Raw genomic sequence first — 461,373 nt, forward strand, 5'->3', positions numbered from 1 at the left:
CCAAGCAAATACGGGACGATGAATAAAAAACTGAGACATAAAAAAGACTCTCTAACCTTAATCAGTTTGTCGCAGATGTTAAAAGAATCTCAGATTCTTCCCATTTGCGTTGGTCGACAAGAATACCGTCCTGAAGTCTTTCCTTGCCTTCTACTACGATATTTTCTCCTTTGCTAATACCCGATTTCACGCGGTACTGACCATTGATCAATTCTCCGAGCTTTACAGGTTTTAAATGTGCATGTCCTTCCTGATCAATACTCCAAAGATGAGGAGCACCGGCAAGATGTATAACCGCCTGTTGCGGAACAACTAACGCGCTGTCATAACTCGAATAAAGTACCCTTGCCTTAACGAACATACCCGGCAATAGCAAACGTTGAGAGTTGTCCACGAGTACACGTAACAACACATCACCTGTACCTACATCGATATTGATTCCAGAAAACAGGATTTCACCTTTAACTGGATAAGGAGCTCCGTTGCTGCGTAAAATTTCAATTTTTGTTCCAGCAACGCTAGGTTCTCCATCAGATTTGGCCGCTAAAGCCTCACGAATTGCTTCTAATGAAGACGCTGGTCGACGAATATCAACAAAAACTTGATCGATCTGTTGGATGCGCGTCATCGGTGTTGCGTCTGTACTACTAACCAGAGCTCCCTCAGTCACTAGGGTTTGCTCTATCAGGCCAGAAATTGGGGCTTTTACATTTGCGAACTTCAAATCAAGCATACGACGAGTCAAAGTAGCTTTAGCGACCGCAACTTCTGCAGCCGCTTGATCACGCTGTAATACAACATCGTCATACTCTTGACGACTAATCGCGTCGGCTTCCACCAATGGTTTTAAGCGCAGTTCTTTATCCAGAGAACGTTTATAAGTCACCTGCGCTCTTTGTAAGTTAGCTTTGGCGGTATCAACTTCCGCGGCAAATGGTGCGGAATCAATTTGGAATAAAGACTGGCCAGCTTTAACTTCAGCGCCTTGTTTGAACAAGCGATGTTGTACAATCCCAACCACTTGTGGACGAATCTCCGCAACGCGCACGGCCTTCACTCTTCCAGGAAGCTCTTCATACACATCTAATTGTTGTGGTTGCGTCGTTATCGTTGAAACTAAAGGCAAAGACTCTTTTAGTCCGACTTCACTTTCGTCTTTATTGGATTGATTACAGCCAACTAAAAAGAAAAGTACCAATATATGTAAGCTGCTAGATACACATATATTTATCTTTTTCACTGAGGTATCCTCTGAACAAATTAAAGCGGACTAGCCGCTGTAGATAGTTGTTGAGTCTAATACCTGTGTGTGGAGGTCCCGCTGAGTGAATGTGGAGATTTGATGGAGATGAACAATTTGTACGTTGAAGGGCAGAAATTTGCTGCAGATTCTGGTCCAGATGCAGGAACCGGGTCTTATCGTCAGGCGTTAATTCTGATCGCTGAGGATGAATTTGAAATTGTCGATATACTCTCCGCTTACCTAACGCGCAGTAATATGCGTACGATTCACGCTTCAGATGGTCAAAGGGCACTCGAACTTCATTCATCCATGAAGCCAGATCTTATACTGCTTGATATCCAGATGCCTAAAATGGATGGATGGAAAGTGTTGTCGGAACTTCGTCAGAAAAGTAATACCCCCGTCATCATGCTTACCGCCATGGACCAAGACTTAGACAAATTGATGGCACTCAGAATCGGGGCTGATGATTACGTTGTTAAGCCATTTAATCCGGCAGAAGTCGTCGCGAGAGTCCAAGCCGTTCTAAGACGTACATTAGAAGTTAATCAACCTCACAAGAAAAATATACTGCGAGCCGAACCGTTTGAAGTCGATTTAGAGAGTCACGAAATCGCGGTTAATGTGGACGGAGAACGTCATACCCTGCTGCTAACGTTAACTGAGTTTAAGTTGTTGACTCACTTCATTCGCTCACCCAAGCGAGTGTTTAGTCGAGCAGAACTATTAAGCACGTGCCTACCTGAGGGTGACACACTGGAACGAACGATTGACAGCCACATCAGCAAGATCCGCAAAAAACTTGAAGCCTACGGAATTCAAGGGATTCCGGCAGGTGTCCGTGGTGTCGGTTACCGTTTTAAGGGCGACCAATGAAACTAAGTGGTTTGAGCCGTCAGATTGCATTATCAATGATAAAAATCGCAATCGGATCAGCATTACTTGCGACGATAGGCTCGTTTATTTTTTATTATCTTTGGGATAAATATTGGCCCAATTATATACCAAGTGAGGACGCTCTCGCGCCTTCTTGGCCAGAATGGATTTGGCTCGCACTAACCTGCGTTATTGTCATTCTACTAGCCGTCAATCTTGCTACTAAGTTATCCCAACGCATTTTGGAACCACTAAGTGCTGTTGCTGAGGGAATGCGGAAACTCGCTGAAGGCGACCTACATTTTCGCGCTAACGTTGGTGACCGTTCATTAGGTGAAGCCGCTTTATTAGTAGACGATTTCAACCTGTTGGCGGATAAACTTCAACGAATGACAGAAGAGCACGCATTTTGGAATGCAGCGATCGCCCATGAACTCAGAACCCCTGTGACGATTTTACGGGGCCGGTTACAAGGGTTAGCAGAAGGTGTATTTACGCCAGATAAAACCCAGTTCACTAAACTGCTAGTACAAATTGAAGGGTTATCTCGATTAATAGAAGATCTGCGTGTTATTAGCTTAATGAACAGTGATGAATTAAGAATAAATAGAAAAGAAACCAACTTAGCGACAGAAATAAAATTACTTACTGATTTGTCGGTAAATATGCTTAATGAAGCAAATCAACATGTAGAACTTAATGTAACAACACACCCTGTTTTTTGTGACCCTACCAGAATAAGACAAGCTTTATTGGCTATATTGGAAAATGCGAGTAAATATGCCCTTCCGGGTGCAATAACCATCTCTACCCAGCTTAAAGATGGTTTTTGCTATTTAAGTGTGGAAGATTCTGGTCCGGGAATTTCACCTGAGTTAATTCCGCATATTTTCACCGCATTTCGCAGTGCTAAGGACAACCCAAAAAGCGGTAGCGGATTAGGCTTAGCTGTTGTTGCTGCGATTGCAACGGCGCACGAAGGAAGCGTTAATTGTCGTATAAGCAATAAAGGCGGAACAATTATTGAGCTCTGTTGGCCAACAAATACGACTCAAATAGACGTATAAAATCTTAAAGCATTCATAGAAAAAGCAAGTGAATTAATTATTTTCGGATATTAACTCACTTGCTTTTTTATTTGGACACGCGAATGAATGTGTTTGAAAGTGAAAGATAGGAATAAGAAGGCTGGTTAGCTTAACAAGGTCGGAGATAAGGAACCTTGAAACTTTTCTTGGGCGGACGAATTAATCGCTAACCAGCCATAATCTTAAAATAACATCTAAACCTGTCGTTAAGCTGACAAATACAAATTTAACTCATCATCCATAAAGGAATATTTGAGCGCATCAATAGTTTTTGCGTCACACCACCAAATACTTTCTGATGTATTTTTTGGTGAGCAAAAGCACCTGAAACAATAACATCTGCATTAATTTCAGACGCGACTTCCAACAACTGAGAGCCAGTATTTCTACTTTTATGAGTAAATGTAATGCACTCTACATCAATGTTATGACGAGAAAGATAACGAGCTAAGTCCACTTGAGTTGGTTGCTTTGGTAGATATTTTTCACTCGTTACAACCACGACTTGTTTGGCTTTTTTCAGTAGCGGAAGTGCACTATTTACTGCATTCGCACCGGGTTTATCACCATTCCATGCAATCATAATCGTTTCAGGATTAAAGAATGTTTGCTTGCGAGGCATAACCAGAATAGGTTTGCCTCCATGGTTAACCGCAGCCTCAAAACTTACACTGGTTTGACCGTTAAGAGATTGAGGAATAATGATCAAATCTGATACCTTCCCCCACACCGCAACGATTTCGCCTCTGTAACCAAATATGTCGTGCCATTTGGCACTCGACTTGTTCGAACCAACGACTTCATCACCAATGTTTAGCAGTGCACATAAACGTTCGAAACTTTGTTTTGCTTGTACCATGTCATCATGAACATAATCGCGAACAAGCTTGTCTATCTGATCGTAAAATTTTCTTGTAACTAACAGCTTCTCACTGGGCATCAGCTTCTCTGTTCCCACTTGAGCATGTAAGACATCCAAATGAGCATCAAAGAATCTGGCAACATTCAATGCCCCCTCTAAGCGCTGTTCACCATCTTCCTTTGAAGCAAATGGCATAATAATTGATTTTACTGACATTTTGCTCTCCTTACCCTAATGGCCATGGTAGCGAAACAGTTTCTTGTAGTAAGCCCGAAGGCAAATCAAGCATCATTAGGTGAGTCAACCCAACGAGAAAACCTGATGCCGCAGTTGTCACAGTCAATGACCTCCACAGACTCATCCCCGCCTTGTTCATTAAGAACGCACAGAAAAACAAAGAAATAGCGATAATGTAGCCAACTAAATAGCTACCAACGATAAGCGCTGCAATCCAGTATACGTAGTGCATAATCGACGCAGTATTACTGTCGTAAGCGTATCCCTGAGCATACTCATTGTCATAGCAGACCGCTGAGTCATCTGAACGAGTAAGAAGCTGTACGACAACAATTGCTGACAGTAACCACATACCGCTGGCGACAAAGATAGGGAAAATACCACCTAAGAAGCTATGCTGATAACCATCATAAATTCCATAAGCAAAAACGATATTAACTAAAACAGCAAACAGCACTTGAGGCTTACGTGTAGGTGTTTTTCCAGCTTTCTCTGGCGTGCCGACTGTATCTGCTGCATTGTCCTTTTTCATATTTTGGCGAATCATGAATACAAGCGACAAGATAGTAATTGCGCCGATAATCATCACTCCCGGACGAAGCAAAAAGCCTACACCGTCAAACTGAATCGCTTGATACAAATAAGTTTCCATTCCTGAAGCTAGTACAAAGCCAATAAGGAACGCAGGTCTCGGCCAATCAAATCTCTTCATTAGTACGCCAAGAACACCAATAGCCAGTAGCGTGATTAAATCCGCTAAGTCGCGAGTAGCTTGGAATGCGGCGAAGCAAATAACCATTACCATAAAAGGTGCTAGAAGTGCATAACGAACTGTGGTTAGTCTTGCTACCCAAGGTGAGATAAGCATACACGCAGCCGCGCCGAAGATGTTGGCTAACGCAAGCGACCAAACAATGGTGTAAGTAATGTTTAGATCTTTGCCCACCATCGCAGGACCTGGCTCTAGTCCAACCAGCACCATACCGCCAAGGAATACCGCCATGCTACCTGAACCAGGAATCCCGAATAGCAGCGTAGGCACTAGGCCGCCACCTTCTTTAGCATTATTCGATGACTCTGGCGCAATCACACCTCGAACATCACCATGGCCAAAGTTAGGCTTATCTTTGGTCGTTTGAACAGCATGACCATAAGCGATCCAGTCAACAACGCTACCGCCTAAACCAGGAAGTGCACCAATGATACAGCCGATCACACTACAACGCAGAGCTAGCCATTTGTTTGTAAAGAAATCTTTAACACCCATCAGCCAACCAGAACCCAATTTGCTCGCATTCGCAATCGGCTTGTTTTGTCGTAGCAAATCAATAATCTCTGGCAAAGCGAAAATACCTAGGCCCACAACCACCAATGGTATTCCATCCATTAAATAGAAATTATCAAATGTCATGCGGTATTCACCCGTTGCTGGCGCACTACCGACACTACCTAATAGAATGCCAAGTCCACACGCAGACAGGCCTTTAACCAAACTTTTCCCTGCTAGCGAACCAACCATGGTTAATCCAAGTAACGTGAGCATAAACAGCTCACCGGAACCAAAAGCAAGAATTACTGGACGCGCAATTAGAACAAATCCAGTTAAGACAACGGCACCAAACAAGCCGCCAAATAATGAAGCCGTAAAAGCAGCAGAAAGCGCACGTGCTGCATGACCGTTTTTAGCCATTGGGAATCCGTCTAACACTGTCGCTTGCGACCCGCTAGAACCAGGAATGCCCATCAGCACTGAAGTAAAAGTATCTGAAGTAGGGATAACCGCTACTAAGCCGATTAACATCGCTAAAGCAGACACGGGATCCATTCCATACAAGAATGGTAGCAATAAAGATAAACCGGCAATACCTCCCAGTCCTGGGAAAATACCTATTGCTAAACCCAGCATGACACCACCAAGCATATAGGTGAGGTGGTGTAATGTTAAAATTGTCTGCAAAGCGGTAAGTAATTCACTAAACATCCTTGAATCCTTATATATTCACATTGCACTGTGGTGAATCTGAACATCACACTGCTTATTTATCAGTGCGATGTCAGATGTATTTTTGACACAATTTATTTTGAGTGGAACGCCGCGCGTAGCGTCATTATAGGTTGGTGTTATATTTATCTTTCAACCACTTAGCAACCCACTTCTTACTCTCTTCGTCCAGAGAAAGGATGGCATCAACCGCTTGATCCGCTTCGATTCCAGTGAGCTGTTTATAGTTGCCTAGAACCTCTTCAGAACGCTCTAGAAACTCTGGTGACTCAACAAGTTTGATCATTGATTCACGCCAAGCTAGTTGAATGTCTTCAGGTGTTGATTTTGGTAGGAAGAACACTTTCTGAGCAACGAAGCCCGCTACGAAGAATGAGCGCCAAACCTTAAATCCCTGAGAGCTATCTATATCTCCTTTTGCAAGTTGATATACTTCACCAAAATGAGGAATGTCAGGGAAATTTGGATCGCGTTGAAGCTTACCTTTCTCATCGATCACACCGAAACTAAACAGTGGGATAGCTTTGCCTTCTTCAACAAGTGGTATCACCTTTTTCAAGTAAGCTGAGCTTGTTTGAGAATCTAGATTTACTTCTCCTCTTTCAAACGCAAGTCTACCTGCACCACGCCCTTTCATACCGAAAACAGCTTGTACATCGGCACCAATTAAGTCGAGGGCTAAAAGTGGAACTAGATCAATGGTTGTTGCCCCTTGGCTTGCATACTTAAATTGAAGTTTGTCTAAATTTTGCACGAACTGTTCAGCATTTTTTATCCCTTCGTTAGGAGAGATATAAACGACTCCGCCTGTTGGCGTTGCTAGTACCGCTTTCCAGTCGTTATAGTCGTATTCAACACGGCGATCGTTCAGCAAATAGGTATAGTGAGTTGACGCAGAGCTGGCCAAGATGTCCAAGCCGTTATCTTTCGCGCGTCGTGCAAACTGGTTTGCGCCTTTGGTCGAGCCGCCACCAGGTATATTTTTAATTACAACTACAGGCTCTCCTGGAAGAGACTGAGTAAAGTAAGGGCCGAAAAAGCGAGCCCAAGTATCCGTACCACCGCCTTCCTTATAAGGTACGGTCATTTCAACTCGCTCACCTTCAAAACTCACAGGTTTTGCATTCACTTGTGATGATACACAGAATGTTGTTAAGGCAGCGAATGTGATATGGCGGCTGACTTGTAACATTGTTTTGTTAAATTTATGGTTAAGCAGCATAGCGCCTCCTAAAACTCTTTTGGCAGTATTTAATGTCAATCGCGTCATTGCGATGTGTATACCGTAAGAATTCAAACTGTCACCAAACTGACACACGCACACACTATTAACATTTTTGCTACATAGATCTCAGGTTATCCGAGATTGATAAGATGCAAATTGCATACTCTAGGCAACGTAAACATCCCCTTTAAATAGTGGTCTTGCCGTTCTAACTAACGCCGCTTGAGCAATAACAGGCTCAAACTCCCCTTCGAGCAAAGTGATTTTGACATCAATTTTTCCGCTCGGATGTTCAATGACCACCAACGAAGAAGGATCTTTGGCTTGCTGATGAGTAACCGTTCCTTCAATCAAACTAGCAGCGCCAACACAGATAGCACCAGTGACTGCATGGCTTGCATGACAGTTATGTGGAACCAGATAGCGAGAAGTGATACTACCAACACCATGAGGAGGAGAAACAATCGAGACTTTTGGAATAACGCTGCCGCTTACATCCCCTAAACCCATTTTTTCACCAGCTATGATACGAATTGACTCGATTTTTTTGAGCAGTTCATCGTTACTGTCTATCTCCAGTTTGGTTTCGTTACCAACTAAGCCTAGGGCACTGGCTGGGATATGAACCATGGGAACGGCGGCATCAATACAAGTCACTTCAATACCGTTAATGTCTTCTTTAAGAAGCCCTGTTGGAAATAATTTGCCCGTTTTTGATCCACCGACATCTAAAAAGTTGAGTAATACTGGCGATCCTGTACCCGGTACTCCATCAATTGAAGTGGTGCCATCAATTTTGAGTTTCTTATTCGGCGTTTCTGCTGTTACTTCAATAATAGTATTGGTGTTGATATTTTTAACGCGTATCGTCGTCGAACCGTCACCGAGTTCAACTAGGCCTTTTTCTGAGGCGAACGCAACGACGCCTGACAATATGTTTCCGCAGGAAGGTTTGGTATCAACAGTTTTATTTTCAACACCTACCTGAGCAAAGAGATAGTCTATTTCAGCGTCACTGGATTGGGATGGCGAAATGATCGCAACTTTACTGGTTAAAGTTGTACCACCACCAATGCCGTTAATTTGCTGTACGTCGCCAGAGCCCATAATTTTGATCAACAATTGATCTCTGGCTTCTGGCGATTGAGGAAGGTCACTTGCGAGTAAATAGGCACCTTTTGAAGTGCCGCCGCGGATAAGCATGCAAGGAATATATTGAGGTTGTGTCATTTTTAGCTCCTTTACCATTATTTCCACTTTCAAGTCCCAAAAGTGGTGGTATCAAGCTACAAAATGAACCTGTCAAATCACTGACTCGTCACATAGCAAAATCACTTAACGCAATGTCAGTCATAGTTTTTCAGCGCGTTCTCCCATTCGGTAGTCACTATCTGACGCTTACTTTTGTCAGTAAATACAAGCAGGCGAACATCTAAAGGCATAGGTTTCAGCTCTTCTGCATACTGCTCTCGCATATATGAAGCAGAATTGACGATATTAATATCAGAACGTATCGATGGCATATTCGTTTGTTCAGCCATCACCCACTGACCAGAAGATGAAAGCAGATAATCAATAAATCTTTTTGCTTCGAGTTCATTCTCAGTCGTTTTATTGATCAGGGCGGTTCGAATGATCACAGGTGTGTAATCCTTCATAGTCGTGATGGTGACGTTATCGTTTAGCTTTTGCCAACTACGCGCATAAGAACCCAATATGTTATAAGCCATAGAAATCTCACCTCGGCTTAGCGCATCCAACATTGCTCGCGAGCTGCCGAATGTGCGTGCATTATGGGAGTTGAACAGCTCTAAAAACTGCCCATAGTTCCGCGCTTGTTGACGTTCAAAAGACCAGAATAAATACCCAATCCCTACAGTACGAATGTCGTAAAGACCAATTTGTCCCATAAGCTCATCACTATGACGTCGAATAAACGACAACAGTTCAATACGATTGGTAGGAACTTGTTTGCCTTCTATAAACGAACTATTGAATGCAATAACCGCTGGTTCAAAACTAAAGCCAAAGAGTTCATCGCGCCATTGGCTCCATTCAGGTAATGCAGGAGGATAACTTTCCCCACTTTTAATCTCCCTTCTGTGTTCGAGAGAATAACCATCGTTCACTAAACCAATCTGTAAATGCATCACCGAACTAATAGTGATATCAGGCTGTGGTTCTTTCTGCTCGCGTATGTAATTGTCCAGAACTTCACTGCTCATCCATTGATATTCAATCTCTATATTGGGGTTACGCATAGAGAAATCGTCAAGTAATGGTTGCATCTCCTCCTGATACGCTGCACCAAAAACACGGAGTGTTTTAGGGGAGTTATCGGTTGCTAAGGCATTAGAAGCCCCTAGAAAAAACACAATAAATAAATATACAGAACGAAAATTAATCATTGAATTTCCTCCCATTTCCGGTAGGGAAATTGTATTTCGACAGTTAGTCCTTGTGGCTCAGTGTCACGCAAAACCAGTCGAGCGTGGTATTTTTCAGCCACATCAGCGGCAATGCTCATCCCTAAGCCAGTACCAGAATGGATATTTTCTGAAGTTCGGTAAAAGCGTTCAAATACGTGTGGCTTATCTTTATCTTTAATTCCAATGCCAAAGTCTCTTATCAATATAATGGCTTTGGTTCCTCTCAGACCAACTTCAACTTCTACCACGCTCCCATCAGGCGAATACTTAATCGCATTCTCTATTAAGTTGGAAAGCATTTGCTTTAATGCAAACTCATCCCCTTTAATTTGGTATTTACCGCTTTGCTGGAAGCTTAGACTTATATTTCTTTTTAGTGCATTGATAGCAAGCTCTCTGCATACCGATTGTACAAGTTTGTTAATGTTGTTAATCGTGGGTTCTACGCTACGAAAACGGTGTTTAATCGTGGCATGATTCAAAAGTTGTTCGATTGTGCGTTCCAAAATTCCGCAAGCTTCCAATACGCGTTTTAACGATTGAGCCGTTTGAGGAGAACTGTCTCTACTCAATATCAGTTCAACCTGAGACCTCATTCCCGCAAGCGGTGTCTTTAACTGATGCGCCGCTTCACTGGTAAAGTTTTTCAAGTTAACTAAGGTTTCATCCAACTGAAACATGAAGCTATTTATCGTTTTGACCAGATGCATCACCTCTTCTGGCCCCTCCACGTCTATTGGCGTCAGGTCAATGTTTGACCTCTGGGCAATTTTTTTATTGATACTTTTTATTGGCTTCAAGACCTGAATGATCAAAATAATAATGACGATCACGGTACAGATAACGACTCCGAGAATGAGCTTAATCGCTGCACTGGATAATTGCTGCTCCCACTGCTTTCTCGCTTCTGTTGTTTGCCCCACTAACACATAGACATGATGCGGTCCCTGCCTCGTATTGATGACTCGGCCAACCAAGGAAAATCGCACATGCTGTTGTTTAAACTTCAAATCAAAGAAATGAGGCACGACTTCCAATCTCAAAGGGTTCGAATCGATTTGAGACGTCACGATATCTTCAAGCAATAAAGACTCGTATCCGGTCACAAACTCTTTTTGTTTGGTTGTGATCAAGTAAAAAACTTTGTCTCGCGGAGAATCAGAAAGCCCACTGAATGCGGAAAATGGTAGATCAACACTTAGCTCATCACCTTCAAGGCCCACTTCTTCCAATATTTGTAAGGCGGCGTTAGCTAGAGGACTATCAAAGATAAATTGCGCTGTTTCATAGGCATAGCGCTTTACCGCCAGCATTGAAATCAAGCCAATAAACAGCAAAGCGCTTGCAGAATAGGCAAATAGTTGGAAGCGGAGCGAGCGTGTTGAAATAGATAGACCAAACATTATGATTGCACAGCCAACACATAACCCAGACCACGTAGAGTTTTAATCTCTACATTGCTGCTAGCCAGTGCTTTACGTAATCGACCAACATAAGTTTCGATGGCGTTATGATTGGGAGGATTGTCGTAACCGTATAAGTGGTCGATGATTTCCTCTTTACTCAACACTCGGTTTGGGTGGCTAATAAACACTTCGAGTAAGCGATATTCACGCTGTTTGAGTTTTATACTTTCACCGTTCACCAGTACTGTTGCAGTAGCAGAATCAAAACTTAGGTTCCCTAGCTCGATTACATTGTGGTCGTTACCTTGGCTGCGACGAACAATACTGCGGCAGCGAGCCTCTAGCTCCCCTAAGTCAAACGGTTTACTTAAAAAATCATCAGCGCCGAGATCAAGCAAGTTGATACGATCGTGAACCTCTTTTCGTGCAGTCAGTATCAAAATCGGAGTGTTTGAGCGTTGTCGAATCTTTTTGGTAATTTCTTCACCAGATCGATTAGGGAGATTTAAATCTAAAATAATCAAATCGTACTGAGTATGGCAAACCAGTGAATAGGCAACAGCACCATCATACGCACAGTCTACGCCATGCCCAAGATCGTGAAATCGTTGCTCAAGTGATTCACTGATTAATCGGTCATCCTCTACAATCAATATTCGCATTAGCCTGTTAACATCCTTGAAAATCAATTTGCGAAGCTAGCACTGTGGCCAACCTGCAAAAAAGCCAAACTCCCAACCTGTCACTTTTAACTATGTTTTGTTCAGTTTACCCATGCTGAGTAAACCTGTTTTAACGCTAGTCGTTCTTGAAGGCCTTGCTTATCGGTATTGAAACATGAATCTCTAACTTTCAATGCCTAAGCCATGTTTCGAGCTAACGTTACACCAATCGACGCCTGTTAAAATACTTTTGTTAAATTATTTCTAATATTAGTCACAGTTATGAAAACTATGTCAAAAAGTAGATCACTAAGTCAGCGAAACGACAGGTTTGTTACACCTTCATTTTAGAACATTTATCATGAACGGGATGCAAACGGGTTAGTTAGAAACTAACCATCGCAAGAAATGCTGATAAAGACAAAAGGCGTTACTTCAATGAAATAACGCCTCTTTAAACTTCATTTTGAATCATCTACACAAGATGAGCTTTGATATGAGAGAAGTACTTAAACAGTTTGGCTGCAAAGGTATTCATCAATGCCGCGAATATTATGAGCGTAATTCCGACTATCTGATGTTTAAAAAAGCTTTCATCAAAAAACAGAACCTGCCACATCAGCGTAAACAATAAATTAGTGAAAATAAGCGGCGCTAGTTGAGAGCTACTCTCCACCAGCTTGTAAGCTTTCGAACGTAAGATTTGATTACCCACGACGGTTACTGAAAGACCCAATAAACATACCCATACAAATGCATTATTTTGAGGCTCCAGCAGTATCTGAGTATCAAGATCAGATAACCCAAAGATAAACGCCAAAGGAAGCACGCTTACCGCTGCGATAAGAAATGTCCAGCTATTGAGCACTGACGCTTTAACCTCACCTTTGCTGGCGCGAAATAAACTTACTTGCGATCCTGCATTGAACAAGCCGGCACCCAAACCAATGAGCAATTCTGGTCGGAACTGAATTCCAGACACATCCCCTGCCAACATTAAAACACCAGCAAAAGTGGCAACTAGGCCAAACTTGGTTTCAGTCTTAATTTTTACTTTAAAAATTAGCTTTTCCAAAACGGCAATAAATATAGGGCCGGTTGCAAACAGTACGGTTGTTTCTACAAGAGACAAGGTGTTCAGTGAAGCGATAAAACAAAGCTGACATGCCGCAATACACAACCCACGAATGATCAAGGCTTTTATGACTGATCGAGGAGGCAAAGGTAGTTTGGACACACCCACTATGGCAAAAAGCAGTAATGCAGGCATAAAGAATCGTAGAAATGTCAGGAGCTCGATGCCCATCGTTTCGGTAAGTTTTTTTAATACAAGCCCAGTTAACGACATACTGAATGTGGAAATGAGCATATAAGGAACAGCGCGATTTTTTAACAACATAATCTCCCCCTATTGACGCGCTCATAGTAGAGCAATGACAACAGAGAAAAAAACGAATATATTTAAACAAACCTGTTAGAAATACTTACATATGAATAGACGACCACCACTCAAATCTCTTTACGCATTTGTCGCTGTAGCAGAGACAGGCAGTATGACTGAAGCTGCTGGCCTACTTAGCGTAAGCCACTCTGCAATCAGCCAAGCTGTTAAAAGTCTTGAATCATTAATTGGTCAACCACTGTTTCAGCGAGTTGGCAGGCAGGTTCAGCCCAATGCCATAGGTCAGAGGTACTACAACGATATAGCTCCTGCATTAAAGGCAATTATCACCGCGACGGAATCGGTCACTCAACAACCTCAGTCAAACCGAATCACGGTGAATATGGTCAACTCACTGGCGATGCACTGGTGGGTACCACGAGTCGATAACTTCCAACAATATGCACCCAACGTCGATATTCGACTTTCCAACTTAATTGGTTCATTTGACTTAAACCAAGAAGGTGTAGATGTCGCGATCCTTCATGGCAAAACTGACGAGTGGCAAGATTACTATTGTGAAAAGCTCGGGGACGATGAACTCCTATTGGTATGCAGCCCTGAATTACTGGAGTCATTCGATACGCATCCGACAGCAGCTGATCTTCTAAAACGCTATCCTGCCATTTATGCAGAAAACCTGCGCAGAAAGCATGACTGGAGTGTTTGGTGCGACGGAAATTCACTTCCCGTGCCGAAGCAAAACAAGAACCTTAACTTCATCGCTTCCATTCATGCGGTGCAAGCCGCGATTCGTAAGCTGGGTGTCCTGGTCACTCATCGCTTGTTTGTTCGTGATGATATTAAACACGGAATGTTGGTCGAAATCGGCACACCAGTGAATAACCCGCATCAGGAATTTTTCTTTGTATGTCGACCAGAAAAGCTCCGTAACGAAAATGTCGTCACCCTAAAATCTTGGTTGCAGAAAGAGTTTAGCGAAACGCCAAATGAGCAGCAAAAGCAACATTAGCTCACCTTATAAAAACTTCGAGTAGTGCTCCAACTCTTTCACCTCATTCGACAGACCAACGTCCTTTTTGAGATGTTCGCTTAATGTGCTCGCATCTTTGTTTCGTTTTGCTTGTTTCTTTGTAAACCAACTAAATATATAGGTTGCATCGATTATTTCCCTTTTTAGTTTCGCTATTAGTTGCATAATTTGACCTTGCGTCCATTCGAGATAGGAATATTATCTGAACAATAGAGTCTCGTTGCGAACAACGCTTTTTTACAGGAACTATAAGTACAGGTTATGGACAAACGACTACGTCATCTCTCTTCGCTTCGTTATTTCGAATCAGCGGCAAGACTGAAAAGTTACAGTAAAGCGGCTGAAGAACAGTTCGTTTCGCAAGCCGCAATTAGCCAGAAACTGCGTCAGCTGGAAGAGCAACTAAAGTGCAAATTGTTTATTCGGCGTGGTCGAGAAATGCACCTCACCGACAAAGGACAAATACTACATAAACATATCGATGACGGGTTTAAACAGATCATCACCGGATTGAATCGGATTCAGAATGAACCACTCGAAGGGCTGCTCAATGTCAGTGCTCCTCGCTCCTTTTCTACGCGTTGGCTGATGCCTAGGTTATGGAAGTTCACAATGGAATATCCGCACATTCCTATTCGAGTACAAAGCATCAAAGATATTGATATTCGACATACCGAAACAGATGTACTTATTTGGCAAGGCGAAGAGAGTGTTCTGCATCTGGGATTGGAACAAGAGACTCTGTTTGAAGAAGCTATCTTCCCTTACTGCTCACCTGAACTCGCCCAATCGATGAAATTTGAAAGCCCTGAGCAACTACTAAAATGCTGGTTAATTGATTTCCACTCAGCATCATTCAGTTGGGATCACTGGTTTGCCACTGCGAAAGTTAAGGCCAAAAGAGAAAGCCTACAATGGATGGAAGTAAGCACTTTTGATATGGCCATCAACGCGGTTGTCGCCGGTCACGGCGCTTGCCTTGCGACTGAAAGTATTTCTGCAGATTTTGTAGAGCGTGGGCTGTTGGTAAAACCGTTTGATATTGGCTTAAAACCAGGGATTCGTTACTCATTAATAAGCGATCCATCCTCTTCGAGAGCATTAAGGATCGGCGCATTTAAAGAGTGGCTGAATAAAGAGCTGTCGAGCAAAACGGAATTTGAACGATCACTAGAGGAAAGAAAGTAATCGGTCAGTGGTGAACCATTTAAAGATTCGCCACTGACAGGAAAATGAAGAGGTAGAAATTACAAAGTAGTGACGACTTCTTCTAGCGCTAGACGCGATTTTGGCAGAGCGTGGTTATAATCTTCATCTTCTTTGTGATAACCGATCGCCAGCGCAACTTCACAAACATGACCTTCAAGTTCTTGTTTGAACTCTTCACCAATAAGATCCGCATCAACACCTTCCATAGGCGTAGAGTCAATGCCTAGACGAGCCAATGTGTGCAGCAAGTTACCCAACGCAATGTAAACCTGAGCTTTGGTCCAGTTGCTGTTGCTACCCGTTTCATCAGTATTCATCTCTGCAAACGCGTAAGCCCCCATACGTGCATCAAATTTTTCTGGAGATAAACGGCCTGCGGTAACTTCTGCATCCAGACGTTTAGCGTATTTTTCTTTGGTAAACTTTGGATCATGTGCAAGCAGAATCGTGTGTGAAGCTGTTTTTGCATGTGGTTGGTTGAACTGGTGTTTATTGGCAAACGTGTTGTAGAAGCGCTGTTTCGCTTCATCACTTTCAATAACAATAAACTTCCATGGCTGAGAGTTAATTGATGATGCTGATAAACGCATTGCTTCTTTGATCACAGCCATATCTTCTTGAGAAATGCGTTTCTCTTCATCGTATTTTTTTGTTGTATAGCGTTTGCTTAAATCTTTGATAATTTGATGAGACATTACTGCTCTCCTTAACATCAATTATTAAAGGTACGTTGGATATCAAAACCGTCACGGACCTCAGAGTTGACCTTATGATATAGACTCGTCAAAAATTGAGAATACTTTGTTTTCTATAATCACTTTATTTATTTTGTTGAAAATAAAAACCAGTGATAAATCACTAAGTCCTTAATATCCTAAAACCCATTCAATAATTTCTGTCACTGCGGTTAACACACATTTCCAAAGGCAAACCAAAAGAATACTCACAAGATTAAGAGGGATTCACCTCGTTAAGTTCGTTCTCCCAATAAGCAGGCTGACCGTAATACTCCGAAAAGTAATCGATAAAGGCTCTGACCTTTAACGCGATCAAACGAGAACTTGGATAAACCGCCCAGATACTCGCTTCCATCGCCAGTGGGTAATCTTGCAGTATTTCCACCAGCTCGCCGCTTTTTAGTTGCTTATAGACACTCCAAATGGAGTTAATGGAAATGCCCAAACCACCTGTTGTCGCATCTCGCATCGCATCGCCGTTATCGCATCGAAGTCGGCCTGAAGTTTTAACACTTATAACCCCCTCGTCGGTTTTAAACGTCCAGTTATCTAAGCCGATCAAATTAATACATTGATGATTGACCAGATCTTGCGGTTTTTCTGGAGCGCCAAATTGATTCAGGTACGCAGGAGAAGCAACGACAATGCGGCGGTCCGGAGCTAGTTTTCGAGCCACCAATGATGAATCTTTTAGCTCTGCGGCTCGAATTGCCACGTCAAAGCCACCTTCCACCATGTCGATGATCGAATCTGAAAATCGAAATTCAATATTAAGTTCAGGGTAGCGTTGCATGAATCCGTTCATTGCCGGTATCAGATGCATACGACCAAACGATGCAGGCGCAGTAACCCGTAATGTCCCAGTTGGGTTACTGTGACCAACACCAACCGCGCCTTTTGCGGCTTCTACCGATGCCAGTACCTCTTCTGCGTAAGGCAGAAAAGCTCGTCCTTCGGCAGTGATAGAGACTTTGCGCGTGGTTCTATGCACAAGGCGAACCCCAAGGCTTTCCTCAAGTTTATTGATATGCGAACTTGCCACAGCCGGAGACAAACCTAACTCTTGCCCGGCCATACTGATACTTTGGCTGGAAGCCAAACGCACAAACAGCTTTAAGTGCTCTACATTCATTTTCAGTCTACTTGTTCTTTAGTTTCTCGAACTGTTGAAAAGCTTCTGCCTGACAACTTGATTTGAAGATAGTACGGTAAAACAGGCACTTTTTACCATTCGGACATCTCTTTAAACATTTAATTCTATGTAAGTTGTTGACATTACCCTAGGGTAAAGCTTTATATTCTAGCCAAATTTCCAGATTCGGTTTGTCATGCGCTTAAACATTATTTCAACAACTTGGATTACAATCCTGACATTAGCAGCCTTGCTTATGTCCGGCTTTGCTTCAAGTGCAGGAATGATGACCAGCCCGATGTCGCATGATATGAAAACCTATTCTGCTGCTTGCCAAACACAGCAAATGTCTGCGCATCACACAATGCAAATGGAGCAAGACTCCATAGGCAGCCAATGTGAAATGTCGAAGGACATCATTCATAACTGTTGTGACACCACTTGCACTACAGCCGCGGCTATTTTGCTTGTTCCAGATGTTTTGTTAACAGCAGAAACTTCGTTAGCTTTATTCACATCGCCAAAATCCGGTGATGTTGTCCATACCCCAAAAAGCCTAGAACGGCCACCCAGCGCTTAAATCCATCAATCATATTTAGGTTCCGTAGATTCATGCGGAAGAATTATCGTGCGCGTCATGCGCTCAGTGATGGATTTATAAATCGTGAAAATTCAACAATGCCTTTTGGCGCTGTCTATCAGCGCAGCGGTATTGACGACTACACCTCTATACGCTGGTGAACCGCTCGTAAATGAGCAAACCGCGGGCAGTGTATCGTCAACATCCGAAAAAACGCTATCGCAGTTAATTGAAGCTGCACTTTCTAATGACGGAACACGCCGTCAGTACTACGCAGAAGCTCAGGCAATGCGAGAAACGGGTAAAGCTAGTGCAACCCTTATGGACCCAAAACTTAAATTTGGCGTCACTGGATTACCAACGGACAGCTTCGCGTTTGATGAAGACCCTATGACCAATATTTCCGTTGGTCTTATGCAACAATTCAACCGTGGCGACACCTCCGATCTCAACGATAGAAAAGCAAGTCAGCAAGCTGGCGGGCTGGAAGTTAAAGTCTCAGCAAGAGAGCTTGAAGTCGCGAATGCCATTACTCAGATATGGCTTGAACTCGGCTATCAGCAAGTGGCAAACAAAGTTCTGCTTGAAAACCGATCGCTACTAAGCGAGATGGAAAGATTCATTCAAACCAATTATTCAATTGGTAAAAGTGAAGCTCAAGACCTAATCAATGCACAACTGCAAGTCGCCAAACTGGACGAAAAAATCCAAGCAAATGAGCAGATGCAACAACGCTTGAAGGCTCAGTTATCTGAGTGGTTAGGCTCAGACTGGCTTATCAATACAGATCAACTTGAAGCTTCCAATCAATTGGACTGGCGTGCACTGCAAGATATTGAAAATACCGCTAGCAACAGCAATTTCTATTCACAACTGAATCAAAACCCCGCTGTGCGAATGGTGGACTCTTCAATTGATGCACGTCGTACTCAAGTCGATATTGCTCGCGAATCTTATGCTCCGCAGTTCGGCGTAGAAGTGATGTATGCCTATCGTCAGTCAAACGACATGCGTGGTCAGCCAGCATCGGATCTGGTCAGCGCCTACATCACCATGGATATCCCTCTCTTTACGGGTAATAAGCAAGATAAAAACTTAGCCGCAGCACAATACCAAGTGGGTGCAGCTCAGTCACAAAAAGATACTTTGCTGAAACAGATGAACGCCAAAGTCAACGCTCTGCTTGTTGACAAAAATAACCTGACTCAACGTCTCGAACGCTTCGAATCGACTCTGCTTCCGCAAGCGGATTCACGTGTGAAAGCAACAGAGAGAGGTTACCAAAATAACACTGCTCAATTTAACGATGTGATATTAGCGACTCGTGATGAACTTGCATTAAAGCTGGAATTTCAGCGCCTCATCACCGACCTGAATCTGGTTAATAACAACTTATCCGCATTACTCAATAGCTACAGCTATCAAGTTGATAAACCAGAAATTACTACAACGTCAGAGCAGCAATAACAAGGCAGAACAACAATGAAAACAATTCAAGTAACAACACTCGCGCTTGTTATCGGCGCAACTTTGGGCTTTGGTGCACAAACACTGTTGTCTCAAATACACACTTCTCAAACAGATGGTACTGGGCACGAACAACAATCAAGCCAAGCTAAATCCAATGACGAGCCACTGTATTGGGTTGCCCCTATGGACCCGAACTATAAACGCGACAAACCGGGCAAATCACCGATGGGTATGGATTTGATCCCCGTTTATGCAGAAGATGCGGCGCAAGACCAAGCGCCGGGAACCGTTAAGATCGACCCAGCCGTTGAAAATAATTTAGGGGTAAAAGTGGCGTCTGCGCAGATGACACCTCTTACTCCAAGTATTGAAACCGTGGGTTATGTGGCTTTCGATGAAAGCCAGTTATGGCAAACCAACGTGCGCGTAGCAGGCTGGGTTGAAAAGCTGAACGTCAACGCAATCGGCGATAAAGTAAACAAAGGCGATGTGTTGTTTACTCTTTACTCGCCTGAGTTGGTCAAAGCTCAAGAAGAACTGATTAATGCCTATCGCACAGGCAGAGAAGGATTGGTCAAAGGCGCAACCGAAAGACTGGTTACGCTGGGCGTAGATCGTCAACAAATTCAATCTATCGTCAAACGTGGCAAAGCGTCTCAGTCGATTGATATCAAAGCAAAGGCTGACGGTATCATCGCTAATCTCAATGTTCGTGAAGGCGGTTACTTGTCACCCGCTCAGGCTGTGATCAGTGCTGGCCCACTTGAGAATGTATGGGTTGATGCGGAAGTCTTCGAGCGCCAGTCACACTGGGTTAAAGCTGGCAGCACTGCCAAGATGACGTTAGATGCTTTACCGGGCAAAGAATGGCAAGGTGAAATTGACTACGTCTACCCTATCTTAGATCCGCAAACCCGTACTTTACGTCTGCGTCTAAAATTCCCTAACCCACAAGGCGAGCTAAAGCCAAATATGTTCGCCAATATTTCGCTGCAGCCAGTAACGGAAGAATCGGTACTGACAATTCCTAAATCATCAGTGATCCGCTCTGGCGGAATGACTCGAGTAGTCTTGTCTGAAGGCGACGGCAAGTATCGCTCTGCGCGCGTTCAAATCGGACGTGAAGCCGGTGATAAAGTGGAAGTATTGCAAGGTCTTACTGAGCAAAGCAAAGTTGTAACGTCAGCGCACTTCTTACTTGATTCAGAATCGAGCCAAACGGCGGATCTGGCTCGTATCGATGGTATTGAAGTAGATATGGAAAGTGTGTGGGCGAAAGGCGAAATCAGCGATATTTTACCCTCTTCTCGCACACTCACGATTAACCACCAGCCAGTGCCTGAATGGAATTGGCCGGGCATGACCATGAACTTCACTGCTGGCGATAATGTTGATATTGATTCGCTTAAGTCCGGACAAGTGGTCGAGTTTGAACTGCAAAAAACACCGGATGGACAGTATCAGGTCATCGACATTAAATCAGACGGTAGCGTCGTAGCAGGCGAAGTGTGGCTGGAAGGCGACATCACAATGCTGATGCAAGACTTCGGTATGATCACGCTTCAACACTTACCGGTTTCAGAATGGAACTGGGAAGCGGGCGAAATGAACTTCACTGTCGATCCTGATATTAAACTGTCCGGCCTGGAGGAAGGTGACCGTGTTCGATTTCTAGTACAGAAACAGAACAACGACTTCACCCTGAAGAGTATTGAGCGAATCGGAGGCAAACAATGATCAATGCCATTATTCGCTGGTCTCTGAAAAACCGCTTTATTGTCCTTCTGGCAACGGTTGCGCTTATGGCTGGTGGCTTATTTAGTGTGAAAAACACGCCAGTCGATGCGATTCCCGATCTCTCGGATGTGCAGGTGATCATCAAAACCAGCTTTCCTGGACAAGCACCGCAAGTGGTTGAAGATCAAGTTACTTACCCGCTCACAACCGCAATGCTGGCGGTACCCGGGGCTGAAACCGTACGTGGCTACTCGTTCTTTGGCGACTCTTACGTGTATATCATTTTCAATGATAAAACCGACATGTACTGGGCTCGTTCGCGAGTGCTGGAGTATTTGAGCCAAGTTGCGCCTAAGCTACCAGCCAATGCCAAACCAACACTGGGGCCAGATGCGACAGGTGTGGGTTGGGTGTTCAGTTATGTGTTGCAAGACAAAACTGGTCAACATGACTTGGCGCAGTTACGCAGCCTGCAAGATTGGTTCTTAAAATACGAACTACAAACTGTTGATGGCGTCTCTGAAGTGGCCACCGTAGGCGGTATGGTTAAGCAGTATCAGATCCAGATTGATCCGGCCAAATTGCGCGCTTACAACTTGACGCTTCAACAAGTCAACATGGCGATTCAAAACGGCAACCAAGAGACTGGCGCTTCGGTGATAGAAGTGGCAGAAGCCGAACATATGGTTCGTACCACCGGCTATCTGACCAATATTGAAGATATTCAGTCTCTGCCGCTTAAAGTGACTAACAAAGGTACCCCACTGTTACTTGGCGATATTGCGGACATTTCGTTAGGTCCACAAATGCGTCGTGGCATCTCTGAACTCAATGGCGAAGGTGAAGCGGTTGGCGGCGTGATTGTGATGCGCTTTGGCGAAAATGCGAGCCAAGTGATCGACAACGTAAAAACCAAGCTTGAAGAGCTTCAGCGCGGCCTGCCTGATGGTGTAGAAATCGTACCAACTTATGACCGCTCTACGCTTATCAATGCAGCTGTTGAGAACCTTTGGAAGAAGTTAGCGGAAGAGTTCATCGTGGTAGCGATCGTGTGTGCGCTGTTCCTGTTCCACATTCGTTCGTCTTTAGTCATTGCACTGAGTCTGCCTATCGGCATCTTGTCTGCTTTCATTGTCATGCACTGGCAAGGTATTAACGCCAACATCATGTCTCTGGGCGGAATAGCCATCGCCATAGGCGCTATGGTGGATGGCGCAATCGTCATGATTGAAAACGTACACAAGCATATAGAACGCACCCCACTGACGGATAAAAACCGCTGGCAAGTCATTGGCGATGCCGCGCAGGAAGTCGGTCCACCGCTGTTCTTCTCGCTGCTTATCATTACGTTAAGCTTTGTGCCTGTGTTCGCTCTTGAAGGTCAAGAAGGGAAAATGTTCTCTCCTCTCGCCTTCACTAAAACATACGCGATGGCGGCTTCAGCAGGTTTAGCGATTACCTTGGTTCCAGTATTAATGGGTTATTTTATTCGCGGAAAGATCCTTCCTGAGCATAAAAACCCAGTTAACCGAGCACTGGTAGGTCTTTACCGTCCTCTGCTTAACCTAAGCTTAAAATTCCCGAAATCGGTATTGGTATTGGCCGTTGCGCTAATGGCGTCCGCCTATTACCCAACCAGTAAACTGGGCAGCGAATTCATCCCACCATTGGATGAAGGCGATTTGATGTACATGCCGACCACCTATCCGGGTATCTCGATTGGTAAAGCGCGTGAGTTACTGCAACAAACCAACAAACTGATCAAAACCGTACCTGAGGTAAAAACGGTATGGGGTAAAGTCGGCCGTGCAGATACGGCAACTGACCCGGCTCCGCTCACCATGATCGAAACCGTCATTCAGCTCAAACCTCGTGAAGAATGGCGTGAGGGTGTAACCACAGAATCACTGCGTAAAGAGTTTGATAACCTGATTCAATTCCCCGGTTTAACTAACGCTTGGGTAATGCCAATCAAAACCCGAATCGATATGTTAGCCACTGGTATTAAAACACCAATTGGTATCAAAATCGTTGGCCCTGAACTGAGCACTATTGAACGTATAGGTTCACAGTTGGAGCCAATTCTTAACCAAGTTGAAGGTACTGCATCGGTTTACGCTGAACGCGTTGCGGGTGGCCGATACGTGACTGTTGATATCAAGCGCAAAGCAGCGGCACGTTACGGACTGAATATTAAAGACGTACAACAAGTGGTTTCCACAGCCGTTGGCGGCATGAATGTGGGCGAAACCATTGAAGGATTGGAGCGTTACCCTATCAACGTTCGTTATCCTCAAGACTACCGTGATTCGGTAGTGAAACTGCAAAATCTACCATTGGTGACGCCAAACGGTGCTCGCATAGCATTGGCGGATGTGGCAGATATTCGCTACGAAGATGGTCCACCGATGATCAAAACAGAAAATGCGCGTCCTAACGGCTGGGTGTTTGTTGATATCGAAGGTCGAGATCTCGGTTCTTATGTGTCTGAAGCGCAAAAACGCGTAGCAGAGGAACTGAAGTTGCCAGCAGGTTACTCACTCGCATGGTCTGGTCAATACGAGTATATGGAGCGTGCGAAAGAGCGTTTAAGTGTCGTCGTTCCAATTACATTAACCATCATCACCCTGCTGCTCTATTTCAGCTTCCGACGCGTAGGTGAAGTGCTGATTATCATGGCGACCTTGCCATTGGCTATGGTTGGCGGCTTATGGTTGATGTACTCACTCAATTACAACATGTCTATTGCAGTGGGAGTCGGCTTTATCGCCCTTTCCGGCGTGGCAGTGGAAATAGGCGTCATCATGCTGGTTTACCTTAACCAAGCATGGCACTACACCAAGCTCAAAGCCGAAGAACGTAACATTCCACTCAGCAAAGATGACCTGAATAACGCCATTCGCGAAGGGGCTGGGCTGCGTGTTCGCCCAGTAATGATGACCGTTATCACCGTAATCATTGGCTTAGTACCCATCATGTATGGCCATGGTACGGGTTCGCAAATCATGCAACGCATCGCGGCCCCTATGATTGGCGGAATGGCTTCAGCCTTACTACTTACCCTGCTGGTGATACCTGCAATCTTTAAGCTGTGGAAGCAGCGTGAAACCAAATAAATACCGAATTAATGAATAAGGAATTAATGATGAAAAAACTTACTCTAGCTATCGCACTAACCATCAGCTCTTCTGTCGCTTTTGCTGATATGAACCACTCAAATTCAAATGACCATGGTTCTTCAAATCATAGTTCCATGAACAGTTCTAACAACAGTTCAATGGACCACAGTAAAATGGACCACAGCCAAATGTCACCAACCGCTAAGAAGAATGACATGAAGATGGATCATGGCAATATGATGAACATGGAAGGGATGTCTGATGTCGGTATGCCAGCCATGGGTTCAAAACCGGACAAAGTGGTTCACGTGATGCTTTCTGATGACATGAAAATCACCTTCAATAAAGAAGTGAAAATCGAGCCTGATAGTGTCGTGCAGTTTGTTGTGATGAATACAGGTAAAATAAACCATGAGTTCAACATTGGTTCAGTTGCAGAACAAACTGAACACCGTGAAATGATGAAGAACATGAACGGTCAACATATGCATGACATGGGCAATTCAGTAACGGTAGAACCTGGCAAAGCGAAGCAAATTACATGGCACTTCCACGGTGACAAAAATGTTTCGTTTGCGTGCAACATTCCAGGTCATGCTGAAGCGGGCATGATGAAGAGTATCAGCCTGTAATGGCAAGCAGCCCCGACAGTGACAGTAAGCTGTTGGGGCTCTGTTGGAGAAATGAACGATTCCATGAACAGTGTAAAAAACCTGATAGTCGGCGCCTTGTTCTCTTTGGTGAGCTTAACGGCTCAAGCAGAGACATCGCCAAATGTTGAAACGGGTATGCAGCTTTTCAGAACCGCTGGCGGTTACGGCTGCGTTGCTTGTCACGGTCAGTTTGCCAACGGCGCAGGCAATGTTGGTGGAAACATTCGTGGCAAAACGCTAAATGACATCGATGACAGCTTGGCTAACGAACCAACTATGCAGCTTCTCGCCAGCACACTGTCAAACGATGACAGAGAAAATCTGGCCGCATACCTAGAAGCATTAGGGCAAATCACTCTGGTGGAGTGGACGATAGAAGAGACCGCGACCAGTTCAACCGTCACTATTGAAGCAGATAGCCCTGCCCAGTTAGTTGTTTTTAATAAGCTATTTGAACCTGTTGAACTTTCCCTGCCTCAGTTAACTTCAGAGAAAACCGTTCAACTTAACCCTTATGAGACTAAAGCGATTGATTGGACTCCAAGTAAAGGGGTTATCACGCTAAACTACAATCAAAGTCACTTGACCATTGATGTGAAGTGAAACTTTCACACAAGAGGAAAGAATTATGAAGACCCTATTGAAAGCGATTACTCTGTCTGCACTCACCTTCAGCTTTTCGGTGTTTGCAAAACCGACGATTGAGCTCTACAAATCCCCTACTTGTGGCTGCTGTAAAGAGTGGGCAGCAATCATGGAAGAGAAAGGCTACGAAGTGAACGTACACCATCAAAACGATTGGAGTTCAGTGAAAAAGCAATTTGGTATGCCAAATCAGTTGATGTCTTGCCATACGGCGGTGATTGACGGCTACATGGTTGAAGGCCACGTACCAGAATCAGATATCGCGCGTTTGCTGACTGAGCGTCCAGCGAACATTTCAGGTATAGCCGCTCCGGGAATGCCACAACATTCACCGGGTATGGCTGCGCCTAATCAGCCTTATAAAGATTTTAATGTGATTGCGTTTGATAAAAGCGGCAAACTTTCTCTGTATAAGAAGTACTAACCACAAGACCCTGCTGGCTGGGTATGTTTCTTACCCAGCCTTTGATTAAACTCGTCCCTTGTATATCTTCTCTTTTCTTTTTGCTGTTAACAGCCCGATTCTCCTTTACACCATTTCCTACCGCTGCACTTTCATTCGTTAGAATTCAGTCAAAATTTCGATTTAAAAACACGCTTGAGATTGGTAGAGTCTATTTGCTCAACTTTAAACCTTTCCAACAGAAAGTTGTTTTGGGTAAAACCTGCAACAATCATCCGTGTAAAAACACTCTATAAATATAAGAACACACAAACAATGCAGTTATATCAACATCTAAAGTGGTTTTTCCGCCAGCATCGTTTAACTTACGCCATCGCGTTATCGATGCTTTTTGCCGTCGCTATGCTCAACATGGCGGTACCGTGGCTTATTGGTAACGCCATAGACAAGCTCCTACAAACCAAAGATTTCTCGCAGGCTGAATTCTATTTATTTGCGTTGTTAGGCGTGAGTATTCTTGTGTACTTGCTGAGATACGGATGGCGGAGAATGCTGTTTGGCACCTCTTATAAATTGGGCAACATACTTCGCGAACAGTTCTATCACCGCCTTCTTCGCCAAGGTCAGGCGTTTTATAACATCCACTCGACTGGCGATTTAATGGCGAGAGCAACCAATGACATCGATGCTGTCGAAGTCGCGGCTGGCGAAGGTATCTTGTCTGGTTTCGATGGATTACTGACCTTTATTCTGGTGCTGATCATGATGTTTATTTTCATTGATTGGCAACTGGCGATCTTAGCAATTATTCCGTTTCCGTTTATGGGATATGGTTTCTACAAACTGTCGAATCGTATTCATCATCAGTTTAAGGAAACGCTCGATTCCTTCTCCACACTTAACGAGCAGGCGCAACAATCGGTGTCCGGTATTCGTTTGATCAAATCGATGGGGCGTGAAGAAATTGAATCGGATAAGTTTGCACAAATTGCCCAGCAATCCGCTCGCACTACATACAATGTGCAGCGTTCAGAAGCCCTGTTCGACCCAATTATTCAGCTCAGCCTTGGATCTGCACTGCTGATTGCTTTGATCGTGGGTGGCTGGCAGATCAGCCAAGAAAGATTGACCGTTGGTCAGCTCACCAGTTTCACCCTGTATTTATCTGAACTGATTTGGCCAATGTACGCATTCGGTTGGCTAATGAACATTTTGCAACGAGGTAACGCGGCTATTGGTCGCTTGGAATCGTTATTGAAATTGCCAGATTCCGTTGTAGATAAAGGCACACAAATGCCTGAAGGCTATGCGCTTGCAGTAAAAGATCTGACATTTGATTACCCAGACACCAATCAAAGCACACTGAAAAACCTATCACTCAATGTCGAGCAAAATCGAGTGCTTGGTGTTACGGGAGCAACCGGTTCAGGGAAATCGACTCTGCTTCATCTGTTAATGCGTTATTGGGAATCTACCCAAGGGGATATTTCCGTTTCTGGTGTTTCGATAGCTGATATTCCTTTGGCGAAGTTACGCGGTCTGTATGCCTACGTCCCACAGGATGCTTTCCTATTCAGTATGACCATCATGGAGAACATCCGTATTGGGATGCCAAACGCGACCGATGAAGACGTCTATCACGCGGCGAAACTGGCTGCGATTCACGATGACATACTTCAGTTCCGTGACGGTTATCAGACCCTTGTGGGAGAACGAGGCGTCACACTCTCCGGAGGTCAGCGTCAACGGATTTCGATTGCTCGAGCTTTAATTAGCCAAGCGCCGATTTTGGTGTTGGATGATGCCCTGTCAGCCGTTGATATTAAAACTGAAAAACTCATCATTAAGCACCTTCAACAACGCAGAGAACAAACCGTTGTTGTGGTCAGTCATCGCCTGTCTGCCATTGAACACGCGGATGAGATTATTGTACTTTCTCATGGCGAAATCATTGAGCGCGGTAAACATCATCAGCTTCTTAGCCTTGATGGCTGGTATTCACGCATGGCGGCTTATCAGCAAATGGAGCAGGCTTTGGAGGAAGAGCTGATATGAGCAAGGCAAACACAATGAAAGACAAAAACAGCTCAGGCTCAATAAAGCTTCTGATGAGCTATGTTTTCGCTGAAAAAGCACTGTTTATAAAAACCTTGTTACTGGTGGTGCTCGCGACCGGTTTTGACGTGCTTGGCCCTATGCTGAGCAAAGTGTTTATCGATGAATTCGTGATGCAGAATCACTACCCTGTTTGGCCAGTGGTTGGCGTTATCGCTCTGTTCATCATTTCTGTGTTATTGGGCACCTACTTAAAATATCAACAGACCCTGCGTTTTTTAGATATTGCGCTTAATGCGGTGTTAGACATACGTAAGCGATTGTTTAAACACGTGTTGACCTTGCCTGTGTCGTTTTTCGACTACTCACGTACAGGTCAGCTGGTGAGCCGACTTACCAACGACACCGAATCAATCAAAGATATCTATGTGCAGTTCTTATCGAATATCTTAGCCAACTTGGTTTTGCTGATTGGTATCTTGACCGCTATGGCAATACTGGATTTGCAATTGATGCTGGTGGCTCTGGCGTTGATACCTGCGGTTGTGAGCTTAATTTACCTCTATCAGAAATTCAGTGTTAAAGCGGTGACGCAAAGCCGTCAGCTACGCTCTGATATTAACTCGACCATGAACGAGTCGATCAGCGGTATGACGGTGATTCAAGCCACCAACCAACAGCAAAATAAACAGCAGCAGTTCGAACAGATTAACAGCCAGTATTACGATACACGTTTAAAAGCGGTAATTGTCGGCTCAATGTTGCTTCGTCCTGCGATTAACTTGTTAAGCATTCTGATCTTAGCTGGCGTGGTGTGGTTCTTTGGCTTGCAAGTAGTAGAAGGCGTGGCCGAAGTCGGTGTTCTATACGCTTACTTGAGTTACTTAGGGCGCTTTACTGAACCTCTGGTTGAGATCACTCAGCGTTTCAGCCTTTATCAGCAGGCAGTCGTCGCTGGTGATCGTGTGTACGAGTTGCTGCAAGAGCCTTCTTCAGAACAAAAAGAAGTACGCTGGAATCACATTGAACAAGGTGATTTAAGTATTGAAAACCTGACGTTCAGTTACCAAGTAGACAAGCCGGTGCTGCACAATATCAATGCCACCGTAGAGTCAGGAAAGTTCTTCGCTATTGTCGGCCATACGGGCAGTGGTAAATCAACGTTACTCAGCCTGCTGCTTAACTTCTATCAGTCGCAGTCAGGTTCAATCAAGATCGACGGGCATGAACTGAACCAATACGCACCCCAAACACTGCGCCAGTTGATTGGCTTTATCCCACAAGAGCCTTTTGTTCAGGCAACAACAGTGTTCGATAACATCGATATGGGTAGAAATTTGAGCCAAGAAGCTGTTGAACTGGCCGCCAAACAGGCACATTTGCACGATGTCATCATGCAAATGACCGACGGTTATCAAACTCAGCTAGGTGAAGGCGGATTAAGATTATCAACCGGACAAAGACAGCAGTTGATCATTGCTCGTGCGTTAGCCGGTTCACCAAAGATTTTGCTGCTCGATGAAGCAACAGCCAACATCGATAGTGAAACAGAACAAATCGTACAGAGAGCGTTAAATGAGTTGAGAGGCAAAGTCACGCTGATCGTTGTTGCGCACCGTCTGTCTACCATCCATCACGCTGACCGTATTTTGGTGCTGGATAAAGGGCATCTTATCGAACAAGGTAATCATCATCAGTTGATGCAAGTGGATCACGGGCGCTACAAAGCCATGTACCAACTTCAGCAGCAAGAACGAATGGTTGCAGAAGCGGAACGATAAGAGAAAAGAGTGGCTAATTAGCCACTCTTATTTTTTGAAATAGATAATTCGACCACATATGTGACATTGTAACTAAACACTTTGGTGCTATCGCTTAAAATGCCCGTTTCAGTTCAAGCTGAAAGAAAATTTGCACCGATTTCTTAACACTCATTCGCCTGACCCACTTGAAAAATTGCCTAATCATCCACAAATAGTCACAGTGCTGTGTAAACAACTGGCATTGCAAAATACAGAGATCTCTTCACTGCTTAGCTTTAATACATAAATATCAAAGGATTAACAATATAGGTCATTCGGCACTAGTCACCGATGTTAATTCCCGCTTGATTAAATAGATTTGCCTAATATTCTTACACTATTCTCTTGTTCACAAATCTAGCCACAGCGGTTCGCAAATGGCTAAAAGGAAACACCATGAGTCGTACAACACCTGTCTCCGACACTCACTCAAAATTAGGTAGCTTGATCGAAAAATGGACCAGAACGAGTAACCAGTTTGGTAATGACACAGGCATTCCGGGGCTGAGGTTAAGCCGCTGGGAAGCCCCAACCCCGCCCACCAGTTACACTCATAATGCGAGTATCTGTCTGATTGCTCAGGGTAAAAAACAGGTTCTATTAGGTGGAGACAGCTTCATCTACGACGCCAACCATTTTTTGATTTCGTCAGTAAATCTTCCTATCACCGCCAACATTATGGAAGCGAGCAAAGAGAAGCCGTATCTAGGGCTAATCTTAGAATTGGATTTACAGGAAATTTCCCAACTGATTGTCGACAGTGACTATTCTGGTACCCAAAACAAAGAAGCACAAAAAGGCATTGCTGTCGGTACACTGTCGCAGCCACTGCTTGATGCTTTTGTCCGTTTGCTTTCTTTAATGGATGAGCCTGAATCGATCAAAGTTCTCGCTCCGGTGATTAAACGGGAGATTTTTTATCGACTTCTGATGAGTGAGCAAGGTTCGAGGCTTAACCAAATCGTTACCGACGGCAGTCACAGCCATCAAATTTCAAAAGCCATCGAATGGCTGAAAAACAACTTTGTGAAACCGCTTAGCGTGGGCGAACTTGCCGCTTCCAGTGGCATGAGCAAGTCGGCTTTTTATACACACTTCCGCTCTATGACGTCTATGACCCCACTTCAGTTTCAGAAGAAACTTCGTTTAAGTGAAGCAAGGCGTTTGATGCTAACAGAGAATCTTGATGCAATGGAGACGACCTTTAAAGTGGGTTATGAGAGCCCTTCTCAATTCAGTCGCGAATACAGCCGTTTATTTGGCTCTCCACCGTCAAAAGACATCAAAGCATTACGCGAAGCTAACATGGTTTAACGCCAATAATTTCTTCTGTGGAGCGAATTTTTGGAAGAATAGGCAAAACAAAGAGAGGATCTGGCATTCATAGGTAACCGTTCTGTATATAGAATATCTCTTATACTAAACGTCATCTGCTTTTGAAATGTGGATGTATAACCGGTTAGCGTCTGGCTTTGCCGATACGCGAACTGTAACTCTCAAGAAGGGTGTGACAATGCAATTAGATTTCTCTTACTACAACCCAACAACCATTCATTTTGGTAAAGACTCACTGGCGAAATTAGACAGCGAACTGCCGAAGTTCGGCGACACTGTTATGCTGGTTTATGGTCGTAATGCGATCAAATCAAACGGTTTGTACGACAAAGTTATCGCTAGCTTGAATGCTGCCGGTAAGAAAGTTGTTGAGCTTTCTGGTGTTATGCCAAACCCAACTTACAGCAAAATGATGGAAGGTGTTGAGCTTGTGCGTGAACACAAGGTTGACCTGATTCTGGCAGTAGGTGGCGGCTCAGTAGTTGACTGTGCAAAAGGCATTTCAGTCGCGGCATACTGTACTGACCAAGACCCGTTCCAAAAATACTGGATTGAGTGGCAAGACGTTTCTAACGAAGTGGTACCTGTTGCTTCAATTCTGACTATGGTCGGTACTGGTTCAGAAATGAATGGTGGTTCGGTTATTACGCACGAAGAGAGCAAAACCAAAGCGGGTCGTGTATTCCCACCTATCGCATATCCTAAGTTTTCTATTTTGAACCCAGAGTACACCTTCACGGTTTCTGAATACCAAATGGTGAGTGGCGTATTCGATACAATGTCGCACCTAATGGAGCAGTACTTCTCTGACCAAGGTGCAAACACCACCGACTACGTCATCGAAAGCTTGCTGAAATCTTCTATCGATAACCTACGTGTTGCGCTTAAAAATCCTCAGGATTACGAAGCTCGCAGTAACATCATGTGGAACGCAACCTTGGCACTCAATACAGTAACAGGTCTTTCTAAGACTCAAGACTGGCAAGTTCATATGATTGAACACCAGTTAGGTGCTTACACTGACTGTGCTCACGGTATGGGTCTGGCGGCGGTTTCTCTGCCTTACTATCGCCTAATCTACAAATTTGGTTTGGATAAGTTTGTACGTTACGCAACTCAGGTTTGGGGTGTTTCAGCAGAAGGCAAAACCAAAGAGCAAATCGCACTTGAAGGTATTGATGCATTAGAAGCATTCACAAAAGAGTGTGGCATCGTAACGTCACTTGAGGAGCTCGGTGCAACCAAAGAGATGCTGCCAAAAATCGCAGAATCTACCGTTATTCTAGGTAATGGCTACAAAAAACTGACAAAAGAAGAAGTACTGAACATTCTGGAAGAGTGTTACTAACTCTCCTATTGTTCATTGTTGATAGACAAAAACGCCAGCATTGCTGGCGTTTTTTATCACCTTTAATTATGCAAGATCCGCCAAATGATCTTTGATATAGGTGTCTAAACTACGCGCTGGCTTACCAGTTAACACCTGTACCGCGTCGCTTACGCCCGCAGTCCAACCTTCGCGAACTGGATAGAATATTGAAGTCAAAAATTCTGCATAATCCGCTGGTACACCAACCCCTTTCAGCATGTCGCAAAACGCGCCATCTTCCATAGCTTGATACTGCACAGGCTTACCTAACGCGGCACTGATTTTAGCTGCTGCTTCTGCATAGCTGAAAGCCTCAGGACCCGTTAGATTGAACGCTTGATTGTCGAATTTATCTGTGGTCAAAACTGCCGCTGCACTTTCAGCGATATCACGCACATCAATAAAGCTCGACTTGCCCTCTGCTGCAGGAACGGCAATCACACCTTGGTCAATACCCGCTTTCCAGTAAGTGTGGAAGTTATCTGAGAACCAGTTCGGACGAAGAATAACGTAAGGAGCACCTGAGTTTTCCAATGCAATTTCAACCTGACGATATGGGATAGAGTCATCAGCATCCACGCCTAACACACTTTGGAAAACCACTTTGACATTGCGCGCTGCCGCTGCTTCGATTACTGGAATTAACAGTGCTTTAGATTCCACATAACCGCCCGCAAGCATGACGTATGCGCGGTCAACACCGTCAAAAGCTGACTCAAATGTTGACGGATCAGTGTAATCAAACACCACACCTTCTGCTACTCCGAACGATTTTCCACTGCGTGACGCCGCTTTCACTTGCTCACCCTTTGCCAATAATGCTTCTACTAGAGGGCGACCAACATTACCAGATGCGCCTAAGACCAATACTTTACTCATTTCTAATCTCCTAAGTATATTTAAGATACTATGTAGTTGAAGGATACTTGCTGATTAATCTATACTCTTCAAACCGAGTTGTGAAGAAGGCACTTTTTGGTAACAAGGTAACTTTGAAGTAACCATCCTGTGATTTGAGCATAGAGGATAAATCGTGGATTTTGCGTATGACGTTTATGAAAACCGCTGCCCGACGCGAGCAGTTTTGGACCGCATTGCGGACAAATGGGCAATGCTCATCTTAGATAAACTGAGCCATGAGCCAGTTCGGTTTAATCACTTAAAGCGAGATATCAAAGGCATATCTCAAAAGGTGCTATCGCAAACGTTGAAGAAATTAGAGCGGGATGGATTAGTTACAAGAACTGTCTTCCCAACGGTTCCAGTTACGGTTGAATATGCGTTGACCCCATTGGGAGGCACGCTCACTGAAGCTGTCGCGGCACTTGCCCACTGGGCAGAGAAAAACATGGATGCCGTGATCACCGCGCAAGAGAACTATGATGCAAAACTGGCAGAAAGCTAAATCATCCTGCAACCAGCAAGCGCAGCGGGAAACATGCGAGAAGAATGTTGAACGTGAGTTCACTGTTGAGCTGATAATAAAAAACACCACTGCGTTACACAGTGGTGATCCATATCTTAGGAAAAGTTAATCATGTCAGGAGCAGCAGTCCCTCATTGGGGGTGTGAGACTGCTTTTATTATTAAAATATCTTAACGTTGTTTCTTCATTGCGCTGTCCATCCAGACCGCGAGCAGCAACACACCACCTTTAACAATGTATTGCCAGAATGTCGGAACATCCATCATGCTCATACCGTTATCGAGTGACGCCATGATAAACGCACCGATAACCGCACCAAACACAGTGCCCACACCACCAGCCATACTAGTGCCGCCGATAACACAAGCTGCGATAGCATCTAACTCAGCGATGTTACCTGCTGAAGGTGAACCTGCGCCTAAACGAGAACTCAAAACCAACCCAGCGACTGCGACTAAGAAACCGTTCATCGCGTAAACCAACAGTTTGGTACGTTCAACATTAATGCCGGATAAACGGCTCGCTTCAATGTTGCCGCCAATTGCGTAAATGCGACGACCGAATCTCGATTTCGTTGCAATGAAAGAACCGACAAGAACAAAGAAAGTCAGCAATAACACTGGTGTAGGTACGCCGCGGTATTCATTAAGAATGAAGATAACAGAAAGCACACCAAGGCCAATTAATGTATTTTTGACCAGAGATACTTGCATTGAAGGCACAGACAATTCGTACTTCTTACGCATAACATTGCGTTTTTTCTGCCACCCAAAGTAAACCGATAAGCAGCAAACGCCGGCAATAATACTCAACATGTTTGGCAAATAGCTTTGACCGATGACGCCCATCACTTCAGAAATCGGTGCCACTGTCGTACCGTTTGTAATACCGATTAAGATACCCCTAAAAGCAAGATATCCGGCTAAGGTTACGATGAAAGAAGGTACTTTGCGGTATGCCACCCACCAGCCATTCCAAGCGCCCAGAATTAAACCTGAGCAAAGTGTAATAAGAATGGTCACAGGTAGCGGTAAACCAAACCAGACATCGAGAATCGCAGCCAATCCACCAAGTAAGCCCATCATTGAACCGACCGACAGGTCAATTTCGCCACTGATAATGACAAAGACCATGCCTATCGCCAGTATTCCGGTGATCGCAGTTTGTCTGAACAGGTTGGAAATGTTTCGCGGCGTTAAGTAGCTCCAATCAGTCATGATGCTGAAAAAGATCATGATAAATACAATCGCTAATGCCATCACCAGCATCTGAAAGTTGCCGCCTTTTAATCGACTTAGCAGGCTAGCGTTGGAGTCTTTAGTTAATTCTGTTGATTGTTCCATCACGCGGTTACTCCTTCTGATAATGCACAATCCATAATGATTTCTTGAGTCAGATCTTGGTTAATCAAATCACCTTTAATGACACCTTCGTGCATCACCAGCACACGGTCACTAATGCCCAGCACTTCAGGTAATTCGGAGGAAACCATGATGATGCTTATGCCCTGTTTAACTAATTTAAACATCAGCTTATAAATTTCGTATTTCGCTCCAACGTCAATACCCCGTGTTGGCTCATCCAAAATTAAGATGCTTGGATTAACCATTAGAAATCTTGCCAGTATGGCTTTCTGCTGGTTACCACCCGAGAGATTCTTAATTGCTAGCTCAGCATTAGGCGTTTTGACGGTAAGCTGTTTGATGTTTTCTTTGATAATGTTTGATTCGAGCGTGTCATTTAACACACCGTATTTTGATAATGAATCGAGGGCAGACAGCGACATATTTTGCCCAACAGACATAATTGGCACTATGCCATTTCTCTTGCGATCTTCAGGCACCATCGCGATACCAAAATCCAAGGCATCCTTACTGTTGTTTATCTCTATTTTCTTTCCATGCAGGAAATATTGGCCTTCGTTTCTGCCAAGATAACTGCCGTACAAGCACTCCATTAACTCAGTGCGGCCGGCACCCACCAGCCCTGAAATACCGAGGATTTCACCTTTACGTAATTGGAAACTCGCATTTTTTACTTTTGGAATAGCGGAATTTGATTTGTCCCAAGCGTTCACATTTTTGACTTCAAGTACAACGTCACCAATGTCGTGCTCTTCTCTTGGAAACAGTTGCTTCATTTCCCTGCCAACCATCATGGTGATGATGTCGTCAGTTGTCATATCACTTGCTTGTTTAGTACCGATATGTACCCCATCGCGGATAATACAGATATGGTCAGAGATCTCTTTTACTTCACCAAGCTTGTGAGAGATATAGATACAACTCACCCCAGACTCTCTGAGTTCTTTTACCAGATTAAGTAAAATTTCTGTTTCCGATTCGGTTAAAGGCGCTGTTGGCTCATCAAGCACTAATAACTTGGCATTCTTGGACATCGCCTTGGCAATTTCTACCAACTGTTGTTGACCTACCCCCAAATCCCCAACTTTTGTTTCCGGTGATACAGGCAAATTAACCTTTTCTAATAATAGTTTTGCCTCGTAATGCATTAACTCGTGATTTAATATTCCGCGCGTGCAAATTTCTGAGCCAAGAAATAAATTTTCTAAAATACTCAGTTCTTTAACTAAGGTGAGTTCTTGGTGAATAATTGCGATACCAATACTTTCCGTATCAGATATGTTTTTTGGTTCAATCACTTTTCCGTTATATATAATCTCGCCTTCATAATCGCCATGAGGATAGATACCGCATAAGACTTTCATTAAGGTCGATTTACCTGAACCATTCTCACCGCACAAGGATAAAACTTCACCTTTATTAAGACTAATACTAATACCGTCAAGCGCTCTTACTGGGCCAAAGCACTTAACGATATTTCGCATTTCTAATAAAGAAGACATAGTTGTCACTCCCAATAAAAATAGCGTTAAGAGAATCTCTTAACGCTTTTATTACTATTATTGATAAATTTCACTTTCAGCGTGGAATCCATCTCGAACAACAGTTGTTTTAATGTTTTTCGAAGTAACAGCTACAGGATCTAACAACCAAGCCGGTACATCTTTCATACCGTTGTTGAGAGAAGAGTTTTGCGCTGGAGTCTTGCCATCCGCAAGTTCCACTGCGATCTCAGCAGCACGGCTAGCAAGTGTATTAATCGGTTTGTAAATCGTCATAGTTTGAGTGCCATCAACGATTCGACGTAAAGCAGCTAGGTCAGCATCTTGACCTGAAATAGAAACTTTACCAGCTAAACCTTGCGCTTCTAGAGCTTGGATAGCGCCACCGGCTGTTGCATCATTTGAAGCAACAACAACATCAATCTTGTTGTTATTTGCAGTTAAAGCATTTTCCATAATTTTCAAAGCGTTTTCTGCTAGCCAATAGTTAACCCATTGATCACCGACAACTTTAATATCACCTGAATCAATTTTAGGCTGAAGAATATTCATTTGACCTTTACGGAATAGTTTCGCGTTATTGTCTGTAGGAGCACCACCCATTAGGAAATAATTACCTTTAGGTTTCGCATCCAACATTGCTTGCGCTTGCATTTCACCAACTCTTTCATTGTCAAATGACAAGTAGAAATCAATATCTGCATCGCTAATTAGGCGGTCATACGCTAAAACTTTAATACCATCGCGTTTTGCATCACTAATTACGTTGGATAGCACTCCGCCATTGGTTGGAATAATGACCAGAACATCCACACCGCGCGAGATCATATTTTCAACTTGAGAAATCTGAGTTTGCTCATTCCCGTTTGCTGACTGGACATAGACTTTGGCGCCCAGTTCTTCAGCCTTATCTACGAAAATATCTCGGTCTTTTTGCCAGCGTTCTAGTCGTAAATCATCAATGACCATGCCTATTTTTAATGACTTAGCAAAAACAGGGGAACTTAGACAAACAAGAGCGGAGCATACAAGAATTAATAGCTTTTTCATTATACTTTCCTTTGTATTGCACTATTTATTTGTAGGGTTTATTCACGATTAAAAGTGAACAACAGAATTCTATGTAGAATAAGATTGAAATGTCTTTTCTCTCATCTTATTTGCGTCTTATGTTTTTTTGTTTTTTATTTCAAATGTGATCATCATAGAAATATATGATTTAAGTCACCACATAACTCCGAGCCATGAATATTTGTGCAACCCTTTAAAAACAACAAGTTAAAAGCACTACAAATTAGCAAGGCCAAAAATATTCTGGTTATTTTTGACCGAAGTCTCATTAATAAAATAGGTAATATTGAAAACAAAAAAACATAATTGCCGAATAACTTTAATTCATAAAATATTGAATCTGCATTTAAGTCAAATGATTAACGGAGCCTCGACGATGACTGAATTTTTTAAGAATATAAACAAAATTAAATATGAAGGGACCGAATCAACAAACCCTTTAGCATTTAAACACTATGATGCAGATAAAATGATCTTAGGTAAAAGCATGAAAGATCATTTGCGTTTCGCAGCATGTTACTGGCACAACTTCTGCTGGCCAGGCAGTGACGTATTTGGCGCAGGTACTTTTGACCGTCCTTGGTCAAACGGCGCAAATGACATGGAGATGGCTAAGGTTAAAGCTGACCATGCATTCGATTTCTTCACAAAATTAGGCGTTCCTTACTACTGTTTCCATGATGTGGACGTTGCGCCAGAAGGTAACAACCTAAAAGAGTACATCAATAACTTCGCACAAATGGTTGATGTATTAGAGCAAAAACAAAATGAAACCGGAATGCAGCTACTTTGGGGTACTGCGAACGCTTTCTCTCACCCACGCTACATGGCAGGTGCAGGCAGTAACCCAGATCCTAAGGTGTTTGCTTATGCTGCAACACAAATTTTCAACGCGATGAACGCGACACAACGCTTAGGTGGTCAAAACTACGTATTGTGGGGCGGTCGTGAAGGTTATGAAACACTACTGAATACCGATTTACGTCAAGAGCGCAAACAACTTGGTCGTCTAATGCAGATGGTTGTTGAACACAAACATAAAATTGGATTCAAAGGCGCAATTTTGATTGAGCCAAAACCTCAAGAACCAACTAAGCATCAATATGACTATGACACTGCGACTGTTTACGGTTTCCTAAAACAGTTTGGTCTTGAAAACGAAATCAAAGTGAACATTGAAGCAAACCACGCCACTCTTGCAGGTCATAGCTTCCACCACGAAGTAGCAACTGCGACTTCATTAGGTCTGTTTGGTTCTATCGATGCTAACCGCGGCGACGCGCAACTAGGTTGGGATACAGACCAGTTCCCTAACAGCGTTGAAGAAAACACGCTTATCATGTACGAAATCTTGAAAGCTGGCGGTTTCACTACAGGTGGCTTTAACTTCGATGCTCGTCTACGCCGTCCATCTATCGATGCTGAAGATCTTTTCCACGGCCATATTGGTGGTATGGATACCATGGCACTTTCACTAAAACGCGCTGCAGACATGATTGAGAACGACGTACTGTCTAAATCTATTTCTCAACGTTACGCAGGCTGGAACGAAGAGCTAGGTAAGAAGATCCTTGCAGGCGATATGTCTTTAGAAGCAGTGGCTAAGTACGCTGTGGACAATAACATTTCCCCAGTTAAAGAATCTGGTAAACAAGAATTACTAGAAAATATTGTGAATGGTTTTATTTACAAATAATTATTTCTGAGTTCTGCAAAAGCCAACCTTATAATCTGAGGTTGGCTTTTTTATTTTGCCTTCAGCATATGTCAATCAATGCTTATCATTTTATATTTTTACAATTTTTGTTTTTATAAACTTAGTTGCTTATATATAAAAAGTGTTGCTTATAAATAAGCAACACTTGATTATTTAACTTGTTTAGTTAACAACTAAAATAAATCTTTCACTTGTGTATAAAGCGCTTGGAATACCTTTCTCTTAGCCTGATACAATTCTTTTTTGCTTTCATCAGGCAAGTGAGTTTGTACTAATTCAGGCACAGGGCAAACATCTTGTACCGTTACGCCGACTTCAGTGCCCAACCTTGCCAACCTTGCTGCTCCTAATGCTGGGCCAACCTCACCACCTGAGCGATAAACCAGCTTCATACCAGAGATATCAGCAAGCATTTGTCGCCAGTAGCCGCTTTTTGCTCCGCCACCAATCAGGGAAATTTCATTTGGCTCAGAACTCACTGAATGCTGTGCATCTAGACCATCAACCAAAGCGAAACTCACGCCTTCTAATACCGCTAACGCTAAATCGGCTTTTGTTGTTGAATGGGTCATACCAAAAAATACGCCTTTGGCGTTAGGATCGTTATGAGGCGTTCTCTCACCGGAAAGGTAAGGTAAGAAAATCACTTTTGATTTTGGAGCAGCGTGCTGTTCAACGTCTTTCAACATGGAGCCTACGTCTGCTTGCCCTGTAAGATTGGCAACCCAATCCAGACAAGAAGCCGCACTAAGGATCACAGACATGGTATGCCAAGTTTTTGGTAACGCATGACAGAAGCTATGCAATGCAGATTCTGGGTTCGCGATGAAACCGTCACTCACCGCAAAATAAACACCCGAAGTACCAAGAGATAACATTGCCTGCCCCGGTTCTGTGATGCCAACACCTACTGCTCCTGCAGCGTTGTCTCCAGCACCAGCAACAATAGGTACACACGACATTCCCCATAACTCAGCCAGTTCTTTCTTCAGTTGTCCGGTAACCTCTGTGCCCTCAAAGAGTTTAGGCATCTGCTCTCTGCCTAAGCCTGTCGCTTTGAGCAGCGCGTCACTCCAGTCACGCTTATCAACATCCAACCACATGGTTCCAGCGGAATCAGACATATCAGAAGCGTAATCGCCGGACAGTTTGAATCTTAGATAATCTTTAGGCAGCAGAACTTTCTCAACCTTGCTGAAAACGTCTGGTTCATGTTTCTGTACCCATTTCAGTTTAGGTGCCGTAAATCCAGGCATCATCAGGTTGCCGGTAATTTCACGACTGTTTGGTACAAGCTGTTCTAGCTCAATACACTCCTCAAAACATCGGCCGTCATTCCACAATATCGCGGGTCTTAACACCTTGCCATTCTGGTCAAGCAGTGTCGCACCATGCATCTGTCCAGATAACCCGATGGCGCGAACCTGAGAAAGTGCAAACTCATCTTTTAACTCGCCAATAATGCTTTCTGTTGCCGTCCACCAGTCTTCTGGATTTTGCTCCGACCAGAGTTCATGCGACCTCGAGACCGTTAGGGACTTTGTTTTTGATGCAACGATTTTGTCATTTTCGTCCAGCAGTATTATTTTTACTCCGGACGTACCTAAATCGATCCCCATATACATGGTTAAACTCCTTCCAAAAATTGGATTTAATAAATAATTTGACCCATTTTAAATATTCATCCGGATTACTAGAGCGAACAATTATGTTTTTTTGTACCTCCATTCCTCAATTTGCTTATTGTGTTATAGATCACGTGAGCTAAGTGATTTCAAGTGTTAGTATTCTGGGTAAAAACTAAATAAATATAATATGAACAAACATTTTCGAATCACCCTGCTATTTAATGCCAATAAAGTATATGATCGCCAAGTTATAGAAGGTATTGGCGAATATTTACAAGCATCTCAGTGTGCTTGGGATATATTTTTAGAAGAAGATTTCACCACTCATCTGGACAATTTAAAATATTGGAAAGGTGACGGCATTATTGCTGATTTTGACAACCCTAAAGTGGTTGAAAGCCTGAAAGATATCAACGTGCCGATAGTCGCTGTTGGCGGCTCGTATACCAAAGAAGAAGACTACCCCAACGTCCCTTATGTGGCGACTGACAACTACGCTCTGGTTGAGCTTGCCTTTCAACATCTCAAACAAAAAGGTTTAGAGAATTTCGCCTTCTACGGTATTCCTTCCCATTCTTGGAAAAGATGGGGACACGAAAGAGAAACCGCGTTTAAAGACATTCTTGCAAAGGAAGGCTACAAAGGCTCCATATTCAGAGGTAATCAGACTTCTTCTGACACGTGGCAATACGACATGAACCGTCTTGCCGACTGGATTCAAATGCTGCCAACGCCAACTGGCATTATTGCGGTGACAGACTCACGAGCGCGCCATATCCTTCAGGTATGTGAACATCTCAATATTATGGTGCCGGACAAGATCTCCGTTATTGGCATCGATAACGAGGAACTGGCAAGTTACCTGACTCGGGTTTCACTGAGCTCAGTCGGACAAGGATGCAAGGAAATGGGTTTCCGCGCAGCTAAAATCCTTCACAAACAACTCACCGAACATTCCGGTGAAGCGACTTCTTCGCCAGCTAAAATCCCTCGCATACTTGTTCCACCAACCAAAGTATTTGAGAGGCAAAGTACCGATTTCCACGCATTGAAAGATTCTTATGTCATTCAAGCTATGCACTACATCAGGCATAACGCTTGTAAAGGCATTAAAGTCGATCAGGTACTAGCAGCTGTAGGCATATCCAGATCCAACTTGGAATCGAGATTTAAGGAAGAGTGTGGGCACTCTATCCATGAAGAGATACACAATTCCAAGTTAAAACGCGCCTGTAATTTGCTCAAAACAACATCTTTACCGATTAGTGAAATCGCGGAGTTATGTGGCTACCCATCGTTGCAGTACATGTATACCGTGTTTAAGAAAAACCTCGACCAAACACCAAAAGACTACCGCAACAACGCTTCGAATGAAGATTAACGGTTAAACGGCGAAGAGGGTGTATACCGTCTTCGCCTTGCCTTTTCGACGCTTAAACAAACCACGCTGAAGAGAAGTTTTCATAGAGAAGCTTGCTGGTCATGATGAGGGTGACAGAGATAAACACAGGTCTCACAAGACGATTACCATACGAAATGACGCATTTGCTGCCAATAACCGACCCTATGATTTGGCCGCCAGCCATAATTAAGCCAAGTTGATAATCAACACTGCCTAACCAGATAAACAGAATCAAAGAAATAACGTTGCCAATTAGGTTCAATGGCTTTGTCGCCATCGTTGCTTGCTTAATGGTGTAGCCAAGCAGACTGATGAACGCCAGCATCCAGAACGAGCCTGTACCCGGTCCAAAGAAGCCATTATAAAAACCAATCAGCAAACCACATACCACCATAAAATGCGTATTTGATAGCACAGGTTCTGTTGCTTCCGTTGCTTTGAGTTTTTTGGCAAAGATCGAATACAAGGTGATCGCAACCATCAGGATAGGCAGTAGTTTTTCCAACACTTGTTTGTCGATGACTCCAACAGCAAGGGTTCCAATCACTGCGCCAATCGACGTAAAAATCAAACCTAAAACAATACCTTGAACTGGAAACTGTTTGTTTCTCATAAACATCACAGAAGTAGTCAGTTCGCCGATTACCGCTTGCAGTCGATTTGTGCCCAATACCGTCATCGGTGGTAATCCAACCAGCAGCAGACTTGGTACAGTGATCAGCCCTCCACCGCCAGCAATGGCATCAACAACGCCCGCAATAATTGAGATTAAAAATAAAAATACATAAACCCAGTCCGCCGTACTGAATTGAAACACGTTGTCCATATCTCCATCACCTAGTCATAAATTTGTGTGCATGACTATTTGTACCACTCGGCTATATGTAGTTAAATTAACGGCAACTTACTTAATCATTAAGGTTGAACTTAATGCTATCGTCACAAGATATTGAATTTTTTATCACTGTAGCAGGCAGTCGTTCATTGGCTGCCGCCGCGCGAAAACTGAATGTGACTCCTCCCAGCGTTTCACAGCGGCTGCAAAATATAGAACGAAAGCTTGGCGTTAAGTTGATAGACAGAAATGCTCGAATCACCTCATTGACGACCGAAGGCGAAGTGCTTGCCAGTAAAGGACAAGCGCTGTTACAAGATCTTGAACACTTAACCCAAGATCTTTCAGAAAAGAAACTCGCCATTTCAGGTGATTTAAAACTCGTCTCATCCCTCGGGTTTGGGGAAAAACACATCGGCCCTTTAGCAGCAGAATTTCAACGGCTATACCCTTCTCTTCGTATTGAACTTAATCTGTCGGATATTCCAAAGTGGTCTGCACACAACAGCCCAGACATCATGTTCTACATAGGACACCTTCAGGACTCTGCGTTAAAAAGAATTGTGTTGTCTAAAAACCGTCGATTACTGTTAGCCTCACCGGCTTATCTAGAATCTGCGCCAGCACTTGAGCAACCAAAAGACTTAGAACAGCATCGCTGCATAGCGTTACGAGAGAACGATGAAGATGCGACCATGTGGCGACTTACCCACACCACAACCAAGAGTGAAACCAGCGTAAGAGTGGTTCCTGTTCTTTCAAGCAATGTCAGCCGTGTGACCAAAGATTGGTGTATTGATGGTCAGGGTATCATTCAACGTTCTGAGTGGGATGTACAAGAAGAACTTAAAAGCGGGAAATTGGTTCGCGTACTTGCTGACTATCAACTGCAAGAAGCAGACATTGTCGCTCTTCTTTCTTCCGAACAGTTTCATCGTTCACAAAAAGTAACTGCGTTTTTAGAGTACGTAAAACAACGGCTACCTGAGCGTTTATCGACAAGTTAGCAATTGATAACAAGCATGCCGTTAGCTGTGTTCATACAAATTGTTTTCTAAACCGTAGAGCATCATGGTTCCTGTAAGTTGAAACCCAACGTCTTTTAGTAATCGGTTTGAAGTATCGTTATCTGGGAAGGTCACTGCATAGACCTTTTCGATCTTGTTTGCCGGCAACTCTGCTTTCATCACTGCACTCGCTGCCTCTCTGGCGTAACCATTTGAGTGATATTTTGACAAAAACGCGTAGCCGAGATCAGGAGAATCGAGCTCTGGCCTTTTCAAGATGCCACACATACCAATCGGGGTATGCGTGTCTTTCAACTCAACCATATTCAAGCCAAAACCATTAATCTTGTAGCTCAGCATCGGACCATTGGATAAGTAGTGGATTGCATCTTTTTTCGTTCTGACTTTTTTGTCGCCAATACAGCGAATAAATGCTTCCTCATTAAGCAGGCGAACAATGAATTCCGCATCTCTTAGTTCAAAATGTCTAATCACCAGCCGAGCTGTTTCACATACGATCTTCATTTATTCGCCTTATTGACTGCACTTACAAAAGTATTGGTTTGAACTGCATCAGCGATTGTGATTTATATTTTTGTAAACATCAAAAATAGATGATGTCGATTCGCGCACAATCAGATCGATTGGTGGTACTCGTACTTGGTGTTCTTCACCACTAAGCATCTTAAATATGGCTTCAGCACAAACACTACCCAACTCTTCAATAGGCTGACGCAGTGTTGTGAGTGCTGGCGTAAAGTAACTGGACGTTTGAAGGTCGTCAAAACCGATAACAGAAACATCTTCAGGAACCTTTAACCCCTGTCGTGCAGCGCTTTAATGGCTCCATAAGCAGTTTGATCGTTAGCAGCAAAAATGGCTGAAAAGTAGACTTTAGAATCGAGTAGTTCAATGGTTTTTTGATAGCCTTGCTCTGAACTAAAATCACCTTGTTTTATCAAGCGAGAGTTGACGGGTATTCCCCTATCTTTCAATGCTCTTCGATAGCCTTCATAACGTCTTTGCCCGTCGGGTTGAGTGCACAATCCTTTAATATGCGCAATATTGACATGCCCCTGCTGTAATAGGTGCAGAGTCGCTAAATATCCGCCAAGCACATTGTCAAACTCAATAGTCAGTATGTTGTTGGCTTTAATCTTATTGTATCCAACCGCAACTATCGGAGTGTGTAACGAATACTCGATAAGCTCTTCATCAGAGAGATCACCAGAAACAATAATCACACCATCGACATGACTTTTGAAAAAGTAGTCAAGCGCGTGTTTTTCTAGTCGACGCTTCCAATGGCCTGTTGCAATCACCAATGAGTAACCTCTGCTACTCAGACAGGCTTCTAAATCCTTCAGAATGCCGATCATAAAAGGGCTGTCTGCATTTTGTAGCAGAACACCAATAGTCATCGAACGCCCTTTGATTGGGCCTTTGGTTTTATATGTGACCTTGTAACCACTCTTCTGTATCGCTTTCTCGATACTGTAACTTTTCTCATCTGATACATAAGTAGAACGATTCAAGTATCTTGAAACTGTGCTTGGAGAAACCCCCGCCAACTTTGCAACATCATAGATGGAGGCAGGCTTTTTACTCGTTATCATGTCCATAGTTCATATATCCATATAAGTCTTTGATTACATGCGCTGCGTAAATACACAGACTACTGATATCCATTTAGCAATGCGTTTGGATTTGTATTTTGAGTGGTAAAGTGAAGCAGTCAGAATAAGACCGGTAACCGAGCTGGCTTACGCAGATTGGTTAAGTCATGACTACCCCAACATACAACTCTAGGAGAATAGAGCCGACCTCTGGCCGGCTTTGCATTGCTAATGTGATTATTCAGCCGTAACGTCACATACCATCCGCCATGCTTCAGGCAGAACCTTAACGTCGCCAACAACGTGAACTCTTTGACGGAAATGTATCTGAGACGATGAAGAGCCGATCATCAGATCAAACTCACCGCCTTCAACAACACGTTGATGATGACGATCAGTAAGATTGAGCATATCAACAGGCAGTTTGAAGGTAACAGTTTTGCTCTCTCCCGCTTTAAGGAATACTTTCTTAAAGCCCTTTAACTCCTTAACCGGACGAACAACACTCGATACCACATCACGAGTATAAAGCTGTACGACTTCAGCCCCATCAACACGACCTGTATTGGTTAATGTTAGCGATAGCTCAACGGTGTCTTCGAAACCGAGCTTATCTGAAGCCACGTTAAACCCTGAGTATGCAAATTCGCTATAGCTCAAGCCGTGACCGAAATTGAAGCTCGAACCAAAGTGATAGGCAATTGGCGTACCTGCACTCTTAAGCTTGTGATTGTAGAAATACGGTACCGCACCCACGTTTTTAGGAATCGAAATCGTCAGTTTTGCGCTTGGGTTGTTTTTGCCGGTGAAAGTATCAGCAATAGCATCAGCACCCGCTTGACCCGGAGCCCAACCCAACACAATTGCCGACGCTTCATCTTCAGCGCGACCTAGATTGTATGGTCGCCCGCCGGTCACTAATACCACTACGGGTTTACCTGTATCTAATACAGCATCAAGCATTTGCTGCTGCACTCCCGGCAGCGCTAAGCTGTCGCAATCTGAACCTTCACCCACTGTGCCTGTCTGGAACAAACCGGCCAAGTCACCAACACAAACTACAGCGACATCACTCTCAGCTGCGGTCGCAACCGCCGCTTCAATCTGACTAAGATCTTTGCTGATAGGTGACTCTGCGGCCTGACTGATCGCCATATCAACGTCCCCAGGGAAAACCGGAGCATTGGCGTGTCGCTCAGTTAGAATGTCACAGCCTTTGGCGTACATAACCGAATCAAAGCGTTGTTGAAAGGCTTCCAAAAGCGTCTTCGACACTTTGTCCGTACTGTCTTCCTGACTCAAAATCAGGTGCACAGGGAAACTATAACCACCGAGTAGTGCAAGCTGATCGTCTGCGGTAGCACCAATCAACGCCACTTTTTTATCCGTTTTCAGTGGTAGGGTTTGATCTTGATTCTTAAGCAGAACAATTGATTCACTCGCGACTTTGTAAGCAATCTCCTGACTCTTTTCATTGTGCAGAGAAGCTTGAGGAACGTCAGTATAAGGGTTCTCAAATAACCCCATTTCAAACTTTTTACTTAAAATACGAGCAACAATTTCATCAATCTTTTCCATTGAAATAAGACCGCGTTGCAGTGCTTCTGTCAGTTTCGTTGAGCATGCGTCATCGGGCAACTCAACATCTAATCCTGCATTAAAGGAAAGCGCTGCTGCTCCCGCACGGTCTTCAGCAATTGAATGGTGCGAGCTTAACAAATCAATGCCGCCGTAATCCGCGACAATCAACCCATCAAAGCCCCATTTCTCACGCAAAATCTCAGTAAGTAAAAAATGCGAAGCGTGGCAAGGTTCACCGTCAATGTCATGGTAAGCAGGCATTACAGAGCCAGCATTCGCCAGTTTTACAGCCATTTCAAACGGCAGTAAGAATGTATCATTGAGCTCTTTAAAACCCAGATTTACCGGCGCATGGTTACGTGCGCCTTCGCTTGCTGAATGCCCAACAAAGTGTTTAAGTGTCGCCAGAAAATCACGTTTTTCACCTTGTAATCCTTTCACATAATGTGTGGCCATGATGCCAACAAGGTAAGGATCTTCACCCAATGTTTCCTCTGTACGCCCCCAACGGACATCACGAGAAACATCCAATACTGGCGCCAGCCCCTGTTTGGTGCCAATCATTCGCGCTTGTCGGCCAATGTCCATTGCCGCTTCTTCGATCAGCTCAGGGTTCCAAGTATGACCATAATTTAATGATGAAGGATAAAGCGTTCCGCCTTTCGCCATCAGACCGACCAAACACTCCTCATGTGCCATTGCAGGAATGCCAAGTCGCGTCTCTTCAACTAAATATTTTTGCAGCTTATTTAGTGCTTTTACGCCATTGACCGCGTCAACTGTATGCGTTCCAAGTGGACGAGAAATCTGACCGAGGCCATATTTGAGCTTCTCTTTGACGGTGCGCTCAACATTTTCAGTTGTCATTTCAAGTTCACGCTCTTTATGCTCGCCAGTCGGATCAAGTATCAACCATTGCGCCCCCATTTGAGCCAGTTTTTCTTCAACCGTCATATGTGAAAGCAGGTCGCTCACACGTTCTGCTATCGAAAGTGATGGATTCTTGTAGTTCATATATTTTCCTAACCGATGCTGATGACTTTGATAGGATTAATATCTACCAAAATATTGCCTATTTCTTCCGCGAGGAACTCAATTACCAAATAATGGAGACCGATTACCAAATATATTGTCAGGCCTTTATTTTTATCAGAGTAATAGTTAAATAAAGCTTTTCTGTTTTTTGAATATGGTCAAATTAACCATTTTTAATAAATACAATATAAATATTCGTAATAGTGATTTGACGAAATAACGTGATATGGAAAGCTAAGAAACTAAAGGAAGGAATTAAAAAATAGAAAAAAGCGGCTGAACACTCAACCGCTTTTGCTTAAGCAACGAAAGCTCTGTGAACCCTGCTCGCTCAGTGAACCTTAGTTGTTTCTGTGACTTCAAATTCTAAAGTAATCAGATCTTCATCTTTTGACGAAGCACCGACCATTAAACTAAACGTGCCCGCTTCAACGACTTCTTCAAGTTCTGAATTCACCAGTGCTAAATCAGAGAAATTAACCTTAATAGTCACATCAACACTTTGCCCTGCCGGAATATCAACGCGTTCAAAACCACACAGCTGTTTAATAGGCGTGGTGACAGAAGAGAAATGATCATTAAAGTAAACTTGCACAATTTCAGTACCATCAATAACCAACTTATTTGTTACGGTAAGAGACACTTCAATATCGGTATTCGGTTCTATTACTACCTGTTTTAAATAAACATTACTGTATTCAAACTGGCTGTATGACTTACCTTCACCAAAGCTAAACAACGGATGTTCCGGCATATCGATGTAACGCTCTTTATGACCGGTAGTATGTGAGTTCTGTGCATGCCAACCCTCATACTTGTTGTAGAAAACAGGTAATTGCCCCACATGATATGGGAAGGAAATGGTCAGTTTGCCCGATGGATTATGCTCACCGAGTATGACTCGTTTTACCGCCTCTCCCCCTTAGTGCCTGAGTTAAATCCACACAACAGGGCATTCGCATTCTCTGCAACCCAAGGGATTGTCATCGGCTTAGAGGCAACTAAGTTAACAATCAATGGTACGCCCGAAGCTTTGATCTGCTCCAACATGGCTTGCTGTTTACCAGTTAGGTCCAGATTCGCTCTGTCATGGAACTCACCATTTTGCGCTAACGTATCCCCTACACAAGCAATGACCACATCGGTTTGAGTTAATGCGCGGGCTAACTCTTCGACCTGCTCAAATTCAGCGTCAATACAGTCCGCCCCTTTCACGTATTCAACCTTGAAACCATATTGCTTTGACGCCGCTTGGAACGCCTGTAACGTCGTCACTGCCTGCTCACGGTGAAAACTATCATTTGTAGCACCGGCCTGCATTGAACCAAATGACCAGTCACCTAGCTGCGCAATAACATCATCGGCATTGGGTCCGGTTACCAGCACGGTCAAATCTTTGGTTGGTTTCAAAGGCAAAATGCCATCATTTTTGAGCATCACAATGCTCTTGAGGCTTGCTTCCATTGCCAGTTCTAAGTTCTGCGGATTGCCGAATATTTCTTGGCGATCTGGCGAATAGAATCGCATCTCATCGAACAGGCCTAACTCAAACTTTTTCGTCAGAATACGGGAAACAGCATTGTTAACAATTTCAAAGTCCACTTGCCCGTCTTTAACCAGCTTAACCGCCGCTTCATAGAACTCCGCTGTCGACATCATCATATCGTTACCCGCGACCAAAGCGCGATAACACGCATCCTCAATAGTCGGGCTCACTTTCTGCTTAGTGTGCAGCGATTTGACGTTATCCCAGTCAGTTACAATAAAGCCGTCTAATCCCCAATCAGTTTTCGCAACATCCGTCAGCAACCATTTGTCAGCGGTACACGGCAAACCGTCGTTGGAGTGATAACCCGTCATAAGAGAAGCGACTTTTGACTTTTGAACCACTTTGCGAAATGGCGGAAGGAAAATCGATTTAAGCTTGCGACGAGACACATCAGCTTCATAGGAGTCTCGGCCACCCGTTGTTTCGCCATAAGCGACATAGTGTTTGGCACACGCAAGAATAGAATCCGGGCTGGCGAAAGTCTCACCTTGGTACCCTTTAACCGTCTCTGCTGCCATCTCGCCGATCAACCACGCATCTTCACCATAGGTTTCATTAACACGCCCCCAGCGCGCATCTCGTCCAATACAAAGCACAGGTGAAAACGTCCAGTGAATACCAGTGGCGCGAACCTCTTTAGCGGCCACTTTTGCCATTTCTCTCATCAGTTCACGATCCCAGCTTGAGGAAGCGGAAAGCTGAGTGGGGAACACGGTCGCATCGTTATCGAAACAGTGTCCGTGAATAGCATCAATACCAAAAATAAGTGGGATGCCAAGGCGGGTTTTCGCTGCACGCTCTTGCAAACGCATTGCAGCATCACCGGTACAATGAAGGTAACTACCTATATGCCACTCTTCCAGTTTGTCGGTGTTACCTTCCACATTCGCTGGAAGTTGAGTCAACTGACCGATTTTCTCTTCAATGGTCATACGGCTCAAAAGGTCATATACGCGTTCGGCAACCGGCGCGTTTTTGTTCATGTAGGTTTCTGTCATTATTATTTTTCTCTGTTTTGAAAGAGCCGATCCTTACGCAATGGCTCTTTGGCTTCAGCAACAAATGATCGGGCTGGTTTAATTCGCTTACTGACTGATTGGTGGTTGATAAGAAAATTCACCTTTGGAGGCAGAAAGCAACGAACTATAAACCGCCTTGAAGGCATTTTTCGCTTGATAGTTCTCATCAAACATCAATGCACGGCCATAACCAGTAAACCAACCTGGCACCCAGCTGTACTTATCGGTTACACCCCAAGTGGTGTACATATCAATCTCCGGATAATAAATAGCAAAATCCATCAAACGACCGAATATACGCGCCTGTGCATCAAGGGCGAAATGACTAGCATTGTCACGGATACGAACATCGATTTCAGTGAAGTGAATCTTAAGACCGAGATGTTTTAGACGATTAATGTTGCGCGCAAGATCTTGCTCACTAAGCGCATGTTCGCCCATCAAATGCAGTTGGAAACCAACACCGTGAATGGGTACGCCCTCTTCCACCATGCTTTTGACTTTACCGTAGATGGCATTCGACTTGGCTCCCATCCCTTCGTTGTTATAGTCGTTATAAAACAGAATCGCCTCTGGGTCCGCTTCATGGGCAAACTTGAATGCAAGTTCCAGATAACGCTCACCAAGCACCTTGTACCAAAGGGTTTCGCGATATGACCCATTTTCATTAAAGCTTTCGTTCACCACATCCCAGTACTTCACTTTTCCTTTATAGTGACCAACCACTGTTTTGATGTGTTCCTCAAGTACTTTTTCCAGCTCTGGAGCGGTCCATTCTTTTTGTGTTAGCCAGTCAGGATTTTGAATGTGCCAAACCAGCGTATGACCTTTCACCTGCATGTTGTGCTGCTGAGCAAATGCCACCAATTCATCGCCTTTACTAAAATTAAAGCGATCTCGCTGGGGATGAATGTTCACCCATTTCATCTCATTTTCTGGGGTTAGCTGGTTAAACTGACTGGAGAATGTGTTGGCAAATTCAGGCTCTTTAAGGTGACGCGTTTCTAATGCTGCACCAACATAAATGTTTGACTGTTTCGCTAGTGATTTAAGACTAATAACTGGGAGTTCAGAGGCTTGAACAGCGATTGGTGAAATGAACGAGCAAGTGGCAACAAGCAAGGTGGTAATAGTTTTTTTCATTCTATTTTCCTTGAGAAGTATCAAGTGGAATAAAAAGAGAGCTGCTTAAATCGGGGGTCGATCATGATACAAGCAGCTCTTGGAAATTAGCCCTTAACCGCGCCAGAAGTTAATCCGTCGATTAAACGACGCGAGGCAATAACAAATAGGAACAGCAATGGCAGAACAGCGATACTTGCGCCAATTGACACCGCACCCCATGGCACCTGACCGGTTCCTTGTAACGCACGAAGTGCTAAAGGAACGGTGAACATTTTCATATCGTTCATAACAACCAGTGGTCCCATAAAGTTGTTCCAGGTGCCGATGAAGGTAATCAGACCTAAGGTACCGAATGCTGGCAGAATCAAAGGCACGATAATGCGGTAGTAGATTTTGAACTCACGGCATCCGTCCATACGTGCTGCTTCAACAAGCTCTTTCGGAATTGAGCTCGAAATAAACTGACGCATCATAAAGATACCCATCGCTCCACAAGCGGCAGGAACAATCAGCGCTTTAGGATCGTTCATCCAGCCTAGTTGCGACATAACCATTGCTGTCGGAATCATGCCCAGAAACGGTGGAATAAGCATAGTACCCATGATCATCACAAACAACGCATTCTTAAAACGAAACTCAAACATTGAGAACGCATAACCAGCAAGCGAACAAAACAGCAAGTTCAGCGCCGTAACCACGATGGCAATAAACAAGCTCAACGCCAGGTTGTGCCAAAAGTAAGGCAGAAAATCTAACAGCGTGTTGAAGTTCGTCACCAAGTAATCACCAAAGGTAATCGGTGGCGGCACAGATAGAATGCCGGTGTTGGAATGCGACGAGAAAATAAACATAAAGTAAAACGGTGCTAGCATGATAATCGCACCGATAAACACGGTGATATAAGCGATCAGCTTATCCTTTCCCATTGATTTCATTAGTCGTTTCTCCCACCTAATAGTTTGCTATTCAGCCATGTTAAACACGCGATGATCATAAATAGAATCCAAGAGATAGCGGACGCAGTACCAAAGTCACTTTCAACGAATGCCGTTATATACATGTGCATCGCCGCAGTTTTACCCGCTTGCTCTATACCACCAGTACCGCCTGTAATAATGAACGGTTCTTCAAACAGTTGAAGGTTACCAATGATGGTGAGCGTGACTGCGAAGAATGCCATTGGTTTCAGCATTGGAAGTGTGATGTGCCAGAACTGCTGGTAACGGTTTGCGCCATCGATAGTTGCCGCTTCATAAAGATCTTTCGGGATCGTTTGTAACGCAGAAAGGTAAAGCACCGTGTTCCAGCCAACAAAGCGCCAGAAAACAACAAACGAGATCATGTCTTTGGTATACGCAGGGCGAGACCAGTCAACATTCTCAGTTGGGAAGAGCCACGCCAGAACTTTAATGTCCGCAATAGTGAAATTTCCCAAAGACGTAAGAATTTGGTTAATCATGCCGTAGTCACGAGAAAACAACGTAGTGAATACAAGAGAGATCGCAACGGTAGAAGTAATATACGGAACGAAGTAGATACCAATCACCGTATTTCTCATACGCGTAAAGCTAGTATGAATAAAGTATGCGAGCGGCAGTGCTACTGCATGCTGAGGAATACCGGATTTCAGCGCAATAATAAAGGTGTTGTAAATGGACGATTGGAACCATTCATCTTCAAGTGCGAAAACATAGTTCTCTACTCCGACCCATTCCATTGATGCCAATCCTGCAGCAGGCTCCCAATAATGGAAGGACAGGTATAAAGAGAACAGAAGTGGGAATAAACCGAATGCTCCGAAAATGATAAAGAAAGGGCTGACATAAAGATAAGGAGCGATCTTATTTCCTTTTCTTAGCCAGAAGTTTTTGCGTCTGGCGGCATTAAGGGGACGTGTCATTGTTGTCATAGGACTATTTCCAAAATTGCTACATGACAAGGGGCCACCGATGTGACCCCGGTACTAACGATTAATTAACGACGACGAGCACGACGTTTAATTTGTTTCTCTGCATCGGCCAGCACTTGGTCAATGTTTGCATCTTTCTCTAGCACTTTTTCTAGAGCGTCATTCACCACCTGACGAGCAACTTCGTCGTAGCGGTCAACAGTCAATGCTGGGATGTGTTTGGTTGTTTCACGCCAGTTCAGACGAGCTTTTTGTCCACCCAAGTAAGCGATTTCTTGATTAAAGAAGTCGTCGTTATGAGTCGAAATAAGCACTGGGAACGCATTGATTTCTTTAAAGCCCGCTAGCTGAATTTCTTTGTCTGTCGCCATAAATTCGATGAACTTCCAGGCTTCTGCTTTGTGCTCTGCTTTTTTAGGAATGGCGTAGAATGAACCACCCCAGCTCGCCATAGCACCGTCTGGAAGTTGAGAAGTACGCCATAATCCTGTCGCATCTGGAGCAATCCAACCTTGTAGGTGACCACCTAACCAAGCCCCCATCATTTGAACAGATACCGTTCCGCGACGTAGACTTTCCGTCCATTCGTTTGACCAAGCAGCCACTTTCGCGTCGATACCCGCATCACGCGCCTTCTTAGCTAAACGAAACGCTTCTTTAAAACGTTCAGAGTTAACAAGGATATTTTGGTCTTTATCGAAGTAGATGCCTTCGCCTTCTTTAAGGTTTGAACGAATAACAATATCTTTAATATCCACCGCATTTGCGATCAGGTAGTTACCCGTTTTCTCTTTGATCTTAATACCCGCCTTGATAAACGAATCCCAATCTTTTAATAACTCTTCTTCTGTAACACCAGCCGCATCTAAAATGTCTTTACGATAAAAGGTTGCACCCGGACCGATGTCTGCAGGAATTGCTGAAAGAACACCGTCAGAATTGGTTGCTTGCGCAACAGAGTAAGGTACCAATTTATCGGTAAATGCACCGGCACCATAAGGCGACATATTATCCAGACCGCCGCTCTCAATAAACTGACCCACATAGCTGTATTCGATTCCCATAACATCTGGAAGGTTCGCGCCTGTTGCAAGTGCCGTTGTCATCGCATTGTGATGGTCGGCATACGCGAGAGTAACAACCTTAACCTTGATATCAGGGTATTTTTTCTCAAACATTGGCACCGCAATTTCTGCCACTTGGTTGAAATTGGGGAATGAAGCAACCGTAATCTCAGTAGGTGCAGCAAACACTGACACCGAAAACACGGAAGCTGCGATAGCAGAAGCAATGATGTTCTTTTTCATGATTTTTCCTTATTGGATTATGACCTTGTCGTTTTTATCAAACACATGAACCTTGTTTTTATCGAAATAGAGTTCAAATTTGTCGTGAATCTTGTCGTCGGTGTAAGGGACTTCCGCAATGATCCTCTTATTGCCAAATGAACATTCGATATGCTTCACCGCTCCCATTAACTCAACCTGTCTCAGTTGAACGCTAATAGAAGCAAGGTTTTCAGCCTCAATGTTTAGTGGATTCAGATGGAAATCTTGAGCACGGATACCGACAGATAAAGGTTTAACGTCACCTACACGATCGATCGTTGATTGGAAAATAAATGGCTTAACCGCGTCTCCAAGGTTTTCCAATATGTTCATCTCAGGAGTACCGATGAACTTGGCAACAAATTTACTATTTGGATGGTTATAGATTTCTTTTGGCGAACCGATCTGTTCGATAACACCGTTGTTCAGAATCGCAATACGGTCCGCGAGAGTCATGGCTTCGATTTGGTCATGAGTGACATAGACCACAGTGGTTTTTGTACGTTCGTGCAGCAGTTTGATCTCTGAACGCATCTGACCACGAAGCTTTGCGTCTAGGTTAGAGAGTGGTTCGTCAAATAAGAATACGTCTGGGCTTCGAACCATGGCTCGCCCCATCGCAACACGCTGACGTTGACCGCCTGAAAGTTCTTTAGGTTTGCGAGACAACAATGGCGTAAGCTCCAAAACTTCAGCGATTTCTTCAACCATGCGCTTACGTTTTACTTTATCGAAACCCAAGTTTTCGAGCGCGAAAGCCATGTTCTCTTCCACTGTCATATGTGGGTAAAGGGCATAACTCTGGAATACCATTGCGATATTGCGCTCAATCGGGTGAAGTTCATTGACGACTTCATTTTCAATGCAGATCTCGCCGTCTGTTATATCCTCTAGGCCAGCCAACATGCGCAGCGTTGTTGACTTGCCACAGCCTGATGGTCCCAATAAGACAATAAACTCACCATGTTGAATATTAAGATTGATACCTTTAACAACCTCTGTATCACCATAGTTCTTTATCAAGTTGCGAAATTGAACTGATGCCATGTCCCCACCAAAATATGTAATTAATAACTTTCTTAACAACATATTATTCAGGTCACCAATAGTCACAATTACCAATATTTGAGTTTGTAATTACGATATTTTCTATTTGTGATTAATGTCTTCAGTTAAGTTATTCTACGAAACTGTTTCATGGTTTTTTCTTAAAAATCATCAGCTATTTATGGCGTGCATCACATAAAAAAACCAAGTAATAATACTTGGTTTTTTTGAATTTTATTGCCCCTTAATTCGATGAGCTTTTTCGATACTCTAGCGGTGTATAGCCAAAGCTTTTTCGGTAAAGTTGATTAAGGTAATTTTGTCCTAAGTAGCCACATTGCCTCGCTATACTGTCTACCGACATAGAGGTCTCCTTGAGTAGCTGTTTTGACTTATCTAAGCGTAGATTTGACAGGTACTGATGGACAGTCTCACCTTTCAGCCCAAGGAATTTATTGTCTAACGTTTTTCTAGAAACCTTACAATAATCAGATATTTGCATAACACGTATATTGCGACTGTAATGCTTATGAATATAGACCAAAGCGTTATTGACCACACTATCCGACTCAATCGCTGACTTAGCCGAACTGTCGACATAAAGCTGCTTGGCTTTGTATATTAACCGTTTACATGAAGGGCGGGGATTTAGCAGAAGTTCAATACACTCTCTGCCTAATTGCTTAGGATTTAGATCTATCGAACTGATTGGAATTGGTGAAATATCTCGCTCTAATTCATCATAATCCGTTCCAATAATTGATACTTTATCCGGTACTGGAATATTATTTTCTATACAGTAACGTATAAATTTTCTGGCCGAACGATCTGTGGTGCAAAATACACCAACTCTATTCTCTGAGGTTGTAATGGCTTCGAGGGCATTAGAGTAATAACAACACCCTAGTTTTAAAGCGAGTGATGAGAAGCTATTTTTTCTCTCCATAGCCCATGGCTGGTAATAATCGCTTAAATCAGAATAGACAGAAACATTGCGAATTCCATCATTGATAAAGTGACCTAATGCGATATCCGCAACATACTGGTTGTCATTGTAAATACACAATATTCCGTCTGGCGGGTTGGTCACTTCAGCATTAGAGAAAATGAGCTTCTTACCTGACAATTGAGAAATAAACTCCTCACAACCACACTTATCAAAGTCAGCAATCACGTAGTGCCATTTTCTCGATAACAAATAGGTCGCATTTTCTATTGCATCTATATGAATATTGATATTCATATTTAATTCATCGAGCTTAGACTTTACTCCTTTCAATAGCTCTCGATCGTAGTGAATCATGGTATCGATAAGTAGTAATAACTCCATACGTACCTCTTGAATATAAGTAAAGTTGCCAAAGATTTTAAACCTTAGGCAACTTTTTCACTTAGATAATATGACCTGATTGGTTAAAGACATGGCATCGGTTTGGATCAAAAAATAAGTTCATTGACGTCTTTCCATCCAAATCAAAATCCGCTTCAACTTCTGCAATTAATTTCTGCTGTGCCATTGCTGCATTAATTTGTTGTGTACTGCCAAGTAATTCACTGTTCACTACAGAAACATTCAGAGCGATACTGCCTTCACTTTGGTTGGCATGAATATCCGTTGGACGAATGCCCAAAGTTACGTTTTCTCCATCCATAGCCTCGTCGAAAGACTTACCCAAATCGACTTTTTGATCACCCAATACAACATGCCAGCTATTCGAATCACGTTGCAACTTACCTTCCATCATGTTCATCGTAGGAGTTCCAATGAAACTCGCAACGAATTGACTCGCGGGTTTGTGGTAAACCTCGTAAGGTGTGCCAACCTGCTCAATTTCACCATCGCGCAGAATAACCACTCGGTCTGCAAGTGTCATTGCTTCAACTTGATCATGGGTAACATACACAGTTGTTTTTGAATACTTGTTATGCAAGCTCTTGATTTCTCTACGCATTGAATTTCGTAATTTAGCGTCCAAGTTTGATAACGGTTCATCAAACAAGAACACTTTAGGCGTACGAACCATAGCTCGACCCATAGCTACTCGCTGGCGCTGACCACCAGAAAGCGCTCTCGGTTTACGCTTTAGCAACGGAGTAAGCTGGAGCATTTCAGCAACGCGATTGACCTCTTTCTCAATCTCAGCCTTCTTTTTGCCTTCCATTTTTAATGAGAAGCCGATGTTTTCAGCAACGGTCATGTGTGGGTAAAGAGCGTAGCTCTGGAATACCATCGCAATATTGCGTTCTTTTGGATTAAGGTCATTGACCACGGCACCATCAATGAGAATCTCGCCGGAGCTGATATCCTCCAGACCAGATAGCATACGTAGAGTGGTCGATTTCCCGCAGCCCGAAGGGCCTAAAAACACAACAAATTCACCGCTCGCAATTTCCAAGTTAATATCCTTGACGATATGCGTATCGCCAGAATAAACCTTGTTCACATTCTTAAAGGTTACTGAAGACATTCTTAATCCCAATATGATTTCTAACATTAACAATCATTCTTGCCATGTTAAATTTTTCCGCCAATTACCTTTTTTCTTAATCGAGTTTTTATATTTCACGATTGAGCCTTAGATCACGCATAAAAAGACAACCCGTTGATATATCGATTTGATAGATGCCCAAAAACACCCAGTTATCCCAAGCTATTTAAATATAAAAACAACTGGTTAAACCTAAATAAATAATAATATCCCTATTAAATGTAGTCATTTCATCTACCGACTTTACTAACTAAAGAATGGATTTTTTAAAATCATCACTTAACGCTATAAGGGGAAAAATCATAAAAGTTCGGGAATAAGTATTTTAGACGCGCACTTTAAGTTGTCTTATCACCTTAGACATAGTCACATACCATTTTTATAACAGTACTAATCCTTTTCTGTTATGCCCTAAGCGTTAACGTCTGTATCTATCCTCTTTAACCATCTTCATTAAAATAGGCTTATCCGGTCGTCAAAAAGACACAAAACTATGAAAGAGAAATTTTGCAAAGACTGCGGTCATTTGCTTACTGAGAAAGACTGCACCAATGAAGGAATCGTTCCTTTTTGTGACCACTGTAATCAATACCGTTTCCCAGCATTTAGCACTGCAATCAGCGCTATCATTTTGAACCCTGATCAAACTAAAATAGTGCTGATACAGCAGTATGGCCGTAAAGACAATATTCTGATTGCCGGATATGTCGCTCAGGGAGACGACCTTGAAACAACCCTAATCAGAGAAATCCAAGAAGAATTGGGGTTATCAGTCCAAAGCTACCGCTTCATGAGTAGTGAGTACCATAAAGGCTCAAACACACTGATGTGTAACTACCTTTGTACAGTCAATTCTGAAAATCTGTCCGGTACTAACCATGAAATTGATCATGCTGCATGGTTTACATTCGCTGAGGCTGTTCGTGAAGTGAAAAGAGACAGTCTTGCACAAACATTCCTCCACAGAGCTATAGACTCACTTAAATAGGTTAAATCAGTTTACATTGCCTTTCCTTGCCAATACTCTTCTGCAAAATCGTTTTTAGAGTAGATAGCCTACAACAATAGATTGGCTAAACTGTGAGTTATGAAATCAGATAAGCAAAGTCATTCAGCTTTAGATCGCCAAGCCAAACGAGAAGCCTTATGGGCAATACTTCTCGCTTTCGGTTATTTCATCTGGTGGTACTGTAGCGCCTACATTTTTTCAGCTCCACAAGGTGAACAACAACTGCCTCAACTCTATTGGGGTATACCGTTATGGTTTCTGTTGTCCTGCGTTTTGGGGCCACTCATTTTCACCGCGCTCTGTGCACTAATGGTTAAATACCTTTATAAGGATGTTGACCTCAACAGCTATGGCGATGACCAACATGAATAGTCAGCTTATTATCCCTTTGTTCATTTATCTGATCGCCGTTTTTGCATTGGCTTTCCTGACTCAGCGTTATCAAAAGGCTGGAAATTTTCTTACTGAATATTTTGTTGGCAGTCGAAGCATGGGGGGATTTGTTCTCGCCATGACCCTTGCTGCAACCTATGCCAGTGCTAGCAGCTTTATCGGGGGGCCTGGAGCTGCGTATAAAATGGGGCTTGGTTGGGTACTGCTGGCTATGATTCAATTGCCCGCCACTTGGCTTACTTTAGGCGTACTCGGAAAGAAATTCGCAATAGAAGCAAGACGCCACAACGCACTCACAATAAATGACATGCTTTATGCCCGCTATAAAAGTCGAAAAGTAGTGATTTTCTCTTCACTAGCGCTGCTTCTGGCTTTCTTTGGGACTATGGTGGTGCAATTTGTTGGCGGGGCTAGACTTCTGCAAACAGTTTTAGGGATTAGCTATCAGAATGGGTTGCTGATATTTGCATGTACAGTCGGAATATACACCACTATCGGTGGTTTCCGAGCCGTGGTTATGACTGACACCATTCAAGGGGTAATGATGGTTATTGGTACTGTCATTCTTCTGGCTGGTGTCATTCACGCCGGAGGAAGTCTCGAAAGTCTGGTTACACAGCTTCACACTATCGATCCGGCACTGGTCTCACCATATGGGTCAAATCATTTCCTTAGCCAACCATTTATTTTGAGCTTTTGGATTCTCGTCTGTTTTGGTGTTATCGGGCTACCTCAAGCAGCTGTAAGATGTATGTCTTACAAAGACAGCGCTTCACTGCACAAAGGTATGGTGATTAGCACTATCATGATTGCATTATTGATGTTTGGAACTCACCTGACCGGTGCTTTAGGGCGAGCATTAGTGCCAGAGGTCGCCAGTCCTGACCAAATTATGCCAACGCTTATGATGACCGTTCTTCCTCCAATGCTTGCTGGCGTTTTCCTTGCAGGTCCAATGGCAGCCATTATGTCGACCATTGATTCACAGTTGATACAGGCTTCGTCAACGCTGCTTAAGGATCTCTATATCAACTACATCAATCCTCAAATCGTTAAAGAAAATAATGCCGACCACAAGCTAAGTCGAATTTCCTTGTGGACTACAGGCATCTTCGCCAGCTTAGTCTTTGTCGCAGCAACTAATCCGCCAGACATGATTATCTGGCTAAATCTGGTTGCTCTTGGTGGTTTACAAGCCGTTTTCTTATGGCCTTTGGTATTCGGACTATATTGGTCGAAAGCATCTGCAATCGGCGCGTTATCTTCGATGGTCATTGGGCTTGGTGTTTACATTAGTTTAATTTTGGTCAAGCCAGATATAGCGGGCATTCACCCCATAGTCCCTACGATGATCACGGGGCTGTGTGCATTTGTCATTGGCAGTTTTGTCAAACCTCGAAAAGACGTAAAACAGCCGTCAATGCCAATCAATGAACAGAGCTAATTTGTTTAAAAACATGGCTGTTTTAAAGCATAGCAAGATGGAAAAATTGAGACTGCAAAGCACGCAATAAAGCGCAGTTCTATGAATTTGTTGGGATGGTTAATCTTATAGTAGAGATTTGGAGCGCGTAGCGAGAATCGAACTCGCAGCTTTAGCTTGGAAGGCTAAGGTATTACCATTATACGATACGCGCGCATCGAAAGGACGTTGCTACTATGCCACAGAGTAGAAAAAATGAAACCGTTTTTTTATAAAAACTCGTTCATTTGCATATTAAGTAAGCAATTGAAGTTAAAGCGGTTAGATTTGCATCTACATGCATTTTTTTAAAGTGCTTTAAGCGTAAAAAGCCTCCCATTGGGAGGCTTAAGTTAGATACTTGTAAGTTTAGATTTTTGAAGTCTGAACATAGTTAACCAGTTCTTCATTAGAAACGGTTGTAATATATTCATCGTTCAAATAAAACGCTACGCTGTCTTCCCCTTTCTCACCACGTAAAACTTTGTGAGAACCATCTAGATAAGAAATATCCATTTGCATGGTGTTCTCATCGATTTGTTGCATTGTTGCTGACTTAACATCGACATTGTTCGAAAGAGGAACTTCTGTCATTGAAGAGTCTAGATTGTCATTCACTTTCAACATAGCATCAGCTGGAGTATCAACCACTGCAGGTGATTTGCCTGATAGTGGGTTTGTACCTGTCCAGAATTCTACCGCGTTAAAAATAAATAAGTCAGCAAATGATGCGATTGCGTAAACTGGCGATAGAAGTAAGAACATACCTTCACGAGCGTAACGGTTATCCACGACTTCTAAGTTGAATTTGCCAACCAAACCTGTGGTTGCCATTTGACCCATACAGCCAGTTAAAGAACTTACGCCTAATGCTGTTACCACTGCTATTTTAATTGCTTTACTTTTCATCAAGATCACCACTGAGTTGGATAAAAATTAAGTGTAGTCAATCAATTGCTTATTAGGAAATGTCCGAGGGGAATATTGACAAAAACCTTACATAACTTAATGAATTTATTTTATATTTTCATTTTTGAGACTGCGCGTTTTATCTGTCTAGCTTGAAGAATTCATAACCTGAATACTTGAAGACCTCCAACACTCTACGAAATAATCATATGTGGTCTACAATTGTGGTGAGAAACGATCTCGTGTCATTCACCGTCAATTAGGAGGTGCTAAATGAACATTCGTGAAAGCATTGATGCACTTGAGCAACAAATTTATATCGCTTGCTCAGAAGGAGACTACGAAACGGTCAATATGCTTGAAGCGCAGCTAGAAAAATTGCGAGGTAAAGCCGAACACCCTTTCGATGAAGATCCCTACGCCTTGGAAGGCAGAGCTTTCCTCGATGACGACGACTGGAGTTAAAAAATGGGGAGCCTATGCTCCCCATTGTCAAACTTAGCTTTAGAAAAACTTGATAGCTCCCCTACCGCCTATCTTTTCTTCTTTCTCAGGCTCAACTTCTACTGGCCTTGGCTTAGATTTCGTATTTGAATCAGACTTCTTATTCGCCTTGCTGTTAGCCTTGTTATTGGCCTTAGCTGGCGCAGGTTTTTTCTTTTCCTGTTTCTTATTCTTTGCTTTCTCGGCTTGTGGTTTTGTCGGCTTAGCTTTTACTTCTTCAACCACGTCTTCTGTTACAGGGGCATCACAAATAACCAAGTAAAACTCTTGGTTGAATTCGATTAGATCACCATCGTACAATTTCCGGCGCTTGCGAAGTTCAACTTCACCATTAACAGCGACATAACCTTCCGTAATCGCGTACTTTGCTTCACCACCGCCACTGACCACGTCAGCAATTTTTAGAACCTTATAAAGTTCAATGGGTTGATTATCGACTTCTACGCCAATAGCCTCTATCTCGATTTCTTCTTCATCATGGAAATCGGACTCAAATTCGTTCATTTCACATACCCATAAAATTTTTCTGCAGTTTAGCGTTTTACGCTTTGTTTATAAACCGAAACTCATTTATAAAACTAAACTAAAAGTAAGCGTATAAAAAAGGACGAAGATTGATGCGCAAAGTTTGGGTAGCCATGTTAAGCGGATTGACATACATGCCTTGGTGTTATGGGGAAACAATCTCTGTTGAAATACTGACCGATGAGTCCTATCCACCTTATACCTATGCTGAAGATGGTGAAGCCGTTGGTATTTACCCGGATATCGTTCACGCCATAGATGAGAAACTGGTAGATTTCGATATCTCTATTCGTCCTGTGCCTTGGAAACGAGGACTGAAGCTTATTGAATCAGGGCGTAGCTTCGCTTTAATGCCTCCTTATTTTCACCCAGAAAGTCGTAGCTTCATTTCCCCCTATTCTCACCCCATGCTCGATGAAGATGTGGTGATTTTTTGCAACAATGACGTGATTAAGCAAAGCAGCCGAAAAATCTGGCCTGAAGACTTTTATGGTCTAACGATTGGCATAAACTCAGGATTCAATATTGGTGGACCTGAATTCTGGCAAGCATCAGACAATGGCAAACTCTCTATCTCAGAAGCAAAAGGAAATCAGCTCAATATTATTAAACTTAGAAGCCGCCGAATTGATTGTTATGTAAATGACTATATTTCTATTCTTTGGGAGACAAAACGCTTACTTGAAGAAGAAGTATTGGAAAAACCTCTGACCTTTAGCCTTGCCATGCATATTAATACCGAATCGGGATATATGGCTTATACCAATGTCCATGAAGAGAGATATCCATATAAAGAGAAATTTGTCAGAGAGTTTGATGCTGCACTTATTGAGCTTCAAAACTCAGGAGAGATAGCGAAGATTATTCAATATTACACCGGAGAATAATTCCACCTACAAAACTCTCACTTTCCTACTTGGAAACTTCCCTTTTCCACACCTTCTGTAAGAAAAACCCTATAGTAGTTCCAAGAGTTAGAACTTAACGAATTAACCGAGGGTACACAACATGACAACGAATACAAAAACTGCACTGATTATCGACAGTTTCCCAATGGTACAACAAGCAATGCAACAGATGCTTCTTACAAACAATGGCTTCGATAAAGTACTGTTAGCCAGCGATGCTTTTACTGCAGCGTCAGCATTAAGACAACATGATATTAGCTTAATTATTCTGGATATTCAGTTGGTGGGGTTTGATGGACTAGATTTCCTACGCCGCATGAGAGCAAAACAATTTGCAGGTAAAATATTGTTTGTCTCAAGCAATGAACACAGCATGTATTCCAATGCGGCTAAAAAAATGGGTGCTAACGGCTACGTTCTAAAAACGGAAAGTACAGAGATCATCCAAGATGCTATTTCTAGTGTTCTACGTGGCTACAACGTCTTCAAACACAACAGTGACAACGAGTTTTCTGCGTTATCAAAGCGTGAAACGATTGTATATAACTACCTTGTAAAAGGTTTCACCAACAAACGTATTTCTGAATTGCTATCAATCAGTACAAAGACGGTAAGTACCTACAAAAGCCGCATTTTGAACAAATGTAATGTCGATTCAATCATAGAGCTCGTACAGTTGAAAGAATCTGCTTAAGGGACAGAAAATTGTTCAATTTTCTTTTTAACAATATCTGAAAGCAACATGTGCAAGGGATTGCTTCTGTTACTCGCCTTCATCACAGCTACCAGCGAATAATTATCTATCTTTTGGTATACCTCCGGAAGAACACGGAAACAGAATCTATCATCCGTTACATCAAACAACTGACTCATCGAAAAACCACCCACTTCATCAATTGCGTCCAGCATACAAATGAAGTTATCGACATAGGCATACACGTTAAGGTCATGCCCGGCCAATGCTGTAATCTCTTGCAGAAGAATTTTGATGTCATGTCGACCACGCGCCGCCATTCCAACAAAAGGTAAGTCTAATACTTCTTCATCGCTCAAATCAGCCATTCGAGAAGGCAGAATAACACCATGTCTTAACGTTTTTATGCGTCCCTGATACATCGATTTGTTTAATGTAGGGTTAAAGTAATTAACACCCAAATCAACATTGCCATTGGCTATGTCTTGAGTGGTATGGTTGTCATAAGTCAGTAAGGATATGGATGCTAAAGGGAATGTTGCTTTCAACTCCATCAGCAACTGTGCGCCAAACTGGATGTGCATCACGGGAATGATAGCAATAGTAATTTCACCGTCATAATTGGCACAATCTATGGTGTTTTTTGCAAGTGCCGACTGAATGGTGTTAATTCCGTCGATGATACTTGGAACCACTTCTTCGGTAAAAGCAGTAGGTTCAAGACCTTGACTGTCTCGAACAAAGAGAGGATCGTCGAGCTGCTCACGCAGTTTGGACAAATGCTTACTCACCGCACTTTCCGTTACCCCAAGAGAGCGGCCAACCAACTTTAAGTTTCTGTGTTTGTACAATAAAACAAATGTTTGCAGTAAGTTGTAATCTAAATTATTTGGCATAACGAATCCGATTCTCTACCACATATTTGCAAAACAGCGACTAAATGCTTGTTTTGCTAATTCAATTTTCTTTTAGCCACCAATCTATCACTGTTAAAGAGGATTAGCGAATCCAACAAAGAACAGGATTACGCTTGTTTATCTTTATACAAATTTTCGTCAGCACGACGAATAGCAGACTCTACAGGTTCATTCTCCATCATTTCAACAACGCCTACGGAGACACCAACGCTTAGTGCATAAGGAGAGAAGGTCGTTTCGCCTACACACTCTTTTAGACGCTCTGCCAGTCTTGTTGCATTGTCTTGTTTACAACCGGGGAGTACTGCAAGAAACTCATCGCCACCAGAACGAATTAAGTAGTCCGTATCGCGGAATACTTCTTTCATCGCATTAGCAATTTGCTTGATCGCTTCATCGCCAACATGGTGTCCGTAGGTATCATTAATAGCTTTGAGCTTATTACCATCAATAGCAAGAATGCTCGCACTCTTTTCCTTGATGGCGTTTTTGAAGTCTTCGTTTTCAAGAACATTTCGGTTCAGGAGACCCGTCATCTGATCTTGCACAATATTACTCTGCGCCTCACTAAGTTCAATTTTGTTTAGATGCAGTTCTTTAAAACGGAATAAAATAAACCCACTGACTAACCAAATAATGAAGAAAAAGACAAAGGTACTATAGACAATGGATAACACTGGAACCTTGTATACATATACTGTTGAGTTGTCGGCTACAAAATCGATGGTGTAGGCAAATTTTCCATCTGTCGCATCGTTTCCATAAATAAATTCATAGAAGGTTACACCGTTGATGACTTTCTTATCGACATGGACATCCGAAGCACCGTCAAAACGCGACATGTATATATCAATATTCACATCACCAATGATGCCGTCTTTAAAATAAATAGGGCTAGATACGGTGATAAACACTTTCCCCTCTTCATTGCGATAAGGGTCTGATATTAGTATCCGGTCTAACAATCGTCTATCCGATGCTTCCAACGCGCAATTACGTTGAGCTAAGCATTGTTCAATTTCAATGTCTGCATCCTTCTTATCAACTGACGTTAGAGAACTGATGTAAGAACGGTAATACATCACATCCTCTTCAGGTAGGATAGTCGGCATTTCATCAACCAACTGATGAAACTCACTTTCAATCACAATATCAATGTTCGATAGTTCATCTTTGTCATTTAGGTGCTGAAGACGGCTATCTTGATTGTCTAGTAACGTTTGATTTTCCTTTTCAATGGCGTCGTACTTACTCACTTCACTTTCAAGAATTTTGCTGGTGAAAAAGAGTACTTGGTTGTACTGCGCCATTGTTTTGGAAAATTTTTCAAATTCCAATTCACGTTCATTAATATGCGAATCCACATAAAAAACCATAGAGATCACGTAAAGGATCAAACTGAGCATAAAACTGGTCAGCACAATTTCTTTGATGTTTTTGTTTGTTTTCATCGCCATATTCTGTGAGGTGAATTTAGATAATGTTTTTGTTAATGCTCATTAACTCAACAATCGATTTAACGTTGTACTTCTCCAGTATACGAGATTTATACGTACTGATTGTTTTAGGACTAAGAGAAAGAATGCTCGCTATCTCTTTGTTACATTTGCCATCTACAAGATAAGTAAATACCACAAGTTCTTGTTTAGACAACTGTACGTCATTCGAACCACTATCTTTCATCAGTTTGTAAAAACTATAGCCGTTTAGAATACATTCCACAGCATCGTTAAGAATATTTAAATCTTCGGATTTACATACATAACCATCTGCCCCCAGCTTGTACGCTGTTTCTGAATAGAGTCGGCTATCGTTTGCTGATATAAACAAAGATTTCCCTGTAAAACCATGAGATTTGATACGGCGAAGCAACTCAAAACCGTCCGACTTCACTAAGTTGACGTCTAAGATAAGAAAGTCAATATGCTCTTTTTGAATCAGTTTTTGTGCCTTAATTGGATCTTGTTCAACGATGATAGTTTCGAATCGTCCACCTTTATCCAAAAGTTGTTTAATTGCAGCACATACTAGTGGGTGATCGTCGACAACAAGACAAGTTAAAGAAGTATTTGTTTGAATCATTACAGTTAGCCTCGTTAAGCCATTAATTTATATTCAATTGGTTGGGGTCTGCCAGTGAAGTAACCTTGACAGAGATCTATCCCCATACTCTGTAAATGCGCCCAAGTTTCATTGTCTTCGACTCCCTCAGCGACAAGACGCATATCTAGCTGCTTCGCCATTGAAACAACCAGAGAAAGAATCGCGTTTTTCCTTTTATCGCGATGGCAGGACGTAATAAGCGCCCTGTCGATTTTCATTTCGGTGAAAGGCAAATCCGCTAGTTTTATTAGCGAAGAGTATCCCGCGCCGAAATCGTCAATAGCCAGCTCAACATCGTTAAGACGTAAGCGAGCAAAATTTTCAAACATGGTTGGATTGTGTTTGTACACTTCCATTTCCGTCATTTCGATAATCAGGTTTTGAGGAGAAAAGTCATAACGTTCACAGCACTCCAATACCTGAAAAGCAAAGTTTGAGTCCCCGAAATTGGCCAAGGCCGCATTCACTGAAATAGATCCTGACAGCTTTCCACTGCGGTGGTCTTCCAACGCTTGTTCCAATACGTAGAAAAACAAACGTACATGCCATTGCTCTTTATCGATGATCGGCAAAAAAGCCATTGGACTGATATAACCATACTGAGGATGGTCCCAACGAATCAGAACTTCATTTCCGCTTTGAGTGTCATTAGCAAAACGACACTGTGGTTGATAAAAATTAACCAGTCTATGTGAGTCAAAAGCTGAATCCAGATCTGAACGTAAGAACTCAATGACTTTGTCACTCACCTTAGGGCTTGGCACCGCTTCAATGGCTGAATGAAGTACGGAGGCTAAATCTGTGTTCGATATTGGTTTCATCTGTGATGAAACCATGCCAAACCCAAGTTGGCGACACATCATTTCAGCCAATGCGATGATGCTTTTGTCATGGCCGCTCAGTAAACATAATTTACCTTGGAAGTTTTGCTTTTTAAGCGCATTTAAAAACGTTAAACCATCTTCTCCGGGCATAGACAAATCACAGAACACAAGGTCAATTTCTTGTTGTTCACAGATAGCTAAACCCTGCTTACTACTTTGCGCGACACGTACATTGTCAATGCCAAATGTCTGCAACTGAATTTTCAACGTAATACACTGAATAGGGTCATCGTCAACGATGAGAACACGCTGAATGTTATACGACATGATTGTTTATCCACGCTTTCGTTTGTTCAATACTGGTAGTGATATCCGCTACCAAATACTCAAATAATGGGTCAATGTTACCTTCAGAGTTCTGCATCCCATTTTCCAAATCCATTGCACGTTGCTGAACTGCGGTTTCACCGACTGTTCCAGAGCCCCCTTAATACGGTGAGCAATTTCCTTGATCAACTTGCGGTCACCTTTGCTTTCAATCAGCAAAGCCAAGTCTTTCTCCATTGTCTCTACATACACTTGTGACAAAATTTGAGCATCTTCAGCATCGTATTTCGCCAACCAAATCTCAGCGACTGGTTCATCAGAAGAAAGATATTGTGCAAGCAATTTATAAAGTCGACTAATGCCATAAGGCTTGTACAACATAGTATCGAAGCCCGAGTTCAGAGCTTTCTCATTCGCGACTCGAGAATCTTCAGCGGTACAGCCAATCAAAGTGATATGACTAAGTTCTGGTTGCATGCGTACACGATTTACTAACTCATATCCGTCCATCACTGGCATATGACAATCTGTGATCAGGAGGTCATACTCCATCGGCTTAGCTTGTAACAGCTCCAGTGCAATCAAACCGTTGTCGACAATATCCACATCGACACCAAGCTCAGCTAACTGCTGCTTGAATACCAATTGGTTGATTGGATTATCTTCTGCAACCAGAACTTTGCCTTTCAATGGTGAACGCATATTTTCTTCATCAGAAGCAGTCATTTTTTCATTCCCTACAACGGCATCAAACAATAGGTCTGGGAAGAAAGGCGTAGAGTTCAAGTACACACAACGCCCATTTCGACTACGAAAAACATCTAGGTCTTTCTTAATCACGATATTGTGTTGATGTTCGCAACAGCTATCATCGAAATTTTCTTCGTCATAAATGTCGATATTTTTTAATGAACACGAACTGTTCTTGTTGCTCGTCCATATGTCTATCCAGCTCGAAATCAAAGGATCAGTACCGTGATAAGTAGCACAAACAACTTTTTGAGATTTTTCATACGTACGAACCAACTCGTGAGGAATAGTAAACGATACGGTTGTTCCCATATTGGGTTCACTATCAATGTTGATTTTTCCGCCCATCACTGTGACCAAATTATGGACAATCGCCATACCTAAGCCTGTACCACCAAATCGACGAGCAATTGTTGAATCCGCCTGATAGAACGGATTGAATACGCCTTTGATGACATCTTTACTCATGCCAACGCCAGTATCGGTTACTGAAAGAGACACACATTTCTCATCCAGTGTGATATCAACGGTGATTCTGCCCGAGTCAGTGAACTTTATTGCATTCGACAATAAGTTGTTGATAATTTGGCTAAAACGCAAAGCATCCATCTGAACTACTTTGACTGTTGTCGGCGCCCAGTTCACTTCAAACTGCAGCCCTTTCTTTTGAGCAGAGGCACAGTGGACACGCAGCAATTCGCCCGTTTCTCTCAGCAAATGGCATTCACCGAGATCAAGCTCAAGCTGTTGTGCTTCAAGCTTTGAGAAGTCCAAAATGTCATTCACCAATAAATGCAGATGGCGAGTTGAAGTAATGATGTTATTAATCATCATTAGGGTATCTTCGTCATCAGTGCGAATTTTCAGCATTTCTAACAAACCAGCCATACCCGCAATTGGCGTGCGAAGTTCATGGCTCATACTCGCCAAGAAACGCTCTCTCGCTTGTACCGCTTGCTGAGCAGTTTCATTCGCGGCACGTAACGCTCGCTCTTGCTCTTTCTGAGCCGAGACATCATGTACAACGGTTAATACAAACTCTTCAGCATCGGCAGGCCCGTTGATGCGAGTTCTGAAATAATCAATTGTCTGTAAACCCGCATTGCAAGTTTGAACATCAACGTCACGTTGAATGGTTTCACCCACTTTTAACACGCGTGACAGTTCTTCATTGTTTTCAATCACCTTGTGCTCTGGGCGATCTTTCTGAGCAAGGCTGCAACTTTTACATTTACCGCTTTCTACGCCACTACAATTACTTAGCAGCAACTTGTGGTTAGAATCGTGAATAAAAACCTGGTTAGGTAAACTGTTAATAATGTTCTGTAGGAAACGTAAGCTATTTTGCGTTCTTTGCGCTTCTTTTTCATTCAGCGAGACTTTTAACTGAAAGTTTTTCTTCCACAGATAGAAGATAAAGACCAGCAATAGAATAATGCCAGCAAGAATCGACAGACCAACGATGACGAAATTTTTGTCATAGCCATACACAATATTGAACTGGGTATACCCATTCTGCAGACGATGCAACTCTTTAGGGTTGATAGTCGAAGCTACCCCATCAATTAGGTCACTGATCTGACGGTCGTCTCCCCTTACAGTGATTGCTACATCAATCTCTTTGTAAGATTGACGTTTAATAACCAACTTATCGTCATCATCATTTGCAACTAGGTAATCGAGTATATCCTCACGTACATAGGCTTGGCGCAACTTGCCATTTTTCAGGTCTTCAATAAGCTGCTTAATACCAATGTAAGTTATGGTATTTTCGCCAAATATTCGATTTTTAATACTTTGGTAAGCTGGCGTATCTGCAAACAAAACACCTTCTTTCGCATTGTCCTTATATGTCAGTCCTTTATAGTTCACTGCATAGTATTTAATGGATGCTAGGGGGTTAGATACCGCTGTCCAGTCAAGGGCATGTGAATCCATCAATACTGCCGGAACAAAATCTATCTCTTTTTGTTCCAGCAACCCTAATGGCGTTTCACCATCATGCAGAGGCACATACTGGAATCGCATTGATGTACGGATTTCAATTAACTTAAGTAGATCTGGAAGAAACCCAGCGATCTCGCCACTGGTGTCCCGATAAAATAGAGGATAGGAGTCGTCCCAAACTGTATATCGAATCGTTGGATTGCCTTTATTCGATACCGCATTGCGAGCAACATCTATTTGATGGTAGATATTGTCCGAATGGATACCCGAAAATTTTGCTTCTTGGTTCAACACTAAGTTGATATTTTGCAACAACAACTGGCTGTTCTTATGCGCCGCAATACGGATATTCTCAGTATCAAACCAATCCGGTATTTCTATACGACCAATGGTTTGGGTAGACGAATTCACACAAGCTAACAGCGACACATAGCTATCAAGTACCGCATCCGCCTGACCAGAATTAACCAGATTGATGGCATCAGCAAAACTCTCAGCTTCATAAATATTTGGTAGACCGCGTAAATCAAGCTTTTTGCAATAAATAGAACCTTTAACACATACCCATTTCATTGAACTAGGAGAAACATGCATTAGGCTTTTATTTCGGTACCAAATAGCAATCGAACTCTGATATAAAGTTTGACTATAGATATAATTGGAATCACTCGTATCAGAAAGTCCTACCGCTAAGTCTGCTTCTTTTTTATCAATAGCTTGATGCAATGAAGAAACTGTTGGATAGACAATATATTCGATATCGAGATTAAGATTTTTAGCCAAGCTATCAACAAAATCTGTCTCAATATCATAAGTAGGGTCATGATATGCAAGATTATCAAGCGTACGTGAAAGCAATGCCACTTTAATTTTATTTGGCATTGGATTCGATTTGTCACTTGTCGCTGACAAAGTGTAGGTACTAAAACCACACACATAGCAGAAATAAATAATAGAAATAAACGGTTCACAATTTACTCATGCACATCAAAAATAGGATGTAAGAATAAGAAAAATGGGATGAAAGTCAAATAGCAAACAAATTCAGCTATATTATAACTTTATGTTTAATAAGCATATTTTGGTTTTTTGTAAGCACTATCCGACAATATTATCAGATGTAATCTAACAGATTGGGATGTGATTTATAGGTAGGGAGTATGAATATTCTTATGAATAATTACAGTAAGGTCGAAAGAGAGTGTTATCTAGGACTTAGCCTCCCTTTCATTATTCCGAACACATATTACTCAGTTTCATTCGGTTAAAAGAAAATAATTAGGAGGCTAATATTAATTACTTATGAAACTTATTGAAAAGCTGGACGTTGAGATAATTCATTAAACCAACGAGCAATATTTGGATACTGATTTAAAACGTCAATTTGTAGGGCTTTTTCCGCAAATCCTACAAATATATAACCGGTAATATCTGCAATAGTGAGTGCTTCAGTAACAATAAATGGCTTATCTGTTAGCTGTTGTTCCAATTGAGGAAGGAAGCTTTCAACACGACGTTTACTTTCAATGCCCCACTCTTCCACACACGTTTCGCGATCTTTATAAATACCTGAGATATTTCGGAATGCTTGGAAACCAGCATATAGACCTTGAAACTCCACCACACGGTTCCACATTTCAACTTGAGCGGTTTCTAAGTGTGTTTCACCAAAAAGGTTTTTCTTATTGGGAGTCGCTTCATGGAAGTAGCGGCAAATGGCAACACTCTCACAAATAGTGACACCGCAATCTAGCTCCAGCATTGGAACTTTACCGTTTATGCTTTTTTGCTTGAAATCATCCGCTAGGTTCTCACCTTCACGTACATTGACTTGAACTCGTTCAACATCAACACCTAGCTCTTTGAGGAAAATGGAAACTCGGCGACAACTTGGAGTTGGGGAAAATTCGTATAGTTTCATTGTTGTTCCTTGTATTTTGGCTTTAACTAACCGATCGTTTAGGTTAGACTTTATTCGTTTTCTAAACGATCAGTCAAGAATTAATTATTGCAGATGAGGCCAGCGATATGGCGAGAAAAAGTAACTTTGATAGAGACGAAAAGCTTGTTCAAGCGATGGAGCTATTCTGGCAGAAAGGCTATGCCAATACTGCGATCTCTGACCTGATTGATTCATTACAAATCAACCGTTTTAGCCTTTATAACTCTTTCGGTGATAAGCAAAATTTGTATTACGAAGCATTGGAGAAATATCTATCAAGCGTTTCCATCCCTACGCTGTCGTCATTGGAAAACCAGGACGCTTCACTCGAAGAACTGGAACAATTTCTTAAACAATTTGCTGAAATACAAAGGCTGAACAACCGTGGCTGTTTTATGCAAAACGCCCTTGTGGAACATGCAGGAACCGATGACACCGTATTACAGAAAGGCCATTTTCTGTTTGACCACTTGATAGAGATAATTTCGAGAGCGATTAGCAACGCTCAACGCCAGAGTAAGCTGCGCGCATCTCATGATCCACGAGCTTTGGCTCAGCTTGTCTTAACACAGATGCAAGGCATGCGAGTGCTCGGAAAAGCCAAGCGCAATGAAGATTTAGAAATGGCTTTGACCACTTTACTTATGTTGATCAAAGCCTGACGAAGAATCAAAACGTAGACAGGTTCACCAGCTCTTGAGTATAGGGATGCGAAGGTTTGTTAAACAAAGCTTGTGTTTCCCCTTGCTCCACAATTTTTCCTTGCTTCATCACAATGGTGTAATGACACAGAGACTTCACTACGTTGAGGTCGTGACTGATAAACAAATAAGTTAAGCCATACTTCTCTTGCAGAGATTTGAGCAAATCCAACACCTGCGCCTGAACCGTACGGTCAAGCGAAGAAGTCGGCTCATCAAGCAATATAAACTCAGGCTTTAACACTAGTGCCCTCGCAATAGCAATGCGCTGCCTCTGCCCACCGGAAAACTCGTTTGGATAACGATGACGAGTCTCTGGGTCGAGATCGACCTCTTTCATTACTTCACAAATAAGCTGATCGATAGTTTGCTCATCATGTTCAAAATGCACACGCAAGCCTTCTCCAATAACCTGAGCGACAGACATCCGAGGGTTTAACGCCGAAAAGGGATCTTGGAAAACCACTTGCATTCGACTGCGGTAAGGCAACATTCTTTTTCTGTCTAGCCCTTGCAGCTCGTTTCCTTGGTAGCGAATAGAACCTTCGGATTCCACCAGTTTTAATATCGCCATCCCGGTGGTTGATTTCCCCGACCCGCTTTCGCCCACTAAACCAATCGAATGTCCCTTTTTCAGGTCAAACTGCATATCAGTGACCGCTTTGATATGCGCAATGGTTTTTCTTAGTAGCCCGCCTCTAATCGGGAACCACACTTTCAACTGCTCTGTGGTCAGCAAACTTGGACTATTTATATCGACGTTAACAGGTACACCGCGCGGATCGGATTCGATTAGCAACTTGGTATATGGATGTTTTGGTTCGGAGAAAAGCGTTTTACACGCTTCGATTTCCACCAGCTTGCCGTGCTGCATAACCGCAACACGATCAGCAATCCGTCTGACAATACTTAAGTCATGAGTAATGAACAGCATTGCCATTCCCAGCTCTTGTTGTAACGCTTTCAGCAAGTCGAGTATCTGCGCCTGCACAGAGACATCAAGTGCAGTCGTTGGCTCATCAGCAATTAATAACTCGGGTTCGTTAATCAACGCCATCGCTATCATTACTCTTTGCCGCTCTCCGCCAGAAAGTTCGTGAGGATAAGCATTGATCTTCTGTTCGGGATGACGAATACCGACTTTCGCTAACCAGCCAATTGCCTGCTCTTCGGCTTTTTTCTGCCTGACGCCACGATGAATGGCCAGCGTTTCCACTAACTGCTTGCCAATCTTATGCAGAGGATTCAACGAGACCATAGGCTCTTGGAATATCATACCAATGCGCCCACCACGAATGCCTCTCAGTTGTCGTTCAGAACAGCTAAGCGTATCTAACCCTGAAAACTGGATATTACCCTCAAGATAGTGAGCAGAACCCTTCGGTAACAACTTTAATATTGCATTGGCGGTGACCGATTTCCCAGAGCCACTCTCTCCCACCAGCGCCAGTGTTTCGCCTTTGTTGATGGTGAGAGAAACTTGCTCTGTGACTTTCTCAATAGCGTCACCACGACCGAAACCCACAGAGAGGTTTTCGATTTTAAGCAGGCTTTCGATTTTTAACGAATGTTCGCTCATCTATCCTCTCCTTTGCATATTTGGATCAAAGGCGTCACGCACAGCTTCGCCAATAAAAACAAGTAGAGTCAGCATCATAGAAAGCACGACAAACGCAGAAATTCCGAGCCACGGAGCTTGTAAGTTCGCTTTGCCCTGCGCAAGCAATTCACCCAATGACGGCGAACCCGCTGGAAGACCAAAACCCAAGAAATCTAAAGAAGTTAATGTCGTTACTGAGCCAGAAAGTATAAACGGCATCATAGTCAGTGAAGCCACCATAGCGTTTGGCAACATATGACGCAGCATAATGCGCGAGTCACTCACTCCCATCGCTTGCGCCGCGCGAACATAATCAAAATTTCTGCAACGCAAAAACTCCGCACGAACAACACCAACCAAACTCATCCAGCTAAACAGCACCATGATCCCCAGTAACCACCAAAAATTAGGTTCCACAAAGCTGGATAAAATGATGAGTAAAAACAGCGTTGGCAAACCAGACCATACTTCAATAAAGCGCTGGCCTAGCAAATCTAGCCAGCCGCCGTAATATCCCTGCGTGGCACCAACAATCACACCAACGAACGAAGATACAACCGTTAATACAAATCCAAACAAAACGGAAATGCGAAAGCCATAAATGATCCGTGCCAGAATGTCTCGTCCTTTGTCATCCGTGCCTAACCAGTTCACAGCATCAGGAGCAGATGGCACCGAACCTTGAATATTGAAGTTAATCGTGTCGTAACTAAAGCGGATGACAGGCCAAATGATATAACCTTTATCTTCAATCAACTCGATGACATACGGGTCGGTATAGTCTGCTTCAGTTTCAAACTCGCCGCCGAAACGTGTCTCAGCATAAGCATTAGACACAGGGAAGAACCACTGGTTATCGTAAGAAATAAACAGCGGCTTGTCGTTTGCAATCACTTCCGCAAATAGGCTGACAATAAACAAAAGTGAAAACAGCCACAGTGACCAGAAACCACGGCGATTGGCTTTAAATCTCTGCCAACGCGCGACGGTAAGCGGATTTGCAGTTGCGTTTTTTCGTAGCGCCCCATTTATTACTATCACAATCAGCGCGCCTCAAAATCAATGCGCGGATCAACCCATGTATAAGTTAAATCCGAAATAATACCGAGCACTAGCCCAAGCAAAGTCATGATATACAGTGAACTAAAGACCACCGGATAATCCCTTTGAATGGTAGATTCGAAACCCAATAAGCCAATCCCTTCCAGAGAAAACATCACTTCAATCAACATAGAGCCCGTAAAGAAAATACTGATAAAAGCGCTTGGGAAACCAGCAATGATGATCAGCATGGCGTTACGGAACACATGCTTATACAGAATACTGCCCTCATCCAGCCCTTTTGCACGAGCGGTTACGACATACTGTTTGTTTATCTCATCCAGAAACGAGTTCTTGGTCAACATGCTCAATGTTGCGAATCCACCAATCACCATAGCGCACGTTGGCAACGCGAGATGCCAGAAATAGTCGATAACCTGTTGGTACCAAGTAAGGCTGTCGAAGTTATCCGAAACCAAACCGCGCAAAGGAAACCAACTAAAGTAGTTACCACTGGCGAACAAGATGATCAGAATGATAGCGAACAAAAATCCGGGAATGGCGTAGCCGACAATCACTAGCGCGCTCGACCAAATATCAAAGCGGGACCCATGATGTATCGCCTTCATTATTCCCAGCGGGATGGAAATTAGGTAGATGATTAAGGTGCTCCATAATCCCAGAGATATAGAGACAGGCAGACGGTCGACAATCAAATCAATCACGTTACCGCCACGGAACAGACTTTCACCGAAGTTAAACGTGACGTAGTTTTTCAGCATGTCGAAATAACGCACATGTAAAGGCTTATCAAACCCAAACTGACGCTTTATCGCTTCTACCACCTCTGGATCCAAACCACGAGAGCCTTTGTATCCACTGCCATTGCTGTTGTCTACACTCGACAAATCGACTTCCTGACCGCCACCAGAGAAGCGCTCCATGACACCGGATGTTTGTCCTTCTAACTGAGCGATAGCTTGCTCTACAGGACCACCCGGTGCAATTTGGATGATAAAAAAGTTGATAGTGATGATTGCCCACAACGTAGGAATAACCAACAACAGACGACGAAAAATATAGGCAGCCATATAACCTCTTATCGACGTTTTTCAGGCAGTTTTTCGGCTTTCTCTTTCGAGATCCACCAAGTATCTAAGCCCAAATCGTATTTCGGCATCACACTTGGTCGCTCAAACTTATCCCACATCGCTACACGATAAAGACTCGAATGCCACTGAGGAATGATATAGAAGTTCCACTGTAGAATTCGGTCAAGCGCTCGGCCTAAACTTAACAGCTTTTTCGGTTGTTCCTGATTTTTGGAAATCTGAAACGTAAGATCATTAATGACAGGATCCATTACACCAGCAGTGTTGTAGGTTGAATCTATGTAGTTTGAGTTCCATACAATCATCAGGTTAGAACTTGGGAATGGATTAGCAAAGTAAGATGAGGAGACCATATCGAAATCGCGGTCACGTAGACGCTTGATATATTGCGTGTTATCAACGGTGCGAATTTTCATCTCAATCCCCATCAGTTTGAGATTTTTTTGCAACGGTATCGCGATACGCTCAGTGGTCGGGTTGTAGATAAGCAGTTCAAAGGTCATTGGTTCGCCAGTTTTAGCGTTCACCATCACTTTATCTTTCAGCTCCCAACCTGCGCTTTTTAACAACGCAAAAGCGGTTCTCATTTGGGTGCGGATACGTCCACTGCCGTCCGTCACTGGCGGTTGATACTCTTCAGTAAATACTCTGGGTGGAATCGCTTGTTTAACTGGGTTGAGAATAGCTAACTCTTCTTCGCTGGGTAAGCCTTTCGCTTCATAGTCAGTGTTTTGGAAATAACTGCGAGTGCGAGAGTATTGGCTATAGAACATGTTCTTGTTCATCCACTCAAAATCCATCGCATAGTTCAGAGCTTCACGAACTCGCACGTCTTGGAATACCGATCTTTGCGTGTTGAACACAAAACCTTGTGTACTGGCGGGCGCATTGTGCTCAATTTCTTCTTTCTTGATAAAGCCATTGTCGAAGTTAACGCCAGTGTAAGATGTCGCCCAGAATTTAGCTTGGCTCTCCTGACGTAAATCAAACTCACCTGCCTTGAACGCTTCCAGCATCACCGTATCATCTCGATAATAGTCATATTGAACTTGCTTGAAGTTGTTGCGCCCAACGTTGACGGGGAGATCCTTGGCCCAGTAGTTGTCATCCAGCTGATACGTCACGCTCTGACCCATTTTGTAGTCCGAGACTTTGTATGGGCCGCTACCTACTGGTGGCTCATTTAAAGGCTCTGCGAAGTTTTTGTCTTTCCAGAAATGTTCGGGTAACACTCGGGTTCCTTGAGCAAAGCTAAACAACTTTTCTCTATTGGGTTCCGACATTTCAATACGCACGGTCAGTGGTGCTATCGCCTTAACGGATTTGATCTCTTTGTAATAGACGCGGTACTGAGGTACGCCTTCAGTCATGAACTTGTTGAAGGTGAATTCCACATCGGCAGCGGTAATTGGCTCTCCATCCTGAAAGCGGGCTTTAGGATTAATGTCTAACTCAAGCCAGGTGTAATCATCGGAATAGCGTACTTTTTCAGTGATAAGGGGGTAATAGGAGTCAATTTCATCGGTTGGTGAATACATCAAGGTGTCATAAAGTTCACCTGTGTATATCGCAGGCACACCGCGTGAGGCATAGCGGTTAAAATTATCGTAAGTACCGACCTGTCCGTAAGTGATTTTTCCGTACTTGGGAGCATCAGGATTGACGTAATCAAAATGAGTAAAGTCTTGCGGATACTTTGCTTCACCAAAGCCAACCAATCTTGTGGTTTCGATAACATTCGCCAAAGCAAAGTGGCTAATAGCAGTAAGCACAATCCCTAAAACAAGTGGTTTGGTATTTCCCATTCCGCGAATCCTTCTATTTATCAAAATGACACTGAGTTACCCGACGCCATATTACATAGCTCATATCCGGATAATGCAGGATATTATTAATAATTCAGTCACTTGGATAAGTATAGAGAAGTTTCTACAGAACGAAACCGCCAAAGCGTCAGCAAGTTGCAACAAATCTACATTTCAGCGGTTTCTTATGTTCATGTCTCACGCTTTAGAGATATCAGAGCATTTCTTGAGCAATCAAACGCAGCAAATAGGTTTCGCGTTCGATACTCATCCCCTTTTTCGGGCTTTCTAGAATGGTTTTTTCGTTGTGAGCTATCGCTTGGTGAATATTAATCCAACGAGGTTCCATGCCATTGCGTATTTCGTAGTCTTCAAATTTGGTGTTGCCCAGTTCGCGATCAATCTTGCAGGTGTAGCAATACGAGATCATATGCATCACATCAAAATCATTTTTGTACCAAGGGCGAAACTCCTCGTAGATACCATAAGGCTTGATGGAATGGATATTCTTTGCTCCGGTTTCTTCTTCCAGCTCACGTACCAAGCCCGCAAGCACATCTTCACCGTCATCTAACCCGCCACCCGGAAGTGTGTAGTCATGATATCGCTCGGTATACAGCATTAAGATATCTTCGCCATCAATCACAATCGCTCTTGTTGCTTTGCGTTGTAGCACTGTGTACTGGCTTAAGCGTTCGACATCAGGATGAACGGCAGTTTGTAAATGTCTCATGGTGGTTCCCTTAAATTTCTCGGCGCGAATTCTAACATAAAAAAGCCCCGTTAAACGGGGCATAAGTCACTTGGAACAAGCCTTGATTTCAACCATCTGCGGTGATTCGCTTAATCAACTCTTGCTCAACTTTCGGTGCGAGATCCACATCGATCTGACAAGTTCCCGCTGCGTGGTGACCACCGCCTCCATATTCAAGCATCAGCTCGCCCACATTGGTTTTTGAGCTGCGATCAAAGATGGATTTACCTGTGGCAAACACGATGTTTTGCTTTTGGAAACCCCACATTTTATGAATTGAAATATTACACTGCGGGTAAAGGGCATAAATGATGAAACGGTTGCCAGCGTAAATCACCTCTTCTTCGGTTAGATCTAACACCACCAAATTCTTATATACGGTGCCGCACTTCATAACTTGCTCTTTAAACTTGTTTTCGTGCTCTCGATACAACTCGATCCGTTCTCTCACATCAGGCAGATCGAGAATTTGCTCTATGGTGTGATTACCGCAGTAATCAATCAGATCCATCATCAGGTTATAGTTTGAAATTCTGAAATCGCGAAACCGCCCTAAGCCAGTTCTCGCATCCATCAAAAAGTTAAGTAGGTTCCATCCCGTAGAATCCAGTACTTCATCACGTGTGAACTGAGCGGAATCACCTTTGTCCACCGCTTCCATCATTTCCAACCATGCTTCAGGAAAGACATCCAGCCCACCGTAGTAGTCCCATACCACTCGCGCCGCAGAAGGCGCATTTGGATCGATAATGTGATTAAGTCTGGGTTCTGTATTGCGAATGGTTTCAGAAAGGTGGTGGTCAAATATCAGAAAGGCGTTTTCAACATAAGGTAAGTTGGTGGTGATATCGTTTTCTGTTATCGCTATCTTGCCGTCTTGCATATCTTTGGGATGCACAAACTTGATGTCGTTAATTAAGTTAAGTTTTTTGAGCAACACTGCGCAAACCAATCCGTCAAAGTCACTTCGGGTGACAAGCCGATATTTGTTATCCGCCATTGGTTAATCCCCTAAATTTTTTATACTCGTCATTCTTCCCCTCATGCTTTCACCGCTATTGATGCTCAACTCAAGAAAGCACTATGCCTTAATTTTAGACAGCATGTTTTTTTTAACAAACTTAAGACAATGGTTTTTAAAAAAATATTCTACAATTTCCATATGGCGTAATCACTTGAAGTTACAGCTCGTTTCTAAATGGTCGCGTTAAGTACACATTTGTGAATGTGAAGAAGAGTACATGACGGAAGGCCAAACCGCTGAAACACCAAGCAGAACCAATTTAAAATAAACTCAATAAGCCCATGGAGATACCCGATGAAAAAACACAGTTTTGTGATTTCAGCTTTAATAGGTAGTGCACTACTTGTTGGCTGCTCAAACGAACCAGATGAATACGCTGTGAAGGAGTATGAAGCAACCACGAGCCCTGCCTCACTCTACTGTGTACAGCAAGGCGGAAAACTCGCAATGGTCACTGAGAACGATAAACGCGTAACATATTGTGTGCTCTCAGATGATGAGAAGGTCGAACAGTGGGAATACTACGAAAACCGACAAGATAAAGATAAGCAATAAGTACGCAGCTATTCACTCAGTCGTGAACAACAAAGGCAGCTAAAGCTGCCTTTTGTTTTAGTGCCCTACAGAGCGAAGCAAATCATCAATGTGTTTTGGTCCGATTGGCCGCACACCTGAAGGATTAAGATCTTTTATCGAGTAATAGCCAGTGATGATATGGTCGATATTTACCGTATCACTAACACCGGGCAAGCGTAATATTCGCTCCATATAAGCAGATAGATTTTTGTAATCTGCAATACGTTTGAAGTTAGTTTTAAACAACCCATGATAAGCGGCATCAAAACGAATCAGGGTTACGAAGGTGCGAACATCGGTTTCTGTTAACTGATTGCCCACCAGATAATCTTGGCCTTCCAGACGTTGTTCCAGCTCGTCGAGCATCGAGAAAACACCGGTTACGGCTTCTAAATAAGACTCCTGCGACTGCGTAAAACCCGCTTTATAAACACCATTGTTTAGCAGGTCATAGATACGAGGATTCAACTCATCAATTTCACTTGCGTATTGTTCTGGATACAAACGAACATCTGACGGCACTAAGTGTTCGAATGCGGTATCTAACATACGCAATATGTCTGCGCTCTCGTTATTTACCATCACATTCTGTTTCATGTCCCACAATACAGGAACGGTCGCACGACCAGTAAAGTGTGCATCCGCTCGGGTGTAAATTTCATGTAAGTACTGCGAATTAAACAGTGGATCAGTGTCAGAACCTGCGTATTGCGAAAAGCTCCAGCCTTGGTTAGTCATCACAGGGTTCACCACTGTAACTTCGATGTACTCATCTAAACCTTTAAGCTTACGAGCCATCAATGTCCGTGAAGCCCAAGGACAGATATAGGCAACGTACAGACGATAACGCCCCGCTTCCGCTTTGAAACCACCAGTACCTGTTGGACCAGCGCTGCCATCGGGTGTTATCCAGTTACGAAAACTGGAGACTTGTCGAACAAAACGTCCTTTCTCGTCAGCTTTCTGCATTGCTTTCCAATCTTTTGTCCATTTACCGTCAACTAACATGGCAACCCCCTTATCTGAATCGACCCAATTTATCTAACTTTCTAAATGCTGGATTCAGTATGATTACCATCGCGAATTAGAGCAATGACGTATTCAATGAGAAATAATCAACAATACGTTTATAAATTTATACCTATGATGAAGTGACAAAAGCCAACAGCGCTGGCCACTGTTGGCTTTAGATATAAAAGAACGAATATCTTGGTTAGTTCATATCAGGTGTAAACAGACCACGCTTCATATAGAATTTCACCCAAAGCGCACCAATGAAGCTGATAAGCAGCAAGATACCGCCCGCAACGCTGTATACCATTTGTGTCATCTCTTCAGATGGTGAGTTATGAAGCGCGACATACCCCATAGCAACGATGCCTAGGATCTGTGGAATGGGGAAGAAAGGCGATTTATAAGGACGATTTTGATTAGGCAGTTTCTTACGTAATACAATCACGTCAATATGTGCCACCATGTAAGCCAGTAACCAGCTTGTGGTTGCAGCAATAACCAACACAATCAGTGAATCAATATTAACCAACATGAACGCTATCGCTGTGCATGATGCAATCATAACCACACCAGCCCACGGAACATCGTAGCGGTTCTTTGCTTTTAGCTGAGGGAACGCTTGTCCTTGCATCGCCATGCCGTGCAACATTCTAGGAATAGAAGCCAGAATCGTATTAATCGTACTGCATGTCGCCGTCAGTGCCATCACAGTAGCGACTAACAAACCGCTTTGACCAAACACACCATTTGCATAATTCAGGTAAGGAATCGGTGACGTAACCAATGTTTCAGTATCCAGATACAGCGTGGCACCGTAAGCAAATGCTAGAAAAATGGCAAATATCATCGTCAATGACCAGTGCATGGCACGCGGTATATTCTTTGTCGGATTCTGCACTTCATTGATCATTGGACAAATAAACTCAACACCAACCATCAGCCACATCGCTAATGCGATTAAGCCGACAAAACTGCCATCCAGCACACCGCCGAAACTCCAGTCAACACTGTCTCCAGTTAGAACTGGATGTGGTTCACTAGCACCAGTAATAGCAAAGATTCCAATCAGAATAAGTGCACTGACCAATACAAACGCTAACATATTTTGAACTTTCGCAAACACGTCAGCACCAATCAGGTTGGTGACACTTAAAATAACCAAAATCGCAATCGGCACTAACTTTGCGGGGAATAAACCCGGCAGTAATTCTGACAACATTGCATCTACCAAGAACATTTCGACAGGTAATGCCAAAATCGCGACCACCACATAACCCGAAAAAACAGACACTATTGCCGGAAAGTGACCTATCGCTTTCTGCGTGTATGTGGCTAACGTGCCTTCTTGAGGAAACATCAGAGACAGTTCCGCAAAACTCATCGCGTTAAATTGCGCCAACATGTATGCACAAACCATCGCTGCAACAAACGCCATTCCACCTATACCGATACCCTGTGTTGCGGAGATCATCGCGCCTTGCACAATGACAAGGCCGATGCAGATCGCCATCATGGTTGGTAATCCCATTTTATTGATTTTTGTTTTATCCGCTGATCCTCCAGCGGTAGCAATTTTGCTTGAGTATGTAGTGTCGCTCATATCCAAATTCCTTTTGTAAATAGAGTCTTATGACCTAAACCAAATGTTCAATCTATAGTCTGTCAAACCGATAAGGTGACGGATCTATGATTGGGTTCATACCGCTAACTAAATCTGCAGCTAACTGCCCTGCCGCAGGTCCTGTACCAAAGCCATGCCCTGAAAAACCCGTCGCTATGGTTAATCCCGGAATATCCTTTATCCGATCAATAACAGGGTTTGAATCTGGTGTTACATCGATTTGTCCAGCCCAAGCTTCTTCAATCTGTGCGCTATCAAACGCTGGCCAGGCTTTACGTAAATTGGTTAAGGCCTCCTGATTTAATCCACTATTATGCAATGGGTCAATAGTTCTCACTTTCTCAAAAGGTGAGCTTGAACCACTGTCCCAACGTCTTGAAATTGCTAAATCTTTTAAGAAATAATTGCCGAGTGAAACACGCAAATAACTTCTTTGGCTCTTAAGTTGGCTAAGGTATCGGTGTCCTATTAATAGATGGTCGAGACATAAAGGAGCATCCAAAGCACCACGTTGAGTTATGATGAATCCGCCGTCCTGATGTTTGCGGAAAGAGAAGTTTGACGCACCAACAGCAATCTCAGTTGGACCTTCCATTGGCTTAGTGCGCATCACTGAGCAGATAAGCGGCAATGTCGGAAGAGAAATGCCTTCGTTGTCCAAAAAGCGACGTGACCATGCGCCACCCGCTAACAGTACTTGTTCGCATCGAATCTCGCCTTGTTCAGTGACAACGCCTGTCACTTTCCCCGCAGAACGTGATAGTCCTCGTACCGCACAGTTCTGAACTAAAATAGCGCCTTTGTTAACGGCTGCTTGAGCCATAGCACTAGTTGCAATCGCTGGTTCAGCACGACCATCTGAAGGAGTATAGATCCCCCCCAACCATTTACCTTTTCCGCCCTGCACCATAGTGTCGACATCCGTAGGCGTTAACATACGAGAGTCCAGTTCCAGAGACTTAACCGACTCCAACCAGCTTTCATGCATCACCAATTGTTCTTCTGAATCGGATAAGAACATGATGCCTGATTGTTTATAACCAACATCACGTCCGACTCGTTGTGACATCTGAGCCCAAAGTTTATCTGCCGCCTGTGCCAATGGTACATCATCAAAATGTCGGCTTGTCTTGCGAATCCAGCCAAGGTTTCTTGATGACTGCTCTCCGGCTATATGTCCTTTTTCAAGCAACACTACAGGTATATTTCTTTCTGCTAAGGTCAGTGCTGCACTAACACCAACAATTCCACCACCAATGATCACTACACTAGTCGACTCTGGAATCACATCTGCAGTCTGAATTCGTTCAAGGGTTTTAGTCATAATCCTTTATCCTAAAAAGGATGAGGCATCGCCCCATCCACACTCCATTACGCTATGACGATTTGTTGTGTTTCCAAACCTGAAGCACCTCGGTACGCGGTTATCTCTAACTCAACTTTGTAAATGGTTGAGCCCAAAGGTGGACACGTAACTGTCGTCGCTGGGTTTATTCCTCTGAATTTAGTGCCAATCAGTTCCATAACAATCGATACATCTTTTGGGTTTTGAATAAACACACGTGACATCACAACATCATTGAGCGAACTATCTAGCGCTTTTAGAGCTCTTTCGATATTGCTAAATACTTGCTCAGTCTGCTCAAGCACACTTTCACTAATCAATTGTGTTTCGGGATTACGCCCTGCTGTGTTCGATACATAAATCCAATTGTCGACGGCAACGGCTCGTGAATAACTGCCCATTTCTTCGAACTTTGAACCGGTTTTAACTTTGACGATCTGCGTCATGCTGATTTCCTAAATGAAATTGAAGTACCAATAGGTTGTGATTAAAGGTTGTAACTAGCGAAACGTTTTAATTAACGCAGCTCTGGTTCATCCCAAAGATTCAGTTTCACGCCAATGCCTTGTTCAATTGCGTTGCGATAAACAACCGTTCCCCAAGCTACGTCTTCAACAGGTAAACCGCCCACCGACAAAATAATAATCTCCTCATCGTTTTGACGACCAACCGCATCCCCAGCCACTATTTTGCCTAAATCTTCAAACTGCTCTTTATTCATCAAGCCTTCTGCAATCATGTCCATAAAACGAACGCCAATGATTGGAATGTATTGGTGAGCCGGTTTTGGTACTTCCTCAAACCATGCGTCATAAAGGCCAGGGTTATCCGCTACTTTTCGTACATCTTCTTTTTCAAGATCGGAATCTAAGCGGCAGTACGCAGGCATTGAGAGGAATGCTCCCAGTTTTACCCACTCGCGTTTTACTTCTGGATAGCTGGACACATCACCAGTCTCACCGGAATTGCAGTAAGTAACGATGTCAGCATCACGGACAACATCTTCAATGGTATCAACTACTTTTACGGTGGTAATTTGTGGGTAGTTAACGTGAACCCAGGTAATAAAATCATCAAGACTCTTCTTACCGCGCCCTTTAACTTTGAGCGTATCGATTAGCGGGCATGCAGCCATGAAAGCCGCTACCGATGTCTTACCCATTACACCCGGACCTAATAAACCAATCACTTTTGAATCTTTACGTGCAAGGTAACGAGCACCTACCCCCGGAACAGCGCCAGTGCGGTATGCGGAAAGCAGGTTAGCGGACATATGAGCCAACGGAGCGCCGGTGTCAGCGTCGTTAAGCGTGAACATCAAGATCGAACGTGGTAGACCTTTTTCTCGGTTGGCGATATTAGAGCCATACCATTTCACGCCACAGGTTTGGAAACTACCGCCTAAGTACGCTGGCATCGCCATCAACCGGCGGTCTGGAGAGTGTTTTGGCATGGTTGCAAATTCAGGCTCCTCCGGGAAAGTGATCATTGCACCATGAGAGTCGTTGTTTGCTCCCGCCATACGGTAATCTCCGCGATATAGCAGTGCGAACATCTCTTCCATCGTGTCCACACATTGGGGCATGTTGGTTACGCCTGCTTCGATCATGTCCTTTTCAGAGAGATAGATAAAATCAATTTTCGTGTTTGCTGACATACATTCACCTGTATCCATAGGGTTAATTGTTAGTCCTCTCTCGTAGCCTTCCCATCAACACAAAAGTTCAAACCTTAGCGTGATTTTTGTGACTCTTCCTTGAGTGGATAACTCGATACTAGTGAGCGATTTTTTGTGCGTATTGTATTTTTGCGACACAGATAAAAATCTTTTCCGCCATTTGTAAATTCTGATTTTTGGCACACTTGCTGCTAATCACGAAAACACTAGGGAAACAAAATCGTTACGATTTTTTAATATTTAAAGCAGACGGAAAGGCAAGAAATCATGTTAAGTTCATCTCACTCCTATCAGGTGGCGAACATACACTCCAAACAACCTTGGTTTGTTCTCAGCGCCGAAAAATATGCCACGAACTTAACGACGGAGAATCCCGTTATTTCTCATTTCTACAGCTTTGAAGTGGGTAAATCTCAAGCCCCAACGACAGCCATTCCAGACGGTTGTGTTGACCTGCTTTTTGATTGTAATTCCGACAGCCCTATGGGTTTGGTTTGCGGTACAACTTTGGAAGCGACCGAAGTCGCTTTTAACCAAGACCATCGCTATTTTGGTATGCGTTTTGTACCAGGTTTTATCCCCGACTTTATAGAAATTTCGGCTCCAGAATTGACCAACAAACAGTGCAATATTGTCGATGTAGTCTTGAATTCTCAGGATCTGGTTGAACAAATTATTAGTGCCAGTTCTTTTCAAGAGCAGGTACAAATCGCCAAACAATTTATGCGTGGAAAACAAGGTAGAAAACCCACCAATTTAACCCATCAAGTCGCCGCCAAAATTTGTCATGAGAAGGGAAATATTCAGGTTCAGGATCTAGAAACATTTACGGGCTATTGCAGCCGGACTCTACAACGCCAGTTTCGCGCAGATCTCGGGCTCACACCCAAAGCATTTTGTCGTGCAATTCGCTGCCAATCTGCCATTTACGATATAAACCATCTCGATAAAGTCGCTTTTTCTGACCTCGCTTTTAACTTAGGTTTTAGCGATCAATCCCACTTTCTCCGCGAATTTAAAAAGCTGGTTAGCGCGACTCCACTTGAGTATCAGAACCGAGTAAAGCAGAAGACTTATCTCGATCGAATTCAATGTTATTGAACTTATTTGGGGCAATAACACTCAACTTACGCACAAAATGTGTGCTTTTTATTTCTATAACCACCTCGAAATCTGGATGTAAACTTTTGTAAATGACAATTATTATCATTGATAAGCTGAATTTTTGCGGCTAAAGTAGCGTCGCAATCAATAAAAACGAATATATTTTTATAAGTACGAAAGAAGTTACTATGCAGAAAAGTCAAAATAAAAGAAGCGCTTACCCGTTAACGGTTATTGACGCTGAAAAAATTTCACCCAGCATTCAAAGAATTACATTACAAGGTGAGGCTATTGCTCACTTTGGAAAACAAAACGAAGGCGACTACATTAAACTTCTGTTCTCACCAGAAGGTTCAACTCAACTCTCAGATTTAGAAGAAGACGCAAGACCAATCATGCGCACTTATACAATCCGCGAGTTTGATGAACAGAAAAGCAGCATTGTGGTCGATTTTGTCCGGCATATTACTCATGACCCATCGTCTGGATTTGCAGCCCGTTGGGCAATGAATGCAAAAGTAGGCGACACCATTTCGATTGCAGGGCCGGGCCAAGGCCAATCCACGAATCCAAATGCAGATTGGGTATTCCTTGTTGCTGACATGACTTCACTACCAGCACTGGCGGTAACACTGGCAAACCTAGATGAAAATGCACGTGGTTACGCGGTCATTGAGGTCAACGAACATGAAGATGTACAAACACTTGAAGCACCACAAGGTGTCAAAGTGATATGGGTCGTTGCCGAGTACGGAGATAAATTGGTGGATATGGTCAAAGCTCAGGTTTGGCTAGAAGGACAATGTGCCGTTTGGTGCGCGTGTGAGTTCGATTCGATGAAAGCCCTGCGCCAATACTTCCGAAATGACAAAGAGATAGACAGAGATTTCATCTATATCAGCAGTTACTGGAAAAATGGCGTCAGTGAAGATGGTCACAAAGTGATTAAACGCCAAGACGCAGAAGAGCAAAACTAGTTTTCGAACAGCGAACAGACAGATAAAAATAGCCTGCTAATGCAGGCTATTTTCTTTCTTAGGATTGTTTATCTGGAGAGTTGAGCGACTGATTCGATACTGATAGCATCATGGCGCCAATACTCGATGTCGCAACATATTGCGTCACCATTAGCATCATAATTCACTCTTTCAACCACCATGGTTGGCGTACCATCGGTTGCTCGCAGTGCTTGCGCAGTTTCTCCCAGAAGTGAGCTTGTCGAAATTCGGTAGCGGACCGACTGATATTGCGTCGAGTAGTGTTCTTTATAAAGTTCGGTTAATGACTGTGACATGTCGTGAGACAGAAGATCAGGGAACAGCTCAGGGCGAATATAGTGAGTCACAAATACCACAGGACGAGCATCAAGGTATCGCACTCTGTCCACTCGATAGATATCCGAGAAGGGTTTTAATCCAAGCAGTGCTGATGCTTGTTTGTTGGCGATCATCGCTTTCGCTGCAATCAGCTCAGTTTTAGGCACACGGTTTTGCGCCTCAGCCATCTTATTGAAATTAAGCGTTTGTGTGGGGTCATAACGTAGTGGATCTGGGGAGATAAACCAGCCACGTCGGTCTTCACGGAATACACGCCCTTCAGCTTCAAGTAGCGATAACGCCTCACGCAGTGTTACGCGAGTAGTATCAAATGACTCTGCCAATTTGCGCTCAGAAGGTAGCTTCTGTCTTGGAGATAACATGCCAGCGTCGATTTGTTCAACGATGGCATCTTTAATTTTCACGTATTGCACAGTATTCCTTTCACCTACATCTTGTGAGCACACCCATTTTTGTGGATGAGAATTACGCTAACAGAATACTACGCAACTCATGCAAGGATTGCACTTCATAATGCGCATTAATCCCTTCGGGTCTTTCATGTTGATGCACGTTCAACCAACAGGTTTCGATACCGAAGTTTAAGCCACCAAGGATATCTGAATGAGGATTATCCCCCACCATCAGTACTCGCTCTTTGCTCGGGTTACCCATTTTCTCCATTGCATGCTGGAATATACCTGCATCAGGCTTAGCAATACCCACTTCTTCTGAAATCACAACATGATCAAAGTATTGAGTCATACCAGTTCTTTCCAAACGAATAGCCTGAAGTTCAGTAAAACCATTGGTGATAATGCCCAATTTAGCTTTGCCGTTTAATGCATCCATCAACTCTTTCGCGCCCGGCAAAAGAGTGCAGATATCAGCCATTGCTTCTAAGAATGCGCTGTTCAATTCGGCAGTGGTGGTCTCGAGTTTCTCTGCCCAAGCTTTAAAGCGGGTATGCTTAAGTTCTTCGGCAGTGATGGTTCCGTTTTGATAATCGACCCAAAGTGGCTTATTAACCTGCTGATAATGATGAAAATCTTGTTCTGTAAAATTCACGCCTTTGCGTTCAAACATTAACTGCATGCCTTTTAAAGCATCGAAATGGAACAAGGTTTCGTCAGCATCAAATAATATCCAGTCGTACTTCATATCTGTCTCCTCAAAAACGGTGTGCCTAGTGTAGATTGTTTTCCATAAAATGATAATCTCTAGCAACGGAAACTTGTTGTTAATTTAGAGGCAACAATAATCATGGACAATACTTTCTCTACCATCCCTATTTTCGTTGCGGTCGTTGAATGCGGAAGCTTTTCGCTAGCAGCCGAAAAGCAGGGAGTTACGAAATCAGCAATCAGTAAACGGGTTACCCAGTTGGAAGATGAGCTTGGTATACGACTGCTCAATCGAACCACACGAAAACTGAGCCTGACTGAAGCAGGCAAACGCTACTATGACCATGTTTCTCAAGCACTAGCTTTGGCACAACAAGGGATGGATGCCGTTACCGAGCTGCAAGGTGAGCCTAAAGGTAAACTTAAGATAACCGCCCCAATGTCTTTTGGCGTGCTTTATATCGCCCCTATCATTGCCGAATTTCTTGAGCAGTTTCCAAAAGTCACTATCGACCTACAACTAGAAGATCAAATGGTCGACTTAATCGAAGGAGAGTTCGACCTCGCCATTCGTATTGGCAACCTACCTATCTCAAATCTGGTGGCAAAGCGGCTGGTTAATTGCAAAAGCGTCTTGTGCGCATCACCTGAATACATAAAGCGCAATGGCTCACCGCAAAAGCCTTCTGATCTAATTGGCCACAACTGTCTTGTTTACTCTTATTTCAGAGGTGGTAGTGAATGGACATTCGAGCAACAACACAACGAGTTTAAAGTGATTCCCAAAGGGAATTTTATTGTAAACAACAGTGAAGCGATCCGCCGCGCTCTCATCGAAGGCTTAGGTGTGGGTCAGTTGCCTACGTTTCTGGTGAGCAAAGACATATTGTCTGGAAAATTGCTGCCCATAATGACGCCCTACTCTTTGCCCGAACACGCCATTTATGCCGTGTTTCCTGAACGTAAGCATCTTCCTCACAAAGTAAGGGCATTTATGGAGTTTGTTGCAGATAAATTGGGCAGAGACAAACCTATTTGGGATGAAGGTATATTCTGAGTCACAACAATAAAAGGCGAGAGCGGGAAAAGGCCTGTTCACTGATTTAGCACAATAAACGTCAGCGATTAACGACATATAAAACCTGTTAACCACTGTTTAGAGATCAATTGGATTAGCAATGAAACACTTCCTGCCTTCATCTGTAATGCTTGTTCCGTTTGTTGTAAAACATTACCCAGATAGTGACACAGAATCCCAAAGTGAAAGTGAGCAAAATTCGAGCTGTGATCTGTGCGACGATCTAACAACCAATCCTCAGCTAAAATTATCTACCGAAAACCAAGTCAAAGCGAAAAAAGGTCGTAAGCTTAAATAAAGTCCTGCTTAACAAAAGGAATAAGTCGATGAAAAAAGTAGCCGTGATTTTAAGTGGCTGTGGTGTCTTCGATGGCTCAGAAATTCATGAAGCTGTCTTAGCGCTCCATGCCATTGAGAAGCAAGGGGCAAGCTGGCATTGCTTTGCGCCTAATATCGAACAACTGCATGTTATCAATCACCTAACCGGTGAAGTGATGACAGAAAAGCGCAATGTTCTGGTAGAGGCCGCTCGGCTTGTTCGAGGCAAGATAGACGATGTAGAAAAACTCAAAGCCGACGACTACGATGCGTTACTCCTTCCCGGCGGATTTGGCGCGGCCAAAAACTTAACTGATTTTGCAGTTAAAGGCACAGAGTGCACCATTAATGCTCATGTTGCGTCTGCTTGTCGAGCGTTCGCTCAATCTGGTAAACCAGCTGCGTATCTGTGCATCGCCCCCACCATTATTCCAATGATTTATGAGCACGGTGTGCAAGGCACAATTGGTAATGACAAAGATACCGCCATCGCTTTCAATCACATGGGGGGTGACCACATCAACTGCCCAGTCGATGACTTCGTCTATGACCACGAACACAATGTTCTTTCTACGCCAGCTTATATGTTGGCAGGCAGTATTTCAGAAGCCGCATCAGGTATCGAACGTCTGGTTGAGAAGCTAATAGAGCTGGCATAGTCAATACCGCTGGCATAACTGGCTCGACGCTATAGAATGACAACAGCAAGGTGATCATCTCGGTCACCTTGCTGCTTTATAAAAGGTTGTTAATCATTTCCAGTGAGTAAATATTATCCGAGAGTTGACACAAATCAGCATAATTTTGAAAATCACCGCAATCGAACAATCCTCTCGCAAAAACACTTTACATCGATTTATTTCTAGATAACATGCCAACGCAAACGTTTGCTCAACTAAATACCATCACTCTCTGAGGATTTTATGCTATCAGACATCGACATTTGCCGCTCTACCCCATTGACTCACATTGATGCCGTTGCTGAAAAGGCAGGGTTACTTGCTGAAGAGTACGAGAGTCACGGCCATTACAAAGCAAAAGTCTCATTAAAATGTTTAGAACGATTGCATGAAAAACCCGTAGGCAAGTTTGTGTTGGTCACAGCCATCACACCGACACCGCTCGGTGAAGGGAAGACGGTTACAACCATAGGTTTAGCGCAAGGTTTAGCAAAATTGAATCAGTCGGTTTTTGCTTGTATACGCCAACCTTCTATGGGTCCTATCTTTGGTGTAAAAGGTGGTGCTGCCGGTGGTGGTTATTCTCAAGTAGCGCCAATGGAAGAGTTAAACCTGCACTTAACTGGTGATATTCACGCGGTGACCGCCGCCCATAACCTAGCCTCTGCCGCTATTGATGCCCGTATCTACCATGAGCAGCGTAACGGCTATGAAGATTTCGAACGCAGAACACAGCTTAAAGCGCTGCGAATCGATCCACACCAAGTGGTATGGAAACGTGTTGTTGACCATAACGATCGCGCGCTGCGCATGGTAACGGTCGGCCAAAACGAAATGGGTAAAACGATCAATGGTTATGAACGTACTGACGGTTTCGATATTTCTGCAGCGTCTGAATTAATGGCAATTCTTGCCTTGGCTTCTGACCTTAAAGATCTGCGTCAACGTATCGGCAAAATTGTGATTGGCTACAGTTTTGATGGTAACCCAGTAACCACAGAGGATTTGCAAGTCGCTGGCGCGATGACGGTCAGTATGAAAGAAGCGATCAAACCAACGTTAATGCAGACTTTAGAAGGCGTGCCTACCCTTATCCACGCAGGACCTTTCGCCAATATTGCACACGGAAATTCATCGATCATTGCCGATGACATCGCGACACGCTTAGCCGAATACACAGTCACAGAAGGCGGATTCGGTTCTGACATGGGTTTTGAAAAGGCCTGTAACATCAAAACAAAAGCATCGGGTAAAACACCCGATTGCGCTGTTATTGTGGCAACCTTGCGCGGTCTGAAAGCAAACTCAGGTCAATTCGATTTACGTCCGGGTCAAGCTATCCCCGACTCATTGTTCGCACCAGATCGAGTTGCTTTAGTCGCAAGCTTTGAGAACTTAAAGTGGCACATCAACAACGTTAATAAATACGGTATTCCTGCTGTTGTCGCGATTAACCGTTTCCCCCAAGATACTAACGAAGAACTACAGCAGCTTATTGAACTTATCGAGGCTTTGCCAAACGATGTTGAAGTGTCGATTTCAGAGGGTTTTGTTAAAGGTGGTGAAGGCACGAAAGAACTTGCAGAAAAAGTCATTAAACAGTGCGAGAAAACCTCTTTGTTTGAGCCTTTGTACCAAGCTGAAGATACGCTCATGACCAAGATCACCAGTGTTGTCACCAAAGGCTACGGTGCAGGTTCATTTATGCTGAGTTACAAAGCTCAAATGCAATTAAAGCAGTTGAACGAACAAGGCTTCGAAAACCTGTCAGTCTGTTTCGCAAAAACGCCACTCTCCATTACCACAAATTCTTCAATTAAAGGTGCACCAAGCGGATTTGAAGTGATGATTCGCGAGCTCAAACTCTGCGCTGGCGCTGGTTTTGTGTATGCGCTGTGCGACAACGTTATGACCATGCCCGGCCTACCAGACAAGCCCGCCTTTATGTCATTAGACATCGACGAACACGGGCATATTATTGGGTTGAGTTAACCCACCCAATCAAATTCGACAAGACAGCGTTGCAACCCAAGCTGCCTTTTCTTTATCGATAGATTTATTTCTTTCGTAAACAGTTTGAAATTTTTCACTTCGTGTGCCGTTCTTTTCTTATATCGATAATAAAAATGGGTAAGAAAAGTCATGAAACGCTCAACAGCACTATTACTACTCTTCGCAGCAATACCTTTATCAATTTTTTCGTTCAGTCATGCCACCAGCGAAATGACATCGACTCACGCAGATCCAATGAAATCTGGCCAAACGGAAGTTGCTACATTGGCGGGTGGTTGCTTCTGGTGTACAGAATCGGATTTGGAAAAACTTCCGGGAGTCGTTGACGTGGTCTCTGGTTACGCTGGCGGAAATGTTGACAACCCAAATTACAAACAAGTTTCCTCAGGTAAAACCGGACACATTGAAGTGGTTAAGGTGACTTACGATCCCAAAAAAGTGACTTACGAACAGGTACTGGACCAATTTTTTCGACATATCGACCCAACCGATGACCAAGGATCTTTTGTCGACCGAGGGAACCAATACCGCCCTGCGATTTTCTATCACAATGATGAGCAAAAGCAGATTGCTGCTAATTTCATGAAAGAAATCGAACAAACAGGCATTTTCAAAAAGCCATTAAAAACTGAGCTGATTAAATACACCAAGTTTTGGCGTGCGGAAGAATACCATCAAGACTATTACAAAAATAACTCGCTACGTTATAAGTACTATCGTTACGCTTCGGGACGTGACCAGTACCTAGACGAGATTTTCGGTAAAGAGAGAGTCGAAAAGCCGGTAACGTTACGAGAAATCATCGACAAAACAAAAGCTCTTAACAGTGTCAGAGCATACACTCGCCCGTCTGATGAAAAGATCAAATCAAAACTGACCGATCTACAGTATTACGTTACTCAAGAGGAAGGCACCGAACGTGCTTTCCAAAATGAATACTGGGATAACAAGCAAGCAGGGATCTATGTGGATATCGTTTCTGGAGAGCCGCTGTTTTCTTCCACCGATAAATACAAATCAGGGACAGGCTGGCCAAGTTTCACCAAGCCAATCAGTTCGGCATACATTGTGACTCACGATGACAACAAGCTGTTTTACACCAGAACCGAAGTTCGCAGCCGCTTTGCAGACTCTCACCTAGGCCATGTGTTTGATGATGGCCCAGCGCCGACGGGTTTAAGATACTGTATGAACTCAGCCGCGATGCGTTTTGTACCAGTCGATAAGATGGAGCAAGAAGGTTATGGGGAATGGCTTTCTCTTTTTAAGAAATAGTTCGACTGACTAGATAGCATCCGGCTATATAATTTGCCCAGTCTAGCTCTGACTGGGCTTTTTATTGTTCGCGTTAACGTAAACCGTGAAGAAATTCAGCGCGAGTTGCAGGGTTGGATTTGAAAATACCACCGAGCGCTGTGGTTGTGGTTACGCTGGTTGCGTCCATCACACCACGAGATTTCACGCAGTAATGCGTAGCATCGATAGTTACTGCCACATCGTCTGACTCTAGTAGAGCTTGCAGAGCAACCAGAATTTGCTGTGTCATACGCTCTTGAACCTGAGGACGCTGAGCAAAAAAGCGGACAATGCGGTTGATCTTAGACAGACCAATAATTTTGCCACGAGGAATATAAGCGACAGCCGCTTTACCATCAATCGTCACTAAGTGATGTTCACAAGTGCTGGTTACTGTGATGTCTTTCACCTTCACCATTTCACTCACATTCATCTTGTTTTCAATCACAGTGATTTTAGGGAAGTTGCTATAGTCCAGCCCTGAAAAAATCTCATCCACATACATTTTTGCAATACGATGCGGCGTTTCTTCTAGGCTATCATCGGTCAGATCAAGACCAAGTAAATTGAGGATTTCACGCATGTGACTCTCAATCTTTTCTTTCTTCTCTTCACGACTCACCGTATTTGGCTGCATTGGCGTTTCCAAACCACGGCGCTCTAGCGCATCTTTTACTAACTTTGCTGATTCGCTAAGACCTGATGACATTCACATTCCTCTTACTTTACCCCTTTCGGATGGCTGACAAGGATACTCGGATTCTTACATAATTACACCCCTATTTTATAGGTGGAAATACTGCTCCTATCTGCGAAAGCAAGGTATGTCCCTGTCAGTAAAAAGGGCATATGCAAATAGCTCTACTATGTTAGAGTATCTCCCAACAAAAAAGACTACAGGAATAACGAATGGGCTGTTGTGACGCTCCGGGCTTAATGCCTCTTGAAGAAGCTTTAGAAAAAATGCTGGCTGGCATTAAACCAATTCAATCGACACTTCAACTTCCACTCGCAGACGCCATCGGCTATGTACTTGCAGAAGACATTCTTTCACCTATCAACGTACCACCATTCGATAACTCTGCGATGGATGGGTACGCGGTTAGAATCAGCGAATTAGCGCAAAACCAACCTCTGCCTGTAGCGGGTAAATCATTTGCTGGCCAACCTTTTGAAGGCGAATGGCCATCAATGACCTGTGTACGTATCATGACTGGCGCGCAAATTCCTCAAGGTTGTGATGCGGTGATCATGCAGGAACAAGCGACGGTCACCGAAGACGGCGTTACTTTTTGCCAAACTCAGGTTAAACCAAACAACAATATCCGCCCTGTTGGCGACGACATTCGCCAAGGTGATATCGTTCTCAACAAAGGTGCTCGTCTGACCGCTCGCGATATTCCGATGATCGCGACCTTAGGTGTTAGCCATGTAACTGTCTTCAGAAAACCGAAAGTCGCCTTTTTCTCTACTGGTGACGAGCTGAAACCATTAGGCACTGAGCTTAAAGCTGGCGAAATCTATGACAGCAACCGTTACGGTATCAAACCGCTGATCATTAACTTCGGTTGTGAAGCTATTGATCTTGGCATTATTCCTGACTGCCCTAAAACGCTTAAAGAGACATTTGAAAAAGCGCAATGCCTTGCCGATGTGGTGGTAACTTCCGGTGGCGTCAGCGTTGGTGAAGCGGATTTCACTAAAGACATTCTTGATGAAGTGGGTCAGATTGGTTTTTGGAAACTGGCAATCAAGCCGGGTAAACCTTTCGCCTTTGGCTCTCTAGGTGATGCTTGGTTCTGTGGCCTTCCGGGTAACCCTGTTTCTGCGGTATTGACTATGTATGTACTGGTTCAGCCTATGCTGGCTAAGCTAGGTGGTCATTCGCAATGGAAATCACCAGAATCGATTCCGGCGATTACTCGTACTGCATTCAAAAAAGGACCGGGCAGAACGGATTTCCAACGCGGCATTTACACCATCGAAAATGGTCAGTTTGTTGTAGAAACGACGGGGAATCAGAGTTCAGGTGCCTTCCGCTCTATGAGCTTAGCCAACTGTTTTGTGGTACTTGAGCGTGAACGTGGCAGCGTTGAAGTGGGTGAAACCGTCAACATTCAACTGTTTAACTCAACGTTATATTAGGCTCGAGTATGGAAATCCTAAGCGACGCAGAAATGCTGCGTTACAACCGCCAGATCATCCTTAAAGCATTTGATTTTGAAGGACAGGAAGCGCTGAAGCAGTCTTCGATTCTGATCCTCGGCGCTGGTGGCTTGGGATGTGCCTCTAGCCAATATCTTGCAACTGCTGGCATAGGTAAACTGACGCTGATTGATGACGATAAAGTGGAGCTGTCGAACTTGCAGCGTCAGGTGCTTCACCATGATGCGGATATCGGAAAGCTTAAAGTGGAATCCGCAGCGCAAGCGTTAAAAGAACTTAACCCAGAGCTTGAAATTGTTACCGTAGCGAAAAGACTTAATGATGAAGCCCTGTTAAGTCTAGTTCAGGACCATGATTTGGTGTTGGATGCCAGCGACAACGTAGATACGCGTAACCAGCTTAATCGCCTTTGTTACCAGACCAAAACACCGTTAGTTTCCGGCGCTACCATTCGCATGGAAGGCCAAGTGAGCGTGTTTACTTATCAAGATCAGCAAGAGCCTTGCTATCAATGCTTAAGTGCGCTGTTTGGAAGTAATGCGCTTTCTTGTGTTGAAGCGGGTGTCATGGCGCCTGTGGTTGGCATTATCGGTGCGGTTCAGGCAATGGAAGCGATTAAGGTCATTGCAGGTTTAGGTAAACCAATCCAAGGCAAAATTCTGATGCTTGATGCTATGACCATGTCTTGGCGTGAAATGAAACTGATGAAGCAACCTCACTGCCCTACTTGTGGCAGTTAAAAGTGACTGTGTATGTCTTCAGCTAAGAAACTGACCATACTGCTGTTGCTGCTCACCTTATTACTGGTCGCCATGCTTGCATTGCGGCCAAAGCGTACTCAAATCGAACTCCAAGTTCATCTTATCGATAATACACTTACACAATCACTGGACGGTCAGAGGCGTTATTTCCTCGTTGAGTCAAAGGATACCGGAAAGCAGCTCATCAACGTTCCGCCAACCACGGATTGCCAAGTTGGTGATGTGATCACTGTAGAGAAAGTATTAACCGAACAGCAAGATATCTATTACCGTTTTATTTCTTGCCCTTAATTGAGTACCTTAATGGACTAAGTTTTACGTGAACCCAACTAAGGATTTGTTGAATGTCACCACTTGTTTCACCCGAATGGCTTGTCGAGCGTTTGGACGATCCTCGCCTAGTTATCCTAGACAGTAGCCTAGAGTTTCAGATCCCCTCTGAATCAGAGAAAGACTGGGTAAATAAAATCCCTAATGCACGTCGATTCGATTACGACAAAGAGTTTTGCGACATTGAAACTTCACTTCCGCATATGATGCCAAGTGAAGAGCGTTTCAACCATCTTGCTCAAGAGCTAGGAATCAATAATGATTCCATCATCGTTATTTACGACAACAGCGGCACTTTCGCATCCCCTAGAGCGTGGTGGATGTTCAAAGCCTTCGGTCATTCGCAGGTTTACATCCTTAATGGCGGCTTAACCGAATGGAAAGCACAAGGTTACAACGTCACTCAGGGGTATCTCGCTGACGTAGAAAAAGGCGACTTTAACGGTACTTTACAGGCGAACTATTTCGTTGATGCCAATTATGTCAAAGCAAAAATTGACGATGAAGCAAGCTTAACTGTCGATGCTCGCTCTCGTGCTCGCTTTCTTTCCCAAGTAGCCGAACCAAGAGCTGGTCTACGCAGTGGACATATTCCCAACTCCTGCAATCTACCTTTTGCTGAACTAATGGATGGGCATAAACTCAAGACAGCCAACGATTTGTCTGCGATTTTGAAATCAACGCTAACCAAAGACGCTGATGAGTACGTGTTCAGTTGTGGTTCAGGCGTTACCGCTTGTATCGTTCTGTTAGCCGCGCTGGTGTGTGGTTACGAAAATCTTTCTGTTTATGATGGCTCATGGACCGAATGGGGAGCCTCTACGGACCTGCCAATAGAAACAGCAAACGACACTGATAACGTTTAAAGCAAAGATTAAACATTCGCAGAAATTGTTATAGACTGCGCCCGATTTTAATTTTAGAAACCTGTTCAGGTTAGTTTTAAAAGGTAAAAAAATGAACCCAATTATTGCACTGTTGAAAGAGAACAATGTAAGCAACGACAAAATCCAAGAGCTATTCCAAGCGTTAACGCAGAATCCTCTAGCTGCAATGGCGATTGTCGGCCAACTCGGTTTACCTCAGGAGCAATTACAACTGCTGATGGGTCAGGTAATGCAAAATCCAGCTCTAATCAAAGAAGCTGTTGAAGAACTAGGTTTGGATTTTTCTAAAGTAGAAGAAGCAAAAGCGAAGCTGCAACAATAAGCTTGGTTTGAAAAGTGCCAGAAACAAAAAGCACGATTAACTGAATATAAGGCCGTCAATATGACGGCCTTATTACTTGACAAAGAAGTGCTCTAAGCTTGCGAAAGTGCTCTGCTCTGTTGTCGATAGTTCATCAGACAAATCACGACAATAACGGCAAGAGCTATTAAACGATTGAGATCAGATAAGAACAATACCCCGAGCGCCATACATAGTAAGACCGCACGTTGCCACATCAGCAAAGAAACAAACAAACGCCCTTCTATACCGCCAGCGAAGGCGATAAACAAACTGATGGTAGCGATGATAGCTATCGCGAAGTGCAGATGCTCTCCTTCCACCCAAATCAATCCTGAAAATGCCATCATGGCTGGAATTAAGAAAAATCCCTGCGCCAGTTTAAAGGCCTGAACGGCTGAGCGCATTGGTGACGCATTGGCTATCCCTGCGCCTGCAAATGCTGCAAGTGCAATTGGTGGTGTTACGTTAGAAGTTTGTGATAACCAGAACACTATCATGTGCGCAGCCAGAAGGGTCACACCGAAGTCCATTAATGCCGGAACCGCCATGATCGACAACACGATATAAGCGGCGGTAACTGGAAGCCCCATACCCAAAATGACGGCAGCAAGCGCGATAAGAGCTAACGCGGACCATAAATAGCCGCCAGACATTGCGATCAGAAATTGGGTAAATTGCAAACCAATGCCGGTTTGACCAACCACACCAACAACAATACCAGCCGTAGCACAAGCAACCGAAATAGGCAGAGCCAGAAGCGCACCTTCTTTTAATCCTTCCAAGAAAAGCTTCACACTAATACGGCTGTGTTTGCGCGTCATCGCAGCTACAAGAATTGAGGCACAGCCAATTACACCCACCAATACTGGCGAATAGCTCATCATCAATAGAACAGTGATAAGAATAAGTGGTACTAGATAATGCCAACCACTACGCAACACTGTGGCGATTTTTTCGGTTTGAGTCATCCCCTGAAGATCTAACTTACACGCCATCAGATGCACATAAAGTAACGTACACGCAAAATACAAAATGGCTGGGGCAATAGAAACAATTAGGATCTCACTGTAAGGAATACCAGTAAACTGAGCCATAACGAACGCGCCAGCCCCCATCACTGGAGGCATAATCTGCCCGCCCGTTGATGCGGCGGCTTCAATCCCTGCAGCTTGTTCAGACTTATAACCCAGTTTTTTCATCATGGGGATAGTCAAAGCGCCCGTTGTCACAGTATTAGCAATCGCTGACCCAGATATAGATCCAAGTGCAGCTGATGCGATAACACTTGCCTTAGCTGGGCCACCACGATATTTACCTGCAACAGAAAACGCCATATCGATAAAGAACTGACCCGCTCCTGTTACTTGTAAAAAAGCCCCAAACAGAACAAACATAAACACTACACCAGCAGCAATCGCTAACGGCGCACCGTAAACACCATTTGTGGAATAAATGTGGAAACGGATGATCTCTTCAACACTAAAACCTTTGCTTGCAACGTTGTCAGGAAGTACATCACCAAACATCGCATACACCAGAAACAGCACCGCGATGAGCACCATCACCAAACCTACCGTTCTTCGCGTTGCTTCGAGTAACAGCAGAATGAGAACAATTCCCGCAGCCTGATCAAGCGACTGCAAACCGTCCAGCAAAAAGCTGATGTCGTCATAATCAAACAAAGCAATCTGTGTCGATGCCCAGCACGTAAGCGCCACACACGCTAAGTCGATAATTCGTCCCAACAAGTAAATAGCAAACGGCTTTCGGTCACTAAACAGAGGGTAGACCAAGAACACAAGTGCCAATACCCAGCTGACGTGTATCGGCCTAAAAACAGGGGCTGACAGATTGGCCAGAATGCCCTGCCAAATCTGAAAAACAGAAAGAGCGATAGCCGCAATCGCGGCTATCGTAACAATGACATTGGTAATTTTTTGGTTACGAGGATGAAATTCACTCATCACTTACTCCATGTAACATTACTTATCGTCCATTTGGTTTGAAGGAAGTCCAACTGTTCACAGTCAAGACTTCCCACCAAACATTACAACGTTTTATTTCATTTGTTCTTTGCGATATTTCTCTGCACCTGGGTGAAGAGCGATACCTTGCAGCTTAGTCATATTCTCAATCGTAGTGAATTTAGTTACATCAATCACTTGGCGAATTTTGTCGATATTTTCAAACGCCACTTTTGTCATGTCGTACGCCATGTCTTCACTCATATTGTTGTTAACAACCAATACGTTCCATACCGCTGGCGCTTTAAAGGCTGGCACTTTGTTGTAAGAATCCGCAGGAACATCAATTTGAATGTATGACGGATAATCTTGCGTGATTTTTGCCAGTTCCTCTTCGCTAAAACTTAAGATGCGGATATCACGAGTCAGAGCGAGTTCGGTAATCGCCCCCACTCCCACACTGCCTACAACCACACCCGCATCAATTTGATTATTCGCCAGCGCACTGGTTGTCGCGGTGTAGTTCAGTGATTGAGCTTTGATGTCATCTTCAGTGATACCCAAAGTATTAAGGATATTTACCGCACTAACGCGAGTACCTGAACCCGGCGCACCCAGTGAAATACGTTTGCCTTTTAGATCCGCAATCGAGTTGATATCAGATTTAGCCGGAACGATAAATTGCACCACGTTTGGATATAGAGCAAAGAGAACAGATACATCCAGTTTTTTAGGGAAAGGTTTAACACCGCTCGCCGCTTGAAGCACCACGTTACCCTGTGCAATACCTACCAGTTGTTTGTCAGTAGAAACCTTAATGGTGTTTTCAACCGATGCCGCGGTTACTTCTGCGCGCATATTAAAGTCTGGTAAGTTTTCGCTCCAAATCTTCGCCAGCATACCGCCCAAAGGATAATAAGTACCACTTTGACTACCCGTACCAATAGTGTAGTTTTCTGCCATTGCAGGCAGAGAAAATGCCATTGCTACAGCTAATAAACCCGTCCTTAGTTTTTGATACATAAGTGCTCCTTCAAAATGTGATTCTAGGGTTGTATATATTTAATGTTTCCATATTGTTATGAAATGGATAATGAGAAATAGCAATACGGCTTACGGCGAAATGAGAGTTTGATATGCAAATATGCCCCTGTTTAAAAAGCAGTCGTGATATTGACCTCACTCTCAAAAAGCAGTGATGAGGAGTTATATTTCAATCAACAAGATTTGTTCAGATATGAAAAAAGGAGGCCATGGCCTCCTTGAGAACTGCTCTAAAACTCATTTTATCTCTGTGAGCGAGAGATACTGCTCATCTGCTCGTCTAAGTTCAAAACGGTCAACGCATTACTGACACTGGTCGCAATCACATCAATCGCGCCAGTACGCAAAGCCCCTAATAGTGCAAGTGGCTTACTGTTTTCCGCTGCAATGGCTACGACTTCTGAAACCAAACGGAACTCATCGATACTCAAACCAATCACTCGATCATTCATTACCGTATTGGCAATCTCGCCCTGAACATTGAAAAAGTCGTGACCAGCAAAATCCCCTACCACGCCTTGTTGCAGGCGTGATTGAACGACTTCTTCTGCTGTGAACCAACCAAGATCGACCATATAACTGTTTTCACTCATATCACCGATACCAATCAGAGCCATGTCGGCTTTTCTTGCCAAATCGAGTGTTTGTTTAACCGTTGCGTTCTGCATAAACGCTAATTTTTGATCTCGGTTCTCAGCGTATGCTGGTGCATATAAGGTTTCAGAAGAACCACCGTATTTTTTTGCTAGCTGACGACAGATATGGTCGGCATTAAACATGCCGCCGCGAGGGTGAATACCGCCGATACCACAGACAAACTTACAATCACGAGGTGTAATAACGCCCACATGATGGGCAACAGCAGAAACGTTACGCCCTTGCCCAACACTAACCACCATGCCATTTTTTAGCGTATTGGTTAGATAGTGGGAGACTAATCCTGCAACCTGCTGACGCTGCTGCTCTTCGTTAGGTTGATCCAACGCGATCAGCGCACGCTTAACGCCAAAGCGCTCAATTAAACGTTGCTCTATCTTTGCACTGAATACCGGATGGTATTTCACCGTGATTTCAACAATACCTTCATCTCGTGCTTGTTTGAGCAAACGGCCGACTTTGGCACGAGAGAGTGCGAACTTCTTAGAAATCTCTTCCTGAGTTGCTCCATCTTGGTAGTAAGCAACTGAAACTTCAGTCAATAAGTCTGTATTTTCTAGAGAAATTTCTGGGGTTGGATTGTTCATCATCGACTCTTATCTGTGAAATTGTGCTCATTATATTTAAAACTGAGCATCCGCTCATTGACCTAGCATATGTTACACCCATGCAAGCATGCAACATTTGCTCAGCAAGATTACATATTCTCACTCATTTTTTGAGAGATTGAGCATACTAAGAACGTATAACAAGGCCTACGCAATCGTTTTGTCTTATTCGCCCTTTGAACACAAGTAAATTAATGTTGATTTAGGTCACTAGAAATGAGAAATCACAATTGACATTCACCGCAGATCAGATAAATATGGACACATCATTTACTCATAGATTGAACATATGTTCATTGCAAATGTTCGAGCTGTGAAAAACATTATGTTTATGTGAATTGAACAGTGTTGTTGAACTTATATGTAGCGTTAAAGTAGCTACAATGTTTTCTAACCTGTTTGCAATGCCAAGCCACTATTTTTGTCGTACTAAGTGACACTTTTGTCTTGTTAAATGACATTGTCTTGCTCTGTGACTGGCATATTAAACGGCAGGCAAAGCCCAACGAGAAACGAGAAATAGGACGATCGAAATGAGCAATAAATTAGAGCAACTTCGTAAACTGACTACCGTTGTAGCAGACACCGGTGAAATTGAAGCAATCAAAAAATACCAACCAGAAGACGCAACAACTAACCCTTCTCTAATTCTTAAAGCTGCTCAAATTGCCGAGTACGCGCCACTTATCGATCAAGCTATCGAATACGCGAAAACTCAAAGCAATGACAAGGCTCAACAAGTTCAAGATACTTGTGACATGCTTGCGGTTAACATCGGTAAAGAAATCCTTAAAACGATCCCAGGTCGTATCTCTACAGAAGTAGATGCTCGTCTTTCTTACGACACTGAAGGCAGCATTGCTAAAGCTCGTCAACTTATCAAAATGTACAACGATGCTGGCATCTCTAACGATCGTATTCTGATTAAACTGGCTTCTACTTGGGAAGGTATCCGTGCGGCTGAAGTTCTAGAAAAAGAAGGCATCAACTGTAACCTAACTCTTCTATTCTCATTTGCTCAAGCTCGTGCGTGTGCTGAAGCTGGCGTTTACCTAATTTCTCCATTCGTTGGCCGTATCATGGACTGGTACAAAGCAAAAGAAGGTCGTGATTTCGCTGCTCAAGAAGATCCAGGTGTACTGTCTGTTTCTACCATTTACAACTACTACAAAGAGCACGGCTACAAAACTGTCGTTATGGGCGCAAGCTTCCGTAACATCGGTGAGATCCTAGAACTAGCTGGCTGTGACCGTCTAACAATTGCTCCTTCACTTCTTGCTGAACTAGAAGCCGCAGAAGGTGAAGTTGTAGCGAAACTTGTTGACTCTAAAGGCAGCAAAGAGCGTCCAGCAGCGATGACTCACGCTGAATTCCTATGGGACCACAACCAAGATCCAATGGCAGTAGAGAAACTTGCAGAAGGTATCCGCAACTTCGCTATCGACCAAGGCAAACTTGAAGCGATGATCGAAGCTAAGCTTTAATTCAAATTTAAGAAGCGAGTGAAAACTCGCTTCGCTTTTTATACTTGTTTCAAATTGAGCAGAGTTTAAAATTCTGCTCTCAATATTATTCAAACTTAACTGAGTGACGACTATGAATCGCAAACAATTGGCTAACGCTATCCGTGCTCTGAGCATGGACGGTGTTCAAAAAGCTAACTCTGGCCACCCAGGTGCCCCAATGGGTATGGCGGATATCGCTGAAGTACTTTGGCGTTCGCACCTAAACCACAACCCACAAAACCCTAACTGGGCTGACCGCGACCGTTTCATCCTTTCTAACGGTCATGGCTCGATGCTGATTTACTCACTGCTTCACCTGACTGGTTACGAGCTTTCAATCGACGACCTTAAAAACTTCCGTCAGCTTCACTCTAAAACTCCGGGTCACCCTGAGTACGGTTACGCACCGGGTATTGAAACGACTACTGGCCCTCTAGGTCAAGGTATCACTAACGCTGTGGGTATGGCGCTAGCAGAGAAAGCGCTTGCTGCTCAGTTCAACAAAGAAGGCCATGAGATTGTTGACCACTACACGTACGCGTTCATGGGCGACGGTTGTATGATGGAAGGTATCTCGCACGAGGCATGTTCTCTTGCTGGTACTCTAGGTTTGGGCAAACTGATTGCATTCTGGGATGACAACGGTATTTCTATCGATGGTCATGTAGAAGGTTGGTTCGCTGACGATACACCAAAACGTTTTGAAGCATACGGCTGGCACGTTATTCCTGCCGTTGATGGTCACGATGCTGACGCAATCAATGCGGCAATTGAAGCGGCGAAAGCAGAAACAGGTCGTCCTACTCTAATTTGTACTAAAACAATCATCGGTTTTGGTTCTCCTAACAAAGCGGGCTCTCACGACTGTCACGGTGCTCCACTAGGCGCTGATGAAATCCAAGCAGCACGTGAATTCCTAGGTTGGGAACACGCACCATTTGAAATCCCAGCAGATATCTACGCGAACTGGGATGCAAAAGAAGCAGGCGCAGCAAAAGAAGCCGCATGGGAACAAAAATTCGCAGCATACGCAGCGGCCTACCCAGAGCTAGCAGCAGAATTCAAACGTCGTGTGAACGGCGAACTTCCTGCTGAGTGGGAAGAGAAAGCGAACGCAGTGATTGCTGAGCTTCAAGCTAACCCAGCCAACATTGCATCACGTAAAGCATCGCAAAACGCACTAGAAGCGTTTGGTAAAATGCTACCTGAATTCATGGGCGGCTCGGCTGACCTTGCACCTTCTAACCTCACCATGTGGTCTGGCTCTAAGTCAATCACGCCAGAAGATGCATCAGGCAACTACATCCACTACGGTGTTCGTGAATTCGGTATGACGGCTATTATGAACGGTATCGCGCTACACGGTGGTTTCGTTCCTTACGGCGCAACCTTCCTGATGTTCATGGAATACGCACGTAACGCACTGCGTATGGCGGCATTGATGAAAGTGCAAAACATCCAAGTGTACACGCACGACTCTATCGGTCTTGGCGAAGATGGACCAACTCACCAACCGGTTGAGCAAACGGCTTCTCTACGTCTGACTCCAAACATGAGCACATGGCGTCCATGTGACCAAGTAGAATCAGCAGTGGCTTGGAAACTGGCTATCGAGCGTAAAGATGCGCCTACTGCGCTTATCTTCTCTCGTCAAAACCTAGCACAGCAAGCACGCTCAGCAGAGCAAGTGGCTGACATCGCTAAAGGTGGTTATATCCTGAAAGATTGTGCAGGCAAACCTGAGCTAATCCTGATTGCAACAGGCTCTGAAGTTGAATTGGCTGTTAAAGCAGCTGAGCAACTAACCGCTGAAGGCAAACAAGTACGCGTAGTTTCAATGCCATCAACAGATGCATTCGACAAGCAAGACGCGGCTTACCGTGAAGCTGTACTTCCTGCTGACGTAACTGCACGTATCGCTATCGAAGCAGGTATCGCGGATTACTGGTACAAGTATGTTGGTCTAAACGGCAAAATAATCGGTATGACCACATTCGGTGAGTCTGCACCAGCAGACCAACTGTTCAAGATGTTCGGTTTCACTGTTGAAAACGTAGTTGAGAAAGCAAACGAACTGCTTGCTTAATCAAATACGATAAGGAATAGAAATCCCCGCTATTGTGCGGGGATTTTTTTATCTTCTATGCAACGCTGCTATTGAGTTATCCACTCAGAGGGCACATTGTTTTCAATCAAATCCAGTAGTGCCAGTAAGCGTCTTGGAACCAACCCTTTTTGAACATAATAGTTAATATCCGTTGTTCCCGTTTTCCATTCGGACAAGCATTCGACAATCCGATTTGGGTGATGTTTTGAATAGCCGACAGCGATAGGGTCAGGTAATAGCCCTATTCCGTGTCCATTCGCAATAGAGTCAATCTGCAGCACCAAATTGTCGCTTTCGAATCGACTCTTCATCGGCTCCAAATAATAGGTTCTTTGATCAGATGTGGAAATCGTTACGCCCGTTTTGCGCACAGAACCGAAGTCGATCCAAGGGTGCCCATTAAGATCTTGAGGGTGTTGGATTTCTTCAACTTTTTTAAGTAATCAGGTGAGGCATAAACACCATATCGCCATTGACCTAGAGTCTGTTTACGCCATTCCAGATCGGGGGACTCACCCAACCAAATAACCAAGTCTGGCTTAGTGCTGTTGGAAGCAATTTCGCTTTTTAGTCGAACACGTACTTTAGGGTTATCACCAAGAAACATATTCAATATGTTGTTAAGCCAACCACGCATCAGGGCGGGATGACAAACAATGGTCAACTCACCTGACACCTTATTATTTAAACCTTGTATGGCGTCATAACTTTCATCTGCTATCTCTAACATCTGCTTGCTGTAACGAGCAAAGACTTGCCCTGCTTTGGTCAGCGTTAAGCGATTTCCCTCACGCACCGTGAGTGCTTGCCCAATATCAGCCTCCAATTGTGCCAGACGTCTGCTGACTGTTGATTTCGGCTGATTCAGTGCCTTAGCGGCAGCCGTTAAACTTTTATGCTCTTGCAAGGCCTCAAACGCTCTCATTGATGTCAGATCATGCATTTATATACCTCGTAAAAGTTCCATATTCGAAACAAAGCGTTCCATAAACCTCTCTATCCCCCACCAATACAAATGTGAATAATTACCACTTACTAATGATAACTATTATCACAAAATAAGGATAAACATGTCTACACTTAAACGTCAGGCGCTTTTCGTTGGCGGAACTGCCATTATTACTGCCCCATTCGCCTTTGCAGCCGATGCTGGTATCAATACAACAGAGACCATGGTCGTGACTGCCGCAGGCTACGAACAGGTTCAAACCGATGCCCCAGCCAGTGTCACACTCATCACTCAGGAAGAGTTGTCGTCGAAATACTATCGAGACGTAACTGATGCACTTTCCAATGTACCAGGCGTAGTGGTAACAGGCGGAGGAGACAGCAAGGATATCAGTATTCGCGGCTTAGGCTCGCAATACACATTAATGCTGGTTGACGGACGACGCTTATCATCTCGTGAGACTCGTCCAAACAGTGATGGTCCAGGTATTGAAGCGGCTTGGCTACCACCATTAGAAGCGATTGAACGTATCGAAATTATTCGCGGGCCTATGTCTACTCTTTACGGTTCAGATGCAATGGGTGGTGTCATCAACATCATTACGAAGAAGTCCAATTTGGAGTGGAGCGGTAATGTCCAACTCAGTACTCTCCTTCAAGAAAACCGAGACTCAGGTGATGAACAAAACACCAATTTCTTCGTTACAGGACCTCTGACCGACTCACTCTCTCTACAAGTTTATGGTCAGAATATACAACGCGACGAAGACATCATCGAAAACGGCTATCAAAACAAAACATTGCGTTCGATAGGCTCAAAGCTTAATTACCAGATCAGTGAACAACAAGAAGTGTCATTCACTGTAGAAACAACCAAGCAAGAACGCAGCGGAACTGAAGGATTAACAGTTGCGGATGGTGAAGATGATGAACTGAACCAATATGATCGTACGTCATTCGCACTCAGCCATTTAGGACACTGGAATACACTGGGTCAGTCAGATAGCTACATTCAGTACGAGCGAAATAACAACAAATCTCGCCAAATGACACTGGAAAATACCGTTGCAAAATCAACCTTAGTGATGCCTTTTGAGATCAACACTGTCAGTGTCGGTATCCAAGGTGAATACTCGAAACTTAACGATGAAACCAGTAATACTGGCGGTACTATTACCGAGCTAAACAACAGCCAAGGCGCAATATTTGTTGAAGATGAGTGGCGAGCTTTGGACAACTTTACTATCACAGCTGGCGGCCGTATTGATGTTAACGAAAACTACGGCTCTCACCTAAGCCCTCGTTTGTATGGTGTATGGAACATTGCTTCTGAGTGGACATTAAAAGGTGGTGTCTCAACCGGTTTTAAAGCGCCTCAGTTACGTCAAGCAAGTGATGATTGGGTTCAAGTCAGCCGCAGTGGCAACTTATACGGTAACTCTGACCTAAGTCCTGAAACAATGGTAAGCCAAGAACTGAACCTGATTTACAATGCTGATTCTGGTTTGCAGGCGTCACTTGGTCTATTCAACAATGATTTCAAAGATAAGATCACCAGCATTGAATGTTCGGCATCTGTGTGTACTGGTGATACAAGCTTGCGTGGTCGTCCACCTCGCCTATATACCAACGTTGATGAAGCTGTAACTCGTGGTGTTGAAGCTTCGCTAGATACGCCAATCGGTGAAAACTGGAAATGGGCAGCTAGCTATACATATACATACTCAAAACAGCTTACCGGTGATATGGCAGGTTCGCCTCTTACTCAGCTACCTAAGCACTTATTCTCAACTCAGTTAGACTGGCAAACAACCGAGCAGCTAAACAGCTGGGCAAAAGTGACTTACCGAGGCAAAGAGTCTGATCCTTCAAGCTTCAGAGATACAGACACAGCGCCTTCTTACACCTTTGTTGATGCTGGTATTACCTATCAGCTCACTGACAACACAAGATTAAAAGGTGCAATCTACAACTTGTTAGATGCTGATATTAGCTATGAAGAATATGGCTACGTCGAAGATGGACGCCGTTATTGGCTGGGCTTGGATGTAAACTTCTAAACATCTTAATTAACGGACATAAAAATTAATTAACGGAAATAGAAACGGAGACTTTAAGTCTCCGTTTCTATTTCTGAACGTTTCTTACTTCTCTTCGAAACGTGCCGCGAGAGTAATGAAATTATCCACTTGTTGTTTCATCTCTCGACTGTGCTCACTGACAATACTCGTAGCAGCAACGTTTTGAGTAGCAGCTGATGCGATAGAGTGAATATGGTGGTTCACCTCTTGAGTCAAACCGCGCTGCGCTTCAGCAGATTTCGCCATATCGCCCACTAACGTTTGCATGTCTGAAAGCATTCGTTCAACTTCATAGAGTCGATTACCCGTTTCCTCAGCAACTAAACCACACGCATGAGTTTGTATTTGGCTTTCTTGAATCTCATGCTGCCAAGACTTAATGGTGTCTAACATCGCAGATAAACTGTTTTGAATCTGGTGAGTCGCCTTTTGCGTTCTTCCAGATAGAGCACGAACTTCATCAGCAACAACCGAAAAACCTCTGCCCTGTTCCCCTGCTCTTGCAGCTTCAATAGCCGCATTCAGTGCCAGTAAGTTCGTTTGAGCAGCAATACCATCGATTTCTTCCATCAACTGGCTGACCGCATTGGCTTGCTCATTCAATTGATGTGTTGTGCCTGTTGCTCGTTCAGCTTGCTCCGCTAAAGCCATCAGATCAGAGTGCGTCTGTTGAATGGTTTGCTTCGTTTTCAAACATTGATTCTGCGCTTGATCTAACAAAGCATAGGCCTCATTGGTGCTGCTGGAGACCGCATCAGCGGCGGATTCTACAGAATCGGTTGCACTCATTACGCTCTGAATATCAATGTTTTGCTGTTCCAACGCTTGGTTAACTTCAACACAAGTTTGGTTAAGTTGTTCAGAAGTTGCATAAAGCGGCTTAGCGGAATCGACCATGCGCCCCAACACGGTACGAATACGCGCTGAGTACATACGCAGATGATAATCCGCATAGGAAAACTCACTGTTACCTGAATAAATAAGACGGCTGATACTGTCGTATTTATTCTTCAGCTTGTTAATTTGGCGAGGTGTTTCAATCAGTTCATTTCTAAATAGCAACGCTAACGCAGCAACAGGCAATAGACCAGAAATTAACTGAACAGCACTGTTTGCAGACGCCAAATAAGCTAATGATGGTGCAGATAATGAGCCCGCTAAAATGGCAGAACGAACAGAAGCAGGCAAAGTTAATGAGAAACTCTTACCGCCTTTCTCTGCTTTACACAACGCTTTATAGGCTTTACTTGCGGTTTCAACGCGTTCACGTTTTGGTTGAACACGGACTGACTGATAACCCGCTAGCTTTCCATTTTCGTAGATAGGGGTGACGTAGGCATCAACCCAGTAATGACCGTTGGTTTTAGTACGGTTCTTAACGATTCCGCGCCATGGATGACCTTTTTTTAAGTGACTCCACATATCGGCGAATGCCGCTTTAGGCATGTCAGGGTGACGAACGATATTGTGGTTCTGCCCTAACAACTCACTTTCATTAAATCCGGCTATGCGACAGAAGGTTTCGTTACAGTAGGTAATAACGCCTTTAAGATCTGTGGTAGAAACTAGTTGATCTGTCTTTCCGACTGGAACCTCCAGATCTGAGGCAACTTGATGAACTGACATACTTCTCGATATCTTATACGTTATATTTTGTGAGGGAATGTACACAAACGTTAATAATGTTTCAAAATTATTATCGCATTTTATTCGATAACTGAGAGTGCAATCAATTTCCTTTAAAACGATGAGGATATTAAACAAAAATCCCAGACGAAGCTGGGATTTAGAGTAGATGAAGGAGTTATTGACTATATGAATAATTGAACAATTAATTATTTGAAACGATGAATAACAGTTCTACTCTGCGGTTACACGCTCGCCCTTCTGTTGTGCGGTTTGTACACGCAGGGATGTATTCACCATAGCCACGTGTATAGATAGCATCTTTAGCTACTCTGTTCTTAATCAGCGTTGTTTTCACTGTGTCTGCACGTTTCACAGATAACGAATCATTAAAGGTTGGTTTACCCGTGCTATCCGTGTGTCCATCGATCACGACATCAATACCTTGTTGTCTTGAAAGAAAGTCACTCATCATTGATAGCCAATGGTATGACTCTTGTGAAACCTTAGAAGAACCCGTTTCAAATTGGACTGAATCTTTTAGGCGAACCATAACATGGTTGCCAGGCAGCACTTCATAGTCCACGCCGTTGTGTAGCAGAAATTGTTGCAAAGCTTCGTAACTGCTAGTGCGAACTTGACCCAATGGACCCCGAACTCCTGAAGTTGCGCTGCGTGATGGCGCTACCCACTCAGGATTACGGACATCCATTTCGCCTTTCGGTGCCGCATCTAATAAATTGTTGCTGAACATACGGTCGGTTTGTAGAGAACCACAACCAGCTAATATCAACATCAGTGGGAAAACTAAAAATTTCATCGAATACATCACCCTTCAATCTAACTACATACATTTATCGGCACCATTTATAAAACTTTATAGAAAATTGATAACAATTTGTTTATCCGTGGTTTGCGTCACATCATTAAGCCGTTAGAATCTAAGCTAGTGTTTTTTAAAGGCGAATCTAATATGAAAAAATTGCTCACTGGCTTTATAAGTTTGTTTTCCTTGGTATTTTTACTCTCTGGGTGTAGCGACAATTCAACACCAATCGAAGGAGAACAATACCAACTATTGCCAGCGAATCTTTCTACCTATCGCTTAGCACCTGTGACAGAAGTATTCTCACTCACTTGCGGTCATTGCCGAAAAATGGAAACTATCATTCCTCAACTTGAACAGTTGACGAACGAACATTTTGGCAAGCTGCACGTAACTTTCAATGAAGGTGCAAAGATCGGCGCTATGATTTACTACACAGCAGTAATGCAGTTAGATGGCATCCCAGATACTGCAATGATGGATGAATTATTCGCTGCTGTTCAGATGGGTGAAGGTGCAACACTGACCGATCGCCAAGCTGCGATTGAAAAAGCGTTTACTGACCGAAACCTAACTACGCCTTATCACTTAACTCAAGAGCAGCAAAAATCGGTGATGAGCATGATGAAAACCGCAGACAAAGCGTCACGTGAAGGCCAAATCAACGCCGTTCCAACTTTTGTGGTTAAAGGAAAATATCAAGTCCTAACCAGCGGCCACAAAGATGTGGAAGGTATTGCAAAAACTATTAGCTACTTACTCACTCAACCATAAGATCAATAACCATGTATAAAATCGTTTTTCCTATTGTTATTTTTGTACTTGCAGCATTTTTCGTATACCGCACTTGGACAAACCATAAAGCCGGTGAAGAGCAACTTGCACTTGGTCAGGCATTCTTAACAGAGAATGCCGCTAAGCCAGATGTTCACACCACTGAAAGTGGTTTGCAGTATCTTGTTCTTGAAGAAGGAACAGGTACGGTTCATCCAAAAGCAAACAGCAAAGTAACGGTTCACTACGAAGGTAAACTGCTAGACGGCACTGTCTTCGACAGTTCTTACCAACGCAATGAACCAATTACATTTGGCTTAAACCAAGTGATTAAAGGCTGGCAAGAAGGTGTTCAGTTAATGGTTGAAGGGCAAAAAATGCGTCTTTTCATTCCCGCAAACCTTGGTTATGGCAAAAGTGGCACTGGCCCTATTCCGCCGTCAGCAACCCTGATCTTTGACGTAGAATTAATTGCGATTAACTGATCACCGGCACTTTGTTAAAAGCCAGCGTTTTGTAACGGCTTAAAAACCGGACAGTGACAAAAGAGCCGCCTCAAGGCGGCTCTTTTTATGGAAATGAAGTTATGCCTTATATGGAAAGAACTGCAATCCGTGTTCTGTCACCATAATGCAATCCATACCACCTGCATGCGCAGCTTGTTTGCCGAGATTGGTATCTTCAAACACCACGCACTCTTGAGGTTCTAATCCCAATAATTCACACGCCGTTAAAAACGTTTGTGGGTGAGGCTTATGATTTTCAACATCTGTCGCCGTGACCAACGCATCCAACTTATCAAGCATATTTACTCGGGTCAGTAGCTTAATGGCACTTACTCGTTGGCTCCCAGTACCGACCGCCAACTTCTTCTTACCTAAGTTCGCTTCAAGCAGGCTCGCAGTGTCTGTAATCAAATCGCCGCTTTCATCAATTTGACTAAACGCCTTCATCTTGTAATCAGAGACAGCTTTTGGGTCGAGTTCAATGCCATACGCTTTACTCACCTCAACAGCAATTTTTATACTCGGCATTCCGCCCATGCTTTGCAGCCATTTTGCATCAAATGGAAAACCAAATTTCTCAGCGGTAACACGCCAAGCTTCGACGTGTGCAGGCATCGTATCGATAAGGGTTCCGTCCATATCAAAAATCAAACCTTTGTACTTTTCTACGTCTATAGTCATCCGACCAAGGCTCCTGTCATAAAACTTTAATAATTGTCATGCATATATTAGCCGACACTAACTTATAAGGGGCCGTTTCCCCTGCACTCACGACGATAATAACAAAAATATCTATAAACTTTATTAACCAGGTAAACATATGAATATTAAACAAAAGCTGTATTCATTGGGTGTTATTGCTGTCTTGGGCATCATTACCCTTCTAATTAGTTCTAATTACTTCGCTAATACGACTCGTGAATTAACTCACGCCATCACTTTAGTCGACAAGCTTGAAATTCGATTACTTAATTTGCGCCGTAACGAAAAAGATTTTTTACTTCGCAGCAGTACAAATTACCTAGATACATTCAAAAAGAACAGTGAACATTTTTTAAGTTTAGAATCTGAACTATCGCTCATTCTGTCTTCCAATCAACTAGGGTCATCGACTGCTCTGCGCAATGATCTTCTTTCTTACAAAAAAGGATTTGAAGATCTAGTCGCCGCTTATGTTCAACTAGGTTTAGACAAAGAGTCTGGTTTACTTCAAAAGTACTACGCACTCTTCAACCAAGCGTTTAGTAACGCTAACAAAGAAGGTCAACTAGAGCTAACTCTATTTGATAACAATGTTCGCTCAGGGACGATTAATCCGCAGGGAGAAATCGCATCAATGTCCGAGCTTATTGCGGCAGCAAAAACAGTTACGCTACAAGAGCAAAAAATCGGCCTGAAATACAATGAAGGTTTGTTGGGCAATACACGCAACCTTTCACACAATGTTGAAGAGCAATTTAAAACGTTTTCTGAAACATTGAGTAAAGAAGTGGATAACCGCCGTTCTGAAATCGCGATGATTGAAAACAGTATTACTGTGTTCGTAATTATCGTGATCTTTGGACTTATCTTCCAGATTAGCCGCACAATCAACATTCGCGTTAACCGTATGTTGACTGTTATTCACAACATTTCTGATACTAACAATATCGGTTTGCGCTCAGACATCACGGGCAAAGACGAACTTGCATCGGTCAGCCACTACTTCAATAAACTGCTCGATAAATTCGAGACGCTGATTTCAGGCTCTCAGGCGAAATCGAACCAGTTATCTACCAGCACTGCAGCCATGCACAATGAGTTGGAAGAAGTACTGCGACACTTTAATGCACAAGCTGAACACACCGCTATGATGGCAACATCCGTACAGGAAATGGTTTCCGCTATCGGCGAGATCTCAGAAAGTACCAGCGTGGCAGTTGAAGGGGTTCAACAAGCCTCACACAACGCAGAGAACGGTCGCTTGGTGGTCGATTCGACCGTGAACAATATTGAACAACTCTCTAAAACGTTGGAATCTAGCCAGCACTCAATTACGTCTTTGAACAATCATGTTGAGAAAATTGGCGGCGCCGTGAACATCATTCAGGGAATCGCTGAACAGACGAACCTTCTTGCACTTAACGCGGCCATTGAAGCAGCACGGGCGGGCGAACAAGGCCGAGGTTTTGCAGTGGTAGCCGACGAAGTTCGTTCTCTGGCAACAAGAACTCACGAGTCGACCGAAGAAATCACTAAGGTCGTTGCAGCCATTCAGTCGCAAATGGGTCTAGTCGTGAAGGACATTGAACAGTGTAATGCTCAGAGCCAAGAAACCTTGATGGATTCCCATAAACTTGATGAAAGCCTGAGCCTGATTATTTCAGATATGAGTAACATTCAGGCAAACTCTGAACGCATCGCTTCTGCGATAGAAGAACAAGGCATTGTGATGAACCAAGTCAGTGAGTCGATCACTGAGCTTAACTCTATCTCAGAAGACAATATGCATTCAGCCCAGCAAGTGATGTCTGAAGTGGATATGGTCTCTCAACAAGCCAAAGAGATGGATAAAGCCGTATCGGAATTCACCACGAAACGCTAATAATCCGTAAGATTCGCTATAATAACAAAAAGCCCAGCAAGTGCTGGGCTTTTTGTTATAACTAGACTATCCAAATACTTCTATTTATTCGATGGACGCCAGCATCAGTTTTGGTGTTTTCCAAGCGTAAACGAATTCTGGTACTTCAGTTCCACAAGGTGCTTTCCATAACTTTTGTAATTGATGTTCACCACCGATGTGATCGTAAAAGTCGATAGCCTGTCTGTTTTGTTCCAATACTTCCAGATAGACGCCATTATCTGGGAAGTAGTGATCAATCCACTTTGCCATTTCGCGAATCAGCTTCTTGCCGAGTCCACGTCCCTGATATTCAGGGTCAATATGCAGTGATTCAATAATACTGCCACGTTCAAAATCGTGATTTCCAAACGCACAAATAAAACCAACTAACTGGTCTTTTTCTTCCAACAACAAAATATGCTGATTAAAAGGTGGGTTGGTCAGGCGGGTTTGCCAAATCACAAGTCTGTCCGGCAGTGCTTCATTATCGAGATAATCTTGCTTCAATAAACCTTGGTAATGTGTTTTCCAACTACGAACATGAAGAGCAGCGATTTTTTCATAATCACTATATTCCGCTATCCTAATTTCCATTTATTAGTCCTTATAACTTCCTGTAAGGATTTCTAGTACCCATTCATACTATTCATTTAGGATGAAAAAGCAAAACATACTGGTCACAATTTTGCTAAAGTTATTTGACTTACACGTGTTCGCTGATAATCTAGCGCACACTTGTAAGCCCAAAGGACTTTATCATGACAAATAAGCCGCCAGTTATATGGCTAAATGTCGCAATATTCTCACTCAGTTTTATTTTAGCTGCGGTTGTTACACCGTGGTTTGGTTGGCATTTTGGCTTCGGTGCTGAGCACTGGGTTTGGCTGATCGTCTGCTTTGCTTTCTGCAACCTGTCAATCACCATGGGCTATCACCGCCTATGGTCACACAAGACTTTTGAAGCCCATTGGCTAGTTCGTTTGTTGTGTGCTCTCGGAGGTGCATTTGCGTTGCAAAATAGCGCACTGCATTGGTCTTCCGATCACCGAGTACACCATAAGTTTGTCGACCAGAATGACAAAGATCCCTACTCAGCAAAGAAAGGCTTTTGGTATTCACACATCGGTTGGATGCTGCGTCACTACAACCAAGCGGTGTATGACGACTACAGTAACTGCCGTGATCTACAAAAAGATAAGATTGTGATGTGGCAACATCGTTATTACGTGCCTCTTGCAGTGCTTATGAACCTTGGTGTGCCTCTACTACTTGGCATTATCTATAACGATATTATCGGTATGCTGCTGATGGTTGGCGCTGTTCGTCTGGTACTTAACCACCACACCACTTTCTTTATTAATTCTCTGGCGCATATTTGGGGTTCACAGCCATACACCAATAAGAACACCGCAAGAGACAATGGCGTTTTGGCTTTCTTCACCTTTGGTGAAGGCTATCATAACTATCACCACATCTTTGAAAATGATTACCGAAACGGTATTTATTGGTGGCAGTACGATCCAACCAAATGGCTCATCAAAGCTTGCTCATGGGTAGGCTTGACCAAGAAGCTAAGAAAAGCCCCAGCACTGAAAATTGAGAAGGCACGCGCACAGATGGCGCTTGTTTATGTGCAAAGCAGAATCCTGTCACTGCCAAACCACGTCGTATTAATGAATAGCTTTCAACATGAATTTGATGCTTTCATCAGCGAACTGCACAATTACTACGATATTAAAAGACAACTGCTTGAAAGTAAGAAAAACCTAGCATTTAAGAAGTATGAACGTTCTATGCTCAAGGTTCGCTACGAGCAAGTTAAACTCGATTTTGTTGAAAAAAGAAACCGCTGGAACCGAATAGTTTCACAATACGCTTAATTCTCCCCTCTTTTAAAAAAGTGGCGCATTTGTGTCACTTTTCTTTTTTAACTCCTTAGCATTAGAAATTCTCATACAAACGATAATATTATCTAATAAATATATTTCTTAATATTATTCGGAGTTATTATTCACAAAAAGAACAATACCCTGTAAATGATAGTTTAATTTTTATTGCTTTAGATCATTCAAAGTGCAAGTTGAACTCGTGCCACAGAGAAGTTTCGAGTAAATTGCCGTAACACTTTGCAACATTTACTTTTAACTTTACTCGCATCATTCTCATAGATTGGAGACTACTATGCTTGAACTTCTCATCGGGTTAGTTGTTACGATTGCTGTTGGATACCTGATCGTAAAAGGCTACAAAGCGGCTGGCGTACTACTGACTGGTGGTCTTGTGCTACTCATTCTCACCGGTATTATCGGTCATACTGTATTACCTAAAAACGTTGCTTCAACAGGCAACTTGCTTACAGACTCATTAGAATACGTGAAATTCATGCTACAAAACCGAGGCGGTGGCTTGGGTATGCAAATCATGCTGTTGTGTGGTTTTGCTTCTTACATGACTCATATCGGTGCAAATAATGTTGTGGTAAAACAGTTTTCTAAACCACTTTCTTTTATTAAATCACCTTACATTCTGCTTGTTTCTGCATATATCGTAGCTTGTTTAATGTCACTGGCTGTAAGCTCTGCAACAGGTCTAGGCGTGCTATTGATGGCTACCTTGTTCCCTATGATGACAGCGATGGGTATCTCACGCCCAGCAGCAGCAGCGGTATGTGCTTCACCAGCGGCAATCATTCTTTCTCCAACGTCTGGCGATGTTGTTATTGCGGCTGAAAAATCAGGCTTGAGCCTAGATGTGTTCGCGGTACAAACCGTTCTTCCTGTGTCTATATGTGCGATTATCGTTATGGCGATTACCGCTTACTTCTGGAACAAATATCTGGATAAGAAAGACAACACGCCAATGGAACGAGTTGATGTGTCTGAAATTGAAGTTAATGCACCAGGTTATTACTCAATTCTGCCATTCCTTCCAATCATTGGGGTGTTCCTGTTTAACGGTAAAACCATCGAAGGTTTATCTCTGGATATCTACACCATCGTTGTCGCTTCTATTTTTGTCGGTGCTTTGGTTCATTACGTATCTCGCAAGTTCAACGGCAGAGAAGCTTTAGAAGATCTAGAAGTTTGCTACGACGGTATGGCTGATGCGTTTAAAGGCGTGGTAATGCTATTAGTGGCAGCAGGCGTATTTGCACAAGGCTTGATGTCTATCGGCGCTATCGACAACCTACTTCACCTTGCAGAAACTGCGGGCGCAGGTGGCGTTGCACTAATGCTTATTCTGACTATCTTGACGGTTGCCGCAGCAATCGCAACAGGTTCAGGTAACGCACCTTTCTACGCATTCGTGGAACTTGCACCGTCATTGGCTGGAAAATTGGGTCTAAACCCAGCGTTCCTAATTATTCCAATGCTACAAGCATCAAACCTAGGCCGTACTATTTCGCCTGTATCAGGTGTTATCGTTGCAACTTCAGGTATGGCGCACTTAAGCCCGTTTGAAGTAGTTAAACGCACCTTCCTACCAGTGATGACAGGTTTGATTACCGTAATTATTGGTACTACGGTTCTTGTTCCTATGATGGCGTAACATCAGCCGAACTTAACCATGAAAAGACCAGCGATTCGCTGGTCTTTTTGTTTTCAATCTCTGCACATTTTTTCATTTATATTAGCTTTCACTTGACCTGAATCAACGGAGTGTTCGTACACTACTTTGGAGGTAGCGACTATTCTTATGCACACAGATAATGTGGTTATAATTTTAGTAGTGCGTTTTATACAGGGTTGGCGTATGAAAACTTCTCGTCCAAAAATTTCCGAAAGCCGCCGTCGCTTCTTAAGAGATGCTTCTAGAACTGCAGTCGGTGTCGGTGCAGCCGCATCGCTCCTCGGATTGCAATCTTTGCAAAGTCAGGCAAGAGAAACTTCTGGTGTCCCTATTCGCCCACCAGGTGCATTACCAGGTAACGATTTCGAGAAAGCCTGCGTGCGTTGCGGCTTATGCGTTCAAGCATGCCCATACGATACGTTGAAGTTAGCTTCGCTTCTTTCACCTGTTGCTGCGGGTACGCCGTACTTTACTGCGAGACAAATACCTTGCGAGATGTGCGAAGACATTCCTTGCGTGAAAGCCTGCCCCAGCGGTGCACTTGATCCTGCACTGACCGATATAGATGATGCAAGGATGGGAACTGCAGTACTGATCGACCAAAAGAACTGCCTTAATTTTCAAGGCCTACGTTGCGATGTTTGTTACCGCATCTGCCCTGCTATCGATAAAGCCATCACCCTTGAAACCATCCGAAATGAAAGAACAGGTTTTCACGCCAAATTTATTCCCACCGTTCATGCCGACTACTGTACGGGTTGCGGTAAGTGCGAAGAAGCCTGTGTGTTAGATGTAGCGGCAATAAAAGTGGTGCCAACAGAGCTTGCGCAAGGTCAGTTAGGTAAACATTACCGCTTGGGCTGGGAAGAGCATTCTGAAGTGCGTATCGACACCGAAGAACACGGTGGCGTTCCAATTAAACCATTTAACGGCAACCAGCTTTAGGAGGGGGATGATGGCTAAACATTTGGCTAAAGACGCCGGTAAAGCGGCAATACAAAACTTGGGTTGGTGGAAAGCGCATCGCTTTTTGATCCTTCGCCGAATTTCTCAGTTTTCCATTATTGCGCTGTTTATGGCTGGCCCAACATGGGGAATATTTAAAGGAAACCTGTCTTCAAGTACCTTATTTGATGTCATTCCGTTTACCGACCCACTGCTACTGCTGCAAACCATCGCCGCAGGGCATCTTCCTGAGTTCACGGCAATTTTAGGCGCTCTGATTGTTGTAGCATTATACGCAGTGATCGCACCAAGAGTGTTTTGTGCTTGGGTCTGCCCACTGAATATCGTGACTGACTTAGCCGCGTGGCTACGCAGGAAACTGAATGTAAAAGCGAGCTATTCATGGCCAAAGAGTCTGCGTTATTGGTTAATTCCGGTACTACTGATCGGCAGCGCCATTTCTGGAAGTGCTTTATGGGTGTGGATTGACCCTGTTTCTGCGCTGCATCGGGGCCTGATATTTGGTATGGGTGCCGGCTGGATGCTGATTGTACTTGTCTTCTTACTCGATCTGTTACTGGTCGAACATGGCTGGTGTGGTCACCTATGCCCCTTAGGTGCGACCTACGGCATTATCGGCAAACAGAGCATTATGCGTGTCACCGCTACTGACAGAAACGCCTGCACCAAGTGTATGGATTGTTTCAACGTCTGCCCAGAACCGCAAGTTCTTAGAGAGCCGTTAAAAGATGGCGACATCAGAGTGATGGATCAGGACTGTATTAGCTGCGGACGCTGCATCGATGTGTGTTCTGAAAAGGTATTTGAATTTAAAACTCGTTATTCGAAACTATAACGACTGCCAAAATTGCAATCTGTAACTAATAGCAATCTGTAAATAAAAAAAGAGGCAATTAGCCTCTTTTTTGCATCTGATAAGCCGCGATTGTTATCTCAGTTCGCCGTAGCGTTCCAGATAGAGCACTGTTGCTGCTGTACGCGATGGAACTCGTAACTTTTTCAGCAAACTCTTCATGTGAACTTTTACTGTCGCTTCAGAAATAAACAAGTGATCGGCAATTTGCTTATTACGATACCCTTTTGCCACTTCCGCAAGAATTTGAGATTCACGATCAGTCAAAGAATCAAATACATCTGAGTGCTCCTCACGCTCACGAAGATATTTCGCTACGACACTGCTGTAAGCTTTCTCACCTGAAGACGCTTGTTTTAGCAGTTCAATCAGTTCGTCAGGCTCAGTATCTTTTAGCAAATAACCATCAGCACCTGCTTTCACTAACGCTTCTATGTCTGCCGCACTGTCCGATACGGTCAGTATAACGATGGTTGAGCTGCATCCGTCGGTGCGTAGTGCCTGAAGCGTATCAAGCCCAGACATCCCCTTCATGTTCAGGTCGAGCAGGATTAAGTCCGGCTCATCTTCGTGGGCCAGAGCGACGGCTTCAGTACCGTTGCTTGCTTCCGCGATCACGTCAAAATCGTCTTCCAAGCTCAATAACTGATTAATGCCCCTACGCATTAGCGGGTGGTCATCCACCAACATTACTCTAATCTTCGTCAACGTTAATGTCCTTAGACTGTTTAAATTTCAAAGTTATTCTGCAACCGGAATTCAGAGAAGAGTTCACTGTCAATTCTCCATTTAGGCGGGCTGCTCGCTCTTGCATTATGCTTAAACCATAATGGTTAAGTTTTGCATCGTGTTCTTCAAAACCTACACCATTATCTTCGACCACGACAACAACATCGCCGTCAACTTCGTTGCACTCCACGACTATTTTCGTAGCGTCCGCGTGCTTAATGGCGTTAATTACTGCTTCTCGGATCAACTGCATTAAATGCACCTGTTGATGTGCATTCAACTCCAGCGAAGAGAGATTATTGGTTAACTCAATTGACGCACTGGTGTGCTCTTTCAACTGATTGATCATTTCCAATAACGCTCGTCCGAAATTACCTTCTTTAATGGTTAAGCGGAATGTAGTCAGCAGCTCACGCAACTGAGTATAGGCTCCGGATAAACCCTCATCGATATCTTTAATAATGTCTGTTGTCTTCTCACTTTGCGGCGTTTGGTCTAGCTTGTTCATGACACGCTTAAGTAACGAGACCTGAATTTTTAAATAAGAAAGCGACTGAGCAAGAGAGTCATGTAGTTCACGCGCGATGGTCGCACGCTCTTCCATCAGGAGCAACTGCTCTGCCTGTTTCTGAGCTTTGTTAAAATAAACAGCGCGTGAAAGCATCTGTACAAAGCTATCAATCAGTGCTTTATCCGGGCATGGTAACCCCGCCCGCCAGTACAGTCTTCCTAACGTCTGTCCATCCACCATCAATGGTTGCTCGTGGCAGTTGTTATTGCAATTGCTGTCACAATAACCTTCATTTAAAACAATGCCTTTGCCCGCCTCTTCATCTATTTCGAGGCGAACAGCATCAATCCCTTCTACACTGACGATTTGTTTAAGTAACGTCTGAAAGTTCTCTTGGCTAATTCGAGAAGCCGTTAACTGTTGTGACGACTCATAAAGTACCTGCAATGACTGGTTTGCATGTTGGAGCTTATGGGTCTTCTCATTCACCGCATTTTCAAGCCCGTGATACAGCTTGCCTAACTCATTCGCCATGTCATTAAACGTGCGGGTCAATATCGCCATTTCATTACGGCTGGTTGTTTTCAACTGCACATCAAAAGATCGGTTCTGTACCTGTTCACTCGCGACGACTAAATTACGCAGCGGGCCTACAACTTCTCTTCGAGTATAAATAACAACCAACGCAGAAACCAAAAATACACCGCCAAGGCCTAAGCCCCCAACCCATGCCAGTTTGATTAATTTACTTTCAGAAAACTGCTGCAGTTTAAACACAAACACATCAATTTGGCTGACGAACCCCGCAACAAGGTTCAAATATTCAGCACGTTGGTCACTTTTCAAGATTGTCTTCAGTTCTTGCCAGCGAATGATGATGTCGTTGTAATCGGACTGAATATCTTCAGGCACTGTCCAATGTTTTAACGCCTGCATAGACGGAGAAAACAGTGACTGTTCGAAACTTTCAATATGACTGACATAATCGATGGAGGAACTCTGAATATCGTGCGCTAAACGATAGCTTTGCATACGCATCGAACCTGAAACATTGACCGCTTCTGCGTCATTCAATGACGATGCTAGTGTTATAATCGCGAAGCTAATTGTTGCAAACGACATCATCACAATGCTAAACATTGCCTTGGCAATTGTGCCAATCAGCGACCTTTCTACTCTTCTAACCAAACTGGTGCACTTCCTTCATTTTGACGTCTGTCGTCTTTCTTAAATTTTGAATCACAGTCAAACACTATCAATATGTGATCACTCTCGCTGGAAATAATTGATCTAAAACAACGCTTACCCCCAATTACCCCCTAATGGGTATTTAAGAAAATAGCCTGAAAACTACAATTTTCATATGGATAAGTGAAAATTGTGGCTTAACAACTTTGAGCTACAATTTACCTATCGCTTACAAAATATAAGGTGATTGTAGTGGTCGATTTAGCCAGACGTCGATTGTTCTCGCGTAAAACTGTTGAAGACTCAGCAATAATAATGCCTTGGGTTAAATCAGCGGCTTCTTTTACCGACGATTGTACACGTTGCGGCAAATGCGTTTCTGCTTGTGAAACCAAGATCATCATTAATGGTGACGGTGGTTTTCCAACCGTAGATTTCAGCCGAGGCGAATGCACATTTTGTTATCAATGTGCCGAGGTTTGCCCGGAGCCTATTTTCCTTCCACAGTCCAATTCACCTTGGCAGATTAAAGCGGATATCAAACAGAATTGTTTGGCGTATCAAAACGTTGAATGTCGTAGCTGTGGTGAAACATGTGACACCATGGCGATTCAGTTTAAGTTGCAACTCAACAAAGTTGCACAACCAGTTATCAATGTTGATGACTGCAGTGGTTGCGGAGCATGTGTTTCTGTATGCCCAACAGCAGCTATCCATGTAAGCAACACAATATAAAAATGAGAGTAATGTATGTCACTGAATGAAGTGCACATTTCAAGTTTGGTGATTCATGTGCTTCCACAGCATCTTGAATCAATAAAGGCTCAAATCGAAGAATTCGAGAATGCAGAAGTCTACGGTGACAGCCCTGAAGGCAAAATAGTGGTGGTTCTCGAAACTGAGAATCAAGGTTTTATTACCGACACGATTGATGCCATCAACAATTTACCTAACGTGCTAAGCACTGTTTTGGTTTATCACCAAATCGAAACAGATTTAGAGCAGTTGGACGAAGACACTGGAATTCAACAATCCCAAACAGAGGATGAAGTATGAAAATGACAAGACGAGCGTTTGTGAAAGCAAACGCAGCAGCATCAGCTGCAGCTATCGCTGGAGTAACATTACCAGCTTCTGCTGCTAACCTGATTGCTAGCACAGATCAAACCAAAATTACCTGGGACAAAGCGCCTTGTCGTTTCTGTGGTACTGGCTGCTCGGTTTTAGTGGGTACACAAAATGGTCGTATTGTGGCAACTCAGGGTGACCCTGAAGCACCAGTAAACAAAGGCCTAAACTGTATCAAAGGTTATTTCCTCTCTAAAATCATGTACGGTAAAGACCGTCTTACTCAACCTCTGCTTCGTATGCGCAATGGTGAATACGCTAAAGATGGCGACTTCACCCCTATTTCTTGGGATCAAGCCTTCGACATTATGGCTGAGAAGTGGAAAGCATCTCTTGCTAAGAAAGGCCCAACAAGCATCGGTATGTTTGGTTCTGGCCAATGGACAGTAATGGAAGGTTATGCGGCAGCTAAATTAATGAAGGCTGGTTTCCGTTCAAACAACATCGACCCGAACGCTCGTCACTGTATGGCATCTGCGGTAGTGGGTTTCATGCGTACTTTCGGTATTGATGAACCTATGGGTTGTTATGACGACTTAGAAAATGCGGACTCTTTTGTACTTTGGGGTTCGAACATGGCCGAAATGCACCCTATCTTATGGAGCCGTCTGACTGACCGTCGCTTGAGCGAACAGCATGTAAAAGTAAACGTGCTGTCTACATACTATCACCGTTCATTTGAGCTTGCTGACCACGGTTACATTTTCCATCCACAATCTGACCTAGCAATTGCAAACTTCATCGCGAACTACATCATTCAGAATGATGCAGTAAACTGGGACTTCGTGAACAAGCACACCCACTTCAAACAAGCTGTGACTGATATCGGTTATGGTCTACGTGATGAGCACCCGCTACAGAAAAAAGCAAAAAATGCTAACAATGGCTCAATGAGCAACATCTCTTTTGAAGAGTACAAAAAATCAGTTGCACCTTACACTGCGGCTAAAGCATCCGAAATGTCAGGTGTGAACGAAGAGAAACTTATTACACTAGCGAAGCAATATGCGGATCCAAATACCAAAGTAATGTCACTTTGGACCATGGGTATGAACCAGCATACACGTGGCGTATGGATGCAAAGCCTTGTGTATAACCTACACTTACTGACCGGTAAAATTGCGACTCCGGGTAACAGCCCATTCTCGCTAACAGGTCAGCCTTCGGCTTGTGGTACTGCTCGTGAAGTAGGTACCTTTGCTCACCGTCTGCCAGCAGACATGGTGGTTGCAAACCCTAAACACCGTGAAATCGCAGAAAAAGTGTGGAAACTACCAGAAGGTACTATCCCACCAAAACCAGGTTTCCACGCGGTTCTTCAAGACCGTATGCTGAACGATGGCGTACTGAACTGTTACTGGGTTCAATGTAACAACAACATGCAAGCCGGTCCTAACATCAATGAAGAACGTCTGCCAGGTTACCGTAACCCAGAAAACTTCATTGTAGTTTCAGACCCATACCCAACAGTAACAGCGCAAGCAGCTGACTTGATTCTGCCAACGGCAATGTGGGTTGAAAAAGAAGGCGCTTACGGTAACGCAGAGCGTCGTACTCAAGCTTGGTACCAACAAGTTGGTACTATCGGTGAATCAAAATCTGACTTATGGCAGCTAATGGAATTCTCTAAACGCTTCAAGATGGAAGAAGTGTGGCCAGAAGAATTACTAGCAAAAATGCCTGAATACCGTGGCAAAACCATGTTTGATGTGCTGTACAAAAACGGTCAGATCGACAAGTACCCAGTGAGCGAAGCACGTGAACTAAACGATGACGCACACCACTTCGGTTTCTACGTGCAAAAAGGTATTTTCGAAGAGTACGCAATTTTCGGTCGCGGCCACGGTCACGATTTAGCACCTTACGATATGTACCACCAAACTCGTGGTCTACGTTGGCCAGTAGTTGATGGCAAAGAAACACTATGGCGCTACAAAGAAGGCTCAGATCCATATGCGAAGAAAGGCACTGGCTGGGATTTCTACGGTAAACCAGACGGCAAAGCATGGATCATCTCTGCTCCATACGAAGCGCCACCTGAAGTGCCAGATGCAGAATACGATTTATGGCTATGTACAGGCCGTGTTCTTGAACACTGGCACACAGGTACTATGACTCGCCGTGTACCTGAACTTTACAAGGCCTTCCCGGATGCTGTGTGTTTCATGCATCACGAAGATGCTGTCGCACGAGGTCTACGCCGTGGTGATGAAGTGGTCATTGCTAACAAACGCGGCGAAGTTAGAGCGCGTGTAGAGACTCGTGGTCGTAACAAGCCGCCAAAAGGCTTGGTATTCGTACCATTCTTTGATGCTCGCATTCTGATCAACAAGTTGATCCTAGATGCTACCGACCCACTTTCAAAACAAACGGACTTCAAGAAATGTCCGGTTAAAATCACAAAAGTGGCTTAAGTAAAGCAAGCGTATAAAGGCTGCCCTTCGGCAAAATCTTCGGGCAGCCACATTAAAGAATTTAGCCATTAGGCGGAGAATGTAATATGAAAAAATTACTGGTTGCACTGTTATCTGTAGGTGCTGTTTTGTCCGGCGTAGCCTTTGCGCAAGCTGAGTTGGATCTTCCAGGTGGAACAGGTGGTTTGGAATCTTTGCGAGGTTCTAGCCTTCTTGAAGAAACGCGAAACGCTGATGAAATGAAGAAAATTCCTCGTGAACAATCTTTAGAAGCGGATTACGTTTATCAGCCGCCACTAATTCCACACTCAATTCGTAACTACGAAGTCAATAAAGATGCGAACAAGTGTTTATCTTGCCACAGCTGGAAAAACGCCAAAGATATGGGCGCAACGAAAATTAGTGTAACGCACTTCCTAAACCGTGAAGATGCAGTACTTGCTGATGTATCACCTCGTCGTTATTTCTGTTTGCAATGTCACGTTCCTCAAGCGGACGCTCAACCTTTGGTTGAAAATGACTTTAAGCGTGTTGAATCACTTCGCTAAGCAAACCAAACAATAAGAGGCGATTTATGAAACTACTTAAAGCGTTTTGGAGTAAGTTAACTAGGCCAAGTAAAGCGGCGGCTGGTGTTATCTTATTCTTGGGTTTTTCTGGTGGCTTGCTATTTTGGGGCGCATTTAACACAGGTATGGAAATGACCAATACGGAAGAGTTCTGTTCTGGTTGTCATGCTCCTATCGTAGCGGAAATCCAAGAGACAATTCACTACTCTAACCGTTCAGGGGTTCGAGCAATCTGTTCAGACTGTCACGTACCACACGAATGGACAGATAAAATCATTCGTAAAGTTCAAGCATCCAAAGAGCTGTTTGCACATTTCGTAACGAAAACTATCGATACTCCAGAAAAATTCAAAGAGCGCCGCGCGCACTTAGCAGAGCGTGAATGGGCAAGGATGAAGAAGAACGACTCTCTCGAATGTCGTAACTGTCACCAATTTGAATTTATGGATTTCTCAGAGCAAAGTGAACGTAGTGTTCAACAACACTCTACTGCCCTAGCGTCTGGTGAAAAAACATGTGTAGATTGTCACAAAGGTATCGCACATAACCTGCCAGATATGCACGGCGTAGAAGGCTGGCAATAACAAGGAGCACAGAAATGAGTACACTTGAATCCATTATCTGGCATGTTCTAGGTTACAGTGCTATGCCAGTCATTATCCTAGGTGGATTTGTCGGGGTCGCGGCCGTTTCTATTGGCATTCTGTCCCTGACGAAAGATAAAGAGTCGTAAACGCAAATTATCCCTGACGATTTTTACTTAACTTTACCCAAATCCGGTGCCCAGCACCGGATTTTTTATTTTAGTTAAAGCTAAATTAACAATATGCGATGAATTGAGATCTGGCACCAATTCATTAGGCAATTTTTGCATTAGCTTTTACTTATATAAAAACAAGATCAGGGATAGTGACTATGGCTAGCTACAGTTGGATTCAACGATTACTTATTGTTCCCCCACTCGTCTTGGGCGGTATTGTTCTCTTTGTCGCCCCCAGCATGAAAGCCGAACCGCCGAAAACAGAACAAGCTGGAGGCACAAAAGTCGTCCGAGTCATAAAGATAAAACCTCTCGCCATTCAACCTAGTGTTATCGGTTATGGCTACACCCGCCCAGCACAAGAGTGGCAAGCTCAAGCTGAAGTCGAAGGCAGAGTTATTTGGGTATCTGACCATTTTAAGAACGGCGCATTTGTGACTAAAGGTGAATCTCTTCTTAAACTCGACGACTCCGCCTATCAACTTGCCATCACTAAGCTCAATGCAGAGTTAGATGTCTCCAAACTCAAATATCAAACCATAGGCGTAAGTTATTCGATTGCCGAGCAAGACTACAAACTGCAAAAAGAAGAGTACGAACGCAGCGAACGCTTAGCCAAGACTGGACATCTTTCTCAGACTGAAAAAGACAAAGCCAAACGAGATCTACTTAACAAACAACAGTTGCTGCAAAACCTGAAGAATGAACAAGCGATTACGGTTGCGGAACAACAAGTATTAAATGCCGAGCTGGAAATTGCTCGACGTGACCTTAGCCATACTGAAGTCAAAGCACCTTATGACATTCGCATCACCGCAACCAATATTGATGTCGAAGAGTACGTAAATAAAGGACAAGCGCTGCTCCAATCCGATGGCATGGACTCGGTAGAAGTACTTGCCCAGTATTCGATTGGCAAAATGCGGCCACTGCGCCGAGCGAGTCAGTTGCAAAGCTTCGATAACTCTCTGCACAGCGATTTAGAAGCCACGGTCACTTTAACCACAGGAGACAGGCTGATTCACTGGCAAGGTGTTGTAGACCGAAGTGGCGGCTTTATTGATGCTCAGACACAGAGCCAAACCCTGATTGTCCGCATTCCCGAGCCTTATCGCCAAGCGCAGCCGGGAAAAAGGCCACCTTTGATTCGCGATACCTTTGTTAAAGTCACGCTAAAAGCGCAACAACTGGAAAACCAGCTTATTGTGCCTATTAATGCGATTCATAGAGGTAATGTCTATGTGGTGAAAGACAATCAACTCACGATTCAGCCTATAGACGTCGACTTTACCCAAGGCCAGATTGCGGTTGTTAAATCTGGAGTCAGCGAAGGTGACATGGTGGTCGTCAGCCAGTTACAACCCGCGGTAGAGGGTATGAAGCTTAAACCGCAACCCGATAAAACAATGACGCAGTGGTTAAGCCAACAAGCAGCAGGAGGTGAATGATGATCGCCTACTTTGCTCAGCACAAAACGGCGGCCAACGTTTTGATGATTGCTATCTTGCTGCTCGGGATTTACGCCCTACCTAAAATGCAAAAGGACACATTCCCTTTAGCGCCGACCACTAATATTGAAGTGAAAGTCAGCTATCCGGGTGCTTCGCCTAAAGAAGTGGCGGATGAGATCTGCATTCCTCTTCAAGACGCGATGGATAAGCTAGATGGCGTTCATGAGTTCACTTGTGATGCACGAGAAAACGTGGCAATTGGCAATGTGGAAATCAGCCGTGGCGAAAACATCGATATTCTGACCAGTGAAGTACAGCAAAAAGTGAATGCGATTAGCGACTTCCCAGAACGCGCCGAACAACCAACAGTGACAAAACTCGACCGCATTGCTTCCGTTGTCAGTATCGCAATTACCGGCCCTATGTCTGATCAAGACCTCTACTGGTATGCAAACAAAGTAAAACAAAGTCTTAAAGCCAGCCCAGAGATCGCCCAAGTCACCATCAGTGGTTTCTCTGAGCAAGAAATAGAAGTCTCCGTACCAAGCGAAACCTTAAGGCAGTTTGGTCTGAGCATTTCTGATCTTTCAAATCGAATTCAGCAAGAGAACATTAGTATTCCTGCGGGAACAATGAAAAACGACTTATCAGAATCCAGTATTCGCTTTGACCAGCTAGCTAAACAGGTGAATGACATCGAGAACTTGATGATCAACAGCGCCACTCAACTGCGTTTGAAAGACATCGCCTCGATCGAGCAAAAATTTGCACTTGATGAAGATAAAATTCTGTTTAACGGCAAACGGGCGGCTCTGCTTCAGGTATCGAAGAACCAGAATCAGGACACCCTCAAAGTGCGCGAAGCTGTTCAGCGCCTCATCGACAAAGAACGTGCGTTAGCTCCACAAGGTGTTGAACTGACCATTACACAAGATGTGAGCGTCAATATTAAAGAGCGTTTGCGTATTCTAGGCAGCAACGGTGTTCAAGGTTTGATCCTTGCGTTCTTAGCGTTATGGGCATTCTTCAATATCCGCTTTAGTTTCTGGGTAACGATTGGTCTTCCCGTCTCTTTTCTCGGCACACTGTTTATCATGCTGATACTCGGTTACACCATCAATATGATGACCATGGTCGGACTGATTGTCGCCATCGGTATTCTGATGGATGATTCATTGATCATTGCTGAGAACATCGCAGCAAAACGTGAAGCAGGCATGGCTCCAGTTCAAGCGGCAATAGAAGGAACAAAGCAAGTATTACCGGGTGTTATCGCCTCTTTTGCAACCACCATCATGGTCGTTGGCCCGTTGATGTTCCTAACCGGAAAGCTCGGTGACATTCTTCGCTATATCCCGATCGTACTAATGATGACTCTGATCGTGAGCTTAATTGAAGCCATGTTCATTCTACCTTCGCATTTAGCTCGTCATCCTGACGTCGCCAATGGTAACCGCATTCGCAGAAAAATTACCGCTGGGTTTGAGTTTGTACGCGACAAAGGTTTTGTCCCCCTTTCAGTCATCGCAATGCGTGCCCCCTATTTGAGTATTGGTATTTTGCTGTTTGTCGTCGCCGCGACCACTGCCACTTTCCCTGCAGGTTTGCTCAAATTCAAAGCTATGCCAACCCTAGAGAGCGACACACTTCAAGCAAGAATATTGCTTAATCAAGGCAGCTTGTTATCACAAACAGAAAGTGTGGTGAGCAAAGTTGAAAACGCCTTAAAAGAGATGGATAAGGAGTATCAAGAGAAGTTCGGTGAGCCGTTAATCAACAGTATTACGGTTATGTATAACACCAACATCGATGCCTTTGATTCTGGTCCACATATGGCAACGGTTAGTGCAGACTTGCTACCCGCTCAATTTCGTCAAGAAAGCATCAAAGACCTAATTCAAAGTTGGAAAAGCAAAGCTGGCCCTACTGCTGATGTTATTGCTCTGAAATTTACAGACAAGGAACGTGGCGTTGCGGGTATCGGTATTGATATCCGAGTTCAGGGAAACGACCCACAAGAACTCTATGCGGTGAACTTAGCTTTGATGAAATGGCTCAAACAATTCGACGGTGTATTCAATCTTTCTTCCGATTTGCGATACGGACGTGACGATATTCAAGTCACACTCAAAGACCAAGCTGGCGTATTGGGCGTTACCGCATCTCAAGTCGCACAAACACTACGCAACGCGGTGAAAGGCAACAATGAACTAACAGTGTTCCAAGACGGAGAGATCGTCGATATTCGCATCCGCCAAAGTAACTTCCTGCATCAAGCAACGCTTGACGACCTGAATGATCTTGTTATCACCGCCAACAACGGCAAACTTATCCCATTAATGGCAGTCGCTGATTTAACCCAGTCTAAAGCCTTCTCGCGGCTTAACTTAGTTAACGGTACTCCAACCGCAACAGTACAGGGAAACATCAATACTCAAGTGGCGAATGCTCGTGAAATCATGCAGCAGTTTTACAAAGAGTTTGTGCCTAAAATGGCGCAGAAATACCCAGAAGTCAGTTTTGCTTCTCAAGGGCAGGATAAAGAGAGTGCAGACACAGGCTCGTCACTGCTCACCTATTTTGCACTTGGCATTATTGGCGTGTATCTGATACTGGTATTTTTGTTCAAAAGCTTCGTTCAACCGTTTGCGGTTTTGCTTGCCATTCCAATGGCTTGGATTGGCGTTGTTTGGGGACACTTAGGATTGGGAATAGATTTGACGATTCCGAGTCTGGTGGGCTTTGCCACCCTTGCGGGTATTGTGGTTAACGACAATATTCTGCTGGTCACTTTTGTGAAAGACAAAGTGGCAGAAGGTCAGGAGCTACGCCAAGCATGTAAGCTAGCCATTCATGACCGATTCAGAGCCATAGTGATCACCTCACTCACTACCTTTGCTGGCTTATTACCTTTGCTGACCGAAACCAGTACTCAGGCGCAATTTTTAATACCGCTAATTGCCAGCATTGCCTTTGGTTTAGTGAGCGCAACATTACTTGCTGCCGTGGTGGTCTCTTGCGTGCTGCTCATTTTAAATGACATTAACCCCAAACTTTGTGGCAGTGATTTGACATTAGAAAACGCAGAGCACGCGTAATAGCGTGCTCTGGAAAACTTTATGTACTTTGGAAAACTTTAAAATTCTTTGGGAAATGCTGAAAACTAAAGCGTGCTGAGGAAAACGAGCATGATTGGCGTGAGCACCATGGACACGAAGTAGCTGGTAATCCAACTGGTATTCGCCACCTCTTTGTCCAAACCATAAAGCACTGCTGGTAGCGTGCCCATAAATGCTGTGGGCATCACTGCCAGCACCAAACACACCTTCGCGACCAGTTGTCCTTCAACCTGCCAAAGGTTAAACAGTGAAAGCATAACTAAAACCACCAGCACCGCACATACAGAGCGGGCAATGGTCGCCGTCAATGCCACTTTTTGCCAGCGCTTTCCACCTTTCAGATTAAAGGTTAGCCCCACAGAAGCTATCAGCAAAAAAGTACCCACAGGGATTGTCCAGTGACTCACTGAAAGCAGAAATTCAGGACGTTCAATCCCCGCTACATTGAGCAGTAAACCAGCAGAGATCGCGCAAATAGCGATGAGGAAAATCGGGTCTTTCCACACTTGTTTGTTTTGTGTGGACTTGAGCGCTTCATCTTGAGATTTGGATTTTGCGTATGGGAAAACCAGACCAAAATAGGTCAATTCTTCAAACAGTTTAAACAGAGCCATCATAGCCACGCCGTTTTCACCAAATGTGATGAACAGAACAAGGTTACCCAGCGCGCCAATGTTGTAGAGCGCCGTCACTGGTACAAGCGCCCCTGTTTGCACAGGCGTTAAGCGGTTCTTCTTTGCTACAACAATCCCGACCAAGGTACCCGCGGCGATCACACCTGCGCCTATAAAAGGCAGATACAATAACTCAGTGCGAATATCACTTAGCTGCCATAAAGAGACAAAGACACTAAACGGAATCAATGCCATCAGCGCTACTTTGGTTAAAACCAAACTAACAAAAGATGAACGCTGTTTGAGATAACGTTGGAGAAATAATCCCAGCACAAAACCGCTAAAAATAATGCCGAAAGTAAAGACGAATGGGTTCACAAAGATAGACCTTACATCTAATGCACAGACGCGTTTAGTTATCTCAGCTTAGCTAGCTCATTACAATGCTTTTTGAAAAATTATTTCATATTTAAATAAATTATTTCACCAATGACATGACTGGATATAAACATTCAACATAAACAAAGGGAGCATTTCGCTCCCTTTGCTTTCACTTCTGACCCGTATTTATAGCCAACGGATGTTGTTATTGTTTAACAGTAGTGAAATGAGCAACAGCATTGCGAATAGCTTTAACCATTACATTAACGCCAACCATCACCATTACGCTTGCGACTAGTGAACCGAGGCCAAACTCACTCACTGCGCCAATCGCTTCTGCGCCTTGTACTAAGCCATGACAAGCACTGAACGCTGCAATACTGATCATAGAAAGCCACTTAATTGCCCCTGTTTTGCGGTATGCATACAGAGCAACAGGCAACGCAATCAAAGAGCCAGCAACCAGCGATTCCACCATTGATGCATTCGACCATTCAACGCCGACAAAGAATCCGGCCATTAATGCGGCAGCAAAACAAGCAATGATTTGCGCAGATCTTTTGTAGCTATAGCTTGCCGCAAAAAAGCCAATCAAGACCAGTGCAGCAAGATGATCAATACCCGTTAACGGGTGCAAAAATCCTTCAGAGAAACTTGCGTGCATTGCGTGCCCAGTGTGAGCAAAGCTTGGTGAACTTGCAGCCAGTAGAGCGGCAGCAGAGATGATTTTGCTAAGAGATAGTTTCATTTAAAAATTCCTTTTCTTACAACAGCCCGTTAATACGGCTCTATTAGATCTGTTCAGTACTAGACCTGTTCGGTGACGATGACATTCACTTCACGCTCAGCCAACATGCCTTGCTGAACGATGAAATCGATGACCGTTTTCAAACCGTCACCACGAATTAAGTTGGTAAACACAAACGGCTTATCACCACGCATTTTCTTCGCATCTCGGTCCATTACTTCAAGCGATGCGTTAACCATCGGCGCGAGATCGGTTTTGTTGATAATCAGAAGATCTGACTTAGTGATACCCGGCCCACCTTTACGTGGGATTTTGTCTCCCGCACAAACGTCAATCACATACAGCGTCAAATCAGAGAGTTCTGGACTGAAGGTCGCGCTCAAGTTGTCACCGCCACTTTCTACCAGCACCAATTCCAAACCCGGATGACGATGTTGCAACTCATCGATAGCAGCGAGATTCATAGAAGCATCTTCGCGAATTGCAGTATGGGGACAACCGCCGGTTTCAACCCCCATAATGCGGTCAATATCCAGCGCTTCATGACGCATCAGAAACTCAGCATCTTCCTTGGTGTAAATATCATTCGTTACCACCGCAAGATTGTAGTGTTCACGCATTGCCGAACATAACTGACGTAACAACGCGGTTTTACCGGAGCCGACCGGGCCACCGACGCCTACTCGTAAACATTGTGTGCTCATATTTAACTCCTAAATAATCTTGAATATTGAGTCTCATGCCATGCACTCACCATGGCAAAATTGGGTAATGTCAGTCCGATGTTGTCGTCACTAACGGATAAACCTGTTTCGATTGCCTGTTCAATCACTGGCATCATTTCAATCAACACTTTCTGCGCAGAGGTCTGCCCCAGCGGTACGGTTTTGCACGCCACCGTGACCTGATTTTCTAGCCAAGACCAAAGCCAACCGGTCGCCGCTACTTCAAGTGGCACGTTAAAGTGCACACAAGCTTTGGCGTATAGCGGCAGATAACTCATGCTGCGCGCTTTACTGTCTAGATCAACGTTTAAACTGGCCAATAACCGATGAAGAGTTTGCCCAAGTTTCTGCTCCTCCATCACCAGCTCTGCGGTTTCACGGTTAGCCAGTAACACCTGCTGCCAATATTCGATTTGGTTAATATCGTTGAGCTGCCATGCCTGATAAAAGCGCTTTAACAGCGGTAGCTCCAAATTTGCCTGCCCGCTTCTCAATAGCGGCGACAGCCATGCCTTTAAGCTTGTTTCATCCTTCACCCATTCCAGTTCCACCGCACCTTCCAAGCCTTGGCTATAGGCAAAAGCACCTATTGGCAAACTTGGGCTACTTAAATGCAGCAGAGATAACAACGCTGAAATCTGCATTAGTGATGATGCTCCCCATGGCTTTTGTTGTGCGATTCGGTGTGCAAATGGTTATGGGAATGACCATGAGAATGGCTGTGTCCATGAGAATGATCATGGTCATGCCCGTGATGATGACCTTTACCACTGCCATGATAAGCGCCATTTTCTGGTGTAAATTCTGCCATTTGGGCTTCACACACCAATCCCATCATTTCCACCATTTCTTGCAGTACATGGTCGGGTTGGAATCGCAGCCAACACTGACCTATCGCCATAGGCACATGACGGTTGCCCATGTGGTAACAGGCCTTAGCAAAGGTTTCCCAATCATCGGTTTTCGCTGTCACGACCGCTTCTTTTTCAGCAACCACAACCAATACTTGTCCGCACTCGGTGTGCAAGTAGTCACCGTGTTTAAGCACATCTCCGCGAGGTAAAAACACACCTACATCCAGTCCAGATTGGCTCATTGTTCTGAATCGACCTTTCTGACGCAGTGCAAATGGCAAAATCACCTTATCCAACACTGCTCCATGGAAATGGTCGGAACGTCCTACAACTTTCAACATACAACTCTCCTTAGTTCGGTTTCTCAGAACAACGAATAACGCTGTGCCAGAGGCAGTTCCGTTGCTGGGTCGCAAGTTAACAGCTGTCCATCCGCTTTCACTTCATAGGTTTGCGGATCGACACTGATCACCGGCATGTAGTCGTTATGAATCATGTCGTTTTTCGTTACGTTACGACTGTTAAGACACGCAGCTAACTCACGTTTCAGCCCTAGCGTTTGCTGCAAGCCATTCTCCATTGCCGCTTTGCTGGTGAAAGTTACTGACGTTGCAGCGCCCGCAGTGCCAAATCCGCCGAACATATAGCGATAATGCACAGGTTGAGGTGTTGGAATGGATGCGTTCGCATCTCCCATTGGTGCAGCAGCAATAAAACCGCCTTTAATGATCAACGCTGGTTTAACGCCAAAGAAAGCCGGTTTCCAAAGTACGATATCCGCCAACTTACCCACTTCTAATGAACCCACAACATGAGAGATGCCATGCGCGATAGCGGGGTTAATGGTGTATTTAGCGATGTAACGCTTGGCGCGGAAGTTATCCGCCTGACGCTCTTCATCTTCTGGCAATAAGCCGCGTTGCACTTTCATCTTGTGCGCGGTTTGCCAAGTACGACAAATCACTTCGCCCACTCGACCCATTGCCTGAGAGTCAGAAGCAATCATCGAAAAAGCGCCTAAGTCATGCAGAATATCTTCTGCCGCAATAGTCTCTTTACGAATACGAGAATCAGCAAACGCCACATCTTCAGGAATATTGGGATCGAGGTGGTGACACACCATCAACATATCGAGGTGTTCATCCACTGTGTTTACCGTGTAAGGACGAGTCGGGTTGGTCGACGAAGGAAGCACATTCGGCTGACCACAAGCGACTATAATATCCGGAGCATGACCACCACCTGCGCCTTCCGTATGGTAAGTGTGAATCGTACGACCTTTGAACGCCGCAAGGGTATCTTCAACAAAGCCCGATTCATTTAACGTATCGGTATGAATCGCGACCTGAACATCGTACTTTTCAGCCACTGCCAAGCAGTTATCAATCGAAGCCGGTGTCGTTCCCCAGTCTTCATGCAGTTTTAAGCCACACGCACCCGCTTCAAGTTGTTCTTCTAACGCTTGCGGTAAACTGGCGTTACCTTTACCAAGAAAACCAAAGTTCATCGGCATTAAATCTGTGCTGCGAAACATTTGAGCGAGGTTCCAAGCGCCCGGTGTACAGGTAGTGGCGTTAGTCCCAGTTGCAGGACCTGTCCCGCCGCCCAACATGGTTGTTGTGCCTGACATCAGCGCTTCTTCGATTTGCTGCGGACAGATAAAGTGAATGTGCGCGTCAATCGCGCCTGCCGTCACAATATGACCTTCGCCAGCAATCACTTCTGTGCTGGCACCAATATGAATTGTCACGTTCGGCTGAATATCTGAGTTACCCGCTTTGCCGATTGCGTGGATCTTGCCATCTTTAATGCCGATATCGGCTTTAACAATGCCCCAGTGATCAAGGATCAGAGCATTAGTGATCACGCAGTCCACCACTTCGTCGCGGCATTTTTGCCCTTGTCCCATGCCATCGCGAATCACCTTACCGCCACCGAATTTCACTTCGTCGCCATAAGTCGTAAAATCTCTTTCAACCTGAATCCACAGCTCAGTGTCCGCTAAACGAACTTTGTCGCCGGTTGTCGGCCCGTACATATCGGCATACGCAGCCCTAGATATCTCTGCCATTTTTATTTCCTATTCCTTGAAATCAGACCTTACCCATCACTTCTGCGCGGAAGCCGTACACTTCTCTCGCGCCATCTAACTCAACCAGTTCTACGTTTCGAGTTTGTCCCGGTTCGAAACGAACAGCCGTTCCCGCAGCAATGTTCAAACGCATTCCTTTGGTTTTCTCACGCTCAAAGTCGAGTGCAGGGTTGGTTTCAAAAAAATGATAATGGCTGCCCACTTGCACAGGTCGGTCACCGTGATTGACCACTGAAATACTCAGGGTTTTACGCCCCGCGTTGAGTTCAATGGGTGTAGATTGCAGTTGGTATTCTCCAGGCTTCATAACGCCTCCTACTGAATCGGGTTATGAACGGTGACCAGTTTAGTCCCGTCAGGAAAGGTGGCTTCAACCTGCACTTCTTCTAGAAGCTCTGCAATGCCGTCCATAACTTCGCTTTTGCTTAATAAAGTGCGCCCTTCACTCATTAACTGAGCCACAGTTTTACCTTCTCGCGCACCTTCCATAATGGCTGCGGAGATATAAGCACTGGCTTCTGGATAGTTGAGCTTGATACCTTTAGCCAATCGGCGCTCAGCCAATAACGCCGCAGTAAACAGCAGCAGTTTATCCTTGTCTCTTGGTGATAATTCCATATCGTCCCTCTGAAAAATGGTTTAAATCAGGTGTTCCAAATCCTTGGTGGACATGGCTCGATGCCCATCAATAGCGGTCGCAGAAGTTGCCAACATCCACGTAATTGTTGTTGTGCCTGTTCACTGCAATCGCCCAAATAGCGAACCACTATTACCCCTAGGCGATGGGTAACGCTCAGTGTCGTTTGCTTTGAATCTAGTGAATGTCTTAACGCAGTAACCGCAGAATCTGCATCTTCAATACCAAACACCACCAAAGTTCCAGAAACCAAATGATGGTTGAAACCACTCATGGCGGTGAGAAGCGGATCGTCCGCAGACAGAAATTGGCGCTCAAGCAGAATCGGCTTATCTTCCAAATAGACCGCCAAACGCTGTTCAACGCTGCCGCTAACAAATGGCAGATGACTTTTCGGCCGACCTAAACAGAACACGTCAATGCCAACGAATTTCGCCTCGCCATACAAGTTCACTCGTGTAGAAAGTTTGCCGTGCGCACCGTCAAACACGATGGTTTCCATAGGCATCCATTCACAACGGGCACTGTGCACATCAATATGAACCTGCTGACGCTGTGCGCCGCCTTGGCTGTCTGCTCTATAGATTTTTCCCGCAGAAGGTGTGGTGATCAGCGCGTGGCTGCCTTGCGCACATTCCACCTGAATGCTTAAATCATCGCCAGAGACCAACCCACCTGGGGGATGCAGCAAATAAACATGGCAAACCTCCTGCTCTGGGTAGAATGGACGCTGTACACGCAATGGGCCTTGAAACGCCATTTGGTGCATTCGAGTCTTCTCGCCATCAAAATCAAAACCCAGCGAGAGAAACGCTGGCCAGTGGCGCTCGGTTTGACTGATGAGGTCGAACTTAGACATAAGATTCATAGCGCTACACCGTTAGATATTCTTTGACCAGAGCATCATTGAGTTCTGTCATCTCACCTGCCGCCACTTGGCGTCCACGATCAAGAATGCAGAATCGGTCAGCCACTTTTCTTGTAAATGGTAACTTCTGTTCGACCAGCAATACCGTCAGACCAATTTCCTGATTTAGACGGCGGATGATGTCGCCAATCTCAGCCACTACGTTAGGTTGTATACCTTCTGTTGGCTCATCCAGAATCAGTAGTTTTGGGTTAATGACCAGTGCGCGACCGATCGCAAGTTGCTGCTGCTGACCACCTGAAAGGTCGCCGCCACGACGATGCAGCATCTCTTTGAGCACAGGGAAAAGTTCATAGATAAAATCCGGTACATTTTTGCTCTTATCGCCGCGCACGGGTAAACCTATACGCAGGTTTTCCTCCACCGTGAGCAGAGGGAATATTTGGCGACCTTGAGGGACATAACCGATCCCCAAAGGCGCACGTTTTTCCGCTGATAATCCAGCAATGTCTTGCCCAAGATATTCAATTTGACCACTTTGTGTCGCGAGCAACCCCATCACACATTGCAGTAACGTGGTTTTACCCACGCCATTGCGTCCCATCAGGCAGGTGCATTTACCCTCTTCAACATTAAGATCTAAATCCCACAGGGTATGGCTTTGTCCGTAAAACTGGTTTAATCCCTTCACCGTTAACATGCTTCTTCTCCCAAATAGACTTCAACCACTTTGGGGTTGCTTTGCACCTGATCCATGGTGCCTTCGGCAAGTACAGAGCCTTGATGAAGAACCGTAACGTTTTTGGCAATCGAGCGAACAAAATCCATATCATGTTCAACCAACACAATGGTGCGTTCGCCAGCTAGGCTGGTGAGTAGCTCGCCAGTTCTGTCCATTTCCTGATGCGTCATTCCCGCCACAGGCTCATCCACCAGCAGCAGTTTCGGGTTTTGCATCAGCAGCATGCCAATCTCTAGCCACTGTTTTTGTCCGTGAGATAGAGCACCAGCGAGTAGAAAGCATTGAGGCTCTAAACCAATTTGTTTCAGCACATAATCGATGTAATCAATGTCTGACGAACTCAGTTTGGCAAACAAGGTCGAACGAACGGTTTTCGCTCCAGCCATCGCCAATTCAAGGTTGTTAAACACGGTTTGGTTTTCAAATACCGTCGGTTTTTGGAATTTACGACCGATTCCCGCTTGGGCGATCTCCGGTTCACTCAGTTCAAGCAGATCAATATTCTGCCCAAACCACGCACTGCCACTGTCTGGGCGAGTTTTGCCAGTAATAATGTCCATCATGGTGGTTTTGCCTGCGCCATTAGGGCCGATAATGCAGCGCAGCTCCCCTTCATTGATATACAAATTGAGATCGTTTATCGCTTTGAATCCATCAAAACTAACGGTCAATCCTTCAAGGTAAAGCAAGCAGCCATGACCAACGGTCAGCATTGGATTTACTTTCGGCACAAGGAAATCATAAACATGTTCACGGTCAGTCATTGACCTTGCAAAATCTCTCAAGCTCATGCGTTTGCCTCCTTGGTTTTGATAAGCCCAACCACACCTTTTGGCAGGAACAGCGTCACTAACACAAACATAGCGCCAAGGCTAAACAGCCATACCTCTGGTAGCGCAGCGGTTAAATAGGTTTTGGCATAGTTGACCGCTAATGCACCAACCACCGCGCCGTACAGGGTTGCGCGACCACCCAATGCAACCCAAACCACCAGCTCAATCGAGTTCAATGGAGAAAATTCAGAAGGGTTGATAATGCCAACTTGCGGTACATACAAAGCACCAGCAATACCTGCTAACACAGCAGAAAAACAGAAAATCGCTAACTTGATGTATTCCACTTTGTAACCCGTGAAGCGGGTACGAGATTCCGCATCGCGCACCGCCATTGCTACGCGCCCTAAACGGCTCACCACAATAAAACGACACGCCAGATAACCAAGACCAAGTGCGACACCCGATAAGATGAACAGCGTGATTCGTGTTGAGTTAGCCTGTAAATCAAAGCCCAATAGATCTTTGAAATCGGTTAGACCGTTGTTGCCACCAAAACCCATTTCGTTGCGGAAAAATGCCAGCATTAATGCATAAGTCAGCGCTTGAGTGATGATTGATAGATATACACCTGTTACGCGAGAGCGAAACGCCAACCAACCAAAGACAAACGCAAGAACACCAGGTGCGAGAACGATCATTAAAGCTGCAAACCAGAACTGGTCAAAACCGTGCCAGAACCAAGGCAGCTCTTTCCAGTTTAGGAACACCATGAAATCTGGCAGTTCAGGGTTGCCGTAAATGCCACGATCACCGATCTGACGCATCAGATACATACCCATCGCATAGCCACCCAAAGCAAAGAATGCCGCATGACCTAAGCTCAGAATACCCAAATAACCCCACACCAAGTCCACAGCAACAGCGAGTAATGCATAGGTGAGATACTTACCCATTAGCGTGACGGTATAGGTTGAAATATGCAGTGCACTTCCTGAACCCACCAGCATGTTCAACACTGGAATCACACACAGAGCCACTGCCAAAACCAATAGAAATGTCATGGTAGAGCGATCAAATAACTTCGGTTGATACACCATGATTATCCCTCCGCAGAACGCCCTTTCTGAGGGAATAATCCTCGGGGCTTTTTCTGAATAAATAGAATGATGAATACCAGCACTAGGATTTTCGCCAGAACGGCGCCAGCCCAAGGTTCAAGAACTTTATTTGCCACGCCTAGTGACATACCCGCGACCAGCGTTCCCCACAAGTTGCCCACACCGCCGAATACCACCACCATGAAAGAGTCGATGATGTAAGCCTGACCTAAGTTTGGCCCTACGTTGGTTAGCTGACTTAACGCAACGCCAGCAATACCCGCAATGCCCGAACCTAAACCGAAAGTCATGGCATCTACCCACTCAGAGCGAACACCCATCGCACGTGCCATACTGCGGTTTTGCGACACAGCGCGAACCTCAATACCTAAACGGGTGTAGTTCAAAATCATGTACAAAAGTGCAAACACAATCAGACAGAAAACAATGATGTATAAACGGTTTAATGTCAGGCTAAGCAGAGGGTTTATCTCAATTACACCTTGCATAAAATCCGGTGTTGAAACCGATCGGTTTAGCGGAGAGAACACTGTGCGAACCGCTTGTTGCAGAATCAGGCTGATACCGAATGTTGCTAACAATGTTTCTAGTGGACGACCATACAAAAAGCGGATCACGCAACGTTCAATCAGTACACCAGCAACTGCAGACACCACAAACGCCAAAGGGATAGAGATAAAAACAGATAAACCGATGTGTTCTGGCATTAAGGTTTGAACCACATAAGTGGTGTACGCACCCAACATGATGAGTTCGCCGTGTGCCATGTTGATAACGCCCATAACACCAAAGGTAATAGCAAGACCAATCGCTGCCAACACCAATACAGAACCAAGACTTAAGCCGAAAAACAGGGTTTGCGTCATGTCCGCCACTTTCTCGCGCTGCTCAATATTGCTTAACGCGATACGCGCAACACCAATGAGTGCACTCTCAGGGTTCTCACTAATAAACTGATTAAGCGCATTACGAGCCGTTGGTTGGTAGCTGGGTTTGAGAGTATCAATCGCTTGAGTAAGGACATTATCGTCGCTACTGTTTTTCAAATCATAGATAGCCAGCGCCGTTGTTCCTAAGTCTTTCACTTTGGCATCTGACTCTTTCACTAAGTGATCTTTGAGAAGTTGATAACTCTCTTCATCCATCGAACCCATTAACTGGTTAATCGCGTCAATACGCTTGTCCGGATTAGGATGAGAGATGCTTAACGCGGCGATTGCCGATTTTAATTTGCCGCGCAAACTGTTGTTGATACCGATTTTTTTAATCGCTCGGGAATTTACTGTCGACTGAGAATTTGCCGACGACATATCGCCATCATTGGTCGAAAGAAGTGGCTGAATCGTAAAGTCACTGCCCTCTTTGGCTTTAATGATTACCAATGTTGAGCTTGATTTCTCAACATATAAATCGCCATTCAGTAGCAGACTCAATACGTCAACCGCTCGCTCGTCGCCACTTTGAAGAATGCTATCCACACCCGATTCGATTTGATTGAATTTGAGTGTCGAAATCGCTTGTAAACCTTCATCGAATGAAGCACTTGTCTCGGCTTGCGCCACAGAAGTCACACATAAGGCTGTCACCCCAAGCAACCACACCAGAGCTATTCGTCTGGGATCGCGCACTATGGAATACATTCGCTTAATTAAGACCATGAGTAACCCTTTCTGACTCGGCTATTAGCCCAGCCTCTAAAATCCATTTCTTGCTTTATCAAGCAGAGGATAAGTGGGGCATTCGCACCCACTTATTTCGTTACGCCTATTCGTCAGGCTAATGTCGTAAAACAGCAGGAAGGTCTGTGTTACGAATTAGAAGTTCTGACCAGAACATTTACCTGTTTTAACGTTGTAGTTACCGCAGCTAAGTGGCGCGCGCCAATCTGAAATCAGGTCTTTAGAACCCGGTAGGAAATCAGACCATGCATCACCCGCAACCAAACCAGCCGTTTCCCAAACAGTTTGGAATTGACCGTCATCTTGGATTTCGCCAATCAGAACAGGTTTAGTGATGTGGTGATTAGGCATCATGGTTGAGTAACCGCCAGAAAGGTTAGGAACAGACGTACCAATGAGCGCGTTTTGCACGGCTGCTGGATCTGTTGTGCCTGCCGCTTCAACCGCTTTCACCCACATGTTGAAACCGATGTAAGTCGCTTCCATTGGGTCGTTAGTGGTGCGTTTGTCGTCTTTAGTAAACTTGTGCCACGCTTCGATGAACTCTTCGTTCGCTTGTGAATCCACGCTTTCGAAGTAGTTCCACGCTGCTAAGTGACCGACAAGTGGAGCAGTATCCATACCTGAAAGTTCTTCTTCACCCACAGAGAATGCAACCACTGGAATTTGGTCTGCTGTTACGCCTTGGTTACCTAACTCTTTATAGAAAGGTACGTTTGCATCGCCATTGACGGTAGAAACCACTGCTGTTTTCTTGCCCGCAGAGCCGAACTTCTTAATGTCAGAAACGATAGATTGCCAATCAGAGTGACCGAAAGGCGTGTAGTTGATCATGATGTCTGATTCCGCCACACCTTTATCTTTCAAATAGGCTTCAAGGATTTTGTTGGTAGTGCGTGGGTAAACATAGTCCGTACCTGCAAGAACCCAACGTTTCACACCTTGATCCATCAGGTAATCAACTGCTGGAATTGCCTGTTGGTTTGGCGCAGCGCCTGTGTAGAACACGTTTTTCGAAGACTCTTCACCTTCATACTGAACTGGGTAGAACAGAATGCTGTTCAACTCTTCAAATACTGGCAGTACAGATTTACGAGATACTGAAGTCCAGCAACCGAATACTGCTGATACTTTGTCTTTTGAAATCAATTCGCGCGCTTTTTCTGCAAATAGAGGCCAGTTAGACGCTGGGTCAACAACCACAGGCTCTAGCTTTTTACCAAGCAGACCACCCTTTTTATTCTGCTCTTCAATCAGCATCAACATTGTATCTTTCAGTGTGGTTTCACTGATTGCCATAGTGCCTGACAATGAGTGCAACACACCGACTTTAATCGTGTCTGCTGCTAGTGCATGTGCACTGAGTAGTGACGCCGCCAGTACTGCCGTGGAGAGGAATTTCCGTTTCATTTTTCATCTTCCCTTGATTAATAAATGGTTCAAACTTACACCCCCAATGACAGACATCAGTTACAGACATCAGAAGCAAGCTCCGGAAAAGTATCGGTGAGATAGAGAGTTAGCGGTATGCGCGTATTGCGCACTTTGTCTACGCCAAACTACGCATATTAGATTTAAACAAATCGAGCTATACTCGCGCGAGCGACCTATAAAATGAAATGGTTGAAATTTCCAGACTTGCAAGGAGTGTAAGTCACCGCTTTAAGGATGAAGAGACAATGAGATGCAGAAGGTTCCGATAACGCGCAGGCGTTATAACACACTGGTTGGCAATGAATTACTGGAAGATTTCGCGCTGCGTTTTACCGCCAAACGAGCAAGAAAGTGGTCCGCAGGCTGGATAGCCAATACCGCTTTGGGTATCGTTTCGTTTCTGGTGCTTGAAGCCATCGGCGGCACTATTACTCTCAACTACGGCGTTATCAACTCGCTTTGGGCAATAGTCGGTGTTTCTCTGGTAGTCATTTTAAGTGGCATACCTATCTGCTATTACGCCGCCAAATATGGTGTTGATGCCGACCTACTTAGTCGCGGTGCGGGCTTTGGCTATATTGGCTCGACCATAGTGTCGCTCATCTACGCTTCGTTCACCTTTATATTTTTTGCCCTCGAAGCCGCCATTATGTCGATGGCGATAGAACTGCTGTTTGGTATTCCGCTGTTTTGGGGATACATCATCAGCGCCGTGATTGTGATTCCTCTGGTTGCTTTGGGTATTTCCAATATCGGACGATTTCAGATGTGGTCTCAGCCGCTTTGGCTTGCGATGCAACTAATTCCCCTGTTCTTCGTTTTTACTCACCCAGACAGTCAAATTGACCAATGGCTCTCTTACGGTGGCTTAGTTGGACACAGCCCTGAGTTTGACTGGATGTTGTTTGGTGCAGCCTCGGCAGTACTGCTTTCGGTTGTGGCGCAAATTGGTGAACAGGTCGATTTTCTGCGCTTTCTTCCCGCACAAACTCCATCAACTAAATTGCGTTGGTGGGCTGCGATGCTCATCGGTGGACCCGGTTGGATGCTGTTTGGCGCTTTGAAAATTGCCTTAGGCAGTTTCTTGGCGTGGCTTGCTATCGGTCACGGTATTGCGCCAGATCTGGCAGGCGACCCGGCTCATATGTATGTAAATGTGTTCGGTTATATGACGGATAACACCAAACTTGCCCTTATCTGCGCCGGTTTGTTTGTCATCATTTCCCAGCTGAAAATTAACGTTGCCAATGCTTACGCAGGCTCTCTGGCTTGGTCTAACTTCTTCTCACGTTTAACCCATCACCACCCCGGTCGCGTGGTATGGATGATCTTCAATGTATTGATTGCACTGCTGCTAATGGAACTTGGCGTCTATCAACTCATTGAGCAAACTTTGCAAATCTACTCGGTTCTGGTGCTCTCTTGGATTGGTAGCATAGTGGCTGACTTAGCCATCAACAAACCGCTCGGTCTTAGCCCCAAACACATCGAATTTAAACGCTCAAAGCTTTACGACATAAACCCTGTGGGCTTAGGTTCAATGATCATTGCATCCTTGTTTGGATTCGCGGCCCACTTTGGCGTGTTTAATGATGTGTTCAAAGCGTTCGCCTCATATCTTGCGTTCATATTGCCTTTTATCACTGCGCCATTAATTGCACTCGCGACACGCAGTCGCTACTACTTAGTCCACGACGAAATCATTGTTCACCATGGACATAACGAACATGAGTGTGTGGTTTGCCAGCACACATTCGAAGAAGAAGACATGGCGATGTGCCCTGCCTATCAAGGTCACATCTGCTCACTTTGCTGCTCTCTCGATGTTCGTTGCCATGATAAGTGCCGCCCGCAAGCCACCTTTCACGCACAGGTTAAACACGCATTAAAGCCTTATTTACCGCTCGCATGGATCAACAAACTCTCCTCTTCTATCAGCCAATTTTTTATGGTGATGATATTAATGAGCCTTACAATTGGCGCGATTCTGGCACTGACATACAGTCAGGTACCAAGCCTAGATCCGACCAAGATGAATGCGCTCTCTATCAGTCTGTTTAAAGCGTTTGCCCTGTTGCTCATCCCAATCGGCATTATCAGTTGGCTATTTGTATTGGCTAGAAGCAGCAGCAGCCTCGCTATGAAAGAGCTTCAGGCACACACCAATTTGCTTTCTGATGAAATTACCGCGCACGAAAAAACCTCTCTGGAGCTTGAGCGGGCAAAGAAAAAAGCAGAAAACGCCAACGATGCGAAAAGCCGTTATCTGGCGGGGCTGAGCCATGAACTGAGAACACCACTCAACGTGCTGCTCGGTTACGCCCAACTGCTCAGCAAGGATAAAGAATTAACACCGAAAAAACGCCAATATGCCGAAACACTGGAACGAAACGGCAAGCATCTGGGTGATTTACTGGAAAGTCTGTTAGAGATTTCGAAAATTGAGGCGGGACGCCTAGAGCTGCATCGGGACTCGTTTAACCTGCATTCTTTATTACAACAACTGGTCGAAATGTTCCGCATGCAGGCAGAGCAAAAGCAGCTCACCTTCCACTACAGTTGTGCTGGTCATTTACCTGTATTTATCAGTGCTGATAAGCAAAGACTAAGGCAGATCCTTATCAATATGCTCAATAATGCAGTGAAATACACAGAATCTGGGCATGTTCACTTCTCGGTAACGTATCGGAACCAAGTCGCACGCTTCAGTGTTGAGGACACGGGTATTGGTATTTCAAAAGACGAGCAGCAACTGATATTCCGCCCTTTTGAGCGTATTCAATCTGACCACACCAAACACATCAGCGGCACAGGGTTGGGATTAACCATCTCTAATGCGTTAGCCGACTTGATGGGTGGTGAGATTGAGTGTGTCAGCGAAAAAGGCAAAGGCAGTACCTTTACCTTGAAAATGATGCTGTCAGAAGTGAATGACTATTCGAATGAACCTGAGTTAACTAACCTTGATGTCACTGGCTATAAAGGACCGAAGAAAACCATTCTGGTGGTAGATGACATTGATGATCAGCGTACGCTTATCAGCAATATTCTGAGCCCACTTGGATTTAACGTCCTTCAAGCCAACTCCGCACAAGCGGCATTGGAACTGGCGGAAAGCAAAGCAATCGACCTTTTCATGCTGGATATCTTCATGCCACAAGTGAACGGCTGGCAATTGGCGATTAAATTGCGTCAAAAGCACTACTATCAGCCTATACTCATGCTCTCAGCCAATATTCAGGAGTTAGAAACCAACAATCAGCTATACAGTTATCACAATGGCTACCTGACCAAGCCTGTTTCACTGTCACTCCTGCTTGGAAAGTTAAGCCAATTGTTGGGCATTGAATGGGTATATCAAGCCGATGAAAAAGAGAGTCATCAAGAAATAGCTGACTTCTACCCAAATCATTCCGAGCTTTATAAACTGAAAAGCTATGCCGAGATCGGGTTTATGTCCGCATTCAGTGACTTGCTCGATCATTTAGAAAGCAACGGTCACCAAGGCACAAAATTTATCAGCACCATGCGAGAAGAGGCGCACCATTGCCGCTTCGCAAACATCGTCGAACATATTAATGGATTAATAGATTCATGAACGGTTTCTCAGCGAAAAACATCATCGTATTAGTGGTCGATGACTCTCCTGAATCATTGGGAATGTTAAATGCAACTCTCAATGAAGCAGGCCTTACCGTACTGGTCGCACTGGACGGTCATCAGGCACTATCGATAGTGGAAAAAATCCAGCCAGACGTCATCTTGCTTGACGCCGTCATGCCCGTATTGGACGGCTTCGATACCTGCTTGAAGTTAAAGGAACGCTTGCCAGCGATTCCTATCATTTTTATGACGGGGTTAAATGACTCCAAACACGTCATCAAAGGGTTTGAAGCAGGCGGAGTAGATTACATCACTAAACCAGTGGTTCCGGCTGAAGTGCTCGCTCGTATTCGCGTTCACAGCCATAACGCACGCATGGCTAAATCTGCGCAAGCCGCGTTGGATTACGCTGGGCAATTTATATTCTGTGTCTCAAAAAACGGCGATTTGGAATGGGCAACACCGCACGCGCAAGAACTGTTGTGCGACATTAGCCGCCGCTCAGACAGCACGCAGGACATTGCGCATACTTGGTCACAAATCCAAACCGACATCGCTCTATGGCTCAACAGTGGTGATACTTCTGCACCATTGTCCATTACTCAGTTTGACTCGCCTCTCGAAGCAACCTTTGCAGGCAATGACAGCAATACGCATGTTCTGATTCGAGTCAACGTTCCTAAACAAGCAGGAACCGAAGATGACCTACGCGAAGTGTTTAACATCACCAAGCGCGAATCTCAGGTTCTCTATTGGCTCTCTTTCGGTAAAACAAATTGGGAGATTGCGCAGATACTCGATATGAGCCCGCGCACGGTAAACAAACATCTTGAGCAGATTTATAAGAAGCTGGAAGTCGATAACCGCACGTCAGCGGTGAGTATGTCGATACGGGTGTTGGAAAAATCGTAGTGCCAAAAGAAATGGGCAAACCGCTACAAGTTTGCCCTTCTCTCCTAACCGACTAACCGACTAACCGACGTTATTTCAAACCTTTTAAATACTGCTTGTTTGTTGTGCCTATAATGTTTGATGACAACGTTTGCTGCGCTGCTTCAACACCATCTAGTGCTTGCTTAAACAGCTCAATCAACTCTGCTTTACCTACCGCCAGTTTGGTATGGGTTGGGATATCTCGCAGATCAATCATCATGTCACTAAACAGATTCGGCACTTCAGCGAATAAATCCAAGTTTAGGAAATTCTCGTTACCATATAGGCAATTGTGATTGCCGCGCTGCTTGTGAATGATATGAGACTGTTCTTTTAAGCTGATGATTGATGCGGTTTTCTCACAGCGTTTCATACAGCCTTTATTCATACTCTGCTTCTTACAGCCGATGCTTTGAATGAGCAAACACTGTCTGCTGGTCATCAAATGAATCGGATGATAGAGGCTGTAAAACAATCTAAAGCCTTCAGGTCTGACTAATCGCTTCATCTGGTTAGCGCTCAGCTCATTGGAAATAAACGCACCATTACCTTTTAGCTCTTGCTCAATACACTGCAAGGACAGCGAGTTAATGATATTGAGCTGTGGTCCCGCAACCCAAGGTAAACCCAAGCTTTGCGCTATTTCAGCCACACCAAGGTTATTGGTGATTAACCATTTCGGTTTGATATGTTCAAGCAGCCGACACGCAGCTTGGTAATGCTCACCAATTAATATCGCAGGGAAATAAGGGATAAGGGTTGGATAACGAGTAAACACATCCAAGACTTCTTGGTACTGAAGTTCTAGCGCATCCGGTATTTGATAGAAAAACTCTGTTTCGCTGGCTTGTTCAATTAAATCTAAATCACTGGCCTTGTCGATCAGTACCGAAAGCTTCGTAGTACTGTTTAACTTTGCGTTAGCATCGAACTTAGGTAGTGGAATATTCGCGATAAAGCCGCTTCCCTTCAAGCTCCGCTTAGCATTGGCAGTAATTGGCATTGCTTGAGTAATCGCGTCGACCTTACGAATAACATCGGTGTTGCGATCATAAATAAAATTCTTAGCATCTTGTAAGGATACATCCGGCTTAACTGTCTGACTTACCTGTGAAGTCACGGAAGTAACGTTCGCTACGGCAAATTCTTTATATGCCAAACCATTAGACGTTACATTTTTAGAAGCAAAATGAGCAGCCGCGAAATTTCTCGGATTATCAATGTACATATCGCGATGGATATCGCCTTTTAGATAGCCATTGGTAAAGTCACGATTGAAGACGGTATAAAGCTCAGACATATCACTGAGCATTTCGCCCGTTTCGCAGTACTGGTCAATTTGCTTCCGCCAATTATCAACCACAGTGTAAACATAATGTGACTTCTTAATTCGCCCTTCCACTTTCAGCGAATAGACGCCTGCACGAGCCAGTGCATCCATATCTTCAAAAGCAGAGTTGTCTTTAAGGTTGAGCGGGTAATTGTTGCCAGCGTGAGTGGTTTGGTACTGATCACGACAAGGCTGACTGCAACGTCCACGGTTACCGGATGCACCGTTTAGTGCCGAGCTGAAATAACACAGACCTGAGAAACCGATGCAATAAGAGCCATGCACAAAGACTTCCATAGATACATTGTGCTCTCGACCATATTGCGCCAAATGGGTGATTTCATCGATATTCAGCTCTCGGGATAAATTCACACGGCTAGAGCCGAGTTTGCTCAGCAGCTTAATTTGCCCTTCATTGTGAGTGTTCATCTGCGTCGACGCATGCATATCCAAGCGAGGGAAGTAGTGTTTGATGAGAAATGCTAGACCTAGGTCCTGAACGATAACGCCATCGACTTCAGTCTCGTTAATCTGAGTCAACAAGCGAATAATGGATGGAATTTCACTTTCAAGCAGAACAATGTTGAGGGTGAGAAAGATCTTACAGCTGTGTTGATGAGCAAGTTCAATGACACCCTCAAGGACATCAAGCGTAATATTGGTTGCTCGATTACGTGCATTAAATCTATCCAGTCCGCAGCAAACTGCGTCTGCACCAGCTGCAATTGCTGCTTTGATCGAATCTAAATCGCCTCCGGGGGCGAGTAGTTCAAACTGCTCTTTTATAAAACCCAAACCGCACTACTCTCTCAGCCAATATGAGCAGAGAATTATAGCGACCTTGATCACAATTCCTTTGATGTGGCTCAGGTCACCATCAAGTTTGTACAACTCGTTCATAACTGTTGAATTTATTAAAGGTAACAGCTTGACACCATCGGCAAACAAGACTTTGCTCTTATGATAACCAAAACAGTATGATGCAGAATCAGAAAACGCCCATATTGTTGTACAAAATGATTCGCTATGATGTCCCATAGCTATCTTTATCGTGCATAAAAAGAGCCCAAGTCCATGATCAAAAAAGCATTAAAATCACTTCTTTTACCTTTAGCCGCTCTGACATTTGCTGGTTGTGCAAGTTATAGCGTGACAGAGCAGGATATGACTAAGTATCTGCATGATAACGTCAGTTTCGAGCAATCTGTTGGGGTTCAAAATGTTATGCATGCCTTTGTTTCGATTCACGATCTCGATGTGAATATTGGCCGAGCCGACGCAGACCGCGTGTCTGTGCTTGCAAACACCACCGCCAAAGTACAAATCTGGAACCAACCAGAGAAGAAACTGGAACTGGATTTAGAGTTCAGCGCAGTCCCAGAATATGACAAAGAGACAGGCGAAATATTCTTGAAATCTCTGCGTCTAGACCGTTTTGATGAAGAAGGCCAACTGTTGACGCCTGAAATTAAGCAGTTACTGAAACCAGCCGTTTCAATGATCGGCACTGCATTATCACAGTATCCGGTATACAAACTGGACAGCAGTAAAGTTGAGCAGGCATTATTGAAATCAGCTGAGCCAAATCTTGTTATCAAAGATAATAAGCTAGTTATTGAGCTATTTGACTAGACAAACCGTAAGCATCCATGGTGTGCTAGACATACTTTATTACAAGTATAAACAACCCCAGGAGAGAGGGAATATGAACAGTACAGTCACCTCAGCGGTAAAGGTTGCCGCTACGTATGCTCTGTTCGCTACCTTATGGATCCTTTTCTCCGATCTTGCGGTAGAAACCCTTTTACCCAATTCTCAAATGCGTGCTGTCGCTCAGACATACAAAGGTTTAGCTTTTGTTGTTATCACCGCAGGTTTACTGCTTGCTATGGTACTGAAAGGCAACAATGCCTTAGAAAAAGCCAACGATATGGATAGCCTGACGGGCTTGCACAGTATGACGATGTTCGTCCGTACGTTGAACCTGACCATCAGACAGCTCAAACCCAATGAGCAGCTCATTCTTGGCTACCTTGATATTGATGATTTCAAAAGAATTAATGATGCAATTGGTTTTGATAAAGCCGATGCTTTTCTGCAAGATTTGGCCCAAGCACTAAATCAAGCTTTATTACCCGGGTCATTTGCTTCTCGCTTGCATGCGGATCAGTTTGCCAGCTTTGCCAAGATCACAGGCGAATATGATATGGACGAACACATGCAAGATATCCAACGTCTGTATAACCGTCTTTCCAAAGATTACGGAATTGAGTCGACATGCTGCATCAGCATTGCTCTTTATCCTCAAGATGGCAGCACCGCCAAAGAGCTAATGGTTTCTGCAACAGAAGCGCTTAATGTTGCAAAAGAGAAAAAGAATGCAATCCAGTACCACGATAAGACCCTGACAGAGAAGGCGTTACAACGCCGTCAGATGATGTTGGATTTACGCAATGCCATCGACAATGACGTTCTCAGCGTTGTGTATCAACCCAAATACGATTTGAAGACGTTGAACGTTAATGGTGTTGAAGTATTAGTACGTTGGAATCACCCGTCTAAAGGATTTATCGCTCCGGATGTGTTTATCCCACTCGCAGAAAAACATGGTTTAACGGGCGAAATATCAAAGTTGGTGATCAGCAAAGTGGCCAAAGAGTTGAGTTCAACAGACTTGTTGGGCAGCAAAATTAAAACCATTGCCGTTAACGTATCGGCAGCTGAGTTCAACGACTCAGAAGAAATGCACGAGTTGGTTCGATACATCCAAGCTCAGAAAGCCATTGCCCCATTCGTCAGCATAGAAATCACTGAAACCGCAACATTGGACAACCTAAATAACAGTGTTGAATTGATTTCATCACTCCAGAAATGTGGTATTGCGATTTCTATCGATGACTTTGGTACAGGTTATACGTCTCTTGCCATGCTTAAAGATTTAACGGTCGATGAAATCAAAATCGACCGCAGCTATATTTCAGAAGTCGATAGCGATGACCGTTCCAAAACCATTGTCAGTGCCATCATTGCCATGACCAACAGCTTTGGTATTAATCTCGTCGCCGAAGGTGTGGAAACAGAAACTCAACTAAAAATCCTGCAAGAAATGGGCTGTCAACAAGCTCAAGGATATTACTTAGGTAGACCCATGCCACTGCAGCAATTGGTTGAACACCTCGCCTAAGCGAACCATCTTAGCGTCCCAACACCTCACTTGCTGACAACTGGCAGGTCTCGTCATAGCGAGACTTGAAAGCTAAATTTCCTGCCTTCTGGCTGACTATCACAATACCAAATCAATTTTCGTTGCTGTGCATAGCAGTTCTTCCGTTTTAGCCTAAGCTATTCATTAATACATAAACTTTTTTATTAGTTACACCTCTTAGCCAGCCATTCTTTTAGCTGGCATTTAATGAGCCTCAAACGCTGTCTAACATCAAAATACGGAAGGTATTCACTCAATGTTAATTGATAAACTCACGCTAAAAAGCAGATTGATTATTACAGTGGCAATCCCCTGCTTGGCATTGATATTTGTAGGTTTGGCAAGCCTGAACGCCATGTCGGTAATGGCCAGTAAAACCCAAGAAATGTACCTTAATACTGCGGCACCTATGCGAGCAGTAGCCGAAGCCGCTTCCCGTATACCAAGGATGCGTGTCGGTATAGATATGATGCTGCTTCAAGAAACGAGCCTACGGGATGCGAAAGGGGTAAAAACTCGTGTTAAAGAAACTCGAGAAGAAGATATTCCAGAAATGCGCGATGCGCTTAATCTTGCCGTGAGCACTCAAGTAAACCCAGAGCTAAAAGCGCAAGTGCAACGCTTGCTGAATGATTTTGAAAAAATGGTCAGTACTGAGCTAAACCCACTTCTTGAAGCTCTTGATAAAGATGACACTGCAACCGCACAGCAAATATACAAAGAAAAATACGCGGTGACCTACGGCACGATGCGTAAAGATGCCAACACCTTATTGGAAACCTTGTTAGCACAAGCGGAGTCACAAAATAAGCTGAGCCACGATAGCTATATCTCCGGCAGAACGACGCAGATTATCATCATTAGCGCAGGTCTTATTATATCCTTTATCATCTCTTCTGCGATTGTTATGAGCTTACGCAAGAGAGTATCAACATTAAGAGATACCATTACGACTGCCGCACAAGACATGTCATTAAACACGCGAATCAAGTTGGATGGCAAAGATGAGCTGACAGAGATTGGCGATAGCTTTAACTTGTTTATGGAAAAAGTCCACAGTGCAATTCATCAGGTAGCAGAGAACTCTCGCCAACTGGCAGTAATGGCTAGAGATGTATCAGAGCGAGCTCGTCATACTCAAAGTAATTGCACATCTCAACGCGACCGAACAGTGCAAGTGGCAACGGCGATTCATGAGCTTGGCGCAACGGTGAGTGAAATCGCGGCCAATGCTGCTCAGGCAGCAGATGCAGCAAATGAAGCGACTCACCAGTCGAGTGATGGTCAGAAAGTCGTTATGCAAGCAAGAGATCAAATTGGCGCTTTGTCCCTTGAGCTACAAAAAGCGACAAACGTCGTTGAATCGCTGGCTAAACAAGTGAACGACATCAGTTCAACCTTGGATACGATTCGTAATATTTCCGATCAAACCAACCTACTTGCGCTCAACGCAGCCATTGAGGCCGCGCGAGCTGGCGACCAAGGTCGAGGCTTTGCTGTGGTTGCTGACGAAGTCAGAACCTTGGCTAGCCGATCAGCTAATTCCACAGAAGAAATTCAGCAGGTGATCGATAAACTTCAATCAGAGTCCAAACGTGCGGTTGAAGCGATGCAGCAAGGTCGTGAACAAAGTGACCGAGTGGTTGAATATGCAGACAACGCCACCAGCGCCTTAGAGCAAATCAACAGCCACATAGACCAAATTAGCGGACAGAACATACAGGTGGCGACGGCAACGGAAGAGCAATCTACCGTGGTCGAAGACATTAACCGCAATGTTGAAGAAATTAACCATCTGACCACTGAAACAACCGATATTGCTATGCAACTAAATCAATCCAGTAATAGTCTGCAACAGCTCTCCTCTCAGTTGGACAAACTGGTCGGTAACTTCAAGCTCTAGCTTTTCCCTCGTACACCCCCTATGAACAAGTTTTTGAGTTCATAGGGGTCAACCCTGTTTCAATTAAACTCATTTAAATTTATGAAAATTCTATAATTCCTCGCAATCTCGACATGTTGTCTTGCAAAACTGTGTCCACATTCACATCCGATTAAAATTCCACCATTTTAATTATTGGCGACTTGGTAAAGTCCTTATCCATAACAGCAACAGACATGGATATTTAACGTTATGCTCATCAATAATTTCACCTTAAAAACCCGTTTGCTAATTACTGTAACCATCCCCTGCCTAGCATTAATTACTGTTGGCTTACAAAGCCTTAATTCAATGGATTCCATCGATAAGAAAACCGAAGCGATGTACTTAAACACAGCAGCACCAATGCGTGCTATGGCAGAAACGGCGTCTAGAATTCCAAGAATGCGTGTCGGAATAGATATGATGCTGCTACAGGAAACCGCCCTTCGTGATGCCAAAGGCATTGCTACACGCGTCAAAGAAGCAAGAACAGAAGACATTCCTGAAATGAGAGTGGCTTTGGATGACGCCGTTAAAGCTCAGTCCGATTTAGTGCTTAAAGAGCGTGTTCAAAAACTCGCAGATGCATTTGAGGTAGTAGTGAAAGACGAACTCAACCCAATGCTCGATGCTTTGGACAAAGGTGACCTGTCTAGCGCGCAACAAATCTACCGTGATAAATACGCCAAAAGTTACGGTGTAATGAGAAAAGAAGCCAATGTCATATTGGATACCTTGTTACAACAGGCAGAGGTACAAAATTCACTCAGTCACGAAACCTATACCTCGAACCGCAATACACTGATTGTTATCAGTATTATTGGCCTGCTGATTTCATTCATTATCTCGTCATCCATCGTGCTGAATCTTCGCAGACGAGTGACCTATCTGCGTGAAACCATGAATAACGCGGCACAGGATATGGCATTGAACACCCGAATCGAAGTCGAGGGCCGAGATGAGCTGACCCATATCGCAAACAGCTTCAACCAATTTATTGAGAAGGTACATACCTCAATGGTTCAAGTGGCAAGAAATTCACGTGATTTGGCCGAAATGGCTGGCAACGTCTCTGAACGTGCAGACCATACTCGTCATAACTGCACCTCGCAAAGAGATCGCACCGTTCAAGTATCTACTGCGATTCATCAGTTAGGTGCGACCGTTGATGAAATTGCGGCCAACGCCTCACAGGCTGCCGAAGCCGCTAACGAAGCAACGCATCAATCCAGCGATGGGCGTAATGTGGTCGGTCAGGCGCGTGAGCAAATTGGTGAACTGTCGAGAGAACTCGAAGAAGCGACAGAGATTGTTCAGTCGTTAGCGAAACAAGTCGACGATATCAGCTTAACTTTGGACACCATTCGCAACATCTCTGATCAAACAAACTTGCTGGCACTTAATGCAGCAATCGAAGCAGCACGTGCCGGAGAACAAGGGCGTGGTTTCGCTGTTGTGGCCGACGAAGTTCGCACACTTGCTAGTCGCTCCGCCCAATCAACAGAAGAGATCCAAAACATCATTGACCGGTTGCAGACTGAATCTCGCAGAGCAGTTAACGCTATGGATAAAGGACGAAATCAAAGTAACTTAGTTGTCGGCTTTGCCGATAATGCCACGACTTCTCTGGGGCAGATCAGCAGTCACATAGAACATATCAACGCGCAGAATATTCAGGTTGCGACAGCCACTGAAGAGCAATCGACTGTTGTTGTCGATATCAATCGAAATCTGGAAGAGATTAACCAACTGACTTCTGAAACCACAGATATTTCAGAACAACTCAATCAGTCCAGCACCCATTTGCAAAGACTCTCCTCTGAGCTCGACAAGCTGGTAGGTAATTTCAAACTTTAAACAAGCAATCTTAAAATAAACCACTCCAAGCCATTACCGGGCAAAGCAGAAGATGAATTTCTGACACATTCGGTAATGGCTTTTTACATTAAATAATTGTGAATTATTAACGAGATAGGTTGAAATTGTAGCTTGCTTTAGATATTCATGGCGCAACATCGATAAAGGAAGCTTATTTACATGTTCACTATCTTCAAAACCTTCTTCTGGTTAGGTTGGATTAGCTTCGGCGGCCCAGCGGCTCACATTGGTTATTTTCGCCAAACCTTCGTTGAAAAGCTCAAATGGTTAGACGACAACGAATATGCTCAGATAGTGGCACTCAGCCAGTTTTTACCCGGGCCAGGTTCTAGTCAGGTCGGCTTTTCGATTGGCTATAAACGCGGTGGTTTACTCGGAGCTACAGCAGCATTCATCGGCTTCACTGCCCCTTCGATCATTCTGATGCTGATTCTTGCTTTAGTGAGCAGTCAGATCACCGATACTGCTCTGTTCCACAACATCGTACACGGGCTTAAACTGCTTGCTGTGGTTGTGGTTGCGGATGCAACTTGGGGAATGTACAAGAACTTCTGCTCAACCAAACTCTCGGCAGGTTTAGCCCTTCTCACAGCAAGCATGCTGCTGGTTGTTCCAAGTATTACCACGCAGCTATTGGTATTAATTTTGGCGGCTGTTATCGGCGCAATCTATATCAAAGGTGACACAGCCAAAGCACAAAGTTCATTTAAACCCAGCTATGTACCGTTACTGTTGTTTGTTGCCATTTTGATTGGCACTTCGGTGCTATCGAGTCATCCAAGCGTTCAGTTGTTCGGTGATTTCTTCCAAGCGGGTAGTTTAGTGTTTGGTGGCGGACATGTCGTTCTGCCGTTGCTGCAAAACCTTGTAGGCGATCAGCTTAGTCAAGATACGTTTCTAACGGGTTACGCGGCAGCTCAGGCAGTACCGGGGCCAATGTTCACTTTCGCGACGTATTTAGGTTACGCTTTGATGCCCACCGCTCCAGTTTTGGGTGCATTGTTAGCGACTATAGCGGTGTTCCTACCCGGTTTCTTACTGCTGTTAGCGGTGTTGAAGAACTGGCATGCACTGGCAGATAACCCCACCATTTCAGGTGCACTGAACGGCGTAAATGCTTCCGTTGTTGGTTTACTGGCCGCAGCATTATACCAACCGGTATTTACCAGCGCGGTGTTTAATGCAACCGACATTGCCTTGGTATTGGTTGGCTTCTATCTGCTTAAGCAGCTTAAGTTACCCATCGTTGTATGTGTCGCATTCTTCATTGTTGCAGGGGCAGCTTTAGGGATATAGTGTCTTCACGTTTTTGCTAGGGTCAGATGATCTTTAATATCGAAAATTGATGAATGCTTAATTCCAACTCTCTCTCAATTCGCTCATACAGCCGTCAAAAGAACGGGCATAGCCATGATTTTCATCAGTTGGTTTTGCCTGTTCGTGGTGTCATTAATATTGAGGTTGAAGCATTTAAAGGGGCAGTAAGACCTGGAGAGTGCGTTGTTGTTCGTGCAAACGAAATGCATTACTTCGCGGCAGAAACAGAAGCGCGTTTTGTTGTGGCCGATCTCGAACATCTGCCACCGCACATTTTAGATTCTGACACTATCGTCTTTTCAATCAGCCCACCTTTAATGCATTACTTGAGCTTTATAGAAGAGCAACTTAAGTATCAAGTGAATAGAGAAATTGAACAACTGATGTTAACCACTTTCTCGCTTTTGCTTAGTGAACAACAAATACTTAAGCAGTTCGACCATAGAATCAGAAAAGTTCAAGAATATATCGAAGCCCATCTTGCCCAGCCGCTTTCGATTACTCAATTGACAGCGATTGCTTTTTTAAGTCCAACCCAGTTAAAAAAACTGTTTAAAGAGCAAACAGCTTTGACGGTTACCCAATACATTACTCACAAACGAATGGAAAAAGCACAAGCGTTGCTTATCCATACTGACTACCCTATTCAAATCGTCGCGGAATCAGTGGGCTATGTCGACCACAGTGCTTTTAGCCGCCGTTTTTCGCAACATTTTGGTTTTCCTCCCTCAAAGCTAACCCGTTAACTCCGTCTTTACTGCCAAAACAAGCGTCCAATCTGCACAAACAAACTAAGAAAACACGCATACCATTTCACTCGTATTAAGTCAGTTAATGGAGTGGCTATGTTGAAGAGTAATACCAATATCAGCGGAATATTCGCCGTTGTATTAGCGAGTGTGTTCTGGGGAACAACCGGAACCGCCGCCAGTTTTGCGCCAGATATTAGCCCTCTTGCCATCGGCGCGTCAGCCATGGGTGGCGGTGGCTTATTGCTGCTGATTAATGCCCGAAAGAAGCTGACCAAAGATATCGCCACACTGGTAAGAAACTACAAGCTTCTGTTATGTGGCGGCGCAGCCGTGGCTGTCTATCCTCTTGCTTTTTATTCATCTATGCGTTTTTCAGGCGTGGCGATTGGGACATTAATCTCTATTGCCAGCGCCCCTTTCTTTTCTGTTCTTCTTGAGCGTCTAATCAGCAAAAAATCAATATCACTACACTGGGTGATTTCTTTTATTGTGGGTGCAATAGGAATCGTGTTACTCACGTTGGGTAAACAAGACAGCTCATACTCTGCTGAGGCCTCTCTGCTGCACTTAATCGGTATAGGGCTGGGACTTATCGCCGCGTTAACTTACGCTACGTATTCATGGGCGGCTCGTGGCATGATTGAACGAGGAGTGAGTTCTCAATCAGCGATGGCGAGTATGTTTGGTTTGGCTGCCACACTATTACTGCCGTCATTGTGGGTGACTGGTGACAACCTTTTTGCCGATGCAAAGCATACGGCTGTGGTGATCTATATGGCAACCATACCTATGTTTTTAGGCTATCTGCTGTTTGGCCATGCACTAAAACAATTGGAAGCCAGCACAGCAACATTGATCACTCTGCTAGAACCTGCTGTTGCCACTTTGTTTGCCGTCAGTTTAGTCGGAGAAAGATTCACTCTTATTGGCTGGTATGGCTTAGCGTTTATTGTTGTTTGCTTGTTGCTGCAAGTTGTTCCGTTTCCAGCATCGCGACTTGCAAAGAATCCTGCGGCAGACAGCTATTAATCAGCTCAATAAGCTTTCTCAATAAGCGCTCGATTTCGTTGCTCAGAGCAAACCCAATATTAATCCGAACACAATCATCGTAGCGTTGCGATTCGGTAAATACGCTGCCAACCCGTATATCCATATTTGATTTAATCGCCTCGGCATTGAGTTTATCTGAACTTAAACCAGCGACCTGAAGCCAAAGTACCAGACCGCCATCAGGCTGAGTAATGCGGCTGTTTTGCGGCAAATGCTGAGCTAAGAAGCGGGTGTAATCTTGCTTGTTGATCGCCAACTGCTGTCTGGTTCGCTTGAGATGGCGGCTGTAAGCGCCCGTTTGAATGAAATCGGCTATCGCTGTTTGAATAAGCGTGGGTACGCCCTCGTACTGTTGAGTATATTTTGCAACGAACTTACCTGGTCGGCACCAACCCAAACGGTAACTTGGTGAAAGAGTCTTAGAGAAAGAGCCACACCAAATCACATAGCCACTTTCATCGTAATAAGCCGTCGGCAAATGCCATTTATCCGAATGATTCAGTTCGAAATACACGTCATCTTCAATCACAGGAATTTGATACTGGCTTGCGAGCAGACTTAAGCACTTTTTCTGTTTAGCCGACATGGTTATGCCTTGCGGATTCATGTGCGTGGTGCAAAATAGCCCCGCTTGCGCTTGCTTGTTTTGAAACAGTCGCTCCAGAGCATCGAGATCGATGCCATCTTCTACAGATGGAATCTCAATGACTTTTAAACCCAAGTTAGCAAGTAATTCCAACAACCCGTTAAAGCACGGAGAGCTGACTGCAACGGTATCTCCAGCCTTAACACAGATCTGCAATGCTGTTTTTACTGCATCCATACATCCATGAGTAATCACAAGTTCATCCGGACGCAATGCAAATCCCAACTGACTGAAGTGAGAGCACAAAGCTTCCCGCAGAACAGGTTCACCCTGTTTATTTGGATACTGTGTCAATCTGGAAGGCGATTGCGTCATGACGCGGCGAAAACTCTTATCCAAGGCGCGTTGCTCTGTGACATCCAACTCAATACAAGCGATGCCTAGTGGCCCCGATTTCACTTGAGGTTTTATGCGTGGCCTAACGTTTGTCGCGAGCTGAGTCGCAAATCGCTGCCAAGATGGCGTCGCCACAACCGGCGTTTGTGAACAGATAAAGAACCCTGACTGAGGACGAGCTTCGAGCCATCCTCTCTGTTCTAAATCTTGATAACAACTTACCGCCGTAGAAACACTCACATTATGCTGTTTGGCAAACAAACGTAGTGAAAGCATACGGTCACCATGCTTAAGTTTGGAGGACTGAATATCTTCAATGATCTTCTCTGCTAACTGTTTGTATTTCTGCATAGCGATAAATTGTACTGATTAAATTTTAAATAATTGTATCTGTACTGGTTTAGTAACTCAAGTAATACTCTGACCATATTGTGAACACTAGGAGTTTATTGTGCAGGGAAAACATTTATTACTCGTTATTGGGGTTATGGTCATTTGGGGCGTGAATTTTTCCGCTATCAAACTCGGTGTAAACCAACTCGATCCTTTTTTAATTGCGGCTGCTCGATTCATACTGGCGACTTTTCCCATTATCTTTTTTGTCAAAAAGCCTAACGTCCCAATTAAATACTTAATGGCTTACGGTTTAGTCTTCGGTACAGGCATTTGGGGTATGGCGTATTGCTCCATTGCTTTTGGGCTTTCATCGGGAATGGCCTCGGTTTTGCTGCAGCTGGACGTGTTAACCAGTATCGCGGTAGGCGCTTTGCTTTATAAAGAAGTGATCACCAAACAAATGTGGTTTGGGATTCTCGCGGCACTGATTGGTTTAACTCTGTCGATTATCTATACCAATGGCAACATCACCTTGCTGGGGTTTGTCTTCATTCTTATTGCAGCCATTTGCTGGCCTATGATGGGAGTGATTATCCGCCATTCAGGAACCAAAGCGCCATTCGCCTTTAACATCTGGGGAATGTTGTTTGCCCCTATTCCGCTTGTTCTACTGAGCATTGCTATTAATGGAGTGGAAGGCCTAATCACCACTTACGAGCAGTGGAATGGCAGTGCATGGTTCTCGGTATTGTTTCAAGCCTACCCGACCACCCTATTCGGTTACTGGGTTTGGAACAAAATGGTACTCAGCTATCCAATGTCGAAGCTTGCACCGCTAACCCTGTTAACCAGTGTGTTTGCTTTACTTAGCGGATATCTGTTTTTTGGTGAAACGCTCTCCACCGTTCAGTGGATTTCGTGCACGCTATTTTTAGCGGGTATTGTTGCTGTGATCTATCCGAGCAAAGAGAAGCCGACCATCAGCATCGGGAAATCTAAATATCGGCGCATTCCTACTTAATAGTGACATGGTTTATCTGTATACTTGGCGGCTGTTTATCACTCGTGCAGCCAAGTTTCAGAGCTTGCCTAGTGGTAAGAAAACCAGATTAACCAAATGCGGAGAACTTGATGACTGAGCAAAATGTTGGGCAGATTCTCAAAGCCTTCAACAGTATTGAAGCCAAAATTGAACAACAAAACAGTGCTTTAAGAGAGCTCAACCTGAAAGTAAAAACGCTGGAAAGCCAAAACAAACAATTGGCACAAATGATCAACAAGCTTCAGACGCCAGCAGCGCCAAAAACCGATGTTGAACAGGTAGCGCTAACCAAACAGTTTCAGGCTAACGTTGCGAAAAGCTTGGATTCGATTGAAGACAAGTCTAAGAAAGCGATAGAACTGATTAAAGCGAACTCGGGCAGTAAAAAGCGCGCTTGGCCGTAAATATAGATTGGGTTGAAGAAGGGTGAGGGTCAAAGTGGCCACCTATCTATAACCCTCATTTACGACTCAAACCAAGATAATATCTGAACGCATACTATAAAGAATAAACAAAACCTCTTCCTGCTCTCGTTGACCTATACCATTTTTCTGTAGCGCTTCTAGAGCATCATCAAGAACGGCCATGAATTCAACGGCAGAAATGTTCATCCCTTTATGAGCCGCTAGCATATCGGCACCTTTATAGACATTTGGCCCTCCACTACCAGTAATAAAAAATTCCGAAACAGTTTTCTTGAGTTTATTCACATCTGACTTAGCGAAACGATTTGAGATAGAACGGTTACTAAGATGTAAGTCCACTATATCACTAGATATTTTGGTTATGGCCTCACTGCCACCTAATCTTTCAAATAACGACATACTCATACCTCTTTCTACTTGTTCTTAATTGGAACCATAATGTGTGCGTAAGGTGTATCTTTCCACATTACATAAGGTCCTCCGTTATAAGGGTCTTCACTCAAGTCCTTGAGCAAGTATTTGGGTACAGCGATCATAAGATGTGGTCCTTCTTTAACCCACACATCCCCATTGTTGGGATCTGTTGCCATAGGGTTTGCATTGCTCACATTTGCATCCCCCTGCAACATGTAAGAAATTCCCATTGAACTAGTTACAAAAGGCTTTCCTTCCGACGCAGACTTTAAGAAATCTTGCCATACAGAATCTACACACATAGGATGCAAATCGCCTGGCATAAGTGGAATTCCCGGATAACATACCCAGTCAGATGTACCCTCCCTTAATACGGTACCATCTACAGCCAATATTGTTGCAGTTGAACTAATATCTGTTGGGGCTGCACTCTCAGCTCTTTTTAGCAGCTCATTATTAGCCATTTGCCCTGACGAACAACCAAATAAAACGCTCATCGTAGCTAGTAAACATAATTGAAAGAATCTCATATAGCCTCCCGTTTCTTTCATCTGTCCCATCAAACATAGCCTCTAGAATCATTCTTTATGATGAGATTTTCATGAGAATTCGGTGTGATAATAATTATTTCTACTATTATCAATAACAGTAAAAGTCACCAAAATGGATGAACACGGTGAGGTCTATTGTAGAAACAACACGTGCTTCCGAGTTGAGTTTTCTAGAACAAGTATTTGATGAGCATGGCCCTGACGTAATTGGTTTATACGGGATTCCTGGCGTGGGCAAGACTACGCTATTAAATCAATTCATTAAACGTCACTCCAACCAATGTCTGACAATTAACTGCCAACATTTAGAACCAACGCCTAAAGCCTTCATCAAAAAGTTAAGTAAGTTAACCAATTGCGAAGATAATCTCTCTTCAATCTGTTGCTCAATTGCTCCGAAAACGATCTTGGTTATCGATCAGTTTGAATCATTAAACTTAATTGAAACTTGGCTCAGGCGAGAATTTGTACCACATATGCACGGGCAGCTAAGACTCATTTTTTCTGGTCGAATTCATCCCGATAGACAATGGGTCATTAATCCACCAGATAACAGTGAATTCCGCTGTATGAAACTTAACAGTCTCAGTTTTTCTGCTGCGGTTAGCTACTTACAGACTCTTGGTCATACACAAATAGTCGCTATGGGGATCAATCAATTCGCTCATGGACACCCACTAGCCCTTCAACTTGCAAGTTCAGCGGTTCTAGAACAGTCTCAGCGTAAGTTAAATGAAATCCCACCTAATGATGTGGTTCAAACATTGGTACAGTATTTTGTTGAGGATATAAAAGACCATCAGTTAAAACAGGCTTTGGAGGCGACAGCGATTGTCCGTAGGATATACGAGCCATTACTCACTGCGATGTTAAACGTTGAAGAGAATGTAGGTGCGTGTCTTTATAACGCCCTTTCGGAAATAGAATTCGTAGAGCATAGAGAAGATGGGCTGAGCTTACATGACATACTAAAAAACGTCATTTCAGCGAATATGAAATCTCAATACCCAATCCGCTACTGCCAATATAGACATCGTGCCTGTGTGTTGTTAAATGAAGAAATGAGACATTCGTCGCCGAGCCAACTCTGGCGTTATACCGCAGATATTATTTACTTGGTTGAAAACAGTGTTATCCGTTCAGCATTTTTCCCACCATTTGATCAGAGAGAATACAGTGTAGAGCCCGCAGATGAACATAACCGAGATGCGATATTTGCCATCATTGAAAAACACGAAGCTCCAGAGATGTATAGGGTCTACCAGCAATGGTGGGAGAAACAAATAAACACCTTTCACTGTATTAAAAACAGTAGCAATCAAACAGTAGGATTTTACTGCCTGATCAAACCTGGCGATGTATCTCTAGAATTAATCAACCAAGACCCAATCACTTCTCTCTGGGCTCAACATCTCTCTAATGACAAAAACAACTGCAACCTAAACCAATGCTTATTTATCAGGCGCTGGTTATCATTGAACGAAGGAGAATCATTATGTGGTGCACAGGCTGCATGCTGGCTTGATATAAAACGAGCTTATTTGGAAATGAGGCCAGAATTGAGAAGAGTTTATCTGACCGTGAACGATCTACAGCCCTATTCGCTCATCGCGACAGAACTTGGGTTCCAAGTATTGGATTTAGACTACCAGATTAACGATAAATCCTATTATTCAGCAATGCTGGATATGGGAGAAGGCTCTGTAGACGATTGGGTTTCGAAACGATTAATACAGGAGGTCAATCAGGAGCAAACGAATTTGGAGTTCCCTGACTGGTTCGATAGAAACGCCCGCCAATTAGTTCTAAGTCACACTCGTATCGATTTAACCCCCTTAGAATTCGGCACTCTAGAACTCCTACTCAGTCAACAAGGCACAGTGATTACTCGTAAAACGTTGCTTAAACAAGTATGGAAAATAGAGTATGAAGGTTCTAGTAACGTCGTAGATACCATCATACGGTCTTTGAGAAGAAAGTTGGATGATAAGGCCGATATCATCCAGTCAGTGAGAGGCGTTGGTTACCGTTATCGGCTTAATGAAAAGTAATTAAAGGCTTTTAACTCAAACTCGCCAAACGAGCTGCGAATCCCATAAAGAACATACCTAACAGACCATTACCTAGGTTCGCTAAGGCTTTGTTGTTCTTAAACAGTTGAGTAAGTGATGTGCCCAAAAAGATCAGAGCACTTAAATACACAATGCTGAACACTTCTAAAATGGTTGCCAAAATCAGGTAAGACGCCCAAGTGTGCTCATAGGTGTAATCAATAAACTGGATGAAGAACGACACATAAAAAAGAATCGCTTTTGGGTTGGTCAAACTCAAAGTGAGTGACTTAGCGAACACGTTTTCTTTCTTCTTAGGGCGCGCTATTTCTGCCCCCTCTTCACCTTTTTTGCTCATCAGTTGATGGATGATCTTAATACCTAAATACAGCAGGTAAGCCGCACCAAGATAGCGAATAATAGTGAACAAAACTGGAGAAGTTTGAATGAGTGAAGCGACCCCCAGATAAGAGAGCAGAATTAAAACAGCATCGCCGATCAACACACCAGACGCGGCTTGATAGCCAGCTTTCACACCCAGTGACGAGCTTGATTTCAATACATAAAGAGAGTTTGGACCCGGAGCAAGAATGATCATTGTCAGACCAACTAAATACGTCCAAATATTAATAACGCCAAACGCTTCTAACATCCTGTCCTCGACTTAACTATTCTACTTTTCAATCTGTATAACCAAAACAACGCACCATGTCTATATGTCACACAATACTTTGTGCAAACTTCGTATCGAACTTACCCGAGGATAACCTCAATACCTTGTTGTTTTAAAAAACTAAGGTCACTTTGCGAAGCGTTATCATCGGTAAGAAGAATAGATATTTGGTCAAAACGTCCAATGGTCGAAGGGTATATCTGTCCGAACTTACTCGAGTCGGTCAGTATGATATTTCGGCGCTGTTTCGCCAATATTGTCGAAGCGATATCTGCGCGCATCATATCCCGACTTGTAAAGCCCGTATCTTGATGAAAACCATCAACGCCTAGAAATGCGGTACTAAAATGGATATTTTCAATACACAGCTTGGTTAACGGGCCTACGAGACTTTCACCTTGATGCTGATATACCCCACCGAGCAATATGATATTGGCTGAGGTATTGCGAATGAGATGTGCGATATAGGCGGACGGGGTAACGATAGTAACGTCGCCACGCTCTGCTAGGGTTCTCGCTAACAAAGCATTTGCGCTTCCACCTTCGATCAGCACAGTTTCATTACGCGCAACCAAATCTGCGGCTTTGTTGGCTAGAGATTGTTTGATATTGAAATGAACCTCCAAGCGGTTATCAATATCATCACTTTGCAGAGTGGTCGCCGCACCATGAACACGTTTGAGATAACCTTCCTGCTCAAGAAAATTCAAATCTTGACGAATGGTAACGCCAGACACACCAATAAGTTCGACAAGTTCAGTAACTTGAATTCGTTTACGCTCATTAACTAACTGTACTATTTGATTTTGTCTAGCGTTCATAACACTGCTCTAAAATGAAAAGAGGCTCCATTATAGAGCCTCTCCTTTTCATTTGAAACCAAAGTGAAAGTTTAATTACAACTCATGTTCCGTACGAGCAATGATATCGTCCTGCGCATCAGGAGATAATGCCGTAAAGAATGCTGAATAACCTGCGACTCGAACAACCAGATCGCGGTATTGTTCTGGGTTCCTCTTCGCGGCTAATAAAGTCTCACGAGAAACAATATTGTATTGAACATGCCAGCCTTTGTGATGGTTAAAGAAGGTACGAATTAGCATTGATAACTTCAGTTTGTCGCTCTCAGATTCAACAGCCGCAGGGCTTAACTTCTGATTAAGCAGTACTCCACCTAGAATCTTATTCGCTTGGATCTTACCGACAGAATTATAAACCGCCGTTGGTCCAAGTCTATCTGAGCCAGAAGCAGGGCTAGCCCCTTCCGCCAGTGGTGTTTTAGCTTTGCGGCCATCAGGAGTAGCCATCGTAGAGGCGCCAAACGGGACATTGGCAGAAATACTTGAAGTACCTGCGTAGTAACCACCACCAATCGGTCCACGTCCATGACGTGTATTCACAAAGTTGTCGAGTTCATCAATGTAGACCTGATAAGCCTGCGCAAGTAGTGAGTCGACAGAATCATCGTCATTACCATACTTAGGTGCAAAGTTGATAAGACGTTGACGTAGCTGTTCTTGTTCAGAACTTGCGAAATTATCAGCAAGAGCTTTAGCCAGCTCAGGTTGCGAAATCTGAGCGTCATCAAAGACCATGTGTTTAATCGCAGCAAGGCTATTACCTAAGTTAGCAATACCCACTTGCAGCCCCGATACCCAATCGTATTTTGCTCCGCCCTCTTTGACAGTTTTGCCTCGCTCTAAACAGCTATCGACCAACGACGAACAGAAAATATCATGAGCTTGTTGCTCAAGCACAGTGTCCACAACGGTATCAATTTCGATAGATTTACGAGTGTAGTAGCGGATTTGCTCTGCCCATGATGCCATCACTTCATCGAAGTTAGCGAAGCTGCCTTCCGCCAGCGATTTTTCGTGCGCTAAGAAGGTTTTACCTGAAGTCGCATCTTCGCCCTTGTTCAATGCCGCAAGCAAAATTCGCGCGAAGTTGATAAAGCTCATTCCCGTACAACGGTAGCCCCATTTCCCCGGTACCGCAGTCTCTATACAACCAATAGAGGCATAGTTGTAAGCATCTTCTTTCTCTACCCCCAGCTTAATGAATTCAGGGATGACAATTTCATCATTATTAAATGCTGGCATTCCAAAACCGCATTTAATCACTTCAATACAGCCCATTAGGAATTCTTGATTTAGCCCCTCGTGATAGCGAACGCTCAAGTTAGGTTGTGTTGAACGAAGCTGGCCACAAGATTCCAGAATCGCCCACGACAGAGGATTAACAGCATCTTCTGGTTCGCCGTTCGCATTGAGTTTTTGCCCACCAATGCAGACATTTTGATACAGAGGTGAACCCGCTGACGCTTTAGAGTGAGCGCCCGAACGTATCTTGTTCACTTCTAACAATTTCAGCCAGCAACTTTGTAGCAATTCAAGCGCAAAGCCTTTCTCAAGCTTACCGCTCTCCAAATCAGCGACATAGAATCGATTAAGGAACTGATCCATTCGGCCAAACGAAACCGAGTGTCCGTTCGATTCTATCTGTAGCATCAGCTGAACAAAGTAAGACAGTTGCAAAGCTTGCCAGAAGTTCTGTGGAGCGTGGTAAGCCACGTAACGACAGTTTTCAGCGATAGCTTCCAGCTCGGCTTTACGTTCTGGACGCGATTCTGCTTGCGCCATTTCCGCCGCCAGTGTGGCATAGCTAGCCATATGCTCTTGTATCGCTAAAAGCACGATTTCTGTCGCTTTGTAGAATTGCTCTTTTCTGAGCCCCTCGAATGTCGATATGTCATTGTGGGATCTTAATTCGCGAACTTCCGCAATTAGTCCATTCATGCCTATTTTGAGAATTTTTTCGTTATCAACCGCAAGGTGAGCATCACCTGAAGTCATGTTACCTTCAGCTTTGATGATGGTTGTTGCGAGGATATCTTGCTGCTCATCCGTAAACAGTCCATAACAGCGATCTTGCACTGTTTTACCTCGCCAATATGGCGTCAGTGAATGAATGATTTCTTTATCTTGTTCAGTAACCGCGAAACCAGCTCCGGGTCTATCGGCCAAGTCGTCAATCTCTGCTTCTATCCAACGAACGGTGTACTCAGGAAATATAGGTGCAGCTCTTAACTTGCTCGCTTGGTTACCAACAATGAGCTCGTCATTTTTAATCCAGATAGTACGAGTTTCAAGATGCTCTTTAAGTGCCAGAGCGCGTTGAATAATCACAGGTTTATCTTCATTTTCGGCGTATGCGCGTGTATATGCTTGGGCTCGCTCGGTACAAACCGGCGGCGTAACAATATTAATCAGTTCCGATTTGTGCGCTTTAATTCGCTCAGGTAAGTAATTTAAATCCATGATTAGCCTCTCACAGTGACATTGAGTTGAGTATGTTTACGCGCGTATTGTTGAGCTCTCTCTAAAAGTTGGGGGTTGCTCAGCGGTTTGTCTGAGCACAAGTACGGCATATCCAATAAACGGTATTTGTTGATCCCTAGTGTGTGGTAGGACAACAAGTGAAGTTCTTTGCAGCTTTGTAGAGAAGCAGCAAAGTCGATAATTTGTTTGAGTTCTTGGTCTGTATCGTTGAACTCAGGCACAACAGGTACACGGATAACGATGCGCTTGGCGATAGAATCTAATTTGCGGAAATTTTCCTTGATGCGCTTAAGTGAACCTTTAGCCCATTGATTGAATTTGACCTCTTCCGTGTGTTTCAAATCGGCTAGCCAGCAATCAATAAAAGGCGCGACTTTTTCAACGTTTTTCCAAGGTGCGTGCATACACGATTCAATCGCAGTAGAGACACTGTTTTGCTTCAGTTTTTTGGCGATATCGGCAACCAGATCCGCTTGCATCAAGGGTTCGCCACCAGAAAACGTAACGCCTCCAGAGCTTTGGTCATAGAAGGGTTTGTCTTTCATCAATTCTTTGAACAGTTGTTCAGCATCTGCTTCTTGCCCACACACGGTTAGCGCTTGTGTCGGGCAGATATTGTCTAGTTCCGCGAGATCTTCATTGGTAAGCAAATCTCTATCGATCGAAATAGCACCATCTTGCTTGCTGATTGCCGAGCACGCTTTACTGCATATGTCACAATCTTTTAGGCAGATTCTCTGATCAAACAACAGCGAACGTTTTTCACTACGACTTTCAGGATTCTGACACCAAGGGCAAGCAAGCGAACATCCCTTCAAGAAAAGGATAGAACGGATTCCATCACCATCATGGGTTGAAAATCGTTGAATGTTGAAATACATGCCTTTCACCTAATAGCGCTAAATTCGATAATCTAGCTTTTCAAATTTTCTATATTTGAAATAATCAAACTTTCAAATGAAAGTTACATTGATCAAAATCAAAGGCTGGATAGGTAGTGTTCTTTATAGTTATGGCAACGATGAAACTGAGATCTCGAACAGAGAGAGAAATATCATGATTGAACTGTACCTAGACACAGCCGATGTCGAACAGACAAAACGTTTTAACCAGTGCCTGCCACTGAAAGGAATTACCACCAATCCAAGTATTCTGGCCAAATCAAATCAAGGGCTAAAAAAGACACTACAAGGCATGCAACAAGCATTAGGTGGTACACCAAGATTCCATGCTCAAGTGGTCAGTTCTACAGCCCAAGAGATGTTGGAAGAAGCGCGCCAGATTAACGAACTGCCTTACGATATGGTGGTAAAAGTTCCAGCAACGGAAGTTGGCTTAACGGCAATTAAGTTAATGAAAAAAGAGGGAATTCAAGTTCTCGCCACTGCTATTTATTCGGCTCAGCAAGGCTTTTTGGCCGCGCTATGCGGTGCTGATTACCTTGCGCCGTATGTAAACCGTATTGATGCAATGAATGGTAACGGCGTGGAAGTTGTTGCCGATCTTCAACTGCTTTTAGACCAAAATCAGTTGCCTGCAAAGATACTTGCTGCGAGTTTCAAAAATACTCAGCAGGCGATGGAAGTGATGAAACTTGGTATCGAAGCTATCACACTTCCTGTCGATGTTGCTGCTGCAATGTTTGCTCATCCAGCGGTTGCACCAGCAGTTGCACAGTTCGATAAAGACTGGAAGGAAGCATTTGGCGACAAGCTTTCATTTGAAAGCTAACGAATCGTAAAAGTAACAATTGGCTGACCTTATGGTCAGCTAATTGTATTAGCAGTAATAACAATAAAAACGCCACAACCTTTTTGCAGCGTAATCTGGCTATTCTGATGCAGAAGAACCGTGGCTTGATTTGGTATTGCGATACTTTGTTGTATCGCTTGCGACTGTACCAACAACTCACAATCGCTGTTGGCATAGAAACCTGTGAACAGCGTGCTCGTATCGATAGTAATAACGCGACATGCAGGAGAGAAAACCGCTTCCACTTCCGAACTGGCTTTGCCTTCTCTCACCATAATGTTGAGATCTTCAATTGCCCCATTTGATAGAGTCGCATAGGTACTATCACCTCCAGCGAAATGCGCAACAGACAACACTTGTTCAAGGTTATGTTGATACTCTTTTTGTGCGTTTTTATGGGACAAATGCATCCCACTACCCTTCAGCAAAACAAGCGTACGATGCAAACCAGAAAAATCAGAGAACGCACCATCTTCAACCACAGCAGCTTGGCTAATGCGATACAGCACCCCATCGTTTTCTCGACTCACCGCAATTTCTAACGTTTCACCCAAGCCATTTTTCCACGGCATACGCAGATAGTCAGATTGAGGAACTACGCTAAACAAGTTTGAGTGATTAGACATCGTAAATAACCTTCTTAATCACTTTAGAGAACTCTGAACGGCTTATAACATCTAGCTCATGTCGTCCTTCGCTAATAACTTGCTTACCTGCAACAAACACATCTTTCACCACATTTTCGCTGCATGCGAACAACCAACGATTCAATACATCTTTGGTTTCGCTTGCGCCAATAAACGGATGGCTATCATCAAGCACCATAAAGTCTGCGCGTTGACCAACCGCTAAACCTAGCTCTACGCCACATGACTGATTGCCGCCCAATAACGCTTGCTTAAACAGGTTATCACCAATGCTGGTTTGTTCGCCTCGATATAGACGATTACGTTGTTGATCACGAAGGCGTTGTCCGTATTCGAGAATACGCAGTTCTTCAACAATCGACAGGCTCACATGGCTATCTGAACCGATACCCCAGCGACCATTTAAACGTTCAAATTCAACACCAGGGAAAATGCCGTCACCCAAGTTTGCTTCTGTCGCCGGACACAAACCCACTACCGCTTTGCTGCTGGCAATTGCATTGAGTTCGTATTCATTCAGATGTGTCGCGTGGATTAAGTTCCAACGCTCATTCAAACCCACATGTTCATGCAACCACTCAACAGGACGTTGACCACTCCATGCCAAACAGTCATTCACTTCTTTCTGCTGTTCAGAAATATGAATGTGTACCACTTTGTTGCTGTCTGATGAGCTCAATACTTCTTTGATTTGCTGCTCTGTTACCGCACGTAGTGAATGGAAACAGATACCAAGGTTGTGCAGCTTAGAACCTGCTAAGGCTTGTTCACATTGACTTTGCAGTTCCAAATAAGAGTGTGACGAATTGATAAAGCGAGCTTGACCTTCGTTCGGAGCAAGCGCACCAAAACCAGAATGAGAATACAAAACAGGTAACAGAGTCAGACCGATACCAGAGCGATCCGCGGCATTGATCAACTGATGAGACATCTCAGCTCGGTTGGCATAGTGTTTACCTGCAACATCATGGTGTAAATAGTGGAATTCACCCACTTGGGTATAACCCGCTTTAAGCATGTCGATATAAAGCTGAGTAGCGATAATGTTGGCTTGTTGTGGCGAAAGCTTTTGTACAATTTTGTACATCAGATCGCGCCAACTCCAAAAGCTATCATTCGGGTTCAAACACACTTCTGCCATTCCCGCCATTACACGTTGGAAAGCATGTGAATGCACGTTTGCTAAGGTTGGCAATACTGGGCCAATAAGCTTTGTTGCCCCCTCAAGCGCTGAAGTATCCGATTCGACATGAGTAAACACTCCATCGGTGACTTCGAAAGAGACGTTGTTATGCCAACCATCAGCAAGCCAAGCTCGCTCAGCAAAGAAATAATGACGTGTTTGAGTCCCTGTCATGGTGAATTCCTAGTTCAAAAAAGTAATCACTTGCGCTGTTTAAAATAAGTGTAATTTAGCTTTATATGTATATACAAGTTATATTTCCCCACTCAATTCACTTACAAAAATAAGGGTATTTAATACAGAAAAAAGTGAGATAAACGCAATAAATATTTAACCTCTCACTTGCAACAACGTTTTATGACAGCTAGATTAACAAATGTATATACATTTAATGAAGATAACGGAGTATCTGTCAAATGAGTCAGCCAAATTGTGTTCGTTCACCATTCGAATTTCATCAAGGAAGCGTCCCACTGTTAGTGAGTATGCCTCATTCTGGTTTAGGTCTGACTCCAGAAGTTGAACAAGGCTTGACGGAAGCCGCTAAGAAACTTCCAGATACTGATTGGTTTATTCCAGAGCTTTATGAGTGTGTAAAAGAACTGGGCGCGAGTGTCATTTCAGCTAACTATTCTCGCTACGTGATTGACCTAAATCGACCAAGTGACGACAAACCACTCTACACAACAAAAACTACAGGCTTGTTCCCAGAGATCCTCTTCGACTCCACTCCAGTTTTCGTTGATGGTAAAGCACCAAGCGAAAGTGACCACGAACGCTATAAAGAACAGATTTGGCATCCATACCATTCCACAATTGAACAAGAACTCGCGCGCCTTAAATCTATTCACGGCTACGCAATCTTATTTGATGCCCACAGTATCGCCGCGCAAGTACCTATGTTGTTCGAAGGGACGTTGCCTGAGTTCAACTGGGGAACCAACCAAGGCGAATCATGCAGCAGCGCAATTGTCGATGCTGTGATGGGTGCGGTATCTGACCGCTATAGCCAAGTGCTTAACGGACGTTTCAAAGGCGGTTTTATTACTCGCGGATTTGGTAAGCCGAGCGAAAACGTTCACGCCATTCAGCTTGAAATGTCACAAGACACTTACTTAAACAATGACGCACTCGCTCAAGGGAGATACGAGTTAGATGCGAACAAAGCCATCAAAATTAAATCGCAACTCAACGCGATTTTAAGTGCTGTTCTAAAAGCACAGATTTAACTGTTCAAAGCAATAAAATTATTTGCCGTTTGGATGAACGGCAAGAGAAGAGCGTATAGAACGCCAAGATTAAAAGTTCAGTCAAAAACACGGAGCACGGGGCAGAACGACTGCCTACGTGCAAAGTTTCACTCACTAAGGAAGGTAACTATGGAAGCAACTGGATCCATACTCACGAAACCTGTTTGGTCTTCAGCACTGAAACTGGTTCTGTTTAGCCTTATCGGCATCATCTTTTTCTTTGTACCGATCGAAATCAACGCAAAATCCACTATTCCACTCGACCACATGGTTTCTTGGCTACGTGCAACATCACCTAAAGGTGTTGAGATTTATGCACTGCTGATGATCATCGCTGGTAGCGTCTACCCTTTTGTTACAGGCAGTTGGAACGCAAACATAACGCAGAAAGTGCTTTCTGTGCTTAAAGTAGTCGGCGTAATTACTGCGCTAATGGAGTTTTTTTCAGTCGGTCCAGCACTGCTATTTGAAAAAGACATGCTGCCATTTCTATTTGGCAAGCTTGTTGTGCCAGTAGGTCTGATTGTTCCTGTTGGCGCAATTTTCTTAGCGTTTTTAATCGGCTTTGGTTTGCTTGAAATGGTTGGCGTGCTGCTTCAACCTGTGATGCGCCCTATTTTCAAAACACCGGGTAAATCAGCCATTGATGCTGTTGCTTCTTTTGTAGGCAGCTACTCAATTGGTCTTCTTATTACCAACCGCGTATACAAATCCGGTCAGTACTCAGCAAAAGAAGCAGCCATTATCGCTACAGGCTTTTCAACCGTTTCAGCAACCTTCATGGTCATCGTGGCTAAAACATTAGGCTTGATGGAGATTTGGAACCTGTTCTTCTGGAGCACATTGGTTCTGACTTTTGTCGTTACCGCTATTACGGTACGTCTACGTCCACTTGCTCGTTTAGATGATTCAAAGCCGATTGCTGATGAGGTTCCAAGTGATCTGCCACGCATCAAACAAGCCGTGAATGAAGGTCTTCAAATCGCAGACAAATCTGAGCCAGTGTTAAGTAGCATCTTTAAGAACCTGAAAGAAGGTCTGTTAATGGCAATGAGTATTCTGCCATCAATCATGTCTGTGGGTTTGATCGGCTTGCTACTTGCTAAATACACACCTGTCTTCGAATGGTTGGGTATCCTGTTCTATCCATTCGCTTGGATAGCGCAAATGCCAGATCCTATGTTGGTTGCAAAAGCTTCAGCGACGGGCCTTGCTGAGATGTTTTTACCTGCACTGATTGCAGCGAAAAGTGACTTCATTACTCGCTTTGTGATTGGTCAGATTTCTATCTCTTCCATCTTGTTCTTCTCTGCGTCGATCCCTTGTATTTTGTCGACTGAGATTCCAATCTCAGTGAAACAGATCGTTGTAGTTTGGTTCCAACGTACTGTATTAACGCTGCTGCTAAGTTCTCCAGTGGCATATGCGATTCAGCATTTCACGATGAGCTAGTAGCGGTTAGATGAATGAAAAATCCCCGCAGTTATCACTGTGGGGATTTTATTTAAATAGTCAGAAAGTATATCAAGCTATTTATTACCGAATAAGCGCCTACCAGGAGTAGTTTAAGGCAGCATTAAACGATCGACCTGGATTGTAGTAGTTCGCTGTACCTGAACCCACAACATATTGCTTATCTGCTAAGTTATGAACATTCAATGACAGTTGCGCTGATTTTGAAATACGGTAAGCGAATGCAGCATCAAATAGAGTTGCAGCTTCACTTTTCGCAGTATTAGCGGCGTCAAAGTAATAAGAACCTACGTAACGTGTCCCTAAACCTATATCCATCGTTTCATTCGGCAGGGTGTAATAACCCCAAAAAGAAGCGCTGTAGTTGGGTGCTGTTACGAACTCATTCCCATCTAGGACATCACCGTTCCGAGTGCTGCCACGCACAACTTCAGACTTCATGTATGAGTATCCACCCGTAACATTAAAGCTATCTGTTATTTCAGCTTTCACTTCTAAATCAAGACCACGCACACGAGTTTCACCAATAGTTTCTCGTTCAATCGTTCCGTTATCCTGAACGATAGCCATAGTTACATCATTCTTCTTAAGATCGTAAACCGCAGCAGAGAAAAGCGCATTCATGCTTAGTGGCGCAAACTTCACTCCCACCTCTAACTGCTCGCCTCGTTCTGGCTTCACACCGATACTAGGTGGAGCAACAGATTCGACCTGACTGATATAGGTTGACCATTCTTGCGTTACTTTTACGGTAAACGCGCCGCGAAGAGATGTCTCCGAAAACTCATCGCTTGAATAACTATTGCTGATATTTCTGTTTGCTAAATCCATATAGTCATGGCGAGCACCCAGCGTAAGAATGTATCGGTCATCCAATGATAAGTTTTGCTGAATAAACACAGACTTCGTTGTCTCATCCTGATCATTTTTACTGTATGGCGCGCCGATAATCGGAGTACCAGAGTATGATGGATTGCTGATGTTTATGCTGGTTGTTGTTCCATACACTGACGCTTCCTGAGTCGAAGCATCACGATATTCCAAGCCAATTAAAGTACTGCTATCAATGCGTTCAAAGCTGGCGTCATATTGCAGAATGGTGTTACCAATAAGCTGCTCTGACTGTGTATCGGTTCCGAAATAGTAACGAGCAATATCGCTACCCGTTCTTCCTTCGTAATCATACAAATACACATAACCAAAATCGTCTTCGAGTTTGCTGTAACGCAAGTTACCACTCAGTGAGATTCCGTTATCAAAATGATGCGCGACTTGAGCGGTAATATTTGTGCGTTCTACATCGTGTTTGTTGTAGTCAGGTTCACCGTAGAATTCACTACGGTCATACTCTCGATCTAGTGGATAGCCCCCACTGTTCGGTGTGGTGTCTCGACCAAGATAATCAACAATTAACGTTGCCGTTGTTTGTACAGATGGCTGCCACGTAATACCACCCATCACAAATTGAGAGTTGTCTTTTGAATAATCGTATTCAAGATCGCTGTCTTTGATTTTGGTGGTAAAACGATAGGCGACCGTTTCAGATTCATTCAGTGTGTCACCAAAATCCAAACCAATCTCTTTATTATCGAACGAACCATATGAGACATAAGTATTACCAAAACGCTCAAACTTGGGTCTTTTACTCACAAAGTTTACTGAACCCCCAGGGTCGGCAGGTCCAAACAAGGTTGAGTTCGCGCCACGAATTACTTCAACACGTTCATAAGCATAAGGATCTTCACGAACTCCGCGCATCGAACCTAGTGTCATACCGTCGCGATAAGTCGTTGCTTGATAACCTCGAATCATAAAGTAATCGTTGCGGTCATCAGAACCGTAGTAATCTGTCACCAAACCCGGTGAATATTGCAGAATTTCTTCTGTGGTCGTCGCATTACGTTGGTTGATCTCTTTTTCTGTAATAACGGAAACCAAAGCTGGCGTATCTAGAACATTGGTCGCGACCTTACCCCCAACGGACAACTCCTCAACAACTGTCGTTTCTGAATCCGTGGGTAGAGGTTGTCCATATACAGTAATCGTGTTGACACGATAAGACTGCTCTTCTTGGGCGCTACTTTGAACTTCTGAATACACAGAACCAGAATAAGAAAGAACAGGAACAAAACAGAGAAGTAAGTGCATTGCACTATACCGTTCCTTACCACTTCTAATATTTTCCATTGTTAATAACCCTATACTGCTAGTTTTTTATTGTTATTTCATACTATTGATAATGCAAACGATAATGCTTACTATTTGTAATTAATTAAATTGATATATAGTTATCAACCGATGCCTAGAGAGAAACAACCTAATGGAGCTACGCCACCTCAAATATTTTTTAGCGGTCGCTGAAACACAAAACATTCGATTAGCCGCTCAAAGAGTTCATGTCACTCAACCTGCGATATCAAGAAAAATCAAAGAATTAGAAACAGAACTGGGCGTTCAATTGTTCGACCGTCTACCTAAAGGATTACGCCTCAATCGCGCAGGAAAGATTTATCAAAAACAGTTAGGAGCAGTAATCAGACAAATTGACGACGCCAATGAGCATGTTCGTCAGTTTACCCATACAGAATATGGTTCTCTGGCTTTGGGTGCTCATGACTTTGTTCTGTGGGAAGGGCAAATTAATCAGTGCATTAACCAGTTTCGCCATGATAACCACCACGTTGAGCTGGAAGTGTATTCAGATACCCCAATGGTGCTGCTTAAACGCTTAGAATTAGACCAAATTGACGGTGCATTTCTCTATCATTTTTCTGAGTTGCCATCGGAGTACTCCGTTCACCCAATAGCTCAGGACAAACTGGTTCTTGCTTATCCTTCAAACTGGGGAAAAACTTTCTCGCCAAAAACCAGCATTGAAGAGCTGAATCTATTACCCTCTGTTCGATTACCAAGAAGCGTTGATCCTTACTACTATGACTGGCTGGAAGTTTTGTTCCAAGAGATAGGCTGGACACCGGAAGTAACACAGTGGGCTCATGGTGAGAGCACCATGCTAGGATTGGTTGCAGCGGGCAATGGGGTTGCAATAGTTAATGAGCGTCATTTCACGCGACCATCCAATATGTTGTGCTCTACACCTTTGGATGTGTTGCCACACACTTCTCCACTTAGCTTTGTGTATAAAAACACCTCTGACAATCCTGCACTGATGGAGTTTTTGCAGCTACTATCCAAATAGGACAGACTTCCACATATCTTTTGTCGAAGCCGTGAAAATGGGTCAACTATTTTAGCTTGTGTCGACCTATAGGAATCATCATAGGAATATCTGAAATCGGATCGATAATGACATGGTTGTTCAAACCAAATACCGTTTGAATCGTATCACTAGTAAGAACTTGTTTTGGCTCGCCATGTGAGTGAAGCTGCCCGTTTATCATCGCTAATAAGTAGTCTGAATAACGGGCGGCTAAATTAAGGTCATGTAGAACCATTACTATGGTGATCCCCCTTTGTAAATTGAGGTCTACCAACAAATCTAATACTTCAATTTGGTGCGTCACATCTAAAAATGTCGTCGGCTCATCAAGCAACAAGATGTCCGTCTCCTGCGCTAGTGCCATGGCAATCCACACACGCTGACGCTGCCCGCCGGACAGCTCATCAACTTCTCTGTCTATCAGGTCAGTCAGCTTTGTCACTTCCAAAGCATTAGCGATCGCTTCATCATCTTTACTATTCCAACGAGACATTAAGCCGTGATGTGGATGGCGACCGCGACTAACGAGATCGCCAACGGTGATCCCTTCTGGAGCTATCGGGGACTGAGGCAATAAACCCAAAGTGCGAGCTAATGCTCGTGTTGGGCTTTTATGTACCGATTTTCCATCAAGCAAAACTTGACCGTTTGAAGGCGTTAATAACCGAGATAGGGTTCTTAACAATGTGGATTTACCACAGGCATTTGCCCCAACAATTGAAGTGATTTTTCCCGGAGCAATCTTAAGCGAGAGATCTTTTACTATCGTTTTTTCGCCATAACCAGCAAACAACTGCTCTACTACAAGTTCATGAGCTTTGGTCACAACGCTCCCCCTTTACGATTAACGCGAATAATTAAATAAATAAGATATGGAGCACCCAACGCACCCGTGATAACCCCAACCGGATAGCGGCTTGGAAGAACAAATTGTCCGATGTAATCCCCAGCTAACACTAATACGGCACCGACCAGCGCAGCAGGAACGAGTAGAGATCCGTTAGAACCGACTATGCGAGCAGCGATAGGTCCGGAAAGAAAGGCGACAAAAGCGATGGGTCCAGTCACAGCAGTGGCAACAGCAATCAAACCAACAGCGCATACAATTACGGTAATTCGGGTAAAGGTGATGTTTACACCCAGCGCCGCAGCGGTATCATCCCCCATTCTTAATGCTTCTAAAGACTTATTTTGACTCAGCAGTAAGCCACCGAAGATAACCAGTGACACCAATAACGGTACACTTTGATTGAGTTGTACTGAATTGACACTTCCGGTTAACCAACGCATCGCCTCTTGCAGATCCCACGGTGAGGCTTGCGACAGAAGATAGGCGATATAACTTTCAATCATGGCTGACACGCCAATACCCACTAAAATCAAACGCGTCCCCGCCACACCATTTTTGTAAGAAAGCCCATAAACAGTCAGTGCAACTGCCAAACCTGCCAAAATGGAGAAAAACGCAACGGCAGAGCCATCCATATTAAGAACGATGATTGCAAAAACGGCAGCAGCGCTGGCTCCAGAACTTACACCAACAATGTCTGGGCTGGCTAAAGGGTTACGCAACATGGTCTGAAATGCGACACCCGCTAATCCAAAACTCATTCCAACCAGTAATGAAATCATCGCTCTCGGTAATCGTAAATGCCCAACGGTAAAACTCGCACCGAGCATATTCTCGCCCTTTAAGACCCTCCAGACGATAGATGGAGGAGTATAAGATTGCCCCAATACCAACGTTAAACACCAAGCTGACACCGCTAAAATGGTTAAACCAACAATGATCAGCGCCCAGCATCGCATACGTTGCTTACGGGCTTTTTTCACCCTTTGCAAAAGAAATAATTCAGCGGACATCATAGTTCCCTAACTCGCTGACGACGTACTATCCAGATAAAAAACGGCGCGCCAATAAATGCAGTCACTACGCCAACAGATAATTCACTCGGACGGGAAATGATTCGCCCAACAATGTCTGCCAGTAGAAGCAGACTCGCACCGCCTACCGCAGAGAAAGGCAACAACCAGCGATGATCAACACCCACCAATAGACGGCAGAAATGCGGCACAACTAAACCGACAAAGCCTATCGGCCCACAAATTGCCGTTGTCGCACCACAGAGCAATATTGCTCCAAGTCCAGCAGCACTCCGAGCCAGAACTACATTCTCACCCAAGCCTGCAGCCAGATCGTCCCCCAGTGCCAAACTGTTTAGTTTTCTCGCGGTTAATGTAGTAATCATTAAGCCAACGATCAAAAAAGGCAGCACAAAAACAATGGTTTCAAATGTCGCGCCACCGACACCACCGATTTGCCAAGAACGAACCCCACCCGCAATATCGTTGCGTGGTAACACCACCGCAATAGTAAAACAGGACAAAGCCGCTGACGTTGCTGCGCCAGCTAATGCTAACTTAAGCGGTGTAGCTCCACCTCGCCCCATAGAGCCGATGGTGTAAACAAATGCGGCAGTCAGCGCTGCTCCTAGAATTGCCATCCAGACATAGGTTTTAATTTGATTCATTCCAAACCAAGCCAATCCGATGACAACAAAAAATGAAGCACCAATATTGACGCCAAGAATGCCAGGGTCTGCGAGCGGATTGCGAGTGACACCCTGCATCACAGTTCCTGCTAAGCCTAAAGAAGCGCCCGCAATCACTGCCAATACGGTGCGAGGAATACGCATAGCAACCGCGGCTTCACCTACGGTATTTAGGTTTCCTTGAATAGCACTGAAAATTTCAGCCCAAGATACTTCTCTCGTCCCTAACGCGACTGAGAGTAGAGACAAAAGAAACAGAACGATAAGTAAAGCAACGAGAGTCACTGAACGTGATAGTTCAAAACCCCACAGCGAAAACTGATTACTCTTGGAAATAGATATACTCATTGCGCTTTGCGTGCCGCCGCAGCCAACGCTTCAAGATAATCATCCAAAACCCAAGAGATGGATAACGGGGACGGATTAGCAGCAGTGGCTAGCGGTCCGCTTCCAAGCATGACAATTGAACCATGTTTAACCGCATTCATTTTTGCCATCAGTGGATTATGCGAGAGTGGCTTCAGTAGCTCTTCTCCGCCATAGGTAACGAAGATATCGACATCGTTAAATGCGTCGATTTGTTCAATACTGGCTTCACCTGAAAACTGTCCTGAACGACTCAAATCACGAATGCTTTGTGATGAGACGAGATTTAAGTCACTGAAGAATTTCACTCGCGTATCGTTGCCAGTGTAAAAGTGAATCACACTCAGATCCGTCGGATCTAAGTGGGTAATAAACATCGCGGACTTACCTTTCAGCTCTGGATATTGTGCCGCACGTGATGCTATATCTTGTTCAATACTCGCAATCAGATTATCCCCTTCTTTCGACATCCCCATACCAGCACTGTTTATGCGGATCATACTTCTCCAGTCCGTAGACCAAGGTGCGTTGGGATATGCCACCACTGGTGCAATCATACTCAGCGTTTCGTAATCGGAGCGACTCAAACCTGAATACGCTGCAAGAATCACATCCGGTTGCGTCGCTGCAACTGCTTCAAAATCAATACCATCACCTTCATCAAATAGTGTTGGCGTTTGTGCACCTAACTTATCTAAGCGTGCTTTTACCCAAGGCAGCACACCATCTCCATCATCGTCACCGAATTTCGCCGCAGCGAAACCAACCGGTACTACGCCCAACGCAAGAGGTACTTCATGATTAGCCCAAGCAACCGTCGCAATTCGCTCTGGCTTTTGCTTGATGATCGTTGTGCCAAAAGCGTGCTGAATTTTAATGGGATACCTAACGCTATCGTCAGCCCGACTGATTGTGGTGGTTAAAGAGAAAACTAAAACGGTAAAAATGGCTTTGAGATTTAACATATGGTGGCTTCGATTTTGGCGTCAACTTTATAACAGCGGCATCTCGTCCGAGATGGCATTTGACTCTGTCCTATGAGTTAGAACATGATAATGCAAACTAATTTCAAATGACACTAAGTATCATTTACAAATAGTTTACGACTGATAACCAAAACGAAAGTATAAAAACAGAGAAAGTAAAATGACTCAAATAACGACACTGGAAGAACTAAGAGAGCTCTATAACACACCTCATCCACTAGCTGTGGCTAAAGACATTAAACACATTGACCAGCACACTCGAACTTTCATTGAAAACAGCAGACTGTTTTTTCTCTCGTCTACTAATCAAGATGGATTTTTAGATATCTCTCCCCGCGGCGGTGATGCTGGGTTTGTCAAAGTTTTGGATGATAAAACACTGGCTTTCCCAGACAGCCCAGGCAACAACCGTTTAGATACCTTAACTAACCTCATCACCAATCCCAAAGTAGGCTTGCTGTTTGTAGTTTCTGGTATTGAAGATGTGGTACGGGTGAAAGGTACAGCCTCTATTCATATTGATGACGAGATTCGAGATCTGTGCCTTGACGGAAAAACCAAGCCAAAATTGGTGGTTAAAGTCACGATAGATTCACTGCTTTTCCACTGCCCTAAAGCGCTGATGAAGTCCAAAATTTGGAACAACGAATCCTTTGTAGAACGAGAGTTTCTCCCTTCTCTGCTTAAGATTATTCAGGATCAACAAGTCGAAAAAGAACAGCGCGGTGACAACTAACTCGCGATAAGCTAATACCGCTTAGATGAATGGAAAATCCCCACCGTGATTACAGTGGGGATTTTTCTTTCAGACGACTAGATAAATACAAATCTGTTTACTTGCCAAGCCAATGACTGCGGCTCAAACCATAAACCGCATGGTCAACAACGCGACCATTGAGGTTCTCCGCGCAAGTAATAATGCCTTCCAAGTTGAACCCCAAACGTTTACAAACATTACGACTGGGTGCGTTATCAACCGCGGCTGAAATCTCTACCTTCTGCATATTCAGTTCACGAAACGCCATTTCGATGAGCTTAGATACTGAACGGGTGACGATACCTTTACCCTTAAACTTTTCCCGCAGCCAGTAACCGATTTCGACCTTTTTAAGATCATGATTGATGGTATTGAAACTGATGTTTCCCACCAGCTCGTCTTCATAGAACATTGCGCAAACCAAAGATTTTCCATCGGCATAATCGTGCAGTGAACGTTGAATGAAACTGAGGAAAAACGCTTCACTATCAGCATGAGGAGGCCAAGCTAACCACTGGCTTAAATACTCACGTTCACTTTGAACAATCTCAAAATAGCGAGCTGCGAATGAAGGCTGCACCAAAACCAGCTTTAAATCCTTTTCTATTCTCAGGCTAAACATTATTCCCCCTGTAAAGCGTATCTCATCATTTTGGCACCTTCACCATAGGTTGATGAAATGCTCTGCTTATCTACTACGCTGAAGCCCATATTGATCCAAAACGTTGATGAATCTTGCACCGCCACCAATCGAATTTCATCAAAGTCCGTTGTTTTTGCAACTGAAATTAAATGACTAACCAACTTAGTACCGATACCTTTACCTGCGGCTCTGTCTGATATCGCGAGATCATGAAGAAACAAATACGAATGCAAAGTCTCAGATTGTTCTGGTAAAGGTTTAAACAGTTTCGGCGGTGTTTCTTTATCCCAAGCATGAGCCAACAGATAACCCAGCACTGACTCTTCATCTTGATACACGAAGCAGCACTGCGGTGTGCGACGCCATTTACTTTGCAACACCTCTATCGTTTCGGGCTCTACTTGCAAATAGACTTCAGATTGCACCGCGAGGATTCCTGCCCACGTATTATCATCAATTGGCTTTATTGACATTCTGACTCTTCAAATGGATGGCGAAGTTTTCTTTGTTTATATGTACGGATCTCAGAATGACAGCTTCAAATGAAAGTCGCAATCAGGGATAACTAATTAAATTCATTGTGGTTCCAGAAGAACCTTTGCTTCTCTTTATCAATCGCTCCCAACCTGCGATAAAAGCCAATCGCGTTGGTATTTGATGTGGGTGTTTGCCATTGAATTTCTGATAAATAAAGTTCTTGTGCAAACTCTGAAGCTTTCATCAGCATCGCTTTGCCTAAGCCTTTGCCTCTGACTTCAGGTCTAAGATAAAGACAGTCCAAGTAGAGGTAGTGTTTCATATCCCACGTTGAAAACTGCTTTATCAGACTCATATACCCCACAATACTGCCATCGATTTCTACAACCCAAATTGCTGCGGGGTATGTTTGATTATGTAAAGACTGAAGCTGGCCAGATACAACCAGAGTGTGACCTTCATAATCTGCGTGCTCGCACATTAGTTGCCAAATATCGTAAGCATCATCTGAGCAACTCATACGGATATCGATTCGTTGATTCACTGTTTAACTCCAAGTTAACCTGTTCACAGCTTCAGTTTTACTCTTTAAACCACCTTTTAGCTTTGCGCTTCACCTAACCGGCGATTCACAGGGTAACGCTCGAAATCTTCCCAATACTGAATACCACCAATCATCTCTTTAACAGCAAAACCCAAGGCTGAAATTTTCTTAGCCGCTTTAGTCGCACCGTTACACCCAGGCCCCCAGCAGTAGACTACAAAAGTTGTGTCTTTCGGATAATGCGCAAAAGATTCCGCATTAATGTTGGCGTGAGGCATGCTCTCTGCAGTAATGGCGTGACTTTTGTTGTAGGCCTCGACACTTCGAACATCGAGCAAAATGAATTCTTTGTTGTTCTCTTTTATATCGGCGTAAACATCTGAGCAATCCGTTTCAAAGCTCAGCTTGTTGCTAAAAAACGCATTCGCTGTTTCGCTGTCAGCCGCTGGGTGGGCAAGTACACTGGACATAGTCATAATGATTTCTCTCCTTAACGTTGTATAACCAAAGCCATGTTGTTTGTTTCCTAGCCAGTGTATTGACCAAACATAGCGATGAGAATTCGTAGTTTCTGAAGGGAGCGTTAAGAGAAAACAAATATACTTTTGCTTCTGATAGCCGATAATGGAGCATCAATTGCTGAGAATGGAACGTGCTGGATTAGATGGAATTTTATCACCTACGCTCATTTGTTGTTGTCGCTCAAACAGGAAACTTAACCTTAGCGGCTAAGCAACTATATACAACGCCACCAGCCGTCAGCGCGCACATCAAAGCGCTGGAAGAAGAGCTGCAAGTGCCACTTTTTGTACGAACCAGTAAAGGGATGAAACTGACCGAAAAAGGCGAACTGTTACTTAAAAAAGCGCAGAAAACCTTAGATTCCGCGTTTGATCTAGTGAACGCCGCGGCATCAAGTCAGGATGAAATCGTCGGTACGTTTCGTTTGGCGTTGAATCAAAAACCAGCCCAGCTTGAAATCCCTCGCCTGATAGAGAACTTACTGGAAAGTACACCCGGTATTACTTTGCAAATCCACCCTATGTCTACAGGGAAAACGATTGAAGCAATACGCTCTGAAGAGATGGACGGAGGCTTTGTGTATGGGGGAGTGCCAAGCGATTTTGTCTCAGTGAAAGTTAAATCGCAGAAAATCACAACGATTGCCCCATTTGGCTTTAACTCCGATACGCCCTTAGAAAAGAGTCATTGGATTACCATGGGTTACTACTGCCCGTTTGATGATTTCTTAAAATTGAAGTTGGGTGATGATATCAATGCCATTACTAGCAGTGATGACGATGCAACTCGCTTAGAGCTTGTAAGAAGTGGATTGGGGCTGAGCTTTTATGAACTTGAAGACGCAAAGGAACATGCGCAGAACAATCAAATCACCATCATTCCAAATTTAGACTTCGAGGCTGAGCTCTATTTTATTGTGCCTAAAAACAAAGCGAATTCGCCGATTGCCAAAGCAGTTATGCAAGAGATCTGTGCAATCTGGGAAATGGCGTAGACTTCTAATGCCAATCAGAATCCCAAACAAGTGAGCTGTTATACATTAAGGAACTAGATCAGGAAGAAAACATAGGGTTGTGAGATTCCAAATTAGATTTAGAAAAGGAACACCTGAGATGTTTGCACTTGGTTAGTTCAACCGTTGACCAAGATCGCTTTCTTGTTAGGAAAAGTTTAGTAATATTTTAAGAAAATTTTTAGAGAATTTTCTTTGGCAACATTAAAAGACATCGCAGACAAAGTTGGTGTAGCATCATCAACAGTATCGAGAGTCCTGAATCAGGACGATACACTTTCCATCACTGCTGAAAAGCGACAGTTAATCAATAAAGTGGCAATTGAGCTGGGTTATCTTTCTCCTATCCAGCGTAAGAAGCAGCGCCAACAACAAAGTGCCATCGCAGCTCGCACCCACTACAAGCTGGCAAATGGAGACGCGCTAAACTTGGTGGTCGTTCATTGCCTTAGTCCCAATGAAGAACTAAACGACCCTTACTATACAGCGATTCGAATTGGCATAGAGAATAGCTGCCATCAACACAACATCGCTTTGCGTAATACATTTGCCAATAACTTGGCTGCGAACAGCAGTTTCTTACAACAAGCTCAAGCCGTTATTTGTGTTGGTCATTTTAAAGATCAAGATGTCACCCTCATCCAATCACTAAATCCTAACCTGATATTTGTTGATTCAAACCCGCTAGATAAACAATGCGATGTGGTGCAATTCGATAGAGAAGCTGCCTCACGAGAAATTGTTGGCAATATGATATCAGCCGATGTTCAGCGACCTGCATTTATTGGTAATGATGAGACCCGTTTACATGTTTTTCGAGAAATGACCCAAGCTCACGGCATCTACGATTCAGCACGCTGCAAGGTTAGCACGAACTTTTGCATTGAATCTGGCTATTTAGCTATGACAGAAATGCTGTCCACTCAACCTTGGCCTGATGTGGTCTTTGCTGCAACAGACATTATCGCCATAGGTGTCTATCGTGCCATCCAAGAAAGGGATATCGAAATTCCTAAAGATATCCAAGTGATCAGTATGAACGATATCCCTACCGCACAGCATATGAATCCAAGTCTCACGACAATGAGACTCTATGCGACTGAGATGGGAGAAGCGGCTGTAGATCTATTTATGGAACTCGTTGCTGGACGCCAATATCACAAAACCGTTCAGCTCGGCTATGAAATGATATGGCGCAAAAGTTTTGCTAAGCCACTCTAACTTCAGCTTCACATATGTTTAGAGGCAAAATAGATAGAAAAAGCGGCCGTTCAACGACCGCTTTTCTTTTTATCAAGTTTCAAACGATTTCGTTAGTTTATACGCAGGCCTTCTTCATTAAACAGATGGCATTGTTCACTGAAGCAGCTCAGTCCAACATCACAGTAGCTTTCTAATACTTGGTCTCCCACTAAGTGTACTTTGAAACTATCAACGCCAGCACAGTGGCCAAACATATATGTCGCGTTACCTAGTCGCTCTGTTACTTCATTACGCATCGTCAAATGAACATCCCCTTCTCTTTCCAAATTGAGATGTTCTGGACGAATACCGATTGTCACTGGTTGCCCTTCTGAGACCGTGTAATCACCGCGTAACAAGCTCACCGTATTGCCGTCCTTCAGTTTAATATTCACTCGTTCTTGTTCACAGCTCACTACCGTTGCGGGTAATAAATTCATCTTAGGAGAGCCAATGAAACCCGCCACAAAAAGATTTTGCGGCCTATTATAAAGCTCGATTGGAGAACCCACCTGCTCGATTCGCCCCTGATTGAGCACAACAATTTTATCTGCTAATGTCATCGCTTCAACCTGATCATGGGTAACATAGATCATGGTGTTTCCCATTTCCTGATGCAGCTTTGCTATCTGCAAACGCATTTCAACTCTTAATTCAGCATCCAAATTTGACAAAGGCTCGTCAAACAAAAACACCTTGGGGTCCCGAACGATTGCCCGTCCTATTGCGACTCGCTGACGTTGACCACCCGATAGCTCTTTAGGCTTACGATCGAGTAGGTGTTCTAGCTGCAAAGTTTTAGCTGCTCTCTGCACCAGTTGCTCAACTTCCAACTTTGGGCGACCATTCATTTTCAGACCAAAACCGATATTTTCAGCAACCGACATATGTGGGTATAAAGCATAAGACTGAAACACCATTGCAATACCACGAGCCGCAGGGTCAAGTTCGTTCACTCTCTGGTTGTCTATTTCAATTGCACCATCAGAAATCTGCTCTAATCCAGCAACCATACGAAGCAGGGTTGATTTACCGCATCCCGACGGTCCCACAAAAACCACAAACTCTCCAGACTCAATATCCAGATTAACATTGTGTATGGTTTGGACACTGCCGTAACGCTTAACGATGTTTTCTAAAGTGATATTAGCCATATTGAACCTCATTTTGAGTTTGTTGGCTGATGACCTGTTGATGTTGAACCAAAATAGAGCGAGAGAATTCGCCAAAACACGAACTCTTCAGTTTGATTTCGCCAGTTCCTTGTTGAAACGCTCGCACCCAGAAGCTAGCAACGCCGCCCTCTAGAGGTATTGATGTCGGGCCGATTACAGTGAGATTGTCACTGCTACTAATCTGAATAACATCTTTGAAATAAGGCAGTATTTGACCTTTTTGGTCGAGAGCTTTAATGACCACGTGACAGGTATCACCACAGTGAGCTTTTAAGCTATCTGTCTGCAAACTGATATCTAGTAGCGTTGGCACCGGAGAGGCGGCAAGTTCGGTTTCAATACAAACAGTACCATCCACATAACCAGTGAACTTAATATTTTGCCAAGAGTTACCCCAGTCGCCCACAGGCAGATCTCTCTGATTAGTCACATCAACCACAACAGGCGGGTGTGGCAGATTCGGGAAGCGACCTTTGTCAGGGAAAAAGCTGCGACATACACCATCACCAATCTGAATATCAACACGATCACAGTTGGTCAAAATAATTAATGGAAGAGCTTTTGCCTCCGGACGTTCACCACGAGTCCAGTAGGTCACGGGATTAAGAATGACCTGATGTTTCGGCGACATCTGACTGGCATAAACAGATGCAGCAAACTTTGGAACCCTGAATGCATCATTAACACCGTGGTAGCAGATTTTGTCACCACTTCCGAAGTCCCTGTGGGTGTTGTAATCAAATAAACACCAAGTGATGGCACCGCTAATATTCGGGTTCGAAAAACTGGCATTCAGCACTCGTAGATGACGCATCACATGCTCATTTTGCCAAACTTCGCAGTCAGTACGTTTGGTTGGGAACATATGCCCTGCATATTCAGTAACTAAATACGGAACGGGTTTATCTAAACCAGTGACAGTTTGCGGACTGCGCAGTTCAATATCCCCATTAGGATTCAAATGGCTATCGCTCAAAATGAAGTCGTTCATGGTATAAACATCTTCAAGATATTCACTGTTCTGAATGCAGCGTACACCACCCGTTTGTCGGCTAGGATCGAGTTTACGAGCCAATGCGTTTGTCTGAGTATAGAAGTCGTGGCTATCCACAGATTCATTAATGCGTACACCCCACAAAATGATGCTAGGGTGATTCCAATCGCGTTCAATCATCGCTCGCACATTATCAATTGATTTCTGCTGCCAAGCTTGGTCTCCGACATGTTGCCACCCTGCAATTTCCTCAAAAACGAGTAATCCCAGTTCATCGCATCGATCCAGAAAATGTACAGACTGAGGATAGTGAGAAGTGCGAATCAAGTTGAAGCCTAGTTTTTGCTTAGCCAGTTCCGCATCCAGTTGTTGGGCACGTTTACCCATCGCGTAGCCCGCATACGGATAACTTTGATGTCGGTTTACCCCGACCAACTGAAGTCTTTCATTGTTGAGATAGAATCCATCTACCCTGAACTCCGCTTCACGAAGCCCAAAACGGCACTGATAATAATCACTCAGATTTTCACCAAGCAGCTCTACTTGTAGCGTATATAAATTCGGGTGGTCTGGATGCCACAATTGCGCCTCAGTAAGTGGCTCGAAACACACTTTTATCGCTTGTTCATCTGACTGGCAATTCGTGATCCGCTGACTAGCGACTGTATTACCTTCGGCAGAGACTAGTGTTAGCTTCATCGTCAATGGCGCGTTGTAATCAGCCAGTTTTTCCAGATAAACCGTAGCTTCCACTGTTGGCTTTGACAGAACGTTAAAGGTATCGACTTTAACGTTCTTCACGCGTACCTCATCAAAGCGAGTTAAGTTCACGTCACGATAAATGCCAGGAAAGCAAAGAAAATCAATCATGCCACCAAAAGGTGGAATCGCTGGGTTTTCTCGTCCACTTAACGTGACAGTAATGTGATTGTCGCCTTCTTGTAACCAAGGTGACAGATGCACATCAAATGGTGTATAGCCATCGCTATGCTGCTTGGTCAACTTACCATTAACGTATACGTGTGCATCACACATCACACCTTCAAAATGCATAACCAGTTGCTTGCTAAAATCGGTTTGCGTCGCTTTTAAGCAATACTGATAAGTAAAACCTTGATGAAGTTTTGTTTCGTCAAAATAGTTCAGTGGGACATCAACCGCGTTGTGCGGTAACTCTATTTTCTGGCTACCCTGCACATGTTCAAGTGAAGCGTTGATGTGAAAGCCTGGGCAAAACACCCAGTTTTGAGACAATAATTGGGTATTTCGCATTATTTAACGGCTCCGGTCATACTGGCGATAAATTGCTTTTGCATCGCGAAGAAAATCAAAAGGCTTGGCAATGTGGAAAGTACTGTGCCAACCATAATCAGCCCAAAATCGGGTGAATATGCAGAAGCAAAGCTAGAGAGAATGAGGTTTATTGTTTTAAGCTCATTAGATTGCAGGACTATCAAGGGCCACAAAAATGAGTTCCAAGAGGACATGAATACGATAATGAAGGCGGCAGAGTAACTGGCTCGCATTATTGGTACGTAGACAAAAAGAAAAATTTTCCACTCCGCAACGCCTTCTACCCTAGCAGCATCAATAAGCTCCAGAGGGAAAGATTTGGTACATTGGCGAAAGTAGAAAATGATGAACGCGCCAGAAATGGTCGGCATTATCACAGCAAAGTGAGTATCGAGTAACCCCGCTTTACCAAACATTGTGAACAGCGGAATCATCAAGGCAGCGAACGGGATCATCATTGTCGTTAATAAAGCGGTATAAACACGTTCACGATTCTTGCTTTGATAAATTTCAAACGCATAACCAGCGATAGAACATATCGCTAGTGTCGCTACTGTACTGATAATGGCTATTTTGGCTGTATTCCAGAAAATTAAAGTCAAATCCACTTGGCTAGTCAGATTGTTGAAATTAACCAGTAGCTGGTCACCAAATGTATATTTTCCAATGTTTATATCACTAGTACGGTTGGTACTTGATACCACCATCCAGTAAAACGGAAATAGCGAGAAGAGACTGACAATACCTAAAAACAAGTGCATGAATAAGGTATAAAGTTGACTACGTTTCATGATTACTTGTTCCTCGCAGCTTTAAATTGCACAACAGCTAAAACCGCCGATAGCACAACAATCACATAGGAAACTGTGGCCGCGTAACCGAAGTTCGGCACATAAGAAAATGATAAGTTGTAGATATAGAGTGACAAAGTCATCGTTGAATTCGCAGGCCCTCCATTAGTGATGTTCATTGCTTCATCAAATAACTGAAGCGTACCTATAGTGGATGTCACCGTAGTAAATAAGATCACAGGTTTCAGTAATGGAACAGTGATGAACAAGAACTGCTTTATCGGGCTTACGCCATCAATTCGAGCCGCTTCATATATAGACTTATCAATATTCTGCATTGCCGATAGAAAGAAAATCATGTTGTAGCCAGTCCAACGCCAAGTGATAGCGATGATAACCGTTACTTTTGCCCAAAATGGATCGGCTAACCAAGGAATCGGTTCAGAAATGATGTGAATCGCCATCAATACAGAATTCACAACGCCATCGAGCTCAAACATACTCTTAAACAGTATTGAGTAAGCCACCAAAGAAGTTACACAAGGCAAGAAAATAGCCAATCGGAACCACTGTTTGTATCTTAATTTGGATGAGTTCAGACACGATGAGACCGCCAGAGAAAGGAAGATCATGATCGGTACTTGAATGGCTAGAAATGTCAGAGTGTTCCATAGGGCTTTTTTAAACATCGGATCATAAAACAGCCTGATCACGTTAGAGACACCAGCAAATTCTAGTATTACCCCACGACCGGAATGCAATGATAACCAGAGCGACTTTCCAATCGGGTAAAGAGTCATTAAGGCAATTAAACCCACGGCAGTTGCGACAAAAGCCCAGCCGTTAATGTCATACAGCCTGTGCATCTTGGATTTATGCATGGTTACACCATTTAATTGGATTGAAGAGGCTTGGGGGCGAGCCCCAAGCCGAAGTGGTTTACATCAGTTGGTATTTAAGTGCGGTTTCGACGCGCTTTAACACGTCGTCAACTGAATCACCCGATAGAAGAGCAGGAATTTCAGCAGAGATGGCGTTGTCTACTTCTTGTGTGTACATGCCATAAGAAACTTGCGGAATCTCAGCTACCCATTTGGAAAAATCAGAAAAAACAGGTTGCCCAGAGAAGAACTCATCTTCGACTGTATAGGCATAGCCCACACTTGCTGGCAAATATGTGCCCAGAGCGCCACGTTCAACCAGTAAGGTTTGGTACATGTCGTCATCAGCTGCGAATGTTTTCTTGAGGAAGTTGATAGTCGCTTCTTTATCTTTGCTGGTACTTAGCACATACCAACTCGAACCACCTTGGTTGGAAGCATGTTTTGCATTAGGTAGTTTAAGACTTGGGATTGGTGCAACTCGCCATTTACCTTTTTGCTCGTCAACGCTTTTAATAGAACCCATGATCCAAACGCCAGACGTTACTGTAGCCACCTGACCAGCGTTAAAGCTGCCAACAAAACTAGACCAACCTGATGTTGGGCGAGTAATTTTGGCGTCGTTGATTGCTTTGATAGTTTTTAATGTCTCTTTAAGCGCTTGGTTATTAGCGATGTTCATCTCTCCTTCTGGAGTAAAGAACCATTCACCACCTGACTGCATCATGATGTGAGGTAACACTACGTCATTGATATCGTATGTCAGCATACTAATACCTGTTTTCGCTTTGACGTCTTTACCAATTTCAATGAACCTGTCCCACGTAATATTAAGCAAATCCTTGTGGGTGTAGCCTGCTTTCTCTAGATAGTCACTTCGATAAAACATACCAGCAACACCAGAATCAAAAGGAATGCCAAACACTTTGTCACCAATAGTCATCACTTTAACTTTATATGGTGCAAACTGGCTGTAGTCGATGTGCTCCTGCAGTGGCAAGAAAGAGCCAGGGTAAGCCTGCAAATACTTCTGAGCATTGTAGTCTTCAATTAAGACAATATCAGGCAACGAACTCGTAATACCTGAGGCCAGCATGGTATGCAGTTTTTGCTCAATGTCTTCCTTACCTGAATCAATAACCTTGAGATTAAAACTAGGGTCGATCTTTTTATAGCGAGCGGCCGCTTCATTCATGGCAGCCACATTGAAGTTCGGGTCCCAAGCCCAAACAGTCACATCAGCAGCTAAGCTTTTGGCAGAAATTCCAGCAGTAAGCAAAGTAGTTACCGCCAGCGAGAATACCTTGTTCTTGTTGTTCATAGGCTTTCAGTCCTTTGTTTTAAGTAGCAGACTGAGAATAGGGTTGGTATGAGGTAAAGACAACGGGGTTTGACCACAAGGAAAAAGTATCTAGTGATAGCGTTCACATTACTTTTTAAGAAAAGTAAAAAAGCGGGATCCCAACAATAAATATTCAGGAAAAGTTTCCTAACTGTTAGAAACAGCATTAAGGGGCCACGAATCCATAACCTATGACTACGAATTACCTTCACTGAAAGTAGGATAGGCACATCCGATATCCATTTTCACGTAACTGAAAAGCTGCTCGATTTAGGGTATAGCGCGAGAATTGAGCTAAGGTCCTGAACTGGCGGCTGCATTTACGTATTTAAAAGTGTTTGGGTTTGGCGCATGATTTTGCACTTAATTCTGTTGGAAACCTGACTAATCGTTAGTTGGATTAACTAGAAGTGCAAATAAATGAGGGAGAGTAAGGGGGGACTAAGGGATAGAAAGCCACAAGATCAAGTGAGACTGTGGCAAATCAATCTTGAGTTATTGGTGCTGCTTAAAGAAGCGTTCGGCACTAGAGAAAAGAGATTCGCAGAGTTTTTCCTGCGCTTTGAATTCATCGGAACCAGCCGTCATCGTTTCAAGAGTCTCTTTTGCACTATGGTATTCACCTACCATTTGCTCAAATTTTGCTTCGTAGCCACTTTTCCAAGCTTTCTTTGCAACTTTATCTCGTCTTTTTCTCATTCACTATTCCTATACTGAAAAGCATTTTTAAAAGATATTCACTCTGAGATTTATATTTTATAAAAATAAGAAAAACTTCAGTAACAAAGAAATAATATTCATAGTTACATCTAAATAAAATAAATCTAAAAATATCGATTAAACAGACTATTCAGAACATCAAAAAATAAGGCATTCACTTGCGTGAATTTAGGATAAAAACTTCTCGAAATATTTTTATCCTACTCGTGCTTTTTCTATTTAAATAAGCAAATCGTGCTTATTTTTTCGAAAGCTAACTTAAGCTGTTAGAACGTTAGTAGCTTGAGCGCCTTTAGCACCCTGCTCAACGCTAAATGTTACTTTCTGTCCTTCAGCTAAGGTTTTAAAACCTTCTGAAACGATAGAGTTAAAGTGAACAAATAGATCTGGACCGCCATTGTCTTGAGAAATGAAACCAAAACCTTTTGTTTCGTTAAACCATTTTACTGAACCAGTTGCTTTATTAGACATAATAAATACCTCGTTAATCATCATAAAATCCAAAATCGAGGCTATTTGATGGAAGATGAAGAATAAGTTGCCGCAGGAGTAGTATAACGAAATCGATCGAAAGAAAACTGAGAAGAGACTTGAACTAAACATTTCATAAATAGCTCACGTTTAAGAGCTGCGTGCACTATACACCGATTAGTTCAAATAGATATAAATATTTGTGAATATTTTTATTTTTGCAGTTTAGAAGCTGATAATTTATTTAGAATTTAGGAGGATAAAGGTGGAAAAAATCATGCTTCACATCGCCATATTTTTGCCTATTCGTTACCTAAAATATTAAAGAGAATGGCAGCAAACAAAACACAATGCTGCCATTAAATTTGTAGTGGTTTCACAAACTGACTTCTAATCAAGCAACTAGCTCTTCGAACGTGGTAGCACAGTGAGAACTCGCACAATAAAAGCATGCAGTTCAGACATGTACTTAGCTAGGAACTTCTCCGTGTCCTCATCTGTCACTTTCCCATCCTCTGTGATTAAACCCGGTTTAAATTGAATATACGCTTCCACAGTGTTCATCAGTGGTGAGTTACAGAAGCAGAGTACGCCACGTAAGCTTTGCTGGGCGACGGCTGTACCAATTGAACCTGGAGATGTGCCTATTACCGCAGATGGCATGCCTGTGAACGAGTTTTGCCCCCAAGGTCTGCTCGCCCAGTCTATTGCGTTCTTTAGTCCGCCGGGTATTGAACGGTTATATTCTGGAGTGACAAACAACACACCATCCATAGCGGATATGGCTTTCTTGAACTCACGAGCGACTGGCGGGAAATCAGCATCATAGTCCGCGCTATATAACGGCAGATCCTTGATTGGAATTTCAATCAGCTCAAGCTCAGGAGGAGCCAAGCGTACCAGTGCTTTCGCCAACAGCCTGTTGATAGAACTGGAAGACAAGCTACCGACGAAGTAGCCAACTTTGTACTTTGCCATACCATTAATCTCCTACTTCGCTTCTACTTAACATTGACTCGCGTGGTGAAAAGCGATGCGACCACTGTTTTATTCCTTCTACAGTGTAGTTCACATCTTTTGTTCACCTTTGACAGAGCATGGTTAAACAAAGCTATGGAAGATAATTTGAATATAACTGACTGGTTTTTAGGTCATAATATTTTTGAGCAGATACAAAAAAGCCTGCACAACATTTGGCAGGCTTTTGGTTACACAGCGTAATTACATTACGTATTCGTAAGGTGCCTGAATTCCTAGTGGAATACCCACCGCCCAGTAAGCAAGCAAGAAGATAGTCCAACCAATCATCATTGCGATTGAGAATGGCATCATCAGAGAAGCCAGAGTACCGATACCTGTTGATTTCACATAACGTTGGCAGTAAACCACCACCAATGGGAAGAACACCATCAGAGGCGAAATGATGTTAGATACTGAATCGCCCACACGGTAAGCCGCTTGAGAAAGCTCAGGAGAGATACCCACCGCCATCAACATTGGCACTAGGATTGGACCAATCAGTGCCCATTTCGCAGATGCAGAACCGATGATCAGGTTAACTGAAGCAGTCAGTAGGATCATACCCACAATTGTTGCTTCACCCGGAAGGTTCATTGCTTTTAGACCTTCAGCACCGTATAGCGCTAGCATAGTACCGATGTTTGATTGTGCGAAAACCGATAGGAACTGAGCACAGAAGAACGACATGACGATGTATGCACCCATGGTAGACATAGTCGTTGCCATCGCTTTGATGATGTCATTGCTGGTTTTAAATGTGCCTGAAACTCGGCCATAGACATAACCTGGAATGATGAACAGGATGAAGATCAACGGAACAATAGACTTCATAATTGGCGCAGAGAACGCAGTAATCTGACCATCAGGAGAACGCAGAGCTGAGTCTTCAGGCATCAGCGCCGCAACAAGAAGCGCGATACCAGCAACCATTGCCCAACCTGCGTAACGGAAAGCTTTTGATTCTAGCTCAGTGAAAGACGCAAGATCCGGTGCCTTTTCTGCATCTTCATCGATTGGCGTGTTTGCCAAACGTGGCTCGATGATTTTCTCTGTTACGTACCAACCAATGGCAATAACAATAACAGAAGAAAGGCCAGTAAAGATGATGTTCGCCAGAGGGTTAACCACGTATTCTGGGTCAAGAACCTGAGCTGCCGTCTGAGTAAAACCCGCTAGCAATGGGTCGATACCAGAAGGAATAAAGTTCGCAGAGAAGCCACCAGAAACACCAGCAAAAGCGGCAGCAATTCCGGCTAAAGGATGACGGCCTGCTGCGTGAAAGATGATACCCCCTAGAGGAATAACCAGTACGTAACCAGCGTCTGCTGCAGTGTGTGACACAATCGCTACCAGAATCAGCATCGGCGTTAACAATTTCGCTGGCGTGAAGTTCAGCATTTTCTTCAGACCAGTGGTGATAAAGCCAGAAGAGTCAGCAACACCCACACCTAACATCGCAACCAACACGATGCCTAGCGGTGCAAAGCCAGTGAACGTTGTTACCATACTCGCAAGGAAATTCGCTAGTGACTCTCCGGTGAGCAGGTTTTTAATTACCAGCGCTTCGCCAGTTCTTGGGTTTAGAAGGTCAAATGAAACGTTGGATAAAAGTGCGGACGCAACCCAAGTAATAACGAGTGCCCAGAAGAATAGAATTGCCGGATCAGGGATCTTGTTACCTGCCCGTTCAATGAAATTAAGAAAGCGATCCATACCACTCGGCTTCGGTGATGACGCTTGATTTAATGCTTGGTTACTCATGGTAACTCCATAATCAAAGATGTTGGTTCCAAAGGCTTTCTAAAAATTATAATTTCAGCCCATTCTCAACGTTTGATTCTATTAAATCCGCCATTTAAAAGCACAAGACACTACCTGAATTGAAATACTTAGATACATATTTCGAAGATACATAAATAATGTGCAACAAATAAATACAAAAGAAGATCGAAAGTTAAAACAACCCTAGAACCGATATGAAACAGAACTCAATAAAACTTAAAAACTAGTCATGGTTAAACGAGTATCTCTTAGCTAAATAAATAACGTTTTCCTATCTGGTTCTATGATGCCACTGATAATTGATACACAAGGCAATAGCCCAGTGTTCACTTTGCGAAGCTTTTACTCATGCTATGGATTCACCTTACCGCTTACAAACCACCAGCGAGATCTAAAAAGTTACCAGTAGAAAATGATGACTTTTCTGAAGCTAGCCAGTAGATAGCTTCTGCCACTTCTTCGGGTAACCCACCACGTTGAAGAGGAATTTTGGATTTCAATCTTTCAATACGCTCTGGTTCACCGCCATCAGCGTGCATATCGGTATGGATTAATCCGGGGCGTACACTGTTAACGCGAATTCCCTCAGCCGCCACTTCCAGTGATAGGCCTTTTGTTAATGTATCTATAGCGCCTTTCGACGCTGCATAATCAATGTATTCGTTTGGAGAGCCAGAACGGGAAGCGGTTGATGAAACATTCACAATCACGCCACCCTGCCCACCATGGCGTGTAGACATACGCTTAACTGCTTCTCGGCAACAGAGAAAATAACTGGTGACATTGTTACAGAGGATAGCGTTGATTCTCTCAGCGGTCATCTCATCCAAACGCATCTGCTTTTTCAAAATCCCCGCATTGTTAACAAGAACAGTGAGTGTACCCAGCTCCTTATCTACGGTTTCAAACAGTCGCATCACATCTGCCTCTTGAGAGACATCAGCCTGTACCGAAATGCATTGACCACCAAGTGCCACAATCTCTTCCACAACGCTTGCCGCTGCATCCGCATTTGATTTGTAATTGATACATACCGCATAGCCTTGGCGAGCAAAGAGTTTTGCTGTTTCAGCGCCAATACCTCGCCCACCACCGGTGATAATTGCGACTTTTGGTGAATTCATACTGCTTCCTTGTTATCTGACTTTCTGTAATCAACGTCATTGTTGTTCGAATTTTTAATATTTTCTCTAGTCAATGGGCGTTTCAATACCCATGAATAAAACTAGAGTCATAACATTATGTTTTAACTTATTTTTTATTTTGTTGAACGGTTTCTTCTCTAAACACAACAAAAACTCGGCGGTTTTTTTGTTGGCCACTAATGATTTCTCATGCACAAGGGGCTCACTTTCGCCAAACGATTTCACTTCCCATATAAACGAATCCGTGTTCGCAACCTTGGTTTCCAAGTACGCCTTTACCGCTTCAGCTCTTTTTAACGCTAACTTTTCGTTATAGCTAACAGAACCTTGATAATCAGTATGCCCAGCGATCAATATATGCCCTTGCAACTCTTCTAGCTTTAACGCAATCCTATCCAGTTCTTGCTTATCTTCCTCTCTCAAGGTTGCATCATCAAACTCAAAGTGAGAGGTTAACGCGACAAAAACTTTACGTTCTGGCTTAGGTGGTAAACACGAAGCATGAGTTTCCGTTTCCAACATTTGCTCAAACATCACATACGCACGACGGTTGGCAGCATTAGCCTCTAATGTTTTTTCCTTAAATAACGGTACCTTCTCTCCGAAGTGTTTCAGTTCCCATTGATATTCATTATTAGGCAGATTCTTTAGTAGGTACTCTTTAACCGAGTTTGCACGACGTAGCGACAACCGCTCATTGTAGGTCTCTGAACCTTGGTAATCTGTATGTGCCGCTATGGATATACGACCTTTCAGTTTCCTGATATCGCGCACAAACTGATCCAACACAGCATTATCCTCTTCTTTTAACTCATACTTATCAAAATCAAAATGTTCGGCAACTGCAATTTTTATTTCTCTCTGAGGGGATAGACATTCGGCAATAAGGAACTTACTGACTCGATGATCGTATTTATCGACATTTTCTTGGCTAACATATGTGTCAGTACTGCATGCAGCTAATGCCAAAACACTGAAACCTGAAGCTATCGTTAATTTAACTTTACGGCTCAAACCACTCATTACGCCTTCCTCTAGATTTTGCCGATTAAGTTAATGAAGAGACCTTGTGCATCATAGTCATCATCATTAGTTAAGTTGTCATCAAAGCGAGAGAAGTTGTATCCCACACCTATTTTAAAGTTATCACTAACATATTTATTGAACGAAACGAGCGCGCCATCTTCTACTTCATCGAACTGTGTATCGATCTTCCAGTGATACTGACCAGTAATGTCCCAACCTTTCATAATTAAATATGAGGCACTTAGCCCTGCCAGATAGATATCTGTATCAACATCGACATCTGCGCCAGATGCTCGGCTAAATATCTGGTTTTTGTCTTTGTAGGCAAGCTTGGTTCCAAACTCCCAGTTCGCATCCCATTGATAGAGAGCTTCCGTTTCTATGATATGACTGACTTCATCTGAATAAGTACCATCTCGGCTCAGATTGTCAAAGTCAACGAGGTAGGTGTAGCGCGACAACAAATTAAGATTGTCGTTATATACTGGGCGATATGCCAAACTGATTGTTGACTCAATAAAGCGAGCCAGTAGCTCGTTATTTGTATCGTCTTCTGAACGTGAATAGTTGAACTTTCCATATAGTGTGTATTCTTCCGTCAGATGGTGGGTGTAACTATTTGTCGTCACCCACTGAATGACTTTTTCATTCGTTTGTTCTGCTTCGTCAACTCGGTACTCTAGTTTGTGTTTGAGTATCACATCATCCAAATCAGCAGCGACATTGAAGCTTACGGCTTTGCGTTGTACAACGCCCACTATGGCGTTTTCTGGGTCATACCCATAGTCTATTTCGCCCTGTTGATAGGAAACGCCCACATCGACGTCATCGTTCACTTCGTTATCAAAACCAAAAGAATCGATACGACCTTTGCCATTATTCTCTTTAACGAACTGGTTTTCCTGATAAAAATCGACGGTTTGAGTCAAAGCAGCCCTTTGTCCCAAAATAACGTTATTTTGATCTTCATAGTTGTCATCAACGTAGGTGACATAAGTCGAATAGTCTCGATTCACATCATAGTTGATTGTCCCTTCTGTCGCCTCGTCTCTGTCACCCGCAGTATAAGAGGCTCCTAGGGTAATATCGTCAAAAACACGAGTCTCGCCACCCACTGTGACGCTGTCGTTTTCATCGTAGTTATCGGTATTATCTACGGTAGTTTGACCTTTGATATAAACACTGTTCTCGCTATCCCAAAGATATTCTGCTTTCGCTCCCAAGAACGTGCCTGTGCCAGACTCTTTTTCTTGGTTTAGCTCTTTAATTTGTTTACCAGCAACAGATAGCTTGAAGTTCTCAGTGATTAGGAACTGTGTTTCGGCTTCTACTTGTTCACTATCAGTTTCTAATCTGCCATCCACTTCTTTTTCTTCCATCGAAGTAAAGCGAGTAGCAAATTGAATAGAGTCGCTAAGTTGGAATCGGACTTCTGCTCCATATGACTCTTGTTCTAAATTGTCATTTTGACTGGCATAAGAATAATCAGCATCTTTCGATTTATACCAAGCTTTGATGTCATTTCCCACAGCACCGAAAATGCTCGGAGCTAAATCATATAAGCTTGCAACACCAAGTACTTGAAGATTGTTGCCTTGTCTGTCGCCTTCTGTTGCCGAGGTAATAGGTGTAAAAGTCAAACCACCATCAAACGAAACAAAGTTACTATCGGTCTGAGTACCTTTTGTTTGACCAAACTCGGTCTTCAAATAAGTACCTTCTGTCGCTCTTAAGGTTAAATCGGCAGAGTAAAGCTCATAATCCTGCGCATCTTTTTCTTCACTCGCGTAGGTAGCGCCCAGCCCGACATAGTCATTAACCCACCCCTTTATTCGACCACCTAAAACTATCGCTTCTTTAGCACTGCTTCCGGTAGGAACGTATTCATAGTCCACCGCCAAATAGTTTTCATAGCCGCCGCGAGGGGAATCGTTTATCACATCACCAAAGCGACTCGAAACGATGTCAGACAGTGGTTTGGTTAGAATGATGCGACCTTGGTAGTCATCGATCTCATAATCAACGCCTTCTGTCAGTGCAATCTCTTTCTCAACAATGCCGCTATCCTTGTTGGTGACTTTGACCATGACCTTATCACTACCGGGGATCACTTCTCCGTGTTGCAGAAAGTAAAGGGAGCCTCCCGTCCCGAGAAATTCGTCATGAGCAAACAAAAATTCACTTTGAGAAGCAAAACCAACAATGTTTAATCGGTCTTCACCATATTTGGTCGTTGAACGGGTACGATAATCACCTTTAAAACCGTATAAACTGCGGTTGTAATCGCTATTATCCGTCCCAGTGATTCCAGTGTTGAAGTTACCCCACAAATACTGTGATTTGTCGTACTCGACGTCTAAATACACTTTCCCTTGTGTATTCACCACTTTACGGATATTGGAACCATCACCGTAGTGACCATACATCATCTCGTCATCACCATCGACGATATCAAATACCGTTGAGTTATCATTCGAGGCGAAAGGATGCTTAAACATGTCTTTAATGGCATGCTCTTGTGTATCCACATGAGCAGTAACTCTCAGCTTATCGCCAAATTTTCCCTGCCCAAAATAGGCTAATCGCCCCTGGCTGTAGATGTCTTTTTCATACTGGTCATTTACATCTAATGCCCCCGTGCTACCACTTACACGGTTAGAACCAATATAAAAATCCGCTAAGCCTGCTTGTGCGTAGTATGTGTCAGGAATACGAGCATAAAGGGAAAAACGACGCTCTTCTCCGTCATCAAATACTACGGTTGTCGGGAAATTATAAGCGTCTGTTGGTAAGAATATTTCTGCATAAAGCTCGCCTTCGACAACGTCAAATTCATCCTTACCGATAACAACTTTGTCGACACCATTGAGCCCCGTACCCATAAATTTAGCCAACCCTGATGAAGTCGGAATGTTATGGCGCATCAGGTTCGCTCGACCAAATTGACGCCCTTTATCTGACTGACCCGTATTTTTATCTATCGATACTTCTTTATCAGGTCGAACAAGGTCAACCACACCCAATGTGGTGGTATCCATATTCCCCTGTTCATCCCAAGCTTTCAGGCGGAAAATTAATTGTTGACCCAGCTTGAACTTATGCTCGACATCCGTAGTCCCATCCCATTCAATACTGGTGCTATTTGCCAGCTGTTGGCCTTTCTGAACGACTAACGGCTGTGATAGATGTCGGTCTCCACCACGATAAACTTCTAACTGCCATGACTTAATGTAATAGCCATAGTTAGTGTCGACGGAAAAACTCATAGGACTGACAAACTTGCCGTTTTCAACTTCAACCTCGTCAGTCACGCTAACGGCTAAAACGGGGTTAAATTTTGTTATATCTCGGCTTGCCCAAATTGCGCCTTGTTCTAGGTAGATACGCGAGCTATCCGTTTGCTCATGAACCTTGACCTTTTCCGACATTCTAGTGGATCGAAGCTGCTTTAACTCGTCTGTTTCCTTAGCGACAGAAACTGTCGGCAGGCTTGTCAAAATACAGGCCGTTAAATAGTGTTTTTTTAATAATCTCATACTGATTTTATTGAGAGGATTCGATCGATACTTACTCATCACTGATACTCTGTACGCTAAAGTTAAACTTACTCAGAGCATTTGGTGTGATACGTCTGACCTTAGGATTCTCACTGACAACTTTCATACCCGTCGGCAGTGAATCTGTATCCAGTTTGACAAGAAACTGCTGACCTTTCTTATTCAGTACCCATTGATCCGGCACGTGATAACGACCATATTGGTCTGTCTCTATCACAATACCCTCAACAGTTAGCAGCTTAACTCCCGGAATACCTTCTTCATAAATCCCCATGTTTTCGATGACGATTTCCCGCAAATATTGACTACCGTATTGGTAGACATTACGAGTTATTTGAAGACTCTCAGCCGTTAAACCCTGTAGTTTATTGCCTGAATGTTGAGCGCTAAATGAATCATCTTCATGCGCGGTGATATGGGTTCCGTCTTTGGTCGTGACGCTAAACGCGAAGGAATCAGCAGTCTTAGAAACAAACTGTAGAGTTGCCTTGTGGCTACCAGATAGCGTTCGATTTCGGGACTGACCAATCAGCTTATTAATCACAATGTTATTGCCATTAATAGAAACGTCTTTCTTCTTCTCCCCTTCGACTTTTAGCGTCGCAGAGCCAGCGACAACAAGAGAAGGATCAATATCAATCGAGACCTCGATGCCATAAGCCGTTGCACTTGCTTGATAGCCATCGCCATTATTATCTTCAAATACTTTTCCGATTATTGATGCAGTATCAAAAAGCTTATCTGGTGTCACTTCAACGGTGGCGCTACTCATGTTTGACTTAATTTCTAGCGCTCCGCTCGTCATTCCTTCCGCAGGCGTCATCGCATAAGCCGTATTGGTATAGTTACCAAAGGTTGCACCGACAGTAACCCGCATCAAGTAACGAACACGAATCTTCTCTTGAACAGTAGAACCACTCGAACCATACGCCAGCATGTCACCCACATTGAACGACATTACATTGGCTAGCGTTGGCTCATTGGTGTTGAATACATCATCAACGGTATCAAATTCTCCGTCAGGACCACTATTCGTGATCTCAGTAGAACCTTCTACATACTGGAAACCAGAAGGATATCGATCTGTTAGATGAACATTTTTGAATTCTGACTCGTTGTTATTGACAATAGTGACTTCGTATTCAACGACATCCCCAACCTGAGCGGTTTGTTGCAGCGCTTTCTTGGTGACAACCAACTCACCTTCGTTATCAGAGTATTTTTTAACATGCACAGTGACACTCGCTTGCTCGGTATCACCTCCAATCGTTGTAGCACTAAACGTATTGGTGATGTCATCATCCAACCCTTTACCAATTTGGCCGACAATAGTCACCCATATAATATTCCCCTCATAAGCTTTGAGAGTGTAGGTATAGTCAAGGTCAACCGAGTTTTGAGTATCCAGTACAGTAGTAGTTGAAGTAGCTGTATCGTACTCACTAATTGTGGTCTTCCACTCTGTAAACAGTGGGCTTCCGTTCACTCCTTGGAGCTTTGATACTTCATCAACCAGATGAACATTCAGTGCATCAGAAGAGCCTCGGTTTGTCACTGCAAGAGTGTAGGTAATCTGATCATCATCGTTAGTGTATTCGGCTTTATCAGCAACTTTTGTCGCCATAAGAACCACGCCACCCGGTATCAAAGTAACCGTAGACTCTGACGTTGAGCTACCGTCATCCATAGTTGCGGTATTGGTGATTACCCCTAATGCCATAGGATTGACGATACCCTTAACAATAAAGTCGACTGTTGCGCTTGGAGCTAGATTTACTGTAACGTCGAGATCATCCCCTAGCGGTAAAGGATCGACTGTCGTCGTATTGTATTTATCATTTTTGATTTCATAGTTGATATCCCACGACGTCAGTGCCGGAACCGTATTCCCCAACAAGTTAACGACAGTCAAGTCACTAATGATGTCGGTAATCTTGATGCTCTGAGCGAAACTTTGTGCGTTATTGACTAACGTAATATGAAATTCGGTCTCTTCATCCGCTTTGTACTCCCCTTCCTGAGAGCCATCCGCTAACGTTTTAATAAAGCTGATATCCTGCTCAAACGGTTTTAACTGTGCCGTTGCGGTTTGAGTCTTACCGTCGAATATCATTGTCGCCGTGTTAGTGATCACTCCAACAGCCTTTTGATTCACTGTGCCATGCACTTTAAAAGTGACCGTATCTAAAGGGGCAAGATCAATGTTGTACTTAATGTCTTCGTTCAATGAGGCTCGAGAGGTTATGACCGTGTTCGAGTTACTGTTCTCAATATCCAGTACCCAGTAACTGAATGCCGCTTCTGTTGTACCGTCGATGGTATCGACGGTTAAACCAGAGATAAGGTCTTCAACCTGAATGTTGTCTGCAAATCCATTTGTTTCATTAACAACGGTAATGACAAAGTCAGAAACCTCGCCCGGAACATAATTCTCCACCGGTGCAACTTTCGTCAGTTTCACTTCTGGAATGACTGGCTCGCTGACCGCTTCGGCAGTCTGAACAGCACCGTCCAATTCAACTGTGACTGTATTTTTCACTTGACCATGAATTGTTGAATTGAGCGTTCCGCGAACAGTGATGGTCAAGGTGTCATTAGGTGCAATCTCTATGCTTCCATCAATATCGCCCGAATTTACTACAGGGATAGTCGTAGCACCTGTCGATGACGTTGCATTTATTGCGATAGAATCAGGGTTAAACGCAGAAACCGTATAGCCGTCGATCGTCGTCGTTTCGATGGAAGAAGGCATATCCGTGATATGAACATCCTTAGCCCAAGCCCCTGTGGTGTTGGCGACGACTATGGTGTAAGTCAAGGTATCACCAGCTTCATATAGCGGTTTATCGACAGTTTTCGTTACCGTTAAATTCGCCTTTTCAGGTGTATAAGTCGCTTGTGCTGTACGGCTGTTACCCTTTTCATCTGACACAACAACGGTATTCGTAATATCTCCCATTGCCTTATCATTAACGACACCTTCAAAATGCATCACGACCGAGTGAGACGGCGCAATATTGTAGTTAACTGAATAACCATTCGCACCGGTGACTTCGCTCCCAGAGATTTGCTGGCTGAGGGTAGGCTCCACGCCCGTGACATTGACGTTTGTTATTGTCCACTGTTCGAATACTTGGCCTTCACGAGCCTGACCAGCGAAATCCGTTTTGATGTCCGCAGACAAATCAGAAATATTGACGTTGGTCAGATAGCCCAAACCACTGTTTTTAACTTCAACATCAAAACCAATAGTCTCACCAGGAACATAAGTAGCGGGCGTTTTTGAAGCGACTTTCGACAGTTCGAGGACACCGTTTTCAGGCGAGACATCAACACGATAGCTGTTAGAGTCTGTTAGCGTCGCAACAGTAGCAATATTATGGAAAGCTCCTACAGCATCCTTGCGAATATTACCTGTAATAGTAATGGCTACGTGTGTTTCAACACCACTGTGTTCTCCTGCTAACTCAATTTCCACATCATCAATATCAATGTTAGTGCCTGACTCTAAGGCGGTTAAACCAGAGATATCTGTCACTGTTGGAGAAGAGTCGGCCAGCACTTGAGATTTAATGCTCCAATTTTCTAACGCTGGCTTGGAAGAACCATCCGCAGTTTCTACAAGGAAATCAGAAACAATATCCGTAATATGCACAAAACTGTTTTTCTGCCCTTTGTTTAGCACATGGATGGTGTAATTTATCGTTTGACCGGGAACATATGTGTTAATGTCCGTTTCTTTTTTCGCCAATATTTGGGCAATACCAGGGTCAAGAACAATAGTATTGGTATTGTTACCATCAACTGTTGCGACATTAGATATCGTGCCGGTGGCACTATCAGAAACAGTAGCGGTGATTTCAAATACCACTGTATCCCCAGCCATCAAATCAAACTTAGCGTCCAAATCTCCGACTCCCGAATATTGACCCGAGATAGAGAAACGTGAGCTGTCTGGCTGTTCCACGATACGAACGCTGCTGGAAGAAAATGCAACACCGCTATCTGAGGTCGTAATTGAATTAACCAGATCCTGAATCACGACATCATTCGCAGTACCTTCACCATCATTCGTTATGTGGATTTGGTATACAACTTGACCATCAGGGTTATATAGACAGCCAGAACCAGAGTTTGAAGGAAACGAACACGCATTCCCGTCTGCGGTGGTATTCGTTACCAATTTCTCATACGTTAAACTTGCGTCGTGGGGTGGAATAGCATCGGTCGTTACTGTGTTATCCCCGCCTGTCGCACTGTTTGCATCGACAACACCTACAGCGTCTTCACGAATTTTGCCTGTGATGGTAAACGTAATCGTCTCATTGGGTGCGATATCCAAACCGTCCGATGCCGCAATATTCAAATCACCATTGGCTTCGTAACTTAACGGTTTGGTATCAACAACACTGTTTAATCCCGTTGATACAACATGACTAATATTTGTATCAATCAACGCTGCTTCGGTTTTTCCACCGATCACTTCAACTTTAATATTAGAAATCAGGTCTTGAATGACCGTGTTGTCGTACCAAACAGGCTCTGTATTTTCGACCACAAACCGATATTCAATGCTGTCGCCCGGTTTATATTTATCACCGCTGGTGTAGTTGTTTCCACCAAGAGAAACAATCTCTTTAGTGACATTCAATAATGCAGCGTCTGGGGTAATATTCGCCCGTGGAAGATTACTACCACCGTACGTTGGCGTTATATCTATGGCATCTATAGCGTCATCGCGAATCTCTGATTCCATGACAAATTCGATATAACCACCCGGAGCTATTGATACATGAGGGATATCAATATCGACATTGTTTCCTCGGGTAAAACCGCCAATAGAGGTCATAGGCTCACCAGAAGTGTTTGTCGTAACCAACCATCCTTTAGGTAGGTATGCCGGAGCCTTATCACTGTCTCCCGCACTATCAGATTTTTGCGCTAAGCGAACTTGCAACTCTGAGAATTTTTCAATCAGAGCTTTGCCATACTCAAGTCCATTACCGTTATTATCGATTCGCAGGTGATAAACCACTTGTTGATCATCTGCCTGATGATTGTAAGTTGTCTTAACGGTAGCTAGAGACGTATCGGTAAAAGCTCTGTGCGCTTTTACTAAATTTGGCGGCAACATTGTTGAACGATCAGAAGAAGCCTGATAACGACCATTGACTAATACGGTGTTCTTAAATTCACCGACTGCATTTTCGACAATATGAGCTTTAACCGTGTATTTAATATAAGAACCATAGCTAGCAGCAGCTAAATCAAATGTGGTATCAATGTTGGCGTTATTTGAAATGCTTCCAGCATCAGTGATACCACTAGAATCGACTTCTGATGAGACTGTCCAGCTATCAAAAGCTGGGCAACTATAAGTTGTGCCAGTCGTGATGTTGTAACAAGAAGTCATGACCCCTTGGATATTATCAAACACGGCAATATCGTTGAGATGGACTTCGTTTTCATTGCCAATAGCAATTTCGTATTCGATATAGCCATCCGGCTTATACCCTTCTAAACCTAGTGAAGTTGTACCATCTGTGTCGTAATAGGCTTTAATCGCCTTGCTATAGTTAAATTTATTGGCATCAGGCGTAAGAGAAGAGCTGACTCTATCGCCGTTGACAGAAAGAACATTGGTAATTTCGCCGATGGCATTAGGGTTTATCGTAGCAGTAACCACATAGTCAATCGTCGCTCCCATTGGTATTGAAGCTAACGTATTGATATCTTGATTATCTGCATAGTCACCAACTTGAGCATTACCGTCTGGCAAAGAAGGATCAAGTGTCACTTGCGGCGCAATAGTCCAAGAGGTATAAGCTGGTCCAGTTGAGCCATCAACCAAGCTAACTTGTACCTTTGATAACTCATCTACCACAGGAATGTTGTAAGCGTTAGCCAATCCGTTATTGGTAATATGTAAATGGTAAGTCGCTGTTTTTCCTGGGTGATAGTTCACTTCATCAGTGGTTTTGTAAAAGTTCAGATGATAATCGTTAGGTTTAACCGTAATGCCACCGATAGTAATGCTGCCTACAGCATCATCACGCACAGTTCCTTTGACGGTATATAAAACGTAGTCCCCACCAGCAACATCTATGTAGGTATCAATGTTTTGGTTGTCCTCAACAACCCCTTCAGACTCACCAGTAGTCGTACCATTACTACCATTGCCATCATCTTTCACAACATCTACGGAAAAAGCATTTTTAAACGGATTTTCCGATGTACCATCCATCAGCAAAACATCTACTCCAAGAATATCTTCAGCAACATGGCGGTTATTCAAATACCCAGTATTAGAGTGAATTTTCACCGTATAGGTCAATTCATCGCCTGGGGAGTAATATTTGCTAGGTACACCGTTTACCAATAGTTGTCGTTGTGTACCTGCGCCATTAGATGCCAATCTGTTTTCATGGTGGGAAACATGATTCAGTGACGATACTTCACCAAAATCGCGATAAACATACGCATCATTCTTAAGCACTTGACTGACGTAGTTGTCTTTCACCAGCGCTTTAATCTGGAATTCTATTGTTGACTGAGGAGCTAACGACAGCACATCTGTAGAGTCTGCTGCAGGATAAATAAAATCTTCTGTGGTTTCAGGACCAAAGCTAGCGTCACCGGGTAATTTGAACTGCCAGTGTACAAATGGGGACTGATCCGGATAATCTTCAACGTTATCCATTTTGCCATCATTTATGCCACCATCATTATTGTCATTGGCAAGCACAGACTTTATCTCTGACATCAAGTCAACAACTGTCAGATTGTTCGCAATGGTATTAGTACTGTTGTTAATCAAGGTGATGGTATAGGTAATATACCCGCCCGGAGCGACCTGCATTTTGTCCGAGGTTTTTATAATAGAAACATTAAGTTGATCGACACTGCCATCCTTACCAATTTCAGCGGTTGAAGAATGATTAGTGTTTGTTGCTGGGTCATGAATGCTCGCTGTATTGGAGATTTCTTGTTTCTCATAATCAGATCTCACAATACCTTTAACCGTGTATTTAACGTAACCCATACCGTTCCATTTACCTGAATCGGACTTAGGATCGATATCCACTTTTGAGGCTATATTTCCACCATCGGGCCAAGTGGACTTTTCGTCAGCGTAACTCCCGCTACTTATGTGATCATCCGTAGTTGCTTCTATAGTCCAGCCAGGTTCGAATACACCTAATCCATTAATATCATCCGAAACATCTACATCATTGGCATAGCCAGAACCTTTGTTAAATACAAAAATGTCGAAAGAAACTTCACTCCCCAGTTGAAAAATATCGTTGGGAGTTAATTTCAGAACTTGCACATCAGGAGCTTCGGGTTGAACTGTCGCACCACCACTAAGCGTTTGTCCGTTGTCTGGTGAATACACCGTGGCAGTATTGGTGAAACCGCCCCATACGATTTTGCTACTTGATGAGCGATCAATTTGTCCCACAATGGTGTATATAACTCGAACGTTAGGTGGGATTTGTGCTGTCGTATCAAGGTCGGTATTGTCAGAAAATGTTCCGACATCAGTGGCATTCAACAGTTGCTGCTGGTCATCAGAGGTTAACCCCGAATTATCCATAACCTGCTTATCAGCGCTAATGGTCCAGGAACTGAACACTGGCATTGGTGTATTGTCGGGTTCCAACATATCCGCTTCAATCGAACTGATAGGGTCTTTTATCTCCACATCAGTAGCAAAACCGTTGGTGTTATCATTTTCAACAACTATCTGATAAGTAACGACATTGCTTTGCTTGGAGTAAAAACTGTAAAGGGAGTGAAAAGAAGATTCATCATCAACTTTGACTGACTTGTTCATTGCCAACGAGAACTCTTTAGGAACCGAGCCCCTATCAGCTATCGCTTTGCCATCTACAGTGACTATGTTGCTGATCTTGCTGTTTGCGGTTGGTGCAACATGAACTTTTACAGTGTAAGTAACAACGGTATGAGGAGGAATCGTCGCCTTAACATCTAAAATGTCTGGTGAGGTGATCGCCCCATCCACGCCACTAATATCTTTTCCATAGTCGGCGGTAATTTCCCAAGAAGAGAAGGCGGGAATAGAGTTGCCATAAACATCTGTCACCATAATAGAAGCCAGATCGTCAACGACGGGAACCATATTCGCAATAGCATCACTGGTGTTGGCAACCTTAATGGTATACGTCATCTCCTGACCAGCAGAGTATTTTGAGGTATCGACATCTTTCGTCACTGATAAAGCGTTGGCAGGCATCTCAATACCAGTGCCACTTTCTACCACATCATCAGCACAACTCGCATCATCAAGAATAAGGCCAATACTGCTATCCGTTGTTGTTGCGGTAAGTTTATATTCCACTTTTTTACCCGGAGCGATGTCCGGAGAAATCGTTAAATCACCAGTTTTAGTCGCACCATAATCAAACTTACCTGCATCTGTACCTTCACCGTCTGAGCCATTAACAACCTCCAGCTTCCAAGACTGAAAAGCAGCCCCCTCACCGTACCCAGCAGCTTGCTCAGTCTGAATACAAGACAACTTATCGACAATGATAAGGTTATTAGCAAAGTACTTATCTGATGAGTTCTCAACGCTAATGTTATATTCAACACTTTGACCCGGGCTATATTGAGACTGAGACGTTATCTTGCTTATATGAATTTCTGGGTCGCCGACTTGTAATACTCGCTCCGTTGCAATCGGTGTGAAAATCGTATTCGCCGCTGACGCCAATGAACCTTCATCATTGATGACTCTCGCAGTTAAGTTTTTGATGTCACCAATAGCGACTGGAGAGATGGCTGCTGTAATCAGATAATCAATCGTTTCACCCGGATAAACAGAAACTACATCATCAAGAGAATCATCCGTCACCGTACTGCTACCCAACTTGGAAACAGAGTTGTCTCCAATATTGTCTATAGCAATCGACCACGTTTTATAAGGGTGCCCACTGACATCGGTATGATCGAAGGTGACGGTGGAATCAACTAAGTTATTCCCTAAGGTCGTCAAAATATCTTTGATATTATGCTGAACCCTAAAATTATGGACGATACCTTTCCCAGTATTTTCTACCGCCAGATGAAGTTGCATTTCACCATTGACTAAATAAGGAGAACTGTTAACAAACTCATGTCTGATGATCTCTAACGTGCCAGCCATCGGAGGCGTAGTTAACTCATCACTTGCAACGATTCCATCTCTCGTTTGTGAAGTAGCAGATACAACAATATCTCCGGCAAGCCGCTCAGCTAGAGTGGCTTGCATTGTATACGTGAGCTTGCCACCCACAGCAATGCTTGCGCCTGTGACTTTTAAATCCCCAAGAGGTTCAAAGGTACCGACATCACTTTCAGTACCTTCCTTTACGGCACTGTTGGCGATCTGAGTGAAAGGCGCGGTATTGGTTCCATCAATATTTTCAACCAATAACGTGCTAAATATCTGCTCGATATCGAGGTTTTGAACTCGGTAAGAACCTGTGTTTTCTGCCACTAATGTGTATGTCAGAAGACCAGTTACTGGATACTCACTCGTATCTGAAGAGAGTGTTAAAGAGTACTTATAAGGGGCTGGAGTAACGGTAACTAACTCCGAAGTCACAGCATCTGGGCTGGTACTAGCAATAGCTGAAGCCTGAATGGTAATGTCTGCTGTTGTGTCGTTAGCAACCAAAGCTTCAACGGTATAAGAAACCTGCCCTCCCTCTATAAGATGAGCATTGGTAACGGCTAAATTGCCTGATGGGCTAAAATCACCCGAATTAGATAAAAAGCTGGCATCAGAGCTAATTGTTGTTGATTGGAACGACGAAAAATCCGCAGAAACCGATGTTATATCTACGGAGCTATCAGATAGATTGAAAACGGTTACAGTGTATATTATCGAACTATTATTTTCATAAACTAACTTATTGGCCTGCAACTGAACAGATATATTTTCAGCGTAAATACTAAAGGACAATACATTCAATATAAATATAATTAAAAGACGTCTCATCGATTATTATGACTCTAGTTCAAATAATATAAAGGCGCATAACTTATATCAGTGAAAAGAATAATCCTAACAACCAAAGTCAAATTAAATAAATTACGAAAAATCTTACAAAAACAATCGATAATCCCTAACAGAATGCTCTAACAAATTTTTATGTTAGGTTTAATATACTTTTTAACTACAATTCTTCAAGATACATATTGCGTATCTCCATCACTTCGTCCAATATCTTCTTAAAATGAAACACTAAATTAGGATCAAACTGTTTACCCGATTCACTTTCTATCAAATCAATGGCCTTATCAACACTCCAAGCCTTTTTATATGGGCGATCAGATGTTAAAGCGTCAAACACATCGGCAATAGCCCCAATACGCCCTTCAAGCGGAATTTGTTCGCCTTTCAACTGATTCGGATAACCAGAACCATCCCATCTTTCATGATGTGTCAATGCAATATTGCGAGCCATATTAAGCAGCGGATCTTCGTGGTGGCCGATAATCTCAGCACCTGTAGCAGCATGCTGCTTCATTATTTCCCACTCATCCTCATCCAGCTTTCCTGGCTTTTTAAGAATTGAATCTGGTGTACCTATCTTTCCAACATCATGCATTGCTGCCGCATGGTAAATAGTGTCACAGTAGCTATCACTCATACCAATTTGACGAGCTAACAACTTAGAATATTGACTCATTCGGATAACATGCAGACCCGTTTCATTGTCTTTGTATTCAGCTGCTCTTCCTAAACGGCGAATAATTTCAAATCGAGTTTTTTCTAGATCATGCGTACGAACTTTGACTTCTTCTTCTAGAAGCCGTTTGTTGTTATAAAGAGATAAGTGGGTGTTAACCCTTGCTTTAACTACCGAAGGGCTAACAGGTTTCGTAATATAGTCAATCCCACCGACCTCAAACCCTAGGGTTTCATCTTCAACTTCAGACATTGCTGTGACAAATATAACTGGAATATGTGTTGTAATTGGATCTTTCTTTAATTGCTGACACACTTCATATCCATTCATATTTGGCATCATGACATCAAGCAAAATAAGATCGGGTTGTGATTTATGAGCTACCTCCAGAGCTTTTTTACCTTCAATAGCTACTTTAAGTTTATAATCATCGCCTAAAATACCCACTAGAATATCGATATTCTCCGGAGTATCATCAACAACTAATATCGTTGGTTTTTGCATATAATACCTCTTTAAATTATTATTTTAAGTCCACTATCAATTTTGAAATCAACTCAGAAGCAGCATCAAATTGATATTGATTGATAATATTTACTGCCGGACTAAGTTGTTTCCAAATCGTAGAGTTTACTTGTGGCTTTAAGGTATTTATTTGAGTGATAGCTTCTGAATCAGCTTCTTGCAAACGCTCATAGAGGGCTTCTAACTCTTTTAATAAATCATCATTTGATAGCTCTGATGTCGTATTCTCTGTCGACTTGTCACTAACAGGGGCTCTAACCTTGGATATTGCTTCACAGATGGATGTGACCAAATCATTGATCTGAACTAATTGCGCTTGATATGTTTTCCCTTGGCTTAAATTCAGTTCTAACTGTTCAGCCATTTTCACAAGAGCTGATGAAGCCAAATTCCCAGCGACACCTTTCAACGTATGAGCAAGACGTACTGCTTCATCAACATTATTTACTGCCATCGCCCTTTCGATCATCGGTACAACATCACTTTGACCATCAACAAATCGTTCAAAAATACGTTGATATAAACGAGTCGAGTTTTGAACCAATTGTAAACCGCGATCAATATCAAGCTCTGGATGTTCTGGCCAAATGTCCTGTGGAACCACATTCTGACGCCCATAATCTGCCTCAGCAGGCAGATACTTAACCAGGGTTTGATACAACACATTAACTTCAACAGGTTTTGCGATGTGATCATTCATACCAACTTGAAGGCAGGCTTCTTTATCTCCACTCATGGTATTTGCCGTCATAGCAATCACCGGCAACTCAGCAAATTCCGTATGCTTTCTGATCGCTTCTGTCGCTTGGAAGCCATCCATGACTGGCATTTGGCAGTCCATTAGGACTAAATCAAAACGTTGCTGGTTCAATTTATCCAAGGCAATTTGACCGTTCATCGCTGTAGTGACGTTTATCCCTACTTGCTGCAAGAATTCCGTAGCAACTTCAAGATTCATGTCGTTGTCTTCTACTAACAAAATTTCTCTACCTTGTAGTGCAGACAATTGGCTCGAATCAAGTGATATCGGTTGTTCAATACGACGAACAGCTAGCTCACCAGACATACCAAACGCGTTCATAATGCCGTCGAGCAAGCGAGATGAGGTCATCGGCTTAGTAATGTAACCAGCTAGCCCCAATTCATTAACCTTTCCTATCAAATCTTGAGACGGGTTAACCGATACCATCAGAATTTTTAGCTCGTTATCCATCAATTTAATTTGACGTGCCACCTCGATTCCATCAAGGTTCGGCATATTTTTGTCGATAAAGGCTACCGAATATGCGTTATTTTGACAGTATTCAATCGCTTCTTTACCTGTCGAAACCGTATCAACATTAAAGCCCATACTTTCCAAGGATGTCTGCATGATGTCTCTAGCTGTCGCATTATCGTCAGCAACGAGTATTGACATACCTTCTAGCTTTTCATTGATAATAAGCTGCTTGTTACCTGAGCATTTCAGTTTGAGCGTAAAATGGAACGTACTTCCATAGCCATACAGACTGTCCAAACCTATTGTTCCACCCATTAACTCTACAAGTTGCTTACATATGGCCAGCCCCAGACCTGTACCACCATATTTACGAGTAGTAGATGAATCAGCCTGAGAAAACGGCTTAAACAATTTATTTTGTTGTTCACTTGTTAAACCAATACCTGTATCTCTCACGCTAAATCGTAAGGTGACATCTTGGTGATCTTGTTCAACCAGTTCGATAATCAATAAGACTTCACCACGTTCGGTGAATTTAATCGCATTACTCATCAAGTTGATGAGTACCTGTCCAAGACGAAGTGAATCACCAACAAGATAGCTAGGGACGTCTGGAGATACGGAAAAAAGCAGTTCGAGTTGCTTATCTGTTACTTTGTCAACGAACATGTCACCAAGATTCTCTAATATCGAATCCAGCATAAATGGCGTAGATTCAATATCCAGCTTTCCTGATTCAATCTTGGAGAAGTCCAGAATATCGTTAATGATTGAGAGTAAAGCTTTCGATGCTCGCCCTATCTTTTCGACATAGTTATATTGTTTTTCATTAAGATTTGTTTGCAGGCAAAGCTGCGACATGCCAATTATGGCATTCATTGGAGTGCGGATTTCATGAGACATGTTCGCTAAGAAATCACTTTTTGCCTGATTTGCAGCATCCGCTTCTTCTTTCGCTTTAAGAAGCTTATTCGACATCACTTTAAATTCTGTAACATCAACCATGCTGATAACAGCAGATTCAAAGTTCCCTTGGCTATCTAATATCGCTGAAACACTCGCAGACATCCAAGTAACTTTACCATTCGGGTGTGTAAATGAGCGTTCACCTCGGTAAGAACTGATTTCTCCATCCACCAGTTCTTTGAATTTTGCTTTTGATGCTTGAACATTCGAAACCGTTGAAATACCAAACATGGACATACCAATAAGCTGCTCACGGGTACGCCCCCCATATCTGAACAGTACTGTTCGTTACAATCTAAAATAATGCCATTTTTATCAACATTTGCGATACAAGCGGTGGAACTGTTGAACAAAGCTTTAAAGTGCGCTTCACTTATCGCTAGCTCTTCTTCAATCATTTTGCGCTCGGTAATGTCCATGACATAACCGTTCCAGATAATCGTACCACCTTCAGCAATATGACCTCTGGCACTTGCTTCCATCCAACGTTGACTGCCGTTAGGATGCAAATAGCTAAAGGTTCTATTCCAATTAAGTTTATCTGCCGTTTGTCCAGAAAGCCCCGCATCCAAAGCGATACGTTCATCACCAGGCACTCGTTCAGCAAGAACTGTTATATCTTCTTTAATTTCATCGGGGTGTATACCAAACATTGGAAGTACTGCTGATGATAAGAACGTAAACTGGCAATCTCCCACGCCACTCCAACGTAGCTGATAAACGGTACATGGGACGGATTCTGCTATATTTGATAGCTGTAAACGTGACTCTTCAAGCTCAACTGATACCAGTTTTCTATCGGTAATATCGTCAATACTGCCATCGATCCATACTGAATCTGTATCTTTTGAGTAACTTACTCGGCCGCGCTCATGTATCCAACGAATATCGCCATCACGGTGACGAATCCGATAATCAACTTCAAAAGTTTCATTCGCTGAACCAGCTATCTCTGCACGCTTTTGAAAAAGATCAAAATCTTCGCTAATGACAAGCGAAGCTAATGTGCGGTCATGATTTTCAATAAACTCACTAGCCATATATCCGGTAATGTCGACAATTTTATCGCTGACATATTCGGTCACCCACGAATCATCAAATCGAGTTCTGTGTACCGCACTTGGAATATTTGTAACCAATCCACGAAAACGCTGTTCGCTTTCTCTAATCTGCTTTTCAACGGCTATTTGATTTGTCATATCACGTACAGAAGCCGCAACCTGTTTACGACCACTTAAATCTGCTGGTAATGGGCTTAGCGCAATCTCTGCAATAAACTCCGAACCATCTGATTTTAGAGCACGGACATGACGAGCATGTCTCATAGGGCGAGAACGACCTTCATAAGTGAACACTTCTCGCGAATTAGCATGCTTACTTCTGATGTCTGCAGGCAACAACTCTTCAACAAGCATCTGCAACATTTGATCATTCTCATAACCAAATAGCTTTTGACAACTTGTATTACTGAACACTATTTTCCCGTGTTGATCGATGATAAGCAAAGCTTCTGGTGCAACTTCCAATACAGCTCTCGACCAAGTAGCTGCAGAAAATTGTTCAGTTACATCTGTAAACAACAGCTCAACAGACATAACTGCTCCAACCTCAGATTGCAAAGGCTGAATAAACACTTCAAATCTTTTTAGATTACCATCGCTATCAACCATCTCGACTTGGTGTAAAGGGACACTGTCACCTTTTAAGGCCGAATCAACATACTCCCAATTTTTTTCATTGATAGGGTTAGATGAGAACATACGCTGATATTTACGTTGAAACGTTTCAGGAGTGACACCTAATAATGAAAGAACGCTGCCACTAACACAATCAACCTGACCGGACAAATTAATAGAACAGTAAAAGCACTTTCCATTCATACCATCGATAAATCGAGCAAAGCGATTACCTCGAAGATCTAATATCATCTGCTCACGTTCAGAAAGCAGTGAGGCCATCTGATTAAAGGTTTGGCTTAGTGTCACAACTTCAGGAACAGAATTGTCATCCAGCTCTAAGTGTTTAATTTTCCCTTCACCAAACTCTATGATCCCTGCTTCAAGAGCTTCTAGCGGCTGGGTAAGCTTTTTAGCGAACATATAGCAAGTAGCAATGAGAAACAGGATGATTAGCAATAGTTCAAAAGCAAAACTGCTCCAATCCGAGATAACGGAAGAAATAAATTCAGATTTTGGTACAGCGACAATGATGCGCCATTTTAATGTTGGCTCTGTAACGATACTCGCGACATACGATTCACCACGGTCTGATACAAAGCTTACATTTCCATCTAAGAGGCGTTCTAATAGTATCCGTAGTTTAGCGTTTTCTTTTTCTTCCGCTTTAAACCATCCAGAATTATGGTCAAGTAACTTATCTTGTTCGATGTGATAAATGAGGTTACCCAAACTATCTAATACAATTAGCTTATGAGCAGGTACACCAAGTTGTTCAGGCAATTGACTCAAAGCTAAATCAACCGTCACCACACCTAGAGAAGACGGTTCCAGACCTTTTTGGAAAGGCGCCGAATAAGTCACAACGATCTCATTACTTGCGCCGTCATCTAGATACGCATGTGACCAGTGACCATTCTTTTTATCAACCACATCACTCCACCAATTCGATGAGCCATCGGTATAGTCGTATCCCTGAGAAGCGATATCCATATAATGGATAAAGTTCCCGTCTCGATACGCATAGGGAGCAAAAAGCTGGTTGTTTGACTGTGGACCGGGTTTATAAGCGATGGCAGAACCAAGAAATTCCGGATTTCGTTCTAAGCGACGAACCAGAATATCGCGGAGCTGATCGTGTGTTTCGATACCAAATTGATCCGACACTGAGCCAAGAAAATCGGCAAAACCTTGCGTTGTTGATTGAGCATTATTCAAAATATGGTTGAGTCGGTTAGAGGCGTAATGCGCCTCTTGAGTTAACTTGTCAAACAGACTCTGTTGAGCTGCGTGATAACCCGAATAGGCGTTGATGCCATAGATCACCAACATAATAGCAATCAACGGTAATGCTATATGCGATAAAATGCGATTGCGAAAAGTTAACCCCATGCCCATTCCTCAGAACAAATTTACCCAAGTGCGAACAATAAAAAGCACATAAAGACGTTTGCTCTAACCAACGAAAACACTTAAATCATTGCACAGCAATAACGATGTAAACGCGGTTGGTATACAGAGCTTTGTACGTTAAGGAATGCTACATAAATCGAAATCGTATTTATGTAGATAGAAGACGCTTCTAATTGTAGGAAAATGATGACATTTTCTTATGGAGATAGACGGAAATTTACTAGATTGGCAACATATCAACTTATAAAACAAGTTGATATGTTTCGGATTAGCTAATACTTGTCTCTGTTAACTTTACACTCTCTGAGTTGGCAATCGCTTCTGCTGCTAGTAACGCCCCAACGATGAACACAAATGCTAATATAACTTTGATTAAAGATGCTTTACTTTTACTCAGACTATAACCTGCCATAACTGCTCCTCAATCTACTTCATTACTAACGCGGTTCCTTCGCGAAACTGGCGTTCAATAGCTATCAGCCTGAAGATTTTATTTGAGTAACATGGTACATAAATGACAATCTGTAATATGTAGGACAAAAGGCCGTGTTAAGGATGAAGATCACACTATTTAATCAATGCCACGAGGTAAGCACCTCCTTTGATTGCTGCTATTTGTTAAACCAATCCAATTTGTTGTGCAGCTCAGTAACGCTCCCCACCACAATCAGAGCTGGGCTTTGAGCTTGCTCTGCTAACTGTGATAGTTGATTCAGTTGGCCCTGAAATACACGTTGTTCAGGTCGTGTACCATTTTCAATAATTGCGCACGAGATCTGTGGGTCTAAACCATGGCTAATTAGGTTATCCATGATGTGACCACTTTGCTTCAAGCCCATGTAGAACACGAGTGTGTTATTTGATTGCGCCAGAGATTGCCACTCAATTTCACGGCCATCTTTTTGCACATGACCAGTAATAAACTGAACACTTTGCGCATGGTCTCTGTGAGTGAGCGGAATGCCTGCATAAGCCGTTGCGCCAGCCGCTGCGGTAATGCCCGGAACCACCTCATAAGCAATGCCATACTCGGCAAGCTCTTCTAACTCTTCACCACCACGACCAAAGATAAACGAGTCACCGCCTTTTAAACGTACAACACGCTTACCTTCTTGCGCTTTCTGCACCAGAATCTGATTGATTTGATCTTGAGGGACACAGTGATAGTCGAACTTTTTGCCGACGTAGATTAGCTCTGCGCTTTCATCCGCTAACGCGAGAATTTGCTCTGATACCAAACGGTCATACACGACGACTTCCGCCTGTTGAATGACTCGGTACCCTTTCATAGTCAACAAATCAGGGTCACCCGGGCCTGCACCAACAAGAGAGACAAAGCCCGTTTTTAAATCAAGATTGTTTACAGTGATATCAGTATTCATAGCAACGCCTGCAATTTAAAATTTGGATATAAAGAGGAGTGCTCATGGGGCATTAAGTCACTGCTTTTTATAGCCAAAAACATCTGTATTAAAACGGCTCCATCACTTTAATGACGGAGCCCATAAACCTTATTTGCTTAGTGCTACTTCTGCATTTACTTCAGTTTCTACACTTAACGCTGGCGCTGTTTTCGCGTGAGTTAGGTATAGAGGAATACAAGTAAATACTAGACCACCCACGATATTGCCAAGAATGGTTGGAATTAGGTTGAAGTTCAACCAAGTTGCGATACCGAAATCCGCACCTAGCATCATACCTAATGGGAATAGGAACATGTTTACTACTGCGTGTTCAAATACCAATGCGAAGAAGATGAAGATTGGTAACCACATTGCTGCGATTTTGCCCGCTACTGAACGAGCGGTCATATTACCGATTACACCTAGACACACCATTAGGTTACATAGAATGCCGCGAACAAAACAGGTAATCCAACCGTCGGCACCTAGGTTTTCAAAACCCACTGTACGTGCTGTTGCAACAGCAATGAATTTTTGACCAACGGCATTTGGTTCTACGCTAAAGTTCATAGTTAAAGAGAGAGCGATCAAACCAGCCACAATCAATGAGCCAACAAGGTTACCGAAACCGACAAGCCCCCAACAACGAAGTACACGACCCCAAGTGATACCCGGACGGTTCTCAAATTTAGCCAGTGGTGCAATACCAAACACACCTGTCACTAGGTCATAACCCATTAAGCTCAGAATACAGAAGCCTACAGGGAACACGAGTGCGCCGACAACGCCCATGCCTGTTTGAACTATAGTCGTAATCGCCACTACTACGGCTAACGACAAAATCACACCAGCCATCATTCCGCGCAATACTAGATCACGAGTGCTGGTTTTCACTTTTGCCTCACCAATGTCGATCATGGTTTGGACAAACTCTACAGGTTTTAATGCAGACATGTGGATCTCCTAAAATATAAAAAATAAAAAATAAAAATGTGTAAAACGGAAGATTAAATAGAGAAAGGCTTTCAAACTGGTTCTTTCTTAAAGCCTTTGCCTATTGAATCTGCCCCTCCCGTTGAGAGGGGCATCAATCAGTTAGGCTGCAATTTCAACTTCGCCTTTGGTGACTCGCGCTTGGTAAGACTTCACGCTAAAACGTTCATCTTCCATGCACCCACCTGTCGCCAAGTTGAAGCGCTGCTTTTTCAGTGGGCTAGCTACCCAAAGTTCGCCTTTGTGCTCACAGATCAAACCGCGAGACAGCACGTTCGATTGGTAAAACGGGTCGGTATTGCTGATAGCAAACACTTCTTCCGCATCAGTAGGACGAAACACCGCAACTTGCTCACCGTTCACCAGCGCACAAACGCCTGTACCCGGAATGATGTCGCTGATTTGGCAAATTTTTTCAAATGACATATCTAACCTTCCCTTATGCTTCTGTCGCAGCTACGTGCAAAATGTCGCCTTTCACTTCAGGATGTTTTTCCGTGAAGGTTGCAGGACGGTGTTGATCGCGCTCTGGAACAAACACAACGTTGTCATCGCGTTTGTCTGAGTTAATGAAATGAGCAAAACGAGTCAGTTGTGATTCATCGTTGATGGTCGCAGTCCACTCACATTCGAACTCATCCGCTAACTTCGCTAAGTCTGCTTCAAGTTGAGCATTGATACCTAGCTTGTCTTCGACAATCACTTTACGCAGGTAGTCCACACCGCCTTCCATGTTATCTAACCAAACCGATGTGCGTTGCAGTGGCGCAGCAGTACGGATGTAGAACATCATGAAACGGTCGATGTACTTGAGCAGTGTTTCTTTGTCTAGATCGCTTGCTAGAAGATCGGCATGGCGAGGCTTCATACCACCGTTACCACACACGTACATGTTCCAGCCTGCGTCTGTTGCGATAATGCCTAAGTCTTTACCTTGAGCTTCCGCACATTCACGAGTACAGCCAGACACACCAAACTTCATCTTGTGAGGAGTACGAATGCCTTTGTAGCGATTTTCAATCAATGAACCTAAACCGACAGAATCCTGAACACCGTAACGACACCAAGTAGAACCCACACAAGTCTTCGCCATACGCAGTGCTTTGGCATACGCTTGACCAGTTTCAAAACCAGCGTTAATCAGCTTGCGCCAGATTTCAGGTAGGTCATCTTTTTGAGCACCAAACAGACCAATACGTTGAGCACCAGTTACTTTGGTGTATAGCTTGTACTCTTCCGCTACTGCAGCCAGAGCGCCTAACGCTTGTGGTGTTACTTCACCACCCGCCATACGCGGAATAACAGAGTAAGTACCGTCTTTCTGGATGTTGCCTAGGAAGTTGTCATTGGTGTCATGCAGTTTCACTAACTGAGGTTTCAGAATATGTTCACCCCAGCATGACGCCAAAATAGAACCTGCCAGCGGTTTACACACTTCACAGCCGTAGCCCTTGCCGTATTTTGCTAGTAGCTCATCGAAGGTTTTAATTTCTTCAATACGAATCAAATGGAACAACTCTTGGCGAGAGTATGCAAAGTGCTCACACACATCACTCTTCACTTCGATACCAGACTTAGCAAGTTCCGCATTCAGAACAGATGTCACCAGTGGAACGCAACCACCACAACCTGTACCTGCGCCAGTTACTGCTTTGATATCCGCAAGCGTGTGATGACCATCAGCAACCGCTTGTGCGATCTTGCCTTTAGTCACATCAAAACATGAACAGATAACCGCACTTTCAGGCAGTGCATCGGCACCAAGAGCCGGTTTTTCTGCGCCAGCATGAGCAGGTAGAATCAGTGCATCTGGATGTTCAGGAAGGTCAATTTCATTCAGCATTAACTGAAGCAGATCACCATAGTCAGACGTATCACCTACGAGCACTGCGCCAAGCAGTTTCTTGTTGTCACTCGATACAATCAGACGTTTGTAAACTTCTTGCTCTTCGTTTTGGTAAACGTAGCTCTTACAACCTTCAGTGCGACCATTCGCATCACCGATTGAACCGACTTTCACGCCAAGTAACTTCAGTTTTGCAGACATATCTGCACCTTCGAACTTGCTTTCCGTTTTACCAAGCAAGTGGTCTACTGCCACAGTTGCCATCTTGTAACCCGGTGCCACTAGACCGAAGAAGGTTTGATTCCAAGAAGCACATTCACCAATCGCGTAAATGTTCTCATCTGAAGTCTGACAGTGGTCGTTAATCGCCACACCACCACGAGGTGCAATATCCAGATTCATGTGACGAGCAAGTTTGTCCTGCGGGCGAATACCTGCCGAGAACACAATGAAGTCTGTTTCAAGCTCTGTACCATCTGCAAAACGCATCACGTTACGTGCATTTGTGCCTTCTGGAACAATCTCAAGCGTGTTTTTGCTGGTGTGAACATGCACGCCCATACGCTCAATTTTCTGACGTAACTGGTTACCACCAGCCAAATCTAATTGTTCTGCCATCAATTTAGGTGCGAACTCAACAACGTGAGTTTGCACACCCAACGCCTTTAAAGCACCTGCAGCTTCAAGACCTAACAGGCCGCCGCCGATAACCACGCCTGACTTGCTGTTTTTTGCACAAGCTTCGATTGCTTTCAAATCTTCAATCGTGCGGTAAACAAAGCAGTCTTTGCTTTCATGACCTTTAATAGGCGGAACAAATGGGAATGAGCCAGTAGCAAGGATCAGCTTGTCGTATTGGATTTCACGACCTGTGCTTGAATACACAATTCGGTTTTCGCGGTTAACGTTGATTGCACGTTCACCAAGAAGAATGTTGATGCCGTGCTTTTCATAAAAACCTTCTTTAACTAAAGAAAGCTCATCCGCAGTGTGATGTGAAAAGTAAGAGGACAAATGCACACGGTCGTATGCGGCGCGAGGTTCTTCACAGAAAACAGTGATATCCATTTGAGAGACATCGGTTTTCTCGACTAAATCTTCGATGTAACGGTGACCTACCATCCCGTTACCGATAACGACTAGCTTCAACTTGCTCATTATAATTCCTAAGGGTTAGGTTCTTAACTAAGCGAAGTTTTATTTTTCTACGTAAAATAATACATGATGTAGGTCAATTGAGTTTTTAAACTACCCTAAAGTGGTATGAGATTTATGAATAAATTGAGTGGAATTTATTCATTCTCAAGTGTGTTTGATTAAACGACCACATCTGCACCCAGTCAGACCTTGAATGGTGAGTTGGATACATCGAACAATCTCGCGTACAATAGCCTCCATTCAAATTAACCAATGATCATCTGACTTCTTAGATTTGCTGTATAGCAACGCACATTTCAGATGAAGACTAAGGCAATAAATTCAAATGGTTAACAACAATATTCAGTGGTTTCCTGGGCATATGCATAAAGCGCGCAAGGAGATCGAAGAAGTCATCCCACAAGTTGATGTGATCATCGAAGTATTGGATGCACGCATTCCTTTCAGTAGTGAAAACCCGATTATTTCGAAACTTCGCAAAGAAAAGCCTTGTGTAAAAGTGCTGAACAAGCGCGATCTGGCTGATCCTGAAATGACTCAGCTTTGGATTGAGCACTTAGAGAAAGAGCAAGGTGTAAAGGCGATTGCCATTACTACTTCTAACCAGAATGAAGTGATGCAAATCATGGAGTTATGCCGCAAGTTAGCGCCAAACCGCGAAGCTTTGGGCAAGAACGTTCGTACCATGATCATGGGTATTCCAAACGTTGGGAAGTCAACCATTATCAACTGTTTAGCGGGTCGTGCGATTGCTCAGACGGGCAACCAGCCTGCGGTTACTCGCCGTCAGCAACGTATCAACCTACAAAATGGTATTGTGCTTTCCGATACGCCGGGGATCTTATGGCCGAAAGTGGAAAACCCGCACAGTGGTTTCCGTTTAGCGGCAACAGGCGCTATCAAAGATACGGCAATGGAATATGAGGAAGTGGCATTCTATACAGTGGAATACCTCGCAGAGCGTTACCCAGACCTATTGAAAGCACGTTACAACATCGACGAATCACCTGAATCTGACCTTGAGTGGATGGAAGAGATTGGTCGCAAACGTGGGGCGCTGCGTGCGGGTGGTCGTGTTGATTTACACAAAGCGTCTGAGATTCTACTGCATGAATTGCGTCAAGGTATTCTAGGTCAAATTACCCTTGAGCACCCTGAGATGATTACTCAGGAACTGATTGAAGTGGAAATCGAAGAAGCGCGTAAAGCGGAAGAAAAAGCGAAAAACAAAGAAGAACGCCGTAAGCGCTACCTGCGTAACAAGCGTTAATCTTTTTACTATAGATATAAAATTAAGGGCGACTCATGTCGCCCTTGTCGTACCCACTGTTTATGACTTCTTCAGTAACTTAGAAGTTACTTGGAAATTCCAGCCAGTTTTAACAGAATGCTTTCCAACTGATCCCACGGCATTAGCTGAGAATCAATCACTTCAAGGCGCGACTCAAAGCCTTCAAGACTCAACTCATTAACGGAAACCACACCATTGGCTGAGTTAAACGCATAGCAGCCACGGTCTGTGTTCACTACCGCTTTTACACGCTCTGCGGTTAAATCGCTGATCATTGAGAAAAGCTCATCAAAGTTAAAACGATACTCTGCACCAAATAACCAACCACAGCTGTAATAACCCTGCCCTTTGTTCTCTTTACGAGCAAAAGCTTGGTTTGGATTTAACTGAAACTCAGGTTCCATCTCCGCATGGTGATGATGGTGAGATTCAATATGCGATGACGCACCACCGTGGACACGTTCAATATCCAATACTTCAATAGGTAGTTGACCGCGTGTGACCAGTTTATGGAATACTTTTGCTGGCGTTTGGTCAGTTACCCAGTCGTTGAAGACATCGATATCATGAGCGGTACACTCATCCACCTTGTTGCCAATGATCACATCTGCCGTTTGCAATTGGTCGTTGAAATTTTGGTTGCTGGTGTATTTTTCATTACTCAAGTTTCGCGGATCAACCAGACCAATCGTCGCTTTAAGATTGACATATGGCGTGTATTGGTCAGAAGTTAAAGTGGCAATCACTTGTTTAGGGTGTCCAAGCCCTGTTGGTTCGATGATCAAACGGTCAGGTTTCTGGCGTAGCAGCGCATTAATACCCACAGACATAGGCACGCCTGCCGTACAACACATACAACCGCCCGGAACTTCTTTAATCAAAGCCCCTTGGTCAGTCATCATCGCGCCATCAATGCCAATTTCACCGAACTCATTGACAAGTACCGCCCACTTTTCGTTTTCAGGCTTGTTCTTTAACAGATTCAATATCGTTGTTGTTTTCCCTACCCCGAGGAAACCCGTGATGATATTGGTTGGGACTTTATTCGTCATCGTCATACTCCTTTTGCAAGGAGTATACATAGGAGGCTAAAAGCTTTCTATATACTCGCTTTCTACAAAGCGATTAGCAGGTAAGCGAACAAACATTGATTGCCCTATAACCTCAGTATTCAGCAGCTCGACTGATAAGGCTGATAGCTGGAAACAAGAAGTATGCAGTATAAATACAATAAGCAGAAAGCAGACAGTATAAAGGCGCACTGCGGGAGCGCGCCTTATTCCTCGTTACTCAATCGTGAGTGTGCGGATTCAGTCATCTGTAGATAGATGTTATAGAATCAAATACGAGGTCAATCGAATAGAATTTGATTCCTTCCAAATTGTAAGTAAGGCTCTTTTCACATCCTCCGTAAGAAATATCGATAAACGCCTTACGATTTAAATATGGCTCATATCCCTTGAAATACAAGTTTCTCAGCCAATTTTATAAGCAAAATTTTTAGCTAAATCACCTTTTTGAAAAGTGGTAAAAACACATCTGTTTTCATATCAAAGTCATATATGAAAATCTAATTTGCATCTTTGCAGCTATAGTTGATGGTAATGGTAAGTATAATCTGACATTCCTCACATAACGCCAACCATGAGACCCGTTTTAAATGACCAACAGAGAGAAGTTTACGCACAGTCTTCTAGCAAAAGTTCCAAAAGATGCTATCAACCAATTTCTCTCTAAAGATAAAACCCCCATCTCTGTTCTCTTTCTCTCTCTTGCTGTGGGTATATTGGCTGGCATTGTCGGTACTTACTTTGAAAAAGCCGTTCATTTCGTCTCAGAAACCCGTACCGAATGGCTGAAAAGTGAGATTGGTAACCTGCTCCCATTGTGGTTAGCGGCATTTATTATCAGTGCGGCATTGGCGTTTGTGGGTTATTACCTTGTTCACCGTTTTGCACCGGAAGCCGCAGGCTCTGGTATTCCTGAAATTGAAGGTGCCATGGACGGAATACGTCCGGTTCGTTGGTGGCGCGTTATTCCAGTGAAGTTCTTTGGCGGCATGGGTGCATTGGGTTCTGGTATGGTGCTAGGACGTGAAGGACCAACAGTACAAATGGGCGGTGCTATCGGCCGTATGATTTCAGATGTGTTTCGAGTTAAGAATGAGGACACTCGTCACTCTCTGCTTGCATCAGGTGCAGCAGGTGGTTTGGCAGCGGCTTTTAATGCGCCTCTTGCTGGCATCATGTTTGTCGTAGAGGAAATGCGCCCTCAGTTTCGTTACTCGCTTATCTCTATTCGTGCGGTCATTATTTCTGCGGTATCAGCCAATATCGTGTTCCGTATGATTAATGGTCAGGAAGCCGTCATCACCATGCCGGAATATGATGCGCCTGAGTTAAAAGCGCTTGGTCTATTTCTTTTTCTGGGTATGTTATTCGGCATTTTCGGCGTGATATTTAACCGACTCATTACACTGTCTCAGGACATCTTTGTTCGTATTCACAAGAACCAACGTAAACGCTATCTGATCACAGGCTCATTGCTCGGTGGCTTTTTTGGTTTGACCCTGCTTTATGTTCCTGAACTGACGGGTGGTGGTATCAACTTTATTCCAGACGTCACAAATGGCGGCTATAGCGCTACGATATTGCTGCTGTTGTTTATTGGGCGCATCTTTACCACTGTGATCTGTTTTGGCTCGGGTGCTCCGGGCGGTATCTTCGCCCCAATGCTGGCTCTGGGCACACTGTTTGGCTATGCCTTTGGCCTGATCGCGAAAAGCCTATTGCCAGAGCTGGATATCGAACCGGGTATGTTTGCGATTGCGGGAATGGGCGCTCTGTTTTGTGCCACCGTACGAGCACCGATTACGGGCATCCTGCTGGTTATTGAAATGACGGGGAACTACAACCTGATTCTGCCACTGATCATCACTGGCTTAGGCGCAGTGATATTTGCGCAGATGTTTGGCGGACAACCTATCTACAGTCAACTTCTAAACCGTACATTGAAGAACGAGAAACTGCGTCAGCAAGATCTGCCACAACAGGAATAAAAAGAGGATTAATATTTAGTCTTCCGCCTAAATGTTATGAATTTGCTGCGTATTTTGTGACAATCGCACACATTATTGTCGTACAGAAAGTGACGAAACTTGTTAATATCGCCACCCTAAAGCGAGTGGTAGCGGTGTTGCCTTAATCTCAGACACCAAAACTGCATAACACCACTGTATGGCGATGGAATGCGGAGTTTTCGTTGAACTGGAAAAGGTTTCTTCAAGTACAAGCTGTTCCCCCTTCTCAAGCAGCCCTTGCATTAGGCATGATTGGCTTAGGTCAAGCGTGGGCGCTGTATCTGCCAACGTTCGGCCTTGCTGTACGCCCTTATCTGGTTACGATGGGCGCAATACTGCTGTTGCCTGTGTTAGCAAGGTATCTAACCAGCTACAAAACCTTTATCGCTGATATTAAACACCCTCTCTCTGGTAGCCTTATGGCACCGATGAGCATGGCACTGCTAATTCTGTGCGATTACCTAGTTGTGATATCTCCACTGATAGCTTACCCACTGTGGGCCTTAGCGCTTATGCTGCATTTTACGATGATGATATTGTTCTTCGGCTTTCAGCTCATGAATTTCAAGATGTCGAACATCGTGCCTAGCTGGTTCTTATATCCGGTGGGAATGATCAGTAGCTCGTTGGCGGGAACGCAGTTTGGACACAACTTGTTTTCAGAAACACTCGTACAGGTGTGTGTCGCTATCTACTTTATTATGTTGCCTGTGGTTTTGTATCGCTTGGTGTTCTTTGGTTCGTTGCCACGCAAGGCAAGACCAACGCTGGCTATTATGGCGGCACCGATTAACTTAACTCTCGCCACCTATCTGGTCAATTTCCCTGACCCAGACCCGATACTAACCGGAGCGTTGGCGGGTATTGCCATCACCATGACGCTGCTGATCTACCTGTGCTATTTACGATTGTTGCGGTTGAAGTTTCAGCCTTCAATAGCCGCAGTCACTTTCCCATCCGTGATCAGCGCCATCGCAATGCACAGGCTGACAACTTTCTTTGAGTCAGATTTTCCACACTGGCACTGGCTACACAATTTCGGATTTCTTGAACTCACCATTGCCACTGTATCGGTGGTGTGGGTTTCCGCTGGTTATATCAGAATGTACTGGCCAGAGTTTTTCCCTAACAAGAGCAGTAGCGGCTAATTTTCCTCGGCTTTTATGTACGCCACGCCATTTTTTCCGCTGTGTTTTACTTGGTACATTGCCTTATCTGCGAGTTCATACAGCTCTTCGAACGTGTAATTGGAAGTGGTGAACTCACACACGCCAATACTAAAACCGATCTGAGCCGACCCGTTATCCACTTTCATCGGTTCACTGACATTCGTCAGCAACTGATCGATATAACGGCTGATCACTTCTCTCGGATGGTCCACGCACAGCACGACAAATTCGTCACCGCCTAAGCGCGCAATAATCGACTCGCTCGGGGCGTACTGATTGAGCCACTCCGCAACCTTTATCAACACTGAGTCACCCGCTTTATGACCTGAGTGATCATTCACGGTTTTGAAGTTATCAAGGTCGATAAATATAAGAGAGGCGGGTTGGTCCAATAAGCCACGACAAATTTCATCGCATTTTTCAACCAACACCTTGCGGTTAAGCAAATTAGTAAGTGGATCTAACGTTGCTAATCTCGACAGTTCGAGTTCATATCGCTTTTCTTTAGTGATATCGATGTGAGTGCCCATCATGCGCAGCGGTTTACCATCTTGATCGTATTCAACAATCCGCCCCCGATCAGATACCCAACTCGTACTGCCGTCATTGTGGATCATGCGATGAATCACCTGATAAGTGTCTACTTTGCCATTGATGTGGTCTTCGAATGCACCCACTGCCAAATCATAATCATCGGGATGAAGCCGGCTTTTCCAGATCTCAACGGTCGCTTCCAGCTCATGAGGCTGAAAGCCCAGCATTTTGCCCCACTCCATATTAAATATGGTGAGTTTGCCAGTAGGTAAATGATTCTCCCACAAACACAAACCGTTGCCATCGAGTGCGACATTAAGCTTTTCTTCCAAGCGCTGGTTATCACGTGTCAGTTTTTCAACCTGCTGTTCTAGCTGATTAATTCGCTTTAGATATTCGTCCATCAACTTCAGTACTTGTAGTGCGCCTAACATTTGAGAGCTAATAGTTTAGCACTATATCAATAGGCTTAAATTATAATTCCCTTGCAAAACGCAACTTCAATCCATCAATCAAAAGCGCCGAAAAGAAATTATCTGTTGCTACTATGGGGCGAAAGCCTCAGAATGTCGCACTTTTCGCCATCAATAATCATTTATCTGTGGTGAGTATTAATTAAGTACAATATTGAGAATTAAATATGGGTTTTACCTCGTTAGGTCTATCTGCTCCAATCCTTAAAGCTATTGAAGAAAAAGGATATACCACTCCTTCACCGATTCAGATACAGGCGATTCCAGCTGTATTAGAAGGAAAAGATGTAATGGCAGCGGCACAGACTGGTACAGGTAAAACTGCTGGCTTTACTCTGCCTATTTTAGAGCTTCTATCACGCGGTCCAAAAGTTCGTGGCAATCAGGTTCGTGCTCTGGTCCTCACTCCAACCCGTGAGCTTGCCGCTCAGGTTGAAGACAACGTCAACACCTATGGCAGTCACCTACCTCTGACAAGTGCTGTAGTTTTTGGTGGTGTGAAGATTAATCCGCAAATGCTGCGCTTACGCAAAGGCGCGGACGTGCTGGTAGCCACACCGGGCCGTCTGTTGGATCTATACAACCAAAATGCCGTTAAGTTTGACCAACTGGAAGTTCTGGTTCTTGATGAAGCAGACCGCATGCTCGATATGGGCTTCATTCGTGACATCCGTAAGATCCTTGATTTGTTACCGAAGAAACGCCAGAACCTGCTGTTCTCCGCAACGTTTTCTGACGAAATTCGTGCCTTAGCCAAAACGATGGTCAACAACCCAGTTGAGATATCAGTAAGCCCAGCGAACTCAACAGCAAGAACTGTAGAGCAATGCATTTATCCAGCGGATGTGAAAAAGAAAGCACCGATGCTGGTGAAGCTGATCAAAGATGGTAACTGGCAGCAAGTGTTGGTTTTCACCAAAACTAAACACGGTGCAAACAAGCTTTCAGCGTTTCTGAATGAGGAAGGTATCAGCTCAGCACCGATTCATGGCAACAAGAGCCAAGGCGCTCGAACCAAAGCGTTGGCCGATTTTAAATCTGGCGAAGTTCGCGTACTCGTTGCAACGGATATTGCGGCTCGAGGTATTGATATCCCTCAGCTACCGCAAGTGGTGAACTTTGAACTGCCTAAAGTCGCTGAAGATTATGTGCACCGTATTGGTCGTACAGGTCGTGCTGGCGAAGTGGGTAAAGCGATTACTTTGGTTTCAGCGATTGAGGCACCAGAACTTTTTGCTATTGAGCGTCTTATTCAACAAGTGCTTCCACGTATCGAACTGCAAGGATTTGCGCCAAGCAACAAAGTTCCTGAGTCTGTTTTAGATACTCGCCCTATTAAAGCGAAGAAGCCTAAAAAACCGAAACAGCCTAAAATGCATAACGCAGAAGGTAACCAATCGGCTCGAGGGGCTTCCAAAGATGACAAACCTGCGGCTAAAAGCACCTCTAAGCCTAAGCGCCCTAAACCAAGTGGCGAAGGTCATCGTGATGGCAATCAAAATGCTCAGCCAAAAGCAAATGGCGAGAACAAACATCGCAGCAAGAGATTTGGGGACAAACCAAGTTCGGATAACAAGCCAAATGCCAACAAACCGAGTGGCAGCGGTAAACCAAACAAAAATGGTAAACCTAGCTCAAATGGCAAACCTGCTACAAGCGGTAAGCCAAGTGCAAACGGCAAACCAAGCGGAAACAGAAAGCCGAATCGCGGTTCAAACCAAAACCGTAATCAAAACAATAGTAAACCAACTCAATCGGTATAATCTCGAACGCAATAAAAAAGAGTGTGGCCCCAAAAGCCACACTCTTTTTTTATTCCATATCCTTTCTCTTCAATCCGATCTTTCCGTTTTCAACTTACTACTTAAGTTAAGGCTAGCTTAAACCGTTAGGATTCCATGGGCACAACCAAAATATCAATCGGTGACTTGTTAATCAGATCTCGAGAGTAGGAAACCATATTGCTCCAGAAGTCATGATGATGCCCGCAGATAAGCAGGTCGTATTCATGCTGCTCAATAACTTTTTTAAGTTTGCTCCCCAAACTGCCCGTCCCAACCCAGAAATGTTTGATCGGAAAATCAGGAAACTGTTCTTTGGTGTAATTCTGAAACTTGTGGAGAAGATCATTGGCATGCTGATTGAGCGGCTTTTGTGTTGGGTCCTGCTGAATATCAATTAACTGGCTATAAACCTCACCAACCGCACCATCAACATGGATGAATGAGACATCCGCGTTAAAAGTGTTCGCCATTGCGATCGCTTTATTGATCAAAACTTTGTTCTCTTCGGTCAGCTCTAACGCGACCAAAATATGTTGGTATTTCATCACTCTGCCCTCATGCCAATATGACTGTTGAGAGCATAGCCTTTATGCAGAAAAAAGGTGTCACTGAGATCACATGATGAAAAGAACAGTTAATCGTGAAACTTCAAAAGCTTAATAGGTAACTTTCCCTCGTAAAGACTTATTCGCGCCATTGCGTTTCTTAGCCTCGACTCGGCGATGTTGCGATGCTTTAGTGGGCTTGGTTGGTCGGCGTTTTTTCACCACCACCATAGCTGCGACAATCATCTCTCGCAGACGATTCAACGCATCTTCTCGGTTTTGCTCTTGGGTTCGATATGTTTGCGCTTTAATGATAATCACCCCTTCTTTGGTGATTCTGCTGTCTGAAAGCGCAAGCAGTTTTTCTTTATAGACGGGAGGTAAGGTGGAGCGTTGGACATCAAATCGCAGATGAATCGCACTCGATACTTTGTTCACATTCTGCCCGCCACTGCCCATCGCGCGAATGGCTGACAACTCAATTTCCCAGTCCGCCAGTTCTACAGTGTTTGATATTTTAAGCATGAGAATATGTACGAAGGTAAAGAGTGAGGTGCTATTTTAGAGAACTTCCACTGTGAATTCTATGCCTAAGACTAGATCGACTCTGAACCCGACTGAAGCTTAGAACACAAAAGTTCACCGATGGATTCTATTGTCAAAGGCGGTGCGAAATAGTAGCCCTGTACGACATCACAACCATATTCAGCCAGTTCATTGTACTGTTCCATCGTCTCCACTCCTTCGGCAACCACGGTCATTTGACACGATTCACCGATGGCAATAATGGCTTTTACCAAAGTCTTGGTCTGCTCACTGATTAACAACTTCTCAATAAAAGAGCGGTCGATTTTAATTTCTGTAATCGGCAACGTATTGAGATAGCTCATTGAAGAATATCCAGTACCGAAGTCGTCTAACGAGAGTCCAAAACCAAAGATCTTCATGCTATTGAGACGTTCGGCAACCGTATCTAAATCCTCCAATAAAACGTTCTCTGTGATTTCCAGAGTCACGCGAGAGATATCAATTCCCACTTCTTGTGTAATTCCAACCAAGGTTTCAGGAAAGCTTGGTTCCATCAGTTGTTTGGGCGATATGTTGATTGAAACGCCCATAGCCTCGGCTCCGTTAGGGCTGATCGAGAGAATATCTTCACAAGCTTTACGGAAAACAAAACTACCAAGCTCATGTATCACCCCAATGTCTTCTGCCAATGCAATAAATTTCACTGGCGATATTGGGCCTAATCGAGCACTGTTCCAACGCGCCAGCGCTTCAACCCCCATGATCTTGCCACTCTCTACGTTAACTTGTGGCTGATAAAGCACTTTGAACTCATCGCCTTTTAGGGCTTTTCGCAGCTCTTCCTCTATCATGTAATCAAGCTGTATTTCTTCATTGATGTCAGAGTTATAAAACATGGCGCTGCCTTTACGCTGCGCTTTTGATTTATACAAAACGACATCCGCCTTACGAATCAAGGCTTCTGGTTCGGTGTCATCACGCGGGAACATCGCCACACCAATACTACAATTTGTGGTCAATACTTTGCCGTCAATGATGAACTTATCTTCAAACACTTTTTGTATCAGCAACACTTTCTCTTGGGCAGCCAAGTCATCCGTCAGATCCGGGAAACAGAAAATAAACTCATCGCCACCAAAACGTGACACGGTATCGTGAGGGCCAAGAATGCTTTCAAATTTTCGGCTGATGGTCTTCAGAAGTTTATCCCCTGAAGAGTGCCCGTGAAGATCATTAATCTTCTTAAAATCATCCACATCCAGCAACATTACAGCCCCGCAACACTGGTTGTGATGAGCGTAATCAATCCCAGTGTGGATAATGCCGTTGAGAAGAAGTCGATTGGGTAAGTCTGTTAAAGAGTCATGCTCCGCCAGATATTTAAGCTTATCTTTGACTTGGTTGAGCTCATTGAAATCTTTAGCTATACGCTCCTGAAAACGATTAAAACGATCACCAATCACTCGCCCAAGTTTCAGTGAAAGCGCAATGATAATTAGCGTGGAAATCAAACTTGCATACAAGATGCGTTTTAATTCGTCATTGTTACTGGCCTCTAGAGCTCGAATATTTTCGGCCAGATAAGCTTCAAAACGCTGCACATAAAAGCCAGTGCCGATTGTCCAGTCCCACCCATCAATCATTTTGAGATAGCTGATTTTTTCTCCACCGTTAAGCGCACCAGGCATATATTTGGCCATGTAGTGAGTAAAGCCGGAACGATCTGTATCTTTAGCGCGAATCTCATCTATCTGAACGCCGAGCTCGTCAGAAACGGCAGTGTTAACCATTGCCGCTTCAGGGTGTGAGAGAATTATCCCTTGGTTATCAATCGCAAAGACATAATCGTTGTTGCCATATCGGTAATCACTCAACCAATCTATAACTTGTTCTTGTATATCTGCTTGTACATCAACAATGTACTCCCCCGTGCCGATATACCAGCCATATGGCTCAAAATACTTACCAAAACCTATTTTTTCGAAATGTTTATCAGAAGCTTCATCAGGCTTGCTGTACCACCAGCGATAAAAGCTTCACCACCTGAGTTGTTCACTTTGTCAATGTGCTCCTGAACAATCAAGGTACCTTTAACATCTTTGGTTTCCCACACAGACTGCCCTTCTAACTGTGGGATATAACTGTGCAAGACATTCATGCCTTCACGATCGAAAATAAAGAAGTAGCCACGCCCAGAGTTGAAGCGAATGGGGCGGAGAGCTTCTCTTATCATACGGACAACATCTTCTTTCGGTTTGTCTCTATGCTGCTGATAAATATTGGTTGCTATGTTGTGCGCTTCATACACACGGCTTCGCAACTGATCTTCTAGGGTTTTAACGGTGAGGCTCTTTTGTCTTTCGATTTGATTGGAGACTTGCTGAATTTGTTCTTGAACAGCCTGTTTTTGTTGTTCGATAAGGTTTTCGCGAATGAAGTCTATCTTTTCTTCCGATTCAACCCGATTACTTTGAATTAGGATGAGATTAACCACGATAGCAAATAGAGTGATGAACACTGCTGGTGCATATCGGATAATATTCAGCAATTTTCTATCATTTAGTGGAGTCATCGCTGCCTACTTAAGGATGTGGTTACTCATTAAGAATAGTCAATTTTAACTAGTTACAAGTAATGAAAGATCTAAACTGATAATTCGAGCAAGATAGAGAACAGTTTAATGATTTTGAAGATTTTTAGACGCAACAAAAAAAGCGAGCCGTTTATAAAACCGCTCGCTTTAAATATAATTTTCAGATTGTTAAGCAACCAGTTTAATTGAACTGCCCGTTCTTGCAGCTTCGACATCCAGCCTTAAAGAAATTTGTTCTTTGAGCTCACTGACGTGTGAAATAATCCCTATTGTTCTGCCACCCTGCTGTAAATCAATTAAGGTTTGAATCGCCAAATCGAGCGATTCAGGATCAAGACTACCAAAACCTTCATCAATAAACAGAGTATCGAGACGGATACCACCGCTGTACGACTGCACCACATCCGACAAGCCTAGCGCCAGCGAAAGCGCAGCCATAAACGATTCACCGCCGGAAAGGGTCGCGACATCACGCCATTTTCCTGTGTAGCCGTCTTCAACCATCAAATCTAAGCCTGAACCACTGTTACCTTTTGCACGATCTTCTTTACGTTTCAGCAGATAACGACCTTTGCTCATTAATTGCAAACGCTGGGATGCCTGAATCAAGACATCATCCAGCAAAACGCCAAGTACAAAACGATGCAGGCTGACTCTGGCTCCGGTTTTACCCGTAGCAATGTCACTTAATGTGCCAAACACCTGATAGGCTTTTTCCAACTCTTCATTTTTCGCATAAAGCGCGCTGAGTTTATGTTGAACCTGATTGAGGCTATCCATCCGCGAGCGAAGGCGCGTATAGCTTTGCAACGCTTGTTCGACTTGTTGCTGTTTTGCCGTCAAGGCTTGTTCTAAAGGCTCTAACTCAGGTTGTTGTTTGTCTTTCAACTCACCATTAATCGATTCAAGCTGAGTTTTCAGTGATGCCCCTTTATCTTCGTATTGGCGAATTGACGATTCCAGTTCGGCTATCGCTGCTTCTGTCATTTTGGCGTTTAAATAGGCGTCTTGGTTTTCAAACGAGCTTGCAGACAGCGCTTCTAACCAAGCTTTTTCTGTACTCTGCTTTTCATCAGACCACTGTTTCTGTAGCGCCAAAGCATCATTTAATGATGATTCAATTGCGGAAAGCTGCTTCTGCGTTTCAGCAAACTGTTGCTGCATTTGCTGCTCGGCTTTTTGCAGCTCTTCGATCTGCTTTTTAACTGCAACATATTGGGCTCTTACCTGCTCAACATTATCGAAACCAGATGAAACACCTTCTAATAGTGAAGCCACTTCCGTTTCTAAAACCGTCATTGCATGTTTGCTGTCCGCTGTGCCTGCAATAGACTTTTCAAGATTAGCCTTGGTTTGTAAATGACGACCTTCCAGAGCTTCCAACTGAGCTTTCAATACTTGAGGCTGCATTGATGCCAGAGTTTGAATCTCTTTCTCTAACGTTTCTTTGCTTTGCCCAAGCGCAGCGAGTTCGGCTATCGATTGCTCTGAAATTTTCGCTAACAATTGGTTCAGTTCACGTTCAATTTGACCAAGATTTGATACCGCAGACTGATGGTTTTTCAGCGCTTCTAACTCGTTTGACGCGCACAACTGCTGCGCATCTCGGGCAACTTTCACTTCCGCACGCGTAACCACGTCACTGGTAAAACTTGCTAACTGAGGATGTTCCAAACTGCCACAAACAGGACAAGCATCACCCTCGCTCAGCGACTTCGCCAATTCAGCCGCTTGGTTGGTATACCAGATCATTTCCAGTCTGTCGGCATCCTTCTTAGCATTAGCGGTGGCGGTTTGTACTTCAACATATCTTCTCTCCGCCTGAACCACAGCTTGCTTAAGTTTGCTTTGTTGTTCAGTTAGCTGCTCGCTGCTTTGACGAACTTTGATCTGTTCAACCACATTCGCGAGCGACAAGCGCTTGGCATCTAGACTCGATACTGCATGAGTAGTTTGTTCGTATTCCGCTCGTTTGCTTTGAATTTCTGTATCCAGCTCTTTTAGCTGTTTCTCAAACGACTCTTCTTCCGCTTTCACTTTGGCGAAGGCTTGCTTAGCCGTCTCAAGCGCTTTTTGTTTGTCATCAAGTATGCGGTATTTTTTACCGATTTCTTCGAGCTGATAAAGCTGTTGTGACAACTCAGGAACCACTTGCACGTTCTTAACCGCTTGCTGCCACAAAGATTCCGCTTGTTCAACTTTGGCTTTAGTTTGCACTACCAGCTGTTGTTTCTCGGTAACGCTTTTTTCTGCCTGTTCAAACTGCTTCGTTGCACTGACCCATTGGTTAAACGGCAGATCGAGCGTCAGCGCTTGCCTTGCTTTGGTTCTTTTCTGGCGCAACTGTTCAATATTCGGTAACTCGGATTGATGCTCGGTTAACGTTTTCTCAATCTCGGCCTTCTGTACAAATTTCTGCTTCAGCTCCTGAGCTAAGTTGCGTTGTTTCTTCGCTTCATCCAGTTGCTGTTGCAGTGATTGATAGATCTGTTCGCTTTGCTTTAGTTCAGGTTGAAGATTTTCCTGTTCTTCTTTCAACTCTTCTTCCGAAGCCACAGACACTACATTTAGCGCACCTTTGATCTGGTTATCGAACTCATCTTTTTCTTTGCGAATTCCCGCTGCTTTTTCAAACAGAGCGCGCTCTATCTGGGTATAAATCTGTGTTTGAAATAACTGACCAAAGATTTGTTCACGCTCTTTTGAGTTAGCCACTAAAAGCTCACGAAACTTACCTTGTGGAATCACCATCACCTGACGGAACTGCTTCACATCTAGACCAATTAAATCCACCATCGCTTTTGCAACGGGATTCGGACGGTTTGCCAGTAGCTTATGTTCGCCGTCTACGATTTCCACCAAGGTAGCGGAGTGAGCTTTCTTGGTTGTGCCCTCGCCCCGCTTTTTCGGTGTTTCCTGATCTGGGCTACGAGTCACAAGGTACACTTGGCCTGCAAGTTCAAACTCAAACTCAATTTCCGTTACAAGTTCAGCGTCTGCGTAATCACAGCGCATCTGATCGCCGGTGCGTTCGCTGCCAGTGGTTTCACCATAAAGCGCAAAACAGATCGCATCTAAGATTGAGCTTTTGCCAGCTCCCGTAGGACCATTAATCAGAAACAGCGGAGATGCACCAAGGCTGGTGAAGTCCACCACCTCTTTGCCAGCAAAAGGACCAAATGCTTGAATGGATAATCTTAGTGGGCGCATTCTATTCCCCTTGCTTCAATGACTGGATAACAGCGCTAACAGCTTGCTCTTGAGCTTCTGTTAATGCTTCCTGCTTGGCTTCTAAGAAGAAGTCTTTAAACATCTCCATTTCTCCGCGAGCAAGACGAGCTTTGCCCATTTCCTGATCGACACCAATCAACATGCCCGGCTTTTCAAGGTGCAATACATTTGGGTAGACTTTGCGCAGCTTTTCCATTGGGTCGAGAATGGCATGCTTGTCTTGCAGACGCACCAGCAGGTAATCATGGCTATTGGGGTCCGTTCGGCCTTGTTCTAAAATCTGGTCTAACTCGCCTTCAACAATTCGCATGTTATGAGGCGCATTGAGTGGAATTTGGCTGGCAGAGACAAAACCTTCTTTATTAAGCTCAACCAAAGTCATCGCTTTCTTGTGGTGCTGTTCACTGAAGCTGTACTTCATCAGTGAACCGGAATAACGAATATAGTCAGTGCCTTTCATTTGCGGCTGATGCAAATGACCAAGAGCCACATAATCAAAGGCTAAAAAGTGTTCGTGACTGACTCTGTCCGAGCCACCGATCGAGAGTGGGCGTTCTGACTCTGACTCAATGGCGCCATCAACAAAACAGTGGCTGATCAATACGTTTTTCTGAGAAGGCTTATACTGCTCGGCAATTAATCCGCAGAGATGCTGATGCGCTTCGTCATGAGTGCTAACCGTAGTTTGATAGTAGTGACGTACCAGCTCAGGATCGTTATAGGGCATGCCGTAAAAAGCGACTTCACCGGCTTGTTCACTGGTAAGAACCACTGGCTCAAGCATATGTTCGAAATCTGCAATGATGTGCAAACCGGATTGCTTCATCTGTTTCGCCGCAAAGCCTAATCGCTTTGCTCCGTCATGGTTGCCCGGTATGACAAGCATAGGAACGCCAAGCTCTCCACAAATCTTGGTGACAACGTCATCCAACAACTCAATGGCATGTGTTGGAGGAACGGAGCGATCATAAACATCACCGGCGAGCACTAAAGCATCAACCGAGTTGTGTTTTATGTAATCAACGATTTGAGATAATACGTGCCTTTGATCTTCAAGTAGCGACACGTTATGAAACTGACGGCCTAAGTGCCAATCTGAGGTGTGAAGAAACTTCATGCCTTTCCTGTGCAACGAACATTTTTTAAAATAGTTGCCGAATATGATACCCGTTTTACGAACAAATGCGACGCTGAAAAGGCAAAGAGTGAGTGATGATGCAAGAATGATTACCCTTTGTATTTCATCAACGAAATCAAAGGGCAATCAGGATCGAGATTTATTTGAGCGCTTATCTTACGCTCTGACTTTCAAACGACGTGGAACCAACTCAACACCGGATTGATAGCGTTTTGCTGAAGCATTTAGCGCAAGCGCCAACGCGCTGTCGGCAATCACTTCAAACTGTTGCGGTAGCGAATTGATTTTCACTGGAAGAAAATCCAATAAGCGGTTGTCACCAAACGTTGCTAAACGAATTTTTTTCAGCAAGTCAGGATGCTCCATCAACACATCTAATATGCCTTCCAGCAGAGTATAAGAGGTCGTCACTATCGCATCAGGCAAGCGCTCTTTCTTTACCCATTGTTCAAACACTCTGCGCCCTTCTTCACGGTTAAAGTGTTCGCCATAACCCAGCATAAATTCGCGCTGGTTTGATTTAACAGCAGACTCAAAACCAAGCTGACGCTCCTGAGAAATGTTCAGCTCGGGTAACGCACCAATTAAACCGACAGTTTTTACATTGTCTGTCAAAAGCGAAGATGTTAAGTCGTAAGCGGCACCGTAATCTTCACTGATCACACAGGCGAAGTATTCGTCATCCAACGGACGGTCAATCGCAATAACTGGCGTACCCATGTTTTGCATTTTTAAGTAGTAGTCACTGGCGTTTGGAATTGAACTTGCTACAAAAAGAGCATCTATTCGTCTTGATACCAACGCTTCTGCTGCACTGATTTCAGTTTCAGGATCATCATCAGAACAAGCTATCAAAATCTGGTAGCCCGCTTGTCGAGAGTTTTGCTCAATCAATTTTGCAAGTCGAGCATAACTGGTGTTCTCTAGATCCGGAATAATCAAACCGAATGAACGGCTGTTACCCGCTCGCAAAGAGGATGCCGCGTGGTCAGGGCGGTAATTGTATTCATTAACCACAGCCATCACTTTTTGCTGTGTCTTTTCACTAATGCGGTACTTCTGGGCTTTTCCATTGATCACATAGCTTGCAGTCGTTTTCGAAACTCCAGCTAATTTTGCGATTTCATCTAGTGTCATATCAACTGCTCTATTTATGTGCGGCGGATCATAGAAACAATTTTTCGATCCTCATTGGTGTTGAATTATACGCTGAATCGATTCAGTATAAAAGCTGAAAGGATTCAGCAAAGTTGGGAATTGATAACGGTGTCAATGTTTACGGTAAAATTCTCAACAATCGGTAGATGCACCACCCGATTGTAAAGAAAGTATCTTGGCAACTTTGCTGAATTTTTTGGACCAAATGCTGAATCGTTTCAGCCAAGGTTAAGCAAAAGTTACTACAATAAAAAAGAATTAAAAAATCATCCTGTCTAACTACGACAGAAGAAGGGGCAAACAATGCTGCAATTAACCACTCAAAATATCCAACTTAGTCAAGCTCACGCTAACAAGTTGGACGCAATTCGCGCTATCGCTGCCGACCTCACCCAGAAAGGTTTAGTCGACAATGGCTACGTTGAAGGCATGTTAAACCGTGAAGCTCAGAACTCTACGTTCCTGGGTAACGGTATTGCGATTCCTCACGGCACAACCGACACACGCGATTTAGTGAAACAAACCGGTGTTGCTGTTCACCACTTCCCTAACGGTGTGAACTGGGGCGACGACAATACGGTTTATGTTGCTATCGGTATCGCTGCGAAGTCAGATGAACACCTGGGTATTCTAAAACAGTTAACCAAAGTGCTTTCTGCTGACGGCGTGGAAGAAAAACTGAAAAATGCAAAATCTGCAAATGACATCATTGCTCTGCTAAATGGTGAAGTTCAGTTCGAAGCCGATTTCGACGCTTCACTGATTCAACTTCTTTTCCCTGCAAGTGACATGGTGCAAATGAGCGCTGTGGCTGGCGGTTTGTTAAAGAATAGCGGCTGTGCAGACTCTGAGTTCGTTGCTGACCTAGTGACTAAGAAACCAACTCACCTTGGTAAAGGTCTATGGGTTGTGAGCAGTGACAAAGCGGTAAAACGCACAGGTATGTCTTTCGTTTCTACTGCTAATCTTTGTGAATGTGACGGTTTACCAGTTAAAGCACTTGTCGCGTTCGCTGCATGCAATAGCGCACATGAAAATATGCTGAACACACTGTCGCAAAAAGTCTTTGCTGGCGAACAAGACGTGTTCTTGAAAGCAAACTCTGAGCAACTACTGGCTCTTTTCAGCAACGAAGCGGAAGAAGAAAAGGTAACAGAAGCGACTGGCGATAATGTTGCTGTATTTAAGATTAAGAACTCACACGGTCTTCATGCTCGTCCGGGCGCGATGCTGGTTGCTGAAGCGAAGAAATTCGAATCTGCAATCAAAGTGTCTAACTTAGACGGTGACGGCAAAGTTGTTAATGCTAAGAGCTTAATGAAAGTGATTGCTCTGGGTGTTAAACACGGTCACCAACTTCAGTTCACTGCTGAAGGTCCAGATGCAGCTAAAGCGCTGGAGTCTATCGGTGCTGCTATTAACGCTGGCCTAGGTGAAGGTTAAGGGGCGACTTATGCTAAATAACGCCATGACAACGAAAGTCGTCACCATCACCCTAAACCCAGCGCTGGATCTTACTGGTAGCTTGGACACGCTCAACGTGGGCACTGTGAGCCTTGTTAAGCAAGGTTCACTGCACGCAGCAGGTAAAGGGGTGAACGTAGCGAAAGTGCTGAGTGACCTTGGTGCAGACGTTACTGTGACTGGCTTTCTAGGCAAAGACAATCAAGAGATGTTCTGTCAGCTGTTTGAAGAGATGGGTGCACATGACGAATTCATCCGCATTCAGGGCTCAACTCGTATCAACGTTAAACTCGTTGAAGCGAGCGGTGAAGTCAGCGACATCAACTTCCCAGGCATAAACGTAACCAACGAAGATATCGCGGCTTTCGAAGCGACTCTACTTCGACTTGCGCAAGACCATGATTATTTCGTTCTTGCCGGCAGTCTGCCTACCGGTGTTTCTCCAAGCTTATGTGCTTCTTGGATTGAAAAACTGCACTCACTAGGCAAACGCGTTCTGTTCGATAGCAGTCGTGATGCTTTGGCAGCAGGCTTGAACGCTCACCCTTGGCTGATTAAGCCAAACGATGAAGAGCTGTCTCAGTTTGTTGGTCGTGAGTTGGTTACTCCTGAAGAGTGCCGTACAGCGGCGGCTGAACTTGCAGAAAAAGGTATTGAAAACATTGTTGTCTCAATGGGAGCCAACGGAACCATGTGGCTAAACCAAGGCCAATGGCTTCATGCAAAACCACCACGTATGAGCGTTGTCAGCACTGTTGGTGCAGGTGACACTCTCGTTGCCGGTCTTTGCTGGGGTCATATGCAAAATATGGACAAAGAATCTTTAATCACATTCGCTACAGCATTATCTGCCCTTGCAGTTACGCAGGTAGGTGTGGGTGTGACTTCAGAAACTCAACTAATCACCCTACAAAAAGAAATCCAATTACAACCAGTTGGTACTTTTGAAGTATCTAACAAATAAGGACAGAAGGTCGTACTATGAATATTGCTATTATCACTGCATGCCCTAGCGGCGTTGCAAACAGCATTATTGCTGCAGGACTGCTTGAACAAGCCGCAAAATCACTAAACTGGACTTCCGTTGTGGAATGTCACTCTTCTGTGATTGAAGGCTACAAGCTTACCGATTCAGACATCAACAACGCTGAAGTCGTTATTATCGCAGCCAATACACCTGTTGATACTACTCGCTTTGTTGGTAAAAAAGTCTACCAAAGTGATATCTCTGCATGCACAAGTAACCCAACGGCTTACTTAAAAACAGCGGTTGAGCAAGCGTCTGAGCTTAGCGCAAGCGCTGCAACAACTTACCAAGCACCTGCGGCTCCTGCAGCAAGCGCGAAGAAGATTGTTGCTATCACTGCATGCCCTACTGGTGTTGCACACACTTTCATGGCTGCTGAAGCGTTGGAAGAGACGGGTTCTCGTCTTGGCCACAAAGTCAAAGTAGAAACACGCGGTTCTGTTGGTGCGAAAAACCAACTGACTGCTCAAGAGATTGCTGAAGCTGATCTTGTTATCATTGCTGCAGACATCGACGTTCCGCTTGACCGCTTCAACGGCAAAAAACTTTACAAAACCAGTACGGGTCTTGCTCTGAAGAAAACAGAACAAGAGATCAATAACGCATTCGAAAAAGCAACGGTTTACACCCAAGCTGAAGCTTCAAAAAGTGCTGAAAGCACTGGTGAGAAGAAAGGTGTGTACAAACACTTAATGACAGGTGTTTCTCACATGCTCCCAGTAGTAGTAGCGGGTGGTTTGATCATCGCACTGTCTTTCGTATTCGGTATCGAAGCGTTTAAAGAAGAAGGTACTCTAGCAGCGGCATTGATGACTATCGGTGGTGGTTCAGCATTTGCACTTATGATCCCTGTTCTTGCTGGTTTCATCGCGTTTTCAATTGCTGACCGTCCTGGACTTGCACCGGGCTTGATTGGCGGTATGTTAGCAAGCTCTACTGGCGCAGGTTTCCTAGGTGGTATCGCTGCTGGTTTCATCGCGGGTTACTCTGCGAAGTTCATTGCTGATAAAGTTTCTCTTCCTCAGTCAATGGAAGCATTGAAGCCGATTCTTATAATTCCATTTATTGCTAGCTTAGTAACTGGTTTGGTTATGATCTACATCGTTGGTGGACCAGTATCGGGCATCATGACTGCGATGACGACGTTCCTTAACGACATGGGTTCAGCTAACGCAGTACTGCTTGGTATTATTCTTGGCGCAATGATGTGTTTCGACCTTGGTGGTCCTGTCAACAAAGCGGCTTACACATTTGGTGTTGGTCTGTTGGCTTCACAAACTTACGCACCAATGGCAGCTATCATGGCAGCAGGTATGGTTCCGGCTCTAGGTATGGGCTTAGCAACTTTCCTTGCTAAAAACAAATTTGAACCTAGCGAGCGTGAAGCAGGTAAAGCATCATTCGTACTTGGCCTATGTTTCATCTCTGAAGGTGCTATCCCGTTCGCAGCGAAAGACCCAATGCGTGTTATCCCAGCATGTATGGCAGGTGGTGCGTTAACTGGCGCTCTATCAATGCTGTTCGGTGCAAAACTGATGGCTCCACACGGCGGTTTATTCGTACTAGCAATTCCTGGTGCTATTACTCCTGTGTTTATGTACCTAGTAGCAATCGCAGCGGGTACAGCAGTAACTGGCTTTGGCTACGCATTTTTCAAAGCTCGTGCTACTGACAAATCTGCGGTAACTGCTTCTTAAGTTAAGCTAAAACTAGAAGCTAAGCTCTAAGCTTAGCTTCTTATAAGTATCCAAGTCTTTGCCCCCCGAAGGCTGTTGCCAGTGACATTGTTCACTGGCTTTTTTGTTTTCAAGATAGTTTCCCGTACAACAGCAATTAGTAATAACCAACCTAAGTAACTCTACATATATTCGGGAGATGCATCGGACATTTCTTTTGAAAACGAAATCGTCTCTTGAACGGCATATTGAATCCAGCGAACCTACCGTCAGTCCATAGAAATAACATGGTTGTTTGTCATTTCAGGTTGTTTATCTATTCACTCAACAGTAGGAACCCAAAATGAAACGAGAAATACCGTTTTCCAATGACGTATGGAGTTTGAAAGATATATTAACTATGCTAGCTGGATTTATTACGCTCACTGTTGTTCTTAACTTTATTTTTGATACTTACACGTCGATAGAATCATTAGTCATCACCTCAGTCATTATGATCGCGGTTTATAGCATTTCAGCAAGATTCAGAAAAAGCCATTTATCCGTTTCCGATGGACAAGTATATCTTTATCAACTTCCCGCAACGTTAAAATACAAAAGCTCTATATTTGGCAAGCCCTACATCCAGATTACCTCACTCACGGAATCGGGGTATCACAGACTTAATATCAAACAACACGAAATAGCGCCAAAGGATTGGACGTTTCTTTTTAATCAATGCTCATCAAATCTGCCTAAATAAGTACCTACTTGAAGAGGTAAATATGGAAATTTCAGAATTTATTAAACTGCATTTAATAGAGAAAGGTGTTCCTCGGGATCTCACCAAACCACATATCAATATTTTTTCTCGATGGTTCGCCAATTCAAGTAAACCATTAGTTTTCCAGTCACCAATCAAAACCTTCTTTAAACAGATGCCCCTTTATAGTCTAACGTGGGGCTCACTAATGTGGTTTACCTCATGGTCTAATTCCCCTGAAGAATGGATAACCTATATTGTCAGTTCTTTGCTATTTGGAGCAATATTGGGACTGTATCACCCTTGCCGGATACATATGGCACATAAGAAGCTAGGAGCTATAAGCTGGGAAGAGTGGTGCTCAAGCAATTATGGTTTTACCCACCCCGACTAACCAAGGATGTAACAATGCAAATCTCTTCGCTTACTGAAATATTAACCATTCATGGATACAATTTTCAATTTGATCAAGGTAAGTACAAAGTGAAGCTAGGCGGTATAGCCAATAAAGTGACTGTATCCTGGGACTTAAGTCGCGAGTGCCTCAACTACTCATATGGACAAATACTTACACCTTCACTGACCATGCTTTGGGCAATGATTTCCATGTATAACATCACAAATGGCGAACTGGTTAGTGCTGTTTTATTCTCAGGTTTAACAATATTAGGCTCTCTAGTAACCATCATTACTGAAATAAAAGTGACCGAGCTGAAAAGGATATTAACTCCAGCTATACCCTTTCAGTGATTCACAAAAAAGCCAGCTTTCGCTGGCTCTTCAAAAGTTAAAAGTTATACGAAAACTTACTTATGTTTTGGCTGAATGTACTTACGGCTTACATCCACCAGCGCAACATCTTTAAAGAAGCTGCGACCTAGCAACACAGGGAAAGTCAGGTGGCTTCTGTCTGTAAGAGTAAATTCAGTATATTCTTTCAAATCACCGATTTGGATCCACGCCATAACCACAGCGCGACGTTGTGTGCCTTCTGCGCTTGACTGACGAATATCAACCCAACGCTCAACAGGTAAAGCAAACTCTTTGCTCATCACATCGTCGTGTGCAATCTTGAATTTTACCCAGTCTTTGCCATCACGTTCGAATGGTACAACGTCGACAGCACTCACTGAAGAAGTTGTCGCACCTGTATCAATACGTGCACGGAAGTTCTCTTTTAAGCCCGTAACATAAACCCACTCTTGCTCCCCAAGAATCAAACGACCATCCGCTGTCTTCTTGGCGTCCGCCACCACAGGTGGCTTAGGATCCGGCTTTGGTTGCTGTTCAGGTCTTACTTCCGGCTTAGGTTCAACAATAGGCTCAACCTTTGGGGTTATGGTTTCATATTTACTAAGGTCTCTTTCTGGTTGAGAAACCTCTTGTTTAGGTTCTTCAACTTGAACAGCTTGATCCTTTGCATCACCTTCATTAGACGTTGTAGAACAAGCCATTAAACCGCCACTCAGCATCAAAGGAATTAAAAATTTCCACTGTTGTTTCATTCGTTCACCTACTCAAACTGAAAAATATCTATAAAACTTTCATTATCGCATCCGCCACATAAGGGATGTCTTTTTCTGTTAAACCAGCAATGTTAATACGACTATCGGCAACCCCATAGATACCAAAGTCTTCGCGTAGTCGTAACATTTGCTCTGCTGTTAAGCCTAGCATAGTAAACATACCTTTGTGACTTTCTATGAAATCAAATTGTGAAGTATTGTGTTGATTTCTCAACTGGTTACATAAACTTTTACGAAGACTTAACAGACGTTGTTGCATTTCAACCAACTCATTCTTCCAAGTTATGGTTAATGCATCGCTTTGTAATACTGTTTTTACCAGCGCAGCGCCGTGGTCAGGCGGCATAGTGTACGTGGTGCGCGCCAATGTCAGAAGTTTACCTTTAGCATTCGTTGCTTCTGTCGCATTTTTTCCCAGTACCATGGCAGCCCCAGTACGTTCGCGATATAGGCCGAAGTTTTTTGAACATGAGGTAGTAATCAGCATCTCTTCTACACGTTCTGCCATGTGGCGAATGCCTTTTGCATCTTCTTGTAGGCCATCACCAAAGCCTTGATAGGCAATGTCTACAAAAGGCATAAAACCATTTTTCTGTGCTAATTCCGTTATCGCCTGCCAAGCTGCAAAATCTATGTCTGCCCCCGTCGGGTTGTGACAACAACCATGAACAACGACCACATCTTTTGGCCCCGCATGCGCCAAGTCCGCAAGCATGCGATCAGCGTTCACCATTTTGGTCTTTTGGCTAAAGTAGCTGTAAAACTTCACTTTAAGCCCTGCGGCTTCCATGATTGGTTTGTGGTTGACATAGCTAGGGTCTGTTAGCCAAACCGTAGTTTCTGGCTGAGCAAAATGCATGAGATCAGCAAGCATACGCAATGCCCCACTGGCACCCGGAGTCTGAATAACAGAGAGTCGATCACGCACTGGCGTATCACCTAGCACTAAATCCGCCATGCATTGGTTGAACTCTTCGCATCCTGCAAGGCCAACGTACGACTTTGACTTCTGTGTTTTCGCTACAATATCTTGAGCTTGCAAAATTGCTTGCATGATTGGCGTTTCGCCTAAGCTATTTTTATAAACACCAATGCCTAAATCGACTTTTTCAGTGCGAGGATCTTCGCGGAAAGCCGCCGACAGGGAAATGATTGGGTCAAGAGTTGGAGCAGTTAAATGAGAGAACATGAAAGTCACAGCCTTTTGAAATTCAAGTGGTGAGTTTCAAAGTAACACTATCGCTGAAACGGCTCAAGATACTTGTTTATTGGCAAGTTATTAGCTCCTTAAACGGAGCTAATAATTAAAATTATGCTTAAGATTTGAGGTAGTGAATGACTTGATTACTGCTGCCTCGCCAGTCTAGGCTCGGATCGGCAAGCTCTTTGATAAATTTGCCATCTATCAGCACATCAATGTATTCCAACACCTGTTTTTGAGCTTCGCTCAGTTCCGAGAGCAGATAACCCGTCCATAGCCAGATATCTTTATCGGTACATTCTCGCTTAACGCGTTTCACCAGATGAAGAATGGCAGAGACGTTTTGTGGATGCAGTGGATCACCACCGGACAATGACAAACCACGTTTCGGTATGCGGGTATCGTTCAAGTCCGCAATGATGCGATTTTCTAAATCTTGAGTATAGGGATGACCAGAGCGCAAAGACCATGTGCTCTGGTTATAGCAGCCTTTACAGTTGTGTTCACAGCCGGAGACAAACAGTGTACAGCGTGTCCCCGGTCCGTTGACCACATCAATAGGATGATATTGGTGGTAGTTCATTGCTCAATCGTATTTCGTTTAAAGGTGCTTAACGCGACGTTTAACTTCTTCTTGTTTACCGAAGTTGAACGGACGAGCATCAGGGCTACCCAAATAACCGCATACACGACGAGTGACTGATACTTTAGACGAATCATGGTTGCCACACTTCGGACATACAAAGCCCTTGCTGGTACATTCAAATTCGCCAGTAAAACCACAGTCGTAACACTCATCAATCGGTGTATTTGTGCCGTAATAAGGCACTCGAGAGTAACTGTAATCCCAAACGTTTTCTAACGCTTCAATATTGCGTTGCATGTTCGGGAACTCACCGTAACAGATAAAGCCGCCACTCGAAATTTCAGGGTAAGGCATCTCGAAATCGATCTTATCGTATGGGTTTACTGTTTTTTGCACATCCAAGTGGAAGCTGTTGGTGTAATAACCTTTGTCAGTTACACCCTCAATAACACCAAACTCTTTTGCATCGATGCGGCAGAAGCGACTACATAAGTTTTCGCTTGGTGTACCGTACAGGCTAAATGCATAACCAGTTTCTTCTTTCCATTGGTCAACGGCTTCTCGCAAGCGTTGAATAATATCAATTGCGTGTTGACGTAGAGTTGCATCGTCGTACACATGCCCGTCTGCACCAAACAGTGCAGTAATCGTTTCATGCACACCGATGTAGCCAAGAGAGATAGACGCGCGACCGTTTTTGAAAATCTCAGTAATGGAGTCGTTAGCTTTTAGACGAACACCACACGCGCCTTCCATATACAGAATTGGAGCAACACGAGCTTTCACTTTCTCTAAACGGCTGATACGAGTTTCAAGCGCACGGCGAGCCAGTTTCAGTTTGCCGTCCAACAGTTCGTAGAACTTATCTAAGTCACCATTCGCTTTCAAAGCGATACGAGGCAGGTTCAAGCTCACTACACCAAGGTTATTACGACCTTCGTGAACAAGTTCACCATTTTCTTCGTATGTATTTAGGAAGCTACGGCAGCCCATTGGAGTTTTAAATGATCCCGTAACCTCTACTACTTTGTCGTAGTTCAGAATGTCTGGGTACATGCGTTTAGACGCACATTCCAGCGCAAGCTGTTTGATGTCGTAGTTTGGATCAGCTTTCTTGTGGTTCAAGCCGTCTTTAATCGCGAATACCAGTTTAGGGAATACCGCCGTTTTGCGGTTTTTACCCAAGCCCGCTATACGGTTTTTCAAAATAGACTTCTGAATTAAGCGCGATTCCCAACAGGTACCTAAACCAAAACCAAACGTCACAAATGGTGTTTGTCCATTCGCCGTGTGAAGTGTGTTTACTTCGTATTCCAGAGACTGGAATGCGTCATAACACTCTTTCTCGGTACGTGCTTTAGCAAACTCTTCAGGGCTGTGAATATCCCACTCTTTGGCGATTTCTAAATGTTTCTCGTAGCTCGCAGCTACGTAAGGCGCAAGAATTTCATCAATACGGTTGATTGTAGTACCACCGTAGATATGGCTTGCAACCTGAGCGATGATTTGAGCCGTTACCGCTGTCGCAGTCGAAATTGATTTTGGTGTGTCAATTTCCGCATTACCCATTTTAAAACCGTGTGTCAGCATACCCTGTAAGTCGATCAGCATGCAGTTAAACATCGGGAAAAATGGTGCGTAGTCAAGGTCATGATAGTGAATATCACCTTCTTCATGAGCCTGAACGATGTCACGAGGCAGGATGCGAGTTTTCGCATAGTGCTTAGCAACGATACCTGCTAACAGGTCACGCTGTGTTGGGATCACTTTGCCATCTTTGTTGGCATTTTCGTTTAGCAGATCGGCGTTGCTTTCTTGAATTAAGCCTTCAATTTCTCTGGTCAACGCGCTTTGCTTTTCACGAGAAATATCGCGGTCATGGCGATACTCAATGTATGAACGAGCTAATGCTTTGTACGGACCTTGCATTAGCTCGTTCTCTACCATCGTCTGAATTTCGGCGATGTGAACTTCTTCGTAATCTTTCAATTTTAGTTCAACAGCAAGTGCGACATTAAGAGCGTAAATAGCCAACTCTTTATCCACATGATCTGCGGCACTTTCAACTGCAGATTGAATACGATCCCTGTTAAACGGGGCTTTAGAGCCATCACGTTTGATCACGATAGGTTTCAAAATTTCTCCTTACCCCAGCATACTCACAGACTTATCCACAAACACACTATATAGGGCTTTTTATTATCCAACTGACACTATATGTTGTGGCGTATTTAACCTCCGACATCAAGTTGGAGTATTGATATAGATCAATGGATTTGGACCACCGAGCAGAATTGATTCAAACTTACAGCTCAAGATCTCAAACTCGTAAGAAATGCTGCAAACCGCAAAAATTGTGATATCCGTTGTTGATTTTTTAGGAAGCCTGATAGATTAAGCGCTGCCGAAATCTCGATAAAAGACACGACACAAGGATTGAAAAAATGCGCCTATTTTATGCTCTATTTGTAAGTGTAATTTCCTTAGTGATGCCACTCACTGCGCATGCTGAAAAATTAACCATGAGCACTTGGAATATGGAATGGCTCACCGTCAATCCAAACCATAATGTCTATGAAGGGAAGCGAAACAATGACGATTTTTCTGCCCTGAAAGGCTATTTTGAGAAACTCAATGCGGATGTGATTGCTTTTCAGGAAGTCGATAGCATCGACGCATTTAAACGAGTAAGCCAACCCCATTACACTATCGTTCTGTCGGACAGAAAGATGCCGAAATATGCTAGCCACCAGTTTTCAGACATCAATCAATACACGGGCTTTGCCATTCGTAATAACGTGCCTTTTTCTGATCCCAAAGACATCGACTTGTACGGCAAAGCGAATCACAAACTAAGATTTGCTTCTTATGTCATTCTCTACCCTGATAGTGCCACACCTGTTCATGCGCTTTCATTGCATCTCAAAGCGGGTTGTGTAGGAAAATTCTATTCTCAGAAAGAGACTTGTCAGACTCTGTTAGCACAAGGAAAAAGTCTTAACCGTTGGATTAAAGAGCGTGAAAAACAGGGGCAGGAATATGTGATTATGGGGGATTTCAATCATAACCTGAGCTTTAAAGGCGACTGGTTGTGGCAAGAGTTTACTCAGGGTTTGAAACAGAAACCTGAACTGGCAACCCGCAATACTCAGGCTTTATGCAAGGTTCGCAAACGTAATGATGCTTCACAGCTGCATCAGTTTCGCTCCGTGATTGACCATATGATTGTTAGCCCTAAACTTAACGCAACGCCGCCCAAACAAATGGTCTATACAGACCAAGATGCGCTCAACTACCACCTAAGTGATCACTGCCCAATAGTGTCTCAGCTCAACTGGTAATGGATAACTGGTGATAGCAGAGACAGTAATAGCAGATACGGCGATTCAAAAGTGATAAACACAAAAATGCCTCACACTGTATTGGCTTACAATGTGAGGCATTAACACAAGTTAACTAACTACAAATCCCTGTACCTAAACTGGACTTTTTTCGAAGCGTTTTCTCATCACTACGTAGTATAGGACAGGGATAACCAACAAGGTCAAAATTGTTGATACGAATATCCCGAAAATCAAACTGATAGCCAAACCGTTAAAGATCGGATCATCTAGAATAAATACCGCGCCTATCATCGCAGCCAGTGCTGTCAACATAATAGGTTTGGCACGTACCGCCGCCGACTGAATCACCGCTTCTGAGAACTCAATACCCTCTTCCACTTGTTGATTGATAAAGTCCACCAGCAAAATCGAGTTACGAACGATAATACCAGCTAAGGCAATCATGCCGATCATTGACGTCGCCGTGAACTGTGCGCCTAATAGGGCGTGTCCCGGCATCACACCAATAATGGTGAGCGGGATTGGTGCCATGATGATCAACGGCACTAAATACGACTTAAACTGCGCTACAACTAATAGGTAAATCAGAATCATACCGACAGCGTAAGCGATACCCATATCGCGGAAGGTTTCATAAGTGATTGTCCACTCACCATCCCACAGTATAGAAATGCCGTTTAAACCATCTGGCTGATTGATGTAGTACTGGTCAACTGCCATTGCTTTGTCCAGTTTACTGCCCACATTAAACATACCGTACAGTGGGCTATCTACGCTTCCCGCCATATCACCGACGACCATGACCATAGGCACTAAGTTCTTATGCACAATGTAATCTTCCATAGGCGTTTGACGAACTGACACCAAATCAGACAGTGGATAAGCGCTACCCGTCATGCTGCCCACTTTCATATTCAGCACTTGTTCTAAACGCACTTTTGCTGTTTCACTCGCCTGAATCTGAATTGGAATCGGGTACTTACTGTGCTCACTGTGCAAATAAGTCACAGGTTTTCCGCCAATCGACGTTGCTAAGGCATCAACAATCGAAGCATAAGGCACTTGGTAGTGAGACGCTTTGCTTCTGTCGATCACTACTTGCCATTTCTGGTGCAGTTCTGGCAGGTACATGTCCACATCGACAATATCCTGAGTAGTGCGGAACACTTCTCTGACTTGTCTTGCAGCTGCATTACGAATCTCCGGTGTTGGGCCATAAACTTCCGCCAATATCGGAGACCAGACAGGAGGACCCGGTGGTACTTCAACCACTTTCACCTTACCGCCAAATTTATCTGCAACAGCTTTTAATACAGGGCGTATGGAGCTGGCGATTTCATGGCTGTCTCGGTCACGCTCTTTACGTCCAGCAAGGTTAACCTGAATGTCGCCCTGATTCGCCTGATTGCGCATAAAGTAGTGACGAACCAAACCATTAAAGTTGATCGGTGCGGCAGTACCCACGTAGATTTGGTAGCTTTCCATCTCTGGCACTTTGTTCAGCTCTGCGCCCATTTCAAACAATACGCGCTGAGTTCTCTCCAGAGACGTACCTTCCGGCATATCCAGCACAACTTGAAACTCTGATTTGTTATCAAACGGCAGCATCTTCAATACAACCGCTTGAAACACAGGTAGCAGCATTGATCCAGCAATCAAAGCCAGAATAGCCAACAGCAGCATAAAACGATTACGCCCCTGATTTTTCGCCGTCACAAACGGAGTCATGATGCGATGGAACACTGTGTTCGTTGCACCGCCTTCTTGATGACCATGCGCCGCGGGTTTCAAGAAATGCCCAGCCAGCCAAGGCGAAACAATAAATGCCACCGCTAATGAAATCAGCATGCCCATGGATGCATTGATTGGAATCGGGCTCATATATGGCCCCATCAAACCAGACACAAATGCCATAGGTAAGAGTGCCGCGATGACCGTTAATGTCGCGAGAATGGTTGGCCCACCAACTTCATCAACCGCTGGTGGGATCAACTCGCTCAGCTTTTGCTTACCCATTGCCATATGTCGGTGAATGTTTTCTACCACCACGATCGCATCATCGACCAGAATACCGATTGAGAATATCAGTGCGAACAATGAGACTCGGTTGAGTGTAAAACCCCATGCCCATGAAGCAAATAGCGTGATCATCAAAGTAACCACAATCGCTAAGCCTACTACTGCCGCTTCGCGCCAACCCATGGTTAGTACCACCAAGATAACCACCGCAGTGGTCGCAAACGCAAGTTTACCAATCAGAGTGTTACTTTTATCCGCGGCGGTTTTACCGTAGTCACGGGTAATATCGACATCAATACCTTGAGGAATAAGCTGGTTTTCTAACTCAACCAAGCGGGACTCAATAGCGTTCGCTACATTTACCGCGTTTTCACCACCTTTTTTGGCAATCGCCAACGTCACCGCTGGATGAATACCTTGCTTATCACTGGTCCACACATTTTGCGTCGGTGTGTTGACCCCAAATTTCACGGTCGCGATGTCTTCCAGATACACAGGGGTATTGTTGTGTAAGCCAACAACCAGTTGTTTAACTTCTTCCACACGAGTGAGGAACTGACCGACTTGAACCGGAAATTGTTGGTTATCATGAGTGAGTGACAGCATGGTCGAACTTGAGTTCGCTGAAGGCAGATGCTGATTAAGTTGATCAAGCGTGATACCAAAGCTGTTCATTTTCACCGGGTCAAGACGCACATCAACGATGGTGTTGTGCCCACCCACAGTGTAAATATCGCGAGTACCATCAATGCGCTTCAGTTCGGTTTCTAAACCGTGAGCGACTTGAGTCAGCTGCTGCTGATCGAACTCACCGCTCTTATCAGCCAAAGTGATGGTCACAATAGGCACATCTTCAATGCCCTTCGGTTTGATAATAGGTTCACCTACCCCAACACCTTGAGGCATCCAATCCTTGTTGGAATACAGTTTATTGTAGATACGAACCACAGCGTCATTGCGCGTTACACCAACATCAAATATGGCAACAATCATCGCGCCGTCAGGCTGAGAGAAAGAGTAGATCTTATCTATACCCTGAATTTCAGAGATCACTTGCTCCGCAGGCGTGGTTACTAAGCTTTCAACCTCAGCAGGAGAAGCGCCGGGGAATGGAATATAAACGTCTGCAAATGTCACATCTATTTGAGGCTCTTCTTCTTTTGGCGTCACAATGACCGCGAAAAGCCCCATCAACAGCCCGACTAAAGCGAGCAAAGGCGTCATAGCAGAATTTTGGAAGGCCGCGGCAATGCGACCCGAAATGCCGAGTCGTTTGTCCATAATTACTTACCTTCTGCGTTAAGAGCGGTAGTCGAAATGACGTCGCCTTCTTCAAGGCCAGACAACACTTCGGTGTAGTCGCCATAGGTTTGCCCTAATCGCACTGGATTAAGCACTCGGCTGTCATCCTGAATTCGGTATACAGAACTCAGCTCGGCTCTGCGAACCACTGAACTGTTCGGAATCAGAATCGTGTATCTGTTGCCGTAATGGAATTCAGTCTTCACCCACATGCCCGGAACAAAAGTTGAGATATCTTCAGGTAAGTTCAGACGGATTTTAAAGGTGTGAGATTGCGGGTCCGCATAGCTGAACAAGCTGTACTGCGTTGGAAGTATACGTTCACCTTGAGGCGAAACGACTTCAAACTGAGCAACATCAGAAACTGAGGGTTGGTAGCGTTGAGGTATCTCAGTCTCAACACGAAGTTTATCAATCGAGAAGCCACTGACAAGCGGGGTTCCCGGAGCAACGGTTTCACCCAGTTCAACGTGTCTTTGAGTCACAACACCGTCATAAGGTGCGGTCACACTGGTATAACCAAGAGATTCTTTGGCCTGAGCAACCGCTGCTTGAGCAGACTTCACCGCTGCAGATGCACTGCGAGCTCTTGCTTCAGCAGAATCCATCACATCTTGTGAAATCGCGCCTTTGGGGAAAAGTTGACGATAGCGTTTCACTTGCGCTTGGGCTTCTCTGTCTTGCGCAATCGCACTTGCCAACTGAGCCTGAGCAGCATCTAGAGAAGCGGATTGCTGAACAGCGCTGATTTCCAACAACACTGTTCCTTTTTTCACGTAGTCATTAACATCGACATTTAAGCCAACAATACGGCCCGATGTTTGTGAAGCTACAGTACCTTGATTAATGGGCTGAACCACGCCATCAAGTTGCACAACTTGCGCGAGTGACTCACTCTTTACGATGTAACGTTCACTGGCTTGTTCTGCGTTCGCATAGCCAGTGCTGGCGAGTGCCGCAGCAATACTCAAAGTTAACCATCTCATAAGTCACTCTCCTTAGTGCTTAGATACCGCTAGCTACTATTTCATTTATATAAGTTTCGTTTGTCTAAGTCGTTACCTATACTCGATTTCTATACCACTAATAGCATAGTGCGACTAAGCAGTTTGTGATTCAGCATGTTTACTATTATTAATACAGATCAATAAGTTCGTTGCACCTAGACCAACCATCATGCAAGCGAAGAAAATCCAAGCACCTGAATTACCCAGTGCTAGGCTTGAAACCACAGGTCCCGGGCAAATACCCGCCATCCCCCAACCCAAGCCGAAGATCGCCGCACCGCTAAGTAAACGACCATCTACTGTTTTGTTCGTGGCTAAACAGAATGTTTCAGCATTCACTGGCTTTTGTTTTGGCTTAATCAGTAGGAAGTAAGCAGGCATAAACACCATCAGTGCGCCGCCCATGACAAACATCAAACTCGGGTCCCAATTTCCAGCCACATCAAGGAAACCCAAAACTTTTGCAGGGTCTGCCATGCCAGAAATGATCATACCAATACCAAACAACACGCCAGCCAACAGAGACGTTAATCGAAACAACATATTATTCATTTGAATGCACCTATCAGTTTTAAATAAACCCAATTCTTAAACCAATCTGGTTTTTAACTCACTGAGTTTTAAGCTTATGTTTTAGCTCTAAAAACTAAAATTAAAGAACATGGAAACGGACAAACACCGTTACTGCTGCTACTGCCATAAATACGCAGGTAGCGACGATAGAACGTTTAGATAAACGCCCGATGCCACAGATACCATGTCCGCTAGTACATCCGTTACCTAAACGGGTACCAACGCCAACTAATAGGCCCGCAATTGCGAGCATCGCACTACTTGTTTCGAACTGAACTGGAGCTTCACCACCGAGCATTAACGCAGCCAGTACACCACCAGAAATCATCCCCAGAGCAAACAATAGTCGCCACGCGAAATCTTTCGTTTTTGGTGTCATCAAGCCAGTTAAAATACCGCTGATGCCTGCTACTTTTCCGTTCATTAGCAACATCAATGTCGCTGAAATACCTAATAATATGCCTCCGGCTAAAGATTCCCATGGAATGGAAAACGCCATAACTACCTCTATAGATTAAGTTTTAAATTGAAAATTATTGTCCACAAAATGTCGTTTGTAGACTTTGAATCAGTTGTGTTACACGGTTGTCTGCGAGTGAATAAAACACTTGTTGTGACTCTTTACGAGCCTTGATAAGACCATGTTTACGTAACACGGTTAAGTGTTGAGAAAAAGCAGACTGGCTCAATGCTGAGCCTTGTTGCAACATACCCACACCGACTTCACCTTTTGTCAGTTGGCATAAAACCATTAAGCGCTCTGGATGCGCCATAATTCTTAGCAGTTCAGACACTTCCGCTGCATTTTGCTTCATTGTATTAATGTCGACAGCTTCCATCGTCTTACCCTCATTTAACTCGATGAATTAGATTTTACTAATAAAACTACATTAGTCAATGCTTATTTAGTAATTATAAAATTAGTTAAATTAACATTAGACATTTCTAATAAATGACTCTATAGTGAGCTCGGTAATCCAACGGAGGGTAATATTATGACTATTGAAAACGGTGTAAGACTATTAGCGGGCAGTATGATACTGATCTCAGTAATTTTGACTGCATTCGTCCACCCTAACTTTGTTTGGTTGACGGTATTTGTCGGTGCCAACCTGATTCAAAGTGCCTTCACAGGGATATGTCCAGCAGTTTATTTTCTGAAAAAATTAGGCTTACGTTAGTCGCTCGTCACAAGGCTGACAAAGTGCTTTGTTAGCCCTGCGAGCCAGAACAAAACTTGGAGTAAATTATGACTAAGATTGTGATCATTGGTGGTGTTGCAGGTGGTGCTTCTGCCGCGGCTCGTGCTCGTCGTTTAAGCGAAGATGCACAAATTATTATGTTTGAACGTGGGCCGTTCGTTTCATTCGCCAACTGCGGATTGCCATATCACATCGGTGGAGACATCAAAGAACGCGGAAATCTTCTGCTTCAAACGCCAGAGAGTTTCTTAGCTCGCTTTAACGTTGATGTTCGCGTAATGAATGAAGTGCTCCGCATTAATCGCGCAGAAAAAACCATTACTGTGCGTAATCTTCTCGATCAAACTGAATACACAGAAAGCTATGATTTTCTGCTTCTAAGCCCAGGTGCGGGTCCGATTGTTCCGCCAATTCCGGGGTTAGACAACCCATTGACGCATTCACTGCGCAATATTCCAGATATGGATAAGATTATCCAAACGATTAATACCAACCAAGTTGACCACGCAACAGTTGTCGGTGGCGGTTTTATCGGCTTGGAAATGATGGAAGCGTTCCATCAGCTTGGTATTAAAACCACGTTATTGGAAATGGCAGATCAGGTGATGACGCCTGTAGACCGCGAAATGGCTGGGTTTGCTCACGCAGAGATCCGCGCTAAGGGTATCGATTTACGTTTAGGCACGGCATTAAAAGCGGTTGAATTCAAACCAACAACTTCACTAGCGAGCATGGACTCAGGTCAGAAAGAACATCAGCACATTAATGGTGAACTTGAGTTGACGCTAAGCGATGGCGATACACTCACCACTGATATTCTGATCATGGCGATTGGTGTGCGTCCTGAAACCAAACTGGCGTCAGAAGCGGGTCTGCAAATTGGTGAGCTTGGTGGTATTTATACCAATGAGTATATGCAAACCAGCGACCCATCTATCTACGCAGTGGGTGATGCTATCGAAGAGAAAGACTTCGTGACGGGTAAACAAACTATGGTTCCTCTAGCAGGACCAGCAAACCGTCAAGGTCGTATGGCAGCAGACAATATGTTAGGCCGTAGTGAAACTTACCAAGGTACTCAAGGTACTGCGATTTGTAAGATCTTCGATTTGGCAGTCGCTTCAACCGGTAAAAACGAGAAGCAGCTAAAACGTGAAGGCGTTGAGTACCAAAAAGTTTACGTACACACTGCCAGCCACGCGAGCTACTACCCAGGAGCTGAAGTGGTTTCGTTCAAAATGTTGTTCGATCCTAAATCAGGCAAAATCTTCGGTGCGCAAGCGGTGGGTAAAGATGGCATCGACAAACGTATCGACGTGATGGCTGTTGCTCAACGTGCCGGTATGACAGTAGAACAGTTACAACACTTAGAGCTGACCTACGCGCCACCATACGGCAGTGCGAAAGACGTCATTAACCAAGCGGCATTCGTGGCAAACAACCTAATCAAAGGCGATTCAACTGCGATTCACTTTGATGAGATTGATAACCTTACAGAAGACCAATTGTTGCTAGACGTTCGTAACCCAGGTGAACTACAAAACGGTTATCTACCAGGTGCAGTTAACATTCCTGTTGACCAACTTCGTCAACGTATGGATGAGCTGCCAAAAGACAAAGAGATCATCATCTACTGTCAGGTAGGTCTGCGTGGAAACGTGGCGTATCGTCAGCTAGTAAACAACGGTTACAAAGCACGTAACCTGCTAGGTGGTTACCGTACTTACCTGTTTGCTAAAGCGTAATACAGTCTGTTTCTGCTAAACATATTGACTCGTAAATACAGATTAATAAGCGGAAACATCAATGACAAAAAAGGAGTGCCTACATAGGCACTCCTTTTGTTTACGCTCATTTAGTGAAGTTCGGGCCAGTAAGCCTTATTTGCTTCAATAAGGTCATCCAATATTAGCTTAGCTACTGTTGCACTTGGCACTGTCTTAGATAATGTGATTGCCTGCCACAACTTCTGATACGATTGTTCAGTCCAGGCTTCCGCAACCAGTTTTTCTACGGATACTTGCTGACTCATCATACCAAACTGGAATTGTGGGATGCTTCCGACTCTCAACGGCTCTGGGCCATTGCTACCGACAAGACATGGAATTTCCACCATAGCTGTGGAATCAAAGTTTTCAATTGCACCCTTGTTTTCCACAATCAGTAGCATGCGCTCTTTGGTATTGAAAGCGATCGCTCTGGCCAAATCCACAATGTAGGAAGCGTGCTCATCCACTTCAAGCTCACAACCTTCGCTATTCCCCTGCTGAATGATCTTACGACACTCACTGAAGACCAGCTTTTCACGGTTATCCATCACTTCATTTGCACGGGTGTAATCCGGATTTGAATGCTCCACCACATAATCAGGGAACAGATAATACTTCAGATAGGTATTTGGTAATGTCTCTGGATCCAATGCATAGACATCTTTAGCCTTAGCAAAAGTATCATTCCAACTGGCTTCTACGTGCTGCCCACCTTCCGCAGTCGGTGGCACATAACCATGCTTACTGACGTAATCTTTGAGAGCCGGCATCATATCTTCACCGTTTTTATTGGTGATACTCTTCCACCAGCCAAAGTGGTTTAAACCGTAGTACATCACTTCTAATTCTTTACGGGATTCCATGCCCAGAATATTTGCCATACGGTTCTCGATACCTATTGGCATATCACAAATATTCAGAATTTTACTGTTCGGGCAAAGTACTCGTGTTGCCTCTGCAACAATGGCAGCAGGGTTAGAGTAATTCAGCATCCAAGCGTTGGGTGAATATTTCTCCATATATTTCACCAACTCCAGAACACCTCCAATAGAGCGCATGCCATAAGCGATCCCACCCGGACCACAGGTTTCCTGACCGACGACACCATATTTAAGTGGGATTTTTTCATCCAACTCGCGCATCGGATATTTGCCAACACGGATATGCGCCATAACAAAGTCGACATCTGTAAACGCCACTTCAGGCTCTGTGGTATAAGTGAACTCTATTTGTGGTGCTTTTTCTTTCAGTAAAACTTTACATGCTTCTGCGACAATTTCCTGTCTTGCGCCGTCATTATCATAGAACTTGAGGCTTCTAATAGGGAAACGGTCAAGATTATCCAATAACATTAATACAATGCCAGGGGTAAATGTGCTGCCACCACCGGCAACTAATACAGAATGCTTTTTCATATTGATCTCCATTAAAACATCAGTAGCTAAGTTTTTTAAATTTGTGACTTTAGTGATTAACTTTATTTAAGCTGTAACAGCGACAGGGCTTTCCATCAGTTTTTCCATACGATCCCGCACTTGAGAAACCGACAACCCAATAACGATCTGGATGGCGTCTTTATTCCGCACTACTGCGTGAGCACCTGACTGGCAAAATACGGAGTCCGTCATCAGCAGGCTTGGGTCTCTCACACTGATACGTAAACGGGTCGCGCAGTTATTGATCTCTTCGATGTTGTCCATGCCCCCCAGAGCTTCCAGCAACTGGAGAGCCTGAAGGTCACGCGGGTCGTCAGTACTTTCAACTCCGTTAGATTGGTCATTTCTTCGGTTGCGATATTCAGCTTTTGAAAACAGTTTGATCTCATCTTCCTTCGCATTCCGGCCTGGAGTTTTAATATCAAAGCGTAGAATCAGATACTTAAAGGTGAAGAAGTAAATGGCTGTGAAACCGCAACCAATCAGCAATTGCGTTACCATCATCATTGAGTGATTCTCAAACATTGGTAACCAGTTCATCGCTGCGATTTCCAACACGCCACCGCCCATATTGCCAACCACACCGAACATGAACATCACTGCTGCCATCGTTGCAGCAAGCAAAGCGTGGATCCCAAATAGGTATGGAGCGATAAACAAGAAAGTGAACTCAAGAGGTTCAGTGATACCCACCAAGACGGCAGTTAAAGCGGCTGGGATCAATAGACCTTGAACTTTGTGTTTGTTCTCCGGCGCAGCAGTAGCAATCATTGCGGCAGCAATACCGATGGCACCAAATATCTTTGAGTTACCATGCAGAGCAAAACCGCCTTGTGGAAATTGTTCGATAAGAGGTTGGGTGGATTGAGCGAACTCGCCAATATGCTGTAGCCAGTAGGCCTGAATGCCTCCTTCTACCGCTGCTGGTCCGAAAATGAAAGGGCCATAAATAAAGTGATGCAATCCAGTCGGGATTAGAATGCGTTCCAAAAAGGTATAAAGCCAAACGCCAAAAGCACCAGCATGACTTAGGAACACTTGCAGGGAACCAATGCCAATTTGCACTTGCGGCCAAATTATGGCCGTCATAAACGCCAACGGCAGCATAGCAATAAAGCCGATCATAGTGACAAATGCAGCCCCCTGAAAGATCCCCAGATAATCAGGCAGTTGCTTGTCAAAGAAGCGGTTGTGGATATAAGTTACAACGCCAGCTATGAAAATAGAGCCAATAATGCTGGTATCAAGAGTTTTCACGCCAGCAATCATGGTCAAACCGCTAAGCCCACCAATCGGTTGGCTAAAGTCCACACCAAAATCTGCACCCCAAGTAGTTAGAATTGCAGCGATGTAGTAGTTAAATGTCATATAAGACACTATGACAGCCATACAGGCTCGTGCTTGTGCCTTTTTAGCCAAACCAATTGGCAGACCAATGGCAAACAGGATTGGCATATTGCGAAACACTGTCCAGGCTCCTTCCTGAACAATCATCCACAGTTTGAACCAAATAGTATCTGGATTCGCTAGTGAACCCATCAGGCTTGGATTGGTAAACAGGATTGATATACCCGCCACTATCCCCGCAAATGGGAACAAAAGCACGGGAGTAAACATTGCACCCCCGAATCTTTGCAGTGCTTTTAACATATCTATATCTCTATCTATCTTTGTTTTTGTTTCACTCAATTTTTAAGATTCAAATTGATCCGATTTGCCAGCCAGCAGGGAAACAGTAGGCAATTTAGTTTTGCCAAAACATCGCGGGGAATTTGCTTCGTGAACCTCATCACTTTTATATCTCTGAACATTTTGTATACATACAGTGAAGAAATTAGACAACTTACATAAAAGCAATAAATGAATAAAAATAACTCATTGAATTGAAAATAAATTCAAGAGAACAGCGGACAAAAATTAATAGATACCATCAAAAAAATAGGTATAAAAGTGATCTACATTTTTCTTGCTAATCAGATTAGAAACCGAATTAATTCAGAGGAATTTCAACTCAACCAACCGCTTCCTAGTGAAAAGAAACTCGCTGAAGAATATGGGGTAGCCAGGATGACCGTCAGAAGAGCAATTGATACGCTCGTTGATGAGGGGATGTTGGAAAGAAAACATGGCAGCGGCTGTTACATCATAGACAAGGATGTGACTTTCGAGAATAAAGGGTTGAATAGCCTTACCGAACAAATTACAAAAACAACAAAAAAACTAACCAGTAAAGTCATCGGTTTTTCAGTTATTCCTTGCCCTTCCAGTGTCGCTCGCAGACTCAAAATTAATCCCGGAGAATCTATCTATTACATAATCAGAATCCGTTATGTCGATAAACACCCCGTGCATTATGAAGAATCATTTTTACCCGTAAAGCTATACCCGACATTGTCCGTTTCTCATATGGAAAACTCTAAGTTTCAATATATCGAAGAAGAGATGGGGCTAGTCATAGAAGGCAACTATTTCACCTTTACGCCATATCAAGTACCAGAGGCGATCGCCACCCATATGGAAATTGCTCCCGGAACATTAGCAATGCAAGTGACTTCTATTAGTCAATCTCGAAATGGAAAAGTACTGGATTATTCTATTACCACTGAGAATACTCACTACCATCAGACCACCTACTACTTCAGAAGACACAGAGCATCATGATTGATTCAGCTTAATGAGCTATTTCACATGAGTTCAAGATACACAGTCAGAAAAATAGAGGGCTTACTTATTTGTTCGCGCACGACGCCTTCCATATGCGAACGTCGCCTATGTTTAACCAATAAAGTTATGGTTTGACCAATAAATTAAAGTCTTCGCTAGTAACATGATTAGCGAAGACTCTTGAGTAATTTAGGCTAGAGGAGATGAAAACTAAGGCTATTGGCGACCTAAACTTTGAACTTGTGGACCTGTTCTGTCAGTTCATGAGCAAACCTATTTAACACCATAGAATGTTCAGCACCTTTGCATGCTTCCTCATTTAACTGGTCGGAAATTTGTTTGATCAACTCAGTATTACTATTGATTTCACGGCTTACCGCCGCCTGCTGTTCTGCTGCTGTAGCAATGTGAGTAAACATATTATTGATATCGACTGCAGAGCTACGAATGACAGAAAACACATCCACTGCGTCACTGGTATTCTTCACACTTTGCTCTGCTAACTCATGGCAATGATTCATTCCGTTAACCGCTTTCATAGCAGTATTTTGCAGTTGACTGATCATTTGACTAATTTCTTCTGTAGAGTTTCGAGTCTTCAAAGATAAACTTCTTACTTCATCCGCAACTACAGCAAATCCTCTGCCCTGCTCACCCGCTCTGGCAGCTTCAATTGCAGCGTTTAGTGCCAATAAGTTAGTTTGTTCAGCAATCTCATTTATTGCCGAAACAATCAGAGTTATTCTCTCACCCTGTTTATGCAGCGCATCTACTACGGAACCTGCGTTTTGAACCTCTTCCAACAGTTCGCTAATTGATGCCTGACTTTTATAGACTAAATCATTCGCGTTTTGGCTAACGTCCGTCATTTCACGCATGCGTTCTGCTGCGTGTTCAGCATTATCGGCAATATTATCTGTGGTTGCGGACATTTCTGTCATCGCGCTTGCAACCATGATGACCTCAGCCTGCTGATTGCTGATCATCGCTTGCCTCTCACTGGAAGCATCAGAAATAATTTCCGCTTGCTCCTGAACTTCTTCTGAAAGCTGGCTGATAGATAATATTAAACTATGCATTTTTTTGACAAATAGGTTAAAACTTATTGCTAATTTTCCAACTTCATCGTTACCTTTAGAGTGAATATATGCGGTTAAATCACCCTCTCCACAAGCAATTTTATCTAGCTCAGTAGCGACTGTTTTTAGGTTTGACAACAAATATCTCAATACCATTGTCAGCATAATGATAGATACTAATATAATAATTACCGTTGCTATCGCCTGATATATTAATAACTCTTTAACCGGTTCTAACAATAATGATTTCTGACTCATCATAACCAAGTACCAATTGGTATTAGGTACTGATGAAATAGTACTTAAGTAATCAATTCCATTGATAGATATAGGAACTAACTGCTCACTGTCTTGTTGCTCAATGAGCGTTTCAACAGAAGAATTATTTCTAACCGATGCAAAGATCTCATCTTCTTTAAACTTACTAGAATGAGAGATGATCTTACCATCTTCAGAAAACAATACTGAAAAGCCATCACCTGGAACTTTCACAGAAAGGATGTCGTTATTAATTTTATCCAGTGGAATAGAAGCCATCGCCACGCCGCGTAACTTGCTACCAGATAATATTTTTTTTGATACAGTTGTAATTAGCTTTCCACTAGAGGACCCAACATAGGGCTGGCTAAGATATACAGTATCCCTCGACAGTGCATTCTTATACCAAGGACGTATCGTTGGATCATAATTCTCCTTGGTATTTAAACCTTCAGCTCTATAAGTGTCACCATTGGGCGTACTGAACAACACCGAACCAAACTCTCCTGCCCGACCTACTGTATCGAGCTCACCGATGAGTACAGATGAGTCTTCAATTCTGTCTAGCGCAGAGGAAAAAGCTTGTAATACCGTAATTCTTTGACCAAACCACTCTCCAATAGCTTCTGCATTTCTTCTTACATAGAGGCTATTTGAAATGGAAATATTTTCCATTATTTGTGCTTGAATTCGATTAATAGCAATACTCGCTTGTATTACGCTAAAAATGGATACAATTATGCAGCAAATAACTAAAATTTTCTTAGTAAGGGACATATGTATTAAACCTTATCGACTTTATCTCCAATTTTAATTAAAACCAACGGACAAAAACTGGAATATGAAATGTACTACCCATAAAAATGGATAGTACATGGGTTAAATTAAGCAATAAGAAGATTTAGCTCTTTGTTATAAAGTGGGTCCTTATCAAAAGCCAAATAATAATAGATTTTTTCTTTATTCTCTTGAAGTACAGACGCCGCCTCAAGATATTCACCTACCGTTGGAAGATGTCCAATAATTGCGGTAATCGCAGCCAGCTCCGCTGATGCAAGAAACACATTTGTATTTGTTCCCATACGGTTAGGGAAGTTACGAGTAGAGGTTGAAACAACCGTTGTACCTTCCATCGCTCTCGCCTGATTACCCATACATAGAGAACACCCGGGTTCTTCTATACGTCCACCAAATCGGACGAAGGTGTTAAAACACCCTTCTTTACGGAGGCGAACATCGTCCATCTTGGTAGGTGGTGCTAGCCATAATTTCGATTGAACAATTTGGTTCTGTTCTAATAGCAACTGTGCAACCGCTCTGAAATGACCGACATGAGTCATACATGAACCAATAAAGACTTCTTCTATCTCAGTTCCCGTGACATCTGATAAAAGCTTCGCATCATCAGGGTCGTTAGGACAACAGAGGATAGGTTCTTTAATTTCATTGAGGTCAATTTCGATAATTTCTGCGTACTCAGCATTTTCATCGGCTTTAATTAAAGTCGGCTCTTTCAACCATGTTTCAATAGCATGGATTCTATTTAACAGTGCCGTACGATCGCTATAACCGTTATCTATCATCCAGTTCAATAGAGTGATATTCGACTTCATATGTTCGATCACTTTATCTTCTGAGAGTGCAATGCTACAAGCTGAAGAAGATCGCTCAGCAGAAGCGTCCGTTAGTTCGAATGCCTCATCAACACTTAGATGTTCAAGCCCCTGAATTTCGATGATACGACCAGAAAAAACGTTCTTCTTGTTTGCTTTTTCCAGAGTGAGCAATCCTTTCTGAATAGCGAAATATGGAATCGCGTGTACCAGATCTCGTAAGGTAATACCCGCCTGCATTTCGCCGGTAAATCGGACAAGCACGGATTCCGGCATATCTATTGGCATAGTGCCTGTTGTAGCAGCATAGGCGACCATTCCGGAGCCTGCTGGGAATGAAATTCCCACAGGGAAACGCGTATGGCTGTCTCCACCAGTACCAAGAGTGTCTGGTACCAACATACGGTTCAACCATGAGTGAATGACACCATCGCCCGGACGAAGTGCGATACCACCTCGAGAATGGAAGAAACCCGGTAATGTCTCATGCAGTTTGCTATCGATAGCTCTTGGGTAAGCAGAGGTATGACAGAAAGATTGCATAACAAGGTCTGCGCTAAATTTCGTACAGGCGAGATCTTTTATCTCATCTCGAGTCATACCACCCGTTGTGTCCTGTGAACCGACAGTAGTCACTTTAGGTGTGCAAAACATTCCGGGTTTTATACCTTCAACACCGCATGCTCTACCTACTATTTTTTGTGCCTGAGTAAACGGTCCAGTTGCCTTCTCGCTACCCTTTTCTGTTGATGGAAATCCTAATGCATTACGCACTCGATTCGTTAGAGACTGTCCGATTAGGTATGGAACCCGACCTCCAGCGCGAACCTGTTCCAAAATTGATTCATGCTTTAATTTAAAGGTCGTAATTTCCGCATTAGAGCCATGCTTACAGATAACACCCTGATAAGGGTAAATATCGATAACATCACCAGTGTTTAGCTGAGTAACATCAACCTCAATTGGCAAGCTTCCGGAATCTTCCAGCGTATTGAAGAATATCGGCGCAATTTTCCCACCTAGTACAACTCCACCAGCCTTTTTATTGGGTACAAATGGAATATTGTCACCGATATACCAAATCAATGAGTTAGCAGCAGATTTTCGAGAGGACCCCGTACCAACAACATCGCCGGCAAAGCAGATAGCATGTCCTTTAGATTTTAGCTGTTCTATTTGAGCTACCGGACCAGTGACACCTTCTTCATCTGGTTGTACACCATCACGGGGGTTCTTATACATACTTCTCGCATGTAGAGGAATGTCGGGGCGAGACCAAGCATCTGGAGCAGGAGAGAAATCATCCGTTGTGCTCTCGCCAGACACTTTAAATACCGTCATAGTCAGGCACTGAGCAACCTCTGGACGACGAGTAAACCATTCTTTGTTTGCCCAGCTATCTACCACTTCAGCTGCGTATTTATTACCAGCTTGCGCTTTAACAACAACATCATCCGCTTTTTCGTAAACCAAGATGATATTTTTCAATTGCTCAGCCGCTGTCTGAGCCAACTCATCATCATCTAGGATTGTTATTAGCTTATCGACACAGTAACCGCCTACCATACTGCCTAGCAGCTTTGTTGCTTCTACTGGGCTAATTCCACTTACTCTTAACTTCTGTTGCGCGATAGCAAATAGCTTATCAGCCTTAACGAGCGCTGCGTCATCCACCCCTGCTGGAGTTTGATAGGTAATCAGTTCAACCAATTCAGCTACTCGAAAGTCATTTGTCTCAGTCTCAAGCAATGAAAAGCAAGCGGTGACCTCTTCAGCGGATAGTGAGGGCTTGTTCACGCCAATCAGTTCACGCTCTTTACACTTACTAATGTAATGCTGATAAATTGTATCCATAATACTATTCCTATTGTGATGAATAGTATTATTGTCATTAGTTTGTATTGTCGGTAACGTGATTAATAACTAACTGCCCACTTAGCATAAAGAACACTATGTTTTTTATGAACATAATTTTATGCTTCATTGACTAGGCCCACTTGAGTGGAGGGAATATATATAGAGAATAGTGCTCCTCCCAACTCTGATTGATCCACCACAATTGTTCCATTAGAGCTAGTTACAATATTATTTATTAGGTTTAAACCAATCCCATGATTCGGATCTTTTTTTCTGGTAAATTTTCTATCAAATATCTTATCTATTTCTTCATCACGAATACCACACCCACTATCTTCCACTTCGATGATAAAGTCTTCACCTTCATACACATACAATCTAACAGTCCGGTCACTAATTTTTGATGAAATAATAGCTTCAAATGCATTATTTAATAGATTACCAACAATACAGTTCAATTCATTTTCACTGATAGGCATAGTATCAGATTGAACATAGCTAAATGGGTCGACTTCTAAAACAATGCCAAGCTCTTTAGCTCTTGAGAGCTTGCTTAAAATCAAAGCAACAAAAGTAGAACACTGGAACATTTTTGACAGATTAAAAATGTCACTTTGCTTGCTTTTATGTTCGTCTTTAATAAAGTTAATTGCTTTATCGTATTGCTCCATTTGGAGCAAGCCATAAACGATTGACAACTGATTATTAAATTCATGGATTATCGCGCGTAAATTCTCTTTATCATTATTGGCATAGTTTATAATTTGTTCGAGTTCTTCTAATCCCTTTTTTATACGTAAACTAATGACAACACCGGATTTTTCACCTTGCTCATCATACATAAATCGTCTGTTCGCAATAAACTCTTCCCCATTGCATGTCATGGGATAACTTACAATTTCGTCTTCATTTGAAATATCAAAAAATTCAATGGGATATAAGTAGTCTGAAATGTGAGAACCATTCACTTTATCACGCCCATCTAGAATGTTTAGATCGCGCATCGCAGAGTCATTAATCACTAAAATATGATTTGCTTTATCTATGGCAACGACACCTTCAAAGACTGTATTAAGTATTCCCTGCCTCAACTTTAAAGCCATTTCAATTTGCTGAGGTGTCTGATGAAACATTTTCCTTCTGAGGTAATGAACAAATTTTAAGCTAAAGAAACCAAAAAGAGACAGAAGTAACAAAGATATTATTAGGGTAGAAAAATATCTTTTCGAGAGTTGACCTAAGGCCTTATCATAATTAATTCCAACGGATACTACACCGCAAAATTTATCATCAAAGAAAACTGGAACTCTAGCTTTTATCAAAAGCTTATTTTCCATCCCTGTACTAATCGAAGTAACATCATTACCATTTTTTATTTTATCAAAATCGACATTAACCAAAGGCTGCCCGATTCCTCGACCTTCACTATGATAGAGTCGAATCTGTTGAGTATTTGTTATGGAAACATAATCTATATCTTCTGGTGGAATATAGTTTTCCATTAATCTGGAGATCATAAGGCTATCTTGGTGATATACAGCCTGTCTGAGGTTTTGATTGGATGCGATAAGCTTAGCCTGGCTTAATGCGAGAGATTTTATGCTATCAACTCTTACAGAATTAATATTCTCATAAAGAACATACTCAAATGTAAATACAATAACAAAAGCTGAAAATAGCATTATAAGTAAAATTTTCTGGAAAAATGATATCGGCTTCACAATGGCTTATCTCTGAATAAAATTCACTAGTTCAAAGTATACATAAAATCCCTTTGTAGGAAACTAATATAATTAAAATATTCATCCTTTAAAAAACATCAAGTTAGAGTGATTTTCTTATTTTGTCCATTAACTTCATACTATCAATTATGTTCCAGATTGATATCAATAACCATCACAATCCTAATCTTATTAGAGCGATATGATTGGTCCCATATTCAAGTTTTGAACCAGCATAAAATCCAATAATTTGAGGATGTAAATATGAAAAAGTTAATTGCTCTATCAGGTGTTGCAGCAGCATTATTACTTGCAGGTTGTGGGCAAGAAAACAAAGCAGAAGATAAAGCAGTATACCCAGCTAAACCTATAGAAATGATTATTCCTTTTGGTGAAGGTGGCGCTAGCGATACTTTCGCTCGTAAATTTTCTACACTAATGGCTAGCGATATGCCTCAACCTATTCAGGCGGTCAATAAAAAAGGCAGTAGTGGCCTTGTCGGAATGGTTTATGCGGCTCAACAACCAAGCGATGGGTACACCATCTTAGAAGTTACTCCTTCTATGGTGATTGCGGATGCGTTAGGCGTCAGCAAAGCTGTTAAATTTATGCGTGATTTTGAACCGCTTGCGCGAATTCAATCAGATGTATACGTATTGTGCCTACCTGAAAACAGTAAATTCGCGTCATTCGAAGAACTTGTTAAATTCGGTCAAACTAACCCTGTCACATTCGGTGGTGTAAGCCCTGGTGGACTGGATGATTTAACTCTTAACGCATTAGCCGATGAAACAGGCGTTCAAGTTAAGTTCATCCCTTACCGTTCTGGTTCAGAAGTAAAAGCGGCTGTACTGGGTGGTGAAGTCGACATTTACTTGGACAAAATTGTATCAGCGGTCAATTACATTAAAGACGGCAAAGTGAAACCAGTTTTGGTATTGAATGACCAACGTATTGATCAAATTGATGTCTTTAAAGAAGTACCAACAGCTGTTGAACTTGGCTACGACGTTACTATCGGTTCATGGCGTGGATTTGTTGTTAAGAAAGGTACTGCTCCAGAAGTTAAACAGTATCTGATTGATAAAATGAAATCTGCCTATGAAACAAAAGAATATAAAGATTTTGCAGAACTGAACTTAGTTAATATTCGTCCAGGCTATCTTGACGCCGAAGGTTTCTATAAACAGTGGGAATCTGAGTATAAGAAGTTTGACAAAGTCGCCGTTAAAGTTGGGCTTAAATAAGCGAGGTAAATAAAATGGGTGAGATAATCTTCCATGTATTTCTTTTAACAGTGCTAGGGTTATTTTTTAACGCTTCACTAGATATCAATACAGCTCGAATGAGTGACCCAATAGGTCCTGCTGGATTTCCTCAGGTAGTTATTATTCTAGCTATTTTACTTTTAATTCCTTCACTCTATAAAGCCTTTAAGGCTTATAAATCCCAAGGCGAGAGTAGTAAGAATAACGGAAAAATTAAAGAGTTAGATCCAGGTTTCCTTGCGGTTTTATCCGTGATTGTCATGTTCGTATTGGTTATTGATTATGTAGGTTTTTGGTTTGGCGCGGCTATTATCGTTTCGTCGGTAATGTATATTCTTAATCAAAGAACGCCATTACAACTGGCCTTAACCACTGTAATTAGTGCAATCGCATTCACTGTTGTATTTGGTAATATTTTGAGCATACCACTTCCGCGCGGTATCAGTATTTTCCAATCAATTAGTTACCTACTCTACTAATATTAATCTGGAGTAAAATAATGGACTTCTCATTATTGTTAGACGCATTACAAGTTATTTTTGTACCTGCGAATTTTATCTTGATCATCGTCGGTATGTTCTTGGGTGTGTGTTTTGGTACACTTCCGGGTATCAGTTCCTCGATGGGTATCGTTCTGATGATCCCATTTACCTATTACATGGGTATCTACCCTTCAATTATTCTGCTTGTTGCTTTGTATGCGGGTTCCGCTTACGGTGGTTCAATCACTGCAATACTATTCAACACACCGGGAACAGCAGAATCGGTAGCGACCACATTTGACGGTTACCCAATGGCACAGCAAGGCAAAGCTGGTAAAGCTCTTGGGCTTGCTATGTCTGGATCTTCATTCGGTGGCATCTTTTCCGTATTAGTAATGCTATTGCTAGCACCCGCACTATCTACCATCGCATTAGAAATCCAAAGTGCTGAATACTTTGCCCTCACTCTTCTTGGTATGGCATGTATCTCTTCTGTTGGTTCAAAAAACCTTGGGAAAGCACTTGCTACAGGCCTTATCGGTATTCTTATCGCTATGGTTGGTATGGATCCGATGACAGGGGTTTCTCGTTTGACATTTGGCCGACTAGAATTCCTCAATGGTATTGAATATATCCCAATCATGATTGGTTCATTCGCCATGGCTGAGGTGTTCAAACAGATCATTGATCGTTCTAGCAACAACAATAATACGACTGGCGATACTGGCAAAGTCTCTCTTGAGAGTATCAGCCTTAAAGAGTTCTGGTCTTACAAGGCTACCGTGCTTAAGTCTGCTATCATCGGCACTGCTGTTGGTATCTTACCTGGTACAGGCGGCTCAATTGCTTCTATCGTTAGTTATGGCGAAGCCGCTCGCTCAAGTAAACATAAAGAGCAGTTTGGTAAAGGCGCTGAAGAAGGCGTATTAGCTCCTGAAACAGCTAACAATGCTGCAGGTGGCGGTGCGATGATTCCGACATTAGTTCTGGGCATCCCTGGTTCACCAACAACCGCAATTATTCTTGCTGCGCTGGTATTGCAAGGTTTACAACCTGGGCCACAGTTGATGACAGAGCAACCTTTGCTGCTCTACTGCATCTTCTTCTCAATGTTGATTGCAAGTATTATTGTTTTCTTTAGTGGCCGTATTGCGGTGAAAGCGTTCGCGGCGGTTCTTAGATTACCGTACGGCTTAATTGCTCCAATGATTGTGATGTTCTCAATTATCGGTGCTTATGCAAGAACCAACGACGTATTCCAAATCTGGATTATGTTAGCGTTTGGTATTTTCGGCTATTTTGTTAAGAAATTTAAGTTCTCTTCTGCTTCTTTAATTTTGGGTATTGTACTTGGCAATATGATGGAAGAAACTTTCCGTCGCCAGCTGCTTATTTCAAATGGTGACTATTTATCTTTCTTCCAACGCCCAATTACCGTTATTATTCTTATTGCGGTAGTAGGTATGATTTTCTGGCCAATGATTAGTTCAAAACTTGCTATAAGAAAGGAAAAGAAAATAGCTTCAGCTTAATTTCGTTAATTAGAATCTAATTCTTATCTTAATAAAAGCCATTACACTTTATGTAATGGCTTTATTTTTATATTTAACCTTAGTTTGAATTGTTAATTAGAAAGCTAATTAACAAAGTAATTTTATCCATTACGTTCATAGTATCTTTTATTTCCAAAGCAACTCGCTTTGATTATCGCAATTCTCTCTCATCATTTATCCGAATATAGCCTGACTGCACACAAACTAACTATTAATGAGGATCTTATGACTGAGCAAAAGCTGCCATGTACTCTAATGAGAGGCGGTACTTCCCGCGGGCCCTATTTCCTTTCTACCGATTTACCACAAAGCCACGATGAAATAGCCAAAATTTTAGTGAATGTAATGGGTTCAGGCCACGAACTCCAAGTAGAAGGTATTGGTGGTGGCAATAGTTTAACCAGTAAAGTAGCTATTGTTGGACCTTCCGACCAACCTGATGTTGATGTTGATTATTTGTTTGCTCAGGTTGGTATAGAAGAGCGTACTGTCGATTTTTCACCTAACTGCGGCAATATTCTCTCTGGTGTTGGCCCTTTTTCAATTGAAAAAGGGCTGGTTAAAGTTCAGGGAGATATGACAACGGTAAAAATCCGCAATGTTAATACCAACAAAATCATTCACGCGAACGTACAAACACCAAACGGAAAAGTAAGCTATAAAGGGGACACCTATATCAGCGGTGTAAATAGCCCAGGTGCGCCAATTGAACTTAACTTTATAGGTGTTGAAGGCGCTAAAACGGGCAAGCTGTTTCCTACAGGGAATACCACCGACCACATTGGCGAATTTAGGATTAGCTGCGTCGATGCAGCCATCCCCGTAATGATCGTTGATGCCGCACAATTTGGTAAAACGGGTTATGAGTCTCCTGCCGAACTGGATGCCGACACAGACTTTACTAATAAACTTGAAGCCCTACGTTGCCAAGCTGGTGAGATGATGGGGCTTGGAGATGTATCAGATAAAGTTATCCCTAAACCTGTATTAATCGCTAAGCCTGCTAGCAGCCGCGGTACAATCTGCGCTAGATATTACGTCCCTAAACGTTGTCACAAAGCGATTGCAGTAACAGGAAGTATTGCTATTACCATGTCACTTTGTCATAAGGGAACGGTGAGTTCTGACTTGCTTAAGCTAGAAGAGAAGCTTGAAGAATGCTGCATTGAACATCCATCTGGCTTTATCGATCTAAAAATTGCCAGAGAAGGCGATAAAGTATCTTCTGTTTCTTTAATCCGAACGGCTAAGAAAATTTTTGAAGGCTACGTATCACTTTAAAATACCATATCCTCAGTTACATACTTCATATCTAATATGTAACTGAGGACATCAACAATTTAACCTTTCTGCTTATTATATACTTTGCGAAATACTCGCTGAGGCCGGCCTACCTTGCCATATTCAATATCTGCAACAAGCTGACCTATATTCGTTGCATATTCTAAATATCTTCTGGCAGTTGTTCTGCTAATCGTCGTTTTCTCACTAATATCTACAGAGGTATAACTTTCACCATCATCGAATGCTTCCAAAACCCTTTGTAGAGTAATTGAATCAATACCTTTTGGTCGTTTAGTCATACTGTCAGAATTGAGGTGAGTATTGTATATACGTTTCACAAACGACTGGTTGATATTCTCACCTTTCTCGATATACACGCTGCGATTAAACTCAAAATAGCGCTCTAATGAATCAGTAACCTGCTCCAAAGAGAATGGTTTTAACAAGTAGTCAAAAGCACCATAGCGGACAGTTGTGACTGCAGTTTGAGAATCATTTGCAGCCGTCACAAAGATAACATCGACTGGATTGTCCTTGGCTCGTAAATATTTTAACAGATCAAGACCCGTACCATCAGGAAGGAAATTGTCTAGAATAATTAACGCAGGTTTAAGATGGTTAATCATCACCTTCGCTTCTGCTATGGTCGGGGCTATACCAATCACTTGGTAAGGATAAAGTCCAGAAATATGCTCGGATAACATACTGGACATTTCTTTAATGTCCTCAACTATTAAGACTGGAATGTTAAACATAGTATGCTCGCTCTAAATACATAAAATTTGTGCACTAAGTTTCATTATTATAATCGTGCTAACAAAATACCTTTTCTACTAATGTGGCTGAGCATGAACACTATACTCAGTTGACTTAACTAAAACGTAGACTTGTGTACGTAATTTTTTGGCCACAATAACCAGTATGGTTTTTATGGTATTAATTATTAGCGGTGAGCCATCACATTTAAACTATAGGGGTGAGGGTGAAAGCAATAATATATGAACTGTTATTGGCGAGAGATGAGATGAGTCAAACTACCAAGTTAAACATTGAGATTGGTTATAAATCGCGACACCAGTCATAGGATTAACGGATCTCTAAACCCCGTTAATCCAACAGATAAGAAATTCCTAACTAAAGTGCCTTTGCAATCAACCGAGCTTGAGATAAATACCCTCTCCTCTAAGCTGTGCTTTGATGTCCAACATCTGAATATGAAGAAGCACTTGCTGAAAAAAGCTTAACATTGCCGATGCGAACATCATCCCCGCTAAATATCCCGCGAGAATATAGTCAGATGGATGGAGCATCATGTTAAAAGAAACACAGAATAAGATAAAACATCCGACCCATATCACTTTTTCACAACCGCTATACAGATAAGTATTGGTCGCAGGATCGTATCTGATTTTTACGCTACCAATCCCGTAGCTAAACTTCGCAGTCAAACTGTACGTGCTGCGCGCATATTCAAGACCATTCATTTCCATAACGCTTTCGACTTTCTCTAGCATTTAACTCGCTCCTTTTTCATCTTCGATTCTGATCATTAGTGGCGAGAACGAATAATAAGCAACTTAATGCATTTGTGTTTCGAGTGATATCACATGGCAGGTATGGCTTATGAGGCAGACTATTTTGAAGTTCTATTCACCCTTTACTAGTAAATAGAATGTGTGGAGGATATTTGAGGCAAAAAAATAAAGGCAGGTTTCATACCTGCCTTTATCGAATAAATAGAACTGATTCGCTTACGCTTTCTGAGTTTGCAGCTCTTCGTCTGAAACTGTTTCACCCAAAATTCGGCTAGTGATCGTTCCTGCTGTCATTGCACCAGAAACGTTTAGCGCCGTACGTGCCATATCAATTAGTGGTTCAATTGAGATAAGCAAAGCAGCAATTGTTACAGGTAAGCCCATTGCTGGTAGAACAATCAATGCTGCGAAAGTCGCTCCACCACCCACACCAGCAATACCAAATGAGCTAATCGTGATCATCGCAACCAGAGAAACAATGAAATGAATGCTTAGTGGGTCAATACCGACACTAGGCGCAACCATCACAGCCAGCATTGCTGGGTAGATACCCGCACAACCGTTCTGACCGATTGTTGCACCGAATGAAGCTGATAGGTTTGCAATCGCTGGCGGTACACGTAATTTCTCGATTTGCGCTTCTACGTTTAGCGGAATCGTTGCCGCAGAGCTACGAGAAGTAAATGCAAACGTCAGTACAGGCAGAATTTTAGTGAAGTATTCTTTCGGGCTTACACCAACAACCGAAACCAACACACCGTGCACCACAAACATCAAAGCGATAGCTACATAAGAAGCCACGATGAAGCTTAGTAGATTCAGAATGTCTGACGCACTAGAAGTCGCAACCACTTTCGCCATCAAAGCAGCAACACCGTATGGAGTTAGAGCCATGATCATTTTCACAAGGCGCATCACTACAAACTGAGCGTTCTCAACAAAGCTACGGATTGAAGAAGCTGATTCTTCTTTCTCAATCATCACTTTACGTGCAGCAATACCGGTAAGAACACCGAAAATAACCACGGCAATGATTGATGTTGAACGAGCCCCCGTTAAATCAGCAAACGGGTTTGTTGGAATAAAGCTGATGAGCATTTGAGGGATAGTCAAATCACTTACGCTAGCAGAGCGGCTTTCTAACACAGCGATACGCGCAGTTTCACGCGCACCTTCTGTTAAACCTTCTGCACTCAGGCCAAAGACATGAGCAATACCAATACCGATAATCGCAGAGATTGCCGTAGTGAAAAGCAGTACGCCAATGGTTAAACCAGAAATTTTGCCCAGTGAGCCACCTTTCTCCAGTTTTACAACCGCAGAAATCATTGAAACAAGCACTAGCGGCATAATGACCATTTTCAGTAAACCGACATAGCCGCTGCCAACCACTTTTACCCAATCTAGAGTCTGGCTAGCAGCAGGGTTGCCTTCACCAAAAATGAGTTGCAGACCAAGGCCAAACAAGCTGCCTGACACTAGGCCTAAAAGAACTAGACGTGAAAGTGAGTGTTTTTTCTGCTGCTGTTTAAACAACAAGAAGAGAATACCGGTAAATACTGCTAAAGCAGCGATAACCGCAACTGACATACTGCATTCCTCAGACGTTGGAAAATGGGTTTTAGATATAATTCTAATAAAGGAGTGTAAAGTAGTTGTTTATCCTGCACTTATCCAATGCACATTTGTTCTTGGATATGCAAAATTGTTCTTAATTGCTCATAACTAACAGCAAACCGTCAGCAGAATCGCTGATTAACGAATCCGTTCAGCCATACTCATAGCTCAAAAAACACGCGTCATGGCAGAAAATCATCCATCATAGAATCGATTAATTAGAAGAAAGCGGCACTCACGAGGCAAAGTTAAAAGGTTAAACTGATATCCAGAAGTTCTGTTATCAGTTCCACTCTCCTTCCAAGTAAATTGAAGAGATAACGTTAATCTAAATATTTTAACAATTAGTATTATGAAAGTAGGACACATAAAAACATCCATAAACTTTACTATTATATTTACAGCTTCATTTAAATTTTACACACAACATCCCACTTACAAAGCAACAAAACTTATAATTCCAACAAGCAATAAAGAACCATATTCCAGTAACCATTAAAAAGATTTTTCTCGACTATTTACCTAAGTTAAATAGAACCTAACTAAATAGAAAAATCACATGCTAATAAAATATAAATCGGTTGCTTTTCTTCCAGTCATATTGAGTCTATTCCAACCCGTATTGGCTGAGGATAAGGACGAGGCGAAACGCCCACAATCCGTCAGTGACATAATTGAAAGACCAGGGGTTTTAACACCGAAAGGGAAATTCGCTGTCGATACTTCGATAAGTTACACGCAAAACTCATCGAATAAAGTTTCCGTCGTTGGTTACACGATTTTACCAACCCTTCTTGTGGGTCGAATAGAGGTTTCCGACTCTGACCGAACAACTATTACCACAGGGCTGACGATGCGCTACGGATTAACCCGGAGTACTGAGTTGGAGCTCCGTCTGCCCTATGTTTACCGCAACGATCAAGTCTCTACCCGGCCAATTCAAGATGGAGCAGAAGCGAATACCATCAATACCACTTTAGACGGTGGAGGGCTTGGGGATATTGAGTTTGCGCTTCGCCAGCAACTCAACTTTAACACCACCCCATATTGGGTGGCGGGTTTCATTGTGAAATCGGATACTGGTAAGTCTCCCTACGATGTTGAGGTGGATTCTAGTACCAATACGTTTTTAGATGTCCCTACCGGATCCGGTTTTTGGAGCGTAGAGCCTTCAATTTCGATGATCTTTCCTTCCGATCCTGCCGTCATCTATTCGAGTCTTAGCTACATTTACAACTTTAAAGACGATGTGGAAATCAGTAATCAGCAGGTCGAAGTTGATTTAGGAGATACCATTTCACTCAGTGGTGGTTTTGGTTTTGCTATTAACCCTGACTTTTCTTTTTCCGTTGGGCTTAGCCATAAAACCATACTTAAAAGCAAAGTTAACGGCGTGGAGAATGATGATGCGAAGTTGCTCCAACTGGACTCGCTTAACTTTGGGATCAACTATGCGATTAGTAAGAAAACATCTCTTGGGATTAGTGCTCAAGCGGGGTTAACTGAAGATACGCCAGACTTTCAGCTTTCAGTAAGAGTACCCGTAACGTTTTAAAATATCCTTTCTACCTAAGTAGAAAGGATATGAGGTTTTAATAGAAGCGAGCCATGACGGCTTCTTCAAGCTGTTTTGCTACCCGAACTTGTTGTAAAGCAGAACCGACTTGTGCGTCCACATCAACAATAGTGCTCAAACCAATCACACTGTTATCCAGCGTATTTTGAACAATATTAGTGATGGAAGAAGCACTAACAACTTCAGGACGGTATGAGGAAGAGATCTCATCGACAGAAATATTATTTCCACCACCATTCTGAATCACATTGACTAGCCCTACCTCTTGCTGGTTTTGCTCACCACTACTCACCGCAAGATTTTTCAAATTCCCATTCTGTATCACTAAATTGGCAATTCTCGAATTGAGCATCACATTCCCATCAATCGCTGTCTTAATGCTCAAACCAATATTCACAATATAGTCATTCTGAAATTTAAACCCACCTCGATAACTGGCTAGTTGTAGGTCATCCAGAGGATTCACATTGCTCACCATTAACAGTGCGTTAGCGTTAATATTTGGGTTCGCCACCACCTCTCCTACCGGAATATTTAAAGCTATCATGACTCCAAATAGGTAACGATATTTCATACATCCCTCCATAGCGTTCAATACTGCCCTACGTTCGGTCGAAGAATACCGAGATTTCCGGAACTGTCTCTCATGATACCTTGCTGAATGGGAGACGTTGCGTACACAGAGAAATCGTTATCCGTAACAAACGTGGTTCTTCCAACTTCAGCGCGGTTACGAATAAGTAAAACAATTCCCTGATAGTGTTCTGCAAATCTTTCGTACTTCATTTTCATGGTCCCTCTCGAAGGATCGCCAAGGATGACGAATCCATCGTTCATTCCTTTAATCACGACAAAATGTAGATAACCATCGAAGTCAACCAGAGTAATCCCTGGTACACCAAGCTCTCGAATCTTGTCTAAATTGAGTTTAAAACCGTCTGATTTAAGACCAACAGATTCCAAGTACTTTTTCATATCAAGCAATGAAAAACCCTGCTGTTCAATGAGTTCTTTATCGCCGCTATCAAACATTTTTTGGAAAATATCTTGTTCTTCAGAAGGCATATCGTAATGAAAGGAAAGTAAGGATGCCAAAGCAGCCGAACCACAACTGAAATCGTATTTTTGGCGTAATACATTACCAAATACAACTTCACTGTAGCTCTTTACTGGCACAAAATATTGGCCACGACTAGGCAGTATATTTAATGAGTATGACGGTGCAGATATGAAAAGCACCGCCACTATTAAAAAACGATAAACGTTCATGTTATTTGAGTGTCAGGTTTACGACCGTTGAGTTTTGTATCAGCACGTTGTTACCACTATTCTGAATAACGCTGTTAATACCGGAACTATTGGCTAATGCGCCTGATGACATAATATTGTTGCCTGTCACAGAGTCATTAACCGTGTTACCTGCATTGACACCATTGAGTTCAGACGATGCCGTTATACTCTCAATGTCGATGTAATATTGACCACCTCGTGAACTCTCCATGACTTCTGTAGACAGTTCTTGTTCAGTCAAATTAATATCATCGGCACTAGCGGATAGCGAAGCCATCGCACTCAAGGCGATTATTGCTAAGCGCATCGCTTTCTCCTGCTTAGATATTAAATTAATCCGTAAACAATGATGCGTTAGTAGTCACCGCTTGTTGTGTCAAAGAGTTTGCACCAGAGTTTTGAGACACAGTGACAATACCCGCTGCACCGCTCATACCATCTAATGAGTTCATATTGTTAACACTGACACCCGCACTTACAAAACCACCGCCATAGCTGACGCCGACACCAGATACATTGCCGCTGAGAGAGGCATTCGCCACCACAACTTCAGAGTCAATGCTCAACTCATAACTTTGCGAGCTGCTGTTATCTGTCCAACTTGCTGAGTTTGAAGAGTTACCGCTGTTATTCACGCTGTTGTCGGTGTTGTTGCTGAGCAGATCGACATCTGTATCATTATCATTGCTGGTTAGCGTGTTGGTTTCTGTATCATTGTTGCTCAATAGGTCAACGTCCGTACTGCTGTTGTTGCTGTTTGTATCGTTAAAGCTATTGTTATCACTCAGATCAGTATTGGTTGTTGTTGTCGTTGTGTCACTCGCATCAACATACGTTGTGTTATTACTCAACACATCATTATTGTCTACTAATGCCCAAGCAGAACCACTAGCCATTAATGAACTGACAGCGATAGCGATACCTGTTTTACATATATTCATAATATCCACTCCATGTGAATTAAATGTATTAATTACTGCTTAAGATGCCGATTGGCAAATTCATTATAGGTAGTATTCCCAATATGGAATTAAGTGAAAAATAATAATCATCAATAAAAAAATAATTAACCAAACGTACAGCAAATAAACTCAATTCAAATCAAACCATTACAAACAATGATTTAACAAGTAGTATGGAAGTATGTTTTTAAAAAATATTTAAACAGACTAAAAAGATACTTTTTAATAACTAATCAATCACAAAAAAAACCAAAATAACTTTAAAAGCTTGATTACAACAATTTCAAGCATTTATTTAATATAACCTTATAAGTAAAAAACTATAAAATAGTACTAAAGTTTATTTATGATTGTCTTTTTAATTATTATCTCCTAAAAATTAGCCAATTGTTCAACTCATTGCTAACCTATTAATCAAACCAAATAAGTAATTATTACCCATACTAACCAACCACTAGGTTTTTCTATGAACATCAAAAACTTGTTGATAATTTCAGAGAACGCCTTACAAAATAACTTAATAAAAAATCAATTGAACAAAATTGAGAATATTAAAATTGAGACAAGTGAAGTATCCGAATTATCGAAGCAGAACAATATCGATTTAGTCATCATTGACTTCAATGCATGCAAAGAACTTGAACAGTCAGAACAACTGCCTGATTTTGATGTACTTAATTTAGGTGTTCTGGTTTTCAATGTTCCCGAACACAAACAAAATGATATGTGTATACGCTGGAAATCGCTCAAAGGGCTACTGCTAGAAGAAGCAAAAATAGAGCACTTACCAGAAAGCGTTGAATGCATTTTAAACGGAGGATTATGGCTTCCTCGCGACTGTTTAGAAAGAATGATCAATATATACCGCATTCCAGGCTGCTCAAGCCATCAATGCTTAGAGCAACTCACTAACAGGGAAAGGCAGATACTGAATTTAATGTCTAACGGCAGCTCAAACAGCGAAATCGCCAAAGCATTGTTTCTGGCTGAAAGTACTGTAAAAACACACATCTACAAGATCTACAAAAAGTTAGATGTGCATAAACGACGAGATGCTGTGAAGCTGATGAAATTGGTACGGGCATAAATAAAATCGGGCATAGATAAAAAGCCGCAATCTATGTGCAAATTGCGGCTTCTTTCAAAACATGTTGCTCTTAACGATTGCGGTTAATTTGGATAGATAGTTTTCCACTCTTTCGCCATATCCACCACAGCCCAGCCTTTTGCTTTCGCTTCATCTAGGCCTTTATCTAAGCGACCGATATGGGATTCGCGATCGTATTTGTATTCGCGTTTCTCGTCCGTGTGATGAATGTACATTGGGAAGCGTAAGCCTTTACCTGCGTACGTCCATTGCAGCATCGCCAAATCACCGTCTGAGTTACCAAACGCAGCGATAGGACGACGACCAATACGCTCGTAAATTTCCAGAGCTTTCATCTCTTTATCGTCGTTCACCAAGATTTCAGGTAAACGTTTGATCTCTGGTACGCCGTTATTCATAACAAACTCAGTTTTAAAGGTTGTGCCTACCACTTGCTCTGGCGGAATACCGTATACAGACTCAACCCACGCTCGCATAAATCCAGTACCACCGCCCGAAACAATGAATGTTTTGAAGTCGTTTGCGCGTAAGTAATCAAGCAGTTCCAACATCGGTTGGAATACCAGTTCAGTGTACTTCTTACCCGTAATTGGGTGCTTCGCTGTCGCAATCCACTCTTTCGCAATCGCATCAAATTCGTCACTGTTCATGCCAGTGTGAGTGACATACAACACCTTCATCAAGTCTTCTGTATGCAGGTTCTTCAAATCACCTTTTAGTACACTGGCAAACGGTTCTTCAGTCTGCCAATTAGGGTGCGAAGGGGCTAATGCTTTAACTCGATCAAGCGCAAACTGGATCTGGAAATACATAGGTTGCTCAGACCACAGTGTTCCATCGTTATCAAATGTGGCAATGCGTTCAGCAACTGGCACAAAGTCTGGAGAGTCCGCATTCGTTACTGACTGAACAAACTTAATGATCGCTGTTTTTGAAGGACCAGAGTTCCATGACGGAAGAGGGTCTTCAGCAGCCCAAGCAAAGTTTAGAGAAGCTAAGCTAAACAAAATTGCTAAGGCATATTTTTTTAAATGAGCCAACTTCACGACGTTCTCCTTGTTCATAATTATTCTTTACTAGCTACTAGTACTTACACGACCAACAAATAACAACATAGCACCAAAAGACACGATACATATACAACCAATTGCTTTTGTTTCTGTCAATTTAATAGTTCCAGCATTCATAAGGTGCAGGCTTACCAAAGAAATACCCCTGCCCAAATTGGCAATCTAAACGGTTTAATAGCTTAGCTTGAGTTTCTGTCTCTATACCTTCCGCAACCACATAGGTATCAATCGTCTTTGAGATATTCAAAATCATTGCCGTTAATGATGAATCAAAATTATCTTCAGTTAAGGTACTGATAAAAGCACGGTCAATTTTCAAACAGTCAAAATCCAGTTCTTGCAAATAGGATAAAGAGCTGTACCCGGTGCCAAAGTCGTCAATTGAAACATGAATTCCCATTGCGATAATTGCTTCTAGGTTACGATTAAAAATACCTTTGTTTTCCGCAAGCCCAGACTCCGTGATCTCCAAAGACAGATTATTGGGATTCACTTGAGTGCTATTCATGATGTCTTGCAAGCTTGTCAAAAACGAAGAGCGAGAAAGCTGTAATACTGAAATATTGACATGCATTTTGAAATCGTCAGTCCATTTACCTTCAGCAATCCCATTCGTTATATCTGAACAAGCCTGAAGTAGGATCAACTCTCCCAATTGGTCAATAAAGCCACTTTCTTCAGCTATAGGAATAAACCTATCCGGCGGCACCATGCCAAGCTTAGGTGAAATCCAGCGCGCAAGAGCCTCTGCACCAACGACTTCGCCAGTTTTCAACTCTACAATAGGTTGGTAAAACGGAGTGAATTCATGATTATCTATTCCATGCTTAATATCAGCACACATCTGAGTTTTGTGCTCAATTTTCTCCAGCATTTCACGACTAAAATGGGAAATTCTACCTTGGCCTTTTTGACCGTCGGACAGTGCAACACTTGCATTTCTCAGACACTGTTCAATTCCTGAATAATCTTGGATATCAGTGACAACACCAACTGAAATTCTAAAAGCGACCTCGACCCCATCAATAATTAAACGTTCTGTTAAAAACTGCTTAATGCTTTTGGCATACGTTTTTGATTGCCTGAAATCCAGTTCTCTTGGAGACAGTAGAGCAAATTTACCTCCATCAATTCTGGCAATCAGGCTGTCTTCTTCAGAAAATTTTGTTAAACGATTTGCCACTTCTTTTAATACTAAATCGCCTTTTTCATAACCGAGGGAGTCATTGATATTTTTGAACGTACTAATACTGAATACTAGTAGAGTTCCTTTTTTGTCTTTGATTTTCTGATAGCTATCAATTAGCCCTGCCTTGCTATATAGCTTTGTTAAATCATCATGAAAGGCCTGATTTTTTAACTTATCTATTGTTCTCTCAATTTTTAACGACATTCTGTTAAAACTGTTTACTAACGTCTGGATTTCCTTGATTTCGCCATCATTTTTGATTTTTCCAATTTTGTGCCCTGAAGCCAGCATGTCAGCAGCTTCAATGGTTAATTCAATCGGGTATATAATTTTGTTTATGTGGTAAGCAACGATCCATAAACCGATAGTGCAGATACTTAAACCTATCAACCAACTTAAGATTCGATTTTCAACCGAAACTTCTAACAATGAGCTTTGCGAAACTGAAACACCGATATACCAACGAAAGTCTTCTGTTCCTTCTGCGGCATAAGGGGTAATGCTGTTGTAAAACCCTTCGTCACCAACATGTGTTTTGTATTTAACTACTTTGTCAAAAGTATGATTTTTAAAATCTGAAATATGTTGCAAACTTTTAATAATAACGGGGTCTAAAGTAATACCACCTCTTGAATAATTCACATTACTTATATTGTCTGAACCACTATTTGAAATCAGCTCACCGTTATCATTGAAAATATAAACCGTCGCATCATATTCACTTTTCAATTTGAGCATGAAGTTTATTAACTGTTCGATATTAATATCTAATGAAACAACGCCATCTATATCACCTGATTTATTATTAATAGGGATAGACGCAGAAATAGTCGAATTCGTTTTATTGTAGACATCAATACTTGTATATAGCGTAGACCAGATTGGATTTTTAGCTTCTAGTACAGAGAGATACCAAGGCCTATTTCTTGGGTCATAGTTGTTCACTGTCATCAATGCATCGCTAGAAACAGAGTCTCCAGAATAGAAAGTTAAACGACCTTTGGTTCGGCTATCTTTTAGTATCAATTGGTTATCGCCATTTTCACCTTTTCTAAAGCCCACATAGTCTGCTGAACTTGAACCAAACCCAACCACTTCAACTTGTGGAAGAAGGTGATAAACATCTGTCACTGTGGAGTGGAGATAGTCTTGGACATTAGAAATGTCATGACCTTTATTATATTCATTGGAAGCGATTACATTGCCAATCACCATACCAAAATGCATCGTTTCTTTAAGGAAGTTATCCAGTTTCGTCTTTATGTTGTTAGTGATAGATAATATTTTCTTCTCACCCAACATTCGACTTTGTTGTTCAAACTTATATATCTGAATCGAAGTTATCCCGATAAACGTTATAAAAAACACGACAATAAACGGAATAAGTATTGCTGACTTTAAGCTTCTTTTCATACAACTTTCTTAACGCATGAAAACATTGTTCATTTTTCACACAAATAAAATATGAGAGACTGATTAGAATTAATAATTACATATTAATCTAGATTCTTATCCATGAATGTAAAAAAATCTAAATTTAGAAAAATGAAGAATTAACCTACATACCATCTCTCTAATATTTATTTCTTATTAATTTTATATATAAAAAATATATACTTCTATCATACCTATTACAGGACGTTAATCTCTTAGAAAATTGTCTATTTCTTAATGCAATCCAACTCCGGTAACGCTTTCGGTATCATTCTTTTGCGTTTAACTTTGCGTTTTACGTTCTGCCATAATGTCGACATAACAACACGGTTAACGCCACCAGCCTGAACTTGCAAAGACTTGGTTTGTAAGTGTTCTGGCATTGTATTGGCAATCTCTAAACTGCCAGACGTCTTGCGTACTTTTCTGTATAGCAAAGCGCGCGCAAGCGGCCACTGTCCTTTAAACACAGATAAGTAATACTTCACCCATGCAGGAGATGGATGCGTACGATAATAACGACGGGCGGCAAGCATGACCATTACCAGCGTAAACAGAACCAAAGCGGCACCAAGAATCATATAACGATAAGCTTTTAGCCATGAGGCTAACGTGTGCTTAACATGCACCTTGTACCCTTTTATCGTAATTTTCTCCAAGCTTTGCTTTTCCGAATTCCACCACCAAATTTCATAGCTCGGCCAAGTAATGTCCCCACCCTGCTGCAAAACATAAGTGAGACTATCTTTACGTTTTGATAAGTAACCATCACGGCTTTGAGTATCCGTTAGTTCGGGTGGATTCGGGTACCCCTGCCATGCGTCATTGACTGAGTTAGTCATTAAATTCGGCAATAACACTGATAGAGAATCTTGCGCCTGAACTTCAATTACGCGAGTGATAGTGTCGCCAACTTTAGGTTCATCTGAAGAAACTTGCCAATCTTGTTTGATCTTAACATCACTGGCGGCAAACCAACTTTGCGTCCCGCCAAGTTCAGCACTCGGAAGTTCCACTCTAAATTGCTGAGGAGTTGTCTCTAAAGTAACTTTTTGCTTGTCGCCGTTAGAACCGGCAACTTGTACCTCAAGAGAGACTGGCGGAACAATAAAGTCGCCACTTTTCTGCGGATACAGAACCACTTCCCACAACTGACGAGACCATGTTTGTCCTTTCTCGCGCTGCGAAGAGTTCACAGCAAAAGGGTTGCGACGTTTGACCAATACATCGGGTATTTCTAACGATGAAATTTTTGTGCCTGCGGTATACCAAGTGTTAGTAGACACTTCGATATTGAGGATGATTTGTTGAGTAGGTGCAAACACTTGCAGTTCATCTGTCGGTTTGCTACCAAGCCAAGTTTTCACTGTCACTTGTGTAGGCTGCGACTCGTCAGCGAATGTCACTCCGCTCAAAATCAGCAACAACACTAATGTCATCGCACGCATAAATTCTGAAATGCGTTGCTGAGTCCACTTAATCATTTCCCGTACCCTCCGCTCTGTTCACTTCAGAACCCGCTTGATTGTACTGAATCTGAAACTTGGACTGTAAGAAGCGGCTTGGATCGGCTTCTACACGCTTCAACCATACTTCTGCAAGCTTTGGGTCACCTAAGATATCGTCTGCGCTGAGCTTTTGCTGAATCATATTTTCCTGCGTAGTATTCTCGTCAGCACCGTCAGCAGTTTGAGGTTGGCCATCAGGCAGTTCAATGGAAACTTCCTGATCCATATCCATGCTGTTAGCCTGAGATTCACTCATGATGTTGATTTCATCAATAATTGCACTGATAGCTTTAAGGTTGTGAGCGATATTCTGTTGCAAAACGCTATCGAGATCGGGCAACTCGTTCAATTGTCTTAACAGAGCACGAGCCGCTACATATTCACGCTGTCTGGCTAGTGCACTAGCCGCGTAATAAAGCCCTTGCGGGGTGTTATCTTGCATAAAGGCAGAATGCGCCAGTTTGAATTCACCCGCGTAGTAGTAAGCAATGCCTTTGTTCAGAGGCTTTTGATAGTGAGCAGCCGCTTGCTTGTAATCGCCACGATTAAACAATCGCTGGGCTTGTTGATCAGGCGTTAGCCATAAATCCATCCACCACTGTTCGGTTTTGTCCCATAACGTCGTTTGCTCTGTGGTAACTGTCGATTCTGTTTTGCTCGATACCATACCAGCAGCGTTCGCAGCATTTGGCATAAGTGAGGGCATACTCACTACCAACACCAAGCTCCACTTCACCAGCCAGCCTTTACGGAACCACAGCAACATCAGCAATACTAGTGGATATAACAGGCGATAACCTTCATCTTGCCATGGCATGGATGAATCACTGTTAATAAGCATAAAGCGCTCTATTTGGCTATTAAGCTGCGTTACATCTGTTTCATCAATGCTCATTTCAATCAACTTACCATTGCTCTTTGCTGCCAGTGTGCGCAAAGATGCCAAATCCATTGGTGAATCAACGGTAACATCTGAGTTACCTATTGCGAGAATGAGTAGCTGATAAGGCTGAGTTTCAAAATAGCGTTCAAATTCGTTGACCGCATTGGCATCAACGCCATCCGTCACTAATAGGATTGAGTTGCCTTTGTTGGCTTCAATCTGCTGTGATAACAAAGGTAACGCTGTTTGAGGAGCCTTCCCCGCAAGTGGCATGATGTCTGGGTTTAACGCCGACAAATATGGAAATATCACCTGATTATCTTTGGTAAGCGGCATCGCCACATGAGAGCTGCCCGCATACACCATCAGTCCTGTCTTACCACCAGCACGCAGCTCGGTTAAATCAGTGATCTTGTGTTTTGCTCGCTCCAACCTGCTCGGTGCCACATCTTTCTGCTGCATGCTTTCGCTATTATCAAGCAGAATCATCAGCGACGCGGAATCTTCACCAAATGGAGAAGCTTGTCTTTGCCATGCTGGGCCAGCACAGATCAGAACAGACAGGACAAGCAACAGCATAAGCATTTTGAGCGGCAATTGATTTGTCCAGCCTGAACGTTGCACGGTTAAGGCATTGCGTAGATGAGGTGGAAAAAAGCAAAGCGATTTTCATCAGAGCTCACCTTCCAACGCAAATAGAAAATCACTGCCAATGGTATCAAGGCCAGTAACCACCAAGGGCGTAAAAAATGAAACTGCAAAAGATATTGCCATTCAAGCTGCCAATCACTCATTTGGCACCTCTCGAATACGTTTGATGGTGAGTGCGCCAAACACCAACAGATGCATAACGAATAAAGCAATAATCAAATAATGATGAAGACTGATTTTAGGGCGGTAGGTTGCCGTGCTATAAGTTTGCGGTTCCAGTTCATCAATCAGCTTATAGGCATCAATTAGTGCTTGTTGATCAATCGCAGTAAACGAGCGTGCTTTGGTCAGAGCGGATACCCGTTCTATCACGTCCATATCCAGCGGTTGCTCACCGACAGTTTCAGGGTCACCCATTGCAATCATGTAGATTTTAATGCCTTTAGCCGCAGCTATTTTGGCTGCATCAATAGGCTCAACGAAACTGCCTGTATCATTGCCGTCAGTCAGTACAATCATTACTTTTTGCTGTTCTGGATCGCGGTTCTGCTCAAACACTTTAATACCAAGCCCCATCGCATCACCAAGGTTAGTGCTCTGTCCTGCCATGGCAACATCGGATTCGTTAAGTAAACTCAGCCACACGGTTCGATCTGCGGTAAATGGCGTTTGTACAAATGCGGAATCGCCAAACAAAATCAAACCAAAACGGTCACCTTCTCGGTTATCCACAAATTCTTTCAATACCTGTTTTGCCGCTTGCAAACGCGTTAAGCTTTTTCCGTCTGTTGTAAAATCTTGTTCTGCCATCGAACCGGACAAGTCGACCACCACCATGACATCACGGCCAAACTCTTCTCTGGTTTGAACTTCTCCCAAAATGCTTGGATGCGCCAAAGCCGTCACAATCAATAACCAAGAAATAAACAGCGTGGCTTTTTGCCACCATTGGGAAGTAAGCAAACCTGCCGCTTCTCTCGGCGATTCATTTAACGCTTCAAGGATCTGAGAAAAGAAAGGCACTTTAATTGCGCTTTCACGGCTGTGATAAGCCGGAACCAACCAGTACACCAGCAAAGGAAGTGGCAACAATAAAAAATACCAAGGGTGCGCAAATTCAATACTACTCATGCTCACCTTCCGGTTTCACTTGATGCGTTTTGAGCCAAACAACTAAGCCACTGCGCAAACGGTCAAAATTCGGCTTTTCCAACTTGGAATTTTCGACACAAGCCAACCATTGAAGACATATATCATCATGTTGAAAAACCGTTTGTGTTCCAGCAGAACTGTGTTTTTCAGACGAGCTATCTGTAGATAAGTAATCCATTTGAGCCAGTAGTTTCACCCCATACAAAGCCGCGTTTCCTTTGTCCAGATACACAATTACAGCTTTCACTATCTTAACCATTTGATAGGGCCAATTGGCGTCATCAGGAGTGAGAGACAAAAGTGCATCTATCGCTTCTTGACGATAACGGTTGTGCCACCAGTGCTTTGCGTAGCGATAGATGCGATAAGCAGCGTACAACGCAATCAAGGTAAAGACGATTTTCCAGCCTATCGTCTGAGGAAACCAACTGAATACTTCCGGCAACTCAACATCGCGAATGTTTCTTAGCATGTAGCTGTCTGGCGGTTTAGGGATCACTTCATCACCTCCAGAAATTTGGCGAGCTCAACAAAGTGATCACCATGAGTACCAATTTCTATACAAGGCAGTTTTTGAGCAGCCATCAGCTTTTTCAGTTGTGCACGTTTTTCTTCATGACGTTGTTGCAAGGTTTCGTAAGCCTTTTCGCTCTGTTTTCCTTGCTCCAAAGCAAACTGATATTCGCCATCTCCGATAACCCAAGGTGAACCCGAGTTATGTGTAGGCATAGACGATTCTAGAGGATCAGAGACAAAGACACTGATTACATCGTTGTGTTGATGCAAATATTGCAGTTGGCGAAGCGTCTGGTCATCGGCATCGGTAAAGTCGCTGATAATGATGAAAGTGGCTGATTTTAATTTTTTCGCCTGTAGCGCTTTGAGCCAGTGGCTCATACCGACAGTGGCAGAGTTTTGCACGTCGACATTAAGCTTATGGTTAGCTTCCACCAGTTCATTCAGACCGAGTAGATACGATTTACCACCTCGTTTTGCTGAACGCCAATGAAATCGTTGATGGTCACAAATGAGAAAACCCACACGGTCATTCTGTGCTAACGCCATCCAACCCATCAGTGCTGCAATTTCAGCTGCCACCACAGACTTCATATGACTTACCGAACCAAAGTACATAGCGCTGCGTTGATCAACACAGAGGATAATTTGACGATCTTTCTCTTCGGTATAACTACGGACGTGCGGTTTTCCCGTTCGTTGGGTCACTTTCCAGTCCATCTGACGAATATCATCACCTTTTTGGTAGTGACGTAACTCTTCAAAATTCAGACCTCGACCGCGAGCATGGGAATGATAGCGCCCTGACATTTGTGCGCGAGAGTAACGAGCACCTAATAAATTAATGCTGGATACGTGGCTTTGCGTACGATTGAGCTGTTTGATGTCAACGTAAATCCGTGGGTCTAAGCGATCTTGCTTATCATCCATATCAATTACCCAATATTGACGACGTCCAGTAGTTCCATGACCAAATCTTGCTGACTGATACCATCGGCGAGTGCTTCATAAGACAAGCTCAATCTGTGTCCCATTACCATCGGTGCCACGGCTCGTACGTCGTCAACAATCACATGGTCACGACCTTCTAACCAAGCGAGTGCTCGTGAACACTTGTCTAAAGCAATCGAAGCACGCGGGCTTGCACCAATGGCAAGCCAGTTAGACAACTTCGACTCTGGATACTGCTCCGGCTCACGTGTCGCCATCACCAAATTGACGATATAGGTTTCCACCAGCTCGGACAGCTCAATTTTTGTAATTTCTTTTCGAGCCTGAGTAATACAAGCAGGATCAATAGAGACTCGTTCAATGCCTGAAGAAAACCATTCCCCCGTCTCTTCTTGACGTACTAATCGGATAATATCGCGTTCAGCACTATGGGTTGGGTAATCGACACACACCTTGAGTAGGAAACGGTCCATCTGAGCTTCAGGCAGAGGATACGTACCTTCTTGCTCTATTGGGTTTTGAGTAGCCAGAACCATGAACAACTCAGGTAAGGAGTGAGTCTCACCTGCAACCGTAATAGTGCCTTCTGCCATTGCTTCAAGCAGTGCCGCCTGAACTTTGGCAGGGGCTCGGTTAATTTCATCCGCCAGAACAATCTGGTTAAACACTGGCCCCGGTTGGAAATGCAGTGACGATTTACCTTCTGATTCCTGCAGCACCTCAGTGCCTGTTACGTCAGAAGGCAGCAAATCGGGTGTGAACTGGATTCGGCCAAATGAAATAGACAGGGCATTCGCCAGCGCTTTAACGGAACGAGTTTTCGCCGTTCCCGGTAAACCTTCCAACAGAACGTGCCCGCTACTCAATAGGCCAAGCAAAATTCCTTTGACTACCGATTTCTGACCAACAACTTGTGAATCTAAATAGTTTAATAATTTCACCACATCAGAGTGGGCTTGATTAGTCATATCGTCAGTTGCTGCCATTGTTGTTTCCTACTAAGTCGTTTTGTCCAAGCCAATATGTTGTTCAATCTATTTGTTATTTTGCCCAAGTAAGACAGAAATGCCCGTTAAGATCGGTAACGAGTAGTCAAAGAAGGCCTTAATGCCCGGGCAAAGATAGTTTAGCCCCTCTTCGCCGTCAGGCGTTTTTAACAGACGGTTTTTCGGACATTCACCCCAACACAATTTCAGGTATGGACACTCTTTACAATATTTAGGCAAAGAGTCACGTTTTGCGGTGCCAAAGGCTTGTTGTCGAACAGAGAAAGCCATCTCATTCAATGGGAGATCTTTAACATTGGCGAGTTTGTATTCAGGGTAAACATAGTGGTCACAGCTAAACACATCACCATTGTGTTCAATAGCCAGTCCTTTACCGCAAAACTCCGCGGTAATACATAACTGGGAAGGTTTACCCATCACTTGAGCAACAGCCGTTTCAAACAGGTTAACCAACACTCGACCAAGATCGTTGTTCACCCACTCTTCAAACGTCGCAATCAGGAACTGCCCCCAGTCGTCAGCATCTACAGACCAGTCCGTTACCACCGACATAGGGTGTCCCGGTTTAGCAAGTTCACTGCCTACCGCTGGAATCATGCTCTCATTCCAGAATTGTGGCGCCGTGGTTTTGAAATCGCTTGGTTCAACAACGGGATTGTACTGAATGTAGGTAACTCCGAGTTCTTGAGTTAAAAAGCGATACACTTCAAGCGGATATTTGACGTTGTGATTGTTCACGGTAACCAACGCATTGAAACGTACACCATGCTGTTTCATTTTCTCAACGGCGTTCATCACCAAATGGAAGGTTGGTTTACCGCTACGTGTGACGCGATATTTATTGTGGATCTCTTCCGGACCATCGATTGAAAGACCGACAAGGAAGTTGTTCTGCGCAAGAAACTCACACCATTCATCATTCAGCAAGATGCCGTTAGTTTGCAGGTCGTTTTCAATACGAACACCTTGCGGTTGATATTTCTTTTGCAAAGATACGATTTGGCGAAAATAGTCCAGACCAAGTAAAGTCGGCTCCCCACCCTGCCAAGAAAAGACAACTTCTTCGCCATCTTGACTCTCAATATAGCTCTTCACAAAGGCTTCTAAGGTTTCATCATCCATTTTGGGTTGTTTTGGCTGATGAAGCAGATCTTCTTTATGCAAGTAAAAGCAATATTGGCAGTCAATGTTACATTTCGCGCCGCCCGGTTTTGCCATCACGTGAAAACGACGTTGGTATTGAGGTTTATCACTTAAATCTTTATACGCTGACTTTAACGCTACCACATCCAGCATTGTTGAAGCGCGCATTGAGGTTTTTGTCATTTATACGTCCTTATTTCAAAATAGGGCGCTCCGTAGAGCGCCACCATTAAATTACAACCAATTAGGTTATTTTGGAACGAAAGAACCCGCTTCCATACGTGGTGGGAACTCTTTAAACGTTTCCATCATCTCTGCCACTTTAGCCACAGCAGGAGCCATAAAGTATGAACGCTCGTACTGCCATTGGCCGTAACCAATACCTGTATCACCACGTTCAAATGGGTCGATACTTAAATCATACATCATTGGAACACGCAGTTTAGTCAGCGGTTTCTGCCAGATTGCCAGACCAGTTTCGTTCTCTTGGATATTGAAGTGGAACTTCATCTTGCCTTGACGCAAAGCAAATAAGTCACCGTCATCACTCCAGTAGAAGAACTCATTACGTGCTGACTCTTCAGATTTACCAGTCCAGTAAGAAAGTTGGTTATAGCCATCTAGGTGAACCTTGTATGACTTGCCGTCCGCTTTCTTACCTTTTAGAAGCTCGTCTTTCACTTTGTCGTTACCAGCCGCAGCAACTAATGTAGGGAAGAAATCTTCTAGGGAAGTAATACCATTTAGAGTCTGACCTGCTTCAATGTGGCCAGGCCATTTAATCATCATTGGAACACGGAAGCCGCCTTCCCAACCCGTATTTTTCTCACTACGGAATGGGCTCATACCTGCTTCTGGCCATAGGTTGATCATAGGGCCGTTATCAGTGGTATACACGATGATAGTGTTGTCTTCGATGCCTAGATCTTTAACTTTCTGCAGAATTTGACCAATTTGGTCATCATGCTGTTTCACACCATCAGCATAGAAGCCATGGCCAGTAGCACCTTTGTACTCATCTGGAAGGTGAGTAAAGTTGTGCATACGAGTGGTGTTAAACCATGTAAAGAACGGTTTCTTCGCTTTTACCTGTTTCTCCATAAAGCCTTCAGCAGCTTCAAGGAACTCACCATCCACGTTTTCCATTCGCTTACGGGTCAAAGCACCAGTATCTTCAATCTTACCGTCAGCATATGAGTGAATCACACCACGAGGACCGAACTTCTTCTTAAACTCAGGATCTTGTGGGTAGTCCACATTTTCTGGTTCTTCTTCTGCGTTCAAGTGGTAAAGGTTACCAAAGAACTCATCAAAGCCGTGGTTAGTTGGCAAGTGTTCATCTCGGTCACCTAAGTGGTTTTTACCGAATTGACCGGTTGCATAACCCATGTCTCTCAAGATAGTAGCAATCGTTGGATCTTTCTCAGAAATACCTTCTTTTGCCCCAGGCAAACCTACTTTACTTAAGCCTGTACGTTTTGGCATTTGACCTGTAATGAAAGCACTACGGCCAGCAGTAGAACTTTGCTGAGCATAGAAGTTAGTGAACTTCGCACCATCTTTTGCAATGCTGTCGATGTTCGGAGTTGTGTAGCCCAACATACCTTGGTTGTAAGTACTTAAGTTCCAGTAACCAACATCGTCACCAAAGATAACTAAAATGTTTGGCTTTTCTGCCGCGTAAGCGGTTGCGGAAGCAGCTCCGATAGCAAGTGTACATGCATTTAGCAGCAACTTGCTTGAGCGCTTTTTAGCACCTGTACTCATAAAGACTCCATTTGACGGTTAGTGAATTAGAAATGTCTATTCAAACATGCACATATCAAAGGTAGACTAAACCTAATTTAAACGAGAAACAATCCACCTTTTGTTTTATAATGCATAAATCAAATTTATGCATGGTTGGATTATGGACCTCAATTTAGTACGTACATTTTTGGTTGTTGCTGAAAACCTCTCGTATACAAAAGCAGCTGAACAGATGAACCTCACCCAACCTGCTGTCAGTTCTGCAATAAAGCGATTAGAAAAAGAATACGGACAAACTTTGTTCGTTAAAAATGGACGGGGAATAGAATTAACGACAAAAGGTTATCAACTGATACCGTTTTTTCGTCAGGCTTTAGACATTATCGAAAATGCGATGCACATGCGAGAACACTTTAATGTCTACTGTAATGAAGCGATACTTCACTGCCTTTGGCCAATGGATAACATTACTTTTACTGAATCTCCACAAGATAAAAATGTCTTGTTCGAACACATGCGTCAGCAAAAAGCCGATCTAATCATCGACACGATTTTGATGAAAGACAGTTCATTCGTGATAGAAGAAGTACATCGGGAACCTCTTGTGGTGGTTTGCCGAAAAAATCATCCACGAATCAGAGGTTCTATAACCAAGCAGGAGTACTATCAGGAACTTCACGTGCTTAATTCCGCTATGTGGGAAAATCTGCGCGGATTTGAACAAATTACTCAAGAGCCCATTGAAGAAAGAAAAACCAATATCATTAGTGGGTCTATCGCAGGGCTTATCCTTCATGCTTCACAAAGCGACGCACTGGCATTTGTGAATCAGTCTTTTGCACAAAAGTGGGCGGACAAATTGGATCTGCAAGTTTTAGAGTGCCCAATAAAAACAGATCTAGCGCCTTATCACTTGGTCTATCACAAAAGAGAGCTGAAGAACCCAGCCCACAAAGCTTTGCGAGAAAATATCAAACAAAAACTAGCAAACTATAAGTCCTAGCTCTCAGTTATAGTCAATTTGCTTGATCACATAACGATCTCGGCCTTGTATTTTGGCTTGATACAAGGCTTTATCTACCACTTCATAGATATTAGATAACGTTTCTCTTCCCGTTGGAGTAACGGAAGCTACCCCTTGGGAAACCGTGACAAAATTGGAAATAGTGCTAAAGGCGTGTGGGTAACACAGTTCATGAATTGCCATTTGAATTCGTTCCGCAGCAGTCTCACACTCTTCGTTATGAGAAAGCATGACCACAAACTCTTCACCACCATAACGACCAACATATTCACCGCTGCGACAAAACAGTCTATTGGCAACTTGCGCTATAGTGTACAAGCAACGATCGCCTTCTATATGACCATAGTTGTCGTTATACGGCTTAAATTGGTCGACATCAAACAGGATGACCGTAAAAGCCCCACCATGGCGACCATGCCAAGAGATCATCTCTTTGAGCTTCTCATCCATAAAACGACGGTTAAACACCTGAGTCAAACCATCTTCATTGGCTTGATGCTGCAACACTCTGTTGAGCTCTTCTAACTTCGCACTGGTGCGTTTCAGTTCCCTTCTCATATTGGCAATGCGCTGCATAGCAAGAAGTTTTGAGTTAAGAACCAGCTTATCAACGGGCTTAGTCAGGTAATCATCGCCACCAGCCTCTATCGCTTGCGCGATGATAGCGGGTTCATCATGCCCACTGAGAAAAATAATTGGAATCCAGTCATTAGGATAACTTGAGCGTATTGCCTGTGACAGTTGAAAACCATCCATGTCAGGCATTGATATATCTAACAGCACAAGCTCGGGATCAAACTGCGGGTAAAGCAATAAAGCTTCGCGTCCACTGGAAACAGCTTCGACATTATGACCAAGTTGTTTTAAGCGAATCGCAAGCTGCATTCTGTCTAGTTGAACATCATCAACCAACAAAATCCGCATCGAGGAACCGGAAGCTACCATGCTAATCTCTTTCTATTACAATCATATAGTTACGTATAGCATAACTTTCATAGCCTTTCACCGCTTAATAATGAAAAGCTTATGTTGACATTTCACCCAAAATTTCTAGCATTACAGTTTTTCTTACCGAGAATTTTTCATGTCTGAGACAACTCAAAACGAAGTAACGACAGTGGACTTAGAAGCCATCTCTCCAGAGTTACGCCAAGTAATCGAATTCGACCAAGTACCAGAAGAGATGTACCAAATGGTGACATCTATCCACGAAGTTTCTGAAGAAGCTGTTCGTGAAGCTTGGGATGAACTTCCAGCGAGTGCGCAAAACATTTTGGATAATTTTGAGCAGTTTCATGCACTTATTTCTGTTAGCCAAGCGTTTGCAGGTATCAATGTGATGGAAGAGTTTCCAAGCATTCAACTACCAAAAGATATGACAGAAGAAGACAAAGAACAGTACCGCGCTCAGTTGCTTGACAAAGTTCTTTACGATTGTGTGAAAGACATGGCGAAACAGCTTAAGAAAGCTCGTCGTGACCCAATCCTGAAGCGTGATTTTAAAGACGTATTCGCTAAATAATTTAGCGTCATACAGGCAAAAGCCCGCTAGCAATAGCGGGCTTTTTTACAACTGAGCTTTTAAGTCCAACAATAATGTTCAAAACACTACTGCTGTTCTCTCAACTGCTCCAATCGGTTTTTCAACACAACAGGCAAGGTGTAAAGCAGTAACAGTCGAATCGCATGATTTACCATGACGAACGCAGGTTCCAATCCAAGCAGCAGAGCAACGGCCGTCATTGCTTCCACACTTCCCGGCACCCAGGCCAACAGCACAACGACCCAGCTTAAGCCTAATAAATGAGATGCAACATAAGACGTCACTGCTGCAACAAGAAGACCAATGGCAGTGACAAACACACCCGCCTTTGAATAGGACATCGCCTCACGCAAAGTGGTTTCAGCTAAACGAGCGCCAATCAATGAGCCGAGCAGACCAGTGGCAAAGATGACAATGAACGACGGCACAGATAAATCTATCGTCGTGATATAGCTGTTACAAAAAGCAGCAATCACTAGCGATGCAATCATATACGGTGCTGGTATACCGAATCGTAGCGAAAGCTTACCGCAAATCATACTGACGGCAATGACGCCCATAAGTAACGCCCACTGTTGCCAACCAATCATCGTATGCTCAATCGCTACGTCAGCTGTAGTGTTTGAAATAAAGCCCGCTAAAACAATCAGTATGATCAAACGAACCGAGTGAGAATATACCACTCTTGGCGACGGTTTATTCCCCGATTCACTAATGACCAAAATGGCAGCCATGGCACCGGGGACAGCGCCAAGTAAGGACTCAAACGGATTCCATTTTTCTTTGTGGTGAAGCCACCAATAGCTACAGCTTGTTTGCAATATTAGGCAAATCACTAAACCAAGAATCACCGCAGGATTCAAGGTATGGGAAAGTTCGCCTAATGAGATCGTCGCGCCAACACTGATACCTAATATCACTTGGATAAACATCAGAAGCGAATTGGGAATGACGATTTGCACATTAAAGCGCTTTCTTAAAACAATAATTGCCGCTGCTGACATAAAAAGCTCAGCGAGAGGTATAGAAGACACCAGCCCAATCGACGCCGACATCAATGCAATGACGACCATGATAGGCAGACTATACCTAGAAGAACCTTCAAACATAGCTTTGTATTTACATCCTCTTTTCGCAGACCACTCCAAGATGCACATTGTACTGGCGGCTTCTTAGATGGGGGATTCTTTAGTTGGAAAGCGCTAGCTTTACGGCTTCTTCAGCGTGAATTTTTGTCGTGTCGTAAAGCTTTACTTGTGTGTGTTGTTGTTCAACCAACAGGGCAATTTCCGTGCAGCCCAGAATCACCGCTTCGGCACCTGCACGGCGTAAATTATCAATAATGGTAATGTAGTGTTCTCTGGATTCGGAAAGGATCTGTCCCTGACACAACTCATCATAAATCACTCGGTGTACGACTTCACGCTCTTCATGCTCAGGTACGATCACCTCAATACCAAATTTTTCGCTGATCCTACGTTTGTAGAAATCCTGTTCCATAGTGAAAGCCGTACCAAGCAATCCTACTTTTGAAATGCCATCTTCAATGAGCTTGTTTGCCGTTGCGTCAGCAATATGAAGAACAGGAATATCGATTTGCTCTTCAATTTGCGGGAGAACCTTGTGCATAGTATTGGTGCAGATCAGCAAAAAATCTGCTCCACCCGCCTGTATGGATTTAGCCGCGTCACCTAAAATAACACCCGCTTGATCCCAATCGCCAACTCGTTGTAATTGCTCAATTTCATCGAAATTCACACTGTAAAGCACTATCTTCGCAGAGTGCAAACCACCCAACGCCTGCTTGACACCTTCATTAATCGCTTTGTAGTAACTCACCGTAGATTCCCACGACATTCCACCCAACATTCCAATGGTTTTCACTATGTGCTCCTTTTATTGTTACGGCTTAAATACGAGTTAACTCGGTTAACGAGGTAATCGTTCTATAGGATGAATGCTTAGCGCCCGAATGACTGAGCCAAACTGCATTCAAGCCCGCTTTAACTGCTGTTGCAACATCATTGACTTCGTTATCACCAACCATAGTGATGCTCTCTGGAGGTACACCTAGCTTGTTGGCAATGTTTATATAGAAGTTAGGGTCTTGTTTGTTTAACTCTATATTTTCAAAGCAAAAATAACCTTTGATGAATGGTGCTAACCCTACCCGTTGGAAAGCGGCTTTTATATCTTGTTCACGAGAATCCGCTGCGTTTGTCGCGACATAAATATCATGTTTGCGAGAAAGTATCTCCAATGCTTCCAAAGCGCCATCAACCGCTTTAACGCTCGGCCAGTCACACATTTTCCCGATTGCATCGACATAATCGACCATCAGTGTATCGCCCCAATCGAAAAGATAAATCGAAGACATTTCATTTCCTTATGTTGTTGCTAATCACACACCATCTCGATTACCCTACTATGACTATGGAATTAGCTGCTAGGTGTAGCGAGAACTCAAGTGTCAAAAAAGCCCGATAGAATTACAGCCATGCAGCAAATCATTGATGAAGTGAAAAAACAGTTTCCTTTATACAATGAAGACACCTTTAAATGTGGTACCGACAACACTTGTATAGGCTGCCCTAAGAAACTTATGGAGCTTGTGGATTCCGAATTAAGCTATTGGCAGTACCAAATTAATAGAGGCAATGAGCCTGGTTTCGATGACATCCGTCGCTTTGGAAAAATGTGTAAAAACGTTCATCGCTCCTTAGTTAGAAACAATCGTATTCCTTCCTAAGCTTGACTTCAAGATACGCTTTTCCACAAAGCTAGACCTTTAATAAACCCATTTCACCTCATAATCATTGCGTTACGGTACGTATCTCTCTTTACGAAGAAGCCGGATACTGACACTATCTATACATCACTCACCTTGTCTATAAAAGCGAATAGCTATGAATATCCTAATCACCGGAGCGACTAGCGGCATCGGCTATGAACTCACAAAATTACTGGCTTCGAAAGGCCATAAGATTGTTGCGACTGGCAGAAACACCGACAAACTTGCCGAGTTACAAGCGGAGACTCAATGCTTCACCATTGAGGCAGATTTAAGTTGTGCCACTCAAACGGTCGAGATGTTTAACAAAGCCTATCATCAGCTAGGCAAACTGGATGTGTTAATCAACAACGCTGGCATGAACTCGAGAAAATGTGCCATTGAAGAGTTCACTCTGGAAGAATTTGATCACCAGTATGCAGTAAATCTGCGTGCTCCTGCTCTGTTGAGCCGAGAAGCCTTGACCGTAATGAAACCGTTGAAGAAGGGATTCATTATTAATGTCGTTAGCACAGTGGCAAAACGCGCCAACGAAACCATGAGCGTCTACACAGCGATGAAACAAGGCTTTGCGGGTTTCAGCTCAATACTCATGAAGGAAGCTCAGCCACATGGCATTAAAGTAACAACGCTATTTCCGGGCGGTACGGACACTAACTTCCGCGAAGTAGAACGCCCTCAATATATGAGTGCGAAGAGTGTTGCCTACACCATCAACCAGATCTTAGAACTTCCAGAAGATGTGGTGATGCATGAGATGGTCTTCCGTCCACCAGTCGAACTCGAATAACCTTCAAAGACAGAATTCGGGGCAAACAGATGCCCCGAATGATCTTCATCCTCTCACCACATATCGCACCTGAACTCGCTACCTTGTTATCTGTTTTCTAACGTGTAAAAAACCTCTAGAATGCGCCCGTTGAAATAGGTTTTAGGTACATTAGTTGAAACTCAGCAAACGACTCAAACAAATTGACCAGATGATCACAGCATCTTATGACCATATTTGGGACTGCTGTTGTGACCACGGTTTTCTTGGCGCTTCCTTACTAAACAGACAAACAGCAGCCAATATCCATTTTGTTGATATTGTCCCAAGCCTAATGGCAGAGGTAGAAAGTAAACTACAGCGCTTTTATGCTCATTCATCGTCTAAATGGCATACCCACTGCTTAGATGTCGCCAAACTACCTCTAGAAGAGTACTCAGGTAAACATCTGGTAATTATTGCCGGTGTGGGTGGTGATTTGATGATGCACTTCATCAGTGAAATACGCCGTCAGGATTCAAATCTAACAATCGACTTCTTGTTGTGCCCAGTCCATCACCAATTCGCCTTACGGCAAAAACTGATTGAGCTCGATTTCGGACTGATAGATGAAGTACTGCTTGAAGAGAATAGTCGTTTCTACGAAATCATATACGTCTCAACCAAAACGGAAGAAAGAATACCCGTCGCGATAACGGGCAGCCGTATTTGGCATTGCAACAGTGAACAACAAGCCGCTTCAGCAGACAAATACCTGAAGGCTACATTAAACCACTATCGACGCATCCAAAGTGGTAACTCAGCAGATGTTCAGCACATCATCGATGCTTATTCAGAAGTGAAGTTGGGATTCTCTCATGATCAAGTGGCTGAATAACTCCTAAACAGCCACCATGTTGAGACGAATTGAGTTGATTAATTTAGGGTTTTCTCATAGCAGGCAAGAGTCAACGTTTTGCCATTAAGCACAAACGCATTCTTCTCTTGTCCTACGCGAACAAATTCCGCTTTTTCAAGCACACGCATAGAGGCAGGGTTATTAGTAGCGGCTTTTGCCGTTAGCAATCTAAGATCCAACTCATCACGAGCAATTTCAATCAGTTGTTTCACAGCAAAGCTGGCAACACCTTTACCGCTCCACTTTTGGCAAACCCGATAACCGATTTCGCATTCGTCATCCGTTACATCAATGATATTTGCGCGGGCAATCACCTCGCAGTCTTCAACAACCACGTAGAAGTATCCGGTGCCTTCCTCATGCTGCTCAATCAAACTATTCGTGATATCGCGAAAGCTAGCAAAGCTCTCATAACTTGGTGGCCTTGGAGGCACAAATTGCTCAAACCAGTCACGGTTGTTCTTCTCAAACTCAAAAAGTGATTGGAAATGTTTTTCTTCTAATAACTCTAATTCCATATCTCAGATCCACGTGGAAATTTATTAAATGGTACGAGCCAAAATTTGAATATAACGTCCAGTGCATGGACTCGCAATGCATAAATATCACATCTCGAACAATAAGATGCGGTATTGGGAGGTGACGCCATTCACTCAGTTGACGCTAAAAGATAACAATGTCAGTCGATGCTTTATTTGCTTGGCCTGAGCCGCTAAAATGGCACAAATTTGAGGAACTGGACATATCGATGGCAAAGCTAACTCTCCAAGAACAGATGCTTAAAGCAGGCTTGGTTAATGAGAAAAAATTAAAAAAAGCAAAAAAAGGTTCGAAGAAATCTCGTGTGCAGGCGCGTGAAGTTAAAGCGGCGGTTGAAGAGAACAAACGCGCTCAATTAGAACGTGATAAGGAACTGAGTCTGCAACAAAAAGAGCAGCGTCTAAGCAAAGAAATCAGCGCTCAAATTAAGCAGTTAGTAGAAATGAACAAAATTGACATTGCTGATGGCGATATCAAGTACAACTTCACTGACGGAACGCTTGTGAAGTCTCTATATGTAACATCACTGATCCGCGATCAACTGATCAAAGGTATTGTCGCGATTGCTCGTTACGAAGAGACTTACGCAGTGATTCCAAGTGGTGTGGCAAACAAGATCGCCATGCGTGATGACAACACTGTCATCGAACAAAAAGCACTTGAAGCGGATATTCCAGCAGAAGATGATCCGTATGCAGATTTCGTCGTACCTGATGACTTGATGTGGTAATCACGACAGTTGTATTAAGTTCGAAAGCATTAAAAAACGGCGCTACTGGCGCCGTTTCTATTTCAGTTTGAGCAGATATTGGCTAGACGTTTAAGTTGTCTGAACTATTAAACGAATACATAGTTATCTCATTGCGCGGATACCAACCCAGTTTGTCGTAGAACCCTTTGGCACTATGATTTTCATTCAAGACAAATAAATGGGTTTTCGAGATGCCGAGCTCCGCCAATGCGCGAATGGATTGATCAACCAACCTCTGCCCAATTCTCTGCCCACGATAGCGATCATCTACCGCTAGGTGTTGTAAATATCCGCGGCGTCCATCTGTGCCCACAAGCACCGCACCAACAATGGTATCGCTATCAAGAGCGACAAAGCTGAGTGCAGGATTTCGCTCTAAATACGCAGCGATGTTTTGCTCAGAATCAGCGTCTCTGAGTGACAAGTTGTCGGTTTGTCCCCACAACTCAATCACGGGTTGATAATCAGAAATATCCATTTCTCGTATGGTGATCATCATACATCCTCACAATCAATCCAATACCCGCGCCATATGGTAGGCAGAGACGTATTCACCATTACGAAATGCATACGCCTTCGATTCACCTTCAACAGCAAACCCAAACTTTTTATATAAGTTAATCGCCCGATCATTGTCACTGTATACCGTCAGCTCAATCCGTTTTAGATTCAGCCAGTTGTCCGCCAGATCAATCACAGTGGCAAGCAACGCGCTACCAACGCCACGGCCTTGAACATCGTCTTTCACTCCCATACCCAGAGAAGCCACATGACGCCTGCGTGGGCTGGTGCAAACTTCAAAACCCAAGTTGCCAACAATTTCTCCATCCACTAACGCAACATAGACAAACACGTTATCTGGCACATCCGTCGTACGCTTTTCCCACAAAGTCAGCGATGGATGAGGGAGTTGGAGTGTACTCGAATAGGCGTTTTTACATTCATAAATTTGTTTGATGGCTCTTGCATCTGATGGCTCAGCCCTTCGAATTTCAACGGTCATAGTTACTCCAACACTCTCTTTTATTAACAACGTTTTCGTTGTACTTTTCTCTGTTTACATCGTTCTATAATCTGAGTTTTTTCTGCGTTAGAAGACGCACTCCAATGAATGATTTCTTCTATCGTTCGAAAACACCCAACACAAATATCTTGTTCATCCAAACAACATTGACGAATACAAGGTGATGCTGGAGAACTCCCCGCCACTTTGTCTGCTTTCGAATTCATCTTTCTCTTCCTAGCTCTGCCACGTATTTCTCTGGGAGCTAAATGTAAATAGTTCCACGAGAGTAAAGCACACCAAATCCGGACACGAGCACTCGCTCATCAGTCACTTGGCAATAAAGCACTCCACCACGTTTTGATGCCTGATAGGCAACAAGTTCACGCTTTCCGAGTTGCTCAGCCCAGTAAGGAGCAAGTCCTGAGTGAATCGAACCGGTAACAGGGTCTTCATCTCCGCCGTTTGCTGGCCAAAAGTATCGTGAAATGAAATCGAACTCGCCTTCCGATTGAGCCGTCACCACTGCATCATAGGGTGCTAATAACTTAAGTTGTTCGCTGTAATATTCCACATTTCGCACATCTTGCTCGCTCGACAAAACAACGAAATACGCTTGCCTGTTTCTGAGCACTGTTACTGGCTTAATCGATAAACCCTCCAGCAATGCAGCTGGGATATCTTCAATGATTTGTGGGAGCTGATTTGGAAAGCTCATTTCAATTAGTCCGTCATCCCGCTGGTTAACCTGAAGCTCACCAACTTGTGAAGTAACAAACTCAATCTGTCCTTCACAGCCTAAAAATTGGAAAAGAACATAAGATGCGGCCAGCGTTGCGTGCCCACAAAAATCAATTTCCGTCAGTGGCGAAAACCAACGTATTTGGTATCTATTGGGTGCCAGAGCTTTGATAAATGCCGTCTCTGATAAGTTGTTCTCCGCCGCGATATTTTGCATAAGTTCGCTAGAAAGCCATTCAGCTACGGGCACGACTGCGGCTGAATTTCCCTGAAACTTGTTATCAGTGAATGCATCCACCACAAAGACTTTTAATTCCATCTGATTGGCTCCAACGATTTATTAAACACGATACTTAACGCTTTTATCTATAAACTGAAATGCATGATGTGTTGTGGGCCGACAGGTCCACCCATATACAACTCACCACTATCCACAAAACCACATTTCAAATAACACGCATAAGCGGCCTTATTGCGGCAATTTACCGTTAACTGCATGACTTCATAATCGGGATAGTGCTTCGTCACATAGCTTGGTAACGCTTTAATGGCTTGGGTCGCAATACCTTTGCCTTGATATTTTTGGTCGACCAACAAAGCTCTTACGCCTATCGCCCTATGCTGTCCAAACTGATATTTCTCAGAGTAATCCAGATCGAGCAAAAAGAAGCCGACTGCTTTATCTTCAAAAATAATAAGGTGGGGATGTTCGGTCTCTTTTAACTGTTCAACCACTTTGAGAACATTACTGACCGTAAACTGAGCTTGGTCGCTTAGAACACTCAATAGGCTGGCTTCTTCTTCCCTGATTGGGCTGTATTTCTCAATCGTTACCACAACTATCCCTGACCCTTTTTACTTCTTGTAAGCGAGACAGATGTTCTCTCTTTGGAGGGAGAACATCATCGTTTACTGAACGTAATAGTTATGCAACAAAGATTCAACAAGAAAATAAATTAACCTGTTGATTTACCGTTATTCATAAGAAGTCGAAGAGATAGTTTTCTGCCCAGTTGCTTGGCCCTGATTTTGTAAAACCAATCATTTGTGCATGACTTCACTACCAGCGTTTAGCCGTTATTGTTCACCTAAACCTTCGGACCAAACAGCAAACTCATTGCCACTAGGTTCTGTAAAGTGAAAACGGCAACCTCCGGGAAACTCAAAGATAGGACGCACGATATCTCCCCCATTAAGCAGTACTTTCTCTAATGTCTCCTCAATGTTGGCACTGTAGAAGATCAGTAGTGCACCGCCGTTGGCGCTTAGGCTGCAAGCGTCTGCTTTGTAAAAGCCACCATCAATCCCTTGATCTGAAAACGCAGCGTAGTCTGGTCCGTAATCAATAAACTCCCAGCCGAAAACCATAGAGAAAAAAGTCTTAGTGGCAACTAAATCTTTCGCGGCATATTCAACGTAATTGATTTTTTCATGTTGTTTCATTGTTTTCCCTTCCTTCAATAACTGCTTGCTATCAAGCCATATTCTCAAACAACTATTGGCAATAACTTGATTTCACACTTTATTTAAGCCTAGCACTCTATTGGATATCAGGAAGTTTCAGCAAGCGAAACTCGTTGAAAATTACAGTTGAAGATCAGCGATATAAATAATGGTTGGGATTGCTTTAGTCAGTTGAAAAACAAACACGGCGATCATTCGAAGGTAACAACAAACAACAAGTGACGATGTCACGATAACTATTCACAACAGAGGCGAGTTTCGTACTAGGAGGTTTATAGGAAATGAAAACTGTGGAGAAAGATACATAGAGCTTGCACCCCATGTATCCAATTCAAGTGACGAATAGTGAATATTCGCCAAAGAGAAGAGCGGCTTACTTGTAGAAAGCTTCTACTTCACCTTTTAGAGTGATTAGCATTGGGTTACCCCAACGATCTTTCGCTTTTGGTGAAGGAATTTTTACCCAACCTTCACTGATGCAGTATTCTTCAACATCAGTACGCTCTTTACCGTTAAGACGAATACCAATATGGTGTTCAAAACACTCAGCAACGAAATGTGGGCTGCGTGGATTGCCTGATAGATGATCTGGTAAAGCTGGTTTAGAGTTGTTTTCGCTCATTTTTATGACCTGATATAAAAAAAGTAGGCCATTTTAAACAAAGCGAGCCACAGGCTCAACAAATAACACCCGACATGACACTGTGGTTAATAGGATCAGCAATCTTATCTTCACTAACGTGATTGTCGCTCTAGCTGTTAAATTCTAGCTGCCAGTAACCTACTGAGATCTGTTGATCAAATTTAAATCCTATATTGTTAAACTCGCCAACTTTCTTAAACCCCATGCGCTCATGCAAAGCCACGCTTGAAGGGTTAGGAAGAGCGATAGAACCAACAGCATTTTTGAAACCCGCGCTTTTCAATATCTCCAATAGCTCGCCATAAAGTAAACGACCGATACCTTTGCCTTTCATTTCATGGGCAACGTATATGGACGGTTCAACGGTATAGCGGTATGCGCTGCGGGCTTTCCACTGGTTAGCGTAAGCATAACCTCTCACCTCACCGTCTTGCTCTAGGACGATCCAAGGCAGCCCCAGACTCAACACGTTTTCAACGCGGTTGGTCATTTCTTCTGTGCTTACAGGCAATTCTTCGAAAGATATGGTGGTGGTAGCAATATAGTGATTATAGATCCGAGCCATTGAATCAATATCTGAACTCGATACTTTACGAATGAGCATACGTCCTCCATGACGTCATCTTGTTGTTGATCTGCGCTTCAACTGATAAACAATATTTTGCTCAATTTAAAACAAATCTTACTTATTTGACATAGTATTTTCGGCTGTTGATTCAACAAAGACCTTAACCTCAACTATGCTTGTGATCTCATAAGTAGTGAGGACCGCTTTATGGTGGAAAAACTGAAGATGCCTTACATCACGGAAACCGTCTTGGTTGATGGTGTATATCAAGCTGAGCGCAGGATCGTCATTGAACGACGCCAAGGTAAGAAGCATGCCGTGAATTATGAACGTAGGAGGAATCAAGACCCGCGCTTACCTGCATCAAAACCCATTGACGAAGTCATATAGGTACGTTACCCAATCACATTAAGTCCATTAGCAGATGTCTTAACTGAAGGTTCGAATATAAAGAGCTTCTACCTTGTCTCTCGCCCATTGAGTGCGGCGTAAAAACTTCAGCGATGATTTGATTGAAGGATCGTTATAAAAACAATTCAAATGAATTTCAGCATCTAAACCTTCCCAGCCATAGTGTTCGACCAACTGAGTGAGAATTTTCTCTAGGGTTAGACCGTGTAATGGATTGTTAGCTTGCGGTTGGCTCATTTGGTGCTTCTCAGTAACAGAAAAATTGGAGGGGCAGTTTAACAGAAAGGTCAAACAAGACCTTATCTATCTCAGAATTCCCCAGGAAATTATTCAACAATCTCATAGTAACGCTCGACATTTCGCGTAACTTCACCCCAATAAGACGCTTTAACACGCTGCTGATGATATTCAAACGAAGCTTTATCTAAAAACTCTTCATAAACATCAAACCGTAAAGGGTTATCAGAGTTTTCAACCACATCAAAGACTAAGCATCCTTGTTCTTGCAGCGTCAGCCTTTTGTGATTGATCAATTCTTGTTTAACGGCATCCAAATCCGCTTCAGGAACAAGTATAAAACCTTTTAAAACGACTTTAGACAAAAAAGTGTTGGGAGTATCTCGCATAATCAAGCCTTCAGATAACTTCAGATATCCCAAAACGAACCGACCACCACTTTTATCCGATGGTCGAGTTGCACAGTAATGGAGCATTTGAATTACATGCTATATAGAGCCTTAATCATCAAAAAACAGCTCCGAGCCCATTAAACCGGTATCTAGGTGAAATGATTTATTCAGTGTATTTAAACAATTAAAGCGACCCGTAAAATAAAAAACATGTCTACAAAAAATTTGAGCTCGGTTTTGAATGGATGAATGCGTCAATATTATTTAATGTGGTTACAGCAATATTATCTAGTGCATCGGAGGTTAGAAAAGCTTGATGCCCAGTGAAAATAACGTTGTGGCAGGCTGACAGCCTGCGGAATACATCATCCACGATGACATCATTCGATTTATCTTGGAAGAATAGATCTTTTTCAGCTTCATAGACATCAAGACCAAGTGCCCCGATATGTCCTTCTTTAAGTGACTCAATTGCAGCAGAGGAATCTAATAACTCTCCACGACTAGTATTAATGATCATCACGCCATGCTTCATATTATCAAAGGCTGCTTTATCCAGAAGGTGGTAATTATCTGGTGTCATCGGGCAGTGAAGTGAAATGACATCAGACTGTTCAATTAAATCATTCAAGCTGCAATAGCTGGCACCAATTTCTCGAGCAATGTCGCTTGGGAAAGGGTCGTAGCACAACACATTCATTCCAAGGCCTTTTAAGATTCTTATCGTGGCTAAGCCAATTTTCCCAGTACCAATGATGCCCGCTGTCCTACCATGAAAATTAAAACCGACGAGACCTTCTAGCGAAAAATTTGCTTCTCTTGTACGTTGATAGGCCTTATGAAAACGTCGGTTTAAAGTCATCATTAACCCAACTGCATGTTCAGCGATCGCCTCTGGTGAATAGGCTGGTACGCGTGCAACTGCAATATTGAACTCTTTAGCAGCTTCTAAATCGACGTTGTTAAAACCCGCACAGCGCATGGCAATCATTTTCACGCCATAACTCGCCAATTGCTCGATAACCTCGCGGGACAAATCGTCATTAACGAAAGCACACACCACCTCGCAACCCTGTGCAATTTGTGCGGTTTTGCTGGTGAGTAAAAAATCATGAAAATGATAGGATATATCTTCACGGTTTTTTACTTGCTCAAAACTCACTTGGTCGTAAGACTTCGTACTAAAAAAAGCAATATTAATCATAAGGTTTCCTTCCAGCTCATTCTCATAAGCCATAATGGTGAATGAGGTTAAAGTTTCTGATTTAGCGTTTCAGCTAAGCCTAGTCTATACGCATCAATATCATAGCTAAGCCATTATACGAAACCACTTTTACTCTTCTTTGTCCCTTAAAATCATCAAACATGATTGCCCATCATAGGTTTTTGCCACAATACCTTGTCGAGATAGCTCGATTTACCATTAGGGTATTTTTGTCGGTGAACAACTAAGACTGAAACTCTGACAGTAAAGTTTAAAACTGTGACATTGAAGATTAGAACTTTTCTGCTGCTGAATGTTACAGACTACCTTTTGGCCGACAGAATCGCTCGGTGATCACACACAACCGACCTTTTTGTTTTGTCACATTTTGGGACAGAAGTTTGTTAGCGCCTTTACTAGCTAAGCGTTAGAGGTTTTATTTGAGATATTGCGCCCCCTTTCTAACGGGTCAAAATTACTCATCCACCACAGTATTTTTGTTGTTATTTGTCATTAGATTAGAGTGTAAGGTTGCACTATAATTTTTGTTTAAATATTGATAAGTAGAGTGCGATGTTACTACAAGGTTCGAATCTCAATATGCCCCTAGCCGAGCTGATTTCTTCACTGACAGTAGCATTAGACATGACAGAGGGGCAGCCCTATGAACACAGTATGCGTTGCTGCTGGATTGGAATGCATATTGGTGAACGAATGAACCTTTCATCATCAGAGCTTCATGATCTTTATTTTACGTTACTTCTCAAGGACGCTGGCTGCAGTAGCAATGCTGCGCGTATTTGTGAGCTTTACGCCACAGATGATCTCATTTTTAAACAACGTTATAAAACGGTCGGTACTAGCCTGACCAGTGCGATTAATTTCGTCTTAAAAAATGCAGGTTCAGGAGAACATTGGCGCAAGCGTATCTCGACCACGATTGATATTTTGAAAAATGGCACAGATTACGCACAAGAACTGATTCAAACACGTTGTACCAAAGGCGCAGACGTTGCTCGTGAGCTTTTGTTCAGTGAAAATGTAGCACAGGGCATCAAACATTTGGATGAGCACTGGGATGGCTCAGGGCGTCCTGATGGATTGATGTATGATCAAATTCCATTGTTTTCAAGAATTGCTCTTCTTGCTCAAGTGATGGATGTTTTTCAACGTGAACATGACTTGAATAGTGCATTTGCTGAACTAGAAAGTCGTTCTGGAAACTGGCTGGACCCAAACTTAGTGGCCATCTCTAAACAGTTGAAAGGCAGTCCTGATTTTATTAAGGCACTTAATGCACCATCCATAGTCCCTTTTGTGCTTGCCATGTCTCCCGCCCAAGCGATGATTCCACTAGATGATGACTATTTTGATCGAATAGTAACTGCCTTTGGCAAAATCATCGATGCTAAGAGTCCTTTTACCTCCGGACACAGTTCCAGAGTAGCTGTTTTCAGTACGCTCATTGCTGAAGAACTCAATTTAGACCAAGAAGATCGACGCTGGCTAAAACGTGCGGCACTGTTACATGATCTCGGCAAACTTGGGGTAAGTAACACTATCTTAGATAAACCAGGAAAATTGGATGATGACGAGTGGGCACAGATACAAAATCACGCAGTGTTTACCAGAGAGATCATCGATAAGATATCTCCCCTAAAACAATTTGCCAAAATGGCAGCGGCTCATCATGAAAAATTAGATGGTACAGGCTACCCCGACGGACTGCTTGCAGATGAAATTTCTATGATGACGCGGATTATTACCACCGCTGATATCTTTGATGCTATTACGGCTGAGCGCCCGTATCGAAGCGCCATTCCGATTCCGAAAACGTTAGAAATCATGGAAGAAAATGTGGGTACAGCCATCGACCCAGTGTGCTTTAATGCGCTAAAAGTGGCACTGAACAAACTCCCTGAGAAATATATAAAAGATATTGGTATGAGTGAGGTTCCCGCGTCACCTATGCTCTAGATTGATTTGAAAAAATAATAACTGGGTTAGATTTATCTCTCCAATAGAGCGATTGGCTAGCTCATTAATAAGGGCAAGTAAATACGACTACTAACATCAGGCCTTTACTTTTTACAAGGATGACTTCTTATAGATCAAACACCAAATAACAGAATGCGAACTAATGTTTACGCTAACACACAAAGGGGCAAATATGAGCTAGCCTGATCAACTGGCTCAGCGTTAGACATCTATGAATTAAAAACGCTTAGCGGTAATACTGGACTTTCTCAAACGAGAAAAACGTGATTTAAATGCCTAGCTATGCTTTATTGCTCGATAGCAATGAGATACCAAAGCCAATAAATATTGTACCCGCAGCCCTGTTAATTAATCTGCTCAAATGACTTCTGGAGAACAAACTTGAAAATTTAGAGGTAACAAGAGCATAAGAAAAAAGAGCTGAGAAAGAAAAACAAGCAAACGTCAGCGAAAGCGCAAAAAATTGCTGCATAATTGGTTGTTCTACGTCTAAAAACTGAGGAAATAAAGCTGTGTAAAATGCGATTGCTTTGGGATTTGTTACTCCTACAAGGTAGGACTCTAAAAATAAGCGAAGGTTGCTTTTATTAGTAGTATAAATTCCATCGGTAATAACTTTACTTTTATCAGAAATCCAATACTGAATTCCAAGATAAATAAGGTACGAACCACCTAGTATTTTTATAGCCAAATACAGATATTCGGAAGTGAGAATCACCGTACTCAATCCCGCAGCCGATAATGCAGCCATACTCAACATAGCCAACACGTTGCCAAACATACCCGAAAGTGCCTTTTTTAATCCGTAGATAGCGGTATTCTTTACAGCTAGAAAAACTGCTGGGCCGGGCGTAAATGTGGCTACAATGCATATCAGTACAAATAACAAATAGTCCATTATTTAATCTCCATAAATCTAAGCATTTTTCTGGAACGTTACAAAACGAACCGGTTAGATTGTAACCATCATGCCTCGTTTATTTAGTCACTTCAATTTTTAGTCAGAGTGTTAGTAAGTAGCAGCCTTTACCATGGATTAGCTAAATTTACTCAAAATAGCCTTACGCCCAGATTAAGGAGATATCTTCGTTAACGCGGAATGAGGCAGAAATGCTTCAGCCCGAACTGGCTGAAACGAAGATAGACACTCTCAAGTTCAATTCCCTATATACGCGATACCATCAATTTGCACATACCACCCGTTTTTCCACCTATATAAGCAAAGTCTATTGAGATAGTTTTTTCTTGCGGGTTAACCATTTTTAAATAGCCCTTTGATTACTTTCTTAAGTAGTGGAATGTTCCAAACATCCCTAAACAGTCTCCGTCTATTTTAACTACATGGTCAAACGTAGTTTGTTGTACAACGCGTGTTAATGGGAGATTCCGCGCAGAGGTATTACGCGATCTGCCACTAGCGATAGCTAGGTTATTTCTGGTAGGGATTACCAGCGTTCTGTTGCGACAGTCAATAATCTAGTTGGTTTATTATCGCTAACACCCTCGTGTTAAATAGCATAAAATACACGGCCTTTACCCAGTACTGAGCCACTCTTCGTAATGACAGACAAAACACAGCAAGCGACATTCGCCGATCTTGGCCTGATTCCTACCTTAGTCGAGAGACTAGAAGCATTAGAATATAACCAACCCACACCTATTCAATCTCATGCAATCCCTCATGTTCTTGCCGGGCGGGATATGATAGGTGGGGCCAATACAGGCTCAGGTAAAACTGCCGCTTTCTCGCTGCCAATTCTGCAGAAAATTCTTCAGCAAGGTGAATCAAATGATCGTCGTGGCAACTTCGTTTCTCATTTAATTTTGGTTCCTACTCGTGAACTGGCATCACAGGTAGCATACAGTGTCAAATCCTACTCATATCATCTTAGAGATATAATCAAAACGGTTGCCGTATTTGGTGGCGTATCAGTGAACCCTCAAATGCTAGCACTGCGTGGTGGTAGTGACATCGTTGTTGCAACGCCAGGACGACTACTTGATCTGGTATCGAGTAACGCGATTAAGTTAGACCAAGTAAAAACGCTCGTGCTCGATGAAGCCGACCGTATGTTGAGCTTGGGATTTACAGAAGAACTCAATAAGATTCTTGCCTTACTACCAAAGAAGAAACAGACACTGCTATTTTCTGCCACTTTCCCTGACAAAGTCACAGCTTTGGCTCAGCACTTACTTAACGATCCTGTTGAAGTTCAGCTGCAGAGTGCCGAAGCTAGCACGTTGGTACAACGCGTGTTTAGTGTGAATAAAGGTGAGAAAACTGCGGTACTCGCCCATCTAATCAAACAGCATCAATGGCGACAAACTTTAATCTTTGTTAATGCTAAGATTGCCTGTAACCACTTAGCGCAAAAACTGTCAAAACGAGGCATCACTGCGGAAGTTTTCCATGGTGATAAAGGACAAGGTGCGCGTACTCGTGTCCTTGAGGGTTTCAAGTCTGGTGAGATTCAAGTACTAATTGCTACTGATATCGCTGCTCGCGGTCTTGATATTGAAAAACTGCCAGTGGTGATTAACTTCGATCTTCCGCGTAGTCCTGCTGACTATATGCATCGAATCGGGCGTAGTGGCCGAGCGGGCGAAGTGGGTCTGGGCCTATCTCTTATCGATTATGATGACTACCACCATTTTAAAGTGATAGAAAAGAAAAATAAGTTCCAGCTTGAACGCGAACAGGTCGAGGGCTTTGAAGTGAATGACGATCAAAGTGAAGCATACTTTTTACCAATGAAGCCACGGGCAAAGCCAGCAGGTACGGGTAAAAACAAGAAAACGCGCAATCAGTAGAAGACTTAAACCACAAGTTAGTTTCATTGCGAAAATTTCTTGGACACATCTGCCGCTGACCCATTTAAAGAACAATAGAGCCTTGCTGGTTCCGTCAGCAGGGCTCTATTGCTTTCCAAGGAAGTGTACTAGCGACGTGTCGGACGTCCGCGAGGTGAGCGTTTTTTAAATTCAGATGCTGCTTTCGCTTGTGAGTTGAGAATAGAGTCAACAGTTAGCGGCATCGGCTCTTTAGGTTCAAGACCATGAGGGAAAGTACGAGCTCTTGGTGGCAAATTGTATTCTTCTTCACTTGCGCGTGGCATGCGCTTAAAACGATAAAGGTAAAAGTTTTCTAACTTTTCTCTCGCCCAGTCGGTTTTCTTTAAATACTTCACGCTACTTGCAATCGAAGGCTTGGTATTAAAGCAATTAAAACGCATGGCTGTATCTAGAATGTCCCAGCCATAAAAATCCACCAACTCTTGCAACATAGTCTCTAGCTTTAACCCGTGCAAAGGGTTGTTTTGTTGCAGTTCGATTCTCTCTTCGTCAGTCATCATTTTAGGGACCTTGCTCATCAAAGGGCGGAGTTTAACAAAGTATAGAGTACAGAGATATCTATAGTTAGGCCGCGATGGCTTGAATAGAAAGGCTGGCCCACAAGCGAGCTAGGTCAACTGCTCCAGCTTATTCATTTGCTCCTACTACGTCGGTTGGCTGAGAACATATCTCAGCCGCGCGTCTAGCTTGCTCAAGCATATGTCGAAAATCTTCAATCTTTTGCTAAACGCGTTTTTTATCATGTGAAAAAACAAGGGAGAAAGACCATGCAAAAACGACTCAACTACATTGACATAGCACCAAAGGCAATCAACATTTTGTATGCTCAGGAAGCTTACTTCCACGAGCAATTTCACCAGTCAGACACCATGAACATGACGATATGGGAACTGGTTAAACTGCGTGTTTCGCAAATCAATCAGTGTGCATTTTGTATCGATATGCATAGTAAAGACGCTCTTAAACTGGGTGAAAAGCCTGAACGTATATGGGGACTCAGTGCATGGAAAGACATGCCGCTCTATAGCGATGCAGAACGCGTTGCACTGAGCTGGGCTGAACTGCTGACAGCGGGTATGCCAGTAGATGATGATGCTTATGAGCTTACCTTGAATACCTTTGGAGAAACAGCTATGGTCAATCTGACTATTGCAGTCAATGCCATCAACAGTTGGAACAGAATAGTGAAGGCATTTAAGCCGCAGGTCGGAGTGTATCAGCCAAAGTAATTCCACTCCGGCTGTTTTGAAGCGTACGCCACTGCTTGCACCTCAACTTAAATTAAAACGATGGAAGTGAGTCTATACAACTTTCTTATTTAAGTTGAGGTTAAGAAGGATAATCCGTTTGAATTTAGAATTTGAGATTTTCAAACCACAAAGGATGCTAGCTGGTTATGTTCAGGCAATCTGGTCGGTTTCCGTAAAGCCAGACACAGCACAAACCGTGCGTAAGCAACTACTTAGCGACGCTGGCACAGGCGTGGTGTTCATTTTGCAAAATGAAGTGCAGATCGACAACGAGTGGCAAGAATCGGGGGTTCTGCTACTGCCAGTCAGCACTATTGCACATCATGTCACTCTTCCACCGGGCGCAGTGATGGCCGGTGTACGCTTTCATCCAGCTGTTGGATATCAGTTGTTTGGTCAACGCTTAGAACAGCCGTTGCGGATTGAAAATGACCACTCTCTGGCTTATTCGACGCTTCCAACATTTGCATATCTGCAAGCAACGCGTTCGCCGTCGGCAAGAATTTCTGCGTTATATCGCTGGATACAAACTCTGATCGCAGAATGCGAGCCTCAGGAAGTCGGCCATATTATTGACGAACCACTAGGGACGATCAGTCAGCGGCAGAGAGAACGTAATTTTCAAAAATGGTTAGGGATTACGCCCAAACATTACCAACGTATTAAACGAGTGAAACAGACTTTAGAACAGCTTCGAGCGCAACCAGATGTTGCTTTGTCGGATCTGGCGCTGGATCAGGGCTTTGCCGATCAAGCGCACATGACTAGAGAATGTAAGCAGATTGCGCGAATGACTCCAAAGCAGTTTGTACGAAATAGAAACCTCTAGCAGGCATTAGCTTTGCGAATAAGCCAACAACTATAAATATGCCAAAACCCATTGGATAAGTTCTTTTGGTCAAGATTTCATTAACTTCGTGGAGTAGTCATTTGCACTGACTGACAAATGGGTCACAAACGATTTAGGGTGATTAGACTAAGGCGCTACTATCCCAAATCGGGCACGCAGCAAGCATTTGAACAAAATCAATTCAGCCATAAGAGGCTGAGTTTGAATCTTGAAAATCTGAATCAGGAAAATCTCTTTCGAAACTCTCGTGGAGTTAATCCAACAATATTGATAAAGACCTTTCGACATGCACTGATATCTTCGTAGCCGACTTGGTTAGCTATCCATTCAAATGAACGTTTTGTACTTTCCAGGTAGTCACATGCATTCTGTACTCTGAGACGCTGCAAATACTGATTTGGGTTGTAACCTGTGGCCTTTAGGAATCGCCTTTGCATAGTACGTTCAGTAAGGTTTGCCAGCTTTGCTACTTGCTGTATCGACAACTGTTCCGTATAACTCTGATGCATTATTTGTTGAACCGAAACTATCACCAAATCACCATGAGCGAACGATGGTTTGAACTGTTGATAATAGCTCTGTTCTCTCTGCGCGGTGTCGACAACAAGTGTTTTACCAAGTTGGCGTACAACCCTAGGAGACGAATATTTAGAGACCAGCTCAAACCCGAGATCCAGCCAAGACATCATCCCGCCCGCCGTAATTATGTCACCGTGATCGACCAATATCTTATTGCTGTTAAGAGGAATCTCCGTAAACATTCGTGTAAATGTTTCTGCTAGCGCCCAATGAGTTGTCACTTCTCTTTTACCAAGTAAGTTAGTTGCGGCCAAAATAAATCCCCCCGCACAAGCAGATGATAGAACTGCGCCTTGGGAATACTGCTTTCTAAGCCATTCAATAAGTTTGGCTTCAGGGACTAAGTAATAATCATCTATTGAAGCTGGCGGTAGCAAAACAACTGTAAAACTATCCTCTATAAGCTCATCATGCGGAATAATGACTGGTTCAAATAAAACCTCAATCCCTTGTTCCCTACAAACTCGGTTCGCAAGTAAAAACATTTCTTCAAGACCATAAACCGCAGACTTCAACGCTGAAGGATACTCACAAATTCCTACGGATATTTTTGTCATAACTGCCTCCGAACTTGTCGTTTTTAACCTTTTTTATGTCATTTTAGCCTCTAAAAAGAGTACAGCAAATCGCTCATACTTTTCTTCAACCAAAAGTTAAAGAAACAGGAGATCAAAAATGAACAAAACTGCATTACTTGTAATTGACATACAAAATGATTACTTCCCAGATGGTAAGTTTCCATTATGGAAGACAGATAAAATACTGATAAATATTAAAGAATTAATTGCTAAAGCTAACCAAAAGCATGTTCCCGTCTTTCTTATCCAACACTTATCTTCCGCCCCTAAAGGAATGGCACCTTTCTTTGAAAAAGGTAGTGAAGGAGCGAATATCCACCCAGAAATAATGGCGATGTGCCCTAATGCAGAAGTCATACAGAAACAGCATGCAGATAGCTTTTATCAAACTCATTTAGATAAATTACTGGAAAAGTTTGATATTGAAGACTTACTGATATGCGGGATGATGACACAAAATTGCGTTACGCATACCGCTATATCAAAGAAAGCAGAAAAATATAAAGTTTCAATTATTGAAGATTGTTGCACAACGACAGATGCGATGATTCATAAAATGGCTTTGAATGCAGCATCACCTCGCGTACATCTAGTAACGTTTTCCGAAGCGTTATAGAAATTGTCTTAAGAAAATATATAAAACCTCACTGGTATCAATTTCTAGTGAGGTTTCGCTTTAATGAACAATGGGGCAATTTCGTGACAACCAAGATCTTGCTGGTACATTGAAGGACATAAACATCCTACTGTGTGTTCTGTGTGATTAAGCACTAGGGAAAGTCTCAAACGATGGAATGTCTGAAAGGTCTTTAGACCAACTTGCACAACTGCCTACAAATATTTTTGCTGTCGGCAATATGGACGGTGCCTCGTCTAAACTGCCAGCGGGAACGACGACACTCTTTATGCTGTCCGCTACCATAGGTAATGCTGAACCGCAGTGTCGGCAGAAACTTTTGGCGTGTCTGCTGTTGGGATGAAGATACGTTTTCACATCGTTTTCTCCCTGCGTCCAAACCAACTTAGCTGAAGGCGCGAACAAGTTTGCAGCATGTGCGGATCCTGTATCTTTTTGGCAGCGTGAACAATGACAGAGGAAAAACGACTGAAACTCTCCGATGAGTTCAAATTTCACCGCCGAACATAAGCATGAACCTTTGTACGTTTTTGTCTTCGCTTCAGTCATAAAACCTCCTGATAGTTCTCAATAACTAGTTAAACTAAACACTTGGCATAACTGCCTCTGTCTATATCAACGATCTCTACCGTCAAAGATGCCTCAGAAAGAGATAAAGACTTTAACTGCTCTAACACAGAATGCGACAGCTTCATCTTACTCTCTTCATTTCGTCCAGAGAGAATACGTATTGTCACGTGAATAAAATCTTCACGCTTTGAACCCGTTTGATAATGCTCATACGCAATACTGCGGACTTTAATATCACTGCCATCGGGAGCAAAAAGATTCGATGCCATCGCACCAGCAAATACTCTTTGATTCAGTTCGTCGTTTGGAATAGTTGCAGCATGTTCAATAATACAATGAGGCAAATTATGTTCCTTTTTAATAATGTTGATCGTAGCTATGCGTCGATGGCTAGTTAATTCATTTCAGCTCGATCTCTCACAAAGTTTAGGATGTTTTCAAAAGCGAGACGGAAGTAGAGCTCATAGCTGTTTTTCTCGACATAGCCTAAATGCGGAGTTGCGGTGACATTAGGCAGAGTCAACAGAGGTTCATTGTCAGGAAGTGCAGGCTCGATATTAAACACATCGACTGCGACTCGCTTGGTCGGAACGGCTAGTAACTCGTTATACAAAGCCGAATCTACTACTAATTCGGCACGGCTGATGTTCACAAACAACGAATCAGGCTTCATCCGTTTAAGATCGTCCTCGGTAACACAAAATCGGGTGACATCATTAAGTCGTAAGTGAAGAGAAACGATATCCGAATCAGCAAAAAATGCTTGTTTTGTTTCTGCCGCTTCGAAGCCATGCTCAATGGCAAGTAGGCGCGACTTCTCGCTTCCCCATACCAGTACAGACATTTCAAACGCCTTGGCATACTGAGCAATGCGCTGCCCAATATTGCCATACCCCCAGATACCCAGTTTCAAACCTTTTAAAGTTCGACCTAAACCCAGACCGTCTGAACTTTGCCACACGTTATTGTGCAAGTTGCGTGTATAGGTCGGTATGTGCCTTGATGCGGTCATTATGAGCGCCCAGCAAAGCTCAGAGGGTGCGATAGGAGAACCTCTCCCTTCTAAGACTTCAACACCGAACTTGGTGCACATATTCGGGTCAATATGATTGCTGACCTTTCCCGTCTGGCTAATCAGCTTCAAATTGGGTAGCTGACTGAGCAGAGACTCTGTGATTACGGTGCGTTCACGAATAAGAACAATCGCCTCGACATCGATCAACTTTGCGGCAAGCTCCGACTCTGAATACGTCTGCGTAAAAACCGTCACTTCGTGATGAGCGAGCAACGTAAAGCAATTCAGAGCTTTAACCACATTTTGGTAATCATCCAGTATGGCTATTTTCACTACTCTTTCCTTATTATTTATTCAGACGAGATACTTAGCCCATATCCAAGATCGGTGGTGACTCCCCCTGATAAGCTTAAGGATAGACCACCTTAAAACGCTCCAAGACCAGAAGCATATCTTCAGTTGGCTCAATGCCTAACTCTTCACATTCCAATGAGAAGAAATGCCAGTGAGCTTCACGCCACCAAGCCAAAGTTTTATCCCCTTCACCTTCTGCTGCTGCGAATTCTTGAGTAACATCTTTATATCGACATTTTTCAACTGAAGTTATTTCAACAATACATTTGGGCTCACCTTCCCAGTCTGTCACCACCAGAAGATGTCCTGTTTCAGGCTTGGTTTCGCCTTTGTGGCTATACCAATAATCCATACTGCACGATGCGGTCTTCTCTCCCTTTAAAATCAAATCTGCACAGACATTCGCGTTGTACTCATCCGCGCAAAAATAATCACAACTAAAAGAGGTATATTGCTGTGCTAATTCGACAGGCAAGGAGTTTAGGTACTGCTCCAGAAACAACTGGCTTCTGCTTTCCATAATTCACTGTACTCAACTAAAAAGAGGGTGAAATAACTAAGATTAATTCTTAATCGATGTTTTTAATCATTAGGAAGTTCTTGAGTTTTTGACCGCGCACTTCCATCAGTTGCTCTTTCGCAACGGAAAATCCCGTACGTTCGTAAAATGGGCGAGCGGTAATACTGACGTGAGAATAGAAGCGTTTGATATCTTTCTGTTTTCCCACATTAAAGACATGATTCATAAGAGCCTTGCCAACCCCTCTGCCCTGAAACTCATGATGGCAGAAAAAATGGTCAATTAATCCATCCAGTTGCAAGTCTGTATAACCCACGATGACACCATCTATCGTCGCAATAAACGGGTTCAAAGCATCCACACGCTTCTGCCACACATGTAGGTCTAAATTATCTGGAGCCCATGCTTCAATTTGCGCCTGAGAATAGTCACGGACGTTAATGTTTCGGATCGTGTAGTGATGGATAGCCCAAAGCGTCGGAGCATCTTCTTCTCTGTAGTCTCGAATGGTAATCACACATTTCTCCATAGTGTTAGTTTGTGTGAGACAAATGCGTCACAGGGTCAATATGAGTCATTCTTTACGCTGTTTTGGCGGGGGTATATTGCATCAAGTACTCGAAATCCGTTTCCCCTACTCGCTCAAATCCAAGTCTCGAATAGAGTCGCTGCGCCGGATTCGTTTTAATGACACTTAGACCAACCGTTGAGCCTGATGAGTCGGCTTTATTGATCAGCGTTGAAATAAGACGATGTGCAATCCCTTTGCCTTGATAATCGGGATGAAGTTGGATCTGAACCAGATACCACTCGTTGATTTCTGGATTGAATTGGGCTTTAAACAAACCAGCAGGAGCATCATTGATAACGATAATTTCAGCTTGGTCAAAGGCGTAATGAACTCTTTCAAGATAAGCTTCTCTGCCGGCAGGCATACCAACTTCTCTTAAGTACTGGCCCATAGTGGTTTCACGTAGCTCGAGCAGGAATTCGACATCCGTTTCAACTGCTTTTCTCAATGAAAATTCCATTATTCTTCCTCATCGACGTTTTTATAAAGGTACTAGCAACCCATTCCTAGTATTTAACATACTAATAACACGACAAAAATTTTATACAAGCACAAATTTCAGGCATAAAAAAAGGAGAGCTAATGCTCTCCTTTTTCAAAACTTGACTGCTAATTAAAGAGCAGCTTTCGCTTTTTCAACTAAAACAGTAAATGCTGCTTTGTCGAATACTGCGATGTCCGCAAGGATCTTACGATCGATCTCGATAGATGCTTTCTTAAGACCGTTGATGAAACGGCTGTAAGATAGACCATTTTGACGAGATGCCGCATTGATACGTGCAATCCATAGTTGACGGAATTGACGTTTCTTAGTACGACGGTCACGGTATGCGTATTGACCAGCTTTTGTAACAGCTTGGAAAGCTACGCGGTAAACACGTGAACGTGCTCCGTAGTAACCTTTAGCTTGTTTTAGAACTTTCTTATGACGTGCACGAGCTTGTACACCACGTTTTACGCGAGGCATTATGCTTCTCCTAAACTAAACGATAAATAAACTAAAAAGAATTAAGCGTATGGCAACATACGTAGTACTGCAGCCACTTCACATTTAGGAAGGATTGCATTTGGACGTAGTTGACGCTTGTTCTTAGTAGTACGCTTAGTCAGAATGTGACGTTTAGTCGCGTGCTTGTATTTAATACCACCAGCAGTTTTCTTGAAACGCTTAGCAGCACCTTTGTTGTTTTTCATCTTAGGCATGATGAATAACTCCGCATTGTAGTAGTTTAATAAACAACGTAATTAGGGCGAATAAAACCCAGCCATGTGCCTTTACTTGAAAGGGACGCGGCTAAGTTCATTACTTGTAAGCCGTTAATTACTTCTTCTTAGGGGCAAGCACCATGATCATTTGGCGACCTTCAATTCTCGTTGGGAAAGATTCAACCACAGCAATTTCTGCAGTGTCTTCTTTCAAACGATTTAGAACGTCAACACCGATCTCTTGGTGAGCCATTTCTCGGCCACGGAAGCGAATTGTTACCTTCACTTTGTTGCCTTCTTCAAGGAAACCGGTCAGGTTGCGTAGTTTTACCTGATAGTCTCCGATATCAGTCCCAGGACGGAATTTTACTTCCTTAATCTGGATCTGTTTTTGCTTCTTCTTCTGCTCTTTCGCAGCTTTACTCTTCTCGAAGAGGAACTTGCCATAGTCCATCACACGACAAACTGGTGGCTCGGCGTTAGGGCTGATCTCTACGAGATCCATACCAGCTTCTTCGGCAGCAGCTAGTGCTTCTTGGATTGACACAACGCCAACTGATTCACCATCAGCGCCTGTTAAACGAACTTCACGAACGCCACGAATTTCACCGTTTAAACGGTGCTGGTTCTGCTTGGCCGGAACTTGGCCACGTCTTCCGCCTTTAATAGTTTATTCCTCCAGATTAAGCTTACGGCTTTCAACTTCGGCGTGGATGTATGAAATAAAGTCATCCAACTTAAATTTGCCTAGGTCTTTGCCCTTACGAGTACGTACTGCAATTTCGCCAGCTTCCATTTCCTGGTCGCCACAAACAAGCATATACGGTACACGCTTCAAAGTATGTTCGCGGATTTTAAAGCCTATCTTCTCATTTCTCAAGTCCGCTTTTGCTCTAATGCCACTTTTTTGTAGCTTTTGTGCTACTTCTTGAGCGTAATCAGCTTGTTTGTCAGTAATATTCATGACAACAGCCTGTTCTGGCGCCAACCAAGTTGGGAAGAAACCAGCATACTCTTCAATCAGAATACCGATGAAGCGCTCAAGAGAGCCTAAAATAGCGCGGTGAATCATTACTGGTACTAAACGCTCATTATTTTCACCTACATATGTCGCACCAAGGCGAGAAGGTAGGTTGAAATCAAGCTGAACAGTACCACACTGCCACGCGCGATCTAGACAGTCGTGTAGCGTGAACTCAATTTTCGGACCGTAGAATGCGCCTTCACCTTCTTGAATCTCATAAGCAATGCCCATAGCTTCAAGTGAAAGTTTTAGTGCTTCTTCAGAGCGATCCCAGATTTCATCGCTACCTACACGCTGTTCAGGACGTGTAGAAAGTTTTACTGCAATGTTATCGAAGCCAAAAGTGGTGTATGTGTCATATACCATCTTAATGCACGATGTTACTTCTTGCTGAATTTGGTCTTCAGTACAGAAGATGTGAGCATCATCCTGAGTGAAGCCACGAACACGCATGATGCCGTGTAGGGAACCTGATGGTTCGTTACGGTGACATGAACCGAACTCAGCCATACGTAATGGCAAATCACGGTATGATTTCAAACCTTGGTTAAAGATTTGAACGTGACCAGGACAGTTCATTGGTTTAATAGCGTATTCACGGTTCTCAGAAGACGTTGTGAACATTGCATCTGCATATTTGTCCCAGTGACCAGAACGTTCCCATAGAACGCGATCCATCATTAGTGGACCTTTCACTTCTTGATAGCCGTATTCAGTCAGTTTTTGACGAATGAATACTTCTAAATCACGGAATACTGACCAACCATTGTGGTGCCAGAACACCATACCCGGTGCTTCTTGCTGCATGTGGAACAGGTCAAGCTGCTTACCCAACTTACGGTGGTCACGCTTCGCTGCTTCTTCAAGGCGAGTTAGGTGAGCCTTAAGTGCTTTCTTATCGTGGAAAGCAGTACCGTAGATACGTTGTAGCATCTTGTTGTCGCTGTTACCGCGCCAGTATGCGCCAGCAACGTTCAACAGTTTAAAGTGTTGACAGAAGCCCATGTGCGGTACGTGTGGACCACGACACATGTCGATGTATTCTTCATGGTGATAAAGACCTGGACGATCATCGCGAGATACGTTCTCATCTAAGATTTCCATCTTGTATGGTTCTTGACGAGATTCAAATGTATCGCGAGCTTCCTGCCAGCTAACGTTCTTTTTCACAACTTGATATTTGGTTTTCGCCAAATCTTGCATGCGAGCTTCGATCTTTTCTAAATCTTCTTGAGATAGAGGTTGTTCTACATCGATATCGTAGTAGAAGCCGCTGTCGATCGTAGGACCAATCGCCATTTTTGCTTCTGGGTATAGCTGCTTAAGAGCATGACCAAGCAAGTGAGCACAAGAGTGACGAACAATTTCTAAGCCATCAACTTCGTCTTTAACCGTGATGATTTCAAGACTTGCATCGTTTTCGATCAAATCACAAGCATCAACACGAACGCCATCAACGCGACCTGCAATCGTTGCTTTAGCAAGACCAGGACCGATAGATAGAGCGACATCCATTGTAGAAATTGGGTTATCAAATTGACGTTGGCTACCGTCAGGAAGAGTAATAATAGGCATGAATTGTCCTTACAGTGGTGTTGCACACCAAGCAACACTTGTTTAAATATTGTGCTTAAAAATCAGAATGATAGAAAACAAGCACTCGATAAATTTTTTCTTACTGTATTAACTCAAAGCGCAAATACGGATGCACTATCGTTAACACGAGCTGAGCATTCTAACGGATATGGGTGAAATCTCAAGCAATCATTGCGTTCAAGCCTGATTAGACTGTGTTTTTTAACTCAATCCAAAAAAAGAAACCCATGGCGTTCACCATGGGTTTACTCAATTAAGCTTTAGCAGCAGTCAATTAAGCTTCTTGGCTACGACGGCTGTGGCCACGTTCACCACGGAAGTTTCCACGGTTGTCGCCACCACGGTTGCGGTCAAAACGACGCTCACCGCCTTCACGACTACCACCTTCGCGGTTACCACGGAAACCACCACCTTCACGGCGAGGTGCGCCATCACGATTACCACGGAAGCCATCGCGGTTACCACCTTCACGACGACCACGAGATTCGCGGAAATCATCGAAATCACACACTACAGCGCCCACTTCTTTTTGACGGATACGCAGTTTACGTAGTTTGCCAGTTACTTCAGAAGACATAGTCTTAGGAAGCTGAACAAATGTATGACCTTGAGCCAGTTTAATCGCACCGATAGAACCTTTAGTTAGGCCTAATTCGTTTGCAAGAGCACCAACGATGTCTTTAACTTGTACGCCTTGGTCACGACCAACCTGAAGTTGGTAAGTTTCCCAATCAGCTTTGTCACGGCTACCGAATTCACGACGACCACCTTCGCTACGCTCACCGCGATCATCACGACGGTCACGACGACGTTGCTTATCACGCTCTACTGCTGCGATCATTGGATCTTCACCAGTGTAGAACAGTGGACGCTTACCTTGTTGACGCTTCAACAAGATTGCACATAGTGTTGCCGCGTCGATTTCAAGAGAAGTTTGTAGCTTTTCAACTAGCTCTGAAAACTTATCCAGTACCGTGCTTTCTTTCTCTGCTTCTAGTTCTGTAGCAAGTAGAGATAGACGAGCTTCAGCTACTTTGTCACGGTGTGGAAGTTGAATTTCTTCCATCGATGAACGAGTAACGCGCTCAATAGTGCGAAGCATACGAAGTTGGTTAGTACGTACTAACAGGATTGCTTTACCTTTACGGCCAGCACGACCTGTACGACCGATACGGTGAATGTACGACTCAACATCGAATGGAATATCGTAGTTAAATACGTGAGTGATTCGTGGCACATCAAGACCACGTGCAACAACGTCAGTAGCAACAAGGATGTCAATTACACCTTGTTTGATATGGTCTACAGTACGCTCACGTAGAGACTGAGGGATATCACCGTGCAGTGCAGCTGCCTTGAAGCCACGAGAGCTTAACCAGTCTGCAAGACGCTCAGTATCTTGACGAGTACGAACGAACACGATTGAAGCATCAGTTTCTTCAGTTTCTAGAAGACGAGCCATTGCTTCGTCTTTTTCTACGCCTTTCACAACCCAGAATTGTTGTTCTACTTTTGCAACAGTTTGGTTTGAACCAGCAACGTCTACACGAGCAGGATCACGTAGGAAGCGGTCAACAATGGTTTTAACCATTGGAGGCATAGTTGCAGAGAACAGTACGCGTTGCGCTGACTCAGGAGCTTGCTCCATGATCCAGGTAACGTCGTCAACGAAGCCCATCTTCAACATTTCGTCAGCTTCATCAAGAACGAAAGTATGACATTCGTCTAGGTGTAGGCGCTCACGAGTGATCAAATCTTTCACACGACCAGGAGTACCAACAACAACGTGAGCACCTGAACGTAGAGAACGCATTTGATCAACGATAGATGCACCACCGTAGATCTCTAGAACTTTAAGGCCAGTGATATTTTGACCTAAGTTTTTAATTTCAGCAGCAACCTGAATCGCCAGCTCACGAGTTGGAGCCATGATGATTGCTTGAGGTTTATGCTGAGATAAATCGATTTTGTTTAATAGCGGTAACGAGAATGCCGCAGTTTTACCTGTACCCGTTTGCGCTTTACCTAGTGCGTCACGACCTTCCAAAAGGAAAGGAATAGCAGCAGCTTGGATTGGAGTTGGAGAAACGAAGCCCATTGAGTTAAGGGCAGAAAGAACAGCACTATTAAGTGCTAAGTCACTGAATTGAATCACAGTTTCAGACATGGGGATCCCACTAAAATAATAAATAACCAAGGTCCCATGTGCTCCACCATTTCCAACCAATCCTGCGATTGTCTGATTCCGTTCAGATACGGATAAGTTTTGTAACGCATCAAGCCACTAGGGACATATAAGGGAGGCGGATTATTCCTTAAAAGCATAAAAAAAGCCAGAAAAAATTGAAATTCATCACAATTTATTCTCTTAAAGGATAAAAAATCATCAAAACCCGATTCCAACCCTTTTATTCGTAAGCAATTTGCACCTACAAACGCTCAAATAGCATTCATCAAATTGCTTGAGAAAGGTCTTCGCTGGGTAGTAATAATTGCCTGTAATGATTATAGTGTGCGCAATTCACTAAGCTAGAAATAGAAGACATGTTCCAAGATAACCCGTTACTTGCTCAACTAAAGCAACAAATTCAAGAAAACCTGCCAAAGAAAGAAGGGGTAATTAAAGCCACCGATAAAGGTTTTGGATTCTTAGAAGTCGATAGTAAAAACAGTTTCTTTATTCCGCCTCCGTACATGAAAAAATGTATGCACGGAGACAAAGTGATTGCCATTATCCGCACCGAAAAAGAGCGGGAAGTTGCAGAACCACAAGAACTTGTTGAACAATCTCTGACACGCTTTATTGGCCGAGTGAAGTTATTCAAAGGCAAACTCAACGTTGCACCTGATCATCCACAACTGAAAAAACTGCCGCTAAAAGCAAAAGTTAAGAAAGGTTTGAATCCGGAACACTTCCAAGAAGGTGATTGGGTTGTTGCACATCTCGTTAGCCATCCTTTAAAAGGCGAAGACAACTTCCTCGCAGAAATCTCAGAAAAAATTACAGATTCTGACGATAAAATCGCACCTTGGTGGGTCACGTTGGCAGAGAATGATCTGCCTAACAGTGAACCTGAAGGTATCGAGAACTGGCAACTTAAAGACGATGCTGAACTTGAGCGTTGTGACTTAACCCATATCCCGTTTGTGACCATCGATGGCGCATCAACCAAAGATATGGACGATGCGCTACACGCGAAAAAGCTGGATAACGGTAACTTTGAGCTAACCATTGCGATTGCCGACCCTACCGCCTACATCACTCCAGATGATGAGATGGATAAAGTGGCACGTGAGCGTGGTTTCACTATTTACCTGCCAGGTCGCAACATTCCAATGTTGCCACGAGATTTAGCTGACGATTTATGCTCTCTGATTGAGAATCAAGTGCGCCCTGCCCTTTGCTGTACTGTAACAGTCAGTGAAGATGGCGTTATTGCTGACGACATTAGTTTCTTTGCTGCGAACATCCAGTCTCATGCTCGCCTCGTTTACGATCACGTATCCGACTGGTTGGAAAACGGCTCATCACAAGATTGGCAACCAACGGATGTTATCGCCGACGTTGTGCGTACTCTGTATGAATTCTCTCAAGCACGCGCAAACTGGCGCGAAAATAATGCGGTAGTATTTCCAGATCGCCCAGATTACCGTTTCGAACTGAGCGAAGACAACGACGTTATCGCTATTCATGCTGATATGCGCCGCACAGCAAACCGCCTTGTTGAAGAAGCCATGATTACTGCCAACATCTGTGCAGGTAAAATTCTTCAGTCGACCTTTAATACTGGCGTATTTAACACCCACGCAGGCTTCAAAGCCGACAAGATGGCGGATGTAGTTGAACTGATGACTTCGAACGGTGCTCAGTGCGATGCAGAGAGCCTAGCAACACTTGAAGGCTTTGCTGCGCTTCGTCGTTGGTTGTGCGATCAGGAAACATCTTACTTGGATAACCGCATCCGTAAATGTCAAAGCTACAGTGAAATTGGTAACCAGCCACTTCCTCATTACGCTATGGGCTTAGAGGTTTACGCGACTTGGACTTCTCCAATTCGTAAGTACGGCGACATGATTAACCACCGTATGTTGAAGGCACATATCTTAAACAAAGAGCCTGTACAGCAGCCGGATGAAACTGTGGGTGAAGAACTTGCACTGCACCGCAAACATCACAAGATTGCTGAACGCAACGTTGCTGATTGGCTGTACGCAAGAACACTAGCAGAAGAGCCAAGTAAGCAAACCCTGTTTAACGCTGAGATCTTTGACATTAACCGCGCAGGTGCTCGCGTTCGTTTACTTGAAAACGGTGCTGCGGCGTTTATTCCCGCTTCATTGATCCTTGCAAACAAAGAACGTTTAGAATGCAACGCCGAACAAGGCATTATCACTATCGATAAAGAAGTGGTATACCGTCTTGGTGATGCGCTTGAAGTGGTATTGGCAGAAGTCAGTCAGGAAAACCGCAGTATTGTAGCCAAACCGACTCAAGTATTTGCAGATGAACCGAAACAAGAAGCTGAAGCGCAACCTGAAAACACTCAACAGGCTGAAATAAGCCAAGAAGAGAAAACAGAATAATCAGTTTCGACACCGCATTCGTTTCAAACAGAAAAGGCATTCCATTGGAATGCCTTTTTTATTCAACACACTTACTCAATTTACGACCAGAAGTAGGATTTCGGATCTTTTTCAATTTCACGCATCACTGCCGTTAAATCAGAGCTTTTGGAGAGAAACGGGTAAGGAACCCACATTTCACTATTATCCTCGCGGGTTGGAATATAAAGTTCCCAGTGGCGTGCATCCGCATCCCAAACGATACGAGCAACCGGACTTGAATACTCACTATGTACAGAGTCCAGCTTGTAGTGCTGTTGTATGAATTGCACACCATTATCTATCGGTTCAAAACTCGACTTTCCTAAATCCACAGGAAGACTTCGATTGCGGCTATGGCACACAAGTTCTGCCCTGCGTTCAATTTGACGCTGTAACAAGTTTACGACCGTCATGACCTTGGATACCCCATTATCTTGTGACCGAATACAGCATTAAGAGCAAATCAATCCAAGTCTCTTAAAGTTAACTCAGTATAACTCAATAGAGTCTGTTTATCCTTTTGCGACTTTTTGCTGTGAAGAGAACATTTATAATGCGAACACAACTAAACTTCAAAAGATAAACAGACTCAACAACACACTAAAGCTATTCCCCCCACATTTCTATGCGTACTATCAAACACTTTCATAAAACTGTCATTTATTCGCAATATGATATTCCACAGTTCTGTCCTTATTTTTGCTTGGAGTTCCATTATGTTTCGAGTTGCGCTAGCCACTCTTTGCTCGCTTTTTTTAGTGACACCTTTCGCGCACGCTAGCGAAATCAACGTGTCTGGATCAACTTCTGTTGCACGCATCATGGATGTGATTGCAGAAGAATATAATGCTAGCCATAAAGATACCTATATTGCGGTTCAAGGAGTGGGTTCTACCGCTGGTATTACTTTGCTAAAGAAAGGTGTTGCTGACGTAGCAATGAGCTCTCGCTACTTGACGAACGATGAAGTAGAAGAGTCATTGCAGACATTCATCATCGCATTTGATGGTCTCGCAGTTGTCGTCAACCAGTCAAACCCAGTAGGTAACTTAACCCGAGAACAACTTTACGACATCTACAAAGGTAAAATCACTAACTGGAAACAAGTGGGTGGTCACGATCAAAAAATCGCAGTAGTAACGCGCGAAGCATCTTCTGGTTCACGCTTTAGTTTCGAAAGTCTACTTGGGTTAACTAAAGTGATTAAAGACAGATTGGTTTCAGACATCAGTCCAAACAACCTAGTGGTCAATAGCAACAGTATGGTGAAAACACTGGTAAACCATAATTCACAAGCAATTGGTTTTATTTCAACAGGCTCGGTTGATCGCTCTATAAAAGCAATTAAGTTTGAAGGTGTAGAAGCAACCGCAGAAAACATCGCTAACCATGAATACCAGTTATCACGTCCATTCTTGCTACTTCACTACCCAGAGAAAGATAAGCAAGAAACTAAAGAACTGTTCAAATTTATTCAGTCAAACAAAGTGAAAAAACTGATTGAAGAGTATGGTTATATTCCGACAGCCAAATACAAATAAGCATGACAAAAAAGGAGAGCCGAAGCTCTCCTTTTTTATATCAATCAATACGTTAAAAGTGCAGTTGAATAACAGATGTTACGACACACCCCGGGCGGCGAACACCTTCAATTTCAACTTTTATTTCACGTTCAATTTCCAAACCTTTCTTAATTGGCGTCACTTTTGACAGTGTGCTTACCGCTCTTACACGGCTATCCACTTTAATTGGATAAGGGAAACGCACTGAGTTTAGGCCAATGTTCACCATCATTTTCGCGGTCGGAAATAACAACTTGTCTTCATCAACGCTATCGGTCAATTTAGGCAATAGTGCTAATGTAAGAAAACCGTGTGCGATCGTGGTTTTAAATGGTGACTCTGCTTCAGCTCTTTCAGGATCCGTATGAATCCACTGCATATCTTCCGTAATTGCGCCAAACTGGTTAATTCTGTTCTGATCAACCAATAACCAATCCCCTGTATGAATAACTTCACCTAACTTTGACTCAAGTTGGTTATATACCGCCTGAGCTTCTGGCTTTAATACGATAGGTTCAACAACAGGAACATCTTCATTTGCTGGCTGGTGAAAATCCTTCACCCATGAAAAAAGCTGGCGGCTATTGGTTTTATCCAATAACTCCCCCAGTACTCACGCACTGTAGGAGGCATCAATTGTTTAAACTCATTATGCTTAACTAAGTTCTCAGCATGATGTTTAAAAATATCCGCAACTTTCATCAAAACCTCATTCTTAACTAAGAAGAAATACTAATTCGTTAATTTTGAAGCACTTCACAATAATCCGCAATAACTTTCGAGCGTACATGCGTATCCTGAATGGAGTATATTACTTAAAATACAACACGTTACCCAATAAAACATTATTTTATTAGGGTTTGTATCATTAGAACAATTACTCCAGTTAACAAAAATATCAGAAACTCAAATCCTTTATTTTTCAATCAGTAATATTACTTTAGATAACCGTACATATATTAACCAAGTATGATCGGAATTCTGTATAGCAGCTCACACATTACGTGCCTCTTCTAGAGAGTATGACTATCCACTCTGTAAAGCCCCCTAAAACCATAAACTCCTGCTCCCCTTGCAGGCTGCAAGGCAGGACGGAATCGAAGTAAACAATTTTGTAGAGAGGAACAGACACAGCAAACACTTTTGAACCGAAACGCAAGGCACTTTCAGGGTCCGTAGTGAACGAACTCAGGTTATTAAACAGTTTCACATTTTCGCCATTAATTCTGTACTCTGCCTGTTCGCGACAACCTCGGAACAAAGTTAAGTGTTCAGTTCCTAGATAACGTAAGCGCAGTTCTTGCTGGCAAAAGAAATACAACAGATCGAGCTGGGCATAGAGCTCATTGGTGTTATAAGTGGCGCGAGAACACGCCTTCCTGAAATCTAAATACTCAGATGTATCAGGTCCATGTAATGAAATTTTATGAAAACAGGTGAGCAAGCCAAATCTGGACTCCACCCAACTTCGCCAAGCGGCTCCCTGTTCATTGTCAGAGTCAAACAACCAGCCTAAAACTAGCCGGCGATAGTTAAGCTTTTGCCTTGGTGGAGGGTCTATATACTCATTCACACTCTCATCCGTACATGAGAGATGAAAATGTTGAGACATGAAGTTTATGAAGTTCTTGGCTCTTTGTTCATAATTACCAGCCTTTTGAAGCAACTCATGCAGTGCGGGGTACCAGAGATGTAAACCATCAATTTCCAACAAAATAGGATTTTGCTGATAGCTTAAACTCGCCAATAACTTAGACGGAACATTGCAATGGTTCAGAGGCAATGATATCTGTTCAAGAATCTCCTCCTCTCCTGCGCTATAACCATATTGATTCGGTTTGAGCAGATGTAATTCAGTCATAAACCATCGCCACTAATAGATAAGACTCGAAGCAGCCTCTATATAACTGACGCGACTGCTTCGAAGTCAGGCATATATTCATGAGAATTGAATACACGCCCATTTGCCTGCTATGAAACGTACTCCGCTCTTACTTGGAAGGAAGACATTAGAGTACGCAAGGCATTAGCCTGCACGGCTAATCCTTCGCTAGCCATTGCCGTTTCTTCAGTGCTTTCTAGTACCCTATCGCCGGAATCTTTAATTCCAATCAGATTCTGACTTATTTCATCCGCAGTGACAGCTTGTTCTTCACTCGCAGCAGCGACCTGAGTATTGGATTCAGCAAGTTCAGCCAAAGCCGTGGCAATATGATTCAGTTGATCCCTTGCTTCTTGAATACAGTCGGAAGTTTGATGCACTTTCTCATTACTTTGATTCATCGCATTGTGGGCGTGTTCTGAGCTCTTAACTAACATTTCAATCAAGTTGCCTATTTCATTCGTGGCTTGTTGACTGCGAGACGCAAGTGCTCGAACTTCATCAGCGACAACGGCAAACCCACGCCCTTGCTCCCCTGCTCGCGCAGATTCGATGGCGGCATTCAAAGCTAATAGGTTAGTCTGCTCCGATATTCCGTCTACGACTTTCACAAATTCTTGTATCTTTTGCGTGCTGTTTTTTAAATCAAGAATCATGTTCTGCGATTGGCTTGCTTGCTCAACCAGCATTACGGACAGCTCTTGTGTCATATCAATAGTTGAACAGCCTTCTTTCACATTAGTTTCAGCACGAGAAGTAGCAAATGCAGCACTGTCAGCGTTACTCGCCACCTCAGTGATGGTTGCGGCCATTTCAGTCATGGCCGAAGCGACTTGTTCGGTGTTTTCTTGCTGAACTTGCATTGCCTGCCGATTACTCTCTGCCACAGCAGATAGCTGTGTCACGGTAGCGGCAATTGCATCGGTTCGGCTCATTACTTCCCCAATCATTTTGCTTAATGAATTGGCCATCACATTCATACTCGACATCAGTTGACCAATTTCATCATTCGACTTCACTTCGATTACTTGATCAAAGTTACCTTGCGCCATACTCGCTGCAACATTTCGCGCCCGACTCATGGAACTGACAATTCTGCGACTAAATAGTATGCCGACAGTTAAGCCAAAAATAATCGAAGCGACAGAAAGCGTCGCCATACCAATCAACGCTTCGTGTTCTTCTTCTTCCGTTATTAATACAGCGTTCTCTGTCGCATTTTCTAAACCGACTAAAAAATCGGCCAATTCTTTGTTGAGTAATTGTTGAGTCTGCTCAAATTGATGGACGGTAGAAGCCATTGCCGCATTGTCTTGTTTCTCTAACAATGCATCCAAAATAGAAAATAAGGTTTTCTCATAGCTTTTATGATGTTCTTCGAGCTGGGCCAAATCACTCGTTAATTGAGTAAGATGGTTTAACTGCTTGGGGGTAATGGCGTGGTTTTTTGCTTCCATAAGCAGTGACTTAGCACCGACGATTTCCTCGTCAAAATACAATGATGATTGCCTGACTTGGGAGATAAACTTAGCCATCGATTGCTGGTTTTCTCCCGAAGGGATCTCCGCTAAGCGAAAGGCTTTTTCTAACAACACGGCTCCTTCCAACTGTTTAATGGTGATATTACTTGCCAGCTTTACCAAAGGTAAATTTTCATGGGCAATACCATTTATCTCTTTGGCAACACGCTCCATCTTTATTACTGCATAAGAAGAAACAATTAAGGTCAAAGTAAGTAAAGTGACGATTAACCCGATCAGTTTTTTTGTAATTGTTAGGTTTCTAAGCCAACTCATAGACGCCTCTTCATTGTTAGCAAACAAATTAAGAATAGCTGATACAAAAATTTGCGATAAAAATTCTAACGATATGAGATCTAACCGACCTTTGGCGCATGGTTAATACGAACGGATTTATTCTTAAGTATTCCTTAAGAAATCTTCTCCAAACTTAGTTTTGATCGTTAACCGAGATTCTCAAGGAGAGAACATGACTACTAACACAATGATCCGTTCTGGCTTACTCGCAACATTGATGGCAGTGTCTTCATTGGCAATGGCTTCTGACCCAGTATGTACCAAAGAACCTGAGTCCAAATGGATGTCGTTTGACCAAGCTAAACAACAAGTTCAAGACATGGGCTACAAGATTAAGAAGTTCAAGAAAACCAGTACTGGCTGTTACGAGCTATATGGATATAACGCTGAAGGCAAAAAAACTGAAATCTATTTCAACCCAGTGGATATGAGTAAAGTGAAAGAGGAACAAGATGACTAAACCTTACGTTTGGGACATTGTCGTTCGTCTCACACACTGGACGGTAGCCGCGATGTTTCTCGCCAACTACTTTGTCACAGAAGAGGGCAGTGAAACTCACGAATGGGTGGGATACATCGTTCTGGCAGCGATAGCAGTTCGGCTCTTATGGGGTTTTCTCACTCGCTCTCCTGCACGTTTATCTGCATTCAAACCTTCGGTGTCTCAAGCTGTAGCGCATTTACAACAGGTTTTACACACCAAGTCCGATGATCACCAAGGGCACAATCCTGCTGGCGCAGTGATGATATGGACAATGTGGATACTTCTCATCATTACAGGCTTATCTGGGTGGTCAACTCAACTGGATATGTTTTGGGGAGAAGAATGGGTGGAAGAAGTTCACGAGCTATTTGCCAATCTCACCATGTTCGCTGTAGCGATTCATATTAGTGCGGTCATATTTATGACTCACTGGACGAAACGCGCCTACGTGAAAAGCATGTTATTTTCTCGACACTCTCGCTAACCAATTTATTTAGTTAGATATTTAAAGCAGCCTGCTAGTTAAACTGTCAGGCTGCTTTCTTTTTGTTTAGCATAGCTCACACCTATGATTGTAATTTAATTACACCACAACTAAGACAAATCCTAGATACGCCAAAAATGACTAAAAATAACCACAAACAATATTGATCTATGTCATATTGAAGAGTAAAGTGTGACCAATATCTCGTTAACTTGACAATTTAAAAGGTGAGATCATGTTTGATAGCAAAAAAACGTTACTAAGCAACATTCGCGAACTAGGCGGCATCCTTGCACTATTCTCAGTATCATCACTGACCGTGCTACTGCTAAGCCAAACTTGGGTAAATTTTTAATTCTGAATTAATCCCAGCGACACAGAGAAAAATCGAGAGAACGAACCTTCGCTGATATACAAATGCTGGTTCTAATGGAGAGTTTTGATGGTTTGCTTGAGTTCAGATAACCCAAACAAGGTGTCATTTCACCGCTAGTGTTTCACGATGAGTGAAATGACACACTTACACAACAGACAATCATTTCATCACTTCAATCACTGTCTGTTCCTTTTCTTAAGATTGTTTCGCGTTCTTTTCTACGCTGTCCCACACACCAAGAATATACATAATACCTAGCGCACGGTCGTAAAGCCCGTATCCCGGACGCGCCCATTTTTCTTCGCCCCAAATATGACGACCATGATCCGGACGCACGTAGCCATCGTAACCGTATTTATGCAAAGTCTGCACGACTTTTACGGTATCCACAGAACCATCACAAGCACGGTGCGACGCTTCAATAAAGTCACCATTGTCATAACGTTTAACGTTACGAATGTGCATAAAATGAATGCGATCGTGGTAGGCATCAATAATGTCTGGAATATCGTTATTTGCAGAACCTAATGAACCAGTACACAAGCTCAAACCGTTGTAAGGGCTATTGACTAGGTTAAGGAAACGGCCAATGTTTTCTTTATTGATGATCAGGCGAGGCAGACCAAAAATTGGGAATGCAGGATCGTCAGGGTGAATACCCATCTTAATCCCCACTTCTTCACACACTGGAATCACTTGTTCTAGGAAGTACTGCAGGTTACGCCACAGATCTTCGGCCGTGAAGTTCTCGTATAGCTTAAAGGTTTCCTTCAAGCGAGCTAAGCGCTCTGGCTCCCAACCCGGCATAGTCACATCAACGTTGGTCGACAATTTTTCAATCAGCTCGATTGGATCGATATTTTCGATTTTGCTCTTTTCAAAGAAAAGCGCATTTGAACCATCTTCCATCTCTTTGTAGAGCTCAGTACGAGTCCAGTCAAACACTGGCATAAAGTTGTAACACACCACTTTTACGCCCACTTTCGCAAGGCGACGCAGTGTTTCTTTATAGTTCTCAATGTATTTGTCACGAGTTGGCAAACCAAGTTTGATATCTTCGTGAACGTTGACACTCTCAACGACATCAATATGAAAACCCGCAGCTTCGATGATCGCTTTTTCTTTCGCGATACGCTCTTCGCTCCATAGCTCACCCGCCGCCATATCATGCAGTGACCAGACGATACCTTCTACACCAGGGATCTGTTTAATGTTGCCGAGAGTAACTTTATCGTTACCTTCTCCGTACCAACGGAATGTCATTTTCATCTATTATTTCCTCTGCACTACGAAGCTGGCTACCGATGCTTTGGCACCGTTTGCAAACAGTGTTTCTAACGCGGATTGCAGCTCTACTCTAAATGTTTGATTAGTCGCTAGATCTTGTTCAAAGACACTGCGAAGAGATAAGAAGCCATCTAAGGCTTTTTCTAAATCTGAGCCAGCTTGCTGCCAAACTTGAACAAGCTGCTGTTTGAGCGGATCTTGAACATCAATCTCCTGCCCTTGTTCATTCACACCGCTGACATAACGAATCCAGCCCGCCAACGCTAGGCATAAGCCTTTGATTGAAATGCCGTTGTTTAGTGAATAGCGAATGGTTTGTAAGAAACGTTGTGGGATCTTCTGCGTTCCGTCCATTGCAATCTGCCATGTTCGGTGTTGCAGCCCTTTGTTCTCGTAACGCTCAATCAATTGGTCTTTGTACTTATCGAGGTCAATGCCTTCAATGCTTAGCGATGGCGTAATTTCTTCGTCCATCAGATAGCGAACAAAGGTTTTAAAATTCGGGTCTTGAATGGTTTCCGCAATGGTTTCATAACCAGACAAATAACCAAGATAAGCCATCGTTGAATGGGTACCGTTAAGCAGACGCAGTTTCATTTCTTCAAACGGCACAACGTTGTCCGTTACCTGAACATTGGCGATCGACGTCTTTTCCCACGCAGGGCGTTCATTGACAAATTTGTCTTCAATTACCCACTGTAAAAAAGGTTCGGTAATCACGCTGGCTTTGTCTTCTAAACCTAAAACTTTCTCAACACGAGCAATATCGTTTTCTGTGGTACGAGGAACAATGCGGTCGACCATGGTACAAGGGAAAGTAATGTGCTCTTTAATCCATTGGTGCAGCTCTGCATCCAGCTGCTTAGCAAACTGCAACACCACTTTTTCTAATACATGACCATTTTCAGGCAAGTTGTCACAAGTCAACGGTGTAAACGGTTGAACACCTTTTAGGTAACGACAACGCATAGCTGAGACCAAAAATCCGATCGCAGATTTTGGTGTATCAATATTTTCTAAATCATGCTGAATAAGCGGATGTGAAAGGTCTAAATCACCTGTTGCAGGGTTGTGGCAATAGCCCTTTTCTGTGACGGTCAGCGAGACAATTTTCACCTCTGGGTCACACATATAACTTAATACTTGCTCTGTCTGAGCTGACATCAACACAGTTTCAATAGAGCCAACAATGTTGATATCTAATTGATCGTTGTATCCGACACCGACCGAATAGAGGCTGTCTTGTGCGATCAACTCTTTCTGTAAACCAGCGTCGCTCCAAGTAACTCCAACAATTTTCCAGTTACCGCCAATTTCTTTTATCACAGCATCTGTAATGAGTGCCTGATGAGCGCGGTGAAAAGCGCCAAAGCCCAAATGTACAATCCCAACTTTTGCATTCTTGTTATTTTCGTTGGGCTGAACTAGGGCATTAGCCGCAGATAAGTGAGCTTGACTTAATCTCATAATTATTCGAACCAAATGATGTTAGTAGACGCAAAACGAACTCGTTGCGTAGGAAATTTTGCGTGAGAAAGTGACTCATAGCGCAGGGAGAATTCCCCGCGCTATAGAGACATCTCTAATTACATAGATTGAATCTTGTCTAGAAGAGGTACTAGGTCTGGATTTTCCTTACGGAATTTTTCATACACAGGCTTAACCGCTTCTTGGAACTTAGGAATATCACTTTCAACAAACGTTACATTTTGATTAACCAGTTCCGCTTTCGCTTTTTCTACGTAGTTTGCCCAGTTAGTGTCTTGCTGCTTAACTGTCTCTTTCGCGATTTCACGAATTTTCGCTTGGTCTTCTGCAGATAGGCTATCCCATACACCCGTTGACACTACTAGTACGTCAGGAACCATAGTGTGCTTGTCGTAAGAGAATGTTTTCTTCACTTCGTAATGACGAGAAGAGTAGTAAGACGGAATGTTGTTCTCCGCACCATCAACAACACCTTGTTGCAATGCAGAGTAAAGCTCACCGTATGGTAGTGGAACCGGAGTACCGCCTAGCGCTTTGATAGTGTCAATAGAAAGTGCTGAGTTTTGTACACGGATTTTCAGACCTTTCAAGTCTTCTGGAGTACGAATTGGTTTGTCGGTGTAGAAGCTACGCGCACCTGCATCTAGGAATGCAAGACCGATAAAGCCAGAGTCTTTAGAAGACATCAGGATTTGCTCACCAATTGGACCTTGAAGTACAGCATCATATTGTGCGCGATCACGATATAGGTAAGGTAGAGAAAGTAGTTTGTAATCTGACGCGAATGCAGTCAGTGGCGCCGCACTCACTTTAGTGAAGCCGATCGTGCCACCTTGTACCATTTGCAGTAGTTCAGTTTCATTACCTAAAGTACCGTTTGGATACACTTTTACACGCATCTTAGTTTCTTTTGTCACTTTAGCTGCAAACCAATCCAAGGATGCGTGAACTGGGTGCTCTGTTGGTAACGCATGAGCTAGCTTAACAGTAGCTGCATAAACGTTGCCAGCCATCAGTGTAGAAAGAGTACAAGCAAGTAAAAGTTTATTTGTTGTTTTCATTTTATAGTCCTATCAATTATTGAGGTTTATAACCAGCTAGTTCCGGTAGCCATAATGAAAGTGAAGGGAACAAGGTCACTATCGTCAACGTGATAACCATGAGGACGAATAGCGGTGCCAATTTAGGAACAACAGCACCCAACTTCGAGCCTGTAACACTACAACCAACAAACAAGGCAGTGCCGACTGGTGGTGTACAGATACCGATACATAAGTTGAATACTAAGATGATCCCAAAGTGAATTGGGTCAATACCAAGCGTGATAGCAATTGGTAAGAAAATAGGTGTAAAAATCAGTACTGCTGGCGTCATGTCCATGAAGGTGCCTACCACCAACAGAATCAGGTTCATCAAAAGAATAACCATGATTGGGTTGGTTGAGGTTTCAAGTACAAACTCAGCAATGTAAGTAGGAATATCGGCGTTCGCCATTGCCCATGACATTGCAGAAGAAGTCGCTACCATCAGCAATACGATTGAAGTGGTGATCACACTGTCCACAAGCACTGGGAACATATCGCTCATTTTCAGTTCGCGGTAAGCAAAACCAAGGATTAGAGCGTAGACAACTGCAATTGCAGATGCTTCAGTTGCCGTGAAGATACCGCCCAAGATACCACCCATGATGATGATAACCAGCGTTAAGCTTGGGATAGCGTCCCAGATAACTTTGCGTTTCTTCTCTGTTGAAATAATTTTCTCGCGAGGAATGTTGTAACGTTTTCCAAGTAAGAAGATACCCAACATCACACTTAGGCCCATTAAGATGCCTGGGATATAACCAGCAATAAAAAGGTACTGAACTGAAGTGCTACTTACCAACGCAAACAGTATAAGAATGTTTGACGGCGGAATAAGTAGGCCAGACGGACAAGATGCCACGTTAACCGCAGTTGAGAAATCCATTGGGTATTTGTGTTTCTCTTGTAGCGGTTTCATGATGCCGCCAACCGCAGCAGCAGACGCAGCCGCAGAGCCTGACAATGAACCAAACAACATGTTCGCCATAACGTTTACATGCGATAACGAACCCGGCAAGCGGCCACCAAAGATCATTGCAAAGTTAATCAAACGAGAAGCAAGACCACCTCGGTTCATTAAGTTACCAGCCACTATGAAGAATGGCAGGGCTAACAGACCGAAGTTGTCTAACCCGTTGGCTAACTTCTGCGAAACAAGAATGGTCACCTGTTCAATTGGGAAATCGATGAAAACGGTCAGTAGTGCTGCAATACCGATAGCAAAGGCAATAGGCACACCAATAATCAGTAAAACGCCTAATACGCCGAACAACACAACCGCAGGAAAGAAATCGTAAAATGCATCAGGAGCATTCGCTAGAAAGTCTTGTGAAAACAGTAAATCAATCAGAGTCATTTTGAATATCCTTCTGCTGCCACTCGCTCTTCTTTATTTACAAGCGAAAGAACTGAAGAAATAACGTCGACAGTACCGAAGTAAGAAATAATGTAGCCCGCAAGTGGTACAACAACATAAACATAACCAATCAACAGGTGGTGACCACCAATCACGATCCCAGGAGAAATCTGACCATGTTTAAGTGTGTTTGTGACTAGCGCAGTTCCGCCATAAATAAAGGTGACAGCAGCGAAAGCAATGATGACTAGGTTAATGATGATACCTAACACCAATTGTCCGTTATGGCCCATTCTTGGCGCTAAGAGTTCCAACGCTAAATGACGTTTGATTGCGAAGGTGTAAGCTCCACCTAACACACCAATCCAAATTAATAAGTAACGTGACAGTTCATCTGTAAAGGCAGAAGGATCTTGTAATACAAAGCGAGTAAATACTTGCCACACAACCGCAACAATCATTACGGTCATAAACATGCTCAAAACAACACGCAATAAGCTATTAATATATGAGTTGATAGACTTAATTATCATAGTAATTAATCTCTAATTAGTTTTTTGTGCCACCAGACAGAACAAATAATCCATTACATTCCCATTCCGTTGGTGACGTTTCCCTGAACAACGTGTGTCGCTTGCAATCATCACAGTTCGTTATTCGTAAACTTAATCATCGGTTGTTCCGACAACGAAGTAATCCTACATTTGGTATAACAATAAAAAATTGGTCTAGATCATAAAACGAAACGGGCTTTCATTTTTTTACTTAAAGTATGATCACCTTTAAACTTTTGACAAAAATCACTCTAATTCCGTTTAAAAATCAATCAAAACTCTACTTAAATCGTGTTTATTTGGCTTTTATGAGTTTAATATCACACACAAATGGTAGAACACATAAGGACAACTTGTATGACATCTTTTCTTTCGGAGGATTTCTTACTCCACAGCGATTTCGCTAAACGCCTATATCACGAAGTAGCAGCCGATTTACCTATCATCGACTACCACTGCCACCTGCTGCCACATCAGGTTTCTGAGGATTACAAATTTCAAAATTTAACCGATATCTGGCTTCGCGGTGACCACTATAAATGGCGTGCTATGCGTATTAATGGTGTGGGTGAGCGCTTCTGTACGGGTGATGCAACAGATAAAGAGAAGTTCTTGGCATTCGCACGTACAGTTCCCTATACAATTGGTAACCCAATTTATCACTGGGCTCATTTAGAGTTACGCCGCCCGTTTGGTATCTCAGACATCGTATTAAATGAAGACACCGCTGAGCGTGTGTGGAACGAAACCAATGAGATGCTAGCAACACCTGAGTTTTCTGCTCGTTCGATCATGCAGAAGATGAATGTAGAAATGGTGGGTACAACCGATGACCCAATCGATGACCTCGCCGCACATAAAAAAGTGGCAGACGACAAAGACTTCCCAGTACAAATGCTTCCAAGCTGGCGTCCAGATAAAGCATTCAACATTCATCAGGACACCTTCCCTGCTTATATAGAGGCATTATCAAAAGCTGCGGATGTTGAAATCTCTCGCTTTACAGATTTGTGTTCCGCTTTAGATAAACGTTTACAACACTTTGCAGACCACGGCTGTTGTATATCAGACCACGCTCTAGATACGGTCTGCTATGAAGATTCAACCGAGCAAGAACTTGATGCGATCCTCAGCAAACGTTTAAGCGGCGGAACAGTCTCCGAAATTGAAACTGCACAGTTCAAAACGGCAGTATTGGTATACCTAGGTAAACAGTACGCGAAACGCGGCTGGGTTCAGCAATACCATATTGGCGCTTTGCGTAATAACAATCAGCGTATGTTCAAGCTTCTGGGTCCAGACGTTGGTTTTGACTCTATCCATGATGGTTTAGTTGCCTTGCCTTTATCACGTCTGCTTGATGCGCTTGACCGTGACAATGCATTACCGAAAACCATTCTTTACGGTCTAAACCCACGTGACAACGAAGTTCTGGCAACCATGTGTGGCAACTTCCAGGACGGCAGTATCGCCGGCAAAATCCAATTTGGTTCTGGTTGGTGGTTCAACGACCAAAAAGACGGTATGGAACGTCAGATGACCCAGCTTGCACAGCTTGGTCTGTTAAGCCGCTTCGTGGGTATGTTAACCGATAGCCGCAGCTTCTTGTCATATACCCGACACGAGTACTTCCGCCGCATCCTTTGTCAGATGATTGGTCAATGGGTTGAAGATGGTGAAGCACCAGCGGACTTCGAACTACTTAGCCGTATGGTTCGCGATATCTGTTATTACAACGCGAAAAACTATTTCGGTATTACTGCTAAATAATCTGACGCTCTGCGGCTGTTGCTTATTGATGAAGAGCTACTGACAAAGATGTTCTTCACCAAGCTTCAGCCGCAGCCTATCGATAGGTAACTTTTATGAAACAGCTAAACCGAGATACCTTTCCCGGCCCTTCTTACCCAACCAAAATCATTCAATTTGGTGAAGGTAATTTTTTACGCGCATTTTTAGACTGGCAAATTGACCAACTCAACGAACACACAGATCTCAATGCTGGTGTTAGCATTATTCGCCCAATCGATACCGATTTCCCGCCAAGTCTCAACACTCAACAAGGTGTGTATACCACTTTGATTCGTGGTCTGGATGAAACAGGCCAGGCGCTCTCTCAATCGCGAGTTATCTACTCTGTGAACGAAGAGCTGTCGGCTTACCAAGATTTCCAAACCATTCTTGAACTTGCTCGTAACCCAGACATTCAATTTGTGTTCTCAAACACAACGGAAGCGGGAATTGCATTTGTGGAAAGCGATCAGCTTGATGATTTGCCACCAAGCAGCTATCCAGCCAAGCTGACGCGTATGCTGTGGGAACGCTACAACCACTTTAAAGCCGATGAAGACAAAGGTTGGATCATTGTTCCTTGTGAACTCATTGATTACAACGGCGAATGCTTGAAAGAAATTATCGGGCGCTACATTGAGGCTTGGGCTCTTCCTGTTGAATTTAAACATTGGGTAGAAGCCGAAAATACATTCTGCTCTACCTTGGTAGACCGCATCGTTACTGGCTATCCAAAAGATGAAGTGAACACGCTGGAAGCGGATCTAGGCTACAAAGATACCTTTATGGTCAGTGCCGAGAACTTCTATCTGTTTGTTATTCAAGGTCCACAGTGGTTAAACCAAGCACTGTGTCTGGATCAACTCAGCGCGGAACAATCGCTCAACATTAAGATTGTTGATGACATCAAGCCATATAAAGAACGTAAAGTCGCGATTCTTAACGGTGCGCATACCGCTCTTGTACCAGTGGCATTCCAATCTGGTATTGATACGGTTGGTGAAAGCATGGCTGACGAGCAGATGGCAACTTATATCAAAGAGCTGATGTTCTCGGAGATCATCCCTACTCTTTCATTGCCAAAAGATGAACTGCAAACTTTCGCTCAGGATGTGGAGTATCGCTTTAAGAACCCTTACATCAAGCACCTGCTGTTATCTATTTCGCTTAATGGTATGACAAAATTCAAAACCCGAATTTTGCCGCAGTTACTCGCGTATCAACAAAAGACCGAGCATTTACCTCGTCACATGAGCTTTGCACTCGCAGCGTTAATTACCTTCTATCGCGGCGAACGTGAAGACGGAAACTACCCTCTTAATGACGACCAACCATGGTTAGATTTCTTTGCTTCTGAGTGGCCTAAGGTGTCATCAGGGGAGCAAAGCTATGGGACGTTAGTTGAAGCCGTGTTGGGTAATGCTGCGCACTGGGGACAAGACCTCAATCAGGTGCCGGGACTGACAGAATGCGTAACCGCGTACGTCGAACAAATTTGCCTAGTGGGCATGCGACGAGCGTTAAATCGCTGCTAAGGAAATAGCATGAACTCTCTTATCAAAATACATCCAGCCGACAATGTTGCCGTTGCATTAAAAGACTTAAGTGCTGGCACAACATTAGTTGTGGATGAGCAGGAAATAACGTTGCAAGAGGATATTCCTCAAGCACACAAAGTGGCGCTGCAAACTTTTGCTCAAAATGACCAGATAATTAAATATGGTTGTCCTATCGGACATGCGTTGCAAACCATAGAGCTAGGCCACCGTGTTTATCAGGATAACATTCGCACCAACTTGAGCGATTTAAACGAATACCAATACCAACCTGAATTCCAAAACGTACATAGCGCATTGGAAAATAAGCCAGTAAATATCTACCGTCGCTCAAACGGTGATATAGGTATTCGTAACGAGCTGTGGATCATCCCAACCGTTGGCTGTGTAAACGCTATGGCTAATATGATGAAAAAGCAGTTTGAGTCTGAAGTCGACATGTCTGCTATCGACGGCGTGCAAGTGTTCACTCACCAATATGGCTGTTCACAACTTGGGGACGACCACAACAACACTAAGATTCTGCTGCAGAACTTGGTGAAACATCCAAACTCTGGTGGTGTTTTAGTGGTGGGATTAGGGTGTGAAAACAACCAAGTGAACGCGTTTAAAGACACGCTCGGTGAATACGACGAACAACGTGTTCAGTTCATGATCTGTCAAAAGCAAGATGATGAAGTGGAATACGGCGTTGAGCTGATGAAAAAGCTGTATGAAGTGATGTCTAAAGACCAGCGAGTTGCGGGCAACCTGAGCGAAGTTCGTTTTGGTTTAGAATGTGGCGGATCTGATGGCTTTTCAGGCATCACTGCTAACCCTCTGCTTGGTCGTTTCTCGGATTACCTTGTCACACATGGCGGCACCACAGTACTGACTGAAGTACCAGAGATGTTTGGTGCAGAGCATATCCTGATGAGCCGCTGCGCAGATAGAAGCGTGTTCGACGATACAGTATCCATGATCAATAACTTCAAGCAGTATTTTATCGATCACAAACAACCTATTTATGAAAATCCATCTCCGGGCAACAAGGCAGGCGGCATTTCAACTTTAGAAGAGAAATCTTTGGGTTGTACGCAAAAGGCTGGCTCAAGTCAGGTAATGGATGTCTTGAAATACGGTGAACGCTTGACCAAACCAGGTCTAAACCTACTGAGTGCACCGGGTAACGATGCTATCGCGACCTCGGCTCTTGCGATGGCTGGTTGTCATATGGTGCTGTTCAGTACTGGTCGTGGCACACCTTATGGCGGCCCTGTACCGACTTTGAAACTGGCAACCAACAGTGACTTAGCCCGCCGCAAGCCACACTGGATTGACTTTAATGCCGGTACGCTAGTAGAAGGCACATCAATGGATACCTTGCTTGAAGAGTTTATCGACAAGGTCACCAGCTTCATAAATGGTGAGCCAACTCGCAATGAAATCAATGAGTTTCGAGAAATCGCCGTATTCAAAAGTGGCGTAACGCTTTAATAAGATGTGTTGAAAGACACAAGAGGCTACCTTCGGGTAGCCTTTGTTTTTCAGTTCTTTTATTGCGTTTACTGTGAAATAACGCGACTTCTATGACGTCGTAATCGGGCTTTCTGAGAACAAGAAACGATCATAATCATCATTGGAAGCATCAAACAGCATGATCTTAGTATTTTCAATGTGCTGCCAAGCAGCCTGACGTGCAGCTACCGCATCTCGCTTGATTAACGCTTTTACAATTTCATCGTGATCGCTGCACCAGCTGCGAATCTTATTGTCTTCAATGTGCTCGTGAAGCTTCTTCCAATATGGGTTGTTTTCACGATGTTTCGACAACATCTCTGCAATATGTACCACGACTGAGTTTTGTGTACAGCGGGCCATCTGAATATGAAATTCGATATCCCAGTAGGAATCACGCGAGTAATCGTCTTGCTTCGCTTGTTCTTGAATCTTCATCAGAGCAACCAGATCTTGTTTGGTCGCTTGAGTCGCGGCAAATTCAGCGATATTGCTTTCAAATAACTGACGAGCCTGTAGCAGTTCAAACGGACCACAAGTGAGCATGAAACCGAAATCGCCCACCGCCTGCGCGATGTCCGGTACTACATTATCAACCTGCGTGTTAATCACTCGAATACCCGAGCCTTTACGCACCTCAACGTAGCCTTCAACTTCAAGCATTATCATTGCTTCACGAATCACAGTTCTACTCACTTCCATCTGCTCAGCGATCACTCGTTCAGCAGGAAGCATATCCCCAACTTTGTAAACGCCATTAAAGATTTCCGTTTTAAAGTGATTGGCGATTTTTTGATAAAGCTTAATATTCGGTTCCATATTAATCTCTTAAACCACTTGTTATACCAATTTAGCGCCAGCTTACCATAGATAGTATTCCAATCGATAGTCAAAACTATGGTCTGATTTCAAAATTTTTAAAATGACTCGCAACACGTCCAATCCTTCTTTCGCGTGCCGAACGGTTATCCCTTTGCTAGTATTTATTTCTAAAACTAAACAAGAGTCTTCAAACATGACAATCGAGAAATTTTCATCCATTTATCAACGAGCGGTCGATCGTAAAGGTGGCGAAGACCAATTAGAAAAACTGCTTAGCACGCCATTAAGTAAAACTGAACTTGCTGCGATACCTGAAGACCGTTGGTTATCTGCGTTCAGCATGAAAGTGTTTCAATCGGGTATCTCTTGGGATGTGGTGAGAAAGAAATGGCCAAACTTCGAAGAGCTTTTCTTTGGCTTCAAAATTGAACCTCTGTTGATGCTGTCTGACGAAGTGTGGGAAGAAAAAGCGCAAGATCCGCGCATCATTCGCCATTTAGTCAAAGTGATGTCGATTCCGCGCAATGCCCGTATGATTTATGAAGCCAGAGCCGAACATGGTTCTTTCAGTGAGATGGTGGCAAACTGGCCGCTAGACAACATTACCGGTCTTTGGGAGCACATGAAAAAACACGGTGACCGCTTAGGTGGCAATACAGGGCCATACACACTGCGTACGATGGGGGCCGATACTTTTATCTTGTCTACCGATGTTGAAGCGTACCTTCGTAACACCGGCATCATTGATAGCGCTAAGACAACTAAACGTGCAATGACCGCTTCCAATCAAGCATTCTGTCAATGGCGTGAAGAGTCAGGACGTAGCCTAAGCGAGATAAGTCAGATCATTGCATACAGTACAGGCGATAATCGCGTTTAGAACTCAGCTTCCAGAGGTTAGCCTAAGACGAGCCATTTTTTCATGGCTCGTCTTAGGTTGCTCACATCATAAAAATTAAGATGTTGAGCCACCTCTTTCTCACTCATGTTTTTATTGTTGAGTAAGAAGTATGTTGTCTTAGCTCTGCAATCATCGACGATACTCTGATAGCTGGTGTTATGCTGCTTTAAGTTACGTTTTAATGTTGCTGTACTGATACTCATGCTACGAGCAATGTCTTCCATACTGGGGATATTCTGAATCGAGTCGTTTACTTTGACTCGAACAATTTCAACAATACCTGTGGAGTTGGATTTTTCGTGCAATACCTTATTCTGAGTAGCGTGGTAGATGGAACTGCATGACTGATTTAGTGGTGTTGCTAACAACATTTCAGAGATTGAAAACGCGAAATAAGGTTGATTAAACAAAGCAAGTTCACCCAACGAAGAAAAGGCCTCCCAATGCAGTTTTTCTCCACTGCCTTCAAACGTATACTGCCAGTGAGCACAAACATGTTTCCCCGCCAACCATTCACAGCTTTGACGAACAGCCTCAAATGTAGACATCATAACAAACTGCTTAAGCAGAGGATCGTCTAGAAGTCCGTACGCATCGTATACCAAGTAATGCGCTTTCCCATTCTCAATGCGCCGCTGTATATCAATAAGCGGCGACCAACGATAGGTTGTCGATATAAGAAAATCGAGCGCTCGACCCAAATCTGGTGCGTGAATAAGGCCGCTTGCCCAAGGTCCGAGCGCACTGGGTAACACTTGTCGACCAAGCTTTATCGCTAACTCAGCACAACCACTGCTTAAGGTTGCATTAAAGCATAATTGGGCATACTGCTTGGGAGAAATCTGTTTATCCAACTTCAGAAGATCGGAATGAAACAGCTTAGTTTTTCGCAACACTATGTCTGAATGTTCGCCATTGGCACACAGTAAGTCGTATAATTGTGCAGCCCCAGAACAAGGAGAAACAAAGGGTGAGTTCAGAGTCTTCCACTTGGGAGCATCCATATCCATCAACCCAGTGGTATTTCTTGATTTTGAGTCTTCAATTCAGCAGCACGCTCTGTCCTTTGATGAGCATTGAACAGATCACGTATGTAGCTAGAGAGATTATTGTTGTTACAGCTTTTACAATGCTCGCGTCGCGTTAAAGTCACACCGAATGTTATGGGTAACAGGCCCGAATCAGAATAAATTTGAGCGCTGCGCAGATGTTGCATGAGCAAGCGTTCACATTTGATTGAGAAGCTATCACGGTGAGGCATGAATAAAACATAATGCTCACCGGACAAATGATAAAGCTGGGTAGATTCAGGCAAATTGAGCATCATTAAATCGGCAAAACGTCGGCGCAGTACTTTAAGCTGAGCGGCATCCTTCACTTCACTCTCATCGAGAATAAAACCCATAATCTCACCTGACAAAAATTCGTCCGGCTGTGAGTTCATAAATGCTTGTAATTGATCAAATCGGGGAAGAAAACTATCCATATGCAGCTTGGAACTGTTCTGAAACTGGTGTCTGCGTTGCAGTAGGTATTGTCTTAATTGGCTCTGCTCACGATACCAGCCCATCCAGCCGATAGTTAAAAAGATAACCCCGATAGGAAGAGATTCAACCAAGCTATCCCAATAATACGCTGCATCGCCAAGCTCATAAAACTCGTCTAACAAATCCTGCAAACAAGATATGTACACGCCAAGAAGACCTAATGCCAAAAACTGTGTCACTCTACCAGCCTCTCGACAAGCCAAAATGACCACCAGCCAGATGCTGATAAACAACGTCATTGAACCTTCACCGAGAATATCGAGCCACATCCACTGTTGTGAATCCTTAATCTCACCCTGGCTAAAGTTAAAATACCATAAGCTGATAGTTGCAATAGCCCATAAATATAACCAGTGACGATGAGGAATAAGACAATAAGTAAATTGACCAATTTTCCACAGTTGTTGTTGGAACCAACGATTCATAGTTTCTCCCTAGTTTACCTCGTCAGTTTTACCCAGCATGTATGACGAATTTGTGACATTAAAAGTCCAATTAGCTCACCTATTCTCTTGTTTTCAGTCCAAAATTCGTGAAATAACGAAACTCAACCGCTTTCATGCCTTGATAAAGCTTAAATTCCGTCTCAGCCAATGAGCTCACAGCCACCCAAACCAAAAGGTAACTTATTGATTTTCAATTTAATTAAAGTTTCCCGTCACAAAACCTTTATATTTCGCGCTTAACTTCGCTGACGTTCATTCATATTGAGGATTAGTAATGTCTTTTTTTAAATATTCGGTTATCGCAACAGCGCTGACACTAGCAACCAGCAGCTATGCTGCTAACTCAACACAAACGAGTTACGAGGATATTGCTGACAGCGCAGTATGGCAGTCGAAGTCAGCTTCGCTGCTTATTGCGAGCTTAGAAGATGATGGTGTGGCCGTTTATAATGACAAAGGAATGGAAATTCAGCGTATTGATTCTGAACCCGCATTAGGGGTAGATGTTCGTTACGAGTTGCAATCAGATTCAGGCAAAAGTATTGATATCGCTGCTATTGGTCTTCCTGATAGTGATGCTATTGGACTTTACGCTGTCGATGCTAATAGCGCACAACCTCTTAAAGAAGTCGGTCGAATTCCACTTAGCTTTAAACCAGAAGGTGTGTGCTTAATTAAGAATGTAACCACGGGCACGGTGAGCTTGATTAGTTACTCAGAAAGTGGATTAGTGGCTCAGTTTAAACTGATGTACGACGATAATCGGGTGACTAGCCTATTTAATATCGAAGGCAAAGCTTCTCCAGTCCGTGAACTGCAAATTGGTGGAGAGTTAAGTGGCTGTGTATCTGATGATGTTAATGGCAAGCTATACGTTTTGGAGCAGGATCTAGGTATCTGGTCTTATGGCAACGACCCTGAAAACGTTACAGAGCGTCAATTGGTCAATGTTGTTGAACCACTAGGTTCTTTGAAAGAGATCGAAAACATAGACATCATCAATCACGCCGGTGGCAAAGCTACTCTAGTTGTTGCGGATGAAGGTAATGGTTTCTTCCTATTCGATTCACAAACTCATAAGCAGTTGGCTTCATTCAACATCGAAGGTGTTGAGGAAGCGAAGTTGGTCAGTGTAGGTAAAAACGAGCTTTGGATTGGCAACACTGAAGCCGATGAGCCTGTGTATCAATCTGTAAACTTTGATGAACTCTCAAAAATTGTAGGTTACAAAGTTGCAAACACAGTCCCACCCAAAGAAATGAAGGTTGAGGGGATCCGAATTGTTAAAGCGAGCGCTGAAACTCAACCTGTCAACAAAAGTGGTGATGCGGCAGACGATCCAGCGTTTTGGCTCAACGTGAACAACCCCGATCAGAGCCTCATTATTGCAACCAACAAGAAAAAAGGCTTAATGGCTTATCGTCTCAACGGCGAAGAAGTACAGTTCTTGGAAGCAGGTAAACCAAACAACATCGATATTCGTCAGAATCTGATTGATAGCAAAGGCAATAACGTAGATTTAGCCGCTGCATCGAACCGAGAAATCAATACCATTGCGCTATACACGATCACTGAGGGTGACGAACCAATTAAAGTACTTCCAGCTAAAGGTAAAAACGTACATCAGGAAGAACCAGAACTGGTTTCTCAAGTCGATGAGGTTTATGGCCTATGTATGGGGCAAAGCACAGAAGGCACACCTTATGTTTACGTTAACGGCAAGAATGGCATTGTAGAACAGTGGAAAATCACTCTGAACAACGGTTATGCCACTGGAGAAATGGTTCGTAGGGTATCAGTGCCAACTCAGCCCGAAGGTTGTGTGGTTGATGATAAAACTCAAACCCTTTATGTCGGCGAAGAAGACAACGCGATATGGCAATTTGATGCACGAGAAAACGGTTCAACAGAAGCAAAGCTTTTCGCAAAAGTAGACGGTAAGCAAATCACAGATGATGTAGAAGGGTTAAGCCTGTACCAAAACGGTCAAGACAACCTTTTGATTGCGTCAAGCCAAGGCAGTCACTCTTATGCGGTCTTTGACCTCAATCAAAATGGTAAATTTGCGTATTCATTTGCTGTGATTGGTGATGACAGTATCGGTGTTGATGGTGCCAGCGAAACAGATGGTATTCATGCTGTCTCGACGCCACTCGGTAGCCAATACCCGGACGGCATTTTTATCGCGCAAGACGGCTTCAACGTTGATAAGGAATATCACTCTGTGAATCAGAACTTCAAAATCGTCGACTGGCGTAGTATTGCCAAATAAGTCCCTCGATACCGGTTCTCGTACCACTAATATCCTCCGGCATAGCCGGAGGTTTTTCATATGCGCCTATAAGGCTTTCTTACCAGCAGCGCCCTAACAGGCGCATCGTGATCTGACATTCACAGATATAAAAAAACCTGAGCAGAGCTCAGGTCATGGTTACAAAAACCGTTAGTCATTTACAGTAAGGAATTGAGCTAACAGCCAGCTATGCGTAACGCCAGAAGTTATGTATCTATCTTAACTGATCAGCGGCCAAACCAAGTTGTTAAGCAGACACAAAATGGGCGACCTTACAGTCGCCCTTATCGTTGTTATCCTTTCACACCGCCGGCCGTTAGTCCTCCGACTAGCCAACGCTGCGCAAGCAAGAATACGATAGTAATTGGTAAAGCAGATAAAACTGCCGCTGCCGCAAAGTCTCCCCATAAGTAGTTTTGAGGGTACAAATACTGCTGCATACCAACCGCAAGTGTGTATGAGTTTACATCAGAAAGTAGCAAAGATGCCACTGGAACCTCACCCACAACACCGATAAATGAGAGAATAAACACAACTGCCAGAATCGGTACGGAAAGCGGTAAAAGTACTAGGCGGAATGCTTGCCATGGTGTTGCGCCGTCAAGTGCTGCCGCTTCTTCCAATGAAAGGTCAATCGTTTCAAAGTAACCTTTGATAGTCCAAACATGCAGCGCGATACCGCCCAAGTAAGAGAAAATCAAACCGCCGTGAGTGTTCAAACCAAGGAATGGAATGTATTGACCCAACTTATCAAACAATGCGTATAGAGCCACCAGCGCCAATACTGCAGGGAACATCTGGAAAATCATCATTGCTTTCAAGATAGTGCTCTTACCTTTGAACTTCATACGAGCAAATGCATAAGCAGAAGTTGTAGATAGCGCGACGATCAACACTGAACTGATTGCTGCAACTTTAACTGAGTTCCATAACCACGTTAGAACAGGGAATGGAGGCGGTGTTACCGTTCCATCCGCATTTTCTACCGCGATACCGAGCGCCAGTTTCCAGTGCTCAAGAGACGGATTCTCAGGAATTAAACTACCTGTTGCAAAGTTACCCTCACGGAAAGAAATCGCCACGATCATCAGCAGTGGGAAAATGATTAACGCTAAGAATGTACACAGCGCAATATGCGTCGCCAACACTCTGTATTTTAAGGTTTTACCTTGAACCATAGCCATTGTGCGACTCCTTAATCTTGCTCAAGCTTAGTGAAACGAAGGTTGAGTAGTGCTAAACCACCTACTAACAAGAAGATCAATGTTGCGATTGCGCTCGCCAGACCGAAATCTTGACCGCCGCCACCTTCAAACGCGATACGATAGGTATAACTTACCAATAGGTCGGTATAACCCGCAGGCTCTGAAGTACCAATCATATTCGGACCACCTTGCGTTAACAGTTGAATCATCACAAAGTTATTGAAGTTGAATGCAAAACTCGCAATTAGAAGCGGCGTCATTGGCTTAATCATCAAAGGCAATGTGATACGAGTAAAGTTGCTCATAAAGTTTGAACCATCAATTGCCGATGCTTCGTATAAATCATCTGGTATTGCTTTTAGAAGCCCCATACATAAGATCATCATGTAAGGGAAACCTAGCCATGTGTTAACAATCAACACCATGGTTTTAGCAAGTAACGGCTCAGAGAACCAAGACGGGCTGATACCAAACATCGCTTCGAGTACCATATTGATTTCACCGAAGCTTTGGTTAAACAAACCTTTAAAAATCAGAATCGAAATGAAAGCAGGTACTGCGTATGGAAGAATTAATAGAACTCGGTAAATCGCTCGACCTTTCAACGCTTCCCACTGTACAACGCTCGCAAGCACTAGGCCGATAAGCAGAGTGAACACGACAGTCAATAGAGAGAAAATCACCGTCCAAATAAAGATGCTGATAAAGGGTTCTTTAATACCGTCATCTTTCCATACACGTTCAAAGTTATGAGTACCGATAGAGACAACAAAACCTGGTGATACCGTTGAGCCAACAAACTGGCCACTCTCATCTACAGGTTGGTAGAAACCGACATCCATGTTTGGACGCAGTACTTCACCAGTTTCTTGGTTAGTCAGAGTAACGCCGTCTTCGTGCATTTTGTAAAGCGGTAATACCGCAGCGAACTTACGTAAGCCGCTCATGCGAATGTCATTACCATCAGGGAAATGGAGGTCGAATTCACTCAAAGTAGAGCGATTGCTAATAATGGTTTTAATTGGTGCTTTTTTACCTGATACAGGCTGTTCAGCAGGCGTAAGGTTTAACTCTCGACTTGCAGCATTCAACGAAAATGCTTCCGTCACATATTGAGTATCACCATCTTGAATCGTAATTTGAAAACCTGAGTCGGTCTCATATAGGTCAAATGAGTAGCTTTGACCGCTCTGGAACGTTCTATCCATCAATACAGATTGAGCACGTTCTAAAGAGAGTTGGTTCTTAGCGCTATAGTTGGTGAAAGCCAAGTTAACGGTGTACGCCAAAGGGAAAAGGATGAACAGAATCATCCCCGCGACACCTGGGTAGATATAGCGATGGGCGTAAGTTTTCTTACTGCCAAAAATATAGAGTGCTAATGCGGTAAGAAAGAGAGTAAGTAACGCAAAGGCAGACTCACCGCGCGAATACATAAGAATGGATGCATAACCATTGACCACACCAACAGTCCCTAACGCAGCCCACTTAAGTAGTGCACGCTTATTAGAAGATGACGGTGTTGATGGTGTTGGCATCGCTTCTGAACCTTGAACTGACTGCATAGTACAACCTGCTAGCGAAATAAACTGAGAAAGTAGGGAGGAGTTACCCCCTCCCCAAAAGTAGAGCTAAAAAATTACTTAACCATTTGCTTTTCTGCATCTGCAAGTGCTGCATCTACAGTTTGACGACCATCAACGATGTTGACGATTGCGTTCTTAGCTGCGCCCCAGAAAGCATTCATCTGAGGGATGTTTGGCATAATTTCACCGTTCATTGCGTTATCCATTGTTGCCGCAATGCGAGGGTCATTACCCAATTCTTGTTGGAAAGAGTTCAAAGCAACCGCACCTAGTGGCTTGTCATCATTCATCTTACGTAGACCGTCGTTGGTTAGTAGGTAGTTCTCTAGGAATTCTACTGCTAGGTCTTTGTTAGGAGATGCAGTGCTGATACCTGCAGTTAGTACACCAACGAACGGTTTAGATGAGTGACCATTAAATTTAGGCAGAGTAGTCACACCGTAGTTAATACCTGATTTCTCAATGTTGCCCCATGACCAAGGACCATTGATTGTCATTGCTGTATTGCCTTTGTTGAATTCAGCTTCAGAAACTGAGTAATCCATATCAGAAGAAATAACGCCTTTATCAACAAGACCTTTCACAAAGTTCATAGCATCCGAAACGCCTTTGTTTGCGATACCAGCATCTTTAACATCGTAACCTTGAGCTGTGTATTTAAACGCGTAACCACCGTCAGCTGCCATTAGAGGCCAAGTGAAGTACGGTTCTTTTAGGTTCCACATGATTGCAGATTTGCCTTGTTTCTTAAGCTCAGCATTTAGCTCTGCAACTTCTTCCCAAGATTTTGGTGGATTTGGAACAAGATCTTTGTTGTAGATAAGAGATAGTGATTCAACTGCGATTGGGTAACCAATAAGCTTGCCGTTGTAGTTAACCGCATCCCAAGCGAAATCGATAATGCCATCTTTAACTTGTTGAGATGGTTTCACTTCTGCCAGCAAACCTGCTTCAGCATAGCCACCAAAACGGTCGTGCGCCCAAAATACAATATCAGGGCCGTCACCAGTTGAAGCGGTTTGAGGGAACTTATCTTGAAGCGCATCTGGGTGTGCAACAGTTACTTTAATACCCGTGTCTTCTTCAAACTTCTTACCAACTTCAGCCAATCCATTGTAGCCTTTGTCTCCGTTGATCCAGATAGTCAGTTGGCCTTCTTCGATTGCAGCGTGAGCTCCAAATGAACCAAGAGCTACTAATGTGCTAAGCGCTACGGTACTTAGGGCGTTTTTCATGTTCATATCCTTTTAATATTTATGTTGTAGGGCTAACCAAGAGGTTTTGCCGTATTTCGTCACATATCATCAGAAAAAACAGACTACGACTCATCCTCCTGCGCACTACGCCCTAGCTATTATGGACTATTTTCGTGATCTGCATCGTCACAAGTGGTAGACGAAAGTCACAAAAAGGTATTTTCTTGTGAGCGAGCTCAACTTCAAAAGCATCAATTATTTGAGCTTGATCTAACTACGCCCTATTCCCCCTCCTCCTACTCATCCCTGTCTACTACCCCCACAAAAAAATGGATTAGGAGGATGTCATCTTGGTTCACATCTTAGAGACTAACTACGTCCAAAGTGGATGGTAAGAGTCTTTTATTAGCACCGAACATTAGGTGTTTACATTGCCGGTTAGATTGCTTAAGCAAATGTGCATACGACGCAAGTTCGTCGTTCCGGGGGAACACATATTTGCATTAATAAGTATCTAATTTTGGCTATGAGGGGTGATGTATGATTTCGAGCAGCGTTTACCCAAATATTACTAAAATACATCACCCTTTCTTTTCTTACCGATAAAGGCTAAAAGCGAATTGGGATTACACCAAATTATTAGCCACTTAAATGATTCATCTCAAAGTCGAGAAATCATTAACTTAAATGTATTCCTACTATTATTGCTAGTAGTTCATTGCACAAAACAATGTCGTACAATGATGAGCAATAGTAATTAAAAAGTGTTGATCGAGGACGAGCTAGATGTCGAATGTCACGTTAAAAAATGTTTGTAAAGCTTATGGCGATGTAGTGATTTCTAAGAATGTTGATTTGGACATTCAAGAAGGCGAATTCGTTGTATTCGTAGGTCCATCTGGTTGTGGTAAATCGACGTTACTTCGCTGCATTGCAGGCTTAGAAGACATCACATCCGGTGACTTGTACATCGGCGATCAACGCATGAACGATGTTGAGCCTTCTAAACGTGGAGTGGGTATGGTGTTCCAGTCATACGCTCTTTACCCTCACCTAAACCTTTATGACAACATGTCTTTTGGTTTGAAACTGGCAAAAGCTGATAAAGAAGAAATTCATAAACGTGTCGATCATGCTGCAGACATTCTACAGTTGACGCATTTGCTTGACCGCCAACCAAAAGCATTGTCAGGTGGTCAACGTCAGCGTGTTGCCATCGGTCGTACTTTGGTGTCTCAACCTAACGTATTCCTGCTTGATGAACCTTTATCAAACCTAGATGCGGCACTTCGAGTGCAAATGCGTTCAGAAATCACTAAGCTGCAACGCAAACTGGGTTGCACCATGATTTATGTTACCCATGACCAAGTAGAAGCAATGACAATGGCTGACAAAATTGTTGTGCTTGATGCGGGATATGTATCGCAAGTAGGTCAACCTCTTGAGCTCTACCACTACCCTAGAAACCGTTTTGTCGCAGGCTTCATCGGCTCACCAAAAATGAACTTTATGAGCGTATTCATTGAAGCGGTAGAGAAAGACCGAGTAATGGTCCAACTTTCTAATGGCACGACATTCTGGATTCCTGTAGATGGAACAACTGTAAACCGTGGTGAGCGCATGTCTTTAGGTGTTCGCCCAGAACACTTGCTCACTGCAAGTGAAGGTGACGCTATCATTGAAGGTAAAGTGATGATGGTTGAGAAGCTGGGTAATGAAACTCAGGTTTACATGAACCTCAAAGGCTCTGACTCAGATGTGATCTATCGTCAGCCAGATACGCTAGATGTTGAAACAGATGATGTGCTGTCGATTGGTATTCCAGCGCACCGTTGTCACCTGTTCCATAGTGATGGCCGCGCATGCCGCCGTCTGTTTAAAGAAAAAGGCGTTGAGCTTCCAGAAGCATAAAATGCATTAAAGACAGACTTATTAAGCGTCCTCTTAATTACTCATTAAGAGGACGCTTTTATTTGGCATGTAGAGCGAATTGGATAACGAATATTTAAAACAACAAGCCTATTAATAGACAAAACTGCGCTTTAACGCGTAATCTTCCCCATCATCAGTCTTATCATCAGCCGACAATTATCTAGTAAGGTTAGATGCAACGATTACAGTACTGACTTTATTAGTTCTACTAATTGCAAAGCGTGAGCTGACACGTTGAATTCAAGAAACACTGAAAGTGTTATCAAGCCAGCCCCAACACCCTGTAATGTTTGTTCGAGTGTGTTCATCTCGATTCTCCAATGTAATAGTGCTATTTGGATATCCACAAATGAAGATCTGAACAACTTGGTCACAACGCATGTCGAGTGAGCAAACTCAATTATGGCGATTAGATCTTAAGAGGACGTATTTGATTTCAGTTGGCATCCAGCTTCAAGCGTAAAAGATTCAGTTCCTTCACTTTCACTAATCACTTCAAAACGAATGGGTAAATCATTAACGCCAAAGCCTAAATTCAAGGAACTACGATTAGAGAATCCATAACTCATTTTGTTGCCCGAAGCCGCACTCGCTACGATTTTTGCAGCAAACTGCTTGCCCGTTTTCGCGGTAAGTTTGACTCGTTGCGCGTCCTGAGTACATTCGAACTGAAGCGCTCCACCATAAAGACTCAATGATGAACTATCCATTGCTATCGCACTTAATGAGACTAGAAAAGCGGCGCAAAGCGCCGCTAAATAACGTACTAACATAACCAACGGTTAGTATTGAGCAACGGTAACAGTGTTATTTGTGCTAGCACCTACATTAACATTCGCAACATCACCATATGTCTGAGTAACATTGATAGTGTTTTCTGTACTACCCCAGTACACAGATACATTAGCTGCCGCAAGCGAGCCTCTTTGGTCGATATCAATGGTGTTGTTGTCACTCCATCCAGTTACATCAAGATCAATGCTGTTGGAGTCGCCTGTTTGTTTAAAGGTAATGTTATTGTCAAAGCTATCATCAACGTAAACGTCAGCCATGTTGCTTGCTCCGTTTACTGTACCAGTAACGATGCTGCCATCGCCTCTGTTCAACACAACGCTAGTTTCATTAAATGTGCCAGTGACATCTAGCGAAACATTTGCATCATCAGTACCACCTTTCAATAACACTTTAGAATTGTTGCTATCGCCATTTTGAGTGATAGAAACAGTATCGTGATCATAAGAATAATGCTCCCATGGACTGTTATCAGTTTTAATAAGAGCTTCGTTACTGTTACCTGTTTGGCTGATGCTGAAATTACCGTCATCCACACCTACTGCGAAAATCTTGGCGTCATTTTCACCGCCGACCTGAGAGATAGATAATGTAGAATCATCTACACCGTAAGATCCAATAACGGCTGCGTTACCTGCGTCAGGAGACACTTGGACTACAGTGACTTCAGAATCTGAAGTCATAAATAAATCTACGTCTGCTGTGTTGTTTGCAAGAACACTACCTGAAGCCAACGTTGCTGCAATTATTAATGCCAATTTAGTTTTCATGACAATTTCCTTTATATCATATTGTTACATTTGAATAGACAAGTATCTAAATGTGTTGTCGATTAATTTTGAGTAACATACACATTGATACCATAGCCCCCAACTATGGCCACATAGTCATTACCATTTTGACTAATGCCATAATTAGAACCTCCGTTGTCGACAATAATGGCTTTGTTATTACTACCCGTTTGATTAATACTCAAAGAACTTCCATATCCATATTGGATAATTGCAGCAGTATTATTATTTCCAGCTTGATTAATCCAAGCTTTATTTCCATAACCATACTGAGCAATGTAAGCTTTATTAAACTTACCCGTTTGAGTTATTAAAGCAGTATTATCCCCACCATATTGCCAAATCCCAGCCTCACTCCCTACGCTGTCTGACTGGACTACTTTCGCTTTATTACCTGCAATAGAACTACCCTGCTCGATATAGACATTTCCTAATATCGAGTCTTCCAAGACGACTTCAGCATAATTATCGTCAGTTGGCATAGAATCTAACTCGTTGAAATTACTTAAGTCCAAGCCGTAGCCGAACTTACCTACTTGAGTATGTCTTCTATTGTTAAAGTTCTCATGGTGACGATCATCGCCTCCATGATTACTCTCTGACTGATAATAAGCTTGACCACCAAGATCCTTGTTCGCCCAAGCTAGGTTCGACATTGCCAAATACAAAGCGATACCCATCACTAGCATACTGAAGCAGGCATTATTCCGGATGGACATAACTCCTCCTTCATTAGAGAACACCGTGTTCTCGTTAATTAGGTTAGAGCTGCCTATGATTTTAAACCATCAACTTTAAATTAAAATTGATATTTATTTTTTAATTTTTTGGTTGTTATATTTATGTAAAACCAAATACAAAAATACTAATTTATTTGTGCAATTCTAGTACTTTGGTTTATACAATTACTGACAATTAACTCTTATTATTAATTCGTCTTAATCACTTTTATAAGAGTCATCTATGACGCTTAAAATTAATACGTTTCTGATTATTTTTTTTGTGTATTTCTCATTACATGCTTCCTATTTGCATGCAAAGGAAAGTGCTGGCGACCAATCTCCGATAGAAGACTCGCAACAATTAGAAGATGGAGAACATGACTCTTTAGATGAAGTCAATGGCCTCATCATAGACAGAACCATGACTCGAATCGGAAGTATGTTTTATTCAGAGTTCGCACAACAGCTCAACGAGAGTGAAGAAAACCTAAAAGAGAATTTAACCATAACCGAAAAAACGACAGCCAAGTTTGGAACCATCATGACAATTTGGCATTCGCAAAAGGTTGTTTTTCGCACCAGTCTTTCGCCAAAAATGAAGGAGTCGAAAGAGCAGGCAGCAAAAGCGGTAAGAACCGTACAGGACTATTTAACCAAGTGGAGAATACAACGGATGTATTCCGACACATTCGATCTCGCACATGACGAAATATAATAAATGCTTACAAGGGAAAATTATGAAAACTCTGGTTGTTTCTAAACAGTGTTTTCAGCCTGAACATTCAAATTTCAGGTTGAAAAAAGCACTCATAATCAGTCTTAGCTTAATCAGTTGCAGTTTAGTGGCTTCACCTGTATTTGCATCCAAACTGACTTACAAGCCGATAAACCCAACATTTGGCGGTAACCCTCTAAACACTTCACATTTGTTTGCCAGAGCAGAAGCAATCAATGATTACGAAGATCCCGATAAAACGAAAAAAGGTACTTCATCGGTATCTTCACTCCTCTCCTCTTTACAATCACGGCTGTTAAGTGAATTAATTTCCAGCGGAGAACCGGGAAGTCTAGAAACCGACGATTACACACTAACCATCACCGACAATGACGGGTTTTTAACCATCACCGTTATAGATAAATCGACTGGTGAATCCACCACAATCGAAGTTACAGGTTTGTAGTTCAGGAAGATAAAAAATGAAAAAAGGACTTTACCTAGCAGTGACTCTAGCGCTCTTACTTACAGGGTGCTCAAACTTTATGGATACTCCCGATGCAGAGGAGTATCCGACACTAGCGCCTAGAGGGGCTATATACAAAGACCTTATTAATCTCCCTCTCCCTAAAGGGAAGATTATGGTCTCCGTATATGATTTTCGCGACCAAACAGGTCAATACAAAGACTACCCTTCAAGTACCTTTGCAACTGCGGTACCACAGGGAGGCACATCAATGCTGACCTCTTCATTGTTGGACTCCAAGTGGTTTTTGCCGTTAGAGCGAGAGGGATTACAGAACTTACTTACAGAACGGAAAATCATTCGAGCCGCGCAAAAGAAAGATGAAGCCCCGGTTAATATTGGAGACGACTTACCTGCGTTAAAATCGGCAAACTTAGTCATTGAGGGTGGCATTATTGGATACGAGTCCGACTTGAAAAGTGGTGGTCACGGTATCGGCTATTTCGGACTTGCTACTTATGGCGAGTATCGCATGGATCAAGTGACCGTTAACTTACGTGCAGTCGATGTTCGAACGGGACAAATCTTACTTAGTGTCACTACCAGCAAAACCATTTTTTCTCACGCTTTAAGTGGTAGTGTTTTCCGTTACATCGCTTACCAAGACTTACTTGAAATGGAATCGGGTTATACCAATAACGAACCCGTCAATATAGCGGTGATGTCAGCCATCGACTCCGCTGTAATACATATGATTATTGACGGCATACAGAAAGGTCTATGGGAACCAGCCGATAAAAAACAGATGGAGAGCCCAGTAATGAAGCGCTATATGCAAGAGAGCACAACGATTCTCTAAACCAGCCAGATCTATGCCCGCCTTTGTTAATCTGGGCGGGCAACTTCTCTACCAATAGACCAATAAGTGAATCCCCTCGCCGACATCCTTCTCGGTTCGAACAGATTTCGCCCATCAAATATTACAGGCTCACTCAACTCTGAATAAATTAAATTGAAGTCGGGCGCTTTAAAATTCTGCCACTCTGTACAAATAATCAAAGCATCTGCACCTTTTAATGTCGCTTCTTTGGTTCCCATCAATAGAAGGTCGTTACGTAAAGAATAAAGCCTCTGAGTTTCCTCCATCGCTTTGGGGTCATAGGCTTGTACAGTCGCTCCAGCAGACCACAAGGCTTCCATCAGCACACGGCTAGGCGCTTCTCGCATATCATCGGTTTTAGGCTTAAAAGCCAGTCCCCATAGTGCAAACGTTTTGCCCTTTAGGTTGGCCTCCCCTTCCCAATGAGCACAGATTTTCTCAAAGAGTTTTCTTTTTTGATGATAGTTGGTGTTTTCAACTGCCTTGAGAATTTCACTTTCATAACCTATTTTCTCAGACGAGCGGATCAGGGCTTGAACATCTTTGGGAAAGCAAGAACCACCATAACCGCAACCGGGATAAATGAAGTGATAACCAATTCTTTCATCGCTGCCTATTCCTTTGCGTATCTGTTCAATGTCCGCACCAAGCTTATCAGCAATGTTGGCAATTTCATTCATGAAACTGATTTTGGTCGCTAACATACAGTTAGCTGCATACTTGGTGAGCTCCGCCGATTTCACGGTCATAAACAGAATTTTCTCGTGGTTACGATTGAAAGGTGCATACAGCTCTCGCATCAGATCTTTCACTTCTGCGAAATGTCTGTCCGTTTCATCGAGCCCAATCACAATCCTATCTGGACGCATACAGTCAGTTACGGCGCTTCCCTCTTTGAGGAATTCAGGATTGGATACGACTGGGAAATGTATTGGCGGTAAACCTAAATTCCCTCGAGTCACCCTCAATACTTCGCTCACTTGTTGTGCTGTACCAACGGGGACAGTGGATTTATTGATGACGATTTTCCTATGGCAAGAAAATGTCGCGATTGTTTTCGCCACTTCCAATACATAGCTTAGATCTGCTGAACCATCTTCGTCTTGCGGCGTTCCAACAGCGATAAATATTACATCCGCAAACTCAACGCCTTCTTCTGCAGAAGAGGTAAAACATAGATGTCCACCAGCAATGTTGTTGTTAACGAGTTGCTCTAGGCCTGGTTCATAGATGGTGATTTCACCTCTTTGCAGTTTGTCTATTTTTTCAGCGTCAACATCCACACAACACACATTATGTCCAGCACCACTCAGTACTGCGGCCTGAACCAACCCCACGTATCCAGTGCCAAATATGGTTACTTTCATTCAACTGCCCGCTATTGCTATTCATTTACAACAGTATTTAATGTGCATATGTCAGACCCGTTACGTTTTCAGGGCAGAACAATGACAAAAGTTACGCAATTTCCTAGTGTTGTATAAAATCCCCGTGGACAAACGCTAGGCAAAGCGTACAGTTAGTTAAAACAGAAGGAGTTTGAATGAAGAATTTTAGCTTCAATATGGAAGATGCCAGTCAAGTGTGTGTGGGAGCTTTCGCATTGGCCGTTCCCATTTCCTTCTCAGAAGAAGCCTGGCAACTGGGTACGACATTGCCAACGACCAATTTGCTGTTTCTAATGAGCCTTTCTTTGTGTTTTCTGGGCGTATTCGCATATCAAAGCGTGTTTCAACGAGATATTAAACATCGAATCTCTGTATTTATTTTTCGCATTGCTATCGCTTATTTGCTTGCTGCTTTAGTGGTCGGTTTGGTGTTATTTGCCTTGAACAAATTGCCCATCATCGATAACCCCATATTAGCGTTCAAGCGCATCATCGTTATCACTATGCCCGCCTCCATGGGCGCGATTGTGGTAGATAGTTTTGACAAAGAGTAGAAGATTAAACTGTAATAAAACAATGATATAAATCCGTATCACCTGTACGAGACATCAACATGAAACAGAATTTATCACTTCGAGCGCTAGAACGTGGCGATCTTAGATTTATCCATAATTTAAATAACAACAGAAACATCATGTCTTATTGGTTTGAAGAGCCATATGAGTCTTTTGATGAGCTAGAAGAACTTTACAACAAGCACATTCACGATAACGCGGAAAGACGCTTTGTCGTTGAAGATGAGAATAAATCCCTGATTGGTTTGGTTGAAATTATTGAAATTGACTACATTCACCGTAGTGCTGAATTTCAGATCATTATTACACCTGAACACCAAGGAAAAGGGTACGCAAATACGCTAATTAACAAAGCGTTAGATTACTCATTCACTATCCTTAATCTTCACAAAATTTACTTGCATGTGGCGATTGAGAATGAAAAAGCGCTTCACCTCTATCAACAGTGCGGCTTTATTGAAGAAGGACACTTGGTCGAAGAATTCTTTATCAACGGGCAATACCGAGATGTAAAACGCATGTATATACTGCAACCTCAGTACCTAAAACAAACTCGAAGTTAATTGGCGCTTGTATAAAACAATCACCACCGCTAAGGCGGTGATTTAGGGATGACAATAAAAAACAGGCAAATGCCTGTTTTTTATTTAGGAGAGAATATCAAACCGACTTTCGCTGACACCATTAGTTCGAAACCAGCCTGCAATACTGTAACGTTTCGCATGAGCAGGAAGTACTTCATGTGGGAATTGCTCTGAAAGAAACACAACTAACCGACCAGCGATTGGAGCAATGGTTTGAATTGGTTGATCGTTCAGGTCATAAACTTTCAGTTCACCACCGTTGGTATCACGCCAATCTTCGTTCATATAGAAAACGGTTGTCAGCTTACGACTTTCATTTCCCCGGAAAGCATCCAAATGCTTCTTGTAAAAATCGCCAACTTCATACTGTGCAAAATGAGCCTCATATTCAAACAGCCCTAGGAATAGAGACCGATTAACCTCTCGACGAATAAACTCCATTCGCTCTAGGTAATCCTGTACGGGTTGTCCCATGTCGGAATCTAGCCACTGAATTTTGTCGCGACGAATTTCACTGGCTCTTTGAGTATCTTCGTTTCTACCAATACGCGCACGCTGCCAATCATCTGAAGCACAGTTCTTGAGCAACTTAACTTGTTCAAGGGGTAGAAAACCATCCCAGACGTACCAACCTTTTTCGGCAATGGAGTCTAACAACTTTTCTAGCGCCATAAGTTTTTCACTACGAGGAAAAAGAAAGCGTTATAACCAGCCTTTGCCACAACAGCAAATCAACATCTTAATCTTAAGGAACAAAATTAATTATTAAACTTATTACTTATAAATCAAGTTATTAAGTGATAAATCCAAATAGTTAAGCATTAATAGGTTGAAGGTGGTATAACAAAAACAAACCACAAGATTATTCATTGGGAGCTTCCTATGATCGTAACTACTACGCCTAATGTAGAAGGCAAGCGTATCGTTCGTTATTGCGGCGTTATTGCTGGTGAAGCCATTCTTGGTGCTAACATATTTAAAGACCTGTTCGCTGGCATTCGAGATATCGTTGGTGGGCGCTCTGCGACCTACGAACACGAATTGCAAAAAGCACGAACTATAGCGTTAGCCGAACTTGAAGCTCGCGCAAAAGAGCTTGGTGCAAACGCTGTTGTCGGAATTGACTTAGATTATGAAACCTTTGGTAAAACTAACGGAATGTTAATGGTTTCCGTGAGCGGAACGGCAGTGTTTGTAGAATAAGATATCTGTAGTGTAAAAATCCATTTTCATAGATGGTGGTTTAAGAAATGGAAGGCAGCTTAGCTGCCTTCTAAAATATAAACTTTTTAATTAGATTATTTTTAATTCATTAAACGTTTTTATTATTGACTAACTTCTTCAATTCCAATGTTGTTTTTTGCCCAAATTAACGCTTGAAGACGATTCTTGGCATTAATTTTCTTAAATACGTTGTGAAGGTGTGTTTTTACCGTATTTTCACTAACAAATAACTGTTCCGCTATCTCAATATTTGAAGCTCCACTACCAAGTAACTTAATTATTTGCTGTTCACGCTTGGTTAATTTTGAAAACATTTGTGAAGTAACAACTGAGTTTCCAGAACGATAGTGCAAAATATATTCTTGTGCTAAACGACGAGTTAACCACATTTCACCTTTTATAATTTTCCCCATTCCCTTAACTAACACATCAATGTCGTCATCAGCGTAGAACACCCCCGCCAAACACTGCCACTTAAATAAATCTTTGGCTTCAATCTCACTTGGACAATTTAGTACAACTTCTCGAGCTTCCGTACAACATAAGTGCTTGAAAGAAGCATAGTCAGAAAGAGCGTGATCATCGAGTCGAGCATAATCGATAAGGACTAACTGAGTATCTTGACAGGAAGGATTGTTTTCCTGCATCCACATATCGCAAAAAGGAGAAATTTCTATCTTTATTGGAAGCTTAGATTCCAGCGCATCTTTAAGTAAACGCGATTGCATGCAGACATCAGAAAGTAATCGTACGTTTAGTTTTTTGCTTTCTGTCATTATAAAAACTCCTAACCATAGACCTGACTTATGTAAAACTAACGTTGATAGAGAATAAGTCAATGGGACAAAATCCGCCTAAATTAATAATCATAAGAATCTGACAATTAATTTAATAAATTCATAAGGTTAATTATCTGTCTTATTTTTAAGAATGCATTTGAGTAGTTTAAAGAGCGATGTACGCTTAAATATAAAAAGGTATTCCAAATTGGAAAATTCAAAATATCACTTAATAGAAAATTACTTCTTTAGTCTTTCCGATTAGGAAAGAACAACTTTCCCAACATCCCTAATCTAATACTCCCACGTTTAAGCTAATATATAAAACATGATGTTCTAATAAATCAAATCCATCCTATAAGCGAGTTGTTATATTTTTATACAAAAACAATGCTTACTAGTTATCTGAAAACCAATTTATCGAGTACATTAACTATGAACAAAGCGCTACCTCTTTCTCTTCTCAGTTTAGTTGCCACCATCACCTCATTCAGCTCTATCGCAGAAGAGCAAGCTAGTGAAGTCCAAGATATGTCCGACCCACTCGCGGTGTTTACCCAAGGTGGTGTTGGTATTACTGATAAAGGTTTAAACCTTAAAGTGGGTCAAACCTACGATTCTGGTAAAGAAAACGTTGCCGCAATGAATGTGTTTGAGCTTAAAGGCATCGGTGGCGAGATGTTAGGTTTTCGAGATAACGACAAACCTATGTATGGTTCTGTTGACGACAGTATTGACTCTTTCCGTCTACGCAACTTCCAAGCAAACATCAAAAATGGTCAAGGTCGTCAGCTAGACATGACATATGACGTTGATAGTGAAACGTTAAATGCCTCATACAGTATTCTTCAAGCACTTCCTCAAATTGGTGGATTCTTAAACCTTTACCCTCTTGCAGGTGCGGGTGTGACGGTTCAAAACACCGAAGATGACGGTTATGAAATCCCAGGGACTTTTACTGTTGTCGGTATGTACTCTAAAGTGGCATTAACCGACAAAATTTGGATCAACTACAACCCAATGTATATGCACACACTTTCGGGTTCGGATACCTACAAGAATGGTAACTTTGCTGGAGACAACAATATCCTGACCCACGAATTTGCCATTTCTTATCAGCTAACACCTCGTTCTAATATTCGCTACTTTGCAAACTGGAATGAGAAGGTTAACTTTGGCGATGGCGATCATCGTATTGAATATAACTACCAGTTTTAATCAATGATTAGTTAACAAATTAAATTTACAAAAACGCTCATTTTCGAGCGTTTTTTTATTGTTGATACTTAACATGGAAACATTCAACAAGACATCAAACACTAAATACAACGAAGAGCGCAATTGAGACCCCAAGTTCTAGTAACTTACATTAATGCCGTGACCAACTAAAGTGGACCCCTCTAACCGCTGAAAGACAGATCAATTCATTTCACTATTTACTGTTATCAAAGTACGTATCTCGCCCAATAAAAAACGCCCAACAAAAGGTTGGGCGTTTTTTACTATAAGTCTAAACCTACTGGACTTTTACCACTTCTGGCATCGCTGTTTTGCCACTTTGAATATCTTCATCTGGACCATAGTAACGCATAATTAGATAGAATGGCTTCTTAGGTACTGGCAAGAAATTCGCGTCCTTCGCATCACCTTCTGCACTCATATGAATAGTGTAATAACCATCTTTATCTGCTTTCAGCGTTCTGTCACCACGACTATGACGGTTGATACTGTTATGTGCCATTAAACGATCATCATTACCATAAACCGTTACTGACCAAAATTCTGACACATTTGGAGCTTTAAAGCGCATCACGTAGTCGCCTTTGCTCCCGTCGAGCTTTTCACCGTTACCATCAAAATCTGTTTTACGATAAGAAGCCTCAACTGGTGGTAGCCCCCACTGACCTAAGTAAGTACCTTCAGCAAACAGTTCTCGATCACCGTCACCTAAAGTATCTCGTGTACCAAGTAGTGATCTTGCATCTGTCATTTGTGGAGCAAGTTCAGTTAGGCGCTCCATACCGAGTTTTTCACCAATTTTCGCTAGCTCTAACTGTTTATCTGTGAAATCTGTTTTACAAGCTTCAATACCAATAGATTTGTACTGTTCAATCCATTGCTTGTCAGCATCACCCATTGTGCCATCACACAACATTGTGTTAACTCGTTGAAGCCAATTTGAATCTTCAAATGTTAGATATTGACGCTCAACAGGTTTTGGACCTTTCTCGCCTAAATATGCAGATAAGGTACGAATTGTCCACTGGTCCATGTAGTTAAGAGCAACCTTCTCATCATCAGGTCCTACTGCCATGATACGACCCATTAGCTTTGTTAAGTTACTTTCAACACGAATTACTTCATCAACAGATGCTGGAACTTCACCATCCCATGATTGTGAGACAAACATGAACTGTCCACCTTTCGTACCACGAGTACGAGAACCAATCATTGCGTTAGTGTAATGCCCCATGTCCATAGTGTGTAGGATCCAGTAACGACCTTCGTCCATATCTGGAACGCTTACAATTACAGGTTCTGCTGCTACATCCAACCAACCCATAAGGTGCAGGGTATCATTGTTGATAGTTACGTGATCAGTGTAGCTATCGTCAGCAATGTGGCGAATATTCTTAAACTGATTCAACGGATAATCATCTTTTACCGCTGTCTCGTAGAAAAATTTATACGCTTCATCAATTGAATATGCGTAGATATATGCATTTTTTGCCAGTTCTTGCTCATTTTGAGTTAAAGGAGCCGTACTTGCGCTAGCAAAAGCACCCGTGCTCAACAGAGCAGCACTTAGGGCAGCGGTAAGGATTTTAGTTGTTGTTTTCATCTTTGAGACCTACTTGGTATCTGAATTGATGAAACCACTATAAATAGGCGATGATTATATTGGAAATAACGACTTGGTATTCAGTACATATCAAATTTGATATAGTTCAATCAAGTCAACGAACTAGAGCTACTCATGATTAATTTCGACTACAACTTGCTGAAAGTACTCTCAGTTTTGCTAGAAACACAAAACACAACCACCACTGCAGATAAGTTAACCACCAGCCAGCCGGCAATTAGCCGCTCGCTGAAGCGGTTAAGAGAGTTATTCGCTGACGACCTACTGGTACGCAGTGGAGGGCAGATGACTCTTACACCAAGAGCGGAAAACCTCAAAACACAATTGCCTGAGATACTCGGAGCCATTAATAAATTGGTAGATCAATCGGTTAGGTTTGATCCTTCGACAGAGACTCGTAACTTGAATATTGCGATGAACAGCTCAATCGGCCAATGGTTTGCGGCTCCTCTCGCTCAACACCTCTCTGAGAAGGCTCCTCTCATTAATTTAACCATTGAGGATTGGACAGAAACCACCACCCGCAAAATCGATGCTGGCGAGATTCAATTCGGAATTAACTATTTTCCTATGGAGTTGCCAAAACACTTTGTGCAAAGAAAAGGAGGAAGAGATCACTTCGGTATCGTTTGTAGCAAAAAACACCCGCTCGCAAACAAGGTGATAAGCTTAGATGACTTTACATACTACCCATTTGCAGTCCACATCATCAAAGATTGGAATGAGAAAGAACAACATATTTCTCGACTGTTAAGACCTTTCAATGTCGAACCGAGAATCCAATTACGCACCACTCACCTAAGTGTAATTTTGGATGCTATTGGTAAGAGGGATTTACTTTTTCCATGCTCAACACACTTAATTGACCAACTCGATGACCGTTATACAAGCATTCAGATGCATGAAAGCCTTCCGATTCTAGAAGGCCACTTTGGCTATGTGTATGGCGTGAAATGGCGAAATGAGCTTATTACTCAATGGCTAGAAGAAACGATCAATACATTGATGCTCTCCTTGGGTATTCAAGCCAACTAACTCTACATCATAATAAAAAACCCTAAACATAGTGCTTAGGGGGCTCATAAAAACTAACGATAAAGTGTGTTGTTGCTATGTTCTATAGAGAACTTTTAGCACATGCCAACCGAACTTCGTTTTTACTAGCTGAGGGGTGAGAATTTCACCTTGAAAGCAAGCTTTATCAAACTGTGGCACCATTTGACCCTGACGAAATTCGCCTAGGTCTCCACCTTTTTTACCTGATGGGCATAACGAGTGCTTCTTTGCCAGCACCTGAAATTTGGCGCCCTTTTTAAGCTGCTGAATGATATCTTCCGCTTGCTCTTTGTGCTTAACCAAAATGTGAAGGGCTGCTGCGGTTCTTGCCATTTCATTCTCTCCTCATTTCTAAAGCGCGAAGTCTAACCTAAGCTAAAGGGACACGCACCCCACTTTTTGAAAACTAAAATAGAAAATAAGCGTCTAAATCAATGCCACCCGTTGATGATATGGCAATATGCGTTAGTATAGTTACCAGTAAAGTTATTGAAGTAGTACCACTATGGCTAAGACAATAAGTAAGGCAAATCAGTCACAAGGGATGTTAATGTTCACTTTGAACCTGCAAAAGCAGCTGTTCGCTATTGGAACATTAAAAGTTCGCGAAATTGTGCCCTATATGCCGATGACTCAGATCCCTTATTCACATCACCATGTGATAGGTACGGTCACGTTTCGTAATTTAACGATACCAGTGATCGACATGGCTGCTGCGATTGGTTTTCGACCTATTGCCCCAAACGAGTACGAAAAAAGTTATTTAATCGTTACTGATTGTTTGCGTACCGTCGTGGCGTTTATGGTTCGCAGCATTGAAAAAATCATTGACTGTAACTGGCGCGCTATTGAGTCAGCGCCAAGCACCGCTGGTAAAAATGTTTTTGTTACTGGGATTACACGTTACGAAGACAAAATTGTTCAGTTGCTCGATGTCGAATTACTGCTTTCAAAAATTTACCCGCAATATGAATCGACCAAGGTACCAATGCTGACAGACGTAGAACGTGAACGTCTTAAAGCACTAAATATTTTACTTGTAGACGATTCATCGATTGCCCGCAAACAGTTATCGGATGCGTTAGACCGAATTAACATCCCATACTACGTGTGCAAGAACGGAAATGAAGCGGCTGAGTTTATGAAGAAGATGGCGAACGAAAACAACGCTATCGACCTACTCGTCAGTGATATTGAAATGCCAGGCCTTGATGGCTATGAGCTTGCGTTTGAAGTACAAAATGATAAATCACTAAGCCATGCCTACATCATTCTGCACACTTCACTATCAAGTGAAATTTGTGTCGACAGAGCTCATCAGGTTGGCGCACATGAAGCACTTGAGAAGTTTAATGCAACAGAACTGATTGAGGCGATGTTGCGAGGCGCAAAGCGGTTAGAATCTCAAATGGCTTAATACGCCGATATGCTAAAGACAGATAAAAAATGCAACCTGTGCGTTGCATTTTTTATTGGTCAAAGAGAAAGCGGGAAACATTAAGGCATCAATAATTGAAGCGCTTCCCTATCTGATTTTTTCAGCTTACTCACGACTAATCGGAATGATCTCAAACACAGATCTTCTATCATTTCAGGTTCAACATCTCCGTCCAAAATGACAGAAATCCAGTGTCGTTTATTCATATGATAACCCGGTTTAATCGCATCAAACTGGTCGGTAAGAAACGCGCCGTCTTGAGGCTCGCATTTTAAGGTAACGAACGGTTTTTCAGTATCGAATGCAAGATACGCAAACATTTTGTCGCGTATCTTAAAAACTAAAGGATCCGGCCCGAAAGGATTACTCGCTTCAGCCTGCGGTAGGTTGTTTAAATACTCTTCTAAACGCTGCACATCCATCGGTTTCGCCTTCCTTCTTAATCTTCGAATATTTTAAGCCACAGCTTCAAACATTGACCTATTTGTTGTTGTTCTGCCTTTGATAAACCAACCACAAGTTCTTCCTGAGCCTTTACATGTTCTGTGACCAACGCTTCAACCAAAGCCAAACCATCTTCCGTCAGCTCAACTTCGATGCTACGTCGATCGGCTTGGCTGTGCTGGCGAAGTATAAGGTTTTTACTTTCCAACTTATCCAATCGGTTTGTCATAGCTCCCGATGTTAAAAGCATAGAGCTAAGCAACTCAGAAGGTGTCAGCCGATAAGGAGCACCAGCTCTGCGTAAAGTCGCAAGAACATCAAACTCACCCATTTTTAAATCATATTTCTTGTGAACTTCCGCTATTCGGCCTTCAAGAATCTTAGACAGACGCATCAGGCGTCCTATCATAGCCATTGGCGTCGTGTTGAGATCCGGCCTCTCTTTACCCCACTGGGATACGGCTCTATCAATTGCATCCATTGTTTATAACTCTCTCTTTTTCATTGCCTTAAAATACTTCAATGTAAAGATACTTTACAATAACTAATTTTTGTTTTAGATTTCCTCCCATTGATATCTTGATATAAAGATACTTAACATGAACATTTTATTTGCCATGATTCCCGCTTTCTTTTGGGGAACCACATACGCTGTCACACAATACACCCTAGCAGGTTGGCCTCCGCTGCTGCTCGGTGCTCTGCGAGCTTTGCCTGCAGGGCTAATCTTGCTTGCTCTAAAACCAACTTTTCCAGCTAAAACAAGCTGGAAGCCTTTGATTACCATCGGCCTTGTAAATATCGCGGCTTTCTTTAGCCTGATATTTGTTATGGCACTGACGCTACCTTCTGCTATTGCTGGTGTCGGGATGATCTCAGTACCGGTATTTGCTATGGCATTTCATTGGATGTTTAACCGCAGTGCGCCATCGAAAATTCAGTTAACTAGCGGCGCATTGTTGGTGTTTCTCGCATGGCTGCTGTTTGACCCGAAATCCATTACATTAAGCCCCATTGGTTTGATCGCCATGTTGGCGGCTATCTCATGCATTATTTACGGTTCCTCTCTGACAAAAACCTTGGGCGGGAAAATTGACTGGTGGACAGTTCTGACATGGCAACTCGTCATAGGCGGCATAGCACTCTCGATTGTGGCCTTGATTCACGCGAGCGTGCATCCACAGCCATACGTTGATGCAATACAGTCCTTCTCCACAACCAATCTTGGTGGGTTAGTCTGGATAACGTTACTTAACACCGCATTTAGTTATAGTTTGTACGTGTGGCTGTTGCAGCGTATGTCGATTGTCGATTTTACCTTTGGTGGTATTGCTAACCCAATTGCAGGGATTGTCTGTGGTGGATTGCTGATGAATGAACTGTATTCACTTCATCAATACGGTCTTATGGGCGGAATGATTATCGTATCTCTGTTGCCTCAACTCGTGGTGTTACTGAAAAAACGTCACGCCACACAACTCGCGTTACAAAAATAAATCGTTAAGAAACATTCACAGAGCCTTGCATCTTGTTTGATAACCATTTGATGAACAATCACACAAGTGCATTGCCTCAGTAATAAATACTTAAAGTATTCTATGCGGAAAGGCTCAAATAGGCGTTATTTTTGGAGCGCAAAGCGTTGAATTCCGCTACTCTTAGCGTATTACTTTCGACGCATTTATTTATATTAAGAAATGAACGAAGACGAGTTTAAAAGAGCCACTTCTAATCTTAAAAAGGCAGTACCACTTATGATGAAGCATCGCATCGCTGCGACGCCATCGAACTACGCCTTGTGGTATACCTACGCGGATAATACGATTCCAGAGTTGAACCAAGAAATGGATTATATTCTGGAGAGTTTTGGGTTTTGCCCAGCCGCCACGGGTGATCAGCTGTATAAAGATTATATTGCTTCAAAAGCAGAAACGAGTATCCACGAGCTAAGACAAAACGTCGAATTGCTGGTACATGAAATTTCTAGCTCAATGGATGATACCTTGTCCGATGCGAGCGCTTTTTCGCAAGTCATCGATAAAAGTTTTTCTAACTTAGAAAAAATGCAAAACGAGAACCTTTCCATTGATGAAGTCATGGGCGTTATTCGTCAATTGGTCAATGAATCCGAAGATATTCGTCATTCGACACGCTTCCTCAATAAACAGCTAAACAGCGCTAGCCAAGAGATTTCTCGTTTGAAATCACAGTTAGCTCAAGTACACAAAGCGGCTTTGTTTGATAGCCTTTCCGGTTTATATAACCGCCGAGCATTCGATGATGATTTGGCGTCATTGATGCAGTCTGAACAGGCACTCAGTCTTATCTTTTTGGATATTGATCATTTCAAAGTATTCAACGATGAATATGGTCATCTGTTCGGCGATACTGTGATTCGCGCAATTGCAAAACGGCTGCAAACCAGTTGTCAGGGTGGCATTACGGCCTATCGCTACGGTGGCGAAGAGTTCGCGTTACTGGTTCCACACAAATCTTTGCGCGTAGCGCGTCAGTTCGCTGAAATGCTTCGAACATCGATTGAAAGGCTCAACGTGAAAGATCGCCGCACAAGCGAGCAAGTAAATAGTATTACCGCCTCTTTTGGTGTTGCAGAAAAAATGCCCAAGGACACGTCTGAAACACTGGTTGAGCGTGCAGACAGAAAGCTTTATGAAGCGAAAAAAATGGGTAGAAACCGAGTCATGCCTTTCTAAAAAGACAACCATTCATTAAGTCAAAAAAAACCTCCCGAGTTACAGCGGGAGGTGCTCGCAGAGCTTAAGACAGGTTGGATAGAGTACAGTGAGATTGGGTGAGTTAAAGACTGAAGCTATAACTCAATACGTACTCTTCACCACACTTCGAAACGTATTCTTTATCCTCACTGCACGCTTGAGGCTTACCACGCTCATCACCTTTTACCAAACTAATCCAGTGGCGCATCGCTACAGTTGGAATAGAAGTCTCGTCGGTTTGCATAAACGTTGTACATGTTTCTAATTGGATATCTTCAATCTCCACCAGCTCAATACAACCCGTACCTCGATGACAACCTAGCGTCACTTCTACATGGCTACCGCTGCCATCACGGAACAATATTGAGCACGGTTTTTCTTTGTTGCCGATATAAGCAACAAAATGTTTAGGGTGCTTCAAGCCACTATGGCGGCCATCTTTAAAGTACGCCAGTACATGGTTGTAATCGATCATGTAGCTGGTCACGTCTTGGTGAGAACCACTTTCCAGAGGGAACAAACGGTCAAGCAACTGTTTCGCTTTCACTTGTTTCTCTCGTGATTGGTGCGCACTGACGGTTTCGACGGCGAACACTGCTTCAGCGATAAATGGTTTATGTTGTTTTTGAATTTCAGTTTTATCAAATGTCAGCATATTCATCGTCTTTTCCTTATTGGATTAAGCCCTTCCTGTTTGGCAACGCTATTACCTATTTTTGCTAGCGATAACCAATCGACTGGGTGTCTTTGTTCAAAAATAGTCCCAGTTCATATTTCTCAAACTTGTGTTTAATTTTTATTCAAGTTTGTGACTGGGTTAATTTGTAGACTAGCGCAATTTTACATACAATTTCACAACAAAAATTTTACAATGTGAATTTTACAAAATGGCCGTGTCAAAAAGCTTAGTTAGACAATCTCACTTTTTGGGTACCAAGGTGAGAAACCTGAGAAAACGCAACCACTTAACCATGGAAGATCTTTCTGCACGCTGTATTCGCATCAATTCAGAATACGCGCCTTCGGTTTCCTACCTTTCAATGATTGAAAGGGGAAAGCGTGTTCCGAGTGTAGAAATGTTGAAAGTCATCGCGGAAGTTTTCCAAAAAGATCCCGCTTGGTTTCTTGATGATGAGCCCGAGCAAACCGACATCACCCCAGAAAAAGGCAATCGAGGTGGAATCAGTGGTATGGCTCTGGAGCCCAGCTTCTTATTTTCCAACGATATTTTACAGATTGCGATTCCAGAGATGCTTTCTCAAACCGGGATAACTGGCAAACAGTTCGCCCATTTGCTTATTCGAGCTCATCAGGAAAGTCTACAAAACCACTTCCCTGATTTAGAAAGAGCCGCAGAAGAGATAGGCCAGAAACGTCTTAATCTCGCGGTTGAAGACCTGTTTGATATCGCCAAAAGTTTAGGACTCAACATTCGCTGGGTGAAGAGAACACCTCATGATGTTGTTGATGAACTTGGAGTGAGCGCAAAGCAACTCGTTACCTCTTTTTTGAGCCACCAGATACCATTTACCTCAACGAAGTCTTGCGACAATACCCGACTCGCCTCAAATACGACTTAGCGGTGTATATCGGTCATAACGTGCTGCACAGCAAAGATGGGCTGAAAAACGTTTTGTCGGTCGGACATTCAAACCGTTGGGAAGAGCAGCCTAATTCTCAGTCCAGCTCTGAACTTAACTCTCAAGATATCCTTCAGGCATGGCGTGATTTTGAATCCAGCTTTTTCGCTGGCGCACTGCTTTGCCCGAAAGTCCCTTTTCGTCAGCTACTGGATAGAAATGGTTATGAAATCGATGTGCACAAGAAAGCGGGAGTGTCGCCTTCTGTAGCGATGCGCCGCATGACGGTGGTTTCTCCCTACCCACACTGGCATTACTTTGATGCTTATGGTCCGGGTAAACTCAAAGCGGTTTATCGCGGTAATGGTATTCCACTGCCTTGGGGAAACATGCGTAAGGTTCACGACCCTTGTCAGCACTGGGCAGTATTCAGACGTCTAGCCGAGCCTCAAGAAGGGAGTTCCGCGCAAATCTCTATCCTCAATGTGGGTGACGAACCAAGAATCTACTGCTGTGAGTCAATCAACGTGTTAGACGCCGCAGGAAATACACGCGTGCTCTGTGCCGGAGTAGATTTAAACCCAGCAATCGCGGCACAGGGCGGTGACGCAAACTCCATTGCTGAAGAGTTGAAGTCTTCTTGTGTCAGCCAAGGCGGTACAACCATTATTCCAACACATATTAAAAAGGATTTAAGAACTATCGCTCGTATCCTCAATATAAACTGGATTGAGAGAGGTATTGAAGGAGATGCGAGGCTAATCTGTTCACGAGGTGCTGTGTGTCCTAGAAAACCCAGCTGTTATGCCAAATGCGCTGATTCAGACGAAGACTTGATATGAAATCTCTTCTTCCGACATGAAAAAACAGATAAAAAAAAGCCAATCACAATGCCCGTGATTGGCTATAGATATGTGTGAACAAAATAAATTCACTAACAACGTCAGTTGGCTAGGTGATCCTTGGCTTAAAAGGATCACACTACATAATGCAGATAGTGTGCCAACTTTATTTTGACCAAAAATAACCCATTTAGTACATAAAACATGCCGTTTCATTACAACCAATGTCATAACGAAATTGCATAATGCGAAATTTTGCAATTTGCAACGTAAGACGTTACGCAAATTGATGTAAGAATCGAATGATTAAACCAATCTATTCTTGACAGCATACATGGCTTCATCGGCCGCTTTGAGCATGTCGTCAATATCAACAAATTTGGACTGATAGAGTGTATAGCCAACGCTGGCATGAATGTTTAGAAGCGTTTTATCGTAAATAACTGGAGAATCAGATATCGCCTTTTCTATGCTCTTGCTGATGTTCTCCAAATCTGAAACCCGATTAATGCGCGGTAGGAGTATTAAGAACTCATCTCCCCCATTCTCGATACAATATCCGAAGCGCGAAGCGCCGATAGTATTCGCTCAGAACAAGCAATAAGAACTTTATCTCCCGCATCGTGGCCGTATTTATCATTGATGGATTTAAATTTATCCAAATCAATGTTCAAAATGGCAAAGCTGTTCTTCCCTTTCGATTTTTCTGCCAACTCAAAAAAGTGTTGTAGTGTGAACATAAAATAACGGCGGTTTGGTAACTTGGTCAGCTCGTCAAACATGGCGCGTTCATTTGCAATTGTGTAAAGGCGATAAATGATGAATGCCAGAATGATCAATATCAGCAAGAAAGGGTAACCTTGTAAACGAATGATATTGCTTTGATACCAAGGGAGCTGATCAAGGAAATCTCTCTTTTCTGAAGCTGCGATCACCCAACTTCCGTAGGGAAAGTTCACTACTTCTGTTGCAAACGCATTATCAAAAGTACTCAATTCACCAAAGAATACGTCACCTTGATCTCCAGAACTATCAATGCCACGAATAGCAAAATTGTAGGAATAGCCGAAAGTCTCAACACCTGATTCAGAAAAAAGTGAATCCCAGTTAATAACAATGCTGCATACCCCCCAATATTCGCTATTGATTGGCGGGTCGGTAAAGATTGGAACGCGAGCTACGATGGCTTTGCCACCTTGTACTAGATTCACCGGTCCGGAAATGAAGATATCTTGGATTTCTCTGGCTTTATTTATGGATTCCCACTGTTGCGGTACCGTTCTGTAATCCAAGCCAAGAGCCGCTTGATTGCCTTCTAACGGATAAATGTACTTAATGACATCGTTGGGCGCCAAACCCACAACTTGAACGTGTTTCCCTTTACGCAGCACACTCGCAGCGACCTGAGGCCAATCAACAATATCAGCATCTGGACGCAATGTGACCAATGCCTGTAGGCCATTGGTAGCGTATATGTCGGACAAAATAGAAGCCTCGAGACGAAATCGAATCGACAACAGCTCTTCTTTAGCTCGAGTGTACAGCCCTTCTCTCATGAAATTTCGTTGGCTAACATTGAAAGATTCAATCAAACCAGCAAAAATCAAAAGAAAAGTCAGTAGTAGCGTTCTAACTATCCATAGCTTGCCTGAGATAGCTCCCATGCAACGTTCCTTCAACTGTGCAGTGATTAAAACTACAGTATTATTATGTCGCACGTAGATACGACGACGAGCTTTTTAAATGTAATACTGTTTGACCAATCCCAAGCCAAATAATCGTACATCTTAATAATAATATTATGGATATAACTTATGGAATTTGCGTTGTTTCCCTTAAACGAAAGTGACAACAATTGGATAGAGCCGCAAAATGCGCGCCTATTTTATGCACCCAATTTTCTATCGGAACAACAGGCAGACCAAAGTTTTCTCAACCTCAGAAATGAACTGGATTGGCAGCAGGAGAAGATCCAATTGTTCGGAAAACACGTTCTGCAACCTAGATTACAGGCTTGGCACGGAGACAAATCCTACACCTACTCTGGATTATCTATGCAGCCTCAACCATGGACACCTACCCTGCTGGAACTGAAATCTCGTTGTGAAGCCGTCGCTAAACTTAATTTCAACTCTGTGCTGGCTAATTTATATCGCGATGGACAAGACTCTATGGGTTGGCATCAGGATAATGAAACTGAGTTGGGCATCAATCCAGTTATTGCCTCACTTACCTTGGGTGAATCTCGCCGATTTGTTTTGCGTCATCTCTCCACCAAAGAGAAATACGAAGTCGAACTTGGACACGGTTCTTTATTGATTATGGCGGGTGAAACTCAACACTACTGGCAGCACAGCGTTCCTAAAACAGCAAAGCCCAAAGAAGAACGTATTAATCTCACTTTTCGTCACATCAGTTAAACTGCGTTAGGAATTCACATACAACTGACTCATTGCTCACACAAATTAGTTAGCCACCATTAATACTAGCGACAATCATTTTTTCAACTTCATAATCATCATGTTATTACGGAAGAAATACATAGCGTTTGGTATCGGAGCTTCACTACTTCTGCTTTCTGCTTTGTCCAATTGCACGGAAACCACGCAACTTCAAACTCAGCAAGAAGAAAAAAGCGACCAGTATTTCGCCGACGTTATTCGAAACACCTATGAGAGTCAGCTTTATACATTGCCCGCTTTTAAGGAAGGTCACTATGCACTGCGAATGTATCGCCAAACGTCCAACGAAAAATACCAAGCGGCGATATGGAGTGATCTGGCTAGAGTCGCGAGTCGGTTAAACCGCTATGCAGAAGAAATTCACACTCCGGAACAGATCTATATGCATAGTCAAAAGAAGCTTACCGGCTACTTAGACGAAACAGATGAACGATCAAAATTGCGCTATACCGTCACCAAACACAATCCTGAATACCTCTATTTGGGTGTTGGCCTCCTAGGCTCTATGGCTCGCGCTGATGAATATGGCTTAAAACACAAACAAGATGCGAAACTGCGTGAAATTATTCGTCGTTACGACTTTACCAAGTATGTGACAGACCAAGGCATGATCAAAGCGTGGGCAGCGCAACTCGCCAATCAGGTGTACTGGCTGAAGCAACTGGGTGAGCAGGATGTTGTAGCGCCGTTTATTGAAGCTTTCCGCAATACCTATCCGGACAGTGAAGATGAACACCTCACCAATCAACAGTTCGGCAATAAGCTCTACGGTATGACACACATTATATTTGCTGATTCACAGTACTATCAGCATGCTGTCCCCGAAGCAGAGTATCAATGGATCTACGATTATTTTCGCAACAACATCGATACGATTTTGTTGAAAGCCAAAGAAGATATCATTGCGGAAGTTGGGATATCTTTTCTTCTCGCAGGACTAAACAATGACCCAGTGGTAGAAAAAACCAGACAGCACATCAGAGATGCCATCAATCGCGATCAAGGCATGATTCCTTCCACTTCCGGTGATTTCGATTTGAGTTACGGAGAACACCGCAATGTTCTGGCTATTATGTTACTTGACTGGCAACAGGTGAACGCCATTCCAACAATCGAAAAACAGCCGCAAATTTTTGCCAGCCTGCCATACGGATTGGTATCAAAATAAAAATCACCACTGCCCAAGGCAGTGGTTTAGAGCTGGCAACCCAAGGCGCAAGTTATTGCGCCTTTTGCACATACTCTGCCGCTCAACAAAGCACTTTTTATTTTCCATTTCTGTGTGTACAAAACAGATTTAGACAGCGATTAGCGACCTTCCCAAACTTTAGCATGAGCTAAAACAACCAAGTTTAGCTAGAAAAGTGAAAGCCATCACAAGATTTTTCACTCTTTTGGCCTTACTTCCATTTATTTCTCCTAGACTTTAACCGAGTTGGTTTGCATCTAGGACGATTCTAATAATGAATAAACTGATGGGAAATCAGTTAAAGGAGATGGCGGAGATAAGTTCAGTCAGAAAACACAAAGTAATATTATTAAGTTCGCTCTTATCAATAATTGTTTTTACTCTTTACGGTTATCACCATCTAACGAACAATAACTTTATCTTTGGTTTTCTGTGTGCAGCTAGTCTATTCGTCACAACAGCTAATCTGATTTACCTGCTAATTGCAAAGGACGCTAAATATACCGACGTTATCCTCACTTCAGTGTTGTTAACACAGGCATTTATGGTTTTTGTCTATGGGGCAGAACTAGAAAATCGTCTACTGTGGGTATATCCGATACTTGCGGCGATTATCTTCATCAATACCTTTGTAGTGGGATTGATCATTAGTTGTACCTGCTGCACATTGGCAGGCATCGCCATTTACGGCCATCTTGTCTTAGTAAGCAGTGACATGCTAGCTGCTGAACGCTTTTTCATCAGCCTTATTGCCATGTGCGCAGTATGTAACACTTCATCCTACTTCTACGCCAAAGCAATAAACTACATCACCTCACTCTACTTAGAAGGGATTGAAAAACTTGCCTATCGAGATCATTTAACAGGTCTAGCGAATCGCTGGAGCTTTGAAAATTGGGCAACAATGAAGCTATCAGAAATCCCCAAAGACGGGAGAGTTACAGCATTGGTCTTTCTGGATATTGATAATTTCAAACACATCAACGACAGTTATGGACATGAAATGGGCGATAAAATTCTAAAGAATTTTGCACACCGAATTAAGAATAACGTCCGTACACGAGACAGGAAAACCAACAAGGCTGATTTCTCTATAGCGAGATATGCTGGCGATGAGTTTGTATTGCTGCTTTATGATGTGAAATCGCTAAAAGATCTCGATAACATTCTGTATCGGATATGCCATCTTTTTGATAGCAAATACAAAGATAAACAATTACTTAGTAATGTAACCATTAGCGTGGGTGCCGCACTCTACCCTCAAGACGCAGACAACCTTTCAGAATTAACCCGCTGTGCTGACAAAGCAATGTATGCCGCCAAACACAATGGCAAAAACCAATATTGCTACTACCAAAATGTCGGTAACTATCAAACACAGCTGTTGAACTACCCAGATGGAAAAGTCACTCCGATACACAGAGCTACTGAGTTAAATACATAACCCCCAGCGCCAATAGCGCAACAAGAACCATAAACATCGCATATTGATGCGAGCTTCTTTTACCCGTTTTCGGTTTGGCTTCTTTTCTCTGTTCAGCAAAACGCGCTCTGCGAGCAACTTCAATTACAGAAGGCGCTTCGCTTTCTTCTATAGCCTCTCGCTTTTTCTGTGCTTTATTTGCTGCACGAGTGTATCTGTGTAACTGATCGACGGTAAGGTCGTCATCAGGGTCGTAGCGAGGGTTCTGGTCGTTATGTTTAGGAAGAACTGCCATTGCAACCTCCTCGTTCATTTCACTTACAATCAAAGTATAGACCAAACGTGAAACCGACTAGAAAAGTGCGAGGCCATATAACACTCATTCGAAATTATTGAATGACATCCTCGACTAACACCTCTCATCCTTTGTTTAATCCTCTACTACAATTCGTGCATAGAAACAAAAGGTCAACCGACCTCATCTACCCTATAAAGTTACGGTATAAAAATTATGAGTACACAACGTGAAATCCGCCAAATCATTCCAGCGCAACCAACTTCAGACGGTGATGGCGTAAAAATCAAACGCGTAGCTGGTTTCAACAACGCCTCTTTTTCTCCGTTTTTAATGGTGGATGAGCTTAAATCAGACCAACGTAAAGATTATGTCGGAGGCTTTCCTCCACACCCACATCGCGGAATTGAAACACTTACCTATATGCTAAAAGGCCATTTTGAGCATAAAGATCATATGGGTAATGTAGGTTCGCTTCGCTCGGGTGGCGCTCAATGGATGGCAGCAGGACAAGGTGTGATCCATAGTGAAATGCCTATTATGCAAGATGGCGATTTACACGGTTTCCAAATTTGGATTAATCAGCCAGCGCGCGACAAAATGAAACCAGCGCAATACCATGATTTCCAACCTGAAACCATTACAGAATTCAGAGATGAAGAATTAGGTTTATTGCGAGTATTAGCAGGTGATATCACCGCTAACGGTACCGATTTGCAAGGCCCACTGACCAGAACGGGTGTACCAGCTACGGTTGCTGATTGGCAAACAAATGCTGGCAGTGCAGTTACACTGCAAACACCTAAGCATCACAATGTTATGCTTTACGCCTACAAAGGCAGTATTAAAGTCGGTGAACGAGTTCTAATGCAAGGCGAGTTTGCGTTACTGTCTAGCGGGGAATCATTTTCTATGACGGCGAACGATACGAGTGGTGTGTTGATTTTCAGCGGCGAACCAATCAATGAACCTGTGGTTCACTATGGCCCATTTGTAATGAACTCAATTCAAGAAATTGAACAAGCGATTAATGATTACAACTCAGGCTTATTCCAAACCTATTAATGATTCAATTTGAAAGACCGCTTTGGTTTTTCGATGGCTCGTTGGTTACCGCAATTTGTGTTGTAAGCAACGAGCGCCCAAACAAAAAGAGAATAATCCACTGCCCATTCCTTTTTGCTTTGCCACACTAGTGATTTAACTAGTGTGGCTTTTTCTGATTATAAGTATTCGCACAGATAAGCAGTATCAGTGTCAACTTTGACTTCAAATGAAGCATTGCCTGCCACTTCAAATGCGTCACCACTTTCAAAAGTGGTCCAGTCTTTGTCACCAATTCGCTTAATTGTGAGAGCGCCTTTTACCACTGTCATACACTCTGGGTTACCCGTACTAAACGTGTAACTTCCCGGCAACATAACTCCGACAGTGACATCTTTATCTGCGTGCGTAAAACCTAAAGACTTAACAGAGCCTTCAAAATAAGTGTTTTCCTTAATCATCGTTCTTCCTTGTAAATTATCAATTGATGGTTGATCCAGCGACAGCGTATTGTTTTAACGCATTACCTGTTTTGATTCAAGACGCAAAATACCCAGATTATTTTTATTGAATTATAAATAAGCGCGTCACCCAGCTCGCATTCACGTGTCACACTTGGTCACCCACGTTGTGACTTTTGGTTATTGTCTGTGCTGTAATACACGCCAACCACAATAGTGAAAAAGCGAAATCCGTTCACACACTTTCAAACTCATGCTATTTGATGGTACTTTTAGCAAGCCGTAAGAATGAACTTACAAAATGAACAAGCAGTCGGAGTCGTAAGGATCGGTTGATCCTAAGAATCATATGTCAAAAGAAGCATTATTTAAGTCAGTATTTGCCACTACCTTAGGCGTCGCAGCTTTGCTGTGTGGGGCACTCATTTACTTTGGCTACCAAGCTTATACCAACCCATCCCAAGTATATGGCTCTTGGATTGAAATTAACGCACCAGGCTATCGTACTGAAGTACTCACATTGAGTGACCAAGGTGTGTTTCGCAATCACCGCTTAATCAGCACAAGTTTTGAATATGATGGTAAGAACATCAAGATAGAAACTGGGCAAGGCCGTTCTGTTTATGCGTTGGCCGGAACAGAGAACTCGCCACAATTAAAGCGAATTCAGCCGGCATCTCCAATCCAACGTTTTATTAAACAAGGCTTTGAAGATACCGTTGATTCAGAAAGTGCAGCGGAAACGCGACGCAGCGCAATCACCAGTCACTTCGATCAGAACTAACCAGTCAGCACTGTATCTTCCGGATATTTCAACAGCGTTGGCTGTGGTGTCGCAAGCATATACGCCAATGTTAGCGGCCCGATACGACCAATGATCATCACTACCACCATAATGTATTTACCCGCTTCAGAAAGTTCAGCCGTTAACCCTGTTGAAAGCCCGACGGTGGCAAAAGCTGAAATCGTTTCAAACAAGATATGATCAAAACTGGCGTTTTTTTCGGTAATCATAAGCAGAAACATAGCGATCGTTAGCAAAGCACCACTGACAACAATAATCGCTAATGCCTTAGTTACCGTTGGCCAGTTAACTGTACGTCGGAACATCACTACATGTCTCTTCTGACGTAAAAACGACCACGTAGCGACAAACGCTACAGCAAAAGTCGAGACTTTAATCCCGCCTCCCGTTGATGTGGAACCCGCACCAATAAGCATCAAAATGATCATCACCAGCAATGCCGGACGAGTATATTGAGCTAAATCGACACTGTTAAAACCTGCGGTTCGAGCGGTTGCAGACTGGAAAAAAGCCGCTAACCATTGCGATTCTAAATCCAGATTTTGCATGGTGTTTGGATTGTGCCGTTCTAACAACCAGAACAACACGGTGCCTATAAACAACAAGGTCGGCGTTGCAGTTAGCATTATTTTGGTATGCAAACTCAGTCGATGTAAGCCTTTACGCCAATTCGTCCAGACATCACCAACAACGGTGAATCCCAACCCGCCAAAGATAAATAAACTGGCAAGAGTAATAATTACTAAAGGATCGCCCACATAGCCCATCATGCTGTCCGAAAACAAGGAGAAACCGGCGTTATTAAACGCTGATATGGCATGAAAAAGCGCGTAAAACAGCCCTGTTGACCACCCTAACTCGGGAACCCAGCGAAACGATAGAATCACAAACCCGATAAATTCTGCGATTAAAGCAAAAGTGATGATTCTGGTGACCAGTCTGCGCAGGTTAATCGCTCGGTCTTGGCCCAGTGCATCTTTCGCCAACGCCTGTTGGTACAAGCTCAGGCGCACACCGAATAGATACAGAAGTACCGCAGACAGAGTCATCTGCCCCAGCCCACCAACTTGCATTAACGCCATCAATAGAATTTTGCCCGCTAAGGTAAAGTGTTGCCCTGTATCAACCACACCAAGACCGGTCACACTGATTGCCGAAGTTGCGGTGAACAGCGCATCGGCAAAGCTTAAGCCGGAAACAGAAAAGACAGGGAGAGTCAGCAAAATAGCGGAAGGTATCAGAACCCAAAGGAAGCTGAGCAAGATAATCTTCGGCTCAGAACTTTTCTTTTCATTATGTTTTTTATCTAGAGGATAGAAAACACCGCTGCGAAATAGACTCATAAAGATTTCAACTTAGCCATTAATACGTCTTTAGGGCCGGCGACAATTAACATGTCCCCAATTTCCATCACTTTATCAAGATCAGGATTTTTGATGATTTCTGGGCCACGTTTAAAGCCTAGAACCTGAATCTCATCATTTTGACACAAACTCAGTTGCCCTAGAGTTTTGCCCATCAAGCGAGAACCAATCACCACTTCGGTCATGGCAAGATTGCTGCCTAACTCCTGAAATTCCAAGACTCGCTTATCCAGCATCTTGCGAGCTACGCGAACACCCATATCGCGCTCGGGCATAATGATGTGGTCAGCGCCAATTTTTTGCAGAATCTTAGCGTGAAACTTGTCGTTCGCTTTTACCCAAACAGACTTCACACCCGACTCTTTCATCACAAGCGTGGTAAGAATCGATGCATTCACATCCTCACCGATTGAAATCATCACCATGTCGTAGTCACTGAGCTTTAACTCTTCCGCGGTATCTTCAAGCGTACAGTTAGCGACAACCGCTTGAGTGACAAACTGCGTTGCAGCTTTGACTTTGTCTTCATTTACATCAACAGCCAGCACTTGTGCACCAGCGTCTGCCAACTCTTGGCAAACCGATAAACCAAAACGCCCTAAGCCGATAACGGCAAATTGCTTATCACGAATTTTCATTTTATGGCCTTACTGACTCAAAGGGTTACTCTGCGCTATTGGCGCTAACCAAACAAATTAAACCATTACCAAACTTGTTGAATACTATTGGACGACTTTTTAGTTAGCATAGAATGCCTTTAAAAATTCGCCACTTAACTCACATAATCTAGAGAACAAACCCACTTTCTGTTAATTTAGATGAGAAAAATGACATCAAATTTGGATAGTTATGAACGAATTATTAACACAGCTTCAAACTTCTCAGTACCTCAAAGGCTGGGATAACAGCGTAATTTTCATCACGTTAGCAAGTTTAATTGCTTGGGTGATTTGGCGATTCGTTTATAACCACTTATCCAATATCAGTGAAAAAACCAAGTTTCACTGGGACGACCTAATACTACATGCCTTAAAAACCCCAATCAGTACTTTGATTTGGTGTTGGCCTGCAACCATATCTCTTGGATTGCTGCTGGATGATAACATTCAAAGCAAATTCAGTTGGTTAGCAACAAGTAAAAAGCTCATGCTTGCGGCTGTCTTCATTTGGATTCTGATTCGCTTAGCCATCAATATCGAGCAATACCTCCTTCAAGACAAGAGCCGTGATGAAACAACCATACAAGCCGCGAGTAAAGTGGCCCGTCTCATCATCTTAACGATAGGTTTACTCACGGTGATGCAAACACTGGGGGTAAGTTTGCGAGGCTTGCTGACCTTTGGTGGTGTCGGTGGTTTGATCGTCGGTCTTGCGGCCAAAGATCTGCTTTCGAATTTCTTTGGCGGGTTGATGATTTACTTCGATCGCCCTTTCAAAGTAGGAGAATGGATTCGCTCTCCAGACCGCGAAATTGAAGGCACTGTTGAGCGTATTGGTTGGCGTATGACCATCATACGCACATTCGACAAACGACCACTTTATGTACCGAACTCTGTATTCAGCAACATTATTGTTGAAAACCCGTCACGCATGAAGAACCGCCGCATCTATGAAACCATAGGTTTGCGTTATCAAGATGCCGATAAGATGGCAACGATTGTGGCTCAAGTTCGTGAAATGTTAGAAAACCACGAAGATATCGATGCGCAACAAACCTTGATTGTTAATTTCAACGCATTTGGTGCTTCATCCCTCGATTTCTTTATCTATACCTTCACAGAAACCATTAACTGGGTTCGCTATCACGAAGTGAAACAGGACGTGATGCTGAAAGTGATGGATATCATTCATCAAAATGGTGCGGATATCGCTTACCCGACTCGCACACTCATGATTGAGCCAAAAGAAGCACCTCTGTTCGACGAATGATCATTAACCAATAAGATGGATTGTAACGGTTCCCCAACTTACTCAAATAAATAAGGGGAACCATGATATTAAGGACGATTTATGAATAGTACGGCGATGCCGCACCACACTGTAGGCTCCAAACCACGGCTTTTTTGGCAAGGCACAGTTGCCATGCTGCCTCTCAGTGTCGCGGTTCTTCCTTGGGGTTTGCTCGCGGGTTCCTTTGCAATTGAGGCTGGGCTTAACCCCTTTGAAAGCCAAGCGTTGTCGGCAATCTTATTTGCGGGTTCTGCTCAATTAGTCGCAACAGGTATGATAAAAGCGGGCGCAGGCTTAATGACCATGCTGATCACCACCTTCTTCATCACTTCGCGGCACTTTCTTTATAGCGTCTCGATGAGAGGAAAAATCAGCCCACTACCTACCCGTTGGCGTGTGATTCTCGGGTTTCTGCTTACTGATGAACTGTTTGCATTATGTGGTCAACAAAGTGAAAAACAGTTTAACCGCTGGTATGCGTTGGGTGCTGGTTTTAGTTTCTATCTAATCTGGAACTTAGCCACTTTGGTCGGCATTGTCGCGGGAAGTTACATTCCGTCGCTCAATTCTATTGGTTTAGAGTTTGCAGTTGCAGCGACTTTTATTGCAATTGTTATCCCAAACGTTAAGAGCATTCCGATTCTTATTTCCGTAATTACCGCGTTAATACTGTCTGTCACTCTGACAATCTTTAATGTAAACGGCAGCTTAATGTATGCCAGCGTTGGCGCTATGTTAGCAGGATATTTCAGCGAACTAACCTTAACGAAAAAGACGCCAAGCAACAAAGAAACGGGAGATAAAGCATGATCATTCTCTCCATCTTGGCCATGACTTGTTTGGTGTTCCTCAGTCGGTATTTATTTCTTGAACCCAGACTGCCACTAAGACTTAGCCCGGGCGTGCAGAAGCTACTCAGCTATTCCAGCCCAGCGGTATTAACGGCAATTTGGGCACCGATCGTTTTTACGCACGACAGTCAGCTTAATACCTCAGTCAGCAACCCCTATCTTTGGGCTGCGGTTCTGGCTGGCATTATTGCTTGGAAAACGAAGAACGTACTGCTCACTACTGTGGTGAGTATGGCGGTATTTCTGGTGCTTAACTTGGTTGTTTGGGGATAAACAAGAAAAGGGAAAACGAAATCAGTTTTCCCTTCTCACATCACCCAATATGGATGACAGGTAAGAAGGGAAAGAATTGCCGATTATTCAGCCGGCCATTCAATCTCGATAAGTGTGGTATCGCCGCTTTTTAGACGACCTAGGAAAACATCGCCGCGATGAACTTCTCCCACACCTTGTGGAGTGCCTGTCATGATGATGTCGCCATCAAACAAAGTGGTGTAAGACTTTAATTCCTGCAAAATGACATTGGGTTTGAACATCATTTGTTCAACACCACCCGCCTGTACTCGAACGCAGTTGATCAGTAGCTCCAGATGCAGAGAAGCAATATCAATCCCTTCTAGCGGTATAAAACGGCTGAACACTGCTGATCCATCAAAAGCCTTTGCACGTTCCCAAGGTAGACCTTGTTTTTTCAATACAGATTGCTGTTCACGCTTGGTGAGGTCCAAACCCAAACCAACCGCAGCATACTTACCATCTTTAATCATGAAACAGATCTCTGTTTCGTAATGTAGAGTCTCCTGATGGAAAGCGTTCAGTATCGAGGTTACGCTGCTGTTGGGCTTGTTAAACACCACCATTTGATCAGGAATGGCATTATTTAACTCTTTAATATGCTCAACATAATTACGTCCAACACACACCACTTTTGACGGGTAAATCAGTTGCTCATCTAATCGAACCGAGTTCATTTTTCTTCCTTGAACATTGAATGAGCACAAATTTTATCTTATCCATACAATTCAACAACTAAATTGATGGATCTGTTACTAGAACTAAGATCTTTGACCCGATTTTCCAAGTTCAGGACAACTTCGCAATGACCTTTTCGCAAAGTGTTTTTAACGAAATCAGGTCATCCAATTCAAGGTCAAACTTACATAGCATAGCGTTGGGTACTGATAATGCTTTTTGCTTTAGTGCAAAACCTTCATCCGTTAGGAAAAGCTCTCGCACACGTTCGTCAGACTGACCACGTTTGCGCATCACAATACCTTTGTTTTCGAGACGCTTTAACAACGGAGTCAATGTTCCTGAATCGAGGTGCAATCGCTCGCCAAGAATTTTTACGTTAATACCGTTTGTCTCCCACAGTACCATCATCACTAAGTATTGCGCATAGGTAAGATCGAGAGCATCAAGCAATGGTCGATACGCACGAATCACGGCGTTGGCTGCGCTATACAAAGGAAAACACACCTGTTTATCAAGCAGTAGTAGCTCTTCTGTAGCAAGTGAATCCGTATTCTTGCCTGTTCCACAATGACTCATGTTTCTCTCTCTCAAAAATAAATTGTGCACAATATACTTGCATTCGACCTAAAGATCGATTTAATATTGCAAACAATTAGATTGCACACAACATATATTAAGGTGATAAACATGGCGACTATCTACACAACTAAAGCAACAGCACTAGCAGGCCGTAACGGTAAAGTTTCAACAGATGACGGTTTACTGTCTGTAGACTTGAGCTACCCAAAAGAAATGGGCGGTAACGGTACAGCGACAAACCCAGAGCAACTATTTGCAGCAGGCTACTCAGCATGTTTCTCAAACGCGATTCTTCATGTTGCTCGCGAAGCAAAAGTTGCGCTTAAATCCGCACCAGTAACCGCTGAAGTGGGCATTGGTCCTAACGAAACTGGTGGTTTCGCTCTAACTGTTAGCCTAGATGTTCAGTTAGATCTTGAAGAAGCGCAAGCGGTTGAACTAGTGAAAACGGCTCACCAAGTATGTCCTTACTCAAACGCAACTCGTGGCAATATCGCAGTTGGTCTGACAGCGAATGGCGTAAAAATCGCTTAATTTTTAGCATGTGTATTCAACAAGCTCGCCAAGTGCGAGCTTGTTTTGCAAGTCACAATAATGACAACAAGTTGAAATCAAACCGTCACGTAATCAGTCTACCTTTAGACGCAGCAAAGAAATTGGGTCAGATACTCTATGTATTTGTCACTCACAATGTTTGCTTGGTTTAAATACTCCCAAGATAAATCCTTTTGACCAAACATTCGTTTGGTCTTTTTTTTGCACCACATCACAGCGTTGTGCGCCATGAAGATGCACATGACGTTATTGTACAAACACGCAACATTTTCATAACCTATTGTAAATTAAGAAAAATAATTGTTGGCACAGTAAATGCTTTATAGAAAATACAAATGCAGGCAGCGTTTGTGCTTCTTTTCAGTGATAAGGCAGAAATCACTGGTCACTTCATGTTCTTTCGACCTCCTTCTAGGAGGTCTTTTTTTATCTGTAACTTACCTCAAAGATTCTGAACAGCTTCAACAGATAATCGACATTGGTTTCACTATAAATAGAACGTATGATTCACCCTATTATCTACTTTGTATAAGCATTTCAAATGAACGGAAAACACCAGCCAATCCATGGCGCTTTTTGGATGTTAACAGCGGGGTTAGCTTTTGCTGTTGTGAACAGCGTGACGCAAATTGCGACCATCAAGTTCGGGCTTACTTCAACTACGGTGGCTTTGATTCAATACGCAGTCGCTATTGTGGTTATCCTTCCCTATCTCAAAACGCTGGGCATTCGCCGATCTTTACGTACCCAACATTTTGGTTGGCACGTATTTCGTGTTTTCCTAGCCGTAATCGGTATTCAGTTATGGTTATGGGCACTCGCCTACCCTGTGCCTATCTGGCAAGGCATTGCTTTGCTGATGACTTCTCCACTATTTGCCACCGTAGGTTCTGGCTTAATTCTGAAAGAAAAAGTGGGATTCGCTCGTTGGGGAGCAACGCTGACTGGCTTTATCGGCGCAATGATCATTCTTGAACCGTGGGCTGAAGACTTTAGCTGGGCAACACTGCTTCCTGTTGGCGCTGCGTTTTTCTGGGCATGTTATTCACTGATGGTAAAGAAACTCTCTTCCGTCGATAACCCGTCCACTATGGTTGTTTACCTGTTGCTGCTGATTACACCGTTTAACCTGCTTTTGGCTATTCCTGAATGGCAAACACCTGTCGGCGGCACGTTATGGGTATTACTTATTGCTGCTGGCGCGATGACAGCCTTAGCTCAGTGGTCGATAGTTAAAGCATACTCTGTAGCGGATGCGTCCTTCGTACAGCCTTTCGACCATGCAAAACTGCCGTTGAATGTTCTTGCTGGCTGGATGGTTTTCGGTTGGGTTCCACCGGGTAGACTATGGCTTGGGGCAATCATTATCATCTTGTCTGTCGCCTTCATTACTCAGTGGGAAGCAAAAAAGAGCCACGTTGAAATAAAAACCGCCTGAGTTCGTTCTTATGTTGTAAGTGATCAAGCGAAAGTTAACTGGGTATCTATCAGCCATGACAAAGCCAATTAAAATAACTTTATATCGATGGGCAGGCAGCTTCGGCCCATTTAAAGTGAACATTCCGTGCGGTGAATGCACACTGACAAAAGACATACTTCTCGATACGTTTAAAAACGAACTCGTAGACGTTCCTGTTGAATTAGAAGTGAAAGACTGGCTATCGCATTGGTGGGAACCTTTGAAGCACGGAGCTTGGCACGCGCCAATTGTTATCCTTGAAGGACAAGTCGTGAGCCAAGGAGAAGCCCTAAACCGAGGTCTGCTGGTACAAGCTGCGATTAAAGAATGGACAAAGCGTGACTCGTTGAAGGGCAATATCGTGTTTGGTAAAGAAACCTGCCCTTACTGCGCCAAAGCAAAACAGTTGCTGGACAAATCTGGCATCAATTACCAGTACCATGATGTGGTAAAAGACAGCGCGGCGCTGTACAGAATGATTCCCGAGGTGAAAGCCATTATCGGAGAAAAAACGCCCGTGACGGTTCCGCAAATATGGATTGAAGGCAACTACATCGGTGGATGCAGCGATTTAGAAACATGGTTAGCGCAACGAGATTTGAACCAAGAAAGCCTATCGAACGGCGAAAATGTTCATCCGATTCATCGCAAAGAGATTGGCTAAAACCATCTTCAATCGAATAAGTAAAAGCCCTGAGACTATTAACCTCAGGGCTTTTTAATTACTGAAAGATTTTCTTAACAAACATCTTTATACGCGATGATTTCTTCGCTTTAGCTTTTCCGTAAAGCGTGTCTTTCATCACTTGCTTTACAACCATTTCACCCGCCACCATATAGGCTGATGCTAATTGAAAATTCATAGGTATCAGCGAAAACTCAGTTAGCTTCTTTTAGGCTGCTTATAAGTTTTGCCAGCCGCTTGGTAGGTATCTTTATGTTTAACATCAAAATGGATATCAAAGAACCAAGCGACAAACTTAATCACATCATCACCTTCATTCATAATGTGCTCGACAAACTCTTGCTCTTCGCCTTGTTCATCCTGCTGCAAAAAGACGTGATAGATGCGCTGTTCACCATCAACTTCTGCTAATGCAAACTGACCTGTTAACGACTGAGCCGCTTCCGCAACCTCTTTATCTTCGCTCGCTTTTAGCAGCTCCAGAGCCTGAGGCAGGTTCTCTTTCTCACATAAGCCTTTTACTAAAGCTTCAAATTCGTTTTGCTGCATAAAATCTCTCCTCAATAAAGTACGCGGCGGATTATATACGTAAAGCGGCAGGCAACGCATCTTCACGTACATCTTTAAAACATAGATAGTTAAAACATAAAAAAGCCCCATCAAACGATAGGGCTCTTGAAACATTAATGAACCAACGACTAACCTTCTTGAGGAACGTCTTTGGTATTTGAAGCAAGCATGCTCTCTTTCGAGTCGAGAATTTTATCGAGCTGATCACGTCGAGCAAGGAACACGGACATCTCCTTTTTCGGCACCGAAGTTGCCATTGGGATATTCGCTTTCATTGCATCAACCGGACGACCACGGACGATCAATTCATAGTGCAAATGCGGACCAGTTACACGCCCTGATTTACCCGACAAACCAATGCGTTGGCCTCGAGTTACTTTCTGTCCTTTACGCACCAGTATCTTGCTCAAATGCAAATAACGAGTGCTATAGGTGTTGTCATGTTTAATCACAACATAGTTACCCGCATACGGATGGTTACGAGTCATGATCACTTCACCGTCACCGGTTGACAGGATTGGTGTACCTATCGGAGTCGCGAAATCCGTACCATTGTGCGGTGCATACTGTCCAGTAACAGGGTGATGACGATTAGGATCGAAGCCTGATGACATTCTCCAATGTGTTTTTGTTGGATAACGTTGAAAAGCACGTTGAAGACTGTTGCCATCTTTGTCGTAATACTGACCATCTTTGTATAAATACGCAGAAACTTCACTATTACGGCTATAAATTTTAATCGCTTGAATTTCTCGGTTGCCTGTCAGTTTTTCACCGACATACTGACGAGATTGCACCACTTCAAACTGGTCACCAGCACGTAAATCTCGGCCAAAATTCACTTTATCCTTCAACAACGCGACAATTTGATCGATCTCAGCACTGCCCAAACCAACTTTATTTGCAGACTGTGAAAAACTACCCTGAATTTCACCGACAAGAGCAAACTCTTTCCATCGGCTAGGTAAAGTTACGTCCTTATATTCAAAACTTCCATCTTCAACACGCGAATAAACCGCTCGCTCAACCAAACTAAACTCTAACTCCATCTTCGCCAGAGTTCGTTTGTTATCGCCTGACCAGAAACGCAGTATGTTGCCAGGCTTCAGTGTATCCAGGGCCAGATAGTTTAAGTCGGTTTCCATTATCTTCATCAGCTCTTGGTAGGAAAAACCAAGCTGATTAAAGATGCTACTTAAATTATCACCGGATTTGATTACATATTCGTAATCAGGAAGTGGCAAACTCTCTTGCTTTGTCTCGCCAAAAATCGATTCTACTACGTCTGATTCTTGGATAGATAAAGCAATACGTCGCTGATTTGACTCAGGATTTGACGATAACAAGATGGCTGCAGCAGCTACAATAGGTAACCCTAATGCAAAGGCTTTCTTTCTTTTTGAAAGCTCTGAAAATCGCAAAATAACAGATTTTGAAAGCACAACCTTACCTGTGTAAATCATTTAAAAAGAGGCACAGATTAAGGCTTTCTTAACAAAAAGTCATTATTGAGCGAGTAAAGAATAGTAAAAAGGCACAAAAGTGCCTTTTTAGAAGTATTGTTTATAGCGCAAGTTTAGCCTTCAGTAGCCAATCAACATTACTTTTAACTATATGGTATCTAAACGAATTTATTGGTGTGTGGATACCATGCAGTTATCTTCGCCATAGCCATTGGGAATATATTGATCAGCCTGTGGATCATTCACCCAAAGTTCTTCGTCTAAAAGATAACGGAACTGGTAATTAGAATCTTTTGGTAGGCGGGTTTTAAACTTAAACACACTGGATTTTGCAACTTTCTTCATCGGCTGAGGCTGCCAATCAAGAAAATCAGCAACAATAGCGACATTCGATGCGACATCAGGTGCATCCAGCTCAAATGTCACTTCTACTTCATCTTTTGTCTTAAAGAAACGCTTATTAATCATGTCAAACTCCATTTTTTGCTCAAAAAGTGTTCTGCTAGGCAAATGATAGAAACTCAAAAATAAACTTTCAACTTCAGCCAAGAAGTTTCCTCAAACAACTGAGTATCACTAAGCCATTATCCTACTATGCACCTACCCTGCTGAAACTGCGTTCCTAATTGGATAGAGATAGCTGATATTTCTCCGATATCGAAAACAGTATAGACACAGATTCCGTTGCTGCCTCAGAAAAAGCCACATTATTTTCATGGCTTAAAAGTGTCACGGTTACGTTGCCACCATTTTGTACCAACGATTGTACATCGACACGATCCCCTAAAAGCTGGCTGCTGACCATCACCATTCGAGATCTGAGTGAGTCATATTTAAATAAGGCTAAATAGTTGAATACGCCTGAGCCCTGATTCGAAACACGAATCACCGAAAGATAACCATGTTGCTCTTCAAAGCCTTCCAACTTAAGCATTAGTTGAGTATCCAATGCGACAGAGCCACGCTCGCTTCCCGAATCATAAGTGCCGCCCACCCAGCGCTGCTGCTCATCCCAAGACTCAATAAATGCAAAGCTTGGGGTTTCAGGAACCGGAACGGTGATTGGGTTGGGTACGTCCAATCCAAACACTGCTTGAGCAATCGGATCTTTGTGTTTGGTTGTCGTGGGGAATTTCGCCATGATTTCTTGATCAGACAATGAAAAGCGATAAACACCCGCCACAACAACTACGACGAGTAAAACAATAGGAGTGAGCAAAATCAGAGGAATAGGTAAAAGGCGTTTTTTCATAATGTTTGTAGTTTGATGTTTTATAAGGCGCGAACACTATAACCCAAGCTCTCTGACATTAAGAGTGTTAAGCCAATAACCTATTGGTAAAAATTCATTACGAATGCCTCACACGAGTGCAACTTTTCCTCTGGAAAAGTGCTTTTTTTACCTAAATTTCGCTGCAAAAAATCTATCTGAATCCTACCTTTACAGGATATGAAATGAGCGTAGAATCAGACGCCGTTCGATTACCACACCATTTTTAAGGCTATTGATATGTTTGCCATCTATGAATCCCATAAAGCAGGTCTGCTTAAAAGTAAGAATTGGTTAAATAATTTAAGTGCGGGATTGATTGTCGGGGTGGTTGCTCTTCCTTTAGCGATGGCATTCGCGATTGCATCAGGGGTGAAACCTGAACAAGGTATTTATACCGCGATTATCGCAGGCTTAATTGTCTCTATCTTCGGTGGTTCGCGAGTTCAAATTGCAGGTCCTACTGGTGCATTTATCGTTATTCTGGCGGGAATTGTTGCTCAGTATGGCGTGAGCGGCTTGCAAGTCGCGACTATGATGGCGGGGGTCATTCTACTGATTCTGGGTGTAACCAAACTCGGCAGTATTATTCGTTATATCCCAGATCCAGTTATCGTCGGCTTTACCAGTGGTATTGGTGTCATTATTTGGGTCGGTCAATGGCAAGATTTCTTTGGTTTGCCTCAGATCAGCGGCGCGCATTTTCATCAAAAACTGATTTCTATTTTCCATGCGTTCCCACAGTTTCATTTAACAACGACCTTATTGGCTTTATTGTCTTTGGTATTGGTCATTGCAGCGCCTAAGATTCCAAAGTTATCACGCATTCCGGGGCCATTGCTGGCACTGGTGGTGGTGACCACATTGCAGTATGTTGTCGGCTTTGAAGGCGTGCGCACCATAGGTTCAGCTTTTGGTGGTATTCCGCAAGGTTTACCAGAGCTTTCCGTCCCTGATATCTCCTTTTCTCAGATTATTCAGTTAATCGGTCCTGCCTTTGCTATCGCTATGCTTGGCGCGATTGAATCTTTGCTTTCTGCGGTTGTTGCGGATGGTATGGCGGGCACTAAACACAACTCAAACCAAGAATTAGTGGGCCAAGGCATTGCCAATATCATCGCACCTATTTTTGGTGGTATTGCAGCAACAGGCGCTATTGCCCGCACCGCGACCAATATTCGCAATGGCGGTAATAGCCCGCTTGCAGGCATTATTCACGCCTTAACACTTGTCGTTATCTTACTCGTTCTGGCGCCACTGGCAGTGAACATTCCATTGGCAACACTGAGCGCGATTCTATTCGTCGTTGCTTGGAACATGAGTGAGCTTCCACACTTCTTAAAGTTGGTAAAACGCGCACCCAAGGCTGATGTGGTTATCCTGCTTATTACCTTCAGTTTGACTGTATTCGCAGACCTAGTTGTGGCGGTAAACATTGGTGTGATCATCGCGATTCTTCACTTTGTGAAGCGTATGGCTTCTAGCGTGGAAGTGAAAGCACCTACGGCGGAAGAGTTAACGCCTGATTTGCAGCGTCATGGCAAGAGTGCATTACCGCGTGAATTAGCTATTTATGCACTCGATGGACCGTTCTTCTTTGCCGCAGCCGAAACGTTTGAACGAGTGATGACCAGCATTCAGGAAACACCAAAGATTCTGATCATCCGTTTAAGATGGGTGCCATTTATGGACATTACCGGACTGCAGGCTCTCGAAGAAATCATCGAGAACTTCCATCATAAAAATGTCACTGTGCTCATTTCAGGGGCGAACCCACGCGTGACACAAAAGCTAGACAGGGCGGGAATTATTCATCTTGTAGGTGAAGAGAATGTGTATAAGGAGTTCGACGATGCGTTGCGCGTAAGCTTAAATGCCATCGATAAAATTTCATTAACAAATACAGACCCAGCCTAGCGCCTAAAGGCAATATTCTTCCTCTGTCAATCCTCATATTCTAGCTCTTGGTCTAATAACCAAGAGCTTTTCTTTATAATTCTGTAACTTATATAAACCCACCCAGTTTTAGCCCGCTTCTAAATCCACAAGTCTGTGCCCAATATCACATTAAGCACACAAATGATTTTAAACAAATCCTTCACCAGTGTAACAATAACGAAACAAATCACCATGATTTGCCATTCTCAGAGTGCAAAGGAATGAATATTTACTCTTTTTTGATGAATAGTATTGCTTAGACATCAAAAAATAGATATTCTCGCGCCAATGAGTAAATACGGATGTTTAGTGAATTAATATACCAAGGACATGGTGTTAATTGACTAGTAGTAACACGAGAAAAATAATGCAAGATAACGCTCAAACACTAGATACTCCAGTAGAACAGAAATCTTCTGGAAGTTTATGGATGTTCCTGATCCCTTCTCTGATCGGGGTGTTCCTATTTATGGCACCGATCAGTTATGACGGTTCATTCACCATTCCTGTCGCTGTATTAGCAAAATCATTACAAGCTTTGTTTGGTGACTCTTTAGTTGCAATTATTACCACTATTATTGCATTTATGTCGGTTGCTTCTTTTGCGACGAAACTTTTCAAACCGGCATTCATTGTTGAGAAGCCATTCTTAAACAACCTATTTAACCCTTCTTGGTTATGGTTAGCTGTACGAGTCATTGGCGGTGCAGCGGTAATCATGACTTTCTTCAAAGTTGGTCCTGAAGCTATCTGGGAAGGAGACACAGGTGGTTTAGTTCTGGAAAGCTTATTACCAACGCTATTCTCGGTGTTCATTTTTGCCGGTCTGCTACTGCCACTACTGCTTAACTTTGGTTTGTTAGAACTGATGGGCGCGCTACTAAGCAAAATCATGCGTCCTCTGTTTAACCTACCGGGCCGCAGTGCAATTGACTGTGTGGCTTCTTGGTTAGGTGACGGCAGCGTAGGTATCCTACTGACAAGTAAGCAATATGAAGACAAATTCTACACTCAACGTGAAGCCGCTGTTGTCGGTACAACCTTCTCAGCAGTATCTATCACGTTCAGTCTAGTGGTTATTGCTCAGGTAGAATTGGAACATTTATTCCTGCCATTTTACGGCGCTATCTGTTTAGCTGGTTTTGTTGCGGCGATCATTATTCCTCGCCTGCCACCATTAAGCTTGAAGAAGAACACTTTCATTGATGGTTCAAAACCTGATGCGGATGCAGATGCGATTCCAGCAGGTCACTCGTCTTTTTCTTGGGGTATGGAGCTTGCACTAACGAAAGCTGGCCAAGTGAAATCATTCAAGTCGGTGTTTGGCGAAGGTATTCGTAACGCTATCGACATGGTATTCGGTGTACTTCCAGTTGTTATGGGTTTAGGTACTGTTGCTCTTGTTATTGCTGAATACACCTCTGTGTTCTCGATTCTAGGTCAACCATTTATTCCTTACCTAGAGCTATTAGGCGTACCGGAAGCGGTTCAAGCATCTCAAACAATTGTGGTTGGCTTTGCAGACATGTTCATTCCTGCAATCCTTGCAGCTTCAATTGATAATGAGATGACGCGCTTTGTTATCGCAGCAATGTCTGTTACTCAGCTTATTTACATGTCTGAAGTCGGTGCGCTAATGCTAGGCAGCCGTATTCCGGTTAACTTCGTAGAACTATTTGTTATCTTCATTCTACGTACATTAATCACACTACCGGTTATCGCTGGTGTTGCACATTTGATTTTCTAATTTCAGACTCGCAAACAAAAGGCTTCACTCGTTGAAGCCTTTTTTATTCCCTTGTGCTGAAATGATATAAAACTCCCTCCATATCTATCCCCAGAACTTCATTCACCTCATTGCATAAAACCCCAGTTATTAGTCCTAAACAACCTAGCTTAAGCACTATAAGTCTTAATAAAAAATAGAACTGGCTAGATATGCACCGTATAATTTCGTAGGAAAACTCTTAATAGATCGTTTTGCAGACGATTTATGTACAAATAGCGCTCAACATATAAAAGTGAATGAATGGAATGAAACGGATTTTAGCTGCTTCTCTACTCTTTATTAGTACTTTCGCGTCTGCGTATGACTTAACTGTAAGACTGCCAGATCAAGCACCAGTTGTACTGTCGATGCATCAGCTCAAAAGCGAGTTACCTGTTGTGAGTTTTACCACTAGCACTCCTTGGGGAAGCAACCCTGACGCCGCAGTCTTTACTGGTTTCACCATGATCGATTTGTTGAGTTATTTAAAAACCAAAGATGTAGCCAGTGTTTCCTTTATCGCTTTGAACGACTACTCATCCACAACTTCTATTGATGATTTGAAGCGCTACACTCCAATTGTGGCTTACGCCATTAATGGCGAACCCATGCGAGTACGCGACAAAGGCCCATTCTGGTTTATTTACGATATGTCAACGTTTCCGCAAACAGATACGCCGGAATACCACACTCAAATGGTATGGCAACTTAAAGAGATATCGATTAAATACAAATGATTGCAGCCTCTCAAAGTAAGCAGTTACATCCTTTAATTCAACGAACAAAGACGTTATTACTGATCGTCTCTGTTGTTTTAATGATCGCTAATCTCTATACGCTAACTTCAACCAAGGAGTTAGCTCGTTCCTACACCTATAAGCAACATAAAGCCACTTGGTTTTTGTTCTACCTAACCAAAGAATTTACAGAGCTGGTATCTATCATGCCTCATGCTCTCGATACCCCAGAAGATCTCGTAAATGTGAAGCTAAAATATGAGCTTACTTGGAGCCGTTTTGATCTAATTTTGCATAACAGCGAAGCGGATGAATTCTTAGAAATAGACGGCACGCTGCACTACTTCAAAAATACATTTGACCATTTCAAGCTACTTGAATCCTTATTGGTGAGCGTCAACGACGAGCAGTCACTCGCTAACTTCACAACGAGAACCGAAGCTCTTTATCAGGACGTGATTCAATACATTAACGATAACTTCAAAATTCAAAGCCCTATGTATTTAGAGCAGAAGGCGCAAGCTGAGTATGTAACCAATATTCAATATGCACTCATTCTGCTGCTGTTTATATCCATCGGCTTGGTGAGTTTTATTTGGTACAAAGAGGCTCAATACCATCGTTTGTTAGCGTTAACGGACCCGCTGACCGATATCGGCAACCGATTGTCGATGTTTCGCTCCATTTCACATCGACCTAATAGTAGTCATTACTCGCTGTTCCTGTTGGATCTCAACGGTTTTAAAGCCATCAATGATGACTTTGGGCATTTGGCTGGTGATTCTGTTTTACAACAGGTAACCAAACGTTTGTCTCATATTCCGACCTTCGATTATGAACTTTTCCGTATGGGTGGTGATGAGTTTGCACTCATTATTAACAGTGTAGAGCCGCTGGAACTAGAAGGGATGAAAAGTCTTATTGAGCAGTGTTTTGAACACGAATTTGTTGTCGGTGACAATCAATATCGCGCTTTAAATACCAGTATTGGCGTCAGCTCCTATCCAAATGATGCTACCGACATCAACCAATTAATTCACATTGCCGACCAAAAAATGTATGTAATGAAGCATCAAAAAAAGGCCCCTCATTATGAGGGGCAAGGTTACCATCGCTTTATAGTTATATAGTGTTAGCCAGTAAGCGTTGTCAGTGATGACATCTCTTTGGTGAATGCGTTGCGATTAGCCGAAATCACCGTTCACGTAGCCTTTTGTTCTGTCATCTTTTGGTTGACTGAAAATCACCTGCGTATCGTCATGCTCAACTAACTCCCCCATCAGGAAGAATGCGGTGCGATCAGAAATACGACGCGCTTGCTGCATTGAGTGAGTAACGATAACGATGGTGTAGTTTTTCTTTAACTCTTCCATCAACTCTTCAATTTTGTGTGTTGCAATTGGGTCAAGAGCTGACGTCGGTTCGTCCATCAGGATCACATCCGGTTCCATTGCGATAGTGCGAGCAATACATAGACGTTGCTGCTGACCACCCGATAAACCAAACGCGTGTGACTTCAAACGATCTTTCACTTCATCCCAAAGCGCTGCACCACGCAGTGAACGTTCTACCACTTCATCAATATGTTTCTTATCTTTCACACCTTGAGCACGCAGACCGTACGCCACGTTTTCGTAGATGCTCATAGGGAATGGGTTCGGCTTTTGGAAAACCATACCTACACGAATACGGATATCTGCAACATCAACATTGCCATAAATATCCTGACCATCCATCTCAAGCTTGCCTTTGATGGTGACGCCTTCGATAAGATCGTTCATGCGGTTCAAGCAGCGTAATAGCGTTGATTTACCACAACCAGATGGACCAATCAGCGCCGTCACTTGACGAGTAGGAATTGGCAGGTTGATAGATTTCAGCGCTTGGTTTTCGCCGTAGAATAAATCCAGATTTTCAATATTAAATTTGTTCATTGTCGTGTCTCTTAAATTCTGTCAGTCGTATCGGATTAGTAAGTTGCCGTGTTGAATCGCTTAGCGATTAACTTGGTAACCATGTTGATGAGCAACACAACAACAATCAGCACAGTGGCTGTTCCGTACGCTTGATTCCACTCTTCAATCGTGAATAGTTCAGTTGTCAGTTTGTAAAGGTGAACCGTCAATGTTCGACCTGAATCCAAAAGAGAATCAGGAACACGAGCTACCATACCTGCGGTTAAGAACACCGGTGCTGACTCACCGATAACGCGGCCAATACTCAAAATGACAGAAGTTAGAATACCTGGGATCGCACTTGGCAAAATGAGACGCCAGATGGTGTAAATTTTTGAAGCGCCAAGACCATAAGAGCCTTCGCGATACGTTTGTGGTACCGCCATTAATGCTTCTTCTGTGGTACGAATGATCACTGGCAGAATCAGGATACTTAGGGTTAATGCGCCCGAAAGAATCGAGAATCCTAAACCAAGAATCACAACAAAGAACGTCATACCAAACAGACCAAAGATGATCGATGGAATACCCGCTAATGATTCGGTACAGAAACGGATTATCTTCACCAGCTTACTGCCGACTTTGGCATATTCGGTAAGATAGATCGCCGTCATGATACCCATCGGTGCAGCAACCGCGATTGAAGCTACCACCATATAAATGGTTGAGATGATCATCGGGAAAATACCGTGTTCATCACCAGTACGAGTGTAGTCGTCCGTGACGAATGCCCAATCCACGTGTTTTAAACCGTTAGATAGGATGTACCAGATAATCCAGAACAGAAAACCAACCGTTAAAGCCGCCGCAAGCCAGATAAACGCTCTTAAAACGTTGTCTTTAAATTCACGTGCTTGTTTTAGTTTTGCGCGATCCGCTCTTTTTTGATTTGCGAAACTCATAGTCGTTACCTCGCTTTCTCACGGTTTAGGTACAGAAGAGCCGCGTTAAGCATCATGATAAACACAAGCAACACAACACCGGTTGCATACAGCGCGTTGGCGTGAACGCCACTGGCATAAGACATCTCAATAGCAATGTTTGCCGTCAAAGTACGCGCAGAGTCAAGAATACCTTCAGGCATTGCTGGCGCGTTACCCATCACCATGATGATCGCCATGGTTTCACCAAGCGCGCGGCCAATGCCCAGAATCACACCAGTCATAATGCCTGAACGTGCCGCCGGGACGAGAAGTTTGAAAATGGTGTAGATGTTTGAAGCGCCAAGAGCCAGAGAACCTTCTTTGTAAGCACGGGGTACAGCTCGGATCGACGTTTCAGATACAGTGATTACAGTTGGCAGAATCATCACACCAAGAACAATAATCCCAGCTAGGATTGTGTTACCCGCCGGTACTTGGAAAATGTTCTGGATTAGTGGAACGATAATGACTAGGCCGAAGAAGCCATAAACAACCGAAGGGATACCCGCCAATAATTCAACCGCTGGGCGAATGATGTCCGCAACACTTTTAGGAGCAATCTCTGCGATAAAAATTGCCGTCAGCACACCGATAGGAACACCAACAATTACCGCTCCGAAAGTAGAAACAACCGATGCCACAATCATGGTAGCCACACCGTATAACGCCGGTGGTAACCAGTCTTGGCCAAGAACGATTCCAGAAACGCCAACTTCTTGGAATGCAGGAATACTCTCTCTAACGATGAAGTAGGCAATAACAGCTAGAGAAACGATACCGATAACGGCACTCGTCAAAAACAAACCGTGGAAGAAACGCTCCTTCCAATCTACGCGCTTTTGTGCACGCAGTTTACGCTTTGCTTGCGTCTTTTCGATATCCATAAGCTTGTCACTATTTGCGATGGTCATAGATGTTCTCAATCTCACCTACCGAGCTAGCTAACATTCATTAGTTCGCCGGTATGTAATACAAAAGCCCAGCCCAAGGCGGGCTGAGCAAAGCTTAAATATTTAAATCTTAGTTCACTGAGATGTAGTGGTGTGAAGCAACGATTTTTTGAGCTTCATCCGATAGCATCCAGTCTAGGAACTTTTGCGTTGATGCAGATGGAGCACCTTTCTTGTAAAGCACTAGGAAAGGACGAGCAACTTTGTAGCTGCCTGATTTAACGTTCTCTACAGTTGCAGGGCTACCGTCGATTGCAAGAGCATGAACTGAACCGTCTACAGTACCTAGAGAGATGTAGCCAATCGCATATGGGTTAGAAGCAACCATAGTTTTCAGACCACCGTTACCGTTCGCAACTTGTGCACGCTGAGAGATAGCTGAAACTTCTTTACCAGAAACTTTTTTCTTAAGTTCCATGATTTCTTCGAACGCGCCACGAGTACCAGAAGCTGTATCACGAGTGATCGCTACGATTGGTTTGTCTTCACCACCAACTTGTTTCCAGTTAGTGATTTCGCCTTTGTAGATTTCAGAAACTTGCTCTGCTGTTAGGCCTTTCACTTTGTTACTTGGGTGAACAACTACCGCGATACCATCGCGAGCAATCACTTCTTCTACTAGGTTTGATTCTTTTTCAGAGTCTTTCAGACCACGAGAAGACATACCAATATCTGCACTGCCATTCTTCGCTGCTTTGATACCAGCAGAAGAGCCTGGGCCTTGTACTTCAATAAAAACGTCCGAGTTTGTTTTCATGTATGTTTCTGAGAAAACTTCCATCAGTGGTGTTACGCTGCTAGAACCCACTGCTGAGATAGTTTCTTTTGCTGAAACAGGGCTAATTGCTAGGGCGCCTAGAAGAGCGATTGCACCGATTACTGTCTTTTTCATCACATTCTTTCCTTAAGTGGCTAATTTATTTGCCGTTGATTTACTGGAACGGGATTCACTTTAGAATCCAAATGTGACAGTTGTGTTTCAGTTCGTTGAAAACTGCATGACAAATTGAAATAAAGCCCTCAAAACATATGTACCCAGTTTCTCATTTCAAATAAAATTTCAATTGGGAACGTTATCACCTGAGTAAAAAATCAGACAATCTTCAAAAAGGCAGCACAAATGCTCAAATACTAGGCAAAACTTGACTATTTTGAAGTTAGAGATAATTGAATTATTACTCTAAATCGATAAACTCCCTAAGTTACAAAAATATCAAATAATAATTACTACTATTTACATAAGGATAAATCATGCGAAAGCTGATCTCCGGGTTGTCTATCAAGTTACAGGTTGTCGTGCCTGTGCTTGTTACTATGCTTCTTCTGACTGTTGGTATTACATATAGCTCATCAAGTCTTAAAACTGCGTTCAATAATGTTACTCAATCCACCGAGCAGCTTGTTGAGCACAAAGATGATGTTACTAATATTGTTAACAACACCTATAGTATGCGCATCAGTGCTATCTATAGCTTGTTCACTCCTGACGAAGTCGCACGTCTTCAATCCGTACTAAAAGAGAACGAAGCAAAGAACCTTCAGCTTCTTCAATCTCTAAACACAGTTCAAGGTCTACAGCCAGAAGTCACCGCGCTGCAAAAAGCGATGAAGTATTATGTAGATTACTCTCTTAACACTATGATCCCATTGCTTAAAACTAAGCATAACCAAACCAATCTCGATTCAAGCTTTGACAGTAAATATCAGCAGGCCTCTGCGGCTTACAGAGATGCTGGAGCACAAATGGTCAAAGCCATTGAAGCACTTTCAAGCAGGCTAAACGTGCTTGCGCTGGAAAGTGTCAGAGCTTCCGAAAATCATCACGGTACAGTAATGCAAAACTCCATGATTGGATTTGTCACCGTGTTAATTCTTGCGGCACTTTGCAGTTGGCTTTTAGCGGGCATCATCGTTAAGCCGATTCAGAGTCTACAAACGATTATGCGTGAAGTTGCGAAAGGTAACTTGCTAGTTGAAGCTGAAGTTGAAGGCAACAACGAAGTGAGTGCACTGACTCGTGACATCAACGCCACAACCAAACAGCTGCGCCAAACAGTTGAAACATTAATCCGCATTAGTGTCGAAGTCGCTTCAGCTTCAACAGAACTTGCGGCAGTGATGACACAATCAAGTGTTAACTCTGACCAAGAAAAGCAAGAAGTGGAACAAGTGGCTTCAGCGGTAAACCAGCTTGAAAGTGCCGCTCAGAGTGTGACCGACAATGCTTCTCAAGCAGAGCAAGCAGCACAACAAGCAAATCAGCAAGCAAAAGAGAGCTTGGCGATATTCGAACAAAGCCACAAAGCAAGTATCGACATGGCTCGCCAGCTTAATGAAGCAGCATTGGTTGTGAATGGTTTGAAAGAACAGTCTGAGCAAATTGGTCAGGTCATCGAAGTGATTGAAGGCATTTCTGAACAAACCAACTTGCTGGCTTTGAACGCGGCAATTGAAGCGGCGCGTGCCGGAGAAAGCGGTCGTGGCTTTGCTGTCGTTGCCGACGAAGTCCGTATGCTCGCGGCACGTACTCAGCAATCTACTCAGGAAATTCAGCTCATTATTGAAGAGCTGCAAAGCAAATCTGGCATTGCTAATGACAGTATGAATATGAGCTTGAAGATGATTGAAACCAATCAAGCATTGGGCGATCAGGTAAGTGAATATCTCAACAATATTAGTCTGGCGATTTCGGAACTGAATGGCATCAACACGCAAGTTGCCTCAGCTTCTGAAGAACAAAACCATGTGACTTCGGATATTAACCGCAACTTGGCAACTATCTATGAATTGGTAAGCCAGAACGTTGCTGGTATTACCCAGTCAGCGGCAGCAAGCCAAGAACTTTCAGCACTTGCAGAGCAGCAGAAAGAACAACTTAGCCACTTCCGCGTTTAAAACGTTTGTAGCGCTAACATAAACACAAAGGCGATGGTTAAATTCCGTCGCCTTTTTTGTATTGTACGTTTTCGAATCTCTATTGCCGCTCATCTTTCGGCGAATCCATCACCACCATGGTCGAGATGGATTTCACTTGTGGACTTTCACCCAAGACATTTGAGTGAAAGCGCTTATACGAATTTAGATCCTTAGTTTCCACGCGCAGCAGATACTCATTCATGCCTGTAATGTTATGGCATTCCACCACTTCCTTGGCATAACGAACATGATCTTCAAATGCGAGTTGCGACTGCTTAGTGTGGCTATTTAAACCTATAGAGACATAAGCAATAAAACCGACTTCAAGCTGATTTTTGTCCAATACAGCGCGATAACCTTTGATCACTTTGGTTCTCTCCAGTTCTTGCACTCGTCTTAACGTGGCCGAAGGCGATAATCCCACTCTTTCAGCCAACTCGACATTTGAGATTCTTCCGTCGCCCTGAAGCTCAAACAATATTCTTTCGTCAAATCTATCCATAGCTAAATTTTATTGCTTTTAAATTGCAGTAGACACAAATATAAGCACAAAATTGCGTTCGCATCCAATTACAATTTTTCCATCATTTGATAACAATTGCAGGAGAGAAAATGGATTTATATCAATGGTGGCCTTTAGTGATGTTTGCGTTTGTATCCACGTTTTCCCCTGGTCCCAACAACATTATGTTGATGACGTCTGGAGCGAATGTTGGCTTCAAAAAAACCATCCCTCATATGGCTGGTGTCACTTTTGGCTTTAGCATCATGATCATTTTGGTTGGTATAGGTTTGATTGGCGTGTTCCAACAATACCCTATCATTCAACAGGTACTGCACTGGCTGTGTTTAGGCTATTTAGTTTATCTGGCTGTCAAAATTGTGCTTAGTAAGCCAAGTCAAAGCAGTACGACCTATAAACCAATGACTTTTCTCTCAGCAGCCATGTTTCAGTGGGTGAATCCGAAAGGCTGGTCAATGGCTTTGACCGCAGTGAGTGTTTACAACTACACCACCAGCTGGGTTGGTTTAGCCATTATTGCAATTGTATTTGCGATGGTGAATGTTCCTTCAGTCAGTGTCTGGACGGCGGCAGGTAAACAGCTTAGTCAATGGATGCATCATCCGAAATATGTGCGCTGGTTTAACGGAGCGATGGGAGGACTACTCTTGCTTTCCGTAGTCCCAATGCTTTAGAGCGGGAAGTTAGAGAGAGTTAGAACTCTTGATTGATTAGCGTCAGCATTTGAGCCAGATTCTTTTGCTGCTCAGCACTAAAACGACGAGTGAGCTCTTCAGTGAGCGACATGTGCAAAGCGTTGTGTTGTTGAAACACCTCTTTCCCTTCTTCAGTCAAAGTAACCTGAATAGAACGTCGATCCCCTTCGATGGATTGACGTTCTATTAGCCCCGCCTGAACCAATTTTTCCACTTGAACGGTTAGTGTTCCCGTTGTAATGCTCAGTCGATTCGCTAACTCTTTCATTCGCATTGCACCGTGAGAGCCTAACACCTCAAGAGTATGAATTTGAGCCAATGAGTACCCTGTTTCTTTAACAACGGACATCTCCCAAGAGGACATCTTGTCGTAGAACTCAGTAATCAGGTTGTTAAGCTCGGTCAACTGGTGCATATGTCATAGCCTTTAAAGCGGGTTTACTTCTAGCGTAAGGTGGTGGAGTCTATCAAACTCTTTCAACACCTGTCTAAAGTACAGTGCATCTTTATTCGACTCAGCAGACATTCGTATCGCCGCAGAATAATGATTCGCACTGACTTTCCACACGTGAATATCAATTACTTTTGCGCCTGCTTCAGTAAGTTTGGCGAGCACTTTCGTTTCATAGTCATGGCTGATATGAGCATCAAGCAAAATAGGCGCTGTTTGCTTCATTAAACCTACTGCCCACTTAGTAATCACAAGAGCACCAACAATACCCATGATTGGGTCTAACCACACCCAACCTAAATATTTACCTACTATCAAAGCCGCGATAGCCAATAACGAAGTTAACGCATCAGCCAGCACATGCATGTAAGCCGCCGTAAGGTTGTGATCATGATGATGCTCATGAGCATGGTCGTGATGGTCGTGATGGTCGTGATGGTCGTGATGGTCGTGATGGTCGTGATGGTCGTGATGGTCGTGATGGTCGTGCAATAAAAACATACTGGCGACGTTTACCACAAGACCTACGACAGCAACAATAATCGCTTCATTAAACTGAATACTTAGCGGGTTAAACAAGCGATGAATGGATTCTCCAGCCATTACTAACGCCACCAAACCTAAGCCGATTGCACTTGTGTATCCACCCAAAACACCAACTTTACCAGTACCAAAGGTGTACGCTCGGGTTTTCTCATGTTTACGGGCATAGCGATAAGTGAACAACGTGATACAAAATGCAGCGGCGTGTGTACCCATATGCCAGCCGTCAGCAAGCAAGGCCATAGATCCATAAAAACTACCCGCAACAATCTCGACAGCCATGGTGACAACGGTAAGTAGCAGAACATAAAGGGTACGTTTTTCACCTTTTTCGTTGGTGTATGAAAACGTCTGCGTTTGAGGACAACTTGGAGTTTGCATAATAAATACTTTGATAATCAAATTTTCTAAAGTGTAGTTAGTTTGATTATCAGAGTAAATTAAAGTTTGTTGTATACATGTGTTTAACCTTAAATTATCCAGAACATAGCAAGAAGGTTAATCATAGTGTCACCTGTTTTCTTAACTGTCGTTACCATGTTTGCTTTCGCAGCAAACTCCATTTTGTGTCGCCTAGCGTTGCAAGACCAAACAATTGATGCCACCACCTTTACTTACCTTCGTCTGGTTTCAGGGGCCATTACTTTGATTGTTTTACACAGTGTGATGGTGAAAAAGACAGAGAGGCGCTACCAGCCGATGTTCGCCATCAAAGCTGGATTGGCTCTGTTTACTTATGCATTGTGTTTTTCTATTGCCTACTTGGAGCTATCAACCGGAACAGGCGCTCTGCTTCTGTTTGGTACGGTGCAACTTAGCTTACTTGCGGCGCACTTTTTCCAAGGGAACAGAATCAACGCATTAGAACTTGTGGGTTTAGTTGTTTCTATATCCGGTTTTGTTTATCTCATGGCACCCAGCGTCACCAGACCCGATATTCTCTCCGCTCTGTTGATGATTCTTTCGGGGTTAGCATGGGCTGTCTTTACTCTGGTCGGCCGCAACAGCGGCAACCCTATTTCAGCCATTTCTCAAGGATTTTGGGTCGCTGGGCTACTTTGCGTATTACTGACACCGTGGATGGTGAACCTAGATTCAAGCTCCTCCAAAGGTATCGTCCTCGCTTTGCTTTCCGGCAGTATTGCTTCTGCTGCTGGCTACATTTTGTGGTATCGAGTGATCAGTCATCTGTCCATGTTGCAGGCTTCTGTCGCTCAATTGTCTGTACCTGTGATTGCCATAGCAGGCGGAACCCTACTGGTGGGAGAAACATTTACCCTGCACCTGACCCTTGTCAGCGCACTGATTCTAGGCGGCATCGTTTTGGTAATTATGGGGAAACAAACAAAATGATGGATTTTCCCTCTGCGCCCAGTAAAATTCCGCGCTTATATCTATCTAGGTTTTGTTGACCTAAAAGAGGTTCCAGCTTTATGAAGCACTCCGATCACTGTTTTACCCCATTTCAGACTGACATTTCTGAATACACACTACCGGAGCGTTTTACTTTTCCGTTTTGCTATGAACCTCATCCGCTAAGCGAAATCGCCGCCAAAGAGCTACAGCAACATATTGAAACTCAGACCGATTGGACACACCCTTTCGGGCTCACTGAAAATGAACCCGATTCTCACGGCAAAATGTTTGGCGTGTTAGTGGTACAAAATCAAAAAGGCGAACTAGGTTACCTCTCCGCCTTTTCTGGTCTGCTGGCGGAAAAGCTGCAACAGCCTCACTTCGTGCCGCCAGTATTTGATCGTTTTGAAGACGAGACCTTCTTCCGCTTGGAAGCCAATCAAATTGCAGAGATTAACCGCCAAGTTCGAGAGCTGAATGAGTCGCCAATTTCTGCGCAGTTAACTGAGTCGATTCAAGCTTGTCAAAAGCAAGCAGAGCAAGAAATTGAATCCCATCGTCAAGTGATGATTGAAGGACGCAAGCAGCGCAAATTATTGCGTCAAACACCGCCTAAAAACATGTCTAACGATGAGATAACTGAGCTTTTTGAACAACTTGCACAGCAGAGCGTCACTGAAAAGAATCAGCTCAAGCATCTCAAACAAAAGTGGGATAACGAGTTAGCACAGCTTCAAGCGGAACTTGAACAACACCAAAAGCAGCTCGATGAACTCAAAGAAAAGCGTAAGCAGCTTTCTGCTGCTTTGCAGAAAAAGCTGTTCTCGCAATATCAGTTTTTAAATCAGCAGGGTGATGAAAAATCGCTGGTCGACATCTTTGAAGGCACGGCGAACCCTATTCCACCAGCCGGTTCTGGCGAATGTGCGGCCCCTAAATTGTTGCAATACGCTTTTGCACACCAACTAAAGCCGATTGCATTAGCGGAATTCTGGTGGGGTCGTTCACCAAAATCTGAAATCCGCCAGCATAAGAAATATTATCCGGCATGTAACAACAAGTGCCATCCGATATTAGGCCACATGCTTGAGGGTATTGAACTGGATGACAATCCGTTGCTTGAAAACCCCGCTGACGGTAAAGAGATAGAGATCCTCTATCAAGATGAAGCGATTGTCGTCGTCAACAAACCCGCTGAGTTTTTGTCTGTACCCGGTGTGAATATCAAAGATTCGGTTCTAACCCGCTTAGAGGCAATGTTTACCGACGTAGAAGGCCCTTTTGTTCTGCATCGGTTAGATATGTCGACATCTGGAATATTAGTGTTTGCACTCACTCGCCGCGCGAACAAGAGTTTGCAAAAGCAGTTTATTACTCGCGGCGTTGAGAAGCGCTACGTAGCACTATTGAGCGGCGAACTGACAGCGGATTCTGGTGAAATAACCCTTCCTCTGCGTGGTGATTTAGATGACCGACCTCGCCAAATGGTTTGCTACGAGCACGGCAAACCAGCCGAAACCTTTTGGCAAAAAATCAGCAGTGATGAAGGCAAAAGCAGAGTTTACTTATACCCAAAAACAGGTCGAACGCACCAGCTTCGCGTGCATTGTGCTCACGCCGACGGCCTGAATATGGCGATTGTCGGCGATGACCTATACGGACAAAAAGATAAGCGCCTTCATCTGCACGCAGAAAGTCTGAGCTTTGATCATCCCTACACAAAAGAGCGTATGCACTTCCAAATCGATCCTGATTTTTAAGTTCAATTTCATTGAGCAAATAAGCGCAATTTGTGCTTTAAGGTTCATTTTAAAAATCACTAGACGACTGGTCTAATTTAAATTATATTGCCGCCCATGAACGAAAAATCACACGACACCAAACAGCATATTTTAGACATTGGCTATGAACTGGTTGCCAGCAAAGGGTTTACCGGTGTTGGCCTGTCTGAGCTATTGAAAAATGCTGAAGTACCGAAAGGTTCTTTCTATCACTACTTCAAATCCAAAGAACAATTTGGAGAAGCGCTGCTGCAAGATTACTTCAATCACTACCAGCAGAAGCTCGAAAACCTGTTCGCCAACAGTGATATGAGTGAGTATGAAAAGCTCATGCAATATTGGCGTTACTGGATGGAACAAAACAGTAGTGCGTGCCAAACTGGTAAATGCTTAGTGGTGAAACTCGCAGGTGAAGTCTCTGATTTATCTGAGCCGATGCGCTTGGCGCTGCATAAAGGCACAGACCGCGTGATTATTACCGTGGCAGAACACATTGAAAAAGGTATTCAGTCCGGCGAAATAAACGTAAAAGATAGCCGCCAAACTTCAGAGCTGCTGTACAACCTTTGGATTGGTGCAAGCTTAATAAACAAAATTCGTCTCGATGACGCGAGCTTAGTTCAGGCGCTAAAAGTAACCGAACAAGTTTTAAAAGGTGAACAGCTCAACTAAGCGATATCGACAACGGCTAACCTGTGCCGATTTAACAAATTCATCCGCTATTTCCGTAGCGGTTTTTTTGAAACGAACACTAGACGACTGGTCTAATTATTCTAGAAATATAAAAGGAAAGTTCAATGACTGACTCAACAAACCAACGTATCGTGTTGGCATCACGCCCTGTAGGTGCACCAACACCAGAAAACTTTCGCTTAGAAACCGTTGCTAAACCAGAACCAAAAGAAGGCGAAGTTCTACTGCGTACTATCTACTTATCACTCGATCCATACATGCGCGGCCGCATGAGTGATGCTGAATCTTATGCTGAACCTCTAGCAATCAATGACGTCATGATTGGTGGCACTGTGTGTCAGGTTGAAGCATCAAACAACCCTGATTTCCAGGTTGGTGAATGGGTTCTTTCATACACGACCGGTTGGCAGAAATACTCACTATCCAATGGCGCAGGCCTATTGAAACTAGGTGCGAACCCAACAAACCCTTCATGGGCGTTAGGTATTCTTGGTATGCCAGGCTTTACCGCCTACATGGGTCTTTTGGATATCGGTGCACCACAAGCGGGTGAAACCATTGTTGTTGCTTCAGCAACAGGTCCAGTAGGTTCAACAGTTGGTCAGATTGGTAAAATCAAAGGCTGCCGCGTTGTTGGTATTGCTGGTGGTGAAGAGAAATGTCGTTATGCAGTTGAAGTACTGGGTATGGACGCTTGTATCAACCATAAAGCGGAAGATTTTGCAGAGCAGCTTAAGGCAGCTTGTCCACAAGGTATCGATGTGTACTTCGAAAACGTGGGCGGTAAAGTATTCGATGCAGTTATGCCTCTGTTGAACACCAAAGCTCGTATGCCAGTGTGTGGTTTGATTGCTCAATACAACGCAACGTCACTACCTGAAGGTCCAGACCGTTTGTCTCAACTAACAGGTCTGATCCTGACTAAACGTCTAAAAGTTCAAGGCTTCATTATTTTTGATGACTACGGTCACCGCTACGGCGAGTTTGCTGCAGACATGAATAAATGGGTAGCAGAAGGTAAGATCAAATACCGTGAACAAGTTGAAGTTGGTTTGGCAAATGCTCCAGAACAGCTAATTGGCCTGCTAGAAGGTAAGAACTTCGGCAAGCTAGTGATTGAAGTCGCTAAACCGCTTTAATCTCAACATCCGAATACGAAAAGAGCCTGTAGATACAGGCTCTTTTTTGATTTGAAAATTAAGCAACTTCGGGAGTCGCATTGGTTGTATTCTCGTTTGGATCGTCTTCTTTCTGCACCGGTGGCACCTGACCTTCTTGAACCGCTTCTTGATAACAACCGCTGAGCTTAATCGCTAAATAGAGGTCGGCACGAAGCACTACCCCACCGTCACCAACAGGCACGCCCGTTAACTCACACCATTTACGTAGGCTGCGTTTTCGCCCTGCGATCACTAAGCGAATGCCTCGTTTTTTCAGAATCGACTGAACATCACCCAACATCGCCATCACACTGAGATCTAAGTGGGTAAAGCTGGAGACCGCATCCACCACCACACAAACAACATCACTGCCACCAGCTTCTGAGAGCTCCAATAGACGGCGCTTAAAGTACGGCGCGTTAAAGTAAGTGAGCGGAGAGTTAAAACGATAAATGATCAAACCCGGAATCGCTGTCGCTTTGCCTGAAGGATCAATCGAACGTACCGTACCCTTTTTATCCAAACCTAATACTTGGTCTCCCGGACGCATAACCACACGAAGGAACTGAAACAACCCCAACAATACCGCCAAAGTGATACCGGGAATAACGCCAATAACCAGCACTGACACCAACGTAATAGAAGCAAGATAAAACGCATCTTTATTGCGTTTGCGAAGTTGCCAAACCCCTTTTAAATCCAGCAGAGACATCGATGCAATAATCAGCACAACACCAAGTGCCGCAATCGGAATGTACTGTAATGGCTGATACGCGAATATCGCTATTGCCCCAATCACCGCCGCTGCAATCACTGAAACCAGTTGTGATTTCCCGCCGTTTGCATCATTCACTGCGGTGCGAGAATCTGCGCCACTAATCGCAAAGCCTTGCGAAAATGCAGACGCGAGATTCGCAAGTCCCAATGCCTGAAATTCTTTGTCTGCATCAATGTCATAGCCGTTTTTCGCTGCAAAACTACGTGCGGTCAGCATCATACTCACGAAGCTTACTACCGCTAAGTTAAGCGCTGGAACCACAAGTTCACGAGAAACACCAATATCAAATGTCGGAGCCTGAAACGCTGGCAACCCACCTTGTATAACACCCACCACTTGTACACCGACAGTGTCTAACTTCATCAGCCAAACCATCACACCAGTAATGAAAATGGCAAACATTGCTGCTGGCCATTGAGGTCGAAAGCGTTTTGAAGCCAAGTACACAACCACAGTCGTGGTACTGATCATCAAGGTTTGCCAATGAGGACTCATCAACAGTGAAGGAGTTTCATACAATCGTTCCAACAGATAACGCTGCTCAAACTTCAAACCGAATATCTTCGCAAACTGACCAACAATAATGGTCAACGCCACACCATTAAGCAAGCCAAGCAAAATGGGTCTTGATAGGAAATCCGCCAGAACACCCAGCTTGAAACGGCTGGCTAAAATACACCAGATACCGGTCATCGCCGTCATGGTCATAACAAGCTGCCAATGTTTAGTCGGGTCGCCTGCGGCTAAAGGCGTAACCACCGCAGCAATAACCGCACAAGTTGCGGCATCAGGACCAATGATTAACTGCCGAGAGGTTCCGAACAAGGCATAAACCAGCATAGGAAGCACACACGAATACAGACCAACAATCGCAGACACTCCAGTTAACTGCGCATAAGCAATAGCAACTGGCAAGGCGACAGCTACCACAGATAATGCGGCTCGGAGGTCATCTTTAAACCATGAACGTTCATAGTGTTTCAGTTGATTAAAACCGGGCATCCATTGTTCGATCGAAACGTGTTTCAATTGCTGTGTTCCTTACATCACATACTTAATTTCTCCATTAAGCATAACCTAAGTTGTTCAAACACTTCACATAAACATTGAAATAAAAATGCAATAAAAAAGCCTGTCATTGAGACAGGCTTAAAAAGTAATATTACTTTTGTATCGAAACTTGAACTCTCTTATAACGATCGCTGCAAACTGGTAATCAGAGACAGCACAGAAGTAAGTCAGCGACCTCTATAGGCAAACCTTGTATTAATTAAATAGTAGCGATTCGAGATCAAAAACTTCCTTCACTTCAGGATCCTGAAATATTACTTTCTGCTTCTGTCCATTTTCATCATAGAGCGTCACTTTTGCGAGTTTACCATCACGATATTGGAACTGCTTCCCCACGATTAGGCCACTCACATAGTGCTCTACTTTCGTTAATGCACCACTACCATTGGGATCCATGTGGTAACGAATTCCATGTAATTGACCTTCATCATTATAGTTACTACGGCCAATTTCATATCCACTCTTAGTTGTTGAAACCCACAAACCTACTCGATTACCTTGCCGATATTCCCCTTTAGATACGTAATTATTACTGTACCCCGTGGTCTCTAGCTCTAACCATGCTCCATCTTTGACACCCAGTTTATATATACCCGATTCAAGCAGTGTTCGATCATCATCATACCGCTCATATAACCCATCTAACTGTCCATGATGATAAGTTGCATGACTGATGACTGTACCATTCGAAGCCAGCTCTCGTTCTTCTCCGTGCTTCTTACCATACGCATCATAGATAACTGTGCGTTCACTATTGGGAGCTCTATAAAGCCAAGGTCCAATCTTTTCGCCCATAAAATATTGTCCCTGTTCCAAGGTACTTCCATCTTGAGCCTTACTTAGATACCTTCCATGCTGTAAACCATCGACATAGTAGCCAGTATTCGAAATTCGGTACTCAGAGCGGTCGATCTTCTCATACCAGATATGCTCCCCATATAACTTCCCATTACGAGTTTCTTTGCGAGCAATTAGCGTACCTTGGGGATCAAACTCTTCTTCGATTACTTGCCCTGCAAGAGTGTTTTCTCCCGTAAATATGCGTTCGTGCTGTATAAGTTGCTCATCTTGGTAGCGCCTCTTATCTTCAGTAACCCCTCTATCCGTATAACTCCATATCTGTTCGACTCTTTGAGCATTGTGATCATAAAAATAAGTTCTTTCCATTCGGCGACCGTTTTCATCATAGCGTTCACGCTCTTTCAGTCTGCCGTCTGAATAGAATGATTCTCGATTTCCTATAAGGGTATCCTGTGAATAGAACTTGCTCTCTGCAAGCGTCCCGTCGGCGAAATAGCGTGTTTGTTGGCCATGCTTTTTACCAGATTGGTAATGCTCCACTAAAACCAGAATGGCACCTTCTTCACCCCAGATTTTTTGTGGTCCATGTAATTGACCATCTTCATAGCTTCTTTGCTCAGATAGCACACCTTGTTGGGAATAAAACTTTTGTAAACCATGAAGCTTTCCGTTTTGATATTCGCTTTCTGTGGAAAGCCCGCCTTTACTATAAAAACTTAGTTCTGGACCATGTTTCACACCATTTATAAAATATGCGATAGAGCATATTTTCTCAGGAGTATTCTCAAAATAACCAACGACCTTGCCATTCCCCTGTCCATTCTCATCAAGTGAACCTTTCGACTGAATATCCCCATTTTTAAAATAGTAATAGTGGTCACCTATTAGATTTACCTCCGGATGAAAAATGGAATCTTGTGTAATCTTCGTTTTAAAACGCAGTTGATCATTTTCCTTGTAGTAAATCTCCGCGATCCAAGCCTTACCATCTCTATCTAAAGGAACTTCAATATAAAATGAAGCCGCTTCTTTACTTGTTTCCTTCCATTGTTCATCAAGCCAGACAATCTTGCTGTAGGCAAAAGGACTAAAACTAAGAGCAATAATAATTAGAGTTATTAAACGCATAGCTTATTGCTCCGAAGGGAAAGCTGGGAAAGAGTGCTGCCACTGCCGCTGGTACTGATATGGTTGCAGAGAAGTCATTTTCCCTGAAGTAACAACACCTGATACCACAAGGTATCCCTCATCGCTTAAAATACTGCTCAGTAACTCCTGACGAAATGGATTTACCCTATATCTATCTGGCGCACCACTGTTACTGAAGCTTTCAAAACCTGTAAGCTCCTTCTGAGCATTTAACACAACTAAAGAATTTTGGTCACGATTGTAGAACTTGAAACGTTGTACAAACGTTTCAATCGTCATAGAGAGAACATCGACGTTGGGGTCCAACTCATTTAAAGAATCAACGTTAATCAACCAAGGTTTGTTAGATACGGTTTGAGGAGTGAAATACGTTTCTTCTGGTCGAGAGTTGCAAATCAGTTCTGTAGTCACTTCTTTGTTATAGAAATTTCGGCGTATACCATCTTCTGTTGACAAGAAAAATTCGGATCTTTGACTGCCGTTGCGAAGCCACAAGACTGAATGATTATTAACTGAAAACCCTTTTGCAACCCTTAACTCACAGCTTTGTTGCCAGTCTTGAGGAAGGGTAAACTTTAACCCATATATATCCGACACGACTGGGAAGGCAGATTCAATAGAGAATGGCTCTTCGCTCTTAGGTAGCTCATTGGCATCGTTGATGGTTTCCACAAATGATGGATTGTTTGTATCTTCAAGATAAGAAAAATAATCCACAAATTGGACTAGCTGCGTGATGCTCTTGGCTGGGTCGGTATAGTCAATATAAAACTGTACGTTGTTGGGTTTCTGAGAAAATATCACTTCGAAGATAGAATAATCAAGATTCCAATCTTCACTGAAATCTAAAGAGTCAAATTGTTCATTAGAGATTAATGAACGTACTCGATCTAATGAAGTCACATAAGCATTTTTCGTCGTCCCTCCAGTTTCAACAACATATGGAGCAAGCCAGCTGTCTCCGCTGTGTTTGGCGACTATCAAGTAGTGTTCAGAGGTATCTGACACAGGAAGAATCCGAACATCAATCCCCTGTACATTCAATACTCGGTTCTGACCAGAAACCCACTCCACCTCCTCTTTAACTCTTTGGTGGTGTTGAATAGATACTTCCCCTTCAAACGCATGAAAATCATCTAATTTTTTCTCTGCATCCCAACCTAAAGGCAAGGCGGGAAAATCCAGAGAAACAATTCCATCAGATTCCCAAGACTTCCACTCTCTGTAATAGCCCTCTAACCAAAACTTTTGCTTGTCTCGCTGGCCGTTTTTATCCAGCGCATAAAGTTTATCCAGACTATAACTGTAATAATTCTCACCACCTTCAACGACTGATGGGTAAACCAACCTCAACCTATCTTTATCAAAATAAAAGGCACCTTTGGTATTTCCCACCAACTTGCCCGTTGGCTCTATATCAAAAATTTCATAGTCGTAAAATTTAGGTTCCGACACCACATTCTGAGATGAGTCCTGAAAAACATCATCTGCATAAGGAATGTCCTGTAGAGATAATTCTGAAACCGCTATTTGCGCATGTGTTAAAACATAAGTTGGATTGTACAAGTCAGGCAGATGTGCAGGTTGCTTTGATATCATTGATAAGCTCCGAACCCAACCATTTTGGCGATCAATGGTGACCTTAGCCACCACACCCGTTTGTTTGTCGTCAGAAAAAGCGTCAATGGTTGCCGTTATCACGTGTTCATCAATCAGTTCTACTTTTAATGTCGCGGGCTGTCCCCAAAAATCGTTTAGCGGTACCTGAGCCCCTACTTTCGCAGGGATGCTTTTCGCTATCATGGGTACAAACTTCATCACATCTAACTCTTGTACTCGATCTTCCTTATCAGCATCTTTCAGCTTATTCCATAGATCTTGATTGTTTGCTGAATAAATAGGGAGTTCCGTAGATGACCTATCCAATGACAAATTAAAGCCTTCTAACAGCAGCTGGCGAATATCTTTATATCGATTCGAAGTGTCATCAATCACACTATTAAAAGAACCATCAATCCCTTCGAGAGAAAAATAATCGTAACGCTGATCAAGACTTATAGCTTCAGGACGAATCCCGTCAACCTTAAACTGAGTTTGGTTAAGTTGTTTAAATAAAACAGGATTTTCCTCTAGATCGCGGCCTTCATAGACTAGGCGCTTTGTTAACTCTATTTGATACGTTTTTTCATCGCCCAGTTTCGGTTTATATGTAACGAAATCATCTTTCACACATCCCGATAAAAAGATTAATGAACAGAAAAACACCGCAAATTTAATTCGATTGATCATCCAATGATTACCTTAATTGAGTAGCAAAACTAACCAATAATCACTCATTGACTACGTTGTTTATTATTGGCTTTGCTATACGACAACCAAAGTCCGTACCAAGAATTTTGTTTAATACTTTCAATACTTTAAAATCATCGCCAAAAAAATAGCCTTCATCCAAGTAACTTTTAACCTGTTCAGGCAAAAACTTACTCGAATAAAGACCATTAAAACTGAGAAACTAAAGTGGTAGGTTCGCTTTACTTGGAACTTCTTTAAGCAACACTCGGAGCAACACGAATATCTTCGACTGAGCTATCGGGTTCTTTCTGAATTTCAGGGATGTGCCCTTCCCCAACAGCATTGAAATAACAGCCACTGAGTTTGATCGCCACGAACATATCTGCGCGTAATACTAGGCCACCGTCGCCGACGGGAATACCACTTAACTCACACCACTTACGCATACTTGGTTTGCGCCCAGCGACAACCAATCGGATACCGCGGCCTTTTAGAATTTTGTGCACATCGGCAAGCGTCGCCATAACGCTTAAATCGAAGTGAGTAAAACAAGACACCGCGTCGATAATAAAACACTTCTCTTCTGGGGCTGCCGCTTCCGAATGATCCAGCACTCGACGCTTAAAGTAAGGCGAGTTGAAGTAAGTGAGTGGAGAATTAAAACGGTAGATCGTTAAACCCGGAATCGGCGAAGCTTTGTCTGAGCTATCTAAAGCGCGCACGGTTCCTTCTTTATCTAAACCCAGAAGTTCATCAGTTGGACGCATGATCACTCGCAGGAACTGCACTAAACCTAGCAACACCGCCATGGTAATTCCCGGAATCACACCAATCACCAATACGCCGACGAAAGTAATCATCGCTAAGTAAAATGCGTCCTTGTTGCGGACCCTCATTTGCCAAATCCCCGATAAATCGACCAATGATGTGGCAGCAATGATTAACACCACACCCAACGCCGCAATTGGAATATAACGTAAAGGCTCGTAAACGAAGATAGCAATAACAGCCACTAACAGCGCAGCAATAATGGAAACCATTTGGCTTTTACCGCCGTTGGCATCATTCACTGCGGTACGAGAATCAGCACCACTGATCGCAAAGCCTTGCGAGAACGCAGAAGCCAAGTTCGCCAAACCCAATGCCTGAAACTCTTTATCCGCATCGATTTCGTAACCATTCTTGGCCGCAAAGCTGCGGGCAGTGAGCATCATACTCACAAAGCTCACCATAGCTAAGTTGAGCGCAGGCATCACCAGTTCACGTAACGTTGTCACTTCAATATTTGGAACGTGGAGCGTTGGCAATCCGCCTTGGATAGAACCAATCACCTTGACACCCTGTTCATCAAGTTGGAAAAACCACACCAATAAACTCGCAACACAAATTGAGATCATTGCGGCAGGAGAGCTAGGCTGAAACTTCTTAAAGCCAAAATAAATCACCGCCGTCACAACACTTATTGCAACGGTCTGCCAATGCACATCGAAGATAATCCAAGGCGTATCAATCACATTCTGCAGTAAGAATTCCTCAGAATTTTTAATCCCGATAAACTTCACCAACTGACCAAAGATAATGGTCAACGCCACACCATTTAATAGACCAATCAATATTGGACGAGATAAGAAATCCGCCAAAATACCGAGCTTGAAGCGGCTGGCTAAGATACACCATCCCCCTGTCATTAACGTCATCACCGTGACCAGTTCCATATGACGAATAGGGTCACCACCAGCTAATGGCGTAACGACCGCAGCAACTACCGCACAAGTAGCAGCATCAGGACCAACGATCAGTTGGCGAGACGTACCGAACAGAGCGTAAACGATCATTGGCAGGATGCAGGAATACAAGCCCACAATAGCTGACACACCCGTTAACTGGGCATAGGCAATCGCCACCGGTAACGCAACAGCAACAACAGAGACTGCCGCGCGAATATCATCCTTTAGCCACGAGCGGTCATAATTTTTGAGCTGGTGCAACCCTGGCACCCATTGCTGAATTGATGCAGATTTCAACGATTTTACCTTCCAAGACGGCTTAAGCCGGTATGTTGTTTGAAGCTGATCCCAAAAACGGGGGCGTAAGGATAACCCAACGCAAAAAATCTCTCTCGGCCTAATGCGTTACGTAAGAAAAGATAAGCAGACACTTTCAAGGCGATAAAAAAATTCTCACTTCAAAGTCAGAATATGGGAGAATAACGAGCTTCCGCACACCAGCTCAAAGTTGTAATAATGAAATTCAAAGCTGCTATTTTTGATATGGACGGACTATTGCTGAATACCGAGCAAGTCTGTTTAGAAATCTTCGAACAAGCCTGCTACGCAGTAGGCGTACCTTTCCACCGAGAGATTTACCTGTCTGTCATTGGCAAAAACGCAGCGGGAATAGAACAAACCTTACGTGAAGGTTACGGCCCTGATTTAGATTACCCAGTACTGCATCAAGAATGGCGTAAGCGCTACGATGCGGTTGTGAAGCACCAAGCGATTCCTGTCAAAGAAGGGGTTGTTGAACTTCTGCAATGGCTGAAAAAGAACAATATTCCTACCGCTGTCGCTACTTCCACTCAACGCGACGTTGCCACCGTTAAACTGCGTTTGGCTGAGCTTGACCAGTACTTCGATACCTACGCGACAGGCTGTGAAGTGAAAAATGGTAAACCAGATCCAGAGATCTATCTTCTCGCTGCTGAGCGTTTAAATATCGCCCCAGAGCATTGCCTTGCCTTTGAAGATTCGAACAACGGTGTAAAATCTGCGATGGCTGCGAACATGATCACTTATCAAATCCCTGACTTAGTCAAACCTTGTGACGATGTGCTGGCGCTCGGTCCATACATTCGCAACTCAATGCACGATGTATTAAGCGAATTGAAAGCGGCAAGCTAAGCAATAGACATTTAGGAAGCCCAAAGATGAGCGTTGTCGAGCAAACAAACCTACTGATAAAAGGTGATGAGTTCAGAATGGAATGTCTCACAGTGGCACGAATGCTTGCTTTACCTAACTGGTATCTCGCTGCGGGCTTTCTCAGAAATGCTATTTGGGATCATCTGCATTCCAAACCGGAAATCACACCACTAAACGACATTGATTTGGTCTATTTCGATACTGAAGATCTAAGCCACGATACTGAGCTTCGCTTTCAAAATCAGTTGAAGAGTTCACTTCCGCACATCAATTGGGAAGTCCGAAATCAAGCTCGGATGCACTTAAATCATGGTCATTCCCCATATCAAAGTACCGAACATGCCATTGCCCATTGGGTAGAAGTGCCAACCTGTGTTGGTGTTCATTTGGGCGTAGATGACCAACTCACTTTTTGTGCCCCTTTTGGCCTAGAAGAGAACTGGTCGCTAAACGTTGCTCTCAATCCACACTTCCCTCAACCCGATGCTTTTACTCAAAGAGTACACAAGAAAAACTGGCTTACTCTTTGGCCTAAACTCGTCTTAGAAGATGTGAACCCAGCCTCTATTCGAATGTTGGAATGAACACCCAAAAGCGCTTGAGGTTTTTATTGTCGAACTCGGAAAATTGCGTTCATAATGAGTTCAGTAGGATATCCACCAAGGAGATGTAAGGTTATGTGGAAAAAGCTATTAAGTGTACTTTTAGGTGGCGCAATGGCGTTACCAGCAGGTTCAGCTTTGGCATCACAGCGAGCTGATACCGCATGGGAACTGATTGAAAGTGGCGCACTGGTTGTTGATGTGAGAACCCCTGAAGAATTCGCTCAAGGTCACCTCGATAACGCGATTAATATTCCACTCAACACGGTTGAAACTGGTTTTGCAGATATCGCCAAAAATCGTTCTATTGTCGTTTACTGCCGCAGTGGAAATCGCTCGGGTATGGCGATGGAATCTCTTGTGAAACAGGGCTTCATCAATGTTCACAACGGTGGCGGCTTATCAGAAATGCAGGAAGCACAACTGAACCAAGCACCATTGAACTGATTATCTCTCTTACCAACTAAATCACTGCACCGTCAAAGAAGACCATTAATACTAATTGGTAATTTGTAAGTGCAGTGAAGACCGCGACAAACTGAACACACCAGCAGCTAACAATTCATTTCCTAGGTCACGTTTGCTACGAATAATTTGGTGAGTAATTTAAGCCGAATAGATATTTTTACAGCCATTCAACATCTCCAGTTTTCCGTACTGTTTTAACTAAATACTGCCCCAAAGTGCATCAACCTAAGATTTAGGACACATTTCTTTTATCATCATTTGACCTATTTATTCTAATAACTAAATATGTAGTTAGTTTTTATAGGATGATATACCGACAATGTCTTCATTTTGGATTTTGGATTTAATTTTTAATTTTTAATTTTTAATTTTTAATTTTTAATTAAAACAATATGATAACTGATTGTGTTCGTTGTTCTTCTTTATGCTTATATGGAATGTGTCTAGCTAAAAAATACTGTTATACCGTTTTTAGGCTCAGGAGGACATTTGGATATTTTTAATAATCGAGAGTTGGCTACAGCTACTCTGGTCATTGTTGTCTTCATTTGGGTTTCCATAAAAAGCAAAGAGGTTCTATCTGCTATAGAGTTAGTCCTAGAATCCTTTTGCCAAAAAGCCATACTGATAACCACTGGCACTCTGCTTTTATATATTTCAATTGTCGTATATTTACTTTATAGCATCGATGTTTGGAATGCAGGGCAACTTAAAAATACGATACTGTGGTTTGTGTTTATTGGCTTTGTTCAGCTTATGAATACGACTAAGATCACCGAACCCAAAGAGTACTTGAAAGCATCGTTAAATTCTCAGGTTAAGCTGATTGTACTAATTGAGTTCCTAGTAGCGTTTCACTCTTACGGCTTTATAACTGAATTATTTCTAGTAACGACAGCTACACTATTTGCGTGTTGTAGTGCTTTTGCCAAAGGTAAACCAGAGTATAAGCAAGCACAAAAAATATCTGACTATATTTTAGCCATAATGGGAGCTTTGATTTTCATCGACTCAATCTTAAATATATATAATGAGCCAGGTAAGTTTGTCAGTGTTGATACATTCCGAGATTTCTTGGTTCCGATGTTGCTGTCGGTATCTTTACTACCATATGTGTATGTATTTTATTATCTTTTGGCTTACGAGAGAGCGTTTGTTTTAACTCATATCTATACTGACTCTAAACAACTTCAACGGTACGCAAAAATACGCTCATTTGTTGCCTTCAAAGGGAAGCCTAGCCTTATCCATAAGTGGCTAATTTATTCTTGTATTCCAGAGTTTGAGTCAAAAAAAACGATCCAAGCTTCAATCGATAAATTTAAAGAGCAGCAGCGTGAATCAACGGTATAACAAACTGTTTCAGAGGGATTCGCAACGCGTGGCATTTACACTATGCGTTGGTTTTAGTGTTTAAGGTGGTACGCGTCGGCTTTGGTGTTGCGTCGCTCACCCCTTAACAGGGCGTTAAATTACTTTCAGGCTCCTACGAATAAGTAAGGATATTATGCAAACTAGGAACGTATTCATAGACACTCAGTCTTTCATGCAGCAGGGCTTTCGCTTTGATTCGGGTGTACTGAAAAAACTATCGAAGCTAGGAGAGTACTCCTTAATCAATATCTATATCTCCGAGATAGTTAAAGGTGAAGTTGAAAGTAAGCTGAATGATAAAAGCGACCAGGTCATCAATTCGAAAGATCGATTTACTAAGGATCTCGCATTTATTGAAAGCGGTGTACCAAATGAACTTGTTGAAGCCCTGAAAGATTTCAATGACAAGTTAATACAGGAGCAAGTCCACGCTGGTTGGAACTTGTTTTTGTTTCAAAGTAACGTAACGGTATTGGATGCAGACCAATGCAGTGTAAAAGAGCTTGTTTCAAGGTACTTTGGCGCTAAGTTCCCATTTAGTGAAGGGAAGAAAAAAGATGAGTTTCCTGATGCAATATCGTTATTGAGCCTACAAGCTTGGCTTGATGCCAATGAGCAGGAAGTTTATGTCATCAGCGGTGATGGTGATTTGATCGGTTACTGCGAGACATCAGAGCAGTGCCATAGCCTTAAAACTATCTCCGAGTTTCTCGAAATATACAACCAAGCAGAACAGCTACTAACTTCTGTGGTTCACGAGTGTATTGACAAAGACCTATCGTGGATAGAGGAGGTTGTTTCAGAAGAGTTCATGAACTCAGGTTTTGTTTTTGAGGGTAGAAATTATGCTGAAGTTACCGGGGTCGGATTAAATAGAATTAATATCGATGATATCCATGTCATAGAAGTCGATGAGCACAATGCATATGTTTCTCTACAAGTATCGTTCAATATCTTGGCAGATATATCTGGAGAAGACTATGAGCATGCAATTTGGGATGGTATAGATAAAGAGTATGTTTATATTCCTACTTTCACTAAAGAAATGACTTTTGATGAAACATATAACACTTCCATTGCGTTTTCTTACGACAAAACTAAGAAGGCTATTATTGAATTCACCGAAGTCAGTATTGAAGATGGTAGTGATTTAACTCTATATGAAGCCGATGAATTCCCGTATAAGTAATTTAACAAACTGTTCAAAAGGGATTTGCAACGCGTGACATTTTCACTATGCGTTGGTTTTTGTGTTTAAGGTGATTATGCAGGAGTTTCGCTATTGCGTTGCTCACCACTTGAGCGGGCGTTAGTACACACTATACAAACAAGGAAGAGATAGATGAATAAGTACACAAAGGAACAAAGCACAATCGTAGCGCTTTGGGTGTTAGCAAAAAGGCGAGAAAATGATCTTTGGCCAGCACCTCCAGTAGCAACAGCTCCTGAGTTAATAACACATATGGTTAATCAAGCGGGACCTTCTCATTCGAGTGATTCAATATTGCTGCATACACACGGCTATGACCGTTTATTATTGGGGCGAGATATCACGAAATCAGTCACATCTCTTCAAAAAGAAGTTGCTCAAGAGCTTAAGTTAGCAGGTGTTATCAATATAATTCACGACATTCATTAAGAGTTGTGCGCTAACAAACGTTTGAGGTTTCAAGATACTTTTTCTTATCTTAACCGTCCCACTTGGTCATTTGAACGAAGAAAGTTTTGTCCATAAACGATGTCTTTCTTCAAATTCTCTCAAAGCCTTGCAATTCAGTCTTCCTCCACGCATTTTAAACTAGCGGAAATTTGGCGAGGAGGAAGGTGGGAGTGCGAACTAGATCTACGCGCCAGAACTTATAGCTGTTGGCTAAGTGGACATGAAAGATTCATTTGGGGATGTGGTCGGTTCGTCGTTGAGCTCATTAAGTGGGCATCAAATAACAAACACACTTAATTTACATAAGTTTAATTCAATAACGGCATCTTAATATGCCGTTATTGTTTAGGTTTAAGCTCTATTTAAACCATTAATCTGTTCGATTAGGTCTGCGAATACCGCTTTACCAACTGGTATTAACTCATCGGGGAAATCGTAATCTGGGTTATGAAGTTGTGGGCTTTTGCTGCCTGAGCCGAGCACAAACATCGCGCCCTCTTTTGCAACCGCTGTAAACTGTCCGAAATCTTCCGACCAGCGCATTGGTTCCTTAAGAATGTGGCAAGGTGTCTGAGTGCTTTGACACGCTTTCACCACCAGCTCAGCGCCAAGTTGCGAGTTCACACTGGCCTGAAAAACATCCTGCCATTCAAGCGACCACGTCAGGCCATGTTGCTGTGCCAGTTCCTGCGCAATTTCTGTTGCTGCATGAACCAAACTCTCCATTGCTTCGTTGGTTTCGCTGCGCAGCGTCGCCATAACCACTGCATCACCCGGTGAAGTACCAAAAGCAATTTCACCAAGAGATGCATGAATAACGGTCACCCAACTTCTTTGAGTAAGGGTTTCAGGTAAGGCAGCCAAGGATTCAATAATGCTGCACATCGCCAAAGCAGGGCTGACTCCATTCTCAGGATGAGCTGCATGAGAGGTTTTCCCTTTGAGGCGAATGATCATCCCGCGAGAAGCGCAGTTAAAAGAACCGGATTTTACCGCTACATGCCCTAACTCCAGACCCGGATAATTATGCAAAGCAAAAGCGAAGTCCGGTAGATAATTGGAAAACGAAGGGTCATTCACCATATTGATAGCCCCTTCTCCCGTCTCTTCTGCTGGTTGAAAAGCGAGAATAACGCGACCAGATTTCGGTTTGTTTTCGGAGAGCATTTCACCTAATGCAGTCACTATTGCCATATGACCATCATGACCACACTTGTGCGACACGCCCTGATGAACCGAACGATGAGCGAAGTCATTACACTCTTCGATTGGTAACGCATCCAACTCACAACGAATTAAGGTTGTGGGCCCTTTTTTGAAACCGTTAAAGACGAAAGCGACGCCATGACCGCCAAGAGAAGACACCGTTTCATCCGGCTGGAAACGCTTAAACACATCTTTGACACGATGAGCGGTTTGATGCTCATGGTTTGAGAGTTCAGGATACTGGTGCAGCGTGCGTCTAAAATCACTCCACGTTGTTTGAGACATAATTCACGACCTCCTTGTCGTTCTCAGTATTTATTGAGCTTTTTGAGATTCCAGCGCTTGCTTCATTGCCTCGGTTACCAGCTCGTGATCTTCCAGCGAGGCCAACCCAGATGCCGTTACCGCTCCCACTAAACCAGAACCTTTGATTCGGATTGGGAATGAGCCGCCGTGAGCACAGTATTCATTCGGGTCAATGTGTGGCTGAGTTTCAAATACTCGCTTCTTCCCCTCATTGTAGAGTGACAAGTAGTAAGTACTTTTGCCATAACAGAGCACTGAATTACGCTTACGACGAATCCAATCCAGCTGATCCGCACTCGAACCCATCATGCAATATTGAAATAAGGTTTGGCCGAAACCAAACACTTCTATCGATATCGACGCGCCTTTTTTCTCGGCAAGTGTTTTAATGCAGGAGCCCAACTGCCAAGCAACATCTTGGTTGAAATATTCCAACTCAAGCTGCTGTTCTTGTTCAATTAAGCTTTCTAGGGTGTAACTCATAGGTTCACCGTGAGCGTTTGACCCGTTTCGCTGCTTTCCATCGCCATCTGAATCAGGGTGATATTTTTCAGTGCTTCCGTCGCTGGTACAGGGTTTTCTGTTCCAAGACGAATAGCCGATGCAACAGCCTTAAAGTACATTTCGTAGCAGCCGTGTTCGGTGGTAATCGTGTGAGATTCATTTTCCAGATACAGTTTGCCGTACGAAGATTCCTCTTCTTTCGCCCAGCCTGATGCGTTTGGTTCCACGCCATCTTTTAGGCACTGCTCTTGCGGGTCTAATCCGTATTTTTCATATTTACCCAAGGTGCCTAATACCTTGTATCGCAAGTTCGGCTCTGGGCTATACATGTTGCCGTGCAAGTGAACCAGATGTTCTGGGTAATGCAGAATGAGATTAAAGTAATCGTTGGTGGTCGAACCCGGGCGCATGTTTCTGCATTGTGCATTGATGGCTTGTGGCATCCCGAACAACATAAGCGCCTGATCCAGCAAATGAGGCGCTAGATCAAACAGAATGCCGCCGCCGTCAGCGGACATTTCTCTCCAACGTTGGCGAACTTCCGGACGGTAGCGATCGAAGTGAGATCCAAACAATTTCACTTCGCCAAGGCGGCCCTCATCAATGAGTTTTTTCACTGTAAGAAGATCACCATCCCAGCGGCGGTTGTGGAACACGCTCAGCACGAGTCCTTTCTCTTCAGCCAGAGCGATGAGCTCTTCACCCTCTTCCACTCGAGTAACAAACGGCTTTTCAACGATAACGTGTTTGCCATTTTCCAGAGCGCGTTTTGTCAGTGAGTAATGCACATCGTTTGGCGCGGTGATGATCACCAGTTCTGCATCACTGTTATCTAGTAATTCATTCGCATCAGCAAACCACTTCGCTTGCGGCCAGTCAGCTTCAACACTCGCTTGTTGACTGGAGCTGATAGCGGATAACTCTAATTCTGGTAGCGCTTTGATAAATGGAAGATGGAAGGTTTTTGCGGAAAAGCCGTAACCAATAACGGCTGTTTTTACTGGAGTGAAACTCATATCAAAGCAATCCTTTTTAGAGGCGGAATGAAACCGGTATCGTGACATAAAAATAAAGCCCTCTCTAGTGAAAAAACCAGAGAAGGCTCATTTAATAGTATGACTGACGGATTAAGCAGCGACGATGTACTTGTGCTTAGTCTGCTTTTGTTTCTTGAGCGATTTAATCAAGGCATCGATATCGACTTCAATATCGAATCTGCGCTTCAAGTTGGCGAGAAACAGTGGGTCTTCACACATGGCTTTTTCCGGCTCATCACTGATCTTCGCTACAGGTCTGCCATTGCACTCTGTCAACTTAATCACGATAGAAAGCGGCTTGTAGCTCTTGCCCTGATCATTCTGCCAACCTGCGAGATCGTTAGTCAAAAACGTACCGATACCGAAGGAAATCTGAACTCGACCTGCAAAGTATTCGCACAGATCCAATGCTTCATTGAAGTTCAATCCGTTGGAGAAAATGAAGATTTTTGATTTCGGGTCAATACCAAGGCTTTCATAGTGAGCAATCATTCGGTCGCCCCACTTAAACGGGCAACCGGAATCGTGCCTAACGCCACTGTAGGCTTTAGCTAGGTGCATATTGAAGTCACTGATGAAAGCATCAATCGTGAGTGTATCTGTTGGTGCAATAGCGATCTGGCCTTCAAATGCGTTTAGCCATTGTTCAAGTGCCACGCGCTGAGAATCACGTACATTCACTAACGCTTGATGCCCCATGAACCACTCGTGGGCGATAGTGCCAATTGGTTTTAAATGAAACTCACGGGCAAAGTGGCAGTTACTGGTACCCAATAACAATTCCGGTATTTCTTTTTTAAGATGCGCCATCACATCTCTTTGCACCTGACCGGAGAAGCGGCGGCGCGTCCCCATTTCGGTTAGTGAGAAATTGGTAATGCCGCGTTTAGCGATTTCTGATTTCAGCAATGCTATTTTCTCGGCAAACACTTGTATTGGCAGTTCAGCAGGCACATCCGCCCAACGGCGACGGTTGCGAACTTCAGACACAATCGCCATCACTATGGTTTCGTACAAGATGGTGTCACGCCAAGAACCTTGAATGCTGATTCGCAGCTGATTTTTACCGTCCTGTTTAACCACATCTAACTCAACCTGACGTTCAGGCTGGAAGTGGAAATAGCGTAAAGACTGAATGAACGACGGTTTCAAATGCGGGAAAAGAGCACCTAAATAGGCGATATCAGCATCCGAGAATCTTAAAGAGGACAGATGAGCAATTTCTTCACCAACTTCTTCCAGTAAGTCACTGACATCTTCATCGCTACGAACAATCAGTTCATAACGCACTTGTGCATCAGGATAGTTGGAATGAATCGCCTGCATCATATTGATTTTATAGGCATCTAAATCCAATAGACTGCGGATGATTTGAGGAGAGAATAGGCGATTGCTCATGATGCCTTCCTTCTGTTTACTGCAAGGAGTGGTTCGCGTTAGTAACATTTTGTTCCTAACTTTGCCATAAACAATAATTCAACCCTTTTAGTTTGTCAAACTTTGTTACAAACCACACAAAAAGTGTCGTTTTATAGCTCTGGAACTCGTCTGCATTGATTCATTTTAATTACAGAGACTTATTGCAACTACCTCCGTCTTTTCTAAAATTTCCAATCTAGTTTGTCACGATATGTTATTTACATTGACCCTCAATATTCACTTGCCTAGAATGGTGCCACCAAATGTCAGGATTCTTATTATGATTGTTACCATTGATATGGTTTGCCTTCGTCTCGCACCATCGGGGATTCAGACCCTACTCGTAAAACGCTGTAACCCAAACCGCCCTGACTGCGGTAAATGGGCGCTGCCGGGCGGATTCGTTTACGACGAAGATATGACCAGTCAAGGGGCGAGCCCGCAGATGAAGATTTCAATTCTGCACACCGAAGAATCTGTCGCCAAAAGATACACACCTATCCCAATTACATCAGTGATCCTCTGGTGGATGGCAACCCTAAACGAGATCCGGAAGGCTGGAGTATCAGCATTTCTCACTATGCGCTTCTCAATCCATCCAATGTTCAGCAAATCGAAAATGCAGGAACAGACAAAAGCCGCGCGGATTGGTTTGACTTGCCACCTTTGCTTGATGAAAAAATGGAACTGGCTTTTGACCACGTCGCACAGATTCAGCACGCATGGAAAAAGCTTAGAGCGGCGGTGGAATATACCTCTGTGGTTCTGTTCCTATTGGAAAAAGAATTCCTGGTGGCAGACATTATTGATGCCTACAGCAAGTTTGGCGTTGAAGTAAACCGTATGACTATCAAGCGACGCTTGATTGACACTGGCATTATTGTCAGTGCCAACAAAATTGCAGCGTCGAGCAAAGGTAAAGGCGGCAAACCTGCAAATGTATACAAGTTAGCGACTAACGAAGTTAGCTATTTCCAGACTTGCTTGCGTGGTTAAACCGCCCATTTTTAGTGCGCCTAAATTTTATTCACAATCGCTATTGCGCCCGCAACATTGATGAGTAATATGTAAACAATCATACCGTTACGGCTTGAAGCTTTTTGTTCAAGCGTTTTGTGTATAAACAACAATAATTCCAACAAATATCGCCACTTCCCTACATTTCATTCACTTTTCGTTTGGCGTACTTAAAACTATGAAACCCTCTGTTGCTGCTACTGGCGGCTGGTTGTTAATGCTTAGCGTACTACTTTCGCTCGTCGCTCAGATCACAGGTCTATTCAGCGGCTATTGGGCGGGACTTCCTATCTGGCTAGTCGTCATGCTGTTCGTGTCCTACGTCAAACCAACACAAAGAAAACAAATTATCCTGCTGATGCTACTGGGCTCAATTGGCTTGCTCTACGGAGTGTTCAAAGGGCTTGATGGACGTTATCTGTTAAAAGCCTTAGATGCCAACCAAACCGTGGTGGCGATGATCGTCGGCGTTGGGTTTCTTCGTATTTTCGCGGTCAATAGCGTCAAAACAGGAGAAACGCTCCCTCAAGGCAAAAGCGCTGTTATTCGGACTCTGCTTGGCGCTCATCTATTTGGCACTGTGCTCAACATATCGTCCGTTATGATTATCGGCGATAAGCTGGCAACACAAAGCAAACTCAGAACAACTCAAGGTTTAGTGTTACTGAGAGGCTTCGCTGCCTGTGCGTTATGGTCACCGTTTTTTGCTTCTATGGGTTTAGCGTTGACCAGTGCTCCCGGCTCAGAACTTGGTACCTTGGTAAGCTACGGTATTCCGGTATGCGCTGTGGCATTAGCCATAAGCGGCTGGCAACTTGTTCGTCGAGCAGATGCAGACTCTGTTTCGGGCTACCCAATTTCTATCTACTCTTTGTGGATGCCCGCTTTACTTGCATCCGTTGTAATCGCCGCTCATAAGTTCTATCCGCACATTAGCGTACTCTCTCTGGTGACTTTAACGTCTTTGTGCTTTATCGCTTTGTGGCTTCTGATTAATAAGGGCTATCACGCAATTGTCGCGGCACGTAACCATATTGAGTCTGGAATTGCCAATTCCAGCGGCGAAGTGGTTCTGTTTGCTGCCGCTGCAATGCTCGCCTCCGGAGTTGCTGCCTCTTTAGATGCAATGAACATTCAATTAGCACCGCAACATTTTGGCCCGATTGAAGCTAGTGTGACTGTCGCCGTACTGATTGCTTTGGCGATGACAGGAATGCACCCAGTAACCAGTGTGGTACTGGCGGGCAGTGTACTTGCGCCTTCAATGGCAGACCCTAATATGCTTGGTTTAACTCTACTGATGGGCTGGTCATTAGGCATTACCGCCTCACCTTTTTCTGGTGTCCAACTCAGTATTCAGTCTCGCTACGATATCAGTGCAAAAGCATTGCTTAAGGCCAACTGGCGCTACATCACCATCATGTATCTGGTTTGCTGTTCTGTGCTCTGGTGGTATTCGACTCAGATATAACGCACTAAACCTTACTGTGTACGTAATAATGCGAACAAAATTTGGTCAATAGTTTTACAGTGTTAGAAAAAACCGCAACTAAATCAGGATTGTCAGAAAGTTGAAGATAAGATTTCTATCGTTTTACATTGGTTGACGGACTCCTTACATGTCTGTTGTTAGGATAATTTCGTGCTCAACATGCACATGATACCCAAACAACAAGTTGTCACGGGCAGATGAATAGCATCAACACCGTGTCGCTTTTTGTCGGAAGGGCATAACAACGACAGTTAAAGGAGTATTCACATGAAAAAAGCGCTCGCATTAATCACTATGATGGTCGTAAGTGGTAGTGTATTGGCTGCTACCCAAACCAAACAATCAGAAACCACACTGCAAACAGAAGTGTTCAATTCTGAACAAAAAGCGCAGCAAGCAGGATTCAAAATTATTCACGATTTGAGAGAGTTATCTTCGGAAGAGCTCACTTTCAAGCTAGGTGTTGTTGAACCGCTGGTTGTTCCTGACAGCGTTAAAATCAACAACAGCGAACTGAAAGTTGAATCAATTATGGTTGAACCGGACAAAACGTCTTATCGCGGTTTAGTCAATGTTGATTACCAATACGACATCAAAGATCATAACAACTAGCCTCGACTTCTTACCCCTATATAAGTTAGTCACGCTAAATTGATGACAACGGAGTGTCATCAATTTGCTGCTTACCAAACTAACAGGTGATCTATCAGTTACGTTCAAACTGACTGATGAGTCTCTGCAACTCTTTAAGATTTGCTACCAACACTCTGGTACGGTTCACCGAGTCAGCCGAAGACTGAGCGGTTTTTTCCGTTAACGTCTTAATATTGACCGCATTCGCGGTGATCTCTTTGGTCGCAATCGCCTGCTGCTCTACTGCAACCGCTATCTGCTGACTTCGGTCAGATACCTGCTCCAGTTTTGACGTGATATCGTTGATCATCCCGCCAGTTTCGTCTGCGCTTACAATACACTGCTGAGACAAATCTGAACCACGCTGAATGGCGTTTACACCTTGAGCCGCAAGATCTTGCAGTTCTGTAATCATGCTATGAATTTCGGTTGTCGAGTCATTGGTTTTAATCGCTAAGTGACGAACTTCGTCTGCCACCACAGCAAATCCCCGACCAGACTCTCCAGCTCGTGCAGCTTCAATCGCCGCGTTTAACGCAAGTAAATTGGTTTGCTCTGAAATCGCACTGATCACATCTAGGATCGATTCAACCTGCTTGGTATGGGCAGACAATGTTTTCAAAATAGTCTGGCTGTTGAGCAGCTCTTTATCCAACTCATTAACTTTGCTCACGGTTGCTTTAATGCTCTTTAAGCCAGTAATGGATTCAGAACGAGCTTCCTGAGTGAGTTGAGAAGTCAGCGAAGCCGCACTGGCGATATCGTGAATAGAGTATGTAAGTTCCTCTACTGCTGATGCGACTTGTTCCGTTTCAGCATGTTGCGCGGTTAAGCTTTGCTCTATCGATTTGGCCGTTTCAAACTCATGTTGGGCATCTTTCAAAATACGACCAGAAGTATCACCGCTTCGCGCTGTAACAGCTCTTAACTCAGCCTTGCGCATCATAAGCGCCAGTTCTACTTGGGAAAACTCGTCGCGACGGCCGGTATACACCTTTTCTAACAGAGGATTGGAATAGGCTTCGCTAGCCAATGCCTGCATATGACTTAATCGGCGCTGTACATGGGCGATTCCGATCATTAGCGCTAATAGAAATGCACTGGAAAGCGCACCCAATAACCAAGTCTGCTGCTGCAACATCCAATAAAGATTAGTTGCCAATCCGAGAACACTTATCAACATCAGAAGTTTGGTTAAAGGAGAACGCGTAAGGGAGATTTTTTTACCCGCGTTAATTGCTTTGTAAAGCGCATCAGCGCGCTTCACCTGTTCAGCCGTAGGTTTAGAGCGAACCGATTGATACTCAATGATCTCGCCCTTTTCGTTTTTTATCGGTGTGACGAATGCAGAAACCCAGTAATGCTTAGAGCTTTTGCATTTGTTTTTAACTATGCCCATCCAGCTTTTGCCTTCCTGGATGTAGCTCCATAGTTGTCCGAACGCCGCTTTGGGCATATCTCCATGACGAACTAGGTTATGAGGATTACCCAGCAACTCTTCCTGCGAGTACTCAGCAATGTCACAAAACACTTGGTTTGCATAAGTGATGTGACTAGAACGATCAGTTGTAGAAATAAAACTGACGTGATCTGGGTAATCTTTGTTTTCAGTAACTTCCATGCAAATAGCGCTCACTAACGTTCATGTTGAAATGTAATTTCAAAAATTACGATATATTTTGCAGCTTTTTTAACATGGGATAGCCGTCGCGACTTTGACCCTAATCAATTCAGAAACTTATCAATAAGATGCTTATCATAACTGAGACAAATGAACATTTTTGCATCGTACCGTTTTTAACTACATCAAGCCCAACGGAATAGACGTACTTCATTTCCTTCTTCTGGCTGTTTAGGAATATTCAGAGATAGCAGCAGTGATACACACGCCATTCCTGCACCGATATAGAACACCGCCGCTGGCGATATGAGCCATAGCATACCGAAACTGACTGGAATAATGACGGCTGCAATATGGTTGATGGTAAATGCCACACCCGCTGTCGACGCCATATCGGCTGGATCGGCGATTTTTTGAAAGTAGGTTTTCACAGCCAGAGCCAAGGCGAAGAAAAGATGGTCTATAACATAGAGTCCCGCAGCCCAGTGTGCATCTGTCACCACAGCATAGCCAACAAAGACACCAATCAACCCAACATACTCAACAATTAACGCTTTGCGTTCGCCAACCACACCGATAAAACGACCAATTTTTTTGGCAAATAAGAAGTTAAAACCGTAGTTGATTAAGAAAAGTAACGTGATGTCTGCTGCTGTATAACCGAATTTCTCAACCATTAAGAAGCCAGCAAACACAGTGAAGATCTGGCGGCGAGCACCACTCATGAAGGTCAAAGCGTAGTAAAGCCAGTAACGCTTACGTAAAACCAACTTCTTGTTTTGCGGTGTAGCCGATTTGAACTCTGGAAATGCAACGGCAGCGACAATAACTAGGGCCAAAGCAAGTCCGCCAGTAATGCCATACACCCATTCATAACTTAAATGCAGTTGCTCAAGCATGATCCACAATGCGCTGTAAGTCAGCAGCGACGCCAGTGCGCCTATAGAGATCATCTTACCGAGCATTTCTGGTGCTTCATCTTTACTGAGCCACTGCAGTGATAGTGACTGCTTCAATGTTTCGAAATAGTGGAAACCCGTAGACATCAACAAAGTGGTTAGCAACAAGCCGGTCAGAGAAGGAAACAACCCCGTGATTGCTGTACCCAACGTCAGCATCATAAGGGAGATCAACAGAAAGCGTTGCTCTCGGATAAAAAGCAGAACAAAAACAGCAGTGAAAGCGAGAAACCCCGGTACTTCACGAACACTTTGCAACAAACCGATATCGGCTCCATCAAAGTTCGCTTTTTCAATCACAAAGTTATTGAGCAGTGCCATCCAGCTAGCAAACGCAATCGGAACAATCGCTGAAATAACCATTAAGAAGTTTTGTGGGGTACGCCAAGTTTTAGTGTTCATTAAAAGTATTATCATCCTTGTTATCATATTATCAGTCTAACCAATACCGCTATAGCTGTAACCTAACTATTAATACTAGGGTCTCCAGATCCTAATAAAAATAGGAGCAATCGATGCAAATCCGTTTTGCTACCGCAAACTTGTTCAACTATCTCTCTCCCCCTAACGCATTTTACGAGTTCAATAATATTTACGAGCTCAACCAATGGCATAAAAAACAACAGTGGTTAGAACGGAAATTATTAACCTTAGATGCGGATGTGGTCGGGTTTCAGGAGATCTTCAGCGCAGAAGCACTGCAGGCGCAGTTAAAGCCGCTAGGTTACTCATATTTCGCTGTTGTAGACCAACCAAAGGTATCTCAAGACTACATTTACACTCACCCAGTAGTCGGTATTGCTTCACGTTATGAACTGACAGAAATAGAGGCCGTTGAGGCCAAGAAACCAAATTCTGATGATGCTTTTACCTTCTATCGTAAACCGCTTAGAGCAACGTTGAACCATCCTGTGCTAGGGAAAGTGGATGTCTATATCGTTCACTTTAAATCACAGCGGCCGACATTAGAGGACAAGGAAGAAGGTTCGAGCGTGTTTGAAACATGGCAACAAGAAAACTATGGCAACTGGCTTTCCACTGTGCAGCGTGGATTCGAAGCAACACTATTGCATCAAGCGATCATGGAGAGAAAAAGAGCCACTGGGCATCCGGTGGTATTAATGGGTGATTTTAACCAACTGCTTGATAGCCAAGAGTTCGCCTGCTTACGTTCTACTCATCGTTTTCGCCAGCCGGATTCTTACCTGCCGCTCCTCCCCTACCATCTTACCGATAGCTGGGAGCTGTATTGCCATACGGGAAAGGTTCAGCGTCAACCAACTCATTACACAGGAGCTTCAGGGCAAGTTTTGGATTACATACTGATGTCGAGCGAATTCGGCTTAGAGACAGACCGCAATATCGCCCGAGTCATTGATTTTCACGTTGAGGATCAGCATCTGATCAATCCAAGTTTCGAGCTGGATAAATTCGCCAGTGACCATGCATTTGTAAGCGTCACGCTAGAGTTACGCTCGTAAATGTTGCCATTGCGGATGGCGATCTAAATAGTGTTTTACGTAGCTGCAAACGGGCACAATCTTAAACCCTTGCGTTTCAATCAATGGTAAAACGCTTTCCATCATAATTTTTCCGTAGCCTTTTCCCTGTAATTCTTGTGGGACTTTGGTCGACGTTATATGCATAGCCTTATCGAAGAACTGATAGCGCACAACCGCGTAATGCTCACCTTCAAGGTGGACGCGAAAGCACTCGTTCTCTCTGTCGTAAATAACGGTATGTTCCATTTTTATATCCAAAATGATAATTAAGTCTTAATTTATAACCATGACGAATTGAAAGTCTGAATGCATCACCATAAAATCTCAACTCTTAAAAAAAATATAAATTATCTTGTTGGAGATTATGGATGAGCTCGCCGCAACCAGCGACTAAAAGTACTAAAACAAATGTCGCGAAAACGACTAAATCCGTTATCACCCTCAATAGTACCGACGCTCTTGCAATGGTCGAGCACGGTAGCGAATTGAAGTTGAACATTACCACTCCCGTCGGCACAAAGTTTATCTGTAGAACACCATTTATCGGTACTCACTCTGACACGTATCTTCTCGCTGAAATTCCAAATATCTCAGCGAGCGATATGAGCTTTTATTTTCAAGAAGGTTTCTGGATCAATATTCGTGCAATATCTTCGCGTGGCGAAGGCGCAATGATCCACTTTCGCAGTCAGTTGTTGCATGTCGTTCAAGAGCCAATCCCGCTGGCCATGCTGTCAATACCAAGCTCAATGCAAGTAACACAACTGAGGAAGGAACCTCGCTTTGATGTCAATCTGCCAGGCAGAGTGATCTGTGGTGAACACAAAGCCAGTGGCGAAGTTCGTGATTTATCCAAATGTGGCTGCCGATTTATCGCCCCACCAGTAGGTAAAACGTATCAAGTCGGTGAAATGGTCTCGATAGAGATCTTTGCAGATCAACGTGGCACTAAAGTTTTTGCGCCATTAACGGGTAAAGTTTGTAACCTACAACGTTCCACTCACTATGCACGTTACGGTATGGAGTTTGATGAAGCTGGGCAAAAGAATGCTAAGAATCTACTCAGCCAGCTGAAATTCAATGGCACCAAGCTAACGTTGAACGTCGAACGTATTGCATAAAGCCTTAAAATCTCGATATCTCACCAAAACCTAGGAGTATGGACGTTCCTTTTTCGTTATACTCCTCATCACTATTCTCATTTAAAGGTTTGAAATGAACTACTTTAGTACTTTCATTAAAGGAATGGCGATGGGCGCAGCGGATGTTGTTCCCGGCGTTTCAGGTGGTACCATCGCATTCATTACCGGCATTTACGATACTTTGCTGGAAAGTATTCGACGCATAAATCCAAGCTTACTCGGCATTTGGAAGCGCGAAGGTTTTGCCGCTGCATTCCAGTATATTAACGGCTTTTTCCTCATTTCGCTGTTTGCAGGAATATTCACCAGTATTGCTACTTTTGCAAAACTTATCTCTTGGGCATTGGTCACCCACCCTATCCCAACGTGGTCTTTCTTCTTTGGCTTAATCCTTGTTTCGGTGTTCCACATGCTCAAACAAGTGGAGCACAAAACCGCATCGCGTTGGGTATGTTTGGCTCTAGGTGTCGCCTTTGCTTATAGCATTACGATTTTGAAACCACTGAGCCTCGAACTTAGCAACATCAACATCATCTTTGCAGGTGCAATTGCTATTTGCGCGATGATCTTGCCGGGTATTTCAGGCAGTTTCATTTTGCTGCTAATTGGCATGTATGCAACGGTATTGGGTGCGGTGAAAAACGCACAAATCGACGTCTTACTATTGTTTTTATCTGGCTGTGTGATTGGCTTACTGAGCTTCTCTCACGTGCTTTCTTGGTTGCTTAAACGATTCCGTGAAGTCACCTTAATGTTCCTCACGGGTTTAATGCTGGGCACTTTGCCGAAAATCTGGCCGTGGAAAGAGACAATTTCATGGCGCACTAACTCTCATGGTGAACAAGTGCCACTGGTTCAGCACAACTTGTCGCCATTTGAGTTTGAAGCGATCACCTCTCAGTCTTCGCAGCTATTGATTGCTGTTGTCTTTATGTGCTGTGCAATCGCATTAGTTTTGGGACTAGAAAAATACGCAGAGAAACACGACATTTAATCGTTTCAGATTCCCTTAATAGGCGGCTTCAGTCGCCTATTCATCTCCTCAATGTTTGCTTGAACCCTTCCACATTTTGCCCTACTTTTCCTAAACTTAATCTCCGTTTATGCTAGGATGCGCACACCTTTCCTAACCATGTGTAAGAAAATGCGTTCAGCGTTAAAACTACTCTTCATTATTGCCGCACTTCTTGCTGGTTTCTTTGCAAGCGACATCATTAAGCTCTTCTCATCTGAAACAAAGAGCACTGATCTGTCTCAATACTGCGTATTGTCAACGACCCCTTGCTCGCAGCAGAATATCTCAATGACTCTTGCTCAGGACAAAGTACATCCTCTGGTGGCAAATCGTCTCTCGGTTTCATGGCCTAACAGCGATTCTGAGCAGCTTGAGCTGCGACTACAAGGTGTCGAAATGGACATGGGAACCGTAAAATACGTACTTAAGAAAACAGAGTCTGGCAAATTTGAATCTGACATCATATTGCCCGTATGTACCAGTGACTCAATGACATGGGTAGGACAACTCACTGACGGTAAAACAACGGTTCTACCAGCATTAAGGATGGAACGATGAGTAAAAATTGGTCTTTAGTTTTAATCATGGCATTCGTACTTGGTTTTGGTACCAAAAGCTATTTTGATTCTCAGAAAACGCTAGAACAAGAAGAGATGCAATCCGCGTCTGACGTAACACTGTACGGTGAAAAAAACCAAGCGGTGAATATCTTTGATACGTCGGACAAGCGTATCCGTATTGTCTATTTTGGCTTTACTCGTTGTCCGGACGTTTGCCCAACTTCGCTTGCCATGCTGGCAGGGGCATTAAATCAGATTGATGATGAAACAAAAAAACAGCTAAGACCCATGTTTGTTTCGTTAGATCCAGAGCGTGATGATGCAGAGTCTTCTGCGACCTATGCTCACTACTTCCATGCAATGATAGAGGGCCTATCTGGCTCTCTGGATATTACAGCATCGTTGGCGAATCGATACGGCGTGATTTTTCGTAAAACCGAATTACCTAACTCGGAGCTCAAGTACACGCTCGACCACAGCTCCTATTTTTATTTCTTAAAACCCGATGGCACTCTAATAACAAAAGTTCCACATACGCAGAACCCTGCGCCAATAGTGGAAGCGATAAAAGAAGTCACTCAACCAACAAAAGGATGAAACAATGAAAGGTAAAGCCCTGTTACTCATCAGCTTATTAGCAAGCCCTTTAGCCTACGCAAAAATGGACATCATGGTTCATAACCCCTACGCGAGAGCGACACCTCCTACCGCAGTAACCAGCGCAGTATTTGGTGACATTGTTAACCGAAGCGACACTGACCGATACATTGTTTCAGCAACCACACAAGCAGCCGGAAAAGTAGAATTGCATGACGTCATCAATGAAGGTGATGTGATGAAAATGCGTCAGGTTTCAGAGTTAAAAGTCCCGGCCAAAGGCAAACTGGAATTGAAGCCGGGTAGCTTCCACATCATGTTATTTAAACTGCCAAAACCATTGGCTGAAAATGAAGAAATCGATATTCAACTCACCTTCAAAAATGGTGAGCAACTCACTTTTAAAGCACCAGTTAAAAAGGTCATGAGTGGCATGAAAATGGAACATAATTAATACCAAAGCGACTGCAGCTGCGGTCCAACTTTTGTATTGATAAGACCATAAAAAAGAGGTGGGCATTCCCGCCTCTTCTGCTATTATTTGCATAGATTTAAACCAGAAATATTTAGGAGATTTTGATGATTGTACTTAAAACCCACAGCGCAACTTCAGAGAAGAAAGCTTAATCTTCAACTCTTTCTTTCCCTCGAATTGCCCGGTGTTCAACTAAACCGGGGTCACACCTTTATTCGGCCCTAGTCATATTTAATTGCGTTATAAGACAGCGTACCTACGCGTGTCTGGGGTAACCAAATGAGTTTAAACGAAACTTTATCACTTTCTTTGCCACAATTAGGATGGCGACCTGTTTACCAGCAACAATTAAGCTGGGATGAATTAGAAACGGCAATTCCCGCGCGTATTAGTGAACATCACCGGACTGGCTACATTTGTTGGACAGAGAACGGCGAAATTCACTTAGATATTCACGCAAAACTGCCTCCAATGACCGTTGGAGACTGGGTACTGCTCGACCGCGAAACGAACCAGTTTGTTAAGTTGCTAGACCGCCAGTCGCTTTTTAGTAGAAAAGCCGCAGGTATTAAGTCTTACGAACAACTTATCGCTTCTAATGTTGATACCGTGTTTATCGTCTCATCGCTCAATCAAGACTTTAATCTCAGTCGAATAGAACGCTATCTGGCTCTTGCGAAAGAAGCTCAAGTAGAGCCTGTTATTGTGCTGACTAAAGCCGATCTATGTGACGATGCGGATGACAAAAAACAGCAGGTTCAGGCACTGAATCCAATACTGTACGTGGAATCTATCAACGCACTGTCCAGCGAAAGCTGTCAGAGTTTGAAAGCATGGTGCAAAGTTGGAAAAACGATAGCCGTTATGGGTTCTTCTGGTGTGGGTAAATCTACCTTAGTCAATACGCTGATGGGTAGTGACATACAAGAAACCAGTGGTATTCGTGAACACGATAGTAAAGGCCGCCACACAACCACATCACGTTCACTGCTTTCTATGCCTTCAGGTGCATTGTTACTTGATACGCCAGGAATGAGAGAGCTTCAAATCTCTGATTGTGAACAAGGCATCGAAGAAGTATTTGCAGACGTTGCCAATTTGGCGGACAAGTGCCGCTTTAGCGATTGCAAACACATTAGCGAGCCGGGTTGTGCCGTTCTAAAAGCGATAGAAAGTGAAGAGCTTGATGAAAGAAGACTGCGTAACTATCGCAAACTTCTTGCTGAGCAAGCACGCAATAGTGAATCGATTGCGGAAAGGCGTTCCAAAGAGAAAGATTTTCACAAACACGTCAAAAGCGTGATGAAGGAAAAACAATCTAGGGAAAAAGGATATTAATCCAGAATATTAGCAAAGGGTGATATTTCACCCTTTATTTTTATAAAATATATGCGCTACAAATACGCAACATTTCATCAAAAATGTGTCGAAATTCAACATCTCTGTTAAATATTATTCTATCTATAAATAAATCCTAGACACATTGTCCTGCAACGTTAATATTACCCCCTACAGCAAGTACTGCTGTAAACATTACAATTCAAACTATTTATTCATTGCAGGGATAATTATGCAAAGCAACAATATTTTTGCCCGCTTCGCTCGTGGCAATCTGGTGCTTCAGATCCTCGTTGGTATCGTTTTAGGTGCTATCGTGGCGACTGTTTCTCCAGATTCTGCGCAAAGTGTTGGCTTACTTGGTAACCTTTTTGTCGGTGCTCTAAAAGCCGTAGCGCCAGTACTTGTTTTCATCTTGGTAGCCGCGTCGATTGCAAATCAAAAGAAAAACCAACACACATACATGCGTCCTATCGTAGTTTTATACCTACTAGGCACATTTACCGCTGCTTTAACAGCCGTTGTACTTAGCTTCCTTTTCCCAACAACTTTGACACTTGTTGCGGGCGCTGAAGGTGCAAACCCTCCACAAGGTATTGCAGAAGTACTGAACACCCTTCTATTTAAACTGGTTGATAACCCTGTGAATGCGCTGATGACAGCGAACTACATCGGTATTTTGGCTTGGGGTGTTGGTTTAGGTTTAGCGTTGCATCATGCATCAGCAACAACAAAAGCAGTGTTTGAAGATCTGAGCCACGGTGTTTCTCAAATCGTTCGCTTCATCATTCGCCTAGCACCATTCGGTATCTTCGGCCTTGTGGCGTCTACATTTGCGACAACAGGTTTCGGCGCATTGGCGGGCTATGCTCAGCTTCTTGCGGTTCTACTAGGTGCAATGGCAATTATTGCTCTGATCGTTAACCCATTGATCGTATACGTTAAGACAGGCGAAAACCCATACCCACTAGTTCTACAATGTTTGCGTGAAAGTGGTGTAACTGCGTTCTTCACTCGTTCAAGCGCAGCAAACATCCCTGTTAACATGGCTCTTTGTGAGAAGTTAGATCTGGATGAAGATACTTACTCAGTATCGATTCCTCTAGGTGCAACCATCAACATGGCGGGAGCAGCGATCACGATTACTGTTCTTACACTTGCTGCTGTAAACACGCTAGGCATTGAAGTTGATCTATTGACTGCTGTACTGCTAAGTGTGGTAGCTGCGGTATCCGCTTGTGGTGCATCAGGTGTTGCTGGTGGTTCACTGCTTCTGATCCCTCTAGCATGTGGCCTGTTCGGCATTTCAAATGACGTTGCGATGCAAGTTGTTGCTGTTGGCTTCATTATCGGTGTGATTCAAGATTCTGCTGAAACTGCGCTAAACAGTTCAACGGACGTTGTGTTCACAGCTGCTGTATGTAAAGCAGAGCACAAGAAATCTCAAAAATAAGCAGTAACTATAGTTACTCGCCGTTGTAAAAAAATCCGCCTCATTGGGCGGATTTTTTTATGACTTTAAATCATTACTTCTTCGCAGCGACTTTAGGTTCGTGATCTTTTATCTCCTGAACTTTAGTCTCTTGAGCTTTCACTTCTTTCACCTTATCTGCAAGTTCAACCACTGATTTGTTATCAGTGTTGTTTTCTGCAGGATGAGTAACACCATTGAAGCGGCCACCCTGTTCGATACTTAAATCGTCACTGTAGATGGTACCTGTGACCTTACCGCGTCTAAGGATTTCTATTTTAGCTGCGTGGCAAGTTCCTTCAAACTCGCCGTTAATCACAAGGTGTTTAGCGAAAATTTCACCAACAGCACGACCTGATTCGCTAATGATTAAAGTTTTATCTACGTGAATTTCACCTTCAACCGTGCCATCCACTTGCATATTGCTTTCTACCCGGAATTTTCCGTTGATTGAACAGCCCTTTGCAATGAGAGTGGTAGCTGAGTGCTGACTCTTAGCTCGACTTGATTTACCAAAGATTCCCATCGAATACCTTTAACCTCACTAAATATCGTCTCAAAGTTATTTATCCCCCAATGAACAAAAGGCTTGGGATCTAATGAACGGCCGACGAATCGAATTTCATAATGTAAATGTGGTCCAGAAGAAAGACCGCTGTTGCCCGAATATGCTATCAAGTCACCCTTTTGTACAAAGTCGCCACTTTTAACTGCGAACTTTTGTAGATGTGAGAATGAACTGCTGAATCCGTGCATATGCAATAAGCGCAGAAAATTACCCGAGCCTTGATTACTCCTACGGGTGATTTCCACAACACCATCTGCTGGTGCATAAATTGGAGTCCCAGTATTTACCGCGAAATCTTGGCCCCTATGGAACGCCGCTTTACCCGTAACTGGGTGTACCCTTTTACCATAACTAGACGAAATTCGTCCTTTTTGTACAGGAGAACCGCTTGGAATTTGAGTCAACATCACCATCCTAACTGATGAAGTAATTGCAGCCGTATCTAAACGAGACTCCAATTCGGAAGATGTCTCTCCCATTCCGAGCACTTTCTCAAGGTCACCTAGCTTATCAGAAACAAGTTGTATTTTTTCTTCACGTTCCAGCAAGTCCCCTTCCAAACTCTCCTTTAAACTTTTAAGGGAAGAAACTTCCTCAGACAGTGTTAATGATTTATTTTCCAACTCAATCTGCTTTAAGCGCGCAAAATATGCATCGTTTATCAGCTTATAAATAAATGCTCCCGTGGCAAGTACACTGGCAAGAAGCAAATAACCAGCACCTTTCAAGCAGTACCGATAGAGCTTCCCTAGATGGAAATGCCGTGTACCGTTAATAGACGAAACGGAAACTATTACGTTCTCTTTCATTCACAAATTCTATTGTCCATATTGAAAGTGCCGGAATTCTATCAAGGAAATGCAACTGGCTAAACCACTTGGTTGCCGTAGTTGCTTCCAATTCACACTTCTTAGCGACTTTTCCTTGTTATTAATCATTCATGAAATGCAAATAGATATGAAACTAAGTGACTGATTTAATTTAGTGTTTACTCATATTAGTGCACATTTATGCTAATAAGAGAAACCCAAGATTAAGATTCTACCCACAAACGAATCAGAGCATGGCGTTAAGTTACCCCTGCAAACCCACAACTGATTGCTTTCTGTTTACACAAAACATGAGGGCAACCAATATGCAACAAAGCACAAAAATACCGCATGAAACTTGTCCGTTTTATTGCCAACTTGAGAATACCCAAAAACCAAATCTGGCTGCTTTTTGTACACCATAATTCCTGTATCTAAATTACAAATATCTCATTAATTATTTTTCCAATTTATTTCAAAGTGTGAAATAAATACACAAACGTGACCAAGATCACTCTAAAAATCTTACCAAGTCCTTAATTTGGCAAATATGTGACACAGGTCGACTTATTTAAAAATGATTTTTTATCCACAACGAGATGTTGATCATTTAATATTTATTGACATTTTCTAAATTAATAATTTGTAGCAAAATTACATAGTAGAAAAATGAAGAAGATCACAAAGAAATTATTTGAATGGCATCAATTATGATTGGTTGATCACAAAAAACCCGTTCTCAGAGCCAACTAGAAATTGTGTGGTAAATTTATTGAGTGTTATTCAATCAGCGGTTTTGGCGAACCGTTACTACAACAAAACTAATCAGAACATCGAACGGGGTAAACTTATGTTATCACCAGAAGCAAAGGTCAAGGTACAAAATTTTGGCCGATTCCTTTCTAATATGGTAATGCCGAACATCGGCGCATTTATCGCTTGGGGCTTTATTACAGCACTATTCATTCCTACTGGCTGGATTCCAAATGAAACACTATCCAGCATGGTCGGTCCTATGATCACTTACTTGCTACCGCTACTTATCGGTTATACCGGTGGTAAAATGGTTGCAGGCGATCGTGGTGCAGTTGTTGGTGCAGTAACCAC

General features: G+C 43.3%; 402 protein-coding genes, 1 tRNA gene and 11 pseudogenes (2 of these 414 cut by a window edge). 169 read left to right on the forward strand and 245 right to left on the reverse strand.

Going from position 1 to position 461,373, the window contains the following annotated elements:
- Both P4S58_RS18155 and P4S58_RS18160 read right to left on the reverse strand, forming a co-directional pair.
- Window positions 1-39: the beginning of an efflux RND transporter permease subunit gene (locus P4S58_RS18155; RefSeq protein ID WP_337165064.1), read on the reverse strand. 3,096 nt of this gene lie to the left of the window's left edge; only the first 39 of its 3,135 coding nucleotides appear in the window; its start codon is at window positions 37-39; its stop codon lies off the left edge, out of view.
- A gap of 22 nt (window positions 40-61) precedes the next feature.
- Window positions 62-1,240, reverse strand: a complete 1,179-nt coding sequence (locus tag P4S58_RS18160; RefSeq protein ID WP_258005527.1) for an efflux RND transporter periplasmic adaptor subunit — start codon at window positions 1,238-1,240, stop codon at window positions 62-64.
- A gap of 102 nt (window positions 1,241-1,342) precedes the next feature.
- Between P4S58_RS18160 and P4S58_RS18165 the strand changes: the two genes are divergently transcribed.
- Together P4S58_RS18165 and P4S58_RS18170 are read left to right on the forward strand one after the other, a co-directional pair.
- Window positions 1,343-2,119, forward strand: coding sequence for a response regulator (locus tag P4S58_RS18165; RefSeq protein WP_102954496.1), 777 nt, complete (start codon window positions 1,343-1,345; stop codon window positions 2,117-2,119).
- Entirely contained in the window at window positions 2,116-3,186 is a 1,071-nt protein-coding gene (locus P4S58_RS18170) for an ATP-binding protein (protein WP_102954495.1), read from the forward strand. Before P4S58_RS18165 ends, P4S58_RS18170 begins: the two co-directional genes overlap by 4 nt.
- A gap of 247 nt (window positions 3,187-3,433) precedes the next feature.
- Here P4S58_RS18170 and P4S58_RS18175 read toward each other — a convergent pair whose 3' ends face one another.
- The 8 genes from P4S58_RS18175 to P4S58_RS18210 all read right to left on the reverse strand — a co-directional run bounded on the left by P4S58_RS18175 (window position 3,434) and on the right by P4S58_RS18210 (window position 13,429).
- Window positions 3,434-4,285, reverse strand: coding sequence for a universal stress protein (locus tag P4S58_RS18175; RefSeq protein ID WP_102954494.1), 852 nt, complete (start codon window positions 4,283-4,285; stop codon window positions 3,434-3,436).
- Window positions 4,286-4,295: 10 nt separating this feature from the next.
- Entirely contained in the window at window positions 4,296-6,287 is a 1,992-nt protein-coding gene (locus P4S58_RS18180) for a tripartite tricarboxylate transporter permease (RefSeq protein ID WP_102954493.1), read from the reverse strand.
- A 127-nt stretch (window positions 6,288-6,414) separates the two neighbouring features.
- Window positions 6,415-7,530 carry a Bug family tripartite tricarboxylate transporter substrate binding protein gene (locus P4S58_RS18185; RefSeq protein WP_102954492.1) on the reverse strand — a complete coding sequence of 372 codons (1,116 nt, stop codon included), beginning with the start codon at window positions 7,528-7,530 and terminating at the stop codon, window positions 6,415-6,417.
- Window positions 7,531-7,698: 168 nt separating this feature from the next.
- Complete coding sequence (locus P4S58_RS18190; RefSeq protein WP_337165067.1) at window positions 7,699-8,763, reverse strand: 4-oxalomesaconate tautomerase; 1,065 nt, start codon at window positions 8,761-8,763, stop codon at window positions 7,699-7,701.
- A 116-nt stretch (window positions 8,764-8,879) separates the two neighbouring features.
- On the reverse strand, window positions 8,880-9,941 hold the full coding sequence (locus P4S58_RS18195) for an ABC transporter substrate-binding protein (RefSeq protein WP_337165068.1): 1,062 nt from the start codon (window positions 9,939-9,941) through the stop codon (window positions 8,880-8,882).
- Entirely contained in the window at window positions 9,938-11,365 is a 1,428-nt protein-coding gene (locus P4S58_RS18200; protein ID WP_337165069.1) for a sensor histidine kinase, read from the reverse strand. Before P4S58_RS18200 ends, P4S58_RS18195 begins: the two co-directional genes overlap by 4 nt.
- Entirely contained in the window at window positions 11,365-12,030 is a 666-nt protein-coding gene (locus tag P4S58_RS18205; protein WP_102954488.1) for a response regulator transcription factor, read from the reverse strand. Before P4S58_RS18205 ends, P4S58_RS18200 begins: the two co-directional genes overlap by 1 nt.
- A gap of 475 nt (window positions 12,031-12,505) precedes the next feature.
- The gene (locus tag P4S58_RS18210) at window positions 12,506-13,429 is read right to left on the reverse strand and encodes a DMT family transporter (RefSeq protein ID WP_337165071.1); all 924 of its coding nucleotides are present in this window, start codon (window positions 13,427-13,429) and stop codon (window positions 12,506-12,508) included.
- A gap of 91 nt (window positions 13,430-13,520) precedes the next feature.
- On the opposite strand from P4S58_RS18210, the gene P4S58_RS18215 reads away from it, so the two are divergent.
- Together P4S58_RS18215 and P4S58_RS18220 are read left to right on the forward strand one after the other, a co-directional pair.
- Window positions 13,521-14,444: a LysR substrate-binding domain-containing protein gene (locus P4S58_RS18215; protein ID WP_337165073.1), complete on the forward strand. Its 924-nt coding sequence runs from the start codon at window positions 13,521-13,523 to the stop codon at window positions 14,442-14,444.
- 282 nt (window positions 14,445-14,726) lie between these two features.
- A complete protein-coding gene (locus P4S58_RS18220; protein WP_102966765.1) occupies window positions 14,727-15,653 on the forward strand; it encodes a LysR substrate-binding domain-containing protein in 927 nt (308 codons plus the stop codon).
- Window positions 15,654-15,712: 59 nt separating this feature from the next.
- Here P4S58_RS18220 and P4S58_RS18225 read toward each other — a convergent pair whose 3' ends face one another.
- Window positions 15,713-16,369, reverse strand: coding sequence for a nitroreductase family protein (locus P4S58_RS18225; protein WP_102986151.1), 657 nt, complete (start codon window positions 16,367-16,369; stop codon window positions 15,713-15,715).
- A 256-nt stretch (window positions 16,370-16,625) separates the two neighbouring features.
- Complete coding sequence (locus tag P4S58_RS18230; protein WP_042483332.1) at window positions 16,626-17,543, reverse strand: LysR family transcriptional regulator; 918 nt, start codon at window positions 17,541-17,543, stop codon at window positions 16,626-16,628.
- 196 nt (window positions 17,544-17,739) lie between these two features.
- On the opposite strand from P4S58_RS18230, the gene P4S58_RS18235 reads away from it, so the two are divergent.
- The 11 genes from P4S58_RS18235 to P4S58_RS18285 all read left to right on the forward strand — a co-directional run bounded on the left by P4S58_RS18235 (window position 17,740) and on the right by P4S58_RS18285 (window position 32,690).
- Window positions 17,740-18,123 carry a hypothetical protein gene (locus P4S58_RS18235; RefSeq protein ID WP_337165075.1) on the forward strand — a complete coding sequence of 128 codons (384 nt, stop codon included), beginning with the start codon at window positions 17,740-17,742 and terminating at the stop codon, window positions 18,121-18,123.
- A gap of 84 nt (window positions 18,124-18,207) precedes the next feature.
- On the forward strand, window positions 18,208-19,590 hold the full coding sequence (locus P4S58_RS18240; protein ID WP_430525085.1) for a TolC family protein: 1,383 nt from the start codon (window positions 18,208-18,210) through the stop codon (window positions 19,588-19,590).
- A 15-nt stretch (window positions 19,591-19,605) separates the two neighbouring features.
- Complete coding sequence (locus P4S58_RS18245; protein ID WP_337165076.1) at window positions 19,606-21,330, forward strand: efflux RND transporter periplasmic adaptor subunit; 1,725 nt, start codon at window positions 19,606-19,608, stop codon at window positions 21,328-21,330.
- Window positions 21,327-24,446, forward strand: a complete 3,120-nt coding sequence (locus P4S58_RS18250) for an efflux RND transporter permease subunit (protein ID WP_337165078.1) — start codon at window positions 21,327-21,329, stop codon at window positions 24,444-24,446. The genes P4S58_RS18245 and P4S58_RS18250 overlap by 4 nt, the downstream gene beginning before the upstream one ends.
- Before the next feature lie 29 nt (window positions 24,447-24,475).
- Window positions 24,476-25,081: a copper-resistant cuproprotein CopI gene (gene copI / locus P4S58_RS18255; protein ID WP_337165080.1), complete on the forward strand. Its 606-nt coding sequence runs from the start codon at window positions 24,476-24,478 to the stop codon at window positions 25,079-25,081.
- A 63-nt stretch (window positions 25,082-25,144) separates the two neighbouring features.
- On the forward strand, window positions 25,145-25,705 hold the full coding sequence (locus tag P4S58_RS18260; RefSeq protein WP_269349781.1) for a c-type cytochrome: 561 nt from the start codon (window positions 25,145-25,147) through the stop codon (window positions 25,703-25,705).
- A 25-nt stretch (window positions 25,706-25,730) separates the two neighbouring features.
- A complete protein-coding gene (locus tag P4S58_RS18265) occupies window positions 25,731-26,171 on the forward strand; it encodes a DUF411 domain-containing protein (RefSeq protein ID WP_102966758.1) in 441 nt (146 codons plus the stop codon).
- 294 nt (window positions 26,172-26,465) lie between these two features.
- On the forward strand, window positions 26,466-28,205 hold the full coding sequence (locus P4S58_RS18270) for an ABC transporter ATP-binding protein (RefSeq protein ID WP_337165083.1): 1,740 nt from the start codon (window positions 26,466-26,468) through the stop codon (window positions 28,203-28,205).
- Window positions 28,202-29,986, forward strand: coding sequence for an ABC transporter ATP-binding protein (locus tag P4S58_RS18275; protein WP_337165084.1), 1,785 nt, complete (start codon window positions 28,202-28,204; stop codon window positions 29,984-29,986). The genes P4S58_RS18270 and P4S58_RS18275 overlap by 4 nt, the downstream gene beginning before the upstream one ends.
- Before the next feature lie 417 nt (window positions 29,987-30,403).
- Entirely contained in the window at window positions 30,404-31,321 is a 918-nt protein-coding gene (locus P4S58_RS18280) for an AraC family transcriptional regulator (RefSeq protein WP_102954474.1), read from the forward strand.
- 199 nt (window positions 31,322-31,520) lie between these two features.
- Window positions 31,521-32,690 (forward strand): iron-containing alcohol dehydrogenase, encoded by a 1,170-nt coding sequence (locus P4S58_RS18285; RefSeq protein WP_102954473.1) that lies wholly within the window; start codon window positions 31,521-31,523, stop codon window positions 32,688-32,690.
- 66 nt (window positions 32,691-32,756) lie between these two features.
- Here P4S58_RS18285 and P4S58_RS18290 read toward each other — a convergent pair whose 3' ends face one another.
- Window positions 32,757-33,590 carry an SDR family oxidoreductase gene (locus P4S58_RS18290; RefSeq protein ID WP_102954472.1) on the reverse strand — a complete coding sequence of 278 codons (834 nt, stop codon included), beginning with the start codon at window positions 33,588-33,590 and terminating at the stop codon, window positions 32,757-32,759.
- 154 nt (window positions 33,591-33,744) lie between these two features.
- Between P4S58_RS18290 and P4S58_RS18295 the strand changes: the two genes are divergently transcribed.
- Window positions 33,745-34,116 (forward strand): winged helix-turn-helix transcriptional regulator, encoded by a 372-nt coding sequence (locus P4S58_RS18295; RefSeq protein WP_102941380.1) that lies wholly within the window; start codon window positions 33,745-33,747, stop codon window positions 34,114-34,116.
- Window positions 34,117-34,307: 191 nt separating this feature from the next.
- Here the strand turns inward: P4S58_RS18295 and P4S58_RS18300 are convergent, their stop codons facing one another.
- Genes P4S58_RS18300 through xylF form a run of 3 tightly spaced genes read right to left on the reverse strand, consistent with a single transcriptional unit; the run spans window position 34,308 to window position 38,053 of the window.
- Window positions 34,308-35,480: a sugar ABC transporter permease gene (locus tag P4S58_RS18300; RefSeq protein ID WP_042483297.1), complete on the reverse strand. Its 1,173-nt coding sequence runs from the start codon at window positions 35,478-35,480 to the stop codon at window positions 34,308-34,310.
- Entirely contained in the window at window positions 35,480-37,003 is a 1,524-nt protein-coding gene (locus P4S58_RS18305) for a xylose ABC transporter ATP-binding protein (RefSeq protein ID WP_042483294.1), read from the reverse strand. Before P4S58_RS18305 ends, P4S58_RS18300 begins: the two co-directional genes overlap by 1 nt.
- Window positions 37,004-37,060: 57 nt before the next feature.
- Window positions 37,061-38,053 carry a D-xylose ABC transporter substrate-binding protein gene (xylF, locus tag P4S58_RS18310; RefSeq protein WP_102963667.1) on the reverse strand — a complete coding sequence of 331 codons (993 nt, stop codon included), beginning with the start codon at window positions 38,051-38,053 and terminating at the stop codon, window positions 37,061-37,063.
- Between the two features lie 397 nt (window positions 38,054-38,450).
- Here xylF and xylA point away from each other — a divergent pair, with 397 nt between their 5' ends.
- Window positions 38,451-39,770, forward strand: coding sequence for a xylose isomerase (gene xylA, locus P4S58_RS18315; protein WP_337165087.1), 1,320 nt, complete (start codon window positions 38,451-38,453; stop codon window positions 39,768-39,770).
- Between the two features lie 194 nt (window positions 39,771-39,964).
- Here the strand turns inward: xylA and xylB are convergent, their stop codons facing one another.
- Window positions 39,965-41,416 carry a xylulokinase gene (gene xylB, locus P4S58_RS18320; protein ID WP_337165089.1) on the reverse strand — a complete coding sequence of 484 codons (1,452 nt, stop codon included), beginning with the start codon at window positions 41,414-41,416 and terminating at the stop codon, window positions 39,965-39,967.
- A 190-nt stretch (window positions 41,417-41,606) separates the two neighbouring features.
- Here xylB and P4S58_RS18325 point away from each other — a divergent pair, with 190 nt between their 5' ends.
- Window positions 41,607-42,800, forward strand: a complete 1,194-nt coding sequence (locus tag P4S58_RS18325; RefSeq protein WP_042483281.1) for a XylR family transcriptional regulator — start codon at window positions 41,607-41,609, stop codon at window positions 42,798-42,800.
- 52 nt (window positions 42,801-42,852) lie between these two features.
- On the opposite strand, the gene P4S58_RS18330 is transcribed toward P4S58_RS18325, so the two are convergent.
- Window positions 42,853-43,647, reverse strand: a complete 795-nt coding sequence (locus P4S58_RS18330) for a TSUP family transporter (protein WP_337165090.1) — start codon at window positions 43,645-43,647, stop codon at window positions 42,853-42,855.
- A 104-nt stretch (window positions 43,648-43,751) separates the two neighbouring features.
- Here P4S58_RS18330 and P4S58_RS18335 point away from each other — a divergent pair, with 104 nt between their 5' ends.
- Entirely contained in the window at window positions 43,752-44,663 is a 912-nt protein-coding gene (locus P4S58_RS18335) for a LysR family transcriptional regulator (RefSeq protein WP_112404786.1), read from the forward strand.
- A 21-nt stretch (window positions 44,664-44,684) separates the two neighbouring features.
- On the opposite strand, the gene P4S58_RS18340 is transcribed toward P4S58_RS18335, so the two are convergent.
- The 12 genes and pseudogenes from P4S58_RS18340 to P4S58_RS18400 all read right to left on the reverse strand — a co-directional run bounded on the left by P4S58_RS18340 (window position 44,685) and on the right by P4S58_RS18400 (window position 59,340).
- Window positions 44,685-45,188 carry a GNAT family N-acetyltransferase gene (locus P4S58_RS18340; RefSeq protein WP_337165092.1) on the reverse strand — a complete coding sequence of 168 codons (504 nt, stop codon included), beginning with the start codon at window positions 45,186-45,188 and terminating at the stop codon, window positions 44,685-44,687.
- A 48-nt stretch (window positions 45,189-45,236) separates the two neighbouring features.
- Window positions 45,237-46,279 (reverse strand): annotated as a pseudogene (locus P4S58_RS18345) (LacI family DNA-binding transcriptional regulator).
- 237 nt (window positions 46,280-46,516) lie between these two features.
- Window positions 46,517-48,874: a glycoside hydrolase family 3 N-terminal domain-containing protein gene (locus tag P4S58_RS18350; RefSeq protein WP_337165095.1), complete on the reverse strand. Its 2,358-nt coding sequence runs from the start codon at window positions 48,872-48,874 to the stop codon at window positions 46,517-46,519.
- A 352-nt stretch (window positions 48,875-49,226) separates the two neighbouring features.
- Window positions 49,227-49,649, reverse strand: a complete 423-nt coding sequence (locus tag P4S58_RS18355; protein WP_337165097.1) for a fibronectin type III-like domain-contianing protein — start codon at window positions 49,647-49,649, stop codon at window positions 49,227-49,229.
- A 15-nt stretch (window positions 49,650-49,664) separates the two neighbouring features.
- Window positions 49,665-51,442: pseudogene (locus P4S58_RS18365) on the reverse strand (glycoside hydrolase family 3 protein); the annotation flags it as partial.
- A gap of 87 nt (window positions 51,443-51,529) precedes the next feature.
- Window positions 51,530-52,606: an endo-1,4-beta-xylanase gene (locus tag P4S58_RS18370; protein ID WP_337165099.1), complete on the reverse strand. Its 1,077-nt coding sequence runs from the start codon at window positions 52,604-52,606 to the stop codon at window positions 51,530-51,532.
- Window positions 52,607-52,692: 86 nt separating this feature from the next.
- Window positions 52,693-53,523 carry a carbohydrate ABC transporter permease gene (locus P4S58_RS18375; protein WP_042483264.1) on the reverse strand — a complete coding sequence of 277 codons (831 nt, stop codon included), beginning with the start codon at window positions 53,521-53,523 and terminating at the stop codon, window positions 52,693-52,695.
- Window positions 53,523-54,497, reverse strand: a complete 975-nt coding sequence (locus P4S58_RS18380; RefSeq protein WP_052404579.1) for a carbohydrate ABC transporter permease — start codon at window positions 54,495-54,497, stop codon at window positions 53,523-53,525. The genes P4S58_RS18375 and P4S58_RS18380 overlap by 1 nt, the downstream gene beginning before the upstream one ends.
- A 65-nt stretch (window positions 54,498-54,562) precedes the next feature.
- Window positions 54,563-55,804: an ABC transporter substrate-binding protein gene (locus P4S58_RS18385; protein ID WP_337165101.1), complete on the reverse strand. Its 1,242-nt coding sequence runs from the start codon at window positions 55,802-55,804 to the stop codon at window positions 54,563-54,565.
- Window positions 55,805-55,813: 9 nt separating this feature from the next.
- Window positions 55,814-56,872: an ABC transporter ATP-binding protein gene (locus P4S58_RS18390; protein WP_102968521.1), complete on the reverse strand. Its 1,059-nt coding sequence runs from the start codon at window positions 56,870-56,872 to the stop codon at window positions 55,814-55,816.
- 244 nt (window positions 56,873-57,116) lie between these two features.
- A complete protein-coding gene (locus P4S58_RS18395) occupies window positions 57,117-58,202 on the reverse strand; it encodes an AraC family transcriptional regulator (RefSeq protein ID WP_337165103.1) in 1,086 nt (361 codons plus the stop codon).
- Between the two features lie 61 nt (window positions 58,203-58,263).
- Complete coding sequence (locus tag P4S58_RS18400; protein WP_337165104.1) at window positions 58,264-59,340, reverse strand: ABC transporter ATP-binding protein; 1,077 nt, start codon at window positions 59,338-59,340, stop codon at window positions 58,264-58,266.
- Between the two features lie 514 nt (window positions 59,341-59,854).
- Here P4S58_RS18400 and P4S58_RS18405 point away from each other — a divergent pair.
- The 3 genes from P4S58_RS18405 (at window position 59,855) to panF (ending at window position 62,207) form a co-directional block, all read left to right on the forward strand.
- Window positions 59,855-60,349: an NUDIX domain-containing protein gene (locus P4S58_RS18405; protein ID WP_337165106.1), complete on the forward strand. Its 495-nt coding sequence runs from the start codon at window positions 59,855-59,857 to the stop codon at window positions 60,347-60,349.
- A gap of 99 nt (window positions 60,350-60,448) precedes the next feature.
- Window positions 60,449-60,742 carry a YhdT family protein gene (locus P4S58_RS18410; protein WP_337165108.1) on the forward strand — a complete coding sequence of 98 codons (294 nt, stop codon included), beginning with the start codon at window positions 60,449-60,451 and terminating at the stop codon, window positions 60,740-60,742.
- Window positions 60,735-62,207, forward strand: a complete 1,473-nt coding sequence (gene panF, locus P4S58_RS18415) for a sodium/pantothenate symporter (RefSeq protein WP_337165110.1) — start codon at window positions 60,735-60,737, stop codon at window positions 62,205-62,207. Before P4S58_RS18410 ends, panF begins: the two co-directional genes overlap by 8 nt.
- Before the next feature lie 119 nt (window positions 62,208-62,326).
- Here panF and P4S58_RS18420 read toward each other — a convergent pair.
- Both P4S58_RS18420 and P4S58_RS18425 read right to left on the reverse strand, forming a co-directional pair.
- Window positions 62,327-62,400: transfer RNA gene (locus P4S58_RS18420), tRNA-Gly, on the reverse strand.
- 194 nt (window positions 62,401-62,594) lie between these two features.
- The gene (locus P4S58_RS18425) at window positions 62,595-63,134 is read right to left on the reverse strand and encodes a DUF3332 domain-containing protein (protein ID WP_337165112.1); all 540 of its coding nucleotides are present in this window, start codon (window positions 63,132-63,134) and stop codon (window positions 62,595-62,597) included.
- 273 nt (window positions 63,135-63,407) lie between these two features.
- On the opposite strand from P4S58_RS18425, the gene P4S58_RS18430 reads away from it, so the two are divergent.
- A complete protein-coding gene (locus tag P4S58_RS18430; RefSeq protein WP_042483241.1) occupies window positions 63,408-63,599 on the forward strand; it encodes a hypothetical protein in 192 nt (63 codons plus the stop codon).
- A gap of 39 nt (window positions 63,600-63,638) precedes the next feature.
- On the opposite strand, the gene P4S58_RS18435 is transcribed toward P4S58_RS18430, so the two are convergent.
- Window positions 63,639-64,142: an RNA-binding S4 domain-containing protein gene (locus P4S58_RS18435; protein ID WP_337165115.1), complete on the reverse strand. Its 504-nt coding sequence runs from the start codon at window positions 64,140-64,142 to the stop codon at window positions 63,639-63,641.
- A 113-nt stretch (window positions 64,143-64,255) separates the two neighbouring features.
- Between P4S58_RS18435 and P4S58_RS18440 the strand changes: the two genes are divergently transcribed.
- Window positions 64,256-65,050, forward strand: a complete 795-nt coding sequence (locus tag P4S58_RS18440) for a substrate-binding periplasmic protein (protein WP_443089024.1) — start codon at window positions 64,256-64,258, stop codon at window positions 65,048-65,050.
- Between the two features lie 121 nt (window positions 65,051-65,171).
- Window positions 65,172-65,765, forward strand: a complete 594-nt coding sequence (locus P4S58_RS18445; RefSeq protein ID WP_102955471.1) for a response regulator transcription factor — start codon at window positions 65,172-65,174, stop codon at window positions 65,763-65,765.
- Here P4S58_RS18445 and P4S58_RS18450 read toward each other — a convergent pair.
- The 6 genes from P4S58_RS18450 to P4S58_RS18475 all read right to left on the reverse strand — a co-directional run bounded on the left by P4S58_RS18450 (window position 65,762) and on the right by P4S58_RS18475 (window position 74,554).
- Window positions 65,762-66,661, reverse strand: a complete 900-nt coding sequence (locus tag P4S58_RS18450) for a LysR family transcriptional regulator (protein ID WP_102963684.1) — start codon at window positions 66,659-66,661, stop codon at window positions 65,762-65,764. The two genes, P4S58_RS18445 and P4S58_RS18450, sit on opposite strands and share 4 nt — an antisense overlap.
- Window positions 66,662-66,789: 128 nt before the next feature.
- Window positions 66,790-68,133, reverse strand: coding sequence for a GGDEF domain-containing protein (locus P4S58_RS18455; protein ID WP_180980475.1), 1,344 nt, complete (start codon window positions 68,131-68,133; stop codon window positions 66,790-66,792).
- A gap of 22 nt (window positions 68,134-68,155) precedes the next feature.
- Window positions 68,156-68,764, reverse strand: a complete 609-nt coding sequence (locus P4S58_RS18460) for a response regulator transcription factor (protein ID WP_042483226.1) — start codon at window positions 68,762-68,764, stop codon at window positions 68,156-68,158.
- A gap of 14 nt (window positions 68,765-68,778) precedes the next feature.
- Window positions 68,779-69,936, reverse strand: a complete 1,158-nt coding sequence (locus P4S58_RS18465) for an EAL domain-containing response regulator (RefSeq protein WP_237292556.1) — start codon at window positions 69,934-69,936, stop codon at window positions 68,779-68,781.
- A gap of 48 nt (window positions 69,937-69,984) precedes the next feature.
- The gene (locus P4S58_RS18470) at window positions 69,985-73,515 is read right to left on the reverse strand and encodes an ATP-binding protein (protein WP_337165119.1); all 3,531 of its coding nucleotides are present in this window, start codon (window positions 73,513-73,515) and stop codon (window positions 69,985-69,987) included.
- 427 nt (window positions 73,516-73,942) lie between these two features.
- Complete coding sequence (locus tag P4S58_RS18475) at window positions 73,943-74,554, reverse strand: glutathione S-transferase family protein (protein WP_237292561.1); 612 nt, start codon at window positions 74,552-74,554, stop codon at window positions 73,943-73,945.
- 107 nt (window positions 74,555-74,661) lie between these two features.
- Here P4S58_RS18475 and P4S58_RS18480 point away from each other — a divergent pair, with 107 nt between their 5' ends.
- Window positions 74,662-75,237 (forward strand): TetR/AcrR family transcriptional regulator, encoded by a 576-nt coding sequence (locus tag P4S58_RS18480; RefSeq protein WP_102963690.1) that lies wholly within the window; start codon window positions 74,662-74,664, stop codon window positions 75,235-75,237.
- Window positions 75,238-75,244: 7 nt separating this feature from the next.
- Here the strand turns inward: P4S58_RS18480 and P4S58_RS18485 are convergent, their stop codons facing one another.
- From P4S58_RS18485 to P4S58_RS18510, 6 genes are all read right to left on the reverse strand, one after another.
- On the reverse strand, window positions 75,245-76,855 hold the full coding sequence (locus tag P4S58_RS18485) for an ABC transporter ATP-binding protein (protein WP_337165120.1): 1,611 nt from the start codon (window positions 76,853-76,855) through the stop codon (window positions 75,245-75,247).
- Window positions 76,856-77,908 carry an ABC transporter permease gene (locus tag P4S58_RS18490; protein ID WP_337165832.1) on the reverse strand — a complete coding sequence of 351 codons (1,053 nt, stop codon included), beginning with the start codon at window positions 77,906-77,908 and terminating at the stop codon, window positions 76,856-76,858.
- 11 nt (window positions 77,909-77,919) lie between these two features.
- Window positions 77,920-79,008 carry a microcin C ABC transporter permease YejB gene (locus tag P4S58_RS18495; RefSeq protein WP_337165122.1) on the reverse strand — a complete coding sequence of 363 codons (1,089 nt, stop codon included), beginning with the start codon at window positions 79,006-79,008 and terminating at the stop codon, window positions 77,920-77,922.
- 8 nt (window positions 79,009-79,016) lie between these two features.
- Window positions 79,017-80,834 (reverse strand): extracellular solute-binding protein, encoded by a 1,818-nt coding sequence (locus tag P4S58_RS18500; protein ID WP_337165124.1) that lies wholly within the window; start codon window positions 80,832-80,834, stop codon window positions 79,017-79,019.
- A gap of 214 nt (window positions 80,835-81,048) precedes the next feature.
- Complete coding sequence (locus tag P4S58_RS18505; RefSeq protein WP_042483205.1) at window positions 81,049-81,567, reverse strand: NUDIX hydrolase; 519 nt, start codon at window positions 81,565-81,567, stop codon at window positions 81,049-81,051.
- 88 nt (window positions 81,568-81,655) lie between these two features.
- Complete coding sequence (locus P4S58_RS18510) at window positions 81,656-82,588, reverse strand: exopolyphosphatase (protein WP_102967254.1); 933 nt, start codon at window positions 82,586-82,588, stop codon at window positions 81,656-81,658.
- Between the two features lie 318 nt (window positions 82,589-82,906).
- On the opposite strand from P4S58_RS18510, the gene P4S58_RS18515 reads away from it, so the two are divergent.
- Entirely contained in the window at window positions 82,907-83,167 is a 261-nt protein-coding gene (locus P4S58_RS18515) for a putative hemolysin (protein ID WP_102969491.1), read from the forward strand.
- A gap of 57 nt (window positions 83,168-83,224) precedes the next feature.
- Here the strand turns inward: P4S58_RS18515 and P4S58_RS18520 are convergent, their stop codons facing one another.
- From P4S58_RS18520 to P4S58_RS18540, 5 genes are all read right to left on the reverse strand, one after another.
- Entirely contained in the window at window positions 83,225-84,196 is a 972-nt protein-coding gene (locus tag P4S58_RS18520; protein ID WP_337165127.1) for a glutathione S-transferase family protein, read from the reverse strand.
- Window positions 84,197-84,401: 205 nt separating this feature from the next.
- On the reverse strand, window positions 84,402-85,802 hold the full coding sequence (locus P4S58_RS18525; RefSeq protein WP_102969489.1) for an APC family permease: 1,401 nt from the start codon (window positions 85,800-85,802) through the stop codon (window positions 84,402-84,404).
- A gap of 52 nt (window positions 85,803-85,854) precedes the next feature.
- Complete coding sequence (locus tag P4S58_RS18530) at window positions 85,855-87,147, reverse strand: NAD(P)/FAD-dependent oxidoreductase (RefSeq protein ID WP_102969488.1); 1,293 nt, start codon at window positions 87,145-87,147, stop codon at window positions 85,855-85,857.
- A 47-nt stretch (window positions 87,148-87,194) separates the two neighbouring features.
- The gene (locus P4S58_RS18535; protein WP_102969487.1) at window positions 87,195-87,614 is read right to left on the reverse strand and encodes a RidA family protein; all 420 of its coding nucleotides are present in this window, start codon (window positions 87,612-87,614) and stop codon (window positions 87,195-87,197) included.
- A 71-nt stretch (window positions 87,615-87,685) separates the two neighbouring features.
- The gene (locus P4S58_RS18540) at window positions 87,686-88,825 is read right to left on the reverse strand and encodes a tyramine oxidase subunit B (protein ID WP_102969486.1); all 1,140 of its coding nucleotides are present in this window, start codon (window positions 88,823-88,825) and stop codon (window positions 87,686-87,688) included.
- 288 nt (window positions 88,826-89,113) lie between these two features.
- Here P4S58_RS18540 and P4S58_RS18545 point away from each other — a divergent pair, with 288 nt between their 5' ends.
- On the forward strand, window positions 89,114-89,947 hold the full coding sequence (locus P4S58_RS18545; RefSeq protein ID WP_102969485.1) for a helix-turn-helix domain-containing protein: 834 nt from the start codon (window positions 89,114-89,116) through the stop codon (window positions 89,945-89,947).
- Window positions 89,948-90,138: 191 nt separating this feature from the next.
- Window positions 90,139-90,927 (forward strand): siderophore-interacting protein, encoded by a 789-nt coding sequence (locus P4S58_RS18550; RefSeq protein ID WP_337165129.1) that lies wholly within the window; start codon window positions 90,139-90,141, stop codon window positions 90,925-90,927.
- Between the two features lie 68 nt (window positions 90,928-90,995).
- Here P4S58_RS18550 and phnR read toward each other — a convergent pair whose 3' ends face one another.
- Window positions 90,996-91,700: a phosphonate utilization transcriptional regulator PhnR gene (gene phnR / locus P4S58_RS18555; RefSeq protein ID WP_042483177.1), complete on the reverse strand. Its 705-nt coding sequence runs from the start codon at window positions 91,698-91,700 to the stop codon at window positions 90,996-90,998.
- Between the two features lie 52 nt (window positions 91,701-91,752).
- The gene (yjjG, locus tag P4S58_RS18560; protein ID WP_102967249.1) at window positions 91,753-92,427 is read right to left on the reverse strand and encodes a pyrimidine 5'-nucleotidase; all 675 of its coding nucleotides are present in this window, start codon (window positions 92,425-92,427) and stop codon (window positions 91,753-91,755) included.
- 102 nt (window positions 92,428-92,529) lie between these two features.
- Here yjjG and P4S58_RS18565 point away from each other — a divergent pair, with 102 nt between their 5' ends.
- The 5 genes from P4S58_RS18565 (at window position 92,530) to msrB (ending at window position 97,754) form a co-directional block, all read left to right on the forward strand.
- A complete protein-coding gene (locus P4S58_RS18565; RefSeq protein WP_337165131.1) occupies window positions 92,530-93,447 on the forward strand; it encodes a LysR family transcriptional regulator in 918 nt (305 codons plus the stop codon).
- A 121-nt stretch (window positions 93,448-93,568) separates the two neighbouring features.
- The gene (locus tag P4S58_RS18570; RefSeq protein ID WP_042483170.1) at window positions 93,569-93,766 is read left to right on the forward strand and encodes a hypothetical protein; all 198 of its coding nucleotides are present in this window, start codon (window positions 93,569-93,571) and stop codon (window positions 93,764-93,766) included.
- 28 nt (window positions 93,767-93,794) lie between these two features.
- The gene (elbB, locus tag P4S58_RS18575) at window positions 93,795-94,445 is read left to right on the forward strand and encodes an isoprenoid biosynthesis glyoxalase ElbB (protein WP_042483166.1); all 651 of its coding nucleotides are present in this window, start codon (window positions 93,795-93,797) and stop codon (window positions 94,443-94,445) included.
- Window positions 94,446-94,709: 264 nt separating this feature from the next.
- The gene (locus tag P4S58_RS18580) at window positions 94,710-96,458 is read left to right on the forward strand and encodes a formate--tetrahydrofolate ligase (RefSeq protein ID WP_337165132.1); all 1,749 of its coding nucleotides are present in this window, start codon (window positions 94,710-94,712) and stop codon (window positions 96,456-96,458) included.
- A 150-nt stretch (window positions 96,459-96,608) separates the two neighbouring features.
- Window positions 96,609-97,754, forward strand: coding sequence for a peptide-methionine (R)-S-oxide reductase MsrB (gene msrB / locus P4S58_RS18585; protein ID WP_337165133.1), 1,146 nt, complete (start codon window positions 96,609-96,611; stop codon window positions 97,752-97,754).
- 73 nt (window positions 97,755-97,827) lie between these two features.
- Here the strand turns inward: msrB and folE are convergent, their stop codons facing one another.
- Window positions 97,828-98,484: a GTP cyclohydrolase I FolE gene (gene folE, locus P4S58_RS18590; protein WP_102955449.1), complete on the reverse strand. Its 657-nt coding sequence runs from the start codon at window positions 98,482-98,484 to the stop codon at window positions 97,828-97,830.
- Between the two features lie 200 nt (window positions 98,485-98,684).
- On the opposite strand from folE, the gene moeA reads away from it, so the two are divergent.
- The 5 genes from moeA to P4S58_RS18615 all read left to right on the forward strand — a co-directional run bounded on the left by moeA (window position 98,685) and on the right by P4S58_RS18615 (window position 102,241).
- Window positions 98,685-99,920: a molybdopterin molybdotransferase MoeA gene (gene moeA / locus P4S58_RS18595; protein WP_337165135.1), complete on the forward strand. Its 1,236-nt coding sequence runs from the start codon at window positions 98,685-98,687 to the stop codon at window positions 99,918-99,920.
- Window positions 99,921-99,928: 8 nt separating this feature from the next.
- Window positions 99,929-100,681, forward strand: coding sequence for a molybdopterin-synthase adenylyltransferase MoeB (gene moeB, locus P4S58_RS18600; protein WP_337165136.1), 753 nt, complete (start codon window positions 99,929-99,931; stop codon window positions 100,679-100,681).
- Window positions 100,682-100,693: 12 nt separating this feature from the next.
- Window positions 100,694-100,993 (forward strand): hypothetical protein, encoded by a 300-nt coding sequence (locus P4S58_RS18605; RefSeq protein ID WP_337165137.1) that lies wholly within the window; start codon window positions 100,694-100,696, stop codon window positions 100,991-100,993.
- Between the two features lie 53 nt (window positions 100,994-101,046).
- On the forward strand, window positions 101,047-101,898 hold the full coding sequence (locus P4S58_RS18610; RefSeq protein ID WP_337165138.1) for a sulfurtransferase: 852 nt from the start codon (window positions 101,047-101,049) through the stop codon (window positions 101,896-101,898).
- Between the two features lie 91 nt (window positions 101,899-101,989).
- Window positions 101,990-102,241 (forward strand): DUF2999 family protein, encoded by a 252-nt coding sequence (locus tag P4S58_RS18615; protein ID WP_042483144.1) that lies wholly within the window; start codon window positions 101,990-101,992, stop codon window positions 102,239-102,241.
- A 92-nt stretch (window positions 102,242-102,333) separates the two neighbouring features.
- On the opposite strand, the gene P4S58_RS18620 is transcribed toward P4S58_RS18615, so the two are convergent.
- From P4S58_RS18620 to P4S58_RS18630, 3 genes are all read right to left on the reverse strand, one after another.
- Window positions 102,334-104,226, reverse strand: coding sequence for a TRAP transporter permease (locus tag P4S58_RS18620; protein WP_337165139.1), 1,893 nt, complete (start codon window positions 104,224-104,226; stop codon window positions 102,334-102,336).
- Between the two features lie 93 nt (window positions 104,227-104,319).
- Entirely contained in the window at window positions 104,320-105,249 is a 930-nt protein-coding gene (locus P4S58_RS18625; RefSeq protein WP_102986222.1) for a TAXI family TRAP transporter solute-binding subunit, read from the reverse strand.
- A gap of 263 nt (window positions 105,250-105,512) precedes the next feature.
- A complete protein-coding gene (locus P4S58_RS18630; RefSeq protein WP_042483134.1) occupies window positions 105,513-106,514 on the reverse strand; it encodes a sugar-binding transcriptional regulator in 1,002 nt (333 codons plus the stop codon).
- A 554-nt stretch (window positions 106,515-107,068) separates the two neighbouring features.
- Between P4S58_RS18630 and tal the strand changes: the two genes are divergently transcribed.
- Window positions 107,069-108,019, forward strand: a complete 951-nt coding sequence (gene tal / locus P4S58_RS18635) for a transaldolase (protein ID WP_102955441.1) — start codon at window positions 107,069-107,071, stop codon at window positions 108,017-108,019.
- 112 nt (window positions 108,020-108,131) lie between these two features.
- Window positions 108,132-110,126 (forward strand): transketolase, encoded by a 1,995-nt coding sequence (tkt, locus tag P4S58_RS18640; RefSeq protein WP_337165143.1) that lies wholly within the window; start codon window positions 108,132-108,134, stop codon window positions 110,124-110,126.
- 68 nt (window positions 110,127-110,194) lie between these two features.
- On the opposite strand, the pseudogene P4S58_RS18650 reads toward tkt, so the two are convergent.
- Window positions 110,195-111,090 (reverse strand): annotated as a pseudogene (locus P4S58_RS18650) (LysR family transcriptional regulator).
- A 127-nt stretch (window positions 111,091-111,217) separates the two neighbouring features.
- Between P4S58_RS18650 and P4S58_RS18655 the strand changes: the two are divergent.
- Complete coding sequence (locus P4S58_RS18655; protein ID WP_337165146.1) at window positions 111,218-113,155, forward strand: TonB-dependent receptor domain-containing protein; 1,938 nt, start codon at window positions 111,218-111,220, stop codon at window positions 113,153-113,155.
- An 84-nt stretch (window positions 113,156-113,239) separates the two neighbouring features.
- Here the strand turns inward: P4S58_RS18655 and P4S58_RS18660 are convergent, their stop codons facing one another.
- Together P4S58_RS18660 and P4S58_RS18665 are read right to left on the reverse strand one after the other, a co-directional pair.
- On the reverse strand, window positions 113,240-114,802 hold the full coding sequence (locus P4S58_RS18660) for a methyl-accepting chemotaxis protein (RefSeq protein ID WP_337165147.1): 1,563 nt from the start codon (window positions 114,800-114,802) through the stop codon (window positions 113,240-113,242).
- A 205-nt stretch (window positions 114,803-115,007) separates the two neighbouring features.
- A complete protein-coding gene (locus tag P4S58_RS18665; RefSeq protein ID WP_042483106.1) occupies window positions 115,008-115,622 on the reverse strand; it encodes an OmpA family protein in 615 nt (204 codons plus the stop codon).
- Window positions 115,623-115,775: 153 nt separating this feature from the next.
- Here P4S58_RS18665 and P4S58_RS18670 point away from each other — a divergent pair, with 153 nt between their 5' ends.
- Together P4S58_RS18670 and P4S58_RS18675 are read left to right on the forward strand one after the other, a co-directional pair.
- Window positions 115,776-116,402 (forward strand): thiol:disulfide interchange protein DsbA/DsbL, encoded by a 627-nt coding sequence (locus tag P4S58_RS18670; protein WP_102962575.1) that lies wholly within the window; start codon window positions 115,776-115,778, stop codon window positions 116,400-116,402.
- A gap of 11 nt (window positions 116,403-116,413) precedes the next feature.
- Window positions 116,414-116,887: an FKBP-type peptidyl-prolyl cis-trans isomerase gene (locus tag P4S58_RS18675; protein ID WP_042483099.1), complete on the forward strand. Its 474-nt coding sequence runs from the start codon at window positions 116,414-116,416 to the stop codon at window positions 116,885-116,887.
- Window positions 116,888-116,986: 99 nt separating this feature from the next.
- Here the strand turns inward: P4S58_RS18675 and P4S58_RS18680 are convergent, their stop codons facing one another.
- The gene (locus P4S58_RS18680) at window positions 116,987-117,589 is read right to left on the reverse strand and encodes a beta-phosphoglucomutase family hydrolase (RefSeq protein WP_102987322.1); all 603 of its coding nucleotides are present in this window, start codon (window positions 117,587-117,589) and stop codon (window positions 116,987-116,989) included.
- A 139-nt stretch (window positions 117,590-117,728) separates the two neighbouring features.
- Here P4S58_RS18680 and P4S58_RS18685 point away from each other — a divergent pair, with 139 nt between their 5' ends.
- A complete protein-coding gene (locus P4S58_RS18685; RefSeq protein ID WP_112403590.1) occupies window positions 117,729-119,492 on the forward strand; it encodes a methyl-accepting chemotaxis protein in 1,764 nt (587 codons plus the stop codon).
- Window positions 119,493-119,576: 84 nt separating this feature from the next.
- On the opposite strand, the gene P4S58_RS18690 is transcribed toward P4S58_RS18685, so the two are convergent.
- Window positions 119,577-120,107 (reverse strand): GNAT family N-acetyltransferase, encoded by a 531-nt coding sequence (locus tag P4S58_RS18690; protein ID WP_042483088.1) that lies wholly within the window; start codon window positions 120,105-120,107, stop codon window positions 119,577-119,579.
- 164 nt (window positions 120,108-120,271) lie between these two features.
- Between P4S58_RS18690 and P4S58_RS18695 the strand changes: the two genes are divergently transcribed.
- The 4 genes from P4S58_RS18695 to napH all read left to right on the forward strand — a co-directional run bounded on the left by P4S58_RS18695 (window position 120,272) and on the right by napH (window position 124,884).
- On the forward strand, window positions 120,272-121,393 hold the full coding sequence (locus tag P4S58_RS18695) for an acyl-CoA desaturase (protein ID WP_337165149.1): 1,122 nt from the start codon (window positions 120,272-120,274) through the stop codon (window positions 121,391-121,393).
- 301 nt (window positions 121,394-121,694) lie between these two features.
- On the forward strand, window positions 121,695-123,062 hold the full coding sequence (dcuC, locus tag P4S58_RS18700) for an anaerobic C4-dicarboxylate transporter DcuC (RefSeq protein ID WP_042483081.1): 1,368 nt from the start codon (window positions 121,695-121,697) through the stop codon (window positions 123,060-123,062).
- A gap of 204 nt (window positions 123,063-123,266) precedes the next feature.
- A complete protein-coding gene (gene napG, locus P4S58_RS18705; protein WP_042483438.1) occupies window positions 123,267-124,028 on the forward strand; it encodes a ferredoxin-type protein NapG in 762 nt (253 codons plus the stop codon).
- Window positions 124,029-124,038: 10 nt separating this feature from the next.
- Window positions 124,039-124,884, forward strand: coding sequence for a quinol dehydrogenase ferredoxin subunit NapH (gene napH, locus P4S58_RS18710; protein ID WP_102954792.1), 846 nt, complete (start codon window positions 124,039-124,041; stop codon window positions 124,882-124,884).
- 93 nt (window positions 124,885-124,977) lie between these two features.
- Here the strand turns inward: napH and P4S58_RS18715 are convergent, their stop codons facing one another.
- Together P4S58_RS18715 and narQ are read right to left on the reverse strand one after the other, a co-directional pair.
- Window positions 124,978-125,610, reverse strand: a complete 633-nt coding sequence (locus P4S58_RS18715; protein ID WP_102954793.1) for a response regulator — start codon at window positions 125,608-125,610, stop codon at window positions 124,978-124,980.
- A complete protein-coding gene (gene narQ, locus P4S58_RS18720; RefSeq protein WP_102965294.1) occupies window positions 125,597-127,330 on the reverse strand; it encodes a nitrate/nitrite two-component system sensor histidine kinase NarQ in 1,734 nt (577 codons plus the stop codon). The genes P4S58_RS18715 and narQ overlap by 14 nt, the downstream gene beginning before the upstream one ends.
- Before the next feature lie 252 nt (window positions 127,331-127,582).
- On the opposite strand from narQ, the gene napF reads away from it, so the two are divergent.
- The 8 genes from napF to P4S58_RS18760 all read left to right on the forward strand — a co-directional run bounded on the left by napF (window position 127,583) and on the right by P4S58_RS18760 (window position 136,750).
- On the forward strand, window positions 127,583-128,065 hold the full coding sequence (gene napF, locus P4S58_RS18725) for a ferredoxin-type protein NapF (protein WP_102965293.1): 483 nt from the start codon (window positions 127,583-127,585) through the stop codon (window positions 128,063-128,065).
- Between the two features lie 15 nt (window positions 128,066-128,080).
- Window positions 128,081-128,386: a chaperone NapD gene (locus tag P4S58_RS18730; protein WP_042483070.1), complete on the forward strand. Its 306-nt coding sequence runs from the start codon at window positions 128,081-128,083 to the stop codon at window positions 128,384-128,386.
- Window positions 128,383-130,872 (forward strand): periplasmic nitrate reductase subunit alpha, encoded by a 2,490-nt coding sequence (gene napA, locus P4S58_RS18735; protein ID WP_337165152.1) that lies wholly within the window; start codon window positions 128,383-128,385, stop codon window positions 130,870-130,872. Before P4S58_RS18730 ends, napA begins: the two co-directional genes overlap by 4 nt.
- Before the next feature lie 86 nt (window positions 130,873-130,958).
- Window positions 130,959-131,420, forward strand: a complete 462-nt coding sequence (locus P4S58_RS18740) for a nitrate reductase cytochrome c-type subunit (protein WP_042483065.1) — start codon at window positions 130,959-130,961, stop codon at window positions 131,418-131,420.
- Window positions 131,421-131,446: 26 nt separating this feature from the next.
- Complete coding sequence (locus tag P4S58_RS18745) at window positions 131,447-132,025, forward strand: NapC/NirT family cytochrome c (RefSeq protein WP_042483062.1); 579 nt, start codon at window positions 131,447-131,449, stop codon at window positions 132,023-132,025.
- Between the two features lie 14 nt (window positions 132,026-132,039).
- A complete protein-coding gene (locus tag P4S58_RS18750) occupies window positions 132,040-132,174 on the forward strand; it encodes a TIGR02808 family protein (protein ID WP_081878682.1) in 135 nt (44 codons plus the stop codon).
- Between the two features lie 182 nt (window positions 132,175-132,356).
- Window positions 132,357-133,649, forward strand: a complete 1,293-nt coding sequence (locus P4S58_RS18755) for an efflux RND transporter periplasmic adaptor subunit (protein WP_337165154.1) — start codon at window positions 132,357-132,359, stop codon at window positions 133,647-133,649.
- Window positions 133,646-136,750 (forward strand): efflux RND transporter permease subunit, encoded by a 3,105-nt coding sequence (locus tag P4S58_RS18760; protein ID WP_337165155.1) that lies wholly within the window; start codon window positions 133,646-133,648, stop codon window positions 136,748-136,750. The genes P4S58_RS18755 and P4S58_RS18760 overlap by 4 nt, the downstream gene beginning before the upstream one ends.
- A 65-nt stretch (window positions 136,751-136,815) precedes the next feature.
- Here the strand turns inward: P4S58_RS18760 and P4S58_RS18765 are convergent, their stop codons facing one another.
- The 14 genes from P4S58_RS18765 to urtA form a co-directional block, all read right to left on the reverse strand.
- Window positions 136,816-137,763, reverse strand: coding sequence for an AEC family transporter (locus P4S58_RS18765; RefSeq protein WP_042483055.1), 948 nt, complete (start codon window positions 137,761-137,763; stop codon window positions 136,816-136,818).
- 208 nt (window positions 137,764-137,971) lie between these two features.
- Entirely contained in the window at window positions 137,972-138,514 is a 543-nt protein-coding gene (locus tag P4S58_RS18770) for a HupE/UreJ family protein (RefSeq protein ID WP_337165158.1), read from the reverse strand.
- Window positions 138,515-138,573: 59 nt separating this feature from the next.
- Window positions 138,574-139,218: an urease accessory protein UreG gene (ureG, locus tag P4S58_RS18775; RefSeq protein WP_102962561.1), complete on the reverse strand. Its 645-nt coding sequence runs from the start codon at window positions 139,216-139,218 to the stop codon at window positions 138,574-138,576.
- 2 nt (window positions 139,219-139,220) lie between these two features.
- Window positions 139,221-139,883, reverse strand: coding sequence for an urease accessory protein UreF (locus P4S58_RS18780; protein ID WP_337165160.1), 663 nt, complete (start codon window positions 139,881-139,883; stop codon window positions 139,221-139,223).
- Window positions 139,883-140,434, reverse strand: a complete 552-nt coding sequence (ureE, locus tag P4S58_RS18785; protein ID WP_237292159.1) for an urease accessory protein UreE — start codon at window positions 140,432-140,434, stop codon at window positions 139,883-139,885. Before ureE ends, P4S58_RS18780 begins: the two co-directional genes overlap by 1 nt.
- 23 nt (window positions 140,435-140,457) lie before the next feature.
- Window positions 140,458-142,164 (reverse strand): urease subunit alpha, encoded by a 1,707-nt coding sequence (ureC, locus tag P4S58_RS18790; protein ID WP_337165161.1) that lies wholly within the window; start codon window positions 142,162-142,164, stop codon window positions 140,458-140,460.
- Window positions 142,165-142,186: 22 nt separating this feature from the next.
- The gene (locus P4S58_RS18795) at window positions 142,187-142,492 is read right to left on the reverse strand and encodes an urease subunit beta (RefSeq protein WP_102987335.1); all 306 of its coding nucleotides are present in this window, start codon (window positions 142,490-142,492) and stop codon (window positions 142,187-142,189) included.
- An 8-nt stretch (window positions 142,493-142,500) separates the two neighbouring features.
- Window positions 142,501-142,803 carry an urease subunit gamma gene (gene ureA / locus P4S58_RS18800; protein ID WP_102942237.1) on the reverse strand — a complete coding sequence of 101 codons (303 nt, stop codon included), beginning with the start codon at window positions 142,801-142,803 and terminating at the stop codon, window positions 142,501-142,503.
- A gap of 26 nt (window positions 142,804-142,829) precedes the next feature.
- Window positions 142,830-143,690: an urease accessory protein UreD gene (locus tag P4S58_RS18805; RefSeq protein WP_337165162.1), complete on the reverse strand. Its 861-nt coding sequence runs from the start codon at window positions 143,688-143,690 to the stop codon at window positions 142,830-142,832.
- Window positions 143,691-143,694: 4 nt separating this feature from the next.
- Complete coding sequence (gene urtE / locus P4S58_RS18810; protein ID WP_337165163.1) at window positions 143,695-144,390, reverse strand: urea ABC transporter ATP-binding subunit UrtE; 696 nt, start codon at window positions 144,388-144,390, stop codon at window positions 143,695-143,697.
- Window positions 144,384-145,223 carry an urea ABC transporter ATP-binding protein UrtD gene (gene urtD / locus P4S58_RS18815; RefSeq protein ID WP_337165164.1) on the reverse strand — a complete coding sequence of 280 codons (840 nt, stop codon included), beginning with the start codon at window positions 145,221-145,223 and terminating at the stop codon, window positions 144,384-144,386. Before urtD ends, urtE begins: the two co-directional genes overlap by 7 nt.
- On the reverse strand, window positions 145,220-146,305 hold the full coding sequence (gene urtC / locus P4S58_RS18820) for an urea ABC transporter permease subunit UrtC (RefSeq protein WP_102954807.1): 1,086 nt from the start codon (window positions 146,303-146,305) through the stop codon (window positions 145,220-145,222). The genes urtD and urtC overlap by 4 nt, the downstream gene beginning before the upstream one ends.
- Window positions 146,306-146,307: 2 nt before the next feature.
- Window positions 146,308-147,966: an urea ABC transporter permease subunit UrtB gene (gene urtB, locus P4S58_RS18825; RefSeq protein ID WP_443089029.1), complete on the reverse strand. Its 1,659-nt coding sequence runs from the start codon at window positions 147,964-147,966 to the stop codon at window positions 146,308-146,310.
- A gap of 174 nt (window positions 147,967-148,140) precedes the next feature.
- A complete protein-coding gene (gene urtA, locus P4S58_RS18830) occupies window positions 148,141-149,415 on the reverse strand; it encodes an urea ABC transporter substrate-binding protein (protein ID WP_042483021.1) in 1,275 nt (424 codons plus the stop codon).
- Window positions 149,416-149,689: 274 nt separating this feature from the next.
- Between urtA and P4S58_RS18835 the strand changes: the two genes are divergently transcribed.
- A complete protein-coding gene (locus P4S58_RS18835) occupies window positions 149,690-153,037 on the forward strand; it encodes a hybrid sensor histidine kinase/response regulator (protein ID WP_337165166.1) in 3,348 nt (1,115 codons plus the stop codon).
- Window positions 153,034-153,954: a response regulator transcription factor gene (locus tag P4S58_RS18840; protein WP_102968718.1), complete on the forward strand. Its 921-nt coding sequence runs from the start codon at window positions 153,034-153,036 to the stop codon at window positions 153,952-153,954. The genes P4S58_RS18835 and P4S58_RS18840 overlap by 4 nt, the downstream gene beginning before the upstream one ends.
- A gap of 70 nt (window positions 153,955-154,024) precedes the next feature.
- On the opposite strand, the gene P4S58_RS18845 is transcribed toward P4S58_RS18840, so the two are convergent.
- On the reverse strand, window positions 154,025-156,100 hold the full coding sequence (locus P4S58_RS18845; protein ID WP_443089025.1) for a peptidase U32 family protein: 2,076 nt from the start codon (window positions 156,098-156,100) through the stop codon (window positions 154,025-154,027).
- Window positions 156,101-156,379: 279 nt separating this feature from the next.
- Between P4S58_RS18845 and P4S58_RS18850 the strand changes: the two genes are divergently transcribed.
- The 7 genes from P4S58_RS18850 to P4S58_RS18880 all read left to right on the forward strand — a co-directional run bounded on the left by P4S58_RS18850 (window position 156,380) and on the right by P4S58_RS18880 (window position 165,410).
- A complete protein-coding gene (locus tag P4S58_RS18850) occupies window positions 156,380-156,937 on the forward strand; it encodes a DUF1439 domain-containing protein (protein WP_042483011.1) in 558 nt (185 codons plus the stop codon).
- Window positions 156,938-157,010: 73 nt separating this feature from the next.
- On the forward strand, window positions 157,011-158,489 hold the full coding sequence (locus P4S58_RS18855; RefSeq protein WP_337165167.1) for a putative bifunctional diguanylate cyclase/phosphodiesterase: 1,479 nt from the start codon (window positions 157,011-157,013) through the stop codon (window positions 158,487-158,489).
- Window positions 158,490-158,766: 277 nt separating this feature from the next.
- Window positions 158,767-160,413 carry a methyl-accepting chemotaxis protein gene (locus P4S58_RS18860; RefSeq protein WP_337165168.1) on the forward strand — a complete coding sequence of 549 codons (1,647 nt, stop codon included), beginning with the start codon at window positions 158,767-158,769 and terminating at the stop codon, window positions 160,411-160,413.
- 231 nt (window positions 160,414-160,644) lie between these two features.
- On the forward strand, window positions 160,645-162,291 hold the full coding sequence (locus tag P4S58_RS18865) for a methyl-accepting chemotaxis protein (RefSeq protein ID WP_102962552.1): 1,647 nt from the start codon (window positions 160,645-160,647) through the stop codon (window positions 162,289-162,291).
- Window positions 162,292-162,471: 180 nt separating this feature from the next.
- Window positions 162,472-163,608 carry a chromate efflux transporter gene (gene chrA, locus P4S58_RS18870; protein WP_337165172.1) on the forward strand — a complete coding sequence of 379 codons (1,137 nt, stop codon included), beginning with the start codon at window positions 162,472-162,474 and terminating at the stop codon, window positions 163,606-163,608.
- Between the two features lie 53 nt (window positions 163,609-163,661).
- Window positions 163,662-164,375 carry an AraC family transcriptional regulator gene (locus P4S58_RS18875; RefSeq protein WP_102987341.1) on the forward strand — a complete coding sequence of 238 codons (714 nt, stop codon included), beginning with the start codon at window positions 163,662-163,664 and terminating at the stop codon, window positions 164,373-164,375.
- Between the two features lie 99 nt (window positions 164,376-164,474).
- Window positions 164,475-165,410 carry a DMT family transporter gene (locus P4S58_RS18880; RefSeq protein WP_102987342.1) on the forward strand — a complete coding sequence of 312 codons (936 nt, stop codon included), beginning with the start codon at window positions 164,475-164,477 and terminating at the stop codon, window positions 165,408-165,410.
- Here P4S58_RS18880 and P4S58_RS18885 read toward each other — a convergent pair.
- Window positions 165,328-166,764 carry an aminotransferase-like domain-containing protein gene (locus P4S58_RS18885; RefSeq protein WP_337165174.1) on the reverse strand — a complete coding sequence of 479 codons (1,437 nt, stop codon included), beginning with the start codon at window positions 166,762-166,764 and terminating at the stop codon, window positions 165,328-165,330. The genes P4S58_RS18880 and P4S58_RS18885 overlap by 83 nt on opposite strands.
- Before the next feature lie 100 nt (window positions 166,765-166,864).
- On the opposite strand from P4S58_RS18885, the gene P4S58_RS18890 reads away from it, so the two are divergent.
- Together P4S58_RS18890 and P4S58_RS18895 are read left to right on the forward strand one after the other, a co-directional pair.
- The gene (locus P4S58_RS18890; RefSeq protein WP_337165175.1) at window positions 166,865-167,770 is read left to right on the forward strand and encodes an EamA family transporter; all 906 of its coding nucleotides are present in this window, start codon (window positions 166,865-166,867) and stop codon (window positions 167,768-167,770) included.
- A 110-nt stretch (window positions 167,771-167,880) separates the two neighbouring features.
- Window positions 167,881-168,195, forward strand: a complete 315-nt coding sequence (locus P4S58_RS18895) for a hypothetical protein (RefSeq protein WP_042482990.1) — start codon at window positions 167,881-167,883, stop codon at window positions 168,193-168,195.
- 66 nt (window positions 168,196-168,261) lie between these two features.
- Here the strand turns inward: P4S58_RS18895 and P4S58_RS18900 are convergent, their stop codons facing one another.
- Together P4S58_RS18900 and P4S58_RS18905 are read right to left on the reverse strand one after the other, a co-directional pair.
- The gene (locus P4S58_RS18900) at window positions 168,262-168,615 is read right to left on the reverse strand and encodes a group I truncated hemoglobin (RefSeq protein ID WP_219725501.1); all 354 of its coding nucleotides are present in this window, start codon (window positions 168,613-168,615) and stop codon (window positions 168,262-168,264) included.
- 14 nt (window positions 168,616-168,629) lie between these two features.
- Window positions 168,630-169,190 carry a hypothetical protein gene (locus P4S58_RS18905; RefSeq protein WP_255209373.1) on the reverse strand — a complete coding sequence of 187 codons (561 nt, stop codon included), beginning with the start codon at window positions 169,188-169,190 and terminating at the stop codon, window positions 168,630-168,632.
- A gap of 116 nt (window positions 169,191-169,306) precedes the next feature.
- Between P4S58_RS18905 and P4S58_RS18910 the strand changes: the two genes are divergently transcribed.
- Window positions 169,307-171,232 carry a winged helix-turn-helix domain-containing protein gene (locus P4S58_RS18910; RefSeq protein ID WP_414628692.1) on the forward strand — a complete coding sequence of 642 codons (1,926 nt, stop codon included), beginning with the start codon at window positions 169,307-169,309 and terminating at the stop codon, window positions 171,230-171,232.
- A 10-nt stretch (window positions 171,233-171,242) separates the two neighbouring features.
- On the opposite strand, the gene leuE is transcribed toward P4S58_RS18910, so the two are convergent.
- From leuE to P4S58_RS18930, 4 genes are all read right to left on the reverse strand, one after another.
- A complete protein-coding gene (gene leuE, locus P4S58_RS18915; protein ID WP_102987346.1) occupies window positions 171,243-171,884 on the reverse strand; it encodes a leucine efflux protein LeuE in 642 nt (213 codons plus the stop codon).
- A 101-nt stretch (window positions 171,885-171,985) separates the two neighbouring features.
- Window positions 171,986-172,726 carry a DeoR/GlpR family DNA-binding transcription regulator gene (locus tag P4S58_RS18920; protein WP_112403569.1) on the reverse strand — a complete coding sequence of 247 codons (741 nt, stop codon included), beginning with the start codon at window positions 172,724-172,726 and terminating at the stop codon, window positions 171,986-171,988.
- Between the two features lie 75 nt (window positions 172,727-172,801).
- Complete coding sequence (locus tag P4S58_RS18925) at window positions 172,802-175,225, reverse strand: formate C-acetyltransferase/glycerol dehydratase family glycyl radical enzyme (RefSeq protein WP_337165182.1); 2,424 nt, start codon at window positions 175,223-175,225, stop codon at window positions 172,802-172,804.
- A 2-nt stretch (window positions 175,226-175,227) separates the two neighbouring features.
- A complete protein-coding gene (locus P4S58_RS18930) occupies window positions 175,228-176,127 on the reverse strand; it encodes a glycyl-radical enzyme activating protein (RefSeq protein ID WP_102987348.1) in 900 nt (299 codons plus the stop codon).
- Window positions 176,128-176,302: 175 nt separating this feature from the next.
- Here P4S58_RS18930 and P4S58_RS18935 point away from each other — a divergent pair, with 175 nt between their 5' ends.
- A complete protein-coding gene (locus P4S58_RS18935; RefSeq protein WP_337165840.1) occupies window positions 176,303-176,977 on the forward strand; it encodes a fructose-6-phosphate aldolase in 675 nt (224 codons plus the stop codon).
- A gap of 35 nt (window positions 176,978-177,012) precedes the next feature.
- Here P4S58_RS18935 and P4S58_RS18940 read toward each other — a convergent pair whose 3' ends face one another.
- Window positions 177,013-177,624 carry a HutD/Ves family protein gene (locus tag P4S58_RS18940; protein WP_337165185.1) on the reverse strand — a complete coding sequence of 204 codons (612 nt, stop codon included), beginning with the start codon at window positions 177,622-177,624 and terminating at the stop codon, window positions 177,013-177,015.
- A complete protein-coding gene (locus P4S58_RS18945; protein WP_337165187.1) occupies window positions 177,617-179,002 on the reverse strand; it encodes a formimidoylglutamate deiminase in 1,386 nt (461 codons plus the stop codon). Before P4S58_RS18945 ends, P4S58_RS18940 begins: the two co-directional genes overlap by 8 nt.
- Window positions 179,003-179,244: 242 nt before the next feature.
- Here P4S58_RS18945 and hutG point away from each other — a divergent pair, with 242 nt between their 5' ends.
- Both hutG and P4S58_RS18955 read left to right on the forward strand, forming a co-directional pair.
- Window positions 179,245-180,057, forward strand: coding sequence for an N-formylglutamate deformylase (gene hutG / locus P4S58_RS18950; protein ID WP_337165189.1), 813 nt, complete (start codon window positions 179,245-179,247; stop codon window positions 180,055-180,057).
- A 150-nt stretch (window positions 180,058-180,207) separates the two neighbouring features.
- Window positions 180,208-181,530 carry a YjiH family protein gene (locus P4S58_RS18955; RefSeq protein WP_337165191.1) on the forward strand — a complete coding sequence of 441 codons (1,323 nt, stop codon included), beginning with the start codon at window positions 180,208-180,210 and terminating at the stop codon, window positions 181,528-181,530.
- 99 nt (window positions 181,531-181,629) lie between these two features.
- Here P4S58_RS18955 and P4S58_RS18960 read toward each other — a convergent pair whose 3' ends face one another.
- On the reverse strand, window positions 181,630-183,738 hold the full coding sequence (locus P4S58_RS18960; RefSeq protein ID WP_337165193.1) for a TonB-dependent siderophore receptor: 2,109 nt from the start codon (window positions 183,736-183,738) through the stop codon (window positions 181,630-181,632).
- A gap of 133 nt (window positions 183,739-183,871) precedes the next feature.
- Between P4S58_RS18960 and P4S58_RS18965 the strand changes: the two genes are divergently transcribed.
- Complete coding sequence (locus tag P4S58_RS18965) at window positions 183,872-184,750, forward strand: LysR family transcriptional regulator (protein WP_337165195.1); 879 nt, start codon at window positions 183,872-183,874, stop codon at window positions 184,748-184,750.
- A 46-nt stretch (window positions 184,751-184,796) separates the two neighbouring features.
- Here P4S58_RS18965 and P4S58_RS18970 read toward each other — a convergent pair whose 3' ends face one another.
- From P4S58_RS18970 to P4S58_RS18985, 4 genes are read right to left on the reverse strand one after another with little or no spacing between them, the layout of a single operon-like run.
- On the reverse strand, window positions 184,797-185,597 hold the full coding sequence (locus P4S58_RS18970; RefSeq protein WP_337165196.1) for an ABC transporter ATP-binding protein: 801 nt from the start codon (window positions 185,595-185,597) through the stop codon (window positions 184,797-184,799).
- Window positions 185,594-186,634: a FecCD family ABC transporter permease gene (locus P4S58_RS18975; RefSeq protein WP_337165197.1), complete on the reverse strand. Its 1,041-nt coding sequence runs from the start codon at window positions 186,632-186,634 to the stop codon at window positions 185,594-185,596. The genes P4S58_RS18970 and P4S58_RS18975 overlap by 4 nt, the downstream gene beginning before the upstream one ends.
- Entirely contained in the window at window positions 186,634-187,671 is a 1,038-nt protein-coding gene (locus P4S58_RS18980; RefSeq protein ID WP_337165199.1) for a FecCD family ABC transporter permease, read from the reverse strand. The genes P4S58_RS18975 and P4S58_RS18980 overlap by 1 nt, the downstream gene beginning before the upstream one ends.
- The gene (locus tag P4S58_RS18985; RefSeq protein WP_337165202.1) at window positions 187,668-188,654 is read right to left on the reverse strand and encodes an iron-siderophore ABC transporter substrate-binding protein; all 987 of its coding nucleotides are present in this window, start codon (window positions 188,652-188,654) and stop codon (window positions 187,668-187,670) included. Before P4S58_RS18985 ends, P4S58_RS18980 begins: the two co-directional genes overlap by 4 nt.
- A 181-nt stretch (window positions 188,655-188,835) precedes the next feature.
- On the opposite strand from P4S58_RS18985, the gene P4S58_RS18990 reads away from it, so the two are divergent.
- On the forward strand, window positions 188,836-189,411 hold the full coding sequence (locus P4S58_RS18990; protein ID WP_337165204.1) for an MSMEG_1061 family FMN-dependent PPOX-type flavoprotein: 576 nt from the start codon (window positions 188,836-188,838) through the stop codon (window positions 189,409-189,411).
- Window positions 189,412-189,508: 97 nt separating this feature from the next.
- Here P4S58_RS18990 and P4S58_RS18995 read toward each other — a convergent pair whose 3' ends face one another.
- From P4S58_RS18995 to P4S58_RS19010, 4 genes are all read right to left on the reverse strand, one after another.
- On the reverse strand, window positions 189,509-190,054 hold the full coding sequence (locus tag P4S58_RS18995) for a GNAT family N-acetyltransferase (RefSeq protein ID WP_102968697.1): 546 nt from the start codon (window positions 190,052-190,054) through the stop codon (window positions 189,509-189,511).
- Window positions 190,054-190,548, reverse strand: a complete 495-nt coding sequence (locus tag P4S58_RS19000; RefSeq protein WP_337165205.1) for a GNAT family N-acetyltransferase — start codon at window positions 190,546-190,548, stop codon at window positions 190,054-190,056. The genes P4S58_RS18995 and P4S58_RS19000 overlap by 1 nt, the downstream gene beginning before the upstream one ends.
- A gap of 92 nt (window positions 190,549-190,640) precedes the next feature.
- Window positions 190,641-191,096 (reverse strand): GNAT family N-acetyltransferase, encoded by a 456-nt coding sequence (locus tag P4S58_RS19005; protein WP_337165209.1) that lies wholly within the window; start codon window positions 191,094-191,096, stop codon window positions 190,641-190,643.
- A gap of 56 nt (window positions 191,097-191,152) precedes the next feature.
- A complete protein-coding gene (locus tag P4S58_RS19010; protein WP_219725594.1) occupies window positions 191,153-191,572 on the reverse strand; it encodes a rhodanese-like domain-containing protein in 420 nt (139 codons plus the stop codon).
- Between the two features lie 188 nt (window positions 191,573-191,760).
- On the opposite strand from P4S58_RS19010, the gene P4S58_RS19015 reads away from it, so the two are divergent.
- Both P4S58_RS19015 and P4S58_RS19020 read left to right on the forward strand, forming a co-directional pair.
- A complete protein-coding gene (locus P4S58_RS19015; protein ID WP_337165212.1) occupies window positions 191,761-192,612 on the forward strand; it encodes a LysR family transcriptional regulator in 852 nt (283 codons plus the stop codon).
- A 213-nt stretch (window positions 192,613-192,825) separates the two neighbouring features.
- Window positions 192,826-193,851 carry a LacI family DNA-binding transcriptional regulator gene (locus P4S58_RS19020; RefSeq protein WP_042482947.1) on the forward strand — a complete coding sequence of 342 codons (1,026 nt, stop codon included), beginning with the start codon at window positions 192,826-192,828 and terminating at the stop codon, window positions 193,849-193,851.
- A gap of 92 nt (window positions 193,852-193,943) precedes the next feature.
- Here P4S58_RS19020 and P4S58_RS19025 read toward each other — a convergent pair whose 3' ends face one another.
- From P4S58_RS19025 to nirB, 21 genes and pseudogenes are all read right to left on the reverse strand, one after another.
- Entirely contained in the window at window positions 193,944-195,026 is a 1,083-nt protein-coding gene (locus tag P4S58_RS19025) for an ABC transporter ATP-binding protein (RefSeq protein ID WP_042482943.1), read from the reverse strand.
- Window positions 195,019-197,313 (reverse strand): glycoside hydrolase family 2 protein, encoded by a 2,295-nt coding sequence (locus P4S58_RS19030; RefSeq protein ID WP_337165215.1) that lies wholly within the window; start codon window positions 197,311-197,313, stop codon window positions 195,019-195,021. Before P4S58_RS19030 ends, P4S58_RS19025 begins: the two co-directional genes overlap by 8 nt.
- Entirely contained in the window at window positions 197,313-198,125 is an 813-nt protein-coding gene (locus P4S58_RS19035; protein ID WP_042482936.1) for a carbohydrate ABC transporter permease, read from the reverse strand. Before P4S58_RS19035 ends, P4S58_RS19030 begins: the two co-directional genes overlap by 1 nt.
- A gap of 2 nt (window positions 198,126-198,127) precedes the next feature.
- A complete protein-coding gene (locus P4S58_RS19040) occupies window positions 198,128-199,006 on the reverse strand; it encodes a carbohydrate ABC transporter permease (RefSeq protein WP_042482934.1) in 879 nt (292 codons plus the stop codon).
- Window positions 199,007-199,064: 58 nt separating this feature from the next.
- Window positions 199,065-200,327 (reverse strand): extracellular solute-binding protein, encoded by a 1,263-nt coding sequence (locus P4S58_RS19045; protein ID WP_102965267.1) that lies wholly within the window; start codon window positions 200,325-200,327, stop codon window positions 199,065-199,067.
- Between the two features lie 516 nt (window positions 200,328-200,843).
- Entirely contained in the window at window positions 200,844-201,047 is a 204-nt protein-coding gene (locus tag P4S58_RS19050) for a hypothetical protein (RefSeq protein ID WP_042482927.1), read from the reverse strand.
- A gap of 279 nt (window positions 201,048-201,326) precedes the next feature.
- On the reverse strand, window positions 201,327-201,539 hold the full coding sequence (locus tag P4S58_RS19055; protein ID WP_042483411.1) for a cold-shock protein: 213 nt from the start codon (window positions 201,537-201,539) through the stop codon (window positions 201,327-201,329).
- 402 nt (window positions 201,540-201,941) lie between these two features.
- Complete coding sequence (locus tag P4S58_RS19060) at window positions 201,942-202,517, reverse strand: NADPH-dependent FMN reductase (protein ID WP_102962521.1); 576 nt, start codon at window positions 202,515-202,517, stop codon at window positions 201,942-201,944.
- 243 nt (window positions 202,518-202,760) lie between these two features.
- A complete protein-coding gene (locus P4S58_RS19065) occupies window positions 202,761-204,320 on the reverse strand; it encodes an AbgT family transporter (RefSeq protein WP_042482922.1) in 1,560 nt (519 codons plus the stop codon).
- Between the two features lie 392 nt (window positions 204,321-204,712).
- On the reverse strand, window positions 204,713-205,465 hold the full coding sequence (locus tag P4S58_RS19070; RefSeq protein ID WP_112403549.1) for an SDR family oxidoreductase: 753 nt from the start codon (window positions 205,463-205,465) through the stop codon (window positions 204,713-204,715).
- Between the two features lie 127 nt (window positions 205,466-205,592).
- Window positions 205,593-206,509: pseudogene (locus tag P4S58_RS19075) on the reverse strand (OmpA family protein).
- Window positions 206,510-206,520: 11 nt separating this feature from the next.
- The gene (locus P4S58_RS19080) at window positions 206,521-210,048 is read right to left on the reverse strand and encodes a hypothetical protein (RefSeq protein ID WP_337165217.1); all 3,528 of its coding nucleotides are present in this window, start codon (window positions 210,046-210,048) and stop codon (window positions 206,521-206,523) included.
- 31 nt (window positions 210,049-210,079) lie between these two features.
- A complete protein-coding gene (locus tag P4S58_RS19085; protein WP_337165219.1) occupies window positions 210,080-220,039 on the reverse strand; it encodes a DUF11 domain-containing protein in 9,960 nt (3,319 codons plus the stop codon).
- Between the two features lie 214 nt (window positions 220,040-220,253).
- Window positions 220,254-221,273 (reverse strand): response regulator, encoded by a 1,020-nt coding sequence (locus P4S58_RS19090; protein ID WP_337165220.1) that lies wholly within the window; start codon window positions 221,271-221,273, stop codon window positions 220,254-220,256.
- A 19-nt stretch (window positions 221,274-221,292) separates the two neighbouring features.
- Window positions 221,293-223,710 carry a response regulator gene (locus P4S58_RS19095; RefSeq protein ID WP_337165221.1) on the reverse strand — a complete coding sequence of 806 codons (2,418 nt, stop codon included), beginning with the start codon at window positions 223,708-223,710 and terminating at the stop codon, window positions 221,293-221,295.
- 161 nt (window positions 223,711-223,871) lie between these two features.
- A pseudogene (locus tag P4S58_RS19100) lies at window positions 223,872-226,553 on the reverse strand (PAS domain S-box protein); the annotation flags it as partial.
- Window positions 226,554-226,836: 283 nt separating this feature from the next.
- The gene (locus P4S58_RS19105; RefSeq protein WP_181460964.1) at window positions 226,837-226,980 is read right to left on the reverse strand and encodes a hypothetical protein; all 144 of its coding nucleotides are present in this window, start codon (window positions 226,978-226,980) and stop codon (window positions 226,837-226,839) included.
- 199 nt (window positions 226,981-227,179) lie between these two features.
- A complete protein-coding gene (cobA, locus tag P4S58_RS19110) occupies window positions 227,180-227,950 on the reverse strand; it encodes a uroporphyrinogen-III C-methyltransferase (RefSeq protein WP_337165222.1) in 771 nt (256 codons plus the stop codon).
- A 129-nt stretch (window positions 227,951-228,079) separates the two neighbouring features.
- Window positions 228,080-228,925, reverse strand: a complete 846-nt coding sequence (locus P4S58_RS19115; RefSeq protein WP_269348367.1) for a formate/nitrite transporter family protein — start codon at window positions 228,923-228,925, stop codon at window positions 228,080-228,082.
- Between the two features lie 141 nt (window positions 228,926-229,066).
- The gene (gene nirD, locus P4S58_RS19120; protein ID WP_337165223.1) at window positions 229,067-229,390 is read right to left on the reverse strand and encodes a nitrite reductase small subunit NirD; all 324 of its coding nucleotides are present in this window, start codon (window positions 229,388-229,390) and stop codon (window positions 229,067-229,069) included.
- A gap of 13 nt (window positions 229,391-229,403) precedes the next feature.
- On the reverse strand, window positions 229,404-231,968 hold the full coding sequence (gene nirB / locus P4S58_RS19125; protein WP_102985857.1) for a nitrite reductase large subunit NirB: 2,565 nt from the start codon (window positions 231,966-231,968) through the stop codon (window positions 229,404-229,406).
- A gap of 325 nt (window positions 231,969-232,293) precedes the next feature.
- On the opposite strand from nirB, the gene ylqF reads away from it, so the two are divergent.
- Window positions 232,294-233,238: a ribosome biogenesis GTPase YlqF gene (gene ylqF / locus P4S58_RS19130; protein WP_042482908.1), complete on the forward strand. Its 945-nt coding sequence runs from the start codon at window positions 232,294-232,296 to the stop codon at window positions 233,236-233,238.
- Between the two features lie 86 nt (window positions 233,239-233,324).
- Here the strand turns inward: ylqF and P4S58_RS19135 are convergent, their stop codons facing one another.
- Window positions 233,325-234,311 carry a CobW family GTP-binding protein gene (locus P4S58_RS19135; RefSeq protein ID WP_102955725.1) on the reverse strand — a complete coding sequence of 329 codons (987 nt, stop codon included), beginning with the start codon at window positions 234,309-234,311 and terminating at the stop codon, window positions 233,325-233,327.
- Window positions 234,312-234,919: 608 nt separating this feature from the next.
- Here P4S58_RS19135 and clcA point away from each other — a divergent pair.
- Window positions 234,920-236,317, forward strand: coding sequence for a H(+)/Cl(-) exchange transporter ClcA (gene clcA / locus P4S58_RS19140; RefSeq protein ID WP_042482902.1), 1,398 nt, complete (start codon window positions 234,920-234,922; stop codon window positions 236,315-236,317).
- Window positions 236,318-236,520: 203 nt separating this feature from the next.
- A complete protein-coding gene (locus P4S58_RS19145; RefSeq protein WP_337165224.1) occupies window positions 236,521-237,486 on the forward strand; it encodes a TDT family transporter in 966 nt (321 codons plus the stop codon).
- Here the strand turns inward: P4S58_RS19145 and P4S58_RS19150 are convergent.
- Entirely contained in the window at window positions 237,483-238,445 is a 963-nt protein-coding gene (locus tag P4S58_RS19150) for a sensor domain-containing diguanylate cyclase (RefSeq protein ID WP_042483399.1), read from the reverse strand. The two genes, P4S58_RS19145 and P4S58_RS19150, sit on opposite strands and share 4 nt — an antisense overlap.
- A gap of 236 nt (window positions 238,446-238,681) precedes the next feature.
- Between P4S58_RS19150 and P4S58_RS19155 the strand changes: the two genes are divergently transcribed.
- Window positions 238,682-240,277 carry a DEAD/DEAH box helicase gene (locus tag P4S58_RS19155; RefSeq protein ID WP_269348370.1) on the forward strand — a complete coding sequence of 532 codons (1,596 nt, stop codon included), beginning with the start codon at window positions 238,682-238,684 and terminating at the stop codon, window positions 240,275-240,277.
- A gap of 125 nt (window positions 240,278-240,402) precedes the next feature.
- On the opposite strand, the gene P4S58_RS19160 is transcribed toward P4S58_RS19155, so the two are convergent.
- From P4S58_RS19160 to cra, 7 genes and pseudogenes are all read right to left on the reverse strand, one after another.
- The gene (locus P4S58_RS19160) at window positions 240,403-240,843 is read right to left on the reverse strand and encodes a universal stress protein (protein WP_042482894.1); all 441 of its coding nucleotides are present in this window, start codon (window positions 240,841-240,843) and stop codon (window positions 240,403-240,405) included.
- Between the two features lie 111 nt (window positions 240,844-240,954).
- Window positions 240,955-241,368, reverse strand: coding sequence for an alternative ribosome rescue aminoacyl-tRNA hydrolase ArfB (arfB, locus tag P4S58_RS19165; RefSeq protein WP_102942196.1), 414 nt, complete (start codon window positions 241,366-241,368; stop codon window positions 240,955-240,957).
- A gap of 71 nt (window positions 241,369-241,439) precedes the next feature.
- Window positions 241,440-242,267: a putative bifunctional diguanylate cyclase/phosphodiesterase gene (locus P4S58_RS23725; RefSeq protein WP_443089030.1), complete on the reverse strand. Its 828-nt coding sequence runs from the start codon at window positions 242,265-242,267 to the stop codon at window positions 241,440-241,442.
- A gap of 15 nt (window positions 242,268-242,282) precedes the next feature.
- Window positions 242,283-243,943, reverse strand: a pseudogene (locus tag P4S58_RS23730) (cache domain-containing protein); the annotation flags it as partial.
- Between the two features lie 189 nt (window positions 243,944-244,132).
- Window positions 244,133-247,174, reverse strand: a complete 3,042-nt coding sequence (locus P4S58_RS19180) for an SMC family ATPase (protein ID WP_337165229.1) — start codon at window positions 247,172-247,174, stop codon at window positions 244,133-244,135.
- 1 nt (window position 247,175) lies between these two features.
- Window positions 247,176-248,312, reverse strand: coding sequence for an exonuclease SbcCD subunit D (locus P4S58_RS19185; protein ID WP_337165231.1), 1,137 nt, complete (start codon window positions 248,310-248,312; stop codon window positions 247,176-247,178).
- Between the two features lie 177 nt (window positions 248,313-248,489).
- Complete coding sequence (cra, locus tag P4S58_RS19190; protein ID WP_042482883.1) at window positions 248,490-249,470, reverse strand: catabolite repressor/activator; 981 nt, start codon at window positions 249,468-249,470, stop codon at window positions 248,490-248,492.
- A gap of 324 nt (window positions 249,471-249,794) precedes the next feature.
- Here cra and fruB point away from each other — a divergent pair, with 324 nt between their 5' ends.
- The 6 genes from fruB (at window position 249,795) to P4S58_RS19220 (ending at window position 255,150) form a co-directional block, all read left to right on the forward strand.
- Window positions 249,795-250,934, forward strand: a complete 1,140-nt coding sequence (fruB, locus tag P4S58_RS19195) for a fused PTS fructose transporter subunit IIA/HPr protein (RefSeq protein ID WP_102965253.1) — start codon at window positions 249,795-249,797, stop codon at window positions 250,932-250,934.
- A 25-nt stretch (window positions 250,935-250,959) separates the two neighbouring features.
- On the forward strand, window positions 250,960-251,919 hold the full coding sequence (gene pfkB, locus P4S58_RS19200) for a 1-phosphofructokinase (protein WP_042483396.1): 960 nt from the start codon (window positions 250,960-250,962) through the stop codon (window positions 251,917-251,919).
- Window positions 251,920-251,936: 17 nt separating this feature from the next.
- A complete protein-coding gene (gene fruA, locus P4S58_RS19205) occupies window positions 251,937-253,679 on the forward strand; it encodes a PTS fructose transporter subunit IIBC (protein WP_102962504.1) in 1,743 nt (580 codons plus the stop codon).
- Between the two features lie 322 nt (window positions 253,680-254,001).
- The gene (locus P4S58_RS19210) at window positions 254,002-254,400 is read left to right on the forward strand and encodes a hypothetical protein (RefSeq protein ID WP_269348377.1); all 399 of its coding nucleotides are present in this window, start codon (window positions 254,002-254,004) and stop codon (window positions 254,398-254,400) included.
- 22 nt (window positions 254,401-254,422) lie between these two features.
- Entirely contained in the window at window positions 254,423-254,794 is a 372-nt protein-coding gene (locus P4S58_RS19215) for a DUF6404 family protein (RefSeq protein WP_102969587.1), read from the forward strand.
- A 14-nt stretch (window positions 254,795-254,808) separates the two neighbouring features.
- Window positions 254,809-255,150: a hypothetical protein gene (locus P4S58_RS19220; protein WP_102969586.1), complete on the forward strand. Its 342-nt coding sequence runs from the start codon at window positions 254,809-254,811 to the stop codon at window positions 255,148-255,150.
- Window positions 255,151-255,206: 56 nt separating this feature from the next.
- Here the strand turns inward: P4S58_RS19220 and P4S58_RS19225 are convergent, their stop codons facing one another.
- The 4 genes from P4S58_RS19225 to nrdD form a co-directional block, all read right to left on the reverse strand.
- Entirely contained in the window at window positions 255,207-255,905 is a 699-nt protein-coding gene (locus P4S58_RS19225; protein ID WP_337165233.1) for an ATP-dependent zinc protease family protein, read from the reverse strand.
- Between the two features lie 28 nt (window positions 255,906-255,933).
- Window positions 255,934-257,115 carry an amino acid aminotransferase gene (locus tag P4S58_RS19230; RefSeq protein ID WP_102954284.1) on the reverse strand — a complete coding sequence of 394 codons (1,182 nt, stop codon included), beginning with the start codon at window positions 257,113-257,115 and terminating at the stop codon, window positions 255,934-255,936.
- A 127-nt stretch (window positions 257,116-257,242) separates the two neighbouring features.
- The gene (nrdG, locus tag P4S58_RS19235) at window positions 257,243-257,710 is read right to left on the reverse strand and encodes an anaerobic ribonucleoside-triphosphate reductase-activating protein (RefSeq protein ID WP_337165236.1); all 468 of its coding nucleotides are present in this window, start codon (window positions 257,708-257,710) and stop codon (window positions 257,243-257,245) included.
- Window positions 257,711-257,728: 18 nt separating this feature from the next.
- On the reverse strand, window positions 257,729-259,849 hold the full coding sequence (gene nrdD / locus P4S58_RS19240) for an anaerobic ribonucleoside-triphosphate reductase (RefSeq protein ID WP_042482864.1): 2,121 nt from the start codon (window positions 259,847-259,849) through the stop codon (window positions 257,729-257,731).
- A 308-nt stretch (window positions 259,850-260,157) separates the two neighbouring features.
- On the opposite strand from nrdD, the gene P4S58_RS19245 reads away from it, so the two are divergent.
- Complete coding sequence (locus P4S58_RS19245) at window positions 260,158-261,054, forward strand: endonuclease/exonuclease/phosphatase family protein (protein ID WP_337165238.1); 897 nt, start codon at window positions 260,158-260,160, stop codon at window positions 261,052-261,054.
- A 135-nt stretch (window positions 261,055-261,189) separates the two neighbouring features.
- Here P4S58_RS19245 and P4S58_RS19250 read toward each other — a convergent pair whose 3' ends face one another.
- From P4S58_RS19250 to P4S58_RS19270, 5 genes are all read right to left on the reverse strand, one after another.
- Complete coding sequence (locus tag P4S58_RS19250) at window positions 261,190-264,357, reverse strand: efflux RND transporter permease subunit (RefSeq protein ID WP_337165240.1); 3,168 nt, start codon at window positions 264,355-264,357, stop codon at window positions 261,190-261,192.
- 2 nt (window positions 264,358-264,359) lie between these two features.
- The gene (locus P4S58_RS19255) at window positions 264,360-265,364 is read right to left on the reverse strand and encodes an efflux RND transporter periplasmic adaptor subunit (RefSeq protein ID WP_337165241.1); all 1,005 of its coding nucleotides are present in this window, start codon (window positions 265,362-265,364) and stop codon (window positions 264,360-264,362) included.
- Between the two features lie 114 nt (window positions 265,365-265,478).
- Window positions 265,479-265,937: a YeeE/YedE family protein gene (locus P4S58_RS19260; protein ID WP_180980259.1), complete on the reverse strand. Its 459-nt coding sequence runs from the start codon at window positions 265,935-265,937 to the stop codon at window positions 265,479-265,481.
- A gap of 100 nt (window positions 265,938-266,037) precedes the next feature.
- Entirely contained in the window at window positions 266,038-266,457 is a 420-nt protein-coding gene (locus tag P4S58_RS19265; RefSeq protein WP_102962500.1) for a YeeE/YedE family protein, read from the reverse strand.
- Window positions 266,458-266,491: 34 nt separating this feature from the next.
- Window positions 266,492-266,797, reverse strand: coding sequence for an ArsR/SmtB family transcription factor (locus P4S58_RS19270; RefSeq protein ID WP_102965248.1), 306 nt, complete (start codon window positions 266,795-266,797; stop codon window positions 266,492-266,494).
- A 156-nt stretch (window positions 266,798-266,953) separates the two neighbouring features.
- On the opposite strand from P4S58_RS19270, the gene P4S58_RS19275 reads away from it, so the two are divergent.
- Both P4S58_RS19275 and P4S58_RS19280 read left to right on the forward strand, forming a co-directional pair.
- Window positions 266,954-267,139 carry a YgaP family membrane protein gene (locus tag P4S58_RS19275; RefSeq protein ID WP_042482844.1) on the forward strand — a complete coding sequence of 62 codons (186 nt, stop codon included), beginning with the start codon at window positions 266,954-266,956 and terminating at the stop codon, window positions 267,137-267,139.
- 68 nt (window positions 267,140-267,207) lie between these two features.
- Complete coding sequence (locus tag P4S58_RS19280) at window positions 267,208-268,905, forward strand: FAD-dependent oxidoreductase (protein WP_102965247.1); 1,698 nt, start codon at window positions 267,208-267,210, stop codon at window positions 268,903-268,905.
- A 110-nt stretch (window positions 268,906-269,015) separates the two neighbouring features.
- Here the strand turns inward: P4S58_RS19280 and P4S58_RS19285 are convergent, their stop codons facing one another.
- Both P4S58_RS19285 and P4S58_RS19290 read right to left on the reverse strand, forming a co-directional pair.
- Window positions 269,016-270,344 carry a 6-phospho-alpha-glucosidase gene (locus P4S58_RS19285; protein ID WP_102954265.1) on the reverse strand — a complete coding sequence of 443 codons (1,329 nt, stop codon included), beginning with the start codon at window positions 270,342-270,344 and terminating at the stop codon, window positions 269,016-269,018.
- A gap of 66 nt (window positions 270,345-270,410) precedes the next feature.
- The gene (locus tag P4S58_RS19290) at window positions 270,411-272,015 is read right to left on the reverse strand and encodes an alpha-glucoside-specific PTS transporter subunit IIBC (RefSeq protein WP_337165244.1); all 1,605 of its coding nucleotides are present in this window, start codon (window positions 272,013-272,015) and stop codon (window positions 270,411-270,413) included.
- Between the two features lie 300 nt (window positions 272,016-272,315).
- Here P4S58_RS19290 and P4S58_RS19295 point away from each other — a divergent pair, with 300 nt between their 5' ends.
- Entirely contained in the window at window positions 272,316-273,026 is a 711-nt protein-coding gene (locus tag P4S58_RS19295; RefSeq protein ID WP_102954263.1) for a GntR family transcriptional regulator, read from the forward strand.
- A 230-nt stretch (window positions 273,027-273,256) separates the two neighbouring features.
- On the opposite strand, the gene P4S58_RS19300 is transcribed toward P4S58_RS19295, so the two are convergent.
- From P4S58_RS19300 to P4S58_RS19310, 3 genes are all read right to left on the reverse strand, one after another.
- A complete protein-coding gene (locus tag P4S58_RS19300; RefSeq protein ID WP_337165247.1) occupies window positions 273,257-275,143 on the reverse strand; it encodes a methyl-accepting chemotaxis protein in 1,887 nt (628 codons plus the stop codon).
- Between the two features lie 107 nt (window positions 275,144-275,250).
- Complete coding sequence (locus P4S58_RS19305; RefSeq protein ID WP_443089031.1) at window positions 275,251-277,824, reverse strand: bifunctional aconitate hydratase 2/2-methylisocitrate dehydratase; 2,574 nt, start codon at window positions 277,822-277,824, stop codon at window positions 275,251-275,253.
- 128 nt (window positions 277,825-277,952) lie between these two features.
- Window positions 277,953-279,557, reverse strand: a complete 1,605-nt coding sequence (locus P4S58_RS19310; RefSeq protein WP_337165251.1) for an ATP-binding protein — start codon at window positions 279,555-279,557, stop codon at window positions 277,953-277,955.
- 264 nt (window positions 279,558-279,821) lie between these two features.
- Here P4S58_RS19310 and P4S58_RS19315 point away from each other — a divergent pair, with 264 nt between their 5' ends.
- From P4S58_RS19315 to P4S58_RS19330, 4 genes are all read left to right on the forward strand, one after another.
- Window positions 279,822-280,805, forward strand: a complete 984-nt coding sequence (locus P4S58_RS19315; protein ID WP_102954259.1) for a Bug family tripartite tricarboxylate transporter substrate binding protein — start codon at window positions 279,822-279,824, stop codon at window positions 280,803-280,805.
- Window positions 280,806-280,819: 14 nt separating this feature from the next.
- Window positions 280,820-281,305, forward strand: coding sequence for a tripartite tricarboxylate transporter TctB family protein (locus tag P4S58_RS19320; RefSeq protein WP_337165252.1), 486 nt, complete (start codon window positions 280,820-280,822; stop codon window positions 281,303-281,305).
- A 20-nt stretch (window positions 281,306-281,325) separates the two neighbouring features.
- Window positions 281,326-282,840, forward strand: coding sequence for a tripartite tricarboxylate transporter permease (locus tag P4S58_RS19325; protein ID WP_102954257.1), 1,515 nt, complete (start codon window positions 281,326-281,328; stop codon window positions 282,838-282,840).
- A 246-nt stretch (window positions 282,841-283,086) separates the two neighbouring features.
- Window positions 283,087-284,142: a 4-oxalomesaconate tautomerase gene (locus P4S58_RS19330; RefSeq protein ID WP_102985800.1), complete on the forward strand. Its 1,056-nt coding sequence runs from the start codon at window positions 283,087-283,089 to the stop codon at window positions 284,140-284,142.
- 59 nt (window positions 284,143-284,201) lie between these two features.
- Here the strand turns inward: P4S58_RS19330 and P4S58_RS19335 are convergent, their stop codons facing one another.
- The 3 genes from P4S58_RS19335 to P4S58_RS19345 form a co-directional block, all read right to left on the reverse strand.
- On the reverse strand, window positions 284,202-284,900 hold the full coding sequence (locus tag P4S58_RS19335; RefSeq protein ID WP_102954255.1) for a response regulator: 699 nt from the start codon (window positions 284,898-284,900) through the stop codon (window positions 284,202-284,204).
- A gap of 396 nt (window positions 284,901-285,296) precedes the next feature.
- Window positions 285,297-285,659, reverse strand: coding sequence for a hypothetical protein (locus P4S58_RS19340; protein WP_102965238.1), 363 nt, complete (start codon window positions 285,657-285,659; stop codon window positions 285,297-285,299).
- A gap of 237 nt (window positions 285,660-285,896) precedes the next feature.
- Window positions 285,897-287,270, reverse strand: coding sequence for an L-cystine transporter (locus tag P4S58_RS19345; RefSeq protein WP_337165254.1), 1,374 nt, complete (start codon window positions 287,268-287,270; stop codon window positions 285,897-285,899).
- A 586-nt stretch (window positions 287,271-287,856) separates the two neighbouring features.
- Between P4S58_RS19345 and P4S58_RS19350 the strand changes: the two genes are divergently transcribed.
- Window positions 287,857-288,852 (forward strand): transporter, encoded by a 996-nt coding sequence (locus tag P4S58_RS19350; protein ID WP_102969648.1) that lies wholly within the window; start codon window positions 287,857-287,859, stop codon window positions 288,850-288,852.
- A 37-nt stretch (window positions 288,853-288,889) separates the two neighbouring features.
- Here P4S58_RS19350 and P4S58_RS19355 read toward each other — a convergent pair whose 3' ends face one another.
- The 4 genes from P4S58_RS19355 to P4S58_RS19370 are packed head-to-tail and all read right to left on the reverse strand — an operon-like array spanning window position 288,890 to window position 291,104.
- Complete coding sequence (locus P4S58_RS19355; RefSeq protein WP_337165256.1) at window positions 288,890-289,447, reverse strand: hypothetical protein; 558 nt, start codon at window positions 289,445-289,447, stop codon at window positions 288,890-288,892.
- A 17-nt stretch (window positions 289,448-289,464) separates the two neighbouring features.
- Window positions 289,465-290,142, reverse strand: a complete 678-nt coding sequence (locus tag P4S58_RS19360; RefSeq protein ID WP_102969646.1) for a C39 family peptidase — start codon at window positions 290,140-290,142, stop codon at window positions 289,465-289,467.
- Window position 290,143: 1 nt separating this feature from the next.
- Window positions 290,144-290,470 carry a hypothetical protein gene (locus P4S58_RS19365; RefSeq protein WP_042485895.1) on the reverse strand — a complete coding sequence of 109 codons (327 nt, stop codon included), beginning with the start codon at window positions 290,468-290,470 and terminating at the stop codon, window positions 290,144-290,146.
- Window positions 290,471-290,495: 25 nt separating this feature from the next.
- On the reverse strand, window positions 290,496-291,104 hold the full coding sequence (locus P4S58_RS19370; protein ID WP_052404598.1) for a hypothetical protein: 609 nt from the start codon (window positions 291,102-291,104) through the stop codon (window positions 290,496-290,498).
- Window positions 291,105-291,591: 487 nt separating this feature from the next.
- Between P4S58_RS19370 and P4S58_RS19375 the strand changes: the two genes are divergently transcribed.
- The gene (locus tag P4S58_RS19375) at window positions 291,592-292,212 is read left to right on the forward strand and encodes a response regulator transcription factor (RefSeq protein WP_102969645.1); all 621 of its coding nucleotides are present in this window, start codon (window positions 291,592-291,594) and stop codon (window positions 292,210-292,212) included.
- Between the two features lie 83 nt (window positions 292,213-292,295).
- Here P4S58_RS19375 and P4S58_RS19380 read toward each other — a convergent pair whose 3' ends face one another.
- From P4S58_RS19380 to P4S58_RS19430, 10 genes and pseudogenes are all read right to left on the reverse strand, one after another.
- Window positions 292,296-293,297, reverse strand: coding sequence for an HAD family hydrolase (locus P4S58_RS19380; RefSeq protein ID WP_443089026.1), 1,002 nt, complete (start codon window positions 293,295-293,297; stop codon window positions 292,296-292,298).
- A 103-nt stretch (window positions 293,298-293,400) separates the two neighbouring features.
- A complete protein-coding gene (locus tag P4S58_RS19385; protein ID WP_102965236.1) occupies window positions 293,401-295,905 on the reverse strand; it encodes a bifunctional diguanylate cyclase/phosphodiesterase in 2,505 nt (834 codons plus the stop codon).
- A 248-nt stretch (window positions 295,906-296,153) separates the two neighbouring features.
- On the reverse strand, window positions 296,154-297,410 hold the full coding sequence (locus P4S58_RS19390; protein WP_337165260.1) for a hypothetical protein: 1,257 nt from the start codon (window positions 297,408-297,410) through the stop codon (window positions 296,154-296,156).
- Window positions 297,403-299,111, reverse strand: a pseudogene (locus tag P4S58_RS19395) (VWA domain-containing protein). Before P4S58_RS19395 ends, P4S58_RS19390 begins: the two are co-directional and overlap by 8 nt.
- Window positions 299,104-300,099: a VWA domain-containing protein gene (locus P4S58_RS19405; RefSeq protein WP_337165263.1), complete on the reverse strand. Its 996-nt coding sequence runs from the start codon at window positions 300,097-300,099 to the stop codon at window positions 299,104-299,106. The pseudogene P4S58_RS19395 and the gene P4S58_RS19405 overlap by 8 nt, the downstream one beginning before the upstream one ends.
- On the reverse strand, window positions 300,092-300,619 hold the full coding sequence (locus P4S58_RS19410) for a DUF4381 domain-containing protein (RefSeq protein WP_102965233.1): 528 nt from the start codon (window positions 300,617-300,619) through the stop codon (window positions 300,092-300,094). Before P4S58_RS19410 ends, P4S58_RS19405 begins: the two co-directional genes overlap by 8 nt.
- Window positions 300,616-301,566, reverse strand: a complete 951-nt coding sequence (locus tag P4S58_RS19415; RefSeq protein WP_102965232.1) for a DUF58 domain-containing protein — start codon at window positions 301,564-301,566, stop codon at window positions 300,616-300,618. The genes P4S58_RS19410 and P4S58_RS19415 overlap by 4 nt, the downstream gene beginning before the upstream one ends.
- A 5-nt stretch (window positions 301,567-301,571) precedes the next feature.
- Entirely contained in the window at window positions 301,572-302,555 is a 984-nt protein-coding gene (locus P4S58_RS19420) for an AAA family ATPase (protein ID WP_181461007.1), read from the reverse strand.
- 66 nt (window positions 302,556-302,621) lie between these two features.
- Entirely contained in the window at window positions 302,622-303,920 is a 1,299-nt protein-coding gene (locus P4S58_RS19425; RefSeq protein ID WP_337165266.1) for an anaerobic sulfatase maturase, read from the reverse strand.
- A 66-nt stretch (window positions 303,921-303,986) separates the two neighbouring features.
- On the reverse strand, window positions 303,987-305,504 hold the full coding sequence (locus tag P4S58_RS19430; RefSeq protein ID WP_102965230.1) for an arylsulfatase: 1,518 nt from the start codon (window positions 305,502-305,504) through the stop codon (window positions 303,987-303,989).
- Between the two features lie 142 nt (window positions 305,505-305,646).
- Between P4S58_RS19430 and P4S58_RS19435 the strand changes: the two genes are divergently transcribed.
- Window positions 305,647-306,489 (forward strand): LysR family transcriptional regulator, encoded by an 843-nt coding sequence (locus P4S58_RS19435; RefSeq protein ID WP_102985790.1) that lies wholly within the window; start codon window positions 305,647-305,649, stop codon window positions 306,487-306,489.
- Window positions 306,490-306,492: 3 nt separating this feature from the next.
- On the opposite strand, the gene P4S58_RS19440 is transcribed toward P4S58_RS19435, so the two are convergent.
- Window positions 306,493-307,455, reverse strand: coding sequence for a GGDEF domain-containing response regulator (locus P4S58_RS19440; RefSeq protein WP_042485849.1), 963 nt, complete (start codon window positions 307,453-307,455; stop codon window positions 306,493-306,495).
- A 139-nt stretch (window positions 307,456-307,594) separates the two neighbouring features.
- Here P4S58_RS19440 and P4S58_RS19445 point away from each other — a divergent pair, with 139 nt between their 5' ends.
- Window positions 307,595-308,032, forward strand: coding sequence for a DUF3069 domain-containing protein (locus P4S58_RS19445; protein ID WP_042485846.1), 438 nt, complete (start codon window positions 307,595-307,597; stop codon window positions 308,030-308,032).
- A gap of 86 nt (window positions 308,033-308,118) precedes the next feature.
- Here the strand turns inward: P4S58_RS19445 and P4S58_RS19450 are convergent, their stop codons facing one another.
- The 3 genes from P4S58_RS19450 to P4S58_RS19460 all read right to left on the reverse strand — a co-directional run bounded on the left by P4S58_RS19450 (window position 308,119) and on the right by P4S58_RS19460 (window position 310,430).
- Window positions 308,119-309,162 carry an AbrB family transcriptional regulator gene (locus P4S58_RS19450; RefSeq protein ID WP_337165270.1) on the reverse strand — a complete coding sequence of 348 codons (1,044 nt, stop codon included), beginning with the start codon at window positions 309,160-309,162 and terminating at the stop codon, window positions 308,119-308,121.
- Between the two features lie 79 nt (window positions 309,163-309,241).
- Window positions 309,242-309,937 carry an aspartate/glutamate racemase family protein gene (locus P4S58_RS19455; protein ID WP_337165272.1) on the reverse strand — a complete coding sequence of 232 codons (696 nt, stop codon included), beginning with the start codon at window positions 309,935-309,937 and terminating at the stop codon, window positions 309,242-309,244.
- A gap of 25 nt (window positions 309,938-309,962) precedes the next feature.
- Complete coding sequence (locus tag P4S58_RS19460) at window positions 309,963-310,430, reverse strand: HAD family hydrolase (RefSeq protein ID WP_337165273.1); 468 nt, start codon at window positions 310,428-310,430, stop codon at window positions 309,963-309,965.
- 90 nt (window positions 310,431-310,520) lie between these two features.
- Between P4S58_RS19460 and P4S58_RS19465 the strand changes: the two genes are divergently transcribed.
- The 3 genes from P4S58_RS19465 (at window position 310,521) to P4S58_RS19475 (ending at window position 312,490) form a co-directional block, all read left to right on the forward strand.
- On the forward strand, window positions 310,521-310,802 hold the full coding sequence (locus tag P4S58_RS19465; protein WP_337165274.1) for a hypothetical protein: 282 nt from the start codon (window positions 310,521-310,523) through the stop codon (window positions 310,800-310,802).
- Window positions 310,803-310,959: 157 nt separating this feature from the next.
- Window positions 310,960-311,634 (forward strand): SDR family oxidoreductase, encoded by a 675-nt coding sequence (locus tag P4S58_RS19470; RefSeq protein ID WP_102939599.1) that lies wholly within the window; start codon window positions 310,960-310,962, stop codon window positions 311,632-311,634.
- A 154-nt stretch (window positions 311,635-311,788) separates the two neighbouring features.
- Window positions 311,789-312,490 (forward strand): tRNA (adenine(22)-N(1))-methyltransferase, encoded by a 702-nt coding sequence (locus P4S58_RS19475; protein ID WP_337165278.1) that lies wholly within the window; start codon window positions 311,789-311,791, stop codon window positions 312,488-312,490.
- 38 nt (window positions 312,491-312,528) lie between these two features.
- Here the strand turns inward: P4S58_RS19475 and P4S58_RS19480 are convergent, their stop codons facing one another.
- Window positions 312,529-313,029 (reverse strand): GNAT family N-acetyltransferase, encoded by a 501-nt coding sequence (locus P4S58_RS19480; protein ID WP_337165279.1) that lies wholly within the window; start codon window positions 313,027-313,029, stop codon window positions 312,529-312,531.
- 230 nt (window positions 313,030-313,259) lie between these two features.
- Here P4S58_RS19480 and P4S58_RS19485 point away from each other — a divergent pair, with 230 nt between their 5' ends.
- Window positions 313,260-313,781 (forward strand): DUF2058 domain-containing protein, encoded by a 522-nt coding sequence (locus P4S58_RS19485; protein WP_042485978.1) that lies wholly within the window; start codon window positions 313,260-313,262, stop codon window positions 313,779-313,781.
- A gap of 82 nt (window positions 313,782-313,863) precedes the next feature.
- Here P4S58_RS19485 and P4S58_RS19490 read toward each other — a convergent pair whose 3' ends face one another.
- The 8 genes from P4S58_RS19490 to P4S58_RS19525 form a co-directional block, all read right to left on the reverse strand.
- Window positions 313,864-314,298 (reverse strand): GNAT family N-acetyltransferase, encoded by a 435-nt coding sequence (locus tag P4S58_RS19490; RefSeq protein WP_337165845.1) that lies wholly within the window; start codon window positions 314,296-314,298, stop codon window positions 313,864-313,866.
- Window positions 314,299-314,313: 15 nt separating this feature from the next.
- Window positions 314,314-314,805 carry a GNAT family N-acetyltransferase gene (locus P4S58_RS19495; protein ID WP_042485826.1) on the reverse strand — a complete coding sequence of 164 codons (492 nt, stop codon included), beginning with the start codon at window positions 314,803-314,805 and terminating at the stop codon, window positions 314,314-314,316.
- Between the two features lie 23 nt (window positions 314,806-314,828).
- The gene (locus P4S58_RS19500; protein WP_337165281.1) at window positions 314,829-315,032 is read right to left on the reverse strand and encodes a DUF1289 domain-containing protein; all 204 of its coding nucleotides are present in this window, start codon (window positions 315,030-315,032) and stop codon (window positions 314,829-314,831) included.
- A 38-nt stretch (window positions 315,033-315,070) separates the two neighbouring features.
- Window positions 315,071-315,865 carry a PhzF family phenazine biosynthesis protein gene (locus P4S58_RS19505; protein WP_337165282.1) on the reverse strand — a complete coding sequence of 265 codons (795 nt, stop codon included), beginning with the start codon at window positions 315,863-315,865 and terminating at the stop codon, window positions 315,071-315,073.
- A 47-nt stretch (window positions 315,866-315,912) separates the two neighbouring features.
- Window positions 315,913-316,383, reverse strand: a complete 471-nt coding sequence (locus P4S58_RS19510; protein WP_337165283.1) for a GNAT family N-acetyltransferase — start codon at window positions 316,381-316,383, stop codon at window positions 315,913-315,915.
- Window positions 316,384-316,623: 240 nt separating this feature from the next.
- The gene (locus P4S58_RS19515) at window positions 316,624-316,989 is read right to left on the reverse strand and encodes a VOC family protein (protein ID WP_102985785.1); all 366 of its coding nucleotides are present in this window, start codon (window positions 316,987-316,989) and stop codon (window positions 316,624-316,626) included.
- Window positions 316,990-317,383: 394 nt separating this feature from the next.
- Complete coding sequence (locus P4S58_RS19520) at window positions 317,384-317,632, reverse strand: DUF3297 family protein (protein ID WP_042485816.1); 249 nt, start codon at window positions 317,630-317,632, stop codon at window positions 317,384-317,386.
- 130 nt (window positions 317,633-317,762) lie between these two features.
- Window positions 317,763-318,257, reverse strand: coding sequence for a GNAT family N-acetyltransferase (locus P4S58_RS19525; RefSeq protein WP_042485812.1), 495 nt, complete (start codon window positions 318,255-318,257; stop codon window positions 317,763-317,765).
- 171 nt (window positions 318,258-318,428) lie between these two features.
- Between P4S58_RS19525 and P4S58_RS19530 the strand changes: the two genes are divergently transcribed.
- Window positions 318,429-318,611 (forward strand): hypothetical protein, encoded by a 183-nt coding sequence (locus tag P4S58_RS19530; protein WP_102954230.1) that lies wholly within the window; start codon window positions 318,429-318,431, stop codon window positions 318,609-318,611.
- A gap of 39 nt (window positions 318,612-318,650) precedes the next feature.
- Here P4S58_RS19530 and P4S58_RS19535 read toward each other — a convergent pair whose 3' ends face one another.
- The 3 genes from P4S58_RS19535 to P4S58_RS19545 form a co-directional block, all read right to left on the reverse strand.
- Window positions 318,651-318,869 (reverse strand): VF530 family DNA-binding protein, encoded by a 219-nt coding sequence (locus tag P4S58_RS19535; protein ID WP_042485806.1) that lies wholly within the window; start codon window positions 318,867-318,869, stop codon window positions 318,651-318,653.
- Window positions 318,870-318,958: 89 nt separating this feature from the next.
- Entirely contained in the window at window positions 318,959-319,234 is a 276-nt protein-coding gene (locus tag P4S58_RS19540) for a putative quinol monooxygenase (RefSeq protein WP_337165847.1), read from the reverse strand.
- 241 nt (window positions 319,235-319,475) lie between these two features.
- Window positions 319,476-320,465, reverse strand: a complete 990-nt coding sequence (locus P4S58_RS19545; RefSeq protein ID WP_337165286.1) for a 2-hydroxyacid dehydrogenase — start codon at window positions 320,463-320,465, stop codon at window positions 319,476-319,478.
- A 573-nt stretch (window positions 320,466-321,038) separates the two neighbouring features.
- On the opposite strand from P4S58_RS19545, the gene P4S58_RS19550 reads away from it, so the two are divergent.
- Complete coding sequence (locus P4S58_RS19550) at window positions 321,039-322,442, forward strand: HD-GYP domain-containing protein (protein ID WP_102985781.1); 1,404 nt, start codon at window positions 321,039-321,041, stop codon at window positions 322,440-322,442.
- 301 nt (window positions 322,443-322,743) lie between these two features.
- On the opposite strand, the gene P4S58_RS19555 is transcribed toward P4S58_RS19550, so the two are convergent.
- Complete coding sequence (locus P4S58_RS19555; RefSeq protein ID WP_042485793.1) at window positions 322,744-323,361, reverse strand: LysE family translocator; 618 nt, start codon at window positions 323,359-323,361, stop codon at window positions 322,744-322,746.
- Between the two features lie 662 nt (window positions 323,362-324,023).
- On the opposite strand from P4S58_RS19555, the gene P4S58_RS19560 reads away from it, so the two are divergent.
- Window positions 324,024-325,274 carry a DEAD/DEAH box helicase gene (locus tag P4S58_RS19560; RefSeq protein WP_337165288.1) on the forward strand — a complete coding sequence of 417 codons (1,251 nt, stop codon included), beginning with the start codon at window positions 324,024-324,026 and terminating at the stop codon, window positions 325,272-325,274.
- A 128-nt stretch (window positions 325,275-325,402) separates the two neighbouring features.
- Here the strand turns inward: P4S58_RS19560 and P4S58_RS19565 are convergent, their stop codons facing one another.
- Window positions 325,403-325,816, reverse strand: a complete 414-nt coding sequence (locus P4S58_RS19565) for a VF530 family DNA-binding protein (protein ID WP_042485787.1) — start codon at window positions 325,814-325,816, stop codon at window positions 325,403-325,405.
- A 267-nt stretch (window positions 325,817-326,083) separates the two neighbouring features.
- On the opposite strand from P4S58_RS19565, the gene P4S58_RS19570 reads away from it, so the two are divergent.
- Both P4S58_RS19570 and P4S58_RS19575 read left to right on the forward strand, forming a co-directional pair.
- Window positions 326,084-326,545 carry a carboxymuconolactone decarboxylase family protein gene (locus P4S58_RS19570; protein WP_042485784.1) on the forward strand — a complete coding sequence of 154 codons (462 nt, stop codon included), beginning with the start codon at window positions 326,084-326,086 and terminating at the stop codon, window positions 326,543-326,545.
- Window positions 326,546-326,663: 118 nt separating this feature from the next.
- A complete protein-coding gene (locus P4S58_RS19575; RefSeq protein WP_337165290.1) occupies window positions 326,664-327,395 on the forward strand; it encodes a helix-turn-helix domain-containing protein in 732 nt (243 codons plus the stop codon).
- A 242-nt stretch (window positions 327,396-327,637) separates the two neighbouring features.
- On the opposite strand, the gene P4S58_RS19580 is transcribed toward P4S58_RS19575, so the two are convergent.
- Window positions 327,638-328,552, reverse strand: a complete 915-nt coding sequence (locus tag P4S58_RS19580; RefSeq protein ID WP_337165292.1) for a GlxA family transcriptional regulator — start codon at window positions 328,550-328,552, stop codon at window positions 327,638-327,640.
- A 118-nt stretch (window positions 328,553-328,670) separates the two neighbouring features.
- Between P4S58_RS19580 and P4S58_RS19585 the strand changes: the two genes are divergently transcribed.
- Window positions 328,671-329,189, forward strand: coding sequence for a cysteine hydrolase family protein (locus P4S58_RS19585; protein ID WP_102969309.1), 519 nt, complete (start codon window positions 328,671-328,673; stop codon window positions 329,187-329,189).
- A gap of 147 nt (window positions 329,190-329,336) precedes the next feature.
- On the opposite strand, the gene P4S58_RS19590 is transcribed toward P4S58_RS19585, so the two are convergent.
- From P4S58_RS19590 to P4S58_RS19640, 11 genes are all read right to left on the reverse strand, one after another.
- Window positions 329,337-329,759, reverse strand: coding sequence for a GFA family protein (locus P4S58_RS19590; protein WP_042485707.1), 423 nt, complete (start codon window positions 329,757-329,759; stop codon window positions 329,337-329,339).
- 29 nt (window positions 329,760-329,788) lie between these two features.
- Entirely contained in the window at window positions 329,789-330,124 is a 336-nt protein-coding gene (locus tag P4S58_RS19595) for a 5-carboxymethyl-2-hydroxymuconate Delta-isomerase (protein WP_102969308.1), read from the reverse strand.
- A 50-nt stretch (window positions 330,125-330,174) separates the two neighbouring features.
- The gene (locus tag P4S58_RS19600) at window positions 330,175-331,128 is read right to left on the reverse strand and encodes a D-2-hydroxyacid dehydrogenase family protein (RefSeq protein ID WP_337165294.1); all 954 of its coding nucleotides are present in this window, start codon (window positions 331,126-331,128) and stop codon (window positions 330,175-330,177) included.
- A gap of 76 nt (window positions 331,129-331,204) precedes the next feature.
- Window positions 331,205-331,669: an ASCH domain-containing protein gene (locus tag P4S58_RS19605; protein ID WP_042485697.1), complete on the reverse strand. Its 465-nt coding sequence runs from the start codon at window positions 331,667-331,669 to the stop codon at window positions 331,205-331,207.
- A 49-nt stretch (window positions 331,670-331,718) separates the two neighbouring features.
- Window positions 331,719-332,186: a GNAT family N-acetyltransferase gene (locus P4S58_RS19610; protein ID WP_337165296.1), complete on the reverse strand. Its 468-nt coding sequence runs from the start codon at window positions 332,184-332,186 to the stop codon at window positions 331,719-331,721.
- Between the two features lie 64 nt (window positions 332,187-332,250).
- A complete protein-coding gene (locus P4S58_RS19615) occupies window positions 332,251-332,700 on the reverse strand; it encodes a GNAT family N-acetyltransferase (protein ID WP_042485691.1) in 450 nt (149 codons plus the stop codon).
- 153 nt (window positions 332,701-332,853) lie between these two features.
- Window positions 332,854-333,207, reverse strand: a complete 354-nt coding sequence (rplT, locus tag P4S58_RS19620) for a 50S ribosomal protein L20 (protein ID WP_042485688.1) — start codon at window positions 333,205-333,207, stop codon at window positions 332,854-332,856.
- A gap of 41 nt (window positions 333,208-333,248) precedes the next feature.
- On the reverse strand, window positions 333,249-333,443 hold the full coding sequence (gene rpmI / locus P4S58_RS19625) for a 50S ribosomal protein L35 (protein ID WP_042485685.1): 195 nt from the start codon (window positions 333,441-333,443) through the stop codon (window positions 333,249-333,251).
- 118 nt (window positions 333,444-333,561) lie between these two features.
- The gene (gene infC, locus P4S58_RS19630) at window positions 333,562-334,113 is read right to left on the reverse strand and encodes a translation initiation factor IF-3 (RefSeq protein WP_081878709.1); all 552 of its coding nucleotides are present in this window, start codon (window positions 334,111-334,113) and stop codon (window positions 333,562-333,564) included.
- Window positions 334,114-334,116: 3 nt separating this feature from the next.
- Window positions 334,117-336,045: a threonine--tRNA ligase gene (thrS, locus tag P4S58_RS19635; RefSeq protein WP_042485680.1), complete on the reverse strand. Its 1,929-nt coding sequence runs from the start codon at window positions 336,043-336,045 to the stop codon at window positions 334,117-334,119.
- Window positions 336,046-336,340: 295 nt separating this feature from the next.
- On the reverse strand, window positions 336,341-338,233 hold the full coding sequence (locus P4S58_RS19640; protein WP_180980111.1) for a DEAD/DEAH box helicase: 1,893 nt from the start codon (window positions 338,231-338,233) through the stop codon (window positions 336,341-336,343).
- Between the two features lie 377 nt (window positions 338,234-338,610).
- Here P4S58_RS19640 and rnb point away from each other — a divergent pair, with 377 nt between their 5' ends.
- Complete coding sequence (gene rnb / locus P4S58_RS19645; protein WP_337165301.1) at window positions 338,611-340,650, forward strand: exoribonuclease II; 2,040 nt, start codon at window positions 338,611-338,613, stop codon at window positions 340,648-340,650.
- A gap of 80 nt (window positions 340,651-340,730) precedes the next feature.
- Here the strand turns inward: rnb and P4S58_RS19650 are convergent, their stop codons facing one another.
- Window positions 340,731-341,084: a DUF3024 domain-containing protein gene (locus P4S58_RS19650; RefSeq protein ID WP_042485671.1), complete on the reverse strand. Its 354-nt coding sequence runs from the start codon at window positions 341,082-341,084 to the stop codon at window positions 340,731-340,733.
- Window positions 341,085-341,387: 303 nt separating this feature from the next.
- Here P4S58_RS19650 and P4S58_RS19655 point away from each other — a divergent pair, with 303 nt between their 5' ends.
- Window positions 341,388-342,212, forward strand: a complete 825-nt coding sequence (locus P4S58_RS19655; protein WP_081878708.1) for a phosphate ABC transporter substrate-binding protein — start codon at window positions 341,388-341,390, stop codon at window positions 342,210-342,212.
- A 52-nt stretch (window positions 342,213-342,264) separates the two neighbouring features.
- On the opposite strand, the pseudogene P4S58_RS19660 reads toward P4S58_RS19655, so the two are convergent.
- The 3 genes and pseudogenes from P4S58_RS19660 to P4S58_RS19670 all read right to left on the reverse strand — a co-directional run bounded on the left by P4S58_RS19660 (window position 342,265) and on the right by P4S58_RS19670 (window position 345,911).
- Window positions 342,265-342,935, reverse strand: a pseudogene (locus tag P4S58_RS19660) (MaoC family dehydratase).
- A 298-nt stretch (window positions 342,936-343,233) separates the two neighbouring features.
- Window positions 343,234-344,094: an NAD(+)--dinitrogen-reductase ADP-D-ribosyltransferase gene (locus tag P4S58_RS19665; protein ID WP_337165303.1), complete on the reverse strand. Its 861-nt coding sequence runs from the start codon at window positions 344,092-344,094 to the stop codon at window positions 343,234-343,236.
- A 110-nt stretch (window positions 344,095-344,204) separates the two neighbouring features.
- Entirely contained in the window at window positions 344,205-345,911 is a 1,707-nt protein-coding gene (locus P4S58_RS19670; protein ID WP_337165305.1) for a methyl-accepting chemotaxis protein, read from the reverse strand.
- A 208-nt stretch (window positions 345,912-346,119) separates the two neighbouring features.
- Here P4S58_RS19670 and P4S58_RS19675 point away from each other — a divergent pair, with 208 nt between their 5' ends.
- Both P4S58_RS19675 and P4S58_RS19680 read left to right on the forward strand, forming a co-directional pair.
- Window positions 346,120-346,392 (forward strand): PepSY domain-containing protein, encoded by a 273-nt coding sequence (locus tag P4S58_RS19675; protein WP_167828607.1) that lies wholly within the window; start codon window positions 346,120-346,122, stop codon window positions 346,390-346,392.
- Complete coding sequence (locus tag P4S58_RS19680; RefSeq protein WP_337165306.1) at window positions 346,385-346,900, forward strand: cytochrome b/b6 domain-containing protein; 516 nt, start codon at window positions 346,385-346,387, stop codon at window positions 346,898-346,900. The genes P4S58_RS19675 and P4S58_RS19680 overlap by 8 nt, the downstream gene beginning before the upstream one ends.
- A gap of 571 nt (window positions 346,901-347,471) precedes the next feature.
- On the opposite strand, the gene uxuA is transcribed toward P4S58_RS19680, so the two are convergent.
- From uxuA to P4S58_RS19705, 5 genes are all read right to left on the reverse strand, one after another.
- Window positions 347,472-348,545, reverse strand: a complete 1,074-nt coding sequence (gene uxuA, locus P4S58_RS19685) for a mannonate dehydratase (RefSeq protein WP_102969299.1) — start codon at window positions 348,543-348,545, stop codon at window positions 347,472-347,474.
- A 3-nt stretch (window positions 348,546-348,548) separates the two neighbouring features.
- Complete coding sequence (locus P4S58_RS19690) at window positions 348,549-350,030, reverse strand: mannitol dehydrogenase family protein (RefSeq protein ID WP_337165309.1); 1,482 nt, start codon at window positions 350,028-350,030, stop codon at window positions 348,549-348,551.
- 119 nt (window positions 350,031-350,149) lie between these two features.
- A complete protein-coding gene (locus P4S58_RS19695) occupies window positions 350,150-351,112 on the reverse strand; it encodes a TRAP transporter substrate-binding protein (protein ID WP_042485647.1) in 963 nt (320 codons plus the stop codon).
- A 16-nt stretch (window positions 351,113-351,128) separates the two neighbouring features.
- Entirely contained in the window at window positions 351,129-352,490 is a 1,362-nt protein-coding gene (locus tag P4S58_RS19700) for a TRAP transporter large permease (RefSeq protein ID WP_081878707.1), read from the reverse strand.
- A complete protein-coding gene (locus P4S58_RS19705; RefSeq protein WP_102965322.1) occupies window positions 352,487-352,960 on the reverse strand; it encodes a TRAP transporter small permease in 474 nt (157 codons plus the stop codon). Before P4S58_RS19705 ends, P4S58_RS19700 begins: the two co-directional genes overlap by 4 nt.
- Before the next feature lie 441 nt (window positions 352,961-353,401).
- Here P4S58_RS19705 and uxaC point away from each other — a divergent pair, with 441 nt between their 5' ends.
- From uxaC to P4S58_RS19720, 3 genes are all read left to right on the forward strand, one after another.
- Entirely contained in the window at window positions 353,402-354,814 is a 1,413-nt protein-coding gene (gene uxaC, locus P4S58_RS19710) for a glucuronate isomerase (protein WP_337165313.1), read from the forward strand.
- 95 nt (window positions 354,815-354,909) lie between these two features.
- Window positions 354,910-356,370, forward strand: a complete 1,461-nt coding sequence (locus P4S58_RS19715; protein ID WP_337165315.1) for a tagaturonate reductase — start codon at window positions 354,910-354,912, stop codon at window positions 356,368-356,370.
- Window positions 356,371-356,379: 9 nt separating this feature from the next.
- Window positions 356,380-357,867, forward strand: coding sequence for a UxaA family hydrolase (locus P4S58_RS19720; RefSeq protein WP_337165317.1), 1,488 nt, complete (start codon window positions 356,380-356,382; stop codon window positions 357,865-357,867).
- A gap of 90 nt (window positions 357,868-357,957) precedes the next feature.
- Here the strand turns inward: P4S58_RS19720 and P4S58_RS19725 are convergent, their stop codons facing one another.
- Window positions 357,958-358,707, reverse strand: coding sequence for a GntR family transcriptional regulator (locus P4S58_RS19725; protein ID WP_042485629.1), 750 nt, complete (start codon window positions 358,705-358,707; stop codon window positions 357,958-357,960).
- A 196-nt stretch (window positions 358,708-358,903) separates the two neighbouring features.
- On the opposite strand from P4S58_RS19725, the gene P4S58_RS19730 reads away from it, so the two are divergent.
- Window positions 358,904-359,590, forward strand: coding sequence for a DNA-3-methyladenine glycosylase I (locus tag P4S58_RS19730; protein ID WP_337165321.1), 687 nt, complete (start codon window positions 358,904-358,906; stop codon window positions 359,588-359,590).
- Window positions 359,591-359,607: 17 nt separating this feature from the next.
- Here the strand turns inward: P4S58_RS19730 and P4S58_RS19735 are convergent, their stop codons facing one another.
- Together P4S58_RS19735 and P4S58_RS19740 are read right to left on the reverse strand one after the other, a co-directional pair.
- Window positions 359,608-360,615, reverse strand: coding sequence for an AraC family transcriptional regulator (locus P4S58_RS19735; protein WP_337165323.1), 1,008 nt, complete (start codon window positions 360,613-360,615; stop codon window positions 359,608-359,610).
- A gap of 5 nt (window positions 360,616-360,620) precedes the next feature.
- A complete protein-coding gene (locus P4S58_RS19740; protein WP_337165326.1) occupies window positions 360,621-361,583 on the reverse strand; it encodes a hypothetical protein in 963 nt (320 codons plus the stop codon).
- A 295-nt stretch (window positions 361,584-361,878) separates the two neighbouring features.
- Here P4S58_RS19740 and P4S58_RS19745 point away from each other — a divergent pair, with 295 nt between their 5' ends.
- A complete protein-coding gene (locus P4S58_RS19745) occupies window positions 361,879-363,876 on the forward strand; it encodes a phytase (protein WP_337165329.1) in 1,998 nt (665 codons plus the stop codon).
- A gap of 314 nt (window positions 363,877-364,190) precedes the next feature.
- Here P4S58_RS19745 and malG read toward each other — a convergent pair whose 3' ends face one another.
- The 3 genes from malG to malE form a co-directional block, all read right to left on the reverse strand.
- Entirely contained in the window at window positions 364,191-365,081 is an 891-nt protein-coding gene (gene malG, locus P4S58_RS19750) for a maltose ABC transporter permease MalG (protein ID WP_042485617.1), read from the reverse strand.
- Window positions 365,082-365,092: 11 nt separating this feature from the next.
- Window positions 365,093-366,667: a maltose ABC transporter permease MalF gene (malF, locus tag P4S58_RS19755; RefSeq protein WP_102953658.1), complete on the reverse strand. Its 1,575-nt coding sequence runs from the start codon at window positions 366,665-366,667 to the stop codon at window positions 365,093-365,095.
- 74 nt (window positions 366,668-366,741) lie between these two features.
- Window positions 366,742-367,923 carry a maltose/maltodextrin ABC transporter substrate-binding protein MalE gene (malE, locus tag P4S58_RS19760; protein WP_102962437.1) on the reverse strand — a complete coding sequence of 394 codons (1,182 nt, stop codon included), beginning with the start codon at window positions 367,921-367,923 and terminating at the stop codon, window positions 366,742-366,744.
- 747 nt (window positions 367,924-368,670) lie between these two features.
- Between malE and malK the strand changes: the two genes are divergently transcribed.
- Window positions 368,671-369,795 (forward strand): maltose/maltodextrin ABC transporter ATP-binding protein MalK, encoded by a 1,125-nt coding sequence (malK, locus tag P4S58_RS19765; RefSeq protein ID WP_042485609.1) that lies wholly within the window; start codon window positions 368,671-368,673, stop codon window positions 369,793-369,795.
- Window positions 369,796-370,232: 437 nt separating this feature from the next.
- On the opposite strand, the gene P4S58_RS19770 is transcribed toward malK, so the two are convergent.
- The 3 genes from P4S58_RS19770 to P4S58_RS19780 form a co-directional block, all read right to left on the reverse strand.
- On the reverse strand, window positions 370,233-370,526 hold the full coding sequence (locus P4S58_RS19770; protein WP_042485606.1) for a hypothetical protein: 294 nt from the start codon (window positions 370,524-370,526) through the stop codon (window positions 370,233-370,235).
- A 72-nt stretch (window positions 370,527-370,598) separates the two neighbouring features.
- The gene (locus tag P4S58_RS19775) at window positions 370,599-371,378 is read right to left on the reverse strand and encodes a curlin (protein ID WP_102962435.1); all 780 of its coding nucleotides are present in this window, start codon (window positions 371,376-371,378) and stop codon (window positions 370,599-370,601) included.
- 62 nt (window positions 371,379-371,440) lie between these two features.
- A complete protein-coding gene (locus P4S58_RS19780; protein WP_337165334.1) occupies window positions 371,441-372,118 on the reverse strand; it encodes a curlin subunit CsgB in 678 nt (225 codons plus the stop codon).
- Window positions 372,119-372,362: 244 nt separating this feature from the next.
- Between P4S58_RS19780 and P4S58_RS19785 the strand changes: the two genes are divergently transcribed.
- From P4S58_RS19785 to P4S58_RS19795, 3 genes are read left to right on the forward strand one after another with little or no spacing between them, the layout of a single operon-like run.
- Window positions 372,363-372,836, forward strand: a complete 474-nt coding sequence (locus tag P4S58_RS19785) for a curli production assembly/transport protein CsgE (protein ID WP_258006777.1) — start codon at window positions 372,363-372,365, stop codon at window positions 372,834-372,836.
- Window positions 372,837-372,858: 22 nt separating this feature from the next.
- On the forward strand, window positions 372,859-373,302 hold the full coding sequence (locus P4S58_RS19790) for a curli assembly protein CsgF (protein ID WP_337165336.1): 444 nt from the start codon (window positions 372,859-372,861) through the stop codon (window positions 373,300-373,302).
- A 16-nt stretch (window positions 373,303-373,318) separates the two neighbouring features.
- Complete coding sequence (locus tag P4S58_RS19795; protein WP_042485599.1) at window positions 373,319-374,161, forward strand: CsgG/HfaB family protein; 843 nt, start codon at window positions 373,319-373,321, stop codon at window positions 374,159-374,161.
- A gap of 26 nt (window positions 374,162-374,187) precedes the next feature.
- On the opposite strand, the gene P4S58_RS19800 is transcribed toward P4S58_RS19795, so the two are convergent.
- Window positions 374,188-375,549 (reverse strand): UDP-glucose dehydrogenase family protein, encoded by a 1,362-nt coding sequence (locus tag P4S58_RS19800; RefSeq protein ID WP_102969291.1) that lies wholly within the window; start codon window positions 375,547-375,549, stop codon window positions 374,188-374,190.
- Between the two features lie 176 nt (window positions 375,550-375,725).
- On the opposite strand from P4S58_RS19800, the gene P4S58_RS19805 reads away from it, so the two are divergent.
- Complete coding sequence (locus P4S58_RS19805; protein ID WP_042485593.1) at window positions 375,726-376,124, forward strand: DUF2391 family protein; 399 nt, start codon at window positions 375,726-375,728, stop codon at window positions 376,122-376,124.
- 59 nt (window positions 376,125-376,183) lie between these two features.
- Window positions 376,184-376,708 carry a spermidine N1-acetyltransferase gene (speG, locus tag P4S58_RS19810; protein WP_042485590.1) on the forward strand — a complete coding sequence of 175 codons (525 nt, stop codon included), beginning with the start codon at window positions 376,184-376,186 and terminating at the stop codon, window positions 376,706-376,708.
- An 84-nt stretch (window positions 376,709-376,792) separates the two neighbouring features.
- Here the strand turns inward: speG and P4S58_RS19815 are convergent, their stop codons facing one another.
- Window positions 376,793-377,401 (reverse strand): 2OG-Fe(II) oxygenase, encoded by a 609-nt coding sequence (locus P4S58_RS19815; protein ID WP_337165340.1) that lies wholly within the window; start codon window positions 377,399-377,401, stop codon window positions 376,793-376,795.
- Window positions 377,402-377,611: 210 nt separating this feature from the next.
- On the opposite strand from P4S58_RS19815, the gene P4S58_RS19820 reads away from it, so the two are divergent.
- A complete protein-coding gene (locus P4S58_RS19820; RefSeq protein WP_042485586.1) occupies window positions 377,612-377,932 on the forward strand; it encodes a heavy metal-binding domain-containing protein in 321 nt (106 codons plus the stop codon).
- A 122-nt stretch (window positions 377,933-378,054) separates the two neighbouring features.
- Here P4S58_RS19820 and P4S58_RS19825 read toward each other — a convergent pair whose 3' ends face one another.
- On the reverse strand, window positions 378,055-378,729 hold the full coding sequence (locus P4S58_RS19825; RefSeq protein ID WP_042485584.1) for a LuxR C-terminal-related transcriptional regulator: 675 nt from the start codon (window positions 378,727-378,729) through the stop codon (window positions 378,055-378,057).
- Window positions 378,730-379,167: 438 nt separating this feature from the next.
- Between P4S58_RS19825 and P4S58_RS19830 the strand changes: the two genes are divergently transcribed.
- Window positions 379,168-379,950 (forward strand): hypothetical protein, encoded by a 783-nt coding sequence (locus P4S58_RS19830; RefSeq protein WP_337165341.1) that lies wholly within the window; start codon window positions 379,168-379,170, stop codon window positions 379,948-379,950.
- A 298-nt stretch (window positions 379,951-380,248) separates the two neighbouring features.
- On the opposite strand, the gene P4S58_RS19835 is transcribed toward P4S58_RS19830, so the two are convergent.
- Window positions 380,249-381,574 carry a DUF1254 domain-containing protein gene (locus P4S58_RS19835; protein ID WP_337165342.1) on the reverse strand — a complete coding sequence of 442 codons (1,326 nt, stop codon included), beginning with the start codon at window positions 381,572-381,574 and terminating at the stop codon, window positions 380,249-380,251.
- A gap of 135 nt (window positions 381,575-381,709) precedes the next feature.
- Between P4S58_RS19835 and P4S58_RS19840 the strand changes: the two genes are divergently transcribed.
- Window positions 381,710-382,630: a LysR family transcriptional regulator gene (locus P4S58_RS19840; RefSeq protein ID WP_337165343.1), complete on the forward strand. Its 921-nt coding sequence runs from the start codon at window positions 381,710-381,712 to the stop codon at window positions 382,628-382,630.
- A 75-nt stretch (window positions 382,631-382,705) separates the two neighbouring features.
- Here the strand turns inward: P4S58_RS19840 and ppiC are convergent, their stop codons facing one another.
- A complete protein-coding gene (ppiC, locus tag P4S58_RS19845; RefSeq protein ID WP_042485582.1) occupies window positions 382,706-382,984 on the reverse strand; it encodes a peptidylprolyl isomerase PpiC in 279 nt (92 codons plus the stop codon).
- A 172-nt stretch (window positions 382,985-383,156) separates the two neighbouring features.
- Between ppiC and P4S58_RS19850 the strand changes: the two genes are divergently transcribed.
- Window positions 383,157-384,068: a chemotaxis protein gene (locus tag P4S58_RS19850; protein ID WP_042485579.1), complete on the forward strand. Its 912-nt coding sequence runs from the start codon at window positions 383,157-383,159 to the stop codon at window positions 384,066-384,068.
- 80 nt (window positions 384,069-384,148) lie between these two features.
- On the opposite strand, the gene P4S58_RS19855 is transcribed toward P4S58_RS19850, so the two are convergent.
- Together P4S58_RS19855 and P4S58_RS19860 are read right to left on the reverse strand one after the other, a co-directional pair.
- Window positions 384,149-384,511, reverse strand: a complete 363-nt coding sequence (locus P4S58_RS19855) for an MmcQ/YjbR family DNA-binding protein (RefSeq protein WP_042485577.1) — start codon at window positions 384,509-384,511, stop codon at window positions 384,149-384,151.
- A gap of 17 nt (window positions 384,512-384,528) precedes the next feature.
- Entirely contained in the window at window positions 384,529-385,014 is a 486-nt protein-coding gene (locus P4S58_RS19860) for a MarR family winged helix-turn-helix transcriptional regulator (RefSeq protein ID WP_042485574.1), read from the reverse strand.
- A 118-nt stretch (window positions 385,015-385,132) separates the two neighbouring features.
- Here P4S58_RS19860 and P4S58_RS19865 point away from each other — a divergent pair, with 118 nt between their 5' ends.
- Together P4S58_RS19865 and P4S58_RS19870 are read left to right on the forward strand one after the other, a co-directional pair.
- The gene (locus tag P4S58_RS19865) at window positions 385,133-386,029 is read left to right on the forward strand and encodes a DMT family transporter (protein ID WP_337165347.1); all 897 of its coding nucleotides are present in this window, start codon (window positions 385,133-385,135) and stop codon (window positions 386,027-386,029) included.
- Between the two features lie 201 nt (window positions 386,030-386,230).
- Entirely contained in the window at window positions 386,231-387,247 is a 1,017-nt protein-coding gene (locus P4S58_RS19870; RefSeq protein ID WP_102953670.1) for a GGDEF domain-containing protein, read from the forward strand.
- A 103-nt stretch (window positions 387,248-387,350) separates the two neighbouring features.
- Here P4S58_RS19870 and P4S58_RS19875 read toward each other — a convergent pair whose 3' ends face one another.
- A complete protein-coding gene (locus tag P4S58_RS19875) occupies window positions 387,351-387,929 on the reverse strand; it encodes a malate synthase (RefSeq protein WP_042485562.1) in 579 nt (192 codons plus the stop codon).
- A gap of 226 nt (window positions 387,930-388,155) precedes the next feature.
- Here P4S58_RS19875 and P4S58_RS19880 point away from each other — a divergent pair.
- A pseudogene (locus P4S58_RS19880) lies at window positions 388,156-389,690 on the forward strand (DUF3612 domain-containing protein).
- Window positions 389,691-389,996: 306 nt separating this feature from the next.
- On the opposite strand, the pseudogene P4S58_RS19885 reads toward P4S58_RS19880, so the two are convergent.
- Window positions 389,997-391,354: pseudogene (locus tag P4S58_RS19885) on the reverse strand (diguanylate cyclase).
- 150 nt (window positions 391,355-391,504) lie between these two features.
- Between P4S58_RS19885 and P4S58_RS19890 the strand changes: the two are divergent.
- From P4S58_RS19890 to P4S58_RS19900, 3 genes are all read left to right on the forward strand, one after another.
- The gene (locus tag P4S58_RS19890) at window positions 391,505-392,110 is read left to right on the forward strand and encodes an alpha-ketoglutarate-dependent dioxygenase AlkB family protein (RefSeq protein WP_337165348.1); all 606 of its coding nucleotides are present in this window, start codon (window positions 391,505-391,507) and stop codon (window positions 392,108-392,110) included.
- Window positions 392,111-392,210: 100 nt separating this feature from the next.
- Window positions 392,211-393,320 (forward strand): DUF3541 domain-containing protein, encoded by a 1,110-nt coding sequence (locus tag P4S58_RS19895; RefSeq protein ID WP_337165349.1) that lies wholly within the window; start codon window positions 392,211-392,213, stop codon window positions 393,318-393,320.
- Window positions 393,321-393,615: 295 nt separating this feature from the next.
- Window positions 393,616-394,785 carry a GGDEF domain-containing protein gene (locus P4S58_RS19900; protein WP_337165351.1) on the forward strand — a complete coding sequence of 390 codons (1,170 nt, stop codon included), beginning with the start codon at window positions 393,616-393,618 and terminating at the stop codon, window positions 394,783-394,785.
- Here the strand turns inward: P4S58_RS19900 and P4S58_RS19905 are convergent.
- Window positions 394,766-395,059, reverse strand: coding sequence for a hypothetical protein (locus P4S58_RS19905; RefSeq protein WP_042485547.1), 294 nt, complete (start codon window positions 395,057-395,059; stop codon window positions 394,766-394,768). The genes P4S58_RS19900 and P4S58_RS19905 overlap by 20 nt on opposite strands.
- Window positions 395,060-395,275: 216 nt before the next feature.
- Here P4S58_RS19905 and P4S58_RS19910 point away from each other — a divergent pair, with 216 nt between their 5' ends.
- A complete protein-coding gene (locus tag P4S58_RS19910; RefSeq protein ID WP_042485544.1) occupies window positions 395,276-396,124 on the forward strand; it encodes a pirin family protein in 849 nt (282 codons plus the stop codon).
- Window positions 396,125-396,282: 158 nt separating this feature from the next.
- On the opposite strand, the gene ppnP is transcribed toward P4S58_RS19910, so the two are convergent.
- On the reverse strand, window positions 396,283-396,564 hold the full coding sequence (gene ppnP, locus P4S58_RS19915; protein WP_042485543.1) for a pyrimidine/purine nucleoside phosphorylase: 282 nt from the start codon (window positions 396,562-396,564) through the stop codon (window positions 396,283-396,285).
- Window positions 396,565-396,913: 349 nt separating this feature from the next.
- Between ppnP and P4S58_RS19920 the strand changes: the two genes are divergently transcribed.
- The gene (locus P4S58_RS19920) at window positions 396,914-397,348 is read left to right on the forward strand and encodes a DUF2850 domain-containing protein (RefSeq protein WP_337165353.1); all 435 of its coding nucleotides are present in this window, start codon (window positions 396,914-396,916) and stop codon (window positions 397,346-397,348) included.
- Here the strand turns inward: P4S58_RS19920 and P4S58_RS19925 are convergent.
- Together P4S58_RS19925 and P4S58_RS19930 are read right to left on the reverse strand one after the other, a co-directional pair.
- Window positions 397,345-398,712: a TrkH family potassium uptake protein gene (locus tag P4S58_RS19925; RefSeq protein ID WP_102962424.1), complete on the reverse strand. Its 1,368-nt coding sequence runs from the start codon at window positions 398,710-398,712 to the stop codon at window positions 397,345-397,347. The two genes, P4S58_RS19920 and P4S58_RS19925, sit on opposite strands and share 4 nt — an antisense overlap.
- Window positions 398,709-399,371 carry a potassium channel family protein gene (locus tag P4S58_RS19930; RefSeq protein ID WP_042485535.1) on the reverse strand — a complete coding sequence of 221 codons (663 nt, stop codon included), beginning with the start codon at window positions 399,369-399,371 and terminating at the stop codon, window positions 398,709-398,711. The genes P4S58_RS19925 and P4S58_RS19930 overlap by 4 nt, the downstream gene beginning before the upstream one ends.
- Window positions 399,372-399,582: 211 nt before the next feature.
- Here P4S58_RS19930 and P4S58_RS19935 point away from each other — a divergent pair, with 211 nt between their 5' ends.
- The 3 genes from P4S58_RS19935 to P4S58_RS19945 all read left to right on the forward strand — a co-directional run bounded on the left by P4S58_RS19935 (window position 399,583) and on the right by P4S58_RS19945 (window position 401,807).
- Entirely contained in the window at window positions 399,583-400,662 is a 1,080-nt protein-coding gene (locus tag P4S58_RS19935; RefSeq protein WP_180980059.1) for a mechanosensitive ion channel domain-containing protein, read from the forward strand.
- 81 nt (window positions 400,663-400,743) lie between these two features.
- A complete protein-coding gene (locus tag P4S58_RS19940; RefSeq protein WP_337165357.1) occupies window positions 400,744-401,493 on the forward strand; it encodes an AzlC family ABC transporter permease in 750 nt (249 codons plus the stop codon).
- Window positions 401,490-401,807: an AzlD domain-containing protein gene (locus P4S58_RS19945; RefSeq protein WP_102941785.1), complete on the forward strand. Its 318-nt coding sequence runs from the start codon at window positions 401,490-401,492 to the stop codon at window positions 401,805-401,807. Before P4S58_RS19940 ends, P4S58_RS19945 begins: the two co-directional genes overlap by 4 nt.
- Before the next feature lie 83 nt (window positions 401,808-401,890).
- Here the strand turns inward: P4S58_RS19945 and P4S58_RS19950 are convergent, their stop codons facing one another.
- Together P4S58_RS19950 and P4S58_RS19955 are read right to left on the reverse strand one after the other, a co-directional pair.
- Window positions 401,891-402,505, reverse strand: a complete 615-nt coding sequence (locus P4S58_RS19950; RefSeq protein WP_337165359.1) for a fumarylacetoacetate hydrolase family protein — start codon at window positions 402,503-402,505, stop codon at window positions 401,891-401,893.
- A 112-nt stretch (window positions 402,506-402,617) separates the two neighbouring features.
- A complete protein-coding gene (locus tag P4S58_RS19955) occupies window positions 402,618-403,085 on the reverse strand; it encodes a MarR family winged helix-turn-helix transcriptional regulator (protein WP_102953683.1) in 468 nt (155 codons plus the stop codon).
- A 111-nt stretch (window positions 403,086-403,196) separates the two neighbouring features.
- Here P4S58_RS19955 and P4S58_RS19960 point away from each other — a divergent pair, with 111 nt between their 5' ends.
- From P4S58_RS19960 to P4S58_RS19970, 3 genes are all read left to right on the forward strand, one after another.
- Window positions 403,197-403,622: an organic hydroperoxide resistance protein gene (locus tag P4S58_RS19960; RefSeq protein WP_042485518.1), complete on the forward strand. Its 426-nt coding sequence runs from the start codon at window positions 403,197-403,199 to the stop codon at window positions 403,620-403,622.
- A 562-nt stretch (window positions 403,623-404,184) separates the two neighbouring features.
- Window positions 404,185-405,081, forward strand: a complete 897-nt coding sequence (locus P4S58_RS19965; protein ID WP_337165362.1) for a DMT family transporter — start codon at window positions 404,185-404,187, stop codon at window positions 405,079-405,081.
- A 55-nt stretch (window positions 405,082-405,136) separates the two neighbouring features.
- A complete protein-coding gene (locus tag P4S58_RS19970) occupies window positions 405,137-405,766 on the forward strand; it encodes a glutaredoxin family protein (RefSeq protein ID WP_269348484.1) in 630 nt (209 codons plus the stop codon).
- A gap of 58 nt (window positions 405,767-405,824) precedes the next feature.
- Here P4S58_RS19970 and P4S58_RS19975 read toward each other — a convergent pair whose 3' ends face one another.
- From P4S58_RS19975 to P4S58_RS19995, 5 genes are all read right to left on the reverse strand, one after another.
- The gene (locus P4S58_RS19975) at window positions 405,825-405,965 is read right to left on the reverse strand and encodes a hypothetical protein (RefSeq protein ID WP_180980107.1); all 141 of its coding nucleotides are present in this window, start codon (window positions 405,963-405,965) and stop codon (window positions 405,825-405,827) included.
- A gap of 20 nt (window positions 405,966-405,985) precedes the next feature.
- On the reverse strand, window positions 405,986-406,336 hold the full coding sequence (locus P4S58_RS19980) for a hypothetical protein (protein WP_337165366.1): 351 nt from the start codon (window positions 406,334-406,336) through the stop codon (window positions 405,986-405,988).
- A gap of 149 nt (window positions 406,337-406,485) precedes the next feature.
- The gene (locus P4S58_RS19985; protein WP_180980106.1) at window positions 406,486-407,799 is read right to left on the reverse strand and encodes a peptidoglycan DD-metalloendopeptidase family protein; all 1,314 of its coding nucleotides are present in this window, start codon (window positions 407,797-407,799) and stop codon (window positions 406,486-406,488) included.
- Between the two features lie 189 nt (window positions 407,800-407,988).
- Entirely contained in the window at window positions 407,989-408,288 is a 300-nt protein-coding gene (locus tag P4S58_RS19990) for an isoamylase early set domain-containing protein (RefSeq protein ID WP_042485941.1), read from the reverse strand.
- Between the two features lie 154 nt (window positions 408,289-408,442).
- On the reverse strand, window positions 408,443-409,072 hold the full coding sequence (locus P4S58_RS19995) for a hypothetical protein (RefSeq protein WP_337165368.1): 630 nt from the start codon (window positions 409,070-409,072) through the stop codon (window positions 408,443-408,445).
- 258 nt (window positions 409,073-409,330) lie between these two features.
- Here P4S58_RS19995 and P4S58_RS20000 point away from each other — a divergent pair, with 258 nt between their 5' ends.
- The 4 genes from P4S58_RS20000 to P4S58_RS20015 all read left to right on the forward strand — a co-directional run bounded on the left by P4S58_RS20000 (window position 409,331) and on the right by P4S58_RS20015 (window position 414,663).
- A complete protein-coding gene (locus P4S58_RS20000) occupies window positions 409,331-411,007 on the forward strand; it encodes a SulP family inorganic anion transporter (RefSeq protein WP_337165369.1) in 1,677 nt (558 codons plus the stop codon).
- A gap of 388 nt (window positions 411,008-411,395) precedes the next feature.
- Window positions 411,396-412,775, forward strand: coding sequence for a YjiH family protein (locus tag P4S58_RS20005; RefSeq protein WP_337165370.1), 1,380 nt, complete (start codon window positions 411,396-411,398; stop codon window positions 412,773-412,775).
- A 287-nt stretch (window positions 412,776-413,062) separates the two neighbouring features.
- A complete protein-coding gene (locus P4S58_RS20010) occupies window positions 413,063-413,533 on the forward strand; it encodes a molybdopterin-dependent oxidoreductase (protein WP_102965184.1) in 471 nt (156 codons plus the stop codon).
- Window positions 413,530-414,663, forward strand: coding sequence for a GGDEF domain-containing protein (locus P4S58_RS20015; RefSeq protein WP_337165371.1), 1,134 nt, complete (start codon window positions 413,530-413,532; stop codon window positions 414,661-414,663). Before P4S58_RS20010 ends, P4S58_RS20015 begins: the two co-directional genes overlap by 4 nt.
- A gap of 54 nt (window positions 414,664-414,717) precedes the next feature.
- Here P4S58_RS20015 and pstB read toward each other — a convergent pair whose 3' ends face one another.
- From pstB to P4S58_RS20035, 4 genes are all read right to left on the reverse strand, one after another.
- On the reverse strand, window positions 414,718-415,467 hold the full coding sequence (pstB, locus tag P4S58_RS20020; RefSeq protein WP_042485491.1) for a phosphate ABC transporter ATP-binding protein PstB: 750 nt from the start codon (window positions 415,465-415,467) through the stop codon (window positions 414,718-414,720).
- Window positions 415,468-415,502: 35 nt separating this feature from the next.
- Window positions 415,503-416,390, reverse strand: a complete 888-nt coding sequence (gene pstA / locus P4S58_RS20025; RefSeq protein ID WP_102953690.1) for a phosphate ABC transporter permease PstA — start codon at window positions 416,388-416,390, stop codon at window positions 415,503-415,505.
- 5 nt (window positions 416,391-416,395) lie between these two features.
- Window positions 416,396-417,322, reverse strand: coding sequence for a phosphate ABC transporter permease subunit PstC (gene pstC / locus P4S58_RS20030; protein WP_042485484.1), 927 nt, complete (start codon window positions 417,320-417,322; stop codon window positions 416,396-416,398).
- 109 nt (window positions 417,323-417,431) lie between these two features.
- Complete coding sequence (locus P4S58_RS20035; protein ID WP_102953691.1) at window positions 417,432-418,253, reverse strand: phosphate ABC transporter substrate-binding protein; 822 nt, start codon at window positions 418,251-418,253, stop codon at window positions 417,432-417,434.
- A gap of 359 nt (window positions 418,254-418,612) precedes the next feature.
- Between P4S58_RS20035 and P4S58_RS20040 the strand changes: the two genes are divergently transcribed.
- Window positions 418,613-420,256 (forward strand): methyl-accepting chemotaxis protein, encoded by a 1,644-nt coding sequence (locus P4S58_RS20040; RefSeq protein WP_337165374.1) that lies wholly within the window; start codon window positions 418,613-418,615, stop codon window positions 420,254-420,256.
- Between the two features lie 79 nt (window positions 420,257-420,335).
- Here P4S58_RS20040 and P4S58_RS20045 read toward each other — a convergent pair whose 3' ends face one another.
- Window positions 420,336-420,779: an Lrp/AsnC family transcriptional regulator gene (locus tag P4S58_RS20045; RefSeq protein ID WP_042485477.1), complete on the reverse strand. Its 444-nt coding sequence runs from the start codon at window positions 420,777-420,779 to the stop codon at window positions 420,336-420,338.
- Between the two features lie 110 nt (window positions 420,780-420,889).
- Between P4S58_RS20045 and P4S58_RS20050 the strand changes: the two genes are divergently transcribed.
- Window positions 420,890-421,474 (forward strand): LysE family translocator, encoded by a 585-nt coding sequence (locus P4S58_RS20050; RefSeq protein ID WP_042485474.1) that lies wholly within the window; start codon window positions 420,890-420,892, stop codon window positions 421,472-421,474.
- A 19-nt stretch (window positions 421,475-421,493) separates the two neighbouring features.
- On the opposite strand, the gene P4S58_RS20055 is transcribed toward P4S58_RS20050, so the two are convergent.
- Window positions 421,494-421,910 (reverse strand): MarR family winged helix-turn-helix transcriptional regulator, encoded by a 417-nt coding sequence (locus P4S58_RS20055; protein WP_042485470.1) that lies wholly within the window; start codon window positions 421,908-421,910, stop codon window positions 421,494-421,496.
- A 12-nt stretch (window positions 421,911-421,922) separates the two neighbouring features.
- Entirely contained in the window at window positions 421,923-422,870 is a 948-nt protein-coding gene (dmeF, locus tag P4S58_RS20060) for a CDF family Co(II)/Ni(II) efflux transporter DmeF (RefSeq protein ID WP_337165375.1), read from the reverse strand.
- Between the two features lie 126 nt (window positions 422,871-422,996).
- Here dmeF and P4S58_RS20065 point away from each other — a divergent pair, with 126 nt between their 5' ends.
- The 4 genes from P4S58_RS20065 to P4S58_RS20080 all read left to right on the forward strand — a co-directional run bounded on the left by P4S58_RS20065 (window position 422,997) and on the right by P4S58_RS20080 (window position 427,458).
- On the forward strand, window positions 422,997-423,842 hold the full coding sequence (locus tag P4S58_RS20065; protein ID WP_337165377.1) for a DMT family transporter: 846 nt from the start codon (window positions 422,997-422,999) through the stop codon (window positions 423,840-423,842).
- A gap of 80 nt (window positions 423,843-423,922) precedes the next feature.
- Complete coding sequence (locus P4S58_RS20070; protein ID WP_102965180.1) at window positions 423,923-425,605, forward strand: RluA family pseudouridine synthase; 1,683 nt, start codon at window positions 423,923-423,925, stop codon at window positions 425,603-425,605.
- Window positions 425,606-425,701: 96 nt separating this feature from the next.
- Window positions 425,702-426,298 (forward strand): TetR/AcrR family transcriptional regulator, encoded by a 597-nt coding sequence (locus P4S58_RS20075; RefSeq protein WP_269348499.1) that lies wholly within the window; start codon window positions 425,702-425,704, stop codon window positions 426,296-426,298.
- Window positions 426,299-426,423: 125 nt separating this feature from the next.
- Window positions 426,424-427,458 carry an NADP-dependent oxidoreductase gene (locus P4S58_RS20080; protein ID WP_337165384.1) on the forward strand — a complete coding sequence of 345 codons (1,035 nt, stop codon included), beginning with the start codon at window positions 426,424-426,426 and terminating at the stop codon, window positions 427,456-427,458.
- Between the two features lie 58 nt (window positions 427,459-427,516).
- Here P4S58_RS20080 and P4S58_RS20085 read toward each other — a convergent pair whose 3' ends face one another.
- From P4S58_RS20085 to P4S58_RS20100, 4 genes are all read right to left on the reverse strand, one after another.
- On the reverse strand, window positions 427,517-429,259 hold the full coding sequence (locus P4S58_RS20085; protein WP_337165848.1) for a SulP family inorganic anion transporter: 1,743 nt from the start codon (window positions 429,257-429,259) through the stop codon (window positions 427,517-427,519).
- 264 nt (window positions 429,260-429,523) lie between these two features.
- On the reverse strand, window positions 429,524-431,257 hold the full coding sequence (locus P4S58_RS20090) for a toxin-antitoxin system YwqK family antitoxin (protein WP_337165385.1): 1,734 nt from the start codon (window positions 431,255-431,257) through the stop codon (window positions 429,524-429,526).
- A gap of 3 nt (window positions 431,258-431,260) precedes the next feature.
- A complete protein-coding gene (locus P4S58_RS20095; protein ID WP_337165387.1) occupies window positions 431,261-433,567 on the reverse strand; it encodes a hypothetical protein in 2,307 nt (768 codons plus the stop codon).
- A gap of 257 nt (window positions 433,568-433,824) precedes the next feature.
- Window positions 433,825-435,594, reverse strand: a complete 1,770-nt coding sequence (locus P4S58_RS20100; protein ID WP_102953698.1) for a SulP family inorganic anion transporter — start codon at window positions 435,592-435,594, stop codon at window positions 433,825-433,827.
- Window positions 435,595-435,813: 219 nt separating this feature from the next.
- Here P4S58_RS20100 and P4S58_RS20105 point away from each other — a divergent pair, with 219 nt between their 5' ends.
- The 6 genes from P4S58_RS20105 (at window position 435,814) to P4S58_RS20130 (ending at window position 440,574) form a co-directional block, all read left to right on the forward strand.
- Window positions 435,814-436,470 (forward strand): HAD family hydrolase, encoded by a 657-nt coding sequence (locus P4S58_RS20105; RefSeq protein ID WP_102962401.1) that lies wholly within the window; start codon window positions 435,814-435,816, stop codon window positions 436,468-436,470.
- Window positions 436,471-436,496: 26 nt separating this feature from the next.
- Window positions 436,497-437,075 carry a nucleotidyltransferase family protein gene (locus tag P4S58_RS20110; RefSeq protein WP_102965177.1) on the forward strand — a complete coding sequence of 193 codons (579 nt, stop codon included), beginning with the start codon at window positions 436,497-436,499 and terminating at the stop codon, window positions 437,073-437,075.
- Between the two features lie 93 nt (window positions 437,076-437,168).
- Window positions 437,169-437,540 carry a rhodanese-like domain-containing protein gene (locus tag P4S58_RS20115; protein ID WP_373279477.1) on the forward strand — a complete coding sequence of 124 codons (372 nt, stop codon included), beginning with the start codon at window positions 437,169-437,171 and terminating at the stop codon, window positions 437,538-437,540.
- A 510-nt stretch (window positions 437,541-438,050) separates the two neighbouring features.
- Window positions 438,051-438,914, forward strand: coding sequence for a hypothetical protein (locus P4S58_RS20120; protein ID WP_337165391.1), 864 nt, complete (start codon window positions 438,051-438,053; stop codon window positions 438,912-438,914).
- Window positions 438,915-439,068: 154 nt separating this feature from the next.
- Entirely contained in the window at window positions 439,069-440,124 is a 1,056-nt protein-coding gene (locus tag P4S58_RS20125) for a PIN domain-containing protein (RefSeq protein WP_337165392.1), read from the forward strand.
- 153 nt (window positions 440,125-440,277) lie between these two features.
- A complete protein-coding gene (locus P4S58_RS20130) occupies window positions 440,278-440,574 on the forward strand; it encodes a hypothetical protein (RefSeq protein ID WP_337165393.1) in 297 nt (98 codons plus the stop codon).
- A gap of 372 nt (window positions 440,575-440,946) precedes the next feature.
- On the opposite strand, the gene P4S58_RS20135 is transcribed toward P4S58_RS20130, so the two are convergent.
- The 4 genes from P4S58_RS20135 to pncB all read right to left on the reverse strand — a co-directional run bounded on the left by P4S58_RS20135 (window position 440,947) and on the right by pncB (window position 445,046).
- The gene (locus tag P4S58_RS20135) at window positions 440,947-442,086 is read right to left on the reverse strand and encodes an amidohydrolase (protein WP_102965172.1); all 1,140 of its coding nucleotides are present in this window, start codon (window positions 442,084-442,086) and stop codon (window positions 440,947-440,949) included.
- A 30-nt stretch (window positions 442,087-442,116) separates the two neighbouring features.
- Window positions 442,117-442,590 carry a heme-degrading domain-containing protein gene (locus P4S58_RS20140; protein WP_102987364.1) on the reverse strand — a complete coding sequence of 158 codons (474 nt, stop codon included), beginning with the start codon at window positions 442,588-442,590 and terminating at the stop codon, window positions 442,117-442,119.
- The gene (locus P4S58_RS20145; RefSeq protein WP_337165395.1) at window positions 442,587-443,627 is read right to left on the reverse strand and encodes an oxidoreductase; all 1,041 of its coding nucleotides are present in this window, start codon (window positions 443,625-443,627) and stop codon (window positions 442,587-442,589) included. Before P4S58_RS20145 ends, P4S58_RS20140 begins: the two co-directional genes overlap by 4 nt.
- A gap of 111 nt (window positions 443,628-443,738) precedes the next feature.
- Entirely contained in the window at window positions 443,739-445,046 is a 1,308-nt protein-coding gene (gene pncB, locus P4S58_RS20150; RefSeq protein WP_337165398.1) for a nicotinate phosphoribosyltransferase, read from the reverse strand.
- Window positions 445,047-445,347: 301 nt separating this feature from the next.
- On the opposite strand from pncB, the pseudogene P4S58_RS20155 reads away from it, so the two are divergent.
- The 3 genes and pseudogenes from P4S58_RS20155 (at window position 445,348) to P4S58_RS20165 (ending at window position 448,188) form a co-directional block, all read left to right on the forward strand.
- Window positions 445,348-446,063 (forward strand): annotated as a pseudogene (locus P4S58_RS20155) (NUDIX hydrolase).
- 199 nt (window positions 446,064-446,262) lie between these two features.
- Window positions 446,263-447,555 carry a hypothetical protein gene (locus tag P4S58_RS20160; protein ID WP_337165399.1) on the forward strand — a complete coding sequence of 431 codons (1,293 nt, stop codon included), beginning with the start codon at window positions 446,263-446,265 and terminating at the stop codon, window positions 447,553-447,555.
- A gap of 288 nt (window positions 447,556-447,843) precedes the next feature.
- Window positions 447,844-448,188 (forward strand): DUF3316 domain-containing protein, encoded by a 345-nt coding sequence (locus P4S58_RS20165; RefSeq protein ID WP_042479229.1) that lies wholly within the window; start codon window positions 447,844-447,846, stop codon window positions 448,186-448,188.
- 94 nt (window positions 448,189-448,282) lie between these two features.
- On the opposite strand, the gene P4S58_RS20170 is transcribed toward P4S58_RS20165, so the two are convergent.
- Together P4S58_RS20170 and P4S58_RS20175 are read right to left on the reverse strand one after the other, a co-directional pair.
- Window positions 448,283-449,830, reverse strand: coding sequence for a methyl-accepting chemotaxis protein (locus tag P4S58_RS20170; protein ID WP_337165401.1), 1,548 nt, complete (start codon window positions 449,828-449,830; stop codon window positions 448,283-448,285).
- 185 nt (window positions 449,831-450,015) lie between these two features.
- On the reverse strand, window positions 450,016-451,191 hold the full coding sequence (locus tag P4S58_RS20175) for an MFS transporter (RefSeq protein WP_042479239.1): 1,176 nt from the start codon (window positions 451,189-451,191) through the stop codon (window positions 450,016-450,018).
- A gap of 113 nt (window positions 451,192-451,304) precedes the next feature.
- Here P4S58_RS20175 and P4S58_RS20180 point away from each other — a divergent pair, with 113 nt between their 5' ends.
- On the forward strand, window positions 451,305-452,270 hold the full coding sequence (locus P4S58_RS20180) for an endonuclease/exonuclease/phosphatase family protein (RefSeq protein WP_337165403.1): 966 nt from the start codon (window positions 451,305-451,307) through the stop codon (window positions 452,268-452,270).
- Here P4S58_RS20180 and P4S58_RS20185 read toward each other — a convergent pair.
- Window positions 452,259-452,537, reverse strand: a complete 279-nt coding sequence (locus P4S58_RS20185; RefSeq protein WP_102940002.1) for a GNAT family N-acetyltransferase — start codon at window positions 452,535-452,537, stop codon at window positions 452,259-452,261. The two genes, P4S58_RS20180 and P4S58_RS20185, sit on opposite strands and share 12 nt — an antisense overlap.
- Before the next feature lie 122 nt (window positions 452,538-452,659).
- Between P4S58_RS20185 and P4S58_RS20190 the strand changes: the two genes are divergently transcribed.
- From P4S58_RS20190 to sstT, 7 genes are all read left to right on the forward strand, one after another.
- A complete protein-coding gene (locus P4S58_RS20190) occupies window positions 452,660-453,412 on the forward strand; it encodes a flagellar brake protein (RefSeq protein ID WP_102953167.1) in 753 nt (250 codons plus the stop codon).
- Between the two features lie 94 nt (window positions 453,413-453,506).
- Window positions 453,507-454,427, forward strand: coding sequence for a DUF368 domain-containing protein (locus P4S58_RS20195; RefSeq protein ID WP_337165406.1), 921 nt, complete (start codon window positions 453,507-453,509; stop codon window positions 454,425-454,427).
- Window positions 454,428-454,577: 150 nt separating this feature from the next.
- Window positions 454,578-455,006, forward strand: a complete 429-nt coding sequence (locus P4S58_RS20200) for a hypothetical protein (RefSeq protein WP_042479254.1) — start codon at window positions 454,578-454,580, stop codon at window positions 455,004-455,006.
- Window positions 455,003-455,605 carry an SCO family protein gene (locus P4S58_RS20205; RefSeq protein ID WP_042479258.1) on the forward strand — a complete coding sequence of 201 codons (603 nt, stop codon included), beginning with the start codon at window positions 455,003-455,005 and terminating at the stop codon, window positions 455,603-455,605. The genes P4S58_RS20200 and P4S58_RS20205 overlap by 4 nt, the downstream gene beginning before the upstream one ends.
- 4 nt (window positions 455,606-455,609) lie before the next feature.
- Window positions 455,610-456,059, forward strand: coding sequence for a copper chaperone PCu(A)C (locus tag P4S58_RS20210; RefSeq protein ID WP_042479261.1), 450 nt, complete (start codon window positions 455,610-455,612; stop codon window positions 456,057-456,059).
- 300 nt (window positions 456,060-456,359) lie between these two features.
- Window positions 456,360-457,418 (forward strand): ribosome small subunit-dependent GTPase A, encoded by a 1,059-nt coding sequence (gene rsgA, locus P4S58_RS20215; RefSeq protein ID WP_337165410.1) that lies wholly within the window; start codon window positions 456,360-456,362, stop codon window positions 457,416-457,418.
- A 232-nt stretch (window positions 457,419-457,650) separates the two neighbouring features.
- A complete protein-coding gene (gene sstT / locus P4S58_RS20220; protein WP_042479275.1) occupies window positions 457,651-458,871 on the forward strand; it encodes a serine/threonine transporter SstT in 1,221 nt (406 codons plus the stop codon).
- A 73-nt stretch (window positions 458,872-458,944) separates the two neighbouring features.
- Here sstT and P4S58_RS20225 read toward each other — a convergent pair whose 3' ends face one another.
- Together P4S58_RS20225 and P4S58_RS20230 are read right to left on the reverse strand one after the other, a co-directional pair.
- Complete coding sequence (locus tag P4S58_RS20225) at window positions 458,945-459,310, reverse strand: bactofilin family protein (RefSeq protein ID WP_269348517.1); 366 nt, start codon at window positions 459,308-459,310, stop codon at window positions 458,945-458,947.
- 8 nt (window positions 459,311-459,318) lie between these two features.
- Window positions 459,319-460,266 carry a M23 family metallopeptidase gene (locus P4S58_RS20230; RefSeq protein WP_337165414.1) on the reverse strand — a complete coding sequence of 316 codons (948 nt, stop codon included), beginning with the start codon at window positions 460,264-460,266 and terminating at the stop codon, window positions 459,319-459,321.
- An 850-nt stretch (window positions 460,267-461,116) separates the two neighbouring features.
- Between P4S58_RS20230 and P4S58_RS20235 the strand changes: the two genes are divergently transcribed.
- Window positions 461,117-461,373 carry the start of a PTS mannitol transporter subunit IICBA gene (locus P4S58_RS20235; protein WP_337165849.1) on the forward strand. It continues 1,636 nt past the right edge of the window, so 257 of the gene's 1,893 nt are visible here — the first part of the coding sequence; it begins with the start codon at window positions 461,117-461,119; the stop codon falls past the right edge of the window.

This window comes from Vibrio sp. Hal054, assembly GCF_037162405.1.
Taxonomy (GTDB): Bacteria; Pseudomonadota; Gammaproteobacteria; order Enterobacterales; family Vibrionaceae; genus Vibrio; species Vibrio diazotrophicus.

What these genes read in the sequence shown, in the direction of transcription:
- P4S58_RS18905 (WP_255209373.1), bottom strand. Translation starts at nt 169,190, where the DNA reads ATGGGACAGATGAAAGAAACGGGAGGCTATATGAGATTCTTTCAATTA.
- P4S58_RS20160 (WP_337165399.1), top strand. Translation starts at nt 446,263, where the DNA reads ATGAAACCCTCTGTTGCTGCTACTGGCGGCTGGTTGTTAATGCTTAGC.
- P4S58_RS18935 (WP_337165840.1), top strand. Translation starts at nt 176,303, where the DNA reads ATGATTGAACTGTACCTAGACACAGCCGATGTCGAACAGACAAAACGT.
- P4S58_RS18230 (WP_042483332.1), bottom strand. Translation starts at nt 17,543, where the DNA reads ATGAATGTAGAGCACTTAAAGCTGTTTGTGCGTTTGGCTTCCAGCCAA.
- P4S58_RS18495 (WP_337165122.1), bottom strand. Translation starts at nt 79,008, where the DNA reads ATGGCTGCCTATATTTTTCGTCGTCTGTTGTTGGTTATTCCTACGTTG.
- P4S58_RS19665 (WP_337165303.1), bottom strand. Translation starts at nt 344,094, where the DNA reads ATGACTGAATTACATCTGCTCAAACCGAATCAATATGGTTATAGCGCA.
- P4S58_RS18670 (WP_102962575.1), top strand. Translation starts at nt 115,776, where the DNA reads ATGAAAAAATTGCTCACTGGCTTTATAAGTTTGTTTTCCTTGGTATTT.
- xylA (WP_337165087.1), top strand. Translation starts at nt 38,451, where the DNA reads ATGACTGAATTTTTTAAGAATATAAACAAAATTAAATATGAAGGGACC.
- P4S58_RS19450 (WP_337165270.1), bottom strand. Translation starts at nt 309,162, where the DNA reads ATGTTTGAAGGTTCTTCTAGGTATAGTCTGCCTATCATGGTCGTCATT.
- P4S58_RS19260 (WP_180980259.1), bottom strand. Translation starts at nt 265,937, where the DNA reads ATGAATAATATGTTGTTTCGATTAACGTCTCTGTTGGCTGGCGTGTTG.
- urtD (WP_337165164.1), bottom strand. Translation starts at nt 145,223, where the DNA reads ATGAGCTTGAGAGATTTTGCAAGGTCAATGACTGACCGTGAACATGTT.
- P4S58_RS20130 (WP_337165393.1), top strand. Translation starts at nt 440,278, where the DNA reads ATGAATAAGTACACAAAGGAACAAAGCACAATCGTAGCGCTTTGGGTG.
- P4S58_RS19390 (WP_337165260.1), bottom strand. Translation starts at nt 297,410, where the DNA reads ATGATTAAGTGGACTCAGCAACGCATTTCAGAATTTATGCGTGCGATG.
- P4S58_RS18980 (WP_337165199.1), bottom strand. Translation starts at nt 187,671, where the DNA reads ATGAGTATATCTATTTCCAAGAGTAATCAGTTTTCGCTGTGGGGTTTT.
- P4S58_RS18580 (WP_337165132.1), top strand. Translation starts at nt 94,710, where the DNA reads ATGCTATCAGACATCGACATTTGCCGCTCTACCCCATTGACTCACATT.
- P4S58_RS20145 (WP_337165395.1), bottom strand. Translation starts at nt 443,627, where the DNA reads ATGAGTTTCACTCCAGTAAAAACAGCCGTTATTGGTTACGGCTTTTCC.
- rnb (WP_337165301.1), top strand. Translation starts at nt 338,611, where the DNA reads ATGTTCCAAGATAACCCGTTACTTGCTCAACTAAAGCAACAAATTCAA.
- P4S58_RS19905 (WP_042485547.1), bottom strand. Translation starts at nt 395,059, where the DNA reads ATGGCAGTTCTTCCTAAACATAACGACCAGAACCCTCGCTACGACCCT.
- fruA (WP_102962504.1), top strand. Translation starts at nt 251,937, where the DNA reads ATGAATATTGCTATTATCACTGCATGCCCTAGCGGCGTTGCAAACAGC.
- P4S58_RS18165 (WP_102954496.1), top strand. Translation starts at nt 1,343, where the DNA reads ATGGAGATGAACAATTTGTACGTTGAAGGGCAGAAATTTGCTGCAGAT.
- P4S58_RS19080 (WP_337165217.1), bottom strand. Translation starts at nt 210,048, where the DNA reads ATGAGATTATTAAAAAAACACTATTTAACGGCCTGTATTTTGACAAGC.
- P4S58_RS20090 (WP_337165385.1), bottom strand. Translation starts at nt 431,257, where the DNA reads ATGCGTTTAATAACTCTAATTATTATTGCTCTTAGTTTTAGTCCTTTT.
- P4S58_RS19945 (WP_102941785.1), top strand. Translation starts at nt 401,490, where the DNA reads ATGATCATTCTCTCCATCTTGGCCATGACTTGTTTGGTGTTCCTCAGT.
- P4S58_RS19105 (WP_181460964.1), bottom strand. Translation starts at nt 226,980, where the DNA reads ATGGCAGGTTATAGTCTGAGTAAAAGTAAAGCATCTTTAATCAAAGTT.
- P4S58_RS18175 (WP_102954494.1), bottom strand. Translation starts at nt 4,285, where the DNA reads ATGTCAGTAAAATCAATTATTATGCCATTTGCTTCAAAGGAAGATGGT.
- P4S58_RS19010 (WP_219725594.1), bottom strand. Translation starts at nt 191,572, where the DNA reads ATGACTATGTCCAGTGTACTTGCCCACCCAGCGGCTGACAGCGAAACA.
- P4S58_RS19095 (WP_337165221.1), bottom strand. Translation starts at nt 223,710, where the DNA reads ATGTTTGGTATTTCAACGGTTTCGAATGTTCAAGCATCAAAAGCAAAA.
- P4S58_RS18850 (WP_042483011.1), top strand. Translation starts at nt 156,380, where the DNA reads ATGATCAAAAAAGCATTAAAATCACTTCTTTTACCTTTAGCCGCTCTG.
- P4S58_RS19370 (WP_052404598.1), bottom strand. Translation starts at nt 291,104, where the DNA reads ATGAATATATGTAAAACAGGTATCGCTATCGCTGTCAGTTCATTAATG.
- P4S58_RS18740 (WP_042483065.1), top strand. Translation starts at nt 130,959, where the DNA reads ATGAAAAAATTACTGGTTGCACTGTTATCTGTAGGTGCTGTTTTGTCC.
- P4S58_RS18455 (WP_180980475.1), bottom strand. Translation starts at nt 68,133, where the DNA reads ATGAAAACAAACAAAAACATCAAAGAAATTGTGCTGACCAGTTTTATG.
- P4S58_RS19090 (WP_337165220.1), bottom strand. Translation starts at nt 221,273, where the DNA reads ATGCAAAAACCAACGATATTAGTTGTTGATGATACTCCGGAGAATATC.
- P4S58_RS18545 (WP_102969485.1), top strand. Translation starts at nt 89,114, where the DNA reads ATGTTAAGTTCATCTCACTCCTATCAGGTGGCGAACATACACTCCAAA.
- chrA (WP_337165172.1), top strand. Translation starts at nt 162,472, where the DNA reads ATGTTCACTATCTTCAAAACCTTCTTCTGGTTAGGTTGGATTAGCTTC.
- P4S58_RS19070 (WP_112403549.1), bottom strand. Translation starts at nt 205,465, where the DNA reads ATGAATTCACCAAAAGTCGCAATTATCACCGGTGGTGGGCGAGGTATT.
- P4S58_RS18865 (WP_102962552.1), top strand. Translation starts at nt 160,645, where the DNA reads ATGCTCATCAATAATTTCACCTTAAAAACCCGTTTGCTAATTACTGTA.
- P4S58_RS19000 (WP_337165205.1), bottom strand. Translation starts at nt 190,548, where the DNA reads ATGTCAATAAAGCCAATTGATGATAATACGTGGGCAGGAATCCTCGCG.
- P4S58_RS19995 (WP_337165368.1), bottom strand. Translation starts at nt 409,072, where the DNA reads ATGAAAAAACGCCTTTTACCTATTCCTCTGATTTTGCTCACTCCTATT.
- P4S58_RS19965 (WP_337165362.1), top strand. Translation starts at nt 404,185, where the DNA reads ATGAACGGAAAACACCAGCCAATCCATGGCGCTTTTTGGATGTTAACA.
- malF (WP_102953658.1), bottom strand. Translation starts at nt 366,667, where the DNA reads ATGCAGTCAGTTCAAGGTTCAGAAGCGATGCCAACACCATCAACACCG.
- pstA (WP_102953690.1), bottom strand. Translation starts at nt 416,390, where the DNA reads ATGAGTTTCGCAAATCAAAAAAGAGCGGATCGCGCAAAACTAAAACAA.
- P4S58_RS19955 (WP_102953683.1), bottom strand. Translation starts at nt 403,085, where the DNA reads ATGAGTCATTGTGGAACAGGCAAGAATACGGATTCACTTGCTACAGAA.
- P4S58_RS18730 (WP_042483070.1), top strand. Translation starts at nt 128,081, where the DNA reads ATGTCACTGAATGAAGTGCACATTTCAAGTTTGGTGATTCATGTGCTT.
- P4S58_RS19890 (WP_337165348.1), top strand. Translation starts at nt 391,505, where the DNA reads ATGGAATTTGCGTTGTTTCCCTTAAACGAAAGTGACAACAATTGGATA.
- P4S58_RS19445 (WP_042485846.1), top strand. Translation starts at nt 307,595, where the DNA reads ATGTCTGAGACAACTCAAAACGAAGTAACGACAGTGGACTTAGAAGCC.
- P4S58_RS19500 (WP_337165281.1), bottom strand. Translation starts at nt 315,032, where the DNA reads ATGAATTCGAAAGCAGACAAAGTGGCGGGGAGTTCTCCAGCATCACCT.
- P4S58_RS19690 (WP_337165309.1), bottom strand. Translation starts at nt 350,030, where the DNA reads ATGAGATTAAGTCAAGCTCACTTATCTGCGGCTAATGCCCTAGTTCAG.
- urtE (WP_337165163.1), bottom strand. Translation starts at nt 144,390, where the DNA reads ATGTTAACGGTGAAGGGATTAAACCAGTTTTACGGACAAAGCCATACC.
- P4S58_RS18410 (WP_337165108.1), top strand. Translation starts at nt 60,449, where the DNA reads ATGAAATCAGATAAGCAAAGTCATTCAGCTTTAGATCGCCAAGCCAAA.
- P4S58_RS19790 (WP_337165336.1), top strand. Translation starts at nt 372,859, where the DNA reads ATGAAAACTCTGGTTGTTTCTAAACAGTGTTTTCAGCCTGAACATTCA.
- P4S58_RS18805 (WP_337165162.1), bottom strand. Translation starts at nt 143,690, where the DNA reads ATGAATCTTATGTCTAAGTTCGACCTCATCAGTCAAACCGAGCGCCAC.
- P4S58_RS19065 (WP_042482922.1), bottom strand. Translation starts at nt 204,320, where the DNA reads ATGAGTAACCAAGCATTAAATCAAGCGTCATCACCGAAGCCGAGTGGT.
- P4S58_RS19300 (WP_337165247.1), bottom strand. Translation starts at nt 275,143, where the DNA reads ATGTCCCTTACTAAGAAAATTTTAGTTATTTGCTGCATAATTGTATCC.
- P4S58_RS19560 (WP_337165288.1), top strand. Translation starts at nt 324,024, where the DNA reads ATGACAGACAAAACACAGCAAGCGACATTCGCCGATCTTGGCCTGATT.
- P4S58_RS19480 (WP_337165279.1), bottom strand. Translation starts at nt 313,029, where the DNA reads ATGGAATTAGAGTTATTAGAAGAAAAACATTTCCAATCACTTTTTGAG.
- speG (WP_042485590.1), top strand. Translation starts at nt 376,184, where the DNA reads ATGAAACAGAATTTATCACTTCGAGCGCTAGAACGTGGCGATCTTAGA.
- P4S58_RS19720 (WP_337165317.1), top strand. Translation starts at nt 356,380, where the DNA reads ATGAACTCTCTTATCAAAATACATCCAGCCGACAATGTTGCCGTTGCA.
- P4S58_RS19715 (WP_337165315.1), top strand. Translation starts at nt 354,910, where the DNA reads ATGAAACAGCTAAACCGAGATACCTTTCCCGGCCCTTCTTACCCAACC.
- P4S58_RS19990 (WP_042485941.1), bottom strand. Translation starts at nt 408,288, where the DNA reads ATGATTAATAAGCGTTTCTTTAAGACAAAAGATGAAGTAGAAGTGACA.
- P4S58_RS19680 (WP_337165306.1), top strand. Translation starts at nt 346,385, where the DNA reads ATGACTAAACCTTACGTTTGGGACATTGTCGTTCGTCTCACACACTGG.
- P4S58_RS20195 (WP_337165406.1), top strand. Translation starts at nt 453,507, where the DNA reads ATGAACTACTTTAGTACTTTCATTAAAGGAATGGCGATGGGCGCAGCG.
- P4S58_RS18265 (WP_102966758.1), top strand. Translation starts at nt 25,731, where the DNA reads ATGAAGACCCTATTGAAAGCGATTACTCTGTCTGCACTCACCTTCAGC.
- P4S58_RS18335 (WP_112404786.1), top strand. Translation starts at nt 43,752, where the DNA reads ATGCTATCGTCACAAGATATTGAATTTTTTATCACTGTAGCAGGCAGT.
- P4S58_RS20050 (WP_042485474.1), top strand. Translation starts at nt 420,890, where the DNA reads ATGGATTTATATCAATGGTGGCCTTTAGTGATGTTTGCGTTTGTATCC.
- P4S58_RS18770 (WP_337165158.1), bottom strand. Translation starts at nt 138,514, where the DNA reads ATGAAACTATCTCTTAGCAAAATCATCTCTGCTGCCGCTCTACTGGCT.
- P4S58_RS19960 (WP_042485518.1), top strand. Translation starts at nt 403,197, where the DNA reads ATGGCGACTATCTACACAACTAAAGCAACAGCACTAGCAGGCCGTAAC.
- P4S58_RS18370 (WP_337165099.1), bottom strand. Translation starts at nt 52,606, where the DNA reads ATGAAAAAAACTATTACCACCTTGCTTGTTGCCACTTGCTCGTTCATT.
- P4S58_RS18900 (WP_219725501.1), bottom strand. Translation starts at nt 168,615, where the DNA reads ATGTCGTTATTTGAAAGATTAGGTGGCAGTGAGGCCATAACCAAAATA.
- P4S58_RS19405 (WP_337165263.1), bottom strand. Translation starts at nt 300,099, where the DNA reads ATGAGTAGTATTGAATTTGCGCACCCTTGGTATTTTTTATTGTTGCCA.
- rplT (WP_042485688.1), bottom strand. Translation starts at nt 333,207, where the DNA reads ATGCCTCGCGTAAAACGTGGTGTACAAGCTCGTGCACGTCATAAGAAA.
- P4S58_RS19290 (WP_337165244.1), bottom strand. Translation starts at nt 272,015, where the DNA reads ATGTTAAAAGCACTGCAAAGATTCGGGGGTGCAATGTTTACTCCCGTG.
- pfkB (WP_042483396.1), top strand. Translation starts at nt 250,960, where the DNA reads ATGACAACGAAAGTCGTCACCATCACCCTAAACCCAGCGCTGGATCTT.
- P4S58_RS19860 (WP_042485574.1), bottom strand. Translation starts at nt 385,014, where the DNA reads ATGGATGCAATTGATAGAGCCGTATCCCAGTGGGGTAAAGAGAGGCCG.
- ylqF (WP_042482908.1), top strand. Translation starts at nt 232,294, where the DNA reads ATGGTTAACAACAATATTCAGTGGTTTCCTGGGCATATGCATAAAGCG.
- P4S58_RS19040 (WP_042482934.1), bottom strand. Translation starts at nt 199,006, where the DNA reads ATGCATAAATCCAAGATGCACAGGCTGTATGACATTAACGGCTGGGCT.
- P4S58_RS20015 (WP_337165371.1), top strand. Translation starts at nt 413,530, where the DNA reads ATGATTGCAGCCTCTCAAAGTAAGCAGTTACATCCTTTAATTCAACGA.
- P4S58_RS18505 (WP_042483205.1), bottom strand. Translation starts at nt 81,567, where the DNA reads ATGAGACATTTACAAACTGCCGTTCATCCTGATGTCGAACGCTTAAGC.
- P4S58_RS19350 (WP_102969648.1), top strand. Translation starts at nt 287,857, where the DNA reads ATGCTAATAAAATATAAATCGGTTGCTTTTCTTCCAGTCATATTGAGT.
- P4S58_RS18530 (WP_102969488.1), bottom strand. Translation starts at nt 87,147, where the DNA reads ATGACTAAAACCCTTGAACGAATTCAGACTGCAGATGTGATTCCAGAG.
- P4S58_RS19805 (WP_042485593.1), top strand. Translation starts at nt 375,726, where the DNA reads ATGAAGAATTTTAGCTTCAATATGGAAGATGCCAGTCAAGTGTGTGTG.
- P4S58_RS20075 (WP_269348499.1), top strand. Translation starts at nt 425,702, where the DNA reads ATGAACGAAAAATCACACGACACCAAACAGCATATTTTAGACATTGGC.
- P4S58_RS18480 (WP_102963690.1), top strand. Translation starts at nt 74,662, where the DNA reads ATGGCGAGAAAAAGTAACTTTGATAGAGACGAAAAGCTTGTTCAAGCG.
- P4S58_RS20185 (WP_102940002.1), bottom strand. Translation starts at nt 452,537, where the DNA reads ATGGAACATACCGTTATTTACGACAGAGAGAACGAGTGCTTTCGCGTC.
- P4S58_RS19830 (WP_337165341.1), top strand. Translation starts at nt 379,168, where the DNA reads ATGAACAAAGCGCTACCTCTTTCTCTTCTCAGTTTAGTTGCCACCATC.
- P4S58_RS18380 (WP_052404579.1), bottom strand. Translation starts at nt 54,497, where the DNA reads ATGACAACAATGACACGTCCCCTTAATGCCGCCAGACGCAAAAACTTC.
- P4S58_RS19780 (WP_337165334.1), bottom strand. Translation starts at nt 372,118, where the DNA reads ATGTCCATCCGGAATAATGCCTGCTTCAGTATGCTAGTGATGGGTATC.
- P4S58_RS18460 (WP_042483226.1), bottom strand. Translation starts at nt 68,764, where the DNA reads ATGATTCAAACAAATACTTCTTTAACTTGTCTTGTTGTCGACGATCAC.
- P4S58_RS19745 (WP_337165329.1), top strand. Translation starts at nt 361,879, where the DNA reads ATGTCTTTTTTTAAATATTCGGTTATCGCAACAGCGCTGACACTAGCA.
- P4S58_RS19035 (WP_042482936.1), bottom strand. Translation starts at nt 198,125, where the DNA reads ATGAAACGTAGTCAACTTTATACCTTATTCATGCACTTGTTTTTAGGT.
- P4S58_RS20210 (WP_042479261.1), top strand. Translation starts at nt 455,610, where the DNA reads ATGAAAGGTAAAGCCCTGTTACTCATCAGCTTATTAGCAAGCCCTTTA.
- P4S58_RS19895 (WP_337165349.1), top strand. Translation starts at nt 392,211, where the DNA reads ATGTTATTACGGAAGAAATACATAGCGTTTGGTATCGGAGCTTCACTA.
- P4S58_RS19650 (WP_042485671.1), bottom strand. Translation starts at nt 341,084, where the DNA reads ATGACGGTCGTAAACTTGTTACAGCGTCAAATTGAACGCAGGGCAGAA.
- P4S58_RS18945 (WP_337165187.1), bottom strand. Translation starts at nt 179,002, where the DNA reads ATGACAGGGACTCAAACACGTCATTATTTCTTTGCTGAGCGAGCTTGG.
- P4S58_RS19265 (WP_102962500.1), bottom strand. Translation starts at nt 266,457, where the DNA reads ATGGCGTTTTCCATTCCATGGGAATCTTTAGCCGGAGGCATATTATTA.
- P4S58_RS20175 (WP_042479239.1), bottom strand. Translation starts at nt 451,191, where the DNA reads ATGAACACTAAAACTTGGCGTACCCCACAAAACTTCTTAATGGTTATT.
- P4S58_RS18680 (WP_102987322.1), bottom strand. Translation starts at nt 117,589, where the DNA reads ATGACTATAGACGTAGAAAAGTACAAAGGTTTGATTTTTGATATGGAC.
- P4S58_RS18440 (WP_443089024.1), top strand. Translation starts at nt 64,256, where the DNA reads ATGCGCAAAGTTTGGGTAGCCATGTTAAGCGGATTGACATACATGCCT.
- P4S58_RS18300 (WP_042483297.1), bottom strand. Translation starts at nt 35,480, where the DNA reads ATGGAACAATCAACAGAATTAACTAAAGACTCCAACGCTAGCCTGCTA.
- P4S58_RS18655 (WP_337165146.1), top strand. Translation starts at nt 111,218, where the DNA reads ATGTCTACACTTAAACGTCAGGCGCTTTTCGTTGGCGGAACTGCCATT.
- napH (WP_102954792.1), top strand. Translation starts at nt 124,039, where the DNA reads ATGGCTAAACATTTGGCTAAAGACGCCGGTAAAGCGGCAATACAAAAC.
- P4S58_RS20000 (WP_337165369.1), top strand. Translation starts at nt 409,331, where the DNA reads ATGTTTGCCATCTATGAATCCCATAAAGCAGGTCTGCTTAAAAGTAAG.
- P4S58_RS18375 (WP_042483264.1), bottom strand. Translation starts at nt 53,523, where the DNA reads ATGAAATCAATGGGAAAGGATAAGCTGATCGCTTATATCACCGTGTTT.
- P4S58_RS19740 (WP_337165326.1), bottom strand. Translation starts at nt 361,583, where the DNA reads ATGAATCGTTGGTTCCAACAACAACTGTGGAAAATTGGTCAATTTACT.
- P4S58_RS20115 (WP_373279477.1), top strand. Translation starts at nt 437,169, where the DNA reads ATGTGGAAAAAGCTATTAAGTGTACTTTTAGGTGGCGCAATGGCGTTA.
- P4S58_RS18330 (WP_337165090.1), bottom strand. Translation starts at nt 43,647, where the DNA reads ATGGACAACGTGTTTCAATTCAGTACGGCGGACTGGGTTTATGTATTT.
- P4S58_RS19735 (WP_337165323.1), bottom strand. Translation starts at nt 360,615, where the DNA reads ATGGATGCTCCCAAGTGGAAGACTCTGAACTCACCCTTTGTTTCTCCT.
- ppnP (WP_042485543.1), bottom strand. Translation starts at nt 396,564, where the DNA reads ATGATTAAGGAAAACACTTATTTTGAAGGCTCTGTTAAGTCTTTAGGT.
- malG (WP_042485617.1), bottom strand. Translation starts at nt 365,081, where the DNA reads ATGGCTATGGTTCAAGGTAAAACCTTAAAATACAGAGTGTTGGCGACG.
- P4S58_RS18960 (WP_337165193.1), bottom strand. Translation starts at nt 183,738, where the DNA reads ATGGAAAATATTAGAAGTGGTAAGGAACGGTATAGTGCAATGCACTTA.
- P4S58_RS20110 (WP_102965177.1), top strand. Translation starts at nt 436,497, where the DNA reads ATGAGCGTTGTCGAGCAAACAAACCTACTGATAAAAGGTGATGAGTTC.
- P4S58_RS20080 (WP_337165384.1), top strand. Translation starts at nt 426,424, where the DNA reads ATGACTGACTCAACAAACCAACGTATCGTGTTGGCATCACGCCCTGTA.
- P4S58_RS20085 (WP_337165848.1), bottom strand. Translation starts at nt 429,259, where the DNA reads ATGCCCGGTTTTAATCAACTGAAACACTATGAACGTTCATGGTTTAAA.
- P4S58_RS20105 (WP_102962401.1), top strand. Translation starts at nt 435,814, where the DNA reads ATGAAATTCAAAGCTGCTATTTTTGATATGGACGGACTATTGCTGAAT.
- P4S58_RS18755 (WP_337165154.1), top strand. Translation starts at nt 132,357, where the DNA reads ATGGCTAGCTACAGTTGGATTCAACGATTACTTATTGTTCCCCCACTC.
- P4S58_RS19115 (WP_269348367.1), bottom strand. Translation starts at nt 228,925, where the DNA reads ATGTCTGCATTAAAACCTGTAGAGTTTGTCCAAACCATGATCGACATT.
- P4S58_RS19565 (WP_042485787.1), bottom strand. Translation starts at nt 325,816, where the DNA reads ATGATGACTGACGAAGAGAGAATCGAACTGCAACAAAACAACCCTTTG.
- P4S58_RS19440 (WP_042485849.1), bottom strand. Translation starts at nt 307,455, where the DNA reads ATGGTAGCTTCCGGTTCCTCGATGCGGATTTTGTTGGTTGATGATGTT.
- ureA (WP_102942237.1), bottom strand. Translation starts at nt 142,803, where the DNA reads ATGGAATTATCACCAAGAGACAAGGATAAACTGCTGCTGTTTACTGCG.
- P4S58_RS18860 (WP_337165168.1), top strand. Translation starts at nt 158,767, where the DNA reads ATGTTAATTGATAAACTCACGCTAAAAAGCAGATTGATTATTACAGTG.
- P4S58_RS19180 (WP_337165229.1), bottom strand. Translation starts at nt 247,174, where the DNA reads ATGCGCCCACTAAGATTATCCATTCAAGCATTTGGTCCTTTTGCTGGC.
- P4S58_RS19490 (WP_337165845.1), bottom strand. Translation starts at nt 314,298, where the DNA reads ATGATCACCATACGAGAAATGGATATTTCTGATTATCAACCCGTGATT.
- P4S58_RS20170 (WP_337165401.1), bottom strand. Translation starts at nt 449,830, where the DNA reads ATGGAAGTTACTGAAAACAAAGATTACCCAGATCACGTCAGTTTTATT.
- P4S58_RS19380 (WP_443089026.1), bottom strand. Translation starts at nt 293,297, where the DNA reads ATGAACAAGGAGAACGTCGTGAAGTTGGCTCATTTAAAAAAATATGCC.
- P4S58_RS19730 (WP_337165321.1), top strand. Translation starts at nt 358,904, where the DNA reads ATGACAATCGAGAAATTTTCATCCATTTATCAACGAGCGGTCGATCGT.
- P4S58_RS18350 (WP_337165095.1), bottom strand. Translation starts at nt 48,874, where the DNA reads ATGAACTACAAGAATCCATCACTTTCGATAGCAGAACGTGTGAGCGAC.
- P4S58_RS18485 (WP_337165120.1), bottom strand. Translation starts at nt 76,855, where the DNA reads ATGAGCGAACATTCGTTAAAAATCGAAAGCCTGCTTAAAATCGAAAAC.
- P4S58_RS20205 (WP_042479258.1), top strand. Translation starts at nt 455,003, where the DNA reads ATGAGTAAAAATTGGTCTTTAGTTTTAATCATGGCATTCGTACTTGGT.
- nirD (WP_337165223.1), bottom strand. Translation starts at nt 229,390, where the DNA reads ATGTCATTTGAAAAAATTTGCCAAATCAGCGACATCATTCCGGGTACA.
- P4S58_RS18995 (WP_102968697.1), bottom strand. Translation starts at nt 190,054, where the DNA reads ATGTTTAGCCTGAGAATAGAAAAGGATTTAAAGCTGGTTTTGGTGCAG.
- P4S58_RS18565 (WP_337165131.1), top strand. Translation starts at nt 92,530, where the DNA reads ATGGACAATACTTTCTCTACCATCCCTATTTTCGTTGCGGTCGTTGAA.
- P4S58_RS18325 (WP_042483281.1), top strand. Translation starts at nt 41,607, where the DNA reads ATGAACAAACATTTTCGAATCACCCTGCTATTTAATGCCAATAAAGTA.
- P4S58_RS19160 (WP_042482894.1), bottom strand. Translation starts at nt 240,843, where the DNA reads ATGAAATACCAACATATTTTGGTCGCGTTAGAGCTGACCGAAGAGAAC.
- P4S58_RS19015 (WP_337165212.1), top strand. Translation starts at nt 191,761, where the DNA reads ATGGAATTTTATCACCTACGCTCATTTGTTGTTGTCGCTCAAACAGGA.
- P4S58_RS19425 (WP_337165266.1), bottom strand. Translation starts at nt 303,920, where the DNA reads ATGACAAAAACCTCAATGCGCGCTTCAACAATGCTGGATGTGGTAGCG.
- fruB (WP_102965253.1), top strand. Translation starts at nt 249,795, where the DNA reads ATGCTGCAATTAACCACTCAAAATATCCAACTTAGTCAAGCTCACGCT.
- P4S58_RS20070 (WP_102965180.1), top strand. Translation starts at nt 423,923, where the DNA reads ATGAAGCACTCCGATCACTGTTTTACCCCATTTCAGACTGACATTTCT.
- P4S58_RS18570 (WP_042483170.1), top strand. Translation starts at nt 93,569, where the DNA reads ATGAAACACTTCCTGCCTTCATCTGTAATGCTTGTTCCGTTTGTTGTA.
- ureC (WP_337165161.1), bottom strand. Translation starts at nt 142,164, where the DNA reads ATGGCAGAGATATCTAGGGCTGCGTATGCCGATATGTACGGGCCGACA.
- P4S58_RS20095 (WP_337165387.1), bottom strand. Translation starts at nt 433,567, where the DNA reads ATGATCAATCGAATTAAATTTGCGGTGTTTTTCTGTTCATTAATCTTT.
- P4S58_RS18990 (WP_337165204.1), top strand. Translation starts at nt 188,836, where the DNA reads ATGACTCAAATAACGACACTGGAAGAACTAAGAGAGCTCTATAACACA.
- P4S58_RS19550 (WP_102985781.1), top strand. Translation starts at nt 321,039, where the DNA reads ATGTTACTACAAGGTTCGAATCTCAATATGCCCCTAGCCGAGCTGATT.
- P4S58_RS19435 (WP_102985790.1), top strand. Translation starts at nt 305,647, where the DNA reads ATGGACCTCAATTTAGTACGTACATTTTTGGTTGTTGCTGAAAACCTC.
- P4S58_RS19535 (WP_042485806.1), bottom strand. Translation starts at nt 318,869, where the DNA reads ATGAGCCAACCGCAAGCTAACAATCCATTACACGGTCTAACCCTAGAG.
- P4S58_RS18250 (WP_337165078.1), top strand. Translation starts at nt 21,327, where the DNA reads ATGATCAATGCCATTATTCGCTGGTCTCTGAAAAACCGCTTTATTGTC.
- P4S58_RS19355 (WP_337165256.1), bottom strand. Translation starts at nt 289,447, where the DNA reads ATGAAATATCGTTACCTATTTGGAGTCATGATAGCTTTAAATATTCCG.
- P4S58_RS18185 (WP_102954492.1), bottom strand. Translation starts at nt 7,530, where the DNA reads ATGCTGCTTAACCATAAATTTAACAAAACAATGTTACAAGTCAGCCGC.
- urtC (WP_102954807.1), bottom strand. Translation starts at nt 146,305, where the DNA reads ATGGTGTATCAACCGAAGTTATTTGATCGCTCTACCATGACATTTCTA.
- P4S58_RS20045 (WP_042485477.1), bottom strand. Translation starts at nt 420,779, where the DNA reads ATGGATAGATTTGACGAAAGAATATTGTTTGAGCTTCAGGGCGACGGA.
- folE (WP_102955449.1), bottom strand. Translation starts at nt 98,484, where the DNA reads ATGTCATCAGGTCTTAGCGAATCAGCAAAGTTAGTAAAAGATGCGCTA.
- P4S58_RS18405 (WP_337165106.1), top strand. Translation starts at nt 59,855, where the DNA reads ATGAAAGAGAAATTTTGCAAAGACTGCGGTCATTTGCTTACTGAGAAA.
- ppiC (WP_042485582.1), bottom strand. Translation starts at nt 382,984, where the DNA reads ATGGCAAGAACCGCAGCAGCCCTTCACATTTTGGTTAAGCACAAAGAG.
- P4S58_RS19420 (WP_181461007.1), bottom strand. Translation starts at nt 302,555, where the DNA reads ATGACTAATCAAGCCCACTCTGATGTGGTGAAATTATTAAACTATTTA.
- P4S58_RS18195 (WP_337165068.1), bottom strand. Translation starts at nt 9,941, where the DNA reads ATGATTAATTTTCGTTCTGTATATTTATTTATTGTGTTTTTTCTAGGG.
- P4S58_RS19545 (WP_337165286.1), bottom strand. Translation starts at nt 320,465, where the DNA reads ATGATTAATATTGCTTTTTTTAGTACGAAGTCTTACGACCAAGTGAGT.
- P4S58_RS19935 (WP_180980059.1), top strand. Translation starts at nt 399,583, where the DNA reads ATGAACGAATTATTAACACAGCTTCAAACTTCTCAGTACCTCAAAGGC.
- P4S58_RS19725 (WP_042485629.1), bottom strand. Translation starts at nt 358,707, where the DNA reads ATGGAACCGAATATTAAGCTTTATCAAAAAATCGCCAATCACTTTAAA.
- P4S58_RS18940 (WP_337165185.1), bottom strand. Translation starts at nt 177,624, where the DNA reads ATGTCTAATCACTCAAACTTGTTTAGCGTAGTTCCTCAATCTGACTAT.
- P4S58_RS18625 (WP_102986222.1), bottom strand. Translation starts at nt 105,249, where the DNA reads ATGTATCAAAAACTAAGGACGGGTTTATTAGCTGTAGCAATGGCATTT.
- xylF (WP_102963667.1), bottom strand. Translation starts at nt 38,053, where the DNA reads ATGAAAAAGCTATTAATTCTTGTATGCTCCGCTCTTGTTTGTCTAAGT.
- P4S58_RS18855 (WP_337165167.1), top strand. Translation starts at nt 157,011, where the DNA reads ATGAACAGTACAGTCACCTCAGCGGTAAAGGTTGCCGCTACGTATGCT.
- P4S58_RS19670 (WP_337165305.1), bottom strand. Translation starts at nt 345,911, where the DNA reads ATGAGTTGGCTTAGAAACCTAACAATTACAAAAAAACTGATCGGGTTA.
- P4S58_RS18675 (WP_042483099.1), top strand. Translation starts at nt 116,414, where the DNA reads ATGTATAAAATCGTTTTTCCTATTGTTATTTTTGTACTTGCAGCATTT.
- P4S58_RS18665 (WP_042483106.1), bottom strand. Translation starts at nt 115,622, where the DNA reads ATGAAATTTTTAGTTTTCCCACTGATGTTGATATTAGCTGGTTGTGGT.
- P4S58_RS19335 (WP_102954255.1), bottom strand. Translation starts at nt 284,900, where the DNA reads ATGTTTAACATTCCAGTCTTAATAGTTGAGGACATTAAAGAAATGTCC.
- P4S58_RS20125 (WP_337165392.1), top strand. Translation starts at nt 439,069, where the DNA reads ATGCAAACTAGGAACGTATTCATAGACACTCAGTCTTTCATGCAGCAG.
- P4S58_RS19970 (WP_269348484.1), top strand. Translation starts at nt 405,137, where the DNA reads ATGACAAAGCCAATTAAAATAACTTTATATCGATGGGCAGGCAGCTTC.
- P4S58_RS19795 (WP_042485599.1), top strand. Translation starts at nt 373,319, where the DNA reads ATGAAAAAAGGACTTTACCTAGCAGTGACTCTAGCGCTCTTACTTACA.
- P4S58_RS18745 (WP_042483062.1), top strand. Translation starts at nt 131,447, where the DNA reads ATGAAACTACTTAAAGCGTTTTGGAGTAAGTTAACTAGGCCAAGTAAA.
- P4S58_RS19485 (WP_042485978.1), top strand. Translation starts at nt 313,260, where the DNA reads ATGGCAAAGCTAACTCTCCAAGAACAGATGCTTAAAGCAGGCTTGGTT.
- P4S58_RS18630 (WP_042483134.1), bottom strand. Translation starts at nt 106,514, where the DNA reads ATGAACAATCCAACCCCAGAAATTTCTCTAGAAAATACAGACTTATTG.
- P4S58_RS20140 (WP_102987364.1), bottom strand. Translation starts at nt 442,590, where the DNA reads ATGAGTTACACCCTAGAAAGCTTAATTGAACAAGAACAGCAGCTTGAG.
- P4S58_RS18180 (WP_102954493.1), bottom strand. Translation starts at nt 6,287, where the DNA reads ATGTTTAGTGAATTACTTACCGCTTTGCAGACAATTTTAACATTACAC.
- P4S58_RS19030 (WP_337165215.1), bottom strand. Translation starts at nt 197,313, where the DNA reads ATGCGAAATACCCAATTATTGTCTCAAAACTGGGTGTTTTGCCCAGGC.
- P4S58_RS18225 (WP_102986151.1), bottom strand. Translation starts at nt 16,369, where the DNA reads ATGTCTCATCAAATTATCAAAGATTTAAGCAAACGCTATACAACAAAA.
- P4S58_RS20180 (WP_337165403.1), top strand. Translation starts at nt 451,305, where the DNA reads ATGCAAATCCGTTTTGCTACCGCAAACTTGTTCAACTATCTCTCTCCC.
- P4S58_RS18355 (WP_337165097.1), bottom strand. Translation starts at nt 49,649, where the DNA reads ATGCCGGAACATCCGTTGTTTAGCTTTGGTGAAGGTAAGTCATACAGC.
- P4S58_RS18260 (WP_269349781.1), top strand. Translation starts at nt 25,145, where the DNA reads ATGAACAGTGTAAAAAACCTGATAGTCGGCGCCTTGTTCTCTTTGGTG.
- P4S58_RS18615 (WP_042483144.1), top strand. Translation starts at nt 101,990, where the DNA reads ATGAACCCAATTATTGCACTGTTGAAAGAGAACAATGTAAGCAACGAC.
- cra (WP_042482883.1), bottom strand. Translation starts at nt 249,470, where the DNA reads ATGACACTAGATGAAATCGCAAAATTAGCTGGAGTTTCGAAAACGACT.
- P4S58_RS19655 (WP_081878708.1), top strand. Translation starts at nt 341,388, where the DNA reads ATGTTTCGAGTTGCGCTAGCCACTCTTTGCTCGCTTTTTTTAGTGACA.
- P4S58_RS19135 (WP_102955725.1), bottom strand. Translation starts at nt 234,311, where the DNA reads ATGACGAATAAAGTCCCAACCAATATCATCACGGGTTTCCTCGGGGTA.
- P4S58_RS19785 (WP_258006777.1), top strand. Translation starts at nt 372,363, where the DNA reads ATGACGCTTAAAATTAATACGTTTCTGATTATTTTTTTTGTGTATTTC.
- msrB (WP_337165133.1), top strand. Translation starts at nt 96,609, where the DNA reads ATGAAACGCTCAACAGCACTATTACTACTCTTCGCAGCAATACCTTTA.
- P4S58_RS18690 (WP_042483088.1), bottom strand. Translation starts at nt 120,107, where the DNA reads ATGGAAATTAGGATAGCGGAATATAGTGATTATGAAAAAATCGCTGCT.
- P4S58_RS19555 (WP_042485793.1), bottom strand. Translation starts at nt 323,361, where the DNA reads ATGGACTATTTGTTATTTGTACTGATATGCATTGTAGCCACATTTACG.
- P4S58_RS18515 (WP_102969491.1), top strand. Translation starts at nt 82,907, where the DNA reads ATGAAAAAACACAGTTTTGTGATTTCAGCTTTAATAGGTAGTGCACTA.
- P4S58_RS19975 (WP_180980107.1), bottom strand. Translation starts at nt 405,965, where the DNA reads ATGAATTTTCAATTAGCATCAGCCTATATGGTGGCGGGTGAAATGGTT.
- malE (WP_102962437.1), bottom strand. Translation starts at nt 367,923, where the DNA reads ATGAAAAACGCCCTAAGTACCGTAGCGCTTAGCACATTAGTAGCTCTT.
- P4S58_RS18685 (WP_112403590.1), top strand. Translation starts at nt 117,729, where the DNA reads ATGAATATTAAACAAAAGCTGTATTCATTGGGTGTTATTGCTGTCTTG.
- P4S58_RS18875 (WP_102987341.1), top strand. Translation starts at nt 163,662, where the DNA reads ATGCTTAATTCCAACTCTCTCTCAATTCGCTCATACAGCCGTCAAAAG.
- P4S58_RS18190 (WP_337165067.1), bottom strand. Translation starts at nt 8,763, where the DNA reads ATGACACAACCTCAATATATTCCTTGCATGCTTATCCGCGGCGGCACT.
- P4S58_RS19320 (WP_337165252.1), top strand. Translation starts at nt 280,820, where the DNA reads ATGGGTGAGATAATCTTCCATGTATTTCTTTTAACAGTGCTAGGGTTA.
- P4S58_RS20230 (WP_337165414.1), bottom strand. Translation starts at nt 460,266, where the DNA reads ATGAAAGAGAACGTAATAGTTTCCGTTTCGTCTATTAACGGTACACGG.
- P4S58_RS20035 (WP_102953691.1), bottom strand. Translation starts at nt 418,253, where the DNA reads ATGAAAAAGACAGTAATCGGTGCAATCGCTCTTCTAGGCGCCCTAGCA.
- P4S58_RS19875 (WP_042485562.1), bottom strand. Translation starts at nt 387,929, where the DNA reads ATGAATATGCTGACATTTGATAAAACTGAAATTCAAAAACAACATAAA.
- P4S58_RS19285 (WP_102954265.1), bottom strand. Translation starts at nt 270,344, where the DNA reads ATGAAAAAGCATTCTGTATTAGTTGCCGGTGGTGGCAGCACATTTACC.
- P4S58_RS19230 (WP_102954284.1), bottom strand. Translation starts at nt 257,115, where the DNA reads ATGTTCTCTCATTTAACTGCTCCAACTCTTGACCCAATCATTTCCCTG.
- urtB (WP_443089029.1), bottom strand. Translation starts at nt 147,966, where the DNA reads ATGTATTCCATAGTGCGCGATCCCAGACGAATAGCTCTGGTGTGGTTG.
- P4S58_RS18975 (WP_337165197.1), bottom strand. Translation starts at nt 186,634, where the DNA reads ATGTCCGCTGAATTATTTCTTTTGCAAAGGGTGAAAAAAGCCCGTAAG.
- P4S58_RS19360 (WP_102969646.1), bottom strand. Translation starts at nt 290,142, where the DNA reads ATGAACGTTTATCGTTTTTTAATAGTGGCGGTGCTTTTCATATCTGCA.
- P4S58_RS19605 (WP_042485697.1), bottom strand. Translation starts at nt 331,669, where the DNA reads ATGGAAAGCAGAAGCCAGTTGTTTCTGGAGCAGTACCTAAACTCCTTG.
- P4S58_RS19850 (WP_042485579.1), top strand. Translation starts at nt 383,157, where the DNA reads ATGGCTAAGACAATAAGTAAGGCAAATCAGTCACAAGGGATGTTAATG.
- P4S58_RS19150 (WP_042483399.1), bottom strand. Translation starts at nt 238,445, where the DNA reads ATGGACGAATATCTAAAGCGAATTAATCAGCTAGAACAGCAGGTTGAA.
- uxuA (WP_102969299.1), bottom strand. Translation starts at nt 348,545, where the DNA reads ATGAAAATGACATTCCGTTGGTACGGAGAAGGTAACGATAAAGTTACT.
- P4S58_RS20005 (WP_337165370.1), top strand. Translation starts at nt 411,396, where the DNA reads ATGCAAGATAACGCTCAAACACTAGATACTCCAGTAGAACAGAAATCT.
- P4S58_RS18435 (WP_337165115.1), bottom strand. Translation starts at nt 64,142, where the DNA reads ATGAACGAATTTGAGTCCGATTTCCATGATGAAGAAGAAATCGAGATA.
- P4S58_RS18200 (WP_337165069.1), bottom strand. Translation starts at nt 11,365, where the DNA reads ATGTTTGGTCTATCTATTTCAACACGCTCGCTCCGCTTCCAACTATTT.
- P4S58_RS18215 (WP_337165073.1), top strand. Translation starts at nt 13,521, where the DNA reads ATGAATAGACGACCACCACTCAAATCTCTTTACGCATTTGTCGCTGTA.
- P4S58_RS19045 (WP_102965267.1), bottom strand. Translation starts at nt 200,327, where the DNA reads ATGAACAACAAGAACAAGGTATTCTCGCTGGCGGTAACTACTTTGCTT.
- uxaC (WP_337165313.1), top strand. Translation starts at nt 353,402, where the DNA reads ATGACATCTTTTCTTTCGGAGGATTTCTTACTCCACAGCGATTTCGCT.
- P4S58_RS19835 (WP_337165342.1), bottom strand. Translation starts at nt 381,574, where the DNA reads ATGAAAACAACAACTAAAATCCTTACCGCTGCCCTAAGTGCTGCTCTG.
- P4S58_RS18390 (WP_102968521.1), bottom strand. Translation starts at nt 56,872, where the DNA reads ATGGCATCAGTTCAATTTCGCAACTTGATAAAGAACTATGGTGATACA.
- P4S58_RS19225 (WP_337165233.1), bottom strand. Translation starts at nt 255,905, where the DNA reads ATGAAACAACAGTGGAAATTTTTAATTCCTTTGATGCTGAGTGGCGGT.
- P4S58_RS19385 (WP_102965236.1), bottom strand. Translation starts at nt 295,905, where the DNA reads ATGAAAAGAAGCTTAAAGTCAGCAATACTTATTCCGTTTATTGTCGTG.
- P4S58_RS18280 (WP_102954474.1), top strand. Translation starts at nt 30,404, where the DNA reads ATGAGTCGTACAACACCTGTCTCCGACACTCACTCAAAATTAGGTAGC.
- P4S58_RS19770 (WP_042485606.1), bottom strand. Translation starts at nt 370,526, where the DNA reads ATGGATAGTTCATCATTGAGTCTTTATGGTGGAGCGCTTCAGTTCGAA.
- thrS (WP_042485680.1), bottom strand. Translation starts at nt 336,045, where the DNA reads ATGCCTATTATTACTCTTCCTGACGGTAGCCAACGTCAATTTGATAAC.
- P4S58_RS20040 (WP_337165374.1), top strand. Translation starts at nt 418,613, where the DNA reads ATGCGAAAGCTGATCTCCGGGTTGTCTATCAAGTTACAGGTTGTCGTG.
- elbB (WP_042483166.1), top strand. Translation starts at nt 93,795, where the DNA reads ATGAAAAAAGTAGCCGTGATTTTAAGTGGCTGTGGTGTCTTCGATGGC.
- P4S58_RS19585 (WP_102969309.1), top strand. Translation starts at nt 328,671, where the DNA reads ATGAACAAAACTGCATTACTTGTAATTGACATACAAAATGATTACTTC.
- P4S58_RS18895 (WP_042482990.1), top strand. Translation starts at nt 167,881, where the DNA reads ATGACTGAGCAAAATGTTGGGCAGATTCTCAAAGCCTTCAACAGTATT.
- P4S58_RS19800 (WP_102969291.1), bottom strand. Translation starts at nt 375,549, where the DNA reads ATGAAAGTAACCATATTTGGCACTGGATACGTGGGGTTGGTTCAGGCC.
- P4S58_RS19580 (WP_337165292.1), bottom strand. Translation starts at nt 328,552, where the DNA reads ATGACAAAAATATCCGTAGGAATTTGTGAGTATCCTTCAGCGTTGAAG.
- P4S58_RS18610 (WP_337165138.1), top strand. Translation starts at nt 101,047, where the DNA reads ATGTCACCACTTGTTTCACCCGAATGGCTTGTCGAGCGTTTGGACGAT.
- P4S58_RS18795 (WP_102987335.1), bottom strand. Translation starts at nt 142,492, where the DNA reads ATGAAGCCTGGAGAATACCAACTGCAATCTACACCCATTGAACTCAAC.
- P4S58_RS18835 (WP_337165166.1), top strand. Translation starts at nt 149,690, where the DNA reads ATGCAGAAGGTTCCGATAACGCGCAGGCGTTATAACACACTGGTTGGC.
- P4S58_RS19925 (WP_102962424.1), bottom strand. Translation starts at nt 398,712, where the DNA reads ATGAGTCTATTTCGCAGCGGTGTTTTCTATCCTCTAGATAAAAAACAT.
- P4S58_RS20055 (WP_042485470.1), bottom strand. Translation starts at nt 421,910, where the DNA reads ATGCACCAGTTGACCGAGCTTAACAACCTGATTACTGAGTTCTACGAC.
- P4S58_RS18305 (WP_042483294.1), bottom strand. Translation starts at nt 37,003, where the DNA reads ATGTCTTCTTTATTAGAAATGCGAAATATCGTTAAGTGCTTTGGCCCA.
- P4S58_RS18535 (WP_102969487.1), bottom strand. Translation starts at nt 87,614, where the DNA reads ATGACGCAGATCGTCAAAGTTAAAACCGGTTCAAAGTTCGAAGAAATG.
- P4S58_RS18285 (WP_102954473.1), top strand. Translation starts at nt 31,521, where the DNA reads ATGCAATTAGATTTCTCTTACTACAACCCAACAACCATTCATTTTGGT.
- rpmI (WP_042485685.1), bottom strand. Translation starts at nt 333,443, where the DNA reads ATGCCTAAGATGAAAAACAACAAAGGTGCTGCTAAGCGTTTCAAGAAA.
- P4S58_RS19025 (WP_042482943.1), bottom strand. Translation starts at nt 195,026, where the DNA reads ATGGCTAATATCACTTTAGAAAACATCGTTAAGCGTTACGGCAGTGTC.
- P4S58_RS19705 (WP_102965322.1), bottom strand. Translation starts at nt 352,960, where the DNA reads ATGACCGTAATGATTGTTGCGGTTGTGTGGCAAGTATTTACTCGCTTT.
- hutG (WP_337165189.1), top strand. Translation starts at nt 179,245, where the DNA reads ATGAGTCAGCCAAATTGTGTTCGTTCACCATTCGAATTTCATCAAGGA.
- P4S58_RS19415 (WP_102965232.1), bottom strand. Translation starts at nt 301,566, where the DNA reads ATGGATGATAAGCAAGATCGCTTAGACCCACGGATTTACGTTGACATC.
- P4S58_RS18400 (WP_337165104.1), bottom strand. Translation starts at nt 59,340, where the DNA reads ATGTCTTCAGTAACCTTTAAGAATGTGAACAAGGTTTATTCTGGCGAT.
- P4S58_RS20165 (WP_042479229.1), top strand. Translation starts at nt 447,844, where the DNA reads ATGAAAAAAGCGCTCGCATTAATCACTATGATGGTCGTAAGTGGTAGT.
- P4S58_RS20200 (WP_042479254.1), top strand. Translation starts at nt 454,578, where the DNA reads ATGCGTTCAGCGTTAAAACTACTCTTCATTATTGCCGCACTTCTTGCT.
- P4S58_RS18235 (WP_337165075.1), top strand. Translation starts at nt 17,740, where the DNA reads ATGCGCTTAAACATTATTTCAACAACTTGGATTACAATCCTGACATTA.
- napG (WP_042483438.1), top strand. Translation starts at nt 123,267, where the DNA reads ATGAAAACTTCTCGTCCAAAAATTTCCGAAAGCCGCCGTCGCTTCTTA.
- P4S58_RS20135 (WP_102965172.1), bottom strand. Translation starts at nt 442,086, where the DNA reads ATGTCTCAAACAACGTGGAGTGATTTTAGACGCACGCTGCACCAGTAT.
- P4S58_RS19050 (WP_042482927.1), bottom strand. Translation starts at nt 201,047, where the DNA reads ATGAGAAAAAGACGAGATAAAGTTGCAAAGAAAGCTTGGAAAAGTGGC.
- P4S58_RS19280 (WP_102965247.1), top strand. Translation starts at nt 267,208, where the DNA reads ATGACTAAGATTGTGATCATTGGTGGTGTTGCAGGTGGTGCTTCTGCC.
- P4S58_RS19345 (WP_337165254.1), bottom strand. Translation starts at nt 287,270, where the DNA reads ATGTCAGTTGCGGTTATCGCTGCTTTAGCAGTATTTACCGGTATTCTC.
- P4S58_RS19060 (WP_102962521.1), bottom strand. Translation starts at nt 202,517, where the DNA reads ATGGCAAAGTACAAAGTTGGCTACTTCGTCGGTAGCTTGTCTTCCAGT.
- P4S58_RS19855 (WP_042485577.1), bottom strand. Translation starts at nt 384,511, where the DNA reads ATGGATGTGCAGCGTTTAGAAGAGTATTTAAACAACCTACCGCAGGCT.
- P4S58_RS18520 (WP_337165127.1), bottom strand. Translation starts at nt 84,196, where the DNA reads ATGTTAGTTGACGGTAAATGGACAAAAGATTGGAAAGCAATGCAGAAA.
- P4S58_RS18425 (WP_337165112.1), bottom strand. Translation starts at nt 63,134, where the DNA reads ATGAAAAGTAAAGCAATTAAAATAGCAGTGGTAACAGCATTAGGCGTA.
- P4S58_RS23725 (WP_443089030.1), bottom strand. Translation starts at nt 242,267, where the DNA reads ATGTTTTATAACTCTGACATCAATGAAGAAATACAGCTTGATTACATG.
- P4S58_RS19515 (WP_102985785.1), bottom strand. Translation starts at nt 316,989, where the DNA reads ATGAAACAACATGAAAAAATCAATTACGTTGAATATGCCGCGAAAGAT.
- P4S58_RS19340 (WP_102965238.1), bottom strand. Translation starts at nt 285,659, where the DNA reads ATGCTAGAGAAAGTCGAAAGCGTTATGGAAATGAATGGTCTTGAATAT.
- sstT (WP_042479275.1), top strand. Translation starts at nt 457,651, where the DNA reads ATGCAAAGCAACAATATTTTTGCCCGCTTCGCTCGTGGCAATCTGGTG.
- P4S58_RS18245 (WP_337165076.1), top strand. Translation starts at nt 19,606, where the DNA reads ATGAAAACAATTCAAGTAACAACACTCGCGCTTGTTATCGGCGCAACT.
- P4S58_RS18205 (WP_102954488.1), bottom strand. Translation starts at nt 12,030, where the DNA reads ATGCGAATATTGATTGTAGAGGATGACCGATTAATCAGTGAATCACTT.
- P4S58_RS18540 (WP_102969486.1), bottom strand. Translation starts at nt 88,825, where the DNA reads ATGTCAGCAAACACGAAAATTGATTTTATCTATCTCTCTGAAAAGGAC.
- P4S58_RS19505 (WP_337165282.1), bottom strand. Translation starts at nt 315,865, where the DNA reads ATGGAATTAAAAGTCTTTGTGGTGGATGCATTCACTGATAACAAGTTT.
- dmeF (WP_337165375.1), bottom strand. Translation starts at nt 422,870, where the DNA reads ATGCAAACTCCAAGTTGTCCTCAAACGCAGACGTTTTCATACACCAAC.
- P4S58_RS18880 (WP_102987342.1), top strand. Translation starts at nt 164,475, where the DNA reads ATGTTGAAGAGTAATACCAATATCAGCGGAATATTCGCCGTTGTATTA.
- P4S58_RS19840 (WP_337165343.1), top strand. Translation starts at nt 381,710, where the DNA reads ATGATTAATTTCGACTACAACTTGCTGAAAGTACTCTCAGTTTTGCTA.
- P4S58_RS18220 (WP_102966765.1), top strand. Translation starts at nt 14,727, where the DNA reads ATGGACAAACGACTACGTCATCTCTCTTCGCTTCGTTATTTCGAATCA.
- P4S58_RS18340 (WP_337165092.1), bottom strand. Translation starts at nt 45,188, where the DNA reads ATGAAGATCGTATGTGAAACAGCTCGGCTGGTGATTAGACATTTTGAA.
- pstC (WP_042485484.1), bottom strand. Translation starts at nt 417,322, where the DNA reads ATGACCATCGCAAATAGTGACAAGCTTATGGATATCGAAAAGACGCAA.
- P4S58_RS19365 (WP_042485895.1), bottom strand. Translation starts at nt 290,470, where the DNA reads ATGCGCTTAGCAATAATCGCCTTGAGTGCGATGGCTTCGCTATCCGCT.
- P4S58_RS19675 (WP_167828607.1), top strand. Translation starts at nt 346,120, where the DNA reads ATGATCCGTTCTGGCTTACTCGCAACATTGATGGCAGTGTCTTCATTG.
- P4S58_RS20225 (WP_269348517.1), bottom strand. Translation starts at nt 459,310, where the DNA reads ATGCAAGTGGATGGCACGGTTGAAGGTGAAATTCACGTAGATAAAACT.
- yjjG (WP_102967249.1), bottom strand. Translation starts at nt 92,427, where the DNA reads ATGAAGTACGACTGGATATTATTTGATGCTGACGAAACCTTGTTCCAT.
- P4S58_RS18925 (WP_337165182.1), bottom strand. Translation starts at nt 175,225, where the DNA reads ATGGATTTAAATTACTTACCTGAGCGAATTAAAGCGCACAAATCGGAA.
- P4S58_RS18840 (WP_102968718.1), top strand. Translation starts at nt 153,034, where the DNA reads ATGAACGGTTTCTCAGCGAAAAACATCATCGTATTAGTGGTCGATGAC.
- P4S58_RS18275 (WP_337165084.1), top strand. Translation starts at nt 28,202, where the DNA reads ATGAGCAAGGCAAACACAATGAAAGACAAAAACAGCTCAGGCTCAATA.
- P4S58_RS18170 (WP_102954495.1), top strand. Translation starts at nt 2,116, where the DNA reads ATGAAACTAAGTGGTTTGAGCCGTCAGATTGCATTATCAATGATAAAA.
- P4S58_RS19215 (WP_102969587.1), top strand. Translation starts at nt 254,423, where the DNA reads ATGGAAATTTCAGAATTTATTAAACTGCATTTAATAGAGAAAGGTGTT.
- P4S58_RS18760 (WP_337165155.1), top strand. Translation starts at nt 133,646, where the DNA reads ATGATGATCGCCTACTTTGCTCAGCACAAAACGGCGGCCAACGTTTTG.
- P4S58_RS19495 (WP_042485826.1), bottom strand. Translation starts at nt 314,805, where the DNA reads ATGACCGTTGAAATTCGAAGGGCTGAGCCATCAGATGCAAGAGCCATC.
- P4S58_RS19255 (WP_337165241.1), bottom strand. Translation starts at nt 265,364, where the DNA reads ATGAGATGGTTAACTTTGAGTATTGCTGCGGCACTCGCCAGCACTGGC.
- P4S58_RS18885 (WP_337165174.1), bottom strand. Translation starts at nt 166,764, where the DNA reads ATGCAGAAATACAAACAGTTAGCAGAGAAGATCATTGAAGATATTCAG.
- ureG (WP_102962561.1), bottom strand. Translation starts at nt 139,218, where the DNA reads ATGAGCACACAATGTTTACGAGTAGGCGTCGGTGGCCCGGTCGGCTCC.
- P4S58_RS19820 (WP_042485586.1), top strand. Translation starts at nt 377,612, where the DNA reads ATGATCGTAACTACTACGCCTAATGTAGAAGGCAAGCGTATCGTTCGT.
- urtA (WP_042483021.1), bottom strand. Translation starts at nt 149,415, where the DNA reads ATGAAACGGAAATTCCTCTCCACGGCAGTACTGGCGGCGTCACTACTC.
- P4S58_RS19275 (WP_042482844.1), top strand. Translation starts at nt 266,954, where the DNA reads ATGACTATTGAAAACGGTGTAAGACTATTAGCGGGCAGTATGATACTG.
- P4S58_RS19315 (WP_102954259.1), top strand. Translation starts at nt 279,822, where the DNA reads ATGAAAAAGTTAATTGCTCTATCAGGTGTTGCAGCAGCATTATTACTT.
- P4S58_RS18290 (WP_102954472.1), bottom strand. Translation starts at nt 33,590, where the DNA reads ATGAGTAAAGTATTGGTCTTAGGCGCATCTGGTAATGTTGGTCGCCCT.
- P4S58_RS18210 (WP_337165071.1), bottom strand. Translation starts at nt 13,429, where the DNA reads ATGTTGTTAAAAAATCGCGCTGTTCCTTATATGCTCATTTCCACATTC.
- P4S58_RS19460 (WP_337165273.1), bottom strand. Translation starts at nt 310,430, where the DNA reads ATGTCTTCGATTTATCTTTTCGATTGGGGCGATACACTGATGGTCGAT.
- P4S58_RS18955 (WP_337165191.1), top strand. Translation starts at nt 180,208, where the DNA reads ATGGAAGCAACTGGATCCATACTCACGAAACCTGTTTGGTCTTCAGCA.
- P4S58_RS18475 (WP_237292561.1), bottom strand. Translation starts at nt 74,554, where the DNA reads ATGAAACTATACGAATTTTCCCCAACTCCAAGTTGTCGCCGAGTTTCC.
- P4S58_RS18620 (WP_337165139.1), bottom strand. Translation starts at nt 104,226, where the DNA reads ATGAGTGAATTTCATCCTCGTAACCAAAAAATTACCAATGTCATTGTT.
- P4S58_RS19940 (WP_337165357.1), top strand. Translation starts at nt 400,744, where the DNA reads ATGAATAGTACGGCGATGCCGCACCACACTGTAGGCTCCAAACCACGG.
- P4S58_RS18450 (WP_102963684.1), bottom strand. Translation starts at nt 66,661, where the DNA reads ATGCCAAATAATTTAGATTACAACTTACTGCAAACATTTGTTTTATTG.
- P4S58_RS19530 (WP_102954230.1), top strand. Translation starts at nt 318,429, where the DNA reads ATGGTGGAAAAACTGAAGATGCCTTACATCACGGAAACCGTCTTGGTT.
- P4S58_RS19250 (WP_337165240.1), bottom strand. Translation starts at nt 264,357, where the DNA reads ATGGACAAACGACTCGGCATTTCGGGTCGCATTGCCGCGGCCTTCCAA.
- napA (WP_337165152.1), top strand. Translation starts at nt 128,383, where the DNA reads ATGAAAATGACAAGACGAGCGTTTGTGAAAGCAAACGCAGCAGCATCA.
- P4S58_RS18430 (WP_042483241.1), top strand. Translation starts at nt 63,408, where the DNA reads ATGAACATTCGTGAAAGCATTGATGCACTTGAGCAACAAATTTATATC.
- P4S58_RS19900 (WP_337165351.1), top strand. Translation starts at nt 393,616, where the DNA reads ATGAATAAACTGATGGGAAATCAGTTAAAGGAGATGGCGGAGATAAGT.
- P4S58_RS19640 (WP_180980111.1), bottom strand. Translation starts at nt 338,233, where the DNA reads ATGTCTGAAACTGTGATTCAATTCAGTGACTTAGCACTTAATAGTGCT.
- malK (WP_042485609.1), top strand. Translation starts at nt 368,671, where the DNA reads ATGTCGAATGTCACGTTAAAAAATGTTTGTAAAGCTTATGGCGATGTA.
- P4S58_RS19185 (WP_337165231.1), bottom strand. Translation starts at nt 248,312, where the DNA reads ATGAAGTTTCTTCACACCTCAGATTGGCACTTAGGCCGTCAGTTTCAT.
- tal (WP_102955441.1), top strand. Translation starts at nt 107,069, where the DNA reads ATGAGCAATAAATTAGAGCAACTTCGTAAACTGACTACCGTTGTAGCA.
- P4S58_RS19430 (WP_102965230.1), bottom strand. Translation starts at nt 305,504, where the DNA reads ATGAGTACAGGTGCTAAAAAGCGCTCAAGCAAGTTGCTGCTAAATGCA.
- P4S58_RS19980 (WP_337165366.1), bottom strand. Translation starts at nt 406,336, where the DNA reads ATGCAGCAAAACGAATTTGAAGCTTTAGTAAAAGGCTTATGTGAGAAA.
- P4S58_RS19815 (WP_337165340.1), bottom strand. Translation starts at nt 377,401, where the DNA reads ATGGCGCTAGAAAAGTTGTTAGACTCCATTGCCGAAAAAGGTTGGTAC.
- P4S58_RS18930 (WP_102987348.1), bottom strand. Translation starts at nt 176,127, where the DNA reads ATGTATTTCAACATTCAACGATTTTCAACCCATGATGGTGATGGAATC.
- P4S58_RS19590 (WP_042485707.1), bottom strand. Translation starts at nt 329,759, where the DNA reads ATGACTGAAGCGAAGACAAAAACGTACAAAGGTTCATGCTTATGTTCG.
- P4S58_RS18500 (WP_337165124.1), bottom strand. Translation starts at nt 80,834, where the DNA reads ATGGGAAATACCAAACCACTTGTTTTAGGGATTGTGCTTACTGCTATT.
- P4S58_RS19220 (WP_102969586.1), top strand. Translation starts at nt 254,809, where the DNA reads ATGCAAATCTCTTCGCTTACTGAAATATTAACCATTCATGGATACAAT.
- P4S58_RS19330 (WP_102985800.1), top strand. Translation starts at nt 283,087, where the DNA reads ATGACTGAGCAAAAGCTGCCATGTACTCTAATGAGAGGCGGTACTTCC.
- P4S58_RS18985 (WP_337165202.1), bottom strand. Translation starts at nt 188,654, where the DNA reads ATGTTAAATCTCAAAGCCATTTTTACCGTTTTAGTTTTCTCTTTAACC.
- ureE (WP_237292159.1), bottom strand. Translation starts at nt 140,434, where the DNA reads ATGTTGAAAGTTGTAGGACGTTCCGACCATTTCCATGGAGCAGTGTTG.
- dcuC (WP_042483081.1), top strand. Translation starts at nt 121,695, where the DNA reads ATGCTTGAACTTCTCATCGGGTTAGTTGTTACGATTGCTGTTGGATAC.
- P4S58_RS19825 (WP_042485584.1), bottom strand. Translation starts at nt 378,729, where the DNA reads ATGACAGAAAGCAAAAAACTAAACGTACGATTACTTTCTGATGTCTGC.
- arfB (WP_102942196.1), bottom strand. Translation starts at nt 241,368, where the DNA reads ATGCTTAAAATATCAAACACTGTAGAACTGGCGGACTGGGAAATTGAG.
- P4S58_RS19910 (WP_042485544.1), top strand. Translation starts at nt 395,276, where the DNA reads ATGAGTACACAACGTGAAATCCGCCAAATCATTCCAGCGCAACCAACT.
- P4S58_RS18395 (WP_337165103.1), bottom strand. Translation starts at nt 58,202, where the DNA reads ATGGAGTTATTACTACTTATCGATACCATGATTCACTACGATCGAGAG.
- P4S58_RS20190 (WP_102953167.1), top strand. Translation starts at nt 452,660, where the DNA reads ATGAGCTCGCCGCAACCAGCGACTAAAAGTACTAAAACAAATGTCGCG.
- P4S58_RS18965 (WP_337165195.1), top strand. Translation starts at nt 183,872, where the DNA reads ATGGAGCTACGCCACCTCAAATATTTTTTAGCGGTCGCTGAAACACAA.
- xylB (WP_337165089.1), bottom strand. Translation starts at nt 41,416, where the DNA reads ATGTATATGGGGATCGATTTAGGTACGTCCGGAGTAAAAATAATACTG.
- P4S58_RS19570 (WP_042485784.1), top strand. Translation starts at nt 326,084, where the DNA reads ATGCAAAAACGACTCAACTACATTGACATAGCACCAAAGGCAATCAAC.
- nirB (WP_102985857.1), bottom strand. Translation starts at nt 231,968, where the DNA reads ATGAGCAAGTTGAAGCTAGTCGTTATCGGTAACGGGATGGTAGGTCAC.
- P4S58_RS18270 (WP_337165083.1), top strand. Translation starts at nt 26,466, where the DNA reads ATGCAGTTATATCAACATCTAAAGTGGTTTTTCCGCCAGCATCGTTTA.
- P4S58_RS19930 (WP_042485535.1), bottom strand. Translation starts at nt 399,371, where the DNA reads ATGAAAATTCGTGATAAGCAATTTGCCGTTATCGGCTTAGGGCGTTTT.
- P4S58_RS19245 (WP_337165238.1), top strand. Translation starts at nt 260,158, where the DNA reads ATGCGCCTATTTTATGCTCTATTTGTAAGTGTAATTTCCTTAGTGATG.
- P4S58_RS19865 (WP_337165347.1), top strand. Translation starts at nt 385,133, where the DNA reads ATGAACATTTTATTTGCCATGATTCCCGCTTTCTTTTGGGGAACCACA.
- cobA (WP_337165222.1), bottom strand. Translation starts at nt 227,950, where the DNA reads ATGAATACTGATATCACTGTAAACAATCTTGATTTAAAAACGGGCTTT.
- P4S58_RS19950 (WP_337165359.1), bottom strand. Translation starts at nt 402,505, where the DNA reads ATGAACTCGGTTCGATTAGATGAGCAACTGATTTACCCGTCAAAAGTG.
- P4S58_RS19920 (WP_337165353.1), top strand. Translation starts at nt 396,914, where the DNA reads ATGTCAAAAGAAGCATTATTTAAGTCAGTATTTGCCACTACCTTAGGC.
- P4S58_RS19775 (WP_102962435.1), bottom strand. Translation starts at nt 371,378, where the DNA reads ATGAAAACTAAATTGGCATTAATAATTGCAGCAACGTTGGCTTCAGGT.
- clcA (WP_042482902.1), top strand. Translation starts at nt 234,920, where the DNA reads ATGACCAACAGAGAGAAGTTTACGCACAGTCTTCTAGCAAAAGTTCCA.
- pstB (WP_042485491.1), bottom strand. Translation starts at nt 415,467, where the DNA reads ATGAACAAATTTAATATTGAAAATCTGGATTTATTCTACGGCGAAAAC.
- P4S58_RS18385 (WP_337165101.1), bottom strand. Translation starts at nt 55,804, where the DNA reads ATGAAAAAGAACATCATTGCTTCTGCTATCGCAGCTTCCGTGTTTTCG.
- pncB (WP_337165398.1), bottom strand. Translation starts at nt 445,046, where the DNA reads ATGAGCAATCGCCTATTCTCTCCTCAAATCATCCGCAGTCTATTGGAT.
- leuE (WP_102987346.1), bottom strand. Translation starts at nt 171,884, where the DNA reads ATGTTAGAAGCGTTTGGCGTTATTAATATTTGGACGTATTTAGTTGGT.
- P4S58_RS18750 (WP_081878682.1), top strand. Translation starts at nt 132,040, where the DNA reads ATGAGTACACTTGAATCCATTATCTGGCATGTTCTAGGTTACAGTGCT.
- nrdG (WP_337165236.1), bottom strand. Translation starts at nt 257,710, where the DNA reads ATGAACTACCACCAATATCATCCTATTGATGTGGTCAACGGACCGGGG.
- P4S58_RS18660 (WP_337165147.1), bottom strand. Translation starts at nt 114,802, where the DNA reads ATGTCAGTTCATCAAGTTGCCTCAGATCTGGAGGTTCCAGTCGGAAAG.
- P4S58_RS19155 (WP_269348370.1), top strand. Translation starts at nt 238,682, where the DNA reads ATGGGTTTTACCTCGTTAGGTCTATCTGCTCCAATCCTTAAAGCTATT.
- P4S58_RS19375 (WP_102969645.1), top strand. Translation starts at nt 291,592, where the DNA reads ATGAACATCAAAAACTTGTTGATAATTTCAGAGAACGCCTTACAAAAT.
- P4S58_RS19270 (WP_102965248.1), bottom strand. Translation starts at nt 266,797, where the DNA reads ATGGAAGCTGTCGACATTAATACAATGAAGCAAAATGCAGCGGAAGTG.
- copI (WP_337165080.1), top strand. Translation starts at nt 24,476, where the DNA reads ATGAAAAAACTTACTCTAGCTATCGCACTAACCATCAGCTCTTCTGTC.
- moeA (WP_337165135.1), top strand. Translation starts at nt 98,685, where the DNA reads ATGGGCTGTTGTGACGCTCCGGGCTTAATGCCTCTTGAAGAAGCTTTA.
- P4S58_RS18605 (WP_337165137.1), top strand. Translation starts at nt 100,694, where the DNA reads ATGTCTTCAGCTAAGAAACTGACCATACTGCTGTTGCTGCTCACCTTA.
- P4S58_RS18470 (WP_337165119.1), bottom strand. Translation starts at nt 73,515, where the DNA reads ATGCCAAATAAAATTAAAGTGGCATTGCTTTCACGTACGCTTGATAAT.
- P4S58_RS19695 (WP_042485647.1), bottom strand. Translation starts at nt 351,112, where the DNA reads ATGAAAACAACAAATAAACTTTTACTTGCTTGTACTCTTTCTACACTG.
- P4S58_RS18510 (WP_102967254.1), bottom strand. Translation starts at nt 82,588, where the DNA reads ATGGCGGATAACAAATATCGGCTTGTCACCCGAAGTGACTTTGACGGA.
- P4S58_RS18920 (WP_112403569.1), bottom strand. Translation starts at nt 172,726, where the DNA reads ATGAACGCTAGACAAAATCAAATAGTACAGTTAGTTAATGAGCGTAAA.
- P4S58_RS18780 (WP_337165160.1), bottom strand. Translation starts at nt 139,883, where the DNA reads ATGCAGATTTCAGCGTTGTTATCTCTGCTGCATTTAAGTAGCCCAAGT.
- P4S58_RS19325 (WP_102954257.1), top strand. Translation starts at nt 281,326, where the DNA reads ATGGACTTCTCATTATTGTTAGACGCATTACAAGTTATTTTTGTACCT.
- P4S58_RS20010 (WP_102965184.1), top strand. Translation starts at nt 413,063, where the DNA reads ATGAAACGGATTTTAGCTGCTTCTCTACTCTTTATTAGTACTTTCGCG.
- tkt (WP_337165143.1), top strand. Translation starts at nt 108,132, where the DNA reads ATGAATCGCAAACAATTGGCTAACGCTATCCGTGCTCTGAGCATGGAC.
- P4S58_RS19210 (WP_269348377.1), top strand. Translation starts at nt 254,002, where the DNA reads ATGAAACGAGAAATACCGTTTTCCAATGACGTATGGAGTTTGAAAGAT.
- P4S58_RS19525 (WP_042485812.1), bottom strand. Translation starts at nt 318,257, where the DNA reads ATGCTCATTCGTAAAGTATCGAGTTCAGATATTGATTCAATGGCTCGG.
- P4S58_RS19615 (WP_042485691.1), bottom strand. Translation starts at nt 332,700, where the DNA reads ATGGAATTTTCATTGAGAAAAGCAGTTGAAACGGATGTCGAATTCCTG.
- P4S58_RS18525 (WP_102969489.1), bottom strand. Translation starts at nt 85,802, where the DNA reads ATGAGCGACACTACATACTCAAGCAAAATTGCTACCGCTGGAGGATCA.
- P4S58_RS18695 (WP_337165149.1), top strand. Translation starts at nt 120,272, where the DNA reads ATGACAAATAAGCCGCCAGTTATATGGCTAAATGTCGCAATATTCTCA.
- P4S58_RS18445 (WP_102955471.1), top strand. Translation starts at nt 65,172, where the DNA reads ATGACAACGAATACAAAAACTGCACTGATTATCGACAGTTTCCCAATG.
- P4S58_RS19520 (WP_042485816.1), bottom strand. Translation starts at nt 317,632, where the DNA reads ATGAGCGAAAACAACTCTAAACCAGCTTTACCAGATCATCTATCAGGC.
- P4S58_RS19470 (WP_102939599.1), top strand. Translation starts at nt 310,960, where the DNA reads ATGAATATCCTAATCACCGGAGCGACTAGCGGCATCGGCTATGAACTC.
- moeB (WP_337165136.1), top strand. Translation starts at nt 99,929, where the DNA reads ATGGAAATCCTAAGCGACGCAGAAATGCTGCGTTACAACCGCCAGATC.
- P4S58_RS19870 (WP_102953670.1), top strand. Translation starts at nt 386,231, where the DNA reads ATGAACGAAGACGAGTTTAAAAGAGCCACTTCTAATCTTAAAAAGGCA.
- panF (WP_337165110.1), top strand. Translation starts at nt 60,735, where the DNA reads ATGAATAGTCAGCTTATTATCCCTTTGTTCATTTATCTGATCGCCGTT.
- rsgA (WP_337165410.1), top strand. Translation starts at nt 456,360, where the DNA reads ATGAGTTTAAACGAAACTTTATCACTTTCTTTGCCACAATTAGGATGG.
- P4S58_RS18550 (WP_337165129.1), top strand. Translation starts at nt 90,139, where the DNA reads ATGCAGAAAAGTCAAAATAAAAGAAGCGCTTACCCGTTAACGGTTATT.
- P4S58_RS19700 (WP_081878707.1), bottom strand. Translation starts at nt 352,490, where the DNA reads ATGACTCTGATTGATTTACTGTTTTCACAAGACTTTCTAGCGAATGCT.
- P4S58_RS19055 (WP_042483411.1), bottom strand. Translation starts at nt 201,539, where the DNA reads ATGTCTAATAAAGCAACTGGTTCAGTAAAATGGTTTAACGAAACAAAA.
- P4S58_RS18465 (WP_237292556.1), bottom strand. Translation starts at nt 69,936, where the DNA reads ATGTCGTATAACATTCAGCGTGTTCTCATCGTTGACGATGACCCTATT.